The 455513-nt window shown below is 58.9% G+C and carries 420 protein-coding genes, 2 tRNA genes and 27 pseudogenes (1 of these 449 cut by a window edge); 252 read left to right on the top strand and 197 right to left on the bottom strand.

Annotated features, from left to right (window positions below; translation table 11 throughout):
- The 4 genes in view from C4J85_RS15005 to C4J85_RS14990 are tightly spaced (each overlapping or abutting the next) and all read left to right on the top strand, a layout consistent with a single transcriptional unit that may run on beyond the window.
- Nucleotides 1-344 carry the 3' end of an acyl-CoA dehydrogenase family protein gene (locus C4J85_RS15005; RefSeq protein ID WP_124367190.1) on the top strand. 718 nt of this gene lie to the left of the window's left edge, so the window shows 344 of its 1062 coding nt (coding positions 719-1062); its start codon lies beyond the left edge, outside the window; its stop codon occupies nt 342-344.
- Nucleotides 341-1144 carry an ABC transporter ATP-binding protein gene (locus tag C4J85_RS15000; protein ID WP_124410065.1) on the top strand — a complete coding sequence of 268 codons (804 nt, stop codon included), beginning with the start codon at nt 341-343 and terminating at the stop codon, nt 1142-1144. Before C4J85_RS15005 ends, C4J85_RS15000 begins: the two co-directional genes overlap by 4 nt.
- Complete coding sequence (locus C4J85_RS14995) at nt 1131-2330, top strand: ABC transporter substrate-binding protein (protein WP_124410064.1); 1200 nt, start codon at nt 1131-1133, stop codon at nt 2328-2330. The genes C4J85_RS15000 and C4J85_RS14995 overlap by 14 nt, the downstream gene beginning before the upstream one ends.
- Nucleotides 2327-3097, top strand: coding sequence for an ABC transporter permease (locus tag C4J85_RS14990; protein ID WP_124363024.1), 771 nt, complete (start codon nt 2327-2329; stop codon nt 3095-3097). The genes C4J85_RS14995 and C4J85_RS14990 overlap by 4 nt, the downstream gene beginning before the upstream one ends.
- Before the next feature lie 48 nt (nt 3098-3145).
- Here C4J85_RS14990 and C4J85_RS27715 read toward each other — a convergent pair whose 3' ends face one another.
- Nucleotides 3146-3280 carry a hypothetical protein gene (locus C4J85_RS27715; protein ID WP_256657411.1) on the bottom strand — a complete coding sequence of 45 codons (135 nt, stop codon included), beginning with the start codon at nt 3278-3280 and terminating at the stop codon, nt 3146-3148.
- Between the two features lie 173 nt (nt 3281-3453).
- Between C4J85_RS27715 and C4J85_RS14985 the strand changes: the two genes are divergently transcribed.
- The gene (locus C4J85_RS14985; RefSeq protein ID WP_124363023.1) at nt 3454-3648 is read left to right on the top strand and encodes a hypothetical protein; all 195 of its coding nucleotides are present in this window, start codon (nt 3454-3456) and stop codon (nt 3646-3648) included.
- Nucleotides 3649-3660: 12 nt separating this feature from the next.
- On the opposite strand, the gene C4J85_RS14980 is transcribed toward C4J85_RS14985, so the two are convergent.
- Complete coding sequence (locus C4J85_RS14980) at nt 3661-4041, bottom strand: fe2+ zn2+ uptake regulation protein (protein ID WP_124370842.1); 381 nt, start codon at nt 4039-4041, stop codon at nt 3661-3663.
- A 237-nt stretch (nt 4042-4278) separates the two neighbouring features.
- Here C4J85_RS14980 and C4J85_RS14975 point away from each other — a divergent pair, with 237 nt between their 5' ends.
- Together C4J85_RS14975 and C4J85_RS14970 are read left to right on the top strand one after the other, a co-directional pair.
- The gene (locus C4J85_RS14975; RefSeq protein WP_124410063.1) at nt 4279-6558 is read left to right on the top strand and encodes an acylase; all 2280 of its coding nucleotides are present in this window, start codon (nt 4279-4281) and stop codon (nt 6556-6558) included.
- 213 nt (nt 6559-6771) lie between these two features.
- Nucleotides 6772-6845: transfer RNA gene (locus C4J85_RS14970), tRNA-Cys, on the top strand.
- 155 nt (nt 6846-7000) lie between these two features.
- On the opposite strand, the gene C4J85_RS14965 is transcribed toward C4J85_RS14970, so the two are convergent.
- The 13 genes from C4J85_RS14965 to C4J85_RS14915 form a co-directional block, all read right to left on the bottom strand.
- Complete coding sequence (locus C4J85_RS14965) at nt 7001-8065, bottom strand: tyrosine-type recombinase/integrase (RefSeq protein ID WP_124410062.1); 1065 nt, start codon at nt 8063-8065, stop codon at nt 7001-7003.
- A 3-nt stretch (nt 8066-8068) separates the two neighbouring features.
- Nucleotides 8069-8305 carry a DUF4224 domain-containing protein gene (locus C4J85_RS14960; RefSeq protein ID WP_003207583.1) on the bottom strand — a complete coding sequence of 79 codons (237 nt, stop codon included), beginning with the start codon at nt 8303-8305 and terminating at the stop codon, nt 8069-8071.
- Complete coding sequence (locus C4J85_RS14955; RefSeq protein ID WP_124410061.1) at nt 8305-8625, bottom strand: hypothetical protein; 321 nt, start codon at nt 8623-8625, stop codon at nt 8305-8307. The genes C4J85_RS14960 and C4J85_RS14955 overlap by 1 nt, the downstream gene beginning before the upstream one ends.
- Nucleotides 8618-9163, bottom strand: a complete 546-nt coding sequence (locus C4J85_RS14950) for a phosphohydrolase (RefSeq protein ID WP_124410060.1) — start codon at nt 9161-9163, stop codon at nt 8618-8620. The genes C4J85_RS14955 and C4J85_RS14950 overlap by 8 nt, the downstream gene beginning before the upstream one ends.
- On the bottom strand, nt 9160-9558 hold the full coding sequence (locus tag C4J85_RS14945) for a hypothetical protein (protein ID WP_124410059.1): 399 nt from the start codon (nt 9556-9558) through the stop codon (nt 9160-9162). Before C4J85_RS14945 ends, C4J85_RS14950 begins: the two co-directional genes overlap by 4 nt.
- A 55-nt stretch (nt 9559-9613) precedes the next feature.
- Nucleotides 9614-9931 carry a pyocin activator PrtN family protein gene (locus C4J85_RS14940; protein WP_124410058.1) on the bottom strand — a complete coding sequence of 106 codons (318 nt, stop codon included), beginning with the start codon at nt 9929-9931 and terminating at the stop codon, nt 9614-9616.
- A complete protein-coding gene (locus C4J85_RS27510; protein ID WP_164487847.1) occupies nt 9924-10100 on the bottom strand; it encodes a hypothetical protein in 177 nt (58 codons plus the stop codon). The genes C4J85_RS14940 and C4J85_RS27510 overlap by 8 nt, the downstream gene beginning before the upstream one ends.
- Nucleotides 10087-10371, bottom strand: coding sequence for a phage antirepressor KilAC domain-containing protein (locus tag C4J85_RS14935; RefSeq protein ID WP_124410057.1), 285 nt, complete (start codon nt 10369-10371; stop codon nt 10087-10089). Before C4J85_RS14935 ends, C4J85_RS27510 begins: the two co-directional genes overlap by 14 nt.
- Before the next feature lie 9 nt (nt 10372-10380).
- Nucleotides 10381-10971 (bottom strand): hypothetical protein, encoded by a 591-nt coding sequence (locus tag C4J85_RS14930; protein ID WP_124410056.1) that lies wholly within the window; start codon nt 10969-10971, stop codon nt 10381-10383.
- Nucleotides 10968-11144 (bottom strand): hypothetical protein, encoded by a 177-nt coding sequence (locus C4J85_RS27505; protein WP_164487865.1) that lies wholly within the window; start codon nt 11142-11144, stop codon nt 10968-10970. Before C4J85_RS27505 ends, C4J85_RS14930 begins: the two co-directional genes overlap by 4 nt.
- Nucleotides 11145-11240: 96 nt before the next feature.
- Nucleotides 11241-14573 (bottom strand): hypothetical protein, encoded by a 3333-nt coding sequence (locus tag C4J85_RS14925; protein ID WP_124410055.1) that lies wholly within the window; start codon nt 14571-14573, stop codon nt 11241-11243.
- Between the two features lie 13 nt (nt 14574-14586).
- Complete coding sequence (locus tag C4J85_RS14920; protein WP_124410054.1) at nt 14587-14904, bottom strand: hypothetical protein; 318 nt, start codon at nt 14902-14904, stop codon at nt 14587-14589.
- Nucleotides 14905-14917: 13 nt separating this feature from the next.
- Nucleotides 14918-15655 carry a LexA family transcriptional regulator gene (locus C4J85_RS14915; protein WP_124410053.1) on the bottom strand — a complete coding sequence of 246 codons (738 nt, stop codon included), beginning with the start codon at nt 15653-15655 and terminating at the stop codon, nt 14918-14920.
- Between the two features lie 79 nt (nt 15656-15734).
- Here C4J85_RS14915 and C4J85_RS14910 point away from each other — a divergent pair, with 79 nt between their 5' ends.
- From C4J85_RS14910 to C4J85_RS14740, 36 genes and pseudogenes are all read left to right on the top strand, one after another.
- A complete protein-coding gene (locus tag C4J85_RS14910) occupies nt 15735-15995 on the top strand; it encodes a hypothetical protein (RefSeq protein WP_124410052.1) in 261 nt (86 codons plus the stop codon).
- 328 nt (nt 15996-16323) lie between these two features.
- Nucleotides 16324-16842, top strand: a complete 519-nt coding sequence (locus C4J85_RS14905) for a phage regulatory CII family protein (protein WP_164487864.1) — start codon at nt 16324-16326, stop codon at nt 16840-16842.
- The gene (locus C4J85_RS14900) at nt 16835-17062 is read left to right on the top strand and encodes a TraR/DksA family transcriptional regulator (RefSeq protein ID WP_124410051.1); all 228 of its coding nucleotides are present in this window, start codon (nt 16835-16837) and stop codon (nt 17060-17062) included. Before C4J85_RS14905 ends, C4J85_RS14900 begins: the two co-directional genes overlap by 8 nt.
- Nucleotides 17052-19268, top strand: coding sequence for a VapE domain-containing protein (locus tag C4J85_RS14895; RefSeq protein ID WP_124410050.1), 2217 nt, complete (start codon nt 17052-17054; stop codon nt 19266-19268). The genes C4J85_RS14900 and C4J85_RS14895 overlap by 11 nt, the downstream gene beginning before the upstream one ends.
- Nucleotides 19261-19626, top strand: coding sequence for a hypothetical protein (locus C4J85_RS14890; RefSeq protein WP_034127791.1), 366 nt, complete (start codon nt 19261-19263; stop codon nt 19624-19626). The genes C4J85_RS14895 and C4J85_RS14890 overlap by 8 nt, the downstream gene beginning before the upstream one ends.
- Before the next feature lie 527 nt (nt 19627-20153).
- Nucleotides 20154-20498 carry a phage holin family protein gene (locus C4J85_RS14885; RefSeq protein ID WP_043046669.1) on the top strand — a complete coding sequence of 115 codons (345 nt, stop codon included), beginning with the start codon at nt 20154-20156 and terminating at the stop codon, nt 20496-20498.
- Between the two features lie 205 nt (nt 20499-20703).
- Nucleotides 20704-21309 carry a terminase small subunit gene (locus tag C4J85_RS14880; RefSeq protein WP_124410049.1) on the top strand — a complete coding sequence of 202 codons (606 nt, stop codon included), beginning with the start codon at nt 20704-20706 and terminating at the stop codon, nt 21307-21309.
- A 3-nt stretch (nt 21310-21312) separates the two neighbouring features.
- Nucleotides 21313-23313, top strand: coding sequence for a phage terminase large subunit family protein (locus C4J85_RS14875; protein ID WP_124410048.1), 2001 nt, complete (start codon nt 21313-21315; stop codon nt 23311-23313).
- A 1-nt stretch (nt 23314) separates the two neighbouring features.
- On the top strand, nt 23315-23521 hold the full coding sequence (locus C4J85_RS14870; protein ID WP_056783432.1) for a phage head-tail joining protein: 207 nt from the start codon (nt 23315-23317) through the stop codon (nt 23519-23521).
- A complete protein-coding gene (locus tag C4J85_RS14865; RefSeq protein ID WP_124410047.1) occupies nt 23521-25002 on the top strand; it encodes a phage portal protein in 1482 nt (493 codons plus the stop codon). The genes C4J85_RS14870 and C4J85_RS14865 overlap by 1 nt, the downstream gene beginning before the upstream one ends.
- Nucleotides 24999-26141, top strand: a complete 1143-nt coding sequence (locus C4J85_RS14860; RefSeq protein ID WP_124410046.1) for a head maturation protease, ClpP-related — start codon at nt 24999-25001, stop codon at nt 26139-26141. The genes C4J85_RS14865 and C4J85_RS14860 overlap by 4 nt, the downstream gene beginning before the upstream one ends.
- Nucleotides 26138-26476 carry a head decoration protein gene (locus C4J85_RS14855; RefSeq protein WP_124410045.1) on the top strand — a complete coding sequence of 113 codons (339 nt, stop codon included), beginning with the start codon at nt 26138-26140 and terminating at the stop codon, nt 26474-26476. Before C4J85_RS14860 ends, C4J85_RS14855 begins: the two co-directional genes overlap by 4 nt.
- A gap of 62 nt (nt 26477-26538) precedes the next feature.
- Nucleotides 26539-27534 (top strand): major capsid protein, encoded by a 996-nt coding sequence (locus C4J85_RS14850; protein ID WP_124410044.1) that lies wholly within the window; start codon nt 26539-26541, stop codon nt 27532-27534.
- Between the two features lie 2 nt (nt 27535-27536).
- The gene (locus C4J85_RS14845; RefSeq protein WP_124410043.1) at nt 27537-27857 is read left to right on the top strand and encodes a hypothetical protein; all 321 of its coding nucleotides are present in this window, start codon (nt 27537-27539) and stop codon (nt 27855-27857) included.
- Nucleotides 27854-28513 carry a hypothetical protein gene (locus C4J85_RS14840; RefSeq protein ID WP_124410042.1) on the top strand — a complete coding sequence of 220 codons (660 nt, stop codon included), beginning with the start codon at nt 27854-27856 and terminating at the stop codon, nt 28511-28513. The genes C4J85_RS14845 and C4J85_RS14840 overlap by 4 nt, the downstream gene beginning before the upstream one ends.
- Nucleotides 28513-29028 (top strand): hypothetical protein, encoded by a 516-nt coding sequence (locus C4J85_RS14835; RefSeq protein WP_124410041.1) that lies wholly within the window; start codon nt 28513-28515, stop codon nt 29026-29028. The genes C4J85_RS14840 and C4J85_RS14835 overlap by 1 nt, the downstream gene beginning before the upstream one ends.
- A 29-nt stretch (nt 29029-29057) precedes the next feature.
- Complete coding sequence (locus C4J85_RS14830; RefSeq protein ID WP_056783628.1) at nt 29058-29591, top strand: phage baseplate assembly protein V; 534 nt, start codon at nt 29058-29060, stop codon at nt 29589-29591.
- 57 nt (nt 29592-29648) lie between these two features.
- Nucleotides 29649-29918, top strand: a complete 270-nt coding sequence (locus C4J85_RS14825; RefSeq protein WP_124410040.1) for a hypothetical protein — start codon at nt 29649-29651, stop codon at nt 29916-29918.
- A 5-nt stretch (nt 29919-29923) separates the two neighbouring features.
- Nucleotides 29924-30250, top strand: a complete 327-nt coding sequence (locus C4J85_RS14820) for a GPW/gp25 family protein (RefSeq protein WP_124410039.1) — start codon at nt 29924-29926, stop codon at nt 30248-30250.
- Nucleotides 30247-31128 carry a baseplate J/gp47 family protein gene (locus C4J85_RS14815; RefSeq protein ID WP_046071194.1) on the top strand — a complete coding sequence of 294 codons (882 nt, stop codon included), beginning with the start codon at nt 30247-30249 and terminating at the stop codon, nt 31126-31128. The genes C4J85_RS14820 and C4J85_RS14815 overlap by 4 nt, the downstream gene beginning before the upstream one ends.
- Nucleotide 31129: 1 nt before the next feature.
- The gene (locus tag C4J85_RS14810; protein WP_124410038.1) at nt 31130-31819 is read left to right on the top strand and encodes a phage tail protein I; all 690 of its coding nucleotides are present in this window, start codon (nt 31130-31132) and stop codon (nt 31817-31819) included.
- Nucleotides 31816-33702 carry a phage tail protein gene (locus C4J85_RS14805; protein ID WP_124410037.1) on the top strand — a complete coding sequence of 629 codons (1887 nt, stop codon included), beginning with the start codon at nt 31816-31818 and terminating at the stop codon, nt 33700-33702. The genes C4J85_RS14810 and C4J85_RS14805 overlap by 4 nt, the downstream gene beginning before the upstream one ends.
- Before the next feature lie 55 nt (nt 33703-33757).
- On the top strand, nt 33758-34102 hold the full coding sequence (locus C4J85_RS14800) for a phage tail assembly chaperone (RefSeq protein WP_256657780.1): 345 nt from the start codon (nt 33758-33760) through the stop codon (nt 34100-34102).
- 102 nt (nt 34103-34204) lie between these two features.
- A complete protein-coding gene (locus tag C4J85_RS14795; RefSeq protein WP_124410036.1) occupies nt 34205-35371 on the top strand; it encodes a phage tail sheath family protein in 1167 nt (388 codons plus the stop codon).
- A gap of 12 nt (nt 35372-35383) precedes the next feature.
- Entirely contained in the window at nt 35384-35887 is a 504-nt protein-coding gene (locus tag C4J85_RS14790; protein WP_056783396.1) for a phage major tail tube protein, read from the top strand.
- A gap of 14 nt (nt 35888-35901) precedes the next feature.
- Nucleotides 35902-36177 (top strand): annotated as a pseudogene (locus tag C4J85_RS28040) (phage tail assembly protein); the annotation flags it as partial.
- Between the two features lie 39 nt (nt 36178-36216).
- Complete coding sequence (locus C4J85_RS28035) at nt 36217-36501, top strand: phage tail assembly protein (protein WP_059397108.1); 285 nt, start codon at nt 36217-36219, stop codon at nt 36499-36501.
- A 150-nt stretch (nt 36502-36651) separates the two neighbouring features.
- On the top strand, nt 36652-39765 hold the full coding sequence (locus C4J85_RS14780; protein WP_124410034.1) for a phage tail tape measure protein: 3114 nt from the start codon (nt 36652-36654) through the stop codon (nt 39763-39765).
- 9 nt (nt 39766-39774) lie between these two features.
- Complete coding sequence (locus C4J85_RS14775; RefSeq protein WP_124410033.1) at nt 39775-40620, top strand: phage tail protein; 846 nt, start codon at nt 39775-39777, stop codon at nt 40618-40620.
- Nucleotides 40595-40801, top strand: coding sequence for a tail protein X (locus C4J85_RS14770; protein WP_124410032.1), 207 nt, complete (start codon nt 40595-40597; stop codon nt 40799-40801). The genes C4J85_RS14775 and C4J85_RS14770 overlap by 26 nt, the downstream gene beginning before the upstream one ends.
- An 81-nt stretch (nt 40802-40882) precedes the next feature.
- On the top strand, nt 40883-41929 hold the full coding sequence (locus C4J85_RS14765; protein ID WP_056783387.1) for a phage late control D family protein: 1047 nt from the start codon (nt 40883-40885) through the stop codon (nt 41927-41929).
- Between the two features lie 48 nt (nt 41930-41977).
- A complete protein-coding gene (locus C4J85_RS14760) occupies nt 41978-42541 on the top strand; it encodes a glycoside hydrolase family 19 protein (protein ID WP_124410031.1) in 564 nt (187 codons plus the stop codon).
- Nucleotides 42523-43065 (top strand): lysis system i-spanin subunit Rz, encoded by a 543-nt coding sequence (locus C4J85_RS14755; protein WP_124410030.1) that lies wholly within the window; start codon nt 42523-42525, stop codon nt 43063-43065. The genes C4J85_RS14760 and C4J85_RS14755 overlap by 19 nt, the downstream gene beginning before the upstream one ends.
- A gap of 149 nt (nt 43066-43214) precedes the next feature.
- Nucleotides 43215-44009 (top strand): DNA adenine methylase, encoded by a 795-nt coding sequence (locus tag C4J85_RS14750; RefSeq protein ID WP_124410029.1) that lies wholly within the window; start codon nt 43215-43217, stop codon nt 44007-44009.
- 498 nt (nt 44010-44507) lie between these two features.
- Nucleotides 44508-45518, top strand: coding sequence for a polymorphic toxin type 44 domain-containing protein (locus C4J85_RS27845; RefSeq protein WP_305955162.1), 1011 nt, complete (start codon nt 44508-44510; stop codon nt 45516-45518).
- Complete coding sequence (locus C4J85_RS14740) at nt 45496-45924, top strand: hypothetical protein (RefSeq protein WP_124410028.1); 429 nt, start codon at nt 45496-45498, stop codon at nt 45922-45924. The genes C4J85_RS27845 and C4J85_RS14740 overlap by 23 nt, the downstream gene beginning before the upstream one ends.
- Before the next feature lie 416 nt (nt 45925-46340).
- On the opposite strand, the gene C4J85_RS14735 is transcribed toward C4J85_RS14740, so the two are convergent.
- Nucleotides 46341-46553: a hypothetical protein gene (locus C4J85_RS14735; RefSeq protein ID WP_124410027.1), complete on the bottom strand. Its 213-nt coding sequence runs from the start codon at nt 46551-46553 to the stop codon at nt 46341-46343.
- Nucleotides 46554-46957: 404 nt separating this feature from the next.
- Here C4J85_RS14735 and C4J85_RS14730 point away from each other — a divergent pair, with 404 nt between their 5' ends.
- Nucleotides 46958-47605 (top strand): hypothetical protein, encoded by a 648-nt coding sequence (locus tag C4J85_RS14730; RefSeq protein WP_124410026.1) that lies wholly within the window; start codon nt 46958-46960, stop codon nt 47603-47605.
- A 47-nt stretch (nt 47606-47652) separates the two neighbouring features.
- On the top strand, nt 47653-48321 hold the full coding sequence (locus C4J85_RS14725) for a GNAT family N-acetyltransferase (protein WP_124410025.1): 669 nt from the start codon (nt 47653-47655) through the stop codon (nt 48319-48321).
- A gap of 841 nt (nt 48322-49162) precedes the next feature.
- On the opposite strand, the gene C4J85_RS14720 is transcribed toward C4J85_RS14725, so the two are convergent.
- Nucleotides 49163-50545, bottom strand: coding sequence for a hypothetical protein (locus tag C4J85_RS14720; protein ID WP_124410024.1), 1383 nt, complete (start codon nt 50543-50545; stop codon nt 49163-49165).
- A 178-nt stretch (nt 50546-50723) separates the two neighbouring features.
- Between C4J85_RS14720 and C4J85_RS14715 the strand changes: the two genes are divergently transcribed.
- The 4 genes from C4J85_RS14715 to C4J85_RS14700 all read left to right on the top strand — a co-directional run bounded on the left by C4J85_RS14715 (nt 50724) and on the right by C4J85_RS14700 (nt 53593).
- Nucleotides 50724-52382, top strand: a complete 1659-nt coding sequence (locus C4J85_RS14715; protein WP_372240597.1) for a hemagglutinin repeat-containing protein — start codon at nt 50724-50726, stop codon at nt 52380-52382.
- Nucleotides 52383-52393: 11 nt separating this feature from the next.
- The gene (locus tag C4J85_RS14710; RefSeq protein WP_015371086.1) at nt 52394-52708 is read left to right on the top strand and encodes a hypothetical protein; all 315 of its coding nucleotides are present in this window, start codon (nt 52394-52396) and stop codon (nt 52706-52708) included.
- A 62-nt stretch (nt 52709-52770) separates the two neighbouring features.
- Complete coding sequence (locus C4J85_RS14705) at nt 52771-53025, top strand: hypothetical protein (protein ID WP_124407305.1); 255 nt, start codon at nt 52771-52773, stop codon at nt 53023-53025.
- 19 nt (nt 53026-53044) lie between these two features.
- Nucleotides 53045-53593: a hypothetical protein gene (locus C4J85_RS14700; RefSeq protein WP_057960145.1), complete on the top strand. Its 549-nt coding sequence runs from the start codon at nt 53045-53047 to the stop codon at nt 53591-53593.
- A gap of 497 nt (nt 53594-54090) precedes the next feature.
- On the opposite strand, the gene C4J85_RS14695 is transcribed toward C4J85_RS14700, so the two are convergent.
- Nucleotides 54091-54735, bottom strand: coding sequence for a DUF5677 domain-containing protein (locus C4J85_RS14695; protein ID WP_256657779.1), 645 nt, complete (start codon nt 54733-54735; stop codon nt 54091-54093).
- 147 nt (nt 54736-54882) lie between these two features.
- Here C4J85_RS14695 and C4J85_RS14690 point away from each other — a divergent pair, with 147 nt between their 5' ends.
- Complete coding sequence (locus C4J85_RS14690) at nt 54883-56004, top strand: SMP-30/gluconolactonase/LRE family protein (RefSeq protein WP_124410023.1); 1122 nt, start codon at nt 54883-54885, stop codon at nt 56002-56004.
- A 38-nt stretch (nt 56005-56042) separates the two neighbouring features.
- Here C4J85_RS14690 and C4J85_RS14685 read toward each other — a convergent pair whose 3' ends face one another.
- Genes C4J85_RS14685 through C4J85_RS14665 form a run of 5 tightly spaced genes read right to left on the bottom strand, consistent with a single transcriptional unit; the run spans nt 56043 to nt 62104 of the window.
- Complete coding sequence (locus tag C4J85_RS14685; protein WP_124370837.1) at nt 56043-56981, bottom strand: LysR family transcriptional regulator; 939 nt, start codon at nt 56979-56981, stop codon at nt 56043-56045.
- Between the two features lie 51 nt (nt 56982-57032).
- Nucleotides 57033-57983 (bottom strand): aldo/keto reductase, encoded by a 951-nt coding sequence (locus tag C4J85_RS14680; protein ID WP_124367184.1) that lies wholly within the window; start codon nt 57981-57983, stop codon nt 57033-57035.
- A gap of 30 nt (nt 57984-58013) precedes the next feature.
- Nucleotides 58014-59468, bottom strand: coding sequence for an efflux transporter outer membrane subunit (locus tag C4J85_RS14675; RefSeq protein ID WP_124410022.1), 1455 nt, complete (start codon nt 59466-59468; stop codon nt 58014-58016).
- 18 nt (nt 59469-59486) lie between these two features.
- The gene (locus tag C4J85_RS14670) at nt 59487-60986 is read right to left on the bottom strand and encodes a DHA2 family efflux MFS transporter permease subunit (protein WP_124370836.1); all 1500 of its coding nucleotides are present in this window, start codon (nt 60984-60986) and stop codon (nt 59487-59489) included.
- Nucleotides 60983-62104 (bottom strand): HlyD family secretion protein, encoded by a 1122-nt coding sequence (locus tag C4J85_RS14665; RefSeq protein WP_124367181.1) that lies wholly within the window; start codon nt 62102-62104, stop codon nt 60983-60985. The genes C4J85_RS14670 and C4J85_RS14665 overlap by 4 nt, the downstream gene beginning before the upstream one ends.
- Before the next feature lie 250 nt (nt 62105-62354).
- Between C4J85_RS14665 and C4J85_RS14660 the strand changes: the two genes are divergently transcribed.
- From C4J85_RS14660 to C4J85_RS14650, 3 genes are all read left to right on the top strand, one after another.
- Nucleotides 62355-62981: a TetR/AcrR family transcriptional regulator gene (locus tag C4J85_RS14660; protein WP_124410021.1), complete on the top strand. Its 627-nt coding sequence runs from the start codon at nt 62355-62357 to the stop codon at nt 62979-62981.
- The gene (mug, locus tag C4J85_RS14655; RefSeq protein ID WP_124370834.1) at nt 62974-63483 is read left to right on the top strand and encodes a G/U mismatch-specific DNA glycosylase; all 510 of its coding nucleotides are present in this window, start codon (nt 62974-62976) and stop codon (nt 63481-63483) included. The genes C4J85_RS14660 and mug overlap by 8 nt, the downstream gene beginning before the upstream one ends.
- A 130-nt stretch (nt 63484-63613) precedes the next feature.
- A complete protein-coding gene (locus C4J85_RS14650) occupies nt 63614-63811 on the top strand; it encodes a hypothetical protein (protein ID WP_124363016.1) in 198 nt (65 codons plus the stop codon).
- A 503-nt stretch (nt 63812-64314) separates the two neighbouring features.
- Here the strand turns inward: C4J85_RS14650 and C4J85_RS14645 are convergent.
- Nucleotides 64315-64572, bottom strand: coding sequence for a hypothetical protein (locus C4J85_RS14645; protein ID WP_124411196.1), 258 nt, complete (start codon nt 64570-64572; stop codon nt 64315-64317).
- Between the two features lie 216 nt (nt 64573-64788).
- Between C4J85_RS14645 and C4J85_RS14640 the strand changes: the two genes are divergently transcribed.
- Nucleotides 64789-65397 carry a LysE family translocator gene (locus C4J85_RS14640; RefSeq protein WP_124367178.1) on the top strand — a complete coding sequence of 203 codons (609 nt, stop codon included), beginning with the start codon at nt 64789-64791 and terminating at the stop codon, nt 65395-65397.
- Between the two features lie 7 nt (nt 65398-65404).
- On the opposite strand, the gene C4J85_RS14635 is transcribed toward C4J85_RS14640, so the two are convergent.
- Entirely contained in the window at nt 65405-65659 is a 255-nt protein-coding gene (locus tag C4J85_RS14635; protein WP_124410020.1) for a hypothetical protein, read from the bottom strand.
- A gap of 101 nt (nt 65660-65760) precedes the next feature.
- Here C4J85_RS14635 and C4J85_RS14630 point away from each other — a divergent pair, with 101 nt between their 5' ends.
- Nucleotides 65761-66744: a GlxA family transcriptional regulator gene (locus C4J85_RS14630; RefSeq protein ID WP_124411195.1), complete on the top strand. Its 984-nt coding sequence runs from the start codon at nt 65761-65763 to the stop codon at nt 66742-66744.
- On the opposite strand, the gene C4J85_RS14625 is transcribed toward C4J85_RS14630, so the two are convergent.
- The 12 genes from C4J85_RS14625 to C4J85_RS14570 form a co-directional block, all read right to left on the bottom strand.
- Nucleotides 66737-68671, bottom strand: coding sequence for an avidin/streptavidin family protein (locus C4J85_RS14625; protein ID WP_124410019.1), 1935 nt, complete (start codon nt 68669-68671; stop codon nt 66737-66739). The genes C4J85_RS14630 and C4J85_RS14625 overlap by 8 nt on opposite strands.
- A 127-nt stretch (nt 68672-68798) precedes the next feature.
- The gene (locus tag C4J85_RS14620; RefSeq protein WP_124410018.1) at nt 68799-70121 is read right to left on the bottom strand and encodes an MFS transporter; all 1323 of its coding nucleotides are present in this window, start codon (nt 70119-70121) and stop codon (nt 68799-68801) included.
- A gap of 20 nt (nt 70122-70141) precedes the next feature.
- Nucleotides 70142-70963 carry an aspartate/glutamate racemase family protein gene (locus tag C4J85_RS14615; RefSeq protein WP_124410017.1) on the bottom strand — a complete coding sequence of 274 codons (822 nt, stop codon included), beginning with the start codon at nt 70961-70963 and terminating at the stop codon, nt 70142-70144.
- Between the two features lie 31 nt (nt 70964-70994).
- Nucleotides 70995-71741 (bottom strand): hypothetical protein, encoded by a 747-nt coding sequence (locus tag C4J85_RS14610; protein WP_256657778.1) that lies wholly within the window; start codon nt 71739-71741, stop codon nt 70995-70997.
- A 208-nt stretch (nt 71742-71949) separates the two neighbouring features.
- The gene (locus C4J85_RS14605) at nt 71950-73608 is read right to left on the bottom strand and encodes a hydantoinase B/oxoprolinase family protein (RefSeq protein WP_124407296.1); all 1659 of its coding nucleotides are present in this window, start codon (nt 73606-73608) and stop codon (nt 71950-71952) included.
- A 12-nt stretch (nt 73609-73620) separates the two neighbouring features.
- Entirely contained in the window at nt 73621-75699 is a 2079-nt protein-coding gene (locus tag C4J85_RS14600) for a hydantoinase/oxoprolinase family protein (RefSeq protein ID WP_256657777.1), read from the bottom strand.
- A gap of 167 nt (nt 75700-75866) precedes the next feature.
- Nucleotides 75867-78494: a LuxR C-terminal-related transcriptional regulator gene (locus C4J85_RS14595; protein ID WP_256657776.1), complete on the bottom strand. Its 2628-nt coding sequence runs from the start codon at nt 78492-78494 to the stop codon at nt 75867-75869.
- 221 nt (nt 78495-78715) lie between these two features.
- Nucleotides 78716-79975 carry an FAD-binding oxidoreductase gene (locus C4J85_RS14590; protein ID WP_124410014.1) on the bottom strand — a complete coding sequence of 420 codons (1260 nt, stop codon included), beginning with the start codon at nt 79973-79975 and terminating at the stop codon, nt 78716-78718.
- 3 nt (nt 79976-79978) lie between these two features.
- Nucleotides 79979-81550 carry an aldehyde dehydrogenase (NADP(+)) gene (locus C4J85_RS14585; protein WP_124410013.1) on the bottom strand — a complete coding sequence of 524 codons (1572 nt, stop codon included), beginning with the start codon at nt 81548-81550 and terminating at the stop codon, nt 79979-79981.
- 146 nt (nt 81551-81696) lie between these two features.
- Nucleotides 81697-82644 (bottom strand): dihydrodipicolinate synthase family protein, encoded by a 948-nt coding sequence (locus C4J85_RS14580; RefSeq protein WP_124410012.1) that lies wholly within the window; start codon nt 82642-82644, stop codon nt 81697-81699.
- A gap of 37 nt (nt 82645-82681) precedes the next feature.
- Entirely contained in the window at nt 82682-83608 is a 927-nt protein-coding gene (locus C4J85_RS14575) for a 4-hydroxyproline epimerase (RefSeq protein ID WP_124410011.1), read from the bottom strand.
- An 11-nt stretch (nt 83609-83619) separates the two neighbouring features.
- Nucleotides 83620-85245 (bottom strand): APC family permease, encoded by a 1626-nt coding sequence (locus tag C4J85_RS14570; RefSeq protein WP_124410010.1) that lies wholly within the window; start codon nt 85243-85245, stop codon nt 83620-83622.
- A 187-nt stretch (nt 85246-85432) separates the two neighbouring features.
- Here C4J85_RS14570 and C4J85_RS14565 point away from each other — a divergent pair, with 187 nt between their 5' ends.
- Both C4J85_RS14565 and treS read left to right on the top strand, forming a co-directional pair.
- Complete coding sequence (locus C4J85_RS14565; RefSeq protein ID WP_124411193.1) at nt 85433-86221, top strand: AraC family transcriptional regulator; 789 nt, start codon at nt 85433-85435, stop codon at nt 86219-86221.
- Nucleotides 86222-86476: 255 nt separating this feature from the next.
- On the top strand, nt 86477-88540 hold the full coding sequence (gene treS, locus C4J85_RS14560) for a maltose alpha-D-glucosyltransferase (protein ID WP_124404310.1): 2064 nt from the start codon (nt 86477-86479) through the stop codon (nt 88538-88540).
- Between the two features lie 56 nt (nt 88541-88596).
- Here the strand turns inward: treS and C4J85_RS14555 are convergent, their stop codons facing one another.
- Nucleotides 88597-89025 (bottom strand): hypothetical protein, encoded by a 429-nt coding sequence (locus C4J85_RS14555; protein WP_124410009.1) that lies wholly within the window; start codon nt 89023-89025, stop codon nt 88597-88599.
- Between the two features lie 230 nt (nt 89026-89255).
- Between C4J85_RS14555 and C4J85_RS14550 the strand changes: the two genes are divergently transcribed.
- The 7 genes and pseudogenes from C4J85_RS14550 (at nt 89256) to C4J85_RS14515 (ending at nt 93280) form a co-directional block, all read left to right on the top strand.
- Nucleotides 89256-89714: an Hsp20 family protein gene (locus C4J85_RS14550; RefSeq protein WP_124363001.1), complete on the top strand. Its 459-nt coding sequence runs from the start codon at nt 89256-89258 to the stop codon at nt 89712-89714.
- A gap of 161 nt (nt 89715-89875) precedes the next feature.
- Nucleotides 89876-90184 (top strand): annotated as a pseudogene (locus tag C4J85_RS14545) (ShlB/FhaC/HecB family hemolysin secretion/activation protein); the annotation flags it as partial.
- Between the two features lie 133 nt (nt 90185-90317).
- Nucleotides 90318-90515: a hypothetical protein gene (locus C4J85_RS14540; protein ID WP_124404309.1), complete on the top strand. Its 198-nt coding sequence runs from the start codon at nt 90318-90320 to the stop codon at nt 90513-90515.
- Between the two features lie 403 nt (nt 90516-90918).
- Nucleotides 90919-91101 carry a polymorphic toxin type 24 domain-containing protein gene (locus C4J85_RS28030; RefSeq protein WP_124410008.1) on the top strand — a complete coding sequence of 61 codons (183 nt, stop codon included), beginning with the start codon at nt 90919-90921 and terminating at the stop codon, nt 91099-91101.
- Entirely contained in the window at nt 91082-91552 is a 471-nt protein-coding gene (locus C4J85_RS14525) for a hypothetical protein (RefSeq protein WP_256657775.1), read from the top strand. The genes C4J85_RS28030 and C4J85_RS14525 overlap by 20 nt, the downstream gene beginning before the upstream one ends.
- Before the next feature lie 550 nt (nt 91553-92102).
- Nucleotides 92103-92438 carry a hypothetical protein gene (locus C4J85_RS14520; RefSeq protein WP_124410007.1) on the top strand — a complete coding sequence of 112 codons (336 nt, stop codon included), beginning with the start codon at nt 92103-92105 and terminating at the stop codon, nt 92436-92438.
- A 152-nt stretch (nt 92439-92590) separates the two neighbouring features.
- Nucleotides 92591-93280 carry a hypothetical protein gene (locus C4J85_RS14515; RefSeq protein WP_124410006.1) on the top strand — a complete coding sequence of 230 codons (690 nt, stop codon included), beginning with the start codon at nt 92591-92593 and terminating at the stop codon, nt 93278-93280.
- A 68-nt stretch (nt 93281-93348) separates the two neighbouring features.
- Here the strand turns inward: C4J85_RS14515 and C4J85_RS14510 are convergent.
- A pseudogene (locus C4J85_RS14510) lies at nt 93349-93722 on the bottom strand (NmrA family NAD(P)-binding protein); the annotation flags it as partial.
- Nucleotides 93723-93817: 95 nt separating this feature from the next.
- Here C4J85_RS14510 and C4J85_RS14505 point away from each other — a divergent pair.
- Nucleotides 93818-94066 (top strand): annotated as a pseudogene (locus tag C4J85_RS14505) (winged helix-turn-helix transcriptional regulator); the annotation flags it as partial.
- Nucleotides 94067-94217: 151 nt separating this feature from the next.
- Nucleotides 94218-95270 carry a D-isomer specific 2-hydroxyacid dehydrogenase family protein gene (locus tag C4J85_RS14500; RefSeq protein ID WP_124410005.1) on the top strand — a complete coding sequence of 351 codons (1053 nt, stop codon included), beginning with the start codon at nt 94218-94220 and terminating at the stop codon, nt 95268-95270.
- Nucleotides 95271-95367: 97 nt separating this feature from the next.
- Here the strand turns inward: C4J85_RS14500 and C4J85_RS14495 are convergent, their stop codons facing one another.
- A complete protein-coding gene (locus C4J85_RS14495) occupies nt 95368-95544 on the bottom strand; it encodes a DUF3606 domain-containing protein (protein WP_124367159.1) in 177 nt (58 codons plus the stop codon).
- Nucleotides 95545-95901: 357 nt separating this feature from the next.
- Nucleotides 95902-96057, bottom strand: a pseudogene (locus C4J85_RS27840) (integrase); the annotation flags it as partial.
- A gap of 43 nt (nt 96058-96100) precedes the next feature.
- Here C4J85_RS27840 and C4J85_RS14485 point away from each other — a divergent pair.
- On the top strand, nt 96101-96376 hold the full coding sequence (locus C4J85_RS14485) for a hypothetical protein (RefSeq protein WP_124362997.1): 276 nt from the start codon (nt 96101-96103) through the stop codon (nt 96374-96376).
- A gap of 13 nt (nt 96377-96389) precedes the next feature.
- Nucleotides 96390-96692 (top strand): hypothetical protein, encoded by a 303-nt coding sequence (locus tag C4J85_RS14480; protein WP_256657774.1) that lies wholly within the window; start codon nt 96390-96392, stop codon nt 96690-96692.
- Between the two features lie 9 nt (nt 96693-96701).
- On the opposite strand, the gene C4J85_RS14475 is transcribed toward C4J85_RS14480, so the two are convergent.
- On the bottom strand, nt 96702-97067 hold the full coding sequence (locus tag C4J85_RS14475) for a hypothetical protein (RefSeq protein WP_124367157.1): 366 nt from the start codon (nt 97065-97067) through the stop codon (nt 96702-96704).
- Nucleotides 97068-97173: 106 nt separating this feature from the next.
- On the bottom strand, nt 97174-97620 hold the full coding sequence (locus C4J85_RS14470) for a lipoprotein (RefSeq protein WP_124367156.1): 447 nt from the start codon (nt 97618-97620) through the stop codon (nt 97174-97176).
- A gap of 118 nt (nt 97621-97738) precedes the next feature.
- Between C4J85_RS14470 and C4J85_RS14465 the strand changes: the two genes are divergently transcribed.
- Complete coding sequence (locus C4J85_RS14465) at nt 97739-97993, top strand: hypothetical protein (RefSeq protein WP_124410004.1); 255 nt, start codon at nt 97739-97741, stop codon at nt 97991-97993.
- A 26-nt stretch (nt 97994-98019) separates the two neighbouring features.
- Here C4J85_RS14465 and C4J85_RS14460 read toward each other — a convergent pair whose 3' ends face one another.
- Nucleotides 98020-98421, bottom strand: a complete 402-nt coding sequence (locus C4J85_RS14460) for a hypothetical protein (protein ID WP_124410003.1) — start codon at nt 98419-98421, stop codon at nt 98020-98022.
- An 80-nt stretch (nt 98422-98501) separates the two neighbouring features.
- Here C4J85_RS14460 and C4J85_RS14455 point away from each other — a divergent pair.
- Nucleotides 98502-98741, top strand: a pseudogene (locus tag C4J85_RS14455) (hypothetical protein); the annotation flags it as partial.
- Between the two features lie 341 nt (nt 98742-99082).
- On the opposite strand, the gene C4J85_RS14450 reads toward C4J85_RS14455, so the two are convergent.
- Both C4J85_RS14450 and C4J85_RS14445 read right to left on the bottom strand, forming a co-directional pair.
- Nucleotides 99083-99169 (bottom strand) — tRNA-Leu (locus C4J85_RS14450).
- A 151-nt stretch (nt 99170-99320) separates the two neighbouring features.
- Nucleotides 99321-99848, bottom strand: coding sequence for a DinB family protein (locus C4J85_RS14445; protein WP_124410002.1), 528 nt, complete (start codon nt 99846-99848; stop codon nt 99321-99323).
- Nucleotides 99849-99973: 125 nt separating this feature from the next.
- Here C4J85_RS14445 and C4J85_RS14440 point away from each other — a divergent pair, with 125 nt between their 5' ends.
- On the top strand, nt 99974-100666 hold the full coding sequence (locus tag C4J85_RS14440) for a tellurite resistance TerB family protein (protein ID WP_124410001.1): 693 nt from the start codon (nt 99974-99976) through the stop codon (nt 100664-100666).
- A 25-nt stretch (nt 100667-100691) separates the two neighbouring features.
- Here the strand turns inward: C4J85_RS14440 and C4J85_RS14435 are convergent, their stop codons facing one another.
- The 3 genes from C4J85_RS14435 to C4J85_RS14425 form a co-directional block, all read right to left on the bottom strand.
- On the bottom strand, nt 100692-101303 hold the full coding sequence (locus tag C4J85_RS14435) for a LysE family transporter (protein ID WP_124410000.1): 612 nt from the start codon (nt 101301-101303) through the stop codon (nt 100692-100694).
- A 67-nt stretch (nt 101304-101370) separates the two neighbouring features.
- Complete coding sequence (locus tag C4J85_RS14430; protein ID WP_124367151.1) at nt 101371-102654, bottom strand: arsenic transporter; 1284 nt, start codon at nt 102652-102654, stop codon at nt 101371-101373.
- Nucleotides 102655-102673: 19 nt separating this feature from the next.
- Nucleotides 102674-102874, bottom strand: a complete 201-nt coding sequence (locus tag C4J85_RS14425; protein ID WP_124368969.1) for a hypothetical protein — start codon at nt 102872-102874, stop codon at nt 102674-102676.
- Between the two features lie 171 nt (nt 102875-103045).
- Here C4J85_RS14425 and C4J85_RS14420 point away from each other — a divergent pair, with 171 nt between their 5' ends.
- The 4 genes from C4J85_RS14420 to C4J85_RS14405 all read left to right on the top strand — a co-directional run bounded on the left by C4J85_RS14420 (nt 103046) and on the right by C4J85_RS14405 (nt 104862).
- Nucleotides 103046-103261, top strand: coding sequence for a hypothetical protein (locus C4J85_RS14420; RefSeq protein ID WP_046068240.1), 216 nt, complete (start codon nt 103046-103048; stop codon nt 103259-103261).
- A gap of 71 nt (nt 103262-103332) precedes the next feature.
- Nucleotides 103333-104028, top strand: coding sequence for an AzlC family ABC transporter permease (locus tag C4J85_RS14415; RefSeq protein WP_124409999.1), 696 nt, complete (start codon nt 103333-103335; stop codon nt 104026-104028).
- Nucleotides 104025-104336, top strand: coding sequence for an AzlD domain-containing protein (locus tag C4J85_RS14410; RefSeq protein ID WP_124362985.1), 312 nt, complete (start codon nt 104025-104027; stop codon nt 104334-104336). The genes C4J85_RS14415 and C4J85_RS14410 overlap by 4 nt, the downstream gene beginning before the upstream one ends.
- 172 nt (nt 104337-104508) lie before the next feature.
- A complete protein-coding gene (locus tag C4J85_RS14405) occupies nt 104509-104862 on the top strand; it encodes a hypothetical protein (RefSeq protein WP_124362984.1) in 354 nt (117 codons plus the stop codon).
- 121 nt (nt 104863-104983) lie between these two features.
- Here C4J85_RS14405 and C4J85_RS14400 read toward each other — a convergent pair whose 3' ends face one another.
- The 10 genes from C4J85_RS14400 to C4J85_RS14360 form a co-directional block, all read right to left on the bottom strand.
- Entirely contained in the window at nt 104984-105688 is a 705-nt protein-coding gene (locus C4J85_RS14400; RefSeq protein WP_124409998.1) for a YoaK family protein, read from the bottom strand.
- A gap of 64 nt (nt 105689-105752) precedes the next feature.
- The gene (locus tag C4J85_RS14395; RefSeq protein WP_124409997.1) at nt 105753-107387 is read right to left on the bottom strand and encodes an ABC-F family ATP-binding cassette domain-containing protein; all 1635 of its coding nucleotides are present in this window, start codon (nt 107385-107387) and stop codon (nt 105753-105755) included.
- A gap of 125 nt (nt 107388-107512) precedes the next feature.
- On the bottom strand, nt 107513-108562 hold the full coding sequence (locus tag C4J85_RS14390) for a DNA topoisomerase IB (RefSeq protein ID WP_124409996.1): 1050 nt from the start codon (nt 108560-108562) through the stop codon (nt 107513-107515).
- Nucleotides 108563-108637: 75 nt separating this feature from the next.
- Complete coding sequence (gene modC / locus C4J85_RS14385) at nt 108638-109717, bottom strand: molybdenum ABC transporter ATP-binding protein (protein ID WP_124409995.1); 1080 nt, start codon at nt 109715-109717, stop codon at nt 108638-108640.
- A gap of 5 nt (nt 109718-109722) precedes the next feature.
- Nucleotides 109723-110403, bottom strand: a complete 681-nt coding sequence (gene modB, locus C4J85_RS14380) for a molybdate ABC transporter permease subunit (RefSeq protein ID WP_124409994.1) — start codon at nt 110401-110403, stop codon at nt 109723-109725.
- Complete coding sequence (gene modA / locus C4J85_RS14375; protein WP_124409993.1) at nt 110404-111156, bottom strand: molybdate ABC transporter substrate-binding protein; 753 nt, start codon at nt 111154-111156, stop codon at nt 110404-110406.
- Between the two features lie 104 nt (nt 111157-111260).
- Nucleotides 111261-112319, bottom strand: a complete 1059-nt coding sequence (locus C4J85_RS14370) for a nitronate monooxygenase family protein (protein WP_124409992.1) — start codon at nt 112317-112319, stop codon at nt 111261-111263.
- A gap of 133 nt (nt 112320-112452) precedes the next feature.
- Nucleotides 112453-113118 carry a DNA oxidative demethylase AlkB gene (gene alkB, locus C4J85_RS14365; RefSeq protein WP_124407273.1) on the bottom strand — a complete coding sequence of 222 codons (666 nt, stop codon included), beginning with the start codon at nt 113116-113118 and terminating at the stop codon, nt 112453-112455.
- A gap of 3 nt (nt 113119-113121) precedes the next feature.
- On the bottom strand, nt 113122-113289 hold the full coding sequence (locus C4J85_RS27500) for a hypothetical protein (protein ID WP_164484542.1): 168 nt from the start codon (nt 113287-113289) through the stop codon (nt 113122-113124).
- Between the two features lie 25 nt (nt 113290-113314).
- Nucleotides 113315-113617: a DUF1883 domain-containing protein gene (locus C4J85_RS14360; RefSeq protein WP_124362975.1), complete on the bottom strand. Its 303-nt coding sequence runs from the start codon at nt 113615-113617 to the stop codon at nt 113315-113317.
- 213 nt (nt 113618-113830) lie between these two features.
- Between C4J85_RS14360 and C4J85_RS14355 the strand changes: the two genes are divergently transcribed.
- The 4 genes from C4J85_RS14355 (at nt 113831) to C4J85_RS14340 (ending at nt 116231) form a co-directional block, all read left to right on the top strand.
- On the top strand, nt 113831-114181 hold the full coding sequence (locus C4J85_RS14355; RefSeq protein ID WP_034119649.1) for a hypothetical protein: 351 nt from the start codon (nt 113831-113833) through the stop codon (nt 114179-114181).
- 188 nt (nt 114182-114369) lie between these two features.
- Nucleotides 114370-115017, top strand: a complete 648-nt coding sequence (locus C4J85_RS14350) for a c-type cytochrome (RefSeq protein WP_124367141.1) — start codon at nt 114370-114372, stop codon at nt 115015-115017.
- Nucleotides 115014-115925 carry a c-type cytochrome gene (locus C4J85_RS14345; protein ID WP_124409991.1) on the top strand — a complete coding sequence of 304 codons (912 nt, stop codon included), beginning with the start codon at nt 115014-115016 and terminating at the stop codon, nt 115923-115925. Before C4J85_RS14350 ends, C4J85_RS14345 begins: the two co-directional genes overlap by 4 nt.
- Before the next feature lie 75 nt (nt 115926-116000).
- Nucleotides 116001-116231 carry a hypothetical protein gene (locus C4J85_RS14340; protein WP_124367139.1) on the top strand — a complete coding sequence of 77 codons (231 nt, stop codon included), beginning with the start codon at nt 116001-116003 and terminating at the stop codon, nt 116229-116231.
- A 9-nt stretch (nt 116232-116240) separates the two neighbouring features.
- Here the strand turns inward: C4J85_RS14340 and C4J85_RS14335 are convergent, their stop codons facing one another.
- Nucleotides 116241-116522: a hypothetical protein gene (locus tag C4J85_RS14335; RefSeq protein ID WP_124362970.1), complete on the bottom strand. Its 282-nt coding sequence runs from the start codon at nt 116520-116522 to the stop codon at nt 116241-116243.
- 143 nt (nt 116523-116665) lie between these two features.
- The gene (locus C4J85_RS14330; RefSeq protein WP_003173828.1) at nt 116666-116851 is read right to left on the bottom strand and encodes a hypothetical protein; all 186 of its coding nucleotides are present in this window, start codon (nt 116849-116851) and stop codon (nt 116666-116668) included.
- Nucleotides 116852-117150: 299 nt separating this feature from the next.
- Here C4J85_RS14330 and galU point away from each other — a divergent pair, with 299 nt between their 5' ends.
- Nucleotides 117151-117990, top strand: coding sequence for a UTP--glucose-1-phosphate uridylyltransferase GalU (gene galU / locus C4J85_RS14325; RefSeq protein WP_043049885.1), 840 nt, complete (start codon nt 117151-117153; stop codon nt 117988-117990).
- Nucleotides 117991-118095: 105 nt separating this feature from the next.
- Nucleotides 118096-119454: a glutathione-disulfide reductase gene (gene gorA / locus C4J85_RS14320; RefSeq protein ID WP_124409990.1), complete on the top strand. Its 1359-nt coding sequence runs from the start codon at nt 118096-118098 to the stop codon at nt 119452-119454.
- Here the strand turns inward: gorA and C4J85_RS14315 are convergent, their stop codons facing one another.
- Nucleotides 119455-120462: a DNA-binding protein gene (locus C4J85_RS14315; RefSeq protein ID WP_124409989.1), complete on the bottom strand. Its 1008-nt coding sequence runs from the start codon at nt 120460-120462 to the stop codon at nt 119455-119457. It abuts the gene before it with no gap.
- Between the two features lie 171 nt (nt 120463-120633).
- Between C4J85_RS14315 and C4J85_RS14310 the strand changes: the two genes are divergently transcribed.
- The 3 genes from C4J85_RS14310 to ahpF all read left to right on the top strand — a co-directional run bounded on the left by C4J85_RS14310 (nt 120634) and on the right by ahpF (nt 123953).
- Nucleotides 120634-121566, top strand: a complete 933-nt coding sequence (locus C4J85_RS14310; RefSeq protein ID WP_124409988.1) for a site-specific integrase — start codon at nt 120634-120636, stop codon at nt 121564-121566.
- A gap of 133 nt (nt 121567-121699) precedes the next feature.
- A complete protein-coding gene (ahpC, locus tag C4J85_RS14305) occupies nt 121700-122263 on the top strand; it encodes an alkyl hydroperoxide reductase subunit C (protein WP_003191303.1) in 564 nt (187 codons plus the stop codon).
- 124 nt (nt 122264-122387) lie between these two features.
- Nucleotides 122388-123953: an alkyl hydroperoxide reductase subunit F gene (ahpF, locus tag C4J85_RS14300; protein ID WP_124409987.1), complete on the top strand. Its 1566-nt coding sequence runs from the start codon at nt 122388-122390 to the stop codon at nt 123951-123953.
- Nucleotides 123954-124002: 49 nt separating this feature from the next.
- On the opposite strand, the gene gloA is transcribed toward ahpF, so the two are convergent.
- On the bottom strand, nt 124003-124524 hold the full coding sequence (gene gloA, locus C4J85_RS14295) for a lactoylglutathione lyase (protein ID WP_124362964.1): 522 nt from the start codon (nt 124522-124524) through the stop codon (nt 124003-124005).
- 178 nt (nt 124525-124702) lie between these two features.
- On the opposite strand from gloA, the gene C4J85_RS14290 reads away from it, so the two are divergent.
- Entirely contained in the window at nt 124703-125239 is a 537-nt protein-coding gene (locus C4J85_RS14290; protein ID WP_124411191.1) for a DUF4946 domain-containing protein, read from the top strand.
- A 100-nt stretch (nt 125240-125339) separates the two neighbouring features.
- On the opposite strand, the gene C4J85_RS14285 is transcribed toward C4J85_RS14290, so the two are convergent.
- Nucleotides 125340-125705, bottom strand: a complete 366-nt coding sequence (locus C4J85_RS14285; protein ID WP_124362963.1) for a histone-like nucleoid-structuring protein, MvaT/MvaU family — start codon at nt 125703-125705, stop codon at nt 125340-125342.
- Nucleotides 125706-125897: 192 nt separating this feature from the next.
- Complete coding sequence (locus tag C4J85_RS14280) at nt 125898-127439, bottom strand: EAL domain-containing protein (RefSeq protein ID WP_124409986.1); 1542 nt, start codon at nt 127437-127439, stop codon at nt 125898-125900.
- 394 nt (nt 127440-127833) lie between these two features.
- Between C4J85_RS14280 and hppD the strand changes: the two genes are divergently transcribed.
- Nucleotides 127834-128910: a 4-hydroxyphenylpyruvate dioxygenase gene (hppD, locus tag C4J85_RS14275; RefSeq protein ID WP_124370790.1), complete on the top strand. Its 1077-nt coding sequence runs from the start codon at nt 127834-127836 to the stop codon at nt 128908-128910.
- A gap of 131 nt (nt 128911-129041) precedes the next feature.
- Here the strand turns inward: hppD and rarD are convergent, their stop codons facing one another.
- The 3 genes from rarD to C4J85_RS14260 all read right to left on the bottom strand — a co-directional run bounded on the left by rarD (nt 129042) and on the right by C4J85_RS14260 (nt 132074).
- A complete protein-coding gene (gene rarD, locus C4J85_RS14270) occupies nt 129042-129923 on the bottom strand; it encodes an EamA family transporter RarD (RefSeq protein ID WP_124362960.1) in 882 nt (293 codons plus the stop codon).
- 159 nt (nt 129924-130082) lie between these two features.
- Entirely contained in the window at nt 130083-131090 is a 1008-nt protein-coding gene (locus C4J85_RS14265; RefSeq protein ID WP_124409985.1) for an aldo/keto reductase, read from the bottom strand.
- An 81-nt stretch (nt 131091-131171) separates the two neighbouring features.
- Complete coding sequence (locus C4J85_RS14260) at nt 131172-132074, bottom strand: LysR family transcriptional regulator (protein ID WP_124409984.1); 903 nt, start codon at nt 132072-132074, stop codon at nt 131172-131174.
- A gap of 100 nt (nt 132075-132174) precedes the next feature.
- Here C4J85_RS14260 and C4J85_RS14255 point away from each other — a divergent pair, with 100 nt between their 5' ends.
- Nucleotides 132175-132879 (top strand): SDR family oxidoreductase, encoded by a 705-nt coding sequence (locus C4J85_RS14255; protein WP_124409983.1) that lies wholly within the window; start codon nt 132175-132177, stop codon nt 132877-132879.
- A gap of 60 nt (nt 132880-132939) precedes the next feature.
- Here C4J85_RS14255 and C4J85_RS14250 read toward each other — a convergent pair whose 3' ends face one another.
- The gene (locus tag C4J85_RS14250) at nt 132940-134250 is read right to left on the bottom strand and encodes an MFS transporter (protein WP_124409982.1); all 1311 of its coding nucleotides are present in this window, start codon (nt 134248-134250) and stop codon (nt 132940-132942) included.
- A gap of 161 nt (nt 134251-134411) precedes the next feature.
- Here C4J85_RS14250 and C4J85_RS14245 point away from each other — a divergent pair, with 161 nt between their 5' ends.
- From C4J85_RS14245 to C4J85_RS14235, 3 genes are all read left to right on the top strand, one after another.
- Nucleotides 134412-135512, top strand: coding sequence for a sugar diacid recognition domain-containing protein (locus C4J85_RS14245; RefSeq protein WP_124409981.1), 1101 nt, complete (start codon nt 134412-134414; stop codon nt 135510-135512).
- 97 nt (nt 135513-135609) lie between these two features.
- The gene (locus C4J85_RS14240) at nt 135610-136752 is read left to right on the top strand and encodes a glycerate kinase (RefSeq protein ID WP_124409980.1); all 1143 of its coding nucleotides are present in this window, start codon (nt 135610-135612) and stop codon (nt 136750-136752) included.
- 227 nt (nt 136753-136979) lie between these two features.
- Nucleotides 136980-137492 carry a GNAT family N-acetyltransferase gene (locus C4J85_RS14235; RefSeq protein ID WP_124409979.1) on the top strand — a complete coding sequence of 171 codons (513 nt, stop codon included), beginning with the start codon at nt 136980-136982 and terminating at the stop codon, nt 137490-137492.
- Here the strand turns inward: C4J85_RS14235 and C4J85_RS14230 are convergent.
- Complete coding sequence (locus C4J85_RS14230) at nt 137489-138181, bottom strand: aspartate/glutamate racemase family protein (protein WP_124409978.1); 693 nt, start codon at nt 138179-138181, stop codon at nt 137489-137491. The two genes, C4J85_RS14235 and C4J85_RS14230, sit on opposite strands and share 4 nt — an antisense overlap.
- Nucleotides 138182-138436: 255 nt before the next feature.
- Between C4J85_RS14230 and C4J85_RS14225 the strand changes: the two genes are divergently transcribed.
- The 5 genes from C4J85_RS14225 (at nt 138437) to C4J85_RS14205 (ending at nt 143892) form a co-directional block, all read left to right on the top strand.
- A complete protein-coding gene (locus C4J85_RS14225; protein ID WP_124409977.1) occupies nt 138437-140659 on the top strand; it encodes a cytochrome P450 in 2223 nt (740 codons plus the stop codon).
- The gene (locus C4J85_RS14220) at nt 140656-141453 is read left to right on the top strand and encodes a trans-aconitate 2-methyltransferase (RefSeq protein ID WP_124409976.1); all 798 of its coding nucleotides are present in this window, start codon (nt 140656-140658) and stop codon (nt 141451-141453) included. The genes C4J85_RS14225 and C4J85_RS14220 overlap by 4 nt, the downstream gene beginning before the upstream one ends.
- Nucleotides 141454-141493: 40 nt before the next feature.
- Nucleotides 141494-142036 (top strand): isopentenyl-diphosphate Delta-isomerase, encoded by a 543-nt coding sequence (gene idi / locus C4J85_RS14215; RefSeq protein WP_124409975.1) that lies wholly within the window; start codon nt 141494-141496, stop codon nt 142034-142036.
- A gap of 112 nt (nt 142037-142148) precedes the next feature.
- Nucleotides 142149-142643, top strand: coding sequence for a hypothetical protein (locus tag C4J85_RS14210; RefSeq protein ID WP_124370780.1), 495 nt, complete (start codon nt 142149-142151; stop codon nt 142641-142643).
- A 577-nt stretch (nt 142644-143220) separates the two neighbouring features.
- Nucleotides 143221-143892: a DUF3313 domain-containing protein gene (locus C4J85_RS14205; protein WP_124409974.1), complete on the top strand. Its 672-nt coding sequence runs from the start codon at nt 143221-143223 to the stop codon at nt 143890-143892.
- A 54-nt stretch (nt 143893-143946) separates the two neighbouring features.
- On the opposite strand, the gene C4J85_RS14200 is transcribed toward C4J85_RS14205, so the two are convergent.
- Together C4J85_RS14200 and C4J85_RS14195 are read right to left on the bottom strand one after the other, a co-directional pair.
- Complete coding sequence (locus tag C4J85_RS14200; protein WP_124409973.1) at nt 143947-145341, bottom strand: DUF1254 domain-containing protein; 1395 nt, start codon at nt 145339-145341, stop codon at nt 143947-143949.
- Nucleotides 145342-145448: 107 nt separating this feature from the next.
- The gene (locus tag C4J85_RS14195) at nt 145449-145805 is read right to left on the bottom strand and encodes a response regulator (protein ID WP_124409972.1); all 357 of its coding nucleotides are present in this window, start codon (nt 145803-145805) and stop codon (nt 145449-145451) included.
- Nucleotides 145806-146041: 236 nt separating this feature from the next.
- Here C4J85_RS14195 and C4J85_RS14190 point away from each other — a divergent pair, with 236 nt between their 5' ends.
- The 5 genes from C4J85_RS14190 to C4J85_RS14170 all read left to right on the top strand — a co-directional run bounded on the left by C4J85_RS14190 (nt 146042) and on the right by C4J85_RS14170 (nt 152609).
- Nucleotides 146042-149539: a response regulator gene (locus tag C4J85_RS14190; RefSeq protein ID WP_124409971.1), complete on the top strand. Its 3498-nt coding sequence runs from the start codon at nt 146042-146044 to the stop codon at nt 149537-149539.
- Nucleotides 149540-150370 (top strand): protein-glutamate O-methyltransferase CheR, encoded by an 831-nt coding sequence (locus tag C4J85_RS14185; RefSeq protein WP_372237478.1) that lies wholly within the window; start codon nt 149540-149542, stop codon nt 150368-150370. It begins immediately after the preceding gene.
- On the top strand, nt 150367-150966 hold the full coding sequence (locus tag C4J85_RS14180; protein WP_124409970.1) for a chemotaxis protein CheB: 600 nt from the start codon (nt 150367-150369) through the stop codon (nt 150964-150966). The genes C4J85_RS14185 and C4J85_RS14180 overlap by 4 nt, the downstream gene beginning before the upstream one ends.
- Nucleotides 150960-152153, top strand: coding sequence for a hybrid sensor histidine kinase/response regulator (locus C4J85_RS14175; RefSeq protein ID WP_124409969.1), 1194 nt, complete (start codon nt 150960-150962; stop codon nt 152151-152153). The genes C4J85_RS14180 and C4J85_RS14175 overlap by 7 nt, the downstream gene beginning before the upstream one ends.
- A gap of 78 nt (nt 152154-152231) precedes the next feature.
- Nucleotides 152232-152609 carry a response regulator gene (locus tag C4J85_RS14170; RefSeq protein WP_124367112.1) on the top strand — a complete coding sequence of 126 codons (378 nt, stop codon included), beginning with the start codon at nt 152232-152234 and terminating at the stop codon, nt 152607-152609.
- A 25-nt stretch (nt 152610-152634) separates the two neighbouring features.
- Here the strand turns inward: C4J85_RS14170 and C4J85_RS14165 are convergent, their stop codons facing one another.
- The 3 genes from C4J85_RS14165 to C4J85_RS14155 form a co-directional block, all read right to left on the bottom strand.
- Nucleotides 152635-154305: an ATP-binding protein gene (locus C4J85_RS14165; RefSeq protein WP_124409968.1), complete on the bottom strand. Its 1671-nt coding sequence runs from the start codon at nt 154303-154305 to the stop codon at nt 152635-152637.
- Between the two features lie 2 nt (nt 154306-154307).
- Nucleotides 154308-155804 carry an ATPase domain-containing protein gene (locus tag C4J85_RS14160; protein ID WP_124404230.1) on the bottom strand — a complete coding sequence of 499 codons (1497 nt, stop codon included), beginning with the start codon at nt 155802-155804 and terminating at the stop codon, nt 154308-154310.
- A gap of 143 nt (nt 155805-155947) precedes the next feature.
- Nucleotides 155948-157006, bottom strand: coding sequence for a HEAT repeat domain-containing protein (locus C4J85_RS14155; RefSeq protein ID WP_124409967.1), 1059 nt, complete (start codon nt 157004-157006; stop codon nt 155948-155950).
- Between the two features lie 203 nt (nt 157007-157209).
- Here C4J85_RS14155 and C4J85_RS14150 point away from each other — a divergent pair, with 203 nt between their 5' ends.
- From C4J85_RS14150 to C4J85_RS14130, 5 genes are read left to right on the top strand one after another with little or no spacing between them, the layout of a single operon-like run.
- Nucleotides 157210-158859: an AMP-binding protein gene (locus C4J85_RS14150; protein ID WP_124409966.1), complete on the top strand. Its 1650-nt coding sequence runs from the start codon at nt 157210-157212 to the stop codon at nt 158857-158859.
- A gap of 21 nt (nt 158860-158880) precedes the next feature.
- On the top strand, nt 158881-159648 hold the full coding sequence (locus C4J85_RS14145) for an SDR family NAD(P)-dependent oxidoreductase (protein ID WP_124411190.1): 768 nt from the start codon (nt 158881-158883) through the stop codon (nt 159646-159648).
- Nucleotides 159649-159660: 12 nt separating this feature from the next.
- The gene (locus C4J85_RS14140) at nt 159661-160845 is read left to right on the top strand and encodes an acetyl-CoA C-acyltransferase (RefSeq protein ID WP_124409965.1); all 1185 of its coding nucleotides are present in this window, start codon (nt 159661-159663) and stop codon (nt 160843-160845) included.
- A 9-nt stretch (nt 160846-160854) separates the two neighbouring features.
- The gene (locus tag C4J85_RS14135; protein WP_124367105.1) at nt 160855-161982 is read left to right on the top strand and encodes an acyl-CoA dehydrogenase; all 1128 of its coding nucleotides are present in this window, start codon (nt 160855-160857) and stop codon (nt 161980-161982) included.
- An 11-nt stretch (nt 161983-161993) separates the two neighbouring features.
- Nucleotides 161994-162767 (top strand): enoyl-CoA hydratase, encoded by a 774-nt coding sequence (locus tag C4J85_RS14130; RefSeq protein WP_092243611.1) that lies wholly within the window; start codon nt 161994-161996, stop codon nt 162765-162767.
- A 157-nt stretch (nt 162768-162924) separates the two neighbouring features.
- Here C4J85_RS14130 and C4J85_RS14125 read toward each other — a convergent pair whose 3' ends face one another.
- The 12 genes from C4J85_RS14125 to arnC all read right to left on the bottom strand — a co-directional run bounded on the left by C4J85_RS14125 (nt 162925) and on the right by arnC (nt 175977).
- The gene (locus C4J85_RS14125) at nt 162925-164076 is read right to left on the bottom strand and encodes an acyl-CoA dehydrogenase family protein (RefSeq protein WP_124409964.1); all 1152 of its coding nucleotides are present in this window, start codon (nt 164074-164076) and stop codon (nt 162925-162927) included.
- Between the two features lie 3 nt (nt 164077-164079).
- A complete protein-coding gene (locus C4J85_RS14120) occupies nt 164080-165183 on the bottom strand; it encodes an enoyl-CoA hydratase/isomerase family protein (protein WP_124409963.1) in 1104 nt (367 codons plus the stop codon).
- 131 nt (nt 165184-165314) lie between these two features.
- Entirely contained in the window at nt 165315-166022 is a 708-nt protein-coding gene (locus C4J85_RS14115) for an HPP family protein (protein ID WP_124407245.1), read from the bottom strand.
- A 164-nt stretch (nt 166023-166186) separates the two neighbouring features.
- Nucleotides 166187-166366, bottom strand: coding sequence for a hypothetical protein (locus C4J85_RS27585; protein WP_124367101.1), 180 nt, complete (start codon nt 166364-166366; stop codon nt 166187-166189).
- A 296-nt stretch (nt 166367-166662) separates the two neighbouring features.
- Nucleotides 166663-168285, bottom strand: a complete 1623-nt coding sequence (locus tag C4J85_RS14105) for a glycosyltransferase family 39 protein (RefSeq protein WP_124409962.1) — start codon at nt 168283-168285, stop codon at nt 166663-166665.
- 3 nt (nt 168286-168288) lie between these two features.
- Nucleotides 168289-169668 carry a UDP-glucose/GDP-mannose dehydrogenase family protein gene (locus C4J85_RS14100; protein ID WP_124409961.1) on the bottom strand — a complete coding sequence of 460 codons (1380 nt, stop codon included), beginning with the start codon at nt 169666-169668 and terminating at the stop codon, nt 168289-168291.
- Nucleotides 169665-170078, bottom strand: coding sequence for a 4-amino-4-deoxy-L-arabinose-phosphoundecaprenol flippase subunit ArnF (gene arnF, locus C4J85_RS14095; RefSeq protein WP_124409960.1), 414 nt, complete (start codon nt 170076-170078; stop codon nt 169665-169667). The genes C4J85_RS14100 and arnF overlap by 4 nt, the downstream gene beginning before the upstream one ends.
- Nucleotides 170075-170422, bottom strand: a complete 348-nt coding sequence (gene arnE, locus C4J85_RS14090) for a 4-amino-4-deoxy-L-arabinose-phosphoundecaprenol flippase subunit ArnE (protein WP_124404218.1) — start codon at nt 170420-170422, stop codon at nt 170075-170077. The genes arnF and arnE overlap by 4 nt, the downstream gene beginning before the upstream one ends.
- Nucleotides 170419-172074, bottom strand: a complete 1656-nt coding sequence (gene arnT, locus C4J85_RS14085) for a lipid IV(A) 4-amino-4-deoxy-L-arabinosyltransferase (RefSeq protein WP_124409959.1) — start codon at nt 172072-172074, stop codon at nt 170419-170421. Before arnT ends, arnE begins: the two co-directional genes overlap by 4 nt.
- Entirely contained in the window at nt 172071-172955 is an 885-nt protein-coding gene (gene arnD, locus C4J85_RS14080) for a 4-deoxy-4-formamido-L-arabinose-phosphoundecaprenol deformylase (protein WP_124407240.1), read from the bottom strand. The genes arnT and arnD overlap by 4 nt, the downstream gene beginning before the upstream one ends.
- Nucleotides 172955-174946, bottom strand: coding sequence for a bifunctional UDP-4-amino-4-deoxy-L-arabinose formyltransferase/UDP-glucuronic acid oxidase ArnA (gene arnA, locus C4J85_RS14075; protein ID WP_124409958.1), 1992 nt, complete (start codon nt 174944-174946; stop codon nt 172955-172957). Before arnA ends, arnD begins: the two co-directional genes overlap by 1 nt.
- On the bottom strand, nt 174943-175977 hold the full coding sequence (arnC, locus tag C4J85_RS14070; RefSeq protein WP_124407238.1) for an undecaprenyl-phosphate 4-deoxy-4-formamido-L-arabinose transferase: 1035 nt from the start codon (nt 175975-175977) through the stop codon (nt 174943-174945). Before arnC ends, arnA begins: the two co-directional genes overlap by 4 nt.
- Nucleotides 175978-176391: 414 nt before the next feature.
- Here arnC and C4J85_RS14065 point away from each other — a divergent pair, with 414 nt between their 5' ends.
- Nucleotides 176392-177204 carry a M949_RS01915 family surface polysaccharide biosynthesis protein gene (locus C4J85_RS14065; protein WP_124409957.1) on the top strand — a complete coding sequence of 271 codons (813 nt, stop codon included), beginning with the start codon at nt 176392-176394 and terminating at the stop codon, nt 177202-177204.
- Between the two features lie 108 nt (nt 177205-177312).
- Nucleotides 177313-178227 carry a tyrosine recombinase XerC gene (gene xerC / locus C4J85_RS14060; protein WP_124409956.1) on the top strand — a complete coding sequence of 305 codons (915 nt, stop codon included), beginning with the start codon at nt 177313-177315 and terminating at the stop codon, nt 178225-178227.
- Nucleotides 178228-178230: 3 nt separating this feature from the next.
- Here xerC and C4J85_RS14055 read toward each other — a convergent pair whose 3' ends face one another.
- Nucleotides 178231-179427, bottom strand: a complete 1197-nt coding sequence (locus C4J85_RS14055) for a multidrug effflux MFS transporter (protein WP_124409955.1) — start codon at nt 179425-179427, stop codon at nt 178231-178233.
- Between the two features lie 134 nt (nt 179428-179561).
- Here C4J85_RS14055 and C4J85_RS28025 point away from each other — a divergent pair.
- The 5 genes and pseudogenes from C4J85_RS28025 to C4J85_RS14035 all read left to right on the top strand — a co-directional run.
- Nucleotides 179562-180317, top strand: a pseudogene (locus C4J85_RS28025) (MCP four helix bundle domain-containing protein); the annotation flags it as partial.
- Complete coding sequence (locus C4J85_RS28020) at nt 180312-181175, top strand: methyl-accepting chemotaxis protein (RefSeq protein ID WP_372238019.1); 864 nt, start codon at nt 180312-180314, stop codon at nt 181173-181175. The pseudogene C4J85_RS28025 and the gene C4J85_RS28020, both read left to right, overlap by 6 nt.
- Before the next feature lie 191 nt (nt 181176-181366).
- Nucleotides 181367-182287, top strand: a complete 921-nt coding sequence (gene rbsK, locus C4J85_RS14045) for a ribokinase (protein ID WP_124409953.1) — start codon at nt 181367-181369, stop codon at nt 182285-182287.
- A gap of 26 nt (nt 182288-182313) precedes the next feature.
- Nucleotides 182314-183645 carry an L-fucose:H+ symporter permease gene (gene fucP, locus C4J85_RS14040; RefSeq protein WP_124409952.1) on the top strand — a complete coding sequence of 444 codons (1332 nt, stop codon included), beginning with the start codon at nt 182314-182316 and terminating at the stop codon, nt 183643-183645.
- The gene (locus C4J85_RS14035) at nt 183642-184688 is read left to right on the top strand and encodes an aldose 1-epimerase family protein (protein WP_124409951.1); all 1047 of its coding nucleotides are present in this window, start codon (nt 183642-183644) and stop codon (nt 184686-184688) included. Before fucP ends, C4J85_RS14035 begins: the two co-directional genes overlap by 4 nt.
- Here C4J85_RS14035 and deoR read toward each other — a convergent pair.
- On the bottom strand, nt 184685-185443 hold the full coding sequence (gene deoR, locus C4J85_RS14030; protein WP_124409950.1) for a DNA-binding transcriptional repressor DeoR: 759 nt from the start codon (nt 185441-185443) through the stop codon (nt 184685-184687). The two genes, C4J85_RS14035 and deoR, sit on opposite strands and share 4 nt — an antisense overlap.
- Before the next feature lie 128 nt (nt 185444-185571).
- Here deoR and deoC point away from each other — a divergent pair, with 128 nt between their 5' ends.
- A complete protein-coding gene (gene deoC / locus C4J85_RS14025; protein WP_124367085.1) occupies nt 185572-186255 on the top strand; it encodes a deoxyribose-phosphate aldolase in 684 nt (227 codons plus the stop codon).
- A 105-nt stretch (nt 186256-186360) separates the two neighbouring features.
- Here the strand turns inward: deoC and C4J85_RS14020 are convergent, their stop codons facing one another.
- Nucleotides 186361-186966, bottom strand: coding sequence for a class I SAM-dependent methyltransferase (locus C4J85_RS14020; protein ID WP_124409949.1), 606 nt, complete (start codon nt 186964-186966; stop codon nt 186361-186363).
- 1200 nt (nt 186967-188166) lie between these two features.
- On the opposite strand from C4J85_RS14020, the gene C4J85_RS14010 reads away from it, so the two are divergent.
- Nucleotides 188167-189255 (top strand): hypothetical protein, encoded by a 1089-nt coding sequence (locus tag C4J85_RS14010; protein WP_124409948.1) that lies wholly within the window; start codon nt 188167-188169, stop codon nt 189253-189255.
- Nucleotides 189256-189432: 177 nt separating this feature from the next.
- Here C4J85_RS14010 and C4J85_RS28015 read toward each other — a convergent pair.
- From C4J85_RS28015 to C4J85_RS13995, 4 genes and pseudogenes are all read right to left on the bottom strand, one after another.
- Nucleotides 189433-189909 (bottom strand): annotated as a pseudogene (locus C4J85_RS28015) (methyl-accepting chemotaxis protein); the annotation flags it as partial.
- Nucleotides 189910-190020: 111 nt separating this feature from the next.
- A pseudogene (locus C4J85_RS28010) lies at nt 190021-190698 on the bottom strand (PAS domain-containing protein); the annotation flags it as partial.
- A 207-nt stretch (nt 190699-190905) separates the two neighbouring features.
- Nucleotides 190906-191247 carry a response regulator gene (locus C4J85_RS14000; RefSeq protein WP_256657773.1) on the bottom strand — a complete coding sequence of 114 codons (342 nt, stop codon included), beginning with the start codon at nt 191245-191247 and terminating at the stop codon, nt 190906-190908.
- A gap of 20 nt (nt 191248-191267) precedes the next feature.
- The gene (locus C4J85_RS13995; protein WP_124409945.1) at nt 191268-193451 is read right to left on the bottom strand and encodes a PAS domain S-box protein; all 2184 of its coding nucleotides are present in this window, start codon (nt 193449-193451) and stop codon (nt 191268-191270) included.
- Between the two features lie 267 nt (nt 193452-193718).
- Between C4J85_RS13995 and C4J85_RS13990 the strand changes: the two genes are divergently transcribed.
- On the top strand, nt 193719-194309 hold the full coding sequence (locus tag C4J85_RS13990) for an acyl-homoserine-lactone synthase (RefSeq protein WP_124409944.1): 591 nt from the start codon (nt 193719-193721) through the stop codon (nt 194307-194309).
- 47 nt (nt 194310-194356) lie between these two features.
- On the opposite strand, the gene C4J85_RS13985 is transcribed toward C4J85_RS13990, so the two are convergent.
- Nucleotides 194357-195082, bottom strand: coding sequence for an autoinducer binding domain-containing protein (locus tag C4J85_RS13985; protein ID WP_124411189.1), 726 nt, complete (start codon nt 195080-195082; stop codon nt 194357-194359).
- Nucleotides 195083-195484: 402 nt separating this feature from the next.
- Here C4J85_RS13985 and C4J85_RS13980 point away from each other — a divergent pair, with 402 nt between their 5' ends.
- Genes C4J85_RS13980 through phzG form a run of 7 tightly spaced genes read left to right on the top strand, consistent with a single transcriptional unit; the run spans nt 195485 to nt 201768 of the window.
- On the top strand, nt 195485-195976 hold the full coding sequence (locus tag C4J85_RS13980) for a PhzA/PhzB family protein (RefSeq protein ID WP_124409943.1): 492 nt from the start codon (nt 195485-195487) through the stop codon (nt 195974-195976).
- Nucleotides 195977-196001: 25 nt separating this feature from the next.
- Entirely contained in the window at nt 196002-196490 is a 489-nt protein-coding gene (locus tag C4J85_RS13975) for a PhzA/PhzB family protein (RefSeq protein WP_124409942.1), read from the top strand.
- A gap of 23 nt (nt 196491-196513) precedes the next feature.
- Nucleotides 196514-197734 (top strand): 3-deoxy-7-phosphoheptulonate synthase, encoded by a 1221-nt coding sequence (locus tag C4J85_RS13970; protein WP_124409941.1) that lies wholly within the window; start codon nt 196514-196516, stop codon nt 197732-197734.
- Complete coding sequence (locus C4J85_RS13965; protein WP_124404198.1) at nt 197731-198354, top strand: isochorismatase family protein; 624 nt, start codon at nt 197731-197733, stop codon at nt 198352-198354. The genes C4J85_RS13970 and C4J85_RS13965 overlap by 4 nt, the downstream gene beginning before the upstream one ends.
- A gap of 20 nt (nt 198355-198374) precedes the next feature.
- Entirely contained in the window at nt 198375-200264 is a 1890-nt protein-coding gene (locus tag C4J85_RS13960) for an anthranilate synthase family protein (RefSeq protein WP_372240636.1), read from the top strand.
- 2 nt (nt 200265-200266) lie between these two features.
- The gene (locus tag C4J85_RS13955; RefSeq protein WP_124409939.1) at nt 200267-201103 is read left to right on the top strand and encodes a PhzF family phenazine biosynthesis protein; all 837 of its coding nucleotides are present in this window, start codon (nt 200267-200269) and stop codon (nt 201101-201103) included.
- The gene (gene phzG / locus C4J85_RS13950; protein WP_124409938.1) at nt 201100-201768 is read left to right on the top strand and encodes a phenazine biosynthesis FMN-dependent oxidase PhzG; all 669 of its coding nucleotides are present in this window, start codon (nt 201100-201102) and stop codon (nt 201766-201768) included. Before C4J85_RS13955 ends, phzG begins: the two co-directional genes overlap by 4 nt.
- A gap of 46 nt (nt 201769-201814) precedes the next feature.
- Here phzG and C4J85_RS13945 read toward each other — a convergent pair whose 3' ends face one another.
- Both C4J85_RS13945 and C4J85_RS13940 read right to left on the bottom strand, forming a co-directional pair.
- A complete protein-coding gene (locus C4J85_RS13945; protein WP_124367070.1) occupies nt 201815-202030 on the bottom strand; it encodes a 4-oxalocrotonate tautomerase family protein in 216 nt (71 codons plus the stop codon).
- Nucleotides 202031-202049: 19 nt separating this feature from the next.
- The gene (locus C4J85_RS13940) at nt 202050-202790 is read right to left on the bottom strand and encodes an SDR family NAD(P)-dependent oxidoreductase (protein WP_124409937.1); all 741 of its coding nucleotides are present in this window, start codon (nt 202788-202790) and stop codon (nt 202050-202052) included.
- A 121-nt stretch (nt 202791-202911) separates the two neighbouring features.
- On the opposite strand from C4J85_RS13940, the gene C4J85_RS13935 reads away from it, so the two are divergent.
- Nucleotides 202912-203823 carry a LysR family transcriptional regulator gene (locus C4J85_RS13935; protein ID WP_124367068.1) on the top strand — a complete coding sequence of 304 codons (912 nt, stop codon included), beginning with the start codon at nt 202912-202914 and terminating at the stop codon, nt 203821-203823.
- Nucleotides 203824-203866: 43 nt separating this feature from the next.
- Here C4J85_RS13935 and C4J85_RS13930 read toward each other — a convergent pair whose 3' ends face one another.
- Nucleotides 203867-205042: a cytochrome P450 gene (locus C4J85_RS13930; protein WP_164487863.1), complete on the bottom strand. Its 1176-nt coding sequence runs from the start codon at nt 205040-205042 to the stop codon at nt 203867-203869.
- 74 nt (nt 205043-205116) lie between these two features.
- Here C4J85_RS13930 and C4J85_RS13925 point away from each other — a divergent pair, with 74 nt between their 5' ends.
- Nucleotides 205117-205836: a helix-turn-helix transcriptional regulator gene (locus C4J85_RS13925; RefSeq protein WP_124409936.1), complete on the top strand. Its 720-nt coding sequence runs from the start codon at nt 205117-205119 to the stop codon at nt 205834-205836.
- Between the two features lie 41 nt (nt 205837-205877).
- Here the strand turns inward: C4J85_RS13925 and C4J85_RS13920 are convergent, their stop codons facing one another.
- From C4J85_RS13920 to C4J85_RS13905, 4 genes are all read right to left on the bottom strand, one after another.
- Nucleotides 205878-206654, bottom strand: a complete 777-nt coding sequence (locus C4J85_RS13920) for an alpha/beta fold hydrolase (protein ID WP_124367067.1) — start codon at nt 206652-206654, stop codon at nt 205878-205880.
- Between the two features lie 22 nt (nt 206655-206676).
- Nucleotides 206677-207177 carry a cytochrome P460 family protein gene (locus C4J85_RS13915; RefSeq protein WP_124409935.1) on the bottom strand — a complete coding sequence of 167 codons (501 nt, stop codon included), beginning with the start codon at nt 207175-207177 and terminating at the stop codon, nt 206677-206679.
- A 14-nt stretch (nt 207178-207191) separates the two neighbouring features.
- Nucleotides 207192-208265 carry an alpha/beta fold hydrolase gene (locus tag C4J85_RS13910; RefSeq protein ID WP_124409934.1) on the bottom strand — a complete coding sequence of 358 codons (1074 nt, stop codon included), beginning with the start codon at nt 208263-208265 and terminating at the stop codon, nt 207192-207194.
- Nucleotides 208266-208326: 61 nt separating this feature from the next.
- Nucleotides 208327-209649: an epoxide hydrolase family protein gene (locus C4J85_RS13905; protein ID WP_256657772.1), complete on the bottom strand. Its 1323-nt coding sequence runs from the start codon at nt 209647-209649 to the stop codon at nt 208327-208329.
- A 268-nt stretch (nt 209650-209917) separates the two neighbouring features.
- Here C4J85_RS13905 and C4J85_RS13900 point away from each other — a divergent pair, with 268 nt between their 5' ends.
- The gene (locus tag C4J85_RS13900; RefSeq protein ID WP_124370718.1) at nt 209918-210658 is read left to right on the top strand and encodes a response regulator; all 741 of its coding nucleotides are present in this window, start codon (nt 209918-209920) and stop codon (nt 210656-210658) included.
- Complete coding sequence (locus C4J85_RS13895) at nt 210655-211989, top strand: ATP-binding protein (protein WP_124409932.1); 1335 nt, start codon at nt 210655-210657, stop codon at nt 211987-211989. The genes C4J85_RS13900 and C4J85_RS13895 overlap by 4 nt, the downstream gene beginning before the upstream one ends.
- Here C4J85_RS13895 and C4J85_RS13890 read toward each other — a convergent pair.
- A complete protein-coding gene (locus C4J85_RS13890; RefSeq protein ID WP_124409931.1) occupies nt 211965-215672 on the bottom strand; it encodes a hypothetical protein in 3708 nt (1235 codons plus the stop codon). The two genes, C4J85_RS13895 and C4J85_RS13890, sit on opposite strands and share 25 nt — an antisense overlap.
- A gap of 270 nt (nt 215673-215942) precedes the next feature.
- Between C4J85_RS13890 and C4J85_RS13885 the strand changes: the two genes are divergently transcribed.
- Nucleotides 215943-216191 (top strand): DUF6137 domain-containing protein, encoded by a 249-nt coding sequence (locus C4J85_RS13885; protein ID WP_124409930.1) that lies wholly within the window; start codon nt 215943-215945, stop codon nt 216189-216191.
- A gap of 49 nt (nt 216192-216240) precedes the next feature.
- Here the strand turns inward: C4J85_RS13885 and C4J85_RS13880 are convergent, their stop codons facing one another.
- The 3 genes from C4J85_RS13880 to C4J85_RS13870 all read right to left on the bottom strand — a co-directional run bounded on the left by C4J85_RS13880 (nt 216241) and on the right by C4J85_RS13870 (nt 218489).
- On the bottom strand, nt 216241-217452 hold the full coding sequence (locus tag C4J85_RS13880) for a cytochrome c biogenesis protein DipZ (RefSeq protein ID WP_124409929.1): 1212 nt from the start codon (nt 217450-217452) through the stop codon (nt 216241-216243).
- 145 nt (nt 217453-217597) lie between these two features.
- Nucleotides 217598-218215, bottom strand: a complete 618-nt coding sequence (locus tag C4J85_RS13875) for a dTMP kinase (RefSeq protein ID WP_124409928.1) — start codon at nt 218213-218215, stop codon at nt 217598-217600.
- Nucleotides 218216-218258: 43 nt separating this feature from the next.
- Entirely contained in the window at nt 218259-218489 is a 231-nt protein-coding gene (locus tag C4J85_RS13870; RefSeq protein ID WP_124409927.1) for a DUF317 domain-containing protein, read from the bottom strand.
- A 193-nt stretch (nt 218490-218682) separates the two neighbouring features.
- Here C4J85_RS13870 and C4J85_RS13865 point away from each other — a divergent pair, with 193 nt between their 5' ends.
- Nucleotides 218683-218943, top strand: coding sequence for a metallothionein (locus tag C4J85_RS13865; RefSeq protein ID WP_177412827.1), 261 nt, complete (start codon nt 218683-218685; stop codon nt 218941-218943).
- Between the two features lie 30 nt (nt 218944-218973).
- Here C4J85_RS13865 and C4J85_RS13860 read toward each other — a convergent pair whose 3' ends face one another.
- From C4J85_RS13860 to C4J85_RS13850, 3 genes are all read right to left on the bottom strand, one after another.
- A complete protein-coding gene (locus C4J85_RS13860; RefSeq protein WP_124367057.1) occupies nt 218974-219906 on the bottom strand; it encodes a cupin in 933 nt (310 codons plus the stop codon).
- Between the two features lie 136 nt (nt 219907-220042).
- The gene (locus C4J85_RS13855; protein WP_124409926.1) at nt 220043-221365 is read right to left on the bottom strand and encodes an LLM class flavin-dependent oxidoreductase; all 1323 of its coding nucleotides are present in this window, start codon (nt 221363-221365) and stop codon (nt 220043-220045) included.
- A gap of 23 nt (nt 221366-221388) precedes the next feature.
- Complete coding sequence (locus C4J85_RS13850; RefSeq protein WP_124409925.1) at nt 221389-222345, bottom strand: ABC transporter substrate-binding protein; 957 nt, start codon at nt 222343-222345, stop codon at nt 221389-221391.
- A 289-nt stretch (nt 222346-222634) separates the two neighbouring features.
- On the opposite strand from C4J85_RS13850, the gene C4J85_RS13845 reads away from it, so the two are divergent.
- The 3 genes from C4J85_RS13845 (at nt 222635) to C4J85_RS13835 (ending at nt 226275) form a co-directional block, all read left to right on the top strand.
- Complete coding sequence (locus C4J85_RS13845) at nt 222635-223504, top strand: oxaloacetate decarboxylase (protein WP_124409924.1); 870 nt, start codon at nt 222635-222637, stop codon at nt 223502-223504.
- Nucleotides 223505-223576: 72 nt separating this feature from the next.
- Entirely contained in the window at nt 223577-223957 is a 381-nt protein-coding gene (locus C4J85_RS13840; protein WP_124362863.1) for a RidA family protein, read from the top strand.
- A 338-nt stretch (nt 223958-224295) separates the two neighbouring features.
- Nucleotides 224296-226275 (top strand): U32 family peptidase, encoded by a 1980-nt coding sequence (locus C4J85_RS13835; RefSeq protein WP_124409923.1) that lies wholly within the window; start codon nt 224296-224298, stop codon nt 226273-226275.
- A 96-nt stretch (nt 226276-226371) separates the two neighbouring features.
- On the opposite strand, the gene C4J85_RS13830 is transcribed toward C4J85_RS13835, so the two are convergent.
- Nucleotides 226372-227271: a DMT family transporter gene (locus C4J85_RS13830; RefSeq protein ID WP_124409922.1), complete on the bottom strand. Its 900-nt coding sequence runs from the start codon at nt 227269-227271 to the stop codon at nt 226372-226374.
- 109 nt (nt 227272-227380) lie between these two features.
- On the opposite strand from C4J85_RS13830, the gene C4J85_RS13825 reads away from it, so the two are divergent.
- Nucleotides 227381-227821 (top strand): Lrp/AsnC family transcriptional regulator, encoded by a 441-nt coding sequence (locus C4J85_RS13825; protein ID WP_124362860.1) that lies wholly within the window; start codon nt 227381-227383, stop codon nt 227819-227821.
- A gap of 52 nt (nt 227822-227873) precedes the next feature.
- Here the strand turns inward: C4J85_RS13825 and xylB are convergent, their stop codons facing one another.
- Genes xylB through C4J85_RS13800 form a run of 5 tightly spaced genes read right to left on the bottom strand, consistent with a single transcriptional unit; the run spans nt 227874 to nt 233839 of the window.
- Complete coding sequence (gene xylB, locus C4J85_RS13820) at nt 227874-229334, bottom strand: xylulokinase (protein ID WP_124409921.1); 1461 nt, start codon at nt 229332-229334, stop codon at nt 227874-227876.
- 15 nt (nt 229335-229349) lie between these two features.
- The gene (locus tag C4J85_RS13815) at nt 229350-230342 is read right to left on the bottom strand and encodes a LacI family DNA-binding transcriptional regulator (RefSeq protein ID WP_124404178.1); all 993 of its coding nucleotides are present in this window, start codon (nt 230340-230342) and stop codon (nt 229350-229352) included.
- A 21-nt stretch (nt 230343-230363) separates the two neighbouring features.
- Complete coding sequence (locus tag C4J85_RS13810; RefSeq protein WP_124367049.1) at nt 230364-231296, bottom strand: ABC transporter substrate-binding protein; 933 nt, start codon at nt 231294-231296, stop codon at nt 230364-230366.
- A gap of 34 nt (nt 231297-231330) precedes the next feature.
- A complete protein-coding gene (locus C4J85_RS13805; RefSeq protein WP_124367048.1) occupies nt 231331-232314 on the bottom strand; it encodes a ribose ABC transporter permease in 984 nt (327 codons plus the stop codon).
- Nucleotides 232307-233839 carry a sugar ABC transporter ATP-binding protein gene (locus tag C4J85_RS13800; RefSeq protein ID WP_124367047.1) on the bottom strand — a complete coding sequence of 511 codons (1533 nt, stop codon included), beginning with the start codon at nt 233837-233839 and terminating at the stop codon, nt 232307-232309. Before C4J85_RS13800 ends, C4J85_RS13805 begins: the two co-directional genes overlap by 8 nt.
- Between C4J85_RS13800 and C4J85_RS13795 the strand changes: the two genes are divergently transcribed.
- The 6 genes from C4J85_RS13795 (at nt 233838) to C4J85_RS13770 (ending at nt 243689) form a co-directional block, all read left to right on the top strand.
- Nucleotides 233838-234032 carry a hypothetical protein gene (locus C4J85_RS13795; RefSeq protein ID WP_124367046.1) on the top strand — a complete coding sequence of 65 codons (195 nt, stop codon included), beginning with the start codon at nt 233838-233840 and terminating at the stop codon, nt 234030-234032. The genes C4J85_RS13800 and C4J85_RS13795 overlap by 2 nt on opposite strands.
- Nucleotides 234033-234155: 123 nt before the next feature.
- On the top strand, nt 234156-235496 hold the full coding sequence (locus C4J85_RS13790) for a HAMP domain-containing sensor histidine kinase (protein ID WP_124409920.1): 1341 nt from the start codon (nt 234156-234158) through the stop codon (nt 235494-235496).
- Complete coding sequence (locus tag C4J85_RS13785) at nt 235481-235864, top strand: response regulator (RefSeq protein WP_124362853.1); 384 nt, start codon at nt 235481-235483, stop codon at nt 235862-235864. The genes C4J85_RS13790 and C4J85_RS13785 overlap by 16 nt, the downstream gene beginning before the upstream one ends.
- A gap of 9 nt (nt 235865-235873) precedes the next feature.
- Nucleotides 235874-237130 carry an EAL domain-containing response regulator gene (locus tag C4J85_RS13780; protein ID WP_124407201.1) on the top strand — a complete coding sequence of 419 codons (1257 nt, stop codon included), beginning with the start codon at nt 235874-235876 and terminating at the stop codon, nt 237128-237130.
- A 111-nt stretch (nt 237131-237241) separates the two neighbouring features.
- Entirely contained in the window at nt 237242-238591 is a 1350-nt protein-coding gene (locus C4J85_RS13775; protein WP_124409919.1) for a sodium:proton antiporter, read from the top strand.
- A 136-nt stretch (nt 238592-238727) separates the two neighbouring features.
- Entirely contained in the window at nt 238728-243689 is a 4962-nt protein-coding gene (locus C4J85_RS13770) for a glycosyltransferase family 32 protein (RefSeq protein WP_124409918.1), read from the top strand.
- A gap of 34 nt (nt 243690-243723) precedes the next feature.
- Here C4J85_RS13770 and C4J85_RS27695 read toward each other — a convergent pair whose 3' ends face one another.
- From C4J85_RS27695 to C4J85_RS13760, 3 genes are all read right to left on the bottom strand, one after another.
- A complete protein-coding gene (locus C4J85_RS27695; protein WP_256592792.1) occupies nt 243724-243858 on the bottom strand; it encodes a hypothetical protein in 135 nt (44 codons plus the stop codon).
- Between the two features lie 11 nt (nt 243859-243869).
- Entirely contained in the window at nt 243870-244085 is a 216-nt protein-coding gene (locus tag C4J85_RS13765) for a hypothetical protein (RefSeq protein WP_124367041.1), read from the bottom strand.
- 85 nt (nt 244086-244170) lie between these two features.
- Nucleotides 244171-244716: a hypothetical protein gene (locus C4J85_RS13760; RefSeq protein ID WP_124367040.1), complete on the bottom strand. Its 546-nt coding sequence runs from the start codon at nt 244714-244716 to the stop codon at nt 244171-244173.
- 350 nt (nt 244717-245066) lie between these two features.
- Here C4J85_RS13760 and C4J85_RS13755 point away from each other — a divergent pair, with 350 nt between their 5' ends.
- A complete protein-coding gene (locus C4J85_RS13755) occupies nt 245067-246476 on the top strand; it encodes a circularly permuted type 2 ATP-grasp protein (protein ID WP_124362848.1) in 1410 nt (469 codons plus the stop codon).
- 2 nt (nt 246477-246478) lie between these two features.
- Complete coding sequence (locus C4J85_RS13750) at nt 246479-247429, top strand: alpha-E domain-containing protein (RefSeq protein WP_124362847.1); 951 nt, start codon at nt 246479-246481, stop codon at nt 247427-247429.
- 227 nt (nt 247430-247656) lie between these two features.
- Here C4J85_RS13750 and C4J85_RS13745 read toward each other — a convergent pair whose 3' ends face one another.
- Both C4J85_RS13745 and C4J85_RS13740 read right to left on the bottom strand, forming a co-directional pair.
- Nucleotides 247657-249915: an ATP-dependent DNA helicase gene (locus C4J85_RS13745; protein WP_124409917.1), complete on the bottom strand. Its 2259-nt coding sequence runs from the start codon at nt 249913-249915 to the stop codon at nt 247657-247659.
- Nucleotides 249912-251558 (bottom strand): VRR-NUC domain-containing protein, encoded by a 1647-nt coding sequence (locus C4J85_RS13740; RefSeq protein WP_124409916.1) that lies wholly within the window; start codon nt 251556-251558, stop codon nt 249912-249914. The genes C4J85_RS13745 and C4J85_RS13740 overlap by 4 nt, the downstream gene beginning before the upstream one ends.
- A gap of 187 nt (nt 251559-251745) precedes the next feature.
- Here C4J85_RS13740 and C4J85_RS13735 point away from each other — a divergent pair, with 187 nt between their 5' ends.
- Nucleotides 251746-251970: a YgdI/YgdR family lipoprotein gene (locus C4J85_RS13735; protein ID WP_124367036.1), complete on the top strand. Its 225-nt coding sequence runs from the start codon at nt 251746-251748 to the stop codon at nt 251968-251970.
- 114 nt (nt 251971-252084) lie between these two features.
- On the opposite strand, the gene C4J85_RS13730 is transcribed toward C4J85_RS13735, so the two are convergent.
- From C4J85_RS13730 to C4J85_RS13695, 8 genes are all read right to left on the bottom strand, one after another.
- Nucleotides 252085-253509, bottom strand: a complete 1425-nt coding sequence (locus C4J85_RS13730) for a lipase (RefSeq protein WP_124409915.1) — start codon at nt 253507-253509, stop codon at nt 252085-252087.
- 178 nt (nt 253510-253687) lie between these two features.
- Nucleotides 253688-256795, bottom strand: coding sequence for an autotransporter serine protease (locus C4J85_RS13725; protein WP_124409914.1), 3108 nt, complete (start codon nt 256793-256795; stop codon nt 253688-253690).
- 159 nt (nt 256796-256954) lie between these two features.
- A complete protein-coding gene (locus C4J85_RS13720) occupies nt 256955-259912 on the bottom strand; it encodes an autotransporter serine protease (RefSeq protein WP_124409913.1) in 2958 nt (985 codons plus the stop codon).
- 32 nt (nt 259913-259944) lie between these two features.
- Nucleotides 259945-261285, bottom strand: coding sequence for a TolC family outer membrane protein (locus tag C4J85_RS13715; protein WP_124409912.1), 1341 nt, complete (start codon nt 261283-261285; stop codon nt 259945-259947).
- A 2-nt stretch (nt 261286-261287) separates the two neighbouring features.
- Entirely contained in the window at nt 261288-262580 is a 1293-nt protein-coding gene (locus tag C4J85_RS13710) for an HlyD family type I secretion periplasmic adaptor subunit (RefSeq protein ID WP_124409911.1), read from the bottom strand.
- A gap of 91 nt (nt 262581-262671) precedes the next feature.
- The gene (locus tag C4J85_RS13705; protein ID WP_124409910.1) at nt 262672-264414 is read right to left on the bottom strand and encodes a type I secretion system permease/ATPase; all 1743 of its coding nucleotides are present in this window, start codon (nt 264412-264414) and stop codon (nt 262672-262674) included.
- 103 nt (nt 264415-264517) lie between these two features.
- Entirely contained in the window at nt 264518-264874 is a 357-nt protein-coding gene (locus C4J85_RS13700; protein WP_124367029.1) for a protease inhibitor Inh/omp19 family protein, read from the bottom strand.
- Nucleotides 264875-264921: 47 nt separating this feature from the next.
- Nucleotides 264922-266355: a serralysin family metalloprotease gene (locus C4J85_RS13695; protein ID WP_124362836.1), complete on the bottom strand. Its 1434-nt coding sequence runs from the start codon at nt 266353-266355 to the stop codon at nt 264922-264924.
- 579 nt (nt 266356-266934) lie between these two features.
- On the opposite strand from C4J85_RS13695, the gene C4J85_RS13690 reads away from it, so the two are divergent.
- Nucleotides 266935-267207 (top strand): DUF1652 domain-containing protein, encoded by a 273-nt coding sequence (locus C4J85_RS13690; RefSeq protein ID WP_124367027.1) that lies wholly within the window; start codon nt 266935-266937, stop codon nt 267205-267207.
- Nucleotides 267208-267849: 642 nt separating this feature from the next.
- On the opposite strand, the gene C4J85_RS13685 is transcribed toward C4J85_RS13690, so the two are convergent.
- The gene (locus C4J85_RS13685; protein ID WP_124409909.1) at nt 267850-270297 is read right to left on the bottom strand and encodes a UvrD-helicase domain-containing protein; all 2448 of its coding nucleotides are present in this window, start codon (nt 270295-270297) and stop codon (nt 267850-267852) included.
- 217 nt (nt 270298-270514) lie between these two features.
- On the opposite strand from C4J85_RS13685, the gene C4J85_RS13680 reads away from it, so the two are divergent.
- On the top strand, nt 270515-271210 hold the full coding sequence (locus tag C4J85_RS13680; protein WP_124362832.1) for a pirin family protein: 696 nt from the start codon (nt 270515-270517) through the stop codon (nt 271208-271210).
- A 222-nt stretch (nt 271211-271432) separates the two neighbouring features.
- Here the strand turns inward: C4J85_RS13680 and pgm are convergent, their stop codons facing one another.
- From pgm to C4J85_RS13660, 4 genes are all read right to left on the bottom strand, one after another.
- On the bottom strand, nt 271433-273076 hold the full coding sequence (gene pgm, locus C4J85_RS13675) for a phosphoglucomutase (alpha-D-glucose-1,6-bisphosphate-dependent) (protein ID WP_124362831.1): 1644 nt from the start codon (nt 273074-273076) through the stop codon (nt 271433-271435).
- 108 nt (nt 273077-273184) lie between these two features.
- Nucleotides 273185-274588 carry a PLP-dependent aminotransferase family protein gene (locus C4J85_RS13670; RefSeq protein WP_124409908.1) on the bottom strand — a complete coding sequence of 468 codons (1404 nt, stop codon included), beginning with the start codon at nt 274586-274588 and terminating at the stop codon, nt 273185-273187.
- Between the two features lie 36 nt (nt 274589-274624).
- On the bottom strand, nt 274625-276043 hold the full coding sequence (locus tag C4J85_RS13665) for a hypothetical protein (protein ID WP_124409907.1): 1419 nt from the start codon (nt 276041-276043) through the stop codon (nt 274625-274627).
- A 702-nt stretch (nt 276044-276745) separates the two neighbouring features.
- Entirely contained in the window at nt 276746-277768 is a 1023-nt protein-coding gene (locus C4J85_RS13660) for a zinc-dependent alcohol dehydrogenase family protein (protein ID WP_124362828.1), read from the bottom strand.
- Between the two features lie 269 nt (nt 277769-278037).
- Here C4J85_RS13660 and C4J85_RS13655 point away from each other — a divergent pair, with 269 nt between their 5' ends.
- From C4J85_RS13655 to C4J85_RS13595, 13 genes are all read left to right on the top strand, one after another.
- Nucleotides 278038-278952, top strand: coding sequence for a LysR family transcriptional regulator (locus C4J85_RS13655; protein ID WP_124367023.1), 915 nt, complete (start codon nt 278038-278040; stop codon nt 278950-278952).
- A gap of 153 nt (nt 278953-279105) precedes the next feature.
- A complete protein-coding gene (locus C4J85_RS13650) occupies nt 279106-280374 on the top strand; it encodes an integrase arm-type DNA-binding domain-containing protein (RefSeq protein ID WP_124409906.1) in 1269 nt (422 codons plus the stop codon).
- Between the two features lie 592 nt (nt 280375-280966).
- Nucleotides 280967-281317, top strand: coding sequence for a DUF3085 domain-containing protein (locus C4J85_RS13645; protein WP_124409905.1), 351 nt, complete (start codon nt 280967-280969; stop codon nt 281315-281317).
- Nucleotides 281318-281786: 469 nt separating this feature from the next.
- On the top strand, nt 281787-282521 hold the full coding sequence (locus tag C4J85_RS13640) for a hypothetical protein (protein WP_124409904.1): 735 nt from the start codon (nt 281787-281789) through the stop codon (nt 282519-282521).
- A gap of 114 nt (nt 282522-282635) precedes the next feature.
- Nucleotides 282636-282851: an AlpA family transcriptional regulator gene (locus C4J85_RS13635; protein WP_124409903.1), complete on the top strand. Its 216-nt coding sequence runs from the start codon at nt 282636-282638 to the stop codon at nt 282849-282851.
- Between the two features lie 12 nt (nt 282852-282863).
- The gene (locus tag C4J85_RS13630; RefSeq protein ID WP_124409902.1) at nt 282864-283715 is read left to right on the top strand and encodes a ParA family protein; all 852 of its coding nucleotides are present in this window, start codon (nt 282864-282866) and stop codon (nt 283713-283715) included.
- On the top strand, nt 283705-283908 hold the full coding sequence (locus tag C4J85_RS13625) for a type II toxin-antitoxin system HicA family toxin (protein WP_124409901.1): 204 nt from the start codon (nt 283705-283707) through the stop codon (nt 283906-283908). Before C4J85_RS13630 ends, C4J85_RS13625 begins: the two co-directional genes overlap by 11 nt.
- Nucleotides 283901-285217 carry a ParB family protein gene (locus C4J85_RS13620; protein WP_124409900.1) on the top strand — a complete coding sequence of 439 codons (1317 nt, stop codon included), beginning with the start codon at nt 283901-283903 and terminating at the stop codon, nt 285215-285217. Before C4J85_RS13625 ends, C4J85_RS13620 begins: the two co-directional genes overlap by 8 nt.
- Entirely contained in the window at nt 285217-285777 is a 561-nt protein-coding gene (locus tag C4J85_RS13615; protein WP_124409899.1) for a DUF2857 domain-containing protein, read from the top strand. Before C4J85_RS13620 ends, C4J85_RS13615 begins: the two co-directional genes overlap by 1 nt.
- 3 nt (nt 285778-285780) lie before the next feature.
- The gene (locus C4J85_RS13610) at nt 285781-286923 is read left to right on the top strand and encodes an STY4528 family pathogenicity island replication protein (RefSeq protein ID WP_124409898.1); all 1143 of its coding nucleotides are present in this window, start codon (nt 285781-285783) and stop codon (nt 286921-286923) included.
- A 178-nt stretch (nt 286924-287101) separates the two neighbouring features.
- Nucleotides 287102-287863 carry a PFL_4669 family integrating conjugative element protein gene (locus C4J85_RS13605; protein ID WP_124409897.1) on the top strand — a complete coding sequence of 254 codons (762 nt, stop codon included), beginning with the start codon at nt 287102-287104 and terminating at the stop codon, nt 287861-287863.
- Nucleotides 287851-288330 carry a DUF3158 family protein gene (locus C4J85_RS13600; protein ID WP_124409896.1) on the top strand — a complete coding sequence of 160 codons (480 nt, stop codon included), beginning with the start codon at nt 287851-287853 and terminating at the stop codon, nt 288328-288330. The genes C4J85_RS13605 and C4J85_RS13600 overlap by 13 nt, the downstream gene beginning before the upstream one ends.
- Nucleotides 288327-288728 carry a single-stranded DNA-binding protein gene (locus C4J85_RS13595; RefSeq protein WP_124409895.1) on the top strand — a complete coding sequence of 134 codons (402 nt, stop codon included), beginning with the start codon at nt 288327-288329 and terminating at the stop codon, nt 288726-288728. The genes C4J85_RS13600 and C4J85_RS13595 overlap by 4 nt, the downstream gene beginning before the upstream one ends.
- 36 nt (nt 288729-288764) lie before the next feature.
- On the opposite strand, the gene C4J85_RS13590 is transcribed toward C4J85_RS13595, so the two are convergent.
- The 4 genes from C4J85_RS13590 to C4J85_RS13575 all read right to left on the bottom strand — a co-directional run bounded on the left by C4J85_RS13590 (nt 288765) and on the right by C4J85_RS13575 (nt 291406).
- Nucleotides 288765-289055 (bottom strand): type II toxin-antitoxin system RelE/ParE family toxin, encoded by a 291-nt coding sequence (locus C4J85_RS13590; RefSeq protein ID WP_124409894.1) that lies wholly within the window; start codon nt 289053-289055, stop codon nt 288765-288767.
- Entirely contained in the window at nt 289048-289293 is a 246-nt protein-coding gene (locus tag C4J85_RS13585; RefSeq protein WP_124409893.1) for a type II toxin-antitoxin system ParD family antitoxin, read from the bottom strand. The genes C4J85_RS13590 and C4J85_RS13585 overlap by 8 nt, the downstream gene beginning before the upstream one ends.
- A gap of 45 nt (nt 289294-289338) precedes the next feature.
- The gene (locus tag C4J85_RS13580) at nt 289339-290592 is read right to left on the bottom strand and encodes a DUF1173 family protein (RefSeq protein ID WP_124409892.1); all 1254 of its coding nucleotides are present in this window, start codon (nt 290590-290592) and stop codon (nt 289339-289341) included.
- Between the two features lie 82 nt (nt 290593-290674).
- Nucleotides 290675-291406, bottom strand: a complete 732-nt coding sequence (locus tag C4J85_RS13575) for a hypothetical protein (protein ID WP_124409891.1) — start codon at nt 291404-291406, stop codon at nt 290675-290677.
- A gap of 314 nt (nt 291407-291720) precedes the next feature.
- Here C4J85_RS13575 and C4J85_RS13570 point away from each other — a divergent pair, with 314 nt between their 5' ends.
- The 11 genes from C4J85_RS13570 to C4J85_RS13520 all read left to right on the top strand — a co-directional run bounded on the left by C4J85_RS13570 (nt 291721) and on the right by C4J85_RS13520 (nt 299880).
- Nucleotides 291721-292113, top strand: coding sequence for a hypothetical protein (locus C4J85_RS13570; protein ID WP_124409890.1), 393 nt, complete (start codon nt 291721-291723; stop codon nt 292111-292113).
- A gap of 59 nt (nt 292114-292172) precedes the next feature.
- Nucleotides 292173-292892, top strand: a complete 720-nt coding sequence (locus C4J85_RS13565) for an ABC transporter substrate-binding protein (RefSeq protein ID WP_124409889.1) — start codon at nt 292173-292175, stop codon at nt 292890-292892.
- Nucleotides 292893-293235: 343 nt separating this feature from the next.
- The gene (locus tag C4J85_RS13560) at nt 293236-293709 is read left to right on the top strand and encodes an STY4534 family ICE replication protein (RefSeq protein WP_124409888.1); all 474 of its coding nucleotides are present in this window, start codon (nt 293236-293238) and stop codon (nt 293707-293709) included.
- A gap of 75 nt (nt 293710-293784) precedes the next feature.
- On the top strand, nt 293785-294078 hold the full coding sequence (locus tag C4J85_RS13555; RefSeq protein ID WP_124409887.1) for a hypothetical protein: 294 nt from the start codon (nt 293785-293787) through the stop codon (nt 294076-294078).
- A gap of 163 nt (nt 294079-294241) precedes the next feature.
- Nucleotides 294242-294733 carry a hypothetical protein gene (locus C4J85_RS13550; protein WP_218567703.1) on the top strand — a complete coding sequence of 164 codons (492 nt, stop codon included), beginning with the start codon at nt 294242-294244 and terminating at the stop codon, nt 294731-294733.
- Entirely contained in the window at nt 294730-295365 is a 636-nt protein-coding gene (locus C4J85_RS13545) for a hypothetical protein (RefSeq protein WP_124409885.1), read from the top strand. The genes C4J85_RS13550 and C4J85_RS13545 overlap by 4 nt, the downstream gene beginning before the upstream one ends.
- Before the next feature lie 3 nt (nt 295366-295368).
- Entirely contained in the window at nt 295369-296115 is a 747-nt protein-coding gene (locus C4J85_RS13540) for a TIGR03759 family integrating conjugative element protein (protein ID WP_124409884.1), read from the top strand.
- Complete coding sequence (locus tag C4J85_RS13535; RefSeq protein WP_124409883.1) at nt 296100-296666, top strand: transglycosylase SLT domain-containing protein; 567 nt, start codon at nt 296100-296102, stop codon at nt 296664-296666. The genes C4J85_RS13540 and C4J85_RS13535 overlap by 16 nt, the downstream gene beginning before the upstream one ends.
- The gene (locus tag C4J85_RS13530) at nt 296663-297079 is read left to right on the top strand and encodes an integrating conjugative element protein (protein ID WP_124409882.1); all 417 of its coding nucleotides are present in this window, start codon (nt 296663-296665) and stop codon (nt 297077-297079) included. The genes C4J85_RS13535 and C4J85_RS13530 overlap by 4 nt, the downstream gene beginning before the upstream one ends.
- A 1-nt stretch (nt 297080) precedes the next feature.
- Nucleotides 297081-299144, top strand: a complete 2064-nt coding sequence (gene traD / locus C4J85_RS13525) for a type IV conjugative transfer system coupling protein TraD (RefSeq protein WP_124409881.1) — start codon at nt 297081-297083, stop codon at nt 299142-299144.
- Nucleotides 299137-299880, top strand: a complete 744-nt coding sequence (locus C4J85_RS13520; protein ID WP_124409880.1) for a TIGR03747 family integrating conjugative element membrane protein — start codon at nt 299137-299139, stop codon at nt 299878-299880. The genes traD (C4J85_RS13525) and C4J85_RS13520 overlap by 8 nt, the downstream gene beginning before the upstream one ends.
- Before the next feature lie 106 nt (nt 299881-299986).
- Here the strand turns inward: C4J85_RS13520 and C4J85_RS28005 are convergent, their stop codons facing one another.
- Nucleotides 299987-300418: a GIY-YIG nuclease family protein gene (locus tag C4J85_RS28005; RefSeq protein ID WP_372240635.1), complete on the bottom strand. Its 432-nt coding sequence runs from the start codon at nt 300416-300418 to the stop codon at nt 299987-299989.
- Between the two features lie 140 nt (nt 300419-300558).
- Nucleotides 300559-302064 carry a hypothetical protein gene (locus tag C4J85_RS13510; RefSeq protein WP_124409878.1) on the bottom strand — a complete coding sequence of 502 codons (1506 nt, stop codon included), beginning with the start codon at nt 302062-302064 and terminating at the stop codon, nt 300559-300561.
- A gap of 448 nt (nt 302065-302512) precedes the next feature.
- Here C4J85_RS13510 and C4J85_RS13505 point away from each other — a divergent pair, with 448 nt between their 5' ends.
- The 17 genes from C4J85_RS13505 to C4J85_RS13425 all read left to right on the top strand — a co-directional run bounded on the left by C4J85_RS13505 (nt 302513) and on the right by C4J85_RS13425 (nt 316794).
- Nucleotides 302513-302863, top strand: a complete 351-nt coding sequence (locus tag C4J85_RS13505) for an RAQPRD family integrative conjugative element protein (protein WP_124409877.1) — start codon at nt 302513-302515, stop codon at nt 302861-302863.
- Complete coding sequence (locus C4J85_RS13500) at nt 302850-303089, top strand: TIGR03758 family integrating conjugative element protein (protein WP_124409876.1); 240 nt, start codon at nt 302850-302852, stop codon at nt 303087-303089. Before C4J85_RS13505 ends, C4J85_RS13500 begins: the two co-directional genes overlap by 14 nt.
- An 86-nt stretch (nt 303090-303175) precedes the next feature.
- A complete protein-coding gene (locus C4J85_RS13495) occupies nt 303176-303475 on the top strand; it encodes a TIGR03745 family integrating conjugative element membrane protein (RefSeq protein ID WP_124411187.1) in 300 nt (99 codons plus the stop codon).
- Nucleotides 303476-303482: 7 nt separating this feature from the next.
- The gene (locus C4J85_RS13490) at nt 303483-303875 is read left to right on the top strand and encodes a TIGR03750 family conjugal transfer protein (protein WP_124409875.1); all 393 of its coding nucleotides are present in this window, start codon (nt 303483-303485) and stop codon (nt 303873-303875) included.
- Nucleotides 303872-304531: a PFL_4703 family integrating conjugative element protein gene (locus tag C4J85_RS13485; protein ID WP_124409874.1), complete on the top strand. Its 660-nt coding sequence runs from the start codon at nt 303872-303874 to the stop codon at nt 304529-304531. The genes C4J85_RS13490 and C4J85_RS13485 overlap by 4 nt, the downstream gene beginning before the upstream one ends.
- Entirely contained in the window at nt 304528-305367 is an 840-nt protein-coding gene (locus C4J85_RS13480; protein WP_124409873.1) for a TIGR03749 family integrating conjugative element protein, read from the top strand. Before C4J85_RS13485 ends, C4J85_RS13480 begins: the two co-directional genes overlap by 4 nt.
- Nucleotides 305357-306739 (top strand): TIGR03752 family integrating conjugative element protein, encoded by a 1383-nt coding sequence (locus C4J85_RS13475; RefSeq protein WP_124409872.1) that lies wholly within the window; start codon nt 305357-305359, stop codon nt 306737-306739. Before C4J85_RS13480 ends, C4J85_RS13475 begins: the two co-directional genes overlap by 11 nt.
- Entirely contained in the window at nt 306720-307130 is a 411-nt protein-coding gene (locus C4J85_RS13470) for a TIGR03751 family conjugal transfer lipoprotein (RefSeq protein WP_124409871.1), read from the top strand. Before C4J85_RS13475 ends, C4J85_RS13470 begins: the two co-directional genes overlap by 20 nt.
- Nucleotides 307130-309964 carry a conjugative transfer ATPase gene (locus C4J85_RS13465; RefSeq protein ID WP_124409870.1) on the top strand — a complete coding sequence of 945 codons (2835 nt, stop codon included), beginning with the start codon at nt 307130-307132 and terminating at the stop codon, nt 309962-309964. The genes C4J85_RS13470 and C4J85_RS13465 overlap by 1 nt, the downstream gene beginning before the upstream one ends.
- A gap of 665 nt (nt 309965-310629) precedes the next feature.
- On the top strand, nt 310630-311133 hold the full coding sequence (gene radC, locus C4J85_RS13460; RefSeq protein WP_124409869.1) for a DNA repair protein RadC: 504 nt from the start codon (nt 310630-310632) through the stop codon (nt 311131-311133).
- A 65-nt stretch (nt 311134-311198) separates the two neighbouring features.
- On the top strand, nt 311199-311477 hold the full coding sequence (locus C4J85_RS13455) for a DUF1778 domain-containing protein (protein WP_124409868.1): 279 nt from the start codon (nt 311199-311201) through the stop codon (nt 311475-311477).
- Entirely contained in the window at nt 311477-311974 is a 498-nt protein-coding gene (locus tag C4J85_RS13450) for a GNAT family N-acetyltransferase (RefSeq protein ID WP_256657914.1), read from the top strand. Before C4J85_RS13455 ends, C4J85_RS13450 begins: the two co-directional genes overlap by 1 nt.
- Before the next feature lie 251 nt (nt 311975-312225).
- Nucleotides 312226-312525, top strand: a complete 300-nt coding sequence (locus C4J85_RS13445) for a hypothetical protein (protein ID WP_124409866.1) — start codon at nt 312226-312228, stop codon at nt 312523-312525.
- Nucleotides 312526-312658: 133 nt separating this feature from the next.
- Nucleotides 312659-313597: a TIGR03756 family integrating conjugative element protein gene (locus tag C4J85_RS13440; RefSeq protein ID WP_124409865.1), complete on the top strand. Its 939-nt coding sequence runs from the start codon at nt 312659-312661 to the stop codon at nt 313595-313597.
- The gene (locus C4J85_RS13435) at nt 313594-314949 is read left to right on the top strand and encodes an integrating conjugative element protein (RefSeq protein WP_124409864.1); all 1356 of its coding nucleotides are present in this window, start codon (nt 313594-313596) and stop codon (nt 314947-314949) included. Before C4J85_RS13440 ends, C4J85_RS13435 begins: the two co-directional genes overlap by 4 nt.
- Before the next feature lies 1 nt (nt 314950).
- Nucleotides 314951-315292, top strand: a complete 342-nt coding sequence (locus C4J85_RS13430; protein ID WP_124409863.1) for a hypothetical protein — start codon at nt 314951-314953, stop codon at nt 315290-315292.
- Complete coding sequence (locus tag C4J85_RS13425) at nt 315289-316794, top strand: conjugal transfer protein TraG N-terminal domain-containing protein (protein ID WP_124409862.1); 1506 nt, start codon at nt 315289-315291, stop codon at nt 316792-316794. Before C4J85_RS13430 ends, C4J85_RS13425 begins: the two co-directional genes overlap by 4 nt.
- Nucleotides 316795-316821: 27 nt before the next feature.
- Here C4J85_RS13425 and C4J85_RS13420 read toward each other — a convergent pair whose 3' ends face one another.
- On the bottom strand, nt 316822-317184 hold the full coding sequence (locus C4J85_RS13420) for a DUF3742 family protein (protein WP_124409861.1): 363 nt from the start codon (nt 317182-317184) through the stop codon (nt 316822-316824).
- A 219-nt stretch (nt 317185-317403) separates the two neighbouring features.
- Between C4J85_RS13420 and mobH (C4J85_RS13415) the strand changes: the two genes are divergently transcribed.
- A complete protein-coding gene (gene mobH, locus C4J85_RS13415; protein ID WP_124409860.1) occupies nt 317404-319089 on the top strand; it encodes a MobH family relaxase in 1686 nt (561 codons plus the stop codon).
- Nucleotides 319090-319338: 249 nt separating this feature from the next.
- Nucleotides 319339-319584: pseudogene (locus C4J85_RS13410) on the top strand (aldehyde dehydrogenase family protein); the annotation flags it as partial.
- An 879-nt stretch (nt 319585-320463) separates the two neighbouring features.
- On the opposite strand, the gene C4J85_RS13400 reads toward C4J85_RS13410, so the two are convergent.
- The 5 genes from C4J85_RS13400 to C4J85_RS13380 form a co-directional block, all read right to left on the bottom strand.
- Nucleotides 320464-321924 carry a YncE family protein gene (locus C4J85_RS13400; protein ID WP_124409859.1) on the bottom strand — a complete coding sequence of 487 codons (1461 nt, stop codon included), beginning with the start codon at nt 321922-321924 and terminating at the stop codon, nt 320464-320466.
- Between the two features lie 27 nt (nt 321925-321951).
- Nucleotides 321952-322395: a DUF305 domain-containing protein gene (locus tag C4J85_RS13395; protein ID WP_218567710.1), complete on the bottom strand. Its 444-nt coding sequence runs from the start codon at nt 322393-322395 to the stop codon at nt 321952-321954.
- Nucleotides 322396-322475: 80 nt separating this feature from the next.
- A complete protein-coding gene (locus C4J85_RS13390; protein WP_124409858.1) occupies nt 322476-323492 on the bottom strand; it encodes an alpha/beta hydrolase in 1017 nt (338 codons plus the stop codon).
- A gap of 72 nt (nt 323493-323564) precedes the next feature.
- Nucleotides 323565-324527, bottom strand: coding sequence for a quinone oxidoreductase (locus C4J85_RS13385; protein ID WP_124409857.1), 963 nt, complete (start codon nt 324525-324527; stop codon nt 323565-323567).
- A gap of 105 nt (nt 324528-324632) precedes the next feature.
- On the bottom strand, nt 324633-325382 hold the full coding sequence (locus tag C4J85_RS13380) for an SDR family NAD(P)-dependent oxidoreductase (protein WP_124409856.1): 750 nt from the start codon (nt 325380-325382) through the stop codon (nt 324633-324635).
- Nucleotides 325383-325544: 162 nt separating this feature from the next.
- On the opposite strand from C4J85_RS13380, the gene C4J85_RS13375 reads away from it, so the two are divergent.
- From C4J85_RS13375 to C4J85_RS13355, 5 genes and pseudogenes are all read left to right on the top strand, one after another.
- Nucleotides 325545-326450, top strand: a complete 906-nt coding sequence (locus C4J85_RS13375; RefSeq protein WP_124409855.1) for a LysR family transcriptional regulator — start codon at nt 325545-325547, stop codon at nt 326448-326450.
- An 18-nt stretch (nt 326451-326468) separates the two neighbouring features.
- Nucleotides 326469-327505: pseudogene (locus C4J85_RS13370) on the top strand (transposase); the annotation flags it as partial.
- 3 nt (nt 327506-327508) lie between these two features.
- A pseudogene (locus C4J85_RS27835) lies at nt 327509-327636 on the top strand (DUF2859 domain-containing protein); the annotation flags it as partial.
- Between the two features lie 9 nt (nt 327637-327645).
- Nucleotides 327646-329746 (top strand): annotated as a pseudogene (gene traD, locus C4J85_RS13360) (type IV conjugative transfer system coupling protein TraD).
- Nucleotides 329747-329835: 89 nt separating this feature from the next.
- Nucleotides 329836-330567 carry a TIGR03747 family integrating conjugative element membrane protein gene (locus C4J85_RS13355; protein WP_124409854.1) on the top strand — a complete coding sequence of 244 codons (732 nt, stop codon included), beginning with the start codon at nt 329836-329838 and terminating at the stop codon, nt 330565-330567.
- 155 nt (nt 330568-330722) lie between these two features.
- Here C4J85_RS13355 and C4J85_RS13350 read toward each other — a convergent pair whose 3' ends face one another.
- On the bottom strand, nt 330723-331358 hold the full coding sequence (locus C4J85_RS13350) for a TetR family transcriptional regulator (protein WP_124409853.1): 636 nt from the start codon (nt 331356-331358) through the stop codon (nt 330723-330725).
- A gap of 246 nt (nt 331359-331604) precedes the next feature.
- Here C4J85_RS13350 and C4J85_RS13345 point away from each other — a divergent pair, with 246 nt between their 5' ends.
- From C4J85_RS13345 to C4J85_RS13320, 6 genes are all read left to right on the top strand, one after another.
- Nucleotides 331605-338771, top strand: coding sequence for a non-ribosomal peptide synthetase (locus C4J85_RS13345; RefSeq protein ID WP_124409852.1), 7167 nt, complete (start codon nt 331605-331607; stop codon nt 338769-338771).
- A 20-nt stretch (nt 338772-338791) separates the two neighbouring features.
- Nucleotides 338792-339967: an FAD-dependent monooxygenase gene (locus tag C4J85_RS13340; RefSeq protein ID WP_124409851.1), complete on the top strand. Its 1176-nt coding sequence runs from the start codon at nt 338792-338794 to the stop codon at nt 339965-339967.
- A gap of 38 nt (nt 339968-340005) precedes the next feature.
- Complete coding sequence (locus C4J85_RS13335) at nt 340006-340887, top strand: SDR family NAD(P)-dependent oxidoreductase (RefSeq protein ID WP_124409850.1); 882 nt, start codon at nt 340006-340008, stop codon at nt 340885-340887.
- The gene (locus C4J85_RS13330) at nt 340884-342587 is read left to right on the top strand and encodes an aldehyde dehydrogenase family protein (protein ID WP_124409849.1); all 1704 of its coding nucleotides are present in this window, start codon (nt 340884-340886) and stop codon (nt 342585-342587) included. Before C4J85_RS13335 ends, C4J85_RS13330 begins: the two co-directional genes overlap by 4 nt.
- Nucleotides 342584-343333 carry a 4'-phosphopantetheinyl transferase gene (locus C4J85_RS13325; protein ID WP_124409848.1) on the top strand — a complete coding sequence of 250 codons (750 nt, stop codon included), beginning with the start codon at nt 342584-342586 and terminating at the stop codon, nt 343331-343333. The genes C4J85_RS13330 and C4J85_RS13325 overlap by 4 nt, the downstream gene beginning before the upstream one ends.
- A gap of 156 nt (nt 343334-343489) precedes the next feature.
- On the top strand, nt 343490-344698 hold the full coding sequence (locus tag C4J85_RS13320) for an MFS transporter (RefSeq protein WP_124409847.1): 1209 nt from the start codon (nt 343490-343492) through the stop codon (nt 344696-344698).
- Between the two features lie 155 nt (nt 344699-344853).
- Here C4J85_RS13320 and C4J85_RS13315 read toward each other — a convergent pair whose 3' ends face one another.
- The 3 genes from C4J85_RS13315 to C4J85_RS13305 all read right to left on the bottom strand — a co-directional run bounded on the left by C4J85_RS13315 (nt 344854) and on the right by C4J85_RS13305 (nt 347965).
- Nucleotides 344854-345456 carry a TetR/AcrR family transcriptional regulator gene (locus tag C4J85_RS13315; protein WP_124409846.1) on the bottom strand — a complete coding sequence of 201 codons (603 nt, stop codon included), beginning with the start codon at nt 345454-345456 and terminating at the stop codon, nt 344854-344856.
- A 138-nt stretch (nt 345457-345594) separates the two neighbouring features.
- Nucleotides 345595-346614, bottom strand: a complete 1020-nt coding sequence (locus C4J85_RS13310) for an alpha/beta fold hydrolase (protein WP_218567709.1) — start codon at nt 346612-346614, stop codon at nt 345595-345597.
- Between the two features lie 214 nt (nt 346615-346828).
- Entirely contained in the window at nt 346829-347965 is a 1137-nt protein-coding gene (locus C4J85_RS13305; protein WP_256657913.1) for an MFS transporter, read from the bottom strand.
- Nucleotides 347966-348524: 559 nt separating this feature from the next.
- Here C4J85_RS13305 and C4J85_RS13300 point away from each other — a divergent pair.
- From C4J85_RS13300 to C4J85_RS13265, 9 genes and pseudogenes are all read left to right on the top strand, one after another.
- Nucleotides 348525-348857 carry an RAQPRD family integrative conjugative element protein gene (locus tag C4J85_RS13300; RefSeq protein WP_124409843.1) on the top strand — a complete coding sequence of 111 codons (333 nt, stop codon included), beginning with the start codon at nt 348525-348527 and terminating at the stop codon, nt 348855-348857.
- Nucleotides 348854-349092 (top strand): annotated as a pseudogene (locus C4J85_RS13295) (TIGR03758 family integrating conjugative element protein). The gene C4J85_RS13300 and the pseudogene C4J85_RS13295 overlap by 4 nt, the downstream one beginning before the upstream one ends.
- A 17-nt stretch (nt 349093-349109) precedes the next feature.
- Nucleotides 349110-349481, top strand: coding sequence for a TIGR03745 family integrating conjugative element membrane protein (locus tag C4J85_RS13290; RefSeq protein WP_124409842.1), 372 nt, complete (start codon nt 349110-349112; stop codon nt 349479-349481).
- Nucleotides 349482-349488: 7 nt separating this feature from the next.
- The gene (locus tag C4J85_RS13285; protein ID WP_124409841.1) at nt 349489-349902 is read left to right on the top strand and encodes a TIGR03750 family conjugal transfer protein; all 414 of its coding nucleotides are present in this window, start codon (nt 349489-349491) and stop codon (nt 349900-349902) included.
- Nucleotides 349899-350337: pseudogene (locus tag C4J85_RS27565) on the top strand (PFL_4703 family integrating conjugative element protein); the annotation flags it as partial. The gene C4J85_RS13285 and the pseudogene C4J85_RS27565, both read left to right, overlap by 4 nt.
- Nucleotides 350323-351837 (top strand): annotated as a pseudogene (mobH, locus tag C4J85_RS13280) (MobH family relaxase); the annotation flags it as partial. The pseudogenes C4J85_RS27565 and mobH (C4J85_RS13280), both read left to right, overlap by 15 nt.
- 293 nt (nt 351838-352130) lie before the next feature.
- Complete coding sequence (locus tag C4J85_RS13275) at nt 352131-352781, top strand: hypothetical protein (RefSeq protein WP_124409840.1); 651 nt, start codon at nt 352131-352133, stop codon at nt 352779-352781.
- On the top strand, nt 352778-354718 hold the full coding sequence (locus tag C4J85_RS13270) for a hypothetical protein (protein WP_124409839.1): 1941 nt from the start codon (nt 352778-352780) through the stop codon (nt 354716-354718). Before C4J85_RS13275 ends, C4J85_RS13270 begins: the two co-directional genes overlap by 4 nt.
- Nucleotides 354708-356684, top strand: coding sequence for a hypothetical protein (locus C4J85_RS13265; protein WP_124409838.1), 1977 nt, complete (start codon nt 354708-354710; stop codon nt 356682-356684). Before C4J85_RS13270 ends, C4J85_RS13265 begins: the two co-directional genes overlap by 11 nt.
- A gap of 24 nt (nt 356685-356708) precedes the next feature.
- On the opposite strand, the gene C4J85_RS13260 is transcribed toward C4J85_RS13265, so the two are convergent.
- Both C4J85_RS13260 and C4J85_RS13255 read right to left on the bottom strand, forming a co-directional pair.
- The gene (locus C4J85_RS13260) at nt 356709-356999 is read right to left on the bottom strand and encodes a transposase (protein ID WP_164487862.1); all 291 of its coding nucleotides are present in this window, start codon (nt 356997-356999) and stop codon (nt 356709-356711) included.
- Between the two features lie 593 nt (nt 357000-357592).
- Entirely contained in the window at nt 357593-358882 is a 1290-nt protein-coding gene (locus C4J85_RS13255; protein ID WP_124409836.1) for an RES family NAD+ phosphorylase, read from the bottom strand.
- A gap of 204 nt (nt 358883-359086) precedes the next feature.
- On the opposite strand from C4J85_RS13255, the gene C4J85_RS13250 reads away from it, so the two are divergent.
- From C4J85_RS13250 to C4J85_RS13230, 4 genes and pseudogenes are all read left to right on the top strand, one after another.
- On the top strand, nt 359087-360505 hold the full coding sequence (locus C4J85_RS13250; protein ID WP_124409835.1) for a hypothetical protein: 1419 nt from the start codon (nt 359087-359089) through the stop codon (nt 360503-360505).
- Between the two features lie 61 nt (nt 360506-360566).
- Nucleotides 360567-360767, top strand: a pseudogene (locus C4J85_RS27690) (hypothetical protein); the annotation flags it as partial.
- A 55-nt stretch (nt 360768-360822) separates the two neighbouring features.
- Complete coding sequence (locus tag C4J85_RS28000; RefSeq protein ID WP_124409833.1) at nt 360823-361053, top strand: transposase; 231 nt, start codon at nt 360823-360825, stop codon at nt 361051-361053.
- Nucleotides 361054-361527: 474 nt separating this feature from the next.
- Nucleotides 361528-362595: a DUF6516 family protein gene (locus C4J85_RS13230; protein ID WP_218567708.1), complete on the top strand. Its 1068-nt coding sequence runs from the start codon at nt 361528-361530 to the stop codon at nt 362593-362595.
- A gap of 207 nt (nt 362596-362802) precedes the next feature.
- Here the strand turns inward: C4J85_RS13230 and C4J85_RS13225 are convergent, their stop codons facing one another.
- The 11 genes and pseudogenes from C4J85_RS13225 to C4J85_RS13170 all read right to left on the bottom strand — a co-directional run bounded on the left by C4J85_RS13225 (nt 362803) and on the right by C4J85_RS13170 (nt 380755).
- Complete coding sequence (locus C4J85_RS13225; protein WP_164487861.1) at nt 362803-365697, bottom strand: AAA family ATPase; 2895 nt, start codon at nt 365695-365697, stop codon at nt 362803-362805.
- Between the two features lie 598 nt (nt 365698-366295).
- Nucleotides 366296-368128 (bottom strand): ABC-three component system protein, encoded by a 1833-nt coding sequence (locus C4J85_RS13220; RefSeq protein ID WP_124409831.1) that lies wholly within the window; start codon nt 368126-368128, stop codon nt 366296-366298.
- Nucleotides 368129-368234: 106 nt separating this feature from the next.
- Nucleotides 368235-369038 (bottom strand): restriction endonuclease, encoded by an 804-nt coding sequence (locus C4J85_RS13215; RefSeq protein ID WP_124409830.1) that lies wholly within the window; start codon nt 369036-369038, stop codon nt 368235-368237.
- A gap of 292 nt (nt 369039-369330) precedes the next feature.
- Nucleotides 369331-369915, bottom strand: a complete 585-nt coding sequence (locus tag C4J85_RS13210) for a hypothetical protein (RefSeq protein WP_124409829.1) — start codon at nt 369913-369915, stop codon at nt 369331-369333.
- Between the two features lie 59 nt (nt 369916-369974).
- Entirely contained in the window at nt 369975-370748 is a 774-nt protein-coding gene (locus C4J85_RS13205) for a toll/interleukin-1 receptor domain-containing protein (RefSeq protein ID WP_124409828.1), read from the bottom strand.
- A gap of 682 nt (nt 370749-371430) precedes the next feature.
- Nucleotides 371431-371922, bottom strand: coding sequence for a hypothetical protein (locus tag C4J85_RS13195; RefSeq protein ID WP_124409827.1), 492 nt, complete (start codon nt 371920-371922; stop codon nt 371431-371433).
- Between the two features lie 1913 nt (nt 371923-373835).
- Nucleotides 373836-374174 (bottom strand): annotated as a pseudogene (locus C4J85_RS27995) (ATP-binding protein); the annotation flags it as partial.
- Between the two features lie 518 nt (nt 374175-374692).
- A pseudogene (locus tag C4J85_RS27990) lies at nt 374693-374981 on the bottom strand (response regulator transcription factor); the annotation flags it as partial.
- Between the two features lie 246 nt (nt 374982-375227).
- Nucleotides 375228-376277: pseudogene (locus C4J85_RS27985) on the bottom strand (sensor histidine kinase); the annotation flags it as partial.
- A gap of 1294 nt (nt 376278-377571) precedes the next feature.
- Nucleotides 377572-378669 carry an ABC transporter substrate-binding protein gene (locus C4J85_RS13175; RefSeq protein WP_124409824.1) on the bottom strand — a complete coding sequence of 366 codons (1098 nt, stop codon included), beginning with the start codon at nt 378667-378669 and terminating at the stop codon, nt 377572-377574.
- Nucleotides 378670-378946: 277 nt separating this feature from the next.
- Nucleotides 378947-380755 carry an ABC transporter ATP-binding protein gene (locus C4J85_RS13170; RefSeq protein WP_124411184.1) on the bottom strand — a complete coding sequence of 603 codons (1809 nt, stop codon included), beginning with the start codon at nt 380753-380755 and terminating at the stop codon, nt 378947-378949.
- A 268-nt stretch (nt 380756-381023) separates the two neighbouring features.
- Here C4J85_RS13170 and C4J85_RS13165 point away from each other — a divergent pair, with 268 nt between their 5' ends.
- The 12 genes from C4J85_RS13165 to C4J85_RS13110 all read left to right on the top strand — a co-directional run bounded on the left by C4J85_RS13165 (nt 381024) and on the right by C4J85_RS13110 (nt 395853).
- Nucleotides 381024-383444 (top strand): TonB-dependent siderophore receptor, encoded by a 2421-nt coding sequence (locus tag C4J85_RS13165; RefSeq protein ID WP_124409823.1) that lies wholly within the window; start codon nt 381024-381026, stop codon nt 383442-383444.
- 46 nt (nt 383445-383490) lie between these two features.
- Nucleotides 383491-385101, top strand: a complete 1611-nt coding sequence (locus tag C4J85_RS13160; RefSeq protein ID WP_124411183.1) for an ABC transporter substrate-binding protein — start codon at nt 383491-383493, stop codon at nt 385099-385101.
- Complete coding sequence (locus tag C4J85_RS13155) at nt 385098-386048, top strand: ABC transporter permease (RefSeq protein ID WP_124367018.1); 951 nt, start codon at nt 385098-385100, stop codon at nt 386046-386048. Before C4J85_RS13160 ends, C4J85_RS13155 begins: the two co-directional genes overlap by 4 nt.
- Nucleotides 386049-386051: 3 nt before the next feature.
- A complete protein-coding gene (locus C4J85_RS13150; protein WP_124409822.1) occupies nt 386052-386936 on the top strand; it encodes an ABC transporter permease in 885 nt (294 codons plus the stop codon).
- Complete coding sequence (locus C4J85_RS13145) at nt 386933-388546, top strand: ABC transporter ATP-binding protein (protein ID WP_124409821.1); 1614 nt, start codon at nt 386933-386935, stop codon at nt 388544-388546. The genes C4J85_RS13150 and C4J85_RS13145 overlap by 4 nt, the downstream gene beginning before the upstream one ends.
- Nucleotides 388547-389431: 885 nt before the next feature.
- Nucleotides 389432-389962, top strand: coding sequence for a DJ-1/PfpI family protein (locus C4J85_RS13140; protein ID WP_124367015.1), 531 nt, complete (start codon nt 389432-389434; stop codon nt 389960-389962).
- A gap of 53 nt (nt 389963-390015) precedes the next feature.
- Nucleotides 390016-390768, top strand: a complete 753-nt coding sequence (locus C4J85_RS13135; protein WP_124367014.1) for an SDR family oxidoreductase — start codon at nt 390016-390018, stop codon at nt 390766-390768.
- A gap of 246 nt (nt 390769-391014) precedes the next feature.
- Entirely contained in the window at nt 391015-392031 is a 1017-nt protein-coding gene (locus tag C4J85_RS13130) for an alpha/beta hydrolase (protein ID WP_124407177.1), read from the top strand.
- Nucleotides 392032-392148: 117 nt separating this feature from the next.
- On the top strand, nt 392149-392997 hold the full coding sequence (locus C4J85_RS13125) for an alpha/beta fold hydrolase (RefSeq protein WP_164487534.1): 849 nt from the start codon (nt 392149-392151) through the stop codon (nt 392995-392997).
- Between the two features lie 60 nt (nt 392998-393057).
- The gene (locus C4J85_RS13120; RefSeq protein ID WP_256657911.1) at nt 393058-394479 is read left to right on the top strand and encodes a mechanosensitive ion channel family protein; all 1422 of its coding nucleotides are present in this window, start codon (nt 393058-393060) and stop codon (nt 394477-394479) included.
- 90 nt (nt 394480-394569) lie between these two features.
- Nucleotides 394570-395217: a hypothetical protein gene (locus C4J85_RS13115; RefSeq protein WP_124367011.1), complete on the top strand. Its 648-nt coding sequence runs from the start codon at nt 394570-394572 to the stop codon at nt 395215-395217.
- Between the two features lie 69 nt (nt 395218-395286).
- Nucleotides 395287-395853: a thioredoxin domain-containing protein gene (locus C4J85_RS13110; protein WP_164487860.1), complete on the top strand. Its 567-nt coding sequence runs from the start codon at nt 395287-395289 to the stop codon at nt 395851-395853.
- A 21-nt stretch (nt 395854-395874) separates the two neighbouring features.
- On the opposite strand, the gene C4J85_RS13105 is transcribed toward C4J85_RS13110, so the two are convergent.
- Nucleotides 395875-396831, bottom strand: a complete 957-nt coding sequence (locus tag C4J85_RS13105; RefSeq protein WP_124407175.1) for a LysR family transcriptional regulator — start codon at nt 396829-396831, stop codon at nt 395875-395877.
- A gap of 162 nt (nt 396832-396993) precedes the next feature.
- On the opposite strand from C4J85_RS13105, the gene C4J85_RS13100 reads away from it, so the two are divergent.
- A complete protein-coding gene (locus tag C4J85_RS13100; RefSeq protein ID WP_124409820.1) occupies nt 396994-397689 on the top strand; it encodes an SDR family oxidoreductase in 696 nt (231 codons plus the stop codon).
- Between the two features lie 34 nt (nt 397690-397723).
- Nucleotides 397724-398812, top strand: coding sequence for an alkene reductase (locus tag C4J85_RS13095; RefSeq protein WP_124407174.1), 1089 nt, complete (start codon nt 397724-397726; stop codon nt 398810-398812).
- A 38-nt stretch (nt 398813-398850) separates the two neighbouring features.
- Here the strand turns inward: C4J85_RS13095 and C4J85_RS13090 are convergent, their stop codons facing one another.
- The 4 genes and pseudogenes from C4J85_RS13090 to C4J85_RS13075 all read right to left on the bottom strand — a co-directional run.
- Nucleotides 398851-399759 (bottom strand): LysR family transcriptional regulator, encoded by a 909-nt coding sequence (locus C4J85_RS13090; RefSeq protein WP_124367008.1) that lies wholly within the window; start codon nt 399757-399759, stop codon nt 398851-398853.
- A gap of 269 nt (nt 399760-400028) precedes the next feature.
- Nucleotides 400029-400499: pseudogene (locus C4J85_RS13085) on the bottom strand (Rrf2 family transcriptional regulator); the annotation flags it as partial.
- 64 nt (nt 400500-400563) lie between these two features.
- The gene (locus tag C4J85_RS13080) at nt 400564-400812 is read right to left on the bottom strand and encodes a hypothetical protein (RefSeq protein ID WP_124409819.1); all 249 of its coding nucleotides are present in this window, start codon (nt 400810-400812) and stop codon (nt 400564-400566) included.
- 166 nt (nt 400813-400978) lie between these two features.
- Nucleotides 400979-401158, bottom strand: a pseudogene (locus C4J85_RS13075) (adenylate kinase); the annotation flags it as partial.
- A gap of 144 nt (nt 401159-401302) precedes the next feature.
- On the opposite strand from C4J85_RS13075, the gene C4J85_RS13070 reads away from it, so the two are divergent.
- Nucleotides 401303-403162, top strand: a complete 1860-nt coding sequence (locus C4J85_RS13070; RefSeq protein WP_124409818.1) for an ABC transporter ATP-binding protein — start codon at nt 401303-401305, stop codon at nt 403160-403162.
- Nucleotides 403163-403208: 46 nt separating this feature from the next.
- Here C4J85_RS13070 and C4J85_RS13065 read toward each other — a convergent pair whose 3' ends face one another.
- The 4 genes from C4J85_RS13065 to C4J85_RS13050 all read right to left on the bottom strand — a co-directional run bounded on the left by C4J85_RS13065 (nt 403209) and on the right by C4J85_RS13050 (nt 405707).
- Nucleotides 403209-403502: an antibiotic biosynthesis monooxygenase gene (locus C4J85_RS13065; protein WP_124409817.1), complete on the bottom strand. Its 294-nt coding sequence runs from the start codon at nt 403500-403502 to the stop codon at nt 403209-403211.
- A gap of 42 nt (nt 403503-403544) precedes the next feature.
- Nucleotides 403545-404519, bottom strand: a complete 975-nt coding sequence (locus C4J85_RS13060; RefSeq protein WP_124409816.1) for a zinc-dependent alcohol dehydrogenase family protein — start codon at nt 404517-404519, stop codon at nt 403545-403547.
- 63 nt (nt 404520-404582) lie between these two features.
- Nucleotides 404583-404885: a helix-turn-helix transcriptional regulator gene (locus tag C4J85_RS13055; RefSeq protein ID WP_101209484.1), complete on the bottom strand. Its 303-nt coding sequence runs from the start codon at nt 404883-404885 to the stop codon at nt 404583-404585.
- A gap of 168 nt (nt 404886-405053) precedes the next feature.
- Nucleotides 405054-405707, bottom strand: coding sequence for a hydrolase (locus C4J85_RS13050; protein WP_124407170.1), 654 nt, complete (start codon nt 405705-405707; stop codon nt 405054-405056).
- Nucleotides 405708-405859: 152 nt separating this feature from the next.
- Between C4J85_RS13050 and C4J85_RS13045 the strand changes: the two genes are divergently transcribed.
- From C4J85_RS13045 to C4J85_RS13035, 3 genes and pseudogenes are all read left to right on the top strand, one after another.
- Nucleotides 405860-406756, top strand: a complete 897-nt coding sequence (locus C4J85_RS13045; protein ID WP_124407169.1) for a LysR family transcriptional regulator — start codon at nt 405860-405862, stop codon at nt 406754-406756.
- 67 nt (nt 406757-406823) lie between these two features.
- Nucleotides 406824-406955, top strand: a pseudogene (locus C4J85_RS13040) (AraC family transcriptional regulator N-terminal domain-containing protein); the annotation flags it as partial.
- Nucleotides 406956-407025: 70 nt separating this feature from the next.
- Nucleotides 407026-407961 (top strand): DMT family transporter, encoded by a 936-nt coding sequence (locus C4J85_RS13035; protein WP_124409815.1) that lies wholly within the window; start codon nt 407026-407028, stop codon nt 407959-407961.
- A gap of 179 nt (nt 407962-408140) precedes the next feature.
- Here C4J85_RS13035 and C4J85_RS13025 read toward each other — a convergent pair whose 3' ends face one another.
- The 5 genes and pseudogenes from C4J85_RS13025 to C4J85_RS27685 all read right to left on the bottom strand — a co-directional run.
- The gene (locus tag C4J85_RS13025; protein WP_124409814.1) at nt 408141-409061 is read right to left on the bottom strand and encodes a substrate-binding domain-containing protein; all 921 of its coding nucleotides are present in this window, start codon (nt 409059-409061) and stop codon (nt 408141-408143) included.
- A 17-nt stretch (nt 409062-409078) separates the two neighbouring features.
- Complete coding sequence (locus C4J85_RS27980) at nt 409079-409834, bottom strand: methyl-accepting chemotaxis protein (protein ID WP_372238208.1); 756 nt, start codon at nt 409832-409834, stop codon at nt 409079-409081.
- A gap of 102 nt (nt 409835-409936) precedes the next feature.
- A pseudogene (locus C4J85_RS27975) lies at nt 409937-410356 on the bottom strand (HAMP domain-containing protein); the annotation flags it as partial.
- Nucleotides 410357-411252: 896 nt separating this feature from the next.
- A pseudogene (locus C4J85_RS13015) lies at nt 411253-411762 on the bottom strand (SDR family NAD(P)-dependent oxidoreductase); the annotation flags it as partial.
- Nucleotides 411763-411769: 7 nt separating this feature from the next.
- A pseudogene (locus C4J85_RS27685) lies at nt 411770-411898 on the bottom strand (LysR family transcriptional regulator); the annotation flags it as partial.
- A 1-nt stretch (nt 411899) separates the two neighbouring features.
- Here C4J85_RS27685 and C4J85_RS13005 point away from each other — a divergent pair.
- From C4J85_RS13005 to C4J85_RS12985, 5 genes and pseudogenes are all read left to right on the top strand, one after another.
- Nucleotides 411900-412175 (top strand): annotated as a pseudogene (locus C4J85_RS13005) (LysR substrate-binding domain-containing protein); the annotation flags it as partial.
- Between the two features lie 225 nt (nt 412176-412400).
- Nucleotides 412401-412784 (top strand): nuclear transport factor 2 family protein, encoded by a 384-nt coding sequence (locus tag C4J85_RS13000; protein WP_124409811.1) that lies wholly within the window; start codon nt 412401-412403, stop codon nt 412782-412784.
- A 59-nt stretch (nt 412785-412843) separates the two neighbouring features.
- The gene (locus tag C4J85_RS12995; RefSeq protein WP_124409810.1) at nt 412844-413230 is read left to right on the top strand and encodes a nuclear transport factor 2 family protein; all 387 of its coding nucleotides are present in this window, start codon (nt 412844-412846) and stop codon (nt 413228-413230) included.
- An 82-nt stretch (nt 413231-413312) separates the two neighbouring features.
- On the top strand, nt 413313-413762 hold the full coding sequence (locus C4J85_RS12990; protein ID WP_124366995.1) for an SRPBCC family protein: 450 nt from the start codon (nt 413313-413315) through the stop codon (nt 413760-413762).
- Nucleotides 413763-413815: 53 nt separating this feature from the next.
- Nucleotides 413816-414403 carry a flavin reductase family protein gene (locus C4J85_RS12985; RefSeq protein ID WP_124409809.1) on the top strand — a complete coding sequence of 196 codons (588 nt, stop codon included), beginning with the start codon at nt 413816-413818 and terminating at the stop codon, nt 414401-414403.
- A gap of 123 nt (nt 414404-414526) precedes the next feature.
- Here the strand turns inward: C4J85_RS12985 and C4J85_RS12980 are convergent, their stop codons facing one another.
- The 3 genes from C4J85_RS12980 to C4J85_RS12970 form a co-directional block, all read right to left on the bottom strand.
- Complete coding sequence (locus tag C4J85_RS12980) at nt 414527-415270, bottom strand: SDR family oxidoreductase (RefSeq protein ID WP_124366993.1); 744 nt, start codon at nt 415268-415270, stop codon at nt 414527-414529.
- Nucleotides 415271-415343: 73 nt separating this feature from the next.
- On the bottom strand, nt 415344-416447 hold the full coding sequence (locus tag C4J85_RS12975) for an alkene reductase (protein WP_124409808.1): 1104 nt from the start codon (nt 416445-416447) through the stop codon (nt 415344-415346).
- Nucleotides 416448-416499: 52 nt separating this feature from the next.
- Nucleotides 416500-417081: a TetR/AcrR family transcriptional regulator gene (locus C4J85_RS12970; RefSeq protein ID WP_124409807.1), complete on the bottom strand. Its 582-nt coding sequence runs from the start codon at nt 417079-417081 to the stop codon at nt 416500-416502.
- A 274-nt stretch (nt 417082-417355) separates the two neighbouring features.
- On the opposite strand from C4J85_RS12970, the gene C4J85_RS12965 reads away from it, so the two are divergent.
- Complete coding sequence (locus tag C4J85_RS12965; RefSeq protein ID WP_124366990.1) at nt 417356-417994, top strand: TetR/AcrR family transcriptional regulator; 639 nt, start codon at nt 417356-417358, stop codon at nt 417992-417994.
- A 55-nt stretch (nt 417995-418049) separates the two neighbouring features.
- Here C4J85_RS12965 and C4J85_RS12960 read toward each other — a convergent pair whose 3' ends face one another.
- Nucleotides 418050-418631, bottom strand: coding sequence for a TetR/AcrR family transcriptional regulator (locus C4J85_RS12960; protein ID WP_164487656.1), 582 nt, complete (start codon nt 418629-418631; stop codon nt 418050-418052).
- A 139-nt stretch (nt 418632-418770) separates the two neighbouring features.
- Between C4J85_RS12960 and C4J85_RS12955 the strand changes: the two genes are divergently transcribed.
- Entirely contained in the window at nt 418771-419646 is an 876-nt protein-coding gene (locus tag C4J85_RS12955; protein ID WP_124366989.1) for a LysR family transcriptional regulator, read from the top strand.
- 95 nt (nt 419647-419741) lie between these two features.
- On the opposite strand, the gene C4J85_RS12950 is transcribed toward C4J85_RS12955, so the two are convergent.
- The 12 genes from C4J85_RS12950 to C4J85_RS12895 all read right to left on the bottom strand — a co-directional run bounded on the left by C4J85_RS12950 (nt 419742) and on the right by C4J85_RS12895 (nt 433768).
- On the bottom strand, nt 419742-421001 hold the full coding sequence (locus C4J85_RS12950; RefSeq protein ID WP_124407160.1) for a cation:dicarboxylate symporter family transporter: 1260 nt from the start codon (nt 420999-421001) through the stop codon (nt 419742-419744).
- A 114-nt stretch (nt 421002-421115) separates the two neighbouring features.
- Nucleotides 421116-421541 carry a VOC family protein gene (locus C4J85_RS12945; RefSeq protein WP_122674984.1) on the bottom strand — a complete coding sequence of 142 codons (426 nt, stop codon included), beginning with the start codon at nt 421539-421541 and terminating at the stop codon, nt 421116-421118.
- Between the two features lie 283 nt (nt 421542-421824).
- Nucleotides 421825-422301, bottom strand: a complete 477-nt coding sequence (locus C4J85_RS12940; protein WP_124408615.1) for an Lrp/AsnC family transcriptional regulator — start codon at nt 422299-422301, stop codon at nt 421825-421827.
- A 424-nt stretch (nt 422302-422725) separates the two neighbouring features.
- Complete coding sequence (locus tag C4J85_RS12935; protein ID WP_124409806.1) at nt 422726-424048, bottom strand: dihydrolipoyllysine-residue acetyltransferase; 1323 nt, start codon at nt 424046-424048, stop codon at nt 422726-422728.
- A gap of 86 nt (nt 424049-424134) precedes the next feature.
- Complete coding sequence (gene mdeB, locus C4J85_RS12930; RefSeq protein ID WP_124409805.1) at nt 424135-426843, bottom strand: alpha-ketoglutarate dehydrogenase; 2709 nt, start codon at nt 426841-426843, stop codon at nt 424135-424137.
- An 80-nt stretch (nt 426844-426923) separates the two neighbouring features.
- Nucleotides 426924-427625 carry an ABC transporter ATP-binding protein gene (locus C4J85_RS12925; RefSeq protein ID WP_124407157.1) on the bottom strand — a complete coding sequence of 234 codons (702 nt, stop codon included), beginning with the start codon at nt 427623-427625 and terminating at the stop codon, nt 426924-426926.
- Nucleotides 427625-428392: a high-affinity branched-chain amino acid ABC transporter ATP-binding protein LivG gene (gene livG, locus C4J85_RS12920; protein WP_124409804.1), complete on the bottom strand. Its 768-nt coding sequence runs from the start codon at nt 428390-428392 to the stop codon at nt 427625-427627. Before livG ends, C4J85_RS12925 begins: the two co-directional genes overlap by 1 nt.
- A complete protein-coding gene (locus C4J85_RS12915) occupies nt 428389-429708 on the bottom strand; it encodes a high-affinity branched-chain amino acid ABC transporter permease LivM (protein ID WP_124366983.1) in 1320 nt (439 codons plus the stop codon). The genes livG and C4J85_RS12915 overlap by 4 nt, the downstream gene beginning before the upstream one ends.
- A gap of 7 nt (nt 429709-429715) precedes the next feature.
- Nucleotides 429716-430645, bottom strand: a complete 930-nt coding sequence (gene livH / locus C4J85_RS12910; protein WP_124366982.1) for a high-affinity branched-chain amino acid ABC transporter permease LivH — start codon at nt 430643-430645, stop codon at nt 429716-429718.
- A gap of 65 nt (nt 430646-430710) precedes the next feature.
- Nucleotides 430711-431826 carry a branched-chain amino acid ABC transporter substrate-binding protein gene (locus C4J85_RS12905; RefSeq protein WP_124409803.1) on the bottom strand — a complete coding sequence of 372 codons (1116 nt, stop codon included), beginning with the start codon at nt 431824-431826 and terminating at the stop codon, nt 430711-430713.
- A gap of 161 nt (nt 431827-431987) precedes the next feature.
- Nucleotides 431988-432908: a branched-chain amino acid transaminase gene (locus tag C4J85_RS12900; protein ID WP_124407152.1), complete on the bottom strand. Its 921-nt coding sequence runs from the start codon at nt 432906-432908 to the stop codon at nt 431988-431990.
- Between the two features lie 68 nt (nt 432909-432976).
- The gene (locus C4J85_RS12895; RefSeq protein WP_218567707.1) at nt 432977-433768 is read right to left on the bottom strand and encodes an HpcH/HpaI aldolase/citrate lyase family protein; all 792 of its coding nucleotides are present in this window, start codon (nt 433766-433768) and stop codon (nt 432977-432979) included.
- 413 nt (nt 433769-434181) lie between these two features.
- Here C4J85_RS12895 and C4J85_RS12890 point away from each other — a divergent pair, with 413 nt between their 5' ends.
- The 16 genes from C4J85_RS12890 to C4J85_RS12815 all read left to right on the top strand — a co-directional run bounded on the left by C4J85_RS12890 (nt 434182) and on the right by C4J85_RS12815 (nt 451071).
- The gene (locus tag C4J85_RS12890) at nt 434182-435237 is read left to right on the top strand and encodes an AMP-binding protein (RefSeq protein WP_124409801.1); all 1056 of its coding nucleotides are present in this window, start codon (nt 434182-434184) and stop codon (nt 435235-435237) included.
- A gap of 10 nt (nt 435238-435247) precedes the next feature.
- Nucleotides 435248-436024, top strand: a complete 777-nt coding sequence (locus C4J85_RS12885) for an ABC transporter ATP-binding protein (protein WP_124409800.1) — start codon at nt 435248-435250, stop codon at nt 436022-436024.
- A gap of 2 nt (nt 436025-436026) precedes the next feature.
- On the top strand, nt 436027-436908 hold the full coding sequence (locus C4J85_RS12880; protein WP_124409799.1) for a branched-chain amino acid ABC transporter permease: 882 nt from the start codon (nt 436027-436029) through the stop codon (nt 436906-436908).
- A gap of 22 nt (nt 436909-436930) precedes the next feature.
- On the top strand, nt 436931-437998 hold the full coding sequence (locus tag C4J85_RS12875; protein WP_124409798.1) for a branched-chain amino acid ABC transporter permease: 1068 nt from the start codon (nt 436931-436933) through the stop codon (nt 437996-437998).
- A gap of 29 nt (nt 437999-438027) precedes the next feature.
- Entirely contained in the window at nt 438028-439359 is a 1332-nt protein-coding gene (locus C4J85_RS12870; protein WP_124409797.1) for an ABC transporter substrate-binding protein, read from the top strand.
- Between the two features lie 241 nt (nt 439360-439600).
- Nucleotides 439601-440329: an AraC family transcriptional regulator gene (locus tag C4J85_RS12865; protein WP_124409796.1), complete on the top strand. Its 729-nt coding sequence runs from the start codon at nt 439601-439603 to the stop codon at nt 440327-440329.
- Nucleotides 440330-440511: 182 nt separating this feature from the next.
- Complete coding sequence (locus tag C4J85_RS12860; protein ID WP_124366973.1) at nt 440512-441576, top strand: SDR family oxidoreductase; 1065 nt, start codon at nt 440512-440514, stop codon at nt 441574-441576.
- Nucleotides 441573-442832, top strand: coding sequence for an aspartate aminotransferase family protein (locus C4J85_RS12855; RefSeq protein WP_124409795.1), 1260 nt, complete (start codon nt 441573-441575; stop codon nt 442830-442832). The genes C4J85_RS12860 and C4J85_RS12855 overlap by 4 nt, the downstream gene beginning before the upstream one ends.
- A 15-nt stretch (nt 442833-442847) precedes the next feature.
- Complete coding sequence (locus tag C4J85_RS12850) at nt 442848-443291, top strand: type II toxin-antitoxin system RatA family toxin (RefSeq protein WP_124404126.1); 444 nt, start codon at nt 442848-442850, stop codon at nt 443289-443291.
- Nucleotides 443292-443294: 3 nt separating this feature from the next.
- Complete coding sequence (locus C4J85_RS12845) at nt 443295-444437, top strand: acyl-CoA/acyl-ACP dehydrogenase (RefSeq protein WP_124409794.1); 1143 nt, start codon at nt 443295-443297, stop codon at nt 444435-444437.
- Nucleotides 444434-445261 carry an SDR family oxidoreductase gene (locus C4J85_RS12840; RefSeq protein WP_124409793.1) on the top strand — a complete coding sequence of 276 codons (828 nt, stop codon included), beginning with the start codon at nt 444434-444436 and terminating at the stop codon, nt 445259-445261. The genes C4J85_RS12845 and C4J85_RS12840 overlap by 4 nt, the downstream gene beginning before the upstream one ends.
- A gap of 85 nt (nt 445262-445346) precedes the next feature.
- A complete protein-coding gene (locus tag C4J85_RS12835; protein WP_256657907.1) occupies nt 445347-446231 on the top strand; it encodes a fatty acid desaturase in 885 nt (294 codons plus the stop codon).
- Nucleotides 446232-446278: 47 nt separating this feature from the next.
- Nucleotides 446279-447094, top strand: a complete 816-nt coding sequence (locus C4J85_RS12830) for a DUF3050 domain-containing protein (RefSeq protein WP_124404122.1) — start codon at nt 446279-446281, stop codon at nt 447092-447094.
- A 29-nt stretch (nt 447095-447123) separates the two neighbouring features.
- Nucleotides 447124-448191 (top strand): HlyD family secretion protein, encoded by a 1068-nt coding sequence (locus C4J85_RS12825; protein WP_124409792.1) that lies wholly within the window; start codon nt 447124-447126, stop codon nt 448189-448191.
- Nucleotides 448188-449705 (top strand): DHA2 family efflux MFS transporter permease subunit, encoded by a 1518-nt coding sequence (locus C4J85_RS12820; protein WP_124366966.1) that lies wholly within the window; start codon nt 448188-448190, stop codon nt 449703-449705. The genes C4J85_RS12825 and C4J85_RS12820 overlap by 4 nt, the downstream gene beginning before the upstream one ends.
- 22 nt (nt 449706-449727) lie before the next feature.
- Complete coding sequence (locus C4J85_RS12815; protein ID WP_124409791.1) at nt 449728-451071, top strand: TolC family outer membrane protein; 1344 nt, start codon at nt 449728-449730, stop codon at nt 451069-451071.
- Between the two features lie 33 nt (nt 451072-451104).
- Here the strand turns inward: C4J85_RS12815 and C4J85_RS12810 are convergent, their stop codons facing one another.
- Together C4J85_RS12810 and C4J85_RS12805 are read right to left on the bottom strand one after the other, a co-directional pair.
- On the bottom strand, nt 451105-451635 hold the full coding sequence (locus tag C4J85_RS12810) for a DUF2867 domain-containing protein (RefSeq protein WP_124409790.1): 531 nt from the start codon (nt 451633-451635) through the stop codon (nt 451105-451107).
- 41 nt (nt 451636-451676) lie between these two features.
- Nucleotides 451677-452297 carry a DJ-1/PfpI family protein gene (locus tag C4J85_RS12805; protein WP_124370647.1) on the bottom strand — a complete coding sequence of 207 codons (621 nt, stop codon included), beginning with the start codon at nt 452295-452297 and terminating at the stop codon, nt 451677-451679.
- Nucleotides 452298-452421: 124 nt separating this feature from the next.
- Here C4J85_RS12805 and C4J85_RS12800 point away from each other — a divergent pair, with 124 nt between their 5' ends.
- A complete protein-coding gene (locus C4J85_RS12800) occupies nt 452422-452982 on the top strand; it encodes a TetR/AcrR family transcriptional regulator (protein ID WP_124370646.1) in 561 nt (186 codons plus the stop codon).
- Here C4J85_RS12800 and C4J85_RS12795 read toward each other — a convergent pair.
- The 3 genes from C4J85_RS12795 to C4J85_RS12785 all read right to left on the bottom strand — a co-directional run bounded on the left by C4J85_RS12795 (nt 452938) and on the right by C4J85_RS12785 (nt 455356).
- On the bottom strand, nt 452938-454263 hold the full coding sequence (locus C4J85_RS12795) for a type II toxin-antitoxin system HipA family toxin (protein ID WP_124409789.1): 1326 nt from the start codon (nt 454261-454263) through the stop codon (nt 452938-452940). The two genes, C4J85_RS12800 and C4J85_RS12795, sit on opposite strands and share 45 nt — an antisense overlap.
- A complete protein-coding gene (locus tag C4J85_RS12790) occupies nt 454256-454573 on the bottom strand; it encodes a helix-turn-helix domain-containing protein (RefSeq protein WP_124366960.1) in 318 nt (105 codons plus the stop codon). Before C4J85_RS12790 ends, C4J85_RS12795 begins: the two co-directional genes overlap by 8 nt.
- A 264-nt stretch (nt 454574-454837) precedes the next feature.
- A complete protein-coding gene (locus C4J85_RS12785; protein WP_124407136.1) occupies nt 454838-455356 on the bottom strand; it encodes an SgcJ/EcaC family oxidoreductase in 519 nt (172 codons plus the stop codon).
- Nucleotides 455357-455513: the final 157 nt, after the last annotated feature.

Raw genomic sequence — 455513 nt, 5'->3', positions numbered from 1 at the left:
TGGCGGAGGTGGCTCATCATTTGGGCGCTTCGCGCACCGTGCTGCGCGAAGAACTCGAAGCGCTGCGCGTGACCCTCGATCACTTGGGCAACGAACTCAAGAACGGCCTGCTGGCCGGGCGATTCGCCGCTGAACCGGTGCCGTTGTTCAAATTGCGCATCGCCCTGGCGGAAACCGCCGCCAGCGCTGTGCAGCTCGAATTGCAGGCCAGCGGCGGCAAGGCCTACCTCACCGCCCATGGCAGCGGCTTTGCCCGGCGCTGGCGGGAATCGGCGTTTGTGCCCATCGTCACGCCCAGCCTGGTGCAGCTGCGCACCGAGCTGCACCGCCAGGCCAACCTGTGAGCCTCGCGGTATTGACGGCGCAGGGCGTTTGCCTGGGGTATGCCAGTGGCCCGGTATTGGAAGGCTTCGACCTGCAGTTGCAGCCTGGCGAAGTGGTGTCGATCCTCGGCCCCAGCGGCGTGGGCAAGTCCAGTCTGTTACGTGTGCTGGCCGGTTTGCAGGCGCCCCAGGGCGGCAGCGTACGCGTGCTGGGTGAGCCTTTGAACGGCCCGCATCCTCGGGTGGCGGTGGCGTTTCAGGACCCGAGCTTGCTGCCGTGGCTGAACCTGGAAAAGAACGTCGCCTTCGGCCTGGATTTCGCCCGGCAACCGCACCTGGGCAATGAAGAGCGCCGCCAGCGTGTGGACCATGCGATCGCCGCTGTCGGCCTGGAACACGCCCGCCACCAATTTCCCGCGCAGCTGTCTGGCGGCATGGCCCAGCGCACCGCATTGGCCCGCTGCCTGGCCCGCCAGCCACAGGTGTTGCTGCTGGACGAGCCCTTCGGCGCCCTCGACGAAGTGACCCGCGCGGACATGCAGCGCCTGCTGCTCAAGGTCAATCGCGAACAGGGCTCGGCAGCCGTGCTGATCACCCACGACATCGACGAAGCCTTGCTGCTGTCTGACCGCATCCTGCTGCTGGGGAACCGCCCCGCGCGCACGTTGGGCGAGTGGCAAATCGACTTGCCGCAACCGCGTGAGGACCAGGTCGAAGCCATTGGCGCATTGCGCATCGACATTCTTAAAACCCTGCGGCAGGCGAGCCGCCCTCAATCCAACCCCCTTGATCTGCTGGAGCTTAGCCATGTGTCTGGATGACCTGTCCCACTCGCGTCGCGACTTTCTCAAACTCTCGGCGGTGCTCAGTGCCGCTGGCGCCTTGCCGTTGCTGAGCAGCCTGCAGGCGCGCGCCGCCAGTGAGCCCGACGCGCCGGTGCGCATCGGCTACCTGCCGATCACCGACGCCACGCCGCTGTTGGTCGCGCACAATAATGGGCTGTTCGAAGCCGAAGGCATCAAGGCTGAACGCCCGGTGTTGCTGCGCAGCTGGGCCCAGGTGATCGAAGCGTTCATCTCGGGCCAGGTCAACGTGATTCACCTGTTGTCGCCGATGACCGTGTGGGCGCGCTATGCCAGCAAGGTGCCGGCCAAAGTGGTGGCATGGAACCACGTCGGCGGTTCGGGCCTGACCGTGGCGCCGGGGATCACCGACGTGAAGCAACTGGGCGGCAAGTCGGTGGCGATTCCATTCTGGTATTCGATTCATAACGTGGTGGTACAGCAGTTGTTCCGCGATAACGGGCTGACGCCGGTGGCACGCGCGGCGGGCGGTGCGATTGGCGCCAATGAAGTCAACCTGATCGTGCTGCCGCCGTCGGACATGCCACCGGCATTGGCCAGCAAGCGCATCGATGGTTACATCGTCGCCGAGCCGTTCAACGCCCTGGCCGAGAACCTCAAGGTCGGCCGGGTGCAGCGCTTTACGGGCGACATATGGCGCAACCATGCCTGCTGCGTGGTGTTCATGCACGAACATGACCTGACCAACCGTCCTGAATGGTCGCAAAAAGTGGTGAACGCCATCGTCAAGGCCCAGGTCTGGACCCGTGACCATCGCGAAGAGGCGGTGAAGCTGCTGTCCAAGGACGGCCCGAACCGCTACACGCCGCATGCCGAACCGGTGTTGAGCAAGGTGCTCGCGCCTGCCGCCGCGGATCGCGCCGGGTACCTGGCCGATGGCGCGATCCAGCACGCCAACTGGGACGAGCACCGCATCGACTTCCAACCTTACCCATTCCCCAGCTACACCGAAGAACTGGTGCGCCGCCTCAAAGACACCTTGATCGAAGGCGACAAGCGATTTCTCGCCGACCTCGACCCGGCGTTCGTTGCCAAGGACCTGGTGGACGACCGCTTTGTGCGCAACGCCATCGAGGCCGTCGGCGGCATGCAGACCTTCGGCTTGCCCGACGGTTACGCGCGGCATGAGGAGATTGGCGTTTGAACAACGGAAAAACCGGCGCGTGGCCGGGCTGGTTGCTCGGGTTCGGCGGCCTGGCCGGATTGTTGGTGTTGTGGTGGCTGGGGGTGAAACTGTTTGGCGTGGCGGACGGGCTGTCGGCGCGCTTTTCCCTGGCAGCGACGTTCAGCAGCCTGTGGGAATTGCTCGGGCGCGGTGAGGTGTATGTGCACATCGCGGTGAGCCTCAAGCGCATCTTCGTCGGGCTGTTCCTGGCCTTGCTGGTGGGGGTGCCGTTGGGCTTATTGGTCGGCAGTTCGCGCAACCTGGAGGCGGCGACCACGCCGGCCTTCCAGTTTTTGCGGATGATCTCGCCCTTGTCGTGGATGCCGATCGTGGTGATGCTGATGGGGGTGGGGGACCAGCCGATCTATTTCCTGCTGGCGTTCGCCGCCGTGTGGCCGATCATGCTCAACACGGCGGCGGGCGTGCGCCAGCTCGACCCGCGCTGGCTGCAATTGAGCAAGAGCTTGAGCGCGACGCGCTGGGAAACGTTGCGACGAGTGGTCATTCCGGGCGTGGTGGGGCATGTGTTGACGGGCGTGCGCCTGGCCATCGGCATTCTGTGGATTGTGCTGGTGCCGTGCGAGATGCTTGGGGTCAGTGCGGGGCTTGGGTATTACATCCTCGATACCCGTGACCGGCTGGCGTATTCGGAACTTATGGCGATGGTGTTGCTGATCGGGCTGCTGGGGTTTGCGCTGGATACGTTGGCGCGGTGGCTGCATCAGCGCTGGGTGCATGGCGGGTAGCGGTTTTTCCAGGGTGAGCGTCTCGCCGGCAGCGAGACGCTCGTTCATTCAGCGGTGCTCGTAGCCTGGGCCACCGCCGTAGCGATGGTCATGCCAGCCGCCGCCACCTCGTGGGAAAAAGAAGCAGCCGCTCAGGGTCAACATGATCAGCAAGGGAATCAGCAGGGTGATGCGACGCAGCATTTGGGCAATCCTCCAGGGGCTCACAAGGTCAATCGGGCGCGGAACGAGCCAAAGCTTTTCATCGCCTGTAACATGAGACCTTGCCGCCCTGCGTCCATCCCCGTTTTCGGGTATGTGCTTGGCATCTGCGGCGATACACACTGGATACATTCTTTAAGGTTCAGGAACTCGTCATGACCCAGAAACAACGCTTGAAATACTCGATTCTGATTGCCCTGGCCGTGCTGGCCTCGATGTTCGGCCTGTCCTACCTGCAGAACATTGGCGCCATCAGCGAAAAAACCTTCCAGTACCTGGCCATTGCGATTGCCGTGGTGGTGGTCGTGATCAACGGCATCATGCGTCGCAAGGTCAAGCCACACTTCTGATGCGCGCGTGATTCAGGCGCGTCCCTCGAGCACTTTGGCGGCCTCTTCGTGGAGGCTGTAGCTTTTGTCGGCATTGAGGGTGATCACGCCCTCGCTGCACAGGCGCTTGAGCACCTCGCGCACACTGAGAAACGACAACGGGATGCCCAGCTCCAGCAAATGGCTGTGCACGCCGCGCACGCCGAGGGTGCGCTGGTTGCCGGCAGCGGTGAGCAGGGCGTCGATGACCTTCAGCCGGATCAGGCTGGTGCGCAGACCGAAGCACTTGAGCAAATGGCGAATACGCTGGTTGCCCTGCTGTTCGGGCGTTTTGCCGAACCCATGGGGGGTGTTGCCGACATTGGCCTCGGCGGTCGATGAATGTCCATCCGTGGGCACTTGCGGGTTGTACATGCAAAAACTCCTTATCAGAGCCTGATCAGGAAAATGATGGTGCTCTTATTCAATAAGACGAACGAACGCGCAAAATCATGAAGTGCAGGATGTAGAAATTTTGTCGATATCGGGTTTGTCACAGTGCGAGCGCCCGGAATAAACCGCCCACGCCATTAAATTATTTTCGGTTGGCTGCGTCCTTACGGTGGGGGAGTTGTCCCTACCGAGGGTGTTCAATTTGACTGTGGAGTCGGCGTGATTATTTTCAACGGGTTGTCCAGGGTATGCGTGGCAGGGCTGTTGCTGGGAATGAGCCTGGCGGCATCGGCGCGGGAGCCGGTGGCGCAGGCGTCCACAGAGATTCGGCGTACCACCTACGGCGTGCCGCATATCCGCGCCAATGATGAGCGCGGCCTGGGTTTCGGCATCGGCTATGCGTATGCCCAGGACAACCTGTGCCTGTTGGCCAATGAAGTGATTACGGTGAATGGCCAGCGCGCCCGGTTCTTCGGCCCCGAGCAGGCAACCCTGGAGGAACGCAACAACCTGGCCAGCGATGTGTTCTTTACCTGGCTCAACACACCGGACGCGGTGGAGGCGTTCTGGAAGGCGCAAACGCCGCAGATCCGCCAGCGTATCGAAGGCTATGTGGCCGGTTACAACCGTTATCTGAAAGAGCAGGGCGCGCCGGCGCAGTGTCAGGCGGCGTGGGTGCGTCCGCTGGTCAAGGAAGACCTGATCAAGTTGACCCGCAGGCTGCTGGTAGAAGGCGGTGTCGGCCAATTCGCCGAAGCCTTGGTGGGCGCGACGCCACCCCAGGCCACCGCCGCCGTGCAGCCCGACGCCAAGGCATTCGAAGTGGCCGCTGCCAATCAACAGCGCTTCACCCTCGACCGGGGCAGTAACGCCGTGGCGGTGGGCCGCGATCGCTCCTTCAATGGGCGTGGCATGTTGCTGGCCAACCCGCATTTCCCGTGGGTGGGCGGCATGCGTTTTTACGAGATGCACCTGACGATCCCCGGCCAACTGGATGTGATGGGCGCGGCGCTGCCTGGGTTGCCGGTGGTGAACATCGGCTTCAACCAGCACGTGGCCTGGACCCATACGGTGGACACCTCCAAGCATTTCACCCTGTATCGCCTGACGCTCGACCCCAAGGACTCCACCCGTTACCTGCTCGATGGCAAGTCCGTGCCCCTGGATAAAACCACGCTGACGCTACAGGTCAAGCAGGCCGATGGCAGCGTCAAGGACGTCACCCATACGGTCTACAGTTCACAGTTCGGCCCGGTGGTGCAGTGGCCCGGCAAGCTGGATTGGGACAACCATTACGCCTTCAGCCTGCGCGACGCCAACCTCGGCAACGACCGCGTGCTGCAGCAGTGGTACGCCATGAACCGCGCCGGCAGCCTCGCGGAGTTGCAAACTTCGGTGCACACCCTGCAAGGCATCCCCTGGGTCAACACCCTGGCCGCCGATGATCAGGGCCAGAGCCTGTACATGAACCTGTCGGTGGTGCCCAACGTCAGCGCTGCCAAACTGGCGCAATGCAGCGACCCGCGCGCCGGCCTGCAAATGATCATGCTCGACGGCAGCCGCAGCGCCTGCGCCTGGGACATCGACCCACAGGCCGCCCAGCCCGGCATCTTCGCGGCTGCCCAGTTGCCGCAACTGCAACGCACGGACTACGTGCAACATTCCAACGACTCCGCGTGGATGGCCAACCCCAAGGCGCCGCTTACCGGCTTCTCCCCGGTGATCAGCCAGGACAACATCGGCCTCGGCCCCCGCGCCCGATTCGCCCTGCAACGCCTGCAATCCCTGGAGAAACAACCCATCACCGTCAGCACTCTGCAAAACATGGTCATGGACAACGAGGTGTACCTCGCCGGGCAAGTCATGCCCGACCTGCTGCAGTTCTGCGCCAAACACCTGGGCAACGATGCTGCCGCGCTGCAGCCGCTGTGCACCAGCCTGAAAACCTGGGACCAACGCGCCAACCTCGACAGCGGCCTGGGCCTGGTGCACTTCATCAACCTGGTGGAACACCTGCAGCAAATACCCGATGCCTGGCGCGTCGCCTTCGACCCGGCCCACCCGCTGACCACCCCCAGCGGCCTGGCCATCGACCGCGCACCCGTGGCCAAAGCCCTGAGCGAAGCCATGCTGGCCTCAAGCACCGCTGTCGGCAACCTCGGCCTGAGCCGTTGGGGTGACATCCAAGTCTCCGGCCAAACCCCCATCCACGGTGGCCCGCAAGAGCTGGGCATCTACAACGCCATGCAAACCGTGCCCCGCGCCGACGGCAAACGCGAAGTCGTCAGCGGCACCAGCTATTTGCAAATCGTCACCTTCGACGACAAAGGACCCCAGGCGGTAGGCGTACTGGCGTTCTCCGAGTCCAGCAACCCTGAGTCAAACTACTCCAAGGACCAGACCCAGGCATTCTCCGAAAAAAAGCTGCGCCCGCTGCCATTCACCGAAGCCCAAATCAAAGCCGACCCGCACTACCAGGAGCAACGCATCCAGGAGTAGGGCAGGCACGCAACCCCTTGATGCCAATGCGAAATATTTTTGAAATCAAGGGGTTGCAGGCAAAAGCAAATGAGTACATAATGGCGCCCATCGAACGCAATGAAGCATTAAAAACTTCAACGTATTCAATGAGTTAGAGTAGAGTCGCGCTTCACAGAGCCCACTCAAGTTTGTATGCGATGAGTGCCGGCAACACAGGCATTGATCGTTTGAGGCCGAGTAGCAAAATGGTTATGCAGCGGATTGCAAATCCGCCTACGCCGGTTCGATTCCGACCTCGGCCTCCACTCTTGAAAACCCCGTAGATTAACGTCTACGGGGTTTTTTATTGCCTGTGATTTGAGAAGTGTTCCGCAACTTTTGGGATGTGTTCCGCAACCCCACGCGTTTTTGATAGCAATGAGGGTGCAGAACAGCGCCGGGTGAGGGTGTGTTTGGCCTGTTACTTCGTGGGGTTTACGATCTCACCGACGCGCCGATAGACCTTCTTCGTCATCTCCTCAGTGGAGTGGCCGAGCAGCCGACTTGCATGCGCAAGTTCTATCTCGCTGGCAGCCTTGGGGCGGATGTCTTTGAACTGAAACTGACGGATTAGTACAGCTAGGGCGGGATCGCCGTCGGCACCGGCCTTGATGGCTGCTTTATCCCGGGCTTCATCCCAGCGGTTGCGTAGCATCTGTTGGCTCATCCGAAGGCCGGACGCGTTCGTGATAAGCGTTGAGGTCTTAATCCCACTTAACGATCTGCGTTCGAGCAGGTTGTCTAGGAATAGACTAAGCGCTGACTGTTCGCCGGCATCGTCCAGGCGAATACGCAGAAGTTTGCCGCCCTTGCCCTGGCGAACCCCTACGAAGCCGTTGGCCAGGTCAGTAGTTGCCACCTTCAGCACATCGGCAGGGCGCTGGCCGGTCAGGTAGGCAAGGTCCATGGCATCCTTTAATTCCTGCACGGCCTCTCCATATACCGCATTCCAAACCACTTCGCCGGCATAGTAGTCCCGCGGTTTTTCCTTGTTTCGGCGTACGCCGAAGCAAGGGTTGGCATTGTTGGTCAGTCCCCACTCGCGCGCGATCGTGAACATGTGTGACAACAGCGCGATTTCTCGGTTGGCCCTGACCTTGGCGGTTCTGGCATCTCGATACTGAGCAACCACCTGGGGAGTGATTGAGTCAAGAGGCGCGTTTTCAAATGCCTTCCGCAGCTGTTTCAGTTCCTTACGGTTGTCGGACTGTGTCCGTATTGATTTGGTCGGGATGATCTTTTTTTCGTACTTGTCGAACAGCGCACCCATTAGATGATTGGGCTTTAGTGGTTCGCGGCGTTCCAGTCGAGCCCACTCAACCTTCGCCGCGTCCAGATCACTGCCCAGCGGTATTTCTTTCCGGTTGCCATCGGCATCCCTGCCGTTGTAGTAGAACGAGGTCCAAACGGCGCCGCTTTTGCGCTTGCGGGTGCGCCGTATCATTCGAGGCGGAAGGTCCCGATTGGCTATGCTTTTTTGGCGCATCAGTTAGCTCACGTTCGCTAGGTCGAGCGACCAGGTTTCAGTTACGGCGTTGACCCCAGAAGGTTTGACGCCCGCGAGTTTCAGTCGGGCGTAAACCCGACCCACTATTGGGCGGCGAGCGCCTGTCAGAACAAACTCCCAGCGATTTTCGGTCAACCATAGAATTTGTTTGGACGGGATCTGATATCCGGTGATGGTCGCCAGTTCTTCGTCGGCAAGGGTTTCGCTTTGGAATTCCATCATGCGGCTCTCCCGATCAGGTCTGTCGGCCCATAACTTCGGCGTGTGTTCTCCTTAGGAGGCAACTCGATATTGCTCGGAGCACGCTTATACCCCACGGCAGGCTGCGCGAGCGGGCGTTCCTGAGCGTTTAGCGTTGCATTAGCGAGCGCTGCCCCGCGCAGCTTTTCGTGGGGTATAAGTGCCTTGGCGGTGGCGCTGGAAGAGGCAATATTGCCTGCTGCTGCGCAGCAGAAACTGTTTGTTTCCAGCGTGTCGACACTCACGGTTGTGCGGAGCAAAGCGGACAGGGTGCTGATATTGTCCTGGTGGTTATTCATGCCGCTTCCTCCGGTGTTCGATAGCAAGTTGGTTCATCAGGCGCTGGTGGTAGGTGTTGCGTGCTTCTGTGGCAGACCAAGGGCGGATTTTTTCAGGCATGGGTTCGATGCCGACCAAACAATCCCAGATAGCCGGATCTGTTGGCATGAGGTCGCGGCGCTCGGTGGCCAGCGCAATCAGGTCAGCCTGGTGTATGCATGCAGGTAGATCGAAGGCCAGGTCGAAGCGCTCACAGACACGCCCCCATACGACGTCCTCAAATCCTTGGTAGTCGGGCATCCACTGTTTGAGTGGCCGGGTCATATCGCCCAAGTACGCTTCGGTCGCATCGTGGAGCAGGGCCGCCAACTTGTGTTCTTCCGGCACCAGCTCGGCGACGATGCAGCTGTGTTGTGCCACGCTGTAAAACTCGCGAGTGTGGCCGTTGAACCGACACAGTTGGGCCAACGAGTGCGATATGTCCCGTGGGTCGATCATGTCGACTTCAGGCTCATAGACGTTGAAGTGCTTGCCGGTGAAGGTGAAGATGAAGTTCATGCTGCATCCTCCAGCGTGAACGGTTCCACCAGGGCAGCCATGCTCAGAGCCTTGTCGCGTAAGGCAAGTGCTTGTGTTGCTTGGCTTTCGGATCTCACTGCTCGGAAGGTGTCAGCAGCAAGCTTGAGCTTTTCGGCGATAGCCAACAGAGTCAGTCGATCTTGTGGTTGAAGGTCCAAGATAAGTTGCAGGCGCCGGCATCGTTCGGTGACTTGCTCAAGCTCGGTAGAGCGTGCTGACTCGCCCTGATCCATCCCTTCCATAAAACCCTGAGCGTGGCCGTCGTCATAGCCCTCAGCTCGACCATCCGTTAAGCCGCCCTTGTAGCCGACCCAGTAGAGGATCCCAAGCGCGATAACGATGCTGATCAGTGCGTACATTTGAATTGCAGTCATGTGGTGTGCTCCAGGTGTTATTGGCTGGTGGTGGCAGCCGTTGGGGTAACGGGTATTACTCGGTTGATTCGGTTTCTGGGCGCGGCATATCTTCATCTGCTCGGTAAGCGCGGATGTCGATCAGGGCGGCTACGTGTTTGATGTGGGCGTACCTCAATGCCTTGGCGCTGTGGTCCAGAGTGGTCACCGGCAGTTGGATGCGACCGGTGTTGATCGCCTCGGTGAATGTCTTTTCATTGAGGTTCTTGAAGTAGTGCACGCGCAGCTTTTCCAGTGGGATAAGCACGTCGCCGAAGAGTTGATGCAGCATCTCGACGGTCGCGCTATCTGGCGCGGGTTGCAGCCGCAGCGGTGTTTGACTGGTGTTACTCATTGGCCTCGGCCTCCTTGCGCTTGAGTCGTGATGGATGGTTCCAGGCATTCAGGCAATGACGCTTGATCAGCTCCCGCAGATGCTCCGGCACTTCGAGGAGCGCGGCGTTGCGCTCCTCGCGTGTGCGCATGGCGACGATCTGCCGGGCGTACTCCCTAGGCCACGTCACGGTTGTCTACCGGGATGGCCGGCAGTTCGAGCCCCAGTTGCTCGGCGAGCCAGGGCATGCCGGCTTGCCGGACCTTGGTCGATTGGCTGTGCTGCATGCCGGCAGTCTCGTGGTACCAGTTGCCGTTCTTGATCCGCAGGTACTCACGGTCACGGACGGGGAAGGCCGGCAAGTTGCGGTCGTTGAGCAAGCCCTTTTCACGCATGAGCGCGATCAGCTTGGGGCGGGTGATGCCGAAGTACTTGGCGGCTTTTTCCAGGCTACGTTCCATCACTGCATCCTACGCTGCGTGCGCGGCAGGTGTAGCTGCTGCGGCCAAGTGGTTGATGGATTCGACGACCATGCCGTACAGCTCGACGTCGGTCCCGTATACCGTGAAGCACTTGGTGCGCGGCGACCTCACGCCGATTCCCATGATGACGGTGATGCCAGAACGCGTTTTGTTGCGGTGAATCGCCAAGTAGATGGGCAGCTCGAAGCCCAAGTCGAGACTGATCGACCCGCCGGCGCGCACCAGCTCGAACACTTGCTGCTTTTGTTCAACATCAAACGCGCCATAGCGACGGTTTGCGTGGAGAGCAGGCAGTGAATCAGGCAGTTCGGTGGGATCGGCCGGGCCATTGGCAATTTCTTCGATGAAGTCGGCCAGCTTAAGGTGCATTTTTTTGCTGTTGGTCAGGGTCAGCGTATGGCGTTCGCTGCCCAGCTCAACGGTGAAGTGCGTGTGCGCTTTGCTACGTTCAACTTTCAGGCGGAAAGCCAGCACATCGCGCCGTGGTGTGGTGCGCAACGTGTGGTTGAAAGTCTCGCTGAGGTTGACCTGGGCATGCAGCAGGGAAAGGGTACGGTTGTCGAGTTTGAACTTGCTCATGCTGCGTGCCCTCCGCCATTCGGATCGAACGGTGTGGGCACAGTGCGCTGTTTCAGCTTGGGTTTGGACGCGATGAAGGTGCAGCCGCAATCTTGCGCCAGGCGGCGAATTTCAAAGATGCGGAGGGGGTTAGCTACGGCCGGGTGGACGTGCAGGGTGGCTGTGGTGTGCATGGTGTTGCCTCGCTCTGTGGTGGAAGAGTGAGGCAAATATCAACCAAAGGTTTCGATAAGTCAATTGTCGGTTGATATTGATGGGCGTAGGTTGATTCAACAACCGTCATTTCTAAATTTATGGAGGTGTTCATTAATATTTTCAACGGATAAGAAATGCCCCTTAGAAAAGTGTGCAATGAGTAGGGCTACAAAACGATGTAGAAATTGAAATTTTTGTGTTCCTACTATGAAATCGTGAAAAAATTTGGCTATCTTAAATTCAGCAGTTTTCTCAGGGGTAGAAGTAATAATTATTTCCAAGCAGGCATTGAATGCTTTTTCAAAAAATTTTGACTTGGTAGGATCAAAGTCGCTGTAAATATCATCGAGTCTTTTTTGCCTATAACCCTTGTATATCAGAACTTTAAGAACGTTACCTACTGCCTCAATTGAGTTGTCATTTGATGCCAGTATAGCTTTGTTGTTTTTTATAATCGTAGCAAGCGCAAAATCAGCATCTGAGTTATCCTCGGCTGCCAGCATAGACAGGTCTTTATATGTTAATGCGTAAGGTATTGCGTTCAATGCATGTAGCAATAATCCCTGAGACTTTTCATCGTAGCTGAGGTTGAAACCTAAGTCTGTACAAGTGCTATAGGTGTGCATCAGTTTATGGTTAAGTGAATTATGTAAGTGAGCGAGTGTTTCATCCATGCATAACCAAGGGATGTCATTTGCTATTGAAGTTCGAATGGTGGAAAACGTAGCGCCGTCAAAAAGATCTTCGAGCTGAATAAGTTGTTGAGGTAGATCACTGATTTGGGGGTGTACGGTCTCGGCATTGTCTAAAATTAATTGCAGGCCATTTAGTAACTGTTTGAATCGTAGAGCAATATCTTCTCTCGTGGTTCTTATAAGGTCTCCATTTGCGTTCGTCCCGATAGTCATGTATGAGGGGTCGGTTACTTGAGCGAGCCAGCCTGTAATCGCGGCTCTAGTTTCTATAGTGATTTTGAATTTGGTAGAGTAAGTTGGAATATTATACGCCAGCCCAGTTAAGCCTAAATAGCACGCAGTATATGGGTCAATTATAGCCGTGGCAGGCTTTGTGATGCCGAAATTTGGCAAGTTACTTTTGGTCGAGGAGCTGTCAGTTAGTTGTTCTAGTGCAGCCTTTATGGGATTTCCGGTGTTTAAATGATAGCCCTTGAAAAATATAGGTAGCATTGAAGTCGCGACTGAATTGTGCCGTTCCTCTTGCTGTGCTCTATTCTCACTAAATTTTCTTTTAAGAACTGTAGTAAGCATGTCTGGATCTTCGGGGACATGCATCATCGAGAACACATCAGATCCATCATTGTTAATGTTTCGTATCTGTAATGCAAGTCGAAATATTGTTGTATATGGATCCAGTTTTTCTAGTAGAACCACATCTTGCATATTGTGAGTTGCTGAATCGCCAACGTTCATATTGGAAAGGAGTTTGGCTAGTGGTGAATCTGCATCTATAGTGAAGTTATTATCATTCTGTTTATTTTTAATGGCTAGCTTTGTAAGTTCTTCACCCTCCTTAGAGTATCTGTATCCTCCAATATAGTTTTGGAGATTGGCTGAGATTTTAAGGTTCTCGCGTTCAATAAGGTTGAAGTGAAAAATGGTGATTGCTGTTGCACAGTTCGTTGGGTTTTGTGTGAACCAATCAATTAATATCTTTTCTGCCCTACCAAAATCTTGGAAGTTGGCAATCAGTATCACAGCTCGTAATGCTTCAGGTGAAAACTTTGCAAAAGCTCTATCTGGGATGCTCTCGAAAATTTTACTTACTTCGAGATCAGTCGCGCCATTTTTTTTGATTAAATGAGCGTAGTAATTCGAAGTTGACAAATTCCCAGGTGCCCCTTTGACCATTTGTTCAGCAGAGATTAATGCACCGCTTAGATTTCCAGCCTGTTCCTCCGCCATTGCTTTTATCTGCCAAACAGAAGGATTCCACTCGAGTGGATGTAGATTTGACAAGGCGGATTCTAAAGTAAGTGATTGATGGCTTGCGAGTAGAGATTTTAAATAAATAATAAGGCCTGGCGTGAGCCATAAGTCTTGTTCTGGTAACAATGCCTTAAGAATGGTACAGCACATAGAAGCTAGGTTAAGTTTGTCGAGGTTTTCGCAGAGACGTAATAATAGGTGTTGATTAATTTGCTTTAGGTCGCTGATATACAGGTCGATGAGGTTGCTGACTCTGTTTCGAAGCTCCTCTATAGCTAGCCTGTCTTCATTGCTTGTGATTGCATAAGAATATAGTAATACTTCTAAAAAAAGACGCTCAAGCTCATTGTCATTTACAAATTCCCCTCCTTCTTTTATCCACTGCCGCATTTCTGAAGGGGTCAGTATTTCAAATAGTAAAGGTATATCATCTGAGTCAATTTTTTTGATATTGATTACTGACTTTGCAATCTCTTGCCTGCGATGTTTGTCTGATTTAGCCTCGCCTAGTTTTTTTACAATATTTGATGCGCGAGTAAAGTTGTTAGCAAATGTGATGTGAAGTTGTGATGCAAATTCGGGATGGTTTTTCTCTAGCTCGGATACAAAATCCCAACATGTTTCCATAATGTCCTGATATAGCCAGCCCGTATACTGTAACAATGAAACTGCTATATCGAATAGCCTCGCGTCTGCACCTCGCGATTCTGAAATGAGTCCTTCAGTCCGATATAATATAGAATCAATTCTCTCTTTTGTGGATCTTGTTATGTAAAAGCTTTGGCTTTTGATTATCTCAGGGTTTAAATCTAGGGCGTCTCTGATTAGAGAGAACACTCGACTATTGTAAGACGGGAAGGTTTCGCTAAGTCGATCGGTTGCTATTTTCAGTAGCTGAGAATGTTCCGTTCTGAACGCTCCACGTATGATTCCGTTAAACTCGCCTTCAGTCATGAGAAGTTTTTTTTCGTTGTACTCTTCCTGAAGAGTTTTTGAGTCGGCTATTAGTTCGTAAAAAACCTCTCTTGAATACTCTCCCGTGTTTTTTGCTAAGTGGTATCGTTCAATCGCATCCGGCATTTTTCCGTTTTTTAAATCTAGCCGGAGTAATGCTGCTAAGCATATGTCTATTTCAATGTCAGATGCTGCTGTTGCCATGAAGTTTAATAAAGAAGGATATGCTTCGACGGACGCGGATGAGTTAGTTAGGCCAAGGTGGATTGAGAGTATTTTAAGAATAGATCTAGCACGGTCATCAAGGTTTTCTGCACTTTGTATTACTTCAAGTTGTATCTGAGCTTTCGCATCGTCTTTTTCTCTAATGCTTGAAAAGACCATTCCGACTTGTTTTGTGAGGTGCTGAGGTGTCAATGCTTGAAAAACTTGATAGTATTTGGTTCCTACATTATCACCTGAGCCGGAATGGTTTTGGATAATGTCAGTCGTGTTAGATCCGTCCATGACTAAATGTTCCTTAACAGTTTTTATCGCGGCCTACGTTGTCACCTGATCCTGAATGGTTCTGAGTAATGTTTGTTATATTTGTCGCAGGTTGTATGCCTTCTAGAATCTTTGGAATGTTAGAGTTCTCAATTTTTCTCTCAATAGCTTTTTCACTAAGCCCGTCGTCCAAATCAAGTTGTTCTAGCTCGTTGACAATTTCTTGAGCAGTATTTTCGTCAAGAAGCCATTTTTTGAGTCCGCCTTTTAGTGCCTGGGCGGTTAATTTTACTCCACTCTTAAGAAGGTCGTATGTTGCTGATGAAAGAATGGATAGGGTTAGTGCGTCCATGTTTTTCTCCTAATTATTCAAAAGTAAATGCGCCTACTACTTTTCCACAAATATGTGTTTCTTCAGTTATTGCAATTACTGGGTACTGGGGATTGATAGGGCGTAGGTACTGTCGGCCTGCATCTTCCACAAGTACTTTAAACGTGACTTCGTCAGTTCGAGATAATCTCGCTATCACTCTATCGCCTGTGCGGCATTCTATTTCTGGATCAACAAATATAATGCATCCAGCGGGATAGCTTCTACCAGGTGCTGGATTCGTCATCGAATCCCCGACAACTTTTAGCGCGTATCCACTTTTACTAATACTTACCGGGCAAGATAGCCACATTTCAGCGTCGCAAGAGTCAATATTACAGACTGCTTCACACCAAGCACCTGCTTGAACCCAAGAGATTAATGGTACTTTTCCAAATTCATTATTGATTTCAGTGACATTATTCTCAACGCCAACTCCGATAGCTAAGTCCCGAACGTTGGTTTCACCGGTCTGTTTTTTTGGTAGTACGCCATACTCCAGCCATTCTCGGCGCACTTTCAGCCATGAACAGATCGCAACCATGCTATCTGCTTCCGCTAACGCTTCTCCGTTGAGCCATTTGCTGATGGCTTGGGTGGTTTTGTGCACTCCCAAAGATTTGAGTTGGCGATGGATATCCACGCCGCGACCCCGGGTGCGTACGCCGGCATCGTTGAGAGCTTCATGTAAGCGCTCGCTAAAAGCTGCGCGGAGAGAATTTTTATCAACCATAGGTTGAGCGTCTCACAAAGGTTGCGCAACAGTCAGTTGATATGTAATATCAACCTGTAGTTGATTAATGGAGGTTCAAATGCTGGATCCTGCAAGTTTTCACAGCGCGATTGCGTTCGCCTTCGAGGCTGTGGGGGGCATCGGCGCGGCGGCAAAGATATGCAATAGAAGCTCTCAGGCACTGAACAAATGGCGTCAGGCTGGATGTCTGCCCCGAACGGATTACACCGGCGAAACTAAATACGCTCACTTGCTGGCTACTGCGGCAGAGCAGAAAGGAAATGCTTTCCAAGCCATTTGGCTGTTGAACGCTTCGGCCCCTCATAAAGCTGCAGCGTAACAAGAAAAAAGGCGGCCTAAGGGCCGCCCAGTTCCTCCCGGCACACACCACCACAGTGCTGTCGGGTCGCGACGAAGGTAGGAGGGCACACCACATGCAAACCACCTCCCTTTATCGCGCTGCCAAGACACGGATGTCTTGGGTTGCTGCCTTTTCCACCACAGATTAGGCAACTGTTGCGCCAGAGGTGAACAACGGATTGTTCGCCTCGGCACGGTGCCGGTTTCGATCCCTAGATCTAGCCGGCGTTTGGGCCCTTTCAAGCCACGCGGCAAATGTATCACCACTACACGTCGCGGGGCACTGGCAACTTAGTAGGATTAATGCCATGAGCCGAGTAGCTTTAAGCTGTGTTGATCGAGCGCAAAAGGAAGTACTGACGCTCGAATTAGCCCTGTACCACGCCGCACGGGACTATCCCGGCGGTGCCGCAGCAATCGCCGCCACCACCGGCCGCAATGCCACCACGCTGCAACACAAGTTGTCTCCCACCCATCCCTCGCACACCGTCAACATCCAGGAGTTCGGCGAGATCCTCGAACTGACCAAGGACCGCCGCATTCTCGATGCGGTGCACGCCCTTGTCGGCGACACGATCTGGCAGGAACTGGCTGAGGCGTATACCAACGACATGCCTGAGACCCTGACCACAGGTATCGCCATGTTTTTCCGGCAGGTTGCCGATTTGTCCGAAACCTGGGCCAAGCACATTGGCGACGGCAAGGTCGATGACGGTGAGCTGGCCGAGATCCGCCAGTTAGTGTTTCGCGGTATCCAGGGTTTGCTGGGCATGTACAACCGCGCCCGCTACGTCAACCAGACGACTTGTGGGGTGGAACGTGGCTGATATCGCTGACTTCGCAAATGACCTGGTGCAAGAGCGCATTGATCAGGCGGTCGCTGCACGCCTGGCGCTGATGTCCAATACGGCTCAGCATTCGCTGATGTTTTGTGACGAATGCGATGGTCCCATCCCCGAGGCCCGTCGTTTGGCACAGCCCGGTTGCACGCTCTGCATTGAATGCAAGATCGCTGATGATCAGAGGGCTGCCCGTTATGCTCGATGATGTGATCAATCAGTTCGCGGACTATGGTCTTGAACCCGCTCAACCCTTGGTATTCGGCAAGCTCACCCGCTGCAAAACTACCCAGGATAAAGGCAAAGAAAAAAACGGCTGGTATGTCATCCACGAACACCGCACTGCAAAGAACGAGACGCTGATCTTCGGCAGCTTCGGTGACTGGCGTTCTGGCGATACTCAAAAGATCAAGGTCAAGCCCGGACGCATGAATCCTGAAGAGCGTGAGGTAATGCGCGCACGGCAGGAGGATGCCAAGCGTAAGGCCGCCGAGATCGCGGCCAACGCATCACGCCGAGCGGCCAACCGCGCTGCCGGTCTATTCAAGCGTATGCCCGAAAAGGGTAAGAGCACCTATCTGGATCGAAAGCAGATCGTAGGCTTCAAGGTTCGCTATGCGCCACGTACTGGCGCATTTTTGGTGCCCATGTGCAACGTGCGCGACCAGATCGTAGGCCTGCAGGTGATCTTCCCGGCCAAGCAAGAAGACACTGGTCGGGATAAGCAGTACTGGCCGCCCGGCATGTCAAAAGAAGGGGCTTTCCATCTGATCGGTCCCCACCCCGAGCCAGGCGAACCGGTGCTGGTGTGTGAGGGCTACGCCACGGGCGCAAGCCTGCATATGGCGACATCGCTCACTGTCGCCATAGCCTTCGACGCGGGCAACTTACTGCCAGTCTCGAAGGCCATGCGCGAGCGCTTCCCTGGCTGCCCGCTGATCATCTGTCGCGATGACGACTGGAAAACCAAGCGTCCCAACGGTGAGCCTTGGAACCCAGGCGAAGAGAAAGCCAGCAACGCCGCGCTGGTTGTCGGCGGCCAAGTCGTTGCCCCGGTGTTTTCCGGCGAGCGCGAGATCAAGTGGACCGACTTCAACGACCTGCACGTCGCCGAGGGGTTGGAGGCCGTCCGCCGCCAGGTGCTCGCGGTGGTCAAGCCTCCTGCAGCGGGTGGCTGGAAGGACCAACTAGCCCGCACCGAAAACGGTTCTTTGATTGCGCACATGCAAAACGTCGAGCTGATCCTGGGCAATGACGAACGTTGGGCCGGTGTCATCGGCTACAGCGTGTTCAGCTCCAAGATCGTCAAGCTGCGGTCTGCGCCCTTCGGCGGCGGTGCCGGCGACTGGGCAGACATCGACGACATGCGAGTGATGAAGTGGCTCGCGCAGCAATACAACCTGCGGGTCAAAGCGTCCCATGTGATCGAGGCCGTCAGTGTGGTTGCCCACGACCACGCCTTTCACCCGGTGCGTGAGTACTTGGAGAAGCTGGAATGGGATCGCGTGCCACGCATTGAAACCTGGCTGACTGACGTGCTGGGCGTTCAGGCCAGTGAGTACTCGGCAAAGGTCGGCAAACGCTGGCTAATCTCGGCCGTTGCGCGTGTGATGCGTCCGGGCTGCAAAGCCGACTCCGTGATGATCCTCGAAGGCGGGCAGGGTGCCGGTAAGTCCACGGCGATGGGCGTTCTCGGCGGCGAGTGGTTCATGGACACGCCGTTCGCCCTCGGCGACAAGGACAGCTTCCAGGCGATTCGCGGAAAGTGGATCGTCGAGCTGGGTGAACTGGACAGTTTCAACAAGGCTGAAAGCACCAAGGCCAAACAGTTCTTCTCTGCGTCCACCGACACCTACCGCGAGAGCTACGGCCGCAGAACGAATGACGTGCCACGCCAGTGTGTTTTCGTGGGCACCACCAACCAAGAGGAGTACCTCAAGGACGCCACGGGCAACCGCCGCTACTGGCCGGTGTTCTGCAACAAGGTCGATCTGGATCAACTGCGCGAGATCCGCGATCAGCTATGGGCTGAGGCGCTGTTTTGCTTTGAAGCGGGCGATATTTGGTGGGTGAATAAAGACGAATCCAAGATGTTCGCCGAGGCTCAAGACGAGCGCTTTGTGGTGGATGAATGGGAAGGGCCGATCCTGGCTTGGATGGAAGAGTCGCAGATCGGCGAAACCGCCACCGGCAACGAGATCCTGACCCAGGCGCTGAAGCTGGACTTCGGACATTGGGGCAAGCCCGAGCAGATGCGGGTCGGGGCGATCATGCACCGGCTGGGCTGGCGCAAGCGGCGTATGCCTGCTCTGCCAAAAAGCGGTGTGCGGCCATGGGCCTATGAAAAGCCTGCGGGTTGGGGCCGTGTGCCTGCGTTGCAGCAGGCGGTGATCGAGGAGCCTTGCTTTGATTAAGCGAATCGATGAGATGCTCAAACTGTGGGCGCAGGATCTGCATTCGCCTGTGCCAGACGGTGCTGGCGGGCCGAGTGGCGGTAACATGATCGCCATGCTGATGGAGTGCAAAGGTGAGTTGATACGCGGCACGCGGGGTAGTCGGGTGCTGCTGGATGAGTCGGCCGACATAGAGCTGATCGTCAGGAAACACCTGCCGCCTCGTCTTGCCCTGGTCGTATGGGAGCACTACTGCAACCACGAAAGCTTCCTCTCGCAGAAGCTGTTGCACTGCGCCTGCAGTTCGAGGACCTATTACATGCGGTTGCATGACGCTCATGTGTTCATCCAGGGGATGCTGATGGGGAAAGCTGCATGACCCTCTGCGTCACTCCGTGTGCCACTGTCCTACTGTCCCACCTTGCCCGACTCGCATTTAGCGCAGTTGGACAGGTGCAGGCCGCGCCGTTACTGGGCTGTCCTACTGTCCAACCTTCACCCACCCCACGCACACATGAGCATAGCAGGGACGTAGTCGCGCCCATGGCGCGCACGCGTGCTTTTAGCTTTCTCTCTATACACAAGAGAAAAGTAAAAAAGGTAGGACAGTAGGGCAGAGCCCCGAATTCAGGGGCCTGTAGCTGTCCTACTTCGATTCAGAATAGTGGGACAGGCAAGACAGGGCACCAGAAGCGATAGCCGATTGAGTGCGTTGTACCTGCGTTACACCTGCGTCATACCTGTATTGCACCCGTATTGCGCTATGGCATTAAAACCCGCTTGCTGCCAGTAAAATCCACCTGTAAAAAGTACCCATCTTCGATAGGTGCGACCGCAAACAGCGGGACACACCACCACACTGAACCCGGCCATTGCGCCGGGTTTTTGCGTTTATGGGGTAGGGCGATGACGAACGAGCAGCAAGCGCTTATTGATATGCCGATCTGGATGGTGATCGTGCTGTCCCTGGTCGGCGGCATATCCGGCGAGGCATGGCGAGCCGACAAAGCGGGGGTAAGCGGCTGGTCTTTGATTCGCCGCTTGCTCCTTCGGTCCGGGGCCTGCGTGGTCTGCGGGCTTTCCACCATGATGTTGCTGCACGCTTCGGGCATGTCGGTCCTGGCGGCAGGGAGCATCGGATGCCTCACCGCGATGGCCGGCGCCGATGTCGCCATCGGGCTGTATGAACGCTGGGCCGCCAAGCGGTTGGGCGTGTGCGATGTGCCGCCCTCGGGCAGCGGTCAGGCATGATGCGCTGGAGGCCACGGAATACGTGGACTGTAGCGGGGTGCGTCAAAATGGTGCGCCGAAAGCCGCCGGGGACCCTGGCGGCATTCGAGGGACACGGGGCATGAAACCCGCGGGAAAGCGTTAGTGGCAGGCCCGCCAGCTTACTGAAATTCAATCCATTGAAATTGAAAGGTTTCCATTGAAAAGCCGTTGAAAAGGAGGGCTTATGACGGATCCACTGTTCCTGTCTAAAAGCGCTTTCGCGGTTCGCATCGGCAGGACGCCGAGCTACATCACCTGGCTGAAAGACAACAACCGCCTGGTGCTGTCGCCGGATGGCAAGAAGGTCGACGTGCTGGCAACAGAAGCGCTGATCCTCGAAACCGCTGACCCCAGCAAGGCCGCTGTCGCAGCTCGACACCAACAAGACCGGCTCCAGCGTGACGTTTACAGCCAACTTTCCCCCATGGTCGAGCCGACTAACACGGCTGCGCCGCCGCAGCCTGCTGGCGCGAAGAGCGGGCAACCCGACTTCCAGAAGGCGCGCGCACACCGTGAGTACTACCTGGCCCAGCTGGCCGAAGCCGAGTTTCACAAGGTGCAGGGTTCGCTGGTGGATATGAAAGCGGTCACCACGGGGGCCTACAACGCCGGACGTTTGTTGCGCGATCAATTGCTCAGCATGCCCCCGCAATTGGCCCCAGAACTGGCGGCGATGACCGACCCTTGGGAAATTGAGCAGCACCTTACCAAGGCGCTGCGGCTGTCCCTCGAAGAGGCCGAGCGCATGTCTTCGGCTGACCTTGAACGCGATCTGATCACTACGAGTTAACCCATGCAGACGGAAAAACCTGACGGCGCTGAGGTGTACCGTGAGGCGTATTTCCGTGGGCTGCGTCCAGACCCCAGCCTCTGGGTGGACCAGTGGGCCGACGAGTACATGCGCATCCCGCGAGATACAGGCGCCGCCGAGCCAGGGAAATATCGCACCGTGCGAACGCCCTACGCGCGGGAGCCAATGCGTTGCCTGTCACCGGCTCACCCGTGCAAGCGTGTGGTCACCATGGTTGCCTCGCAGCTGATGAAAACGCAGATCGCCTTGAACTGGATCGGCGCGTTGATCCACATGGTGCCGTCGAACATCCTCACGCTGCTGCCAAGCCTGGGTCTGGCAAAGCGCGTGTCGTCGCGGATCGGCAAGACTATCAAGGCCACCCCGGTGTTGCGTGAACGTGTGGCGGCGAGCCGTTCGCGGGACTCGCGCAACACCATGGACACCAAGGAGTTTGAAGGCGGCTCGCTGTACGTCACCACCGCCGGCTCTGCGGCCAACTTGGCCGAGCTGTCGGCGCGCTACGTGTATGGCGATGAGATCGACCGCTGGGAAGTCGACGTAGGCGAAGAGGGCGACCCCATCGAGCTGGCAGAAACGCGGGGCAGTACCTTTGGCCGTAATGCCAAGTTCTACTTCTCCAGTTCGCCGACCATCAAGGGCGCCTCGCGCATTGACGATCTGTTCGAGGGCAGCGACCAGCGTTACTACTACGTGCCGTGCCCGACCTGCGGGCACATGCAAACCCTGGAGTGGGAGCGGTTGCATTACTCCCAGGACTTCAGCGTTGTGCATTACGAGTGCGCCGGGCCTGACTGCGACGTGCTGATCGAAGAGCACCACAAGGGCGACATGCTTGCCCGTGGTGAGTGGCGCGCCCATGCCAAGGGCGATGGCGAGACCGTCGGCTTCCACCTCAACGCGCTGTACTCACCGTTGGGATGGACGGGCTGGAAGTCGCTGGCTAAACAGTTCGAGAAGGCAAAGAAGGCCCAGGCCAAGGGCGACCTTGAGCCCATGCAGGTGTTCTACAACACCCGTCTGGCTAAGGTGTGGGACAGCGCGCAAGAGCAGACCAAGGCATCAGTGCTGATCGAGCGGGCGCGTAAAGAAGAGTTCTCGCTGGGTGCGATGCCCGCCGCCGTTATGATGATCACGGGCGCCGTCGACGTTCAGGCCGACCGTCTGGAGTTCATGGCGATGGGCTGGGGTGTAGGCATGGAACGCTGGGTCATCGATCACCGTGTGATTGCGGGCGACCCCTCGGACGAACGCACCTGGGCGGTGCTGGATGAACTGCTGAAAGAGCGGTATCGGCATCCGTGCGGTGTCGGCCTGGGCATTCTCGCGGTTGCGGTCGACTCCGGTGGTCACCACACCGACGAGGTCTACCAGTTCTGCCGCGTGCGGCGCTGGCGCAACATCTTCGCCATCAAGGGCGCGAGCAAGCCCGGTAAGCCGGTAATCGCTCAGCGGCCGTCCATGGTCGATGTGACCTGGAAGGGCCAGACCGAACGCGGCGGCGCCGAGCTGTGGTTTGTCGGTACCGACACTGCAAAGGACTGGATCTACAACCGCTATCCGTTCGAATCCGGGCCCGGCGCCCTGCACTTTGCCAACGACCTGCCGGACGAGTTCTTTGCCCAGTGCGTGGCCGAGCGCAAGGTCGCCAAGTACGTGCGGGGTCACAAGCGCATTGAATGGATCAAGGGCAAGGCCGAGCGCAACGAAGCCCTCGACCTGATGGTGTATTGCCTGGCGATGGCGCATTACCTCGGCATCAACCGGTATCAGGAACACGACTGGGACCGGGTACGGAACTCGCTGGCACAGGCCGGTTTGTTCGATGAAAAAGTGGTCGCTGCTGAGCGTGTCACGGTTGCCGCACAGGCTCCCGCGACACCGCAAGTGGCGCCGCAACCCGTTGCCCCGGTCGCCCAACCGCGACCCGCTGCACCCCCACAACGCCGCAGCTCCACCAGCGGTTATCTGAAGAGACGCTGATATGTCGTTTACTCCGAAGCACCTCGAAGCCATCGAGCGCGCCATCGCACGCGGTGAAAAGACCGTGCGCTACAGCGACCGCACGGTGGAATACCGTTCCATCGACGAACTGCTTAAGGCCCGCGACGAGATCCGCACGTCGCTGACCAACGCCGCCGGGCCGCGCTCTCGCGTGGTTCGGCTCATGCATGGAGGCAAAGGACTCTAATGGCACGACACTATCCGACGCTGACCCGTAATGGATTCTTGCTGCCGTCGAACATCAAGGCCAGTTACGAAGGCGCGGGTGAGGGCCGACGCTCGGCCAGTTGGGAAGCCACCGACAACGGCATCAACAGCATCAACACCCCGGCTCTGCGTAACCTACGGGCGCGCTCGCGGGCGGCGGTGCGCAATGACCCGTACGCCTTCAATGTCATCGACAAGCGCGTCAGCAACCTGATCGGTACCGGCATCACCCCCAGGCCGACCACGGATGACGCGGAACTGCGAAAACTCCAGCAGCAATTGTGGGACGACTGGGTTGATGAAGCGGACGCTGATGAGCTGACCGACTTCTACGGCATGCAGGCCCTGGTAGCGCGCACGGTTGAAACGGCCGGTGAGTGCTTTGTGCGGTTGCGGCCGCGCAGCCTTAGTGAGGGGTTGGCGGTGCCGCTACAACTGCAGGCGCTGGCCCCTGAGTTTGTCCCACATGACAAATTCGAGACGGCCAAAAACGGCAACGTCATCCGCGCCGGAATCGAGTTCAATCCGGCCGGCAAGCGTGTGGCGTACTGGATGTACTTGTCGCACCCACGCGATTCGTCGTCGTTAAACGTCGGTTACAACCAGCTGGTGCGCGTACCGGCGACACAGGTGCTGCACATCTTCGAACCGATGGAGCCTGGGCAACTGCGCGGCGTGCCCCGTCTGGCGCCGGTACTGAAACGCCTGCGCAGCCTGGACAACTACGATGACGCGGTGTTGTTCCGCCAGGAGGTGGCGAACCTGTTTGCCGGTTTCATCAAACGACCGGCACCGGAAATGGGGCAGCAACCACGCGACCCTGTCACGGGGCAACCTCTGACCACCGACCGTGACGGCTTCACACCGATGGTGGCCCTGGAGCCCGGCACCATGCAGGAGCTGGGGCCAGGTGAAGAGGTGGAGTTCTCCAAACCACCGGACGCCGGCAACAACTACCCGGACTTCATGCGGCAGCAGCTGATGGCTGCGGCGGCGGGTTCGGGGACGCCGTACGAGATCCTTACCGGAGACATGCGCGAGGTCAACGACCGGGCGCTGCGGGTGGTGCTCAACGAGTTCCGGCGGCGCCTGGAACAACTGCAATTCGGCGTCTACGTGCATCAGCTGTGTCGTCCGGTGCGCGCTGCTTGGATGGACATGGCGGTGCTGTCCGGTGCACTGGTGCTGGAGGACTACGCCCAACGTCGGCGCGAATACCTGCGCACACGCTGGGTGCCACAAGGCTGGGCCTACATTCAGCCGGTGCAGGACGTCCAGGCGCGGCGGATGGAAGTGCAGGCGGGCTTCGGTTCGCGCAGCGAGATGTGTCTGCGCAACGGCTACGACGCGGAAACCATCGACGCGGAAAACGCGGCCGACCTCGCCAGGTCCACGGAACTGGGCCTCAACTACACCACGCTTGATGCCATCGAGCCGATTGATGACAAGGAACAACCATGAGAAAAAAAGCAATCCCGCGCATTTATGACAAGGCTGGCAAACAAGTAAAAGTCGCGGATAAAAGTTGGTACACCTTCCAGGCCAGCGGCGAAGCCGAGCAACAGACCATTGAGGTATTTGTATACGGCGAGATCGGCACCTGGGGGGTCAGCGCTAATCAGTTTGTTCAGGACCTGCGGGCCATGGATGACGGTATTTCCCCGGTCGTTGTGGCGTTCAACAGCATCGGCGGCGACCTGTTCGACGGCCTGGCAATTCACAACGCACTGTCGCGCTTGGGCGAACGCTGTACTGGGCGCATTGATGCGCTGGCGGCCAGCGCAGCCAGTGTCGCCGTGTGTGGCGCTCACCGGGTGGTAATCGCGGCCAATGCCATGCTGATGATCCACAACCCCTACACCTTTACCGGCGGTGATGCCGAGGACTTCCGGCGTGTCGCCGACGTTCTGGACCAGACGCTGGAAGCCATTATTGCAGCCTACAAGTCCAAAGCGCCGGACATTGATGAGGCCGAGCTACGGCGCATGGTCAACGCGGAAACCTGGCTCACGGCCAACGAAGCAGTGGCTCTGGGCTTGGCCGATGAAGTGGGCGACGGGCTGAAGGTGAAAGCCTGTCTCGGTCAGGGCAGCGTGTTGCAGCGCTTCCAGAATGCCCCGGCTGAATTGCTGGCCCAGTTGGACGAAGAGCCCGAAGTCGAACCGGCTGATCCCGTAAACCTTCCGGATCCGGTACCCGTATTAGACGCTGCCGGATTGGCGTTGATGGTTACCAAGGGGTGTGCGGCGGCAGGCATCAGCAACCTGGTGGACCCGATACTCGCTTCGACGAAGCTGGAAAGCGAAGCGGTAGTCACTGCGGCGCTGACCAAGGCGAAAGCGCTGCACGGCTTGTGCGTGGCAGCACGATTGCCGGAACTGACCGGCGAATTTCTGGCTGCCGGTCTGGATGAAGCAGCTGTCAGGGCGCGCCTGTTCGACAAGCTGGTCAGCAGCGGCGGCGGTTTTGAAATCAACAACAGTTTGCCGCTCGACAATGATCCGGCACCCACTATCAAGGCCAAACAGGTCGACAGTCATTCAATCTGGGCAAGCCGGCAGGCGGCACAGAACGGAACCTCGAAAGGAGTAAGAGCATGAAAATCGAATCGATGCACGCAGGCGAGTTCCTGCTGTCTGAAGGCCCCGGCACTATTTCACGCGAAGCAATCAACGTCGCCGCCGGGCCGGCGTTGGAGCCGGGCCAGATCCTTGGGCTGGTGACTGCTACGGGCGAATTTGCACCCTATCAGCCCACAGCTGAGGACGGCTCGGAAAACGCTATCGCGATCCTCTACGGCCCGCTGGGGCAGTCTGATGTGGTTCGTCGCGGCCGCGCCATCGTGCGTCAGGCCGAAGTTAGTGAAGTTCATTTGACCGGCCTCGACCCCGCAGCCGAACAGGCCCTGGCCGCCCATTTCGTGATCGTCCGTTAAGACGCTCACCTCATTTATCCATCCCGCCGAGTGCGGGATTTTTCGTTTCTGGAGAGTACCCCATGGCCGATATCGCCATTTTTGAAGACGATGCATTCAGCGTCTCCTCGCTGACCGCTGCAATCAATGAGCAGGAATACCTGCCGGGCCGCATCAGCAGCCTTGGCCTGTTCCGCGAAGAAGGCATCAGCACGCTGACAGTGCAGATCGAGAAAGACGGCGACACCCTGGCCCTGGTGCCATCGGGTGAACGCGGTACTTCTGGACTGGTGGTCGGCGCGACTAAGCGTCAGTTGATTCCGTTCAACACTGTGCACCTGCCGGAACGCTTCACCATCAAGGCCGATGAGATCCAAGGCATTCGCGCCTTCGGTACCCGCAGCGAACTGCAGGCCGTGCAGGATGTAGTCAACAATCGCCTGGCGAAGGCCCGGCGACAGCTGGATGCCACCCACGAATTTCAGCGCATGGGTGCGTTGAACGGGCAGGTGCTGGACGCCGATGGCAAGACAGTCCTGTTGGATATTTATAAGTCTTTTGGCGTGAATCGCCAGAAGCTGCCGATGGGCTTGAACAGTCCAGATACCGAGCTGCGGGTTAAATGCGGCGAAGCGCTGGATATGCAAGAGGAAGCCCTCGGTAGCGTCACCAGCAGCGGCTCCCGCGCTTTGTGCGGCAAGAACTTCTGGAACAAGCTGATCGTCCACAAGTCGGTCAAGGAGACCTACCTCAACACCATGCAGGCCGCGTCTCTGCGTGGTGATGCCCGTGAAGCCTTCGAGTTCGGCGGGATCGTCTGGGAGCGTTATCGCGGTAAGGTTGCCGGTGTTGCGTTCGTCCACGACGACAAGGCGCTTCTGGTTCCCGAGGGCGTCCCTGACCTGTACATCTCGTCCTTCGCACCGGCCGACTACATGGAAACGGTCAACACACAGGGCATTCCGTACTACAGCAAAATCGAGCCGCTGCCTTTCAACAAGGGTGTCGCCGGCGAAGCCCAGTCCAACCCGCTGCACCTGTGCACGCGGCCTCGCGCGCAGATCCTGCTGGAGATGTGATCGTGGCCTTCCGCGATCTGATCGACGACATCGACGACGTGGTCTTCGAAACACTGGGCGATAGCGCACGGATCGAGGGCCGCGAAGAACCGGTGCTTGGTATGTTTGCCGCGCCCTGGTTGCAGCCGAAGCTCGGCAAGCTCAACACCGGCTTGCGTGAGCCTCGGTTTGAGATCCGCGTCAGCGATTCGGAAGGCTTGAAACGCGGGCTACTGGTTAGCGTCGACTTGCCCGCCCTGGACGGCGGCGGCGATTACGACCTGCTGCAGCTGGAGCCGAGCGGCGACGGGCTGGTCGCCTTGATCCTGAGGTTACGCCCATGAGCATCGGTAGCTACGTCAAACCCTCGGCCGGCGGCGGGATGATCTCTATCCAGTCGTCAGCTGCAGATCTCCAGGTGTTTCAGGACTTCACCAAGTTGGTGCCCAAAGCAGCTGCTGCGGCCCACCGACGCGCGATCAACAAGACGTTGGGCTGGTTGCGCACGCACATTGCCCGTGCAGTCAGCAGGCAGGAGCGCATTGCTGTCGCGGCAGTGCGTCAGCGGTTGCGCAGCTATCCGGTGTCAGGCGGGGCATCAAGCGGCAAGCTGTGGTTCGGCTTGAATGCCATCGAGTCCAGCCGGATTGGCCGGGCGCGGCAAACTAGCAGCGGGGTGTCGGTTGCGGGGCGGCGCTATCAAGGCGCGTTTCTCAAGAAGGTCTACGGCAACAAGCCAGACATTTGGATTCGCACTGCGAGCAAGCACTTCAATGCTGATGACTATCCAGACAGCACGGTGTCACCTGGTCGCGGTGCAAGTTCTGGATGGGTCGCGGAGCATGGCAATCGTTTCCCATTAGCCAAGGCCAAGGTCTCTCTGGAGCAGGCCCGTCCGCATTTTGAGACCTGGGTGCAAAAGGCGGATGAACGCTTGCTGGAGCTCCTGAAGCAAGAACTCAACTTCGAACTACAGAAATACTTGAAGAGGATCGGGTAATGGCTGACGAACCTTTTAGCCTGGACCAGCTTTACCGGGCGGTCGAGCAACACTTGGTGAGCCATCTGCCAGGGGTTCAGACGGTACGTGCCTGGCCGGACATTCAGGATCGCATCGCTTTACCGGCGGTCTTTCTGGAGCTGGCGGAGATCGAGCCCGGTATCGATATCGGCACGGGTGAAACCACATTGGTGTGTAAGTTCGAGGCACGTATCGTCGTTGACCCGATCTATCCTCTGCATCAGCAACAGGCGGTGCAGCTGGCTACCCAACTTGCGGTCCTCCTCCGGGCTCAGACCTGGGGGTTGGAAGTCGAGCCGGCAGAGTTCGTTCAGGCACTACAGGACTGGACCCAGCCAGTATTGGATGGTTACACCGTTTGGCTGGTGGAATGGACGCAGCAGGTGTATCTCGGCCCTGAAGAGTGGCCTTGGCCCGATCAGCCGCCCGGCATGCTGTTGTTTGGCTTCAACAACGACGTCAAAGAAGAATTTGTCCCAGCGGAGGACGTGTGAGCGGCTATGTTGCTGCCCAACACGACCGCATGCTCGCCGGGGTGGTCAAGGATTGCTTTGTGGTGGCGGTCGATCTGGCTGCCTCCCCGCCGATGTGTCGGGTTTCGGACGGCGAATGGACTAGCGCCTGGGTGCGTTGGCACAGCATCGCCGCCGGCAAGGCCAGGCATTGGAGGGCTCCGTCTCTGGGCGAGCAGGGGACATTGGTCAGTGCCAGCGGTGACGTGTCACAAGGCACGTTCATTCCGGGATTGTATGGCAACGCGGGTCCTCCACCGGATAACCGGGATCATGTTGAAGTGTGGCGGTTTGATGATGGCGGCTCGCTGATTTACGACTGGCAGGCCAAGAGCTACAGCATCACCCTGCCGAGCGGTACGGTGACCATCAAAGTCGCCAGTACAGAGGTGGTCGTGACGGACAGCGCCGTGAACGTGACCACCGGCAACATCAATCTGAAAGCAGCGGTGATGATTGACGGGGCGTTACACGTCACGAAAGGCATCACCAGTGCCGGTGCGATCATCGACGCCGGTGGCAACAGCAATCACCACACGCATTAATTTCAACCCACAAACAGCCCGCCCAGCGCGGGCTTTTTCATATCTGGAGTTTGCCTTATGAGTAAGTCTAGAACTGATGGCGATTCTGCCGAGGCCATTGTGGTTCCGGGGTTGAAGCCGGCACCGCTGGGTTTTCCCGTTACTGCTGACGCGGTTGAGTCCATCGGAGCAGCGCGTGTTTTTCGCGACAAGGTTTTCACCTCGCGGACATTGATCCTACCCGGCGGCGGGACGCTTCCTGTTGTTGCTGGTCGAGTTACGGCATGTGGTGATGATCAATTTGCGTTCTTGAAAGCGCATCCAGATCTGGAGCAGTTGAAGGAGTAATCACAATGATCGGAATGGATCGCCATACCGGCCAACCCATTTCCGGCATCGCACACTTGCGGCAATCGGTTCCAGACATATTGGGCACGCCGTTGGGAAGCCGGCGGCATCGGATGGCTTACGGCAGCAAGCTACGGCGATTTGTTGACTTGCCCGTCACCGAAGGCTGGAAAAGCGCCGTGCAGGCGGAAGTCGCCCGCGCACTGGGTCGCTGGGAGCCGCGTTTGAAGCTGGATCAAGTGCGCGTCATTTCCGTTATCGGCGGGCAAATTAACCTAAAGATCGTCGGGCAGTATCTGGGCGACAGCGTCACGCTGGAGGTGGTCGTATGAGTATCGTGGACCTGTCGTCGTTGCCGGCGCCGACCGTGTTGGAGCCGCTGGACTTCGAAGAGGTTTTTCAGGAGGGGCTGGGGGTCTTTCGCGGATACATGGGGGGCAACTGGACTGCTGCGCTGGAGAGCGATCCGGTGCTTAAGGTCCTGGAGGTTGGCGCTTACATCAAGGTCGGCAACCGCGCCCGAGTCAATGACGCCGGCAAAGCGGTATTGCTGGCGCACGCCATACGCGGTGACCTTGATCACCTGGGGGCCAACGTCAACCTCAAACGCCTGGTCATTCAAGCTGAGGATCTGCTGGCCTTTCCGCCGGTTCCAGAGGTCAAAGAAGACGACGATGCGTTCCGGGAGCGCATCCAGCTGGCCTATGAGGGACTGACAACGGCCGGCCCGCGTAACAGCTACATCCTGCATGCACGTAACGCCTCGGGGCTGGTGGCGGATGCCACGGCCGAAAGCCCTGCGCCTTGTTACGTGACGGTAACGGTGCTGGGATTGGACGGGGAGGGGGAGGCTTCACCTGAGCTGCTCGCCACGGTGGCAACTGCGCTGAATGACGACGATGTGCGGCCGGTGGGGGACAGGGTGACGGTTCAGAGCGCCCAGGTGATCCGCTACCAAATCAAGGCGATCCTGCACATGACCAGCGCGGGCCCAGAAGCTGATGCCAGTTTAGCCGAGGCGAAAAGTCGATTGGCGGCGTGGATTAATCCGCGCAAACGGCTTGGCGTTGAAGTGGCACGTTCCGGTGTAGACGCTCAGTTACACGTTGCCGGCGTTTCTCGGGTTGAGCTGGTCGGCTGGCAGGACTTGGCCCCGACCAAAGCTCAGGCGGCGTACTGTACGGGCTACACCGTAACGCTGGCGGCTTGACATGAAAAGTCTCTTGCCGATCAACAGCACGCAACTTGAGCGGGCCATGGAGGCTACGTTTTTTGAGAAAACGATTGTCCCGCTTCGCGCCCTCTACAACGCTGATACCTGCCCGGTGCATTTGCTGCCGCACCTGGCATGGGCATGGTCGGTGGATCGCTGGGATTACAGATGGACCGAGGCGACCAAACGCGCCGCCATCAAGGCCTCTTATTACATACATGCCCACAAGGGCACCATCGGCGCGTTACGCCGTGTGGTAGAGCCTCTGGGCTACCTGATCGAGATTATCGAGTGGTTCAACATGAAGCCCGTAGGGACCCCAGGCACCTTTGCGTTAAAGGTCGGGGTGTTGGACACCGGTATCACTGAGGAAATGTATCAGGAGCTGGAGCGGTTAATTGATGACGCCAAACCCGTCAGCCGTCACCTGACTGGTCTTGCGATTAGCCTGGAATCCACCGGGGCTATAAACATTTTCGCAAGCATATCTGACGGAGAAGTTATTGATATTTATCCGCCGGTACTCAGTGATATCGAGGTGACAGGTTTTATCGGAAGCGGGATTCGAGAGTGTTCCATAGATGAAATAGAAGTTTATCCTCCTGCGCCTGAACCTATCTCGGTTGACTGCTATGTCGGGGTGCCTGGTCGCGAACATTCCATAGACCATTTGGACGTATACACATGATTGATGCTAATTCGAAGTTTTTCGCGTTACTGACGGCGGTTGGCGAGGCAAAGCAAGTTAAGTCAGATGCAGGGCTGCTAACTTGGAAGCTGACCCATATGGCTGTAGGGGACGCAAACGGTACTGACCCTATCCCTGATCGCTCACAGAAAACACTGATTAATGAGCGCCGCCGGGCTCCATTGAATAGCCTGGAGCCTCATCCGACTAACCCTGGGATCCTAGTAGCCGAGCAGATTATTCCGGCGGATGAAGGGGGATTCTGGATTCGCGAATTGGGGCTTTTCGATTCTGACGGAGATTTGGTTGCCGTAGCCAATTGCGCGCCAAGTTACAAGTCGCTGCTAGCCCAAGGGTCTGGTAAAACACAAGTTATACGGATGAACTTTGTTGTTTCAAGTTCTACTAACGTTGTGTTGTTGATAGACCCGGCTGTTGTAAACGCTACTCGAAAGTATGTTGACGACTCGGTAGCGAATGCCGTCAACCGCCTTGATTTTAAACATTCGGCATTAGTCGCAACCACGGGCCCTGTGGTCCTTGCGGGCGTTCAAGCTATCGACGGATTCGCGGTGCCAGCGGGTTCGCGGGTGCTGGTTAAAGATCAAGTTCAGGCGAAGGACAACGGGCTGTACCTGGTCAGCGCTGATTCGTGGGTGCGCACGGTTGATGCCGATACCAGCGATAAAGTAACGCCTGGTTTGCTTGTCACGGTCGAGCGGGGTACAGCCAACGCTGACACTGTCTGGCAACTGATCACCGATGGTCCGATAGTACTTGGGACTACACCTCTTGCCTTTCAATGGTCTGCGGGGCAAAACGTCCCAACGCCGCCCGTTGATGACAGGTCTAAACGTAGCGCCAATACCGAGTCGGTACGAGCTCAGATCGAAAGCCCCAAGCAGGCATTTCCTGTGCACGTCTTCCGAAAAAACCGGCTGATCAATGGCGCCTTCCAGATTTGGCAGCGAGGCAAGTCCGGCGTCGTCGGAAAAGCCAATGGTGACCCAGAAAGCACGTTCGGCCCGGACCGCTGGATGATTTACAGCCCAAAGAACGCCACCTGCAATTGGAGCCAACTGCCGCTCGAGCAGGACGCCAATATCAACGAAGCAAAGTTTGCCCTGAGACTCTCGCGGCAAGGTGAAGGCAATGGCTGGAATCTCAGTCAGCGCATCGAGAACGTCGAAACATTGGCCGGCGGGAAGGTCACCGTCTCGTTTTATATGAAAACCAGCGTTCCACATACGTGTGCGGTGATTCTTCGCCAGAACTTCGGGGTCAACTCAACCGAGCCGAACGTCGATGTCGGCACATCGGTGGAGTTGACGACGGTATACAAAAAATACGTCGTTACCCTCGACCTGGGGGGTGTTGTGAACAAGAACAAGGGCGTCGCGAACGACTTCCTGGAAGTTATCTTGGCCAGCGGGGGAGCCGGTGCCTACTACACGGACGTTACCAACGTCCAGATCGAGTCCGGCAGCGTGGCGACGCCATACGATTACAGGACGCACCAGGAGGAATACCGCGCATGCTTGCGCTACTTCGAAAAGTCTTTCCTGCAGGATCACCCGTTGAAATCCAACAACGGTCCGGGGACCTGTATTGCCACCTTCACGCAATCCGCAGCAGCACAGGCCTCGCAGTCAGCCCTGCGTATGGACTTCCGGGAAGTAAAGCGCGTTGTTCCTACGCTGAAGCTGTTTTCACCTGGTGAAAGCTCGTCGGAGATCTGGGCACAGTCGGCCGTAAAACCCTGCACTCTGACGAATATCCAAAGCTTGTGGTCGACAGGCTTTGCGCTTTCATGCCTTCCGCCGGCTGGGTCCATTCCTGGCTACACACTGCAAATTGAGTGGACCGCCGAAGCGGAACTCTGAGGTGATGACTATGGATACAACTGAGTACAGATTCACCCCCGCCGGCGTCCGGCGGATGAGTGACCGCGTGTTCATCCCGGAAGATATGGGCAACAAAGACTGGGTAACTTACTTGGAGTGGGTCGCCGATGGCGGCCAAACCTTGCCAGAGAAGACCGTTGAAGAAACGGCGAATGAAGAGCGGCGCTGGCGAGACCTGGAACTTCAAGGTGTCGCATGGCTGCGTGAGCGTCACCGTGATGAGGTTGAGTTAGGCAGTGCGACTTCATTGACCTCGGATGAGTATGGTGAGCTGCTGGCGTATATGCAGCTGCTGCGCGACTGGCCTCAATCAACAAAATTTCCAGTTCAGAAATACCGACCCAAGAAGCCTAGCTGGATCGCGCTACAAACCCAATAACGCCCCGCACTGTCGGGGCGTTTTGTATTCCGCGACACGCAACAAAAACACCCACCCGGCCTCGCTTATGCGGGGCTTTTTCGTTTCTGGAGCATTCGCTTTATGAGTTTCTTTCACGGCGTTACTACGACTGATATCAAGACAGGCGCGCGCACTATTTCCTTGCCGTCGTCCTCCATCATCGGACTTTGCGACACCTTCACCCCAGGCGTCCTCGGCGGCGGTACCGCCAAGGCCGGCGAGCTCAAGTTGATCACCACCGAGCGCGAGGCTATCGCTGCCTTCGGTGCCGACTCGGCGATCACAAAGGCTTGTAAAGCAATCTACACGAAGGCCAAGGCGGTGATCGTTGCCATTGGCGTGCCGAAGATGGAAGACGCGGCGCTGCAAACCTCGGCGATCATTGGCGGCGTTCTGGCCTCGGGTCAGCGTACCGGCCTACAAGCCTTGCTCGATGGCAAAAGCCTGTACAACGCGCAGCCGCGACTGTTGATTGCGCCGGGTCACACGGCCACTCAGGCGGTCGCTACCGCGCTTGATAGCCTGGCGCAGAAGCTGCGGGCAATCGGCATTCTTGATGGCCCTGGCACCACGGATGAGGCGGCGATGCTTTATGCCGATAACTTTGGCAGTCGCAACCTGTTCATGGTCGATCCGGGCGTTCAGTACTGGGACACCGAATCCAGTAAGACAGTTGATGCGCCGGCCTCGGCCTGGGCGGCGGGCTTGTTCGCCTGGACCGATGCTGAATACGGCTTCTGGGCTTCGCCGTCTAACAAAGAGTTCACCGGCATCACTGGTACGACCCGAGCTGTCGAGTATCTGGACGGCGACGAGACGTGCCGGGCCAACCTGCTGAACAACGCCAATATCGCGACGATCATTCGCGACGACGGCTATCGCTTGTGGGGCAACCGTACGCTGTCGAGCGATCCGAAGTGGGCATTCGTCACGCGCGTTCGCACGCTTTTCATCCTTATGGATGCCGTGCAGGCCGGCCACAAATGGGCTGTGGACCGCTCAATCACCAAGACGTACGTCAAGGACGTCACTGATGGCCTTGATGCTTTCATGCGCGATCTCAAGGCCCAGGGCGCGATTATCAATTTTGAGGTGTTCCCGGACACCGAGCTGAACACTGCCAGCCAGATCGCCCAGGGCAAAGTTTATTGGCGCATTCGCTTCACCGACGTGCCGCCGGCAGAAAACCCGAATTTCCTTTTCGAAGTCACCGATCAGTGGATGACCGAAGTTCTTGAAGCAGCCTAAGGGGCCTAGTCAATGATTCCTCAAACCTTGTTTAACACGAACCTGTTTGTCGACGGTGTGAACTTCGCTGGCGACGTGCCGAGCCTTACGCTGCCCAAGCTGACCACCAAGACTGACGAGTATCGTGCTGGCGGCATGGCCGGTGCGATTGAGATGGACCAAGGCCTGGAAAAAATGGAGGCGTCCTTTGTTACCAAGGGCGTGCGCCGTGAGTCGTTGAAGTACTTCGGTCTGGCCGATGGCACCGCTTTCAATGCGACGTTCCGGGGTGCCTTCAAAGGGCAGAAGGGGGCTGTCACGGCCGTTGTCGCTACCCTGCGCGGTCGTCTCAAAGAGCTCGACCTCGGCGACTGGAAAGCCGGTGACCCTGCTGAGATCAAGCACGCCGTGGCAGTCGCTTATTACAAGCTCGAAATCGACGGACGCCTTATGTACGAAATCGACATGGTCGCTGGTGTTCAGGTGATCGATGGCAAAGACCAACTCCTTGAAGTGCGCACCGCACTTGGCCTCTAAGGGAATAGATCCAAATGAATAAAGCAACGTCTAAAGCAGTACCGGCTTGGCTATCACTCACTGCGCTTGCAGCCGTCGTAACGCTCACGCGACCTAGCAATGCCAACGGCGTGCTGGTCGAAACATTGACCTTGCGGGCTCCGGTAGTACGGGAAGTACGAGCAGCCGACCGCGCCTCTAACGGCGACGATGAACAGCGTGAGCTGATGTTGTTTGCGGGTTTGGCAGAGGTGGGTGTTAAGGATCTTGAAGGCCTGAAGCTGGCGGACTACCGCCGTGTTCAAGCCGCTTATTCGCACCTGGTGCCTGATACCGACTATTCGGAATCGATGCCGTCGTGGCTGTCGGTCAACACTGATCGGGCCCAGGTCACCCTTACCTGCCCGAGCGTAATCAATGGGGTATCGGTTGATACCTTGGCCCTGCGCTCCCCGACAGTGGGCGATGTGCGTGCGGCTAATCGTGACGCGGGCGGGGACGACGAACAGCGGGAGCTGATTTTGTTTGCCTCGCTTGCCGGTGCGCCTGTCGCGGATCTGGAGGGCCTGAAGCTGGTGGATTTTAACCGCCTGCAGGCCGGCTATTTTCGTCTGGACCAAGACGACGGGGTTTAACCCTCACGTCATAAAAATGGCCGCGAAACGTCTTGCGGCGGAAACAGGATTTTCCGCTGCTGAGATTTTGTCGATGCCTTTTGCAGAAATGGTGTGGTGGCTCACGGACTGAGCCGCCTTCGATAAGGCTATCCAAATGAGGGCCGCGACATGGCAAACAAAATTGCCCTCGGGCTGGTGATCGGCGGCGCCGTCAGTTCGACAGTCGGTGCTGCGTTTAAAGATGTAACGGGGCGCATCAAGCGTCTTGAGGCGGAAGGCAACAAGGCGCGTGTCCTGCAGCGCACTATCGGTGACACCATTCGCCTGCGCGACGAGTGGAAGAAAGCCCACGACAGCGGATCAGAGGGCGCGACCAAGCTGTTGGGCCGGTTGAATTCCAACCTCGATAGTTTGAAAAAACAGGGAATCGAGGTCGGCCGACTGGAGAAAGCCTATCGCTCTATGGGGCAGACAGCCATCAAGGCGGAGCTCAAAGCAAAAGGGCATCAGCAGATCGATGCTGGAAAGACTGGCATGAAAAGCGCGGTTGGAGCCGCTGTCGTCGGTGTCGGCATGCTGGCTGTTCCGACCAAGGTCAGTGCGGATTTTGGGGCCATTGTTCGTGATATCGCGATCAAAGCCGGCATTGCCAACAAACCGCAAGAGCAGGAGATGTCTCGAAAGATCATTGATACGTCGCGCGACACGGGCATGGCCCGGAACGATGTAGCCGATGTGGTTAACCAATTGGTTGGCGCCGGCATGGACTTGAGCAAGGCCTTGGAATATGCGCCAGTCGCGGCCAAGTTCGTCGTGGGGCAAGGGTCGAGCGGTGTTGATACAGCAAAGATGATCAACGCGCTGGGGCAGAATGCCAAGATCACAGATCCTAGGCAGATGCAGCAGGCCTTGGAAGCGATTGCCTACCAAGGGCAGGCCGGGAGCTTTGAAGCGGCCGACATGGCTAAGTGGTTTCCTGAGCTGCTGGCGAACATGGGCAGCCTCGGCATTACCGGCATGGATGCGGTTACACAGTTGGGTGCCATGCTGCAAGTGCAGATGAAATCTGCCGGCGGCGCCGATGAGGCGGCAAACAATCTCAAGAACTGGATGGGCAAAATCGGCTCCGGCGACACCGTCAAGGCGTATGCAAAGGCTGGTATTGACTACAAGGGGTCGATGCAGACCGGTTTGCAAAACGGTATGTCCACCCTTGAAACCAGTATGTCGCTGGCGCAGAAGTACATTCAGGCCACGGATCCGAAGCGCGCGGCGGCGATGGCTGAGGCGACGGCGAAGATCAGCAAGGAGTCGGACCCGGAGAAAGCCAAGGCCATGATGGCCTCGCTGGAAGAGTCACTGCGCACCGGTGACCTGTTCGCTGACATGCAGGTAAAGGCTGCGCTTTCTGCCTATATGCAGAACAAGGCACTGTACAGCCAGCTTAAAAACGATTCGCGCGATGCAACGGGCATTCTCGACAAGAACCTCAGCGAGCGACGTGAGGCGTCGTCGCAGAAGTGGGCCGAAATGGCCCAGTCAATGGATGACGCCATGCGCAGCGCTGGAGACGCCCTGCGCCCGGTCACAGACACCGTGGCGGAAGGACTGACCAAAGTCACCAGGGGTATTACCTCGCTGTCTGACAGCGCACCAGGTGTGGTGACGGGCATCGCGGCGGTCGGTGGAGGGCTTGTCGCGCTCAAGGGGCTGCTCAGTTCGTTCAAAATCGCTAAAGGTTTGCTCAACGTCGCGCGGGGATCGTTGGGTGGCCAATCCGGCGAAGTGCAAAAGGTATTTGTGACCAACTCCAAGGATGGCGCTGGGGCCGTCGGAAAGGGCGGCGAAGCTAAAGGCAAGACCGGCAAGGCCCTGTCGTTAGTTGAGACTGGGCTCAAGGCAGTAGCCGCTCTCAAGGGTGAATCGACTGATGGGGAGGGAAAGGATGAGAACAAGACCGGCAAGTTAGACATTGTCGCGACTGGCCTCAAAGTCGTTTCGCTAGCTAAAGAAGCGGTATCTGACGATGACGGCGCGAGAGGTGAAGATGCTGCGCCGATTGGCGACGGCGTCCAAAAGGTCTTCGTCGTTAACTTGAGTGCAATGGGGGGGCCTGCTGGGGGGCCAGGTGAAGGCCGCCGGCGTGGTCGCGGTTCAAGACGTAATATCCCGCGACGTCGGCCGACCTCGCTGCGTGCTCGGGTGCCGGCGCCGCGTCCGCCTGTACCACGGCCAGCCACACCGGCTCCGCGGCCGCCGGTGCCACGGCCTGCAGCACCGGTACCGCGTCCGCCGCTGCCACGGCCTGCCGCACCGGTCCCGCGTTCGCCGGTACCACTGCCTGCCGCACCGGTCCCGCGTCAGCCGTTGCCACGGCCTGCAGCACCGGTTCCGCGTCCGCCGCTGCCACGGCCTGCAGCACTGGTTCCGCGTCCGCCGCTGCTACGGCCTGCAACACTGGCTCCACGTTCACCGGTACCACTGCCTGCAGCATCGGTCCCGCGTCCGCTTATCCCGCCAGTTTCTATCCCGAGCGGGGCGATAGCGAAACTGGGCGGGGTTGTGCAAGCGGTCGGTAAGATCGGAAAAGCCGCAAAGGCAATACCTGGTGGCTCGCTCATCGAGGCCGGCGCCATGGCCTTTGACACCTATGAGAATGCTAAGACCAAGGACGAAAAGGCCGAGGGTTATGGCGCTGCCGCTGGCAATCTTGCGGGCACTATGGCCGGTGCAGCTGCAGGGGCAGCTATTGGCTCGGTGGTGCCTATCATCGGCACCGCTATTGGTGGGCTGGTAGGCGCTTACTTAGGCAGCATGGGTGGTTCGGCGCTGGGCGGTGCTGCAAGTAAGTCGTGGTTCGGAGGGGAGGACGAAAAGCCCGCGCCGCCGGTAACGCCTTTATTGATGGCGCCTCGACCGGGCCCAGCCATTCCAAGCTTGGCCGCCATGGGCAAGTCATTCAACCGGGCGGACGGTTCGGGTGCATTGCTGATGGCGACTGCACCGCAAGCGCCAGTCCTGGGTGATGTCGCGCGCTCTCTAGCCGTGTCAGCGCCGACCAAGCCAGCGGCTGTAGCGATCCTGCCCAAAGAGCCGGAAAAGCCTGTCCCGGCCAAAGTGGATCAGCAGTTTCAGTATTCGCTGAGTATGCCGGTCACGGTGCAAGGGGATGTGAAAGACCCGCAACGCTTGGCGCAAGACCTCATGCCGCACATGCGGTTAATGATGGCTGATGCGGCGAAGCAAAACGCCGCGAAGCTGTACGACGAACCGCACCTGTAAGGAGGGCCTATGGCTTATATGGAACAGATGCAGTCGGGCTTCAAGTACCTGGTTGAAGCCGGGGAGGCTGGTAGACGTAGTGCTGAGGGCATGCTTGGGCCCGTCAACGGTGCAATAAGGGAGATAACGGGTGCAGCGGCCGAGCTGGAAAATATCCCGTTCGTGGGGCCTGCTGTCGGTGCCAAGCTCCAGCGGGTGATGCGCGGCGTGGATGCGGCACAGGCCAAGGCCGGCCAGGTGCTGGCAGTGTACAGTCGTGCGACACGGGGCGCCGCCGAAGTGCAGGAGCGAATGGGGGCGCTGAAGGAGCAGGCGGGAAAAGCTGCGACGGCGATCAACAAGGTCGCCGGAAAGGTCAATCCGTCGTTGGCAAACATCGTGCCCACCAGCGCATTTGCCGTGGATGCCACACCGGCGCCGGAAGCGGTGAAGCCATTTCCGCACCTGCTGATCATTCAGCCCAGGGATCCTAAAATTCAGCCGTACTACTTCAACTTGGATACAGCGGCCTTCGACGAATTGACTCGCTCGACTGAATTCCGCTGGGCTTCACAGGAGCGACTATCCCGGCGCCCGGCGCAGCAGGCCGTGGGCATTGGCGATGAAAAGCTCACACTAAAGGGTACGATTTATCCAGGTTTCAAAGGGGGGCTCAAGCAGCTTGACACATTGCGCACCATCGGCGGCCGGCTACAGCCGCTGACGCTGACCACCGGCTATGGAGAGGTGATCGGCACCTGGTGCCTGAAGACCATCAACGAGGAACAGGGCGCGCTGCTGCACGGCGGTATTCCGCGTAAACAAGTATTCACTCTGGAGTTCACGCGCTATGGCGATGACATGCAGAACGTCTGACGGGGACATGCTCGATGTCATTTGCAATAACGTGTATGGGCACTTGAACGGCAGCGTCGAGGCCGTGCTGGATGCCAATCAGGGCCTGGCAGACGAGCCCCAGCCTTTCCGCGCTGGTGTGGTGATCGTGCTACCGGATTTGCCAGTCCCGACTGAGGAAGGGATTAGCTTGTGGGACTGACTCCGTGCGGCCCGTTGCGTTAAGCGTAAGAAAACTCTGTATTCAGCCCGCCCTGTGCGGGTTTTTCTTTGGAAAAAAACCATGACCCCCACTTTTCGTATCGTTGCCGACGGTGCCGATATTACATCCAAGATCAATGATCGATTGTTGTTGCTTAGGACTTCTGACAAGCCGGGTATGGAGTCCGACGAGTTTGAATTGCGTATCGATGACCGTGACGGCCAGGTGCAGTTGCCCCGGCGCGGTAGCTCAATCGAGATTCACCTGGGCTATGCCGAAACGTCTTTGATGCGCTTAGGGCTTTACGCGGTCGACACGGTCGAAGTTTCCGGCCCGCCGGACACGATTGTGATCAAGGGTAAAGCCAGCGATATGCGCGGCAGTGGTAAGACTATCCGCAGCGGAAGCTGGGAGGATGCGCCGTTGTCGAAGATCGTGGCCGACATCGCGGCTCGAAATGGCTGGCAGGCAGGCTGTCCGGTGGCGACCAAGGTCGCTCGTGTGGATCAGCTCAACGAGTCCGACTTTAATTTCATCACGCGTCTGGCTAAGCAATACGACTGCACGGCCAAGGTCGCGGATGGCAAGCTGTTGGTGATGCCGCGCCAGGGAGGGCAGACAGCCAGCGGCAAAACGTTCGGTGCGATCACGTTGACCCGCAGCGATCTCAGTCGCTGGCAGTTCAGCTTAGGGGATCGCAATTCGCACAAGGCCGTTGCGACTAAGCATCAGAACAAAAAGGACGGCAAATTGGCGGTGGTCACCATCGACAACGATGATGCGCCGGACGGCTTGCCGGCGGTGCACACGGATCGGCACATCTATCCGAACAAGACCGCTGCTGAGTCAGCAGCCAAAGCACGGTTAGCGGCATTCAATCGCTCGACCGCCGACGTGCGTTTCGAGATGCCAGGCCGGACTGACATTTTTGCCGAGCGCCTGATCAACGCCCAGGGCTTCAAGGTCGGGCTGGATGGCGAATACCTGGCGGATTCGGTGGAGCAGGTGTTTACCCAATCTGGCTGGTCGACCACGGTCGAGTGCAATGCCGGCAAGCAAGGCAAATCCAAGGGTAAGAAAAAGAAAGAAACGAAGCCGCTCAAGGTCGTGAGCGTCGAGAAGCTGTAATGCAAGCCACCGCCGCCTAAGTGCGGTATTTTTTTGTCCGGAGTTTTTATGACCATCACTGAACAACAGCTACAAAGCATCATGCCAAACGCCCGCCGCCAAGCGGGCGTTTTTGTATCTGCCCTGAACGCGGCAATGGCGCATCGGCAGATCAATACACCGAAACGCCAGGCTGCTTTCCTGGCGCAGCTTGGTCACGAGTCCGGTCAACTGCAGTACGTCCGCGAACTGGGCGGGGATCAATACCTGAGTAAATACGATACCGGCACTCTGGCTGCCAAGCTTGGTAATACCCCAGCTGCAGATGGTGATGGTCAACGCTATCGTGGCCGAGGGTTGATCCAGGTAACCGGGCACGATAACTACCTGCGCTGCAGTCTGGCACTGTTCGGCGATGAGCGATTGTTGCGCACCCCCGAGCTGCTCGAGCAGCCGCAATGGGCGGCAGAGTCGGCGGCGTGGTTCTGGTCTGTAAACGGGCTGAATGCGCTCGCGGATCAGGACCAGTTCAACACCATCACTCGCCGGATCAACGGCGGCCTTAATGGCCTGGAGGATCGGCTGCAGTTGTGGGCCAGGGCGAGGGCGGTGTTATGCGTCTCTTCGATCTGATCCCCGCGCAGTTCCGTATCGCCGCTATCAGCTTGCTGTTAGTGGTGGTGGTCGCAGGATCTGCAGCATTGGCCTGGACTGCTCAGGACTGGCGTTATGGCAGCGTGCTGGAGCGGCAAGCCCGCCTGCAGGCGGACACCCTCAACGAAATATCCCAAGCGTCTGCTGCTCTGCAGCGTACCGAGCAGGACAAGCGCCGTGCCCTGGAGCTCCGCCTGCAGAACAAAGACGAAACCCACTACAAGGAATTGACCGATGAGCAAATCAAGCAGGCTCGTCTGCGTGATCGCCTGGCTACTGCTGATCTGCGGCTGTCAGTCGTACTCGCCGCCACCGAAACCACCGGCAGCTGTTCAGTGCCAACCACCACCGCCACCGGCCGCGTGGTTCATGGCCCCACAAGAGCCCAACTTGACCCAGCGCATGCTCAACGAATTATCGGAATCACCGATGCCGGCGACCGAGGATTGATCGCCCTGCGGGCCTGTCAGGCTTACGCAAAAGAAGTTTCTACACCGAAATAAAAGGAGCGACCGGGCAGGATGCGTCAACATCCAACCCGGCCACCTTTCCCGCAGATCATCCCTGCAAGTCCAGCCAAGGCTCCTGCTTCGTGCACAAAGCGGAGCGAGCCTAGCACTGTTTATCCATACAGCAAAGGTCTTGCTTTTTTATGTTTACACCTATCATCCCTTGGATGGGCGGCAAACGCCGCCTGGCCGACCGCCTTATCCCGCTTTTCCCGCCACACGAATGCTATGTTGAAGTCTTTGCCGGCGGCGCCGCGCTCTACTTCATGCGTCCCCAGGCCGCGCCTGTTGAAGTTCTTAACGACATCAACGGCGACCTGGTGACACTGTACCGGGTCGTGCAGAACCACCTGGAAGAGTTTGTGCGCCAATTCAAATGGGCGCTCAGTTCCCGCCAGGTGTTCGAGTGGCAGAAGATGACCCGTCCGGAAACCCTCACCGACATCCAACGCGCCGCCCGATTCTTTTACCTGCAGCACCATGCCTTCGCCGGCAAAGTGACGGGGCAGACGTTCGGCACTGCAACCACCGGCCCGGCCATTAACCTGCTGCGGATCGAGGAAAACCTGTCTGCAGCGTGGCAGCGTTTGTCCGGCACTTATGTTGAAAACCTCGGCTGGCTTGAATGTGCCGAGCGCTACGACCGTGCCCATACGTTCCACTACATGGATCCACCTTACTGGCAGACGGCCGGCTATGGCGTGGATTTTCCATTTGAGAATTACGAGCGCATGGCCGACTTTATGCGGCGCTGCAAAGGCAAGGTGATGGTCAGCATCAACGATCACCCTGATATCCGGCGGGTGTTTGAGGGGTTTCACTTTGAGATGGTGGACATTCGGTACAACACCACAAACCAACGGCAGGGAAGGGCCGAGATCAGCGGAGAGTTGGTGATCATGAACTGGGAGCCAGCGGAGTTAGGGGGGCTGTTTTGATGGTCTCAAGCGTCGATCAGATGGGCCTGCTATGTGTAGCAACTCGCGTTTGAAAACACACGGCGTTGCATTCAGCGACGTTCATGGCTCACGTTAACGGCAACCAGTCACGGGCTTCGGATCACATTATTGCAACTGGGCATGACCCGAGCGCTAACCTAATAACCCAGAAAAAACGCACCGGCGTTGAGAACCGGCTTCCATGTCGTGCTCAATGACAGGCATAATATGCATAAAGGGTAATGCTAATCACTAGCATTTGCTGCTTTGTTTATGCATAAATGCATTATTTGTTGCGCGCTATGGCTGGATGGATATACAGTAATAGTGTGACAAGCTCAAAGACGCGGAAAACGGGATTCTGTCCGTTGAGCCTTCAAAGAAGACGGAAACCCGAAGCCGTTCGTCAGAAAGCAGTAAGGTGTCGGAAAAATAAGCCGTCCATTTTACTGTGATCTGCAGCGCACTTACACTGGACCTAGCGAAAAGGAAATCACTATGCCAAATGGCGACACAATTTATCTTCCAGAAATTGAAATCAACGTTATTAATAAATATGAACCTCAGACATTCGGAGGTGGGGGGCTTGACAGTGATTTTTCACACAGTCACACGGGGCAACTAATTAACGTTGCCACGCGTACTTACATACTTAATACGTATCCACCACTCATTTCCCAAAATGTAAGGGATCAAGAGGCAGCTTTTGCAGCGAATCTTCAGTCCATGCCAGCGGCTATCGCGCAAAGCATTAATTCATTAGAGCAGAGTGCAGTAAGCTCTGAGAGTGGAGTCGAAAAATTTGAAAAGCATATTCATTCGATTGACACTCTTATTGTTCAAAAAACACAGACTTACACGGCTCAGAAAGAAATTGCTGATAAGTATTACTATGGCCATGATTTTTTTGGTTATCCAGCTAGCCGGTTCATCACTGACGCGATCAGCGGCAGTAAGACGAATTATCCTCCAGATAAGAACTATAAAGAATGGTACGCGTCACTGGCGGCTGCGTATGCTGCAAAATATAGCAGTCGTGAAATCGATTATTTGAATGCTTTAAAGCAGAAGCTTCAAGAGCCAATTAGACTTGTTAACGAAGCTAGGGAGAAGGTTCGACTTAACCAGTATCCGATCGCTCCACCAGGGGTGTGGTTGGATGGAAATTTACAAGAGACAAAAGCCCAAGACAGCTATTATCCTAGTAGTGGCTCTGCTTTTATGTACACGTGGTTCTACATGAAAGTCCGAAATAAAGGACCTTGGGACTACAAACAACAAGGACGCCAGTATGCAGATTTCGGGAATTTCAATTATGGAGCCGTAGGGACCGCTGCGGGGATTCCAGAGCAAGTTCTTCTAAGAGGGGCGGGCGCTGCGCAAACTGTAGCTGGGACATCCTCTACGGAATTTGGTGAGTGGTGGGCAGGAGCGCCTTACGGCGATGACCCTGTTGATCAAGTTTGGATTAAATTTGGGATAGATTATGCAAAATCAAAGGGTTATTAAATGGCTAGTTTGGGGGTTGTTGCTTGTTTGTCTGGCGCAGGCGTTGTATATTTTTGTGTCCTGGCCATTCAGGCCAGATCCTAGCAAAGTTATTTCAGTCACCAAAGTTGCTGAAGGTGGTGCTATTTATGAAGTATTGTATGAGTCCGGCGGGGCCACCAATGGAGATGTATATCGATATTTTCTCATGGAGATTCAGCCAAGCGAAGAGATAGCTTTGGAAAGGACAAGAAATAGCACTCCTTTTCTTGTTACTAAGAGTGAAAATGCTGTCAAGAATATCGTGGGAGACAGAGTTAAGTTAAAAACTAATGATACGGTTTATGAATTTCATAGCATATCATTATTCAAAATCAAAGGCGAAATCCAGACGGTAGGTTTCGATCTTGATGCTGCACTTCCCTAGATAGATATACAAAAAAACACCGGCCAATGCCGGTGTTTTTTTTGTTTTAAATCTCAATGGAATTCTCAAGAAAGTACTTTCAGAACTTCTTATTATTGTGTCTATATTAAATGGCGAGCTGTTGAGCTATCACTCAATTCGCTGACCTCAGAAGGCATGCTGTTAGGCTGAGTCGGTGCCGCAGGCAGTGAACGAATACCAGCGGTGTGCCATAGGCGGTCTCCTTCAACGAGACGTTAAGTAAAAGCCTGTCCGGTATCATCGGGCAAAAATGGGGCAATCCGTACGCCCATCTATGCCATCCAATGCCCATTATGCATTTATGCAACCTGCCTTGAACGAGCGTTACAGCCCGAAATTAAGGGCCTATCCCTCTAAGTTCCCCACATACTCCTACACAATCGGGGTGTGCTTTGTCAGAGACGTTTGGTTCGTAGCTTGGCCAGGCCCTGCTTGATGTGCCCAGCATTTTCGCCAATCACGAATAGAGCACCACGTACGTTGTTACCAACCTCATCCATACCTTGCTTTTCGATTTGGAGAGCCAACTCCATCAGAGCTGCTTCCAACGCGAGTTGATTCTCGTACATTCGTTCAAGCAAATCTGGAAGTGAGTATTCCCCTGTCATGTGTGTCACCCCGCCTAAAAGGGCTAAGCATAGCAGTGGCCTAGTAAATTGGTGCTTGCTTGGAAATTGCTACGAGAATGGTCGCTCAATGCCTCGAAAGCAGTGCTAGCGGCGGTTTTGGGGAGGGCTACGTCCAATCCATCATCGGACTGATTGGGCAAGCGGGATTCAATGGGATCTCGTGGGGCGAAAATGGGGCAAACCATACGCCAATCAATGCCTTCCAATGCCCATTATGCATTTATGCAACCTGCCATGAACGAGCGTCACAGCCCGCAATCACGGGCCTATCCCCCAGCCCCCCCCCACACATACTCCTACACAATGGGGGTGTGTAGCACGCGGCGCTGGACCAAATTCTGAAACCCAGTCAAGCTCCGATTTTCTCCGTGGACCATTCGAAAATGAAAGTGTTGATAGTCCCTGAAAGCATGAAGCTGGCTTCAATCTGGGTGGTATGGAGTTTTATCTCAATGGGCTTTTTGGGCTGGACTCTCTGGGTGGTTGTAGAAGCTGTCGGATCGACTGAAAGCATGAGTGCATGGGTGCAAGCCATAGGAAGCATTGGCGCGATTTTAGCCGCAGTCGCGATTGCGCGTCGGGGAGTGATGCAACAAAAAGAGGACAAGCTATTTGAGGGCTACGGCTATATGGAGAAATCTTTCGGAGTTGCTGCCTATGCGAGCGAAGTGATTGCGGGAGCAAGTCAGTACATCTTGCAGGGGGTACCCACCCCACCGATGTTGAAATATCACTCAAATTTGTTGGAAATATGTCTTGAGGACTTAAAAGAAATTGAATATACCCGCCTTGAAGATTTAGATGTTGCAAATGCATTCCTCTCGCTCAAGCGTAGTGTCAACTTGACGCGGTCTGCAATTTTGCTGCAGCTCGAAACCAACGGAGGGTTTGCTAAAAGCCAAGTCGCGGCTTGGGGACAAAACGCAGATAGAGAAGCAGAAACAATGAGTGCTGCGATAATCCGTTATTTGGGAAGGCATCCCTGGTTACTTGATGAGGCTCACGCGCATCACCAGAGCCGGGGTGCTTGAATAAGAGTTAGACGTGTGCCGCTCCCTCATAAGGCCAGGAGGCCCATATGATCCTTGTTAAAACAACTGCTGCTCCAGTACTGCAACAAATAGGAGAGCAGGTATTGGACCTCGTCTCCGACAATGTAACAGACCTCTCTATGCGACACCCTCCAGTATCGCATCCTCTGTTCAGCGCATATCGGCTCAGCCTGCTTACCGAGGTGAGGGCGTACTTGGCGCGGCCAGCTCCCTCCCAGATAGAGCTAGTTACCGCTACTGATGATGGTCAACTTGTCGGGTTCGCGCTTTGTGGCCTATCTCCCGGGTCGCGGCCCGAGTGCGGCATCTACTACACGGCAGTTTCCAAGTCTCGTAGATGCGAGGGGATTCTTAGCTTAATGGTGCATGAGATCATATCCAGGTATGCGGTGGTCAGCCTGTCTTGTGACGTTCGCTTGGCGTCTGTCTACAAGGGTTATGGATTTGAGCCTATATCCCTACGCAAACAGCAGATCGTTATGGCTATAGGTCAGCCGCGTGAGGAAACTCCCATCCTTGACCCGGACGAACTCGCACGTCAGCCTCCTATCATTCGGGAGCAAATGGAAGCGTCTGCTCGGTCCACAGAGCAAGCAGTGAAGGCGGCGAACAAGGCGATGGAAAAAACGCGGAAAGCCGAGAAGACCAAAGCGAAAAATTTCCTGGCCCAATACCTGAAGGCGAAACGTATGTGAGCATTGGGGTGAGTCGCGTCGTTTTGGGGCAGAAAATGGGACACTGTAGGCGCGCGTTGCGCTTTCTAATACCAAACAATTAGCCGTAATTGCTGGCCTATAGCGGCCTGTATGAATGCAGGAAGGGGTTCGAATCCCTATCTCAGACCTTTGAATGGAAGGCTTGATAGGGCCAGCCGTAGGGCTATTCGGCTGTACTCGACCAAGCATAGAAATCCATTCCGCAACTGAAATAGAACCTCCCGATTTTAGAGGGCTCCAGCGAGGAAGAAATGTTGGTGATGCGGAATAGATATTCATATAACTTATTGAAAATTATCAGGATATTCGTGGATTGCAAATCCGCCTACGCCGGTTCGATTCCGACCTCGGCCTCCACTCTTAGAAACCCCGTAGATTAACGTCTGCGGGGTTTTTTATTGGGTGGGATTTGGTTATTGCTTTCGCAATTTTTCGGATTGCATCCGCAAGCCTACCTTTTCCTCGGGGAATTCGAGAGCTGTTATTGGTATGCGTCTTTTAGATTGGGCGGGGGGGTTGTGTTCAAGACTGAGGAATCTGAGTGTCCACTAACGGCCAAAAGCAGTCATTCGTCAGTGCCCACATTTGCCGGACAGCCTAGTAGCAAAATAGCTCTATTAAGTTGCGGACCGATTACGGTCAGCTAGCCGTGTGTTTCTTGCCGACACCAGCGACCGGGCACAACGCACAGTCGTTAGCGGACGAGCATTAATTGAGGATAAACCCAGAACTTTTGCCGCTGCTGCATGAACCTCACAGTGTCACCAGCTTGCCTCATCTATGCGGGCGACACTTTATGCATTCTTAAATTATTCTCGTATTAGAAGCCTTCTTTTCTTAGATTGGCCTCAACGTCTTCGCGTTTTCCATGGCGCTCGTAGCCTTGAGCAAGTTGATCCAGCATGGCTGCAACATTTGGATGGGAGTGCTGCACCCGCTCTGCCTGGTTTCTGTAATGTGCTGCCAGATCACGCTCTTGGTCGCCGCCATCCCAAGGAGACCGGCTAGTGACCCCTCGCTTATTAATGGTTCCAGTGATGAAGCCGGTACGCATATGTTCTAATTCAGGAGACTCTAAAATTTCCCTGGCCGGCGTGAATGGCCATGTACCATCCTCATCTGCTGGGGAATGGGAGAGAATTTGTCCTAAAGTCTGATCACACATTGTTGGCCGATCTGCATCACTACATAACTCACGTGCTTCCTGAATAAAGTGAATAAATTTATCTGCATCAATACCCCCATCTGATTGAGTGCCAGGTAGTCGCTTGCAGTGATGTAAGACATCCCAAGCCCTCCCTGCAGTTGCTCGACTGGCGTCAGTCACCTCCTGCCTTTCCCCATGTTCCGGCTTGTAGATCGCACAAATTAACTCCTTGAAGAGTTCTGGCTCTGATGTGATAGCTTCATACAGCGCACTAGCATTGTCTCCTCGCCCATGCTGAAGAAATGGAAATAGCCCAAATTCAAGTTGAGCCAGAGCTAACCGCTCAAATTCACCAGAGCTCTCTAGCCGCTCCAGCATTTTCTCTAGATGCCAAGACTGAATTTTCGGCCCATCTATCTCCCTACAGTTGAGTAACTGTTGAAGAGCTAAAAAAATCTTACCAGGAGCAGTTTCTTGAAGTTTGAATTGGCAGCAATAAAGAGCACTCATTGGGCGCTTAGCCTTCAAGAGTTGCTCTAACACAAAGTCTAAATCCTCATCATTTGTTTGATGGTATGGTTGAACCCTGTCCCAATACTCGGTATTGACCTCATGATCACAGGACTCAACCAACTGCCAGGTTTCTCGGTTCGGGATAGCCAGAGTTAAGAAACTGGCGAGCCTCACAGATGGCCATCCACGTTGTTTGCCTAACTCAACTACTTTTTTAAGTAGCGCATCAGGTGCTGGCGACGCAGCCGTACGGAGAAAGCCTGCTATACACGCACTCATGTGCGTGCCGTTATCAAAGCTCTCAAGCTTTTCCTGAATCCATTCCATCCAGTAGCCCTCACCCCAGGGAACCCCTGCCAATGTGGCTCCGACGATGCTGGGTTCGGTGCATACTTCAATAAGGCATTCTATTCCTGTGATTCTTTCAGCCTGATATATCGCCGATAACGAGGAGGCTCTGAGCTCGGAAACAATTTTGGCTTTGTCATGGAGATCTTTTTTTTCATCCTCCGTAGGCAGCTCCAGCCAATGGCTATCGAACAACCAATGGTCTCGCATGACTAAGTTGAGGGGGGCCAATCGTTCATAGCATGTCTCCACCGGCTGGAGCCACTCGTTAAGCTCCGTAGCGGATGCCTCATCGTAATTACGGTGCCAATTAATAATTGCCCTCAGAGCTGAACGTATAATTTCCCGATCCACATCCCTATCTGTCGCTTGGATGAAGGGTTCTGATGTGGTCTGGAGCAATACCCATGTGGACGCCGGTAATAAGGTCTCGCTCGATTCCGGTGGCGATACCCGACTCAAGGGCGCAGTGGTGAGCGGCAAGCAAGTCACGGCCGATGTGGGCGGTGATTTCAGTGTCGAAAGCCTGCAGGACACCAGTACCTACAAGGCCAAACAGACTAGCCTGGGCGTGGGCGTGAGTATTTGCGTGCCGCCATTCTGCATCGGCTCATCGAGCTTCACGTTGAGTCAGAACAAAGGCATTCAGAAATCCAACTTTGAAAGTGTCACTGAGCAGAGCGGCATTCGGGCCGGCGACGGTGGTTTTGATATCCGGGTCAAGGGCAACACCCACTTGGTGGGCGGCGTGATCGCCAGCAACGACAAGGCAATTGCCGATGGCAAGAACAGCTTGAGTACCGGCTCATTGACCACCGCTGACCTGCACAACAGCGCCAAGGCCAGCGCCGACAGCAGTGGGCTCACCCTCAGCAGCGACTTTGTCGGCCAGGGCATGTACGGCGCCAGCAAGGCCTTGTTCAGCAACTACCTGGATGCAGGGAAGGCTTCGGACTCTTCCGAGGGCAACACGCTGAGCGCGGTGAGTTCCGGCAATATCCTCATTACTGATGCCTACCGCCAGCAGCAATTGACCGGCCGTGATGCTAGTCAAACCGTGGCCAGCCTTAACCGTGACACCGCCCATTCCCATGTTGGCGCCGAGCGTCAGGACCTGGACAAACTGCAGCGTACCGCCGAGGCGGAGCAGTCGATCAAGAATGAGGCCTATCGCCAAGGGGTGCAGTTTACCGATGAGGCGTATCGCACCATGTTCAAAACGCCGCCACAGATGTTGGCGCTGGAGCTGGATGAACAGGGCAATGTGAAGGAAGGCGCGGACCACAAGCCGTTGTTCCGTGTAGTGGGTGATGCAGAAAGGCAACACCTGCAGGCGGATGAAAGCAACGTGGTCAACGTAGCCCTCAATGGCATTTTCAACGACGACAAAGCCGCGGCTAAATACGCGGCTCAGCATCGCGACCCTGGCGCGACCGGGCCACAGTATTTCATGTGGTTTCCCAAGGCGGGCAATACCCTGTCGGAGCTGTTGATTGCCGGGTATCAGAAGGCGATGGATAACGACTTTTTCGGCTTGACCAACTACACCGCGGCCTCGCGCCAGCTGCAGCTCGACTATGGCGCCACTGGCTTGCACCTGACTGAACACAGTCGCGGCACTATGACCGGCGGCAACTCCCGACAATCCATTTACAACATGCCAGATGCTGCCGGGTTACTCAGCAAGACTACGGTGTATAACTTCGGTGGAGCGTTCAATGTTTACACCGCCGATGAACAGTTGGCCTATTTGCAAAACCGTTCGGCCGTCACCGACCCAGTCGAACAGGCGAAGATGGTTCTTAAATACGAAGTTCATAACAACGACCCGGTGGGCAGGTGGTCCTTCATGGGCCATAACCCGGGTACTGGCGGCGTAATACCTGAGGGCAGCAGCTTGCTCAAGGAGTTGGGCAATGTCTTCACCGGTGATACGACCATGCACAGCTGTTATGGCAGTGGTGCGCAAGCCTGCGCAAGATATTGGCCGCAAGGCAAGCCGGTGCTGGTGCCTGTCAGCCCGAGAAAATAAGGAGATTGATCATGTGGCTTAAACCTATGGCATTGGCGCTGCTGCTTGCTCCCCTCGTCACCGCCTGTTTCAGCGAGCCCTTTCAGCCCCCGGCGGCTGATGCGGATTTATGGGAGAAACCCGGCGCGAGCAGCAAGGATGTCTTGGCCTCCATGTTGGCTTGCGGTGAGAAGAATGGCTCCGGCATCGATCCCAATGCCAGCTTCCAGGAGCGGGCGCAGCGCTTTGTGTGTATGAAGCGCTCGGGCTACACCCGGCGTGATGGTTTTGACGTCTGTGCGTTGCGCACCCAAGAACCGTTGAAGGCCTGTGAGTCGGCGCAATGAAACCACAAAAAAACCGCCCTCTTTTCGAGGGTTCGTCACTCAACACGATAGGGACATCACCTGTGAAATATGCAATCTGCGCCACCTTGCTGCTGTTACTGAGCGGCTGTCTGACCATGTCGGGTGAGTACACCGTGACGGCTCAGGATGCCTCCGGCGCCCCGTTAACCAAGCTCGGCACGTTCACCGCCGAGGGCCATAACATTTACCCCATACGCAATGCGTTCTGCCTCAATGCGCCGGGGGCGACGGTCATCATTCGCAATGCCCGGACCGGCGAGGAACTGAGCAGCGAAAGCCCTTATCACTGCCGTTAAGCCTCAAAAAAGGACTTCCATGAGAGCGTTTCTGATAGCCGGCCTGGCCGTGGCCGTGAGTGGCTGCGGCAATATTTCCAATATCCGTGCTTACAACACGCCCTATGTTGAACCCACAGCAGGGGATACCGCACGCTTGCGCGTGATCACCAATGGCGTGGCGCGCGGTGTGCCGGGCCGTGACTGCATCGACTGGCGTGTGCCTGGCGCCGGGGTGATGGCCGTGTCCGAATCCGGCTTTGCGGGTCAGAATAATGGCCGCAGCCTGGGCATGCCCGAGAGCAACCGCCGGGTGGAGGCGCAAGGCTCGGCGCGTAGCGAACTGAAGGTGCCGGCGAACAAGCCTTTTGCCATGAACTTCCAGAGTGAGGGCTATGTTTCTGGCGGCAATTCCTATAGCTGCAGGCAGAGCTTTCACTTCACCCCCAAGGCCGGGCAAGATTACGAACTGATCCTGCTGGACGGTGGCCAGTGCCTGGTCGCGTTGCAGCGCTTAAACCCAGCTGGAAAACCTGAAAACGAGCCTGTTGAGAAGGCAGGGCTGTGTAGAGCATTGGATGCCTTTTAGCTTAGCGTATTCAGAGTTCCAGCGATAGGTGGCTATCCGGACATTGCGGATAGTTCAAACCTAAACGTGAGCCGAATCAATGCGCATCGGGGGCGTGGCCTTTAGCCGACTTGACATACCAGGCGTATCCAAGAGGCAGAGAAGTGAGCCAGCTTGCACTTGCGGAGGAGGCAAGCTGGGCGAAACCAGAACCGAGTCGGTCGTCCGCTTTTGGCCGATAGCCGCCTGCCGCATCGGCCCTGCCTGATCATGACAAGGCGTATTATTGTGAACCTGAAATCCGACGTGCCAACATCGAAGTCCGAGAAAGCTCGCCAATTTAAATCTGCCTTCAATAACGCGCAGCTAAATATCACCTGAACCACGATCGCGGATCAGGTCATTTAAACCGAGCTGCTTCAGCCTTTACATTCAGACCCAACACATCTCGTAAGGATTCGTTATCCGGCCATTGCCGATGCATTAACCACCAAACGCATGCTTGGCCAATGGCCCGACTAATGGCTCCTATGCCTTGAAGGTGGACGGTGCACAGCTTGTCCTTTTCCAGATTTCTCTGACGGGGTCTCATTGTGGCCGTGCGTTTCAAGCGATAACAGTCGGTAAAACACCGTATACAAATCCAGAATGCCAGCTTCTTTTGCTTGCTCCTCGACGCTTCTGCGTTTGCGGCTCGGCTTTGCCTGCTCATTGGCCAAGTAATCAGCTGTCACGTCCTCTCCTGTATGGCGGTCACGGATCTTGGCGGTGCCTGCTTTCAAATTGATCCTGAGGGCTTTCGCCATTTCCGCTGGACCTGCACCGATCTGAAGTTCCGCATTTTCGACCGATCTGATGGCCCAGGAGACCGTGATCAACTGTTCAAGCAAACTACGGCTCAAGATTCCCAAGCAGGCCGCATTGCGGGCGGCGCCTAACGCCGCTGCTCCACTCACCAGATCTGCCGCACGCTTCAACTGCTGACGAACAAAGGTGTCACGCGGATCAGCCGATCCGGAGGCCTCCATCTGGGAGGAGGCGATAAGGAGGGTCGATTGGGTTTTCAACGACTCAACCAGTCCATCCATATCTGCTGATGGGGGTTCATTCGGTTCGAAAGCCTTCTGATCTGTGGGATGCAGGACAATATTAAAGGGATACATTTTTCACCTAGTAGCGGCAATCTTGCCTCAGGCGTGACCCTCTGTGTGCAGCAAGTGCGCGATATATAACGCTCTCGCTTGTACGACGTCCTATCACGCGGTATTACTGCGTCTCCCCAACAAAAATAAAATCACGGAGACCGCTATATGGACTCATCCCTGTCCGCCAAGCCTCAAAACCTTGACCTAGCAAAGGGCAATACCCGCCGCAGCTTCCTGAAAAAATCCCTCGCTGTTTCCGCCACGCTCGCCACCGTCGGCGGCGCCGCGCTGAGCCGATTCTCCGAGGCCGCCGAACCCTTGAGTCAGCGTTACCCTGATCCACTGGTTCATATCCTCGACGACAGTTTTCTCGAGCTACGCGTATTCAACGCCAGCGTTGAAAAACTCGCCACCGGTATGCGCTGGGCCGAAGGGCCGGTGTGGGTCGGTGATGGCCGCTATTTGTTGGTCAGCGACATTCCCAATAATCGCATCATGCGCTGGGACGAAATCAGCGACACCTTCAGCGTTTACCGCGAACACTCGAATTTCTCCAACGGCATGTGCCGGGATCGCCAGGGGCGTCTGATCGTCTGCGAAGGCTCGACCACCACCGGCGAAGGCCGTCGCATTACGCGCACCGAATACAATGGCGCGATTACCGTGCTGGCCGACAGCTTCGACGGCAAGCGCTTCAATTCGCCCAACGACATTGTCTGCAAAAGTGACGGATCGATCTGGTTCACCGACCCGCCATTCCAGACCGGCAACAACTACGAAGGGCACAAAATCACCCCGACCCAACCCCACGCCGTGTACCGCATCGATGGCGAGAGCCAAGCAGTCACGCGGGTAATCGATGACCTCAACGGCCCCAACGGCCTGTGCTTTTCTCCCGATGAAAAAACCCTGTACGTCGTCGAAGGTCGCGCCAAGCCCAATCGCCTGATCTGGGCGATTGCCGTGAAGGATGACGGCACACTGGGCGAACGGCGCAAGCACATCGAGGGGCTGGACTATGCCGCAATCGACGGCATCAAATGCGACGAAGCGGGCAACCTGTGGTGCGGCTGGGGCGGCAATGGGGATCCCAAGGCTGACCTGGAAAAACTCGATGGCGTGCGCGTGTTCAATCCGCAGGGCATGGCCATCGGGCACATTTCGCTGCCCGAGCGCTGCCCGAACGTGTGCTTTGGGGGCCGCGAGGGGAATCGGCTGTTCATGGCCAGTAGTCACTCGATCTACGCGCTGTTTGTGAATACGCGTGGGGCTACGTTTGTGTTGTGAAGACGACATCCCGCCGCGCATCCGAGGATGCGCGGCCTTCAGGCCCGTTCTGACGAGCGCGCAATTTTGTCATCGTTCGCCAGCAATCCCGGCATGTAGTCTTGAAGGAACGCCACCCAGGTTTTGATTTTGGCATCGACGAATTTTCGTGAAGGGTAGATCGCAAACAGGTTCAACTCTTCGAAACGATATTTCGGCAGCACCCGCACCAGGGTGCCTGCCTTGAGGCCGGCCACGGCGGACGCGATCGGCTGGATGCCAATGCCCATGCCAAGCGTGATGGCGACGGTCATGGCATCGGCGGTGTTGACGTGGAACGGCGACAGCGGCGTGGTCACGGTTTCCACGCCTTCAGGCCCTTCGAAAATCCAGTGTTCAGCCGGCATGACCGTGTTGACGATTCTCAAGCAATCACGCTCACCCAGCGAACCCGGGGTGTCGGGCATTCCGCGTTTGTTCAGGTAGTCAGGCGAAGCGCACAGGATGCTGTAGGTGGTGCCCAGCCGCTGCGCAACGAAGCCCGAATCCGGCAGGTCCCGCGCCAGCACGATCGACATGTCGTAGCCTTCCTCCAGCAGATCCGGCAGCCGATTGTTCAGCGTCAAATCAAACAGTACCGAGGGATAGGTCTCTCGGTATTTTGCGATGGCGTCGATCACGTAGTGATTGCCGACGGCCGCCATGGCGTGGATTTTCAAGCGGCCCACGGGCGTGACCTGTGCGGTGCCGGCTTCCTCGTCGGCCTCCCGCAGCTCGTCCAGAATCTTCTCGCAGCGTTGCAGGTAACGTGTGCCGGCCTCGGTCAGCGCCAGGCGCCGGGTCGTGCGGTTGATCAGGCGGGTTTGCAGGCGGGCCTCGAGGTGGGTGACCGCTTTGGAAACGTGGTTCGTGGTGGTGTCCAGCAACTGGGCCGCCGCAGTAAAACTGCCGCTTTGGGCGACCGCCAGGAAACAGCGCATGGTCTGGAAAACATCCATCATTATCACCTCAAGGGAAAAAGGAACGGCCAGCGCCGTCCCTGTCGCGTACTAGTGTTTGCGCGGGATGAAACCCGGAACCCCCGTCTCGACCACCGAGTTGAAGCGTATGCGCGTGGTGATCTCTTCGCGAATTTCCTGCATGGCCCTATGGGGCAGGGTGGTGATGTTGAAGTTTTCGCGGATATGGCTCGGTGTCGCCGAGGTGGTCAGGAACGCGGCGCCGCGCTGTACCGCCCAAGCCAGCAATACTTGGGCCGGCGTGCGATGCAAATGCCGGGCGATACTGGTAATCACCTCGTCTTCCAACACGTTCGGCTCCATGCCATGCCCGAGTGGGGCAAAGGCGAGGACGACGATTCCATGCTGTTTGCAGAATTCCAGCAGTTCCCATTCCGGCAGGTAAGGGTGGGATTCGACCTGCACCACGGCAGGCTTGATCCGCGCCTGGGCGACAAGCTCCTTCAGCGCTTGGAGCGTGATATCGGACAGGCCGATAGATCCGCAACGGCCTTCATCCACCAGTTGCTCGAGCGCCCGCCAGGTGTCGATCAGCTTCACGTCGTTGTCGTAGAGGACATGACCGAACGCATCGCGTGGGTCCTGATCGTCACCTGCCTTGAATGCGAAGGGCGTGTGGATCAGATAGCAATCGATGTAGTCCACCTGAAGCCGACGGCAACTGGCCTCGAACGCAGGCAATACGCGCTCGGGACGGTGGTTGGTGTTCCACAGCTTGGTGGTGATGAACAGGTCTTCGCGCCGCGCCTTGCCCGTGTCCATGAAGGCTTTGAAGGCAACGCCTACACGTTCTTCGTTGCGATACCGCTCGGCGCAATCAAAATGGCGGAACCCGGTTTCCAGCGCGTGGGTGACCGCCTCGGTGGTGACGCTGAGGTCTTTGAACAGGGTGCCGAAACCGACGGCGGGCATTTTGCCCGTGCCGTGATTCAGCGCAAATGTTGTAGCGCGCAGTTCATCGTGAAACGCTTCGTAGGACATGTCATTACTCCAATATCGAGGCCGCAGCCTCTACTGATAGGCACGTTGTGGGGCTTGGTGGCGAGCAATCCGTTGCTCACCGACGCCGACGGTGTTGCCGCCGAGGGCGACAAACAGCTGCACGATGTCGAGGTACTGCGCGGTCTTCGCGCGGACATGGCCCAGCAACGACTGTTGATAGGCGCGCTCGGCTTCCAATACCTGGAGGATGCTGGTTTCACCCAGGGCGTAGGCTTGCTGGTTCAGCCCCAGGCTGGTTTGCGCCGCTTGCAGGGCCTCTTCTTGGGCGCGCAACTCTTCGGCGTCATGGTTGATCGCTTGCAGCGTGTCCGCGACCTGGCCGAACGAGCTGATGACGGTCTGCTGATAGCCGGCCAGCGCCGCGTTGTAGCCTTCAATCGCTGCCTGCTGCTCGGCCTTGAGGCTGCCGCCATTGAAGATCGGCCCGGCGACGCCCGCCGCGAAACCCCAGAGCGCAGCAGCGCCATTGCCTGACGCCGCCTGGGCGAACGAGGCGGACAACGTCACCCGTGGATACAAATTGGCGGTGGCCACGCCGACAGCGGCGCTGGCAATGTGCAGCCCGGCCTCGGCCTGGCGTACGTCCGGGCGGTTGTGCGCCATTTCCGAGGGCAGGCTCACCGGCACGTTTGATGGCAAGGTGAATTCATCGAGATGGAAGTCCGGCGCGATCCAGTCAGCCGGTCCCTTGCCGGCCAGGATCGACAGCGCATGGCCGGCCGCCTGCCGTTGCTGGGCCAGCGGTGGCAGCAGGGTGCGGTCCTGGGCCAGACGCGTTTCGGCCAACGACACGTCGATTCGCGTGGCACTGCCGTTGAGACGGGCCGCGCGCACCAGTTCGAGGTTTTTGCTGTCATTGGCCAGCAGTTTTTCCACGGCCAGGATTTGCGCATTGGCCGAGGCCGCCCGCAAGGCCTGACTGGCGACTTCGCCGGTCAGGGTCAGGTACGCCGCTTCGAAACGATGCCGTTGCAGCTCGGTAAACGCTTGCCGCTGTTCGACCAGCCGTTGATTGCCGCCGAACACATCCAGATCAAAACCGACCCTAGGCCCGACCGCGTAGATATTGGCGGTCGAAGGTGCCTGGGCGTTGTGCACGCGCTGGCGACCCGCCGTGGCGCCGAAGTCGGCTTGCGGGTACAGCGCACCTTGTGCCGCTGCCACGGCTTGAGACGCCTGGCGAAGGGTTGCGTCGGCAGCAACCAGTTCAAGGTTGCCATCAATGGCACGGCGCATTACCTGGTCCAGCTTGGCTGAGCGCAAGGCAGACCACCATTGCCCGCTGACTTTTTGACCGAGCGCAATGCGTTGCTGAGCGCCCAGACGTTGTTCGGCCTGCGGGTCGTAATGCTGCGAAGGGCTCGGTTCAGGTGCTTTGAAGTCAGGGCCAACGCTGCAGGCCGAGAGAAAAGCCAGTGCCGACAGTGCCGCGAGTTTCGGTTGGAACAGGTGGATGGATTTCATTGGGCACACTCCACGAAGCTAGTTGGCCGCAGCAGGTTTGCGAAGAAAGAGCATCAGCGGGCACACCACCAGCATGGCCACCATCAGGATCTTGAATTGGTTGACCACAGCGATGAACGCCGCCTGGTGGGTGATCAGGTGGTTGAGCCCTTCAAGCGCCTGCAGCGACAGCGGCGCGCTGCCGAAATGGGCAGCAGCGCGATAGGCCGTCACGTTGCTGGCCAGCGCCGAGTGCATCGCCTGGGTGGTGTTGAAGAAGAAAATCTGCACGATCGCCACGCCGAGAGTGCTGCCGTATACCCGCGACAGATTGAACAGGCCGGTGCCTTCGGCACGCAACGCGGGGTCGAGGGTGCTGAACGCAACCTTGGTCAGCGCCGGCATCAGGATGCCGATGCCGATTCCCTGTATCGCGCCGGTTACCGCAACGGGCCAGCCGTCCATCAACGGCGAATAGCCGAGCATCAGCCAGTTGGCATAAATCACCGCTCCCGCGCCTGCCGCCACGAACAGTCGACGGTCGAAGCGCTCAGGCACACGCCCCATCAACAGGAACCCGCCGACCAGGGCGATGCCCCGTGGCAGGGTCAGCGCACCGGTGGTGTCAGGCGGGTAGCCGAGAATCTCATTGAGCATCGGCGACGTCAGGGCCATGGTCGACAGCAGCACAAAACCCACGGCGAAAAAAATGATCGTCGACAGCACGAAATTGCGATCACCCAGTAGACGCTTGTTGAGGAAATGAGCCTTTCTGGTCAATACATGCGCCAGGAACCCATACAGGCCCAGCGCACTGGCCAGCGCCTCGGCCCAGATTTCCGGCGAGTCGAACCAGTCCATGCGCTCGCCACGGTCGAGCAGCATTTGCAGGCTGATCAATGCCAGGGTGAAGGTGCCAAAACCAAAGAAGTCGAACGCCGGGGCCTTCGTGGCTTTTTTCTCGGCCAGCAGCAATGCCACGACCAGGAAGATGTAGGCCGACAACGGCAGGCTGACGTAGAAAATCGGGCGCCAGTCGTAATGCTCGGCAATCCAGCCACCGATGGCCGGGCCGCTGACGATGCCCACCAGCACGATGGCCGTCCAGGTTGCGCCGAACTTCAGGCGTTTTTCGGGGGCCAACGTCTCCATGGCAATTGCCATCGACAGGGGCGCCAACACGCCACTGGCCAGGCCCTGGATGACTCGTGCGCCGATGAACGCCAGCGCAGTGCTGGAAACCGTAGCCAGCAGCAAGCCGAGCACAAAGAAGGCCAGCGCGGCTTGATACACCCGCTTCAAGCCAAAACGTGCGGTAAGCCATTGCGCGACCGGCAGGGTGATCGCGCTCGCCGCCAGGTACGCGGTGAAGATCCAGCCCGCCTGGTCGTCGGTCATCGACAGGCTGCCTTGAATCAACCGCAGTACCGCGTTCGGCAACGGCAGGTTCGCCGACTGCATGTAGGTCGCGAGCAGAACGGCCAACCTGAGCGAGCGCGCACTGCTTGCATGCGGGGTTGTCTGAGCATGGGCGTTCATTGCAAGTGACCTGCCGACAGTAACGATTTGAGCGGGTGCCACCATGGCGTGCGATGTCCGGTATCCACCGTGACCGTAGCGCTGGTGCCTGAAAACAGCGGCAGGGCAGGGTCTGCGTCATCCAGTTCAAGGCGAACCGGGACGCGCTGGACCACTTTCACCCAGTTGCCGGTGGCATTTTCCGGCGGCAGCAGGGCGAAGTCCGAACCGGCGCCGGGGCTCATGCTGGTGACGTGGGCCTTGAACACGCGGTCCGGGTAGGTGTCGATGCGGATGGTCGCTTCCTGGCCGGGGCGCATGTGCGTCAGCTGGGTTTCGCGGAAGTTGGCCTCAACCCAGGTTTGGCGGTCGTCAATCAACGCAAAGGCCGGCGCGCCGCTGTCGAGGTGGTTGCCCACCTGAACGTCATCGACCTTGGCAACGATACCGTCAGCCGGCGCGTAAACCGTGGCATACGACAGGTAGAGCTGCGCCTCGTCCAGAATGGCCCTGGCCTCTCGGACGCTGGGGTGAGTGTCGGCTTCGATGTTCGGGTTGCCGTTCAACGCTGAAACGGTGGCGGCGATCTGTTGTTCGATGGACGCGATGCGCTGCAGCGCCACCTTGAGGTCGGTTTCCGAGCGTTCATAAAGGGAACGGGACACGAACTCGGTTGCCACCAACGCTTTCTTGCGGGCAAATTCCTTGCGGTCGAAGCCCGCCGACGCTTTCGCCGACTGCAGTTGCGCCTGTTGCTGGCGATAGCTGGCCTTGAGGCCATCGATGCGCAGCCGTGCGACACCCAGTTGCGCTTCGGCACGATCGATCGCGATCTGCAACGGCTTGGGGTCGATGCGAAACAACGCTTGGCCTTGGGCCACCTTTTGATTGTCGTCAACCATGATTTCCACTACCTGCCCGGAAATACGTGCGTTGATCGTGGCCTTGGCTACCCGGGCGTAGGCGTTATTGGTCGTGATGAAAGGCACGCCGGCCACGTAGTACGCGTAGCCAACGACGGCGAAGAGCGCGGGCACGCCGACCATCAGCCAGGGCCGCACCTTTTCCTTCAAGGAGGTGTTGATGGGCGATGGGGTTTCAAAGGCCTGCGAAGCCGGGAGGTCGATTTGCGTAGTCATGATCGAGTGCACCTTTAACCGGGAAGCCGGGCCTGGCGTCGTCGCCTGGCACCGACAGGAATAACTGCTGTTGGAAAGCAAACCCGCAGGTGGTTGGGAGGGTTGCTCCGCCACCTCTGTTTCGTCGTTGCAACACCCGGTTTGAGCTTCGCGTGAACAAACATGGATCAAGGAATTTGTGATTCCTTGTTTTTGTGCGATGGTGTAAAAATATCCCCACATTCACCTTCCTGCAAGGATTTTGTACGATATGGCACAAAATAAACCGACAGAGGGTAAAGGCCGCGGCCGACCCCGTGCATATGACCCGCAGACAGCGCTGCAACAAGCGCTCGATGTGTTCTGGAGTACCGGCTACTCCGGCGCGTCTCTGGACAGCATCGCCACAGCGGCAGGCATGAATCGCCCGAGCCTTTACGCGGCCTTCGGTGGCAAGCATTCGCTGTACATCAGGGCGCTGGAGCAATATTGGGACGTTGCCGGCGCCGAGATGCAGGCGGCGCTGACGGATAGCAGCCTGACATTGCGTGAGGCGTTGCTGCGTTTCTATGAGGGGCAGTTGTCGATCTACTTTTCGGGCGAAGGTCAGCCGCGTGGCTGCTTCGCGATCGGCACGGCGACCACCGAAGCGGTCGAGGACCCGGAAATTCGCGCGGTGCTGTCGGACCGCCTCGGCCGCCTCGATGCCGACCTGGAAGTGCGCCTGCGAGCGGCCATTGAGTCCGGAGAGTTGAGAGGCGATGTTGACGCCGCAGCGCTGGCGGTACTGGCGTCATCGTTGCTGCACAGCATCTCTATCCGTGCACGGGCGGGTAAACCCCGCAATGAGCTGACCGAGTTGGTATGCAAGGCGGTAAGCGTGATCTGCGGTGAATGAAGGCCTAGAAGACATACTGGCCGAGCAGTTGGCGGTGGTGTTTTGCGGAATCAACCCCGGCATGACCGCTGCCGCTCAAGGGCATCACTTTGCGGGCCGAGGCAATCGTTTCTGGCGCACGCTGCATCTGGCCGGGTTTACGCCTGGGCAAGTGCCTGCGCAAAGTGATCGCACCCTGCTTCAGTACCAGTGCGGACTGACCGCCGTGGTCGAACGGCCAACGGCACGGGCCGATCAATTGTCCAGGCAGGAGTTCATCGCAGCGGCCGTGGCTTTCGAACAGAAGATCGCTCGTTATGCACCGCGCTATGTGGCGTTTCTCGGCAAGGCGGCGTATGCGGCGTTATCCGGGCAGCGCCACGTGGAGTGGGGGCTGCAGAGCAGGACTTTCGGCAATGCCGCCGTGTGGGTCTTGCCCAACCCCAGTGGGCGAAACCTGGCGTTCAGCCTGGAGCAACTGGTGGTGGCCTACCAGCAGCTCAGGCAGGTCGCATGCAACTAAGGACGTGTTTGCGCCGACTCCGGAAACGCTGAGCCGACCACCATTCGTCTAACAGCCGGCACTCTGCCTGCCATGCCGTCTCTGAATATCAAGCGCGGATATCCCGAGCGTTTTTGAACGGAGAGCCAGCATGCACATCAATGAAAATGCCCCAGGAAACCTTTCCCAGCAGGCAGTGACCCGCAGCACGGACAACGAAACCGGGCACGATCCCAAGCGCGACGAAGATGGCATTCCGTTGCCGCCGGACGACGAGGCGCCTCTGGAGGAGGATATGTCCGATGTAGATGCGGCCGATTCGGTGGCGAGTGAGCATCCGGATAACTAGTGGTTGATTCAACTTTCCGAACCCGGCCTGGTGCCGGGTTTTTTTGCGCTCGTGGTGCGTACGGGAGGGCTCGCTCGGCTCGGGCGGGGGCCTGGAAGGGGACTGCTACGCAGTCCAGCGGGAGCAAGCTCCCTCGCCACAGGGGTTCCTGAATGGTTTTTCGACGGGTGACGCGTCTAGATCAAGGGTTATAGCCCCGTCAGGGTTGTCATCAGCGTCTTGGCCGACTACCCTGGAAATGTTTGTATTGTTACAAACAATTTCGGTGCGACTGTTTTCCAGTCACACGGCTTCAGGACGAGGAACGAAAAATGTTTTCACACGAAGGTACCGCATTAGAGCTGTTAACCCTGGTTTTCGGTGTGACAGGCCTACTCTTGGTGGCCTGGTTCTTTCATCATCAATACGAACTCAGAGCGCGAAAGCGTGTAAAAAAACAACGCGCCGGCGACGGGCAGCACTCAGCGCAAAGCCGCTGACTCCCCATAACCTGGCGGCTGGCCTCAACCAGCCGCTTCGGCTCTGTTGATCCGCTGCGCTCTGACTTCCTGTGCATAGGCTTCAATACGTTGCTGCTGGACGGCTAACAGCGCGCATACCTTCTTAAGCAGCGGCGCCTGATCACAAGCGTTGTCGGCGGCTGCCAGGGCCGTCAGCTCAACCACCGACCAGCCGATGACAGCGCTGGCATCTTCAAGGTCGTAGAACAATTCCTGCTGCGCGGTCCTGGGGCCGTCCAGATTCTCTATCACCGTGTCCACCGCGTTATTCGTAGGCAAAGAAAAGCCCGCAATGGGGGAGCGGGCTAAAAGGGTGTTCATGTAGGAGCTGGGTTAACCTTAGGCCTGCGTCTGTGAAAGCTTTGTGAAACCCACGTCATCAAAGTGTATTCCTCGATCCAACATCAGCTGTATGGGGCGATAAACTGCGCAACCCTCTACTGTCGCAGGACATCAACTCCGCTTGGATGCCGCGCCATGTTCATGTCCACCAGCCTTCTGTCAGCCTTTGTGCTGTTCGCCTTCGTCTCCTCGATCACGCCGGGCCCCAACAACACCATGTTGCTGGCCTCTGGCGTGAATTTCGGCTTTCGGCGTTCGATGCCTCATGCACTGGGTATCAGTATTGGCTTCATGGTGCTGGTGATTTGCGTGGGGTTGGGCCTGGGCGAAGTGTTCAAGCTGTTCCCCTGGGCGTACACGCTGTTGCGCTATGTCGGTGCTGCTTATCTGCTGTACCTGGCGTGGAAGATCGCCAACGCTGGCGGTATGGCGGACAGCACTGACGAACAGGGCAAGCCGATGACTTTTCTCGGCGCGGCGGCCTTCCAGTGGGTCAACCCCAAGGCGTGGATCATGGCGCTGGGCGCGATCACTACCTACACGCCGGCCGAGGGTTACGTGACCAATGTGCTGGTGATCGCGCTGGTGTTTGCCGTGGTCAACTTGCCCAGTGTGTGCGTGTGGGTCGGTTGCGGCAGCGGCTTGCGCAGCGTATTGCGCGAACCGCGCTGGTTGAAGGTGTTCAACTGGACGATGGCGGGTCTGTTGGTGCTGTCGTTGTATCCGATGCTCGTTGTCGGGTGACAGCGCACTAGACCGGCGAGATGGTCGCCAGCAAGCCGATGCCGATGGTCAGCACCAGAAAACCGAACAGGAAAATAGCCATCTTGGTCATAAGGCCTCCGAAGGGAAGGGGGGCGACAGGAATGTCGGGGTAGCGCCATTGTCCGCTTCGGGCGGTTTTCGATACAGACGCAGATGGCGCGCAAAAAACCGTATCAGATTGCGCCGCAGCGGCTGAACCGGGGGGTTTGAAAGCCCCACGGTTTTTAAAGATCAGCGGCATGGATTGAGACAGGTACCCCATTTGCCCCTAAGATAGCGCCCATTGCATCAACAAGAAGAGTGGGCCAACCCTCGATGGAAAGACGCCAGTTCAGCGGTGGCATGAAGGGCAAGAACCTGCGCTACCTCAATGACAACCCCCGGCAGCCGGCTGCGGTCACCCGCATCGGCTTTTTGTTGCTCGAACACTTCTCCCTGCCTGCCTTCACCCAAACCCTCGACACCCTGGTCACCGCCAACCTGCTGCGCCCCGAGCTGTTCGCGACGCGCACGTTCGGTTGGGACGAGCGTGAAGTCATCAGCGACCTTGGGCTGGTCATCCGCCCCGATGCGCGCCTGGAACTGGCCGTGCTGGCGGAGTTGGACCTGCTGGTGATCTGTGGCGGGTTTCGCACCGAACTCAAGGCCAGTGAAGACTTCATTCAGATCCTGCGCGCCGCAGCCGAACACGGCGTCGGGCTTGCCGGTTTGTGGAACGGCTCGTGGTTCCTCGGCCGTGCCGGGTTGTTGCAGGGCTACCGCTGCGCCATCCACCCGGAGCATCGCCCGGCGCTGGCGGAGGTGTCCAAGGCCGCGCAGGTGACCAGCGAGCCCTATGTGATCGACCGCGACCGCCTGACCGCTTCCAGCCCGTCGGGCGCCTTCCATATGGCCCTGGACTGGATCAAGAGCCTGCACGGCAAGGCGCTGGTCGAAGGCATCGAAGACATCCTCGCCTTCGAAGAGTCGCGCTACCGGCGTATCAAACCGACCGAAAACGTCTGCGTCAGCGCACCGCTGCGCGAAGTGGTCAAGTTGATGGACGCCAACCTCGAAGAACCCCTGGAACTCGACCAGCTCGCCGTCTACGCCGGCCGCTCGCGCCGCCAGCTGGAGCGTCTGTTCAAGGAACAACTGGGCACCACGCCGCAACGCTATTACATGGAATTGCGCGTCACCGAAGCGCGGCGCCTGTTGCAACACACCGAGCTGTCGCAAGTCGATGTGCTGGTGGCGTGCGGGTTCGTGTCGCCGAGTCATTTCAGCAAGTGTTACAGCGCGTATTTCGGCTACAGGCCATCGAAAGAAAAAAGGTTAGTCAAGTAGCGCGAGTGAACTGCATGGCTGAGAGTTTGGTGGCCAGGTACGCATGGTCGGGAGCGATTGATGAACTGGCCAAAACCTGCAGATGCAACGTGTCGCTCTTTAAATCCAGAATCCCGCTCAGGCTGGAAACTGTTGAGTCTTGCGTAGTGGCGACGGTGATGCTGACTGACTGCAAGGTGAGTTTGCTGGCCAGCGCATGGATGTCGGTAAAGCCGGAAATTTCAGTGGCTATGCTTGAGTGGACGCTGGTGAAATGGCCGTGAACGCTTCCAAAGCGCTGCTGGCTATCACTGCGCACACTCAGTACCAACGATGTGCCATCAGCGGCGTTCCATCTGCCTGCCAGGGCGTTTTCAACCGGCAGCCATTCTGAGGGGGCAACCGGCGCATGACGCAGTGACGGTTCAGCGCGATGATAAATCAGCTTGTCGACATAGGTACCACAGCTCGCAAACTCAGGGAAATCGCCACTGGCAACCAACAGGTGGGAAAGGGTCAGCACATCACCCTCGGGCGAGACGCTCAATTGGCCACTGAGTCCCGAGGTCCAGTTCCAGCTGGGATCGGGCTTTTCATTACCTAGATCGTGCCATTCAATGGCTAATGCGACTGGCTGACTCTTGGTACGGGTTGCGCCTGGCCCCGCTGAATATCCGGTGATCCGGTACTCGCCCGTCGAGCCGGTCGAGGAACGATACGACCCGTGGATGTTGTGTCCCGATACCGCCAGGCTCATGACTGATCCATAGTCGTTTTTCCAGATGCCCGCCACCGAAGTCGTTTTAGCCATAGGGCCTGGGAGGGTGACTTTATGGTTGAGTACCGCTCGCGCTCCAGGTACGAAGCGTTTCGAAGAGGATCGCGTAATGATCTGCGGGCCGTCGGGCCGATTGAACAACCAAACACCTACGGGCGCCAACGAATAGACCTCGCGATCACATTTGACCACCTGATACTCATACACGGTGTAGCAGTGCTCCATCACCAGCGACCCGACCAACACCAGGTCAGTCATGCCCAACGGTGCGAACTGAGGCAGCCTTTGGCCTTTTTGCGGACCTTCCTCGATCAGGCAGTTATAAAGGTCTGCGCCTAAGGTTATTTCTCCATCGGTGAACCCGAGCACGATATCTGGGTGCTCCCCCTGTGCAATAAGCGCCAATGTTTGACGCATAAGTGAATCGTCGCCCTTGAATTGTGAAGAGCCGGAATCGAGTGCGAATTGAATGTCCCTCGCCAATAAGTGCGAGCCGACCGAATAGGATTCCAGCGCTGTTGACCAGATGTATTCCACTCCGGGCAACTTGTTATAGACGGACCAAGGTAAAAACAGATGGGGCCCTTGGGTTTTTGACGGATCGACAGCGCCCATTTGGCAAGTGCCGTTGCGCGACCGGCTATTCCAATCAAACGTCACGTAGGGACAGGTAGGGGCCAGTTGACCCTCACGCATTAATGACTGAAGCACAAACGAACTGCGGTTTTCCAGGTAGGCACTGCTGCACGGCAGGCCCAGGCCGCCGTCCCAGTCCAGCTGTTTGAATTGCTCTCCCTCGTAAGCGGCCGTCAAGAACAACTGGATATCCACGAGGTCGTCGCCGGGAACGTCCAATACGTCGCAGGCGGCCTCGACCTGCATCGTGCCCCAGGGTCCGAAGCTGTAGGGGCGTCGCAGGCAATCGGTAAAGGCGAAGGTGCTGGACGCCGCGAAATCGAAACGGCCACCGGAAAAGTGCACGCACTGGTCGGCAGGGCACAGTGTCGAGGTAATCCAATTCATATTCGTACCCGTGTCAATCGCGAACCTGAGCGGTTGAGCCGGGGTGCCAAGTTTCAGGGTGCAGAACCAGGGTGAAGCGCCGTTATTCTGATAAGCCCCGCGCTGCATGGGCACTACCAGGCGGGTTGGGGGGTGTTGATTGTCCATGGGAACTCCGTTTCCAAGGGGAGAAGGATTGTTGGGTGTGGCGGCTGTCATTCAGCCTGGTTTTGAAGTGGGGCACAGTCAGCGCAGAGTCCTGCGACGCGTCGGATTCTGCGCTGAACAGGTGACTTCAACGTAATGCCTTGCCCTCGGTTTCGGGCATGAACGCGGTGAGAACCACCGTGACCACCAGGAACGCGTTGATGATCGTCGTCGTTTGGTTGAACGACGAACCGTATGCGATCAGCGCACCAATCAGCGAGGGCGCCAGTACGTTCGCCATACGTTGCGCGAAAATCGCCCAGCCATAGCCCACTGTGCGCAACGTTGTCGGGTACAGCTCACCGATCCACGCGCCCCATACGCCCCATGCCCCCAGGCTGAAGAATGCCAAGGCGAAGTTGCTCAGGTAGAGCATTTCCAGGCTGGTGGAATTGGCAAAACCGTAGCCGGCCAGCACGGAGGCGCTGATAAAACCCACGATGATTTTCTTGCGCCCGAAACGTCCTGTCAGGTACGACGCGGTCATGTAGCCGGGGATCATGCAGAGCGCCGACAGCGCAATGAAACCGTAGCTTTGCGGCAGGTTGAGGCCACGTTGTTGCAGCAACGTCGGGAGCCACGTCTGTAAGCCCCAGTAGCCCCAGGAGAAGGTGAAGTTGACGGTGATCTGCAGCAGGCTGATGCCGAGCAAGCCGCCCTTGAACAATTCCCGGTGCAGGCCCGAGGTACTGCGGTCAACCTGCAATACACATTCATCATCGAGCTTCACTGCGCCCCGGCTCAAGGCATTGATCGATGCCCGGGCATCCTGTTGTCGACCCACCGAGGCCAGCCAGTAAGGCGACTCCGGAACCCAGCGCGCGACCGCGATGGCCCAGAGCCCACCGAGCGAGCTCAAGATGATGATCGCTCGCCATCCTTGGGGCAGCAACCAGACCGTCGCGCCGAGGGCCAGCAGCATGCCGATGGGCCAGCCGGACGCGAGATACACGGTCAGTGCACCTCGGTGGCGTATCGGCAACAGCTCCTGGAAATGCGCAAAGGTCACCACCATCATCCCCACCGCTGCAACGCCCGACAGCAGGCGCAAGGCGTATAGCGTCGAGTAGTCAGGCGAAAATGCGCTGGCCAGCGAAACCACCCCATACGAGGCCAGGCTCCAGATAATTGCGCGTTTACGGCCAATGCGTTCAGCGAGCCTGCCCCACGCCAGCGCGCCGAGCAGCATGCCGATGAACATCGCGCCGATCAGGTTGCCTACGGCAAGCGCATCCAGGGAAAACTCTTGTGCAATCAGCGGCGCGGTGTAGACGATGATCATCATCTCCCAGGCTTCGATCGCAAATACCAGGAACAGGACAAGGCAGCATCGCAGATGCGTGCGTGTCAGGGGGACGTCTTTGAACACATCACCCACGTTGGGGGCGAGCGTCGACGGTATCTCACTCATGGTGACGATCCTCTTTAGTGTCAGGCTTCAACGCGGTTGCCGATGGGGGCAGGGCTCTGAAAGAGTCCGAACCGTGCGATTTCGGCTTCAGGCGGCGGTTCACAACTGCCCACCCGACTGGGCCGCCATCCAAACCGGCGCTTCATTCCTGCCATGGATTCCGCGACCTTGAAGGCAGCGACGACGGGGTCTATCACCGGTACGCCCACTTCCCGTTGTACCTGCTCGAAAAAACCGAACTCGATGGTGCAACCGAGGATGACGGCCTCGGCGCCGTCTTCCTGTACCGCGCGATGGGCTTGCTCGATAATCTTGCGTCGCGTCAGGGCAGGGTCACGCTGGAATTCATCGACACCCATGTCCAACGATCGCATTGACGCCAGTCGATTGCCTGCGCCGTAGCCGCTCACTCGCGTACGCATCTGTTCGATCCATTTGGTCCGGCCGACAATCACCGAAAACCGATTGGCCAGATGCTCCATGACTTGCAGGCTCGCCTGGCACGGCCCGACTACCAGGGTTTCACCTGATATTTCACGGGCATCTTCCAGTGCCGGATCGTAGAAGCAGCCCAGTACCAGCGCATCCACGCCCGACGGCTCGCAGTCACGGGCAATGCGCACGATGCGCTCATAGGTGAGTGCCTCATAGGCACGATATTCCAGGTGTGTCGGGCTGGGATTCATGTCAAACGACACCACCTCGATCCGCGTGGAGGGTTGTTTGATGCTATGCAGCAATTGCGCAATGGGCGTGTCGAACGTCGAGCAGCCAATCGGGTTGAGCCAGCGTACGGTCACGGGTACGTCTTGCGCGGGGTTGTTCGAACTTGAATTGTCCATAGGGTATTCCTCTCTCGGTGGGCTGATGGCACTAGAAAAACTTCACCAGAGCCATGGTCAAACTATTGGAATAGGGCAGGTTATCGCTGTGGTAGTAGTCAAAATTCAGGTTGGCGGACAGGTAGAACTTCTGTTTGCTGAAACCTGTGTAGGTCATCGCCGGACCGATCTTGCCTTGCCGGGACTCCTTGAAGTCCGATGCCGAGCGGTTGTTGATGTGGTAGGCGTGATGCACCCCGAGCCAGAGGTCGTCCGTCACCGCATACCCGGCGGCGATATTGGCCAGCCAGTAACTGACGCCACCGCGCAGTTGGTTCGGGTTGCCGTCGCCGAGGTCGGTGGCGTGTCGATTGCGTGCCGCGTAGTGGATGCCGGCGGGGGTGACCGTGGCGGCAAAGCGGCCCATGCGAACGTAGAAGGGTAGGCTGAAGCTGGCGCCGTAACGGTTGGCAAAAGCGCCATAACCCGTTCCTTGATCATTGCCGTTGGGAAACTCAAGGGAGAGCGTCGGATTGACCCAGAAGGTGGTGTAGTCATCCGAACCATAAGCGCTGGTGGGCTCAAGCACGTTGTAGTAATAAGCCAGGCCCAGGTTCGGTGATGCGACGCTCCATGGATCATCGTTGCGGGTGCCATTGGTGCTGGCATACCCCGTATCGGCGCCCACCCAGAATTGCAATTGGTCACGCTGCGTTCCCGTAACGCCGGTTTCCGAAAAGTACGCCAGAACGGTATTGCTGCCGGCGCGAACGTCGCCTTTTGCGGTGCGGTTGAACACTGGAAACGATTCCAGGGCCCACGTCCCGGGTAAGCCTGGTTGAGCAAATCCAATGAACTGATCGCCCCGAGCTGCTGGGCTGATTGCTAAAACCAAGGCAAGGGTGGGCGCTACCCATATACGCGATGAGTACTGCGGTTTCATAGTGCTGCTCTCTTTTTTGTTGTTGTTCTTGAGGTCTGTGCGGAAGGTCAGTCTCTCCCAGGGATCACGTCACCAGGCCGTACACCTGTCGCGCCGTGGCGGCGTCGACATAGCCGTTTTTAAGGTCGTCGCGTACGGCGTCCGGATCACGTTGGCTGGCAGGGCCGTATCCACCACCGGCTCCAGTGCGCACTCTGACCAGGTCCCCGGCGCTCAGGGCGATACCACTGGCCATGCAATAGCGTTCGCTGTCGCCGTTGGTACGGACGACTTCGACGTAATTGGGCGTGCCTTCGGCCCCCTGTTCCAGGCCCCAGGGCGGAATGACCGAGCGCGTATAGCCGCAAGTCAGGAAGCTGCCGTCGGCACGAATGCGGTAGTCAATGCACACACCGCGCCCGCCGCGAAACTGCCCATGCCCGCCGGGTTCATCATTGAGTGTCATACGTTCGACATACAGCCCGTAGCGGGCCTCACAGACTTCAACTGGGCAGTTGTAAGTTTCGCCATGTAATCCGGAGTAAACAGCGTTATTGCCGTCGCGCCCTGGTTCGGCGCCCCACCCACCGATTTCCGGTTCGACAAGGGTGAACGTGCGGCCGGAGTCCGGGTGCACGCCGCCAATGATCGTGGCGCACACCGAGGCAAAGTTTCCGGCGGGCAGCCGGTCGGGGAAGTGTTGCGCCAGGCAACACAGGATCAAGTCATGCACGCGAATCAGGTTTTCGAAATAGAAGCCTTCAGCGGCAGGCGGCAATGCGTCGAACAGCGACCCGGGGCGGGTCAATACCCGGAGCGGGCGAAACGTGCCGCCATTGGTGATGCCTTGCGGGGCGGTCAACGCCTTGAAGGCCATCTGTGCCGCGACCACAGTACCGTCACGGCTGAGGTTGGTCGGGCCCAGGCATTGGTCGGGATTATCCCGAAGGTCAATCACCAATTCGGTGTTGCGTATATCGATACGCACCTTGAACAGACTGCCGTCGTCTTGCAGTTCTTCCAGGTTCAATTGCCCGGCGGGCAACGCGGCAAGGGCCCTGAGCGAAACTTTTTCGCCAAGGTCCATGAAGTCTTGCATGGCCAGTAGAAACAGCGCGCTGCCGTACTTGTTCACCAACTCCCGCAATCGCGTGGCCCCGCCGCGCACCGCAGCCACTCCCGCCCATAGGTCGCCTTCCATGAAGTCCGGCATTCGCGTGTTGGCGTGCAGGATCTGCAACACCGAGCGAATCGGTTGCCCTCGGCTGATCAATTTGACCGATGCCAGGCGCAAGCCCTCCTGGAAAATATCCGTGGCATCCGTGGACAGTGATCCGGGGACTCGGCCGCCGACATCATTCCAGTGCGCGATGTTGGCGGTCCAGGCGACCAGTTGACCGTCTGCGAACACAGGCATCGCCAGCACCACATCATTGAGGTGGGTGACCGCGCCGTCATGTGGGTCGTTGCTGATGAAAACGTCACCATCTTCGATGTCTTGAGGCAAAGGGTGATGCAGCAGGATTTTCTTGACTGCTTTGTCCAGCACACCGACAAACGCCGGGATACCCGCGCCGGAGCTGGCGATTTCGCCCTGGGCGTCGGTAATCCCGGTGCCCATGTCCAACACTTCGTAGATCACCGGGCTCATTGCGGCTTTGCGCATGACGGTGAACATTTCGTCCGCGATCGCCTGGAGTGAGTTTTGAATGATGTCGCGAGTGAAAATATCGAGACTACTCATGGCAGTGCTCCCTTAGCCGTTGATCATGATGTGCAGGTTGCCGAGGCGGTCTACGTGCACGCGGTTGCCGGGGTGAACCACTACGGTGGTGCCCGCGTCCTCGACGATGGCCGGCCCGAAAAATGTCATCAGGGGTTCGAGCAGGCTGTAGTCGTAAAGGCTGGCCTCATGAATGCCTTCCTGGGCGTAATCCACCAGGCGCTGGCCTTTGCAGGCTTCGCCGACCCGGCGGCCGGTAATCGGCAGTGCATGGGGCGTCAACTTGTCAATCTGGCCAACGGCGACGATGTGAAAACCGATGATTTCCAAAGGTGCCTGCAGACGATAGGTGTAGTGCTGTTCGTAAAGGTCATGGAAGCGTTGCTCGATCGCCGCCCAATCGATGTGCAGGGACTCAAGCGAGTTGAGGGGGACCTCGACGGAATGTTCCTGGTTCTGATAGCGCAGCTTGCACAGAACCTGGAGTTCGACCTGTTGCGGATGGATCGCTTCAGTGACGAACTGCTCGCGGGCGCGGCCTGTCAGCTCATCGAGGAACTGCTGTGTCTGCGCAAGACTGCCGTCTTGTGTGGTATCCACGAAGCGGTTGATAAACAGGTCCCGCCGCAGGTCCGAGAGCGTCATGCCCCAGGCGGAGAAGACCGACGCGCTGCGTGGAACGATAACTTTCTCCACGCCCAGTTCTTGCGCAAGCGCGACAGCGTGCATGGCACCGCCGCCGCCGAACGCCATCAGCGTCAATTCTCGTGGGTCATGTCCACGGCTCAAGGACACGAGCTTCAAGGCGTTGACCATATTATCGTTGGCCAGGCGCACGATGCCCCGGGCCACTTCAGCGGTCGGCAGTTGCAAGCGCTGCCCAAGGTCATTCAGGCCGCGGGTTACAGCCGGCAGGTCGGCAACTATGCTGCCGCCACAAAAGTAATCCGGGTTGATGCGCCCGAGCACCAGGTTGGCGTCGGTGGTGGTGATCATGGTGCCACCGTTGCCATAAGCGGCCGGTCCCGGTACGGCCCCGGCAGACAGGGGGCCGACGTGCAGCTTGTCGAAATCGTCGACCCAGGCAATTGACCCGCCACCGTTGCCGATCTCGACCAGGTCGACCACTGGCACCATGATGGGATAGCCTGCATTGATTCGATTGCGCTCGATCCAGTAGTCGGTTTTTATCGATACCTGGCCGTTGCGAATCAACGCACATTTAGCGGTAGTGCCGCCAATATCGAGGCCCAATATATTGGGCTCGTCGATTAATTTTCCCAGTTCGGCCGCAGCCCAAAAACCACTTGCAGGGCCCGACTCGACCATGGTGATCGGCGTTTCCCGTGCATGCTCCACGCTATCGACGCCGCAGTTGGACTGCATGATGTACAAGGGGGCTTTATACCCGCCCTCGCGCAATCCGTCGGCGAGGTCATCGAGATAACGCGCAGCGATAGGTTGTATGTACGCACAGAGTGCGGTGGTACTTGAGCGCTCATACTCACGCCATTCGCGGGTGATCTGATGGGACGCTACGACCGATACGGTCGGCCAAAGCCTGCGGACTTCGCGCAACAGTGCCTGCTCATGCGCCGGGTTGGCGTAAGCGTGCAGCAGGCAGATCGCAATGGCTTGGACCTTGTCGGCACGAAACGCCTCAAGGATTTCAGGCAGTTGCGAGAGGTCGAGCGGCTCGCGTTCCTGGCCCGAGGTGCCTAGGCGGCCGGCAACCTCGCGGCGCAAATAGCGCGGCACGAAAGGCGCCGGCTTGACCCATTTAAGGTTGAAATAGTCGGGGCGATTGGCCCGGGCGATCTCCAGTACGTCACGGAAACCCTGGGTCGTGATCAGGGCTGTCTTGACACCCCGGCGCTCGGTGAGGGCATTGATGACAACCGTGGTGCCGTGTGCCAGGAAATCCACGGTGTCGAGGTCGACGTTGGCTTTGCGAATCACGTTGAGCACCCCGTCGGCGAAGTTCGGCGCGGTGGTATCGACTTTGGCGGTACGAATTGTCTGTTCGCCAGTGATCGAATCGCTCTCGAAATACACAAGGTCAGTGAAGGTTCCACCGACATCGGTGGCCACACGCACTGTTTTGCCGTTCATACCCATAGGGAGTCTCCTGTTGTCTTTATTGTTTTCGCAGCCAGGAGAACGCCTCTCGCTGGTGTTGATAAAAGACTAGGGGCGCGGCTGGGGAGACGGCTACACGGGTGGCGGGTAGGGCGTGATGCACAGGGCAGGTCGACTACCCGTCCGGGTAGGTTGGTGGGTCAATCAAGTGCGGCAACGAGGCCCAGGCGCAACGCTGCAGCCACAGCCGCTGTGCGGCTTTCTACATTGAGCTTGGTGAATACGTGTTTGAGATGGAACTTCACGGTGTTCTCGGAAATAGCCATGGCCTGGGCGATCGCCTTGTTCGATTGCCCTTCGGCAAGCAGGATCAGAATCCGGGTTTCCTTGGCGCTGAATGAGGAGCGTGGGCGAATAGGGTGCGCGCGCCATCCCCTTATGCGTGTGATAACTGCCTGCTGGTTGGCGCGGGTGGTGGGGCTCGCTTCCAGTGCAGTGAGTAAGCATGGGCCGGCCTCCAGCAGCAGCCCTGGCAACACATACGCTGGAATGGACGCCAGGACTGCATCCTGGCTGACGGCGTGGCCCTTTGCGTAGCCTGCGAGGGTCAGTAGTTGCAGGCGCCAGGCGGGCAATTGCAAGCCTTTGTCCTGCAGAGCCTTGGCCCCGGCTCGTAAACCATTGAGCGCGACGCCGGATGCGCCTGTCGCGAAGTTAAGCCTGGCCAACGCCAGCGTGGCGGCCTCCTGGTTGCGCCAGTCGTCCGGGCTCGCTGCCGCCTTTTCCAATTGGGCCGCCAGCGCCTCTTGGCGCGCCTGGGTCAATGAACCACTCTGTACCAGCGCATCGACTCGCCAGGTACGCACCAACCGGGCCAGGCGTTGCCAGTTGCGCGAGGCCGCCAATTGACTGGCGTGCTCAAGCTCCAGCAAGGCCGGTTGCAAGCCCAGGTTTCTCAACGCTATACGCCATGCGACTTCCGCAGTGACGGCTGCGATATCCAGCCAGCCATCCGTGTGCTCCAGCGACACCCAGCCATCGCGAAACCAGGGCGTTGCCTCGGTCCATAAGCCCTGCCAGTACAGATGCTGTGCCTTGAGGCAGCCCACTAGCGCTCGTACAGAACTTTCGCTGCCGAACTCCCTGTCGGCCATTGCCAACGTTTCATCGACCGTCCTGGCTGACACACGCACATCGCCCGCGATGGCCAGCACCTGTGCTTCATGCACCCTGCAATAGTGTTCGCCGCGCAAGCTGGCGACCAGGCGCATCTTCAGGTGCGCCGCGCGGATGGTCTCCAAAGCCTGCGGCAACTGCCCCTCCACTAACGCTTGCAGCGCATGCACACACGCGAGCGTGGCCTGTGCCAGCGAGCCGTCGCCTACGATGTCTGTGCAGGGATGGCGCTCAAATTGATCCACGTAGGCGTTGGCCAGTGTCTGGATTACGTGAAAGTCGCGTGCCAGGCGCGGAGCGTCCTTGATCCGACGTCCGGCTTCATCAAGCCATTGAGCGGCGAGGGCGTAGTCGCCGAGTTTGGCGTGCAAGTAGGCCTGGAGCAGGAGCAGATCGGGTTCTGTCCTGCGGGTATGTTCTTCGAACAAGTGCAGCAGGCTTTGGGCGTAGCGAATGCCGTGGTACAGCACCACCTCCCAGCCCCCTGCACGCACCAGCAAGTCGACCGCCAGCCGTGTGTCGCATGCGCCCAATGCGTGGGCGATTGCCGCTGCCCAGTGTCGTTCTTCAGCGAACCATTGCGCCGCCGCGTAATGGATAGTGCGCGCCGCCTCGGCATCGATGCTTTGCTTGAGAAAGTCCCGCAGCAGGCGATGGTGACGAAACCACTGGCGCTTGGCGTCCAGTGGCACGAGGAGGGCGTCCAGATGGGCCATCTGCATCAATAACCGTGCGCTGTCACTGCGCCCGCGCACAGCGTTGGCCAGTTCGGCATTGAAGCGTTCCAGCAGTGCCATGTCACGCAGGAGGTCCTTACATTCAGGCGACAGTCGCTGTACCACTTGCCCTGTCAGGTAGTCGGTCATGTCGGTAATGCGCCCGCTAAAATCCGCCAGGCCATACATGGATGTATCACCCTCGGCGCGCCACAGACGGGCCAGTTGCACAGCCACCGGCCACCCTTCGGTTATTTCATGAACATGTTGAAGTTCGCGAGGCGCAACCTCGGTCCCCAGGATTTCACCGGTCTCGGCCATTGTGAGTTTCAGTGCCTGGGCGGACACCTCATGCACCCAGCCATGGGCCTTCCACTGTGCCAATGGCCAATCCGGACGTATCCGCGCGGACACTACCCATTCCAGCCAAGGTGCGGCCTGTTCGAGCAGGGCCTGCACAAGGGGGTCAAGATCACGATTTGCGGCGGCGTGATAGTCATCGACAAACAATGTGATCTGGCGGTTCTCCCTGGCCAGTGCGTGAAGCAGGGCGGTCAGCGTGCGCTTGGGCTGTGCGTCCAGTGATTGGTTGTGCGCCAGACGTGGCAAGTGACCCAGATCGAACCCGGCGCGGTCCAGGGTAAGGATCAGATAAGACAGGAAACGATTAGGGTCCGCGTCAGCTTCGTCCAATGACAACCAGGCTACGGATGCCGGTGGAGTGCTCGCCAGCAACGCTTGTCGCCATTGCATCAAGAGTGTCGTCTTGCCGTATCCGGCCGGTGCGACCACCAACACCAACGTGCCTTTGGTGCGCATACGCAAAGTGTCGAGTAAGGCTGTGCGTGGCAAGGTTGTCAGTAACGTCAGGGGCGGCGTCAGTTTGCCCACCCAGCACCAGGCGCTGATCGAGTCGTTAGAGGACGGGGTTTTCACGGCGTTGTTCTCGTGGAGAGGGGCCCGCCTATGGTTTTATCAGCAACGTTTCCAGCGCACGGGTTGAATTATTGCTTGATGTTTAAACGTGCCGTTTATGGGGCCAACGCCAGAGCGCGTGTGACCTTCATCCGCCCGCTAAGCCTTGTTTTTAAGCTGCGGCGGAGGCTTCAACGGCTCTTTGTAGGGATTCTCCTCGTTTTTCGTAAGTTGCTGCCGTATCAAAATCGCCCGAGGCGATAGGGCGCAATAAAGGCTGTGTCGGGCTGTTCCACATCAGCTGATGCCAACCGCCCAACCAGCTCTGCCGTCACAGCCGCCTGGGTCAACCCCAAATGCTGATGACCGAACGCAAGCAATACCTTGCCATCGCACACCCGATCAATGATCGGCAACGAGTCGGGCAGCGATGGCCGGAAACCCATCCATGGCGTGGCTTCGTCAGCATTCAAGGGCTGGCGGAACAGCCCGTTGGCCAAGCGATGCAACTGCCACGCCCGCTGCATGTTCGCCGGGCGTTGCAGGCCGGCGAATTCGACGGTGCCGGCCAGGCGCAGGCCGCCGGGCATGGGGGTCATGATGAATTTGCGCTCCAGCGAGGTGACGGCGAAGGGCAGGCGCGCGTGTTCGTGGGGCAGCATCAGGTGATAGCCGCGCTCGGTGTCCAGCGGCACGCGTTTGCCGGTGAGTGCGGCGGTCAGCGCCGCCGAGTGGGCGCCGCAGGCGATCAGGACCTGGCGCGCCGTGACTGCGCCTTGATCGGTCAGCAGTGACACGCCGCTGCCGTCCACGCGGGCGTCCAGCACGCGCTGCTGCAGGAAGTCCACGCCCAGGGCCTTGGCCGCGTCCACCAACGCGCCAACCACCGTGTACGGGTCGAGAAAATGCCCCGTACCGGGGAAAAACAAGCCGCCCTGTATGGCCTCGCTCAACTGCGGCGCCGCCGTGTGCACCGCTTCAGCCGACCAGAACGCCACCGGCACGCCTTGCGAGATCATGCGTTGCTGCACGGCATCCAGCGCTGCGCGGGATTCGGCGCGCTCAAATACCAGCAGCGAACCGTCTTCGCGTAACAGCTGGGGTTGCCCGATGGTGTGCAGTAAGCGCTGCCACGCGCCGAGGCTGGCTTCGTTCAATGCACGAATACCGGCCACGCTGCGCCGGTAGGGCGCCGGCCGCAGGTTCAGCAGCAAGCGAATAAACCAGGGCAGGGCGCGGGGCAGGTAGGTCCAGTCCAGGCGCAGCGGGCCCGTGGGGTCCAGCAGCATGGCCGGCAAGCGCTTGAGGATCGACAGGTCGGCGATGGGAAACACCTGCTCGGTCGCCAGGTGCCCGGCATTGCCATAGGAGGCGCCCAGCCCGGGCGCCTGCGCGTCGATCACCCGCACCTGGCGTCCTTGTCGTGCCAATTGCACGGCACAGGCGAGGCCGATGATGCCGGCGCCGACCACGACGATATCCGCTGAGTTGGGCGTGGCCATCGTCTACGCCTCTCTCTGGCCGTCGAGCAAGCGGCGCAACCGCAACGGGTTGCCCTGCTGCAGTGCGGCGGGCAGCAACGCGTCCGGGAAGTCCTGGTAGCACACCGGGCGCAGGAACCGCAGGATCGCCGCCGTACCCACCGAGGTGCTGCGCGCATCCGAGGTGGCCGGAAACGGCCCGCCATGCACCATGGCGTCGCACACTTCCACGCCTGTCGGCCAGCCGTTGACCAGCAGGCGACCGGCCTTGCGCTCCAGCACCGGCAACAACGCCTGTGCCTGTGGCAGGTCAGGTTCATCCAGATGCAGGGTGGCGGTGAGTTGGCCTTCCAGGCGTTCAGACACTTGGCGCACCTGCTCGGCATCGCGGCATTCCACCACCAGCGAGGCCGCGCCGAAGACTTCGGCTTGCAAGTGTGGATTGCTCAGGAACGCCTCGGCCTGGGTCACGAACAACTGGGCCTGGCCCTGGTTCGGTCCGCTCGCCGCTAAGCCCTGTGCGGCGCTTCGCGCATGCTGGGTCAGACTGGCTAAGCCGCGTTCGTAGGCGTGGAAGATACCGGGGGTGAGCATGGTCCGCGCCGGGCAGCGCTGGAGCGCATCGCTGGCGCTGTGGATGAAGCGCTCCAGGGCGGCGCCCTGCACGGCGATCACCAGGCCTGGGTTGGTGCAGAACTGGCCGGCGCCCTGGGTCAGTGAGGCGACAAAAGCCTCGGCCAGCGCCGCGCCGCGTGCTTGCAGCGCAGCTGGAAACAGGTACACCGGGTTGATCGAACTCATTTCCGCATACACCGGGATCGGCTCGGGGCGTGCCTGGGCCGCCCGGCACAACGCGATGCCGCCGCTGCGCGAACCGGTAAAGCCCACCGCCTTGATACGCGGGTCGGTCACCAGCGCGGTACCCACCTCATGCCCAGCGTCGTAGAGCAGTGAAAACACCCCGTGTGGCAAACCGCAGTGTTGCACCGCCTGGGCGATGGCGCGGCCCACCAGCTCACTGGTGCCGGGGTGGGCCGGGTGGGCCTTGACGATCACCGGGCAACCGGCAGCGAGCGCCGACGCGGTATCGCCGCCGGCCACCGAGAAAGCCAGGGGAAAGTTGCTGGCGCCAAACACCGCCACCGGACCCAGGGGAATGTGGCGTTGGCGCAGGTCTGCGCGGGGCAAGGGCTGGCGCTCGGGTTGCGCGGGGTCCACCCGCACATCCAGCCATTCGCCCAGGCGCACGGTGCGGGCAAAGGTGCGCAACTGCCCGCAGGTGCGGCCGCGTTCGCCCAGGATTCGGGCACGGGGCAGGCCGGTTTCAGCAACGGCGCGGTCGATCAGGGCATCGCCGAGGGCTTCGACGTTGTCGGCGATGGTCTCGAGAAACGTGGCACGGGCGGCCAGGGAGCTTTCGCGGTAAACGTCAGCAGCGGACCACGCCAGTGCGCAAGCCTGTTCGACCTGCTGGCTGTCGCCGCCGGCATAGGCGGGCTCCAGGGGCATATCGGTGGCGGGGTCAATGGCCCGGATCGCTTCGCGCGTGCCGCAAAGGGATTGCTGGCCGATCAGCATATTGCCCGTCAGAGTCATGGGGTCATCCTGTAGAACACAAAGAGTAAGTAGGCGCGAGACATTTGTGGCGAGCAAGCTTGCTTGCGCTGGGGTGCGCAGCGCCCCCCAATAAAGGCCGGAGGCTGCTATGCAGCCAACGGGAGCAAGCTCCCTAGCCACACAGATCAATCGACGTTCTGCTCTGCCGACCAGTTGGCGTACCACTGGCGGAACAGCGCGTACTGCTGCTCGGCATAGCGGCGCTGCGCGTCGCTGAGTACGTCGGTTGCGTTGAAGTGCAGGGCATAGCCCTGGTCACCGTTGAGGACCATCAAGTGCTTGTAATACAGCACCAGGTCGCAGCCTTCATCGAACGACGATAGCACCGCCAGCGCCGCTTCCAGCTCCCGCGCCTGGCGACGCGCCTTGGCATCGCCCTTGGCGGCCTTTTTGCTCAATGCCACCAGTTGCAACACTTCCCGTGGCAATGCGTTGCCGATGCCGGTGATCGCGCCGGTGGCGTTGCAATTGACGAAGCCGTGCACCACCTGGGTATCGACGCCCACCATCAGGGTCACGTCATCGTCCTGGGAGGTGATGTTTTCCGCTGCGTAGCGCAGGTCGGCAGCGCCGCCGAATTCCTTGAAACCGATCAGGTTCGGGTGCTCGCGGCGCAGTTCGAAGAACAGCTCGGCGCGGGTGGCGAAACCGTAATACGGGCTGTTGTAGATCACCGCCGGCAGGTTCGGCGCCGCGTTGAGGATCGCCGCGAAGTGGGCCTTTTGTGCGGTGGCGGAAGCGCCACGGGATAGCACGCGCGGAATCACCATCAAGCCATGCGCGCCGACCTTGGCGGCATGCGCGGCGTGGGCCACGGCCTCACGGCTGTTGACCGCGCCGGTGCCCACAATCGTCGGTACGCCGGCGGCCACCAGGCGCGCCACGCCTTCCTGGCGCTCGGCTTCGGTGAGCAGCGGCCAGTCGCCCATGGAGCCGCAATACACCACGGCGCTCATGCCGATATCGACCAGCTCGCGACCCTTGGCCACCAGGGCATCGAAGTCGGGTGTGCGCGCCGGGGTGCAGGGCGTCATCAGGGCGGGCATGCAGCCGGTGAAGATGTTGTCGCTCATGGTGCTGACTCCTTGGTACTTGAGTAGGAAGAGGGGCTCAGATGCCCCAGGCAAAAGGGTCTTGCTCGTCGATCAGCAAGGTGCTGTCGGCGGTCATGTGGGCGCGGCCGGTGATGAACGGGCGTATGCGTTCGCCGTCCCATTCATAGCGGGCCTGGAACTGGCTGCCGGTGATGCCGGCCTGAACCCACGGCTCGCCGGGACTGAGTGTGCCGTCGGCGGCCAGGCAGGCGAGCTTGGCGCTGGTGCCGGTGCCGCAAGGCGAGCGGTCATAGGCCTTGCCGGGGCACATCACAAAGTTGCAGCTGTCGGCATGGGCGTCATCGGCGAACAGTTCGATGTGGTCGATCAGCGCGCCGTCTGCGCCATGGATACCCTGGGCTTCCAGGGCCTTGAGCATGGCCCAGGTGTAGTCGGTGAGGGCGTCGACGTTGCTCATCTGCAACGCCTGGCCGTGGTCGGACACCAGGAAGAACCAGTTGCCGCCCCAGGCAATGTCACCCATCACCGCGCCATGGCCGGGCACGTCCACCGCGACCTGCCGGCGATAGCGATAGGCGGGCACGTTGCGCAGGGTCACTGTGCCGTCGTCGTGCAGCGTAGCCGCCACCGGGCCAACCGGGGTGTCGAGGGTGTGTACGCCTGGCTCGATCAGCCCCAGGTAGTGCAGCGAGGCCACCAGGCCGATGGTGCCGTGGCCGCACATGCCGAGGTAGCCGGCGTTGTTGAAAAAGATCACGCCGCAGGTGGCGCCTGGGGTGACCGGCGCGCAATACAGCGCACCCACCAACACGTCGTTGCCGCGCGGTTCCAGCAGACAGGCGCGGCGCCATTGGTCGTGGTGAGTGCGCAGGTCGTCGAGTTGCTCGGCGACAGTGGCCCCCGCCAGCGCCGGGAAGCCGTTCATGATCAGGCGCGTAGGTTCGCCGCCGGTGTGGGAGTCGATGACGTGCAGGCGTTTCATGCAAGGCTCCATCAGTGAGTGGCTGCAGAGAGGGGTGGGCTGTAGCGATCGTCACTGACGGCTTCGCTTTCATCGTCTTCGCTTTCCAGGCGCACCAGGTGGGCCGGTACGCCGGTGGCGGCGCCCCAGTAGTAAATGCCCAGAGCGCAGACCGCTACGACAACGGTGTCGAACGGGTGGCTGATAAGGCCGATGCCGCCGAAACTGCCGAGCTTGGAGAGCAGGATAGTCACCGCATAGAAACCGATCAGCCAGGCCGACGAGCGCACCTGTTGCTTGAGGTTCAGGTGCGCGGTGGGCACCCAGCGTGCACACAGCAGGTACACCACGAACATCAGGATCTGCAGGCCGAGCAACCACGACACCGTGCTCCAGCCCGACCAGTACACGATCAGCGCGGCGATGATGAACGACAGTGGGCCCAATACCGCCATGCCCTTGACCCGGAACGGGCGCGCCAACTGCGGTGCATTGCGGCGCAGCGCGGCGACGGTGACCGGGGCCACGGCGTAACTCAGGATCAGCGCGGCGGAGACCACGTTGATCAGCGCCTCCCAGGACGGGAAGGGCAGGGTCCAGAACACCGACAGGCCAAAGGTCAGCCACAGGGCCGGGCGCGGGATGCCGGATTTTTCATCGATGCGGGTGAAAATCTTGAAAAACGTGCCGGTCTGCGCCCAGCCATACACCACGCGCGGGGTGGCGTTCATGTAGATATTGCCGCAGCCGCTGGGGGAGATCACTGCATCGGCCACCACCAGGTAAGCCAGCCAGCCCACGCCGAGCGCCAGGGCGATGTCGCGGTAGGGCAGCGCCAATTCCTTGCTGATCCCGGCCCAGCCGTTGGCAAGCATCTCGGTGGGCACGCCACCCAGGAACGCGGTTTGCAGCAGCACGTAGATTGCCGTCGACAGCAGTACCGAAAGGATCAATGCAATCGGAATCGTACGTTGCGGGTTCTTCACTTCACTGGCCACCGAAATGATCGGCGTCAGCCCCAGGTAAGCGAAGATCACCCCGCCGGCCGACACCGCCATCTCGATGCCCGACAGCCCGAACGGCGCAAAGCCCTGCACCTGGAAATTCGCCGGCTTGAAAAAGGTGAACAACACGCCGATCACCAGCAGCGGCACGATGAACTTGAACACGCTCACCAGGTTATTGGCGATGGCGAAGGTCTTCACGCTGCGGTAGTTGAGGAGGAAGAACAGGCACAGTAAGGCGAATTGCACCAGCCAGCCGAGGGTGGTGGGGTCGCTGGAGCCGGCCTTGGTCAGCTCGGGAAACCACGCCCCAGCGTATTGGCGCGAGGCGACGACCTCGATCGCCACCAGGCTGGAAAACGCGATCAGCGTGATAAACCCCATCAGGTAACCCAACAGCGGGCCATGGGAATACACCGGGTAACGCACCACGCCACCGGCACGGGGCAGGGCGGCGCCGAGTTCGCAGTAGACAATGCCCAGCAGCAGCACGGCGAAGCCGCCGATGAGCCAGGAAATAATCCCGGCGGGACCGGCGATTGCAGACACATGACTGGCGGCGAATAACCAACCCGAACCGAAGATGGCACCCAACCCGATAAAGGTGAGGTCCATCAATGACAGCTGTTTCTTGAACTTGCCTTGGCCTGACATAGCGGCGCCTTCTTGTGAGTTATTGGATAGGCATGCAGGGGCCCTATCGTGAGCCCGATAAACCCACGGCGATTGATGTTTTTTGTGGGGATGGATGACGAATTCAGCACAATCGCCGGCGCTCGACAGCGTGCCGGGCATGGGGCACTCTGCTCGGCGTCGGGGTCAGAAACGGGCGATGAATGTCATGGTGCAGAACGTGCTTGCGAGTCTCTTGCAGGGCAGCCGCCCCCACAGCATCGAGCAACTGCTGACGGGTGCCGCGCAGCTGTTGCCATTGCTGGACGTGATCCCCAACGCGGCGATTTTCATCAAGGACATCGACGCCCGCTACGTGCTCGCCAACCGCACCCTGGTGCAGCGCTGCGGCCTGCGGCAGCTGCAACCGCTGCTGGGCAAGACCAGCGCCGAAGTGTTCCCCGCGCAACTGGGGCCTGGCTATACCGAGCAGGACCGACGGGTGCTGCAACAGGGTTTCGTCCTGGAGGACCAGCTTGAGCTGCACCTGTACGGCAGCCGCGAACCCGGCTGGTGCCTCACGCACAAATGGCCGCTGTATAGCGATAGCGGCACCATCATCGGCCTGGCCGGTATCTCGGTCGACCTGCAATCGGCCAGCGAAACCCACCCGGCCTACCAGCGCCTGGCGGCAGTGGACGCGCATATCCGCGCGCACTTCAACCGCCGTGTCACCCTCGGCGAGCTGACGCGCATTGCGGGCATTTCCGTGGCGCAGCTGGAGCGCTACTGCAAGCGCGTGTTCCACCTCACGCCCCGGCAGATGATCCAGAAGGTGCGGCTGGAGCATGCCCACCGATTGCTGCATACCACGCTGCCAATCACCGACGTGGCGTTGCAGTGCGGGTACACCGACCACAGCGCGTTTACCCGGCAGTTCAAGGCGTCGACGGGGTTCACGCCCAGGCAGTACCGCCAGGCGACGCATCCAGTGTGGGAGGGGGCTTGCTCCCGATAGCGGTGGATTGACGATCGTTCCCACGCTCCCGCGTGGGGATGCAGCCCGTGACGCTCTGCGTCACCTATGCGCAGTCGCTCCCAGGTGCAGCGGTCGGCGGGACGCGGAGCGTCCCAGGAGGCATTCCCACGCAGAGCGTGGGGACGATCAGCAAGCCCCCTCCCACAGTTGAATCTGCATCTCAATGCAACGAATCGCCCCGCGCGTCGCTCCTATGCGTACGAGTAACCTTTCACGACCACAGGTATCAGGCTTATGACGGCGGCGGACAACGATCATGTGAATTGGCTGGTGCAAGGCTCCATGCTGCACGCGGCGCGCCAGCGGGCCAAACTCTATTCGGGGCAGGGGCGGATGTGGCAGCAGCCCTTTGCGCAAACCCGGCCGCGTGATGCGTCGGCCCTGTCCTCGGTGTGGTTCACGGCGTATCCGGCATCGATCGTGACCCGCGAAGACGGCACGGTGCTGGAAGCGCTGGGCGACGAAACCCTGTGGCATGTGCTGTCGAAGATCGGCATCCAGGGCATTCACAACGGGCCGTTGAAGAAATCCGGCGGTTTGTCCGGTACCGAACATACGCCGACCATCGACGGCAACTTCGACCGCATCAGCTTCGACATCGACCCACAACTGGGCACCGAGGCGCAGTTGCAGGCGCTGACACGCATGGCCGCCGCGCACAACGCGGTGATCATCGACGACGTGATCCCCTCGCACACTGGCAAGGGCGCGGATTTTCGCCTGGCGGAAATGGCCTATGAAGACTATCCCGGCCTGTATCACATGGTCGAAATCCGCGAAGAAGACTGGCCGTTGCTGCCGGATGTCGCCGAGGGCCGCGACGCGCAGAACCTAAGCCCGCCGCAGGTGGATGCGCTGCGCGACAAGCACTACATCGTCGGCCAATTGCAGCGGGTGATTTTCTTCGAGCCCGGCGTCAAGGAAACCGACTGGAGCGCCACGCCGGTGGTGGTGGGTGTCGACGGCAAGCCGCGCCGCTGGGTGTACCTGCATTACTTCAAGGAAGGGCAGCCGTCGCTGAACTGGCTCGATCCATCCTTCGCCGCCCAGCAGATGATCATCGGCGACGCGCTGCACGCTATCGACGTGATGGGCGCGAAGATCCTGCGCCTGGACGCCAACGGCTTCCTCGGCGTGGAGCGCAAGCTCGACGGCAGCGCCTGGTCGGAAAGCCATCCGCTGTCGATCACCGGCAACCAGTTGCTCGGTGGGGCGATCCGCAAGGCCGGCGGTTTCAGTTTCCAGGAACTCAACCTCACCGTGGACGACATCGCTTCCATGTCCCATGGCGGCGCCGACCTGTCCTATGACTTCATCACCCGGCCGGCCTACCAGCACGCGTTGCTGATGGGCGACACTGAATTCCTGCGCCTGATGCTGCGCCAGATGCACAGCCTCGGCATCGACCCTGGCTCGCTGATTCACGCGCTGCAAAACCACGATGAACTGACCCTGGAGCTGGTGCACTTCTGGACGCTGCATGCCCATGACAGCTTTATGTTCCAGGGCCAGACCTTCCCCGGCAACATCCTGCGCGAGCATATCCGCGAGCAGATGTACGAACGCCTGACCGGTGAACACGCGCCGTATAACCTCAAGTTCGTCACCAACGGTGTGTCCTGTACCACCGCCAGCATCATTACCGCCGCCCTCGGCATTCGTGACCTGGAGGCCATCACCGCAGCCGATATCCAGCAGATTCGCCAGATTCATTTGCTGCTAGTGATGTACAACGCCATGCAGCCTGGGGTGTTTGCGCTATCGGGTTGGGACCTGGTGGGCGCGCTGCCGTTGGCCGCCGAAGAAGTCGCGCACCTGATGGCCGATGGCGACACGCGCTGGATTCATCGTGGCGCCTACGACCTGGTCGACCTCAACCCCGACGCCGAGCTCTCGGCCGGGCAGATGCCGCGTTCCAGAAGCCTGTATGGCAGCCTGAACAGCCAGTTGCAGGACCCGGACTCATTCGCCTCGCAACTGCAGAAAATTCTCGGCGTGCGCCGCGCCTACGACATCGCCGCCAGCCGCCAGATCCTGATCCCGGATGTGGAGCACCCAGGCCTGCTGGTCATGGTTCACGAATTGCCGGCGGGTAAGGGCACCCAGATCACCGCGCTGAACTTCGGCGCCACGCCGATTACCGAATCCCTGCACCTGCCCAACATCGCACCGGGGCCGGTGGTGGACATCATCAATGAGCGGGTGGAAGGGGACCTGACGGAAGAGGGGACGTTCACGATTACGCTGGATGCGTATGAAGGGCTGGCGTTGCGCGTGGTCAGCAGTACGCCGATGTAAGGCTGGCAGGCCGGGCTGAACGGCGCTCAGCGTCGTTCAGCCCGGGCAGCGTCAGATCAACGGTGCTTGTTCTTGTGTTTATGCTTGTTGCCGTTGTGCTTGCGGCCGTCGGAGCGATGGCTGCTCTCGTCATCCGCCAAGTTGTTGCCTACCGCGCCACCGGCGGCGCCACCCAGGCCTGCGCCGATGGTCGAACCGGTACTGCCGCCCAGGTGGTTACCGATAACCGACCCCCCTGCAGCCCCGACCCCGCCGCCAAGCGCTGCTTCCGTGCGATTGCCTTTCTGCGCGCCCACCGCACCGCCGGCTGCGCCACCTACACCGGCGCCGATGGCCGCGCCGGTCGAACCACCCAGTTGCTGGCCCACCACATTGCCCAGCACGCCGCCGACACCACCGCCCAGGGCGGCAGTGCCATCCCCGGCGGCCATGGCGCCTTGGGAGATCAGGACGCCCAACGCGAGGGCAGGGAGAGTTATTTTCATTTTTTTATACCTCAAGGGCTGTCTCAGGCGCTCACGGGTTAAAGCACGCCTAGTGTTGAGATTAGAGCACAAGCGGTGACGTCGCAGTTCTCGCGATAGAGGTATCCACCAGATAAAAATTTTTTCTCAGCCCTCTTGAATTCTTTTTGTGCGTCCATAAATTTTTGATCACGCGATGCCGAAGACGGGTCGTGTACTAAATCACTTGGAGAAACTCAGGAGATTTTAAAATGGCTACTACCCTTTCGTTGGCCCCACTGTTCCGTCAATCGGTGGGCTTTGACCGCTTCAATGACCTGTTCGAGTCGGCGCTGCGCAGCGAGGCTCCGAATTCCTATCCACCTCATAACGTGGAAAAGCACGGTGATGACGCCTACCGGATTGTCATTGCAGTGGCTGGCCTGACCGAGGAGGATCTGGATATCCAGGTCGAACGAGGCGTTCTGACGGTTTCCGGCGGAAAACGCGAAACCGACGAGAAGGTCGCTTACCTGCACCAGGGCATCGCCCAACGTGCGTTCCGGCTGTCGTTCCGCCTGGCGGACCACATCGAAGTGCGTGGCGCATCTCTGAACAACGGCTTGCTGAGCATCGACCTGCTGCGCGAGGTGCCTGAAGAGGCCAAACCCAAACGCATCACGATTGGTAGCGAGGCAAAGCCTGAGTTGCGTCAGGTGAGTTTGCAGTAACGCAATCGGCGGTAAGAAGGCGCTCTACGGAGCGCCTTTTTTGTTTGAATCGCACAGGGCTGACCAGCGAAACAAATTTCTACATTTAATTGACGCCATCAAAATGCCACTTTAAGATCCGCGCCCGTTGGTGGCACTGAGCCACATAGAGGGATCTAGACATGTGGCGTTCGATACGTCTGGGCGGCCTGTCCGTTATAGTTTGCTTGAGCACCGCCGGGTGGGTGCAAGCCGCGACGGCGCAGAACACGCCGGGCATCACCGACCTGATTCGCGACCGCCAGGACCGTTTGCTCGAACAGCAGCAACGGCGCATCGACGAACTCAAAGACCTGCCGGGCAAGTCCGCTGCGACAGCAGCACCGGCCACCCCCGTCGACACCCGCTGCTTCCCGATCAGAACCCTCGAGCTGGGCGGTGCCGAAGCGCTGAGCGAGGCTGAGCGCACGCGTCTGATCAAACCACAGTTACACCGAAACTGAATACCGTTCCCAGGCCGAGGCCAATCATGCAAGTTCTAGCAGGCCGGCGGTTGAGGCGCTTGGCTCGAAGGAGACGAGGCTGGGACTTTTGACGCGAGTATGAAACGTATAGGCGATTGACATGAACGACAAAAAAACACCCGAATGGATTACCCGTGGAAAAACCATTGCCGAGCTAATTGAGGAGTTACAGTCTTTTGAGGATCAAAGTCTCATGGTTGAACTTTCGACTGATGGTGGGATGAATAAAAAGCCAATAAGCTTGGTGGGAAAGGAGAATGGTGTATGTGTCTTGTTTAATTGCGAATTCAGTCAGTGACAAGAGTCATGATTAAATCAAGGAATCTGCAGCGATCGAGCTGGCTGCTAAGCTGACAGACCGTCCCGTTGAAACCATGAAGCAGTTTCATGAGGAAGCTAAAGCTGACGCTGATAGCATCCTGCATGGCGATGAGTATGTTGTCGCCACCGAGTTTTTGATTGATGCTGTGCTCGGGGAGGTTAAGTCTTTAGGTATAAGGCGGGGGGGAGATTTTTGTAAATGGTACAAAAGTAATAGATTCCAGGCCCACGCAGTGCAGGCAACCTTGCGGGCGGTCCGCTACAAGGCGCAACCCAGATAAGCGGGCGTTTTAAGCTGATGGCGGGCCGGCAAATGGGACGTTGTATAGAGCAGATAATCAGGGGAACATTACCAGCTATGCGGTATATGACTCAAAGGGATGATTGTTAAGAGAGTCGACGTTACTGGAGCGGCACATGCAAATGTATCAACGCCCGATGTGGTCGAGCACGGGAGAAATGAATTACCTGATGGGACGATAAGAGTTCAGTCGCCCTCGACAAAACTAGCACCCAGGCCCGCTAAACGGACGAGATTCCATAATGAAAATCAACACAATTAATCCTTTGGTCGGCTTGGCTCGTTATGAGTCCTGGAAGTCGGAGTGGGTGGAAAAAGACACGATTGACGAGTTTTCTTATATAAGTAGTAAGTGTCATCCTGAGGACGTGCTGTTGTCGTGCAAGCTATTTTTCCCTGATTTTGTTGTGGTTGGAGATGGAGTATTTTTAGAAAATAAATATGATGGTAATGTTTTTGAATGTTGGCTCAAGCAATTTGGTGGCGACTTGCAAGCAACTGAGAAAATGATTAATCACACTCATTTATATGATGTTTTCGAAGGGTGCTCTGAGGATGTTGATGATAGAGTTTTTGAGCAGCTGGCGGTGGCGGTGGCGTTATCGTGGAGGTTAGTTTTGAGTGATAAGTTTCCTGGAAGAAAATTTACTGTAGATATTTCTAACTCTGATCAGGATTACGGACCGGTAGTTACTTTTTGGCAAGTGGCTTGACAGTGAAAAAGGTGCAATCAAAGCGAGTAAAGCTATTGGTCAACCTGTAGCGGCAATAATAGCAGGGGCACAAGGAAAAAGTGACAAATTTATTTGATTAAGTTCTGGGATTTCAAAAAGCTAAAAAAATAAATCTGTCCCTTTTCCTGGTTCTATGAGGAAGCTAACACTGACGCTGATAACCTCCTACATGCCAATGATGCAAAAGGCGCTGGAATACCCCCTATAATGAACAAGCCGTTGGGCTTGGGTTCGACGGGGAGATCCACGTCTGCTAATTTGAATGAAAACTTGCAACGAGCAGGCTATTTCAAATCCTGCTGCAGGTCGTTCGCTGCCCGTTCCGATGACTGATGCTCGATGGCCGGCAACTGATGGCTGGGTGAAATCGGCGCAAAACATCAATGGAATCGAAATTCACTATGTAAGAAACTCCATTGCTGGAGCAATTGATGACTTCAAATTTAAGCGAGTAAACATATGCTTGCCTTTTGCCGAACTAATCTCGGTAGCGCTATTCCACCCAGGGAGCGCTATTTAGGTGAGGTGGATGAAACTGACTATTCTCCTTTGTGTGTTGGGGAGAGTTACGTGGTATATGCTCTTCTATTCATTTTTGACCGAGTGGATTTTTTGGTGCGGGCTCCTGAGCAACCACCTTTTTGGGTTCCTAGCAGTCTATTTCGTTTGGTTGATGCTAGTTCCAGCAGGCTGGGAGTTTTGTATTACTCAGTCGCACCCTGACTACAAGTCTCTTTTTGATGTGTTTAAAATCAGCTGTGTGATGGGCTACCCGCTACTAGTGAATGAGTATAAGCATTATATTGGCATTATTGAGCGAGACCCCGTAGAGGTGCTGCGATTTATGGAGATAGAGCTGTTTTGATAATCAGAAGATACGTTGCTTATTGGAAGCTATTGGCGGGATATGGAAGTGCCTATTCACAGACTCTTGGCCTGAATTGGTTGGTGGGCATGAAGCGCGGTAGCTGTAAAAAGTTTGATTTTCGAAAGGGTCACCCGCCAAGATGAGTATAAATGCACATGACAGCTACCGGGCAGCAGCCAAGAATGCGAATCTGCACCACCCTTTGCGATATTGAACTAAACGTTTTGAGCACTTCTGATATTTCAGTTCGCAACGAAGTAATTAATCTCGGTTATGCTCAGGAGCATCCACATGGAATACTTTCGGCGGCGAGTTTTTTGGTTTCAGGATCATCACGCGATTCGTTAGTCTGTGTACTGAATTTTATCTATGAAATTTTCGAACGGCGAATGCCCAAATATAATTTGTGGTTGTTTTTAGGTAATTCCGCTTGGCAGCCAGACACAAAAATTGTTCGACACCGAAAGCTATGGGGGGCGTTAAAAGCCCGGGGAGTCGAAATTACAGACGGCTGCTGTGTGCAAGAAGTGGTGATAGATTCTGACAGTAGGCTGAAATTTTTTGGAGCTGTGTGCTTGTCAAAATTGTCTGTGGAACCCGCAGTCGATGCGCTTTTGGATGAGCGCTGTTCATATATTATTGCGTTGCCTGAGGACTTTGACGTTCAACGGATTCTTAACGTTGGATGGTCTGGAGAATTATCAGAAGACTTGAGTCTCTTCGGTTATTTTATTCAAGCTGGGGGGCTTGTTTTTAAACGGGTTGGTGAGTTCGATGATAGTGAAAGGGGCTTTGTCTCTATTGGCTCCCCTACGTCGGTGAGGAATTTGCTGGACTAAACAGCATTCATCTTCGGTAGGCCACAGGTAGCACCCAGTTTGTACAAGAACGGGTGGACCATTGGTGATTGCCAGGGGAAGTAGCGCTTCACGCCGGACTTGAGTGCTGCGCTAGCCAATTTCATCGGCGTTTCTCGGCCCGCGACCATGCCTGCGCAGCCTATCAGCGCGTCGAAGCGTACGAACACTTCAGCAAGCTGCTCGATTGAATCCTTCACCAGGTCCGCAGCGACCATTTGGACGCCCAGGCGACGAAGCTCATCGGTTTCCCGCTCTTTCTCCGGCGCCTGAGTGTTGATGGTCGACTCCTCAGCAGGACGCTGACGGTGGAACCAGGCGCGCGCGATGCCACCCGCGCGAGGTTGCTCAACACTGGAAGGCCAAGTTCACCGGCGCCTAGAACGAGAATAGATCGGGGAGGTAGCGGGTTCACTTCGGTCATGGTGTCTCCTGAGATTGATGCCTGTACGATGAGCAAATGCTTGCACGATTTGGCAGCGCTTATAAGAAGGCACACGTGTGATACCAGGGAAAGAAATGACCGATCAGAAGGCGCTGAGGCAGGCCGAGGCTATCTGCCGGACGCTTAGAGAGGAGGATGATGGCGTCAGGCGGGAAGTCCTCGCTCACGCGGGCAGCCGCTGGTCATTGGGCATCCTGCATGCCTTGGGTGTGTACGGTAAGTTGCGCCACGCTGAGATAAAAAGGCAGATGGTCGGCGTGACTCAGCGGATGTTGACGAAGACGCTACGTTCCCTTGAGCGCGATGGTCTGCACTTACGAAAGTCAGGACGGTAAAAAAAACTTCATGGCAAATCCCCACGCCGATTCCGGCCGATTCAAACGTGCCTGAGTAATTGAATGAGTAGTTTGGAGATGTTCAGGTTGACATTCGATTTGACCGAAGAGGGCACGCCCCTCCGAGAGGATCAACTGTATGGCATTTACCACCCTGATACTGGATGCCCCCGGCCCGCCGCTACTGTTTGAGGAAGTCGATCGCTTTCTTGAGCTGGGCCTGGCCGTCACCCTCAACCTGCACTATTTCGCGGACAAAGACCGCATCCGGCAGCACTACAACACGCGCATTCAATACGCCGAGATCAACTGCCATGACGAGCCTGCGTTTATTGCTGCCGTGAGTCGGGCCGGGGGTTACGACGTGTTCAAGACGCGCCTGAACATCCCTTTCGGCGCCAGTCTGATCCGCGCCGCCACCTCGCCTGAGCTGGCCACACCACTGCGCGCCATCGCCCAGGCCGGTACGGGAGTCAATCACATTGATCGGCTTGAGTGCGAGCAGTGCGGCGTGGCGATACTCAACACGCCGGGCTCCAACGCGGCCGCCGTTGCCGAATACGTCGTGGCGCAGACGCTGTTTCTGTCTCGCGAGCTGGATTACTACAACGCCGAAACGCACAACGCTCACTGGGCAAAAGGCACCTTGGCACCCACCCCCGAATACGCCGAACTTACGCTTGGGCTGGTGGGCACCGGCAACATTGCCCGGCAAGTGGCACGCAAGGCTGCAGCGCTGGGCATCAAGGTGATCGCCACTGGGTCCCAGCGATTTACCGAAGCGGTGGCGCGCAGTCTTGAGCTTGATCGACGGGCAGGCCTTGCGCAGTTACTGGCCGAGGCGGACATCGTCTCGATCCACGTACCGCTCACCACGTTGACCCGAGGCTTGTTCGGCACTGCCGAGTTCCGGCAGATGCGCCAAGGTTCAATCCTCATCAATACCGCTCGCGGCGGAATCGTCGACGAACATCAGTTGGCGGCCTTCATGAGTCAGTTTCCCAGGCATATCAAGGCGGTCGCCATCGATACCTTTGTCTTGGAAAAAGACCGGTTCGACTCGCCCTTGATCGGTATTCCCAACGCGCAACTGACGCCGCATATCGCCGGCAATACCACCACGGCAATCAGGATGGCATCACGCCAGATCGTCGAGGAGATCCACGCATTCAGTGCTGCAAACACGGGTTAACCGACAGGCCACAAGGAAGGCACATCGTGCAAAGGCCAACGACTGAAGCCGCAACAGGTGCGGCTTCAGTTGATGCTGCAGGTGGGCGTCACCACTCTCATTTGCCGAGTTTTTTACGCACGTCCTCGACCATTGGACCTACAGCTTTTACTGCCTCCTTGAGCTGCTGCTCGGTCACACCAAACTCTTTTGTCCAATGTTTCAACTCCCAGGCTTCGGAGGTGTTCACTCGGGCACGGTCTTGCGGGCCACGGTTTTTCAGATCATCAGACATGTTCAGCTCCATGCGGTTGGCCTGGAAATGTCCAGGCATCTCCTGATAGAACCTTGGGATGCGTGCGTAGTTCGGTTGATTTTCTGTGGGAGTCAATCGATCGGCAGAGCGCCGGAGAAGGGTAATTGCGCAGCACAAAAGATAAGGGCCTGCTCAGGTTTCCCTGGCAAGCCATTGATATCTATGGTGCCCGAACCCGGAATTGAACCGGGACGCCCTTACGAGCGGGGTTTTTAAGTCCGCAATGTAATCGTTTAAAACAATGACATAGCGTCAATTCTGCACCGCTATGCGTTCTCTTAATACCCCTTGCAGTTCTTTGTTTTCAAGGGGGAGAAAATGATTGCGGTGCAGAACTCACCTCGTCGGCGTGACCTTTTTGCCGATCCTTTTGCGAATGTAGTTCTCGGCCATGACCACGGTGGTGTGCCCGAGCTGATCACGAGCTTGCAAAATGTCACCGCTCGACTCTGCCTTGTCGGTACCTGCCTTAGCGCGCGAGTCGCGCATCTGATTTACTATTGGTCCGCCAACAATCAATGGAAGGAACCAGCCTATGAATTTCAACGAGTCGCTAAGAAGTGCCGCCCACAGTGGTGCTTTGTTAACTCAACGCTCCATCGCTTTCGCGCGATCTGAAATGAAGGCGTTTTTAGGGTGTGCTCTAGGCTGTTATCTTGGCTTCATCGTATTATTTCTCCTGAAAGCTGATCCGGAGACGGCGACCTTCGGTGATTTTCTCAATGTGATTCATTCCTCTTCGAAAATTGCTGCCTCCTTCTTAGCGGCGGCTCTTGCGGTTGCTCTAAGATGTCTATTTCCAAGGAAATGACGAAGGCTTCAGGATGGCTGTCGTCTACAGCCATAAATTCCGCCCCTCAGATGCAGACGTAGGCGAACCAGAGGGTGGCGATCTTGGGAAGCTGATCTACACCACGATCGCCATCACCGGTTTCGTTGTGTCGGTGCGTAGCCAGAATATCTTCTTCGGCCCGACCGCCGCCGGCCTGACGCTACACGTATCCCTGGCTATGGCCGGTGCCCGGCACATCTTCATGGTCACGTACTGGCAGCGGGTGAAGGTCTGGCTATGTCGGACGCTGAGCTGCGAACTCGCGCATGATGGTGTCGAGCGGCGGACCAAATAATACAAGCGCCTACCATGCCCCTGGAAACCACTGGCGGGCGAGGCTTACCGTCACGCGCAGTGCATGCTGACTTTGATCGCACTCCAAATGCTGATCTTCGGGCGTCGCTGGTTTGCGCCACCTAAGATCTGCCGCTAAGCCTTTGACGAAAGTTCGCTCAAATTCGGGGTTGGCTTCTTTGGTAAGGCGCATCGCTTTCGCATAGTCCGCTTCAAGGTCATCAGGCAGCGATTCACAAGCCAGCTTGGCCTGTTTATACCTAACGGCGTACATGTAGCCGTCAGTAGGGGCTTCGTCGTAGCTGTAGCGGGATGGCTCCGATGCCAGTGCGGGGCCAGCGAGAAGTAACGCGATGAGATACAAGCGTCCGTGCATGGTGTTGAAGTCTCATAAAATCAAATTCAGCGGAGTAGACCCGGCTCATCCGCGCCACGTTTTCGAATGCGCTAAATCGTGGCGCGAGATTGGGTGTCATGCTCGGCTATGGAAATGTGATATCAGCCCTGATCAAAGGAAGATTGCTTGCATCGTAGGAGCAATGATAAGAGCGCCCTTCATCGGTGTCTTTTTTCGGGATTTCTTCGCACTTGAATGAAGCAGTGACGCCGTATTTTGTAGCTCTGAACCCTTTGACCGCTTCCTCAGGGGTAAGCACCGTAACGAGCTCACGATTGAAGCTCAGGGTGATATCTGGGCCGCCGAAGACTTCATATTTCTGCGATCGGATACATAGGCTGGCTCCAATCAATTTGCCATTCAGAGTATTTGTGCCACTCGTACACGCTTTTGGTGAAATGAAGTTGCCAACGCTCATTTTGGTAGTCGGTACTTCAGTTTTAGGCTCCGGCGGGGTGTATGGCCCACTCTGACAGGCTGCAATAAGAGTCGTCGCAGATATTAGCGCTGCAGCGGTGAGCATTGACTTCATTAGGTCAGTATCCTTTGACTGGTGTAGTGCCAGGCAGTCTGGTCACGTTTTTTACGGATCGGAACGTTAGATCATGCTGGCGCGCAGCTTGTAGATCAACAAATTCATGGTGGCCCGAATGACCGTCAAATTGCTGGAGTTCAAGCGGGAAGACTGTCGCGACGCCGCCAAGACCCTGCGCAAGATCGCCGACGACCTCGATGCGGGTGAGCATCCCGAATGCACCGTGGGTGCGCTGACCATGATCGGCGCCAAGGGAGAGGTGACGGTGTTCGGCCTCGGTCCTAAGTGCGACGACCTGCAATGTCTCGGTGCGATGCGCCTGGGCGAGCAGAAGCTGAATGATGTGCTGCTGGAAAATTCAGAAGGATAAATTGCTGATCCAGCTCGCCGCCCGCCTCAAGCCTTCGCTCTTTTCAATGTAAGGGCGAGCATGGAGCTCGAGACTATTCCTGGCATAAGAAATATGTATGTGAGTTCGGGCAGATCGCGCGTCCAGTACGCGAGGACCATACCCCAAATCATTGCAATCACTGCTCCCGATGCCAGCAAGTGTGAGTTGCTTACAACGGGTGCCGCTGCCATTGAAAGTGCATAGATCTTCCATGCCGACCATATCGCGAATGCCGAGACGATTGCTGCGCCTATAAGTGCTAGCGTCCCAAGCGGAGGACTCTTGGCGACAAAAATGAGCGGAATAAAGAACGCCACTACGCCGACCGCGAAGAGGATGGTGATTGGTACAAGCCCGACAACCGCCGCAATTGTCAGTCCGATACGCAGCTTTATCAGGTTATCCATTTCCTACACCTTGAACTCTGTAACGTTATCGGGCGACTTATAACCGGCAAGTCGCGACTATTACAAGCTCAAGGTGCCCCATGGATAGGCCATTCCCTCCGCCCTCAATACTTGAGCTGTCTGACCAAGCCCACTTCGGCATCCGCCTGACACCAGCCTCTGAGGTGTGGGAATGGCTCCAGGCCGAGATCCTCGCCGACACAGGCAGCATTCACAACGAAGACCATGCCCACCTACTGGATGCAGACATTCGCATCATGTGGGCGTCGTCGAGCTTCAACAAGCAGCTCGGCGTCAAGATTGACTCGGCCGATGCAATTCGGGCAAAAACGAGCCTGGATGAAATGGCGAAGGCTGGCGGCCGGGTCGAGCAGTCCGACCATGTCGGCAGAACCTTGCCGGGCAACCCAATTCGACAGCTCCAAAATGGCGGCTTCGCTGGCGAGTTGATTCTCGTAGAGTTTGAAAAGCAGGGAAGGGAGTAGATCTGTGCTCGGCATCAGTGTTCCTCCGTGGAGTGAACAAAGTAGTAGGCAAATTATGAATAGGGAGATAGGTCGGCAGGACGCCGAAGGAAGGGAATTGCGGAGCGGACTCTAAAATTGCGCAGCAGAAAAGATAAGGGCCTGCTCAGGTTTCCCTGGCAAGCCCTTGATATCTATGGTGCCCGAACCCGGAATCGAACCGGGACGCCCTTACGAGCGGGGGATTTTAAGTCCCATGCGTCTACCAGTTTCGCCATTCGGGCGGTAGCGCGGTGCAGCAGGGTTGCGAATATATAGATCCAGCGGCTTCGACGCAACCTCGATGCACGCTTTCCTGCACAAACAGTTATCCGAAAAAACCTGCCAGATCAGTGATCTACAAGAAAAACACGATGGGCAAGATCAATGCCGCTCTCAGTCGAACAACGCCAGTAGATCAGTATCGCCTACATCCATCCCGGCCTGGCTCAACAGCGTGGTCACCTGGCCACGATGATGTGTCTGGTGATTGAAAAAATGCATCAGCAGGCCGAAGAACGGTTTCTCAGCCGCTGCACCGCGCATGGTGTGGTAGCGCAAACGCTGGTCCAGGTCGGTTTCCTGCAGGCTGTCGGCCCAATTGAGGATCAGTTGATCCAGCCAGGCACGCTGGGCCGAGAGTTCGCGTATGTCTGCGAACGCCAGCTGCCTCAGGTCGACGGGTGTGGCGATGGCGCTCAGGGGGAGCAACGCGGAAAAGCCTGCCGGGTGCTCGGCAAAGCGCTTGAGCCAGACCGTGTCGCCCAGCACCAGGTGATTCAGGGTGCCAAGGATCGAGCCGAAAAACGCTTGTCGGTTCGCAACCAACGCCGCGTCTGTCAGCTTGCCGGCGGCTTCGTAGACCTTGCGATTCATCCATTGGTTGTAGCTGGCCATCAACCTGATGTGCTCAATGCGGTTCACCGATGCGTCCTCTCGAATGGCGGAGTGGCGCCATCATAAAGCTTGCCCGCCCGGCGGTCATGGTGTTCCATCAGCGGCGGACTAAGGTTGATTTAACGCCACTATGCGCCCTGGAGGGCGACACCATGAATACCAGCGATCTACTGGAACAACTGTTGCGCGGCGCAGGGCAGGGCGGGGCTTCTTCGGGCGGCGGGTTGGGCGGTCTGCTTGGCGGTCTGCTCAAAGGCACCAGCGCCGGCAATGCTTCGGCCGGCGGCGGCCTGGGTGGACTATTGGGTGGGCTGGGAGGCATGTTGGGCGGTGGCGCGGCAACGCGCCCGGCGCAAGGGCGCGCCGGTGGTATGAACTATGCCGCGTTGGCTTCTCTCGGGATGATGGCCTACAAGGCGTATCAGGCCTGGCAGAGCCAACAGGCGAGCCAGCCGCAGCAGGCCTTTCAGACGGCCGATCAGCTGTCGGGCGCGCAAATCGAAGCGCACAGCCACGCCGTGTTGCGCGCACTGATCGCTGCCGCAAAGGCCGATGGCCGGATCGATGCGAAAGAGCAGCAGTTGATCTCCGATGAGCTGGGCAAGCATACCGATGACCCGCAATTGCAGGAGTGGTTCGACGCTGAAGTCGCCAAGCCTCTGGATGCGGCGGATTTCGCCGAGTTCGCCAGCGACCCGGCGCTTGCGGCCGAGGTGTATCTGGCCAGCGTCATGTTGGTGGATGACCAGCAGGACGCGGAGCGCAATTACCTCGACGATTTAGCCGCTCAGTTGCAAATCGATGCGCAGTTGCAAGTGCAGCTGGAGCGGCAGACCAAGGCCTGAAACCTCACCGTCGCGCCCCGGCCTGTTAAATACCCTGCGCCGCGAGAATGGCCAGATAAATCAATACCAGGCCACAGGCGCCATAACTGATGCGTTGCCAAGTTGGCGAAGCATTCTTGCGCAGCACGTTGACCAGCGCGGCAGTCAGAAAGCATGACAGCACCGACGCCAGCATGAAGCCGGCAAAAAACATCAGGGTTTGCCCATGGCTCGGGGTGGTGCCGACGATGCCCGACAACGCGCTGCCCAGGGCGCCCCAGTAAACGATGTTCTTCGGATTGGCCAGGGAGATCGCTGCGCCCACTGCCAGGGCGTTTTTCCCGGAGCTGGCGGGTGCACCCCCGACGTGCGGTAACTGCCACGCATCCATCAGGCTGCGAATGCCCAGCCAGGCCAGGTAGAGCGCGCAGACCACCGTCAGCGGCACGCGCACCGCGTCATGCTGGATCAGCAGCGCGATGCCAGTCAGCCCGATCACCGCCCAGACCGCATCGCCCACCAACGAGCCGATCTGCACCAACAGGGCCGGTGTGAAACCGTAGAGCAAGCCACGGCGCAGGGTTTCAGCGAGCACCGCGCCGGGAGACAGACAAAACACAAAACCGAAAACCAGCGCATAGAAAAAGATCGTCAGCATGCCCGCGTCCTTTCGAGAAAGTGCGAGAGCATACGTCAGTGTCGAGATGAATGAACACCGCGTCCCTTTACAAACTCAGGCGCAAGGCCAGGGCGGCAAGGGTGATCAAAAGCACCGGCACGGTCAGCACAATCCCGACCTTGAAGTAGTAACCCCAGGTGATGGTGATGCCCTTGCGTGCCAGGATATGCAGCCACAGCAAGGTCGCCAGGCTGCCGATAGGAGTGATTTTCGGGCCCAGGTCGCTGCCGATCACGTTGGCGTAGATCATCGCGTCCTTGACCACGCCCACGGCATGGCTCGACTCGATGGACAGCGCGCCGATCAACACCGTTGGCAGGTTGTTCATTGCCGAGGACAACAGTGCGGTGAGCACGCCGGTGCCCATGGCCGCGCCCCACACGCCGTAGCTGGCGAAGGTGTCGAGCCAGGTGGCCAGGTAGTCGGTCAGGCCGGCGTTACGCAAGCCATAGACCACCAGGTACATCCCCAGGGAAAAGACCACGATCTGCCACGGTGCGTCTTTCAGCACCTTGCGTGTAGAGATCCTGTGGCCCTTGGCAGCAATCACCAGCAACAGCACGGCGCACACCGCAGAAATCGCGCTGATGGGAATGCCCAGCGGTTCCAGCGCGAAGCAGCCCACCAGCAAAATACCCAGCACCCACCAGCCGGCGCGAAAGGTCGCACGGTCGTGGATGGCACTGGCGGGTTGTTCCAGGTCGGCGGGGTCGTAAGACTGCGGAATATCGCGACGGAAAAACCATAGCAGCACCGCCAGGGTCGCGGCGACGCTGACCAGGTTCACCGGCACCATCACGGCGGCGTATTCATTGAAGCCGATCTTGAAATAGTCCGCCGAGACGATATTCACCAGGTTCGACACCACCAGCGGCAGGCTTGCGGTGTCGGCGATAAAGCCCGCGCCCATGACGAATGCCAGCGTCGCCGCCGGCGAAAAACGCAGGGCCAACAGCATCGACATCACAATCGGGGTGAGGATCAACGCCGCGCCGTCATTGGCGAACAATGCCGACACCAGTGCGCCCAGCAGCACCATATAGGCAAACAATCGCCGGCCCCGGCCACGCCCCCAGCGCGCCACATGCAGCGCGGTCCAGGCAAAGAACCCGGCTTCATCCAGCAACAGGCTGATGATGATCAACGCGACAAAGGTGCCGGTGGCATTCCAGATGATGTGCCACACCACCGGAATATCCGCCAGGCTGATCACCCCGCAGGCCAGGGCCAGGATCGCGCCCAGGGAGGCGCTCCAGCCGACGCCCAGGCCCCTGGGCTGCCAGATGACCAGCACGATGGTGATGATGAAAATAGCAATTGCGACAAGCATGAATAAACGCTCCGATGGCTCAGCAGGTGCTGGCCTGTTGTGATCTGTCGCCCCTTGCATCCAGACGCCGCGCGTCGTTTTGCAACCCTGGCGGGCTGTCATCCAAGGCATGGATCAGTTCGTCCACGTAAAGTTCGCGTTTGCGCAGGATCAATCGCATCAGCTGTGCTCGGGTGGCGTTGGCCAGGCATTTAAACAGGGTAGGGACCGACCTATCCATGGCGTTTGCCTGTCTGCGACTTCGCACAGGAGGATAAGCCTCAATGTAAGCCAAATCCTGATTTCGTTTGACGTGGATCAACTGCCTCCTAATCAGCCACAAGTGATTGAAATTAAACTGAAACACGAATGTCCTAAAGTGCCGCCCATTGCTGATGAAGGAAGAGACCGCGTGACCCGAGCCACTCGTAACCTGCGCAAGACCCTGGATTCCGTTGCGGAAAATAACGAAACCGCCGCGTTCGACCTGATGCGTGCCGTCGAAAAACTCGGCGATGAGGTGCTGCGCCAGCGCCTGCTCAACACCATTCACCGGTTGAACCAGGATGCCTACGAACTGCGCGAAGCGCGCGACTCGGTGGAGCTGGTGTCGGTAAAGCTCGCCTGAGCAAGATCGTTCAAGACAAGTGCCTGGGCGCGCTGGCATGCTTGCCGACTGTTTGTCGATGAGCCCCTCCCATGCCTACTGCCCTCCCTCATGACGCGTTCACGCGTGGCGCAATCGCTGTTATTCCGTTATCCCTGGCCTGTGCCCCCTGGGGCTTGCTCGCCGGCTCAATGGCAATCGATGCGCAGTTCACCCCGCTGCAAGCCCAAGGGTTGTCCGCCATCGTGTTCGCCGGTGCCGCTCAGTTGGTGGCGATCGGCATGGTCAAAAGCGGCGCGAGCCTGATCTCCATCGTGCTGACCACCTTGCTGCTGACCTCCCAGCACTTGCTCTACGGCATGCACATGCGCCCGACGCTGTCTTCGCTCAACACCCGCTGGCGCATGAGCCTGGGCTTTCTGTTGACCGACGAGTTCTTTGCCCTGGTCAACCACTATGACCGCCAGACCTTCAATCGCTGGCATGCCCTGGGTGTCGGCCTGACGTTCTATATCATCTGGAACCTGTTCACTTTGGCCGGCATCGTCCTGGGCAAAAGCATTCCCGGCTTGGACCAGTTGGGGCTGGAGTTTTCGATTGCCGCAACCTTTATCGCCCTGATCACACCGGTAGTGCGCGACGTGCCGACGGTGGTCTGCGTTGCCGTCTCGCTGTTGTGCTCGGTGTGGCTGGGTTACCTGCACTGGGAATCGGCGGTGGTGGTCTCCGGGGTGCTGGGGATGAGCGCCGGGTTCGTCTGCAAGCGCCTGGGAGTCGGCCAGCAATGATCTACCTGATGATTGTGGCGATGGGGTTGGTGGTGTTTTTCAATCGCTACCTGTTTATCGAACCGCGCCTGCCGGTGCGGCTGAACCGGGGGGCGCGTGAGTTCCTCGGGTTCGCCGTGCCGGGCATGCTCACCGCGATTTGCGGGCCGATTATTTTCATCAAAGACCACCAGCTCAACCTGAGCCCGAGCAACCCCTATTTGCTGGCTGGGATCTGCGCCGTGGCGCTGATGATTTGGACGCGCAGCGTGCTGATCACCGTGTTGTCGAGCATGGTGTTGTTCTATCTGTTGCGCTGGTGGTTGTGAGCCGCAGGCGAAAAAAAGCCCGCGGGAGGGCGGGCAGAAGGAGGACTTCTTGAAAATGAGCCTGGCCACTATAAGCGGCCGGTTTTGCCTGCACAGTGAAACAAAATTCATGGGCGCGTCAGTTGGCGGCGGCGCAATGGTAGAGTCACAGTTTTTCCAGGGAAGCACGAGCATGCATAAAGCGGTGATAGGCGCATTGGTACTGGCAGCACTGGCCGGTTGCGCGGGTTCGAAGATGAAAGAGGCGCGCGCGGGCAGCCCTTACAAGACCATGGCCTCGGACAAGGCCACCCTGGTGGTCGCCCAATGCATCCAGTACGGCTGGCAGGACGAAAGCGTGTTTGGCGTCGACGCCGGCGGTTTCAAGGAAGCCACCGAGGCCGGGGGTTTCACGGTGTACACCACCGGCGGTGACTACTTTGTGGATGTGCTGAGCACGGGCGCAGGTTCTACCGTCAAGTATTACGCCGCAGAAGACACGATGCCCGCCAAACGCCGTTTGGCCGCACTCGCCACTTGTCTTTAATACCTTGCCTTGGTCATATTTGGCCTATTATTCACCCGCTCGCCCGACGTAATGGCTCTTTACCGGTACACGGATGTCGAGGCTTAAACGTCGGGCGGGCACCTCCTTTCGGGGCCACTGTTCAGCGTGGCATGAAGCCCAACTGCCAGCGTCGCGGAATCGCCAGGGTCGCCAGGCCCAATAGCCCCGCCAACGCACCGCTGACCCACAGGGCGCTCAGGCCGATCTGCTGCTCCAGCAGCGCGCCGATCACGGCGCCGATAAACATCCCCGCCCAAGGTATCAGCTGCATGCGCCAGCCATTGCGGCGCTCGCCCAACAACCAGCGGCCCAGCCCGCGACCGAAACGCGACAGCGCCCCCGTGACATAGGTGAGCCCTACCGGCACCCCGTTCACTTGCTCGACGGCCGCGTTGAGCATGCCCATGGCGATAATCGCCGCTAACAGGGCGGGCAGGGTCTCGGCCCATGGCAGCAGCGCCGCGCCGCAGAGCAGCGCGCCGATGCTCAGCAACAACGGCAGCGCGCGACGCTTGCTTACGCGGCTGACAACCACGCCCAAGGCATTGCCGACGATGAAGGTGGCAACCAGCAACAGCAACCGCCCGGTAAGGCCAAGGTCACCCGCACTGATCGCAACCGCCAGGCGCGTGGTGTTGCCGCTCATGAACGAGACAAAATCGCCGCTGGCCATGAAACCAATGGCATCGGTCATGCCTGCCAGTACCGACAGACCGGCCACCAGCATCAAGCCCACACGCCCGCGCCAGCGCTGTCGATGGGCAAGCGCGGCATTGGCGTAAGGCTTGGCGGGCGAAGGCAGCATAGGGCTTTCCAGTGAAGTTATTCGGCCACTACCCTAGGGCGCTTTGTGTGTGCGCGCAATCACCTCACACCGACTCCAGGCGCCAGCCCGTGCTATGCCAGCTCAAGTAATGGCTGGGCTCGGTCGCCTGCAGGAAGGCTTCATCGTGGGACACCACCAGCAATGCCCCGGTAAAACCTTTCAAGGCCTGTTCAAAGGCAATCACCGTCTCCAGGTCGAGGTGGTTGGTCGGCTCATCCAACAGCAACAGTTGCGCCGGCACCCCGCGCCACAAAGCGATCGCCATCGCCGCTTTCAACCGCTCGCCACCGCTGAGTCGGCCTGCCGGCTGGGTCACCCGCGAGGCATCCAGTTGCAGCAAGGCCAGGCGCGTGCGCAGTTCGGCTTCGACCAGCGGCGTATCGAGCAGGTTGAGCTGTTCGACGACAGTGCGCCGGTCATCCAGTAGCGTCAGGTGCTGGTCGATATACGCGCAGGGCAGCGCCACCGTGCACGTTCCACTGAGCGCTTGCCATTGCCCGGCAAGCAGCTTGAGCAGGGTGGATTTGCCGCAACCGTTCGGTCCGCGCACGGCCACCCGCATGGGGCCGGTCAGGTCAAGCGTCAGAAAGGTGGAAGGAGCCTGCGGATCCAGCCAAGGCAACTGTGCCTGTTGCAGGCTCAGAACCTGGCGGCAGTTGGGCACCGCCGCACCCGGCAAGGCCAGCAAGGTCGGCGTCTCATCCACCACGCGCTCGTAAGCTTGGCGCACCTGTGCATTGAGGGTGTGTTTGTGAGCATGATGGGCGCTGCCCAGGGTGCTGACGATTTGCGTGGCCGCGCTTTTCCATCGCGCCTTGGTAAACCGGTCGACGTTGGCGGTCGCTGCATATTGGCGTGCACGTGCCGCATTGCGCTGCAGGTTGTCATGGTCTTTTTGCAAGCGTCGGCGTTCGCGGCTGCGCTGTTCGCGGGCGTGTTCCCACGCCGCGATAGCCGCCTGGCGTTGTGTGTCGCGTTGCTGAAGATAGGCATCGTAGTTGCCGCCATACACCTGCGCACCCAGGGGCGACAGTTCGATGATCCGGCCCATGGCGTTGAGCAATTGGCGATCATGGCTGACCACCACCAGGCCACCGCGCCATTGCGCTAATTGCTGCAGCAGCCAAACGCGCCCGAGGCTGTCGAGGTGGTTGCTGGGTTCATCGAGGATCAATAACGGCTGCGCCGCCAACAATGCGCCGATCAGCGCCACCTTGGCCAATTGGCCACCACTGAGCCGGTCGGCCTGGGAGGCCGCGCTGAGCGAGGGCATCCCTGCCGTATCCAGGGCCACGCGCAGGCGTTCGGCGAGGTCCCAGCGATCATCGATCCGTTCCAGGTCACCGGCCACGCCTGTGCCCTGGGCCATGCGTGCAAGGGCGGCCAGGCACTGGGCGGTGCCGGTGATATCGGCGACGGTCGCACCCGGTCGCACCACCACGGTCTGGGGCACGTAAGCCACCTGGGCCGGTGCGTTCAGCGTACCGGAGGAGGGTTGCAGGATGCCGGCGATCAGTTGCGCGAGGATACTTTTACCACGCCCGTTGCGGCCGACAATGCCGGTCGGCGTGTGGTCGATGGACAAGGTGAGGTCTTCCAGCAAGGTTTCGCCATTGGCGAACTGGAAAGACAGGTGTTGCAGGGAAACCAGTACGGGCAGCCGGTTGACGTGAGTCATCAGCACCTCCAGGAAAATGTCGAACAGGCCAACAAGCGCGCCAGGCGGGCTTGTTGCAGATACATTTTGGAAGGCTTAGTTGTTCACGTCGGCGATCGTCCCGCGATTCAGAAGGGAGGCAGAGGCTAACCCACCTTGGCTTGCCCGGGCAAGTCGGCGGCCAGTTGCTCAAGGAACATGGCCAGGGCGACTTCTTCGGCTTTCAGCCCTTTGCGCACCCGTGGCTTGGGCAGTTTCGACAACTCACCCAGGCTGAAATGCTCCAGCACCGCCGGGTGGATATAGCACTTGCGACACACCGCCGGCGTATTCCCCAACTGCCGGGCGACGTCCTTGACCATGGTCACCACGTGCCGTTTGGCATCGGACTCCGGTTGCCACGCCAACTCGCGCAACACCGCCAGCGCCATGGCCGTGCCGGCCCAGGTGCGGTAGTCCTTGGCGGTGAAATCTTCGCCGGTCAAGCTATGCAGGTAAGCATTGACGTCCTGGGAGCTGACGGTATGGCGCTGACCGTCCTCGTCCAGGTACTGGAACAGGTTCTGCCCCGGCAACTCCATGCACCGCTTGACCACGCTGGCCAGGCGCCGGTCCTTGACGCTGATCTGATGCTCCACGCCGCTTTTGCCGCGAAACTGGAATTTTATCTCGCTGCCCTTGATGTCCACATGGCGGTTGCGCAGGGTGGTCAGGCCGTAGGATTTATTGTCGCGGGCGTACTGAGTATTGCCGACACGGATCAGCGTGGCATCGAGCAGCATCACCACCGTGGCCAGCACCTTTTCGCGGGTGAAACCGGGTTCGGCGATCTGGGCTTCCAACTGTTTGCGCAACTTGGGCAGGGCGTTGCCGAATGCCTGCAGCCGCGCGTACTTGTCGCTGTCGCGCACTTCGCGCCAACGCGTGTGGTAACGGTACTGCTTGCGGCCACGGGCGTCGCGGCCGGTGGCTTGCAGGTGCCCCTGCGGGTCGGCGCAGATCCACACATCGGTGTAGGCGGGCGGTACCGCCAGGGCATTCAGGCGCTTGATCTCATCGGCATCGGTGATGCGCTCGCCGTCGGGGCCGAAATACTGAAACTTGCCACGCAGTTTTTTGCGGCGGATGCCGGGTTGGGTGTCGTCAACGTAATGCAGGTCGCGAGGCAGAGCGACGGGCGGCGAAGAGTCGGGCATGGTGCAGGTTCCTTGGCAATGGATCAGGCCGGTATGTCTGATTGACCGCGTCGCCTTGCGGTCGTGCCAAATGGTTTAGGCCAGCACCGCCACCGCCTTGATTTGCGCCCACAGCGCCTGGCCCGGCTGCACTTGTAGCTGATCCCGCGAGAACCGCGTGATGCGCGCCAGCAACGGCGTGCCACCGGCATCCAGGCGTACCAGTACATGGGCGCTGTTATCCGCGGCGACGTCCTGGATGACCGTCACCGGCAGGCGATTGAGGATGCTGCTGTGTGCCTGCGCTTGGTGGCTGAGGCTGACGTCCCGCGCCTGAATTTTTACCCGCAGCTGTTTGCCCACGGCCATCGGCGTGTGGGCCACGCGTATCTGCAACGGGCAATCGGGCAATTGCAGGGTGAGCAACTGATAGTGATCGTCGTAGGCAATCACGCTGCCCGTGACCACCACACCGGCATCGTCGCCTCGTGCCAGGGGCAGATCAAGCCGCGCCAGGGTTTCGCCGATCGGCCCGCTGGCCAGGACCTTGCCGTCGCCGAGCAGGACAAGGTGGTCGGCCAGCCGCGCCACTTCGTCCTGGGCATGGCTGACGTACAGCACCGGGATATCCAGCTCGTCGTGCAGGCGTTCGAGATAGGGCAGGATTTCATTTTTGCGCTGGCTGTCGAGGGCCGCCAGGGGCTCATCCATCAGCAGCAATCGGGGGCTGGTGAGCAACGCACGGGCGATGCCGACGCGCTGGCGCTCACCGCCGGACAGATGCTGCGGATTGCGCTCAAGCAGGTGCGCGATGCCTAGCAACTCAGTGGCGTGGGCCATCTCCACACGCCGCTGCAAACGCGGGATGCGCTTGAGGCCGAACGCCAGGTTGGCCCGCACCGAAAGATGAGGGAACAGGCTCGCCTCTTGGAAGACATAACCCAAGGCGCGTTTATGCGGCGCCACGAACTGCCCGCTACGGCTGTCTTGCCAGACCTCATCGTTGATCTGCACAAATCCGTCTTCGGCGCGCTCCAGGCCAGCGATACAGCGCAGGCAGGTGGTTTTGCCAGAGCCCGATGGGCCGTAGAGGGCGGTCACGCCACGGCCGGGCAGCTGCAGCTCCACGTCCAGTGCGAAGCCGGAGTATTTCAAGTGCAGACGTACTTCAATCATCGCGCTCAACTCCAGCCCATGTTGCTTTTACGGCTGGAGTAGAGCGCCAGCAGCACGAGGAATGCGAACACCACCATCGCGCCGGCCAGCCAATGGGCCTGAGCATATTCCATGGCTTCGACGTGGTCGTAGATTTGCACCGAAACCACCCGGGTCTTGTCCGGGATATTGCCGCCGATCATCAGCACCACGCCGAACTCGCCGACGGTGTGGGCGAAGCCAAGAATCGACGCCGTAATGAAGCCCGGGCGTGCCAGCGGCAGGATCACTGTGAAAAAAGTGTCCCAAGGACCGGCGCGCAAGGTCGCGGCCACTTCCAGCGGGCGCGTGCCGATGGCTGAGAAGGCGTTCTGCAGCGGTTGCACGACGAAGGGCATGGAGTAGATCACCGACCCTATCACCAGCCCGGCGAAGCTGAAAGTCAGGGTGCCCAGGCCGAGCCATTGGGTGAACTGGCCGAAGTAGCCATGGGGCCCCATGGACAACAGCAGGTAAAAACCGATGACCGTCGGCGGCAACACCAATGGCAACGCCACCACGGCCCCCACCGGGCCGCGCCACCAGGAACGGGTGCGCGACAGCCACAGGGCAATCGGCGTACCGATCACCAACAGGATCACAGTGGTCAGCGACGCCAGTTTGACCGTCAACCAGATCGCGGAAAAATCGGCGCTCGTCAGCGGCATTTACAGCTCGTAGCCGTAGGACTTGATCACCGCAGCCGCCTTCGGCCCTTTCAGGTAGTCAACCAGTGCCTTGGCGGCAGCACTGTCCTTGCCTTTATTGAGAATTACGGCGTCTTGTTTGATCGGGTCATGCAAGGACGACGGCACGATCCACGCCGAGCCGCTGGACACCTTGCCGTCCTTATAGATCTGCGACAACGCCACAAAGCCCAACTCGGCGTTACCCGTGGAGACGAATTGATAGGCCTGGGTGATGTTCTGGCCTTCGACGAGCTTGTCCTTGACCTTGTCGGTCAAGCCTTCCCTGGCCAGCACCTGGGTGGCTGCCAGGCCGTAGGGCGCGGCTTTAGGGTTGGCAATGGACAGGTGCTTGAATGCATTCTGTTTGAGCACGTCGCCATTGGCATCCACGTAGCCTTCTTTGGCCGACCACAGGGCCAAGGTGCCGACCGCGTAGGTAAAGCGCGAACCCTTGACGGTATCGCCTTCGGCCTCGAGTTTTTGCGGAGTAGCGTCGTCGGCACTGAGGAACACTTCGAACGGCGCGCCGTTCTTGATCTGGGTATAGAACTGCCCGGTCGCCCCGTAGGCCGCGATCAGCGTGTGACCGGTGTCTTTTTCGAAGTCGGCGGCAATGGCCTGGATCGGCGCGGTAAAGTTCGCGGCCACGGCGACTTGGACCTCATCGGCATGGGCCGAGCCCAAGGCAAAGGCGGCAAGCAGGGGGGCCAGGCGTGAGGCGCGGAACATCATGAAGCAACTCCTTGAGGGATACGGGCGATTAACGCTATGTAGGGGAATATATAGCGGTTGCCTGCTGCCGGTACAGTGCCGCGTTGCTCAAGGCGCCAAGGTTGCTATTGCAGTTTGGCCAAGGTGTGCTCTGCCAGATGGCGGGTCAGGTCATAGGTGGAGCGCTCATTACCCAGACGCAAGGCCTGGCCTGCCCACAGGTTGCTGAAGCCGGCTTCGTCCTTGGCCTTGAGCGGCATCAACGCGCCACCGGCCCGTGGAAACGCCGGCGCAGCGGGGTTGATCGCGCCCAGCTCACGCATCACCCGATTGACAATGCCCCGCGCCGGACGCCCGGTGAACAGATTGGTGAGGGCTGTTTCGCTGGCCTGGGCGTGTCGCAATGCATGGTGATGGGCAGCGTTGACGCTGGCTTCCGGGGTGAACAGATACGCCGTGCCGACCTGCACCGCCGAGGCGCCCAAGGCAAAGGCCGCGACTATCCCGCGCGAGTCGGCGATACCACCGGCCGCGATCACCGGCACGCTGACGGCGTCGACGATTTGCGGCAGCAGCGCCATCAAGCCGATCTGGCTGTTGAGGTCGTCGCTGAGAAACATCCCACGGTGCCCACCGGCTTCAATGCCCATTGCAATCACGGCGTCACAACCGTTTTCTTCCAGCCAGACCGCTTCCTCCACCGTTGTAGCCGATGACAACACCTTGGCGCCGGTGGCTTTTACCCGGGCCAGCAAGGATTTTTCCGGCAGACCAAAATGAAAACTGACGACTTCAGGGCGGAAGGTTTCAATCACTTCACATGCCGCTTCGTTGAAGGGCGCACGATTGGATACCGGAGTCGGCGCATCAAAATCGGCGCCCAGTTCGCGGTAGTAGGGTTCCAGCAATGCTTTCCAGCGTTGGTCGCGCGCTTCGTCCGCCTCAGGCGCCTGATGGCAGAAAAAGTTGACATTGAGAGGGCGGGTGCCGGCCTGGCGAATGACGGTCAATGCTTCGCGCAGTTGCTCGATGCTCAGTGCCGCCGCAGGCATGGACCCCAGCGCACCGGCCTGACAGGCGGCGATCACCATGGCGGTAGTGGTTGCTCCCGCCATCGGGGCCTGGATGATGGGCAGCTCGATGCCCAGCAGATCGATAATGCGCGTGTCTGGCCAGGTGCTCATGGGGTGCGTCTCCAGCTTCAGTAAGGCGTTGCGCTGTTTTAGCAGGCCCCCTGACGCCCGGCCAGTCTGTTTTATTCACTGGACGGGGGCGGTGCGTTGTGCAGCGGGTTAACGGGCGAAGCTTGCGGTCAAATCAGCCGGCGGTGCGAAAGGTCAGGTTGATGCGTTGCGACCCCATGATCGGGTGCACGCCTTCTCGGACCGGCATCACCCCGTGGTAGCGCAGGCGATCCACGCCGCCCCAGACCACCACATCACCGTGGAACAGCGAAATCTTTTGCGCCTTGTCGCTGCGCTGGTGACCACCGAACAGAAAAATCGCTGGCAGACCGAGGGACACCGAGACCACCGGTGCATCGTAGCGCCGCTCGTTCTTGTCCTGGTGCAGGGACATTTTTGCGCCGGGCACATATCGGTTGATCAGGCAGGCATCCGGTGAGAAATCGGCGAAGCCCGCCGCGTTTGCCGCCGATATCGCCAGTTCGCGCAATGCGTCGGGCATCGCCGGCCAAGGTTGCTGGCTACGCGGATCGAGCGGGCTGTAGCGATAGCCGGACGTGTCGGTGGTCCAGCCCAGCTCGCCGCAACTGCTCAGCGCGGCCGACATGGTAAAGCCGCCGGGCGTGACCATTTGCCGAAACGGCGATTGGGCCAGGACACGCCGCAGCTCAGGCAGTAAACGCTCAATCCAGGGCAGGGCGTAGCCCCCCAGAACGTAAGACGCTTCGCCAATCTGTTCGCGCCTTGCGGGTTGTTGCAAGGCGTCATCGGCGAACAGGTCAGCAGTAGGGCCCGGCATGGCTTACAGCGCCTTGCTCACGTTTATGTCAGTAATTTCGTCGCTTGCATCGTGGATTTTCGCCAGGGCTTGTTTGGCTTCCTCAACGCTATTGCTGGTCAATTGGGCAAATTCGAAGCGACGTTCGCCGTTGAGCTTGTACTTGATGACGTATTTGGTCGTGGTGGTCACAGCTTTTTTCCTTGCGGTGTTCGGGTCAGCTCAGCTTGGTGCCGGTGCGACGAACGATGCGAATCTTGTGGGACAGCGCTGGCTTGCGGGTAACGCTGATGGCGCGGCGCGTCACCACATCAAGGGTAATGTTCCAGAAACCAGTGCTGGGTGCGGTGATTTTCGCCGGGAATGTGTCGAATGCCCCACCGTGGTAGGTATGGCGGCCGCCGTTCTTGAAGCTGCGAAAATTCGCGTCGCTCATGAGACGAATATTACAGGTCTGCGAGCATTCGATGACGACAATGTCTCCCTCGTTGAGGTGCTCACGCTGATGGATAAATTTCATGGGGTGTCTCCAGAAGGGCTTTTTCTGAAAAATCAGAACGATACGTAGGATAAGATAGAGTTTATCAGCCCCAGCGCGTTTATTATCGGGTCGTCGTCGACGACTTCGACAATTTAAAACAGTTATTTACCGAGTTTTCAGAGATAAATCCTACATCGGCGGGAGAAATCTCCTGCGCCCGCTGTCGTAGGGTCTTTATCGGAGGTTTTTAGTATGAAGTGGAGTGTGTTGGTGCTGGCCTTGGCGATAGGTGGCTGTGCTTCGGTTGCAGATATCAAGCAGACCCCACCTACGTTGGTGGTGATTTCCGGGAAAAAGCCGCAGGAATATGCTGCGTGTGTAGTGCGCAAATTGGAGGCGACACGTCGTCCACCGCAGATCGAACCCCATAAAGATGGTTTTCAAGTGATCGTGCCGCAGAAGTTCTCGGCCGATCCATCGGCGATCTTCGAAATCGAAGACCGCTCCAGCGGCAGCAGCATCAAACTCTACGAAAGCATGTCCAACGTGCCGATTCGGCCGGGCGATGTGAAGAAAGCCGGGGAAGATTGCATTTCCGGTTAAGCCAAGGCGTATCCCCACGCACTGAACCCGATAAAAGCCCCACCCTGTAGGCACGAGCACCTTCGCTCCTACAGGGTGGGGCTTTTTTTTGGCTGTTTCAGGGTGTTGTGACGCCGGATCAATTCCCATACCATCTGTATGGTTATGCAGTTTATGCCTAAGCTTATAACTATAAAGATGGAGCTGTGATGATGTCTCTGGAACGAGCACTGGTGGGAAGCGCGTTATGGCTGCTGTTGGGTAATGCCTACGCGCTCGACGGCAACACAATTTATACCGAGGGCGGTTCGCAGCCCGGCGCGATGCCCTGTGTGGCGTGTCATGGCGCCGATGGGCTGGGGCTTGCGGCGGCAGGTTTCCCCAGGTTGGCGGGATTGCCCGCACAATACGTGCGCAGGCAATTGTCGGACTTTGCCAGTGGGGCGCGAAGTAATCCGGTGATGCAGCCGTTGGCAAAGGCGCTCACTGACGCCGAAATCGCCGCGCTAAGCGAGGCTGTGGCCGCGATGCCAGCCCCTTTGACCGCCAGGATGCCCCGCAGCGAAATGCCTGCCAACCCGATACAGAAACTGGCCCTGCAAGGGGCATGGGAGCGGCAGATTCCCGCGTGCGTCAGTTGTCACGGCCCTTCCGGTGTCGGTGTGGGAGACGCATTCCCGCCGTTGGCTGGCCAGCCGGCGGCGTACCTGGCCGCGCAATTGAGCGCCTGGCAGAACGGTACACGGCGCGACGATCCCAATGATTTGATGGGGCACATCGCTAAATCCCTGACCCCGGATGAGGTGCAGGGCGTGGCCCAGTACTTCGCCTCATTACCGCTGGAGGCCAAGCCATGAAGGCGCTCATGTTGATGGGGATGTTGATGGCAGTGCCCGCCCATGCCACGCCGATCGCCATGGAAGACCAATCCCAATTGCAGGCCGCTGCGCACCCCAATGCCCCTGCCTTTCAACCCCCTCAGGAAAGCGAACTGCCGGACAATGCCTACGGCAAGCTGGTCAGGCAGGGGTATGGTTTGTTCGTCGACACCAAGCGCCTGGCACCACAGTTTGTAGGAAACGGGCTCAACTGCAGCAACTGCCATCTGGATCAAGGCCGCATGGCCAACTCGGCGCCATTGTGGGGTGCGTACCCGATGTACCCGGCTTATCGCAAGAAGAATGACAAGGTCAATACCTTTGCCGAACGCTTGCAGGGCTGCTTCCAGTTCAGCATGAACGGCGGTACTCCGCCGGCGGCGGACAGTCCCGAAATCACAGCGCTGTCGGTGTATGCCTACTGGCTCTCCAGCAAAGCGCCCTTGGGGGTTGAATTACCCGGGCGCGGCTATCCCGAGGTGGCGCAACCGGCTAAAGGCTACGACCTGGCCCAGGGCGCGCAGGTGTACAACGGGCAATGCGCGGTGTGCCATGGCGCTGAAGGGCAGGGGCAGAAGGTGGGCGAGGGTTATGTCATGCCGCCGTTATGGGGTAAGGATTCCTACAATTGGGGCGCCGGCATGCACCGGATCAACACGGCAGCGTCCTTCATCAAGCACAACATGCCGCTGGGCAAGATCGGCAGCTTGAGCGATCAGCAGGCATGGGATGTCGCGGCGTACATCAACAGCCACGAGCGCCCCCAGGATCCGAGGCTGGTCGAGGGATCGATAGAGAAGACTCGCATCAAGTTTCACGCCAATGATGGCGTCAATCTCTATGGCCAGACGGTAGACGGCGTGTTGATCGGGCAAGGCATCCGGTAAACTGTCGGTCACCGCCTACAAAAATGCCGCTCAAACCCTGGGTCTGAGCGGCATGCCCTGCCTGGAACGCCCATTATGAAGCGAGAACACGTCAAAGCCCGCCATGCTGAAGGTCAGATCACGGCGACCCACGTCATCCAGAACCCCGCCGACCTGGGCGAGTGGATCGTCTTTTTCAAGAAGAATGACGGCCGCAGTTACTTCCTGGTGGACGATCAGGATGAGGTCGAGTCATTTCCGCGCCTGGATGACTTGATCGACATCTTGCGCAGCCTGGGGATCAAGTTCGCCGAGGTTCACCTGTAGCGCTACGGCTTACTTGCACACCACCACTACGCTGCGACTTTTGAAATTGCCCACGTCCTTGCCCAGGGTCTGTTCGCTTTCCTTGAGTGACGGGGTGCCGTCCGTGCCGACGATACGGTAGCCGGTGCCTGCGCACGAGGCGTCAGCTTTCTCATAGCAACTGGCCCATGAGTTGGCTTCGCCCGAGCAGTCGATGGTCAAGCCTTGTTCACCATTTTTCAGATAAGTGTCCGACGTGGTGGTGCAGCCGGCCAGCGCCAATACCGCAGTGAGTGCCAGGATTTTGTTCATAGAGAATCGTCTTCGAAGGTGTTGAGGGGAGCGCTGACACTATTGTGGGGCGTTGGCGGAAGATTATAGCGAACTGCCATCTAGGTACAGCCAAACACAAAAAAGCCCCGCTTGGCAGGGCTTTTGATGCAAGGCAGCGCGGCTTATTTGCCTTTTGGCCGCTTGCTCGACGCATGACCTGCTTCATCGACGAACACTTCGGCAACCGCAATCGCCATGCTTTCGGTCTCGAAAACGCCTGCGACGCTGTCGCCATGGAAGTTGATCAGGTGCCAGCCGTCCGCACGTTGGGTGATCAGGTAGCCGTTTACGCCTTTTGGTTCTGACATCTAATTAGCAATCTCGTAAGCTGATTCAAGGGTGCAATGATAGCCGCAAATACGCGGGGTTTGCCCAAGTAATTCAAGCCCGGTGCCCGGTGCCGAAAAGCGTGCTACAAAGGGTGCAGCCTCTGGAAACATCAACACCCAGGCGCCGGTCCGTCTGCCTGTTGAAAGATCAGCGGAACTTACGCCGACATATTTTCTCTATGATGACATCGCGGCGCCAGCAGGACCCATTGTAAGGTGACTGCGGCCTGATTAGACTGCGCCGAATTCCGTACGCACAGCCCTCTGTAAGGACTCATATGATCAAGAAATGCTTGTTCCCAGCAGCCGGTTACGGCACTCGCTTCCTGCCAGCGACCAAAGCCATGCCCAAAGAGATGCTGCCGGTGGTGAACAAGCCACTGATTCAGTACGGCGTCGAAGAGGCACTGGATGCCGGCTTGAATGAAATCTCCATCGTGACCGGCCGTGGCAAGCGCGCGCTGGAAGACCACTTCGACATCAGCTATGAGCTGGAAAACCAGATCAAGGGCACCGACAAAGAAAAATACCTGGTCGGTATCCGCAAGCTGCTCGACGAATGCTCGTTCTCCTACACCCGTCAGACCCAGATGAAAGGCCTCGGCCACGCCATTCTCACCGGTCGCCCGCTGATCGGTGATGAACCGTTCGCCGTGGTACTGGCCGATGACCTGTGCGTGAACCTGGAAGGCGACGGCGTGCTGACCCAGATGGTCAAGCTCTACCAGAAATACCGCTGCACCATCGTCGCGGTAATGGAAGTGGACCCATCGCAAACCAACAAGTACGGCGTCATCGCCGGTGACGACATTGGTGATGGCCTGATCCGCGTACGTGACATGGTCGAGAAGCCAGCCCCTGAAGATGCCCCATCGAACCTGGCCATTATCGGTCGCTACATCCTGACGCCGGACATCTTCAAGTTGATTGAAGAAACCGAGCCGGGCAAAGGCGGCGAGATTCAAATCACCGACGCCCTGATGAAGCAAGCCAAAGACGGTTGCGTCATCGCCTACAAATTCAAAGGCCAGCGTTTCGACTGCGGTGGTGCTGAAGGCTACATCGAAGCGACCAACTTCTGCTTCGAGCACTTCTACAAGACTGGCAAGGCTTACTGATTCACGTCAGCCAACCGGTTTCAAGAGAAAGCCACCTCCGGGTGGCTTTTTCGTTTTTCAGCCCCATGTAAGTCGGTATGCTGATGGCCTGCCGAGGAGAATGAAATGGCCTACGATTTTGACCTGTATGTAATTGGCGCCGGTTCCGGCGGTGTTCGCGCGGCGCGCTTTGCCGCCGGCTTTGGCGCCAAGGTGGCCGTGGCGGAAAGTCGCTACCTGGGCGGTACCTGTGTGAATGTGGGCTGCGTGCCGAAGAAGCTGTTGGTGTACGGCGCGCACTTTGCCGAAGACTTCGAACAGGCCAGCGGTTTTGGCTGGTCGTTGGGTGAAGCGAACTTTGACTGGGCGACCCTGATCGCCAACAAAGATCGCGAGATCAACCGTCTCAACGGCATCTACCGCAATTTGCTGGTCAACAGCGGTGTAACCCTGCACGAAGGGCATGCGCGCCTGGTTGATCCCCATCAGGTGGAAATCAACGGCGAGCGCTTCACCGCCAAGCATATCCTGATCGCCACGGGCGGCTGGCCGCAGATCCCCGAGATACCAGGGCGCGAGCATGCCATTGGCTCCAACGAGGCGTTCTTTCTTAAAGAGCTGCCAAAGCGCGTATTGGTGGTGGGTGGTGGTTATATCGCCGTTGAGTTCGCAGGCATTTTCCATGGTCTGGGCGCACGGACCTCGTTGTTGTACCGCGGCGACCTGTTCCTGCGCGGGTTCGATGGCGCGGTGCGCAAGCATTTGCAGGAAGAGCTGACCAAGCGCGGTCTAGACCTGCAATTCAATGCCGATATCGAGCGCATCGACAAGCAAGCCGATGGCAGTCTCAAGGCCACATTGAAAGACGGTCGCGTGCTGGAAGCCGATTGCGTGTTCTACGCCACCGGCCGCCGGCCGATGCTGGACAACCTGGGCCTGGAGAACACCGGTGTCACACTCGATGAGCGTGGCTTTGTCAGCGTGGACGAGCTGTATCAGACCGCCGAGCCGTCGATCCTGGCCATCGGTGATGTGATCGGCCGCGTGCAGTTGACCCCGGTCGCCCTGGCCGAAGGCATGGCGGTGGCGCGTCGCCTGTTCAAGCCCGAGCAATACCGCGCGGTGGATTACGCAATGATCCCGACGGCCGTGTTCAGCCTGCCGAATATCGGTACGGTGGGCCTCACGGAAGAGGAGGCGAAGAAGAACGGCCACAAGGTGCAGATCTTCGAAAGCCGTTTCCGGCCCATGAAGCTGACCCTGACGGACTGTCAGGAAAAGACCCTGATGAAGCTGGTGGTCGACGCCGACACCGACAAAGTGCTGGGCTGCCACATGGTCGGGCCCGACGCCGGCGAAATCGTCCAGGGCCTGGCGATCGCGCTCAAGGCCGGCGCGACCAAGCAGCATTTCGACGAGACCATTGGCGTGCATCCGACGGCGGCGGAAGAGTTCGTCACCATGCGCACGCCCGTGGCAGGCTGATCAGGGCTCGGGCGTTGCCTCTGGCGTCGTTGCAACGACGGCGGCCAGGCGCAACGCTTCAATGCTGGCCTGGGCCTTGATCAGGTCCAGTTCCAGCGCCTTGTTGGCCTGTTGATGTTCAGTCAGCGCGTCCTTTCGTGACTGACTTTCCAGCAGCGCAACCCGCAGGCGCTCTTGAAGCAGCGTGCGCTCGCTGTCGACCTGGCTAATCCTCTCGTTCAATTCGAGCCGCAACGCCTGGTCTTTGCGCACCTGCTCCTGCAGTGCGCTCAGCTCCTTGGCAGTCACCCGATGCTCGATCAACAAGCGCTCGTTGTCTCGATGCAACTGGGTGATTTCATCCTGACGTACCAGGGCACTCTGCTGGACCTGGCGCAGTTCGGCCTGTATCTGCTGCAACTGGCCTTCATGGCGACGCTGCTCCTGCTCACGCTGCTCCTTGACGGCATTGCGGTAGTGCTCAAGCGCATCGCGGGCGTGGAGGTGCTTGTCTTCCAGGGAGCGAATCTGCTCGTCCTTGTCGTTGATCCTCAGTTCGTAATCGCTGCACGCCTGGCTTAGCCCGGCATTACGCGTTTGCTCGGTTTGCAGGCTGGTGCTGGCGGTGTGCAGGGCGGCGCTTTCCTCGGCGAGGGCGGCGGCCTGGATATCAAACTGCTGTTGCAACTGGTGATGGGCCTCCTGCAGCGCTTCAAGCTGAGTGAGGAGGGCGCTTTTCTGCTGCTCGAACTGCGCCAAGGCGAGGTCGATGGGCTCCTGGGCTTTCTCTTTCAGACGCTGTGCGAGCCGCGCCACCAATTCACCCAGCTCGTCGTCGATAGGCGCTTCGGTGATGGTTTGCCGGGTTTCGCTTTCGTCCAGCTCCTTCAAATAGCGATGGATCGTGGTTTTCGAGCCGGTATTGCCCATCTCGATGCGTACGGCGTCGATGCTGGGGTGTTCACCGCGGGCGAGGATTGCCAGGCGTGCCGTTTGAACTACTGCTTTGTTTATGCCACCGCGTGCCATGGGGTCTCCGTCGATTTCGTACTGTGGTACATGATATGTATATACATACTTTATCACGACTGAAAAACTCTTTAAATTCATTATTTAACAGATGGGATATTGGCGTATTATCCCGTGTCATTAGCGTTTCCAGCGTCGATCCAGGCGTTCGCAGTACGAATGGGCCCTGCCATGAGTGATCTCGACCGTTACCTCAATGCCGCTACCCGCGATAACACCCGCCGTAGCTACCGCGCGGCCATCGAGCATTTCGAAGTCAGTTGGGGTGGGTTCCTGCCGGCCACCAGCGACAGCGTGGCGCGCTATCTGGTGGCGCATGCGGGCGTGCTGGCCGTGAACACCTTGAAGTTGCGGCTCTCGGCTTTGGCGCAATGGCATACCAGCCAGGGGTTTGCCGACCCGACCAAAGCGCCAGTGGTGCGCAAGGTGCTCAAGGGCATCCGCGCCGTGCACCCGGCGCAGGAGCGGCAAGCGCAGCCATTGCAGCTCACGCATCTGGAGCAGGTGGTTGCATCGCTTGAAAATGAGGCCAGGCAATCCGCTGAAAACCAGGATCAGCCCGGGTTACTGCGTGCCAAGCGCGACACGGCGCTGATCCTGTTGGGGTTCTGGCGCGGCTTTCGCAGCGATGAGTTGTGTCGCTTGAACATCGAGCATGTCCAGGCAGTGCCTGGGGCCGGCATCAGCCTGTACTTGCCGCGCAGCAAAAGTGACCGCGATAACCTCGGCAAGACCTACCACACCCCCGCGCTGTTGCGCTTGTGCCCGGTACAGGCCTATAGCGAATGGCTCAGTGCCTCGGCATTGGTACGTGGCCCGGTGTTTCGCGGGATCGATCGCTGGGGCAATCTGGGGGAGGAGGGGCTGCACCCCAACAGCGTGATCCCCTTATTGCGTCAAGCCCTGGAGCGCGCAGGCATCCCCGCCGAGCAGTACACGAGCCACTCCCTGCGACGTGGCTTCGCTACCTGGGCCCACCGCAGCGGCTGGGACTTGAAGTCATTGATGAGCTACGTCGGCTGGAGCGACATGAAATCGGCCATGCGCTATGTTGAAGCGACGCCCTTTCTCGGCATGACCCTGGCGACTCAACCGCTGCTGTGAGATTTCTTCTATTAATACAGCCGCCTGATAGGAAAAACCAATCGTCAGCATCAGGTTTGCCAATGAGCCATCGTCGGCCGGAGTGGGTAGGATTCACCTCATCAACTTCTTAACCCCTGACGGAGAGTCAACGATGCCTATCATCAACAGCCAAGTAAAACCGTTTAAAGCCACCGCTTTCAAAAACGGCAGCTTCGTCGATGTGACCGACGCTGACCTGAAAGGCAAGTGGTCCGTAGTGTTCTTCTACCCAGCCGACTTCACCTTCGTTTGCCCGACTGAACTGGAAGACCTGGCTGACAACTACGCCGAATTCCAGAAACTGGGCGTCGAAATCTACAGCGTGTCCACCGACACCCACTTTGCCCACGCTGCCTGGCACAACACCTCGCCAGCCATCGGCAAGATCCAGTACACCATGATCGGCGACCCAACCCTGACCATCTCCCGCAACTTCGACGTGCTGATCGAAGAAGCTGGCCTGGCAGACCGCGGTACCTTCGTGATCAACCCGGAAGGCCAGATCAAGATCGTTGAACTGAACGACGGCGGTGTTGGCCGTGACGCTTCCGAGCTGCTGCGCAAGATCAAGGCCGCTCAGTATGTCGCTGCCCACCCAGGCGAAGTGTGCCCAGCCAAGTGGAAAGAAGGCGAGGCCACCCTGGCTCCGTCCCTGGACCTGGTCGGCAAGATCTAAGTCTGTGAAGTCCCAAGGGCGGGTATCCGCACCTACCCAGTAAGCTGCAACCGCCCTCAAAAAACGCCCGGGCGAGATTCGTTCGGGCGTTTTTTTATACCCAGAATTAAAGGAAATCGCCCGTATGTTGGACGCCAATCTTAAAGCTCAGTTGAAATCTTACCTGGAGCGGGTCACCCAGCCGATCGAGATCGTCGCCTCCCTCGACGACGGTGCGAAATCCCAGGAAATGCTCGCTCTTTTGCAAGACGTAGCCAGCCTCACTACGCTGATTACCCTGAACACCGATGGCAACGATGCGCGCAAGCCGTCGTTTTCCATCAATCGCCCGGGTGCCGATATCAGCCTGCGTTTCGCCGGCATCCCCATGGGCCATGAATTTACTTCGCTGGTGTTGGCCCTGCTGCAAGTCGGCGGCCACCCGTCGAAGGCCAGTGTCGAAGTGATCGAACAGATCCGCGCGTTGAAAGGTGAGTTCAGCTTCGAGACGTACTTCTCGCTGTCGTGCCAGAACTGCCCGGACGTGGTGCAGGCGCTGAACCTGATGGCCGTGCTCAACCCCAACATCCGCCATGTGGCCATCGACGGCGCGCTGTTCCAGGCCGAAGTCGATGAGCGTCAGATCATGGCAGTGCCCAGTGTCTACCTCAACGGTGTGAACTTCGGCCAGGGCCGCATGGGCCTGGAAGAAATCCTCGCCAAGCTCGACACCAGCGGTATTGAAAAAGCGGCCGAGAAAATCAGTGCCAAGGATGCTTTTGATGTACTGGTCGTCGGCGGTGGCCCGGCGGGCTCGTCGGCCGCGATCTACGCTGCGCGCAAAGGCATCCGTACCGGCGTGGCCGCCGAGCGTTTTGGTGGCCAGGTGCTGGACACCATGTCCATCGAGAACTTTATCTCGGTCCAGGAAACCGAAGGCCCGAAGCTGGCCAGTGCCCTGGAAGCCCACGTGCGTCAGTACGACATCGACATCATGAACCTGCAGCGTGCCAGCAGCCTGGTACCCGCGAAGAATGCCGGTGAGTTGCACGAAATTCGCTTCGAAAGCGGCGCGACGCTCAAGTCCAAGACCGTGATCCTGGCCACCGGTGCGCGCTGGCGTGAAATGGGTGTGCCGGGCGAGCAGGAATACAAGGCCAAGGGCGTGTGCTTCTGCCCGCACTGCGATGGCCCGCTGTTCAAGGGCAAGCGCGTGGCGGTGATCGGTGGCGGTAACTCCGGCGTCGAAGCGGCCATCGACCTGGCCGGCATTGTCAGCCACGTCACGCTGCTCGAGTTCGACAACAAGCTGCGCGCCGATGCGGTATTGCAACGCAAGCTGCACAGCCTGCCGAACGTAGATGTGATCACCAGCGCATTGACCAGTGAAGTCAAGGGCGATGGCCAGAAAGTCACCGGTCTTGCCTACAAGGACCGCGACAGTGGCGAGTTCAAGACCATCGACCTGGAAGGCATTTTCGTGCAGATCGGTCTGCTGCCTAACACCGACTGGCTCAAAGGCACCGTGGAACTGACGCCACGCGGCGAGATCATCGTCGATGCGCGTGGCGAGACCTCATTGCCGGGTGTATTCGCCGCCGGTGATGTGACGACCGTGCCGTATAAGCAGATCGTCATCGCGGTAGGTGAGGGCGCCAAGGCTTCCCTTAGCGCGTTCGACCATCTGATCCGCACGTCCGCGCCGGCGTAAAAACAGCGCGCAAATAAAAAACCCCATGAGCGATCATGGGGTTTTTGTTTTACAGCGGTGCTGGCTGAATGATCTCAACCCAGTAGGCGTCCGGGTCCTTGATGAAGGCCAGGCTTTTCATGCGGCCATCGCTCAGGCGCTTCTGGAAATCGCAGCCCAGGGCTTCGAAGCGTTCGCAGGCCGCGACGATATCCGGCACCGAGATGCAAATATGGCCAAAGCCACGCGGGTCGGTGTTGCCGTTATGGTAGGCGAAGTCGGCGTCGTTTTCGGTGCCGTGGTTGTGGGTCAGTTCCAGAATGCCTGGGATCGACTTCATCCACTGGGTGCGCTCGGCAGCGTCAGCCGGGATCTGTGCCTTGTCCACCAGGGCCAGGAAATACAGGCTGAATTCGGCCTCCGGGAAATCGCGTTTTTCAACCAGGGAAAACCCCAGGACGCGGGTGTAGAAATCCAGCGACTTGGTGATGTCCTTGACCCGCAACATTGTGTGGTTGAACACGAAGTTCGTGGTGGCGGTATCCGGTTGGGCAGTGACGCCGGGAAAGGTGTTCAGTTCGTGCAGGCTCATGGGCCCTCCAGAAAAAATGGGGCAAAGCGGTCCCTTGGCTTGCGGCAAGCATCCGTGCAGCCGAGCCATGATACGCAAGGCCTGCCGATCGCGCCAAATGAAAAAGCTCACGCGGCCCTTGCGAGGGGCGGGGCTCGGGCCGCAAACTTTGGTGCTGGAACCTTGGATGCTTTTGGCAATGATCGAGTTTCGTAAACCGTTATTGGCTACGTTGTGCTTAGTGTTGGGCAGCCCGTTCGTACTGGCGGCCGAGCCGGAAATTCATTGGCCCAGCGGCTGGCAGGTCGAGGAAGTTGAACCCGATGGCAACGCAGCCGGGGGGACCCAGGCCGTGTCGCGACAGCGCGCGATCAAAAATGATGAACATGGCAAGACCTTGATGGTGATGGAGTTGACCGGTACGCCGATCGAGGTTGGGCATAACGTCAATCTTCAAGGCGTTTTGCTGGAAATGCGTAAATCCATCCAGAAAGATTTTGCCCAGGGCGGTTATCAAAGCGTGTGCACCAAAATGCACCCCGCTACATTGAGCCGTCTTGAGGCGCTGGAAACTACCTGTGTGATTACCGAGAACGGTCGACATGTGCTGTCGCAAACACTAGTGGGGGCAGTGGATGCCGATAAAGCCTACGTATTTTCATATGCGGGCCAGGCGCAAGCGTACGAGGCCAGCAAAGATGAGGTCAGTTCGGTGCGTGATAGCCTCAAACTTTGAATGGTTCTAGGCGAACGAATGTGAACTTAAGTTAGTTTCGTTTGTGAACCTATAAACGAAAAGCCCCGCGTAAGCGGGGCTTTCTGTTAGTGCATGTTAATCAACCGCGAAGCCAAGAGTCTACAGTGGCTGCGCCGTGCTCTTCTTTCCAGGCTTTAAGGCCGCGGTGGTTGCCGCCTTTGGTCTCGATCAGCTCGCCGGTATGCGGGTTCTGGTAAACCTTGACCACACGTGCGCGGCGCTGTTTCGGCGCACGAACGGCTGCAGCAGCCGATTTGCCCGGGTTTGGATCAAGGATGGCGATCACATCGCGCAGGCTCTTGTCATAACTGCTCATCAGCTTTGTAAGTTTTTCTTCGAATTCGATTTCTTTCTTCAGCCCGGCGTCGTTCTTCAGCGATTCCAGCTGGGCGAGCTGCTCTTGAAGGGCTTTTTCTGCTGCGCGAAATTCGGCGAGTCTGGACAAAATCTGTACTCCAATAGTGTAGTTAGCTGATAGCTACTGCGAAGAAAGCCTTAAGCCAAGAGGATTAAGCTAACTCAACGAAAACACCTGCGTGAGTGTATCGCCGGCACGAAAAATTGTAGTGGTTAATTCACTTCGAGTAAATCATGTCTTTGTCTAAATAAGATTGTTTCATCTAAAGTCGATGGCTATTCAATGGCGGGTCAACGCCTTAATGAATTCATCGCAAGGTACCGGGCGGCCGAACAGGTAACCTTGCAAAAAGTCCACGCCTTTTGCAACAAGGTAATCACACTGCTGCGCTGTTTCCACACCCTCGGCCACTATACCCAGGTCCAGCTTGGCGGACAGTTCTATGATGCTGTCGAGAATATGCCGGGAGAGCGCATCCGCTCCGATCATGGCGACGAAGCTTTGATCGATCTTCAAGTAATCCACATTGAAGTTGCGCAAGTAACCCAGGCTTGAATGCCCGGTGCCGAAGTCGTCGATTGCGATCATCACGCCCAACTGGTGCAGAGCGTCGAACAGGCGGCGCGTGATGTCGGTGGGTTCGATCAGCTCGCGCTCGGTCAATTCCAGGACCAGGGTGACCTGGCCGGGCGGGAAGGCCGCGAGGAACTGCCGGCAATCATCCACCAGATCCAGATCGTGGCAATGGCGTGCGGTGATGTTCACGCCGATATGGAAACCCGGGCTGAAGTGCTCGGCATGCGGCGCCAATTGCGCGGCGGTCTGGCGGAGCAGGGCGCGGGTCATCGGCACGATCAGTCCGCAGTGTTCGGCCAGGGGGATAAACAGGTCCGGCCGCACCAGCCCCTCTTTAGGATGCTTCCAGCGCATCAGCACTTCGCAGCCGGCCCATTGGCGAGTGTCGCCGCGCACCACCGGCTGGAAATAGGGAATGAACTCGTTGGCGCCCAGGGCCCGTTGCAACTCGTGGGTAGGCGCCGAAGAGCGCTTCTGCAGCCAATGGGCCAGGACGCCGGCCAGCACCCCAAAAAACACCACCAGACTGAACACCGCCGGGTAACGCGCCTGCATATAACGCCACACCTCGCCGTCGGGCATGCCCACGTCAACGCTGTACGGATAGCGGTTGGAGGCCAAAAAGTGCTGGGCCACGGCAAACCTCGGCGGTGTGCTGGTATGCACCTTGCCCTCGGCGTCCAGCCAATGGGGGCCTACTTTCAGCACCAGGAAGGCATAGCGGCTGATCAGGCGCAGGGCATTGGTGAGGTGATAGCCGTCAATCGAGGCGAACGCGGCTCGATCACCGTCGACCAACCGGTAAACCAGCAGCGCGGTATCCGGCGTGACGGGGTTACCGTTCATCAACCACAAACTGCCGTCAACGTAGTCGTCCGGGTTGACCGGCGACTCATAACCGCTGCCAAACAACGAACTGCAATAAATGTTTCTCTGCCAGGACAGGGTGGTGGCACGCACGAACGGCCGACGAGTGACCTGCTCACGCAGTGCCAGCTTCGCGGCCTTATCACACGGCAAGCCGGCCAGTGGTAACAGCGCTTGGGCGGCGGCGGCGGTGTTGTCGAGCATCAAGTCGAACTGACGCACGGCTTCCTGCGCCGTTTGAGCGGTGCTTTGCTCAAGCGTGCGCTCGGCCTGCCAATAAAGAATCACCACCCCAAGCAAAACGGGAAGCAGGCCGCAGACTGCGCTGAACACATAGCGGGCGACTCGGTTTCGTGGGCCTTGGGAGGTCAGGGGCATACAGGGGCAGCCATGCAGAAAAGGGGAGACTATGCCGATGATAGATGGCATTGCCACATGGTGCTCGGCAAAACGTAACGCCTTATCTGCGCAATAAACTCCTTGCGCACAGCAAGGCAATGGAGATTTGATAAGAGTACGGACAAATACGGTTACGCTGTGTAGAATCGATTTACGCATACAAGAATATGGACTTGCGCTCACGCAAGCCTCGCCGTCAGAGACTGATGACACCATGAAGCAACTCGGTTCGCCCCTCATCTTTGGTGACTTCCTCGCCCGCAGCGTGCGAGGCCTTTCCTGTGCGCCACCCGCTGACCTCATCCTTGCCCGCAAATAACCATATAGCTAGTAAATAACTAGCTGTTACCCCAAGCATGATGAGGCACCGAACATGACCGACCAATACGAAAACCCGATGGGCCTGATGGGCTTTGAGTTCATTGAATTCGCCTCGCCGACCCCGGGCACCCTGGAGCCGATCTTCGAGATCATGGGCTTCACCAAGGTGGCAACCCACCGTTCCAAGAACGTGCACCTGTTCCGCCAGGGCGAGATCAACCTGATCCTCAATAATGAGCCCAACAGCCTTGCCTCGTACTTCGCCGCCGAGCATGGGCCGTCGGTGTGCGGCATGGCGTTTCGCGTGAAGAACTCGCAGGAAGCCTACAAGCGCGCCCTGGAACTCGGGGCCCAGCCGATTCATATCGACACCGGCCCGATGGAATTGAACCTGCCAGCGATCAAAGGCATCGGCGGGGCGCCGCTGTACCTGATCGACCGTTTTGGCGAAGGCAGCTCGATCTATGACATCGACTTCGTCTACCTCGAAGGCGTAGACCGTAACCCGCAGGGCGCCGGCCTGAAGGTCATCGACCACCTGACCCACAACGTCTACCGCGGCCGCATGGCTTACTGGGCCAACTTCTACGAGAAGCTGTTCAACTTCCGTGAAGCGCGCTACTTCGATATCAAGGGCGAATACACCGGCCTGACGTCCAAGGCCATGAGCGCGCCGGATGGCATGATCCGCATCCCGTTGAACGAAGAGTCCTCCAAGGGCGCCGGCCAGATCGAAGAGTTCCTGATGCAGTTCAACGGCGAGGGCATCCAGCACGTGGCGTTCCTCACCGACGACCTGGTCAAGACCTGGGACGCGCTGAAGAAGATCGGCATGCGTTTCATGACCGCGCCGCCGGACACCTACTACGAGATGCTCGAAGGCCGCCTGCCGAACCACGGCGAACCGGTGGACCAACTGCAGGCGCGCGGCATTTTGCTCGATGGCTCCTCGATCGAGGGCGACAAGCGCCTGCTGCTGCAGATCTTCTCGGAAACCCTGATGGGCCCGGTGTTCTTCGAATTCATTCAGCGTAAAGGCGACGATGGCTTCGGCGAGGGCAACTTCAAGGCGTTGTTCGAGTCCATCGAGCGTGATCAGGTACGTCGCGGTGTGTTAACCGCTGACTAAGCAATAATCCCTGACACAACAGCGATCAAATGTGGGAGGGGGCTTGCCCCCGATGACGGTGGCTCAGTCACATATGCGCTGACTGACACTGCCTTATCGGGGGCAAGCCCCCTCCCACATTTTTGACCGAGTCAAGCCTTGCGCTGACGCACCAAGTGCTTGAATCCTTCATACACCAGCACCATCACCGCCAGCCAGATCGGGATATAAGTCAGCCATTGCCCGCCCTTGATGCCTTCACCCAGCAGTAGCGCGACTGCCAGCAACAACACCGGTTCCACATAACTGAGCAGGCCGAACAGGCTGAAGGCCAGCAAACGGCTGGCGATGATATAGCTCACCAGCGCCGAAGCACTGATCACGCCCAGCATCGGAATCAACGCGTAGAGCTTGGGCTGTGCATCCAGTACCGCAAAGCCCTGTTCGCCGCTTTGCACGAACCACCAGGCCACCGGCAGCATCAACGCCATGTCCAGCCACAGGCCGCCCAGATGGTCGGTGGTCAGGTATTTACGCACCACGAAATACACGGGGTAACCGATGATCACTACCAGGGTCGCCCAGGAAAAACCGCCGGCCTGGTACAGCTCGTTGAGCACACCCAATGCGGCAAATACCACGGCGATCTGCTGCAAGCGCGACAACTGTTCGCCGTAGACCAGGCGCCCGGTCAACACCATGGTCAGCGGTAACAGAAAATACCCCACCGACACATCCAGGCTGCGGCCATTAAGCGGTGCCCACATGAACAGCCATAACTGCACGCCGAGCAACGCGGACGACACCAGCACGCCGCCGATCAAGCGCGGCCTGGCCGCGAGCAGACGCAGCAACTCCCACACCCGCCGCCATTCGCCGCTGACTACCATGAATACGGTCATGCAGGGCACGGTCAGCAACATGCGCCAGCCGAAAATTTCCAGGCCACTCAACGGTGTGAGCAGGGACGTGAAGTAATACATCACGGCGAACAACACCGAGGCCAATACCGATAACGCAACACCTTTAGACACGCTGTCCTCGCGAAAGCCGATTCAGATCCAATTCCAGCAGAGGATTATGGTGCCTTTAGCGTCAAAGCGCTGCGCTGTTTCGGGGCGGGCTTGCGTAAATTTTCGTGTAATGCGCGGTTCGAACGCGTTTTCGTGGTCAGCGAGAACGCGTCATCGCAACTAACGCGTCACTCGGCCCGACACGAAATGCCCGACGTCATTGAAGCCCGGCGTGGACGAATGCCCCGGCGTCACCAGTGAGTCGACGAACGCCTCATCCTGCGCCGTGATCTCTACCGCCAATGCCCCGGTGTACGCATCCCATTGTGCCTCGGTGCGCGGGCCGACAATCGCCGAACTCACTGCCGCGTTGTTCAGCACCCAGGCGATCGCGAACTCGACCATGCCCACGCCACGGCCCTGGGTGTATTGCTGGATCTGCTGGGCGATGCGCAGCGATTCCACGCGCCATTCGGTTTCCAGGATGCGTTTGTCCTGGCGTGCCGCGCGGCTGCCCGGTTCAGGCGCCAGGTCGGGGGCGTACTTACCGCTGAGCACGCCACGCGCCAATGGGCTGTACGGCACCACGCCCAGTCCATAGGCGGCCGCGGCGGTGATCTGCTCGACTTCGGCCTGGCGATTGACGATGTTGTACAACGGCTGACTGATGATGGGCCTGTCAACGCCCAGGCGTTCGGCCACGCGAATGACCTCGGCGATACGCCAGCCACGATAGTTGGATAACCCCCAGTAGCGTACTTTGCCCTGGCGAATCAAGTCACCGATCGCCGATACCGTGACTTCCAGCGGCGTGTCGTGGTCCTCGCGGTGCAGGTAGTAGATGTCCAGGTAGTCGGTGTCCAAGCGCGTCAGGCTGGCCTCCAGCGCGTTGAACAGGCGTTTGCGGCTCAGCCCATTGCGGTTGGGCACGCCATCCGCCGGGCCGAAGCCGACCTTCGACGCCACCACCCAGTCCTGGCGGTTGCGCGCGATGGCCTCGCCGACGATCTCCTCGGAGCGCCCGCCGGTGTAGACGTCGGCGGTGTCGATAAAGTTGATGCCTTGATCCCAGGCCTTGTCGATGATGCGCAGCGAGTCTTCGGTGCTGGTCTGTTCGCCAAACATCATGGTGCCCAGCGTCAGTGCGCTGACCTTCAACCCGGACTGGCCCAATGTGCGGTAAATCATGCAAAGCTCCTCATGGCAGGCAAACGTGGCTCATGCAATACCAGACACCAACGCTCTGGAACAAGCCCTGTGCGTATTTCTTCACGCGCTCAGCAACGTCTGGCAGCGCTCCTGTAAAAAACGCTGCAGCACCTTCACCCGTTCCGATACCTGCAGACGATGGGGGCACATCAGGTTGAATGGCGCAGGTTCGCCTTGCCATCCATCAAACAATGCCACCAGCCGGCCGGCGGCAAGGTCGCCCACTACATCCAGCTGGGCTTTATAGGCGATGCCGTGGCCGGCCAGCGCCCAACGGCGCACGACCTCGCCGTCGTCGCTGAGAAAGTCGCCGCTGACCTCGACCTCTTCCACCTGCGTGCCCTGGCGAAAGCGCCAGGTCTTGCTGACTTGACCTTGGCGCATGTAACGCAACGCGCTGTGCCCTGACAGTTGCGTTGGATGTTGCGGTGCGCCATGGCTCGCCAGGTAGGCGGGGCTTGCACAGGCAACGCGATAGTGGTCGGGGACGATGGGCAACGCGACTAGGCTGGAATCCTGCGGCACGCCAAAACGCAGGGCGATGTCGACCGTTTCGCGAAACAGGTCGGCGTTGCTGTCGTTGAGCATCAATTGCAGGCGGATGTTCGGATGTTCGGCCTTGAAGGCGTCCAGCCAACCCAGCACCACATTACGCCCGAAATCCGACGGTGCCGCCACTTGCAGCAAACCGGTCAGGCCCTGGCTTTGCTGCTTGAGCGCCTGTTCACCCTCGCTCAATGCCGCCAGCGCAACGCGTACGCTGTCCAGATAGCGCCGGCCTTCCTCGGTCAGCCGCATGCTGCGGGTAGAACGGGCGAACAAGCGCAGGCCCAGGCGCGTCTCCAGGCGCTTGAGGGCGATACTGGCCGCTGCCGGGGTCAGGCCAAGCCCGCGTGCCGCAGCAGACAGGCTGCCCACATCGGCGGTGCGCACGAACACTTCGAGGTCCAGGATCGAACTCATTTGTAAAATTCCTTTAAAGATCTTGTCGTTTTACCGGGATTTCTCTCCGATTACCAAGCGTGGAAGATGAACGCTCACTTTCTCACCCAGGAAACCTTCCATGACGACGTCTCTCAACGGCAAAACCATCATTGTGATCGGTGGCAGCAGCGGCATCGGCGCAGCCGTCGCCAAGGCCGCGGCAGAGCGCGGTGCAAACGTGGTGGTGGCGGGGCGCCGCCTGACCTCGGCGCTGCACGACGGCATCCGCAGCGAGCCGGTGGATGTCAGCGACAGCGCATCCTTGCAACGCCTGTTCGAAGCAGTGGGGCGCTTTGATCATCTGGTTTACACATCAGGCCCTTCGGTCAACGCCAAAACCCTGATCGACACCGACCTGGACGAAGCCCAGGCCAACTTCAATGTGAAACTCTGGGGCGCGTTGCGTGCGATTCAACAGGCACTGCCGTTTCTGCATGAGCACGGCAGCATCAGCCTGACCTCCGGCCAGTTGGGGCGCAAATGGGTTGCGGGACAGTTCATCAAGGTCGGCATCAACGCCGCCACCGAAGCGCTGGGCAAGCAGCTGGCCAAGGAACTGGCGCCGCGTCGCGTCAACGTGATCAGCCCCGGCGTGATCGACACACCGGCTTATGCCGGGCTTGGTGAAGAGCAGCGCCTGGCGATGTTCGCCAAGGCCGGTGGAGCCTTGCCGGTTGGGCGCATCGGGCAGGCGCAGGAAGTGGCGGCAGGGTATGTGCTGGCGATGGAGAACGGCTATATGACTGGCGCCGTGATCGATATCGACGGCGGCGGCCTGCTGTAACACTACCCGATTGTAGGGAGGGCGCTCCCTCCCTACAGCAACCCGCTCACCAGGGGCGCTTTACACCTTCAAGGTGCGTGTCATGCGCAACGCCAACACACTGCCGGCGACGATGACCGCTGCCAGCAAGTACAGCGCCACATCCGTGGACCCCGTCGCATCCTTCACGAACCCGACGATGTAGGGGCTGAGAAACCCGGCCATCTGGCCCATGGAGTTGATCAACGCCAGCCCACCCGCCGCCGCGCCCGCGCTGAGCATGGCGGTGGGCACCGGCCAGAACATCGGCAGGCCGGTGAGGGCGCCCATGGTGGCGATGGTCAGGCCGAGAATGGCGATAGCCGGGGTGGTAGCGAAATTCACCGCGATCACCAGGCCAATTGCGCCCATCAGCATCGGCACCACCAAGTGCCACCGGCGTTCCGTGCGCAAGTCTGCGGAACGGCCCACCAGCAACATGAAGACTGCGGCCAGCAGGTAGGGGATCGCACTGAGCCAGCCGATCACCAGGTTATCGCTGAACCCCAGGTTCTTGATGATCGACGGCAGCCAGAAGTTGATCGCGTAGACGCCGCTCTGGATGCAGAAGTAGATCAGGCCGAACGCCCAGATCGCCGGGTTCTTGAACACCTCGGCCAGGGAGTCGGTGGTGGTCTTCGGTTTGTTCGCAAGATCGGTGGCCTGGTCGGCTTCCAGTACCGCGCGTTCGTGGGGCTTGAGCCACTTGGCGTGGGCGAAGCTGTCACTGAGCAGGAAGTAGGCGAGGGCGCCGAGGATCACCGTGGGAATGCCTTGCAACAGGAACATCCACTGCCAACCGGCGAGGCCGCCTTGACCTGCCGCAAAGTGGTTGAGAATCCAGCCGGAGAACGGGCTGCCGAGCAGGCCGGAGACCGGAATCGCGGACATGAACAGCGCCATGATCCGGCCTCGGCGAAACGTCGGGAACCACTGCGAGAGGTACAGCACCACACCGGGAAAGAAACCCGCCTCGGCGGCACCGGTGAACAGGCGCAAGGTGTAGAAATGCGTCGGGGTGGTCACGAACAGCAGGCAGGTGGACAAGGTGCCCCACACGATCATCATCAGCGCTATCCAGCGCCTTGGCCCGAACCGGGTCAGCGCCAGGTTGCTCGGCACGCCACACAGCACGTAGCCGATAAAGAAGATCCCGGCACCCAGGCCGTACACGGTTTCACTGAATTTCAACGCGTCGAGCATCTGCAACTTGGCAAAGCCAACGTTCACCCGGTCAAGGTAGTTGAACAGGTAGCAGATAAAGATGAAGGGAATCAGGCGCAGGGTAACGCGCTTGTAGATGGCGTTTTTATCGTCATCGGTGGCCAGTGCTGCTGCGGCGCTCTGTGACATGGCGAGTCTCTCTTTATTATGATTTTTAGCGATGCGAGGGTAACGTTGATCGCCCAAACAGTCTCGGCGACGCGATGGGCAACTGTCTTTGTGCTTGCGCACAGCCAGGCCCGCTTTGCGCTGTGCCGGTGACCAACCCGCTTTGGAAGGAAAATTGCCCCATGTTCGAGCTGGATCATGAGCTGGCACAGGATATCGTCGACCGCACCATGGCGATCCTGCCCTACAACGTCAACGTCATGGACAGCCAGGGCCTGATCCTCGGCAGCGGCGAGCCGGAACGCATTAACACCCGCCACGAAGGTGCCCAACTGGTGCTGGCGAACGGGCGCGTGGTGGAAATCGACGGGCAGACCGCCAAGCACCTCAAGGGCGTGCTGCCCGGCATCAACTTGCCGCTGATGCATGACCAACGCCTGATCGGTGTGCTGGGTATCACCGGTGAACCGCAAGGCCTGCGCACCTACGCCGAACTGGTGCGCATGACCGCCGAGATGCTGGTCAGCCACCGGCACCAGCAGGCCGAGCAGCAGTGGCGGCGCCAGCGTTGTGATGACCTGCTGGCATTGCTGCTGGCCGATACCGGTGACTCGCCGCGCCTGGTCGACGAAGCGCAACAACTGGGCCTCAAGCCGCAACTGGCGCGTACGCCTTACCTGTTCGAACTGGGCGCGGGGCAGTCGGCCGAAGCCTTGAGTGCCTGGCTGACGTCGCGTTACTCGGACAGCTGGTGCGTGAGTTCAGCGCCGTTGTCCCTGTTGTGGTGCCGCCCCGCGGCGGTGCAGATCGATAACCTACGCCTGCTGGAAAAGCTCGACGGCCTGGGCTGGGCTGTCCTGCGGGTCGCCGTAGGCGGGCAGGCGCAGGATTTGGCCGGGTTGCGCCGGTGCTATCGCCGTGTCAGTGATTTGCTGGCGTACGGTCGCGATATCCTGCCGCATTCACGGCTGTTGATCCTCAACCGCTATCGTCTGCCGGTCATGCTCTGGCGCCATCGCAACGACGACGCCCTGGATGAATTGCTCAACCCGCTGCGCAAAGTCCTCGCCAAGGACAACAATGGTCAACTGCTGGCCACGCTGCGCGCATGGTGCGACCACGACGGACAAAGCCAGGCCTGTGCCGATGCCCTGGGGATTCACCGCAATAGCCTGCGCTACCGCATGGAACGGATTGCCGAACTGAGCGGCGTCGACCCGCTGACCCTGGATGGCATGCTGGCGCTGTACCTGGGCGTGCAACTGTTGCCCCAGGCTTTGTAAAAATGAACAACAAACCTCAGCCGCACTTGTGCATTGGACCGGCGTCATTGGCGGTGCCAACTGGCAGCATGGGCGCTATAAAAAACGGAGAACGCCCATGAAAATCATCATCGCCCCTGACTCGTTCAAGGACAGCCTGAGTGCCGAAGGGGTCGCCCAGGCGATTGCGCAAGGGTTGGCTCAGGTCTGGCCTGACGCACAGCTGGTGCAATGCCCGATGGCGGACGGCGGTGAGGGGACGGTCGAAGCAGTGCTCGCCGCGTGTAACGGCCAATTGCGCAGCCAGGCCGTGCGCGGGCCAATGGGCGCTACGGTGCAGGCGCATTGGGGCTGGTTGGCCGACAGCCACACCGCGATCATCGAAATGGCTGAGGCCAGTGGCCTGCAGTTGGTTGCACCGGGCCAGCGCGATGCCTGCTCCAGCAGCACGTATGGCACTGGCGAGCTGATCCGCGCCGCGCTCGACCTGGGCGCCCGGCGCATTATCCTGGCGATCGGCGGCAGTGCCACCAACGATGGCGGCGCAGGCGCGATGCAAGCGCTCGGCGTGCAGTTGCTCGACGCCCAGGACCAGCCCTTGGCACCCGGTGGCTTGGCGTTGAGCGGCCTGGCGCGTATCAGCCTGGAAAACCTCGACCCGCGCCTGGCGCGGGTCTGCTTCGAAATCGCGGCGGATGTGAACAACCCGCTGTGCGGTCCCCATGGCGCCTCGGCGATTTTCGGCCCGCAAAAGGGCGCCAACCCCGAACAGGTGCAGCAGTTGGATGCCGCCCTTGGTCATTTTGCCGACCACTGCGCCAGGGTGCTGGCCCAGGACGTGCGTGACGAACCCGGCAGCGGCGCGGCAGGCGGCTTGGGGTTCGCCGCCAAGGCATTCCTCGGCGCGCAATTTCGCGCCGGCGTTGAAGTGGTGGCCGAGCTGGTTGGCCTCGACGCCGTGGTGCGTGGCGCCGACCTGGTCATCACCGGCGAAGGCCGCTTCGATGCCCAGACCCTGCGCGGGAAAACCCCGTTTGGCGTGGCGCGTATTGCCCGGCAACACAATGTCCCGGTGATCGTGATCGCCGGAACCCTGGGCGATGGCTACGAGCAGATGTACGCCCACGGCGTGGATGCCGCCTTTGCGCTGCCCTCGGGGCCGATGAGTCTTGCCCAGGCATGCAGCGAGGCGCCGCACTTGTTGCGTGAGCGAGCCTCGGATATTGCGCGGGTGTGGCGCTTGGCACGGCCTGTCGCTTAAATGCCTTTTGTGGGAGCGAGGCGGGCGGCTAGCCCTTGCTCGCGAAGAACCCCGGGCCTCCGCGTTTATTCAGAATGAACGCGTTGCCTGGAGGTTTTTCGCGAGCAAGGGCTAGCCGCCCGCCTCGCTCCTACAGGTCAGCGTGTTTACCGTAGGCTGCTACAACGTCGCGTAGATGCCTATGCCCTACACTAGACGGCCACTTGTCTTTCAAAGGATGAAATACGATGCACACCCCCGAACCCCATATCGTGATCCAGCGTTTCACCGAGGCCCATCTTGAGGGTGTCGCTGCGCTCTATAACGAACCGGCGGTATGCCGTCAGGTGCTGCAAATGCCTTTTCAGTCAGTGGAAGCGTGGCGCAAGCGCCTGGTAATGGATAACGAACGCCGTTTGCAACTGGTGGCGGTGCACGGCGGCGAAGTGATTGGTCAATTGGGGTTGGAACAGTACCTGCGCGTGCGCCAGGCGCATGTGGGGTCGCTCGGCATGGGGGTGGCGACGGCCTGGCAGGGTAAGGGCGTGGGTTCGAAGTTGCTGGCGGCCGCGCTGGATGTGGCTGACAACTGGATGAACCTGCATCGCGTAGAACTCACGGTGTACGCCGACAACGAGGCGGCGCACAACCTGTACCGCAAATTCGGCTTCGAGGTCGAAGGCTGTTTGCGCGATTACGCCCTGCGTGACGGTGTGTTCGTCGACACCTTGAGCATGGCGCGCCTGCGCACGCCGGTTTAGTCCTCCAGTGCAAACGCCACCGCAGCCCGCGCATGCAGCTCGGTGGTGTCCAGCAGCGGCAGGTCGCAGTGCTCGGGCTTGATCAGCAGGCTGATTTCCGTACAGCCGAGGATCACCGCCTGGGCGCCGCGCGCGGCCAGGGATTCGATCACCCGCTGGTAGACGGCGCGTGATTCGGCGCTGATCACCCCCACACATAACTCTTCATAGATGATCCGGTGCACCGCTTTGCGTTCGTCCGCATCCGGCACCAGCACGGTCAGGCCCTGTGCGGCCAGGCGGGACTTGAGGAAGTCCTGTTCCATGGTGAATGCAGTGCCGAGCAATCCTACGGTCAAGGTACCCGCCTGTACGGCGGCAGCGCCCGCCGCATCGGCGATATGCAGGAAGGGAATCGACACCGCCGCCTCGATACGCGGCGCCACCCGGTGCATGGTGTTGGTACACAGCACCACACACTCGGCGCCCCCGGCCTGCAAACGGCGCGCGGCGTCTTCCAGGATCAGCGCGGTATCGTCCCAGCGCCCGGCGTGCTGGGCCTGTTCCACCGGGCCGAAGTCCACGCTGTACATCAACAGTTGCGCCGAACGCAGCGGGCCGAGCCGGTCGCGTACTTGCTGGTTGATGATGCGGTAATACTCGGCGCTGGACTCCCAGCTCATGCCGCCGATAAGGCCGATGGTGCGCATGCGATGCTCCGGGCAGGGAATGTGGATTCCACCATACTCACCGAAGGCGCATTAGTCATGTGCAGTTGCCGGCCAATCCACCAGTGCAGTTCATGCAATGTTGATGACCGGTCACTGCTCACGATGGCGATAGACCTTTTCCTACGCTCCAGAGCTGCCTTTACTAGATGAATAGTCAGACTCCCCTCACACCCTGATGGGGTTGGTTTTCTGTAAGGTCGTTCTTAATGAAAGTTCATTCAAGAGGAGTTCATCATGGCACCGCCACACTGCGAGGACGACCCCGGCCCCAGCCACAGAGATCACCCACCGCCGCCCCTTATCATCCCCGAGATTCAGTTTCCTTTCGCCGGTCCGCCGCCACGCTCCGACAGCGAGCAGTTGCGCGCGCATGCCCTCGCCTGGGCGCAGCGATACGGCTTGATCGGCCGCCGTGGTGCGCATCGATTGAGTACCACGGCGCTGCTCGACCTGGGGCTGGCGTTATGCGGCAGGGCGCCCACGCACCGGGCCGAGATCCTGGTGTGCTGGTACCTGTGGGCGCTCACGCTGGATGACCGTATCGACGATGGGCCCTGGGCGGAAAACGGAGCATTGGAAGGTTTCATCACCTCGGTGCAGGCGCTGACCGAAAGCAGCGGCGCTGCTCCCTCAGGCCAAGGCAGACGGTTCGAGGACCCGATGCTAGCCGTTCTGGTCGATGATCTTTGGCCGCGGACCCGGAGCTGGGGCGACGACCGTTGGCGGGCCCGGCTGGTGCGACATCTGATGCAGCATTTGCGTGCGCAGGCAACGCTGGTGCACGTGCGGGAAACCGACACGGCGCTCACATTGGCCGACTATCTGCCGTTGCGCCGGGATTCGTTCGGCGCACTGTTCTTCTTTGATCTCATCGATGGGGCCGAAACGCTCGATCCGTACGAGCCTCCAACGGACGCTCATAGGTGGAACGGGATGCGTGAGCACGCTGCCGATATCATCGCCTGGACCAACGATATCCATTCGATTGCCAAGGATGTGGTGTGTGGTGAGCGTTTCAACCTGGTGTCGGTACTCGCGGCCTGCGCTGGCATGGATTGGCCCGCCGCGATCGAATCCGCCCATCAAATGATAAACACGGCAGTGGCGCAGTTCACGGCGCTCGCTGCCGAGCCTGCGGGCCACCCGCCGAGCGCGGCGACGGACCCGGACCGGCTGCGTCAGGTTGTGCGGGCGGCAGGCGACTGGCACCGCAGCGTCTCTCGTTATCTGCTGCATGCCGCCGACTCTGCGGCCCGGAACGATCAGCCAGTGGACCTGAAACTTATCCCTCCGACGCTCAAATCCCGGCAGTTCGAAATCGACCCATACCCGTTATATGAGCAATTGCGTACCACGCTGCCGATCGCTTACGACGAGCCCACCGATGTGTGGCTGGTCAGCCGGCATGTGGACGTCAAAGCCGCCCTGACTCATCCGGGTGCAAGCAACAATAACTACAGTTGGCAGATCGGACCGCTGCTGGGCCACACCATCGTCACGATGGACGGATGTGAACACGCCCAGCACCGCGCGTTGCTCAGCCCTGCGTTTCGTGGCAAGGCCCTCGCGGCGCTCGAAGCTTCCATCATCGCGGTGACCACAGAGTTGCTGGCGCACATGCACGGTCGCCCCCAGGTTGACCTGATCGCCGATTTCACCGCGGCGCTGCCGGTACGGGTGATGGCGCATGCACTGGGGCTGCCGGCGCAAACCTGCGCAGAGGTGGAGCGGCTGAAGCGGTGGTGCGCCATCGGCTTCGCGTATATGGGCAACTATCGACAGGACCCGGCGCTGCTGACCGGTGGATTATCCAACCGAGACAGTTTCTATGACTTTATTCAGCCCCACATTGACGCTCGACGCGCCGAACCCACGGACGACTTGATCTCGCAGCTCCTGGCGGCACGGATTGACGGCCAGCCATTGTCCGAGACCTTCGTGCGCGCTTACTGCGCGATCCTGATGACGGCGGGTAGCGAAACCAGCCACGGCGCGCTGGCGAACCTGATTGTGAATCTGCTGAGCGAACCGGGCGTCAAAGACGCGGTGATCGCTGATCCAGAGCTGATGGATAACGCCCTCGCCGAAACCCTGCGGCGCAACCCGCCGTTGCAGCTCGTACTCCGGGAGGCCCGTGAACCGCTGCAACTGCCTTCGGGCACGATTCCGGCTGGCGCAACAATGGCCTGTCTGATTGGTTCGGCCAACCGTGATCCGGACCACTTCAGCGACCCGGACACGTTTGATCTGTCGCGCAGCGAACAGGCTACCAGCCATTTCGCCTTCGGCGCAGGCCGCCACTTCTGCCTGGGCTCCATGCTGGCGCGGTTGGAAATCACGCTCGGCGCTCGCCTGCTGCTGCAGACCTTTCCAAACGTGCGCTGGGCTCCGGGTTTCAAGCCCATTGAGCGCGGGTTCCTCAATCGCTGCCCTGATCGACTGGAGGTTGTACTGTGACCCTTACCGTCAACCTCGACGAACCCGGCTACACCAGCAGCTTTCTCGCTGACCAGCACGCTGGCCAACTGGCACGGCTGCGCACCCTGGAACGTGTCTTTGACCCGTTGAGCCAAGAGGTTTTTGATCAGTTGGTGCTTGCCGACAAGCCTGCCATCCTTGATCTAGGCGCCGGGGCCGGATCGCTCGCCGGCTGGCTGAGCCAGCGATATCCCCAAGCGAGCGTCACCGCCACGGATATCGACACCCGGTTCCTTACCGATATCCTCGGTATCCGGGTGCTTACCCACAATGCCGCGACCGATGATTTTCCTGTTGCCTCCTTTGACGTGGTACATGCCAGGGCGCTGCTGTGTCACCTCGGCGAGCGTGAGGACCTATTGACGCGAGCCATCACTTGGCTGCGCCCGGGAGGCTGGTTGGTGATCGAGGACGTGAGCCTGCAGCCGAGCCTGAGCGCCGCGAACCCGTTGTTCCGAAAAGTGGCCCAGGCCGGGATTACCCTGCTGGAGCAGACCGTTGGCTCCGACATGCTTTGGGCCGCTACGCTCCCGGATCGGTTGCGTGATCGAGGGCTTGCCAATTTAGGGCATCGCACCCTTGAAGGTCGTATCGGCGATAACAGCCCCGCCGACACCTTTTGGGCCGCAACCACGGCACAGGCCGGGCCAGCGTTGCTCAAACGCGGGCTACTCGAACAGGACGACCTGGATGGCATGACCCGGCTACGGGCCGATCCCGCGTTCACTGCCGCAGCGTTGACCCTGGTCAGCGCGTGGGGACAGGTTGTCTAACAGGAGCAAGGCGCCGAGCCGACGAGCGAAGGAACTATGAATGAACAATGATGTGGTGTTGGTAGACGCACACGATGTACCGATCGGCGTGTGTGGCAAACGCGATGCGCACCTGGGAGCGGGACAGCTTCACCGTGCGTTTTCGGTACATTTGATCGACCGGCGCGGGCGTCATCTGCTTCAGCGTCGTGCCCCAGGGAAAATGCTCTGGTCAGGTTTCTGGTCGAATGCGTGCTGCAGCCATCCGGCGCCTGGCGAGACTGTCCTGGATGCCGCGTCTCGGCGCTTGCGCGAAGAGCTGGGCGTCCGGGCTTCCTGTAGGGCGCTATACAGCTTTGAGTACCATGCCCGCTTTGGCTCGATCGGCGCCGAGCACGAACTGTGTCATGTGCTGGTGGCTCGATCGGACGCTGTGGTTTCACCCGTTCCTGACGAAATCAGCGAAATCAGCTGGCTGACCCGTGCCGAAATATCAGCCCGGCTTGCTGAGCCGCACGCGTCATTTACGCCCTGGTTTCGACTGCAGTGGCGTCGCCTTTTACTAGAGCATCCTTCGTTCGATACACCGTTACCTCAGGCATGACCTGCTTGCCGCCGATTGCCGAACCAGGCGCAATCACCTTTAACCCGTACGCCTGGCACGCGCATCTGCGATGATCAGGCTTCGCAACCTGGCTCACCCAAGGAAATCCGCAATGGACGATGTACAGCAACTGGGCGAGATGCTTCGTCATTACGCCGAGAGCGAAGCGCAGAAAAAACAGCAATTCGAGCTGCAGTCGGCGCGTTGGGCGCAGAAGCTTGGCGAGTTGTTCGAGCAGATCGAACAGTGGCTGGAACCGGTCAAACGCGCCGGTTTGCTGGAGGTGCGTCGGGAAGCCTATGTCGCTAGCAGTCCGAGCGTGCCAGTGGAGGCATCGACCTTCAAGACCGAGAAGTTGAATGTGCTCATCACGGGTAAAAGCGTGGAGTTCGTGCCGGACGTGATGGGCGCGGACGGGTTTATTTCTATTGCGGTAATGGGCCTGACCGCCGCCCGCCACGGCAGCGTGTCGCTGGTGCTGCCGGCGGATAAAAATGATTGGCTCTGGAAGAAGACCAATGGCCTGAAAGACCCGGATACCTTCGGCTTCGACGCCAATTTCCTGGCTGCGCAGTTGCAGAGCCTGATCCCCCGCGAACGCGGCTGAGCAATACTGATCATGAGGGGCGAGGTGGCCGACGACTGCCTGACTGATGCTCCGCGAACTAAATGTGGGAGGGGGCTTGCCCCCGATGGCGGCCTGACAGCCGACCAGGATGCTGGATCAGAGCGAGTACATATTCAGATCAAGAGCAGGATCAAGAGCGGCTCGCTTCGCATCGTGGTTACTTAGGCTGCTACGAAGTTGTGTAGATACCTATGGCCATCGGGGGCAAGCCTTAATGCCAGTCAGTTAAGGCTTTTTGTAGGAACGAGGCGGGCGGCTAGCCCTTGCTCGCGAAGAACTCACAGGCACCGCGTTTATTCAGGAAGCGCGCGTTATCGTTGACGTTTTTCGCGAGCAAGCTCGCTCCTACAGACGGTGGTGTACGCTTAACTGACTGGCATTAGGGCAAGCCCCTCCCACATTAGGTCGCGGGGCGCCATTTAAGAGGCTTCAGCTCCCGAGCCGTCACCGATAACCTGAGCCTTCGCCCCCCCAAGGCTCATGGCCAAAATAAGCAGCCCGTTTTCCCAAGATTGGCTATACCTAGAGCTCAAACTATCGATGGGGAGCTCCAACGATGAAACTCAGGCTAATGGTCAGCGCACTGTGCATCGCCTCGATCGGCATGGCGGGCTGCGCCAGCAAGGTCACGCAACCGGACGAATATTCTGGGTTTCTGTCGGACTACAGCCGACTCAAGGAAGCCAAGTCGCCCTCCGGAGCCGAAGTAATGCGCTGGGTCGATCCCACACTGGACCTGAACCGCTACAGCGCGGTGTACATCGAACCCACGCAGTTCTATCCCAAGCCTCAAGCCACCCCCCGGATTCCAGACAGCACCCTGCGCGGCATCAACAACTATTACAACCAGGCCCTCAAGCGTGAACTGGCCCGTTCAATGCCGTTGGCAAATGGCCCAGGCCCCGGGGTAATCGTCGTGCGCGCAGCGATTACGGCCGTCAGCAGTAAAACCGAAGGTCTCAAGCCTTACGAGTTCATTCCGGTTGCGTTTGTCGCGGCGGCGGTGAGTACCGGCACGGGGATCCGCGACCAGGAAACCACCTTGGGCACCGAGGCGCAGTTCCTTGATGGCGCCAACGGAAAAGTGATTGCCCAGGTGGTGCGCAAAGGCACAGGGGAGCCCTTGGCAAACGACACTCAGGTGATGAAGGCCGGTGATGTGAAAAGTGTCATCGATGGATGGGCATCCGACCTGCATCAGTCTTTTCTGAAGCTCAAACAGCAATGACGCATAAACGCGCGACGGGAGGCCACTGTGAGTCAACTCCCGCCGCGCGTGGTGTTACTTGAGCGGCGTCAACGGCGGCAACGTCCATTGACTGATTTCAGGCTTGGGCAGGTAAATACGCAGCACCGCGAAGAACGGCCCGGTGGGGGCGGGCAGCCAGTTGCTCTGTTCGGCCTTCGGTGGCTCATGATGCTGCAGCGCCAGGGTCAGGCCGCCGTCAGCGTCCCGCTTCAGCTCAGGCAGCATGCGTGAGTTGATCAGGTAACGTTTCTTGTGGTTGGGCACCAGCAACTTGGTCTTGGCGTCGTACATGGTCAGCGACCAGAACGCATCGGCGGGCGGCAGCTGGTCCTTGGCAAAGTGCACGGTATAGCTGCGGCGTGCGCCGTTGGCCGGCTTGCCTTCGCTGTCATCGAAGTAGGTGAAGTAAACAGCTTCGTCGGTAGAGTTGCCGAAGATGCCCAGGTTGGCGCCGGCGTAACGGTACAGGTAATTGTTTTTCAGGCGGTCACGGCTGCCGAACAACTCGCCGCTGGAGACTTGGTGAGTGTCGATCTTGTCTTTCTTGAAAGCGGCGAACTCGGCCTTGCCGTCGGCAATCCCATCCTCCAGCGCTTTACGCTGTTCGGCGGTCAGCTGGTTCAGCTTGAAGGGCGCGCCGGGGGCGATGCCGATGGTGGCAAAACGCGCCAGCAGGTCTTTCTCACTGTCCTGCGGCGCCGCAAAGGCCAGCATGAAGTTCAAGTAGCGGAACAACTGCGGGCTGTCGCTCATGTTCGCCATTGGCTTGGGCCACTCGATCTTCGGCACTTTGGCCGGGGCCGCTTGTTTCACGTAGCTGCTCAGCGGCTGCACTTTGTAGCCGCTCTGGATTTGCTTGACCTTGCTCACGTCTTTTTCATCGAACAGCTGGGTGCGATACAGCGCGTAGGCGATATTGCTTTCGCTGTAGACCACGCGATCGATGTCGACTGGCTGCTGACCCTTCCAGTCGGGCCCCGCGATCATGTAGTGACCGCCGTTGTTGCCGGTGCTGCGCGTGCCCAGGTAGGCAATGTTGTGGGTATAGAGGTCGATCAACTGCACCGAGTAGTAACGGTTGTCTTCAACCTTGGGCAGGGTCAGTACCAAGGGTTCCTTGCGCAGATCCATCCAGACGAAGGAGTAGGGCGTGTCCGAGTTCGGGGTCACGAACGCGGTGTCCTTGGGGGTGAAAACCTGCGCGGTATTACCGATGTGATTGAACGCGGCCTTGTAGTTGACACCGCCTTTATCAACGGCCTGGGTATAGAGCGTCTTGTACATCTGCACCACAGGATAGCCGTACAAATAGGCTTCCTTGGCAATGGCCCGTGCTTCGGTCGGCGTCGCCGTGAAGTCGGCCCAGGCGCTGGTGCTCAGGAGTATCGAGAGGCTCGCCAACACCAGGCGCGCGGGTTGTCCAATCATGTTGTTGCGTCCTTCCAGAGTTCGTTTGACTGACGGGGAAATTAAGGCGATGAGTTTCCTGTTTTATTTCCCGGACGTCACGTTAAAACCTGCAAAAGAACAAGGGATCATGTGGGCAACATCGATTTGACTTTATCGCGCAGTTGATCGATCGAGAATGGCTTGCCAATCACCTGCATACCGGCTGGCACGTCGATGTTTTCGGCATAGCCGCTGGCGAACAGGATGGGCAGGGTGGGGCGCAGTTCGCGCACCTTGGCTGCCAGCTCCTTACCGTTCATATCCGGCAGGCCAACGTCGGTCATCATCAGGTCGATGACCGTGTCTTTGCCTTCGACAACCTTCAGCGCCTCTTCGGCATCGGCGGCCTCGAGTACCGTGAACTCCAACTCCTCAAGCACATCGACGATCAGCATGCGCACGATAGCGTCATCTTCGACAACAAGGATGGTGGAGATATACATAATAAGGCGTTCCCAAAAAAGACAAGGTTTTTACCAGCGGCCGTTCTGACCGGCCTGTTACTTGAGTAAGCGCAGGCTATCGACAAGTTCCGTCGGGCGGTAAAAACGATAGAAAAGACCAGGCAGAATAGCCTGTTCTATCGTAGGAATCTTTACCAAATCATTCCAGAAAAATGGTCTTGATCGTCACTTTGGGGCAAACTTCCGGTTTTTCCGCACTTGGCCAAGGCATGCCCATGACTCCCGCGTCGTCAGTTGATGAAAAGAGCTTCCGTAAACTCCTGAGCCGCAACGTGGCCCTGCCATTGGGCGTGGGTGTGCTCAGTGCGGTGTTTTTCGTTTTCCTGATCACTTACTTGCTGTCGGTGATCCAGTGGGTGGAGCACACCGACCGGGTCATCAACAACCTCAATGAGTCGTCCAAACTGACGGTCGACCTGGAAACCGGCATGCGCGGCTTCCTGATTACCGGTGACGAGCATTTCCTCGACCCTTACGAGGTGGCCAAGCCGCGAATCATCGCCGACCTGCGCAATCTGCAGCAATTGGTGGCCGACAACCCGCAGCAGGTCGACCGCCTCAAGCGCCTTGAAGCGTTGCAGGCAGAGTGGAACAACTACGCGCAGTCGATGATTGAATTGCAGCGCGACAGCGGCGACTTCCGCGGTGCGGTGAAGGCGGGCCGGGGCAAGCGCCTGACCGATGAAATTCGCAAGGAATATGACGACGCGGTGGCGATGGAGCAGCAGTTCCGTATCACCCGCAATGAAGAGGTCACCCGCACCACGGTGCTCAGCGTCACCCTGTACCTGGTGTTCGTACTCGGGCTCAGTGGGTTTCTGGCGTATATCGGCAGAAGAAACTTGCTCGAACTTTCAAACAGTTACAGCGCAAGCCTCGCGTCACAAAAGAAGATCGCCAAGCGCCTGGAGCAGCAAGCCTGGCTGCGCAACGGCCAAACTGAACTGGCCGAACAGGTGCTCGGCCAGCTGACCCTGAACCTGTTGGGCCGCAATATCCTGCAGTTCTTTGCCCAATACATGGGCTCGGCCGTTGGAGCGTTGTATGTGCGCGAGGAACACGGCGGGCTCAAACGCGTGGCCACCTACGGCTTCTCCCGCGAACAGGCGCAGCTGGAACAAGCGATCTACAGCGACGAAGGCATTGTGGGGCAGGCCGCCCAGCTCGATCGCCTGATCCGCCTGGACGACGTGCCGGTGGACTACTTCAAGGTCAGCTCGGGGCTGGGCGAGGGCGCGGCCCGCAACGTACTGGTAGTGCCGACCAGCGATGACGACCGCGTCAACGGCGTGATCGAGCTGGGCTTCCTGCGCCCGCTGGAAGAACGCGATGTCGAATTGCTGGAGCTGATCGCGGGCAATATCGGTACGTCCATCGAAGCCGCGCGTTATCGCCAGCGTCTGCAGGAAGTACTCGCTGAAACCCAGCAGCTCAACGAAGAGCTGCAAGTGCAGCAGGAAGAACTCAAAACCGCCAACGAGGAGCTGGAAGAACAGTCACGCATCCTCAAGGAGTCCCAGGCGCACCTGGAAACCCAGCAAGCGGAGCTTGAGCAGACCAACGAACAACTGGCCGAACAGACCCAGACCCTGGCTGACCAGCGCGATGCCATGGACCGCAAGAACATCGAACTCAACCGGGTGCAGCTGGAACTCGAAGACCGCGCCGATGAGCTGCAGCGCTCCAGCAAGTACAAGTCCGAGTTCCTCGCCAACATGTCCCACGAGCTGCGCACGCCGCTGAACAGTTCGTTGATCCTGGCCAAGTTGCTGGCCGAGAACCCCCAGGAAAACCTCAGTGCCGAACAGGTCAAGTTTGCCGAGTCGATCTATTCGGCCGGCAATGACCTGCTCAACCTGATCAACGATATCCTGGATATTTCCAAGGTAGAAGCCGGCAAGCTGGAAGTGCGCCCGGAAAATTCCAGCGTCGAGCGCCTGGTGGATGGCCTGCGCGGCATGTTCGAGCCGCTGGCCAAGGATCGCCATCTGGGCTTCCAGATCGACCTGCAGGAAGGCGCACCGGCCTTGCTGTTCACCGATCGCCAACGCCTGGAGCAGATCCTCAAGAACCTGCTGTCCAACGCCATCAAGTTCACCGAGCAGGGCGACGTCAGCCTGACGGTGTCCCGTGCGCCGGGCGAGGGCATTGCCTTTACGGTGCGCGACTCGGGAATCGGTATCGCCCAGGATCAGCAGGAAAGCATCTTCGAAGCCTTCCGCCAGGCCGATGGCACCACCAATCGCCGTTACGGCGGTACCGGCCTGGGCCTGTCCATTTCCCGTGACCTGGCTAACTTGCTGGGCGGCTACATCAGCGTGGCCAGCGAGCCGGGCAAGGGCAGCATTTTCACGCTGGTATTGCCGGAACAGTATGTTGAACGCGCCGAAGACGCCGCGCCGATCGAGGCCCCGCGCCAGGCCGTAGCGGTACCGGCCCCCGCGCCCGTAAAGGTTGCGACGTTGCCGGTAGCCGATGCCGAGCCGATCCCGCGCTTTGCCGACGACCGTGACAAAGGGCCATTCACCACCCGCTGTATCCTGGTGGTGGAAGATGAGCCGAACTTTGCGCGTATCCTCTTCGACCTGGCCCATGAGCTGGGCTACAACTGCCTGGTCGCCCACGGTGCTGACGAAGGCTACAGCCTGGCCGAGGAGTTCATCCCCGACGCGATCCTGCTCGACATGCGCCTGCCGGACCATTCCGGGCTGACGGTGCTGCAGCGTCTCAAGGCGCACGCCAATACCCGGCACATTCCGGTGCATGTGATTTCCGTGGAAGACCGCGTCGAAGCCGCCATGCACATGGGCGCCATTGGTTACGCGGTGAAGCCCACCACCCGTGAAGAGCTCAAGGACGTGTTCGCGCGCCTGGAAGCCAAGCTGACGCAAAAGGTCAAACGCGTGCTGCTGGTCGAGGATGACGACCTGCAGCGCGACAGCATTGCCCGCCTGATCGGCGACGATGACATTGAAATCACCGATGTCGGCTACGCCCAGGCGGCACTGGACCTGCTGCGCACCAATGTCTACGACTGCATGATCATCGACCTCAAGCTGCCGGACATGCTCGGCAACGAGTTGCTCAAGCGCATGGCCACCGAGGATATCTGCTCGTTTCCGCCGGTGATCGTCTACACCGGGCGCAACCTGACCCGCGACGAAGAGGCCGAACTGCGCAAGTATTCGCGCTCGATCATCATCAAGGGCGCCCGTTCTCCGGAGCGCCTGCTCGATGAAGTCACACTCTTTCTGCACAAAGTCGAATCCCAGTTGTCCCATGACCGCCAGAAGATGCTCAAGACCGCGCGCAGCCGCGACAAGGTGTTCGAAGGGCGCAAGATCCTGCTGGTGGACGACGACGTGCGCAATATCTTTGCCCTGACCAGCGCCCTGGAGCACAAAGGCGCCGTGGTGGTGATCGGGCGCAACGGCCGCGAAGCGATCGACAAGCTCAATGAGGTCGAGGATATCGATCTGGTACTGATGGACGTGATGATGCCGGAGATGGACGGTTACGAAGCCACCGCCCTGATCCGCCAGGACCCGCGCTGGAAGAAGCTGCCGATCATCGCCGTGACGGCCAAGGCCATGAAGGACGACCAGGAGCGTTGCCTGGCGGCAGGCTCCAACGATTACCTGGCCAAACCGATTGATCTGGACCGGCTGTTCTCGTTGATTCGCGTATGGCTACCAAAGATGGAACGCATTTAAGTGGAGCGAAGTTTTTTGGACAAAAGCAGCGACATTGAGCTGCGCCTGTTGATCGAGGCGATTTACCTCAAGTACAGCTACGACTTTCGCGACTACTCCGGTGCGTCGGTCAAACGGCGGGTGGCCCACGCCTTGCGCCAGTTCGACTGTGCGACCATTTCCGCGCTGCAGGAGCGGGTGCTGCACGACCCGGCCGCGTTCATGCAGTTGCTGCAGTTCCTGACGATCCCCGTGAGCGAGATGTTTCGCGACCCCTCGCACTTTCTCGCGATTCGCCGGGAAGTGGTGCCGCTGCTCAAGACCTACCCGTCGATCAAGATCTGGATCGCCGGCTGCAGCACGGGCGAGGAGGTGTACTCCATGGCGATCCTGCTGCGCGAAGAAGGCTTGCTCGAGCGCACCATCATCTACGCCACCGACATCAACCCGGCATCGCTGGACAAAGCCAAGCAAGGCATCTTCTCCCTGGAGAACGTGCGCGCCTACACGGCCAATTATCAGCAGGCCGGCGGCCAACGCTCATTTGCCGACTACTACACCGCAGCTTACGATAACGCGATCTTCGACAAGACGCTGCGCGAGAACGTCACGTTCGCCGACCATAGCCTGGCGACCGACAGCGTATTCTCAGAAACTCAATTAATTTCATGCCGCAACGTGTTGATTTATTTCAATAAAAAGTTGCAAGACAGAGCGTTTGGGTTGTTTCATGAGTCGCTGTGCCATCGCGGCTTCCTGGTACTGGGCAGCAAGGAAACCCTGGATTTTTCCGCCTACAGCAAGCAATTCGAACCCTTGGTCAAACAGGAACGGATCTACCGCAAATTATGAGCGACGCTGCAATCCCCCCGATTATCGGGCTTGAAGCCATCGTCGTCGGCGCCTCCGCCGGCGGCGTGGAGGCGTTGCTGAGTATTTTTGGCCGGCTGCCGAATACGTTCGGCCTGCCGATCGTTGCCGTGCTGCACCTGCCGGATGAACGTCGCAGCCAGTTGGCGGAGGTCTTTGCGCGGCGCTTGCGCATTCCGGTCAAGGAGGCGCGGGACAAGGAGTCGATCGAGGCGGGCACCTTGTATTTCGCCGGCCCCGGCTATCATTTGTCGGTGGAACTCGACCGCAGCCTGTCCCTGAGCCAGGAGGACCGCGTGCACCATTCCCGGCCCGCCATCGATTTTCTCTTCGCCTCGGCCGCCGATGCCTACGGGCGAGGCCTGCTGGCGATCCTGCTGACCGGCGCCAACCAGGACGGCGCGCGCGGCCTGGCCCACGTCAAGCAATCGGGCGGTATCACTGTTGTACAAGACCCCGCTGAAGCCCGGATTGCCGTGATGCCCCTGGCGGCCCTGGCGTTGCACACACCCGACCATATTCTTTCCTTGAGCCAGATTGGCTCATTGCTGGCTTCCCTGGAACCTTCCCCATGTTAAGTACTGTCCAGGCCAAACTGCTGATCGTCGACGATCTGCCGGAAAACCTGCTGGCCCTCGAAGCGCTGATCAAGCGCGAAGACCGCCAGGTATTCAAGGCATTGAGTGCCGACGAGGCGTTGTCCCTGTTGCTGGAACATGAATTCGCCATGGCGATCCTCGACGTGCAGATGCCTGGCATGAACGGTTTCGAACTGGCCGAACTGATGCGCGGCACCGAAAAGACCAAGAACATCCCGATCGTGTTCGTCAGCGCCGCCGGCCGCGAACTCAATTACGCCTTCAAGGGTTATGAAAGCGGTGCGGTGGACTTCCTGCACAAGCCGCTGGATATCCACGCGGTGAAGAGCAAGGTCAATGTATTCGTTGACCTGTATCGGCAGAGCAAGGCGATGAAGCTGCAGGTCGAAGCCCTGGAGCGCAGCCGCCGTGAGCAGGAGCTGCTGCTCACGCGCCTGCAGGCCACCCAGGCGGAGCTGGAGCAGGCCGTGCGCATGCGCGATGACTTCATGTCGATCGTCGCCCACGAAGTGCGCACGCCGCTCAACGGGCTGATCCTGGAAACCCAATTGCGCAAGATGCACCTGGCCCGCGACAACGCCGCAGCGTTCACCCTGGACAAGATGCACGCAATGGTCGACCGCGATGAGCGCCAGATCAAAAGCCTGATCCGCCTGATCGAGGACATGCTCGACGTGTCGCGCATCCGCACCGGCAAACTGTCCATACGCCCGGCGCGCTTTGATCTGGCGCAACTGGTGCGCAACCTGGTGCATAACTTCGAGCCCCAGGTCGCGGCCGCCGAATCGTCGATGCAGCTGGTCGCCGACGAGCCGGTGGAAGGCCATTGGGATGAGTTCCGCATCGAGCAGGTGGTCACCAACCTGCTGACCAATGCCCTGCGCTACGGCGCCAAGAGCCCGGTGGAAGTGCGGGTTTACAGCGAACACGGCGAAGCGCGCGTGGAAGTCCGCGACCACGGCATTGGTATCAGTGAAGAGAACCAGAAGCGCATTTTTCAGCAGTTCGAGCGGGTTTCCGTCAACCATGCGGCGGCCGGCCTGGGCCTGGGGCTGTTCATTTCCGAACAGATCGTCGCGGCCCACGGCGGGACCATCGAGGTCGAAAGCCAGATAGGCGAGGGCGCGCTGTTCCGGGTGTGCCTGCCGCTCCAGGCGACGGCATGAAATCAATCGTCACCTGGACGCAACCTCTACGTGACCCCATGGTCGTAACACCAGCAACTGACCGAACAAAGGCTTCCCATGAGTGAAGATGCGCAAGATGTCGTACTGATCGTCGAAGACGACGAATCCATTATGTTTGTGCTGGGTGAATACCTGGCGGGCCTGGGTTATCGGGTGTTGAAGGCGGTCAATGGAAAAGAGGCCTTCGAAATCCTCGCGACCAAACCGCACCTGGACCTGATGGTCACGGACTACCGCCTGCCCGGCGGCATTTCCGGCGTGCAGATCGCCGAACCGGCGCTCAAGGTGCGCCCGGAGTTGAAAGTGATCTTTATCAGCGGTTATCCGCAGGAAATTCTCGACTGCGACAGCCCGATCACGCGCAACGCGCCGATCCTGGCCAAGCCGTTTGACCTGGATACGCTGCACGAGCATATCCAGCGCCTGTTGGCCTGACGCCCTCCAGGGCTGCCGTGCAGCCCTAGTCCCTGATCATCTCGCGCACCTTCTCGGTCAGCAGGTCGAACGTGAACGGCTTGGTAATCAGCTGCATGCCGGGGTCCAGAAACCCGCCACGCACCGCCGCATGTTCGGCATAACCGGTGATGAACAGCACTTTGAGGTCAGGGCGGATTTGTCGACCGATTTCCGCCAATTGCCGGCCGTTCATGCCAGGCAGGCCAACGTCGCTGATCAACAGGTCGATACGCTGATCGGATTCGATAATCGGTACCGCCGTGCTGGCGTCACCGGCTTCGACAAAGGCGTATCCCAACTCTTTGAGCACCGCGCTCACCAGCACCCGCACCGCCGGGTCATCTTCGACGATCAGGACGGTCTCTCCGTCATTGGCGAACGGCAACAAGGCCGGATTCACCGCGGCATCCTCAACCATTTCCCCGACAAAGCGCGGCAGGAACAAACTGACGGTGGTGCCCTTGTCCACTTCGCTGTGCAGCGTGACGTGCCCCCGGGATTGACGGGCAAACCCATAGATCATCGACAGCCCCAGGCCCGTGCCCTGGCCGATCGGCTTGGTGGTGAAGAAGGGGTCGAACACTCGGCCCATGACACTCTCTGGAATGCCGCAGCCGGTGTCACTGACACTCAACTCGACGTAGTCACCAGGGCTCAAGGTGCCATAGGCGGCCGTGAATACACTGTCGAGGTGACGGTTGGTGGTTTCCACGGTGAGGCTGCCGCCGCCGGGCATCGCGTCACGCGCGTTGATCACCAGGTTGAGCAGGGCGCTTTCCAATTGATTCGGGTCGGCTTCGGCCGTCCACAGGGTGTCGCTCAGGCGCATTTGCAGGCAGATACTTTCATTGATACTGCGTTCCAGCAGTTCACCCATGGAGGTCACCAGCTTATTGATCTCCACCGGTTTCGGGTCCAGCGACTGCCTGCGCGAAAACGCCAGCAGGCGATGGGTGAGGCCAGCGGCGCGGTTGGCCGAGGTGACGCCCAGGTCGATCAAACTGTCCAGATCGTCCAGCTTGCCCCGCGCCACACGCCGGCGCAGCAGTTCCAGGCTGCCGATGATGCCGGTCAGCATGTTGTTGAAGTCATGGGCGATACCACCGGTCAACTGGCCGACGGCTTCCATTTTCTGCGACTGGCGCAGGGCTTCTTCATTGCTGCGCAATTGCGCGGTACGTTCTTCCACTTGCTGTTCGAGGGTTTCCAGGGTGCGTTGCAGGCGCAGTTCACTGGCGCTCAGGTCGACCAAGCGGTCCCGGGCTTCGTATTGCCGGCGCCGCCCACGCAGGGCGGTACTGACCAGGCTGATCAGGGTCACGGGGTGGAAGGGGCGCTCAAGGAAAGTGACATTTCCCAGTAGCCCGCTCAGGTGCGACGAGCCATTTTGCTCGCTGCCGCCGTGATGGGTCATCAGCACAATGGGCAGGTCCGACCAGGCCGGCTGCTGGTGCAGGTACTCCAGCAGCGGCTCCATGTCCACGCCGCGCAAGGCTTCGGCGGCAATGATCAGCACGCCGGCACCCTCGTGCAGTGCTTCGCACAAGTCGGCCAGGCTGCCGGCAACCAAGCCATGGTAGCCGGCCTCTTTGAGCATCATCAGCGCCAACGAGCTGTCGCGGCCCACAGGCGCAAGAATAATGGCCCGTTCAAAGACTGAGGAAAGGGGCGTCACACTTACTCTTCCTTGAGCAGAGGCGAGCCGGCGCCCATGTAGATCGGAATGCCGCGCAGCACACCCTGGAAATTATCCAGGGGTTCGCCAACGGTCATGCCGCGACCGCTGATGCGGTACTCGCGAATCGTCGACTCATGGCTACCGGTGCGTTTCTTGATCACCGAAATGGCCCGACGAACCTTGCCCAATGCCTCGAAGTAACGCAGCAGGATCACGGTATCGGCCAAGTAGGTGATATCTACGGGCGTCTGCATATCGCCGACCAGGCCATGCTGGGCCACGGTCATGAACGTTGCGGCACCGCGTCGGTTCAGGTACAGCAGCAGTTCGTGCATGTGCAGGATCAGCGCGTTCTCTTCCGGCATGGCCGCCTGGTAGCCGTTGATACTGTCGATGACCACGGTTTTGATGCCGCCTTCGTCCACGCAACGCCGTACTCGGTGGGAGAATTCCCCAGGAGACAGCTCGGCCGCGTCGACCTGTTCGATCAACAGGTTGCCGGTGGCCTGCATCGCAGCCAGATCAATACCCATGTTATGCATGCGCTCGAACAGCAAACCCATCTCTTCGTCAAAGATAAACAGCGCGGCCTTTTCGCCACGCTGTACGGCGGCGGCGGCGAAGACCATTGAAATCAGCGATTTGCCGGTGCCGGCCGGGCCCAGGATCAGGCTGCTGGAACCTGTTTCGACGCCGCCGCCCATCAGTGCATCGAGTTCGGGGATGCCGCTGCTCATGGTCTGGCGTGTGTAACCGCCGCGATGTTCGGCGGCGACAAGGCGAGGGAATACGTGTACACCGTCGCCCATGATGGTGAAATCGTGAAAGCCGCCACGGTATTTCTGGCCGCGATATTTCACTACCCGCACCCGGCGGCGTTCGGCGCCGTAGCTGGGTGTCAGTTCTTCCAGGCGAATCACGCCATGGGCCACACTGTGGACGGTTTTGTCGAGGGATTCGGTGGTCAGGTCATCGAGCAGCAGCACCGTGGCGTCATACCGCACAAAGTAGTGCTTGATCGCCAGGATCTGCCGGCGATAGCGCAGGGAGCTCTGCGCCAACAGGCGGATCTCCGACAGGCTGTCGACCACTACGCGGGTCGGCTTGACCCGTTCCACCACCTCGAAAATCTGCCGCGTGGCTTCGCCCAGCTCAAGGTCCGAGGAGTACAGCAGGCTCTGCTGATGCTCGGCGTTGAGCAGGCTTTCCGGCGGGGTCAATTCGAAGATATGGATGTTGTCGTCCAGGTCCCAACCATGGGACTTGGCGCCTTGGCGCAGCTCATGTTCGGTTTCGGACAAGGTGATATACAGCGATTTTTCGCCGTCTTTCGCTCCCGCCTGCAGAAAGTGCAGCGCGACGGTGGTTTTACCCGTGCCCGGCTCGCCTTCCAGCAGGAACAAGTGGCTGCGCGATAGCCCCCCGGAAAGAATGTCATCAAGACCTTCGATACCAGTGGCTGCCTTTTCACTTAAAAGCGAATTAGATGTAGACAAGAAGTGCCCTCAGGTCACGTACAAGTTGGGTGCGCGCCGCTGTGGCGCGCCATATTCACTTGACCGTGTCGACCTGTGGCGGTTCAACGTTTTGGATTATTTGTGCGAAGCGCAGCCACTTTTGCACCTTTATTTGCGCGCGATCACAGGCCTTGCTGCAGCGCAGGGTCATCCGGGTTCTGTTGCTCAAGCTGTGCCAGCAGCACCTGGACATTCTGCAACTGGCCGCTCTCTTTCCAATAATTGACCAGCAACACCCGCGCTTTTCGATTGGCCGGGTGGCGCTGCACGATGTCTTCCAACTGGCGCTGGGCGGCTTCGAGTTCGTCCTGGTCGTGCAGCGTGGTAGCCAGGTCGTAGCGGTAGTCCTGATTGTCCGGTTCAAGCTCCACCGCCTTGGACAGGCCGAGCAAGGCATAGGGGCGCTCGCCATGGTGCAGCAGCCACATGCCCAGGGCGTGTTGCAGGTAAGCCGATTCCGGGTGCGCCGCCAATTGCTGCGCGAGCAGCTGGCGCGATTCGTCGGTTTTGCCCTGTTTATCCAGCAGCTCGATCTGCGCCACCACCGCTTGCAGGTTGTCCGGTTGCAGGCGCATGGCCTGCTGCAGGGCGTTTTGCGCCTCCGGCAGCAGGGCGCTGTGGATATACAGGCGCGCCAATTGAATCCAGCCTTCGGCGGTCTCGGGTTGGGCCTTGAGGGTATTGGCGAATTCGTCGAGCACTTGCTGCAGCGGGCCGAAGTACAGGCCCAGGGTGTCCGGCGACAGGCCGAGCAGGGCGTTGGCGGCGGCAAAGCGCACCCGCTGCTCGGGGTCATCCAGCACCGGGCCGAGCAGCAAGGTGCGCTGGCCGGAAGGCACCAGGCCGACAATGCTGTGGATCGCGGCTTCACGCACCAGGGGCGACTCATCGGCCAGGTCTTTGTCTGCCAGCTTCAACGCCTGGGGGCTGGGGTAGTTGGGCAATTCGGCATGCAGCGCGGCGCGCCGCTCAGGTGAAAGGTCCGGCCGCCCCAGCTGTTGATACAACACCCGCGCCGCGCCCGGCTCACCGTTGCGCGCCTGCTTCAAGGCTTTGGCATAACCATGGGCAATCGCCGGAGGCACGGCCACCGGTGTTGCGCGGGAGAAGAACCAGGTGATCAACAAAATCGACAACAGGGCGCACAGGCCGACGATGGCGTAACGGCGTGACTTTGACATGCAGGTGTCCGAAGGCAGGGTACGGGTACAAAGTCTCAAGCTTCGGCCAGTGCAGGGCGAGTGTCAAACCCGATTGGCCAAACCGGTCAGCCATGTTGAAGGCTTTGACCATTGCTCGTAGCGCCGCTGCAGAGCGACTATTTGAGGGCGATTGACCGCCTGGAAAGTGTCCTTAAAACAAAAATACACAAGGAACTGAAGCGATGCGTGATTACCTGGCCGCCACCACCGAGTTCGATTACCAGCACACCGTCGACGCCGCCCTGGCCGGCAACCTGCAGGCGCTCAACGCCTGTGTGGAATGCTGTGACCGTCACGCATTGCCTGGGCGTATTGCGCTGTTCTGGGAGGGCAAGGACGGGCGCAGCGCCACGGTCACCTTCAGCGAGCTGCAGGACCAGGCCTCACGCTTCGCCAATTTCCTGCTGGCCCAGGGCGTCAAGCGCGGCGACAAGGTCGCCGGCTTGTTGCCGCGCACGGCCGAACTGCTGGTGGTGGTGTTCGCCACCTGGCGCATCGGCGCGGTCTATCAACCGTTGTTTACCGCATTCGGGCCCAAGGCGATCGAGCATCGCCTGAACAGTTCCGGCGCCGCGCTGGTCGTCACCGATGCCGTGAACCGGCCCAAGCTCACCGACGTGGACGGCTGCCCCACCATCGTGACGGTCAGCGGGGCCAAGGGCGAAGGCCTGGTACGCGGCGATTTCAGCTTCTGGGCCGAACTGCCCAATCACTCGAACGTCTGCGAGCCCGTGCTGCTGGGGGGCGACGAGCCCTTCCTGCTGATGTTCACCTCGGGCACCACCGGCCCGTCCAAAGCCCTGTCGGTGCCGCTCAAGGCGATTGTCGCGTTCCAGAGCTACACCCGCGACGCGGTGGACCTGCGCCCAGAAGACGCGTTCTGGAACGTAGCCGATCCGGGTTGGGCCTATGGCATCTACTTCGGCGTGACCGGGCCGCTGTCCCTGGGGCATCCGATCACCTTCTACGATGGCCCCTTCAGCGTGGAAAGCACCTGCCGGATCATCAACAAATACGGCATTACCAACCTCACCGGTTCGCCCACCGCGTATCGACTGTTGATTGCCGGCGGCGAGCCGTTCGCCCGTTCGATCAAGGGCAAGCTGCGCATCGTCAGCAGCGCCGGCGAGCCCCTGAACCCCGAGGTGATCCGCTGGTTCGCCGACAACCTCGGCGTGACCATCCACGATCACTACGGGCAGACCGAATTGGGCATGGTGCTGTGCAATCACCATGGCCTGGCGCACCCGGTACACGTCGGCTCGGCCGGGTTCGCCTCGCCTGGGCATCGCATCGTGGTACTGGATGACAATCACCAGGAACTGCCCGCGGGCCAACCCGGCATTCTCGCCATCGACCGTGAGCAATCGCCGATGTGCTGGTTCGCCGGGTATGAAGGCGTCAACACCAAAGCCTTTGTCGGCAAGTACTACCTCAGTGGCGACACCGTGGAGCTCAACCCGGACGGCAGCATCAGTTTTGTCGGGCGCAGTGATGACGTGATTACCACCTCAGGCTACCGCGTGGGGCCGTTCGACGTGGAAAGCGCCCTGGTCGAACACCCGGCCGTGGTCGAGGCCGCCGTGGTCGGCAAGCCCTGCCCGGAGCGCACCGAACTGGTGAAAGCCTTCGTGGTGATCAATGAGCAGTACCGCGCGACTCCGGAACTCGCTGAAGAATTGCGCCTGCATGTGCGCCAGCGCCTGGCGGCCCATGCGTACCCGCGAGAAATCGAATTCGTCAGCGACTTGCCCAAGACCCCCAGCGGCAAGCTGCAACGCTTTATTTTGCGTAATCAGGAAATCGCCAAGGCCCAGGCGGCCGTGGCGTGACCCTTTAAAAGGAAAACCATGATGCAGATTGAAAACAAGGTATTTGTGGTCAGCGGCGGCGCTTCGGGCCTCGGTGCGGCTACTGCCGACATGCTGGTTGCAGCGGGTGCCAAGGTCATGCTGGTAGACCTCAACGCCGATGCCGTCGCCGCCAAGGCCCGGCAGCTTGGCGATAACGCCCGCAGCGCCGTGGCAGATATCAGCCAGGAAGCCGCTGCCGAAGCCGCCGTGCACGCCGCCGTTGCCGCCTTTGGCGGGTTGCATGGTTTGATCAACTGCGCCGGTGTGGTGCGCGGTGAGAAAATCCTCGGCAAAAACGGCCCGCACGCCCTGGCCAGCTTCGCCCAGGTGATCAACGTCAACCTGATCGGCAGCTTCAACCTGCTGCGCCTGGCTGCTGCGGCGATCGCTGAAACACCCGCGGATGCCGATGGCGAGCGCGGTGTGATCATCAATACCGCTTCGGTGGCGGCGTTCGACGGGCAGATCGGTCAAGCCGCGTATGCCGCCTCCAAGGGCGCGATTGCCAGCCTCACCTTGCCGGCCGCACGGGAATTGGCCCGTTTCGGTATCCGGGTGATGACCATCGCTCCCGGCATTTTCGAAACCCCAATGATGGCCGGCATGACCCCGCAAGTCCGCGATTCCCTCGCCGCCGGCGTGCCGTTCCCGCCGCGCCTGGGCAAACCCGCCGAATATGCGGCCCTGGTGCGGCATATCATTGAAAACAGCATGCTCAATGGCGAGGTGATCCGTCTTGACGGTGCCTTGCGTATGGCTGCCAAGTAAGGAGCTCTCTTCATGAACGATCCTATCGTTATCGTCAGCGCCGTGCGCACGCCCATGGGCGGGTTCCAGGGTGACCTCAAGGGCCTGACCGCACCGCAATTGGGCGCCGCCGCGATTCGTGCGGCCGTGGAGCGCGCGGGTATCGCCAGCGACGCCGTCGATGAGGTGTTGTTTGGCTGCGTGCTGCCCGCCGGCCTCGGCCAGGCGCCGGCACGCCAGGCAGCGCTGGGTGCCGGGCTGGACAAAGCCACCCGCTGCACCACCCTCAACAAGATGTGCGGTTCCGGCATGCAGGCGACGATTCTGGCCCACGACGCTTTGCGCGCCGGCAGCGTCGACGTGGTGATTGCCGGCGGCATGGAGAGCATGTCCAATGCACCGTACCTGCTCGACCGCGCCCGCAGCGGCTATCGCATGGGCCACGGCAAGGTGCTCGATCACATGTTCCTCGACGGCCTGGAAGACGCCTACGACAAGGGGCGCCTGATGGGCACCTTTGCCGAAGACTGCGCCGAGCATAACGGTTTTACCCGACAAGCCCAGGACGCCTTTGCGATTGCCTCGCTGACGCGTGCGCAGGAAGCCATCACCCACGGCAGTTTTGCCGCCGAAATAGTCCCGGTCCAGGTCACCGTCGGCAAAGAGCAAAAAACCATCCTGCACGACGAACAGCCGCCCAAGGCCAAGCTGGACAAGATCGCCAGCCTCAAACCGGCGTTCCGCGAAGGCGGCACGGTGACCGCAGCTAATTCCAGCTCGATCTCCGACGGGGCAGCGGCGCTGCTGTTGATGCGTGAGTCCGATGCACGGCAACGCGGCCTCAAGCCGTTGGCGGTGATTCATGGGCATGCGGCGTTCGCCGATGAGCCGGGGCTGTTTCCGGTGGCGCCTGTCGGCGCGATCCGTAAGTTGATGAGCAAAACCGGCTGGAACGTGGCGGATGTCGACCTGTTCGAGATCAACGAAGCGTTCGCAGTGGTCAGCCTGGTGACCATGAGCAAACTGGAGATTCCCCACAGCAAGGTCAACGTGCACGGCGGCGCCTGCGCCCTGGGCCACCCGATCGGCGCCTCGGGCGCGCGCATCCTGGTGACCTTGCTCTCGGCCCTGCGCCAGAAAGGCCTCAAACGCGGGGTCGCCGCCATCTGCATCGGCGGTGGTGAAGCCACGGCCATGGCCGTTGAATGCCTGTATTAAGGACTGACCATGCTGCCTAATGACGAACAACTGCAAATCAGCGACGCGGCCCGGCAGTTTGCCCAGGAGCGTCTGAAACCGTTCGCCGCCGAATGGGACCGCGAGCATCGCTTTCCCAGGGAGGCCATCGGTGAAATGGCCGAACTGGGCTTTTTCGGCATGCTGGTACCGGAACAATGGGGCGGCTGCGACACGGGTTACCTGGCCTACGCCATGGCCCTGGAAGAAATCGCCGCCGGCGACGGGGCCTGCTCGACCATCATGAGCGTGCACAACTCGGTGGGTTGCGTGCCGATCCTCAAATTTGGCAATGACCAGCAGAAAGACCAGTTCCTCAAACCCTTGGCCAGCGGGGCGATGCTTGGCGCCTTTGCATTGACCGAACCCCAGGCCGGTTCCGACGCCAGCAGCCTTAAAACCCGCGCACGTCTTGACGGTGATCATTACGTGCTCAACGGCTGCAAACAATTCATCACTTCCGGGCAAAACGCCGGCGTGGTGATTGTGTTTGCGGTCACTGACCCGGCGGCGGGCAAGCGCGGCATCACTGCGTTTATCGTTCCCACCGACTCGCCGGGCTATACCGTGGCGCGGGTCGAGGACAAGCTGGGGCAACATGCATCGGATACCTGTCAGATCCTGTTTGAAGACGTGAAGGTGCCGGTCGCCAACCGCCTAGGCGAGGAGGGCGAGGGCTACAGGATCGCCCTGGCCAACCTCGAAGGCGGGCGCGTGGGCATTGCCGCGCAATCGGTGGGCATGGCCCGCGCCGCCTTTGAAGCGGCCCGCGACTACGCCCGCGAGCGTGAGACCTTCGGCAAGGCGCTGATCGAACACCAGGCCGTGGCCTTTCGCCTGGCCGACATGGCCACGCAAATTGCCGTCGCCCGGCAGATGGTCCATTACGCGGCAGCCCTGCGTGACAGCGGCAAACCGGCCTTGGTCGAGGCGTCGATGGCCAAGCTGTTCGCCTCGGAAATGGCCGAGAAAGTCTGTTCGGCCGCCTTGCAAACCCTGGGCGGTTACGGTTACCTGAGCGACTTCCCGTTGGAGCGGATCTACCGCGATGTGCGGGTCTGCCAGATTTACGAAGGCACCAGCGATATCCAGCGCATGGTCATCTCACGCAATCTTTAAGGAGCCGATACATGAGTTATGAAACCATTTTGCTCGAAGTCCAAGGCCGCGTCGGGCTGATTACCCTTAACCGCCCGCAGGCACTGAACGCCTTGAACGCCCAACTGGTCAGCGAGTTGAACCAGGCGCTGGATGGCCTGGAAGCCAATCCGGAAATCGGCTGCATCGTGCTGACCGGCTCGAAGAAAGCCTTCGCCGCCGGCGCCGACATCAAGGAAATGGCTGAGCTGACCTACCCACAGATCTACCTGGACGACCTGTTCAGCGACAGCGACCGCGTGGCCAACCGCCGCAAGCCGATCATAGCCGCCGTGAACGGCTTCGCCCTCGGTGGTGGCTGCGAGCTGGCGCTGATGTGCGACTTTATCCTGGCCGGTGACAGCGCCAAGTTTGGTCAGCCGGAGATCAACCTGGGCGTGCTGCCGGGCATGGGCGGTACTCAGCGGCTTACCCGTGCGGTGGGCAAGGCCAAGGCCATGGAAATGTGCCTGACCGGGCGCTTTATCGACGCGGTAGAAGCCGAACGTTGCGGCATCGTTGCGCGAATCGTGCCTGCTGACGAGCTGCTGGACGAAGCCTTGAAAGTGGCCACCCTGATCGCGGGCAAATCGGTGCCGATCAGCATGATGGTCAAGGAAAGCGTGAACCGCGCGTTTGAAGTGAGCCTGTCCGAAGGCGTGCGTTTTGAGCGCCGCGTGTTTCATGCGGCGTTCGCGACCCAGGATCAGAAGGAAGGGATGGCAGCGTTCGTGGCCAAGCGCGCACCGGAGTTCAAAGACAAGTAGCTGTGGAGAGTCAAGATCGTTCCCACGCTCCGCGTGGGAACTCAGCCCGTGACGCTCTGCGTCACCCGTGGCCATCGTTAGCGGGACGCGGAGCGTCCCAGGTGGCATTCCCACGCAGAGCGTGGGAACGATCAATCAGTTACTTATGGTGTGTCAGTCAGAGCTGATAATTCTTCAACTCCCTGGCAATCACCATCCGCTGAATCTCGCTGGTGCCCTCATAAATCTGTGTGATCCGTGCATCCCGGTAGTAACGCTCCACCGGATAGTCTTCCAGATACCCATACCCGCCGTGAATCTGCATCGCCTTCGAGCAGACTTTTTCGGCCATTTCCGAGGCGAACAGCTTGGCCTGGGACGCTTCCGACAGGCATGGCTTACCGGCGCTGCGCAGGCGTGCGGCGTGCAGGATCAGCAGGCGCGCTGCGTTCAGTTGGGTTTGCATGTCGGCCAGCAGGTTGGCCACGCTCTGGTGTTCAATGATTGCCTTGTCGAACTGCACCCGATCACGGGCATAGGTCAGCGCCGCTTCAAAGGCGGCACGTGCGATGCCCAGGGCCTGGGCGGCGATGCCGATACGGCCGCCCTCCAGGTTGGACAGGGCGATGGCCAGGCCTTTGCCGCGCTCGCCCAGCAGGTTGGCTTCGGGCACCGTGCATTGGTTGAAGGTGACGGCGCAGGTGTCCGACGCGCGAATGCCCATCTTGTGTTCGGTGCGGTCGACCACGAAGCCCGGCGTATCCGTGGGGACCAGGAACGCCGAAAGGCCTTTCTTGCCCAGCTCCGGGTCGGTCACGGCAAACACAATGGCCAACTTCGCGCGCTTGCCATTGCTGACAAACTGCTTGGCGCCGTTGATCACCCACTGGCCGTCGCGCAGTTCGGCGCGGGTGCGCAGGTTATGGGCTTCAGAACCGGCCTGGGGCTCGGTCAGGCAGAAGCAACCGATGGCCTGGCCGCTGGCGAGCGCGGCCAGCCAAGTGTGTTTCTGCGCCTCTGTGCCGTAGTTGAGGAGTGGGCCGCAACCCACTGAATTATGGATACTCATCAGTGCGCCCGTGGCGCCATCCCCGGCGGAAATTTCCTCCACGGCAAGGGCATAGGCGACGTAATCCACGTAGGTGCCGCCCCATTCTTCCGGCACCACCATGCCGAGCAGGCCCAGCTCGCCCATCTTGGCCACCAGCGCGTCGTCGATCCAGCCGGCCTTTTCCCAGGCCTGGGCATGGGGTGCGATTTCGCCACGGGCAAAGTCACGCGCCATGTCGCGGATCATCACTTGTTCTTCAGTGTATTCAAGATCTTGCATGGCTTATTTCTCAATCTGCGTGAAGTCGCGAAAGAAGCTGTCGACATGGTCGGCGTCCAGCCCTTGCAGGGTGGGCGGGTTCCACTGCGGGTTCTTGTCTTTATCGATGATCAACGCGCGAACCCCTTCGATCAGATCGCCGCGTGCGAACCACTGGCGGTCCAGATGCAGCTCCAGGGCAAAGCACTGTTCCAGCGGCAGGTGGCGCCCACGGCGCAGCATCTGCAGGGTGACGGCCATGGCCAGGGGCGAGCGGGTCTGCATCAGGGCGACGGTGGTCAGCGCCCAGTGGTGGCTGTCGGCGACGGTGACTTGCTGTAGCTGCTCGACCATGCTCGGCAGGTCCGGCAGGCCGAAGAAATGGTCAATGGCCGGGCGCAAGGCCGCCAGCGGCGCATCCGGCAGTTGTTGTACGGCCAGCCCGGCGAGCACGCCTTGCAGGTCCTTGAGGGGCGAGTCGCGCCATTGCAGGCTGTCGAGCGCGTGCCCAAGCTCCGTCAGTTTGGCGCTGTCGAGGTACCAATCGGCCAGGCCGCAGTACAGCGCGTCCGCCGCGCGGATCTGCACCCCGGTGACGCCGAGGTAAATCCCCAGCTCGCCTGGAATACGCGGCAGGAAGTAGCTGCCACCCACATCCGGAAAATAGCCGATGGCCACTTCCGGCATCGCCAGGCGGCTGCGCTCGGTCACGACGCGCAGGTCGGCGCCCTGTACCAGGCCCATGCCACCGCCGAGCACGAAGCCGTCCATCAAGGCCAGCACGGGTTTGGGGTAATGGTGGATGGCCAGGTCAAGCGCGTATTCCTCGACGAAGAAGTCTTCATGCAGGGTGTCGCCACGCTTGAAACTGTCGTACAGGGAACGGATATCGCCGCCGGCACAGAAGGCCTTGTCGCCGGCACCGCGCAGCACCACGGCGTAGACAAGCGAATCATCGGCCCAGGCCTGCAGCTGCGTCGTCAACAGACGCACCATGTCCAGGGTAATGGCATTCAAGCCGGCGGGGCGGTTGAGGGTGAGGTAACCGATATGGTTACGCACCTCACTCAGTACTGCTTCCTGCTGAATATCGGTGTGGCGTGCTTCGGAGGACACCTGAGCAGTCATCACTAACTCCCTGCTTTTATTGTTCTTTATCAAGATGTTCGCGGGCGAACTATCGCGTGATCCTACCAGCGCAAATTTGCCGCCTACAACCCGGAATCCTGCAGGTCGTTGTTGCATTTATGCACAACGGGTCAAACTACGCGACTGGCCAGGACTTCGCCGATACTGCGCCGTCGCGCATGGCCTTCGGCGGCATGAATCAATTGCTCCAGCTCCGTGGGCTCGACGTCGAAGAACTGCTCCATGTCGGCCAATGCCAACTTGAGGTCGGCGGCGGTGATGGCCGGGTCGGTCACCGGCGCGCTGCCGAGCATGACAGGTACCGGCTCGGCTTGCCTCTTGGGATAACGCGTGCGGGTGGCATTATTGTAGGCCAGCGCACATGCCAGCAGGGCAGCGGCGCCGAGCATGACCGGTGCCAGCTCGTGCCAGCCGAGGGCGATGGAGGCAGGGTCGGCCAGTACCAGCGTCATGGCCAGGCCACCGGCCGGGGGATGCAAACAGCGCAGCCAGCAGATCAGCACGACCGTCATGCCCGCCGCCAGGCAAGCGCTGCCCAGGGTGCGTCCCAACACTCGCGCCACGAGCAACGCCACCACGCCAGCACACAGATAGCTGCCCATGATCGACCAGGGTTGCGCCAGCGCCCCCGACGACACGGCAAACAGCAGCACCGCCGACGCCCCCAGCGGGCCAAGCAGATGCAAGGCGACTTCCATGCCGAACACCTGGGCACACACCCAGACACTGAGCAGCGTGCCCAAGGCCATGCCGATAGCGGCGCGACTCCATTCGGAAGGACGGGTATTGATGGCAGCAGGTAACCAGCGAGCGAGCATTGAAGAGGGGTCCTGAAACTGAGGGCGAAAAAAAAGGCCTGCCTGGTTTCCCGGAAAAGCCCTTGAAAGTTCCAACATTGGGGGAAGGAACCCGAACAGTGTGCCAACTGGGTTGCAGCGGCGCCAATGCATATTAATGAGGGTTGAATGCAAAAATTATGTATTTAAGGGGCTTCGTCAAAAAAGATCCGGCCAGCATCATGGGAGGCGGGCGTGCAAATCTTGCCCAGTACAAGGCTGTCGACTTCTTCGTTGAACAAGCGTTTTTGCAGGTTCGCCTGCAGGCCTGGTTCGTCGGCCAGCGGCCCCTTCAACGCTACCAGCGCGTCACGTAAGCCCCTCAACCGATCCAGTCTCGGCGCGGCTACAGATAACCGATCCTCTCGCACGGCATTGCCCTCCTTGTTGTTATGTCGTTATGCAGGTTCCCTGACCAGGGCTGTTACAGGCAGCCCTTGATACGGGTGGTAAATAGTTAATGCCCTTGCAAACGAGTCTACAGTTGGGCTCCGGGCTCCGGAAGGCGAAGTTCAGCGGCCGTTACGCAAAGCACTGTAGGGGGTTTCTCGGTGATTATGATGAAAAACGCCCAGGGGGTTTATAAGCGGGCGTTTTTCTTACCTGACGGCTGCAAACACACTCAGAGAGGTGCTTTTTTCTCCAGGTGCAACAACACGTAGGGGGTCATATCGAACGCCCCGGTGAGCGTCGGCGTGAGCGCACGCAAGCGTGGGTCAGTCAGGCTGTTAAAGTCGGCCTGGCTCATCACCAGCCAGGCGGGCGCCTGAACAGGCTGGAGCTCGATGGGCAACTGGGTAAACAGCGGAACCTTGTCGCAATTGAAGTTGACCATGAACTTGATGGCTTTTGCGTCTTTGCCCAACGCATGCAAGACCAATGGCGCCGGTTGTTGCAGGATCTGCTCCTTGGCCGCCAAGGTGAACGTGCGGGTGTCGTAAAGGCTGCGCTCCAAGGGTTCGACCACCATGATGTAAGTCGTCCAGAGTGCCATGACTGCGGCGAATGCCGGACCGACCGGGCGCAGCCGAGCCTGGAACAGTGCCAGCAATGCCAGTACCTGCAGCACCGCCAGTACGCCAAACATCAGCCCGAGATCGGCCAGCAGTTGCGGGTAACGCCGTCGCGCAACGATCAGGCCCACCGCCAACAGCGCCGGCAGCAACGTCCACAGCACCAGCATCAAGCCGCGCAACCCGCTGAACAGCCGGCCTTGGGCGACCTGAAACGGATACGCGGCAATGATCGCCGCCATCGGCAGCATCGGCAGGATATACCGCGCCTTTTTTGCCTGGGGCACCGACAAGCCAAGCATCACCAAGACACCCGCTGCCGCGCAGTACAGCACCAGCTTCAACGCCGGGTCCGGCGCTCGGCGGCCGCCGCTCATCACGGCCAGCAGCACCAGCAGCGCCACCGGATAGGCCAGGGCGTAGTTGCCGAGGGAGCTGGTGAAGTAATACAGCACGCCGCCAGAGCCTTCGCTGCCATCCATGCGCCCCAGAAACTGCATGCGAATCACCTCACGCATGAAGTCTTCGCCACCGCTGAGCTTGGCCAGCAGCAACAGCAGGCCGATACACGCCGCCAGCAAGGCCAGCGCCAACAGCCCGAAGCTGAACAACTGACGCCATTGACGGTTGATCAGGTAATAGCTGCACAGCACCCCGGTAGGAATCACCAGGCCGATCGGCCCGCGAATCGCAAACCCGAGCATCAACAGCGCAAACACCCAGTGCAGGCGTTTGGCCGCAGCAAAATGCTCATGGGCATAACCCAGGTAGAACACCGCCAGGCTCACGGCCGCGAGCATCTGGTCCAGGGAGACGGCGCGGGTTTGGCTGATAAAGGTGCTGCTGAGCAGCAACATTGCAATGCTCAGCAGGCCCCAGCGCGGGGAGTACGGCGCGGTGAGCCGGTAGACCAGCACCACGATGGACGCCGAAGCCACAGCGCTGGGCAGCCACGCGGTGAAGCTAGTGACCTGGCCGATAGGCAGGGAGAGCAGCCAGGTCAGCAAGGTCGAGGTGGCCAGGTAGTCAGCATACGGCTGGCCGTAGGTGGTGGGAAAGAAGCTCGGCCCATGGCGCAGCATCTCCTGGGCAAACACCACGAAGCGCGAGTCGAAGCCGATAATCGCCTGGTGCCAGCTGCCCGCGATGAACAGCAGCAGTGCCAACAGCCCCAAACCCAGTGACTGTCGGCGCAGCGTTGGCGTGAGCAGGGGCGGCTGAGCCTTGTGCACTGATCAGCCTGCCTTGGCCTGTTGCACCCAGTTTTGCTGGGGGATCGGCAACTCGCACGAGTCACCACGGCCAATCGGGAAGTATTTGAAGCCTTTGCGCGTCAGGCGCTCACCGTCGTACAGGTTGCGACCGTCGAAGATCACCGGGGTTTTCAGGCGCTGGTGGATCAGGTCGAAGTCCGGTGCCTTGAATTGCTGCCACTCGGTGCAGACGATCAGCGCATCGGCGCCGCCCAGGGTGGACTCCGGCGTGCCCATCAGCATCAATCGTGGGTCGTCGCCATAGATGCGCTGGGTTTCCTGCATGGCTTCGGGGTCGAACGCACGTACATTGGCGCCGGCGGCCCACAAGGCTTCCATCAGCACGCGGCTCGGCGCGTCACGCATGTCGTCGGTGTTGGGCTTGAAGGCCAGGCCCCACAGGGCGAAGGTCTTGCCGCGCAGGTCGCCCTTGAAGAACGCGTTGATGCGCTCGAACAACTTGCTTTTCTGGCGCTGGTTGATCGCTTCCACGGCTTCCAGCAGGTCGCTGGAACAGTTGGCCTGCTTGGCGCTGTGGATCAGGGCGCGCATGTCCTTGGGAAAGCAGGAGCCGCCGTAGCCGCAACCGGGATAAATGAAGTGGTAGCCGATGCGCGAGTCGGCGCCAATGCCCAGGCGCACGGCTTCGATGTCGGCGCCCAGGTGTTCGGCCAGCTCGGCGATCTGGTTGATGAAGCTGATCTTGGTGGCGAGCATGCAGTTGGCGGCGTACTTGGTCAGTTCGGCGCTGCGCACATCCATGAAGATGATGCGGTCATGGTTGCGGTTGAACGGCGCGTACAGGTCACGCATGATCTCCCGCACTTCTTCGCGCTCGCAGCCAATGATGATGCGATCAGGGCGGCGGCAGTCGGCCACGGCCGAGCCTTCCTTGAGGAATTCCGGGTTGGAGACGATATCGAATTGCAGCTCACGGCCGGCGGCGCGCAGGTTTTTTTCGATATGCGCGCGCAGGGTGTCGCCTGTGCCGACGGGAACAGTGGACTTTTCTACCAGGATCACCGGCGCCACGCGATGGCGCGCCACCGCATCACCCACCGACAACACGTATTTCAGGTCGGCCGAACCGTCCTCATCCGACGGCGTACCCACTGCAATGAACAGCACCTCACCATGCTCGACGGCGAGTTTTTCGTCGTAGGTGAAATGCAGGCGTCCGCTTTCCAGGTTTTCCTTGACCATGGCCGCCAGGCCCGGCTCGAAGATCGTCACATGGCCCTTCTGCAGCGACTCGACCTTGCTCCGGTCCACGTCCATGCAAATAACATCGTGACCGACTTCGGCTAATACGGTGGCCTGTACCAAGCCGACGTAACCACTACCAAATACACTGATTTTCATGGGGTATTCCTGGGACTTGAGGTGCTAGCACGACGAGAGTTGATAACCAGTACGCCGAGGATGACCAAGGCCACCCCCAGGGTTTTTGCAAGCGAAAAGTGTTCGTTGAATACCGGCAGGCAGGCGGCCAGCAGGTACACCAGCGCGTAGCTGATGCTCAGCAGCGAGTAAGCGCGCCCGAGAGGCAAGTGCTTCAGCGCGCCGAGCCAGCAGAGCATCGACAGCGCATAGGCGAGGATCGCCAGGACCACCACGCCCAGCGCGCTTAAATCGATGCCGCCGGCACTCAGGGCGCTCAGCCACTGATCCGGCAACGGCAGGCGCGTCATGCTCCAGCGCATGCCCAACTGGGCGGCGCTGACCAGGCCGACGCTGCCCAGGGCCAGGGCGAAACCGCGCATCCGGCTCATACCTGGCGCCCCAGCAGCACAACGCCTGCAATGATCAGCACCACGCCCAGCCAGTGGCGGCCATCGATGTGTTCAGCAAACACAAAGCGCGCCATCAGCGTGACCACTACAAAATTCAGGCTGAGCATGGGGTAGGCAATCCCGACTTCCAGGCGCTGCAACACCAGCAGCCATACCAGCAAGCCGAGGCCCAGGCACACCAGCGCCGACCACAACCACGGCGAGCGCAGCTTCAGCGCCCAACCGTCGGGCAATTCGCGCCAGCTCTCCACGGCAAATTTCTGCGAGACCTGGCCCGCGCACGTAAGCAGGCAGGCGCTGAGTAACAGAAGCAGGGTGATCATTGCGCGACCTGCGGGAAAATCAGGATCACGATGTTGCCCTGCGCATAGCGCTTGCCATCCGCGGGCAGCAGGGCGAGTTCTTCCTTTTCGCCCTGGCTGTTGACGCGCATCACCACGCCGACGGCGCCGCTCCGGCGGGTTTCGGCCATCCAGGCCTGGATTCGATTGCGGTCGACCAGACGTTGGGCGGTGTCCGCATAAGCCAGGCCGTATTTCACCTCGCCAGAGGTGTTGTAGAGCGTGATGTCGGGCCGTTTCAGGCGCCACGACAGCGCAGCGGAGGCGCCCAGGTCGTTGCTCAACAGCGCAATGGAGGGCTTGAGTTCTTCGGCATGATCGATGATGAACTGGTCCGGGGTCTTGTTATAAACCACCGAATGGGGCAGCGCGGCGGGCACCAGGGCAACCAGCAAGCCACTGCCGATCAGCGGCGCGGCCCACAGTTTCAGCGGGCGGGCTGCCTGCAGCAGGTTGACCAGGATCCAGCCGGCCAGGCAGGTGAATATCAGCACCAGGCTGAGGGTTTCCTCACCCGGTACGTACACCGTTTTCTTCAGTTGGAACCAACCGAGTGCCAGCAGGGCGAGTACGCCGATCGCCAGGTTCAGGCAGCCGTTGATACGCATCACGCGGCCACGGCCTTGAGCGAGCTTGTCACTCAAGGTCGAACCCATCAGCAAGGCCAGGGGCAGCAGGCACGGCATGATGTAGGCGGGCAGTTTGCCTTTGGCCAGGCTGAAAAAGGCCAGGGGCATCAGCAGCCACAGCAACAGGAACGCGGTGTTCGGCAGGCGCCGGTCCAGCCACGCCTGTTTGAGGCTGGACGGCAGCAGCGCAACCCACGGCAGCGCGAATGCCACCAGCAACGGCAGGTAATACCAGAACGGCTCGGCGTGCTGGGCATCTTCTCCGGCAAAGCGCTGAATATGCTCATGCCAGAAAAAGAAGTGCCAGTAATCCGGCTCTTGCAAGTGGACAGCCAATGCCCATGGCAGGCTGACGAGGATCGCCACGGCCACGGCCACGGGACCGAACTTGAACAATTCAACCGAACGTTTTTGCCAGAGCGCGTAGGGCAGGGCGATCAACACCGGCAGCAACCACGCCAGAAAGCCTTTGGTCATGAAGCCCATGCCACAGGCCAGGCCGAGCACGGCCCAGGACCACAACCTGGCGCGCTGCGTACGGCTGTCGAAGCAGAACCACAGGGCAACGCCTGTGAGGTTGACCCAGAAGGTGAACTGCGGGTCCAGATTGGCGTAGCCACCGAGCATCGCCACGCTGACGAAACTCATGTACAGCACGCTGCTGATCAGGCTTTTCTGCGGGTCGTTCCACAACCGGCGCGACATCAGGTAAACCAGCAGGATGCTCAAGCCGGTGCTCAAGGCCGACGCAAAGCGCACGCCGAACAGGTTCTGGCCGAAGATCGCCTGGCCCAGCGCGATCATCCAGTAGCCCGCCGCCGGTTTTTCGAAGTAGCGAATGCCCATGAAGTGCGGGGCGGCCCACTTGCCGGTCAGCAGCATTTCCTGGCTGATCTGCGCATAGCGGGTTTCATCCGGAATCCACAGGCCGTGGGTGGCCAGCGGTAACAGGTAAAACACGCCAAACGCCAACAGGAGCAAGGGCAATGCCCAGCGGCGGATCATGCCTGCTGCACTCCGAGCCAACCTTCGCGGCCGCTCAACGCGCCGCGCACCAGCTGTTGTTGGGGCAGGGTGGTCACATCCGCGGGCAATAACGCGCTCAAGGGTTGGAAATCAATGCCGCGCTGCCCTGCCTGGGCGAGCAACTGGCGAAAATCCTGAGCCATCAGAATCCCTTCTACTTCTGCGTGAATGGTGTAGACGTTCAGCTTCGACGTGTTGAACCGGTCAAGGATGAAGGTGTTGAAGTCCTTGGCAGCCACTACCGGCCCGACGACTTCGTCGAAGGTCGGCAGGTCTACCGGAATTTGTGGGATGCCCGCGCTGCCATCGGCCAGGGTCGGTCGAAACAGGCTGGTGCCCCGGCAATCACTGTTGTAGCGAAAGTTGAAGGCTTGTTTGGCTTGCACCACGCGCTCGTCGGCGCGCCAACCGGCGGCCGCTGAACAGTCGATCCGCTCACCCAGGATGTCGCTCAAGGTATCCACGCCGCGTCGGATCTGCTCGACCAGCTGTGCGTCGCTCCAGCGCCCGGTATTGGCCTGCCAGCCGTGGTGGTCCCACGCGTGCAGCCCAACTTCATGCCCGGCGGCCTTGGCCTGGCGCATCAAGTGCCCCAGGTCACGGCCAATCGGCTTGCCCGGCCAGGCGGTGCCGGCCAGCAGGATGTCCCAGCCATACAGGCCGGCGGCATTGGAACGCAGCATTTTCCACAGGAACTGCGGGCGGATCAGGCGCCACAAGTGGCGCCCCATGTTGTCCGGCCCGACGCTGAAAAAGAACGTCGCTTTAATCCCGGCTTCGTCCAGGGACTCGAGCAGCCGTGGCACGCCTTCACGGGTGCCTCGGTAGGTGTCGACGTCGATGCGCAGGCCTGCCTTCATTACTTTTTGTCCGCTATTTCAAGCATTGCTTCACGCAGGAAGAAATCCAGCGTGTTGCCGATGGTTTCGCTCATCGCCACGGTCGGCTCCCAGTTCAGCAGGCGCTTGGCGTTCTCGATGCTCGGCTTGCGGTGTGCCACGTCCTGGTAACCGGTGCCGTAGAACGCCTTGCTTTCCACGTCGCGAAAACCCGCGAACGGCGGGAAGTTGCCGCGCAGCGGGTGCGCTTCGAACTGACGCAGCAGCTCTTCGCCCAACTGACGGATGCTGGCTTCGTTTTCCGGGTTGCCGATGTTGATGATCTGGCCGTCGCAGACGCCCTTGTCGTTATCGATGATGCGCGCCAGGGCCTCGATGCCGTCGGCAATGTCGGTGAAGCAACGCTTCTGCTCGCCACCGTCGAACAGGCGGATCGGCGTGCCTTCCACCAGGTTCAGGATCAGCTGGGTGATAGCGCGGGAACTGCCGATACGCGCCGAGTCGAGGCGGTCCAGGCGCGGGCCCATCCAGTTGAACGGACGGAACAGGGTGAACTTGAGGCCCTTGTCGCCGTAGGCCCAGATCACGCGGTCGAGCAGTTGCTTGGAGACCGAGTAGATCCAGCGTTGCTTGTTGACCGGGCCCACCACCAGGTTGGAGGTGTCTTCGTCGAAGTACTGGTCCTGGCACATGCCATAGACTTCGGAGGTCGAGGGGAAGATCACGCGCTTGTTGTACTTGACGCAGTAGCGCACCAGCTTGAGGTTTTCTTCGAAGTCCAGCTCGAACACGCGCAGCGGGTTGCGGGTGTACTCGATCGGCGTGGCGATGGCCACCAGCGGCAGCACCACGTCGCACTTCTTGATGTGGTACTCGATCCACTCGGTGTGAATGCTGATGTCGCCTTCCACATAGTGGAAATTGGGGTGGCTGCGCAGGCGCTCGATGGCGTCGGAGCCGATATCCAGGCCGTAGACTTCGTAGCGGTCGTCACGCAACAGGCGCTCGGACAGGTGGTTACCGATAAAGCCGTTCACCCCCAGGATCAGCACGCGGGTGCGGCGTGGCTTGCGGCCCGACTCGGCGCCGCGCAGCACAGAGCCGTCCACCAGGCCCAGTTCATCGGCCAGGGACGGGCCGGCCAGGTACAGGCCGTTGTCGTTGCGCTGGCCGAACTTGATCACCAGGGAGTCTTCACCACAGGCGATGCGCAGCGGATTGACGCTGATCACCCGGCCAGGCGCCAGGCCTTCGTTGCCTTTGGCCACCTCGGCCTGCCAGACGATGAGCTTGTGCTCGCCCACGGCGCAGAAGGCGCCAGGGTAAGGCTGAGTCACGGCGCGCACCAGGTTGAACAGTTCTTCGGCGGGCTTTTTCCAGTCGATCTTGCCATCGGCGGCAGTACGGCGGCCGAAGCAGGTCGCCTGGCTTTCGTCCTGGGCGGTTTCAGCCAGTGTTCCCTGGGCCAGTTGCGGCAGGGCGTCGCGCAGCAGGTGGCTGGCGGCCTCTCGCAGCTTGGCGTGCAGGCTCAGGCCGGTGTCGCTGCGCTCGATGCTGACTTTGTGTTGGGCCAGGATCGCGCCGGCATCGGCACGCTTGACCATGCGGTGCAGGGTCACGCCGGTTTCGGTTTCACCGTTGACCAGCACCCAGTTGGCCGGCGCGCGGCCACGGTATTTGGGCAGCAGCGAACCATGCAGGTTGAACGCGCCTTGGCGGGCGAGGGCCAGCAGCGGTTCGCTGAGCAGGTTGCGGTAGTAGAACGAGAAGATGAAATCCGGGTTCAGCTTGGCGATGCGTTCGACCCACAGCGGGTGGTTCGCGTCTTCCGGGGCGTGCACCGGGATACCGTTGCGGGCGCACAGCTGGGCGACGGAGCCGTAGAAGTTGTTTTCCTTGGGGTCATCGGCATGGGTGAACACGGCGGCAATGTCGTAGCCCGCAGCGAGCAGGGCTTCGATACCCGCACAGCCAATATCGTGGTAGGCGAATACAACGGCTTTTGAACTCATGACTGGACCTGATCGGAAGAAGAAGTAGAAGTATGGGAAGACACCAGGCCATCGACGACGACCACGGGAGCCGGTGCGGCCGGTTGGTTGCGCAGCACTTTTTCAATAAAGAAGCGCGGGCGGGCGCGCACATCGCTGTACATGCGCCCCAGGTATTCGCCCAGCAGGCCCATGCCGATGAACTGGCCACCGGTGAACACGAACAGCACGGCGAACAGCACGAACAGGCCGTCGCCCGCCCAAGTGGCGCCGAAGGCCAGGCGCATGACGATCAGCGCGAAGGCAAACAGCACGCCCAGCGCCGCCAGGCTGAACCCGACGATGGACAGCAGGCGCAACGGCGTGGTGGTCATGCAGGTGAGCAGGTCGAACATCAGGCTGATCAGGCGCATGGCGCTGTATTTGGATTCGCCGTGTTCACGCTCGGCGTGGTGCACCAGGATCTCCGTGGTGTGCCGGGCGAAGCCGTTGGCCAGGATCGGGATAAAGGTGCTGCGCTCGCGGCAGGCCAGCATCGCGTCGACGATGGTGCGGCGGTAGGCGCGCAGCATGCAGCCGTAATCGGTCATCGCCACGCCGGTGGAGCGCTGCACGGCGAGGTTGATCAGGCGCGAAGGCCAGCGGCGGAAGGCCGAATCCTGGCGATTGTTACGCACCGTGGCGACCACGTCGTAGCCCAGGGCGGCTTGTTCCACCAGGCGCGGGATTTCTTCCGGCGGGTTCTGCAGGTCGGCGTCGAGGGTGATCACCACTTCACCGCGGCACTGTTCGAAACCCGCCATGATCGCGGCGTGCTGGCCATAGTTACGGTTGAGAATCACCGCCACTACCTTGCTGCCATCTTCGGCGGCGGCGTCTTCAAGCAATTGCGCCGAATTGTCGCGGCTACCGTCATCCACCAGGATGATTTCGTAGTCGTAGGCCAGCTGTTGGCAAGCGGCCGTGGTGCGGCGCAGCAACTCAGGCAGGCTCTCTTGTTCGTTATAAACCGGGATAACGATCGATACGCACTGAATAGGGTAGGGTTTCAAAGATTCATGACCTCGGGCTGAAGCAAACTTGGAGCGCGAAAACTGCAGCGTTTGTTGGGCAAAACTACAGCCCGCAGATGACAAAGCCGCGCTAAAGATAAAGTGTAATCAATAGGTTAGTCGATAAACCCCGGATTGCTCTGAAGTGATGCCTATAAGGTTAAGCGCAAAAATGTTCAACGAATATGAAAGGCGGATGAAAAACTCGTTTATTTGACAGGTAGACAGCCAGTGTTCAGCTATGTGGCCAAGGTGTTAAACCCTGTGAATGTTCAGCCGAATAGGAACGGGCTGACACGTATTTGGTTCACGTGATCAGCCCACGTAGTGGCTCCACTGCCTCTATTCAACAATCTTCTCTGCATTGCCCTTCAAGTGCCGGTAAAGTAAGCCATCTCTTGCCAGGGTACTCGGATGAATAGCGTGCAGCTTTTACGCGGCCAGTTGCGGCCGGTGTTGATCGGATTGTTAGTGTGCGTCGCCTGTGTCACCACAGTGCGGGCCGATGAGGGCGTGACCCTGGCGAGCATTGACCAGGTGCCGGAAGGCGTCGAAGTACGTGGCAAGCAGGTCGCTGCCTATACCTGGGACGACCGCCAGGGCAAGAACCTGCTGGTGCTGGCCGAACAGGTCAGCGAGCGGGACGACGATGGCACCCAGTCGGCCTTTGTCTACGCGGCCCAGTACCTGCTGGCCGGCGAGCATCCCAAGCGCGTGTGGATGCTTTACGACGATGTGCGCCAGTGCGAATTCGACGCTGGGCTGCACTTTGACACGGCAGCCACCCGAGTCACCGACCTTTTGGGTGACGGCACGACCCAGGCGACTGTGGGCTACTCGCGCACCTGCACCAGCGACGTGAGCCCCAATGAATTCAAGCTGATCATGCACGCCGGCAAGTCCGAGAAGTATCGCCTGCGCGGCGTCGACCGTTACGGCGCAGCCTGGTGGGACGAGGACGCCGGCGCCCTGCGCGGCATGCCGTTGCCGACCGATTGCAGCGTTGCCGCGCAGCAGGCGCTGGTCAGCCAGTACAAAGAGCAGGGCACCGAGCTACCGCTGCCGGGCTGCTATGGCGACGAGAAGGATTTTGCCAAGGCGCCGGACAGCTACCTGGCGTTCATGCGTCAGCACTGGTTTGCGCTGATGAAAAAACAGGATGCCGACTGGAGCCAGTCCCAGACCCAACCCCAGCAGCCCACGCAAGAGGATGACGTGGCACCGTGATTTGATGGCAGTGCCAAGACTGCGCTAGACTCGGCCCTCGCCAATTCAATAAATATCGCGATTAATCAATAGATTGCTCGTGATATTTAATCCAAAGGCTGATCTACCTTGACTGAGTCCATCCGCAACCCGCTGACCCTCTACCTCACCCGCCTGGCGTCCTCCAGCCAGTTGACCATGCGCTACGTGCTGCAGGACGCCGCCGACCGCCTGGGCTTTGAAGACGTCAACCTTGAAGACATCGACTGGCACCTGCTGCAGCCCGAACAGGTAATCGCCCTGGTCGCTGCGTTGCGCGAGGACGGCTATGCGCCGAACACCTCGTCGCTGTATGTGAATGCCGTGCGCGGGGTGATGAACGAAGCATGGCGGATGAGCCTGATCAGCCAGGAACACTTGTTGAAGATGCGTTCGGTCAAGGCCGCGTCCGGTACGCGCCTGGGGCAGGGGCGTAACCTGCGCCGCACGTTGATCCGCGAAATGATGGAGGTCTGCGCCGCCGACCCGCGCCCGCAAGGCCTGCGCGATGCCGCCGTGATCGGCATCCTGTACGGCTCGGGCATGCGCAAGTCGGAGTCGGTCAACCTTGATCTGGCGCAGGTCGATTTTGAGCAGCGCAGCTTGCGCGTGATCGGCAAGGGCAATAAAGAGCTGATCAAATACGCGCCGGACTGGGCCTTCGCCAAGCTGCAGGCCTGGCTGGAGTTTCGTCGCGGGCAACTCAAGGAAGGCGAACAGGACGACCCGTTCCTGTTCAACCGAATCCGTCGCGGCAGCCATATCACCCGTGAACGCATCACCAAGCACGCGATTTACTACATCGCTCGCCAGCGTGGGGACCAGGTGGGCGTGAAGATCATGCCCCATGATTTTCGCCGCTCGTTCATTACCCGGGTGATCGAGGAGCATGACCTGTCGATCGCGCAGAAGCTGGCCCATCACACCAATATCCAGACCACCGCCAGCTATGACGTGCGTGACGACAATGAGCGGCGGCGGGCGGTGGATCGCTTCGATTTGTAAGGTTCAAGCATTCGCCAGGTGCGGCGGCAAGCGGCGCAGCGTCCATATCACCGTGAGCAGGGCGGCGGCCGCGCACAGCGCGATGCCCACCAGCATTGGCGCGGGCGTATGGTCGGCGAACAGCCCCACCAGCGTCATCGACACAGCGGCGGTGACCATCTGAATCGCGCCCAGCAACGCCGACGCCGACCCTGCCACCGCACCGTGATCCTCCAGCGACAACACCCCGGCGGCCGGCAACAACAGGCCGAGAAAGCCGAAGCCGACAAACAGCAGGGTCATCATCAACGCCAGGTTATCGCCCCACAGCGTGGTGGCCGCCAGCAGCGCCATCACGGCCGCCACGGCAATTACCGACCAGCGAATCAGCGGTGCCAGGCCAAAGCGCGCGCTCAGGCGGGCTGTCAGCTGGCTCATGGCGAAAAACGAGGCGGCGTTGACGGCAAAGCACAGGCTGAACTGGGTAGGCGTCAAGCCGAAATACTGGATATACACGAACGGCGCACTGCCGATAAACACGAAGAACGTGGCCAGGCCAAAGCCACTGACCACTGCCAGGCCGATAAACACCGGATCGCGCAGCAGCGCGCCGTAGCTGCGGATCGCACCGCCCAGGGTTTTGCCCAGGCGCCGCTCGGCCGGGTGGGTTTCGGGCAGTTGTACAACGGTCATCACCAGGCACAGCACGGCCACCACCGCCAGCACGGCGAACACCTCGCGCCAGCTCCAGAGTGAAATCACCACACTGCCGGCCAGGGGCGCAAGGATCGGCGAGACACTCATCACCAGCATCAGCAACGCCATCAAGCGCGCGGCTTGATGGCCGGTATAGAGGTCGCGCACGATCGCCCGCGGGATGACCATGCCGGCGCACGCGCCAAACGCTTGCAGGGCGCGAAACCCGATCAGCACTTCAATGGTCGGCGCCAACGCGCAACCGACGCTGGCCACGGCGAAAATCACCAGGCCGGCGTAGATCGGCGGCTTGCGTCCATACACATCGCTGAGCGGCCCGTAGAACAGCTGGCACACGCCGATGATCATGAAAAATACCGTGAGGCTCATCTGCACGGCGGCGGGCGACGCCTGCAGGCTGGCGCCCAGGGTGGGCAGGGCGGGGAGGTAGCTGTCGATGGCGAACGGGCCGATGGCGGTGATCAACCCCAGCAGCAAAGCGAGGTGGGCAATACGTTGAGGCATGGGTGTCCCGGGCAAGCAAAAGACGCCCAGCTTAAGGTATCCGCGCAGATCCGCAAACTTGAGCTTCACTAACAGCCAGTGATGCCGATAACGCTAGTAACGACGCATCGGCGCTTGGGTAAGGGGATATCCGCATGACGATCAAATTACGCTTGACGCTGTTGATTGCGACCGGGTTGCTGACCGCCCTGGTCATGAGCCTGGCCGGTTACCTTGGAAACCGACAGATGAGCGCTGCCGTGCAGGAAAACGAGGTCAGCATGACCGTTTTGCGCAACCACATGGAAGCCGACATGATGCATGACGCGCTGCGCGCCGATGTGTTGTCCGCCATGCTGGTGGGCCTGGGCAAAAGCACCACCAGCGCCGCAGAGGTCAACAGCTCGCTCAAGGAGCACGCCGAGCACTTTCGCCAGTCGCTGGACGCCAACCTCAAGTTGCCGTTGGAAGCCACGCTCAAAACCAATCTCGACAACATCAAGCCCAGCCTGGACACCTACATCAGCGCCGCCGAGCGTATCGTCGCGCTGGCCTTGGGCAACCCCGAAGGCGCTCGCGGGGAGCTTGAAACCTTCAATAAAGCCTTCAGTCAGCTCGAAGACCAAATGGGCGCCTTCAGCGAGTTGATCGAAAGCCATACCGAACGCACCGGCGAGGCCACCCAACAAACTATTCATAACGCCAATCTGATCCTGGGCGCAGTCTTGATCGCCAGCCTGTTGCTGCTGCTGGCCCAGGGACGCTGGGTGATCCTCAGCATCATGGGACCTCTGCAGGCTGCCAGCCGCATCGCCGCGAGTATCGCCAGCGGCAACTTGAGCGAACCGATTGTCGAGCCCAGCCGCAAGGACGAAGCCAGTTCATTGATTCGCAGCCTGGCCACCATGCAGCGCGACCTGCGCGGCATGATCGACGTGGTGCGCAGCAATGCCCACGGCGTCAATGGCGTGAGCGAACGACTGAGCCAGGGTTGCCATGAAGTGGCGGGCAGCAGCCAGCAGCAAAGCGCTGCCGCCAGCACCATGGCCGCCGCCGCCAGCGAAATGACCGCCAGCATCGAAGAAATCACCCGCCACGCCGGGCGCGCGCTGGACATGGCCAACCAGGCCGAAGCCCTGGCCAAGGACGGCGGCCGGGTGATTCACCAAGTGGTCAGCGACATGGACGGCATTGCCCGTTCCGCCCAGCAATCGGCCCTGGTCATTCGCACCCTGGACAAGGAATCCGAGGCCATATACAGCATCATCCAAGTGATCAAGGGCATCGCCGACCAAACCAACCTGCTGGCTCTCAACGCCGCCATCGAAGCCGCTCGCGCCGGTGAACAAGGGCGCGGTTTTGCCGTTGTTGCCGACGAAGTACGCAGCCTGGCCGGCCGCACCAGCGCCTCCACCCAGGAAATCGCCAGCATGGTCGGGCGTATCCAGCAAAGCACCCGGGAAGCGGTGACCAGCATGGAGGAGGGCGTCGCCCAGGTGGACAAAGGCATGGCCGTGACCGCCGATGTGGAGCGCGCCATTCGCGAGATTCTGCAGGCCACCTTGAGCACCACGGAGTTGGTCAACGACATCTCCCGGACCATCGGCGAGCAGAGCCTGGCCAGCAATGAAATTGCCCATCAAGTGGAAATGATTGCCGGCATGTCGCAAAACAATAGCCGCGTCATCGGTGAGACAGCCGCGACCACCGATGAGCTGGCCGGCCTGGCCGGGAAATTGTCGCAGTCGGTGGATCGGTTCAGCGTGTAGACCTGTTGATCAACGGCCGGCCTCTGAGGCCGGTTTTTTTTGTCCGGAGAAAGGGGAACCGGGTAAGACCATCCGGCAAAATTGATCCGACCCCACAAAAAAAGATTGAATATTCACACCTAATGTTATTTAAATAACAAAACAAGAGCGGCACGCTTTGCCTCGTCGTGCCGTAACAAGGTGGAATAGCAATGAGCAAGATCGCAGTCATCGGCAGCAACATGGTTGATCTGATTACCTACATCGACCGCATGCCGGCCCAGGGCGAGACCCTCGAAGCGCCGGGTTTTGCCCTCGGTTGCGGCGGCAAGGGGGCTAACCAGGCCGTCGCGGCCGCCAAGTTGGGGGCTGATGTCCTAATGCTGAGCAAGGTCGGCGACGACATGTTTGCCGACAACACCGTGGCCAACTTCCAACGCTTTGGCATCGACACCCGTTATGTGCAGCGCGTGCCGGGTGTTTCCAGCGGCGTCGCGCCGATCTTCGTGCGAACTGACTCGCACAACAGCATATTGATCGTCAAAGGAGCCAATGCGCATCTGTCGCCGGCGGACATCGATGCCGCTGCAGCGGACCTGCGTGAATGCACGCTGATCGTGCTGCAGTTGGAAATCAACGTGGAGACGGTCTACCACGCCATCGAATTCGCTCACCGACACGCTATCGCGGTGCTGCTCAACCCGGCACCGGCGCTGACCGGGTTGAGCGCCGAGCATTTGGCGCAGCTGGACTTCCTGATCCCCAACGAATCGGAACTGGCGCTGATCACCGGTCATGTCGTGAACTCGCCGGCCTCGGCCCAGGCCGCCGCGCGCAGCCTGGTCACCAGCGGCATTCGCCACGTGATCGTCACCCTTGGCGAGCACGGTGCGTTGTACGTGGGCGAAGAGGGCGAATTCCATGTGCCCGGCGTACAGGTGGTGGCCCGTGATACCACGGGGGCCGGCGATGCCTTTATCGGATGCTTCATTCACCACTGGAACCGCGACGGCCATATCCGCCAGGCCATTGAACAGGCGGTAGCGTATTCCGCGTGCTCGGTCATGGCGCTGGGTACGCAAACGTCTTATCCCGACCACGAAACGTTCACGCGTTTCCAGCAACAGCGGTAACACCCCACCCAGCCCGGAGAACAATAATGAACAAACCTGCGCTGCAACCGACTCCCGATGGCTTCTACCTGAACCGCACGCCTTGGTTCGCCTTTATCCTGCTGTGCAGCATCTTTGCGCTGTGGGCGGCGGCGGCGAGCATGAACGACGTGCTGATCGCCCATTTCAAGAAAGCGTTTCTGCTCAGTGATTTCCAGACCGCCTTTGTGCAGTCGGCGTTTTACCTGGGCTACTTTTTCGTAGCGATCCCGGCCGCGATGGTGGTGCGTCGCTTCAGCTACAAGAGCACGATCCTGATCGGCCTCCTGCTGTATATGTTCGGCTGCCTGTTGTTTTTTCCGGCGGCGTCCACGGCCAAGTACGGCATGTTCCTGTTGGCGCTGTTTGTAATAGCCGCCGGGCTGTCGTTCCTTGAAACCGCGTGCAACACCTATTCGACACTGATGGGGCCACGGGAAACCGGGACCCGACGCTTGAACATTTCGCAAACCTTCCACCCCTTCGGCGCAATGGCCGGGGTGTACGTAGGCAGCTTTGTGATGTTCAAGGACACGGACGCCACCACGGAACAACTGACGCAGATGAGCGCTTCCGAGGCGGCGGTTGCGCAGTTGCAAATGATCCAGTCCACGCTCTTGCCGTACAAGTGGATGATTGCCGTGCTGGTGCTGATCTTTATCCTGATCGCCATTACGCGATTTCCCGCCTGCAAGGGCAATAAGCCCGCTGGCAGCAAGCCCGGCAGTCTGCGTCAGAGCCTGGGCCGGCTGTGGCGCAACCCACGCTTTACCTTTGGCGTATTGGCGCAGTTTCTTTACGTGGGCGCCCAGGTCGGCGTGTGGAGTTTCACCATTCGCCTGGCCATGCAAATGGGCGGTATGAACGAGCGCAGCGCCTCCTGGTTTTTGCTGACCACCTTTGCCGCGTATTTTGTCGGCAAGCTGATCGCCAACCTGTTGATGCGGCGGCTGCACCCCGCCAAGGTCCTGGCGATCTACGGCGTGCTGTGTATCGTGCTGCTGGCCTATACCATTCTGGTGCCGAACATTTCGGCGGTGTATGCAGCAGTCGGCGTGAGCATTTTCCTCGGCCCCTGCTGGCCGACCATCTACGGCCTGACCATCGATGGCCTGGGTGAAGACACCGGTGTCGGTGGCTCTTTGCTGGTGATGAGCATTGTAGGCGGCGGGGTGATCCCGATCTTCCAGGGCCTGCTGTCCGACGCCAGTGGCGGCAACATGCAGCTGGCTTACAGCGTGCCGTTACTGTGCTTTATCGTGATCGTGATGTATGCGCTCAAGTGCATGCGCCAACCCGGCACCTTACCGGCGGGCGCCGCCGGGGCGGTGGCCTCATGAATACGCGTATCCCACTGTACCGAGCGGTGTTCGGCGAGCAGGAAAAGATCCTCCTGCAATCCCCTGCATTCAAGGTCAGTGCCTGGACCTATGCGTCCGGTGTGTTGGCCCTGAGCCTGGAGAACAGCCGTGGCAAGCTGCTGGTACTGCCTTATCAAGGACAGATGATCTGGTCAGCCGAGTTCGACGGTTGCAACCTGACCATGAACAACCTGTTCGAGCAACCTCGGCCCAGCCCGACGGTCATCGACACCTATGGCTGCTTCATGTTTCACAGTGGCCTGCTGCGCAATGGTTGCCCGACACCGGACGACACGCACGCCTTGCACGGCGAAATGCCCTGCGCGCCCCTGGACACGGCCTGGCTGGAAGTGGGCGAGGGCTATTTGCGCCTTGGCGGCTCGTATCAGTACGCCAAGGGGTTCGGCGATCGTTACCTGGCTTGCCCCAGCGTCACATTGCGCGCCGATTCGGCCTTGTTCGATATCGATATGGACGTGACGAACCTGGCCAGAAAGCCCATGGACCTGATGTACATGGCCCACATGAACTACGCGTTTGTGACCGGTGCGCGGTTTGTCGAACCGTTGGGCGTGCAACGCCTGCGCCTGCGTACCAGCGTGCCGGACCACGTCAAGCCGACGCCAGCCTGGAGCGCCTACATGGCCCGACTGGCCGAGCACCCGACTCAGTTGGCCTGCCTTGAACAGCCGTCACTGTACGACCCCGAGATCGTGTTTTTCTTTGATGGTGTTGCCACTGATGCCGCGGGCCAGGCGCATTTTCTACTCGATCATCCCGATGGCGCGGCGTTTTACACCCGTTACCGTCCCGAACAGTTCGAGCACGCCGCGCGTTGGATCCTGTACACGCCGGATCAGCAAGTGGCGGCGTTCGTCCTGCCGTCCACCTGTGAACCCGAGGGCTATAACGCCGAGAAAGCCAAGGGTCACGTGCGTGTGCTGGCGGCTGGAGCCAGCGCTTCGTTCAGTGTCACCACCGGTTACTTGAGTGCGCAGGAGCGGCAGAAGCTGTTGGGTTAGACCAGCAATTGCGTGCCGTTGGCCTGGATGACTTCCTTGTAGCCACGGGGGATTTTTTTGTCGCTGACCACGTAATGAAAGTCTTCCAGGGCGGCGAAGTGAGCGGTGCGCACCGTGTCGAACTTGCTGAAATCGGCGAGCAGCACGCGCTGCTGGGCCTGGCGTATGACCTTTTGCTTGACCTCGACTTCGTTGAAGTTGAAGCACGTCACGCCGAATTCCTGGCTGACGCCGGCGGCGGTCACAAAGGCCCATGTCAGGCGCACGCTGTCGAGAATGCTGCTTTCGGTGCGGCTTTCAAAAACCTGGTTCTTGCGGTGAAAGGTGCCACCGCACAACACGATGTGGCAATTGGGCTTGTTCTGCAGTTTGAGCAGCACGTTCAGCGAGCTGCACACCGCCGTGAATTCCAGCGCATCGGGAATGAAATCGACCACAAAAGGCGAGGTGGTGCCGCAGTCAAAAAACACCGTGTCACCAGCCTGGATCAACTGGGCAGCGAGCTTTCCGATGCGGCGTTTTTCCTCAACGTGACGCGTGTCCTGCTCCGCCACGCGATAATCGCCGGCCTCGTTGCCGACTCGCGTGATGTAGCCGCCCAGCAGGCGCAGATGATCGCTGAAGTGGTTGAGATCGCGGCGCAGGGTCATTTCGGAAACCTCCAGCAGCGCGGCCATTTCCTTCAAGTGAATGGCATTCTGGTCCTGCAAGGCTTGTTGAATGAGCTTCAGTCGCTCGGCTTTTCTACTGTCCACGAGTATTCCAGGGGTTGATTGTTGTTGTTAAATAAGTAACATTAAATGTTAATATTGTAACTATTTTATGTGCGCACTGTGACACGCGCGCCACAATCATTGGCAACATACAGGCAAGGGCTCGTTAAATGAACAATCTTCCACCCGCAGCATTGGCCAAGTACATCGATCACACCCTGCTGGCTCCCGACGCCTCCCGTGAACAGATCCGAACCTTGTGCGAAGAGGCCCGCGAACACGGCTTTTATTCCGTGTGCCTGAACTCGGGTCAAGTACCTTACGCCGCGTCATGCCTGACCGATAAAAGCGTAGTGATTTGTGCTGTTGTGGGCTTTCCATTGGGGGCCGGTCTGAGTGACACCAAGGCTTTCGAAGCCCAACGGGCAATTGCCGCCGGGGCAGGGGAGATCGATATGGTGCTCAATATCGGATGGTTGAAAGACGGGCTGCTGGACGCCGTGCGCGAAGACATCGCCCTGGTCCACGAGGCCTGCGGCGCCGTGCCGTTGAAGGTCATACTGGAAACCTGTCTGCTCGACGACAAGCAGAAGGTCCAGGCCTGCGAAATCTGCCGCGACTTGGGTGTGGCGTTCGTCAAGACCTCCACCGGCTTCAGCCGAAGCGGTGCGACAGTCGAAGATGTGGCACTGATGCGCCAGACCGTGGGCGCAGGGGTTGGTGTAAAGGCGTCCGGCGGTGTGCGCGATTATCCGACGGCTTTAAAGATGATTGAAGCCGGGGCGACACGTTTGGGCAGTAGTTCAGGAATTGCGATCGTGGGCGGAGCGATGACGGCGGCGGGTGGTTATTGAAGGTTTTTTTGCTGATTAGTGATCGGTAGATATAACTATACTAAATAGTCATTTAGTTGAGTTATACGATATATCTATATAAACGGGCAGGGCAACAGGTCGATTTCAGCCGAAAACAGCCAGCCAGATCGTATGCCCGCCACATTCCGGATCTTCTGTTATTTGCTCAACGACGCTGAAACCGTGGGCATTGAGCAGCGCAATATATTCACCATGGTCCAGGCTGGCATGATAAAGCGTTTCGCCCTCAAAGCTGCCCAGCGCAACGCCATGTGCCGTGCCACTGGTAAACATCAGTGCAGCACCAGGCTGGGCATGGGCTTGGAAAATAGGGAACATTCGACGCTGATCATCAGGCGTCAGGTGAAAGAAACTGTCCCACGCCAGAATGCCTGCGTAACGCTGATTCAACGCCAACTGGCGCATGTCGGCCACATGCCAGGCGTGCTGCGGGAAACGTTGCCGACACAAGGAGATCATCGCCGTGGAAGAATCAACGCCACATACAGCGTGACCCGCGGCGATCAAGTAAGCGGCCATGGGTTCGGCGCAGCCACAGCCAACGTCGAGGACATGACCAGCCGCAATCGGCATGGCCTGACGAAAACGATCCAGCCAGGATTGTTCAACGAGGCGCCGTGAACGAACTCGATCCCATGTTTGAGCGTGACGTTCGTAAAGATCGATGATGTGATGGGCTGCTTCATGCATGCGGGAAATCCTGAGGGGATGTGGTTAAGAGGCGTGGCTGAGGTTTGAAATGTACCTGGGAGACGGCCTGTGTGGAATACCAATGGGTTCGCATAATGTATATTATGTTAAATTACAAGTCATGTCATAGATGTTCATGAGCTGTCTTAGCCACTGATTCGACAAACCCGCTTCTGGCATCCATTCTCTCAACGGGCCATGTCCTCCGTGTTCATGGCCAGTCATTCAATGTGGTGGCTGCCGATGAAGCTGATTCAGTGCCGTTTATCTTCAGGTCAGCGTGTTCCGCTGCTCGTGCACGCTGGTAACGCGTAGCCTTTGCCCATACTCGTTCCGTTCATCTACGTCCAACTCAAACTCACGCACCGGGCTTACAATACGGCGGCGGCACATCTGCGCGCGATCCTAGCTTTCTATATCTATGCTAAAAGCCGTGACCTCAATTTTTCCGCAAATCGATCTGCGTACTCGTGACCAGTACCTGCGTTTGCTGAAGCTATACCTGTCCTGGTGTGTCACCCGATACATCCGAGTCGACTAACCTCCCACAAAAGCCCGTTTCCCAAGAAATCAGCCCTCGCCGTCCCATCCTTACACCGTCTATTGCGTTGCGCTGTCACGAAAACAGCGTTTTTTGTAGCTGACGCCTCGAAAACCAGTCAGCGCCTAGTACCTCTGCTAAACGTACATATCTACCTTGAGATTTTACCGCGCGGGTAGCCATGAAGCGGCCATTCACTCCATTTCCCTTTTTCCTCCCTACAGCCGCTGGCGACCTAATCGCGAATCCAGTTTTTTGAGAATCTTCATGTTTCAGGTCGCTTGAGCCGAAGCACCGAGTCATGTCAGACCTTCGTTAGCACCTGGTACGTCTACCGGTTCGTCAGTTGGATGGATTACAACGGGGGCCCTTGAATCCTCATGAGTAGTACCACCTGCATTAAAGGCTTGGAAAAATGCTCAACTGTGGCTTCGCGAATAATGTCTGCTTACTTGTTGGACTCGCACCGGCTTTGAGAGCCACTCTGAAATTATCCGAAGACCAAGCAGCGTCTGAGCGATTTCTAGTACACAAACACGGTTCTTGTTCGACTGTCCTGGAGCGCTGCACCGAGTTCTAGAATCAAAGAAATCTGAGACTTACACAGCCAGTGGCCATCCTGTATCCTGAGCTATCATTTTTTTTGGGGTGCGAGCAAGATGCTAGACACTGATAACGAGTTGCTGGAGCAGAAAATTGAGAACAACTACAGGGAGCTGAACGCAACGCTAGAAAACAGCCGCAGAAAAAGAAAAGCTGTTCTAATCGCCATCAGCAGCTTATGCGTATCTTTTTTCTTGTCCGGTGGCTTTGGAAATTATTATTTTGGTGTTATTCCAATGCCAAAAGAAGTGATGTATCTGGTGTCTTTTGTTCTATTTGTTCTATTTTTCGGTTTGCTTACCTATTTTTACTTGCAGGGAGGAATATTTCTCTCCGATCAATTCGATCTCAACGAAGAAGAGCGGACCAGTGCCCTTAGGCGATTATGGAATACCCAAGAAGAATTGAGCGAAAACTCTGAGTTGCATGATTCCTTCGTCAATCTTAAAAATTATGTGACAGAGGCGTTCAGTGGTAATCTCAGCAAATTAACAAGTGAGATTTCTGCGTCCGTGAAGGCGGAGGCAGGTGCGGCTATATGGGAAGAAATCAAGAGTTCTGGTTCCAGGCAAGCGCGCCTGGATTCGACAATCGAGTCCCTCCAAAGTGAGTTTGATGACTCTAGAAGACGTCTATTGTCTGAGATTAATGCCCTTTCAAAGCGCGGAAGCGTGAACCTTGCTCTTGGCGTTGCAACTACCTCAGCAGCTATAGTCATGCTAGGGACTTTTGCTTTCGATGTGACAAGGTTGAAACCGCAAGATGGTTTAAATGTCGATAATCCAGAAACGCTTCTGATAACTCTAGCACTTTTATTTATTCCGAAAATATCACTGGCAGTATTTATGCAAGTTTTCGCCTTTTTCTTTTTGCGCTTATACAAGTCTGGGCTCTCCGACATTAAATACTTTCAGAATGAGCTGACTAACAACGAGGTCAAATATCTGGGGGTGCAGGTTGCCCTTATCGACTGCGACAACCAAGCGCTGGAGATTGTTATAAAAAATCTAATAGGTACGGAGCGCAATCATGTACTAACTCAAGGCCAGACTACTATTGAGCTTGAGAAACACAAGTTGGAACATAATAGCTCCTCAGAAATAGTGAAAATATTACCAAAATTAATTGGAAGAAAAACTATTTAAGTCCATACATGGACTGTTAGCGAAGTGATTCAAGTCGTACTAAAGGGCTTGCCTAATGGCAGGCCTTTTTCCGTTTCTCGCTTGACGTTAGTGTCTCTCTTTGGCCTGCGCTCTAGCTCAGGCACGCGCGAGTGCAAACCTTACAATTTAAGCACACACCTGCTCTAACCTTTTACCTTACCCAACCCAACTCACAGCAGTTTTGGGAATCACTTCTGACTCGTCGAGTTTAGAGGCGAACATGCTCACTGCCTCGACGGCGTCGCTGGTGCCGCTGCGGATCTGCAATATCACCGAGCCGGCCTGATCGGCCAGGCCTACGCCGCGTTGCGCGCCCTCTTGAGTAGCGTTCATGCTGGCGAATGCATCGCGGGTTTCAGAAAGGATCTTGCCGATCATTTCGGCAATTTCTGCAGTCGAGCGACTGGTGCGCCCTGCCAGTTGTCGGACTTCGTCGGCCACTACCGCAAAGCCTCGGCCCTGATCGCCCGCTCGAGCGGCTTCAATGGCGGCGTTGAGGGCCAGCAGGTTGGTCTGATCAGCGATACCGCGAATGGTATTGACGATCGCCGTGATCTGTTCGGAACGGTCACCCAGCTGACCGACCAGCCGCGCCGACGCACCAATGTTTTCGGCTATCTGGCGCATCTCTCTGGCTGTTTCCTGGATGACTTGGGCGCCCTGTTCGGCGACTTTCTCAGTCTCGGCGGAAATATGGTACGCCCGGGAAGCGCCGCGCGAGTCCTCTTCAAAGCGCTCGATGCGCGCGGTGATATCACTGGCGAACTTGACGATCTTCGATAATTTGCCGTCAGCGTCATACACCGGGTTATAGGTCGCTTCCAGCCAGACTACCCGTCCGTTTTTGCCGATACGTTTGAACTGGCCACTGAAAAACTCGCCGGCATTCAATCGACGCCAGAAGTCGCTGTATTCGCTGCTATTGATCAAGCTTGGCTCGCAAAACAGCCGGTGGTGCTTACCCTTGAGCTCGTTCAGACCGTAGCCCATGGTGTGTAGAAAATTGTCGTTGGCCGAGAGGATATTGCCAGTTAGATCAAACTCAATCACAGCCATGGCGCGATCCAGCGCGGCCAGTTTGCCCCGCGCCAGCGCTTCTTGAGCGACTTTTTCAGTCACGTCCAGTGCATACTTGACGATCCTGTTCACTTGACCGCGTTCGTCGAGCACCGGGTTGTAACTGGCTTCAAGCCAGACATTCTGCCCCATCGCGTTAATTCGCTGGAAAGTACCCGACACGAATGTACCGGCACGCAGTTGCGCCCAAAACTGGCTGTAATCCGCGCTGCGGGTTAACGCAGGGGTGCAGAAGTCCCGATGCGACTTACCAGGCAATTGGTCAGCGCTATAGCCCATGGTGGCGAGAAAATTATCGTTGGCTCGCAGCACCTTTCCGTCCAGATCAAACTCGACCACCGCCATAGAGCGGCCCAGTGCTTCGAACAATCCCTTGTAACCCACTACTTCGGCCTTCCTGGCCTCCAGTTCATCTTTTATAGTTTTATTGAACATGGACTGACCCTCGGTTTACCGCCAACGGATACGACTTGAATAGATATCGGCGGTCAATCGGGCAACTGAATGGCGCCCTACACAATTATGATTTGACGTCAATAAACCGCGCTCTGATCACGCCTCATTCAACGCCAGCGCCATCTTCAACCGAAGATCGTCTTCCGCAAACGGCTTATGCAAAACCGGACAGCCAGCAAACTCCTTCGGCAGGCCGCTGGCTCCATACCCCGTGCTGAATAAAAACGGAATGTGGCGTGCACGCAAAACACTGGCAACCGGAAACACGCGTTCTCCCGCCAGGTTCACGTCCAGAATCGCCAGGTCTACGTCGAGCACACTGGCCTTTTCGAGTGCCTTCGCGAGTTGGGCCACGGAGGCGGCGACCGTGCATCCCAGGTCTTCGAGCATGTCCTCGATCAACATCGCGATGGCGCCTTCGTCTTCAACCAGCAGCACCCTGGTTCCTGGGAATCCGGTCATGGTTTGTTCTCAACGACCATGAACGAAACGCGGCAATGAACGCCCTCACGGGCGAAGTCGAGTTCAAAAGAACCGCCTAGATCACGCTCGATGCAGCGCTGCATCAAACGCGAACCCAAGCCTTTGCGCTCCGGCGTGTTCACTGGCGGGCCGCCGTGCTCGCGCCAGTCCAGGGTCAGTAGCGCTCCGTCCGACTGGTGTTGAACGCTCCAGCTCACGCACAGTGTCCCCGTCTCGACCGACATCGAACCGTATTTCAGGGCGTTGATTGCCAGTTCATTGAGGGTCATGGTGAGGCTCAGGGCGACGCGGGTGTCCACATCGATGGCATCACCGGTGATCACGATGCGGCCAGGCTCATGGCCGAATACCGGCATCAATACTTCATGGGCCAGCACGCTCAGCGGCGTGTGGCCCCAATGCCGCTTCGTCAGCAAGTCGTGGGCACGCGACAACGCGAGCAGCCTGGCTTCGAAGCGGACATAACCTTCGTTGGCATCCTGCGCGCTACGCGCGGTTTGCGCCGCCAGGGACTGGACCGTGGCCAGGGTGTTCTTGACCCTGTGATTGAGTTCATCGATCAGGTTTTTCTGTCGGTCTTCTGCCTGCTTTCGCTCAGTAATGTCCACGAGCATGTTGATCGCACCGATCAGGTTTCCGTCGGCATCGTGCAGAGGGGTCGGATACGGCGCGAAGGACACGCGAGTGCCGTCCGGGCGTTCCGCAATGGCCTCGACGCCCCGTACCGGCCGATTTTCCCTGAGCGCCACGGCCATGGGGCATTGGTCGTGAGGCAGATACGTGCCATCGGTGTTGAACAGTTTCCAGGTGACGCACCACAGGTCGCCCAGTTGCGGTGTGCGCCCCGACAACTCGACGGCCGCGCCGTTATAGAAGTTGATGCGCCCTTCGGCGTCGGTGGTGTAGACGGCCGCCGGCAGCGCCTCCAGCAGGTTGCGCATGTGTCGCTCGCTTTCGCGCACGCGGTGTTCCATCTCCCGGGCCAGCGTCACGTCCTGGATGACCCGTACGCCGTAGCGGAACCTGCCATCGGCAGCCCTGACCGATGAGCTGTGAATATCCAGATAGATCGGCTGGCCATCGAGCTTTACGGCACGTTTGCGCAACACGTAATTGTCCAGTTCGCCCGCCACCTGCCGTGCGTATAACGCCGCGTCCTGCTCGACACTGTCTGGATGGGTGTAGTCCAGGAAGGTCATCGCCAGCAGTTGCTCGCGAGACCGACCGAGCATGGTGCACAGGGCATCGTTCACCCGCAGCAGGCGACCGTCCTCCCCTGCTTCCGCAATGCCGATGGTCGCCGCCTCGTAAGTCGCCGCCAAGCGGTCATCGCTCTCCTGGCGCTCGGTTTCGGCGTCGTGCACGCGGGTCACGTCGATAGTGAAGCAACGGGTATTGAAGAATTTGCCGTTTTCAAAGCGCCCATTGGATGTAATCGCGACATGCTTGATGGTGCCGTTCTTGGCTTTTAGGCGCGCCGGATAGCTGTTCAGGCAATCGCCGCTGCCAAGCTTGGTGAGGATGTCACCGATAACCGGCTCATCCACATGGAATTCGGTGATATGACGGCCGATGTACTCGCCCGCTGAATAGCCCAGCAGCGATAACTCGGCTTTGTTGGCCCGCAGAATAATGCCTTCGCCGCTGACGATATGCAGGCCCACGGCGCTGTTTTCGAAGAAGTCTTCAAGATCGCAGCTTTTACGTCGCAGTTCTTCGGCGATGGCGTGGTGCGTCGAGACATCCTGAAAGCAGTTGATTGCGCCCTGGATGTGTCCCTCCCGGTCTCTCAGCGTGCGGATACTCATGAGTGCCACGAATCGCGATCCGTCAGGGCGCTCGATCAAGACTTCCTGGTTACGCGCGCACTGGCCCGCGTTGAGGGTCGAGGCCATCGGGCATTCGTCAACGGCCAACGGCGTGCCACCTGTGGAATAAAGGCGATAAGAACCGCAGAAGCGGTCTCCGCCCTCCCCCAGCGCCGGTGTCCTGCCCCACAGCTCGACCGCTTCGCTGTTGAACCTGATGAGCCACCCATCGCGGTCACATAGGTAGATAGCCCCAGGAATGGCATCGAGCGTGCGGGTTCCCATCGCGACCAGGCTCTCGTACTCGCTGGGCTCGCGCGCGTCCCTGGGGCGCTCATCAAAATTCAACATCGTTCAGTCCTCAAACACCTGATTGGAACGCATTTGTTTCCACCGTCTTGGGGCCTACTCTGCCTGAGACGGCGTTCCACTTCAGATAAATCTCATTTCACCCGGAAAGATCTTTTCTGAGCCTGCAATGGACGCTAGATCATTATGGGTTTCGGTAGTTCAGTAAAAATGGCGCATAGAGCCCACTACAAGATCTTGTAGGTGCCAAGCCTCTACAAGTCCTCTATAAAAACCCGCACTTGCCCCTCCCCCAAGGAACATCCTGTCATGCACATGGAAGAGCATACGCTGAGCGAAATGAGTGACGAGCTCAAACTCATGTTAGGTCGCTTTCGGCACGAACAATTCGTCGAGAAACTTGGATGGCGATTGCCCATCCAGCCGCACCAGGCCGGTTGTGAGTGGGATCAATACGACACGGAGCACGCCCGCTACCTCCTGGCGTTCAACGAGCATCATTGCATTGTAGGCTGCGCCCGCCTGATACCCACAATATTCCCCAACCTGCTGGAGGGCGTCTTCAGCCATACCTGCGCAGACACACCGCCCAAGCATACCGCCATCTGGGAAATGACCCGCTTCACCACCCGCGAGCCGCAATTGGCCATGCCTTTGTTCTGGAAAAGCCTCAAGACCGCCAGCCTGGCGGGCGCCGATGCCATCGTCGGCATCGTCAACAGCACGATGGAGCGCTATTACAAAATCAATGGGGTCAACTACGAACGCCTGGGGCCGGTCACCCTGCACCAGGACGAAAAAATCCTCGCGATCAAGCTTTCGGCTCACCGCGAACACCACCGTGGCGCCCGCATACCTTCAGCCTTCACGTCCGGGGCGTTCCTGGAAGAGACCGCATGATACCGGCCGAGTTGTCCTGCTGGACGACTCGGCGTAGTCGATAAACCTCAGATATAGCCCAGCGCGACCGCGTAAGACACGGCCTGTACGCGGTTGCTGGCGCCGATTTTGCGTTGGATGTTGCGGTGGTGGTAATTCACGGTGTCGGTGCACACGCCCATGATCACGCCAATTTCTTCCGAGGTCTTGCCGTCTGCGGTCCAGCGCAACACATCACATTCCCGCTCGCTGAACTCCACATCGGTGTTGAACGCACGAACGTCGCTTTCCAACTCGGAAATCTTCGCCAGGGCCGCCGCGGCAAACGCTTTAGTCACCGGCTTCAATGCTTCGAACTCCTGAAGACTGATGACATTGTCCTTGCGTGCCAGGCTCAACACCCCGACACGCCCCTGGGTGTTGAACGAAGGTTGTGCCAGGCCGTGGCGTAGATTCGAATCGTTGGCTTCAGACCACAGCTGCGGGCAGCCCCGGAACAGCTCATTGCTCCACAAAATGGGGGCTGACGAGACTTTGCTGTGTTTCACCGTAGGGTCGATCGTTGCGTAGTTAGCTGCCTGATAGCGCTGTATCCAGTCCTCGGGATAATTGCTGTACATATAGGTTCTGGGCCGCATGAACGGCGTCACGCTGCACATGCCATAGGCAAAGAAATCAAACCGCAGTTCACGCAAGACCCTCAATGAAACCGCCGTGAATTCCTCCATGTTCATGGTTTGCGCAAAGATACTGTAAAAATAAGCATCCCATCCCAACAGCTGTCCTAATTCCATTTTGAACACCTATAAAGCTCGAAAGGAATCGTGAGACTAAAGCAACCTGAACTCATGTCAAACATAAAATTCCTGCCCCATAGACTGCTTCGCACTAGCACTAGATTTCTTATGTCTAACCCAACTAACTAGCCATAGGCCACTGTTTCTCGGCCGACGAATGAACCTGCCCATTCATAATAATGCAACAAGCTGTCCGACAGCCCGCACTGCCCCATTCAGGCTTGAGCCACTACAAGATCTGGTAGTTCCAGGCCCAGGAAATGCGGGTGTATAAACAACACCGCTCGGAACAGCCGCGAAGGCACCACAGTTAAAACAACTGTTAGATACGGCCAAGCGCAATTAACTAAATATTTACTTGATTTTTGAATCTTGATCCAACTAAGGAGAACGCTGCCCATGCCTGCTTCGCTTACCACTGGCGGTTTTAATGATCAGCTCGAACTTCGCCAAAAAAATCGCGCCACGGTTGAACAGTACATGCGCACTAATGGCGCAGATCGCCTGCGCCGGCATGAGCTGTTCACGCCGGATGGCAGCGGCGGCTCCTGGAATACCGAAACCGGGGAGCCTCTTGTGTTTAAAGGCCACGCGAAACTCGCCGCCCTCGGCGTGTGGCTGGACAAGTGCTTTCCAGACTGGCAATGGCACAACGTCCGGGTGTTCGAAACCGCCAATCCCAACCATTTCTGGGTGGAAAGCGACGGCCGCGGCAAGTCCCTGGTGCCCGGTTACCCGGAGGGGTATTGCGAAAACCATTACATCCATTCCTTCGAACTGGACAACGGCAAGATCACGCAAAACCGTGAATTCATGAACCCCTTCCAACAACTTCGCGCCTTGGGCATCCCGATTCCAAGCATCAAGCGTGAAGGGATTCCCGCCTCATAAGCCCTTTATCCATTGGAGATTGAGCATGTCTACCAGCACGGCACAGCAACTGACAACTAATGACACTGAACTCCGTCGCAAGAACCGCGCCACGGTCGAGCAATACATGCGCACTAAAGGCCAGGACCGCCTGCGCCGTCATGAACTATTCACCGAAGACGGTTCCGGCGGCTTATGGACCACGGACACCGGTGCGCCGATTGTAATCAGTGGCAAAGCCAAACTGGCCGAACACGCTATTTGGTCACTCAAGTGCTTCCCGGATTGGGAATGGTACAACGTCAAAGTGTTTGAAACCGATGACCCTAACCATATTTGGGTCGAGTGCGATGGTCACGGCAAGATTCTCTTTCCCGGTTACCCGGAAGGTTATTACGAGAATCACTTCCTGCACTCCTTCGAACTGGAGGACGGCAAAGTAAAACGCAATCGTGAATTCATGAACGTCTTTCAACAACTGCGCGCCTTGGGTATTGCGGTACCGCACATCAAGCGTGAAGGCATCCCTACTTAATCCTTTGGGAGAGTGATCGCATCATGGAAGACTTACTGAAACGAGTTCTAAATTGTGAAGCGTTCCAGCAGCCTCAATGGAGCGAACCCTCACAATTGCATGACGCGCAGGCCTACCTCAGGGACAGCGCGTCACTGATTCGCGTCGAAGATATTCTGGTCCTGCGTGCCACCCTGGCGAGGGTCGCGGCTGGCGAAGCGATGATCATCCAGTGCGGCGACTGCGCCGAGGACATGGATGAAAGCGCGCCCAGCCATGTAACGCGCAAAGCCGCAGTGCTGGACATCCTGGCCGGTGCGTTCCGGCTGGTAACCCAGCAACCGGTGGTGCGGGTGGGGCGGATTGCCGGGCAGTTTGCCAAGCCGCGTTCCAACCACAGCGAACGCATCGGCGATGTCGAGTTGCCGGTGTATCGCGGTGACATGGTCAACGGTCGCGAGGCAGTCAGCGGCCATCGCCAGCATGATGCGCAGCGCCTGGTGCGCGGCTATCACGCTGCGCAGGACATCATGCAACACCTGGGGTGGAAGGACCCGGCCGGCAAGGAGCCGCTCAGCGGTTCTCCCGCCTGGACCAGCCACGAAATGCTGGTGCTCGACTACGAACTGCCGCAAGTGCGCCAGGACGAGCAGGGCCGGGTATTTCTCGGCTCAACCCACTGGCCGTGGATTGGCGAGCGTACCCGCCAGTTGACCGGCGCTCACGTAGCCTTGCTCAGCGAAGTGCTCAACCCGGTGGCCTGCAAGGTCGGCCCGGACATCACCCAGGACCAGCTGCTGAGCCTGTGCGAGCGCCTGGACCCCAGGCGCGAACCCGGCCGGCTGACGCTGATCGCCCGCATGGGCGCCCACAAGGTCGCCGACCGCCTGCCACCGCTGGTTGAAGCGGTGCGCCGTGCCGGCCACCAGATCATCTGGCTCAGCGACCCGATGCACGGCAACACCATCGTCGCGCCCTGCGGCAACAAGACCCGCATGGTGCAGACCATCACCGAGGAAATCACCGCCTTCAAACATGCCGTGACCTCGGCCGGTGGCGTGGCCGGCGGACTGCACCTGGAAACCACCCCCGATGACGTCAGCGAGTGCGCCTCCGATGCCGCCGGCCTGAACCAGGTTGCCAGCCACTACACAAGCCTGTGCGACCCGCGCCTGAACCCCAGGCAAGCCATTGCTGCGGTGATGGCCTGGCAAACCTGCCCTCCTCCACCCTTGGTTCCCTCTGACTGGAGTTTGTCGCCATGACCGGCATTCCATCGATCGTCCCTTACGCCCTGCCCACCTCCCGCGACCTGCCCTCCAACCTAGCGCAGTGGCGTATCGACCCCGAGCGCGCCGTGCTGTTGGTGCATGACATGCAGCGCTACTTCCTGCGGCCCCTGCCCCAGGCCCTGCGTGAAGAGGTCGTGAGCAATGCCGCGCGCATTCGCCAGTGGGCTGCCGACAACCACGTGCCAGTGGCCTACACCGCCCAGCCGGGCAGCATGAACGCGGAGCAACGCGGGTTGCTCAAGGATTTCTGGGGCCCAGGCATGCAGGCCAGCCCGGCCGACCGCGAGGTGGTCGACGCCCTCACGCCCCAACCGGGTGACTGGCTGCTGACCAAGTGGCGCTACAGCGCCTTCTTCAATTCCGACTTGCTGCAACGTATGCACGCAGGCGAGCGCGACCAGTTGATCCTGTGCGGGGTGTATGCGCATGTCGGGGTACTGATTTCCAGCGTGGATGCCTACTCCAACGACATCCAACCCTTCCTCGTGGCCGACGCGATCGCCGACTTCAGCAAGGAGCATCACTGGATGGCCATGGAATACGCCGCCAGCCGTTGCGCCATGGTCATCACCACCGACGAGGTGGTGCTATGAGCCAAGCCGCCGCCCGCCTCATGGAACGCATCCTGCAACCGGCGCCCGAACCGTTTGCCCTTTTGTACCGTCCGGAATCCAGCGGCCCCGGGCTGCTGAACGTGCTGATCGGCGAGATGTCGCAGCCACGGGTCTTGGCCGATATCGACTTGCCTGCCCCGTCGATCGGTGCCCCGCGCCTGGATGTACTGACGCTGATTCCCTACCGCCAGATTGCCGAACGCGGCTTCGAAGCGGTGGACGATGGCTCACCGCTGCTGGCGATGAACATCACCGAGCAGCAGTCCATCGGCATTGAGCAGTTGCTGGCGTTGCTGCCCAACGTACCGATTCAATTGAACAACGAACGCTTCGACCTCAGCGACGCCACCTATGCCGAGATCGTCAGCCAAGTGATCGCCAACGAAATCGGCTCCGGGGAAGGCGCCAACTTCGTGATCAAGCGCACCTTTCTGGCCGAGATCAGTGAGTACGGCCCGGCCAGTGCGCTGTCGTTCTTTCGTCATCTGCTGGAGCGGGAAAAAGGCGTCTATTGGACATTCATCATCCACACCGGCAGTCGCACCTTTGTCGGCGCGTCCCCCGAGCGCCACATCAGCGTCAAGGATGGGCTCGCGGTGATGAACCCCATCAGCGGCACCTATCGCTACCCGCCCGCCGGGCCCAGCCTGACCGACGTCATGGACTTCCTGGCTGATCGCAAGGAGGCCGATGAGCTGTACATGGTGGTCGACGAAGAGCTGAAAATGATGGCGCGCATCTGTGAAGACGGCGGGCACGTGCTCGGTCCTTACCTCAAGGAAATGACGCACCTGGCCCACACCGAGTACTTCATCGAAGGCAAGACCCGCCGCGATGTGCGCGAGATCCTGCACGAAACCCTGTTCGCCCCGACGGTTACCGGCAGCCCGCTGGAAAGCGCCTGCCGGGTGATCCAGCGCTATGAGCCGCAAGGCCGTGCGTACTACAGCGGCATGGCCGCGCTGATCGGCAGCGATGGTAAGGGCGGACGCTCCCTGGATTCGGCAATCCTGATTCGCACCGCCGACATCGATAACAGCGGGCAGGTACGCATCAGCGTGGGTTCGACCATCGTGCGCCACTCCGAGCCGCTGACCGAAGCCGCCGAAAGCCGGGCCAAGGCCGCCGGCCTGATCGCCGCACTGAAAAACCAGGCGCCTTCGCGCTTCGGTGGCCATCTGCAGGTGCGCGCAGCATTGGCCAGCCGCAATGCCTACGTCTCGGATTTCTGGTTGATGGACAGCCAGCAGCGCCAACAGACCCAGGCCGACTTCAACGGGCGGCATGTGCTGATCGTCGATGCCGAAGACACGTTCACCTCGATGATCGCCAAACAGCTGCGGGCGCTGGGCCTGGTGGTGACGGTGTGCAGCTTCAGCGACGAGTACAGTTTCGACGGTTACGACCTGGTGATCATGGGCCCCGGTCCTGGCAACCCGAGCGATGTCCAGCTGCCGAAAATCGACCATCTGCACATGGCCATCCGTTCCCTGCTCAGCCAGCAGCGACCGTTCCTGGCGGTGTGCCTGAGTCATCAGGTGCTGAGCCTGTGCCTGGGCTTGCAGTTGCAACGCAAGGCCATTCCCAACCAGGGCGTGCAAAAACAGATTGACCTGTTCGGCAACGCCGAACGGGTGGGTTTCTACAACACATTCGCGGCCCAAAGTTCCAGTGACCGCCTGGACATCGACGGCATCGGCACGGTCGAGATCAGCCGCGACAGCGAGACCGGCGAGGTCCATGCCCTGCGCGGGCCGTCGTTTGCCTCCATGCAGTTTCATGCCGAGTCGCTGCTGACCCAGGAAGGCCCGCGCATCATCGCCGACCTGCTGCGGCACGCCCTCATCCACGCACCTGTCGACAGCTCCGTTTCGGCCGCCGGGAGATAACTATGCACAACTACGTCATCATCGACGCCTTTGCCAGCGTGCCGCTGGAAGGCAATCCGGTCGCGGTGTTCTTTGACGCCGACGACTTGCCGGCCCCGCAGATGCAACGCATCGCCCGAGAAATGAACCTGTCGGAGACCACCTTCGTGCTCAAGCCACGTAATGGTGGGGATGCGCTGATCCGAATTTTCACCCCGGTCAACGAACTGCCCTTCGCCGGCCACCCGTTGCTGGGTACGGCCATTGCCCTGGGCGCGCACACCGACAATCACCGGCTGTACCTGGAAACCCAAATGGGCACCATCGCGTTTGAACTCGAGCGCCAGAACGGCAGCGTGATCGCCGCCAGCATGGACCAGCCGATCCCGACCTGGACGGCCCTGGGCCGCGACGCTGAATTGCTCGAGGCCCTGGGCATCGGCGACTCGACCTTTCCCATCGAGATTTATCACAACGGCCCGCGCCATGTGTTCGTCGGCCTGCCGAGCATTGCAGCCTTGTCGGCCCTGCACCCCGACCACCGTGCGCTGTCCAGCTTCCACGACATGGCCATCAACTGTTTTGCCGGCGCGGGACGGCATTGGCGCAGCCGGATGTTCTCGCCGGCCTACGGCGTGGTCGAGGATGCAGCCACCGGTTCTGCTGCCGGGCCGTTGGCGATTCACCTGGCGCGCCACGGCCAGATAGCGTTCGGCCAACCCGTGGAGATTTTGCAGGGCGTGGAAATCGGCCGCCCTTCACTGATGTTCGCCAAAGCCGAGGGCAGCGCCGATCAACTGACGCGAGTCGAGGTATCCGGTAATGGCGTCACGTTCGGACGGGGGAGCATTGTGTTATGAACCTTTCACTGCAAGGCAAGCCGCTGCTGGGTAAAGGCATGTCGGAATCCCTCACCGGCACACTGGATGCGCCCTTCCCCGAATATCAGACGCTGCCCGCCGATCCCATGAGCGTGCTGCACAACTGGCTGGAGCGTGCGCGCCGCGTGGGCATCCGCGAACCCAAGGCCCTGGCGCTGGCCACCGCCGACCGCCAGGGCCGGCCCTCCACGCGGATCGTGGTCATCAGTGAAATCAGCGACGCCGGGCTGTTGTTCAGCACCCATGCCGGCAGCCAGAAAGGCCGTGAACTGACCGACAACCCGTGGGCGTCGGGTGTGCTGTATTGGCGCGAGACCAGTCAACAGATCGTCCTCAACGGCCAGGCCTTGCGCCTGCCAGATGCCAAGGCCGATGAAGCGTGGCTCAAGCGCCCGTATGCGACGCACCCGATGTCATCGGTATCGCGCCAGAGTGAAGATTTAGAGGACGTGCAAGCCATGCGCAACGCCGCCAGGCAACTGGCCGAGGCGCAAGGCCCGCTGCCGCGTCCCGAGGGGTATTGCGTGTTCGAGTTGCGGCTTGAATCGCTGGAGTTCTGGGGGAATGGGCAGGAGCGCTTGCATGAGCGATTGCGCTACGACCGCAGCGATACGGGCTGGAGGGTGCGGCGTTTGCAGCCCTGAAGCGTGCGGCCAACTCACGCTCCGAACGCAGGCGCTGCTGGGAAGGCTATGGCTTAAGGGCGTTTTCCTTCACTCGCAGCGCCGTGATGGTCTCGCCGGCAACACCCCAGTTGTCGGTGGGCACCTCGTCAATCACCACGAAGGTCGATGCCGGCGGCTTGTTCAGCACGCTGTGCAACAACGCAGTCACACCTTCGATAAGTTGACGCTTATGCTCAGCGGTCACGCCTTCCTGAGTCACTTTGATGTTTACGTACGGCATGTGCCTGCTCTCCTATTGTTCACCAGGTTCCGGCTGTAGCGCCGCCATCCACGGGCAGGATCGCGCCGCTGACGAATGAGGAGTCGGTCAGATACAGCACCGCATCGACCACATCCTGAGGCGAGCCGATACGGCCACTCGGGCTCATGCCCTTGAGCGCAGCATGGAGTTGCTCGCTGTCGCCATGCATCGGCGTGTTGATAATGCCCGGCGCCACCGCATTGACCTTCACCTGCGCCGCCGCCAGCTCAAGGGCGAGCCCCTGCACGGCATGATTCAGGCCGCCCTTGATCAGCACTGGCAACAGTGCCGGAACCTTGATATTGGGCTGCATGGCTATGGATGCCGTAATCGCAATGATGTGACCGCTGTGGTTGGCGGCCATATGCCTGGCTGCCAGTTGGGCTGGGTAGAAAAAGCCCTTCAGGTTAGTGTTGATCATGGCGTCCACATCGGCCTCGGTGTATTCACCTACCGGCTTGGGGATGAAGATGCCGGCATTGCTGATCAGGATGTCGACCTTGCCGAAAGCAGCCACGGCCTGATCGAACAAGGTCTGTGCGGTTTCCGGCTTGGCGATATCGCCTGCCACGAGGATGAAATTGGAAGGATTGCCCAGACGAGCCGCGGCTTCCTGCAGCCGAGCGTGTGTGCGGGCGTTGCCGACTACGTTGTCACCGCGCTCAAGGTAGGCCTTGGCGATGGCAAACCCCAGGCCGCTGGACGCGCCCGTGACGATAACAGTTCGTGCTGCTTTCATAGATGCTCCGCCTGTTGAGGCATTTAATGTGGATGAGGCTGCACTCTAAATGACAACCTGGCGTTGAAAAATGGTGTAGAAAGCATTTCAATTGATACCCTATGTAATGAATAAGAGTGCCATGAGCCGCTATTTCGATGACATCAACCTGGGCAGTATCGAGCTGTTCTGCCTGACCGCCGAAAGTGGCAGCTTCACGGCTGCATCCACCAAGGCAGGCGTGAGCCCGGCGGCAGTGAGCCGCTCGATCGCCCGGCTGGAGGCGCGCCTGGGCGTGGTGTTGTTTGTGCGCACCACGCGGCAAATGCGCCTGACAGAAGGCGGCCGCGCCTACTATGAGCAATGCCAGCAGGCATTGACCCAACTGATAGAGGCTGAACGGGAGATCACCGGTGCCCAGGATGCACCGTCGGGGCGGATACGCATCAGCGCCCCTACTCCCTATGCGCACTATCGGCTGCTGCCCCTGCTGCCGAGCTTCCGCCAGCGTTATCCCCACGTAAAAATCGACATTCATGTGAGCAATCGCAACATCGATTTCGTAGAGGAAGGTTTCGACCTCGCCATCAGAGGACGGCAACCGGACGACTCCGGCTTGATCGCCAGGCGTCTTGAAGACACGGAACTGTTGGTGGTTGCCACTCCCGATTACCTGAAACGCGCCGGTATACCGCAGACCCCGACAGACCTGAACGGCCATGAATGCATCCAGTTCGAAATGCCCAGCAGCGGGCGCAGGTCGCTATGGGCATTTAACATCAACGGCCAGAAGGTGGAATTGGAAACCTCGGGCAACTACACCTGCCAGAGCGACTTCCTCGCTACTGCAACCCTGGCCAAAAGCGGTGCGGGCCTGATGCAGGCGTACCGTTTTACGGTTCAGGACGAGTTGGACAGCGGCGCCCTGCAAGCGGTGCTGACCGAGTACGGCGGTACGACCCGGCCATTTTTTCTGATATTTCCGCAAAAAAGGCACCTGCCGCTGCGTGTCAGGGTGTTTATCGACTATTTGATGGAGCATCTGACGCGTTGAATATTACGTCAGGCAAGGCGGTTACTCTTCGTGCAGCCATGCTTCACACATAACTGCGATCGCTACTGAGTTCCCTATCACGATAAAACCAGGGAATGCGGCTATTAAGAGAGGGTAAATAGCTCCACTGATAATGACGATCAGACGAGGCTGGCTTGCGATGTAGCCATGCCGAAATCGCCTCGGCGGCGATCGTCAATGCAAGTTGCTGGCCTGGGCATTCATGTCTACCAGAGCCGAAGCTGAATTGGCGTCGATTAGTTCGTTTGAGCAAGAAGCTATCGGGGTCCGGGTTCGCAGAGGAATCCCTGTTCGCTGAAGCGAGTAACACTAGAACCGTATCACCCGCCTCCAAGAGGCTGCCCTCGATAGTGCATCGTTTCGCAACGAATCGCCGGGTGTTTTGCACGGGCGAGTCGTAGCGCGCGACCTCTTTCACCAGGTCTGCAACGAGCATCGGCGCAGCTTGCAAGTCTTCAAGCAGACCAGGGTTACGCTTGAGCGCTACAAGGGTATTGCCGATCAGGCCCGCAGTGGCTTCGCAGGTCTGTGACAACAGGCCGATCAGGTTAGCGATCAATGCCTCATCATCTCTCCAGGTGGTGGCTTCGCAGCCGCTCCAGATATGGCTCAAGAAGCGGCTGCGTTGATCGTCCTTACTCAGCAGCGCGCTGAATAACTGGCTTAGCCCAGCGGCTGCGGAATTGGATTCACCGAGTTGAGTTGCATCGCTTAAGGGCGAAAAGCAGGCGACAAAGCTCCGTGTCAGTCGAGCTACTTCCTGTAGCCGGTTGGATGGGAGGCCTAACAAGGCCGCAACGACGCAAACCGGTAACGTGAACATCAACTCATCCGGGTCTTCGAGCGGCTTATCGAGCGTCTCGATCAAGCGTGACGCGATGGCTGCGATGCTTTGCGCCTCTACAGAGGCCAGGGCGGGTTCGATAGCCATCCTGGGGCACAGGTGCCGCGGGCCCTCATTCATGCGCATCAACCGACCGAAAATCATGCCCGCCGCGCCCTGCGCAATGGCAGGAGGTATCGGCTCGTTCAGCGGGCGAACCCGACAGTCGGGGTGCCCCAGAATGGCTTCCACAGCGTTGGCGCTGCTTGCGATCCATAAACGCAGACCTGCATCGAATAACAGGCCTTTTTGTCGCCTGAGGCCCGAGTAATAAGCGTAAGGATCAGCATGGGTCGCTGCTTCAAAAGGCGTCATTCCACAAATCCTGTTCACAAAGAACAGCTACTATCGAACACCCTTCATGGCGACGATTCGCTCAGGAACGAAATATGGACGCTCAAAGCAATGACACCGCGATTTCTCGGGTAGCCGGCGCGATAGCCGAACCTGCGAGGACGAAAATGCTGTGTTCGCTGATGGACGGCCACGCCCGTACCAGTACCGAAATGGCCGTCATTGCCGACGTGAGCGCATCCACGGCGAGCGCGCATTTGGCAAGGCTAAAAGAGGACGGGTTGGTAAGGCTGCATACCCAAGGCCGGCATCGCTACTACAGTCTGGCTGACGCGCAAGTGGCCCAGGCTATTGAGGCTCTCATGGTGATCAGCCAAAACGCAGCGATACAATATGTGTCCACGACCCCGACCCGATTGCAGTTCGCGCGCACCTGTTATGACCACATGGCAGGAACACTGGCAGTACAACTGCACGACCATTTCATGGCGTCAGGCTGGTTAACCGTGCCGGTTTCAGGTGAAGGCCTGTATCAGCTTACGACAAGCGGCGAAAAAGCCATGAGCGGTCTCGGTATCGGGATAGAAAAAGCAAGAGCCCAGCGACGCCGTTTCGCGTGCTCTTGCCTGGACTGGAGCATGCGCCGCCCACATCTTGCCGGAGCACTCGGAGCGGCTGTTCTACAGACGGTCATAAGCCGCGAGTGGGTGATCCAGGACCTTGATAGTCGAGCGCTGGCCGTGACATCCAAGGGACGAAAGGAGCTGTCTGACCGATTCGGGATCATGCTGAGTTCGGCAAAAGGGTGCGAGTAACTCTGGGCGCTCCGCAATACCGTAGCTTGCAGCGCTGCTCATCATTTCGCAGACGCGGCCCTCTCGATCAAGCGAGCAACGGGCCCCGGGTTTGAAACCATCACCACATGGGAGGCGCCCTTCACCACTTCCACGGCTTTAGCCTCCGCTCGCTTGGCCATGAAGGCCAGTGCCTGGGGCGGAATGTTCTTGTCCTTGTCGCCGTAGATAGCCCAGCTTGGAATGTGCTTCCACGCCGGCGTGGCAAACGGCTCATTCAGCGCGGCTTCGGTGACCGGACGCTGGGTGGCGGCCATCACTGCCGCTTCAGCGGCGGGCACGTCAGCGGCAAATTGCGCGTGGAATTTGTCCTGCTGGATGTACAGATCCTTGCCACCCTCACTCAATGGCACCGGTGCCGCGAGGGTTGGCCCCAAGGTGCTGCCGGGAAACTTGCCAGCCAGGCCGGCGACGGTTTCGCCGGTGTCGGGAGCGAACGCACTCACGTAGACCAGCGCCTTGACGTTGGCCTGGTCATTAGCCGCTTCGCTGATGACGTTACCGCCGTAGGAATGCCCCACCAGCACCACGGGTGACTTGATGCTCGCGATCAGTGACGCAACGGATGCGGCATCACTTTTCACACTGCGCAACGGGTTTGCTGCGGCGACGACGGTGTAGCCATCCTTTTCGAGGATTTTGACCACGCCGTTCCAGCTCGAGGCGTCGGCGAAGGCGCCGTGAACAAGTACGACCGTTGGCTTCTCAGTCTGCGCGAACGCGTCAGCACCGACCAACACAGAGGCAGCGACTGCCAGCGAGGCAATGATTTTCTTCATGGAGAACTCCTTGAACTTGGGGTTATGGGGCGTACCGGGTGAACACGAAATCATGGTTTTTGACGCGCGCTTGATGACAGGCAAAACACGTCTCGTGCTGAGCCTGGTCGACCGCTTTGCCGTTGATAAAACGCCCAAAGCCCCACCCACCGGTCGCCGCGTACTGCTTCGAATCCTTCACCATGACTTGAACCGTGGTGGCCGCACCGGGTATCGAGGCGGGCTCGAATTCCGGCGACTGGACGTGCTTCCACGCCAGTTTCACCAGCACCGTGCCATCGGGAAACGGCAGCGCTGAATCCTGATAGGCCTTGATTGCCAGGTTATTGCCGACCACGGCGCGCAGTTCATCCAAGGGCGCGGCTTCCTGGGCTGGCGCAATCAGCGGCCACTGGCGATAGCCTTCGGGAATCTTCACGCCGTAGATCGGCGAAGCGTCATCGCCAGCGGAATCGCCCATTGCGAGGCCAGCGACGGTGAGCGCAAGCGCTGCAACAGCCCCGGACAGATGCATGAGTTTCATGGTGACGCTCCCTGTCAGAGATGATCGGCGTCAATCACCGCCTGGGCGAACGCCTGCGGCGCTTCCTGAGGCAGGTTGTGGCCTATTCCACCGCTGATAAGGCGGTACTCATACTTGCCGGTGAACCGTTTTGCATACGCTTCAGCCGGTGGATGGGGCGCACCGTTCGCGTCGCCTTCCATCGTGATGGTCGGCACGCTGATGGAAGGGAATGCCGCCAGCTTCTTCTCGATCGCGTCGTACCTGGGCTCGCCTTTGATCAGGTCCAGGCGCCAGCGGTAATTGAAAATCGACACGGCTACGTGATCCGGGTTTTGCAGGGATGCCGCGCTGCGGTCAAAGGTGGCGTCGTCGAAATTCCACTTTGGCGACGCCAGCTTCCAGATGAGCTTGGCGAAGTCATGGGTGTTTTTCTCGTAGCCCAGACGCCCGCGCTCGGTTGCGAAGTAGAACTGGTACCACCACTGCAACTCGGCGGCGGGTGGCAGTGGTGCTTTGCCCGCTTCCTGGCTGCCGATCAGGTAACCGCTGACCGCCACCAGGGCTTTCACGCGCTCCGGCCACAGTGCGGCAACGATATCCGCAGTGCGCGCGCCCCAGTCGAATCCACCCAGCACGGCTTTGTTGATTTTCAGTGCATCCATGAAGTCGATCAGGTCGGTGGCCAGCGCAGCGGGTTGCCCATTGCGAACGGTCTTGGACGAGAGAAAATGCGTGTCGCCATACCCACGGGCAGACGGGATCAACACCCGATAGCCCTTGTCCGCCAAAGCCGGCGCGACATCAGCGAAGGCGTTGATATCGTAGGGCCAGCCGTGCAGCAAAATAACCACCGGGCCATCGGCGGGGCCGAGTTCCGCGTAGGAAACGTCCAGCAGACCCGCTTTCACATGCTTGAGGTCACCCAGCGAAGTGTGAGCGCCCGGCGTAATAACGGCCACCGTGGAGGCCGGTACGTCAGCAGCGCTGGCCTGGGCAAACCCTGCCGCCACGGCGCCGAATTGCAGTACCGCTGCTGCCAGAAGCGAGGGGGTAACACCCCGCAGGCGCCTGGATTTATTCTGGGTGTTGCGCAAGGTCATCTCCATGGTTTTCTCCGTAGCGAGCCGCCCCATAGCAGCCCGGTGTGTTGACGGGTTTGGGTAGGCGTTACTGAGCGGTCTTCGTTACGCCGAGCTTGGCGCGCAGTGGCCGGAAGGCCTCACGCAATTCTTCGCTGAATAGTTGCGGTTGTTCCCAGGAAGCGAAGTGGCCGCCCTCGTTAACCTGGTTGTAGTAGGCCAGTGAGGGGTAAGCGCGTTGCGCCCAGCTTTTGGGTGCCTGATAGATTTCGTGGGGGAAGACCGTGATCGCCACCGGCACCTTGATGCTTGCGGTGTTTTGCGCGGCGGCGCTGAAATTGTTGTTGTTGTTTTCCCAGTAGAAACGCGATGACGATGCGCCGACGTTCGTCAGCCAGTACAGGCTGATATCGTCCAGCATCTCGTCACGGCTAAGTACCCGTTCAGGCTGACCGTTGCTGTCGGTCCAGGCGGCGATTTTTTCGTACATCCACGCCGCCGTACCGGTGGGTGAATCGGCCAGCAGGTAGCCGATGGTCTGCGGGCGGGTCACCATCATCGCGCCGTAGGCAGCGTTGCGGCCGAAGAACGTACTCAAGGACTCAAACGCCCTCCGTTCAGGCTCGCTGAGCCCGACAGGTGCCGGGTCACCACTGTTGATCGGCTTGACCAGCTCAGGCGGGATGGTGGCCGGCATGTTCAAGTGAATGCCCAACAGGCCCGGCGGATTCAGGCGACCCAGCGCATCCGATATCACCGAGCCGTGATCACCACCCTGGGAAACATAGTGGGAGTATCCGAGACGCTTCATGAGCACATCCCACGCCTTCGCGACGCGATCCGGCCCCCAGCCCAACTCAGTGGGCTTGCCGGAAAAGCCGTGTCCGGGGATCGAGGGGATGATCACGTCGAACGAATCTTCGACCTTACCGCCGTAAGCCACAGGGTCGGTCAGCGGGCCGATGGTCTTCAGGAACTCGAACTGCGAGCCCGGCCATCCATGTGTCAGCAGCAGCGGCATCGCGTTGGGGTTGCGCGAGCGGACATGGATGAACTGGATATCCACGCCGTCAATGGTGGTGATGAATTCGGGCAGCGCATTGAGCTTCGCTTCGGCCTTGCGCCAGTCATAGCCGTTGCCCCAATACTTCACCAACGCCTGAACCTGGGCCAGCTGCACGCCTTGGGAGACGTCATTGACCGTCTCTTTGTCTGGCCAGCGGGTCGCGGCAATGCGCTGTTTGAGATCGGTCAGTTGAGCTTCATCGACATGAATTCGGTAAGGCCGAATCGATTCGGGTTGGGTCGCGGCCGAACTGGCAACTGACGCTTCGGCGGCCCAGGCACCGCCGCTGCCTGCGACCAGGGCCAAACCAAACACGCCCATCCTCACGGGGTTTTTCCAGGGCATAACGAGATCTCCGAGCGTTAGATGAGCCATCAGTTGAAGAAGGACTGCGCCTTCTCGATGGGTTCATTTAACGCCCCGCAGGTATCCGGTATGTGTCACCAACCGCCTTGAACGAATCACTGTGTATCGGGCCGGGGCGCAGATACACAACGATACAAACCCACCCAGGCGAGTCTGGTGCAAAAGTTTTACCAGCTGGAAAGCGTCACCTGGATATACTCGACGCGACCTTCTTCAACGCTGTTAAACAGGGATAAAGGTGAGTCAAGTGGAGCACGTAGATCACATCCTCATCGTCGACGATGACCGCGAGATCAGAGAGCTGGTGGGGAACTATCTTCAGAAAAACGGACTGCGCACGACGGTAGTGGCGGACGGTCGCCAGATGCGGGCCTTTCTGGCGTCCACGCCGGTCGACTTGATTGTGATGGACATCATGATGCCCGGAGACGATGGGCTGGTGCTGTGTCGGGAACTGCGTGCAGGCAAGCATAAGGCCACGCCGATTCTGATGCTGACCGCGCGCAATGACGATACGGATCGAATCATCGGCCTGGAGATGGGCGCCGACGATTACCTGGTCAAGCCCTTTGTCGCCCGGGAGTTACTGGCGCGAATCAATGCCGTGCTCCGTCGCACACGCATGTTGCCGCCCAACCTGATCGTCACCGAAGCAGGCCGGCTGCTCGCATTCGGCAAATGGCGGCTGGACACCACGGCTCGACACCTGCTGGACAGCGAAGGCACCATCGTGACGTTAAGTGGCGGCGAGTATCGCTTGCTGCGCGTCTTCCTCGATCACCCCCAGCGCGTGCTGAACCGCGATCAGCTGCTCAACCTCACCCAGGGCCGGGACGCCGACCTCTTTGATCGATCGATTGACTTGCTCGTCAGCCGGCTGCGCCACCGGCTGCAGGACGATGCCCGCGATCCCGCCTACATCAAGACTGTTCGCAGCGAGGGCTATGTCTTTACCTACGCGGTGCAAGTGTCAGGAGCACAGCCATGACCATGACGCGTTGGCCGCGCACGTTGGCCTCGCGGTTGACACTGATCTTCCTGGTGAGCCTGGCGGTGGCCCATGGATTGTCATTCGGGCTGCAGTTCTATGAGCGCTACCAAAGTGCCAAGATGTTGATGCTGGACAATTTCGAACAAGACCTGACCACCTCACTGGCGATACTGGAGCGGTTGCCGGCCAATGAGCGTGAGGCATGGTTGCCGCGCCTGGAACACCCCAACTACCGATACGAACTTGATGAGGGCCAGCCGGGCACGCCAATGGACATGACCAGCGCTCCCGTCTCCGTGCGCTCCATGCAAGCCACGCTGGGCCGGGACTACCCATTGAGCTTCAGCGGTATTGCCGATGCGCGCCCTCATTATCAGGCCCACTTGCGCCTCAAGGACGGCAGCCCCCTGACGATTGATGTAAGACCCTTGGTGATGCCGCTATCACCGTGGTTACCGGCAGTTCTGGTTGCGCAACTGTTGCTGCTGTTCGTCTGCACCTGGCTCGCCGTACGCACGGTCATACGGCCACTGACGCGGCTTTCCCAGGCGGTAGACGGCCTGGATCCGAATGGCCAGGGCGAACCGCTCAAGGAGGAAGGGCCAATCGAAGTGGTCTACGCGGCCGTCGCCTTCAATACCCTGCAGGAGCGCATTGCGAACTACGTCAAGGAACGCATGCAGCTGTTGGCAGCGATTTCCCACGACCTGCAAACCCCGATCACACGGATGAAGCTTCGCGCGGAGTTCATGGACGATTCGATGGAAAAGGACAAGCTCTGCAACGACCTGGAGGAAATGCAGCACCTGGTCCAGGAAGGTGTGGCCTACGCGCGGAGCATGGCGGGTTCCGATGAGCCCAGCCGGCGCGTGGATGTCGATTCCTTTCTGGAAAGCCTGGTCTTTGACTACCTCGATACCGGCAAGCTAGTGAAGTTAAAGGCTGACGGCGGCGCAGCCATCGATACCCGCCCCCATGCGCTACGCAGGGTGTTGGTGAACCTCTTGGACAACGCTTTGAAGTTCGGATCAGAGGTGCAAATCCTCGCACAGCGCCAGCCGGACGGTGGGCTGCTGATTCAAGTGCTGGACCGTGGCCCCGGCATACCTGACCACCAATTGCCCGAAGTGCTGAAACCTTTTTATCGCGTGGAGAACTCGCGAAACCGGGAAACCGGTGGTACGGGACTGGGCCTGGCGATTTCGCAACAACTGGCAGTTAGCCTGCAAGGCTCTCTGCGCTTGGGGAACAGGGAGGGTGGCGGTCTGTGTGCGCAGTTGACACTGCCGCCGAGGCTCTCGGGTCAACACACGGTCGGCCCTAAGTAGGCGGGATGCCTTTGCACAACAGTCGGCCACGAATCCAGCGTCGTCCAATCAATGCCTTTTTCCAGTTCAAATCGACAGACAGGCCCGCGAATCAATAGCTGCGTCTGGATGGCCTGCTCAACGGCGGCGGTATATCCCCACGGAACCGTGTCCAAGTCCCGTAGTAGAGCCGCTAACAGGTCCTGATCAAGACGGTCGCCGAACCGAGCGACCAAAAAATGTTTAGCGCGGCGAAACCGAACTCCAGTGCCGACCAGTTGCTCAGCCAGAGCCGATACACCACGGCCCGCCACAGCAATTTCGGGGGCATGTCGCACGATCATCCCCGGCATTCCCGACAGTGTTGACGATCTCACCGCCACGATTTGCCGGAGGTCATCCGCCAGGTCCGAGCGTTTGAACAGGCAGGCCGCGATCAGGTCATCGCCGATATTGAACACGACCCGCCTGGCGAGCTCCGAAAGTGCCTTGCCTGGCCACTTGGCCGCCAGGAAAAGACTGGCCTGCCGAAGCGACTCATAGCGTTCATACCACCGCCCATCGTTCTTGGCCTCCACATTCAGCCAACGTGCATACCCGTCAATTAAGCCCCGGCAGTAATCGAACCCCCTGCGCTGACAACGTAAGAGCAGACCACGAACGACCCGGCTCTGCGCAATAGCGGCGACCGTCGACGACATCGGCAGGGCATGCAAGGCAACGTACTGTGACGCGTCTTCAAGCACCGCCCGATGCCTTATCAGCGTGGTGAGTATCGCCTCCCATTCCAACCCGTCGAAATGTTCGGCGAAAGCGTCGACGGCTTCGTTGGCGACATACGAGAAATCGTAAGAGGCGTCGAATAGCAAACGCGTGGCGACCACAAAGTGCCATAAATGCTCGTAATTCCAGGGACCTGATCCTTGCGCATTGAGGCGGATGAACAGCGTCCAGGTACCCAGCACTTGCTCGCGCCGGATCGTCATTGTTGGGAACATCGAACTGCGGAATCGATCCAGGAATATTTCAAACGCCAGGATCCTCGCGATTTCGCCATCGGGGCAATCAGGCGGCTCCGTCCACTCTACCGAGATCTGCCTTGGCGTGAACACGTAGCTCGCCTTGTGCGTTCCCATCGGAATCTGGATCTCGAGCAACTCTCGCTCGAAACGCAGAACCTTCGTCGAGCGACTACTAAACGTCGAGCAAAAGTGCTCGAGCGCTTGTACGCGTCGTGGTAGCCCCAGCGTATCAAGCCGTAGTCCCGCTAGAGCGTATTGGTGGAGCAGATTGTGTAGAACATGCGGATTTTCGTATCGCTGCGCGGTCTCGCGGGAAACCACAATGGCGTCAAACTCGAACTGCCAGTTACGGTCCTGTATCTCGAATGACTCAGGGATCGCCTCATCAGTCCACTGACGCAGCCAAGTTTGAAAGCACTTAAGCACCACGGCATCGCGCTCAGACAGCGATCCGATGCTCAGGAATTCGATCCAGCATTGCATCACGTTGAGGTAGCGGCGGTAGCTGCTGTCGTCGCCCTCCTCCACCGCGCGCCCGAGTAGCCCTTTTAATGAGGCGTCGTACGTTTCGACCAGCGATCCTCTGATCTGCTCGGCGACGTTTTCCAGACCTGCCTTGTGCAGCGCGCCCCGGAGTGTGAAATAAGTATCGTTGAGTTGCTGAGGAAGCCTTGTCGTCGCATCGCCACCCGACACAATGCCTCTAAACAACGCGACTGACTGCCGGAATGCGTCCACCGGTTCAACGACAGTAGGATTATCGAGCGCCTGCCGCATAAGCAGGATTGCACTTGCGATCGGCAACTCCAATGAATGTATGGATATCATCGTGTCGGCAAACAAGCCGTCTTCAAGAGCGTGCGCCAATGCGTCGAGGTAAGAGACGGCGTCTTCCAACACATAAACCGGCAGTCGCGCGCACTCCGTCCTGACGAAGGATACGCTTTCAAGAACCAACACGGCGTTGTCGCGTCGAAGCGCCTTCAATTGCACGGTTGCCGAATCGAGCAGACGGCACAACGTTTGCGGCGGTACCCAGGACGCCGCCACCTCACAGTCGAGCAGTGCCATGACGATTCGAAGGTCACCACTCGCGACCAACGTGCGTGTCACAGACGACAGCGCGTACAGTGTGCGCAGTTCGCGCGGCGGCGCATCCTGTGACACTTGGACGGCACGTTGGTAGTCTCTCGCAAATTCAGTCAGTGCACAGCATTCGCCGACATACCCTGGGTGCTTTGACCGCCCGATTGCCGCGAGCAAAGAGGGTGACTCCACTACGCCATCGGCGCGGTGCATCCACCTCGCCGGCATCGGCTGTTCGCTACGTGCGAACAGCTGCTCCTTGACTTCACGCGCGACCGGCAGGCGACGCAACTGGGCGAGGACATCGATGCAGTCTCGCGTCAGCTCGCCGCCAGGTACCAGCACTTCATCGGTGAAGATAAGGGCACAGTCGTCAGGCAACACCAACTCTCGGCGTAGCTCACTCTGAATTGATCGCAGCATCGTCCAGTCGCCGAGAATGCAGGCGCCGCGATCAAATACAACGCAGTCGGCTCCGGCTGGCATGCGTCGTGTGTCCATCCTGACGCACGTAATCCCCTGCTGGCGGAACATGATACCTGCGTGTTCCTCCGCACTGCCTTCGTCGACTATCACCACCGCCACATCGGCCTGCTCCCCTGGACTGAGCGCAAGATACCGACGCCAAGCGCTCATAAGATTCGGTGCCACCAGTGCGCGGCCCGAGGATTGGGCACCCAGCGTTAACAAGCTTGCTTCCACGACATCGTAGCGCCCGATCAACGCTTCACGGCATACATCGGTCAACACATAACGATCGCGAAATGCATCGTCAGCATACGCCGGCCGCGCCTGCAGCAGATGCATCCGTAGCACCGTCGTCTCGCGCAGATGGCGGCCGCGCCATAGCCTGAGGTTTGAGCAGGCCGGACGCAGGACCAAGGCCGTCGCCAGCGAGCCGGTATTCTGAGCGCTGGCAAAACCGAAACCCATCGTATGCGCGACGTTCATCAGTTGTGGATTTCTCGGCATGACGGTGGTCACGGACACAAAACCAAGCGTCGTCTCAAGGCCCCATTCGCAATCGATCGCTATGAAGTCAAACGTCTGCATCAGCTCGTTACATACCGCCTCCATGTGATCGAGAACTGCCGTGTCCAGATACGGCGAATGATCGTGACCGACATCGCCGCAGACACCAATCTTCAGCAGCGGCTGCACAAAGCATGGAATAGCCCCGACATGATCGTCACGCTCCGAGAGCGCAAGCTGGCGTCGTGCATGCTCGGTCAATCCACTCATGGCCACAGCGGCAATGCACTGTATCAACGCTTGTGGCTCGGGACATATCAGGCTTTCGTAGCCGCCGGCATTGACGTGATTCGCCAGGTCCTCGTTACCTGCGCTACGCACGATCCAGGGCGCGGGGCCACAAACGTCCTCCACGCTGCGCATCAACTGCGGAAAAGCCTTCTCAAAAGCGGCCGCGTAAATTGATACCGCGTCATCCGCCTGTGCCAGGTTGCCCGGCACTGCGGTCGGCAATGGGGCGATCGGAAAGACGGGCAGGACAAGATTCCCCAGGGCTTCCATCCTCCGAATGCGCAGCAGTCGATCCACCTTGGGTGCGTGGATCGGTTCTTCGTGTGTAGGCATGGTTTAGTACTCAAAGAACATTTAAAACACTAGAGCCTTGAGGTTACTGTGCAGGCAATAGCTGGACACACTACATTGGATACCCAACCAACTAATGATTATGGTGCAAATATAAAGACTCCTACAAAAATATAGGAAATATATTACGCCGCCATCCTACATAAAGTAAAACTTGCCATTCTCCAGCTAGATCTCTCTGCCTAGTTAATTTAACTTTTACCAAATAGTGTTATTTTTCAAACCAAATATCATCATAAAATGGCTACGCTCATGACTCCTTACTTCATTCGCCAACTCATCATTCACACGATCTGCAATGTTACCGGCGCGGCCCCTATAGAGGTTACGGCCCTCGACTGGGTTGAATTGAATACACGCGACTGGGAGCAGGTCTTCAGTCGGCTCGAAGCAACGCTCGACATCCAGACCGGTATGTTGACCTCGATCGAACGATCGTTCTCCATCGAGAAGTTAATGCATATGCTGCACGCAAGGGTTACACATAACATCGTCATCTGACCGTCTTGCCATAGCACACCGCTCCGTCGCGAGCCCGGGCGCCCGGTGATCACCCCTTGTTCTTAGCCTCCGCCAGCAACTGCTGGATCACTTTTTCCTGAGTGTCATAGCTGCCTTCGCCGAAGTGGGTGTAGCGGATCTTGCCTTCGGCGTCGACGAGGTAGTGTGCGGGCCAGTACTGATTGTCGAATGCGCGCCAGATCGCATAGTTGTTGTCGATCGCGATCGGGTAGTTGAGGTCCAGCTTCGCTACGTTTTTGCGCACGTTGTCTATCACCCTTTCAAAGGGATACTCCGGGGTGTGCACGCCGATGACAACCAGCCCCTCCTTCTCGTATTTGCGTGCCCACTCGTTCACATACGGAATGCTGCGCTGGCAATTGATGCAGTCGAACGTCCAGAAGTCCACCAGCACCACTTTGCCCCGCAAGGCCTCCTTGCTCAGTTCGGGTGAATTCAGCCACTGGACAGCACCCGACAGGGACGGCATTTCACCCTTCGCACTCACGTCAGGTGTGGTCGCGGCCTTGACGCTGTCCACCAGGTAATCAATGGTTTTGGGCACGCCGCTCAGCAGCGACTGCTCCAGCCTGGCAGCGCCCTGGGATGAAGTGCCGGCAAGCAGTTGGCTTTGCGAGCCACTGGCGATCACCCCCGCAACCACCAGCGCGGCCAAACCAGTGCCGCGCCGCAGCCAGGCGATCACGGGCAGTGACAACTTCAACCGAGACACCAGGCCTCGGCCCGCGAAGATCAGCACGCCCAACGAGACGGCACTGCCCAAGCCGTAGGCCAACAGCAGCAGGCTGGTGTGCGCGCTCGGGCCTTGAAGCATTGCGCCGGTCAGGATGATCCCGAGGATGGGCCCCGCGCACGGTGCCCAGAGCAAGCCGGTTGCGACCCCGATCAGCAGCGATGCGCCGGGCCCCGACAATCTGCGCGTGGCGGGATCGAGGCGATTACCCAGTGCCGTCAACGGCCGCATCAATCCATTACCGACCTTGGCGGAAAGCAACGACAAGGCGAACACTACCAGCACCACAAGGGCGAGCTGGCGACCGATACCGTTGGCCGTCACTACCCAGTCACTGCTGACCACGGCGAGGCTGGACACGAGGGCAAAGGTCAGCGCCAGGCCGAGCAGTGTCCACACCACCGACGCTGACGAGCGATCGGCACGGGCGAATAAAAAGGGCACGACGGGAAGAATGCACGGGCTGAGTACCGTGACGATGCCGCCGAGAAAGGCGATCAAGAACATGGCGCTACCTGCTCAATTGGCCGAGGGGGTGTCCCTCGCTGGAGCCAATTGAATCGCCTGCAAGTATCGCGGATGTGTCGGTAAAGCGGTCTATTGAATCCGCAAGTATCCGCAGGGCCTGTAGATACAGTGCGATACGGAACTGCTAGCGCCCACTCAGCACGCCATAGATCTCAGCAACCACCTGCGCCGTGGCGTCCTCGATCGATCCTTCGTTACGGCATAGCACCCAACCGTGATCGGCAACCGCTTGCTCGAACCCCAGCGTGCAGGCCACCTGTTCTTCCAGGGAGTGCAGCACCGTACTGCCCAGCCCACGTGTTCGTGCTGCCGCCCTCGCCCATGACGTTTCAGCGTCAGTGACTACCCCGACATGCAGATCTGGCACCTGCACGCCATGCTCCATGTTCATCTTTAGGATCTCTGCGAACGGAATCAGGCGCCGAAACGCCGCGTCAGACGGGTACCAGCGGTCAATCAGGATGATGCTGTCAGAAGGCTGTTTGGGCAGTACATGCCGGGAAATCCAGCCACGGCTATCAGCAAATCGCTCACACACCGCCAACTCCAGTGCCGGGCTGGGATGCCTGACGAGCTGGTTGACCAGCGCCATGGTTTCACCCCGATGGGGATCGCTCTTTTTTTCGCACAGTCGGATCACCTTTTTGCCGTCTGCCCTCAATGCTGAGGTAACAGCCTCCAGCAGCGTGGTCTTGCCGGTGCCCTTGGGCCCGTCCAGCGAAATGAACAGCGGGCGACTCATTTGACCTGCTCCCAGGGTGTGAATGATCCTGGCCCTGTGGCAATCAATCGATCGGACCGATATTGATCGTGCGATCAGCGCCCAGCCCCTCGACCTTGGCGAGGATTTCGCTGGGCGTGTCCGCGGAAAACGTCAGCACATAGCCCATGCCGCTGCCGTCTTCTTCCACCGAAGCCACCCACAACTCGACTTCATCGGCGGCCAGGCCTATGGCATCACCGATCGAACGGTTGCGCGCTTCTGAATCGGTGTCGCCCGCTGGGTAATCAATCATGGGTAAACCTCCTCGCGTCTGTGTGATCGTTGTTATCACCATAGACGCACGAGGCAGCGCAGGGTTCGTTTTCTTGTCTCACACACGCACACCCGCCGCTCGTCACCCCTACCCTGTTTTTTTTAAACTCTTGGATTTCGGCTTATCAAACTAGGTGTGGACGCTTCAACCATGACTGACAATTGGAGGACTCATGAACCACGCCACCCCGGATTTGCCATGCGCCTGCCCAGGCTGCAGTTGCCAGGTGACCGATGCCGCGCGCTATCAACGCGACGGTAAAGCCTATTGCAGCCAGGCCTGCGCCGACCTGCACCCACGCGGTCAGGCATGCCCCAGTGCCGAATGCCATTGCGAGTCGCATGTAAAGGTGCAGGACCGCGCTGTCAGCGATAGCCAGCTTGACGAGGCCATCGAAGAAACCTTCCCGGCGAGCGATCCCATTTCACCCTGATCATGCAATCCACATTGGGGCGTTGCTCCCTCAACTGAACCGAATATCCAACGCACGCAGGTAGGTTTGCAGCCCCGCGTCCTGGATCGGGATGAGGAACGCCTCGGTGTCGGATTCATTGAAGTGCGCATGCCAATACCCAGGCGGCGTCACGAACGCCAGGCCGGGCGACCAGTCGACTCGTACCGGATTGCGGATTTGCCCGTCCGTGTCCAGCTCGGTGCCGACCAGGGAGTAGCAGCCTGGCGGGCAGTCAATGATGAAATCCAGGGCAATCGACTGGTGCCGGTGGGGCTTTTGCACCGACCCGGCCGGCAGAATGCCGTACATCGCCCACAGTACGTGGGTAACAGTGCGCGTTTGGGGAAAGTTGCGGTTGCCCAGCAGGATACTGATGCGGCTGCGGTCCTGGGCACGCGGATCATCCGCCGCCTCGCGCAGCTTGGCGTTGGCCAGCGCTGCGGGGTACAGCGTTGGTGTGAAGCGATCTGCACTGGGTACCACCCCGAGGTAGCGCAGCAACGGTTCATCGTGCACGTAGTAAAGGCGTGCATCCGCGCTGGCACTGAAGTGCGCCGCCTGCAAACCCGGCAGCGCGATAAAGCAGCCTTTGGACCATTGGATCTCATGCTCGGCCTGCACCACGCGGCCCTCCCCGGCGATCACGTAGAAAACCTGGGAGGTCGCGTTGGGTTGCACGGTCAGCGTGTCGCCACGGTTGAGTCGCATAAAGTTGGCGCACAATCCGGGACCTGTGGCCGGGCCTTCGCAGCCCAGGGCGTCGCTGAGGTCCAGCGGCACGACGCGTGAAGGGCCGCTGTCATACAGCGCGGCAGGAAAACTGTGGTAGGGAATGCGCGGTATGAGATTGGCACTGATGGGGTTGGCAGCCTTGCTGTACTCGAAGTACTCGGCGTCCACTTGGTGGGGATCGGACAATGCGCGGCTGAATTCACGGTTCATCAGGCTCACCTCAGTCTTCGGCTGGTTTGCACAGCGCCGTTGAGTGCGCTGTGGGGGTGAGTGAACTATAGGCATAGCACGCCGGCGGATGCATCCCTTGATCCGCACGGCAGTCAGGTCAAACGATGGCAGCGGCTTAACGCCGTGCAAACTGCGGAATTTCCAGCCCCAGGCGCTCGCGTAACGTACTCCCTTCATACGCGGTCCGGTAAACACCGCGTTCCTGCAGCAACGGTATGACTTCTCGGGTAAAGCGAGTGAACTGCTCCGGGTGCCCGATGTAGATGTTGAAACCATCCACGGCGCGGGCGTGCAGCCAATCCGCCATTTTTTGCGCCACCGTGTCAGCCGTGCCGGTGAAGGCTCCCGGACGCAGTTGGCGGCCAAATTCTACGGCCTGGCGCAGGCTGAAACCTTTCTCGCGGGCCTGATCGGCGATGCGTTTGGCCGCAGTGAAAAAGCTGCTGCGCGCAGCCTCCAGGCTTTCTTGAGGGAATGGCGCATCCAGGTCGTACTGGCTGAAGTCATGCCAGCCGAAATTACGCCCGAATTCTTTCAGCGCAAGCTCGAAACTATGGTCGACCTGATGATAATGCTGCTCGATTTCGCGGGCGTGGGCATCGGTGTCGCCCACATAGATTTCCGCGCCGGGCATGATCAATAACTGCTCCGGATCGCGCCCGCGTTGCAGCGCCCTGTCTTTTATATTCCGGTAAAACGCCTGGCCCTGCTCGATGCTGGCGGCATGGGTGAAGATGACGTCGGCGGTGGCGGCGCCCAGGTCGCGGCCTTGTTCGGAATCCCCGGCCTGGAAGATCACCGGCTGCCCCTGGGGTGAGCGCTGGATGTTCAGCGGGCCGACCACCGCAAAGTGCTCGCCCTGATGATTCAGGCTATGCAGTTTGCTCGGGTCGAGAAACTGGCCGGTGGCGCGGTCGCGCACGAAGGCGTCGTCCTCATAGGAGTTCCACAGCCCCTGCACCACCTGGACGTGTTCGGCGGCGCGGCTGTAACGCGTGGTGTAGTCATAATGCTCATCAAGGCTGTAATTGCCGGCGGTACCGGCATCGCCGCTGGTCACCACGTTCCAGCCGGCGCGGCCCTTGCTGATCAGATCCAGGGAAGCCAGGCGCCGCGCAACGTTATACGGCGCGTTGTAGGAGGTGGTCAGCGTACCGACCAGGCCGATATGCCGCGTGCTCACGGCCAGCGCCGACAACAGCGTCAGCGGTTCCAGGCGATTGAGGTAATGGGAAGGCGAGCCCGGGGTGATGAACTGGCTGTCGACGATAAAGATCAAGTCGAACAACGCCGCCTCGGCCTGGCGCGCGATATCGATGTACCAGTCGATGTTCACGCTGGCGTCGGCCGGCAATTGCGGGTCGAGCCACAAATTGTGGCGACCCGGCCCACCGCAACCCATGGTCAAGGCGCCCAGTTTGAGCTGTCGTTTGGTCATGTCAGAGAGATTCCTAGGTGTATTCAGGGCTGTGCCTGGGCGACGGCGGGCTGCAGGGCCGCGGCGAATGACGGGTCGAACAGGCTGGCGGCCGGGTAAGCCTTGATCAGGCCTTCGCTGGCGAAGAAGTCCACGGTCTTTTGCGCCTCGACCGGTGCCTGGGCAGTCAGCGGTTCGACCGTGGTGCGTGCCCTGGCAAACCAGGCGCGGGCGATTTCAGCGTCGGCGCGGGTGCGTTTGGCCCATGCGTCAGCGTAGGCGTTGGTGTTGGCCGGGCTCTGGCGTGCCCAGTCACGGGCTTTTTTCAGGCGCTGGAGAAAGTCGTTGATGGGCGCGCGTTTGTCGTCGACCGCCGCGGCGTTGGCGGCGATAAAACTCTGGGCGGGAATCAACCCCTCGGCCGTCGCGAGTACCCGTGCACCTTGGCGTTCCTGCTGGGTCACATAAGGCTCCCAGGTGGCGATGACATCGACCGAGCCGCCTTCCAGCGCATGGGACGCATCCAGTGCGCTGAGGTAACGCAACTGCAGCGCGTCGCGGGCAACGCCGGCGTTATCCAGTGCGCTCAGCAGCAGTTGCTGGCTCCAGGAACCTTTCCAGATGGCTGCACGTTTGCCCGCCAGGTCCGCCAGGCTGTGGATCGACGAGTCCTGCTTGACCAGAATCGCCACGCCCGCCAGGTTTTGCCGGCTGACGGCGATCACCTTGATCGGCGCGCCCAATGCGCCCAGGAACAACACCGGCGCGTCGCCGAGCAGGCCGATATCCAGGCTGCCGACGTTGAGCGCTTCGGCCACCGGCGATCCGGCCGTGAATTGCTTCCATTCAAGGGTGTAGGGAAGATCCTCAAGCACCCCCGCCGCTTCCATCGCGGCTTGGGCGTTATAGCTTTGATCGCCCACTACCAGCGTTTGCGCATGGGCGGTGAGACAGATCAATGCGGCGGCCATGCCGGTCGCCAGTTTTGACAGGTAACGCACGTTCGTCTCCAGATGCCATGGGAGGCACGTCAAGTCGGTCCGCGCGTGCGGTCTCGGCGATAGTCGTAAGGGCATTACGATGAGGTTATAAGAAAGACATGTAAAATATTTATATTGCATAACGTAATTCACTAAAAATGCACATATTGCATTTTATTGGCGCGTCGCCGCGCAAGACGCCCCTTGCGCATTCAAACGTCATCAACCCCTGCCCGTCTGCGTGGTAATCTCACGCCACCACGAATAGACATTGATCGTCACTTGACGATGACCAAAGCCAGGAAAGACCATGCCCAAGATTTCTCACTCAGCGCTGCGCCGCAACTTCCGCGAACTGCTTGCCACGCCCATCTGTGTTGAAACCGCCTCGGTTTTCGACCCCATGTCTGCCCGAATCGCGGCCGACCTGGGTTTTGAGGTGGGTATTCTCGGCGGCTCCGTCGCCTCCCTGCAGGTACTGGCGGCACCTGATTTCGCGTTGATTACCCTGAGTGAGTTCGTCGAACAGGCCACCCGCATCGGCCGCGTCGCGCAGTTGCCGTTCATTGCAGACGCCGACCACGGCTACGGCAATGCCCTGAACGTGATGCGTACGGTTGAAGAGCTGGAACGCGCTGGCGTCGCGGCGCTGACCATTGAAGACACCCTGCTGCCTGCGCAATTCGGGCGTAAATCCACCGACCTGATCTCTGTCGAAGAAGGCATCGGCAAGGTCAAGGCGGCTCTGGAAGCGCGTGTCGATCCTGAACTGTCGATCATCGCGCGCACCAACGCCGGCGTATTGCCCACCGAAGACGTGATTGCGCGCACCCAGGCCTATGAAAAGGCCGGTGCCGATGGGATCTGCATGGTCGGCGTCAAAGACTTCGACCACCTGGAGAAAATCGCCGAAAACCTCACGGTGCCGCTGATGCTGGTGACCTACGGCAACCCGCAGCTGCACGACAGCAAGCGCCTGGCGAGCCTGGGCGTGCGCATCGTGGTGGCTGGGCATGGCGCCTACTTCGCCGCGATCAAGGCCACTTACGACAGCCTGCGCGCGCAACGGCAGTTGACCCACAGCACATCGAACCTCAGCGCGACCGAGCTGACCCACACCTACACATTGCCGGAGAGCTATGTGGCGTGGGCTGAGGAGTTCATGGACGTGAAAGAGTAAACCCCTGGTTTGCCCCAGGTGATTTTTTCAGGGACCATGGCGCCTTTTCGTTCCTGCCAACACGAGGCGCCCATGGCCAACCACGACCTGACCTTCACACCCGACCCGGATGCCGATTCGATCTCCTCCGACGTGATCGGCTTCAACGGCATCCTGGTCTCCACCCAGATTCCAACCCGCGCCGACGGCAGCCTGGAGCTGGGCGATATCACGCTGCAAAGCGAATGCACCCTGCAAGCGCTGAAAGTCGCGCTGGAAAAAGCCGGCAGCTCCATGGACCGGGTCATGCACCTGACCATCTACCTGACCGACATGGCCGACCGCGCCGCGTTCAACGAAGTCTACAAACGCTTTTTCGCCAAGCCATGGCCGGTACGGGCTGCGGTGGGTGTTGCCGCGTTGGCTGTAGAAGGTATGCGTGTTGAGGTAACGGCAATGGCTGCCAAGGCCTGACTCGGTCAACATTGTTGGAGGGAGTGTCAGCAAGTGCATGTGTGGCTGACCCACCGCCATCGGGGGCAAGCCCCCTCCCACATTGGTTCGGCGCATATCGACAGCCTTGGTAAACACAGTGAGAAGGTCTCGGAGCCAACCGGGTCGGGATGCCTGACTCGATCAAACTGTGGGAGGGGGCTTGCTCCCGATGGGGCAGTGTCAGCAAGTGCATGTGTGACTGACCCACCGCCATCAGCGGCAGGTCCATGAGCCCGACAGCCCTGTGGTAGATGCCGGTAAGACTTTTCGCAGCTACAATGCCCGCCTCGACCGTGACAAGCCTGACTAAAAAAACTATGTCCTTGCCCAAGCATCACCTGGAATTGCTCAGCCCTGCCCGCGATGTGGCCATCGCACGCGAGGCTATCCTGCATGGCGCCGACGCCATTTATATCGGCGGGCCGAGCTTCGGCGCCCGTCACAATGCCTGTAACGAGGTGAGCGATATCGCGCAACTGGTGGAATTCGCCCGCCGTTACCACGCTCGCGTCTTCACCACCATCAACACCATCTTGCATGACAACGAACTGGAGCCAGCGCGCAAGCTGATCCACCAGCTCTACGACGCCGGTGTCGATGCGTTGATCGTGCAAGACCTGGGCGTGATGGAGCTGGATATTCCGCCCATCGAGCTGCACGCCAGCACCCAGACCGATATTCGCACCCTGGGCCGCGCCAGGTTCCTCGACCAGGCCGGTTTCTCTCAGTTGGTACTGGCGCGCGAGCTGAACCTGCAAGAGATCCGCGCCATCGCCGACGAGACCGAGGCCGCCATCGAGTTCTTCATCCATGGCGCCTTGTGCGTGGCATTCTCCGGGCAGTGCAATATTTCCCACGCGCAGAACGGCCGCAGCGCCAACCGTGGCGATTGCTCCCAGGCGTGCCGCCTGCCGTATACCTTGAAAGATGATCAGGGCCGCGTCGTCGCCTTTGAAAAGCACCTGCTGTCGATGAAAGACAACAACCAGAGCGCCAACCTGCGCGCACTGGTCGAAGCCGGCGTGCGTTCGTTCAAGATCGAAGGCCGCTACAAGGACATGGGCTATGTGAAGAACATCACCGCCTACTACCGCCAGCGCCTCGACGAAATCCTCGAAGACCGCCCGGACCTGGCCCGCGCTTCCAGCGGGCGTACCGCGCACTTCTTCCTGCCCGACCCGGAAAAAACCTTCCACCGTGGCAGTACCGACTACTTTGTCAGCGACCGCAAGATCGATATCGGCGCCTTCGACACCCCGACCTTCACCGGCCTGCCGGTGGGTGTGGTGGAAAAAGCCGGCAAGCGCGACTTGCAGGTGGTCACCCATGAGCCGCTGTCCAACGGCGACGGCCTCAATGTACTGGTCAAGCGTGAAGTGGTGGGGTTCCGCGCCAACATCGCCGAGCCCAAGGGCGAATTCGAGGAAGACGGCGAGAAGCGCTACCGCTACCGCGTCGAACCGAACGAAATGCCGGCGGGCCTGCACCAACTGCGCCCGAATCACCCGTTGAACCGCAATCTGGACCATAACTGGCAACAGGCGCTGCTCAAGACCTCAGCCGAGCGTCGTATCGGCTTGGCTTGGGTGGCGCGCCTGCGTGAAGAACAGTTGCAAATCACCGCCACCAGCGAAGAAGGCATCAGCGCCAGCGTCACCCTGCCCGGCCCGTTTGGCGTGGCCAACAAGCCGGAACAGGCCCTGGACACGCTGCGCGACCTGCTGGGCCAGCTCGGTACTACCGAGTACCACGCCACCCGCATCGAGCTGGACGCGCCGCACGCGTTCTTCATTCCCAACTCGCAGCTCAAGGCATTGCGCCGTGAAGTGATCGAAGCCCTGACCGTCGCTCGCGTCGCCGCGCACCCGCGCGGTGGACGCAAGGCCGAGACCACGCCGCCGCCGGTGTACCCAGACGCGCACCTGTCGTTCCTGGCCAACGTGTACAACCAGAAGGCCCGCGACTTTTACCACCGTCACGGTGTGAAGCTGATCGATGCCGCCTTCGAGGCCCACGAAGAAACCGGCGAAGTACCGGTGATGATCACCAAGCACTGCCTGCGTTTCTCGTTCAACCTGTGCCCTAAACAGGCCAAGGGTGTGACGGGGGTGAAGACCAAGGTGGCGCCGATGCAGTTGATCCATGGCGATGAGGTGCTGACGCTGAAGTTCGACTGCAAACCATGCGAAATGCACGTGGTCGGCAAGATCAAGGGGCACATCCTCGGATTGCCGCAGCCGGGCAGCGCCGTGGAGCATTTCAACCCGGAAAACATCATCTTCCAGGGCACTCACTGACCCTCTGTAGGAGCGAGCTTGCTCGCGAGAAACCTGAGAACGCCGCATGTTTACCCGATGAGCTGCGTTATCGTTAGCGTTCTTCGCGAGCAAGAACTAGGCGTCCCCCTCGCTCCTACCGAAGCTACGGGGCCACCACCAGCCCCGCTGCAACCCCGCCGCCGCCAGCAGAATCGCCGCCACGCCCAACCATTGCAGCCATCCAAGGCGATGCCCGAAGGCGATCCAGTCGACGAAAATCGCCGCAATCGGGTAGATGAACGACAAGGCGCCGGTCATCGCAGTCGGTAGCTTCTGAATGGCTCCGTACAACAACACATACATCAAACCCGTGTGCACCAGGCCCAGGGTGGCGAGTGCCGCCCAGGCATCAGTCGACGTGGGTAAGCGGTCCCAAGGCACCAGCGGCGCCAGCAATACCGCGCCGGTAGTCACCTGGATCAACGCCATCAAATGCGGCGGCACTTGCTTGAGCTGCTTGATGATCAGCGCTGCAATCGCGTACAACAACGCCGCGCCCAGGGCCAGCGCGATGCCGGTCAAATAGTCCTCGCCAGCCGGTTGTTCACCATGGGCCGTGACGATTGCCAGCATGCCCAGGAACGCCACGCTCAGCCAGGCCATCTTCTGCAGGGTGATTTTCTCACCGAGAAACAGCGCCGCCAGCATCACCAGTAGAAACGGTTGCACGTTGTACACCGCCGTACTGATGGCGATTGACGCACGCGAGTAGGATTCGAACAGCAGCAGCCAGTTGCCGACGATGGCCACACCGCTGAGTACCGCCAGCCCGAACTTGGCCCAACTGAGCAAGTCCAGCTTCAGGTAGCCGAGCCATGCGCACACCAGCAGCAGCGCCAGCGCGCCGATCATGCAGCGCCAGAACACCACTTCGATCACCGACACGCCCGACACCAGCACAAACCAGCCGATGGTGCCGGAGATCAGCATGGCGGCGATCATTTCCCAGGTTCCGCGACGGACAGCTGTATCCATGATTGATGCTCCTCAAGTGAGGTTCAATTATGGCAAGCTGCTCGACAGCCGCTCCAGCGACTAAAAAAGGCCAAAACCTAAAATCACCTTTTCTTATTAGGCGAACACCATGATTGACACCATCGACCAGCAACTGATCGCCGCCTTGATGGATGACTCACGCCTGTCGCTCAAGGCTCTGGCAGGTATCACCGGGCTGTCTTCGCCAAGCGTCGGCGAGCGCTTGCGCCGCCTGGAGGAACGCGGCGTGCTGACCCACTACACCGTCGATATCGATCCCAAGCATTTTGGCTATCTGCTGCAAGCCATCGTGCGCATCCGCCCGCTGCCCGGCAAGTTGCAGGAAGTGGAACGGCAGATTCAGGCAATCCCCGAATTCACCGAATGCGACAAAGTCACCGGCGAAGACTGCTTCATCGCCCGCCTGCATGTGCGCACCATGGACCACCTGGACAGCCTGCTCGACCGGATCAACGGGTATGCCGAAACCAACACTGCCATCGTCAAGAAAACCCCGGTGAAACGGCGCTTGCCGCCGTTGACTGACTGACAGCACGCAGAACACTGATCGTTCCCACGCGGGAGCGTGGGAATGATCCTGTTCAATCCCGGTGGGCTTTGGCTGCCGCAAGCAACCCCTGGAATTTGCCATACCGCGCCGCCAATACCGGCTGCACTTGCTCATCGGGCACATACCGCGCCTTCACCGGCATCCCCGCCGCCAGCAAATCAGCGCCCTCCCCGATGGCCATGAACCCCAATTTCGCCGCGCCGATGCACGCGCTCAGTTCGCTGCCATGCAGGGTAAAAACCTCCCGCTGCAGAATGTTCGCCAGCAGTTGCGCCCAATACTCACTGCGCGCCCCTCCGCCGACGAGCGCGAAGGATTTGACCTCGGCCCCGGTCGACTGCACCGCGCGCCAGGCGTCGAGCAAGCCAAAACCCACGCCTTCCATCACCGCATAGCCGAGCATCGCCGGTGTGCAGTCATGGCCAAGCCCCATAAAGCCGCCGCGCAGCAAGGGGTCGTTATGCGGCGTGCGCTCACCCGCCAGGTACGGCAAAAACAACGGGGTGGGCAGCGGCACCGCGTGCCCGATCGGCAGTTGCGCCTGCACCTGGTCCAACAGCGTTTGTTCATCCGCCATGCCCGTCAGGCGCGTTACCCAGCGCAAGCAACTGGCGCCGGCCAGCATGGCGCCCATGGTGTACCAGCGCTCGGGCAGCGCATGGCAGAAGCTGTGCACCGCACTGGCCGGGTTGCCGGCGGCGTGCGCGGTAATCGCGGCAATCGCCGCGCTGGTGCCCAGGGTGATAAACCCGTCACCGGCATCGATAGCGCCGATCCCGACGGCCGCCACTGGGTTATCGCCGCCCCCACCGGCGATTACCACCTGCGGCGACAAACCCACCCCAGCGGCCGTGACACCAGCGCTTGCGGCACCGCCCTCCACCAGCCTGGGCATTTGCGTAGGCGTCAGGCCGGTGGCGTGCAGCATCGGGGTAAACCACTCGCGTCGCGCCACATCCAGCCACAGGGTGCCGGCGGCGTCCGACATCTCGCTGATCCGCTCCCCGCACAGGCGCAAGCGCAGATAATCCTTGGGCGAGAGCACGCAATCAATCGCCTTGAACACGTCAGGCTCATGCTGTTGCAGCCAGAGTAGTTTCGGTGCGGTCAACCCGGCCATCGGCAAGCTGCCGGTGATCTCGGCATAGCCGGTGCCCAGTTGTTCCGCCTGCTGAACCGCGCGGGAGTCGTCCCACAGGATTGCCGGGTACAACACGCGGTTGTCGGCTCCCAGCAAAACCGCGCCGTGCATCTGCCCGGACAGGCCGATACAGGCCACGCGGGCAAACGCCTCATGGGCGCGCAGTGAGTCCAGTGCCTGCAGGCAGGCCTGCCACCAGTCTTCGGGCGCCTGCTCGGACCAGCCGCCATGGCGGCGCGACACGCTCAAGTGCACGCCCGCGCGGGCCAGCACGCTGCCGTCGAGGTCCATGAGGATGGCTTTGAGTTCGGAGGTGCCAAGGTCAATACCAAGGGAAACAGGACGGTTCATACGGGGTGGGTCCGATCAATCACAGCCACAGGAATTACGCACCTGCAGGCGTGGCGCCAGGCGCACGCTGTGCTTGGGTGCAGTGGGGGTTGCCATGCGTTGCAGCAACAGCTCGACAGCGCGGGCGCCCAGTTGCTGGACCGGCTGGGCGATCAAGGTCAGGCGCGGCACGAAAAAGTCCGCCCATTCGAAATCATCGAAGCCGACCAACGCCATTTGCCCCGGCACCTCGATCTGCGCATCACGCAGGGCGTGCATGGCGCCGAGAGTCATCAGGTTATTGCCGGCCATGATGGCGGTCGGCGGTTCGGCCAGGCTCAGCAACTGCCGGGTGGCCTGGCGGGCCGGCTCGGTGTTGGAGCCGCCGTTGACCAGCAACTGCGGATCGAACGCCAGCCCCGCCGCCTGCAACGCGGCCTGGTAGCCCGCCACCCGCTCATCGGTGGTGCTGAAGCCCGCACGCCCGGCGATAAAGCCGATGCGCCGGTGCCCGTGGGCGATCAGGTGCTCGATCAACGCCTGGGTGGCCTGGCTGTTCTCCACGCCAACCTGGTCGAACTGCTCGCTCATCATGCGATCCACCAGCACCGCAGGCAGCTCATTGGCGCGCAGGTAGTCCAGGGCCAACGAGCCGTTCGACGGCGCCAGCACAATGCCGTCGACCCGCCGGTGATGCAGCGCGGTGACCACGCGTAATTCCTGCTCCGGGTCGTCGTGGGTGTCGACAAACAGCATCATGTAGCCGTGCCGGGCGCACTCGGTTTCAATCGCGTGCACCGTCTCGCTGAAGTAATGGTTGGACAGCGCCGAGATCGCCACGCCAATGGTGTTGGTGGTGGAACGGGCCAGCGCGCGCGCCAGGGTGTTGGGGATATAGCCCAGCTCCCGAATCGCACGCTGTACCGCCTGCACCGTGGCCGGGCTGACCTTGCGGGTGCCGTTCAACACGTGGGACACGGTCGACGGCGACACGCCGGCCCTGCTTGCCACGTCGTCCATGGTGACCACGGCGCGCTCCCCTTGAGTCAATCAGTGCTTGCTCGACCAGCCGCTGTAGCTGCCGACGTTGTCGCGGGTGATGAGTTTGGGCGTGAGCAGGGTCACCGCTTCGGCCGGGGCCTTGTCATTGAGCAGGTCATTGCCGACGTTCACCGCTGTCTGGGCCATGGCCCACGGGTCCTGGCTGGCGGAGGCCTGGATCTGTGTGTCGGTCTTGAGCGCATTCTCGATATCCGGCGCGCCGTCCACCGAGGTAATGATGATGCCGCTGCGCTTGAGCTGCTTGGCCGCCAGGTCGCTGCCGATGGCTTGCGGGTCGTTGATCGCGAACAGGCCGTCGATTTTCGGGAAGCGTGTCAGGTAACCCTGCATCGCGTTCAGGCCGCCTTCGCGCGAGCCCTTGGCGTCCTGGTCGTCGGACAGCACTTTAATGTCCGGCGCGCCGGCCAGGGCGGCCTTGCACCCTTTGACGCGGTCAGTCACCGCGGTGACTTGCGGGCCGTTCTGGATAATCACATTGCCTTTGCCCGACAGCTTGTCCACCAGGTACTGGCAGGCCAGCTTGCCAGCTTCGACGTTGTCGGTCTGCACCGTGGCGTTCACACCCTTGGCGTCCACATCTACCGCCACCACCACAATGCCGGCGTCGCGGGCTTTCTTGATCGCCGAGGCCATGGCGGACGGGTCGACGGCGTTGATCAGGATCAGGTCGACCTTGGATGAGATGAAGTTGTCGATCTGCGAGAACTGCTTGCTCAAATCATAGTCAGCCGACACCGACGTCACCTTGACGTTGGGGTTGAGTGCCTTGGCCTGCGCCGTGGCGCCATCGGCCAGGGTCACGAAATACGGGTTGCCCAACGAGCCCATGCTGATGCCCAGGGCCTTGAGTTCGCGGGCCTGCACGGCCTGGGACATCAGGGCAGCCAAGGCAATGACGGGGAAGATACGTTTGACGTTCATGGCGGTCTCTCTTGTGATTGTTGTAGGAGTGAACTCAGGTTCGGGCGCCGGACTGGCGATAGCGATCCAGCGCCACCGCGCCGATGATCACGATGCCCTTGATGATGTACTGCCAGATATCCGATACCCCCAGCAGCACCAGGCCATTGGTGAGCACCGCGATGATCAGTGCGCCGATCAGCGTGCCGCCGATGGTGCCGACGCCGCCGGTGAAACTGGTGCCGCCGAGGATCACCGCCGCGATCGCATCCAGCTCGTAGGACTGGCCCAATTGCAAGCCATTGGCGGCGAACAGGCGCGACGCGCTCATCACCGCGCCAAGCCCGGCCAGGGCGCCGGACATGGCGTAGACGAACAACAGCACTTTCCACACCTTGATTCCCGACAGCCGCGCGGCTTCCGGGTTGCCGCCCACCGAGTAGATCTGCACGCCCATCACCGTGCGGCGCAGAATGAACCACGACAGCGCTACCACGGCCACGGCGATGACCACCAGCCACGGCACGCCGAGGATCGAGTCGTTGCCGATAAAGGCAAACGGCAAGTCCGGGTTGAATACCGTCTTGTCATCGGCCAGCAAGCGCGCCAGGCCGCGCATGGCGGTCAGCGCGCCGAGGGTGACGATAAACGGCGGCAGGCGCATGAACGCGATCAACCCGCCGTTGACCAGGCCCAGCAACAGCCCGAAGCCGATACCGGCGGCAATCCCGAACATGCCGAACTGCGGCGACATTGATGCCTGCAGGGCGACCACTGCGGACGCCGCGAGAATCGCGCCGACGGACAGGTCGATACCCGCCGTGAGAATCACGAAGGTCATGCCGGCCGCCAGCACCACGTTGACCGAGGCCTGCTGCGTGATGATCGACAGGTTCTGCATCGTCAGGAAGTTTTCGCTGGCCAGGGCAAAGCCCACCAGCAGCAGCACCAGCACCGGCAACATGCCCACCGTGCGCATCAGCTCGCGTACGCGTTCAGCCTTGCCCGTCGTGGTTGTTGCGATATTCGATTCAGCCATTGACCACCACCTGATCGCCACCGGTGGCGAGGTCGATAATACGTTCCTGGGAGATGACGTGACCCGAGGCCCCGCCGACTTCAGCCACCAACTGGCCTTCGCGCATGACCAGCACGCGGTCACAGGTGCCGATGATTTCCGGCAGCTCGCTGGAGATCACCACGATGCCGACACCCGCCTGGGCCAATTGATTGATGATGCGGTAGATCTCGGATTTGGAGCCGATGTCCACGCCACGGGTGGGCTCATCCAGGATCAGCACATGGGGCTTGACCTCCAGCAGCCGCGCCAGCAACACCTTCTGCTGGTTGCCACCGGACAGCGCGCCCACATTGACCTTGCCCGACGCCACGCGGATCGACAGGGCCTTGATCGCGTCGTTGGCGCGCTGTGCGCCATGGCTGCGATCCAGCACACCGCCGGCATGGGCATCCGGCACACAGGCGCACACATTGATGTTGTCGGCCACGCTCATGTCGAGGAACAGGCCCTGGGCCTTGCGGTCCTCGGTGAGGTACACCACGCCGGCGCGGATAGCATCGGCCGGGGTGCGCAATTGGGTGACGTGCTTGCCGACCACTTCGAGGGTGCCGCTGGTGCGTGGGTCGGCGGCGAAGATCAGTCGCGCCAGCTCCGTGCGCCCTGCCCCGACCAGCCCGGCGATGCCCAGCACTTCGCCGGCATGCAGGTCGAAGCTGCACTGGCGCACGCGTTTGCCGTCGGCCATGTCACGCACGCGCATCACCACGTTGCCAGGGTTATAGGCGGCGTGTTCTTTCTTGTAAAAGCCGGAGAGGTCGCGGCCCACCATCATTTTCACCAGCACTTCGGCCGACAACGCATCGCGGCTCAGTTCGCCGATGTACTGGCCGTCGCGCAGCACCGACACCCGGTCCGACAACTCGTAGATCTCCGCCATGCGGTGGCTGATGTAGATGATCGCCAGGCCCTGGCCGCGCAGTTGTTTGATCAGCGCAAACAGGCGGTCGGTCTCGCGGGAGGACAGTGGCGTGGTCGGTTCGTCCATCACCAGGATCCGGGCGTGGGCATGCAGGGCGCGGGCGATTTCCACCAGTTGGCGTTCGGCAATCGACAGGCTGCTGACCGGCGTCGAGGGTTTGAACTCGGCGCCCAGGCGTTGCAACACCTCGATGCAGCCGTCCTGCATGCCCTTGCGGTCGATGGTCCAGCCACGCCGCAGCTCGCGGCCCAGGTAGATGTTCTCGGCCACGCTCAGGTTCGGGCACAGGCTCAATTCCTGATAGATCACAGCGATGCCGAGGGCTTTTGCGGTAGCAGGCGTGAAGGTGGCGACGGGCTGGCCATCGATGCGGATTTCGCCGCCGGGGTCGGCCTGATAGGCGCCGGAGAGGATTTTCATCAGCGTGGATTTGCCGGCACCGTTCTCCCCCATCAAGGCGTGGATTTCGCCGGGGTAGACCTTCAGGCCGACGCTTTTGAGCACGCGCAAACCGTTGAAGGTTTTGCTGATGCCCTGCATCTCAAGCAAGGGTTCAAGGCTCATGGATGAGCTCCTGGATTTATTGTTTTTGTTGTCGAGTGCTGCCGACTCTAGTCCAGATACATTTGCTTACGCAAGCGCTTGCGTGAGCATTTATGTGCCAGGTGAAACGTTTCATCACCGTGTAAATTCGCAAATCGTTGAAATGCCGGCTTTTACGCGTCAAATGGATATCGTCGCCATCAAAACGCCATAATGTCTGCTATTGTCCAAAGACCGCATCTCCTCTTGTTGTCGCGTTCGCGCGATCTTTTGTGAGCATGTGCTACGCCGTCGTGCTCTGCCGGTGGCAAGTCTGAAGTTTACGGAATGCTTGGCAATGGACACCCCTCTACCCGACCCGCCCCAATCACGCGCTGAAAAGATCGTTGAGTTCAAACGCCAGAAAACCTTGCTCAAGACCGGTGCGCTGCAGGATGCGATCTTCAACAGCGCGTATTTCTCCAGCATCGCCACCGACGAAAAAGGCGTGATCCAGATTTTCAACGTCGGCGCCGAACGCATGCTCGGTTACGCCGCTGCCGATGTGCTCAACCGCATCACCCCCGCCGACATCTCCGACCCTGCCGAACTGATCACCCGCGCCGCTGCCCTCAGCCTGGAACTCGACACGCCGATCACACCGGGTTTCGAAGCCCTGGTGTTCAAGGCTTCCCGTGGCATCGAAGACATTTATGAACTGACCTATATCCGCAAGGACGGCAGTCGCCTGTCAGCCATGGTCTCGGTAACCGCCTTGCGCAACCGCCATGACACCATCATCGGCTACCTGCTGATCGGTACCGACAACACCGCACGCAAGCAGGAGGAAGCCGAACGCAAAGGCTTCGAGCGCGCGTTGGAAGAAAAGAACCTGGAGCTGGAGCATGCCAGCCACATGAAGTCCGAGTTCCTTGCGACCATGTCCCACGAGTTGCGCACGCCGCTGAACGCGGTGATCGGCTTTTCCGAGGCGCTCAAGGATGGCCTGGTGGGCGATATGAGCGAAGTGCAGCGCGAATACATCGGCGATATTTTCACCAGCGGGCAGCACTTGCTGTCGCTGATCAACGACATTCTCGACCTGTCCAAGGTCGAGGCCGGGATGATGGACCTGGAGCTGGAGGCCGTGGCGCTCGATGGGTTGCTGGCCAACAGCTTGCTGATCGTGCGGGAAAAGGCCGCGCTGCAGCGCATCGAGTTGAAGCTCGAATGCGCGACGGATTTCGGCGTGCTGGCGCTGGACCTGCGCAAGACCAAGCAGATCATCTACAACCTGCTGGCCAATGCGGTGAAGTTCAGTGAACACGGCGGCCGCGTGACCCTGGCGGTGCGCGAAGTCAGCCGCGACCAGGTCGGCCAGGTACCGGGGGATTGGCCAGCCCACGGCTTCGCCCTGCAACCCAGCGCGCACCAGCGGTTTCTGGAACTGAGCGTGAGCGACGCCGGCATCGGTATCGCCGAAGACGACATGAGCAAGCTGTTCAAGGCTTTCAGCCAGATCGACAGCAGCCTGGCGCGCAAGTTTGAAGGCACCGGCCTGGGGCTGGCGATGGTCAAGCAACTGACCGACCTGCACGGCGGCAGCGTCGCTGTGGCCAGTCGCGTGGGCCTGGGCGCGCGCTTCGTAGTGTGGCTGCCATTGCATCGTGCCCCGGAGGCGTCATGGCCGACATCCTGATCGTCGAAGACAACGAGGCCAACATGCGCCTGGCCCGCTTGCTGCTGATCAACGCCGGGCACACGGTGCTGTGGGCCGCCGATGCCGAAATCGGCTTGACCCTGGCCCGGGAAAAACAACCGGCCCTGATCCTGATGGACATCCAACTGCCGGGCATGGACGGCCTGGCCGCCACATCCCTGCTCAAGCAAGACCCCATCACCGCCCATATCCCGGTGATCGCCCTGACCGCGATGGCGATGAAGGAGGACCGCGAAAAAACCCGCCTGGCCGGTTGCGATGCCTACATCATCAAGCCGCTGCGCTACAAAGAGCTGTACCAGGTGATCGACAGCTTGCTGCAAAAGACTATCAACCCCCTCACATGAGCCCTCTCCATGGCCAGCCAACCCGCCACGCTGTTGATCGTTGACGACGAACCCCAGGTTCGCAAGCTGCTGGAAACCCTGCTGCAGCATGAGGGCTACCAGACCCTGAGCGCCGCCAGCGGTGAAGAAGCCCTGCTGTTGGTGGCGCAACAGCCGCCAGACCTGATCCTGCTGGACATCATGATGCCGGGCATGGACGGCTACGAAGTGGCCAGCCACTTGAAGGGTGATGAAACCACGGCCAGCATCCCGATCATCATGCTCTCGGCCCTGAGCGAGTCCAGCGCCCGCGTCAGTGGCCTGGAAACCGGCGCCGAGGAGTTCCTCAGCAAGCCGGTGGAGCGCGTCGAGTTATGGCTGCGGGTGCGCAACCTGCTGCGGCTCAAGGCCCGTGGCGACCAGTTGAAAAACCATAGCCTGTTGCTCGAACAGCAACTGCAGCGGCAAACCGATCAGACCACCGGCATGAGCGTGCACGACCTGGCGCGCCAGGACCTGGAAAAGGACTTGCGCCTGGCGGTTGAGCAACAGGATTTCACCCTGCACTACCAGCCCAAGATCGAGTTGGCCGGTGGCCAGATATGCGCCCTGGAGGCGTTGCTGCGCTGGGAGCGCCCAGGCTATGGGCCAGTGTCTCCGGCGGTGTTCATTCCCATACTGGAGAGCATGGGCTTGATCGTGATTGTCGGGCGCTGGGTGATCGACAGCGTGTGCCGACAGATCGCGACCTGGCAACGCGGCGTTATCGGCGCTGTGGAGGTGTCGGTGAATGTCTCGGGTCATCAATTGATCGAAGGCGACCTGATTGCCGATATCGCCCACACCCTGGCCAGGACCGGGGTTCAGGCCCATTACCTGGAGGTCGAACTGACCGAAAGCTCGCTGATGGAAAACACCCAGCGCACCATCGCCAGCCTGCAGCGCCTGCGCGCCATGGGCGTGAAAATCTCCATCGATGACTTCGGCACCGGCTATTCAAGCCTGGCGTATCTGCGCCGTTTTCCCATCGACACCTTGAAGATCGATATCGCGTTCATCCGCGAAGTCACCACCAACCCACAGGATGCGGCCATCACCCGCACCATCATCGAACTGGCCCACAGCCTGAACCTGCGGGTGGTGGCCGAAGGCGTGGAAACCCAGGATCAGCTGGCGTTTTTGAAGGAGGCCGGGTGTGACCAGATCCAGGGCTACCTGTTCAGCCGACCGTTGCCGGCTTCCACCCTGGAGCGCCTGCTGCTGGAGCGCCTGGCACCCGCGCGTTGACCGAGGACTCCGGCGCTCTTGATGCTGCGGCTAGCCTGCGTCAAACCACATTGAACCTGTATCCGGCCATGCCTCTCCAACCTGCATAGACCACGGCCGGATGCACGCTTGATGACGTTTATTTTATGGATGGCCGTACTCGGGGCTATTTTGCTGATATTGGCCCTCACCTCCTCCTATCTGCGCTGGATGCCGGTGACCACCTCGGCGGTGTGCCTGTTGCTGGGGGTCGCCATCGGCCCACTGGGTGCGGACCTGCTGCACCTGGACATCAAGGGCTCGGCCCGCTGGATGGAGCACCTGACCGAAGTCGCGGTGCTGTTTTCACTGTTCGTCAGCGGCTTGAAACTGCGCCTGCCCCTCAAGCATCGCACCTGGCGTATCGCCTTCGGCATGGCCGGGCCGGTGATGCTGTTGACCATCCTCGGCGTGTGCCTGGCGTTGCACTATCTGTTGGGGTTGTCATGGGGCGCGTCATTGCTGGTCGGCGCGATGCTCGCCCCGACCGACCCGGTGCTGGCCGGCCTGGTCCAGGTCAACAATGCCCAGGACGATGACCCGTTGCGTTTCGGCTTGTCCGGTGAAGCCGGGCTGAACGATGGCACGGCCTTTCCCTTTGTGATTTTTGCGCTGCTGTTCATGCAGCACGGCGGCTTCGACGGTGACTGGCTGGGTGGCTGGGTACTGAAGAACCTGCTGTGGGCGGTGCCGGCCGGCTTGTTGATTGGCTATTGGATGGGCCGGGGCATCGGGCGTGTGACCTTGCGCATGCGCATCGCCAATGCCGACAGCACCCTGTCGCCCAACGATTACCTGACCCTGGCCCTGATTGCCTTGGCCTACGTGGCGGCGCAAGCCGTGGGTGGCTATGGCTTCCTGGCGGTATTCGCCGCCGGGCTGGGGTTGCGCCAGGCCGAATTCAAATCCAGCGGCAAAGCGCAGACACCGTCCGAGCACCTGGCCCAACCCGTGGTCGGGCATCTGGAAGTGGCGCCGGAAAAAGCCTTGCACGGCGATGTCAGTGCGCTGGAAGACACGCAAATTGCCGCCGGGGTCATGATGGGCGACATGCTCGCGTTCGGCGGGCTGGTGGAGCGTTCGATGGAAGTGTTCCTGGTGACGGTGCTGGGGATCGTGCTTGCCAGTCATTGGGATTGGCGCGCCCTGCCGATAGCGGCGTTGTTGTTCTGCGTGATCCGGCCGCTGAGCGTATTGGCGATGCCCTGGGGGCGCCTGATCGATCTTCGCCAACGCGGCTTGATGGGCTGGTTCGGCATTCGCGGGATCGGCAGTATCTTCTACCTGTTCTATGCCCTCAATCACGGCCTGATCGGCACCAGCAGCGCGGTAGCCGTGGACCTCACGGTATCGGTGATCGCCTTGAGCATTGTCGTGCATGGCCTGAGCACTCAGCCGATGCTGGCGTGGTACGAGCGCCGCAGCCAAGCGATGGGAAAATGAAGAGACGCCGATTGGAAATAAACGGATAACTCTGTATTGACAAACGCTGGAACCGATGAAGTTCGAGAGTTACTCAGGGGTAAACCAAGCAAATCTACGCCTTGGAACCATCCTGCCCCCTGAGATGACAGCACACATGACTCCCACTTTGAGCCGCATCGCTTCGTACGCCCCGCGCACGGACATCCCATCCGAGCCCCTCTCTCGCCCCAAACGTGAAACCCCGTCGCTGGAAACTGCTGATAACTCGCGTGTCACGGGCGATCGCGAGTTGGCCAACGAGTATGGATTTGCAATGCTACGCGCGGCCAAGGCCGGTACGGATGTGCGTATCAACGCGATTGACCCACACTCCACCTTCGGCCAGTGGCGCGAGCAGTTGAAAAACACCCTTCAGTTACCCGACGTTGTTCAGTGGGCTCAAGACAAAGGGATCGACGTTTCGTCGCTGATACTCAACACCCAGTCAGGGCAAGTTTCCTTCAAGCTCAAGCGCCACCTTGACCCCCAACAGAAACTGCACACGGTTGGTCCAGAAGACCGGCAATGGGCCGCTATCCGTGGGCCTATCCTTCACGCGGCACAGGTTATCTGCGCCGGGTATCCTGATACAGCCTTCATGCCTCAGGAGGTTCTTCAGGATGTGCAAATTCCGGGATCGATAATCGCGCGTTTTTACCAGGAACAGCCGCCGGCGCTGACGGCGAGTGACCTGCGTACACAGGCGCACGGCATTCTGCGCAACTCAAGCTTCAAGACCCTTGATGCTGGCACCGACGCTGGCTTGATCGAATCCCGCAGCGAGGACGCGCTCCTGCACCAGCAAGCGTTAGTGGGCGATATCCTCATCCGCAATCAGATCGTCTTCGAACTAAAGGAGCTGCCGCCTTTGCCCAAGGACGGCTTCGAACACCCCGATGATCTTGAAAACCAGTTGAAGCGCAAGAAACTCTCCCTGCCTGCTCATAACACCTACCCCTCCACCTACCCCTCCGCCGACCATCAACCAGCGAACACAATCAGTGTGTTTGACTATCTGCGGGATCATGGCTTGGACATCCCCAGCAATCACATCGAGCTGGAAAACCTGATCTCATCGCTTTCTACACTGCCGCCCTACTCGCCCCCCAATGGCAATCTGGGCGGGGCGCTGGCCTGGCCCGTGCCGCTTGATACGCAAAGCCAGCAGCAGCTCAAGGCAGACATCGGCGCAGGCAAGTTCGGCAACATCAATGTGAGCCCCTTCAAGAATGTCCTGGAATATCTGCTCGACGGCAGGAGGGTCACGGCTGCCGACCTCAACGATCCACGCAAGTTGATCGATACCTTGATCGAATCCCCTAAAAGCAAGGCCCTGGGAGAGGCGATTCAGGCTGCATTCGAAGCGCGCGAAATCAAGGGCAGCGCCAACGATTGGTTGCTCGCCGCCATGGGCCTGGAGAAAAACACAGAGAACAGCGATGGACTGACCATCGAAGGCTATCGACTGGTCAGCGCTGAAAACACCAACAAAACCGCCTCAACAGTCGTCAAGGCATTGGCCGATCATCTGCTCGCCAGCGACAGGGCTTCGTCCCCCGAAACCGCCGCCATTCAAGCACACCTTTTGCTGACCAGCAGAGCGCCGGAATTCCTGATCAAGGATATTCCGAAGGAGGTCACCATCGGCACTCACGCTTGGGTCAGTTTCGCCACCGCTGTTTCGCGCATCGAAGCAAAAGCGCCAGGCTCGACGGCAGGCATGACCTTTGCGCAAGTCATGCTTGAAAGCAGCATCGCACCGATCAGTGAACAAGAGCGCCACATTGAATATGCTGCCCAGAATGACGCGCTCAAGGATTGGGCCATCGCCAACGGGAGAAAACCACCGCTCACCCCCCTTGTAATGGGCGAAGTGCGCAAAACGTTCAGTGCGATGATCAACGAACTGAGGGAGGCTAGCGAAACATCACTCGGCAACCTGCCAACGGCCAAAGAAATAGCACTGGCGCAGTTAAAAAAAGCGCTGCCGGACATGGACCCCAAACTGTTCGAGAAAAAATGCATCACCATAGACCCTCCCCATAAACGGTTCCCCGGGCCTTACTCGATACTGGACGGCTACATCGATGGCCGACCGCTTTTCTGGACGCCCAACCGGGAGGAGTTCTGGTCGGAAGAAGCACGCAACTTCAAAAATCTTTTCGTATCCAGGGAAAACGAGGAGCGACCAGATTCACGGCCAGCAGCCTGGGTATCCTCATCAAAAGAGTTCGACCTTGACAAGGTGACTCAAACGCTGAAAACCCTGCCACGCCCCAGAGAGCTGTTCGAGCCGCAATACGCTGAGTTCTCAAGCGCCTTGAAGAAAATCAAGTCCGCACAGTTCAAACAGATGATCGCCAAACTTCCGCTGGAAGACCGCGAGAACCTGGCGTTCATCAAACTGCCCGTTCGCAAGCTCATCAGGTATTACCGAGACGATCATCCCAGGGTCGTGGAAGAAGGCGTACTGCTGTTCGACACCGAGCGCAACGGCAAGAAAATGACCTACGCGATTGATCGGATCAAGGGCACCGTGACTCGGCGGCCCGATCAGACTTACGTCGAATACCCACCTAGAAATGGCACTCTTCCTCAATTGGGCCAAAGGTACGACACCGTCAAACCTGAGGGTTCGCAACCGCCGGCACTGCCCGACGGGAAAACAGCCGGGCACGGTGCGCCTGACAGTTTCAACAGCGCCAGTACCCAATACATCATCGACACGCTGTTTGCGGACATGAACTTGCCCGAGGTAGAGCGTTACGCCCGAGGGGCGACAACCTTTGATACCCAAGTCCCCCTGCATAAGACCATTGAAGCAATCGTGGTGGGCCTGATTCCCTTCAAGTCAAGCATCGAGAACTTGATCGCGGGCAACATCAAGGAAGGTGCCGTCGAACTGGCTATTGATATCTTTGGTTTCGTGGTGGGCTTCGGCGGTGCGGTCAAAGGCCTGAGCGCCCTGGCGAGGGGTGCATCGACGCTCGCAAAAGCAGGTCAGGTCGTCAGAATCATCGGCCGAGCAGCACTCGGCGCGCTGAACCCGTTGGACGGGGTTGCTGATCTGGCGCGAGGTGCCCTGCATCTTGGAAAAAAAGCCGTCAACGCAAGCTATAAGGGTATTAACCACCTGCGCAATCACCACCGCAGCGTCGACCTGCTGCAATTGGCCAAAAGGCCCGATATCGCCGAAGGCACCTACAAGTTGGCAGGTAACGGCAATGAAATTCCTGCCCTGGCCAAATTCGACGAAGGCACGCAAAGGTGGTTTGCGTTTGACCCGCGTACGCAACAGGCCTATGGCAAGTCCCTCGAGCAGTTCAGTGTTGGCCCACGGGGGGGATTGGACGCGATCGGCAGCAACGACGTGATAACGACCGTCAGCCAGCGCCATGGCTTGGCAGCCGCCGGCACATTCAAGGTCGGACAGAAGAGCGTTGAAGGCAACGTTGTGATGTTCCAGGGCAATTGGCATCAATACGACCCGCTGAAAAAACAACCTATCGGCCCTCCATTGAAAGACTTCACCCCCAGTCGGGTAGCGGCCAGTGGCGAAGTACGGGTCGCGGATGCCGATTTGCTGGGGTATCAAGCCAACTACATCGAGCCGCGAGAGCTTTCGAGCAAAGGCCTGCAGGGCAACGTGTATCAAGGCCGCAGTAAAAAGGAATATGTGAAGGTCGATGGAGCGCTGTATGAATCCAAAGTCAAGGACGGCCAGCGATTCATCCTCCACCCCACAGGCAAGGGCCCTGACATACCGGTCAAGGATCTCGGCATTTCCGGGTGGGAGCCTCGCTCCAGGTCTGTCGGTCTGCTGGGGGGCGCGAAGGAATTTCATACACCATGGCAATTGGGCGATAACACGTATGTCGTGCCGATGGACGGTATCAAGGTGGTGGAAAACGCTGCCCCGCCTTTCAGGATCAACGTCAAGGGCGTCGACCACGCCGTCGACTTTGACAGTACACACGGCGCCTGGCGAGGTGTCTCTTCAGGCCTGGACGCTCCCTATTTCTGGCGAAATCCTAAAGGAGCGTGGCAGCAAGGCAACATTAATGATTTTCTGCGCGCTAAAAAGGCAGACGCTCATCACTACCAATTCGTCGATGTGTCGGCGATCCCGAAAGTCCCGAAAGAGGTCACCCCCTTACCCCAGAGCTTGCATTATTTTTGGGCCGGCCAGGACCTCCCCGCCCGTTTGGCCGACAACCTGGCTAAAAACAGCCGACGTGCGCCCGGATACACCTCAATCATCCATGTTGACGCCGATACCCCTGAAATTTTTGAAAAGATAAAAACCACCCTGAAAGACAAAGCCCCCGGCGTGACGGTCAAGAACTTTCGTGAGGATGCCCTCTACATACAGTTGAAAAATGACGAAATGTACAATTATTTCCGTCAAGGACAAGGTAAAAACCTGGCGGCCACTTCGGATATCGCGCGTTATCAAATCATGCACAAGCATGGTGGGGTTTACCTGGACACCGATGACCTCATCCAGACCAACGTCGATTCCGGCGCGTTGATGGCGGGGGCCAATGATGTCCTGCTCGGTCACCCGGTTGTGCATCGGTCCACCGACTTCAAACCTTTCTATAACAACAGTAACTTTGCCACCCAGCCTGGCAACCCGTTGATGAAAGAAGTCATCACGGAAATGCACAAGCGCTTTGCCGCGAACAAACCCTATTTTGTGAATAACCGCCCGGTGGCCCGACAGTCTACCGACGGTGGTGCATTTACCTCTGATCTCGACGAATACGGGAAAAAACTATTCGAAACGACGGGCCCTACCCTGCTCAACGACACACTCAAGGCAAAACGACCTGATATGTATGAGCTGGGACTGGAAGGGTTCTCAAAAGATACGAATGTCGTGGACGGAGAACTGGTCTCGTCTGGGCCGGTCGTCAATAACGAAGAGAGAGCCCTGGACTTATATCGAGAACGGGGCATTAAGCCGCCCCTGCTGCTGCGCCTTCACATCAGTAAAATGCGCGAGCATTATTTCCCGCTTCGCCATAAATTCAACGTGAAACCAGGGGCCGACCATTCCTGGAAGACTGGCTGATCGCCCCTCGTTCAACCTCTACCCGTCCGACGGATCAGTCCTGATCCTCGGTGTTGCCGACGTCCGCCGCTTCATCCAGGTCGTTGAGCGGCACTTCGGCATCGTCCATCAACGAGCCTGGGTCTTCATTGCCGGGGTCGTTGAGTTCTTCGTCCAGTTCTTTTGACATGACCATCTCCTCTAACCGCCTTGGGTATCGATATCGGCATCGGTTTCAGGCTTGGGCTCGAGCGGCTCAGGCTTGAAGTCTGGACTGTAGTCGTTTTCCTTGGCCTTTGGGTCGCTTGCCGGCGCTGGATCTTTGGGGGCATCGGCGCCAGTGCTGGGGGCCGCCTCGCCGCCGTCGATCGCTGGGTCGTTGCGGTTACTGGTTTGGGGATCGTTGTTTGTCGTCATGGCACACCTCTTTGCAGGCCTGTGGGGAATCTGTACGCCGTAATGCTAAGGCGCTGCGTTACCGAATGAAGTTCAGTCCGATTGCTCAGTGCAGTGGATTGTCAACCTGGATGTAGAAGGCGTAGATGCCCAATACCAGCCAGAACCCCATGAATAACCAAGGCGCGCGCATGGAAAACAGCAGCGATTTGCGATAGCCCTTGTGGGTCGACTCCATTTCGGAAAACAACGGCGAGTCATCGTAGGCCATGCCCATCACCGGTTCACTGCGCAGCAGCTCGCTTTGCTTGTAGTGCCAGTGATCGATGATCTCGTAGGCGGCGCGTATGCCCGGCCAAGCGTTGAGTGAGCTGAGGATCCCCAGCGCGGCGAGAATGGCCGGCACCAGCAGGGTGAACAGCTTGCCCCACTCCGGGTTGAGATTGCCCATCCCGGATACGAAGGCAATGACCAGGAATGACTGGGCGGTGAGGTAGGCGTCGGTGCGGTTGGCCAGGATGCTGGTTTCGTACTGGATCTCGCGACGATAGAAGTCGAGACGGTCCTTGGGCGAACCGAAGATCTTGGCGTTGTGCTCGCTGTGGTCGGTCAGGGCCGCTTCCGGGGAGTTGGGCGAAATGATTCTGGGCACGACGGGGGCTCCACAAGGTTTCAAGGCTTATTAGAAGAAGCGCGTCTGGGGGAAGTTCAAGTTTGTCGCGCACCAAATTGAGGCGCCGTGGTGAGGGCCGCCTCGCAGCCAGCGGCGGCAAACGCCCACGCCACGGGATAATCACCGTGCCTCAGCGGTTCCGGCACACGCCTTGCTTAAACCATTCATCTGCCCACATTCAGGAGCATTCGTTACCCCCCGACCCAGAGCCGACCCCATAAGAAAGTAAGGACCAGGCCCGTTGGCACCCTCGACCACGGGCTCATAAAAAATGCGTTTAAAAGCGGCAGTGCCCCCCGCGCTCCCCTCGGCACTGACAAGGTACTGGAATGGCTCGATCTTTCTTTGACGAAATGAATGACGCGCAAGGCGTTTGCCGCGCGCACTACCAGGATTTCTCCCGCTGGCTGGCCAACACGCCGCCGGAACTGCTGGCCCAGCGACGCCGCGAAGCCGATTTGCTATTCCACCGCGCCGGGATCACCTTCACCCTCTATGGCGACGAACAGGACACCGAGCGCCTGATCCCCTTCGATATCATCCCCCGCAGCATCCCCGCCAGCGAGTGGAGCGTGATCGAGCGCGGCTGCATCCAGCGGGTCAATGCGCTGAACATGTTCCTCGCCGACATCTACCACGACCAGCGCATCATCAAGGCCGGAATCATCCCGGCCGACCAGGTGCTGGGCAACGAGGGCTATCAACAGGCAATGGTCGGCCTCGACCTGCACCGGGGCATCTATTCGCATATTTCCGGGGTGGACCTGGTGCGCGACGGCGACGGCACCTACTACGTGCTTGAAGACAACCTGCGCACCCCCAGCGGCGTGAGCTACATGCTCGAAGACCGCAAGATGATGATGCGCCTGTTCCCGGAAGTGTTCGCCAAGCAGCGCATTGCGCCGGTCGACCACTACCCCAACCTGCTGCTCAAGACCCTGAAAAGTTCGAGCCGCCTGGACAACCCCAACGTGGTGGTACTGACGCCGGGCCGCTTCAACAGCGCGTTTTTCGAACACGCCTTCCTCGCCCGGGAGATGGGCGTGGAGCTGGTGGAAGGCGCCGACCTGTTCGTCCACGACCTCAAGGTGTTCATGCGCACCACCGACGGCCCCAAGGCGGTGGACGTGATTTACCGGCGCATTGACGACGCGTTCCTCGACCCCGAAGCGTTCAATCCCGACTCGATGCTCGGCGTGCCCGGCCTGGTCGCGGCGTATTGCGCCGGCAACGTGGTGCTGGCCAACGCCATCGGCACCGGCGTGGCGGATGACAAGTCGATCTACCCCTATGTCCCGGCCATGATCCGCTTCTACCTGGATGAAGAGCCGGTGCTGCAAAACGTGCCGACCTTCCAGTGCCGCAAGCCGGAGGAACTGTCCCATGTGCTGGCCAACCTTGAGCACCTGGTGGTCAAGGAAACCCAGGGCTCCGGCGGCTATGGCATGCTGGTCGGCCCGGCGTCCAGCGCCGCCGAGATCGAGGACTTCCGCCAGCGCATCAAAGCCCGGCCCCACGCCTACATCGCCCAGCCAACCCTGAGCCTGTCGACCTGCCCGACCTTTGTCGAAAACGGCATCGCGCCACGGCATATCGACCTGCGCCCCTTTGTGCTGTCGGGCAAGGAAACGCGCCTGGTGCCCGGTGGCCTGACGCGCGTGGCGTTGCGTGAAGGCTCGCTGATCGTCAACTCGTCGCAAGGCGGCGGAACCAAGGACACCTGGGTGGTGGAGGGCTGAGTATGTTGAGTAGAACCGCCGCAGACTTGTACTGGATGTCCCGCTACCTGGAACGCGCCGAGAACCTGGCGCGCATGCTGGAAGTCAGCTATTCGCTGTCGTTGATGCCCCAGGCCGGGCGCAGCGATGGGCTGGACGAACTGGCGATGTCACTGCTCAGCAGCGGCACCCTGGACAGTTACCTGGAGCGCCATACGCAACTGGACGCCGAACGCATGCTGCATTTCTTCGCCCTGGATGAAGAAAACCCGGCGAGCATCTACAACTGCCTGCGCGCCGCCCGGAGCAACGCCCATGCGGTGCGCGGACGCATCACCGCCGACATGTGGGAAAACCTCAACGCCACCTGGCTGGAAATGCGCAGCATCGCCGCCGGCGGCCTGGCGCGACACGGCATCAGCCACTTCTGTGACTGGGTCAAGCAACGCTCGCACCTGTTTCGCGGCGCCACTTCCGGCACCATCATGCGCAATGACGCCTATCGATTCATTCGCCTGGGCACCTTTGTCGAGCGCGCGGATAACACCCTGCGCCTGCTGGATGCGCGTTATGAGATGTTTGGTGAAGAGTCCGAGGAAGTCAGCGACCTGTCGGCACGCGGTTATTACCAGTGGAGCGCCCTGCTGCGCGCGTTATCGTCGTTCGAAGCGTATACCGAGTTGTACCCGAACGCCTTGAATGCACGCTCGGTGTCGGAGTTGCTGCTGCTGCGCAGTGATGTGCCGCGCTCGCTGCATGCGTGCATCGAGGAACTGAGCCATATCCTCGCCGACCTGCCCGGCAGCTACGGGCGCACGGCGCAGCGCCTGGCGGCGGAGTTCGAGGCGCGGCTCAGGTACACGGGCATCGATGAAATCCTGGAAGACGGGCTGCACACACGGCTGACGGACTTTATCGACAGCGTGCGCGAGTTGGCGCGGTCAATACAAAGCTCGTATCTGGAAGTGGTCTAAACCCCTCCCTGATCTGATCGTTCCCACGCTCCGCGTGGGAATGCCTCCTTGGACGCTCTGCGTCCCGTCAAGCGCACAGGTGACGCGGAGCGTCACGGGCTGCGTTACCACGCGGAGCGTGGGAACGATCATCAGCCAGCTTATGGCGGTGTATCAGCCAGCTTATGTGTAGCTGACCCACCGCTATCGGGAGCAAGCCCCCTCCCACATGGACCGCAGTCCACCTGTCAAATATCAATCGACCACCACCTGGGCAACAACTGCCGCACCCGCGCTTCGCCAAAACGGTCGTCGATCAACATCACCACCCCGCGGTCGTGCTGGCTGCGGATCACCCTCCCCGCCGCCTGCACGACTTTCTGGATACCGGGGTACAAATAGGTGTAGTCATACCCCGCGCCGAAGATCGCGCCCATGCGAGTCTTCATCTGTTCATTCACCGGGTTGAGCTGCGGCAAGCCCAAGGTGGCGATAAACGCCCCGATCAGGCGCGCACCGGGCAAATCGATGCCTTCGCCAAACGCGCCGCCCAGCACCGCAAAGCCGATGCCCTGGCTGTGCTGGGTGAACTGGTCCAGAAAAGCCTGGCGCTGCGCCTCGGCCATGCCCCGCGACTGCAACCACAGCGCGATCTGCGGATGACGCTCGGCCATCAGCTGCGCCACTTGTTGCAGGTAATCGAAGCTTGAGAAAAACGCCAGGTAGTTGCCGGGTTGCTCGGCAAATTGCTGGGCGATCAAGGCCACGATGGGTTCCAGCGACGCCTGGCGGTGCACAAAGCGCGTGGAGATCCGCTCGACGATGCTCACCCGCAATTGCTCGGCCTGGAACGGCGATTCGACGTCGACCCAGGCGGTGTCCGTCGGCAGCCCGAGCAGGTCAGCGTAATAGTGACGTGGGCTCAGGGTCGCGGAAAACAGCACGCTGCTGCGCGCGGCGGTCAACCGGGGCCGGATGAATTCGGCCGGCACCACGTTGCGCAGGCACAGGGTCGAGCTGCTGCGCTTGCCGCTGAGCGAGCGCTTGCTGATGTCGAAGATGAAGTGCTCATTGAACAGCTCGGCCACCTTGGCAAATTGCAGCGCCTCGAAGTAGAAGGCTTGCAGGTCGCCATTGAGCGCTTCGGGATGCTCGTTGAAGTAATCGCCCATGGCGCTGGCGCACAGGCTCAGGGCCTGGAGCAGCTTGTCGGGTTTGGCCGCGTAGGCCTGATACGGCGCGAGCTGGTCCTTGTGCAAGGCGTTCCACTCACGGTTCAGGCGCTGCAAGGGCTTTTTCAGCACCTCGGGCGCACTCTCGCGCAGGGTCTTGAGGCTGTACTGATCGAGGCTGGCGCTGTACATCGAACGCGCGCGCTCGACCAGGTTATGGGCTTCGTCCACCAGCACCGCGACCCGCCATTGATTGAGCTGGGCCAAGCCAAAGAGCATCGCGCCAAAATCGAAATAGTAGTTGTAGTCGGCGACCACAACGTCGGTCCAGCGCGCCATTTCCTGGCTCAGGTAATACGGGCACACGTCGTGGGCCAGCGCCACCTCGCGCAGATTACGTTGATCAAGCAGGCGAACCCCGGACGCCGCCTGGCGCGCGGCGGGCAAACGGTCGTAAAAGCCCTTGGCCAGCGGGCACGAATCGCCGTGGCAGGCTTTATCCGGGTGCTCGCACGCCTTGTCCCGCGCCACCAGTTCCAGCACGCGCAAAGGCAAGTCGGGGCTGCTGTCGTACAGCACTTGGGCGGCATCCAGCGCCAGCTTGCGACCGGGGGTCTTGGCGGTGAGGAAAAACACCGTGTCCAATTGCTGCGGTGCCAGGGCCTTGAGCAGCGGAAACAGCGTGCCGACGGTCTTGCCGATGCCGGTAGGCGCCTGGGCCATCAGGCAGCGGCCGGTACTCACCGCCTTGTACACCGATTCGGCCAGCGTGCGTTGGCCACTGCGAAACTCGGCATGGGGAAACGCCAGGCTCTGCGCGGCGCTATTGCGCGCTTCACGGTGCTGCATCTGCTGGTGGGCCCAGTGCAGGAACAGCGCGCATTGCTGGTTGAAGAAGTGTTCGAGGTCGGGCGCGGCAAAGCGTTGCTTGAGCAGGGTTTCGCCCTCGCCGACGATATCGAAATACACCAGCGCCAGTTCGATGTCATCGAGCCCCAGCTTCTGGCACATCAACCAGCCGTAGACCTTGACCTGGGCCCAATGCAGTTGCCGATGGTTGGCCGGCTGGGCCTGAAGGTCACCGCGATAGGTTTTTACCTCTTCGAGGCGATTGCTGTCCGGGTCATAGCCGTCCGCCCTGCCGCGTACCTTGAGTTGCTGATACTCGCCTTCGAGCGCCACTTCATTCTGATAGTGGGCGCTGCGCCGCGACGCCACCGTGCGATGGCCGACGATACCTTCCTGGGCGCTGGGCGATGGGGTAAAGCGCAAGTCCAGGTCACCGACCTTGGCCGTGAACTCACACAACGCCCGCACCGCGACGCTATAGCTCAAGCGGACTCTGCCCAGCGCACATAACAGACCGTGACCGGCATCTGGTACTCACCGCAGAATTCCAGCCAGCGCAGCTGGTTGTCCTGCAGGCGGTCGCCAGGGCCCTTGACCTCGATCATGCGGTAGGTTTTTTGCGCCGGCCAGAACTGGATCAAATCGGGCATCCCGGTGCGGTTGGCGCGGATGTCCAGCAGCAGCCGCTCGAACCAGTAGCGCAAATGTTCGGCAGGCAGGCACGTCAGGGCTTGTTCCAGCAGCTCTTCGCTGAGCAGGTTCCAGAACACAAAGGGCGATTGAATTCCCCATTTGTCCACGTAGCGTTGGCGGATGGTGGTTTTGTAGCGCTCGTCGCGCAGTTGCTCGAAGCACGCGCTGAACAAAGCGGCGCGGCGTTGCTGGAAGTCTTCGCTGTGCAGGTCGGCGGGCCCGCGCTGGAACGGGTGGAAAAACGCGCCCGGCAGCGGCGCGAAGATCACGTCCCAGCACAGCAGGCCGAACAGCGAATTGATCAGGCCATTTTCCACATAATGCACCGGCGCGTCCGGCTCGCTCAGATGGGCCTGCACGCAATATTCCACCGACATCAGCGGCTCAGGGAATGCCAAGGCGAGGTCCAGCCGCGTGAGGGCCCGCGGCTTGGCCTTCGCCACCTTCGGCTCACCCAGCTTGCGCCGCAGGCGCGGCACTACGCGCAGCAGGTGTTGCTGCTCGGCGGCGCTTTCCGGCGCCTGTTGCGCGGCGACGGCCAACGCCAGGGCGGGCGCATAAGCCTCCTGACGTTCCAATACGCGGATCAATCGTGCGCGCGCGCCGGGATAGCTGCAGTCGCGATAGATCTGCTCGGCCAAGTCCAGTTCAGCGCTGCGTTCACAGCATTGGCCGATCTGGAACAGCAACTTGGCGCGGCGTTTTTCCAGCCAGGGGTTGTCGGTGTGCAAGCTGGCGATGTGGGCCAACACCGTTTCCAGCGCCTCACCCGCCTCAAACGCTTGCTGGCACTGGTGCAGGAACACACAGCCCTCCACGTCGGCGCGGCTGCGCAATCCACGGGACTCGGCGCAGAACGGCACCTTCTCATAGGTGTAAATGCCCAGGTCCGCCAGCACGAACTCCGACCAGTCCTGATAGAGATTGCCGAAAAACATCAGGCGCAGGCGGTCGCACAGCTCCATTACCGTAAGGCTGTAGAGCACGTCCTGCAGCTCGGGGCACCAACGGGCAAAGCTGCGGTGTTCATTGAATTGCACGGCCAATGGCGCCAGCCAGTCGGATTTCCTGGCGTTGGGCTGGTCGATCCAGGGTTTGAAGGCCATGAGCAGTTCGCCTTTTTGCAGCAAGCCGAACAGTTCATCAAAGCCCAACAGGCATTGATCATCGACCCAACCGCTCGCCAGCAGTGGCTGCATGGCCGCGTGAGGGCAGCCGATTTCCAGGTAATCGAGCTTTGCTCCACGAAAATGCACACCTTTGCGCATGACCATGCGTACCAATAACGCCTGGGACGCTTGCGGCAACCTGTCGAATTGCTGAATGAACTGCAATTCGTCCGGGTCGAGCAAATCGGCATAGCGCTGCTGCAACCCAATCAGCACTTGGCGGAAGTTGTGCAGGTAATACAAGGGGTCTTCAAGGGGGTGGGCCATGGCGCAGAGTAATCAACTACTGGTTATGCATACAGAGTGCCGCTGCAAACGCATTGTTGCAATCGGTAATAGATAAATGGCGCCTGCAACTTTTTGCAAAAAAGCGATCAGATGTGGGAGCTGATCGCGTAACATTTATGCCCCGCAGCCAGACGCTGCGGGGCTTTTCAAGGTAAAGGTAAGGGTAATGAACATGAAGAATTTGGGTCTGCCGCTGGTTGCACTCACTTTTCTGGTATTGGCCGGTTGCTCCACGCAAACCGTGGTGACGTTGCAAAACGGCACACAGTATTTGACCAAGGACACACCCAACGCCAAAACCGCCGACGGCTTCTATGAGTTCACCGATATCGCCGGCAAGCGCATCCGTATCAAGGCCGATGATGTGGCGACTGTTCGCGAGGAAAAATAATCTCAGGCTGGCCTATACCAAATGTGGGAGGGGGCTTGCCCCCGATAGCGGTGGGTCAGCTACATATAGGCAGGCTGATACACCGCCATCGGGAGCAAGCCCCCTCCCACAGTTTCAGCCGATCACAATCCCCTCCCCCGACAAACTGCTCACACCCACCAGTGTCACCGAGTCGGCGCCGAAGCTGAGCACGGTATCGCCGCCTACCACCTTGGCGTGGTCACGATAATCCGTGCTGCCCCCTACCCCGTCGAACACCAGCTTATCCGTCGCCTGATAGCCGATCACCCGGTCATTGCCAAACTGCCCGCTGAACAGAAAGGTGTTATGCCCGCTGCTGTCGCGAATCGTGTCGTTACCTTTGCCACCCTCGATAAAGTCTGCGCCCTTGCCGCCCTGGATCAGGTCGTTGCCGTGGCTGCCGATAATGAACGTATTGCCCTGGTGCGCTTCGGCGTTACGGTTGAGGTCTTGCACCCAGGTGGTGGCCCGCGCCGGGGCGGACAGGTTGGCAACGATCACCGTAGAATCGCGGGTCATCTGCTCGTAGAAGCCGGAGTCGAGGATGCGCGTCATGCCGTCGCCATAGCCGGTGGGCAAGTGCGACACCCAGGTCGGCAGGTTGAGGATGGAAAACGGCAGCGCGTTCCATAGCGTCGACGCGTAGTGGTCGTTGAAGCTGACGATATTATCGGTACTGGACTCGTGGGGCTTGTCGTGCACGCCAAACGACGACAGGTTGGAGGAGTAGCCATCCAGTGCCCGGAACACCGGGTCATTTTCGTAGCCCACGTTCAGCACTTTGTCACCGGCACTCTGGGTCGGCGAGGCATAGGCCACGTAGTTGGAATCCTTGTAAAAGCCCGACCATTTGCTGTCGCTCAAGTCGGCCATGCTGTTGACCGCAAGCCCTCCCAGGCTGTGGCCGCTGACCACCACGTCGTGGCCGCTCAGGCCGTGGACACCGGCATACTCGGCGACGTTCTTGAGCAGGCCGCCGAAGGCTTCGCCAGCGTAGTTTTTTGCGTAGTCCTTGGGGCCGAGGGCAGCAAGCAAGTCGCTGACCAGGTCGCCGATGGAATCGGTGATCAAGTGTTCACGCGGCCCGGACGTACCGCGAAAACCGATACCGATCTCCAGCAACGTGCCCGCGTTATCGTACTTGCCCAGCACCTCGACCTGGGCCGTGGTGTAGCCGGGCTTTTCACCGAAAAAGGTGCCCCTAGCATCAACCTTGCCGGTGTAGCCGAGGGTGCTGGCGCTGATGGGCGTCCAGCCGGCCTGTTGCACCGCCTCTAGCGCGGCTTTTTCTGAATCGGGGTTCCAGGGCACGCCGGGAATCACCCCCTGGGAATCGGTGCTGCCCAGCAAAGCCCCGACCAGCGTGGCCGGCAGGCCCAAGCCCAGGCCATTGTGCTGATAGCCCACGGCGAAGCCGTTATCCAGGTTGTGGTAGGAATACAACGTGATCGCCATCGCATCGGCGAACAACGCTTTGGAGCCCTCGGCCCCGAGGTTTTTGTAGTCAAAGATACCCATGGCACTGCCTCTCTGTTGTTGGATTTGTAGAGAAAGCCAAAAAACCTGTTATCCGTTACCGACTGTAGGAGCGAGCTTGCTCGCGAAGATCGTCAACGATGACGCGCTCTACCTGAAGAAACGCGGCACCTTTTAGTTTTTCGCGAGCAAGCTCGCTCCTACAGTGGTTTTTAAAGCCTTAGAACGCCCAGTCCAGGCTCAAACCGACGCCGTGCACCTTCTCCTTGCTGGCCAGCAAACCGTTGTAATCGAAGTTCACCCGCGCATCCTTGCTCAACGCCAGGCTCACCCGCGCACCGACCAGTGCGGCATCACGCACCATCGGCGCGCTTTCCACCGCGAACGAAGGGCCACCCGAGGCAAACGCCAGATGCTGCTCAGAGTCGGTGCTGCTCAAGTTGTGCTGCCAGCCCAGGGTGCCGGACACTTCCAGTTGCTGGTGATCGTTGACGTTGAAGGTTTTCAGGGCGCGTACACCCAGGGTGCTCAGCACCAGGTCGCGGCTGTCGTCGCCGCTTTTCAGCGCGGCGGCATCGCCTTTCTCGGTGAAACCATCGGTGTCCAGGTGCACGTAGGCGAGGTTGGCGAACGGCTCCAGGGCCAGTGGTTGCAGGTTGATGCGGTATGCCGCCTCGGTGAACAGCTGGGTGCTGTGGGCATCGACCTTGGCTTTTTGCTTGCCGCTGACGTCACCGTATTGCAGGTCGCGCTTCACATCGGCGCGGTGCCAGCTGTAGGTGGCGCCGCCGCTCAGGCGCCAGGCGCCGATTTCATGCCCGGCATACGCGCCGAAGTGGTAGCTGTCGACCGACGCACGGCTATGAGTATCGCTGCCCATGTTCAGCGACGTATCGCTGTAGCCCGCCACCAGGCCGATGCGTGTCGCGTCGTCGAGGGCACCGTCGACACCGGCGAGCATGCCGCCGATGGACGTGGTGTAGCCCGCCGTGTCGTTGCGGCTGTCGGTCTTGCCCCATGCACCCAGCGCCTTGACCCACACGTTGCCACGGCTGTCGATGGCCTGGCTGGTCGCGCCCATTTCACCGTTGCGCAGGCGCTCGCCGACCGCTTCGCGTACGTAGCGGCTGTCATTGACCAACGCCGTTTCCAACGCCGGATAGACTTCGCCACTCAGTTGCTGGAACGCGCCTTGCGCCGAAGCCGCGGTCGGTGCCAGCAGCAGGCTTTCATACACCCCATTGCCCGCGCCCAATTGCTCGGCGGCGGCGGCCACGGCGCGTTGGTTCGGCGTAGAGGCCACACTGGCGAAGCTGTTGGTGCGTGCCACGTCCAGCTGTACACCATTGGCCGCGTAGTTCAAGGTGCCGCCAATGAACAGGTAGTCAGGCAGTACCGCACCGAAGTTGCCAGTGACGCCACCTGCGGCTTGCAGAATGTTGTACTGGCGGCCGATCAGGCTTTGCGCCTGGGTCGCGCTCAACAGGGTCGGGCTGTTTTCCAGGGCCAGGGTCACGGTGCCGCCGTTCAGCGTGGCGGTGCCGCCGGCAACGATACGGTCGCTGCTGGTGGGCGACAATTCCACCGCGTAAGTCGAGCCCGGCTCGAAGGTGACATTGCCCGCCACGTTCAGCGTGCCGATGGAGTTGCCCGGCGCCACCGTGCCGCCGCTGTTTGCGCTCAGCGAACCGATACGCCCCGAGCCACCGACGATGCCGCTCTGGCTGACGGTCACGTCGGAGGTAACCGAGCCATTGATCGCCAGCAAGCCTTGGTTGACCAGGGTCGGGCCGCTGTAGGTGTTGGCGCCAGTCAGCACCAGGGTGCCAATGCCCTGCTTGGTCAGGCCGCCATGCCCGGCGATGTCGTTGCTCCACACATCCAGCCCGCAATGCACGTCGCTGCACACGCGCTGGGTCGGTTTGCCGGCATCCACCACCGCGCCGATACCCGGCAAGTCCGCGACGAACTGGCCAGTGCCATAGGCGCCGTCGATGCGAAACTCAGCCGGAATGTCCTCGGCGGTAATGAACATCCCTGGGCCATTGACTGCCTTGCCCAGGTTGATCATGCCCCAGCCGTACAGCGAGTCGATGCCCGGCGCGCCGAGGTCGGTGGCGGTGGTCTTGAGCAGCGTGGAGATCTGGTCGCCACTCATGTAGGGGAAGCGCTCCATCAGCACCGCCGCACTGCCGGCCACATGAGGCGCGGCCATGGAGGTGCCGTTGAAGTTGGCGTAGTCGGTGGTGAGGTTGTCCAGGTTGGTGCCGTTGATGATCGAACTGAAAATCTTGGTGCCTGGTGCCGACACACAGAAACTCGCCGCATAGCCGCAGCGCGAAGAGAAGGTGCTGATCACGTACGGGTTGGCACTGCTGGTGTCCGGATTTTGCTGCAGGGCCGCCACCGACAGCCAGTTCGGTGCAATCTCGGGTACGAAGTACGCCAGGCCCGAAATCGCATCCGGGTTGTTGCGGTTGTAGTCGTTGCCGGCGGCAAAGATGGTCAGCACACCGCTGCGCGCGGCGTCGATCGCACCTTGATAGGCGCCACCGGCAATCGTGCCGAGAATCGGCCGAATGGTGTTGAATTGCGCCTGGGCTTCATTGACCGTGAAGTTCGGAAAGGCGGGATCACGGCCGCCCTTGGCGTACTGATCACCGATGCCAATGCCCCAACTGTTGTTGATGATCCGCGCGCCACTGGCCACCAGTGCATCCCAACCGGCTTTGTACACCGCACCATCGTTGCCCAGGATGATCCCGTCTTCCGGGCCTGGGTCACCGTTTTCGGCGCTGATGATCTGCGCGTTGAACGCCACGCCATGCATCGGCCCGCCGTCGCGGTTACCGGCTGCAATGCCGCCGACATGGGTGCCGTGGTTGCCCAGCTTGCCGTTGGAGCCCAGGGACGGCGTGCCGTCATAGCGAAACGCATCACCGGCCTTCACCGGGATATATGGGTCGGTGTATTGGCGGATGCCCTCGGTGACGATCGTCACCACTTTGTTGGGGCTGGCGAATTCCGGGTGCTGGGCGTACACCGGCTGGTCGAAGATGCCCAGCTTGACGCCCTTGCCGGTGTAGCCCGCCGCATACGCGGTGTCGGCATGTACCGCGCCCAGGCCCCAATCGGCCTTGAACTCATTGCTGCGCCAACTGGCGGCGTCGCCCAGCTTGCCGGTTTCCACATAGGGTGCGGCCTGGGCGGTCCCCAGGCTTGCCAGGCAACACAACAACGCGCCGTATGGCACGCTGCTCAAGGCCTTGAGCGGATAGCCCGGACCTGTGGGGATGGCGGTAGTTAACCCTGACTTGCGTTTTTTCACGGTGACCTTCCTTAGTTTTCTTGTTGCCAGTATGTGAACCACTTCCAAGGTGGGAGGGGGCTTGCTCCCGATGGCGATGTATCAGTCGGCACAACAGGCGTCTGACACGCCGCCATCGGGAGCAAGCCCCCTCCCACAGTTGAACTGCGGTGCCCTTCCCTAGAACTGCCAGTCCAGGCTCAGCCCCACGCCCTGGGTTTTCTCGCGTCCACCCAATTGGCCGTTGTAATCCAGGTTGACCCGCGTCGACGGGCTCAGCGCCAGGCTCGCCTGCACGCCCACCAGGGCCGCATCGCGCAGCAACGGCGCGCTGCGCACGGCGAATGAAGGGCCACCTGCGACAAACGCCAAGTGTTCTTCGGATTCGACGGCGGTGAGGCTGTGTTGCCAGCCCAGGGAACCCGACAGATCAAGCTGCTGGTGGTCGTTCAACGCCAGGCTTTTCAACGCCCGCAGCCCCAGGGTGCCGAGCACGGCATCACGTCGATCACTGCCACGTTCCAGGGCCGCTGCGGCGCCTTTTTCGTGGAACGACTCACTGTCCAGGTGCACGTAGGCCAGGTTGGCAAACGGCTCCAGTGCCAGTGGTTGCAGGTGAATGCGGTAGGCGGCTTCGGTGAACAACTGCGCGGTGCGCGCATCCAGCTTGGTTTTCTGCTTGCCGCTGACCTCGCCGTATTGCAGGTCACGTTTCACATCGCCGCGATGCCAGCTGTAGGCACCGCCGACGCTCACCCGCCAGGCGCCCAGTTCGCGCCCGGCATAGGCGCCGAAGTGGTAGCTGTCGATGGACGCCGATGAGTGCGTGCCGCTGCCCAGGCTCAAGGAGCTGTCGCTGTAGCCGGCGACCACGCCGATGCGGGTCTGTTCGTCGAGTGCGCCGTCGACCCCGGCCAGCAAGCCGCCGATGGAGGTGGTGGCGCCTGCCGTTTCACTGCGAGTGTCCGACTTGCCCCAGGCGCCCAGGGCCTTGAGCCACAGGTTGCTTTCACCGGCCACCGGCACATGGCGCAGACGTTCGCCTACCGCGTCACGCAGTTGGCGGCTGTCGTTGATCAACATCGCGCCCACGGCCGGGTAGATTTCACCGGACAGCTGCTGCAAGCCCTGTTGCGCCGTGGCAATCGAGTCCGACTGCAGCAGACTTTCATACACCGGGTTGCCGGCGCCCAGTTGCTCGGCGGCCGTGGCGACGGCGCGCTGGTTTCGGGTGGCGCCGACACTGGCAAAGCTGGCGTCATTGCGCCCGACCGCCAGTTGCACGCCGTTGGCGGCATAGTCGAGGGTGCCGCCGAGGAACAGGTAGTTCGGCAGCACTTGGCCGAACTGGCCCTGGATACCGCCGGCCGCTTCAAGGATCGAGTATTGGCGACCGATCAGGCTCTGGGCCTGGCTCTGGCTCAATAGCGTCGGGCTGTTTTCCAGGGCCAGGGTCACTGTACCGCCGCCGAGCACGGCCTTGCCGCCGGCGACAATGCGGTCGCTGCTGGTCGGGGTCAGTTCGACCGCGTAGGTAGAGCCTGCGCCCAGGTTCACATCCCCCGCCACCTGCAACGTGCCCACTGAATTGCCCGGCGCGACACGCCCGCCGTTGTTGACCGACAGCGCGCCGATACGCCCGGAGCCGCCCAAGGTGGCGCTGTTATTGACGGTGACGGCCGAGGTCAACGAGCCGTTCACGGCCAGCAGGCCGCCGTTGACGGTGGTCGCGCCGCGATAGGTGCTGTCGCCGCTGAGCACCAGGCTACCCGCGCCGGATTTGATCAGGCTGCCTTCGTACACGCGATTCGCTGCAGCTTGATCGCGCGCGTTGCCAACGGCGTAGTCGGTCTGGTCCTGCTGGCTGGCCGTGGCACCCACGCCGTTTTGCCAACCCTTATCGAGCAGGGTCTGCTGCCAGGCACTGTGCTCGGCGCGGTCTTCTGCCTGACGCTGGAGCAATGCCTGGTCAGACATGCCGTTGCTCCACACATCGCCCTGCCCGGCTGCCAGGTTCACGTCCATCGCACCGAGCAACTGCCCCGGCCCGTGCATCGCCCGGCCCAGGTCCGGTACGCCCCAGCCGACGATGGCGTTGGGCGCCTGGGTGATCGAGCCGTCGAGCTGGGTGGCGGTGGTCAACAGCACCTGCAGCGCCTGCTCGTTGGTCATGTAGGGATAGCGTTCCATCACCAGCGCCAATGCGCCCGTGGCATGGGGCGCCGACATCGAGGTGCCGGATTTCACGCCATAACCGCCGTCCGGGATGGTGCTGTTGATCAGCGCACCTGGCGTGGAAATACACCAGTATTTGGCGATGCCGCACTTGTTGTACTTCTGGTTGTTGGCCCTATCCAGCCCCGACACCGCCAGCCAGTGGCCTTCCAGTTCCGGCTGAAAGTAGGGCAAAGCCGAGCGCACGCTGGCGTTCGCGTAACCGCTGTTGCCGGCGCTGAACACGTTGATCACGCCGGCCTTGGCCACGTCCGCCGCCGCGTCCAGCCAGGTGCCGCGGTTGTAGTGCTGGGCGTAGGCCGCGTGCAGGTCGTCCAGGGTCTGGTAGCTGACGTCCTTGGGCTGGCTGCCCCAGCTGTTGTTGATGGCGCGCACGCCGGAATCCACCAGAGCGGTGTACACCGCCTTGAAATACTTGGGGTCCGGGGTGGGGCCAAACAGGAAGCTGTCGTTGGCGTTGGTGTTGCCGACATACACCAGCGCGTTGTACGCCACGCCGTGCATGCCCACGCCGTCGCGGGCCGCGCCCATGGTGCCGGTGACGTGGGTGCCGTGGGAGTCGTTGTTCGGGTTGAGCGCGCCGGTGGTGCTGAAGGCGCTGCCATCGACGTAGGTGCCGCTGGCGGTGACCGGGTGGAAACGGTCTTTGGCCGCTTCGGGGTGATGGGTATCGAAACCGGAGTCCAGCGCACCGATTTTCACGCCATTGCCGCTGATCCCGGCGGCATAGGCTTCATCCGCCTTCATGCGCCCCAGGCCCCAGTCGCTCTGGTACTCGGCGGAACGCCAGCTGGCGGGATCACCCGGCTGGCCGGTTTCGGCGTATTGCGCCTGTGCCGCAACGGACAACAGCAGCAATGAGCCTGCGGTGAAAGGTTTGAAACGTGGTGAATCCGTGATCATCCGTACACTCCTGTTTATTGTTATTCACGCGCCTACAGCTTTCTCTCCGGGCCGAAGGCTTCATCCACCTTGGCCAGGTCGGTGTCACGCAAGTTGCCCGCGTAGTAGTGCAATTTGGTCCAGGCCATCAGGTAGTCGTACCGCGCCTGGGCGAGGTCGCGGCGGGTGCTGTAGAGCTGCTGCTCGGCATTCAATGCATCGAGGTTGACCCGCTCGCCGCCGAGGATGCTGTGCTTGGTCGACACCACCAGCGCCTCGGCGGAAGTCAGCGCTTTTTGATAGGCGCGCAGCTTGCTCACCCCGGACAGGCACGCGCTGAACTGGCGGCGCAGTTCGATCAGGGTTTCGCGGGTCTTGCCTTCCAGCTCGTACTCGGCCTGTTCCATGGCGCGGCTGGCCTGGCGCGTGGACGCCGAGACAGCACCACCGGCATACAGCGGCACGCTGACTTCGACGCCGATGGTGTTGGTGTCGTAGCGCTGGTTGTAAGTGTTGCCGCTGTCGGACTCCTGCTTGCGCGAACTGGCGTACGCAGTGACCTTGGGCAAATGCCCGGCGCGGTTGCGCTCCACTTCATAGCGCGCCACTTCCAGGGCCTGGCGCTGGGAGGCGAGTGTCGGGTTGTTGCTGATCGCCAATTCATGCCAGGTGTCATAGTTGGCCGGGGTCAGGGTGAACGCGGCAAAGCCCTGGTTCAGCGGTGCCAGGTCGTTGATGTTGACGCTTTGCACGCCGATCAACGCGCCCAGCTCGCGCAACGACGCATCCTGCTCGTCCATGGCCTGGATTTCTTCGGCGGTGGCCAGCTCATAACGCGATTCCGCCTCGAGAATATCGGTGCGGGTGCCCTCGCCTTGCTGGAACAGGTGCTGGTTCTGCTGGAACTGTTGCTCGAAAGCCTTTTTCTTGGCGCGGGCGATGTCGATCTGGTCCTGGGCGAACAGCGCCTGGGTGTAGTAGCTCAACACCCGCACCAGCAGCGCCTGGCTTTTGTCGCGGAAGCTTTCATCGGCAAACAGCGCCTGGGCCACGCCCTTGCGGTAGTTGGCATAGGCTTCGTAGTCGAACAGCGGCTGTTGCAGGCTGAAGGTGGAGCCGTAGCTGTTGTAGTTGCGATCGTCGCGGTAGCTGCCACCACGCCCATCGGGCAGGTGCGCTTCGGAATTGTTGCGGCCCTTGTTGTAGTTGTACGACAGCTTGGGCAACAAGCCGGCGCGGCCGATGGTGCGGTTTTCCAGGCCGGCGTCGCGCTCCTTGATCGCGCCGAGGAACACCGGGTCATTGCGCAGGGCTTGCTCGTACACATCGAACGGGCCCATGGCGGCGTGCGCGCTGGCGCAGCTGAACAGCAAGGCGATGAACACAGGTTTCATGCTCATTCCTCGGTCAACGCGGAGCCGGCGCGATCGAGCAGCGGCTTGAACAGGTAATTGAGCAACGAGCGCTCGCCGGTGCGCACGAACATCTCGGCGGGCATCCCCGGCTTGATCACCAGGCCGTGGAGTTTTTCCAGCGCTGCCTCGCTGACCGTGGTGCGCAGCACGTAATAGGGGGCGCCGGTCTTTTCATCGAGCATCTGGTCGGCGGAAATCAGGCTCACCTCCCCCGGCACCCGTGGGGTGCGGCTCTGGTTGAAGGCGGTGAAGAGGATGTCCACCGGCAGGTGCGTGCCGACCTTGTCCACCAGATGCACCGGCAAGTGCCCTTCCACTTCCAGGCGCGTGCCCTGGGGCACGATCTCCAGCAGGGTTTCACCGGCCCGCACCACGGCGCCTTCGGTGTGTACGCTGAGGTTGACCGCGATGCCATCGGCCGGCGCGTTGATTTCGCTGTGCTGCAGGTCGAACCCGGCGGAGGTCAGTTGCTGCTCCAGGGTCAGGCTGCGCAGTTGCGCATCGGCCAGTTGGCTGCGCACTTCCTTTTGATATTCCTCGCTGTGCTGCTGCAACTTGAGGCGCGATTCGACAATGCCCTGCTCGACGCGGCCGGTCTCACCGGCGTTTTGCGCCAGGTCCTGCTGCACCTGGGACAACTGGCGCTGGTAATCCATCAGGCGGTTGCGCGGGATGTAGCCATTGTCGGCCAGGGGTTGCAGGTTGCTCAGTTGCTCACGCAGGGATTGCGCCTGGGCGCTCAGGTCGCTGCGGGCGCGGCGCATGCCGCCCAACTGCGAGGTGGCGCCGTCGATGCTTGCACGGATGCCGGCCTGCTCACGGGCAAAGGCTTCGCGCCGACTGCTGAACAGTTGGCGTTGGCCTTCGAGCACCAGCGCCAGGGCCGGGTCGGGGTTGGCGCTCAGTTCGGCCGGAAAGCGCACGCCCGGCAGGTTGTCACGTTCGCTCTGCCAGCGCGCGGCGCTGGCCCAGGCCATGCGGTACTGGGCTTGCAGCGACTGCACGTCGGCCTGGTGCTGGGTCTGGTCAAGGCGAAACAGCGGCTGGCCCTGCTTCACCACCTCGCCTTCGCGCACCAGAATCCGGCTGACCACGCCGGGGCTGAGGGTTTGCACGGCCTTGCGCTTGCCCGACACCACCACCGTGCCTTGCACCGGGATGCCTTGATCCAGCGGCGCCAGGCTGGCCCAGAGGAAAAAACCACCGGCGCCGACCACGGTCAGCAGCCAGCCCATGCGGACGAAGAAACGTGCGTCGTGTTGTTCGTAAATCATGCAAGTATCCTTACTGCTTGACGCAAAACATGTAGGAGCGAGCTTGCTCGCGAAAAACCCAAATGCACCGTGTGTATCCAATCGGAGCGCGTCATCGTTGACGACTTTCGCGAGCAAGCTCGCTCCTACCGCCGGGTTTTTCCTTCGGTGCTTCCTGCTGCCCGGACAACGCGCGCAGCACTTCCTGGCTGGGTCCGAAGGCCTGCAATTGACCTTCGTTGAGGATCAGCAACTTGTCAGCCTGGGCCAATGCGGAGGAACGATGCGTCACCAGCACCACGCTGCTGCCCTGGGCCTTCATCTGCACAATGGCGCTGGCCAACGCCGCTTCGCCAACGGTGTCGAGATTGGAGTTGGGCTCATCCAACACGATCAGCCGCGGGCCGCCATACAGTGCGCGGGCCAGGGCCACGCGTTGCTTCTGCCCGCCGGACAGGCCACCGCCGTTGTCGCCCAGCAGGGTGTCGTAGCCTTGGGGCAGGCGCAGGATCAACTCGTGCACCCCGGCCTGTTGCGCCGCCTTCACCACAAGCTGCGGGTCGGCTTGGCGAAAGCGCGCGATGTTGTCGGCGATGCTGCCGCTGAACAGTTCGATATCCTGTGGCAAGTAGCCGATATGCGGGCCGAGGTCGTCGCGGTCCCAGCGGTGAATATCCGCGCAGTCCAGGCGCACGGTGCCGGCCAGCGTCGGCCACACGCCTACCAGCACGCGGGCCAGGGTGGATTTACCGGAACCCGAGGCGCCGAGCACGCCCAGCACTTCACCGGCGCCGAGGTTGAAGTTGACGTGGTGCAGGGTCGTCAGGCGCCGACCCGGCGGGCCGGCGCTGACTTGTTCGAAGCTCACCTGGCCGTTGGGCGCCGGCAAGGCCATCTGCTCGGCCTGCGGCGGGAATTCGCGCAGCAGCTCGTCGAGGCGCTGGTAGGCCAGCTTGGCCGAGCTCCACTGCTTCCACACCGCGATCAACTGGTCGATGGGGCTGAGTACCCGGCCCATCAGGATGGAGCCGGCGATCATCATCCCGGCGGTCATCTCGCCCTTGATCACCAGCAGCGCACCGAGGCCCAGCACCAAGGATTGCAGGCAAAGGCGCAGGGATTTGCTAAGGGAGGTGATCACCGAACCGGTGTCGCTGGCCTTGTTCTGCAAGCCGAGGAACTGCGAATGCACCGCGAACCAGCGCTGGCGCAGCGCGCCGAGCATGCCCATGGCCTGGATGGTTTCGGCATTGTGCAAATGGCTGGTGGCCAACTGAGTCGACTGTTGGGAATAACCGCTGGCTTCGCCCAGGGGCTTTTTGGTCAGGTATTCGTTGAGGCAGGCCAGTGCAATCAACAGCACCGCGCCGGCCGTGGCCAACACGCCGAGCCACAGGTTGAACAGGAAAATCACAAACAGGTAGATGGGAAACCACGGCGCATCGAAAAATGCGAATAACGCGGGCCCGGTGATGAACTGGCGAATATGGGTCAAGTCGCCCAGGGACTGCCCGGCGTGTCCCTGGCCGCGTTGCAGGTTGCGTTCGAATGCGGCTTTGTACACGCGCAAGTTGAACCGCCGCTCCAACTGGGCGCCGATGCGGATCACGATAAAACTGCGGATAACTTCCAGCAGGCCTATAAACGCAAAGAATCCCACGACCATCAACGTCAACATCACCAGGGTGGTTTCATTCTGGGAGGACAGCACGCGGTCGTACACTTGCAGCATGTAAATCGAGGGCACCAGCATCAACAGGTTAATCAACGCGGTAAAACAGCCAACGCTGATCAAGATGCTCTTGTATTCACCCAGCGCCTTGAACAAGGGTGCAACGGTATGGGGCTTGGCCATATCTTCTTATCTTCCATGAACCCAAAGTACACGCACTAGTTGCCCTACCCCTGAATAGCGGGCGGCCAACTAACAAATGAAGTTATAAGCTTATAACCTGAAACTAAGGTGTACGTTGCAGCACCACGACGGCTCCAGATTTAGTGCGTGCCTGATATTCGCCTTCCTTCTGACGATTCAAGTGCGTAATGCCACTGCCTTCGGCATTCATCAGCCAGATGCCGTCCGGCGTCGGCGACCACGTCAGTGGTTTATCCCCCAGCCATTGCGCGACACACGCCACATCGCCCCCCAGGCTGTTGGGCTGTTCGAGCAGGTCCAGCGCACACACCTGGTCATCCTGGTGCAACTGCCAATGCCCCGCCAACTGTGCGGTAGTGGGTAAAACAAGACTGCTCGCCATTGCATGGGCTCCTGCCGACACGATCAATAGGGTGACCCCTTTGGAAAAACGCTGCATTGCCTGGCTCCATCCTGGAACGCGGCGCCGGAGCGCCGCGCTTTACATCACGCCACGATGTCGCTGGCAGCCGCCTGGCCAACGGTGGTGACGAGGAAATCCGCCACGCCGTGCCCGGAGAAGTCAACGGCCAACGTACCCAGGTTAGTACCTGATGCGTAGGACAGCACCGCGTCGCCGGCATGCCCGGTAAACGCGTTGACGAAGCTCACGCCCGCACCTTTGGTGATACCGGACAGGTCGATCTTGTCCGAACCTGAGGTGAAGTCAAAGATCTTGTCCGCCGCCCCTGGTTTGGAATCGGACACGGCACCGAACACAAAGGTGTCGCTGCCGGCGCCGCCCCACAGTTGGTCCGCACCGCCACCACCGTAGATGAGGTCGTTGCCGGCCCCGCCCTTGATGAGGTTGGCGGCCTGGTTACCAATGATCAGGTCGTTGCCCGCGCCACCGAAGGCGTTCTCGACCGTCACGCCCTTGGCGATGGAAACGTTGCCCACCAAGCCGCCGACATCGGAGAACGAGGCTGCATTGAGGTTGATCTTCTGGTTTTGCGTGAAGCCGGAGAAGTCCAGGGTGTCATTGCCACCACCGTCCCATACCGAGAACACCAGCTTGTCGGCATTGGATGTGGCGCTGAGGAAATCACGCCCGGTGTTGGAGTTGAAACCGTAGGTGGTGTCACCGGCGCGGGTATTGAGGTTGGCACCGTAGAGCTTCTGGATCGCGGCAATATCGTCGATCAGCGGACCGGAAGCGTAAGCCTCCACTCCGCCTTTGCTGAAGTTCTGGTTGGTGTTGCTCTCGCTCCAGTAACTCATGACGCTATAGCCACGCGTGTCCTGTCCATAGGTCGCGTCGTTATAGGTCGGGTTGCCATTCCCGGCGTTGTAGTCGCCAGGGTGAGCCAGGCCCAGGGTGTGGCCGATTTCGTGAGTCAGGGTCTGCCGGCCATAGTTGTTCAGGTCCGGGGTCTTGTTCGGCGTGTAGCTGTTGTTGGTCAGGTACCACGAGGTGCCGTCGTAGCCTGCACCGGTGCCGGGCAGGTAGGCGAAAGCCGCCGCGCCATCCTGGCCGCCGCTGTAGTTGCCGAAGGTCATGTGTGCGTCGCCACCGGAAGCCTTTTCGGTAAAGGTCACGTTGGCAACATCCGACCAGGATTGCATGGCCAGTGCGGCCTGTGCTTTCTGCTGGGCGTTGAATTGGCTGAAGCCCGAGATGCCATGTTTGTTCATGGTGCTCGAGGATGCCGAGGTGAGGAAGGTGTAGGTCAGATCGATCTTGCCGTTGCCATCAAAGTCCCGGTAGGCGGCGCCATCCCGCAGCAGCTGGGTCGCTGCCTGGTCCACGCTGTAGGACGGTTTGCCATTGACCGTCAGGTTGCCGCCACGGTCATACAAATGGCTGAAGCTATCGATTTGCGAGTAAGCAGTGCTGGCTTGCGCGGCAGATACAATAGCCTTGTCTTTTACTTTTGACATAAACGTACTTCCTTGTTTGCAAGTGCATCAGTCTTTGTTCGATAGGAACCTCGCGGGCGAGGATAGTCCTATCACTCACCTCTTTTGAAGGCGTAAGAAAACTGACACAATTTGAAATCTTTCGTCTACACATATTTCAGCAGCGAAAAGCTGACCCGCAGGCAACTTGGAGAAGTCGCGCGCCGCGTTTGTTGGGGACGGTTGTATTTGAACGACCAAATAGCCCAAAGTGATATTTAAATATTAAATACCCATAAGCAGCTCTAGTTGAGCGCCGTATTTAATGGATCCAATATATTGTCACGGTGTCATTAGCGACATTAAAGAGCCACTACTTGTAAGTAATAGACTCCGCTGTCCCCTTTTTACCGGGACATACGCTCGTTGTTTATCCACACATTGGGGCATGACCTGGACACCCTGGGGTTTGGGACATGATCCAGGTCAATGTCCGTTCAAAGAACCGCCGAACGGGCCTGAAAAAGTCGCGCCGTGCTTGCGAACGAATGCTATTTTGAGGGTTCGATGCCATGACTAGTGAAGGTCCTGGCCCCTGCCGCGAGCTAAAGGAAGCGCTCAATGAACAAGGTAGGCAACATGAACAAAGTGACATTCCCCAACGCCTGTCAACTGATGCGCTGGCATTTTCATCCGATGGGCTTCGAAGGGAGCATGGACGCCCCCGGCAGCATGGTTGCCCGCCTGTTCGACCGGGCCAGCGGCGAGACGCTGATCGCGATCGCTGGCATTCCCTGCGCTACGGTGATGAACGCCGCTGACGTGGAGCGCATCATCGAGGCGGTGGAGGCTGAGCTGGAGTGTTTTGTGCCGCCTCTGTCGTTGCGGGCCTGAACGATTGCCCCAAACCAGTGAGATCCAACTGTGGGAGGGGGCTTGCCCCCGATAGCCATAGGTATCTACACAACTTTGTAGCAGCCCACGGTAACCACGATGCGAAGCGAGCCGCTCTTGATCTTGCTCTTGATCTGGGCGCCCCGTTAAACCACGCTGGCCGGAATCCGATAGTGATTTGGGGGGTAAACCGGCAGGGATGCCGGTTTAGCCGCCCCGCGCCATGGATGGCGCGTGGCGGCGGCCCCCCAAATCACTGTCGGATTACGGGCACACCGAGCCTAGGCGAGGTGCCGAGTGGTGGGGCAAGAGCGTTTTGCTTACTTTTGCGCTTTTCAAAAGTGAGACGCCGTAAGGGCGGAACCCTAAGCCGCCGTTACCGCAGCAACGGATATGTACTCGCCTTGATCCAACATCCTGGTCGGCTGTCAGGCCGCCATCGGGGGCAAGCCCCCTCCCACATTTGGAACGCGGGGCATCAGTTAGAGAGGCTTCGGGTCCCGAGCCGCCACAGGTTCAGGGCCATACCAAAGTTGTGTAGATACCCATGCCCCGATAGCGTTGGGTCAGTCATTACAAGGTCGAATGACACACCGCAATCGGGGGCAAGCCCCCTCCACATTTAGATCGCCTTCATGCCGATTAACCGCGTTGATCGTCGAAGAATGCTTTCCTGCCGTCTACTCGCTCCGACGCCTTTGGCACATTCACCGCTTGGCCTTCCGCCTTTTCCACATACCAATGACAGTGGCTGACCGCTCGAGTGATGCCGACGTAGGCCAGGCGCAGCACTTCGTCTTTTTGGGCGTTGTCGTACGCCTCGCTGTCGCCGTCCCTGCCCAGGCCCGCCATGCGGTAGACCTGGTTCTTGTAAGGCGAGCTGGTCAGGTGTTGGCAGTCCCCGAGTAGAAACACCGCATCCGCCTGCAGGCCCTTGGCGCTGTGGTAGGTCAGCTGTTTCAGCCTGCGCGCCTGCGGTGGCAAACTCGAATCCAGATTAACTACCGCCTGAATATGCTCTTGTATCAACAGTTTATCGCTGCTTTTTCGATACAGCATTAATACTGTGTCGCCTTGCTGATAGTGCTCGCTCAACTGCCGGGCCAACGCCGCGTCGTCGCGCTCCAGCACCACCACGGGCACCAAGGGCCTGGGCTCGCCAGCGGCCTTCGCCTTCTTGCCGGGAATGGCCGGGGCACTGCGTACGATGTGCTCGGCAGCGTCGATGATGTGTTGGTGGCTACGGTAATTCTCACTCAGCATGACGCGGGTGGTGCTCGGCGAGGTGAACTCCTTGTTGAATTCCATGAAGTACTTGGGCGAGCTACCGCGCCAGCCATAGATGGACTGCCAGTCATCCCCTACGCACAGCAACGATGAACGCTGCGCCCCGCGACCCACGTGCATGGCCGGGCCACGGCTGCGGATTTCACGCAGGCTGGCGCGGATCCACGAGACGATCTGCGGCGACACGTCCTGGAACTCGTCGATCATCAGGTGCGACATCGGCCGCAGCAGCGCGTCGCTGAGCAGCTTGAGGTTCTCCGGGGTGTTTTCGCCAAACAACGAAAACATGCGGTTGTAGGTCATGATCGGCGGCGATTGCTCAAGCAAGTGGTCTTCCAGGGCTTTCCAGAAAATACCCAGGGCCTCGAAGAACAAGCGGTCCGGATCGTCTTTGGCGAAGCTCATCCGGCCCACGGCGGTGGGCACATCCAACCCGAGGTTCTCGATAAAGCCGGCGGCCATGACAAAGCTGTCCAGGAGCGGCGCCGAGGCAAGCTCGCCCTTGACCTTGTAATCAAACCCGGGCCCGGCCGTGGCATCGCCCGCCAGGCCACTTAACAATCGTTTTGAAGAGTCATAGCTTTCTATCCATATCAATGGTTTACGACAGAAAGCTTGAAACAGCGTGCGCTTTACCGCCCACTCTGCGCGCACGGACAGCTTGGCATTTGGCCGGCTGATCTGGGGGTTTTCCCGCGAATCGAAGCCCAGCACTACCCAGGCGTCCAGTTCAGGGATATAGCCATGGCAATGAAACTGCGCGCCATTGATTTCAAACGTTTGCCGGCTCGGTTCGATGCCCTTGATGGGCCAGGCGCCAGCACGAAACCACAGGTCCTCGATGACGTCACAGAGTTCTTCGTCACGCTTGGCCGCCAATTCCGTGACCGCCACGCGCTTCTGCACATCGGGATGATCACGCTCCAGTTCCTTAAGCTGCAGCCCATGGCGTGCCAGCGGTGCGATCAACTCGCGAAAACGCGCATGGCGGCCGTGCAAGCGGTGGTAACACGCGTTCATCTGCTGGCGCTGGGCGTCGTTGATGCGCAGGTCGAACGGGTTGCTGTCGGCATCCTCGAACCCGGCGCTGAGGTTCTCGAAGGCTTGCAGTCGCTCAAAGCCCGGCAGGCTGCGCACCATCGGCAGGATGCGTGAGTGAAAGGTGCGCACCACCGCCTGGGCCTCTTTATGGTCAAGGGGTTGGCCCCATAAGCTGAGAATGTGCATGAGCTTTTCGATGAAGTCTTTGCGCGATTCGCGGGTAAACGTCACCACGGTCATCGAACTCAACTCGAAGCCCAGGTAATGGGTGAGCAACAGGATGCGCAGCACCAGCGAGGTCGACTTGCCCGCGCCGGCACCGGCAATCACCGAAGTGGACGGCGTGTCGCTGAAGATCATCTTCCACTGCGCCGCACTGGGCTGGGCGTGTGCCGGCAGCAAACGTGCGACGTCGGCCTTGATGCGCTTTTTTATGTCAGCGGTGAGCGGCAATCGCCAGTCATCGAACAGGCTGTCATCAATACCTGGCGCACGGGGTTCATCCGACCGGAAATCGCGGATCAGCAGGACTTGCCGGCCCTCCTCCAACCCGTCTGCCTTGCCCTCGCGGTAACCATATTCCACCCCGGCTTCATGCCCGCTGCGAAAACCGTCGGCCTGGCCATGCAACCACGAAAACCGGTGCTGAGCGCGCAAACGCGTGAGGCCATGGCCGAACAGGCGCGCGGCAAGCCGTTTCAGTAGCGGCATTTCAGCCAGGGGGCGCAGTTCAGGGGGCAGATCAGGCTGTGGGTGCGGCACGCGGACTCCTGCGATGAGCTAGGTTTTTACAGTGCGCCATGGTCGCCGGAATTGCCGCTCAGTTCCAGCCAAATGCTTTGATCTCATGCGGTTAGGCGATGAAGTGAAAGTTGATACCTGAGATAAACATCAAATAAACAGATAGGAATCAGGCATTTTTTACGCTTTTTATCGATCATGCACTGATGGACCATAGGGCTATCCACAGGAGACGATCATGCTTGAACTTCGACCCTTCAACACCCTGGGCGGCGCCCACCATGGCTGGCTCGACGCCCATCATCACTTTTCATTTGCCGAATACCATGACCCCGAGCGTATGCACTGGGGCAACCTGCGGGTGTGGAACGACGACATCATTGCGCCGGGCAGCGGCTTCCCGCAGCACGCACACCGCGACATGGAAATCATCACCTACGTGCGTGAAGGCGCGATCAGTCATGCCGACAACCTGGGCAACAAGGGCCGTACCGAGGCTGGCGACGTACAGGTGATGAGCGCTGGCACCGGGATCGCTCACAGCGAATACAACCTGGAAGCCACGCCGACCAAGATCTTCCAGATCTGGATCATCCCGAATGAGGCCGGCCTGCCGCCCTCCTGGGGCGCCAGGCCGTTCCCACAGGGTGCGCGCGAAGGCTTCGTGACCCTGGCCAGCGGCAAGGCCGGAGACACGCAAAGCCTGCGCATTCGTGCCGATGCACGCCTGGTGGCGGCCAATCTGAAGGCTGGGGAAAGTGCCGAGTATCGGCTGGACAGCGGGCGCCGGGCGTACCTGGTGCCGGCAACGGGGACGATTGAAGTCAACGGCTTGCGTGCGCAGGCTCGAGACGGGGTAGCGGTTGCGGATGAGCAGGTGTTGCGGGTGACGGCGATTGAAGACAGCGAGATTGTGTTGGTCGATCTCGCCTGATCTCAAGCCTTGTTGGATGCCAGTCAGTTAAGCGTACACCACCGTCTGTAGGAGCGAGCTTGCTCGCGAAAAACGTCAACGATAACGCGTGCTTTCTGAATGAACGCGGTGCCTGTGAGTTTTTCGCGAGCAAGGGCTAGCCGCCCGCCTCGTTCCTACAAAAAGCCTTAACTGACTGGCATTAGGGCAAGCCCCCTCCCACATTAGATCTCAGGGTGTCAGTTACTGGGAGATTGCTCCGTCTACCAGTACCTGAGCCTCTTCCACCAGCTGCTTGAGGTGATCCTCGCCGATAAAGCTCTCGGCGTAGATCTTGTAGATGTCCTCGGTGCCCGATGGACGGGCGGCGAACCAGCCGTTTTCGGTCATCACTTTCAAGCCGCCGATCGCCTGGTTGTTACCCGGCGCATGGCTAAGGATCTGCTGGATGCTTTCGCCGGCCAATTGCGTGGACGTCACCTGCTCTGGCGACAGTTTGCCCAGCAGGGCTTTTTGCGCTGGCGTGGCCTTGGCATCAACACGGATGGCGAAGGGTTCGCCGAGGGCGTCGGTCAGGCCGCGATAGATCTGGCTCGGGTCCTGGCCTTTGCGCGAGGTCATTTCGGCGGCGAGCAAGGCGGGGATCAGACCGTCCTTGTCGGTGCTCCAGACCGTACCGTCCTTGCGCAGGAACGAAGCCCCGGCGCTTTCTTCGCCACCAAACCCCAGCGAACCATCAAACAAACCGTCAGCAAACCATTTGAAGCCCACCGGCACTTCGTACAAACGCCGACCGATGCGCGCGGCGACGCGATCAATCAGGCCACTGCTGACCACGGTTTTGCCCACCGCCGCATCGGCGCGCCAGTCAGGACGGTTCTGGAACAGATAATCGATGGACACCGCCAGGTAGTTATTCGGCGCCAACAGCCCGCCGGACGGGGTCACGATACCGTGACGGTCGTGGTCCGGGTCGCAGGCAAACGCCACATCGAAGCGCTCCTTGAGGCCGATCAGGCCTTGCATGGCGTAGCTGGAAGACGGGTCCATGCGGATCTGGCCGTCCCAGTCGACGCTCATGAAGCGGAAGGTAGCGTCGACTTCGGTGTTGACCACCTCCAGGTTCAGCCGGTAGTGCTCGGCGATCGCCGACCAGTAGCGCACCCCTGCTCCGCCCAGCGGGTCGACGCCCAGGCGCAGGCCGGCGCTGCGGATGGCGTCCATGTCGATCACATTGACCAGGTCGGCCACGTAGCTGTTGAGGTAATCATGCCGGTGCGTGGTATCGGCCTTCAGCGCCTGGGCATGGGTGATGCGCTTGACCCCGGCAAGCTTGTTGGCCAGCAGCTCGTTGGCCTTGGCTTCGATCCACTTGGTGACGTGGGTGTCGGCCGGGCCACCGTTAGGCGGGTTGTACTTGTAGCCACCACTTTGCGGCGGGTTGTGGGACGGCGTGATGACGATACCGTCCGCCAGCCCGCTGGTGCGGCCACGGTTGTAGCAGATGATCGCGTGGGAAATTGCCGGCGTGGGTGTGTATTCGTCGCCCTCGGCGAGCATCACGTGCACGCCATTGGCGGCGAGCACTTCCAGCGCGCTGGCGCCGGCCGGCGTCGACAGTGCGTGGGTGTCCAGGCCGACAAACAACGGGCCGTCGATGCCCTGGGCCTGGCGGTACAGGCAGATGGCCTGGCTGATCGCGAGCACATGCCATTCGTTGAAGCTCAGCTCGAACGAGCTGCCACGGTGCCCGGAGGTACCAAAGGCCACGCGCTGGGTGGAGATCGCTGCATCAGGCTGGCCGGTGTAATAGGCCGTGACCAGTCGCGGGATGTCCACCAGCAACTGGGCTGGCGCCGGCTTGCCCGCAAAAGGACTGATAGTCATGCATAAACCTCGAGAAAAATAAGGATTCGGAAAAATGACAGTTTACGGTGACTTGGACTACGGCGCGACGGTATCGATCCAACAACTAATACAGAAATTTCATACGCGTCAAATTTGCGCCTGCTGCAGTACCTCGGCCAATGCGTCCAAGGCGATGTCCAGGTTCGGATGCCCGCTGAACGCATGCCCCAGGCGCATATGCTGGTGATGCAGACCGCTGAGACTGAACAGCTCACCGGGAGCGATCACCACCTGCTGCGTGACCATGCGCTGGAACACATGGCGCATGTCCACTGCCGCCGTCGACTGCAGCCAGAAACTCGCGCCGGCGCCGGGCATCCGATAGCTCACCCGCCCCTCCAGACGTGCATCCAGGCGCAGGCTCATGGCCTGTGCCTGCTCACGCAGGCGCTGGCGTAACGTCTGCACATGTTGGTCATACCGTCCGCTTTCGTACAAGCGGGCAATGGCGCGCTGACGAATCGACGACAACCGGAATGCACGCAATAAAAACTGACGCTGCAGCTCGAGGCTCAGCTGGCGCGACAGTACAAAACCAAACGGTGCTTCCGGGCCAAGGATCTTCTCGAACGAGGAGAACACTATCAGCCGTTCAGGGTCGACCAGGTGCCGCAGGGGCACGGAGGACGGTGCGAAGCTCAGTTCGCCAAAGGTGTCATTCTCCAGCAGCCAGCAGCCGAATCGGTCCAGCAACTGCGCTACCTGCATGCGCTCCTGAACCGACAACACGCTGCCCGACGGCATGCTCACTGCCGATGACAGTACCACCAGGTGCACCGGCTCGTGGCTGAGCAGATGTTCAAAGGTGCTCAGATCGAAGCGGCCGTCGGCGAGCCAGGGCAATTCGATTACCCGCACGCCGGCCCCCTGCAACAGGCGCAAGACCAGGTAATCGCAGGGTGATTCGGCCACCACCACGCTGCCCTTGAGGCCCAGGGCGTCAATCAGGATCTCCAGGACGCCACGCACGTCGGCGCCGATATACACCTCATCCGCCTGCCAGCAGCGCGTGGGCGATGAGGTATAACGTGCCGCCAGCGCCGCGCGCAGCTCCCAGACGCCGCAGGGTTGCGAGTGGGTTTGCAGGTGGTGCGGATAGCGGCGGATCAGTTGGCGCTCCAGTGAAAGCAACGCACCATCGAGTGAGCCCAGCAGCGCCGGTTCGTCGCCACTGAGTACCACCATGCCAGGCCGCCGCGCTGCCGCGTAAAGGCGCTCAAGCAAGTCCCCACTCGTGGCCACTGGCGCGTTGGCGGCCACCGGCCAGGCAAAGTAGCCGGACTTGGCCACCGAGTAGATCCGCCCTTCCTTTTCCAATATCGAGTAGGCGTACTGGATCGTCGAGATCGACACCTTCAAGCGGGTCGACAACTGCCGCAGGGACGGCAGCTTTACCGGTTTTTCCAGGCTGACTTCGTTGATCAGGTTGATCATGTAGCGATACACCGCCTGGTAGGCAAAATCCGCTTGCCGCTCCCCGCGCAGTTTCATGAGCGCCCGCCCGGGTTCGCACGCACAGGCACGCGGCTAACGCCCCGACACTTGCGCAATCTGCGCCTGCGCCCCACGCCGTTTGCGCGCCTGGGTACCACGACCCGCCTGCTGAGGACGCTTGCGGTACAGGTTTTGTAACAGAGGCAATGGCAGGCCACTGGTGTCAATCAGCCACTGCTGCAGCATCTCTGCGGCGGGCTTGCCCTGCAGCGCCTTGTGCAACTCGGGAAGCCCCACCAGCATGCCGGGGTGGCATTGGCGCAGGTAACCCTCCAGGCGCTCGCCATGATGGATGAAGGGCGAGAACAACAGGCAAGTCAACTGGCCCTCGTCCAGGCCGAAGAATTCCTGGGCATAGGTCGTCGACAATATGCGCCCATCGTGGCCGCCCAATGCGTCGATCAAGGTGTCTGGAATGTGTCGACGGCTCATCGCGTCCCTCGCCTGCCGCACAAAAGCCTCGACGCCTTCGCCGTAGGACAGCTCCCGCAGGCATTGGGCCTGCAACCCGTGCAGATGCGCCATGAGCAACGGGTTGGGATAGTCAGGATGACTGAAGTGAAAGTCGAACGGGTCCGGTTTGTGGGCCAGGAACTCGGTGAGCAGCGGTGACGCGGCAACGTCGACCTCATCGAGCAGGTCGGCAACCCCGATATAAGCCACATGGCGGTGCCCGCCACGCCCCGGGCTCTGGGCCTCCACGTATTGCTCGCCGTAGAGGTCACGGTAGCAACCGGTACTCCATTCTTCCATGCGCGCAAACAGAATGTTGAGCGACGCGGGCCGGCGCGGCGGGACAGCGACACCCGCAGCCAGGGCCGAACGCTTCAGCCAGGCCAGGTATTGGCTTTGCTTGCGCGCAGAATCGCCGCTGACCAGCGCATGCACGCCGCCGTTCCACGTGCTCACACGCTGGTAGAAATCCCCCAGAGCCAGGTAAGTGTCAGTGCACAGCGTGGCACGCACGTCCCCGGACGTCAGGTGCCCGATCATTAGCCGGTCGCGTTGGTTGACCTCACGGCCGGCGCTGGAAGCGGGCCGCTGATGATTGAAAGGCTGCACCTCCTGATTTTCCACCATCAGCACCTCCACCCGAGGGTCATCGTGAAAAAACAGCGCGCTATAGCCCTCATTCAGCCTGCCCAGTGTGGCCTGGGTCATCCCTGCATGCCGCAGCGTCGCCACGCGCAGGTGAAAGGTCTTGGGCGTACGGCCGGCGATGCTCAACTGCGCCGCGCGCAGCAGCGCCAACGTATAACTGCTGACTTCGCCGCCGCCGTGGGCGATCAATACTTTATAGTTACCCACATGTTCCATGCCGCCTGCCGCCACCACGATTCGCTGGATCAACAATTGAAGTGCAGTCCGTTCGGCGCGCGTGAAGTGCCCCATCAAACGTTGTAGAACTTGCTGATAAACATAGTTCATGGCTTGTTCGTGAATTGCGCTCATTGTTCTACTACCTGAGTTGAAATATCAGTTTCAAGCAACTCTGCGACGTGGTTGCCTGACCATTACATCTGTAGGTCTGTCTTGCGCGACAGGGCATAAGAATGATTAAACATTAGCAGCCTGCAACAAAATTACCGGAGCGGACACCTGAGTCGCGGGCAACCCATCCCACAGACAGACGCGCTAACCCGCAGTCGCGTGTGCTCAAGTGGCAGCTCCTAGGAATGTTCCGACACTATCCTACAGCGCGTTAACTAATTAATTAGCGAAACCTCCGACAAATAATAAATCACCCACTTAATCTGGCTTCTTGCAAGAAGAAGGGATGTTTCGAACGTTTTTTTCGACGGGCAAGGTAACGCCTCGTTAGTTTACTGATGCAAGACAGTAATGTCGGGCAGCTGATCATTGCTCAATCCTTGAGATGATGGTTAAGCCGCAATTATCGGCACTCAACTAATGATTAATAGATACAGAACCGCGCAGGAAAGCAGTTCAGATGATCTGCGGCGCGAACTTCAGTGACGCCCACACAACAGCGCCGCGCTGGATTTCAGGGCGGCATAAGGGCCAAAGGTATTGTTTGCAGGGCGCAACGCCCCCGGAGTGGCTCAACCCTTTCGTGGGTCAAGCCATGACAAATGGCGCATCTGCTGCATTCGCGCAGACGCTGGAGTATTCATTTGCGAATACTCCTACAGCTCAAACAGCTTCAACCTGCAACGCAACTCGTTCGCGGCACGGGCATTCGTCCATATAGCGGTGGGCTTCGACGAATTGACTGAACGGAAACACCGTGGTTTTCAACGGCACCAGTACCCGGTCGGCAGTCAGTTGGTTGATATCCCGCAAGGCGCGCTGCAACGCAACCTGGTCCTGAATGATGCCCAACTCCGGCTTGCCGGTGAAGTTGCCGATGCAATGCACGAAAAACTGAATATTCTTCTGGAACGCGGCGCAGGCCGGAAAAGGTGTCTGGTTACCGCCTTGCAGGCCATACAACACCAGGCTGCCACGCGGCGCCAGCACGTCACCGAGCAGCGACATCTGCGGCCCGCCCAGGCCGTCGAACACAACATCGACGCCACGGTCACCCGTGATTTTGTTGATTTGCATGAGCAGGTCCTGCTCTTCGGTGACGATGACCTTTTCCGCCCCCAGCGACAGCAGGTATTCACGCTCCGCGCTGTCTTTGGTCGCGGCAATCACCCGTACCCCCAAGGCTTTGCCCAACTGCACGAACGAAGGCCCGGCGCAGTGGCTGGCATCGGTCACCAGAGCAAATTGCCCAGGCTTGACCCGCGCCAGGTCCATGTAGGCAAAGTAGGCAATCAGCAGCGGCGTGTAATGCACACTCGCTTCAATGGGGCTCAAGACATCCGGGTAACGGGTCAGGGCCGAACGGGGCAGGACGATCTGCTCGCCATACACCGGGTAATCGTTAGGACTTTCGGCAGGAAAACTGGCGACCTTGTCGCCCACCGCCAAGTCATCCACGCCGTCGCCCAGGGCGACAACCACGCCGGCCATTTCATGACCCAGGCCAGACGGCAGGCGTGCATGGGACGACGCCAGGTTCTGGCGCCACAAAACGTCGTACCAGCTGATACCAATCGCGTCGACACGCACCTGCACTTCGCCCGGTGCGGGCTGCGCGGTTGCATGCTCTTCGCATTTGAGCACCTCGGCCGGACCAAACTTGTGAAAACGAATCGTGCGGGACATCGCAAACCTCGTCAAAGTAACCTCTAATGCCATGAACTCTATCTGGGCTTTCCCGGTAAGACCACCGGTCGCCATTAATAGTCGACATGTCTGTCATTGATTCCGCATGTGAGGCATAGACCTCAGCTATCGTAGGAAAACTCAATTATCTTGTGCAGAGTACCAGCCTTTCCCCGTAAGATTCATGCCGGTCATGCTTCTGAACGGAACCTTGGAGGTTCTGGATATGGCCGCTCTCGTCAAGTTCGCTGACTCTTCCAGGACACAAGATGAACCGTAACGACCTGCGTCGTGTCGACCTTAACCTCTTGATCGTATTCGAAACCTTGATGCACGAGCGCAGCGTGACCCGCGCCGCCGAGAAACTGTTTCTCGGCCAGCCGGCCATCAGCGCGGCCTTGTCACGCCTGCGCGGGCTGTTTGACGACCCGCTGTTCGTACGCACCGGGCGCAGCATGGAACCAACGGCCCGCGCCGTGGAAATCTTCGCCCTGCTCTCCCCGGCCCTGGACTCGATTTCCACCGCCGTCAGCCGCGCCGCCGAATTCGATCCAGCTACCAGCACTGCGGTATTCCGTATCGGCCTGTCCGATGACGTGGAATTCGCCCTGCTGCCGCAATTGCTCAAACGCCTGCGCGCCGAAGCCCCCGGCATCGTGCTGGTGGTGCGTCGCGTCAACTACATCCTGATGCCCGGCTTGCTGGCCTCCGGCGAAATATCCATCGGCGTCAGCTACACCGCCGACCTGCCGGCTAATGCCAAGCGCAAGGTCCTGCGCCGCAGCCTGCCGAAACTGCTGCGCGCCGACAGCGTACCCGGCCCACTGAGCCTGGACGACTTCTGCGCCCGCCCGCATGCCTTGGTATCGTTTGCCGGTGACCTGAGCGGGTTTATCGACGAAGAGCTGGAAAAGCTCGATCGCAAACGCCACGTCGTGCTGGCCGTGCCGCAGTTCAATGGGCTGGGCACGTTACTGGCAGGCACCGACATCCTCGCCACCGTACCGGATTACGCGGCAGAGGCGCTGACCTCGGCGGGGGGGTTGCGAGCTGAAGACCCGCCGCTGCCGGTGCGTTCGTTTGAGCTGCATATGGCGTGGCGTGGGTCGCAGGATAATGATCCGGGGGAGCGGTGGTTGCGGTCGCGGATTCAGATGTTTTTTGGGGACCCCGATAGCTTGTAATGGAATTCCACTAAAGTCCAAAAAGCCTTTATTAACATTAGGTTATGGCGAAGTTCAGTCCAGCCCCGTCCGTCCAGTTCCACTGGATTCCAGAGCGCATGGGGGCATAATTGGGGGCAAAATTTTAGTTTATAAAAAACGTTGCCCCCACTTATGCCCACAGACAACGCTCCTGTCTTCAGACGAAAACTCAGCGATGCCTTCATCCGCTCGCTGACCGAACCCGGCAAGCATGCCGATGGCGATGTCCCTGGCCTTTACTTGGAGGTAAGGGCGTCGAGCAAGGCAGGAAAACCTCCTTCCAAGTTCTGGCGCTTGAAGTATCGGCTGCATGGCAAGGAGAACCGTTTCTCGATCGGTGCCTACCCCGACATCGGCCTGAAGGAAGCACGCGACATTGCCCGCAGCGCACGCCGCGACGTGGCGAACCATATCGCTCCGCTCAAGGCCAAGATCGCGAAGATCGAGGCACAGCTGCTCAACGAAGAGCGCACCTTCGAGTATGTGGCCAAGCAGTGGCTAGCATTTAAGTCTGCCGAACTGGTCACCAAGTCCATCTCAGGGTTTAGTGGCGCGCTGAATAACCACATCTTGCCTAACATCGGCAATACACCGGTCAGCGAGATCAAGCTGGAACACATCACCACAATTATCACGGAGCTGCGCCGCCAGCGCATCATGGCCATGGCTCGGCGCGTACGCACCATCATCCGTTCCATCCTGGGTTTTGCCGAAGGTCGAGGCTGGGTGGAGCGCAACGTGGCGCTGAGCAACATTGAGGAATTGAAGATCCGTCATGTCGTGACCAGCAACCCCGCAATCGAAAGGCCAGCGGACCTGGGCAGGTTTTTGTTGCGGCTGGATAATTGTAACGACGGCAGCGTTGCCACCGCGATGCGGCTGCTGGTCTTGTTGCCCGTCCGCCCTGGCGAACTGGCGCAGATGCGCTGGGAAGACGTCGATCTGGTCGGTGCCGATTGGCGTTACGTCGTGAGCAAGACCCAGCACCTGGACAAGAGCAAGCACATCGTGCCGTTGCCCGTGCAAGCCCTGGATCTGTTACGTGCGCTAAGTAAAACCCGCGTGGTGGACGAAGAAGGCAAAGGATGGGTATTCGCCTCGCCGGTCTACCCCGGTCGTCCCATTAATCCGACCTCCATGCTCAAGTCCTTTCAGCGCATCTGGCCGGAGTACGACATCACTGCCCACGGCTTTCGCGCTACCTACAGGACCATCGCCCACGAGTACCTGGGTATTGATCCAATCGTGCTCGAACTTTCGTTATCCCACCGTATGCCAGGTGCGCTTGGAGCCGTGTACGCGCGCGCTCAACTGCTAGTACAGCGCCGTGAGGCAGCTCAACAATGGGCGAACTACTTAGACCAATTGCGGCAAAACGCGGCGCGAGCGATGGCAGATTGACCATACAGCGAAAACAATATCGAGAGAAAAAACGACTAATTTGCTCTTAGCTCATTGCCAGATGGGATCGCAAATAGGAAGTGACGTAGTTATTTGTCAGCGACCCATGAAGCCTTTAGTAGGTTGGATATACCTTCGCGAGCCGCCCGATCTCCCAAGCCACTCTTCACTGGCATGATTGTGACGCTGGCCATGGCATCCGGCTATTTTGCCCGACGAAGCGCATCGATGCTAAAACGATGCAGGCGTAGCACTCAGCGGCTACCTGCTGTCGTCCTACGCCATCGGTGACGGATTGACCTCTGTATCTTCACCGAAGCGGCCCGGAGCCACCGCTGTGTTTTTGCTGGAGGAGTATGACGGCCATAACCAGGTAGGTCCCTGATGCGGTTTAACGGATGCCAGCTGCCACTCACCCCAGCCACGCTGCCGCCATGTTCGCTGGCATCGCCAGCAACGTCCCAGGCGGTCAAAGCCTTCAAGACCGCGGTGCGTCAATGGCGTATCGGCCGCCTCATACCTTCATCCTTCCGTCATCCCAAGGGACGCCCACCCTTGCGGTAGGAGGTCCCGCTGTTGCAAGGAGACCTCCATGTCATTGTTCTTCAAAGGCAGCGATCTGAAGCCGGTGCTGGTAGAGGCCATCGCCAATCAATGCTGCATCATTTTGGTCAAGGACCAAGGTGTCTACTGGCTCGCCGAGCGGGGCGAGCGCCAAGCCGATGGACGCCAAAAAGTGATTGCCTACGCGGTCGGCTGCAATCCCGATATCGACGCGTTCGACGACTGGTGGGCGTTGGCCCGCAACGAGCTCGGCGGCGACGATTTCCGGGAATATTTCGACCCTCAGTGGGGGGCGTTCACACGCATCCTAAACGGTAAGGACGATCTTGAACTGACCGCAACAGCGACCCGCCTGATGCTGTGGTCCGTAACGCCCTAATCTGCCCCCGATTGTCCCACCAGACCTTGAGCCCCCGACTGACGGGCGCGCCGCGGTTCAGCCAGGCACCGCGCCCGTTTTCGTTCTTCTCCTAGGGTGCCGAATGGAGTCGTCACCCTATTCTCTTGCCTCATTCCCGTGCTCCCCGTCAGACGATGTTGCGTCCTGGTCACTGCCACGCATCGGCGCGGATTCGCGGTTAGCGTCGGTATGGTCCTACGGCAATTTTTCCATGCGCTGCCGTGTGGAAGACCTGCACTTCCAGTTGCCGCCAGGGGCATCGGCTCTTCGGGCATGTCTACCGGGCGCGTATTTGGCGTTGGCCGGTATTTCGCCCCCCAAACTCCACCGTTTCGTTGGATGCTACCCGCGACGGCTGCTGGCACACGCCTCGTTTATTTCATTGTCAGCATGGCCGCCCAAACTAGGAATTGATTGATGACTTCACTTTTCATGCAAGGTATTGATCATGCGAAAACTACCTACTCCGTTAATCAAAGCCTATTACCACCCGATTGAAGCGGCGATCCGCTGGAGCAACCTGCACCGCTTCGAACCCTTGATCCTGGCCCAACTCGGTAGCCGTCTGCGCCCGACCCAGGATGACTTCCCACGCTGGCCAACGCTGTATTTGAATAGCGAGCGCCTTTACTGCGGGCTGCACAATGGTGATCTGCCCTTCGGCAAACACGGCGTCACTTGCCAGGACATGAGCCTACTCGATGACCCGGGCCTGAGCGTCTGCGAGGTGCATCTGAAGGCGTGGATGCAGCAGAACTACCCGGAAGAAAAACCGCGTTTCCTGTATGGCCCGGCCGAACGCCGTGGCCTGAGTTGGGCGGCGTTGCAGGAGATGTCCGCTAATCACACGGCACTGAAAGTGCAGCTCGACATGTGCTCTGAAAAAGCAGCGCAGTTGAAGGGGCGCAACACCCTGCTCAAACGTAGTCTGGCCGAGGTCAGGCGCATGCCGCCGCCCGGCGAGGAACTCAGTGATCGCGGCCGCTCCGCACTGTTGAACATCATCGGCGGCCTGCTGACGGCGCTGCGCGGCAGCTCGCCCGGTGGCCAGCGTTACAGCCAGTTCGACAGTGACGCGGCGATCATCCAGACCGTCATGACCTACCACGGCGGGCGCGTGGGTATTACCGAGCGCACGATGCAGAAGCATTTCGCGGCCGCTCGCCGCAGCTTGGCCGCTTGAGCCCGCTGGCCGGTGCCGCACTTGCGGTGGGGCGCGCCGTAGTTGCGGTAGCCGTCGGCTGAGGCAGGCTATTGAATACCGATCACCCCATAAAAGCCTTCCGGAGTGATCACCATGACTGATAACACCTCCATAGCTTCCCACGCCGAGCACCGGGTACTACGCCGGGTGGATGTCGAGCATAAAACCGGCCTAAAGCGCGCTCACCTGTACGCTCTGATGCGTGCCGGGCGCTTCCCTAAAAGCATTCCGCTGGGCATCCGTGCGGTGGGCTGGGATTCGCTGGAGGTTGAACAGTGGATCGCCGAACGCCGCGCCGAGCGCGACTGAGGGGAGATGACTATGCGTGTTGTGTCCCTGATTTCCACCAAAGGCGGTGTCGGCAAGACCACCACCGCGGCGAACCTTGGCGGCTTTATCGCCGATGCCGGCTTGCGCGTGTTGCTGCTGGATCTGGATGTGCAGCCGACCCTGTCCAGCTACTTTGCCCTGACCCGCCAAGCATGTGCCGGCGCTTATGAATTGCTGGCCTTGAACGAGCATGACCTGCAGCGATTGGTGTCGCGCACCAGCATTCAAGGCCTGGACTTGATTGTGTCCAACGACGAATTGGGCCAGCTTGGCACCTTGCTGTTGCATGCCCCCGATGGGCGCTTGCGGTTGCGCAACCTGTTGCCGATTTTTGAAGCGCATTACGATCTGCTGCTGATCGACACCCAGGGCGCGCGCAGTGTGCTGCTGGAGATGGCGGTGCTGGCGGCAGACCTGGCGCTGTCGCCGGTGACCCCGGAGATCCTCGCCGCGCGCGAACTGCGCCGGGGCACCTTGCAGTTGCTGGACGATATTGCGCCCTACCGTCACTTGGGCATCCAGCCGCCGCCGCTGCGATTGTTGATCAACCGGGTGCACCCGGCCTCGGCCGATGCGCGGCAGATTCAACAGGCACTGCGCCAAGTGTTCGGCCAGAGCGGCGGGGTCCGGGTGCTGCACACGGCGGTGCCGGCGATTGATGCCTATCCGCGCGCAGCTACCGAGCAGTGGCCGGTGCATCGTGTCGAATACCGCAAGCCGTCAGGCCGCGCTGCACCCGCTGCTTTGGAAACAATGCGCGCGTTGGCGGGTGAACTGTTCCCGGCCTGGACGAAGCGATTCGCCACGGTCACTGGTCGTGGAGGACGCCCGCATGGACAGTAATCGTCTGCCACGCCGCCTGCGCCGCTTGATCCTGATGGCGCTGCGCGAGGGCTGGTGGGTGCAGATCAGTCCCGACCTGCAACTGACCTTGCGCAAGCCCGGCCTCCCGCCGATCCACACCGGCACCCGCGCCAACGATGCTCGGCCGGTGGTGCGCCGGCGCAAGCCCAGCGACGGTAATGACCATGGCTAAGTCGCGCGCACCGGACCTGGCGGCGCAACTGTTGGCGGCGCCTTTTGGCCGCGAGACACCAGCGGTGCAGACCGCCAGCGATCCCTTGGTGGACACGCCGATGCGGGTCACCTTGGAGCAGGTGCGCCCCTATCAGCTCAATCCGCGTCGAGTTCCCAACCCCCAGTACGAGGCCATCAAAGCCTCGATCCGCCAACGCGGCCTGGACCAGCCGCCGAGCATCACCCGGCGCCCCGGTGAGGAACACTTCATCATCCGCAACGGCGGTAACACGCGGCTGGCGATCCTCAACGAGCTGTGGACCGAAACCGCTGACGAACGCTTCCACACCTTGCTGTGCCTGTTCCGCCCGTGGACTGCGCGTGGCGAGATCCTTGCCCTGACCGGGCACCTGGCCGAAAACGAATTGCGCGGCAGCCTCAGCTACATCGAGCGCAGCCAGGCGGTGGAGCAGGCGCGGCAGTTGTACGAGCAGGAAAGCGGCCAGCCACTGAACCAGCGCGAACTGGCCGAGCGCCTGACCGCGGACGGCTACCCGGTGGATCAACCGGCGATCAGCCGCATGGGTGATACCGTGGCGTATCTGTTGCCGGCCATTCCCTATGCGCTGCACGCTGGGTTGGGACGCCCCCAGGTCAGCAAGCTGCTGCTGTTGCGCAAGGCCGCCCAGCGCACTTGGCAGCAGCATGCGCCCGGCGCCGAGGCGGAGTTCACGCCGATCTTTGAGCAGAGCTTGGCGCGCTGCGACGGGGAGATGGCGGCGTTCTCGGTGGACCGCGCGCGCGATGAACTGATCGGCGATCTGGCCCAGCGCCTGGAACTAGGCTACGACGAGCTGGCGCTGGACCTGGGCCAAACAGAGCTGCGTCGCGGCATGCTGAGTCAACTGTTGGAACCCGAGGTGCCGCTGCCACGCCCAGCGCCCGGTAAGCTCCCGGCAGCCGATGCGTTCACCGCGCCGCCGACTCAGGCCGCTGCGCCGAATATCGACGAACTGCGTCAGCGCATTGCTGAACTGGCGCAGGCAATCAGCACAGCCTGCGCGCCGACGATAGAGGTACTTGCACAGAACGAGGGGCTGGGCTTTGCCTGCCGCTGTGCGGATCAAAGCGCCCTGCCCGCTCAGGGCCAGGCCCTGCTCGGGTTATGGCAGGCGCTGGCTGATCCAACCTCCGGCTCAGCGGCCAACATCGGCGCGCTGCTGTGCGGCACGCCCACCCAGGCCCCGTGGCTGGACGATGAGACGCTGGCCCGCCTGTTTCGCCTGATCAAACTGGCGCGCCAATTGCCCCACAGCGGTGAATGCTGATGGACACTCCGCACACCTTGAACCAAGCGGTGATCGCCCAGGTCCTGCAGGATCTGCGTAACGGACAACTGCGCCGATGTCTGGCCATCGGCTTTAGCGAACAGCAACTGGCCGCGCTCAAACGCCCGGAACTGCTCAGTGTGTTGGCCAATGCCCAAGTCGGCTGGTGCACCGTCAAGGTCAATGCGGCGATGGTGCAGCGCATTCTCACCCAGGCCATCGCTGTTACCGAGGAGGTCGCCGCCATCGACCGCCTGCTGCGCGCCGGCGCCAGTACCGAGATGATGAGCCAGTACCATGGGTTGACCCACCAGGAAGTGGCGGCGCGGCGCAACGTGCTGGGCCTGAGCAAGCGCAAGGGCCGTCATCCGGCACTGGATGAAGCCCAGGATACCGAACTGTTCAAGCGCTGGAAGCCGTTGCGGGACCAGCGCAAGGTAGCGGTTGATGACGAAGCGGCCATGCTGCAGCTCGCGCTGGAAGTGGCCGAAGACCTGGCCCTGCCGCTGTCGGTGGTGTGGGCCACGATCCAGGGCTGGGTCGAACAGAACCTGGTCTGAGCCATGGGCCGCTCAGCATCACCGGTGACCACACCGGTTAGGCCACTGCCACGCGATGACTTCATCTACAGTGGTCAACGCCACGATTGCGTGCCGCGGGCACTGCTGCTGGACCGTCGCCTGTCGCCATTGGAGCGCAATGCCTGGCAGGTGATCCGCCTGTTGCTCGATGGCGAGGGCGTCACGCGCCTGCCTACTTACGAACGGCTGCGCCCCTTCCTGACCACCTCACCCTGCGCCGCCCAGGCGTCTTGCGAAACCGTAGCGCGGGCGCTGACCGTGCTGCGCCTGTGCCGCTGGCTCAGTCTGACGCGACGGCGCCAACCGGGGGATCACGGCCAATGGCAAGCCAACCTCTACGTGCTGCATGAGGCGCCGCTGACACCCGGCGAGGCGCTGTGCCTGGACACCGATTATCTGGAGCTGTTGAGCCAGTCACTGAGCCATGCGAGCAAGGCGGTGCAGTGGGTGGCCTATGACGCGCTACAGGCCCTGGCGGAGGCCCCGTTGCTGACTGTCCGGCCCTTGCCCGAGCACCTGCAACGTCTGGCCGACTGGCTGGCAACGGCCAGCGAAGGTGCATCTGCCTCACCTGCCATACAGGCCCATGCCACCGATGCACCCACTTCGGATTCCGAAGCACGACCTACTTCGGAATCCGAAGTGCCCCCACCTGCTTCGGAATCCGAAGTAGGTCTGAAAGCCCCGGAACCCGCCCTGCTTCGGAATCCGAAGCAGGTGCCTAGTACTGTATTTAGTATCAGTAAAAGCTTTAGTACTACGCGCGCGAACGAAACCAATCCGCCCAACCTGCCACCCCGATTTTCCCAACTTCGCCCGGAAGAACAGAGTGCCGCGCTGGCTACCTTGCAACGCGTGGAGCCGGCGATACGCCAGGAGGTGCTGGATGAGTGGCAGGCACGTTGTGATGCTGGCGGCGTGCAACGCCCGGCGGCCTATCTGTTCGGCATCCTGCAGAAGGCACTGCGCGGAGACTTCCATCCCTGGGTGACACAGATTAAAGCGGCGCCAGCGTCTCCTGAACCCTCCCCCGTACCGTCGCTGTCACCCGAACAGCGGCAAGCGCGGCTGGACAATGCGCGCCGTCATATGGCCGAACTGCGCGAAATGCTCGGCATCCGCTGAACCCGGCGCATCGTTCCAGCAATGCCCACTGACGACTTATGTCACTGACATAACTGCAACCGGGCGGGTTATTTCAGAATCTGCGCAAACAGGGCAACCCCGCGCACCTATTGCCCACAGACAGTCACTGCCCGGCTTGCCAGCCTGATACCTCAATGGTTTTTTGAGCCCTTTGCCCATGGCCTTGCCCAACCACGCCCCGCTCGGCAGCCTGCGCAGCCAGATGCGGCTGACCTTGCACACCCACCATGCCATTCGCCTGTGGCACGGCCGCCTGCCGTCCGAGCATGTGCACGGCATTGTCGGCTTGAACGGGTTCGTGGCGCAGGTCAACCGCATCCACCGCGATGCCGGGCAGGACGACCCGTACGCCGATGCTTGGCTGCTTCGCATCGAGGCTAAGCTCGACACCGCCCGTACCGAACTGCTTGATCTGCGTGCGCAGTTGAGCGAAGCCCTGACCCACGCCCCCGCCGCCCTGCACCTGGGCGACAACCTCAACCTTGCCCCTGTGCAACTGCCGGTCACGGTCAACGCACCGCTGGGCTTCCTGGCCCTGTACCTGCTGGCCGACTATGACGAGTTGGCCCGGCGCGCCCTGCTGGCCCAGCACACCGCCCTGATTGACTCGCCCACCTTGGACCGCTGGCTGGAGGACGGCGCACACCAGCTGCGCAGCCTGTTCAGCCTGGTCCAGCCCTACCGTTCCAGTGGCGTTTGTCGCGACGACTTCGCGGCCGGCAACGCCAAAGCGCTGCAAGCCCGCGAACAGTTCGGCGAGCTGCCACAGTCGGTGCTCGACGGCAGCCAGCGCGCCAGACATGCACCTGTGTTAAAGCGTCCTGGGCCAAATGAAGACAGTCGCGCTGCGCCTGTACCGAACACCGCCGACGCGTTGGACGAGGTCATCCCAGAACAGGTGCCGCCATGCACACCTTGACCCCGCTGGAACAGCTGACCTCCCTAAAAGGCCTTTTCAAAGGTAAGGGGGACCTGCGGGCTCTGGTCGAGGCGTGCCTGACGGCGCGTGATGATTTGATCCAGCAAGCCCTGCCTGCCCTGCTAAGCCGCGCCCGCGTTTCACCCCTGCACCTGCTGCCGGTGCACCTGACTCGCCAAGCAACTGCAGCGGGCACCACCTTCCTGCGCTGGCGCCGGGTTGATCGTGCAGCCATGGGTGTGGCGCAGTGGCAGGCCCTGCTGGTGGCACTCAGCACACGCGACGTCATGGTGCCGACGCTGTACCGGCTGGAACGCCAGCGCATCCTGCTCAACGCCCAGATCAGCCTGACCCACAGCCTGACCCACAGCCTGGCACAACTGGCGCACCGCACGCTCGACCAACTGACACATGCCGAACGCATCCATCAACAGCGCCTGGACTACAGCGCAACGGAGGCTTCATGAGCACCTACTTCATCGGCGAAGGCAATATCGGCACAGCCCCGGAATACCGTGAATTTTCTCGCGACAACGACCAGCCACGGCGCCTGCTGCGGCTCAGCGTGTATTTCGATAACCCGGTGCCGACCAAGGACGGCTATGAAGACCGCGGCGGCTACTGGGCGCCGGTAGAACTGTGGCACCACGACGCCGAACAATGGCAGGCGCTGTACCAGAAAGGCATGCGCGTACTGGTCGATGGTCGCACCGTGCGTGAAGAGTGGGAGGACCGCGAGGAGAATCCGCGTGTCACCTTCAAGATAGAGGCTCGGCGCGTGGCGATCCTGCCGTACCGGTTGGCGCGGGTGATGTTGCTGGCACCCAGTGAGCCGTCCACCGATAGCTCAACAGAGCAAGCGTAAGCACCACCCGGATACTGCTCGGATCAACGCTGAACATCAAAGGTAACGCAGCACATCCATCCGATCATGCAAGACACGAATGATCGCAATTCCGTACTCGGTGATGCGAAAGTACACCATGTGCCGCTCAACGCGGCTGCACCGGTAACCCGGCCGAATGTGGTCACAGGCTTGGGCTGTCTTGGGCCACTGCGCCAGATCAGCGAAAGCCGCAGTCAGCATGTCGATGTAGCGATGCGCTTGCTCCACGCTCCACTGCTCAACGGTATAAGCCCAGATCACTTCCAGGTCACGTTCAGCGGCCGGCGCAAGGCGATACTCAGCCATGCTTGACCAACATCCTCTGCTTGAAGGCTTCAGGGTCGAAGGCTCGCGGTTCCCCACTGGACTCACCGGCCATCAACGCCGAACGGATCGCCTCCACTTCGGCGCTACGCTCCTGTTCACGCCGGATCAGGCCGCGGATGTATTCGCTGTCATTGGTGTAGTGACCGGCCTCAATTTGCGCCTTGATCCAGCCGTCCTGCTTGTCGGTCAGCGTAATGGTTTTACGCACGGTTCCCATGGTCTTTCCTCCAGCAAGTGCAACAAGTGGGCAAAGGCTATCATACTATTGGTGCACAACAGTGCCGACATCTGCCTGAGCGAACGGGACCAGCATAGGAAGTGGCGGAATCAAGGCCGTTGTGCAGGCATCCCATTGCCACCACCCAGAGGGGTAGTTGGCATTGTAATGAGCAACCTTGACCGCCTTTCTCGCCAGATACTCCGGCGTGTTCATACCAAATACTTCCATCGGGTAATCATTGGGCATGTCCAACAGCCAAAAATCCGGGAACACTGCATCAAACGCCGCATCAAAGCGAAGCGGCTTGTAGAAGCTGCGTTTGTTGTCGTAGAGCAACTGTTCCACCGTTGCCTCGTGGCCTGAATCCAGAGGAATCAGGCGTTCACTCACCCGCATCAGCGCGACCTTGTTCACGTCCGCATAGGGCTTGGTTCCTGCCCGCACGCTCAAATGCACGATGGCATAGATCTGAGCACCGGCCTGCCAGGCATTCAGCTCGGCTGCGAAGCTTTCGGTTAACGCCGTCCTCGCCATGTCAGCCAGGTACATTGCAGGCATGCCGGCGGCCCTGCGCAATGGCAGTCGTTCAAGCACAGCATCACGCTCGGGGCTGTATCTTGCCAGCGGAGCAATGGCTACTACGTTGCGCTTGTGTTGCCGGGCAGTCGCCACGACCTGAAGGTTCTTCTTCTTTTCGTTGGAGTCATCAGCGGCGGGTACCAACAGCACATCGCTCAGCGTCATTCTTGCAGTGCTGATCCGTTCCGCCTGCTCGGCCATCAATCGCGCGACAAGCCATTCCCCTCGCTTCCCATCCATTGCCGGGTACCACTTGATCAGACCGCTTTCGGTCCAGAGCAGATGCAAGAGACCCAGCAGCGACATCGCGTCGCGTTTCACGCCTGGTCCCGCAACACGCGGTGACGCTGGTCTGGCCTCTGTAGTGGCTTGACCCCGCTGACGCAATGGAAGGTCCAGCCGAACATTCAGCCCCCCGTCCTCAAGTTCCCTGACCGCCTTGAGGCTGTAACCCTGCAACCCCGAGCTGGTGGCATCCGGTGAGTAGAAGCGGCAATTGCGGCGATGATTCGGACCAGAGCCTGGGTAACGGTGCAGGTGATACTTGTTGCGCAACTGAACCGAAAGCCGGCCTTCGCCCGTCTGCGTGCAGAGACAAATGAAGTGGGTCACACGGTGCGCGCGGGTAAGCGCAGAGACCCAGCCTGCACCTTGTTGGCTGTATCGGTCGAAAACCTTTCCGGTGTTGGCCGCCTTGAGTGAGTAAATTGTCGTCATTGCAGCTCCATGTTGGTTCGATTCAGTGCCCGCCTGACTCACTCAGGCCGACACCAAGCTCACGGGCTATAGAACCCCACAATCAGGAGGGCGTGCAATGCAAGGACGCATCTGCACGGCCTTGTGACTGTCGGTGTGACGCATCCTCGGCCACTTCAACCGCCGCGGCTGGCACCGGCACCGCAGCAGCTACCGGATCGGACGAAGACAACCGACTTGATGGCGATGCTCCCACCCCACCACTACCGTCAGCAATGACCGGACCAAGCTTGAACAAACGGTTGGCAGCACTCAAGCCAACCGACACCTTGACGGCCACGAAGAAGCTCATGAACGAAATCGGCAATAGCAGCCATGCATTCACGCTCTCATGCCTGGAAAGGTAGCCGTACACCAGCAGGAGTACGGTATAGAGGATCAGACCGATCAACGCAGCAAGCGCAGGCCAGAAGCGATAGTTCCTATCATCGTTAGCACGCGCTGTCCTTTGAAAGCGACTTCCGTCCTCGCAGACACGCACGAACTCGCGGGCCGACAGATAGTCCCTTAGAACCACAAACGCGCGATCCTGGTAGGCAAGTGCAAGACGCAACGCACGCGGATCCAAATTGATCCGCATGCCGAAGGCTTCACGGACATCCAGTACCAGCACCATGGGGTGCACCTTATTCCATGCCCCGGAAATCAACAGCTCGCGCAAACGCTGAGTCCGCTGATGAGAGAGGCTCGCTGAGTTGGTCAGCCAGGTGCCCAATAGCGTCAGAAAAGCGATCGCCAGCGGCACAACGATGGCTTGCCACACCTGAAATTCCATAAGTCGCTCCCTACCGTACGTTGAAGATAAACGGTGCCTACTTTCGCATGCTCAACCGCCGTAATCAGCTGAAGCATCGGTGCAGGTAAACAGGAAAGGAGCCACATCGGTTTGCCGGTGTCACATCGAGGCAGCCACACCCACGCTACCCCAAGCACTGCTGACCCGCTCAGCACCTGCCCAGGTAGCCCCAACCTTCAAGGCTACGACGCGGTGTTCACCGCGTTGGTCCAATGGCCTGTCCGCACTCCCACAGGCGCTCCCAACCCATCCAGCGGCCTACCCAGGCCGATACTGACTGGAGGTCGCTCCCCATGACTCCAACACTCTCCGATTCCGTGCTTGCGGAACTGATCGACACCTATCAACGCGACGCCCTCGCGCCGCAGCATTTTTTCAAAACCTGGCAGCAAGCCGTCCTGTTGGCCGGCCCCGTGTACTTCGGAAACGGCAAGCGTGCCAGCGCTACCGAAGCCCAGGACAAATGGGAACTGCGTCCGAATGTCCCGCTGATCGAATCCGCCATCGGCGCCATGAGCCATGGCGAACAGGTGTTCATCGCCGCGCTGGTCAGCGTCTACGACGACGAATCCGGCGGACGCCTGCTGCGTCGTGTCGGGGTTAACGGCTTGGCCGATTTCGGCGTGCTCGACATGCGGCGACGCACCCTGGTTGCCAACCTGATCATCCATTACAGCGGCTGGTAAGCCACCGCGGGACACCTCCCGCCGGGCGGTGTCCCTCCTCTATGCCCAGGAGTTCACCCATGGCTATCAACAATCATCCCTCTAATCCGTTTGCCCGCGGTTTCAACGACCTGCGCATTCAGCGCCTGTTGGCCGTCCTCTACGACGCGCAGGCGCCACTGTGCCACCTGCCGCCGCACCCATCGCAACAGCATCTGACGGATGACCAGCTTGCACGACACCCATGCTTGTTCAACGAGCAGCATGCGCTGATCGTCAATTCCAATGCGTCGATGGCGGCGCATGAAGACACCTATCCTCATCCGGGTATCGTGGTGCAGGTGATCTATGCAATATTTTCCCATGATCAGTCGCCGCCGATCCTGGTGGGCGACCACTACGCCGAGGCACTGGCCCAGGCGCGAATCCAGCACATCACGTTCGAGACCGGCCACTACAGCCGCTGCTGGGAAATCAGTACTGCGCATTTGCCGGATGCGGTCTGCGAAACACTGACCCCAGCCGCCGTCCCGGACGGGCTGTTGCTGGAGGCGTTCGAGCTGCGGGACAGCCATGCGTTCGGCGTCAAGCTGATTGCTACGCCCTGGACCGACAGCCATCTGGAGCGGATCGAAGGCTGTACCGCCGATCAGTTGCGCCAGCAGCAGTTGGATGCGGAGGTGCCGGTGGAGCTGGTCGACGTGCTGCACCTGGCCGCGCAGGCCGATGTACGCATTTTGATTTTCGATCCTGATGCGGCGCAGCTGGAGGGGCTGCCTACCTACGCCACGCGGCATTGAACCTCCCCGCGAAGCCTCGGTCCTCGGGGCTTCGTCGTTCGCGTTCAACGAAACCGGGGCGCAGTGCCTTGCGCATTGAGCCGCGCCACCTTGCCGTCACCGCGCCAGGCTGAGGTCATGTTCCGCCGACCCGCTCGGCAACATGCCCAGGTGGCCCCGATCTTCAAGGCCACGGCGCCCGGCGCTGATCCCCCGTTCGCGTCGCATCCTTGTGCGAACACCCGTTGTTGCAACGGTCGATGCCGCTCTTCCCCGCCAGCTCGACACTGGCAACCGACCCGTGGGGCCACGTCCCTACGGGACGTCTCCACGTTCATGTCCTATCGAACCGAAGGAGACTGTCATGTCCCAATCAACTGCCGTCGCCGGCGAGGCGACTTACTTCGATCTGCACACCCAGGGTTTGGGTTACCTCAACCGCATCCGCGAGGTCACGCCCAGCCGAGGCAAGGCGTTTTTGGCCTGCACCATCGCTGCACTCAATGGCCCGACCGAGTCACCCGAGTACCGCTACTTCGATGTCACCGTCTGCGGCGCTGAAGCCAGGCAACTGGTCAACCGCTACGCCGAGGCCGTCGAGCAAGGCCACAAAGTGCTGATGGGCTTTCGCCTCGGCGATCTGTGGACCGATCTGTTCCGCTACAGCCGTGGCGAAAAGGCCGGAAAAACCGGCGTCAGCTTGAAGGCGCGGTTGCTGTTTGTCAGTTGGGTCAAGGTCAACGGAAAGCTGGTCTATCAAGCCCGGCCCAAGTCTGAGGCCGAAGAGGCCGAGGCCACCCATCCAGCGGATGCACCGGCGACTGCCCAGTCCAACTAAACCCGCGTTCATTTCATCTATCCGACGGCGTCACGGCTTGCCGTGGCCTCGTCGTACGTTATGGAGGATTCCACCATGGAAACCGCATGCGCTAACGCCCCGCGCTTTTCGCCGGGCATGATCCTCGCTACGGCCGGGGTTCAAGCCCTGATCGAAAGCAGCTCCTTCGAGCCTCTCCCCTACCTGCTGCGCCACCTCAACGGCGACTGGGGCGATATCTGCCCTGAAGACTGGGAGGAAAATCAGTCCGCACTGGCGAACGGCAATCGCCTGCTATCGGTCTACCACGTCACGCCGGAGCTGACCCTGTGGATCATCACCGAGCGGGATCGGTCGGTGACGACGATGCTGCTGCCTGACGAGTATTGAACCTGAAAATACAACGGCCCCGATCAGGGCCGTTGTGCTGTTTGCCATCAAGCTTCAAGCCAAACAGCCGTCTGCACTATCGGGACACCGCACCTTGCTCATTCTAGGTGGCAGCGAGCATATCAAGACACGACGCTGCCCCATGAATGTCATGGAGCTCATCATGCTGATATGCCCGAACTGCTATCGCCCCATCATTGCCGCGTTGGCCGCGATGCTGGTCAGCGCGTGTGCCTCAACCACCAAGGAAACAGCGCCCTCCATCACACCAGCGCCGGCGCAGACCGGCGGTGATGCACGCGTATTTCTGCGCCAGAGTCGCTATACCCTGGTCGAACTGCGCCCCGACGCCAGGCAACAGATCTTGCAGCGGCAAATCATCGACCTGCGCATTCCGGCGACCAACGTCACCACTGTCGGCGATGCCATGCGCTATGTGCTGCGCCGTTCGGGCTACCAGTTGTGCGAGGGTGACCCGGTACTGGCGACCTTGTGGGACCTGCCCTTGCCGGCGGCGCATGTGCAGCTCGGTCCATTGCCATTGAACCAGACTCTGCAGCTGTTGGCCGGAAATGCATGGCGCCTTTCGGTGGACGAACGCGAGCGGCGGGTGTGCTTTATCGCCGGCCCACTTAACGGGGAGGTTCGGCCATGATTCCGACGCACCTCAACCGTTCGCGGCTGACCCGCGTGGTAGTCGTCACATGGTTGGCCCTGCTCAGCATCGCGCTGGTGGTGCTGACCGTTTCCCTGACCCGCCTGGAGGCACAGCGCCGCCAGGACGCCCCCGATACCCAGATCGCCGAACTGCAAACCCGCGCACTCGAACTGGAAGCATTCCGTGCCTCCGTTGAGGCAGCACCGGCCGTAGTCACTGAAAGCGAGTTTCAGTCGATGCGCGACCACTGGCAGCAACAGTGGGACACCCTCGACCAGCGTCAGCAGGATCTCGCCAGCGCCACCGACCTGCCCGCCCTGAAAAGCCGTCTCGACGCCTTGGTTCAACAGATCAACACAGCCAAACCTGTCGCGACCAAACCGCCCTCCCGTGCTGCAAAGCCACGCGCTGTTTCCTCTGCCCCGACCTTCCAACTACTGGGCATCGAGTTGCGCGGCGGCGAACGTTTCCTGGCGATCCAGCCCAACGACACAACCGGCCTGGCCGCGATTCGCCTGCTCCGGGTCGGCGATGCCGAAGGTCGCTGGCAACTCGTAGCCCTGGAGCCCGGCAGCGCGCAGTTCAGGATCGGCCGACAAACGCAGCGCCTGCCGCTGCCGCAGGAATAAACCATGGCCTCGCCAAATATCTCCCGTGCCTGGCCCGCAGTCGCAGTGGCAGCACTGGCAGCCCTGATGATCGGCCCGGCCTCGGCGCTAGCCGGTGATGAAGCCAGCAGCGAAACCCGTCTCAGCCAGCAACGTAACAGCCGCGAAACACGGAGCGATGAACAACAGGCCAAGGACTGGGGCCTGCGTACCGAAGACTGGGCGCGCTACCGACAGTTGCAACAAGGCCCGCTGGGCATGTACTCGCCCAACCTGGACCCGCTGACTGCACTGGGTATCGAAGCCCGCAATGATGAAGAGCGCAGGCGCTTTGCCGAGCTGCAGGTACGGGCCGAGTCGGCCCGCGTCACCAAGGAACTGGCCTATCAACGCGCCTATGACCAGGCCTGGAAGCGGCTGTACCCAACACTGCAATGGGTCACCCTGACCGCAGCCGCCAACAGCAGCCCGGTGCGATTGCAAGGCAATGGCCGCCTAGCGCTGTTTATCGAAGACAACTGCATGGCCTGCAACCTGCAGATCAGGAAGCTACAGGCGACAGGGAGCGAGTTCGACCTGTACATGGTCGGCAGTGAAAACGACGATGCCCGCCTGCGGCAATGGGCGCAGCGGGTGGCGTTGGATCCGCGCAGCGTGCGCGAACGCCGCGTCACCCTCAATCATGACGCCGGGCGCTGGGCCAGCCTGGGCGTGACCGGTGAGCTGCCGGCGCTGGTGCGCCAGGTGGACGGACAATGGCAACGCCAATGAGCCGCCATGGCGCGATATTGGTACTGGCTGCCGCCCTGCTCGGCACCGCCGGGCTGACGGCACGGGAACTACCGCCACCAGCCTATCAACTGGCGGCCGCACAGGCACAAGTGCCGCCAAACCTGCTGTACGCCGTGGCCTTGCAGGAAAGCGGCCGCGCCATGAACGGGCGCCTGGTGCCGTGGCCGTGGACGCTGAATGTGGCCGGGAAATCTCGGCGCTACGGCACCCGCCGCGAAGCCTGCGCTGATCTGCGCGAGGTCTTGCAGGTCACCCCCGCAACACGGGTGGATGTGGGCCTGGGGCAACTCAACGCAGGCTATCAACGCCATCGCGTGCGCCAACCCTGCGAATTGCTGGAGCCATACCGCAACCTGCGCCTGGCCGCGACCATTCTGCGCGAACAGTACAACCCCAACCAAAGCTGGTTGATGGCCGCCGGGCGTTATCACCGCCCCGCCGGCGGCGCACCGGCCGCTCGCTATCGGCAACGGATAGGCAAGCATCTGGCAAGGCTGGAGGTCACCGAGTCATCCCGGAGAACGCCATGAAACACTTTGCCCTATTATTGGTTTTGTTGGTGTCCAGCCTTGTACTGGGTGCAGAGCTCGAGAACCCGCCGGAGGTACCGTACGACGAAGCCGCGCTGCTACCGATCCGCTCCCCCTCACTGCGCCCCGGCCCTGTTGAACCGCGCGCGGTCAACCTGCCCGGTATCACCGCGCTGTTTCTCATCGGTGACGACCCGCGCTCCCATGCCTGGCTGCAACAACGCCTGCCCGACCTGCTACGCCTCGGCGCCGCCGGGCTAGTGGTTAATGTCGAATCTGCCCAAGCGCTGCAAGCCCTGCGCAACCGCGCCCCCGGCCTGAGCCTGACCCCGGTGCCCGGCGATGACCTGGCCGCCCGCCTGGGACTGAGCCGCTACCCGGTGCTGATCACCGCCACGGCCATCGAGCAATGACATGGCCCAGACCGTCGAAGTGCTGCTGCGCCCGGCGGTGGAGCTGTACACCGTGGCGATCTGCGCCAGCAGTGCGCTGTTGTGCCTGGCCGCGCCTTGGGCAGTGGCGCTCAACCCGCAACTAGGGTTGGGTGCCGCGTTTGGGTTTATCGTGTTCGGCGCGGTTCGTCTCCAGCAGGCCTGGGTGATCCTGCGCTATCGCCGCAACATCCGCCGCCTGCCCCGCTATGCCCTGCGCGACGGCCAAATTCCGGTCAGCCATGAGCGACTTTTTCTCGGTCGCGGTTTTCGCTGGGAACCGCACCACACCCACCGCCTGCTGCAAACTTACCGCCCGGAATTCCGACGCTACGTCGAGACACCCCTGCGGCTGCGTTATGCCCGGCGCCTGGAACAGCGCCTGGAATTTGCCCCCCAGCCCTGGCCGCAACTGGCACGCGTCACAAGTTGGGACCACCCGCTGAACCCAGTGCGCCCCTTACCTGCCGTGGGTGGCCTGGCCCGTCTGCATGGCGTTGAACCCCATGAAGCCGAGGTCAGCCTGCCGCTGCGCGAGCGGGTCGGCCACACCCTGGTGCTCGGTACCACCCGCGTCGGCAAGACCCGCCTGGCCGAACAACTGATCGCCCAGGACATCCGCCGTGGCGAGACCTGCATCGTTTTTGACCCCAAGGGCGATGCCGACCTGCTCAAGCGCGTGTACCTGGAATGCCTGCGCAGCGGGCGGCTGGATGCCTTCTATATGTTCCATCTGGGCTGGCCCGACAGCTCCGCGCGCTACAACGCTGTCGGCCGTTTTGGTCGGATCACCGAGGTGGCCAGCCGCATCGCCGGGCAGCTGTCGAATGAGGGTAACAGCGCCGCGTTCCGCGAGTTCGCCTGGCGCTTTGTCAACATCATCGCCCGTGCCCTGGTCGAACTGGGCCACCGCCCGGACTACCTGCTGATCCAGCGCCATGTGGTCAACATCGACACACTGTTTATCGAATACGCCCAGCACCTGTTCGCCAAGCGCGCGCCCAAAGCCTGGGAGGCCATCGTGCAGATCGAAAGCGGCATAAACGAACGCAACATCCCCCGCCATATGCTCGGTCGCGACCGCCGGGTGGTGGCCATCGAGCAATACCTGACCCAGGCGCCGCTGTTCGACCCGGTGCTCGAAGGCCTGCGCAGCGCCGTGCGTTACGAACGGACCTTCTTCGACAAAATCGTCGCCTCGCTGCTGCCGCTGCTGGAAAAATTGACCAGTGGCCGCATCGCTCAATTATTGGCACCGGACTACGCCGACCTGAATGACCCACGGCCGATCTTCGACTGGATGCAGGTGGTACGCCAACGGGCGGTGGTCTATGTCGGCCTGGACGCCTTGTCCGACAGCGAAGTCGCCGCTGCGGTCGGCAACTCGATGTTTGCCGACCTGGTCTCCGTGGCCGGCCATCTGTACAAATTCGGGCTGGACGACGGTTTGCCCGGCGCCGCAAACCACCCGACGGCCCCGATCAACGTCCACGCCGATGAGTTCAGCGAATTGATGGGCGACGAGTTCATCCCCATGGTCAATAAAGCTGGCGGCGCGGGCGTACAGGTCACCGCCTACACCCAGACCCTCAGCGACATCGAAGCGCGCCTGGGCAACCGCGCCAAGGCCGCCCAAGTGGTGGGCAACTTCAACAACCTGATCATGATGCGCGTGCGCGAGACCGCCACCGCCGAACTGCTGACCAAACAACTGCCCAAGGTCGATATAGCAAGCATCTCGCCGATGAGCAGCGCCACCGACAGCTCCGATCCCCACGGCCGCACCGCCTTCACCTCCAGCAGCATGGACCGCATCACCACCACCAGCGTGCCGCTGCTGGAGCCGGCGCATATCGTCGCCCTGCCCAAAGGCCAGGCCTTTGCCCTGCTAGAAGGCGGCACCCTGTGGAAACTGCGCATGCCACTGCCGGTCCACGAACCCAACACCGGCCTGCCCGACGACCTGCGCGCCCTGGCCGAACAAATGCGCCGCCAGTACAGCAACGACGCGCCGACCTGGCACGCGCAAGCTTGCGGCCATGCGTGATCCTGCCAGCGTCGCCCAACAGCAACAAGCGCGCCAGCAAGGGCTGGTCATGGGTCTTATCACCCTGCCGTTGCGGTTTATCGGTGTGTTGTTGGGCTCGTTGCTGCTATGCCTGGTGATTGAACTGGTCGGTATGCACCTGTTCTGGCCGGAGCAAGGTTGGCGGCATGCACAAGGGATGATGAACTTCGAACTGCAGCAGCTTTCGTCCCAGTTCACTCGTAGCGTGGTGGTGCAGGAACCTGGCCGTAGCGCCTACCGGCTGGTGACCTGGCTGCATCAGACCCTGCTATTGAACAGTGGCCTGCTGGACTGGTTGACGAGGATGAACGACCAAGCGAAAGCCGCCGATACCACCTCGGGATTCAATGCCAGCCTGGCTCAGACCGTGGTTTATCTGGAGCGGTATGTACTGGCGGCGTTCTACACCACTGCGACGTTCCTGCTGCGCCTGCTGGTACTGGCCATGACCTTGCCGTTGTTTGCCCTGGCAGCCTTCACCGGATTGGTGGATGGGCTGGTGCGGCGGGATCTGCGGCGCTTCTGTGCAAAGCGGGAGTCGGCGTTTCTGTATCACCGGGTACGGGCGGCAATCCTACCGCTGGCTGTGCTGCCATGGATGACGTATCTGGCCTTGCCGGTCAGCATGCATTCGGCAGTGATCCTGCTACCTGCAGCGATGGTGTTACTGGTCGTGGTGGATTTGACTGCTGGGAGCTTCAAGAAGCACTTGTGAGCATTTCCCCATAACTCAGGCATCCTCGAGATAATTACAAATTTCGACCTTGGCAGTGATGCAAGCCATTGATTAAGTGAGTGGAAAATCTGCATGAATGAGTTATTCAGAGGATCTCTAGCCTACCCAACGCGCATACAACTGCAACATCCGCTTCAGTCAGGGAAAACCATTCATTACGAACCCGCTTACCCGCGAACTGGGCGTGTAGAGCAAATTCGTCTTGCCGCGCATTCGTAGAGGAAAATTGATGAAGAAGAATAAGAGGCTCGGGGTTAGCGCACTGCAGTTGTCGCATCCTCCTAGGCACTGATCGTGACGATCCGATCTTGCAGTAGCCCATAGCGGATTGCACCAGGTAGACGAAGCCAAATCGATCATTGATCTCGGGCGAATGTGGCACCCATTTACCTATGTATTTCTGCCAACCCGGCCAATCGGATGTGCCGTATTCCCCACTTCCATCAACGAACTTTGCCTCCCAAGCATGAAGGTACTCACGCTCACCGATTGATAACGCGGAATAGCATCCGACCATTGCCGCCGCGTACTCAAGGAAAGACATACCCATAACTGCTGTGCCTCGTACTGGATAGGCGCTGCGATCCAGCGGCTGTAGCAGACCCGGCCCCGCTGAATACAGCAGGCCAGATCATGCATGGACAATTATAACAACGCCTACGTACTTTCAATCCGAGCAAGGAATTCAGCCATATGTGAACTTCGTGAGCGAGCCGCCTCTACCCCCTCCATGGTTACCGTACCGGAGTCCAAGAGAGCCGATAGCTCGTCTTCCCATCGAAGGACTCGGCGAGACCTGAAAAAAACATCAAAGTCGTCCCAATCCATTGGTGTTCTACCCTCGATGCGCCCTCTAAGGAACAAGTCGCTTACAACAGAGGCCCCTCTCTCACCGTCGATCTGAAATAGGCCAAAAACAGCGACAATTCTCTGCAAGGCTTCGATTTCGCGAGGGCCACTCTTCGCAAGCAATTGCATGGCGACATCTGACACATCGTGCCCATGAGTAGCACCGATGAACAATACATCGTCATAGCCAAGCCATGCTTCTCCGTTCAGGTAATGCGAGTCGATCAACATGCGTCGGTAGCCCTGCGCATAAGCACTTTCAATAGACGGCAGGAACGGCAGCTGTTTGATCGGGTCCGGCACCATCCAGTCTTTCGCTGGTGTACTACGGTGTCGTAACATGATGCGGGCCGCTGGTCCAGCATGCTCTGTCAGTGACAATGCCGCCGAGAGTTGTTCATAAGCCGTGTGCTCAATAATCTTTGATGCAGCTAACAGCACCATGCCGCTCGTACATGTAGCGAGCTCAAGACGCAACGGCTCCAAGGCCATCTTTGGAATTGCTTCCATATATTCTAGAGCCCGGATCAGGGGCGGCTTAGGATAGCCTCTCGCGAATGGCTCCCTTGCCCGTAGTTCACCGTCATCACTTACGACACCCCGCAACGCCATACAGATATCAGACTCACCATTCCCAATGTCCCTGACCATGAGATCAACATCCTCACAGAGACGATCAGGAGTAGGCGTATCGACTAAAATTGCGACGCGATGCTCGGAGTTGAGTGCGTGTAAACACGCCATCTCCAATCGTTCTGCGGAGTCCTTCCATGCGGACTGATCCAGCCGGACTGGACCAACTACCAACAAGGTTCCACTTGGCAAACGGTCGATCCCTGAGGACCATAGACCATACTCACCTATGTCGATGCTACCCTCCCATTCACTGGCAGCCTGCTCGGCATAGACTAATCCTCCATCGGTTGCTTCTTCATAGCTCAGAAGCAACGCATTGATCGCCTGCTGTGAAGTTGTCACATATACTCCGGACCTTGGGCCACTTGGCCAAATCTGCAACAAGCTTCGTGCAACAGCAACTCCATCCCGAGTCTCGACAAGCAATTCGAGCAGCTCCTTGGAGCCGACCTCCAGCGAGAATTTTTTGTTGATTCGGTAAGCAAGTCGCGAGGAAGAAGTTGCGTTTACTTCACAGATGGCAACGCGTTCAGGAAAGGCTACTACTTCAGGCCAGTCACGCAAGCCTGGCAAAGCCGCAATCAAATCTAGCGCCTGACTGTGGCCTACCAAACAAGACGATTGCTGAAGCAAGTCGCGAACACGACCAGCCAGCAGCTTGAGCTGCGAAATGTCCATTGCTGTTCTCCTGGGCGCTGTAACCGGTGCACGCGTTGCGGATCGCCCATGGAAACAATGGCTTCAGGATGGGTTCTGCTATGTATTCCGTCTTCGTCGTACCCCGTGGGGCGCGTGCGGCAGGCGACGGCAGCCGCAGCCAATATACCCCGCGCCGGTCCAGGTTGGAATAGTCTCTGACACCAAGCTATGGACTCTCATCGCTTCCCAAGTCTGACCATAACATGCTAGGTCGGATGCTAAGCACCGCATGGGTGCTGGCCTAAGCTTCAAGCCCCTCTAGCCGTCATGGCTGGTATTTGGATGCGATCAAACTTCCGGATCAGCCCCATTGAAACCCCGCCCCTCATTGCCGCTATGACATAGCGGTCTTCAAACATCCCTCATTGTTCGCAGCACCACGTTTGAGATGAACGCAGCATCTACTCCACTTCAGGGGACGCAGCAGATGCCGCAACATCACCACCATCGTCATTGGCAGGGCCAACGGGTCATACTTTGCCTGCTGCTGTTCCCAGTACTTTCGCTCTCTTCAGACAGGGGCCCGGAGCCTGCTCGCCTGACCGCCCTGCTCCGCCAGCTAGACCAAATCGAACGCCAGGCCGAAGCCAGCGCCCGCCTCCCCCGCGACGACGCCTCGCGCTACCACTTCGACTACACCCGCTTTCGCGATGACGTACAGCGCATGCGCCAGGGCATCCGTGACTACCTAAGCCCGCAGCGTGCCCAACCGCGCGACCCGCTGCGGTTGTCCGGGGACTACCGCCGTGAGGCCGAGGCCCGCCATGAGCCTGAGTAACGAGCAAAGCACCGCCTTCCTGGCCCACGGCGGGTTCACGCCGGGTGCTACTGCGTCGCTGTTGATTGCATTGGTGTTCGCGGTATTGCTGGTGTGGGGCGTGTGGGCATTGCGCACGGCGTATGTCGGCTGGGCCGAGCACAAGCTGACCCAGCGTCAGTTGCTCGGGGTAGTGGTGCGTTTTGCTGCCATGTATGTGGTGCTGACCTATTTCCTGCTGCCATGAACGAGGCTGCCATGAAACGTTGCGATCAAAAATCTCCTCTCGTTGCGCTGGCCGTGGCGTTCGGCGATGGGTCGTCGGCGACGGCAATGCTGATGTCGCCCGCACGGGCACAAGGTGCCCTACCCAGCCTGGAAGACCCCTCACGCGGGACCGGCGATGGCATTCTTTCGACGCTGCAAAACTACGGCTACGACATCGTAATGCTAGTGGCACTGCTGGTGATCGCCTCGATGTTCATTGGCGTCTGTTACCACGCCTACACCACCTATTCGGAGATCCACGCCGGGCGCAAGACTTGGGGCCAGTTCGGGCTGACCGTGGCAGTGGGTGCGTTGTTGCTGGTGGTCGGCATCTGGTTGCTGACCCAAGCCACCGGGATTTTGTGAGGCCCCCATGCATAACGCATCGCGCCCCGATCAAACCCTGACGTTTTTACCCCATCGCCTGAACCGTCAGCCGGTGGTGGTGCGTGGGCTGACCGCCGATGAGCTATGGGCCTGCACCGGGCTAAGTGCCATGCTGGGGGCGCTCACTGGACTGCCGCTGGCCTGGCTGAGCCGCAGCGTGGCGATGGTGCCGACGCTGATGCTGATCGCAGTGGTGTGCGGGGTGTTTTTCGGCGGCGGCTTGTTGCGCAGACAGAAGCGCGGACGGCCGGATGCTTGGCTGTATCGGCAACTGCAATGGAGGCTGTGCCGGCGCTATCCATCGCTGGCTCGCTACGTTGGTGGCGAGCACTTGATCCTGCGCTCGGGCGCCTGGCGTACACGCCGGAGCCAGCCATGAGCCGCTTCAAGAATGAGGTCACGCACCTACAGGCCCATGTGCGCACCTTGCGCCTGGGCGGGTTGGCGTTACTGGTGCTGACGGCGCTGTTGGCGGTCGGCTGGTGGAGTGCGCCGCGTGACTTGACCATCCACATTCCGCCGGATCTGCGCTCGGGCAGTGTGCGCAAATGGTGGGAAGTGCCGCCCGGCACGGTGTACAGCTTTGCGTTCTACATCTTTCAGCAGCTCAACCGCTGGCCCACCAATGGCGAAGATGACTACCCACGCAATATCCGCGCGCTGTCCTCTTACCTAACCCCGGCCTGCCGGGTGTTTCTGCTCGACGAAGCCGGGCGCCGGCGCGACAGCGGCGAGCTGCGCCAGCGAGTGCGCGGAGTCTACGAGATTCCCGGCCGCGGCTACGGCGACAACCCGAAGAGGCGGGTCAAGGCCCTTTCCGATGATGACTGGATCGTCACCCTGGACCTGAGCGCCGATGAGTATTACGGCGCCGAGCAGGTCAAGCGGGCGCTGGTGCGCTACTCGCTGAAGGTGGTGCGGCTGGACATCGACCCGGAGCGCAACCCCTTCGGCCTGGCGCTGGACTGCTACAGCGAAGCGCCGCAACGCATTGGCCGCAGCCCTGATGACAACAGCGAGGAGCCCGCCCCATGAAACGATTGCTGTGCAGTGCTCTGTTTCTGCTGGTGAGCCCACTGGTCAATGCGGTGGAGATTCTGCGCTGGGAGCGTTTGCCCTTGGCGGTGCCGTTGCAGGTCGGTCAGGAACGCATAGTGTTTATCGAGCGCAATGTGCGGGTCGGCCTGCCTGTGGTAGTGCAAGGCAAACTGCGCGTGCAAAGCGCCGGCGGCGCGCTTTACCTGCTGGCGAACGAGGCTATCGCGCCCAGCCGCCTGCAGCTGCAGGACGCCGACGACGGCACGCTGATCCTGCTGGATATCGCTGCCGAGCCGGCCAAAGCCGGTGAGCCTCCCCTGGAGGCGGTGCGCATTGTCGAGGCCGACAGACCGTCGCCCCGCAGCGAGGGTGAGTCCCCGGTTCCAAGCCCTGCCCCACCGACACCGCTGCCCGTGGCACTGACTCGCTATGCCGCGCAAAGTCTGTATGCACCGCTGCGCACGCTCGAACCAGTGCCCGGCGTGAGCACGGTGCCCCTGCGCGATGACCTGGTACTGGACACCTTGATGCCGGAGCTGCCGCTGACCTATCGCGCACTGGCCGCGTGGCGACTGGAAGACTTGTGGGTCACTGCGGTGCGGCTGCGCAATACCTCGCCACACTGGATTGAGCTTGATCCGCGCCGCCTGCAAGGGAATTTCGTCAGCGCAACCCTCCAGCATCCCGACCTTGGCCCCAAGGGTGACGCGACCGACACCACGGTTCTGTATCTAGTCACCCACGGCCATGGTATGGCCGGGGCGCTGCTGCCGCGCATCAGCCCAGTGGACGCGGCGCTGAACCTGCCCCGGAGCCGCGACAATGAAGAGTAACGGCCTGCTCAAGTGGCTGATGCTACCGCTGATTTTGCTACTGCTATACGTAGGGGTGAAGTGGGCCGGATCGTCGCGGGATGACACGGGCGAAGGCAATCGCGTCGAGCCTCTGAGCCGCGATGAAATGCAGGCGCTGGGCATCGAAGGCGACACCCCGCGCGATACGGTGGCCACGCTGGTCGCGCAGGTCAAACAGCTGCGCGGCGAGTTGCAGGACGCACTGAAAAGCAATCAACAGGAGAAGGCAGAGAACGAGCGGCTGCGTCAGCGCGAAGGCGCCATTGAACAGCGCGTCCAGAGTGCGTTGCAGGACGGGCGCGAGCAACTGAGCGAGACCCAGCGCCAGACCAGCGGGCTGATCAAGGACTTGCAGCAACGCCTGGAATCGCTGGGCAATACCGACCTGCCGGTTGGACTGGGGCTGGAGGGCGGTGATGGGGTGGATGTGCAACGCGATCAATTGCTCTGGATCGAGCCGCAGGACGGCCGCGACTCAGCGACCAAGCCGTCCAAGCCGCAGGCCTTCCCCACCTCGTTCGGCCTGGCCCAAAAGCCACTGGAAGACACCGCTGCCCGGCTCGACAGCGCGACCAAGGCGTTGCGTGAAAAAGCCGCACTGCAACCGGTATATACCGTGCCGGCCAATGCCACGTTGATGGGCTCGGTCGCGATGACCGCGCTGATCGGCCGCGTGCCGGTGGACGGCACGGTCAACGATCCGTATCCGTTCAAGGTGCTGATTGGCCCGGACAATCTCACCGCCAATGGCATCGACCTGCCGGACGTGGCCGGTGCGGTGGTCAGCGGCACCGCGTCAGGGGATTGGACGCTCTCGTGCGTACGCGGCCAGATCCGCTCACTGACGTTCGTGTTCCGCGACGGCACCGTGCGTACAGTGCCGTCGAAAGGCGCCAAACGCGAAAATGGCGACGATGAGCAGAACAGCGACACCCGTCAGGGGCTGGGCTGGATCAGCGATCCGTACGGTATTCCCTGCGTTGCCGGTGAGCGACGCAGCAACGCCCAACAGTATCTGGGCTCACAGGCGCTGATCACTGCCGCCGGGGCCGGCGCGGCCTCGCTGATTCAAGGCAACAACAGCATGACCTACACCAGCCTCGGCAATCCGCTGGGCACGGTGGGCATCACCACCAACGAGGCACTAGGCCGAATTCTGGCTGGTGGCGTGCAGGAGATGGCGCAGTGGGTCAACAGGCTCTACGGCCAAGCGTTTGCCGCCGTGTATGTCCAGCCCGGCGCCAAGGTTGCGGTGCACATCGAGCGGGCGATCACGGTCGATTACAACCCGAGCGGACGCCGGGTCGATCACAACCGAGGAGGGAGCAGTCATGTCGTTGAACTGGACTAAATCAGGGCTTTTGTTCGCGCTGCTGGTGCTGGGCGGCTGCGCCACCAACCCGGAGAAGGTGCTGCCCCACGGCGATGCCACGATGCTGGATATCTGGAACCGGCAAACCGACGGCGGCGCTTCGACGCGCCGCCTGCTGGACGCCCGCCAAACGCTGCGCCGCCCCTTGCAGGCGCCGGTGTCGATGGTCGATCAGACCGCCTACACCCGTAGCGCACAAAGCGAGATCTACCGCCAGTTTCAGCGCCTGCCCAACCCGGACTTGGTGATGTATGTGTTCCCGCACCTGGCCGGCAGCGAGTCAGTACCGGTGCCCGGCTACAGCACGGTGTTCCCATTGTATCAACGGGTGCACTACGCCCTGCCCGGCGAGCGGGTCGAGGATTACTGATGAAACGCGCACGTCGTCGTCCGGGGAATGCCTGGCAGCGTCATCTGGCACCGCTACGCGGCCTGGGCATCCCCGCACCGGGCAGTGACGCCACTCGCCGTCCTGCCACCCGCGCAGACGAAAATCAGCTGTATATCGCGCCTTCGTCCTTTGTCGATATGTTGCCCTGGGTCGAGTATTTGCCCGACTCGCAGAGCCTGCTGCTGGACGACGGTCAATCGGTGGCGGCATTCTTCGAACTGAGCACCATCGGCACCGAGGGTCGCGAGTCAGACTGGCTATGTTCAGTGCGTGACACGCTGGAAAACGCCTTGCAGGACAGCTTCCATGAGCTGGACCAGCAGCCATGGGTGGTGCAGCTCTACGCCCAGGACGAGACCGATTGGGACGAGTATCTCGCCGGGCTGCGGGCTTATATGCAACCACGGGCGCAAGGCACCACGTTCAGCGAGTTCTATTGGCGTTCCATGCAACATCATCTGCAAGCCGTGGCCAAACCCGGTGGGCTGTTCGAAGACACAACCGTCAGTCACCTGCCCTGGCGCGGCCAACGCCGCCGTACGCGGTTGGTAGTGTACCGACGCACAGCACGCACCCCATCACGACGCGGCCTGCCACCGGAAGCGGCGTTGACGGCCGTCTGTGAACGCCTGATCGGTGGGCTCGCCAACGCCGGCGTCCACGCCCGCCGCCTGGATGCCGCCGCGATCCATACCTGGTTGCTGCGCTGGTTCAATCCCGCACCCGACTGGCTGGGTACAGACAGCGAGGCGCGGCGGTGTTTCTATCGACTGGCTAACCTGCCCCCAGCCCCGGATGCCGATGAACTGGAAATGGCCAGCGGCAGCGACTTTGCCCAACGCCTGTTCTTTCGCCAACCGCGCTCGGATACCGAGCACGGCGTCTGGTGGTTCGATGAACAACCACATCGGGTCATTACCCTGGACCGGCTACGCAGTCCGCCCGGCATTGGCCATCTGACCGGCGAGACCGCCAAGGGTGGCGATGCGCTCAACGCGGTATTCGAACAACTGCCGGAAGACACCGTGCTGTGCCTGACCCTGCTCATCACCCCGCAGGATAGGCTGGAAGCCCAGCTCAACCACCTGAGCCACAAATCCGTAGGCGACACCCTGGACTCACAACAAACCCGCGAAGATGTCGACCAGGCGCGCAGTTTGATTGGCCGCTCGCACAAGCTCTATCGGAGTTCGCTGGCGTTCTACCTGCGCGGCCGTGACCTGCTGGAGCTGGACGCACGCGGCCTGCAACTAGCCAATGCCTTGCTCAATGCCGGCTTGCAGCCGGTGCGCGAAGAGGATGAAGTGGCGCCGCTCAACAGCTACCTGCGATGGCTGCCGTGTGTGTTCGACCCGGAGCAGGACAAACGCCAGTGGTACACGCAACTGATGTTCGCCCAGCATGCGGCCAACCTCGCGCCGGTCTGGGGCCGCAGCGAAGGCACCGGCCACCCCGGCATCACCTTGTTCAACCGTGGCGGCGGGCTGATCACGTTTGACCCGCTGAACCGCCTGGATCGGCAGATGAACGCGCATCTGTTCCTGTTTGGCCCCACTGGCTCGGGCAAGTCCGCCACGTTGAACAACCTGCTCAACCAAGTCACCGCGATTTACCGGCCGCGCTTATTTATCGTCGAAGCAGGCAACAGCTTTGGCCTGTTCGCTGACTTCGCCCAACGCTTGGGCCTGAGCGTGCATCGGCTCAAAATGGCGCCTGGTGCTGGGGTCAGCCTGGCACCGTTCGCCGATGCTCGCAGGCTGGTAGACAGCCCCAATCAGGTCAAAACCCTGGACGCCGATGCGCTGGATGATGAAGACAGCGATGCTACGCGCGAAGATGAACGTGATGTGTTGGGCGAACTGGAAATCACCGCCCGGCTGATGATCACCGGCGGCGAAGACAAGGAAGAACAACGCCTGACGCGCGCCGACCGCAGCCTGATTCGCCAGAGCATTCTGGATGCCGCCCATCACTGCGCCAACCAGCAACGCACGGTGCTGACCGAAGACGTGCGCGACGCCCTGCGCGCCATGGGCCAGGATCTTGCCTTACCCGAATCTCGGCGCGTGCGCCTGTTGGAAATGGCCGATGCCATGGATCTGTTCTGCCAAGGCAGCGACGGCGAACTGTTCAACCGCGACGGCACGCCCTGGCCCGAAGCCGATGTGACCCTGGTCGACCTGGCCACCTATGCCCGCGAGGGCTACAACGCGCAGCTGTCGATTGCCTATATCTCGCTGATTAATACGGTGAACAACGTGGCCGAACGCGACCAGATGCTCGGCCGCCCGATCATCAATGTGACCGACGAAGGCCACATCATCACCAAGAACCCGTTGCTGGCGCCCTACATAGTCAAAATCACAAAGATGTGGCGCAAGCTCGGCGCGTGGTTCTGGTTGGCCACGCAAAACCTGGATGACCTACCCAAGGCCGCCGAACCGATGCTTAACATGATCGAATGGTGGATCTGCCTGAGCATGCCGCCGGATGAGGTGGAGAAGATCGCGCGTTTTCGTGCGCTGACCCCGGCGCAAAAAGCCTTGATGCGCAGTGCATGCAAGGAAGCGGGTAAGTTCACCGAAGGGGTGATCCTGTCCAAATCGATGGAGGTACTCTTCCGCGCGGTGCCGCCCAGCCTGTATCTGGCCATGGCGATGACCGAGCCAGAGGAAAAACATCAGCGTCATCAGTTGATGGGCTCGCATGGCATTGATGAGCTGGAAGCGGCGTTCCGGGTCGCAGCAGAGATCGATCGTCTGCGCGGCATCGACCCGGCGCCGCGAGACTTGCCAACCGACCGGACAGGCTGATATTGGCCGAACCAACAGGAACGACGGCATCAACCCTGTCGTAGGCTCTCACATAATTTCTCTCCCCCTGAATGACCGGCCGCCAGGCCTTTCGCAGGGCAATCTTTTCGTCTTCGACCAACCCCTGATGAACGAAGACCGCCACGACATCGGTAGCAACAGTGGCTACTGCATCAACACCTTGCCAAGCGTACACAGTCAATGCGAATGGACGCTGTTTTCACTAACGCCGCAGGCACAGTCGAAGGCACTCTGGTCGTGGCAGGGCAAGAGCATAAGGTGGGCCCGTCGTTGGTGGCGGGGATCGGTAGCACTGGGAAGTACTCAGGCTATTCCGGAGAAATGACGTCGCAACCCAACCCGGATGGCACCTTCACCCGAACACTGAAACTCTCCCGCCAACGGCCTTAAAAAAGCGTAGCGCGACAGATTCCATTAATGCTGGAGCCTGGTTGGCGCGCTCGGTTTACTGCGTCCAAAGTCGTTGTGTTGCCTGGCCCTGCCAGGCAACCGCCCAGGTGGTCGCAATCTTCAAGACCACGACGCAGCATCACCGCGTTGATCCAGCGTTCCTGCCGCCCTGTTCCGGGCGCGATTTTTTCATCACACCCTCGGGGTTCCATGCCCCTTGGGCCGGGACCCTGTCATTCGTTCAGGAGATTCCCATGAGCGTGTCACTTTCCACCTGCATTGTTCCGCCACAGGCCACCCCATCCACAGCATTGACGGTAAATGAAGAGCAACTGGTCCACCAAGCTCTCCGCGTGCTGGAGCAGCGCCTGTTCCAACGCGGGCCTCGCCTGATAGACCCACAGAGCGTGCGTCACTACCTACGCCTGGCGCTGGCCGGCGAAAAGAACGAAGTGTTTGCCGTGCTGTTCCTCGACACCAGACATCGCGTCCTCGCCTTCGAACCTCTGTTCCAAGGCACCGTTGACAGCGCAGCCGTGTATCCACGATATGTCGTTCAGCGCGCCCTGGCACACAACAGTGCCGCCGTGATTTTGGTCCATAACCATCCATCTGGATGTGCCGAACCCAGCCATAACGACGTGGTTATGACCCAACAGCTGAAAATACTGTTGGAAGGCATCCAAGTCCGGGTACTTGACCATTTCATCATCGGCGAGGGCGAGCCGTATTCCTTTGCCGAATCCGGTCGCCTTTGATGGCCCTTTCTTGCATGTACGCACAATGTGCTAACATTTATTTATCTTCACTGGAGACCCTGAAGATGACCATCAGCACGCCGCGCAGCTCCCGACTCGGCCTGCGCACTACCCCACAGCAAGACACCGTCCTGCGTCGGGCGGCCAAATTGGCTAACAAATCGTTAACCGATTTCATCCTCGACAGTGCCTGTCAGGTCGCCGAGCAGACCCTGCTCGATCAGCGGCTGTTCCTGCTCGACGGCGAACAAGCTCAGGCCTTTGTAGAGCTGCTCGACCGGCCCGTACAGGACAATCCTGGCCTACAGGACCTGCTGAGCCGTCCTGCACCCTGGAGCAACTGATGCTCTGTGCCCCGCAACCGTTGGATGCCAGCCATGTGCTGGAATCCTTCGACTGCGGTAAACCGGTGCTTAACGAGTGGCTGATCCGACATGCCCGCCAGGCACAATCCAGCGGTTCGGCCCGAACCTTCGTGGTACTGGACGACCGGCGACTGGTCGGGTATTTCAGTCTGACCGTTGGCCAAGTCGATGTCCTCACGGCCCCGGAACGGATCAGCCGTGGCATGGGCCGCTATCCAATCCCCGTGGCGATCCTGGCACGCATGGCGGTATCGGGTGTCGATCAGGGCCGCGGTATCGGTGTCGGGATGTTGCGCGAGGCGATTGCGCGCACGTTGACGGTAGCCGATCAGGTCGGTGTGCGGGCCTTGCTGACCCATCCATTGGATGAGGAGGCGGCACGCTTCTACCGGCGGTTCGGCTTCGAATCCTCCCCAGCCAGCGAATCGCAACTGCTGTTGCTGCTCAAAGACGCGCGCACCCTACTCGTACGCTGAACCTCAAGGCGCTCTACTCAGGCGCCTTTTTCATCCAATCGGTCGACAACACTACGCATTTGTAGCCCATTTCCGACAGACCACAAACACTTCCCCGTGGGCTCCATCTGGATTTCGTCCGGCTGATTGTGGGCGCATTCGCACGCCCATAGACTCCGCCGCCGTAGGGCAACTCCCTGTTCCCTAGACGATTCCCACAGACGGCACGTAGCACAGCTTGCTGCCGCCTAGACCCGCAAGGAGCCACATCCATGACCAGAACCTCAACTGCCGTGCTGCTCATCGCCCTGACCAGTCTGCTGGCAGGCTGCGCCACGAACCCAAATGTCCTGCAGATCCACAAGGTCACCGCCGAAACGATCGGTCTGGCCTCTACCGATGAACTGATCATGGGCCCGGTGACCAAAGGCAAGGAAGATTTCCTCGGCGGTGCTGAGCTGACGTTCCAGGCCACCACCGCCAAGGGCCGGGTATTCAACTGCTCGACGTTTATGACCCCAGGCATCCTGCTGGATCCACCGACGTACTCGCGACTGACCTGCACCAAATAAGCCCGACTACCGGTGCGAGCATCGCGCGCACCGGCCCGCAATAAGGGTATCGGTCGCAGCGCATAGTGCGGCGACATCCTTTGCCTCTCCCCTTCAACTACCCCTTGAATTCCTCAATCGGTAGTTGCTCCCCATGTACCGTCGACACCCTTTACCCGCTGCAGCAAGCCTGGCACTGCTCGCCGTGGTCAGCAGCGCCACCGCCATCGACAGCGCCACTCTCGCCCGCTCCAGCCTGTCCCCGGACTGCCTGGCTTACCGCATTGTCGGCGTGTGCTACTGGCTGCGCTGCACACCCTACGGCTGCAAGGTCAAAACCTCGGTGAAGGTGCGTCACTATGTGCCGGACGCGGTGGTGTCGAGCTATGCCGATACCGGCGCAAACCCGTGGCGCGAAGTCGCGTTGATGAGCCCACCCCATCCTTCGGCACAGGGCGGCGGCGACAGCACGACCAATCAAGCCAACCAAAACGCGCTGCTCAAGTTCAAGAATGCGGACGTGATCGGCCATCCGGGCACGCTGCTGTTCAATCGCTTCGCCAGCCAGTTCGGCTACAGCTGCACCGGTGCCGGCACCGCGTATAGGCCGTATCTGCTGAGCAGTTTCGACTTCCTCGCCTGGCGCTACAACGTTCCCGAGATGGTCTATCCGGAGGCATTGACACTCGGTCAGCGCGAAGTGGGTGTCACCGGGGATCTGTGGGGCAGCGTATATCCGCGCGGTGGTTTCCTGCAGCAGGCCGACGATTACAAAGCTGCAGCCGTGGTCGCCCAGCGCGCTGGCGATGTCGTCACCCGCAGCGGCCAGCCACATCTGTATCAGTCCTTGCTGACCCAGGCGCAACCGGGTTACTGGCCGGCCGGCGCACTGCGCGAGAACGATGCCGACAGCGGAAAATGGCAGCGGCTGCAACCAAATCTGTCGATGAGCTGTGCGGTGTTTCCCAATACTGACGCGCTGCCGCAGGCCGAGGACGGCGCGTATGTCTGGGGCTTGTGGCGCCCGTATAGCTGTTGCAAACGCGAGGGCCAGTTGTTTCTCGGCAGCACTGGTACCAGGGGTGAACGATGAGGAGCCGCTACCCCGCCGCACTGCTGATCTGCGGGCTGCTGTGCCTCCCGACCTACGCCAACGATCCCAACTTCGGCGCCAGCGGCAGCGTGATCGGCGACGACGTGCTCTACAGCATCGGTGGTGGCCGCGCCGTGCCAATGGGCCCAGGGGCGAATATGCGCAGCCTCGGGGTCGGCGTAGGCTGGAGCAGCAACATGATCTGCGGTGACATGAGCCTGGAGACCACTCTGCAGAACCAGCTGAATGGCATTACCAACGGCTTCCAGTCGATCATGAGCAGCGTGATCCAGAACGCCACCAGCGCCGTCGCCTCCCTGCCCGCCTTGATCATCCAGCGTGCCAACCCCGGCCTGTACAACCTGCTGACCAACGGAATTTTGCAGGCGCGGCTGGACTTCGACCGTTCCAAATCCACCTGCCGCGCGATTGCCAACCGCATGGCCGATATTGCCGGCAAGCAGTCAGGCTGGGAGCAACTGGCCGAAGGCATGGCGCTGAAAGAAGCTACCAGCAAGACCGATGCCGTGGCGGCGATTGAGGAGACTGAAGCCAAGCGCGGCAATCGTGGCGTGCCCTGGGTCGGCGGCGGGCAAGCCGGCGGCACCGGACAGCCGCCGATCAAAGTAGTCAGTGATGTGACCCGCGCTGGCTACAACCTGCTCAACGGTCGCAGCGCCACCGATACCTCCTCGATTCCAAGCGCCAATTGCAGCGGTCGCTTGAGCTGCCAGAGCTGGTCGTCGCCCCAGGCCGCAGCGGAATGGGCCAACCGCGTATTGGGCGAGCAGGTGCAGCGCACTTGCGACGGTTGCAGCAAGACCGACAGCACGCCGGGCACCGGGCTGACCCCGTTGATTCAGGAGGAGTACGACGCCAAACTCATGGCCCTGTTGGATCTGGTCAGCAAGCGCGTACCAACCACCCCGGCCAACCTGGAGGCCGCCGGCAGCAACGCGTTGCCGGTGACACGGGGACTGATTGAGGCGCTGCGCGAGGAACCCGATCAGGATCTGTTGGGCAAGCGCCTGGCTTCGGAAGTGGCATTGTCCAGCGTGCTGGAGAAAGCCCTGCTGTTGCAGCGTACGCTGCTGACCGGGCGCCAGGAACCGAATGTGGCAGCCAACGAGCTGGCGCAGCAGGCAGTAGCCCAGGAGAGCGACATGCTGACCCTGGAAATCCAGAACCTGAAGACCGAACTAGAGCTGCGCCGCAGCCTGGCGGCCAATGCTGCGAGCGAGATCTTGCGGCGCAATCAACTGCGCATCGAAGGTTCGCGCGGCGTGTATCAGGGCGATCCGCAACGCAACCGCATCGAGCAGATCGAACAGCCCGCCGAGGGAGTCCGCTGAGATGCGTTGGCCGGACCTCAAGTACCTGCGCCCATTGGGCCGTGGTGCGGTGTGGGTCCTGGGCCTGCTGTCCGCGACCATGCTGATTAATGTGCTCGCCATCCGCCTGCTGGGTGATGTGCAGGGCTGGAGCAACTGGCTGCGCGATTATGCAGTGGGCTTGCTGCTCTGGCGGTTGAGCCTATACGCAGCACTCATCTGCAGCTGGCGCTGGATGCGCGCTCGCCTGCTACAGCGCGAACCCGAAGCCGCTGCACGCCTGTGCCGCGCCGAATGCGCTGGCATAGCCGCATTGGTATTGCTGGAAATCAGCAATGCCTTTTGGGGGCCGGAGGCAATATGACCCTGACCACCACCGACTATCTGGAGTACTACCTGACCTTGGTGGGCTGGATCGTCAACAATGGCCTATGGCAGGTGCTGGTGGCCAGCGGCGTATTTGCGCTGCCTTTTCTCGCCATCATCCTCCAGGAATGGCTGCGCGCCCGCGCCGAAGGGGCCGATGAAGGCAACAAGGGTGTGCTGTCGGCGATGCGCATCGAGAATCGGGTGTGGGTGGCGATTGTAGTGATCCTGTTCGCAGCCATCCCGTTTATCCCGGTAGGCCTGAGCACTCTGAAGTTCGATGAAAGCCGCTCGCAGCAATGCCAGGTGCGCGTCGTCGCGCCCAAGGAAACCGGCTGGGACAGCGCCTTCACTACCCTCAACAACCAGAGCGCCGAAGTACCGGTGTGGTGGTTCTTTATGCATTCGTTGTCCAAGGCGGTGACCGGTGCGGCAGTGGCCTCGATCCCCTGTAGGGCGGACCTGAGGCAGATGCGCATGGCCATCGACGGTGCACGAATCAACGACCCGCTGCTGGCCCAGGAAGTGGCCGACTTCACCCGCGACTGCTACGCCCGCGCCCGTGCACGATTGTTTATGGACCGCCCCGCGCTGAGCGATGAACAGATGAACGGGGTCAGTTGGATCGGCTCACGCTATTTCCTGGACACTCCCGGTTTCTACGACCGCTACCGCTCCAACACCCCGCGCAGCGCGTGGCCGTATGACGCCAACCGCGATGCGGGACTGGCACAGGTGCCGGACGGTGGCGGTTATCCGGATTGCCGGCAATGGTGGACAGATGCCGACAGTGGTTTACGCTCGCGCCTGTTGCAGCAAGTGGATGCGGACCTGCTGACACGCCTGTCACGCTGGGCCAGTTTTATCCCTCGTACGCAAGTCGATGATGCCGTGATCCGCGCGGTGGCCGCGCCCCGCCAGCAGGTGATGAACCAGGGCCAGGTGTACAACGACTACGGCGGACAGGTTGAAAAGAGCATCCCCAACATCGTCACCCGCGCCACCGCGGACCTGGGCCTGACCGTGGGCTCGCTGGGCTTCTTCCCGGCCATGGACGTGGTGCGCCAGGCACTGCCGATGGTGTTGTCATTCCTCAAGATGGCCTTGGTAATCTGTCTGCCTTTGGTGCTGGTGATCGGCACCTACGACCTGAAGATCTTGGTGACCGCCACCTGTGTGCAGTTCGCGTTGTTCTTCGTGGATTTCTGGTTCCAGCTGGCACGCTGGATCGACAGCACCATTCTGGACGCGCTCTACGGCAGCGGCTCGCCGCACAGCAACTTCAATGTGTTGTTTGGGTTGAACAATTCGTTTGGGGATATGTTGCTGAATTTTGTAATGGCAATGATGTTCCTTGTGCTTCCCTCTTTCTGGGTAATTGCTCTAGGAATCGCCGGAATTCGAGTTGGAGGTGTGCTTCAAGGCTTGACGACGGCCACGGGAGACGCCAAATCTGCTGGAGGCTCTGGTGCAGGACAAGTGACGAAAGTTTTGAAATGAGGAGATCGCTCTGCCCAAGAATCGACGTTAGTCTTCTTCGGACACGTACGGATCAATGCGAAAACCATCCCGGGTGTACAAACCGAAGCCCGAATGACCATCTCGCCATTCCACATCGGGTGTTCGATACGACAAGTCGCTCCGAGCAACACCCCGACCAACCAGCCACAAGCTGAAGACGATCATGGCCAATACGAGGGAAAAGCTCAGCAGCAAGACAATTGCGCTAAGGCGCAGACACCAGGCGAATGCCCTGGCACCCGGTGCGGGAATCCCAAGCCCAATCAGCCACAAGCGCAACCGCTGCTCCTGTCGCAGCAGGCCTACATAGGCTCTACCCAACCAGCGCCCGACACGCTCGGCTTTACTGTTTTTTGGATGACCGCTCATGGCATCACCTCAATGACAACGGGCTTTTCAGCACTCCAGTTCGACGAAGGACAAGTATCAATGGATACCACAACTTTCCTGGCATTTGCGTGCCGCCCGTCAGCAAAAATGGCTTGAAACGGCGGGCGCAAGGGGCGCAACGGAAGGGTTCGTCAATGGCAAAGGCTCTATCCAGAAAAGGTAAAAGGCACTCCCGCCACGCACACTTTGGAGGACGCCATGTTCAGTTGGTTGCGCCCCCGGAAAGGGGCACCTGAATCGCCCATTGCCGCAGACATCGAACTGCCGAGCGGCTGGTTGCGCCCACAATCGGCGGCAGAGTTGTTGGCCACGCCCCACCGTCAAACACTGATGGAACAAATCTGGCAGCGCACCGCCGTCTCCCTAGCACAATTCGCCGCGTTGTACCGCGCCCCATTGGAACGCTATGCCGAACTGGTACAGCACTTCCCCGCCTCGCAAAGCCATCACCACGCCCACGCCGGTGGCCTGCTGGATCACGGCCTGGAAATCGTCGTCTGCGCGCTGAAGCTGCGCCAGTCACACCTGCTACCGCTGGGCACACCACCCGAGAACCAGGCCCAGCAGGCCGAAGCCTGGACCGCCGGCATCGCCTACGCCTCGTTGCTGCACGATATCGGCAAGCTGGCCACCGACCTGATGGTGGAAGACCAGACCGGTCGACGCTGGCACCCCTGGCACGGCCCTCTGCGACAGCCCTACCGCTTCCGCCACAACCCGGATCGGCAGTATCACCTGCACGGCACCGCGACCGGGCTGCTGGTCAACGCCGTATTGGGTCGCGAACCGCTGGACTGGCTCAGCGGCTTTTCGGAATTATGGGGCGCACTGCTGCACGCTCTGGCCGGGCAGTACGAACACGCCGGAATCCTGGGCGAACTGGTCATCCGCGCCGACCAAGCCTCAGTTGCCCGCGCGCTCGGCGGCGACCCGGTGCAGGCTTTGGCCGCCCCCCGCCACGCTCTGCAACGCAAGCTGATCGACGGCCTGCGCTATCTGCTGCACGAAGTGCTCAAGCTCAACCAACCAGAAGCCTCGGACGGCTGGCTCACCGACGATGCACTCTGGCTGGTAAGCAAAACCGTTTCGGACAAGTTGCGCGCCCATCTGCTATCCCAAGGCATCAGCGGTATTCCCGAACGCAACACCACCCTATTCAACATTTTGCAGGAACACGGCCTGGTGCTGGACAACCCGGAGGGCAAAGCCATCTGGCGCGTCACCGTGCGTAGCGACAGCGGCTGGACGCAGATCTTTACCCTGCTCAAGCTGTCTCCGCATCTCATCTGGGAGCCCGACCAACGTCCGGCGTCGTTCGTCGGCAGTCTACAGGTGGATTCGGCAGCGGCCACCGAAACGTCGGGCACCCCAACCGTCGCAGACGAACCACCACCAGTACCGGCAACACCGACGCCGAGCGCAACGACACTCCTGGTCGCCAAAGGCCCCGAACTTGCGGCCGATTCACCTGGCCAGCAGTTCCTGCACTGGCTGCGCGACGGACTGCATCAAAAACGCCTGGCCCTCAACGCCGCCACGGCGCTGCTGCACACGGTGGACGGCACCCTGTTTCTGGTCAGCCCTGGCATCTTCCGGCGCTACCTGCAGGAACATCCCGAATTGGTCACCACGGCCAAGTCCGAAGGCGTAGCAGACTGGCAATGGCTGCAAAAACAGTTCGAGCGGCTGGGCCAACACCGCAAACGCGCCGACGACCTCAACCTGTGGACATGCGAGGTGTGCGGCTCACGGCCAGGCAAGCGCTTGCACGGCTACTTATTACGCGACCCCCAGGCAGTGATGCAATCGGGCACGTTCGACAACCCTTACCTCCGGTTGATCAGAGACGCGGCGACCCGCCGCCCTCCAAACGTTGATTCGTAATTCTCCGAGAAGGTATCCAAACCGGTCGCGCTTGTTTGAATGTTCGCACTTCCGTGGTGTAACCCAACACAGCCTCAGTGAGGCCGTCCCGTCACACAATGCCCCACCCCGCCTCCGTTTTGACTGTGCACGCCTTGTACATCTGCGTCCCGGCGACTTCTACTAATGCAGGAGGCGCTCGGGGTGCATCGCTACGCCACGCACAGATGGACGCCACCGACATCTGCAAAAACTGGCAGTCATTGAGGGGAACTGCTGGCGTTGATGAACAACACGCCCTACGGATTGAGCGCCAGCCTTTGGTCCAATGATCTGGGCAAGGCGCTGCGGATGGTGCCAGCCATTGAGGCGGGTACGGTGTGGGTGAATATGCATACGTTACTGGATCCGGCGGTGCCGTTTGGGGGGAGTAAATCTTCGGGGGTAGGTCGGGAGTTTGGCAGTGCGTTTATTAAGGACTACACCGAGTTGAAGTCGGTGATGATTCGTTACTGAGAGCGTATTGGATGTTGTGGCGAGGGGGCTTGCTCCCGATAGCGGTGGTTCAGTGACCAATGGGCTGGCTGATAAAGCGCTATCGGGAGCAAGCCCCTCCCACATTAGCGGCCGCAATCGGCGCTGCACCTGGCGGTGCTGGCGCAGGAAGCGGGTTACCCGGACGGCGTTATCAACGTGGTTAGAAGCAAGCAACCGTACGGCCAACTCAGCATGAATCCAGCATGAAGAGCTTGTATAAACCGGTTCGATTTGGTGGTCTTTTCATAGCTAGCGCGTTTCATATGAAAGCCCACCATACCCCGTAAAATACCGCGCCCAAAACAAGCGAAATCCCATAGCTTGCCAGCACATCAGCAAGTCGTCCTGGGTCAGTGTCCAATCAGGGCCAACATTCGCCCTCTTCAAAGTTGTTTGTCCATCCTGATACAAAACACTTTTATTCTGCGGGTCGCCGACCCATCGGGGAAAGAACCGCGAAGCAAAACTAAATAAATATTCATGAAGGGCTGAAGGCCTCGTAGAACGGGGTCTTTGTGGCTTTTCCATTAGTTTGCGAGCTGATTCCTGTAACGCCAATTATCAAGTTACCTAACTTAGCGCCGATTCACGGGCATCTCGAAAAAAACCAAAGGCATACACGTAATGAGCGCAAAGTGGTTGGACAACCTGAAAGTCAGCAAGAAGCTCGGGCTTGGCTTCGCCGCCATTTTGCTTGCCGTTTGAGCCGCCGCCTGCCTTTCGCAAGCCGGAAACTAACACCTGCCCAAAAGGGCTGCTGTCGATATCGGGGTCAGGCATGCACGCAGGAATGGGCTGACTCAATGAACCCTTGGCGTATGAGTGGAAGCCCGGCGAGCAGGCCGGGTTGGATACGGTTTATGGTTTTGCCTGGACTTGGGCCAGCGGGCCGAGGCTGTCTGGCTTTCCAGCCAGCACTACCAAAAACCGACGCTTATCGGGCGCATCGTCCTGAACGATTTGCCGGATAGGGCCGACGGTGTTGACAATGGCAGACCCTGCCGGGTTGGTCATGAACATCGCCAAGGGTTGCAGCCCACCGCTGCCATCGGCCTTGTCCGCCAGCGCAAGCGTGTACGGCTTCTTGGGTTCAAGGCCTGTGACCGCCGCTTGCAGCACTTGAGTCAGCCCTTGGTTGAACAGGGTCACACTGGTGGGCGCTTTGTCCGCGACTTTACCGACCGAGTCGAGCGCCAGGTGCACAGCCTGGCCGGCGAGCCCCAGAGGCTGAAGGTTATCAGTGCCAGAACCCTTGGTCACGGCCTTGGGTACATAGGCGATAGCCTGCGGCGCCTGGCCAATGGGTATGTTCGCAACGACCTTATTACTCAACGTATCGATGACCGCAATTGCATCGGCGTTTTCCAGCCCTACGTAGACACGGGAGCCATCACCTGACGGCCAAACGCCGTGTGGCAGGTTCCCCACGGGAATGGTCGCAAACTTTTCAAAGGTGTCGGAGCGATAGACCTGCACTTCATTGAGTCCGCCAACGGTGATGTAGGCGAAGGAACCATTGGCGTTATTGACCAGGTTGACGTGGTTGGCAATCGGTCCGATGTCGAGTGTCTTGATCAGCTTGAACGGTGGATTGGCTTCGAACACTTGCGCCTTCCCGACATCTTTCAAGGTAAACCAGACTTGCTTCCCATCCGCTGATGCAGCGACGTTCGGGCAGAACGGACTGGCCTGCGCGACATGCCCCACGATCTTGTGGGTAGAAACCGACACCACAACCGTTTCGGGATTGAATGAGGAGCAGATGTAACCATACTGGCCATCCGGTGAGAAAATCTGCATGCCAGGACCCGCGGGCGTCTTGATCCGAGTTTTCTCTTGATAGGTGCGCGCGTCCAGCACAGACACATAATCCTCTCCGCGCACGGTCACCCACACTTCTCTGCCGTCGGGTGTGAAAAACGCTTCGTGGGGTGCGCGGCCCACATAGGTTTTGTGTTTGACGGTATTGGTTTCGGTATCGATGAACGACACGGAGTTGGTGCCGATGGATACGACCGCCAATGTCTTATGGTCGGGTGAGAAGCCCAGACCATGTACGAGCACTTCCCCTTTATACAGAGGGCTGAGATTACCTGGTTGCGGGTCACCCAGGCTGATCAAGCCGAGCAGTTTGTTATCCACGGGGTCCGTGACCGAAAGCGTGTTGGAGAACTGCTCCGCTGCGTAGAGACGATCCTGATGAGTGATTGGAGTATCCTGAGCAGAGGCTTTGCCTGGAATCTGGCCAGCCTGCGTTGCCGCCGATCCAGCCAGCAGCGCCCAGCCAAGCAGACCCAATCGAAGTATTGGCAACTTCATAAGGTGTGTCCTTTTAGTTGAAGATAATCAGGGTGTGACGACGGAGACCTGGGTGGGAGAAGCAATCGATGGCGGCAATGGTTTTCCAATAGCTTGCTGCATCGCCGCTATCTCTTGCTGTTGATCGATGATGATTTCTTGCGCCATGCGCTTGAGCTGCTCGTTATGCCCGTACTTAAGCATCGTCACCGCCATGTCGATAGCACCTTGATGATGCGCGCTCATGCTGGTCACAAAATCCTGATCGACATCGCCGGTGGGCCTGGCATTCATACCCGCCATCATCTTCTCCATGGCGGCGGCGTTCTCGGTGATGAAAGCGGTCTGAGAGTCAACGATAGCGGACGGCATGCCGTGGTCCTGACCCTCATGGGCGTTCGACACCGACAGCCAGCCGGAAGCGGCGAGACACATGGCGCACAAGAGCACACAGCAGCGGCTTTTCTTTTTCAAAACTGCACAAAGTTGCATGATGAACTCTCCTCGAGGCCACTCCGGTAGATGATGTGCCTGGGCCGCTGCTGGCGGTACTCTCCCGCAATGACTAGTAGCTATTTCAAATGCGCTTTTAGCTCTTGCGACGCCTGCAGCATTGCAGAGCGAACCTCCGGCACTTGACTGACCACATTGAGCAAGCCGTAATCGTGGATCATGCCGTTGTATCGCACCGCCGTGACCGGAACACCTGCCTGATCAAGCTTGCGGGCATAGGCTTCGCCTTCATCACGCAATACATCAGAGCCGGCAGTCTGGACCAGCGCGGGCGGCAGACCTTTCAATTGATCCAGTGATGCGCGCAGCGGCGAGGCATAGATCTCACCGCGTTGCTTTGGATCGGTGGTGTAGTTATCCCAGAACCACTTCATCATGTTACGAGTGAGGAAATGCCCTTCAGCGAACTGATTGTAAGAGCCGGTCTCGAAGTTGGCGTCGGTGACCGGCCACAGCAAAACCTGATATCTGATCGCGGGTGTGCCTTTGTCCTTGGCCATCAGGCTGACAACTGCGGCCATGTTGCCGCCGACGCTGTTGCCCACTACAGCAAGACGTTTGCCGTCGACATTTATTCCCTTACCGTGCTCGGCAACCCATTGGGTAGCCGCGTAGGCTTGGTTGATCGCCGTTGGGTAGTGCGCTTCAGGCGAAGGCGTATAGTTGACGAACACCGCCACCGCCCCTGATCCAGCGACCAGATCCCGCACTAGGCGCTCGTGGGTCGGGAAGTCGCCTAACACCCAGCCGCCACCATGAAAGAACATGAACACAGGCAGGGTGCCGGTTACACCCGACGGCCGCACAATCGTGAGTTTGATGTCCTGGCCATTGGCCGAGATGGTCTTCTCGCTGATATCAGCCTTGGGCAAGGTGAGTTTGACTCCAGCTTGGGCACCCGTGAGTACAGCGCGAGCGTCCTTAGGCGAAAGCTGCTCAATTGGCTTCCCACCACCGGAGTTCAACGCGTCGAGAAATGCTTGAGTGTTGTGTTCAACGTCGCTTTCCGCGGCAAATGCGTTACCGACCGCCAGAGCCAAAAGCGAACCCGCGAGCGTTTTGGTGACATTGTTCATACTCATTTCCTTTAAAAAAGTTATTAGTGTTATCAAGTATTTTCTCAACCAAGCTTTAAGCGTGTTTCAGCATCAGGGGATCAGAAGTATCGAGCCGGTGTGTTTGCGTGCTGCGATGGCTTGATGCGCCCGCGCCGCTTCATCCAGTCGATAACGTGTGAGTTCCAGCGGGCCTAATGCTCCCTCCCGGAATCGCTCGAACACTTCGGAGGCCGCCATGTTCTGGTTCTGAGAGTTCACGAACTGCGGCGTTGAGGGTTGGATGTATTGAATGCCTCGCGAAGCAAGTAGCACTGTGTCCGGTGTGGCGGCTCCGGAAGCGTTGCCGACGTGAACAAGCGTTCCCCCGTCGCGGAGTGCGTGAATCGACGCATCCAATGTCAGTTGACCTACGAGGTCGTACACCACATCGACGCCCGCTCCGCCGTTCGCGGACTGTATTCGTTCAGCCAGATTTGGATCATCCGAACGCAAAACTTTATCGAACCCCCAGCTTTCGACGATCCGCTTCTTTTCTGCGGAGCCGACCGTAGCAATGACGGTGGCACCTATTGATTTCGTCCAGCGGGCAAGTAACGTACCCACGCCGCCAGAGGCACCCTGCACAACAATGGTTTCCCCTGCCCGAATCCTGTGAACCTGTTTAACCAGAGCCCAGGCAGTCAGCCCCTTGGATAACAGCCCGGCAGCCTGCTCGCTGGAAATGTCATTGGGCAGCTTGATCAGTGAACTTGCATCGATTACACGCCGCTCCGCATAGGAACCGAGCGCGAAGAAGTAACCCACACGATCACCGACTTTAAGATGGTCCACCTCATAGCCGACGGCCTCTACGACACCAGCAGCCTCTACACCGACGGTGAAGGGCAACTGCACGGGGAAAGTGCCATCTCTGAACATCGTGTCGACGTAATTCACCCCGATAGCTTCCTGGCGTATCGATACCTGTCCCCGAGCAGGATCTTCAAGGGTGAAGGTTTCATATTGAAGGGCAGCTGGGGTCCCCTGTTGGTAAATGCGAACGCGTTGATTCATGGTTACCTCGGTGAAGGAAAACGATGCGAGCGAACCCCGGCCAATCGCGCAGACCTGTCCACGGACGGCATGACTTCAACCTGTGTTCGCTGACGGTCTTATGGGTCAGGCGCTTTGGCCGCCGTCGACATTGAGCGTGGCGCCGGTGATGTAGGAGGCATCCGGGCCTGCAAGGAAGGAGACGGCAGCCGCGATATCTTCCGGCTGTCCGTAGCGACCCAGCGCTGCGAGCCCGGCCAGGAAGGGCGCATGATCGGCCGTCTCGGGATTCATCTCGGTGTTGATGGCGCCTGGTTGGATAACATTTACGGTGATGTTGCGCGGCCCTAGATCTCGTGCCCATCCACGGCTGTAGGCAGCCACTGCCGCTTTGGTCGCGATGTAATCTGCAGCGCCAGGAAATGGCACGTGATCTGCCCCTGTTGTTCCCAGCGAAATGATCCTGCCACCGTCATTCATCAAACCAACTGCAGTGCGCACCGCCGTGACCACGCCGCCTACGTTAACGGCCTGCTGGCGATCAAACGCGGCGATGTCGGCATCAGGGTCGCCAACAGGACCGGTGACGAAAACACCAGCGCTATTGACCAGAATATCCAAGCGACCGAAGTGTCCATGAACCTGTTTGACCAATGTTTTCACCTGGTCGGTATCACCTTGATCAGCCTGAACCGCCAGAGCCTGAACACCTAGGCTTTGAATATCGGCGACGACTTTTTGTGCCTGCTCGGGCGATTTTGCGTAGCTGAAAGCAACATGTGCTCCGTCGGCGGCAAGACGTTTGGCGATGGCGGCACCGATGCCACGAGAACCACCCGTTACCAGTGCAACTTTGCCTTGAAGATGCTGAGCCATTTATAAGATCTCCTCTGAGAGCAATCCGGTATGGATGGCTTCGTTTCGGTGAGATCAATTTATGTGATGGCGGCCTCGGGATAAATCAGCTAGAAACTACACCACTGTTCCTAATATCGTGCTAATCGGGTTAGCGAACCAATTCTTGAATCGGGTAGCAGCATGGATTACTTCACAGCCGTAAAGGCGTTTATTCAGGTGGTGCAGGCAGGAAGCTTCGTCAAGGCTGCACAGGCGCTTAACCTACCTCGTAACACGGTCACCAAACACATTCAATCGCTGGAGAATCATCTTCGCGTCAAATTGTTAAACCGCACGACACGGCGCATTTCGCTTACAAATGACGGCACTGCTTACTATGAGCGGATGGTGCGTGTGGTTGATCAGTGGCTTGAAGCGGAATCGGATCTCGTCAGCGCCCAAGACCGTCCCCATGGACGATTGCGAGTAGACATGGGTTCGACCATGGCGACCATGTTGGTGCTGCCCGCACTCCCGGAATTTCAGAAACGCTACCCCGACCTGAAGCTGGATATCGGAGTGGGCGACCGCCCTGTCGATCTACTGGCTGACCGGGTCGACTGTGTCATTCGCGGCGGTGCATTGAGCGATCCGTCGCTCATTGCCCGTCGCCTGGGCAGCCTGAAATTCGTGACCTGCGCAACGCCGGAATATCTCGCGAATTACGGTATCCCGTTGCATCCGAATGATCTGAGAAAGGGCCACCAGATGGTGCGCTACTTTTTCGCTGGCACCCATCGGCGACTGCCAGTGGAGTTCGTTAGAGCGAATGAACGCATCACGGTCGACGCAGATTATTTCGTGTCGGTGAATGACTCCAACGCACTGCTCACCGCCGCTCTCGCCGGAATGGGGGTGCTACAAACATTAATGTTCATGGCCGAACCGCATTTCAAATCTGGCGCTTTGATTCAGCTGCTAGAAGACTGGACGCTGGAACCCAACCCCATCTACATCGTCTATTCGCCAAATCGGCACCTTAGCGCGCGTGTGCGCGTCTTTGGCGAATGGCTTGTCGAGCTATTCCAAGCCAAAGGGCTGCGTTGACTACATCGGTGCCGACACTCCGAGCGGCAGTTGTGCGAAGAGGCCCATTTGAACCTGGCGTATCGCTGGTTCTGCCGGCTGAGCCTTGAAGATGAAGTCCCTAGCCACTCGACCTTTTCTAAAAAACGACACGGCCGTTTCGGGACAATGATCTATTTCGCTGGTTGTTCAAAGAAGTGCTACGTCGCAGCATGGACGCGGGCCTGGTTAAAGGCGAAGGATTTGCCGTGGACGCCAGCATCATCAAAGCGGATGCAAGTCGGCAGCGCGGCATACCGGATGATGGAGCGGTCAACTGGAGCAATCCGGTCCTGAGCACTCGCGCCGTGCGTGAGTACCTTGAAGTCCTCCATGAAGAGGCTTTGGCCGAAACGCTACCAAAGCGCCTGTCGCTGACGAATCCTCAAGCCCGCTGGACAGCTGCTTCAGGCGGCCCAGCTTTCTATGCTTACTCCACGAATTTTCTGATCGATACCAAGCACGGCGTGATCATGGATGTGGAGCCCACACCGGCTCATCGAACCGCAGAAGTCGAGAGCACGAAGACGACGATCGATCGGGTCGAAGCGCAGTTCGACATCAAGCCAGAGCGCCTCACTGGCGACGCCTCTTACGGTACAGCGCCGATGCGGGCCTGGATGGTGGAGGAAAAGACATCGAACCGCATGTGCCGGTATGGGACAAGACTGAGCGCAAGAACGACAGCTTTTCGAGTAACGATTTCACTGGAATGAAGAGGCCGAGGAATATCGCTGTGCAGCCGGCAACGTATTACGCAACGAATGGCGAGTCTTCAAGAACGAGCGTTCGCACGTCACAAAAACCAACACCATCATCTTCCGATCCAGACAGACCGACTGCGTTGGCTTTCCGATGAAAGCCAAGTGCTGCCCGAACATTTCGATTCGTAAGATCCTCCGTAGAGTCCATCAGGCCGGTCGTGATGTGGCGTCGACGCATCGCGGCGACGCCCGAGTACGTACGCTCTCGCCACGAACGTAAAAAAGGTCGAAATGTTGTTTGCCCATCTCAAGCGCATCCTGAAACTGGATCGCTAAGCTTTGGCCCGGATTCGAGCAGCCGCCCCGGGCATCACCATCCTGCCGGTCAACGGTAACGACATCGCCACCCCCTTGCAGATGAGCACTACCCCGTCTTGATCACCGCCACCTCACTGGAACAGTGAGTCCAGGTCATGGCCGAGCATGCGATGGAGTCCAAGCTCCGGCCGGCGGCGGAGTTGTACACCGTAGCGATCTGCATCGCCGCCGCGGTGTTGTGCGTGTACTCGCCCTGGGCTGTGGCCCTGTCACCCGAGATCGGGCTGGTTGCGGCGCAGGCCTATACCTTATTCGGCCTGATCCGCCTGCGACAAGCCTGGGAGGTGTTGCGCTATCGGCGCAATATCCGTCGGCTGCCCCGCTACGAGCTGACCAGTCGGCAGATCCCCATCAGTTATAAGCGTCTGTTCATGGGCCGCGGATTTCGCTGGACCCGCCTACACACCCAGCGCTTGGTCGAGGCTCAGGATCCCGCGGTCGCCCACTATTTGGACCAACCGACCCGCTATCGCATGGCCCGTGGTCTCGAACGGTCCCTTGAGCATGCACCGTTTCCGCTCTCGATATTGTCCCGTGTCACCGGCTGGGACAGTGCCTTCAATCCGTTGCGCCCTTTACCACCGGTAGGAGGCTCGCCACTGCTGCATGGGGTCGAGCCCGATGAAACGGAAGTCAGTCTGCCATTGGGCGAACGGGTCGGTCACACCCTGGTGCTTGGCACGACCCGCGTCGGCAAGACGCGACTCGCCGAGGTGTACATCACCCAGGACATTCATCGCGTTGAACATGAGGTAGTGATTGTCTTCGACCCGAAGGGCGATGCTGACTTACTCAAGCGCATGTACGTCGAAGCCAAACGCGCCGGTCGGGAGAAAGAGCTTTATGTCTTCCATCTGGGCTGGCCAGAAATCTCCGCCCGCTACAACGCCGCGGGACGTTTCGGGCGCATTTCGGAAGTCGCGTCACGCCTCGCCGGGCAGCTCAGTGGCGTAGGTAACTCTGCGGCATTTCGTGAGTTCGCCTGGCGCTTCGTCAACATCATTGCCCGGGCTTTGATCGAATTGGGCCGGCGTCCGGACTACCTGCAAATCCAGCGGCATGTGGTCAACATCGACGCACTGTTCATCGAATACGCCCAGCAGTTTTTCGCCAAGACCGATCCAAAAGCGTGGGAAGTGATCGTCCAGCTCGAAGGCAAGCTCACCGAGAAGAACATTCCCCGGCATATGACTGGGCGAGAAAAGCGCGTGGTGGCCATCGAACAATATCTGGCGGCGAAACGAGTATTTGATCCGGTAATGGATGGACTGCGTTCAGCGGTGCGCTACGACCGCACTTACCTCGACAAAATCGTGGCCTCGCTGCTGCCGCTGCTGGAGAAACTCACCACCGGCAAGACCGCCCAGTTACTGGCTCCCAACTACACCGACCTGGATGACCCGCGGCCGATCTTCGACTGGATGCAGATCATCCGAAAACGCGGCATCGTCTACGTTGGCCTGGATGCGTTGAGTGATGCCGAAGTGGCCGCCGCCGTGGGCAATTCAATGTTCGCCGACTTGGTCTCGGTCGCGGGACATATTTACAAACATGGCATTGACCATGGGCTGCCTCAATCACGCTGGTGACAAACTGCCAATCAACCTGCATGCCGATGAGTTCAACGAGTTGATGGGCGATGAGTTCATTCCGCTGATCAACAAGGGGGGCGGTGCCGGTATCCAGGTAACCGCCTATACCCAAACCCTCAGCGATATCGAAGCACGTATAGGCAACCGCGCCAAGGCCGGCCAGGTGGTCGGCAATTTCAACACCCTACAGATGCTGCGGGTGCGCGAAACCGCGACCGCTGAACTACTCACCCATCAGTTACCCAAGGTTAACGTGCTGACCAGGACGCTGGTGTCAGGTGCCACCGACACCTCCGATCCCGAGGCCAACACTGATTTCACCTCGTCCTCACAGGACCGTGCCAGCAGCACCAGCGTGCCGCTGATCGAGCCTGCTCACATTGTCAGTTTGCCCAAAAGGCAAATGTTCTCCTTCCAGGCAGGTGGGCAGCTCTGGAAAGTCCGCATGCCGTTGCCTAAAGCCCCCAACGACGATGCCATGCCCAAGGACCTGCAGGAGCTTGCGCAGCGGATGCGGGCCACTTACAACGAACAGGCGGGCCAATGGTGGAGTGCGAGCGGTGGCGGCCCAACAACTAACTTCGATCTGGACCAGCTGGGGTAACCCGCCCCGCTACAGGTTTTGATTCCGAAAACACGTATTCGGCAGGCGCCGTGGCAGCATCAACTTAACGGTGCGCAATGGAGTAAAGGATGGTGGCTTCCGTACAGAACACGCCGCCACAACCGAACCAGCGCCAGGGATTGATCGTCTCGGTTATTGGCTTGGTCTTACGCATCATCGGTTTGCTGATCACCTCGTTGCTGTTCTCGATACTCATTGAGTACGCCGGTTTGCTGCTGTTCTGGGGCGATCAGGGTTGGCGGCACAGCCAAGCCATGTTGGGGAACGAACTGGGCTGGCTGAGTGAGCACTTCAAATATTCTCTCATCCTCCAACAACCTGAACAGACGATTGTCCAGTGGCTGGATTTTCTCAATAAATGGTTATTGGTCAATACGGGCTTTGCGGACTTCGCTCGGCAAGCACGGGTGTCGAGCCAGGGCAACGGCTTCTGGAGCTGGATCAACCAGTTCTACGTGAGCATTGAGGATTTCATAATGGCCGCTGTGTATGTGACCTTTACCTTCCTGGTACGTCTGACCATTTTGGTCCTGGCCATGCCCTTATTTTTCTCAGCTATGTTCACTGGTTTCGTCGATGGTTTGATGCACCGTGACCTACGCAAATTTGGCGCTGGGCGAGAAAGCAGTTTTGTCTATCACCGGGCTAAACGGGCAGTGATTCCACTACTGACTGTGCCCTGGATCATTTACCTGTCCCTGCCCTTTTCGCTCAATCCTATGGCCGTATTTCTACCTTGTTCCATGATGCTTGGGGTGACCATGACAATCACTGCAGCGACTTTCAAGAAATACATTTAAGCGCAGCACATATATTGTTTCGAGTAACCTGCCCTGTCTACCGGCGTTACTTTGCGATGTGTTTGCAAGGGTGGAGCAGCAGAAAAAGGTGAGTACTGGGCGTAAGCGTTTGGCCAAGTCACATCTTAACGTCGGCAAACCATGAACAGGACAGATCACTTGGCTTGAAGAGCGGGAAAGTTGAACCCCTCCTCAACGATGACAAAAATCTCATCAAGCACGTCCGAATAGAGCGCAGGGGAGGCTCTTTTTTTCCAAAGGTCATGGGCCGCAGTGTGGGCGTAATCCAACGCCCATGCGACGACGCTTGGACGAATGTCATTCTCTGCGTCCACCCCCATTCTCCCCGCGATAAGGGCAACAATGGAATCTCGACGACTTACCCCGTTCTGCAGAGTTTTTGCACGAATCAGAGGATGACTTCTCAGCAATTCCTGAAGCGTCATGAAACGATCCGCGTCAAAACCATAGGACCCTTTCTCACAGCTCCTGACCACCTCCACGGCAGCGTGCCTCAAGGCCGTCACAACAGGTTCGTGGGGTGGACGCTCACCAAGCGCAGCGATAAATTCCTGATGCTCCGCCTCTTGATAATCCAGAACGACATCCTCCTTGCAGGAGAAATATCGAAAAAATGTCCGAGCGGAGACATCCACTTCTTCGGTGATGTCCTCAACTCGCGTTTCATCAAATCCCTTCTCAGCGAATAGCTTATAAGCCGCTGAAATTAGGGCGTCGCGCAACATGAGCTTCTTGCGCTCACGCCTGCCTACCTCTTCTTTTTCCGCCACGCGTCTGTTTCCTCGATTAGGTCAACTCACGGTACTCGATCAAACATTATTACCATCAAATGACAATTGCGCAATTTTAATAAAATTCACATCAAGAAATATGCCTATTGACTTATTTTGTCAGTCAACGACATTATTCACCCGCATTCTCATTTGGCCTAAGTGGACGTAAGACAAATCTGACAACCAGGTCAGCTGTGTCTCCGCTTACCGCCGCGTAAATCATCTAAAGGGAGTTAGATCGCGATGAACAGTGCCGTCGATGCAAAACAATCCGCCTCGCACGCAGCTCAGCAGCTGAACCCGTTTGAGCGTGATATCTGGTTTGAATCGCAAAAAGCACCTCATAGCCACCAGTTCACTGTGGCCCTATGCGTTTGCCTGCCAGATTCGGTCGACGTAGAGCGATTGAAACTCGTCGCTGAAAACGTTTTGCGCGCTGAAGCCGCTTGTTTCAAGACGTACCATGACAACGACGGCCATCCGACCGTACGTCACACGTCGTGCAAGATCGTCGCAGAACTATTTGAGTTCACCGATGAATCCGGCTCGGCTGCTTTTTACGAAGAATGGTCCCGCCACTCATGGAATCTCTCCTGCGCTCCACTGATAGAGACCGCTATCGGACAGGTCGGCACCTCAGTGATGCTCATGATTCGAGCCCATCACATCGTGGTCGACAGCTGGGCATTGGACGTGCTGTCCAGAAAGATCCTGAACGTTTTCGAAGGAAGGGAAGCACTACCTCAATCGAGCCTTCACGATTACGTTGAGCACCACGCGGCGAAGACTCCCTCCCTGCACAGTGCAGCGCTTCATCAGGCAACCCTTGAAGTAGCAAGCACAGTCAACGAAGTGAACCCCGTACTTTTTTCGAAGTCCGGTGCGAAGCTCTCCTCGTCCCCACGCTATCGTCGTACATTCACGATCTCGGCTGAAGACGTGCAGCGCGCCTTGGATATGGGCATGACACCCTTCATGACCGTTTCCGCCTCATTGGCAGTGTTGCTGTCATGCCAATATGGCAGCGAGCATTTTTTGCTTGGGGTGCCCTTCCTCAATCGAGGCGAAGTTGACATCACCGCAGTCACCCAAAGAGCCAACACGCTTCCCGTCGGCGTTCAAGTCAGCCACGCTCACACGCTTCGAGACGTGGCGGTTTCACTCAAGCGACAGGTCAGCTTTATCAAGGAAAGAGAGTCCATTCCCTTTGGGCAACTGGTCTCTGAAATCGCGCGTTCTGGCCACAATCGACAACTGTTCGATGCGACTGTTTCATACCTACGCTATCCGCAGCCAGATGAAGGTGTGCCGTCGTCGACTCACAGAAGCATCGCCCACGTTCATGCACAAGACGCGGTGGCCATTCACTTGCATACCTACGGAAAAAACGCCGACGTATGTGGGGAAATTTGCCTCAATAGTGCGGCGTTCGATTCAGAGTGCCACGCATCAGTATTTCTCGACGCGTTCCTTCAGTTGGTGGATGGCTTCCTGCCCCAACTGGACAAGCCGTTGGACCAGGTCAGCCTGCTGACTTATGAGCAGGCTGAAACACTCCGGGCCTTCGAAGAAGGCCCCACCAAGTCTTACAGTGAAAAAGACACCGTCATATCGCTTTTTCGAGCGCAGACAGCACGAACCCCCTACAACATAGCGTTGCGTGACCACGACCATGCAACCTTCACCTATGCCGAATTGGACAATTGGTCCTCGGCGATCGCCACAGAACTGGAAAACCACGGCGTAGGCCCGGGTGACGTCGTTGCGGTATCAATGGTCAGGTCGCCACAGCTGATGGCAGCGATCTTCGCCGTACTGAAAACGGGTGCGGCTTACCTGCCAATCGACAGCGAATATCCCGCAGACCGTATTCAGTACATGCTTGAGGACAGCAACGCGAAACGGGTGATCACCAACCTGCCTCAAGTCATGAGCAGTGATGATCCGCGCAGGTTCGACCTCGACGTACTCCCCTTGGAACTGGCGCGCGAAGTCGATTATGTCAGCAAGGCTCGCCCTCAGGATCCCGCCTATATCATCTATACGTCGGGTTCGACCGGCAGACCGAAAGGCGTCGTGATTGAACATCACTCGGTTATCAATCGCCTGGAATGGATGCAAGAGATTCATCCGCTCGCCAGTAACGATGTGATCCTGCAAAAAACCCCTATCTCGTTCGATGTTTCGGTGTGGGAGCTTTTTTGGTGGAGTATGACGGGGGCGTCGGTGGCCCTGTTGGAGCAAGGGGCTCAGCGAGATCCTCGCGCGCTGATTAAAGCCATCAGCGATCACAACGTCACGGTGGCCCATTTCGTTCCTTCGATGTTTGAACCCTACATCCAGGCGCTGGCAGACGATCGAGAACAACTGCTCAGCGTACAGAGCCTGCACTGCCTGTTTACCAGCGGCGAAGCGCTCTCCCCTGCCGTCGTGAATAAATTCCGCAAACTGTTCACTGGCGATACCCAGCCGCCCAGGTTGATCAACTTATATGGTCCGACCGAGGCGACCGTAGATGTCACCTGGTATGAACTGGACCTGCTGGGCCACTCGGACATTGATGAGGTGCCGATTGGTTACCCCATCAACAACACGTCAATACGTATCGTCTCCCAACATGGTGTCAGGCAACTCGTCAACGTACCTGGAGAACTGCAAATCGGCGGCGTTCAGCTGGCAAGAGGCTACTTGAATCGCCCGGAACTAACGGCGGAACGCTTCATTACCGATCCGGAGGATGGGCGTCGCTGGTACCGAACCGGAGATCTCGCCGCGTGGGCAAACGACGGTTCTATCCTGTATATGGGAAGAATGGACGGCCAGGTAAAGATCCGCGGAAACCGTATTGAATTGGGCGAAATCAAGAATACGCTGCTCAATCTGCCAAACATTTTGAATGCCGAAGTCGTCGTTGAGCAGGACGATAAGCGAGGCAACCATTTGGTGGCACTGTTCGTCAGTCGCACTCCACAAACCGAGCGCTCATTGCGTGAGCAAATGGCTAACGCGCTCCCGGCGTTCATGCTTCCTTCCCGGTTCGTAGCCCTTGACCATATCCCACTCACCCCCAATGGAAAGTTCGACCGGGGCCAAGCATTAGCGATGGCCAATACCACTCAAACTACCGCACCAAAAGCAGAGTTGAGTGTGACAGAGCGCCTGGTCAGCGATATCTGGGGTGGCATTCTCGGTCAGCGGGACATTATTGCAGAGGACGATTTCTACTCCATCGGGGGCGACTCAATCCTGATGCTGAAGGTGCGCTCGGAATTAGAGAAGCACGGATATGACGCCAACTTGTCCGATCTAAGTGACCACACCACGGTTCGAGAACTGGGGCGCTTCCTGGAACTTACCGCAGACAACGTGGCCCTGCCCAAGGCGGCACTGAGTGCATTTGAGCTGGTGACTGACAATGAGCGCAAGCGCCTTGCAGAATTGGCCGTAGACGCCTATCCGATTTCACAACTGCAACTGGGGCTCCTCTTCCATAGCCGAGAGCAAGAACAAAGCCGGGTCTACAAAGACGTTTTCCGTTACACCCTGAAAATGGACTGGTCTGAACAGAAGTTCCGCGAAGCCCTGCAAGGTTTAATCCAGCGCCACCCGGCATTGCGTACAACGTTCAACATCGGCGAATACTCCACCCCGCTTCAGCTTATTCACAAGGACCTGTCGGTAGACGAGGTTCTGGCCATCAATACGCCGCTGGCAAACGTCTATGAGCAGGAAATAGCCAAGCATATGCAGGCGTGGTCCGCACACAACTATTCGTTTGCCACAGGGCCACTGTTCAACGTAGCCGTTTTCATTAACGAATCAGGCGCTCCTCTGGACCTGGTGCTCAGCTTCCATCATGCAATCCTTGACGGAGGTAGCGTCGCGAACCTGATTCGCGAACTGCTCCTCTGTTATGCGAGGGGTAATGATGAAGGCCTGGGTTATCCCACCCACGATTTACCGAGCCCATCGCTGTTTGTTCAGGACGAACTCGCTGCAATAAATAGTAGCGAGCATCGAGCCTACTGGAAGGGCCATCTGGAAGGCGCTACCAACACCCTGCCGATTGGACTCGCGGCGCACCTTGAGCGCGCGGACAGCGGGATGTTCTCGTACCGATTTTTTGTTGAACCCGCCCTTGATGACGCATTGGTGCAACTGGCAAAACGCTCTCATCTGCCCATCAAGACGTTCTACCTGGCCGCCCATTGCTCGGCGATAGCGTCAATGAGCAATACGAGAGACGTGCTAACAGGTGTTGTGACCCACGCACGCCCAGAGATCCGGCACGCAGAACACCTTCTCGGATTGTTTCTGAACACATTGCCGTTGCGAGTCAACCTGGCCGAAGTCAGCGCTCAACAACTGGTTGAGTCAATCTTCAGACACGAGAAGGCGAGCCACCGTCATCGTCGATTCCCGTTGAGTGAAATTCAGACAGACAATGCAGGCGTATCCATAAGCACAGCATTCAACTACATCCACTTCCATGTACTGGAGGAAGTCGCCGCACAAACCGGCATCGAGATCGCAGCCTTCGATCCGCAGGAAGAGACCAGTTTTGCCCTCCTTGTGAACGTCATGCGCGAGTTCTCGGGAGCCGAGGTCGCTATCCGTGTGGATATGGATGGAGCAATCTATGCACGCGAGCAAGGTGAAGTCTTTGCGCGGCTTTTCAATGACGCGCTGAAACGCCTGGCCTTTCAACCCCATGCAGAAGCGCTCTTCAGGTCGCCGATTGCGCAATCCGGTTATCTCGCCTCGGGCCCGGCCAGGGACGCATTCGTTCCCGTGCCTGCGCAGATCCTTCAGGCCGTGCGTCATCAGCAACAGGCCGTTGCAGTTACCTATGAAGATGCCCAGTGGACCTACGCACAACTCTGGGACACCGCCGGCAGAATTGCGTCTCTGCTCAGCAGTAAAGGCGTACAGCGCCAGGACGTTGTCGGCCTGGCATTGCCACGCTCGTTCGAACAGATCGCCACAGCCTTGGCAACCCTGCGATCAGGGGCCATCTGCCTACCCATCGACGTGTCTTATCCCGCCGCACGCATTGAACTGATCCTGAAAATCGCAGCGCCAAAAGTAGTCGTCACCCGGTTGTGCGTTAACGAACTACCTGACAGTACTGTGCGCCTGGATCTCACCAATGACCTTTTACAAACGGTCGAGGCCGGCTGTTCAGACGTCGCGATTGAGTCGACCGACAACGCCTACATTCTGTTCACGTCAGGCTCTACAGGCACACCTAAAGGGGTCGCAATGCCCCATAGAGGACTGGCGAATCTGGTCGGCTGGCAGAACAAATCGGCAAGTGGCGCCGTTGGCTCGACACTCCAGTACGCGCCGCTCAGTTTTGACGTTTCGTTCCAGGAAATTTTCTCAACGCTAAGCGCGGGTTCGACGCTGCACCTGATCAGCGAAGAGGAACGCCGTGATCCCTCGGCCCTGCTCAGGTTTATGGATCGCAAGTGCGTGGAACGCGTATTCATGCCTTACATCGCCCTGCAGCAACTCGCGGAAGCGGCTGTCGCCCTTGATCTGTTTCCTGGCAGCCTGCGCGTTGTCGGCTCGTCAGGCGAGCAATTGCGGGTCACCCAGGAGATTCGCGCACTGATGAGGCATCTGCGCGGGGGGATTCTGGAAAATCAATACGGCCCAACCGAAACCCATGTGGTAACCCGCTACAGCATGAGCGGTAACCCTGATTACTTCCCGGCATTACCTCCTATCGGTAGCGAGATTGACGGAGTTGGCATCCTCATTCTTGACGACGCTGCCAACGTTATTCCCGATGGCGTACCAGGAGAAATCTGCGTTTACGGAGACGCACTGGCGTCTGGTTACTACAAAGCCCCAGAAGAAACAGATAAGAAATTCATCCGTCACGATCATGTACCCGGCAAATTGTTTTATCGAACCGGTGACGTCGGTATCAAATGCGCCGACGGCGCCGTTATCAGCCTTGGTCGGAATGACAACCAGGTCAAAGTGCGTGGCTACAGAATTGAACTGTCGGAAATCGAACTCAAAGTCCTGAGCTTTTTTGAAACCCGCAACGAACACATTGACGTGGCGGTGATCGCGAAGCCGCGTGATGAGCACGACGCCTACCTGGTCGCTTACCTGACAGGAAGCGGGTCGCAAGACGAGGCGGTGTTGTCCCAGCTCAGGCATTACCTCAGCGAGGAATTGCCGACGTACATGCTGCCAACTCACATGGCCTGGATCGCGCAGATGCCGACCACGCCAAGCGGCAAAAGGGATGACGCTGCGCTGCGCACGCTGAACGTCCAGCTGGGTAACGCTGTGAATTACCGGGAGCCAAGCGGCGAGTACGAAATGAAGCTATGCCAGTTGGCAGCCGAGCTTCTGAAGACTCCGAAAATCTACCCCCAACAGAGCATCTTCGATTGCGGGGCCACGTCGCTGACAGCAATGCGCTTGGTTGTGTTGGTTGAGAAGTTGTACGGAATCAACGTGCCCCTGTCTTCCTTTGTCAGTGCACCGACCATGGAAAAACTCAGCGTGCTGATTCAAAAAGGCGGTGGCGCATTCACGTTCGACCCACTGGTGCCGCTACGCGAAACCGGGCAGCGCACACCGTTGTTTCTTGTCCACCCCATGGGCGGCAATATTCTCTCGTACCTGCGCATGCTTCCGCATTTACCCGCCGAACAGCCACTCTATGCACTGCAGGCCTCGGGGGTCGATGCAGGCTCTGAGCCCATCCCGTCTGTCGAGGCACAAGCAAGTTTGTACATTGAAGCAATGCGTCGAATCCAGCCCGAAGGTCCGTACGTCATCGGTGGCTGGTCCTACGGTGGGTTCATTGCATTTGAGATAGCCCAGCAGTTGATACGGGCAGGCGAGCGCGTCGCAAATGTACTGATTCTGGACACCATGGCACTTAGCTCACAGGCCCAAGGCAAAGCCAGTGATGACGCATTGCTGAGTTGGTTTTTTTGGGAACTGCTCTGGACGTCGAGAGGCTCCGAGCTCCCCGTCCAAATTGTGCCTGATCATATCGCCACGCTTCAGGAGCGCTTCGACTTCATCACCGATCACGCAATCTCCATTGGGGCGATTCCGGCCGGTAGTACCAAAGCCGTCATGCAGCGGCTGTTCGAGGTGTATCGCACTAACTGGGAAGCGGCGACGCAATACAACTACGAGGCGAAGTGCGCGGAACTGGATATCACCCTGATCCGGGCAATTGAACCGCTCCCCCCCATTCTTCGGGATATGCACGACACCATCCGCAGTGAATACAACGATCCACTCAATGGTTGGGCGGCCAAAACCTCGGGGATGATCAAGCTGATTGAGGTTGACGGTGACCATTTGACCATCATGGAAGAACCTTTTGTCGGTGCGCTCGTCACGGCAATTCTTGAAGAAATCAAATAACTATGGATCAGGGTCAAAACATGAAAACTAAACCTGTTGCGCTCATTATCGGAACCGGAATCGGCGGCTTATCGTGTGCAGCCGCCTTGAAAAAAGTGGGATGGTCAGTGCGTCTTTTCGAGAAGGCTGACAGCATGAGAGCCACCGGTTCGGGTCTCTCGGTGATGTCGAACGCCAGCGCGGCAATGAAAAAGTTGCTCGATATAGATCTTGGGCTGGAGCACTACGGAGCCGAAATTCGCAACTTCGAGATCCGTCATAAATCCGGATTTCTCCTCAAACGTCTTCCGTTCCAGGAAATTGCCGAGGAACAAGGTTCTCCCAGCGTCTGCATTTCCAGACAGCAACTGCAAACCGCCTTGCTGGACAACCTGGGGGAGGTAGACATCAGCCACGCAAAGCGATTTGCAAGCTACGACGAAACTGATGACGCTGTACACGTGACCTTCGAAGACGGGACCAAGGCCTCAGGCGACATCCTGGTCGGCGCTGATGGCTACTATTCCGCGGTGCGCGATGCGATGGGGATACCCAGCCAGGTACAAGAGGCTGGATACATCTGCTGGCTCGCACTGGTCAAATATGATCATCCGCAAATAACCCCTGGCTATGTCGTGCATTACTGGGGCAAGGGCAAGCGGATTGGCATCATTGATATCGGAGGTGGATGGGTCTACTGGTGGGGAACAGCCAATATGTCGAACCAGGAGGCTGTTGGCTGGTCCGGCACAAGCGCAGACGTTGCCAAGGTCTATGAGGGATGGCCAACCATCGTCTTCGACATTATTCACGCCACACCCAACGAATCCATCATCACGGTCGATGCAAAAGACAGGTCCTTTCCAGCGACGTGGTCCAAGGGGCGCGCAACGTTACTCGGCGATGCAGCTCATCCAATGCTAACAAGCCTGGGCCAGGGCGCAGGCTTGTCCATAGAGGACTCAGCCGTGCTTGGGCATGTCCTGTCGACGTCGACAGACCATCAAGCGGCGTTGCGACGATACGAGTCGATCCGCCAACCCCGGGCTAAAGCCATCGTCGACGCATCAAGAGCGCTGAGCGATGTCGAGCAATACGACCAATTCCTTCCTCGACTGAAACGCGACGTTGGCATGCTGCTTGCGCCGGCAAAAACCATGCGAGAACGACTGCAGGCGTCAATGCTGTTCGACGATTTTGCAGTACACACCCAATAAGCCACCCAACGAAAATTTCAGCCAGATAAGGGATTGTCATGTCTAAGAAAAGCGTACTTGTTACCGGTGCTTCTTCGGGTCTGGGCCATGCGGCAGCCTTGATGCTTGCTCGCAACGGCTTTCATGTTTTCGCTGCCGCGAGGGAGATTCGCGGCGTGTTTAACGGGCAAGCCAATGTGGAGGAAGTCAGACTCGATATCACCGACGAGGCGTCGGTCGCGCAGGCATTAGAAAAAATCGCGGCAAAGAACACTGTCTACCCTCTGTGGGGCCTGATCAACAACGCCGGCATTTGCGTGCCCAGCCCACTCGAGATGCTTAGCCCGCAGGAGCTGCGCCGACAACTTGACACGAACGTTATAGGTCAACTGCAGGTCACTCAGGCCATGCTGCCTCTGCTACGTGAAAACCGCGGGCGCATCATCAACATCACGTCCGGCCTGGGAAGCATTGCGGTTCCCTACCTGGGTGCGTACTCCATCGCTCAGTTTGCAAAAATGGCATTCACTGATGCACTCCGTAGAGAACTGGCCAACTCTGGCGTCACGGTCAGCGTGGTACAGCCGGGCGCGATCTACACCCCTATCTGGGATAAGTTTCTCGCAACCGGCCAGGAAATCATGAATCAGGTCATCGGCGAGGCGAGACAAATATACGCTCGCTCATTCACCGAGTTTCTCAAACAGAGCGAAGCGCTGGCCCGCGCTGCCACCACCAGCGAAGCCGACTTCGCTGAAGTCATCCTTGACGTGCTGACGACTGCGCAGCCTCTGGCTCAATACAGCGTGGGCAATGATGCACAAAGTTTTGTGGACATGGCAAAGTCAGCCACAACCGCAGAACTCGATGCGATGTTTGCGGCCCAGATGCCTACCGGGACGGACTTTGGATCAGCTCAAAAGATCGGCCAGGCATCATGAACATACGCAGATTGAAGATGTGGCGTGATCAGCATCGGTCAATGATGAATAGCGCGATTGTCGCGGTGAAATCCAGGCAGCCTTATAGCCCGTTTTCCGATGAGTTGACGAACTACGAGCATGCTCAAATCGAACAGGGCGAGATCAGGTTCAAGCGCCTGCTCGACTCCAAGTTTCAGATCGACCGTCGCAGCTCAGCGGACCTGGGGGAGAAGAGAGTCGGTAAGGAGACGTCGCCTTATGGGTTTCCATTAGGCATTTCATACCGTGCCGAAGACTTCGATAGCCTGGTTAAAAAGGCCAATCGTTCGATGAGCAAATGGGAGCACCTGAGTGTTGAGCTTCGTAGTGCATTGCTGTGCGAAGCAATCACGAGAATTCATGCAGACACGTTCCTGTTCTCTCAGGTGGGTATGCATACCAGTGGCCATGGTTTCTTCATGGGCTTTCATGCGAACGCCATCCACGCCCAGGCACGAGCGCTTGAGTCCGTTGCCCGTATTTGTCAAATAACGGCAGAGCTGACCCAACAGCTGGACTCCGAACTCACTGTAGGGGACGCGCAACCACAGCGTATTTTGCGCAACTTCCAGCCAAAGCCTGCGGGCCTTTCTCTGGTGTATTCGGGTCGGGTCGCCCCCACCTGGGGGGCATACCCGTGCGTTTTCGCCTCATTGGCTGCGGGTTGCCCTGTCATTGTCATCCCTCACTCCGAAGCTATCCTGCCGCTGGCATTGACCATAAAGGCGATTAAATCAGTGTGCGCCGAAGCGGGTGTTTCAGCAGACATCATCAACCTGTTTTGCTCTGATAACGACGCTGACTACAGGAAGGCTGCGCAGCACCGTGCGGTGAAGCTGATTGATTACATGGGCAAATCAGAATTTGGCAAATGGCTGCGTCAGCATGCATGGCACGCCCGCGTCATGACCCAGCAAAGCGCCCAAACCTCCGTGTTCGTGCACTCTACAGACAACTACGACGGCATGATCGAGAATCTGGCATTCGGTCTGTGCTCTTACTCTGCACAGTTGTGCACGTCGCCGCAGAACATCTACGTGCTCAAGGACGGCATTCGGTTACCTGACAAGATCATCACGGTTGACGTATTCCAGCGCGACTTGGTGGCTCGGATTGATCAATTGCTGCAAAGATTTCAACCACCACGTGATCTGCTCGGTGTGATCATCGGCAAACAAACCGTCGCCGATATTCGACAATGTGAAGGTTCCAGATTTGCCAAGGTATTGCGCCATTGCGAGCTGCTGCAGGATCCTGATTTCGCGGATGCCCAGGTATTGACGCCCTCTGTGATTGCCGTACAACCTGGTTTTTCAAGCAGCCTTGACTACTACGCCAGCGAAGTCGCAGGTCCTGTGTCCTTTGTTATTGTCAAAGATGACCTTAAGACCGTTGCCCGTGAACTCAGCTACGTCGGCCAGGAGTTCGGTGTGCTGGGACTCGGGCTCTACGCCATTGACGCAAATGTTGAAAAAGCGATGAAGTGTGTCTCTGCGCATATTGGCGCGCTGCTGTCAGTGAATTTCTGCGGTAACTATTTCATCAGTCAGTGTTCGGTGTTTACCGACATCCACGGCGGCGCGGTTAACTCATCCTCAGATGTCACGTATGGCGCTCCAGGGTTCTACCATGCTCGTCTGCGCCTGACCGAAGACAGAACAATGGTCTGCGCGCCATGAGTTCACCTCTGCGCGTATGGCCGTTCAACTGCCCGGCGCTACCTTGCTTGGCGTTGTTTTCACTCCAGGTCGAGGACGTCGTCGAAAGCGATATGCCACAGGCGGATGAATGGCCGGCGTACGCCATGACAGCCAGGCGCAAGGAGTTCGCAGCCGGCCGAATCTGTTCGGCTGCGGCGCTTCAGGCACTGGGTGGCGATAGCGTGTGGCTACCTATGGCCAAACCCTATCGCTATCCGAAATTCCCAAAGGATTTCAAGGGTTCGATCACCCACACTCATGAGTGCGCACTGGCATGTGCGGGCGATGCGGAGCGTTATCTCGCCATTGGTCTGGACGCTGAACCGATGGTAGAACACGCAGAACTTGAACAAATGGCCAATTACGTCCTTTCTCCGAACGAGCTGAACCAGTTCAAAAAAATGAGTGGAGAACAGGCGCTGACCTTCTTCTATTTATGTTTTTCAGCCAAGGAAACCTTGTTCAAGACGCTGTTTCCTCTGTGCCATACCGACATGGAATTTACTGAGTCCGAACTCGCTTCCTGGAATGACGAGGGGATCTTTACGTTGCGTCTCATCACTGACCGGGTGAGCGACCGGTTCGAGAACGGCACCTTGTTCTGTGGCCTGTGGTCCGTGCACGTCGACACCCTGCTCACGCTGCTTGCCCTCCCCCGTAAACAGGCGTTGCCCACACTGGATTCGCATCTCTATGTGCCTGATTTCAGCTATGGGCGCCCTTGAGCAGAGGTTCGAGGGATCGTGGAGCAAGTGCGGCAGCCCAACCAATCATTTACATTCACTTCGTATGATTATACGATTTTAATGATACGCATTGAATGTAAACTCCCGATTCAACGACCGTCACACGCTGTACTCACTCGATAAGGAGTATCGAACATGGCTAATCCGTACCGAATACTGTTTGAAGCCTCGGGCACTAGGGCATTTTCCCTGGCAGGCCTGCTAGCCCGTTTACCGCTCCCGATGACAGGTATCGGCATTATCACGATGCTTTCGCAGCTGCGCGGCAGCTATGCACTGGCTGGCGCGGTTTCTGCCACCTTTGTCCTGACATATGCACTGATGTCACCGCAGGTTTCAAGAATGGTGGATCGTTATGGTCAACGCCGGGTACTGCCATTGTCTGCTGGCCTCAGTGTGGTGGGCCTGCTTCTACTACTTGCTTGCACCTACTGGCACACGCCTGATTGGACGTTGTTCGTGGCGGCTGTATTAGCGGGCTTCATGCCAAGCATGTCGGCGATGGTGCGCGCCCGGTGGACGGCGATATACAGAGGCAAGCCACACCTGCAAACAGCCTACTCCCTCGAAACCGTACTGGACGAAGTGACATTTATCGCAGGGCCGCCGATTTCCGTTGGCTTGAGCGTGGCCGTCTTTCCCCAGGCCGGGCCGCTGGCGGCAGTTGTAATGCTGGCGATTGGCACACTTGCTTTGGCGGCCCAGGTATCCACCGAGCCGCCAGTGGAGTCCGCCGAAGAGAAGAATACGAGAACGGCCTCCATCTTTCGCTTGGCGGACGTTCGGCTATTGACGTTGCTGATGGTCGCGATGGGCGTCATCGTTGGAACGGTCGATATCGTCAGTGTCGCATTCGCTGAACAAATGGGCAGCCCGGCAGCCGCGAGTATCGTGTTGTCCTGTTATGCCATCGGATCGTGCGCCGCTGGCCTGTTGTTCGGTGCGCTGAAACTGAAAACACCGCTCCACACACTCTTGCTGTTGGGTGGTCTAGCGACTGCCGCCACCACACTGCCCTTGTTGATGGCCGGCAATATTGCCAGCCTGTCCGCAGCGGTATTGGTGGCTGGGCTATTCTTCGCGCCCACAATGATCGTAGCGATGTCTTTGGTTGAGCGAATCGTACCGGAACGACAATTGACTGAAGGTATGACTTGGTTGCTGGCGGGTTTGAATGTTGGAGTGGCAATGGGTGCGGCGGCATCGGGCCAGTTAGTCGACATGGAAGGGGCTCGCTATGGATTCAACGTTGCTCTGGCAGCCGGAGCGGCGGTACTGCTGATGGCTATCTGGGGATACCGACGGATGCGAGGACACTCGCTGACGCAAGCGTATTCCGCGTGAGTCTCGGACGCTAAAACAGACTGTTTGGGACGACCAGCAGACAAAAAAGCCACTCAATAGAGTGGCTTTCGTTTCTTATTCCGAAGCTCGATGTGCATCTGGATCCGCTAAACAAACGATGACGGGCGTGCCCATGCTGCTGGCAACGAATTGACCTACTGGATCCCAGCCTTTGGTTTAACCAGGATACCACCCAGCAGCAACTCAAGCGCGACCACGCTATGCGCAAGTCGCTTATCGCCATCTTTCGAATCCGCAATCCAGAAGGCGGCTTCGACAAGGCTGCCATAGATGAGCAAGGCCAGCGCCTGAGGGTTGACATCCACCACGATGCCTTGCTGGATTAAGAGATGAATCAATTGCTGCATCGATTCCACACAATGACGTTGAGCATCCGGTGAGGTTCCGCCGAGTACAGCCCTGGCATCGCGCAACACAATCCGCTGAATCTGTGGCTCCAAAGCCATTTCCAGATAGGCACGGCAGCGCTGACGAAAACCATCCCAGGCATCTGCAGCATTATCGGTAATAGCTTGCAGGCGCTGATCCATTTCCGCGTCAAGTTGCTCCACGACAGCTGACAGCAAGCCTTTCTTGTCACCAAAGTGATGGTAGAGCGCGCCACGGGTCAGGCTCGCCAAAGCCGTCAGTTCATCCATCGAGGTGTCCGCATAACCTCGCTCACTGAATATTTCTCGTGCTTTCGCTATTAACAAGGCACGGGTTTCTTCCATCTCGGCGCGGGTGCGGCGAACCATCTGTCATCTCCTCACTGAAGGCGGCATGAGCTGTGACAACCATGCAGTCATGAATAGGCGCAGCTATACATGCGGTCTGTATCTATTGTCACTTTCGTGTACTGCGATAACAAGCACACCGTGCCCGGTGAAGCGGCGTCAGCTGCGTGAGCGTGCGAGAAGTTCAATCATCGCCTGCTCAATCACCCGGGTATCCGCATCGTTCAGGCCCTCACCAGCGACGTGCCCCCAGACGGATTCCAGTATGCGCGCCTCGGCTTTCGGTATTAGGCTGACCTCATGTTCGGCATCACGGACAGGGAAGTACAGATCGCTCGATGCAGGCATCACCACCGTATCGGCCTTGATCGAAGCCAATGCCATACTGATATCTCCCCGGTAACGGGCATTTGCGCTTATATCTGCGTGCTGTCCGCTCCAGAGTTGCGCAATGATGTCGTTGGCGTCTCGCTTGAGGAACCACCCTTCCCAAAAATCAATCAAAAAGTCTTCAATGGATGCGTAGCCAAGCGCTGTCTCGTCCAATCGGTTGCGGAAGAACGCCTGCGACAACCCGAGGGCAGCGTAGACACGAGCGGCAACGCGTAAGCCGCGTTGCGGTGGCAGTGTGTAAAACCCCTCCCGGAAGTCGGCATCCAGCTCGATCACAGCGCGCACGCTATCAAAAAACACATATAAATGACGTGACGTGCGTGCCGCACTCTGAAAGGTGAACAGCCGCTCCACCATATCCGGGAAGGCACAGGCCCACTCGAAGGCTTGAGTGCCTCCCAGAGACCAGCCTGTGGCCATCCGAATTTTCTGGATACCGAACAATTCGGTAACTAAGCGATGTTGCTGGACTACATTGTCGTGGATCGTAACGTGTGGAAAGCGATTGCCGTTCTGCGGCGCCGCTGTGTTGCTAGGCGAGCTGGACAAGCCATTGCCGAAAGCGTTTGGCACGATAATGAAGTACTTTTGCGAATCCAGCGCGCGACCTGGCCCGATCAACCAGGCAGCATCTTCATGGGTTGCTGCAAAGGAAGTCGGATAGACAATAACGTTATCCTTTGCCGCACTAAGGCGGCCATAGGTTTTGTAAGCCAATCGCGCCTCGCGGAGACGGCGACCCGATTGCAACTGGATGTCACCGAGCTCAAAAACCTCATACGTCATAATACGTGCGTCCCTTCATCTCTTTCTCTTTTCCATATAGGCATTGCAATCCATAACCCGCATACCGCCCTTCTCCTGCCAGCGATGCATATCGTTACTGATCAAAGGTGATTGACCACTTGCCGGTGGGGCCACACTTCCCCTATCGCAATGGTGCATGAGACGAGGGGGGAAAGATGTTCAATCGGATGACCAAAACCCTTCTGGACCCAGCCTATGAGCAAATAGCCTGCGCTTTTTTGCCATTTGAACGGATCGCAAACGTCAGCAGCAGCGCCAGAGTGACCAAACCTGCGGCCAACCAGAGATTGGTGGCCAGACCAAATCTGTCTACCGCCTGACCACCCGCCCATGACCCCAGAAAAATACCAATATTGAATACGCCTACATAGAGCGCAGTAGCGACTTCCACGGCATGAGGCGCCGCTTTCATCATCCAGGTCATCAGGCCCACCGATACGCCACCGTAGGCCAGCCCCCATGCAAGCAGCACTATGCCTCCCCCCATATGGGAGTCTCCAATAGTCAGGAACAGCAACGGCGCCAACAACAACCCCAGCGAAATAAAGACCAGGGTAAGTGCCGTACGACGCGCTGCGATAACGCCCGCCAGGAAGTTGCCAATGATGCCCGCAACACCATAGGCGAACAGAAGCGCGCCAATCCATTGAGCATCGAACCCGGATACCGATAACAATAACGGACGTACAAAGGTGAATGCCATGAAGTGCCCGGCCACCAGCAAGATGGTCAGTGCCAGACCGGCTTGCAACTTGCGGTTGGCAAACTGTTCAGCGAACTGGCGTAAGGTGACTGAGTGGTGAACAGGCAAGGCAGGAATGGCGACGAGGTGAATCAACAGTACCCCTGCACTGAAGATCGCCATGCAGCCGAAAGCCCAACGCCAGCCGGCAAAATCGCCGATCAACGCGCCGAGTGGCACACCCAGCACGGATGCCGCGGCGACCCCACCAAAGATAATGGAAGTAGCCAGACCCACTGCGTGTGCCGGGACCAGCCGAGCGGCCAAGCCACCCGCGACAGCCCAGATACCTCCCATGCAGAAGCCGACGAGCGCACGCGCAATCAGCATCCAATCCATACCTGGGGCCAGGGCCGAGGCAATGTTGGCGATGACCAACAGGCCGAGCAAACCGCACAAAATCCAGCGCCGGTCCAGATTGCCTGCTGCGATCACCACCAGCGGTGCAAAAAAAGCCGCTAGCAAAGCCGGCAACGAGATCATTAAACCAGCGTTTCCAGTGGACGTTTCAAGTGAGCCGGCAATGGTTGTTAGCAAACCGACCGGAAGCATTTCCGTCGTCACGACCGAAAATGTAGCAAGGCCCATGGCGGCCACTGCCAGCCATGGATGTCGAGGGGAAGTTGCAGGCGAAGCGACTGGGGGTGAACTCATGATTGCTAAATCCCTTTAGATGAAATTCAAGCCTCACCCAGGACGCGAGACATTTGTCACCCTCGATACGGGCTGACAGCAAAATTATTGACACCGCTGCTAATAGCGGGAGCGGTGGTTTTCCTTCCTACATAGCAAGCAGATCGCAGATTCCGACGAGCTTTGAGAATATACATACAGGATGAATGTTTAAATCAAATTTATCATACGCGATGAATGTAAACAACTGCAGGCAACTACCTTGATGCAGTTGATCTGAATCACAGCAACCTCGAAGCACAGCCAACATTATTGGCTACTCGTTCATGTAAATTCGATAGGACCAGCGCCCCCTCCCGCTGACGCGCCTCTTTAAGACTCACGTCGGGACATGTGCCATGTAATTAATCTCCAGTTCTGCCCCCAGAAAAGCGACTCACCAGACCTCAGGTTTCTTATGGAGTAATTCCACCTTTGGCTTGATTCTGCCTCCAGACCCATATGGGCCCGCATCATGCCAACTACCCTCTTTCGCTGCTTACTACTCTTGCTGGCTATCGTCGATGGCGACAGCTACGCCGCATCTGGTTATGAGCAGGGTCAACTCAGCCTAGTCCAGCAGCAGCTCAACATCATCGAACGCCTTGCAACGAACACTGAGGCAGCCAGCACGGCTGAACCCGATGATCGCTATCGCTTCGACTATCCCCGCCCTTCTCAAGACATCCAACGCATTCGTCAAGGGGTACAGGGCTATTTGTCCCCCTCTCGCGCTCAACCTCGCGATCCCCGTGAAATGGTCGGTGATTACCGCCTTGACACTCCGTCTTCGGAGCCTTCGCCATGAGCATGACTGACGCTCAGACCGCTGCCTTCCAAACGCCTCCGGCTTTTCGACACAGAGCAGTTCGGCGCTTTGGATCTCCATGGTTCTGGTCCTGGCGTTGCTTTGGTGTGCCTGGGTGATGTGGACGGCCTACCGGGGATGGGCCACCGGCAGTGTGCGCTTTGGAGCCTTCGGCGGCAGCGCCGTGCGCGTCTTGCTCACCCTGCTCGTACTGATGTTCTTAACCCTGTCGTAATCCAGGAGATCGCCGCTATGCTCAAGCGCCTTGCTCCTCTGAAAAACAACCTGCGTGATCATGTGAACCAACGTTTGATCGGTCTGCTGCTGGTGCTCGGTCCAAGCCTGGCTTTTGCCGAACTCCCCACCATGGAAGCGCCTTCACGTGGAGAAGGGTCCGGCTTGATCGAGACGATCAAAAACTACGCCTACGACGGTGGCATTCTGCTCGGCCTACTGATTGCCCTGCTCGCGTTTCTCGGCGTGGCCTGGCATTCGCTGACCGTATTCGCCGATGTCCAAAACCAGCGAAAGACCTGGAAAGACCTCGGCGCGGTGGTCGGTATCGGCGCCCTGTTGGTGGTGATCATCATCTGGTTCCTCACCAAAGCTGCCGCGATTCTGTGAGGTTGGCATGAACGACACTATCGAACGCCTTGCCGACGGCACTTTGGTCTTTCTGCCAGAGCGACTCAATCGTGATCCCGCCGTATTGCGCGGCTTAACCGATGACGAGATGTGGGTAGCACTCGGCACCGGCGCCGTCATTGGCCTGCTGATGGGCATTCCTCTGGCGATCGCCACCGCCTCGATTGCCGTGGCACCGACCAGCATGATCGCAGGCATGACAGTGGTCTTATTGATCGGGGGCACACTACTGCGTCGGGCCAAACGGGCCCGTCCGGAGACCTGGTTGTACCGCAAGCTCGAATGGATGCTCGCCAGCCATTGGCGCCTGGGACGTGGAAGTTTGATTCTCCACTCCGGCGCCTGGACAGTTCGCCGTTCGCGTCGACTGCGCCCTGCCCTGTTCCGGTGGCAGCCATGAGTCGATTTCGAAACAAGGTCGATGCCCAACAGGCCCATATCCTCAGCCTGCGGCTGGCGATAGTGATGCTCGCCCTGCTCAGCGCCGGACTGTGGTATGGCTGGCGCTCAGCACCGACCGATCTGACCGTGCATGTCCCCCCTGATCTGCGCTCGGGCAGCACGCGCAAATGGTGGGATGTTCCCCCAGAGAATGTGTATGCCTTTGCTCTGTACATCTGGCCAACTTAACCGCTGGCCCTCGGATGGCGAGCAGGATTATCGCCTCGCCATCTATGGCTTGCAGTCCTACCTGACACCCGCGTGCAAGGCCTTCCTTGACGGCGACTACGAGTATCGCAAGGCTGCCGGCGAGCTGCGTCAACGGGTGCGTGGCGTCTACGAAATTCTAGGCCGAGGCTACAGTGAAGATCCGGAACTGCGGGTCAAGCAACTCCCGGCCAGCGAGACGCACCATCATGCTTATCTTGGCGGCATGCTTGACCATGGACTGGAATTGGTCGCCTGTAGCCTGAAACTGCGTCAGTCATATCTGCTTCCCACCGGCGCCGCGCCCGAAGACCAAGCCGCCCAGACCGATGCCTGGTCCGCGGGCATCGCCTATGGCGCGTTGCTCCATGACATCGGCAAAATCGCCGTGGACCTGTTGGTAGAGCGCCAGGATGGCCATGTTTGGCATCCTTGGCAGGGTTCCTTGGATCAGCCGTATCGTTTTCGCTACCTCAAAGGTCGTGACTACCACCTGCACGGCGCCGCCGCAGGTCTGCTCTACACCCAGATTCTCGACCGCCCGATCCTCGATTGGCTCAGTGGATTTCCGTCACTGTGGGCCAGCCTGCTATATGTCCTAGCGGGCCAGTACGAACGTGCCGGCGTGCTCGGCGAATTAGTGATGCAGGCAGACCGTGTTTCGACCGCACAGAACATCGGTGGTAACCCGAACAAGGCGCTGCAAGCGCCGACTCATTCGCTGCAACACCATTTGATCAGCGGACTGCGTCATCTTGTTCAACACCAACTGAAACTCAACCAGCCAGGTGCCGCGGGATGGCTGACCCACGACGCACTCTGGCTGGTCAGCAAGACGGTCACGGACAAGCTGCGAGCCTATCTGCGGTCGCATTCGATTGAGGGCATTCCCTCGTCCAACCTCGCGGTGTTCGACGAGCTGCAGTCGCATGGATTGGTTGAGTCCACGCCGGAAGGCAAAGCCATCTGGACCGCGCTTGTAGCGCAAGGCAACTGGCAGCAGAATTTCACCTTTCTGCGACTTCAACCCGCCTTGGTTTGGGGGAGCGAAGACCGGCCCGAGGCTTTCAACGGAACGGTGAGTATTACAACCCATGACCACTCAACTGACACCCCGGTACCAACACCAGCCCCCCACACAGTCGATGCAGGATTAGATCAAAGTCAACCGCAGCCGGATCCCTTGGCAATAGAGGATGCCGATTACCTCGGCACGCTGCTGGACATGTTCGAATTGAAAGAGCCTGAGGCCAGAGACGCACTGTCAGAAAGCGCTGTCGAGACTTCAACGCTTCAATCGGATAACCCAGGCCAGGCATTCCTGAGTTGGGTCAAGGAAGGCATTCTTAGCCACAAGCTGGTCATCAATGACAGCAATGCCAAAATTCACACGGTGAGCGGCACGGTGTTTCTGGTTACGCCAGGCCTCTTCCAACGCTATACGCAGGAGTTTCCTGATATTTCTAAAGGGACCGATCAGAAGATTGAAGCATGGCGTTGGGTGCAAAAGCAGTTCGAAAAACTGAAGGTGCACAGGAAGCGGGGCGACGGCCTGAATATCTGGGCGTGTCAAGTACAAGGCCATAGAAGGACAACTATTTTAAAGGGGTATCTGATTGAGGAATCGAAGCTGCTTTTCGAATCGATCCCACCCGACAATCCTTTCCTTAAAATCGCAGAGCTATAAATTTCCGCGGTACCACGGCGTTATGCGCTTTCGGCCAAACGCAGCCTTTCACTCTTCGGCAGCGCCAAGCCCACTCCAAAGCTACACTGACTTGGTCTCAGTTAGGCGACCGCTCGAATGTGTCGCTTCCCCCCTATTGTGTGACTAAGGCCGCCAAGATCCCTCGTCGCAAGTGGCGGCCCAATGATGTTAATGTGCCTTAATGTCACTTTCAGCATAGGCAAGGAATCTCATGCTCAGTCACACATCAAGGCACCTTTCAAAGGGTGCAGAAACCATAGGGAAGTGAAACTTTGAGCTTACTCCCAGTAGCAAGCGATCGCCAAAGTGCGGTACGCCTTCTCGCCTGTATTGATGCCGCCTCCACCAATGTCACCAATGACGCTTGGGGAGCTGACGTAGTAGCAATTCTACGCGCGCAATCACGATTGCAAGCATTAGATTTCTGGATGCGCAATCCGGACTACCTTGCGAACGAATTGCTCATCGAGTTCGAGAGCACAAACGAACAATCCCTGCTAGATCTCGCCCAAAATATACTCGACTCGCGGGAACCGGATCTTCGCCGCCTACCTATGATTCGCTACCACTTTGGCGCATTTGAACCCCTGGACAATGCGCTATCAATCCTCTGTTCCGCAGGACTCGTACGCATCCGCCGACAGGGTGTCCCTGGGCATGTTCGAGAACATGTCTATTTGTTGACCGCTCAGGGACGGCAAGCGATGACTGATTTGGCGGAAAAGGCTATAGAAATCTCTTGGTACAAGGAGCGAGCCACGGTCGTTGCAAGAGTTGCTGGCGATACCGGGGGGAAAGCTCTGAAGGATCGTCAGTACCTTCAAGCCGAGTACGCCGACACTGAACTCAAGCACATCATCGCGCCCATAACGGATCGTGTTCGCAATCGCTTGAACGAAATTATGCAGGGACAAACCGCATGACCATGAGCTGGCTTGAAACTGTATCCAACCGTGCTGGTCTCTCCGTTGACCAGGCCGAAGCCTCGTTGCATCGACGAGGCATCTCCGCAGACAGGGCCACTCGCCCGACGCCAACTCTGACTATCACTAGTGTCAAATTCCGGGGGAAAAAGCAAGGGAAGCTGACCGATCCGATTGACTTCAGTTGGTCGGACCTTTCCTCCGGCGTCTGGGCGGTTACTAGTCACGGAAACACAGGGAAATCCAACCTGGTTGGTAAGTCCAGCGTACTAGAAATTATTCTTTGGTGTTTGCGCGGCGAGCCTAAGGGCCTGCAGGACGACGTGCGCAGTTGGTTAGACTGGGTTCGGGTCAGTTTCAACCTGGATGAACGGCAGTACGCCGTAGAATTTGATGTCACTAACAAGAAGCCAAACGGTGCACTCATAAAGTGCCGACCGGATGGAGCATTCGACGAGGTCGACCGGTTCAGCAGCGACGAGGGATTCGCTGCAGCGATGTCCAGATTCATGATGAACACCTTCGATCTAGACCCCATTCCCTCCAGACAGAAGAATGATGAAGGCGGCATCACCATCTCTCATGGATGGACCGCTCTTTCCGGCGGTCTCTATTTCGGCGGTGACCACAAGGTTCTGTTGGGAGATGTCGTCATGGGTGGTCTTCCCGCACGAATGCTCCAACTTTTTGTGGGCCTGCCATGGGCGAGTACCGTCATGCAAGCGGCAACCGTGAAGAAAGAACTGGAGCAACAGCTCGAACATGCAAGCCGCATCGCGGCTGCCACTTCAGACCGAACAAGCCTGTCACGGGAAAGAATCGCCTCCGATCTAAAGATCGCGCGTGAGGTGCTTAATTCAAGCAGTTCAGAGTTGGTCACGGCGCAATCACTGGACAGACTTTCCGTCAAAATATCTGATCTATCCACACAGACACTTGCTCTTGAGCAAAGCCTCGTAAACGCGACGATAGAAATTTCAGCCCTTCAGAGCACCGCAGACGCCGATGAGCGTGCACTACGAAACCTACGAGAAAATCTGGTCACAACAGCATTTTTCAATGGCCTGTTACCTAGCTGCTGCCCCCGTTGTGAGACAGCCGTTCCCAAGGAGCGGATCCGCCGTGAAGGTGAAGATCAGAGCTGCTCTCTTTGCTCCGAGCCCATCATGCTGGATTCGGATGATCCCAGCGATGCAATTGAGGAAGCTAATGACCGCTTTGCTCTATCAAGCAACGCCCTGACCAATGCCAAGTCGTTGCTCAAACAGCTGGAGTTCAATCACAAGAAAGTCGAAACAGATTTGAAGAGCGCAAAAGGTGAGCTAGACGCAGCTACGAAAAGCAACGCATTCCAACAACGTCGTGATGCGGAATTGGTAATAGCACGTCTGGAAGGCGCACTTCAGGAGTACAACACTCCACCTGTCGGGCATCAACCTCCAGAAGACATAGTGCTGGTCAGCATCGCACACGATGAAGCCAAGTTAGCCTTCGATGCCAGCAAAGGAGATCTCCTTGAAAAACTCAACCAAGAAATCCTTCGACTGGGAAATGCTTTCGGAGCGTTAGGCTTGGAACACATTCAACTCAGCTCAGAATCGCGGATGAGCGTTATCAAGGGTGGCCAAAAAACGTCATTCAGCAAATTAACGCCTGGCGAACGACTGAGGCTGCGTATCGCCACAGCCATCGCACTGCTGCGCATCGGTCAAGAGTGCGGAGTTGGTCGCCATCCGGGGCTACTGATCATCGATTCGCCCGGCGCAGAGGAAACCAGCGAAAGCGATCTCGCAAGCTTACTGCAGGAGCTGCGCAAGGTGGCAGATGAAACCGCTGGATTGCAGATACTGGTCGCCAGCGCCAATGCTCCTTCTGTTATCAGTGCACTGGGAGATGAGAGATGTCGTGTCGCCCCGGAAGGTGGTTATGTCTGGTAGTCACTTGGGGCACGCCACCGTATCAGTCCTAAGCCTCATCGAGGATCATCTTGAATCGGGGACTTCAATAACCGTTTCTTCTCTAGGAGGTGTAAGAGCCATTGAATCCGAAGCTGACATTGTGGCAAGAGCACCTTACCTGGATATATTTGCCTGCTTAGCAAGCGAAGCCGAACTCCAGGATACAGAGGTGCTTGATGCACTACTGCTTCGTGGATTCGCCGAAACCGACAACGCCTGCTCATTTAGGGACGCCGCTAACACTGTTATCAGCAGCTCCTCTCTACGAGAGAGGATATCTGCTCGACTGACGAAAGCTTTGGAACTGCGGGTAGAGAACCGCTCCGAGCCAATGCAGAATCTTCTCGCTGCCTACGCGCTAGAGGCGCTATTTCGACTTGCATTGACAGGTGTCATAAGCAAATTTTCGCCCTTGAGAATTATGGCTAGTCTAGATTCCGATCCCGATGGAATTTTTGCGGCGCATGCAGCAAAGCTTACTGGGGCTGCCTTCCATGTATGGCGTGACGATGAGTTACTTGCCACGCTAGATCGGTTACGCAACACGACAGAAGCCGAAGGGGAAGCCTCTTTTGAGCTTGGACTTGCCCACCTGTCACTAGCCTTAGATGCTGAATCTATCGACAAAGTGCTTTTGGAGTTGGAAACTGCATACACATTGCTCAAGCGAGCTCAACATACTGACGATGATCGCGCTGATGCGACCGCGTACTGCTTCGCCATTGATTTGGTTCGAGGCTTTTGGCGTGAGGCTTCTGAACTAGAACTACGCCCTTCCCTTCAGGGACTAACGAAAGCGGTCTCCGACCGAGCACGGCAACTCAATCGCTACCAGCTCCCAGATTGGTTAGAGACTCGAAGTGATCGTGATATCCAGTGGACTAGACTGGTTATAGCCACACAGCGCGCGGCTTCGGATTTGCAGAAACCAAGCTGGCTAAAAGCTTGGTCAGTAATGGAACAGCTGTTGATCGTGTACGACGCAGACAGCTCATTCCAGACCCAAGGCGGTCTAGGCAGGCTACTCCAGCCCAGAATAGAAGCCAGCTTTGTTAGAGAACGTGGCCTCCTTGGACATCTCGACGAATTGCTCAGTGAAAACAGCTGGATGCAGGTACACGCCGACACATCAAACTTGCTGCGAGCACGCATCACCCAGCTGAAGGACGGCAGTGTGCCCGCGGGAAAGTCGTCAGGTGCCTCTCCTTATCCACAGCTGCTAAGGGCACTCAACTATGACAGGCTCCCTCCAGAAATTTCCGTTGCAGCGGCGGAAGCTCTGGAGCAAGCGCTATGTACGCGAATTGGGCGAGAACGTCGTATCGCAAACCCCATCGTCCAGAAGCTTCTTCGCGGTATGGGCACGGCACTGACTCAGTGCCTTGACTACGAAAATGAGGTTCGCGCAGATTTCGACGAGATGATGTTGCAAATCATCTTGTTCTGCCAAAGCAGACAAGATGCAGGAGTCAAAGAACTTGGTGACCGCGGAAATTACTTGCGTGATCCGGATGCTACCGAGTTCGACCTACAGAATGACCTGTGGCAATGGCTAGCCGGTAACTTTCCTTCCTGCGACCTGAAAACGGAGGTTGAAGGAGTCGCAACGGGCAGAGCCGATATCTATGCCGGCTTCGGTACCCATCGGCTCATAATTGAAATGAAGCGCCACCATGGCCATCTCGACAAGGATGCTGCTCGGAAATATTGCAACCAAGCTGGCGCTTATCAGAACACTAACGTGAAGTTGGGATTCCTGGGGATTTTGGAAATCGTGGAGCGTAGCGATCCGCCTGCCAGTCTTGAAGAGTGCGTCTGGTATGAGTCGTTTGTTCCCCATGGCAGCCAAGTGACGCGCCACCTTGTCACTTTCCGAGTACCAGGAAATTTGCGATCCCCGTCCTCGCTATCCCCAAAGACCAACAAACCAAAGAAGAAAGTCTAAGCCGTGCCCTGTGAACCTAAAGAACTAAGTGAAGGATAAGTAGGATGCAAAGTTATCAAAACCATTATGACTTAAACGAGCCGTAGCCGACGACGCGGCTTGCGGATTTACCCCGGCTAGCTGCAAGGGCAGCGGAATGAAAGGAGGCTGCAGAACCATGGTTTTCTGCGCTTGGACTCGAATCCATTTATGGACGAGGTTTGCGTTAAGGCTGTGGCTCAGCGCAACGCTGGCAATCGAGGCTCCTGGCTGGGCGCACTCTTGAATGACCTGAGCCTTGAAGGATTTGGAATAGGAACGGCGTTGTGACTGCATGAAAGACCCGCTTAAAAGGCTGGAAATGGTGTCCACTTAAATTAGGTGGACACCATGGCCTTCGGCGGTTGCGTCAGGAAGGTGTGTTGGCCGGAAGGATACCTCATTTTGGCCAGTCCATGGTTTAGAACTTTACGAATTCGCGTTGCTCACCGGCAACCAATAAATGGTTTTTGGGGCATCGGCTAAACTGAGTAAAAATCGATAATGCAGCTCGACTCGTTGCGTGGTCTCGGTGGGAAGCATTACCGTCGGGAGATTCCTGAGTCTCCCTATGTCAAGCGACTCGATCAGGGATCAAATCCAATTGATCGGAACGTCCTGTTGGTTGCAAGGCAGGCCGCTGACATTCTTGAAATTCGGGGTTTGAGCACGGGCAGCCCTGATGCTTTCTACGCGCTTTTCGAGTACCTAAAGCAGACGTGGCAGTCGTGTTAAGCAAACCGGTCTCGACTGTACTTGCTAAGGCGCTGCTGGCTTGGGTCGTGTCCATTTCGCTGATACGAAGCGTCAAGCACGTAGCACATTATCTAGCCTTCCCCGTGGTCATGGTGAACTATAGCCTGAGCAGCTCCTTTAGCGGACGACTCGAATCAATACTCATCCCAGTCATCGTACTGCTCATCAGACTCCGGCTGACCGTCTTCACGCTCTAGATCTTCTGTTATAAATCTGACACGACAAACTTTATGCCTTACAAGTGTGTCAGGGACATATTCAATCGCAGGCTCGTGCGAGGGACAGCTGTTCAGCAAGTCATTCATATTAGTAAAAGCAATTGTAGGCTCTGGTGGAATTACTACTGCATGATTAAATAGCGTCAAGTTAGTGCCTTTCCGAACTTGAGCCGAAGCAAAAAGCACACCGTCCAGTGGCGGGTTGAATTGAGTCGCCAAGTATTCAGCCATGACTTGCGTAACCAAATATTCATGTTCTTGATTGGGAAGCACTGGAACGGTAATTTTTGCGTGGAGAGTCTTCAAAAAGATGCGTCTACCCATTTGCTCTTCGTAGCTGGCTTCAAACGCACTCAACGGCCTCGCTTCGTAGGCTTCATCCAAAGCAATGAAATCCAGGACTCGAACGGGTCTTGTGAGTTTGAATTCGCCGCTGACGACTCGTCCTCCTACTGGGGGGCGAAGCTCGGCAACACAGGTTTTTCGGTCAAAGGCTCCATAAAAAGCGGCCAACCCTTTAGGGTTCATTCGGCCGGCACCTGCAGCTTCCTTGGGTGGCGGAGCGAGCTCTGCGGCAGGCTTGCTAATGATCGAGTCGTACTCTGAAGCGGAATCACAGCGCCTGGCACGAAAGATCTGATCGTCGATAAGCTCTCTGACAACGGACATCGATCCATCAGGGCTTTTGAAGGATGAAAGCCCTCGAAACAGCCAGTCCAGAAAATCCTTGGCATGCTGGCTAAAAAATCGATTTCCATGCTTCATTTCGGTCTGAAATTTTAGCCAGCGCGCTTCTGCTTCTCTTGGTCGAATCACTCTCCACTCATAATTTTCATCATCGCTATATCTCGCCTCTCCTCCCTGCATGATGTCGTAATGGGAGCTTTCGTTAAGATCGCAGAGGACACGCTCGGCGACCGGGTCGTCCTCATCCAAGCCAAGCAATTCTGCGACATGGAAGATAAGGGGATCCCCAGTCTGCTCTGTTTCAGAGCGCTTTCCATTGTCGTCGTACTGATCGTATACCGCTCCAGGGTGGCAATACTTCTGAAGGACATCGTCGACCATACAGACCAGATTCTCGAATGGGATAGCCTTACGTCTTTTTAGGCAGAACGAGCATTCTGCAGCCACGCCGGTTCGCCTGATCAACCCTTTGAGATGGATTTCGTTCAAGCATTCGTGGCAGATCAGGTCTTCATTCATGTTTGATGCCTAGTAGAATTCAATTGGCGGCGATTCTAAGTCCCATGGAAGCTAGGCTCGATGAAAAACTTGCTGTACGCCGAGTCGCAGCCTTCAGATTGCCCCATTTGAGGCGATACCTGGCTTGGGATGTTTTAGCTGCTGGGTCTAGCACAGCCAAGCTTCAAAGCGTTAACACTTTTAAATGGAGATGATATTCAGGTTATGACCGCACCACATGCCGCGACCTACCGACGTCCTGCAGACTGGAAGCAATTCGAGCGTCTGTCACTAGCAGTAATGAGCTGTGTCTTTAAAAGCAGATTCGACCAATACGGTCGGGAGGGCCAACGGCAGCATGGCGTGGATCTGTATTGCCGTCTCAAAGATGGCTCTCTCATCGCCGTTCAGTGCAAGGGGCGAAATGAGAACCTCGGCAAAAATCTGACCCTCGCGCAGATAAACCAGGCGGTTCTCGAGACAGAAGATTTTCCGTTCAAGATCGATCACTTCTTCATCCTTACCACCAGTCCACATGACAAGCTCCTGACCAATCGTGCCTTAGAACTTACGGAAGAGCGAGCTATCGCTGGAAAGGGAACAGTGGACGTATGGGGCTGGGGGGCGATTGAAACTGTAATTCAAGAGAACTCTTCGCTTCAGGAGTCATTCTATCCGGATTACAAACCTAAGATTTCTCTTCGTGGCTGGATCCTCAGGTTCGGGTTGGCCAGTTGCTTTGCCGTAACTGCCTTCGTGGGAATCCATAAGTATCTGGCCTATCAAGCCGACACAGCGCAAATGAACCAGGCGACAATCGAAGGCCTCACTGAGTATATGGATCTGAATGATCGGTTGATCCAGATCTATGAAGGTTGCCTTGGAATGCTAAACAAAGAGACGTTTGTCTTCTCATATTCCTTTCAGCAATTTTGCATCGTTCCTGTGGAAAGGACGTTGAATGCAATGGAACATCAGGTGCAGCACGCCAGTTTAAAAATTGACACAGCAGCAATTAACCAGCTGGATGTCTTGCTCGACCTTTTGCGGGAGGATTATCGACAAGGATTAATCGCCAATCAGATGACTGATTTTTTTGAACAGGGCATTAGGGATAGCCAGAAGGCACTGTGTATTCCTAACAATTCTGACGCATCTGCCGAAATCCTGAAGGGGCTTCGCAAGCTTGCTGATGGTGCGATGAACCGGCAGCTGGAATTCTACTTCATCCTTCGCGATTTTATCCTCCCTGGGCTTCAATCCATGCAGGCAAACGTGGTGGTCGCAGCTCGGCAAAGCAACCGCCGAAGCCTATCAGAACAGATGCTGAGTGACGCGCATCAGTTAAGCGAGCTACTTAAGCAACGACACCGATATCGAATGGAGGAGCCACAGCAGCCTTTCACTCTGGCTGCTGTGAAGCATTGGAGTTCCCGAGGGATAACAATATCAGGCGAAATGGACACCATGATTGAAGATGCTCGCTACGCCCACGTTTTGCTCAAGGGCATTCGAGCATCATTTCTTGGAAAGCATGAGGAAGTGAGCGCGCTAGTTGAATGTGGGGTCTATGTTAAGGACGCCGCAGTAAGATTCCGTAAGGATGAGGACGCCATCAAGGCCTCTGCCATTCCCCCTGCTTAGGCCAAAGCATGCGTAATCCCGCTTGAAAAATGGCCGTGCTTACCGCGAATCAGGTTAGCTCATGTTTAGAGATCCATTACATGGCCCGCCGCTTTTTGATTTTGACCTCAAACGCGTGTCTCGCCAGCACTACATTACTGGCAAGGCCGCAATCAATTTTCCACACCCTGCCAGCACCACTGGCGGGTGGCATTTTTTGTCGTACTTCAATCGCGAGTCGGGTGTTGCGAAGGTATCTCTCAGCCAACTCACCTTCCGAGATCCCAAATTAAGGGCGATAGTGTCTGCCTATTTTTAAGCGAACGCGATAGCCCTTAATGCGCCAACGAAACTCTTATCCCAAATCGTTCAAAGCCCAGATTGTTCAGGAATGCCTGCAACCCGGTGCAACCATTTCCAGTCTTACCATCAGCCACGGCGTCAATGCCAACGTGATCCGAACGTGGATTCCGCTTTACCGAGATAAATCATCTGCAACACTGCCGACGTTCGTTCCGGTGAAAATCGTACCGAAAGGCCGACTGAAACCTCAGCGATCATCGAGCTGACTTTTGGCGAGCAAACCATCACGGTGCGATGGCCATCATCCGACTTCGAGGACTGCGCGCGCTTTTTTGCGTGCGCCATGATCCGTAGCGACAATCTGACTGGCCACCGAACCGATGGACATGCGCTCCGGCACCGAAAAATCGCTCGCCGTGTCGTGGCTGTCTTCGGTGCGGCGCAGCCGCACTGCGCCTATCGCTTTGCCAATCGCCGAGGCAACTGTATGAATGTCTTGGTGCACTTCAGACTGTAGCTACCGCCCTAGAGCCTAGTCAAAACGTTCTTTGGAAGCTCTGATAATATGTAGCAGCTACGCCTGACAGCTCTCGGCTAGAAGCAGACCTTAGAAAAAGTATAGAAAATCAGAGGCGATTCATGCGCTGCCGCGGCGACGAGGCGCTGTTGATGAGGACGGCTTGTGAAGTCGCCTGGCTGTCCCCATTTTGAGTGCAAGACAATCACAGGCGTGGAATCTAATGTTGAAGCTCAACGATGTAATTAAAGACTGCATAACCCTCAAGCTCGATGGTCGCGCGACTGATGGCGCGATACAAGTCTTCGGCGGCAATTTCCTTTCCGAACAAAAACCGGTATTGCCAATTGAGGTTCGGAACAAGGAAACGCTGCTGTGGATGATGCAATGGGCAGACGACGTTCATATTTACGTGGCCTCGGGAGTATTTCATTTCAACGCCCTCTACAAACCGGCCGACAGGTTTCCTGCGGCGAGAATCTATTACCTAAAGACCGAAAACTTGCTAGACCTAGGCAGCATTAGCGTATTTCTTGAGAGAAATGGATTAACCCTCAAGCCTATCAACGACGCTGCTTTCTCCAAGCTTATCGACGATCGTGACTATCCTCAGCGCTTCAACACCTGGCGACGGGAGCGCGACAGTGAGACCCGCTCATTTGAAGGGCTTTTTAATGGCCGTCGCAAAAATACGACGGTGGACGGAGCGATCTGGCTTTCATCCAATGGCAAGTGTTTGGTGTGCGGAGCGGAAACAGATCGGGTGTCAACGACCACGGTACAGGGAGGCTCAGGTCTGTTAATCGGATTGCAACTTTGCTCGACACATGAAGCCGAGGCGCAAGAGCAATCAACGTTGCTGAACTACGTCGCCAAGCATCTGGGTGGAATGGTAATGTTCGACAATTTCCAGCAAGTAAGCGCGAGTGAGGCACTAGATCTGGCGTGCGACGCCCTCAAAACGGAACTCGACTGCACCATTGATAAAGTGCATGACCAAGCCATCACGGCCAGAAGGCCTTCCGGGGTAGCCGTTATCGTCAGGTACGTATCGCCCATGAATTACGCTTACAACGTTCAAGCGCCCGATGGAACGAATTTGTCGCGAGTCGACTCGGCTAACCATCATAAAGTGCCCTACGGTCCAGACCATCTCCATCCGGACCTGAGAAAGTCCAAGAAGAAGATCGTCGAATCGAGCTTTACCTATGGAAACGTTGGGATGGATGTGAAGCTGATCAGAAAGATGATCCTGGACGCCGAAACTAAATTGATGGGTTCGAGTGAATGATCTGTACGCTGGCCGCGCGCGAATCAAGCAGCATCTTGAACGCCGCTCGCTAACGGCCAGCGAATTCGAGCAGACCAACCATGTGCAGATCAAATGCAACACAACGGTCATCGGTAATGATCTAGGATCCCCCCAACGCAGCCGTGAGCACTCGGGGTGATGTATTGAAGATCGGCTGCTTCGAGACCTGCACTAGCACTTTCACGCCTAACTAGCCGCAACAGTCATTCCCTCCAACGGATAAACGGCACTCAGCCGGATCCCGCTTCGACCATTACCGTCTAATTCCAATATTCGAAGAGGCGGCTGCCGCCCACTTGGTGTCTCTACCAAACCTACACCAGCAAACTTTTCTATGAGGTGTCGAGCCAATGCGCGACTAGAGGTCGTAATGACGAGGTTAAGCGTATTACTGCTTTCTAAGACAGTCGCTCGCAAAATGTCGAGAAGACCGACACGATTCAAGTCGTCCAAATGGACGATCGGCTCATCAAGAAAGAATGTCCCGCCGAGGCTGCGTGCCCGCGCCAAGAATAATGCGAGGGCAAGATCTTGTCGCTGGCCTTGGCTAAAATCTTTGCCCGGATCGAGCTGCTGGTCCCCTGCGTCGGCGAGCCAGTGCAAAAAGTCAGTATCCGCACCGAGGTTGATCCGGTCAAAAACACGATTAGCATGCATCCGCGCGAAGAGCGGGTTTACCACTCGGCTCAGGTCTTGAACCTTTTGACGGCTAATCGTGGTGTAGGCCTCATAGAACACTGCACGCGCGCGGTTCGCGGCGTCCAACCTACCCGTCATCACCCTTGATTCATCGATTAAAAGTTGGGTCGCCTGCTGAAGCTCCAACAGACGAGAGCGACGAGATTCGGCTGCCCATGCTGCCCGAGCCGCCGCAATGTGTCCTTCAATTACAGTAAGGCGAACGTTTTCTTTTGTGAGTTCAGACATCAATGTATCGAGTTCGGCGTTCGACCATTCAATATCTGGCGAAGCCTCTTGCCATGCCGATTGCAAAGAGGCGAGCTCCGCTGACTTTTGCTCTAAGCCCAGACGGCAATCCTTCAAATTTTGCTGCGCCGCGGCATACTTTGCGCGTAGATCGTCACGATTACTGATCGCAGCCTCGATAGACTTCGCAAGCTCAGCAAGCTCGAGCTGTACCACAAGATTTCTTGCCTCGAAGACGGTATCCAAATGTTGGTGCAAGTCTGCGACTTGCACCCCCGAAGCGGGCATGCGAAATTCAGAATCGAAAACTATAGGTAAAATCCCATCGCGGGCTGACAGCAGCCCGGAAATAGCGTCGGCTACATCCAGATGCGCAGCGAGAGACTTGAACTCCTCTGCCGTGGCACCTTGGCTGACACCGAGCCTCTCCAGCTCGCGACGCTGAACAGCATTGGCCAATTGCAGATCCGATTGCTCTTTTTCCAGTCCGTGTAGATAGTTTTGCTTTTGCAAAGCAGCATTGAGCTGGGAGTGTGCAAGCGTGGCCGCATCATCGGCTGCGGCCACTCCAGACCTGGCGACTACAACTAACTCAGGGGCGGCGGAAAGCGTCGCATTTATTGCTGATCTTAGATTTTCAGCGTCGTTCCAGTCATGAGAGCAAAGAGGGCATGTTCCAATGTCCACACCATGGTCATGACCTAAAAGCTCCCTAGCAGCAGCTTGTAAGCGAGCCACAGGGCTCGCCACGGCATCTAGCAGCTTGGTGGCAGCTATGGCGTGTGAAACGGTCTCAGCGGCTTTTTCCTGCAAATGCTCCAGCTCCTCACGTGAGGGGGCATCGGAGCGAGCGGCACTAACCTCAAGGTCCAGTTCCGCTAAGCGCTTGGCCTCATAGGTGGATCCTGCGATAGATAACTCGAGCCCTTTCAATTCATGACGACGTTGTTGTCGTGCAATCGCCGGCCATTGGTATTCAGAGTATTTATGCGAAAGCTCTATGACGCTTAGAGAAAGATCATCGGCAAAACCGCCATCCAGAAGTGTGGCGACTACCATTGCACTCAGATGAGTCAGTTCATCCTTAGCCTTCGCGAGTTCTTGCGCCAGCAGATAGGTGGTTTCACGCCGAGAATTAAAATCAGTGAGCTCAGTTGCAGCTTGCCGTCCATCCTTTTCAATCTGGGCTACGGACTGCGCCAACGCGGCCTCAAGATTGATCCCTTCAGTGACAGCCATTTCTAAGCTGCTACGAATGCTCCACTTCGCCTCGACACGCTTAGCTGCGTGTGAGCGTGCATCGAATAAGTGTTTGTAACGACTGTGCAACGCGGTGAGAGAGGCTAATTGATCGTCGAGGTTAGGCTGCTCTACGAACCACTGAGTATCCTCGGCCGCAAAGAGATTCGCGGCAGTATCCGCCTCAAGACGCGCCGAGCTCGAGTGCGAAGTTCCGGCCGCCTCATCAGGGCCAAGAGCGAGCTCCAGATCAGTAACTTCCGCTGATCTCGACTCAGTCATTTTTGTAAGATTTCGCAGGCGTCTACCGATCTCAACAATGTACTTTTCACACTGCCGCTCGGCATCAAGCAGATGCCGAATTCCGAGCAAATCCGCGAAGACTTGAGTTCGTCGCTCGATAGTTTCTTCGTCGGTATCGACCAAGGCCGCCAGCGCTTCAGAACTCAAAAAGCGCGTTCCTTTAAGCCACCGCTGCCGTAAATTTATAGCCGTTATGGCATGTGCTTCGTCTGCCGCAGCGACCGGAGCCAAGAGGGCCAGAAGTTCGTTGGGACGAAGGGTAATTGCTGCCCCTTCATCGGCACCATATGCTGCAGAAGACTGCGATCCATCAACATCTCTTCGGACAAATTGTTGCGCTCCATCAATATAGAGGCTCGCAGCGGCGGAGGTAGTGGCGTCATTTGGGCTGGAAAACTTCGGACTCAGAACTAGAGCGTCGAATCCATTACCTTCCTTCAACCTTTCTACTTGGCCTGTAAGCAGCCATTCTGCAGCCTCGCACATTGTTGTCTTGCCGGTGCCATTTGGAGCGTATACCACGGTCAATGGTGAGCTGAAATCAAAGCTGACAGAGTCGTTGAGCCCACGAAAATGAGACACATTGAGAGTGTTTAGTCTAATTCCGCGCATTCGGCGGCCCCTCATGACGTAAAATTGTCCCATTAACGCCAAGCGTTGAAAGCTCGGCCCACAGTGCTTGAGCTTCAGAATCCAGCTCTGGCCATTGGAGCTCATTACCCGAGGGGGCAACTGAATCTGGCAGTCCCAAGACCGTTATGTCGGCTACTCGTTGCCATAGGCCCGGTTCATAATTGTAATCTTCAGGTGATGAAGGCCAAATCATGTGCTTCCGGCACACCCGCGCCGACAACTCCAGTCGGCGAATCTCCTCTCGGGCATCTGCCTCAGGGACCTCGGGGAGGGCGAGCACTAGATAGCCATCTATTGGGGTTCCAGGAGACAGCCTTTCGTTCCGGACGAGAACTTCATCAAACCAGGCTTGACCTTGCGCCGCTGCTCGCTCGATGGAAGTATGGTCACTTCCACTGCAGGGCCATAGTAGGACAAGCGCGTAAGACGAAGACCAAAGCGTTGTTCCCTCAGGCGCGGAAATCATTATTCCCGGTGAGGGAAGCTCTGGAGCGTGGTCGAGACCTACTTTGAGGCACAGCTCATTAACCTGCTCGCGGGCGGAGTTCCAAAACGCAAAGTCTTCATTCATGCATCTTTACTCCCTAAAAAAAGAGGCGATCTGACCGAGCAATTCAGCGACCCGCTCGTCATCTTCTGATGCCACGTATTCTGTGTAGACCGCTGCGGCTTTCGACAATCCGAGACCGGCTACTCTGCGCATGCCTCTGAGTCCCCTTATGTCCCCTATCACGGGTGCAAGTGACCCGCCGGCACGAAGATCAGCATTGCCCCTTGGAGTGGTGCTGATGTCATCGCGCCTCTCTGGTGCGATCTCTCCGCTGTCCAGGTCGCCATAGCGAGTTGCTCCTAGAACGATTAAAGGTGGATGTGGACCACCTCTATCCCGCCATTCTCCGAGAGAACGTTTTAGCGCTCTAGGTGACTCATTATGAGAACGCCATATTAGTAAATGCCGGTTTTGAGCGCGGACGATGAGTTGACCAGCGGCACCAGGAGAGTCTTGCCAATCTATTCCATCAATCGATTTCAGCGTTGCTAGCGCGTGAAGTCCGGCTCGAAGAGCGCTGATCACTTCAGGATCATAAACTGCGTCAGGATCGACCGGTTTGAGGGAGCTTGTGCCCTCCAAAATGGTGTTGAGCATGGAGCTCGAGCCGGCTGAATGGATAGTGCGCAAATGCTCGCCGATTTCGGCTATGCCTGCATCTAGCCGAGGAGCGGCATTCATGTCAGGCGGATATCTACGTAAAAAGCGCTCAATCTCATAGGTGACCTTGTTAGGAGCAGCCGGCACAGGGAGCATCAGCCCTGTGTTCTGAATAGGGCAAACCATATTCCCTCTCCAAATCAGCAAGCTGTTAACAGGGTTGTATGGCGGCCAATACACAATACCTGCAGTTACTGATGGGTGTGTCGCTCGTACCACCGCTCCCACAATGCCCTGAGAACTCAGTGCCCGCGTCGCAGTGAGACTTTTCTGACCGTGAGGCATCTCAGTAAATGATGCAAAAACACCGCTGAGACTTCTCCATTTATCGTTCGCCTCATCTGCTACGGGTCTGTCATGAGACACGTTGCATAGGGCGACTATTCCCCGTCGACCCGCAAGAACGTGGTTCAAAAGGGAGTCAATAGCGATTCCCCAATTCTGGTTGTATCCCGTCTGGAGCAAGGAACCTACGATAAGTGCTGGACGGTCATTATTCAGGCTCTCGAGTTTGCGGTGGATACGTGCTTGGGGTGAACTCCCATTCTGGCCTGCAGTCATCAGTAAATCAGCACAGATAAGAGGAAATAGGTCCAAGTCGTTGAAACGCAAATGCAAAAGTGTGTCGTGGGACTGGACATCGTCTAACTCGATTGCCTCATAACTTTGCTGAAGAACATTTTTAAGATAAGTGATGCAGTGCGTCTGACCATTTGGCTCATGAATCCAACACCAACCGCCATTCACACGCATAGCTGGGCTGATGCCATTACGAGCCTGCTCCCAGGCGAGGTGCCTAACCGTCCCGTCTTCGGATGGCGCCCCATACCATTCGAGTACGGATCCACCCGACGAGACGCCATATCCGCTGACCAAAACGAGTGGTCGATCGACACCTCTGACAAGAGCGTCAACAGCGTTCCAGTCCACTGAGCCCAATGCCCACTCCGGCGCAACAATGAGCACAGGGTCACCACCTGGCGCTATTGCGGACAGGGCGGGGCTCGTCCCATCTGGCCCAGCCTCAAGCAGATTGCGCAGAACATTCAGCGCAGTCGTCCGACTTAGATCTTCTAAGGCCTCATCAATGGATGCAGGCAGCTGCAGCAGGCATAGATTGAGTCCACCTCTGGGGCGAAGCGCACAATTAACTTGAACGCTCGTATAGTTTTCTTGAAACTCAAAATTCAGGTCGGGCACGATAGTGCAGCCATTAGCCTAGGGCATCGAAGAGGGACGGTAGAGCAGCAATTTTGGCAAGTCAATACGCCATCATCTGCAGAAAAATTACCGTCGAGTGAATGGTTCACTTCGGGTACAGATCGCGAACGCGAATGAAGGGGGAACCGGTCTCTGCCGCGCGGCGGACTTTGATCTTGAGGAGTTCGGATAGCGAAATCTCCCGATCTAACATTTCGTACAGATCTAATCCATCCATGCAAATCACCCGCCTGCCTCGACCGAAGGCGGCAAGACCATCCTCTGTGAACCCGCTATTGCTTACAAATAGTCCTCGAGTCCAAGCAGCCTTCTGCTCGATCTTCCCATGAAACGTATGCAAGTCGGCGACACCAATGGGTTGGCCGTGCCATTTCGCTTCGAGCAGGTAAACCTCGTTGTCCAGCTCAAAACTACCGTCTATTTGCTCACCTCTAAGTCGAAATGGTTCTCGGGCTGCCAGCTGAAATGCATCGAAGAGGTTTTTGAGAAATGCCTCGAAAGCATAGCCACGAGCGTGAGGCAGGAGCGTAGCGACTTCTAAAAGGATTTTTTTGAACGTGGCGAATTTACACGCTTCAATTACCGGCTCGTCCGGTTTCGCTGCCGTCGATGCTGCCTGCGGTTGACCAGACAGCCGACTTAACAATGCGTTATACCTCTGCTCTGCGTTGGCGATTGGGTCTGGAGATGCAGCTCGAATGAGATGCTCGCTCCGATACTCCCAAAGGGCAGCGAGTAGCCGAACGGCATCAGAGTCATTGCAGCTCTGTAGAAAGCACTTTAAACGCTTACCCTTTGAACGACCATTCACCGCAAATTTAGGATCGTCGATGTCAACATTCAGCTCCGCCGCGAAAAAAGCCGCAAAACTGACATCCGAAAAATCCAAAACATAACCAGCACCACGGACAAAATCGACGAGGTCGTCTACGAAACGTAAGTCGAGCGATCTAATTGAGCTAATGTTGGACTCCTTCCTACGGCTGACATTTCTACAAAGCCCAATCTTCCTTCAACACTTCAAGACAACGCAAGATGAATCGCCCCGGATTTTCTAGACGCCTTACAAGCTCATCTGGGTAGCGTTCAGAGTAGGACTTAAACGCACTCGAATTAGGGATCGCGAATGTGAAAGGTAATGTCGCAGTACCCCTCACGTCGTGATAGATCCCGTACCGTCTCTAAATGACGTCACCTCCGACTGGCCCAGAGCGCCTTTCGAATGCATCACCAAGCAAATCTGCGAGCAAGCTGTTGAACCATTTTTCAGCTCTCGTCACAGTCTCAATCTCTTCAAATGAGAGCATAAACTCCTGAGTCAGCTTGGGATGTGTAACCCGGTTCCGGATTGCGATACCCTCTTGAAAGCTTTCATAAAAATGGTGCCCGAAAGCACTGGCAACATAACTTTCCCGACCTAGGCATCGCCCTAGGATGTGTATCGTCAGACGGAATCCCGGAAGAAACTGGAGGAAGCTTTCTTTGTTTTTAATGTTTCCTTTGCTGTCCAATACATAAGTCTGCTCACTGAGCAAATCACGCTCCTGAGTGGAGATCTGATATCTTCCTGCCGCCGCCTGCGCCAGAATATATTGCCTGGTTGCATATCCCACTCCTTCGAACATAGCAAACACAGTCCGAACATAGGAGCGATCCGCGAAACCACTGCGCAAGGGAGAGATCTGCTCGCGACTGATCCCCGCATCAGATTGCAAACCAAGATATAGAGCACAGAGCTCTGCTTTAGCGACATCGAGTTGTTGCATTTATGTGGCGCCTCTCATGATTGATCGAGATTGAAGAATAACTCCTAAGTTACAGCGGATTATTCATAACTGGCCAATAGATCGTCATACGCTTCGATCATGCAGTGTGCCTCTTGCCACTTGTTGTGCATTGAAAGCAGCGCCTCTAGGACATGAGCTCCGGTCCGCATAGCTTTCCCAATCCCCCAAAGCAGGTAATCCAAAGTTACAACTGTATTACCAACCTCAAATGCATAGGTATTATTGATTGGCGCGTGATTCGGAAATTTTTCATTCGCGCGCTCAACAGCTTCAGCTAGCTGGGGGGTCTTATGCATAAGCGAGAAGTGTTGATGAGCTTTATTCTGTTTAGAAAGATCTGCCAACGCATCTTTCATGACAGCCAGTTCGCTCCTTAGAGCGTCCATCTCAGCGTCTGCGGGTCTTTCTACAGGAGTTGCGGGACCAAGGGCGCGAAGTAGGAGCTCAAACATTGGTTTGTAAGACGTGAGGTCTGTGAAGTCGGCGTAAAATTTCCCTTCCAGGAAACCTGGCAAGGATACCTTTTGTACCAACAGAGGAAGCACGACAACTCTGCGCTCTTTAATTTCTCGGTTGGAAGCGATTTCCAATTCCTTTTGCACCCAAACGCTCCCAATAGAATGCTCACTTAGCACAGCCGCGACAAAATCTACCTCATCTAGACCTTCGCGAATTTTCCCGATTAGCGAGTCACCAATATTTATTTCTGCTTCATCGATCCAAACAGAATGACCAGCTTGGCGAAGATCACTCGCAAGACGTCTCGTAAAAGGCTTGTCCACATGGTTATGACTCAGGAAAACTTTGCTCATTATCTAGCTTCCATTAAATTATACTCCGAACTATCTCACCCAGCCGCGCAGAATCACTCTCGCAGAGCTTTTTGACTATTTCCAAGCTCTTAATATCTTAGCTCATGTGTCGTAAGTCGATGCCGCGCCGCTTGAACTTCACCGCAAGCGTCCGACACCCGACTGCGCACTCGCTCCCTCGTTTCCAATCAGTAGCTAGGGCTGCGGCTTGAAACCCCGGATGACCCACGTCATAAGTTGCAAAAGGGCCTTTCGGACCGATGGTTTGCAGCGACGTTTCCTACACGATCTCAGGTCTGCTTTTTACAACGGTTCTGACGATTTGCTAGGCTTAAAATGATCGCGTAAAGCCCCCAAAAAACTCTGGTCTAACGATAAAACGTCGGTATAAAGCCTCAGCAGAATTAAACCAGCGGTTTCAGGGGTGTCGCTATCAGAAATTTCGTAGCTGCATTGATGCTGGATTCCGGTGCTCGGTTTGCCGATGTGTCTTCCTTCACAGATAGTCGGGTTTGGGCACTTCCTTAGCCACTCGACGAGGCTACCTTTGAATTTTCTTTCGAAAACGAACCAGTGCTTTTCTTTTTCCTGCTTGAATTACTCATGGGCTATGGCTCTTACTTAATGGCGGGATGATGGGACAGCGGCTCGCTTCCGTCACCCGCAGACTGTTCTCTGGCCTTTAACGGCCAACCAGCGACGCATCAACCGTCAATACGCCATGTTCAGTTTCAATCTCAAGGGTGGTTTTGTAACTATCGTCTTCGTCGTTAGGGTCGCCGACCACTGAGACGCGGTTTCCTGCACGAACTATTGCTGCTCGGGACTGCCCCTGCTTTCGCCCCGCGTGATCGAACAGAACGACACAACTTGCTTCAACGATTTTCCCTATCAGCTCGCGGGATTTTTCATCTGTTGCAGACAGGAACGCTTCCCCGGTCAGATCACGGTCGTCATCGGGATTCGAGGGCGAGTGTTTTGTAAACTCCTTCAGCAGCTTCTTGAGTTCAGGAGTTCGGCTTTTTTCCCAGGGTTCGATCACGATCATTTCTCCATAATTGGTGTGGCGCTGGATGCAGGCCGTTTTGCTTTCAGAAGCCCGTTCGCTGTGGGACAGGTCCAGCCGAATACGCAGTCGATTCAGATTTACTCGCTCTAGCATCGACAACAGCATGGGTGGTAATTCGACCAACTTCTAATGAGGCTCCTTCAGCCATGACACTCAAACGTGCAAAAGAGTCGTCGATATCACTATGCCAGCGCAAGCTCAAATGCACGCCGGACTGCCTGCATATCCACGGTTAAGTATGGCTCGCTGCAATCCAAGCAGGTGTGCCCTAGGATGGTCTATACGTTCTGGACGTCGCCAGTGGCGGCCAAAACTTTTGCAGCAAGCTAGCGCCTGCAGCTATGCGAGGAGCGCTGCTTGATACTCGCTTGCCAATACGACGTGCTGATAGTTTGCTGAAGTGAATCACAGGTTCGGTAAACCTCCCGCCCCCCCCGCTATCTAACTGGCGATGTTTGAATGCCAGTTCAATGGCTTGCCCTTTGTGTGTCATGACCAGCCTTGGGCCTGGCTGGATCCTCGATACACTCATCTATGCCTGAAAGTCCCCAGCTGTGCCGAGAGCGCAAATCAAAACACGCATCGAGCATGAGTCAGATACACGTTTCGCGGCCGACAGCCTTTGGTGATGCCTGCGCGCAAGTACACTTTGGGCTTGATGGTACCGCTGGGATATCGTACGTCGCCTATCTCCAGCAAGGCCAACTCGATAACAGGAATGCCGGTGGTATGCGTGAGCCACAACAACATCACAGCACGCTCCGGCCTGCGGCCCCTGACAGAGGCTACGCGGTTCCGGTGTTTGAATTATCCAGGACGAAGGGATGCAGCACGGCGAGGATTCATAGGCGTGGGCTCTCTGTCATGATTAGACACGAATATGGATCGATCCAAAGAGAGTTGGCAGCAGGCATCCAGCAAAGCCTACCACCAGTGATCACGGAAAATTCAGTTGAAAGGACAATGGTGGTGTTAACGGAAGGTGGCTTCAGGTGTGTAATCGTCGACTGCGGAAGCTCACTGTCCAACCGCTAGCAACTTGAGGTTGGACGACCGCTCCTGGGCTGGTTGCTGCCACCCACTCCAAGCCGGTTCGTGGACTGAACTCACGCGTGCCTCAGGACATCCGCTCTCCCCGTTGCTACACTTTCGACTCCTTCATTGGTGTCGGAACAATACCCAGTGAATATCACTAGCCGATGTCATTGATCGCCCTATACCAAAACCAGCTCGCCTTAGAGGCCTCCGTAATGGAGTCGACCTTGAGGGCTGAATGCCAGGGCGCGACAGGCACCGGCGACAATTTCCGCGGTGCGCTGCAAATGAACCTCACCCCCCACGCTGCCAGCCGACTCGACGGCCAATTGAAGCACGAGGTTCTAGGCCCGGCTGGACTATCGAGATCCACGACCACAAACACGACGCTCAACTTTGCCCCGCACTTTCAACGCCGAATGCGTGTCTAGGCGCCTGGCATTACGCTCCGACTGCCGATGGACACGCGGATCGATCCCTCTGGCGACCAGCGCCATTGCAACATCGCGAAGAGCATGAGCATCTCGCGATGCCAATTACAGGACAGGTGCTGAAAGACAGCCCGGACAACTCCGGTTAAGGATATCGACTCATCGAACGACCAATTTGCCAGATTCGGGTTGGTCACCCAAGGATACGGGGGCGTAGTGAATACCAGCCACGGCCACCCAGGTCCGCGTCAGAAATCGCCATTCGCGATCGCTCGCACATCCGATATGAATGGGGGCAAAACTGGGGGCATAATTCGATTTTTTCAGGCTGTAACTACCATTCTAGAGCCTAGTCAAAATGTTCTTTGGGGACCCCGATAGCCTGTAATGGAATTCCACTAAAGTCCAAAAAACCTTTATTAACATAAGGTTCCGGCGAAATTTAATTCATTCACGTCCGCCCAGTTCCACTGGACTCCAGCGCCCATGGGGGCAAAATTTTCCTTCTCTGGGCAGGCTGGCACAGCGTGTAATCCATTTTTCCACTGTTCATCACTGACTCAGCGAAGCATCAATGGGGATATCCAGGGTAAACGTGGCGCCTTGTCCGGCGCCGTCGCTGTGTACAGTCAAGCGGCCACCCATTTCCTGCGCAGCCAGTGCACAGCTGTGCAGGCCGAAGCCGTGGCCCTCTTTGCGCGTGGTGAAGCCATGCGAAAAGATCCGCGCCAGGTGTTCTGGCGTAATCCCGCTGCCGTTGTCGGTCACCGAAATACGCAGCCCTGATGAGTCAACGAGGGCGGCATTGAGCGTGACGCATGGGCTGCGATCGGCCACGCCTTCCACCGCGTGCTTGGCATTGCTGATCAGGTTCACCAGAATCAGCAGCACACGGTGACGGTCCAGCGCGAGCAGAGGCACATCGGCAATTTCCTTGACCACCGTCACCCCCTGGCGCTCCAGCGAGCCGGCGCTCATGCGCAAGGCATCATCGATTAACGCGGTGACCGACACTGTCTCCACGACACTGACAGCAACGGCATAGGACTGCTGGGCAGCGACAATGGTTTTGATGTGGTCAATGCCCTTGGTGAGTTGCCCGAGCTCTTCGACAATGCCTTTTTGCTCTGCCGTCACCACCTGCGCCAGCTTGAGCAGGTAGTCGGGCAGCATCTTGCCTTTGGGGTCCTGGGTAAGAAAATCGCTCAGGTCGTTGACGTGTTCGTTCATCAATTGAGCGACCTTGCCCAGGCCATGGACTTTGGATGCGCGCAACTGGTTGCTGACCAGGTCTGCCGAGACGTTCACGCTGTTGAGGACGTTGCCGACGTTGTGCAGCACAGCCGTGGCGATTTCGGCCATGCCCGCCTGGCGGGATTTGGCATGCAGTTCGCTTTGTACCTGGCTCATGCGCAGCGCCGCGCGAACGCGAGCCTTGAGCTCCAGCGGCGAGAAGGGTTTGGCGATGTAGTCATCGGCGCCACTTTCCAGCCCTGAAACGCAGGCGTCACCGCCGCCGCGGGCGGTCACCAGGATCACGGGCAAATGGGCAAAACCGGTGCTGGCCTTGATTCTGGCGGTCAGGCCGAAGCCGTCGAGCAGCGGCATCATCACATCCGAAACGACGACATCGATCGGTCGACGCTGCAGGAGCGCCCAGGCCTGCTCTCCATCCGTTGCGGTGGCGACACTGTAGTCGTCGTGCAAAAGCTCGGTGAGATAGCTGAGCATTTCCGGGCTGTCGTCTACCACCAGCACTCTGGACCGCGAGGCATGTTCCGGGGGCTGCTCCTCGCCTGCGTCTGGCGTTGGAGCGCCCTGGTGGCCGTCGTCAAAACGCAGGTGGCGCTGCTCGGTTGAGCTTGTTGTGCTCAGTGACGGCTGCTCGTACAGAGTGCCGCCTTCGGTCGCTACCCTGTCTTGCTCAGCCCCCAGCGGAAGTCGAACAAAGAAACACGAGCCCCGTCCGGGCTCGCTGTTGACGCCGACTTCGCCGCCCATCAGTTCGACCAGATCCTTGACCAGGGCCAGGCCGATGCCTGTGCCGCTGTAGTGGCGCGTAGCGGAATTATCGATCTGGGAAAAGCGCTGGAACAGCAGCGGCAGTTTGTCCGGCGCGATGCCAATCCCCGAGTCGTGAACCGCCAGTTCAAATCGCTCGCCATCGATCGGCGTCACTGCCAGGTGCACCGTGCCGCCAGCGGGCGTGAACTTGATGGCATTGCTCAGCAGGTTGAGCAGGATCTTCTCGAAGTGTCGGGGGTCCAGGAACACGGTGCCGAGCGCGGGGTCGATGCTGCAGGTCAAGGTGCAACCCTTGCCCTCGGCCACCATGGCTGCATCCTCGGCCAGCACCCCCACCGCTTTGTTCAAATCAACCGACGTTGGACACAACTCAAACTTGCCCGCTTCAGCCTTGGAGAAATCGAGGATATCGTTCACCCGGTTCATCAGGCGCAGCGCATTGCGTTGGGCGCGCTCGATCTGCACGCGCCAATCGACGGGCGGATTGGCCGCCGCCGAGAGCTGCTCCAGGGGCGCGAGAATGAGGGTCAGGGGGGTGCGCAGTTCGTGGCTGACCGTGGCCACGAAATCGCTCTTCGCCTGATTGGCCGTCTCGGCCTGGTTGCGCGCCTGGATAAGTTCGACGGCTTGCGCTTCCAGCACTTCGGTCTGTTGGTGCAGCGTATCGGTCCGTTCGGCGACCATTCTCTCCAAAGAGGCCTGGACTTGCTGTCGTTCGGTTTCGGCCTCGGCCTCCAGCACCCGGATGCGCAGGGCATTCTCCTGGAACACCCGAACGGCGCGGGTCATGATGCCAATCTCATCGCCGCGTCCGACGCTGGCGATCTCGGCATGCAGGTCGCCGGCCGCAAGCCGACGCATGACCGAGGCCAGAGCCACGATGGGCTGCGCGACAAATCGCGACGTGCTCCAGGCAATGGCGCCGGCCAGCAGGATGGCGACGGTAACCGCAATGATCGTCGCAAGCATGCCGCGATCATTGTGGACCAGGGCGTCGGAGCGCGCTTGACCCGCGAAGCGCGCAACCAACAGGCCGGCGCTGCGGGCCTCGTTGCGAACCTGGTCGCGCGCGTCGCTCAAGGCGTTGCTCGCCTGATGGAACCTGGCGAATGCCGCCCGGTAGCCGGCAATCTGCTCGTTGACAGTCAGCGGCGTGGCAGTGCCTTGCAGCCCCACGGAGGAAGGAAGCACCCGAGAGAGACGGAGTAGCTCGTCCAGGAGGGTGCCGACGGCGTCGGCGATCTCGGCCGACGGTGACAGACGAAACGACAGGGTCTGCGCTTCCAGGGTCGCCACACGCTCGGCGAAACGCTTGGATAACGCCGCTGCATTGTGCAGTAAACCGGTGGCAGCCTGAATGTCGCTGGCGTCATGGGCAACGTCCCTTTCCACATCACTCAACATCGCCTCGAGGCGCCCGGCCACATCCCCCACGGCGGAGAGATGCCGCAAAACTTCCTCTGCGCGCAGCCTGGGTGCCTCGCCAAGACGCTCTATCGCCACACTGGCAGCCGCGAGCGCCGCGGCCAACTGGTCGAGGACCTCGCTCTCCTGCGGCGTCCCCATCACCTCGCGCAACTGTTCGACCACGGGCCGGAGTGCCGCGCAGGCATTACGCACCGCAGTGGCGGCGGCCCCGTCACCGGTCACCAGCATCCTGGCCACGTTGGCGGTGATGAGCCGTTCGCCGTTGCGCAGGACATCGAGGATGCGGTGGGCACTTTCGATGTTGCTCACCCGCGCCTGGTGCTCAACGGCGCGAGCGTCGACCGCCTTCAACCCAGCGGCGATACCCTGTTCGACGAGAGTCGTCGCCTCTCGCATCCGGCCGTAATGGGCGGTCATGTTCTCCGTTTCGCCATCCATGGTCAGGCTCGCCGCGCGCAAGGCGGCGATCGCGGCGGCGAGCCGCTCCAGACTGCCCTTGAGCGATTCCGCCTCGGCCACCGGAATGGCGGTGAGGCCAGCGATAGCCGTCGCCACCCTGCCCTCGGCCTGGGACAAGCTTTCCTGATCGCGGGTGGCAATGAAGTTTTCCACCCGCCCGGTGGCCGCGTTGACCGACGCCAGAATTTCTGCGGAATGACTGGCCGAGTCCACCGCGCGTACCATGCCTCGCAGGCCGTAGAGGTTCACCAGAGACACCGTCAACATCAGGAACACCAGGGCGGCGACCGCCAAGCCAATTTTGACGGCAATGGGCCGATCACTGACGGGTTTGAATATCAGCATGGCGCCCCGCAGCCGCGCTCCCCGCCCGCCACTACTTCGCAACTTCCGGCAAAGGCGCCGGCGGTGCCGTATGGTTGGCGGCCGCGTCGATCATCGCCGCAACGGAAGCCTGGCTGTAGAGCGGATTGGCGGCGCCGCCCACCGGCATGCTGGCGAGCCAGGCGTCGAGGTCTTTCGCATCGATACGCACCAGCGGTACTTCGACGAACTTCGGCACCTGCTTACCCGCCAGCACCTGCTGGGCCACCCAGAACCCCACCTGGGAGACACTTGGAGAAGCGGAAACGGAGACGGTCTCGTAGCCGTTGGCATCGCGCTCCTGTTGCCACAAGGTGAGTTCGTCCTGACGATTCCCCATCACGATGATCGGCAAAGGACGCCCCGCCGCCTTGAACGCCATGGCCGCGCCATAACCGTCGCCTCCCTGAGTAGCAACGGCATCAATGCCGGGTAGCGATGGCAACGCCAGCGCCACCTCCTTGCGTGCGACAGACTCCGTCCAGTTGCCGTACACGGTCTTGGCGAACCTCAGGCCCGGATAGTCACTGGCGGCCTTGCGAATGCCGTCGCTGATATTTTTATCGGTGGCATCGCCGGCAATGCCGCGGATTTCCAGCAGTGTCCCTTTGCCCTTGAGGCGCTCGGCAATGTAATCCACTTCCACGCGGCCCATGGCGGACCAGTTGTAGTCCACCGTATAGACACAGGGTTCGGTGACCAGGCTGGCCATGACCACCACCACGATGCCGGCGTTGCAGGCATCGCGGATCACCCCGTTGAGGGCCGTGTCGGACGCGGCCAGGATGACGATGGCGTTGACGCCATTGACGATCATCTCCTGAATATGGGCCGCTTGTTCCGAGGCCGAATTATTGGCGCTGACCACCGGAGCCTCACCGATCAAACCCTCTTTTTGCGCCTGAAGCGCAATCTCCTGCCAGTTGCGCAACATCACCTTGCGAAAATCACTGCCCGCATAGGAGTTGCTGAAGGCAATGCCATAGCTTGCGGTAGGGCCGCCGGCGATACCTCCGTCGGCGGCCTGGACCGGGTTGGCGGCAATCATCATTAGCCCACCCAGGCAGCCGGCGAAGCGCCACATGATTGTGTGGATCGGCTGAGTCTTCATGCCGTCCTCCATCGCGCCCGGGATTGACCCACAGTCATCCCTCTGCACCTGCCGACAGCGTGTCGATGAAGCCATTTCAGCGGGTTGGACTGCTCGTTCGGCCAGTGCAGCAATAGAACCGGGTATGAAGAACCAGACATGTACAGACTCCTTTCCTTGGCGGACGACAACTGAAGCCAGTACATGGCCTGAGGTGGGAATGAGCATAGTCTCAACAGACCTGCTGCGCGCGAAATCGAGCTGACTGCCCCCATGGACTGGACGAGCGCTCGGAGACCTAGCGATAACCCCGCGCCTGAACATCGAACAACTCGGCATAGCGCCCACCCGCCGCCATCAGTTGGTGATGGCTGCCCTCCTCCAGGATTCGCCCGCCGTCCAGCACGATGATGTGGTCGGCATTGCGCACGCTGGAGAATCGATGGGAAATCAACAACGTCATGCGGCCCTTGGCGTGTTCGCGAAAGTGCTCGAACACCGCCGCCTCGGCGCCGGCGTCCAGCGCAGCCGTGGGCTCGTCAAGAATCAGCAGATCCGCCTCCTGGCGCATATACGCGCGTGACAAGGCGACTTTCTGCCATTGCCCACCCGACAACTCCTGGCCGCCAAGCCAGCGCCCTAACTGTGTGCCGTAGGTTTTGCTCAGGCGCTCGATGAATTCGGCGGCCACCCCCTGGGTTGCGGCAGTGCGCCAGCGCGCCTCGTCGTTCAGCGCATCGACGTCACCCACTCCAAGGTTCTCGCCCACGGTCATCTGGTAGCGGATGTAATCCTGGAAAATCACCCCAGTGCGCTGGCGCAGTGTCTGTTCATCCCAGTCTTGCAAGTCGCTGCCATCCAGCAGAATGCGCCCCTCGTGCGGGGTGTAAAGGCGCGTGAGCAGTTTGATCAGGCTGGTTTTGCCCGAGCCATTCTCGCCTACCAGGGCCAGACTTTGCCCCGGCGCCAGGTGCAGGTTGATGCCAGTCAATGCCGGCCGCTCAGCGCCCGGATAACTGAACCCCACGTGCTCGCAGCGCAGACCGTCGCCGGGACGTGCGCCCTGGGTAAGCCGGCCACTTGGCACGACCACAGGGGTTAGCAGGTACTCATAAAGGTCCGACAGAAACAGACTGTCGTCATACAGGCCGGCAATCGCGCTGAGGCTGGCGGTGATCGCGCTTTGCCCCTGCTTGAACAGCACGATGTACATGGTCATCTGTCCCAGGCTGGTCTGGCCGCGCACGGTGTCCAGCACCACCCAGGCGTAAGCCACATAAAACGCCGCGGTGCCCAGCAGGCCCAGGGCAAAGCCCCAGGCATCCCGGCGCACCGTCAACCGGCGGTCCTCGGTGTACAAGCGCCGGGCGTTGTCGCGATAGCGATTGAGGAACAGCGGCGCCAGGCCGAACAGCTTGACCTCTTTGGCATGGGTCTCGTGGGACAGCAGCGATTCCAGGTAATTCTGCTGACGGGTCTCGGGCGCGCGCCGGTGGAACAGGCGAAACGCATTGCCCGAAAAATGCGTCTCGGCGAAGAACACCGGTAAGGCACCGACCACCAGAATCACCAGCGCCCACGGCGAAAAGTGCACTAACAGCACGGCAAAGCTGATCAGCGAGATCAGGTTCTGCACCAGCCCCAGGCCCTTGGTGACCAGGCTCAGCGGCCGTGTCGACGCGCCCTGGCGCACGCGCACCAGCTTGTCGTGGAACTCGGCGTCTTCAAATTGCAGGAGTGAGAGGGTCTGGGCTTTCTCCAGAATCATCAGGTTGACCTTCACCCCCAACTGCACCCGCAGCAACGATTGCTGCATTGACAACGCGCGCTGGGCGGCGGCCAACAGCGCCAACACGCCCGCCTCGGCCAGCACGTACTGCATCACTGGCCACACGGGCGCCTGGCTGCCGGCTGCGTGAATCTGCATCGCGTGCACCACGCCATCGACAATACGCTGGCCGATCCAGGCCGCCAGAGCAGGCAACAGACCGGCAACGATGGTTGCCAGCAGCAGGCCTATGAATAAGGGCCGCGACGTCCCCCACACCAGCTTCAGTGCCCTGCGCGCCTGGATGGAAAACGCGCTCAATCGATTGAACAGCACCATGAATGGCATGGACTCCGTGTGGGGGCTGGGGTGAGACGGGTGGATTATGACAGGCGATGACGTTGCGCACATCCAACGGTGAGGCGACACACCGCATCAGCCAGATAATAAAAATAGATGATCTTATGAAGTTGAAAGATAACATTATCTAATAATTAGCTTATTCCAAAAAAGACTTTCCCCGCAGTTTTTTATAGAGATATCTTCACCTCACAGACCGACCCCATGCCCGGCGGAGGACGTACTCCTGACATGGATCTCTCTCGATATGCCAGATATTTCTCTCCCCGTCCCGCTGAAAAAATTCCACCTGTCGCTGTTGACCAGCTCGCTGCTGCTGGCGGCGGTGCCCGCCTGCGCCGAGGACGCCAAGCTCGGCACGGTAACTGTGATTTCCACCGGTTTGCGCGGCCAGGAGCGCACCGTCGCCGACAGCCCGGCACCTATTGATGTGATCAACAGCGAGCAGTTGCTCAAGACCGGCCGCGCCGAGTTGTCCGAGGCGATTGCCAAGCTGCTGCCCTCCTTCAACTTCGGCACCAATATCGCTGGCTACAACTCGGTGACCCGCCCGCTGAGCAACCGCAGCCTCGGCCCGGCCTACACCCTGGTGCTGGTCAACGGCAAACGGCGCCACAACGGCGCCACCGGCCAGCGCGGCTCGATCGACAACAGCGGCGCGAATGCCGTGGACATCGACCTGATCCCGGTCAGCTCGGTCGACCATATCGAAGTACTCAAGGACAGCGCCGCGGCCCAGTACGGCTCGGATGCGGTGGCCGGGGTGATCAACATCATCCTCAAGTCCGCCAACAACGGCGGGCACCTGGAGACCAGCTATGGCCAGTTGTATTCCGGCCAGGGCGAAACCATCAAGGTCGCCGGCGACCAGGGTTTCAAACTCGGCGATGGCGGCTTCTTCCACCTCTCGGCCGATGCGCGCAAACGCGGCGAAGCCTCCTGGAACGACAAGGCCGACAGCAGCGTACGTGCCTTCAACGATCCGGCCAAGGAAGCGGCATGGGATCGGGTGGCAATCAAGAACGGCGACCCCGACCTCAAGGCCTTCAACCTGGCCTACAACGCCGAGCTGGCGCTGGAAGACCTGACCCTTTATTCGTTCTCCACCTACGGCGAGCGGGACGCCGAAGCGGCCAACTATTTGCGCCTGCCCACCGGCCGCGCGGCGGTGCCCGAGGTGTTCCCCGACGGCTATTTCCCGCTGAACAACATCAAGGACCGCGACTACCAGTTGCTGTTTGGCGGCAAGGGCCAAGTGGCCGAGTGGAACTGGGACCTGAGCACCACCTACGGGCGCAACAATGTGCACCACTCCAGCGACCTGAATATCAACCCGTCGCTGGGCACCGCCTCGCCGACCCAATTCGACAACCTGGCGACCTTCCGCTTCGAGCAATGGGTCAACAACCTCGACTTCACCCGCCGTTACGACAGCCTGTTCAACCTCACGTCGCCGGTGCAGGTGTCGGCCGGCCTGGAACATCGCTGGGAGCATTTCAGCACCTTCGCCGGCGACCCCGAGGCCTACATCACCGGCACCTACCCGGCGGCATCGGGCGCGCAGGCGGCAGTGACCATTCGCCCCGAAGATGAGGTCAGCCTGATCCGCAACAACTACGCCGGCTACCTGGACCTGGGCTTTGACCTCACCGAGCGCTGGTTCCTTGATGTGGCCGGGCGGGTCGAACATTACGACGATGACTCGGGCAACACCTTCGGTTTCAAGGTGAACTCGCGCTACGAGCTGACCGACAGCGTGGCGGTGCGCGGCACCGTCGGCACTGGTTTCCGTGCGCCGTCGCTGACCCAGATCGGCTACACCGTGGCGGACAACCGCGTGGCCACCGACGTCAACGGCAACGTGGTTCCGGCAGTCACCCGCCTGACCCCGTCGGGCAGCAACCTGGCCAAGGCGCTGGGTGGCGATGACCTGAAACCGGAGAAGTCGCGCAACCTCGGCCTGGGCCTCACCTGGCAACCCGCGCCGCGCACCAGCATCACCGCCGACGCCTACCTGATCGACATCGACGACCGCATTGCCCTGACCAGCAATATCTATGACCAGGGCAATGGCGCAGTCAACGCGATCCTCGCCGCCCAGGGCGTGCCCACCGGCACCTGGGTCAACTATTACACCAACGCCTTCGACACCCGCACCCGTGGCCTGGATGTGGTGGCCGACCACACCACGCCGCTGGATGCCTGGGGCGACGTGCGCTGGAGCCTGGGCTTTAACTGGAACAAGACCACCATCGAAGGCGCCCGCGACACCCCGGCCGCACTGACCGGTTCCGGCGTGACCCTGGTGGGCCGCGACCGCGAGGGTGACCTCACGCAGGCGTCGCCCAAGACCAAGTGGATCCTCGGCGCGAACTGGAAGGCCCGGGACCTCGCGGTCAACCTGCAAACCGCCCGCTACGGCGCGGTCAAGACCCTGGCGGTCAACCCCACCGGGGATCGCAGCTTCGGCGCCAAATGGATCACCGACCTCGACGTCAGCTACACCTTCGTCGACAGCATCACCGTCAGCATCGGCGGCACCAACATCTTCGACGTGCGCCCCGACCGGCACGCCGTCTACAGCAACCTGGGCCTGGCGCCTTACGGCAACCCGCCGTTCTATCCGGGCGGCGGCTACTGGTACACAAAGCTGGCCTACGACTTCTGATTCACATCGCCAAAACGAGGGCACCCCATTGAACACCTCCAACTTGATGAGCCGTCTGCTGGCCCCCTGCGCCCTGGCGATCAGCCTGGCCGCCTGCTCGCCTTCGGGTGACCAGGCGCAAGCGAACAAAACCCTGAATATTGCATTTTTTGGCGACAACACCACCCTGGTCAGCGTCGACCCGTTCCAGGTCTACTGGCTGGAACACCGCGTGCTGCTGCGCAATGTCGCCGAGTCGCTCACCGACCAGGACCCGGCCACCGGCAAGATCATCCCCTGGCTGGCCAAGAGCTGGGAGATCAGTGACGACGCGCTGGCCTACACCTTTCACCTGCGCGACAACGTGACGTTCAGCAACGGCGAGCGCTTCGACGCAAGAGCGGTGAAAACCGCGTTCGACAGCGACAAGGCCCTGGCCACCGAGCTGCCGGCGACCTTCGGCGCCACCTACCTGGCCGGTTATGACCACGCCGAAGTGGTCGACGACTTCACCGTCAAGCTGGTACTGGCCAAACCCAACGCGGGCTTTTTACAAGCCACCTCGACCACCAACCTGGCAATCCTCGCGCCCGCGTCCTATGCACTCACGGTCAAGGAGCGCTCGCTGGGCAAGATCATCGGCACCGGGCCGTTTGTGCTGGCCAGCTATACCCCGGAAGTCGGCGCGCACCTGACCAAACGCAAGGGTTACGCGTGGCCCTCGGCGAATATGAAGAACCCGGGTGAGGCACACCTGGACGCCGTCGACATCAGCTACATCCCCGAAGAGAGCGTGCGCAACGGCCTGTTCCTGCAGGGCAAGGCCGACATCCTGTGGCCACGCAACCCGTTTTCGGAAGTCGACCTGAAACTGTTCCAGTCCAAGGGCGCGACCATCCAGAGCCGCTCGCTGCCGGGCCCGGCGCTGAACCTGTACCCCAACACCCGTGGCGAACGCATTCTTGCCGATCAACAAGTGCGCCTGGCCGTGCAGAAGTCCATCGACCGCAAGAGCTACGCCAGCACCGTGTATAACGCCGAGTTCCCGGTGGTAGACGGCATCTTCGACGTGACCACGCCTTACTTCAAAAGCCAGGGCAGCAAGCTCGGCTACGACCCGGCAGCTGCCGAAAAACTGTTGGATCAAGCCGGCTGGGCCAAGGGCGCGGACGGTTACCGCAGCAAAAACGGCAAGCGCCTGAGCCTGAGCTACAACATCAGCCCGGCCGAAACCGCGGGTGACGTGTTGATCCAGGACCAACTGCGCAAGGTCGGCATCGAGTTGAAACTCAGCGTGGTGACCCGCGCCGAATGGGTGGCCAACAACTCCGCCGGCAACTACGACCTGACCATCAACTACATGACCCGCGCCGACCCGATCATCCTGCAAACCATCCTCGACCCGCGCAGCGCCAACAGCTCCACCGTGGCCACTAACACCTACGAACCGGCCACCCTGGAAAAAGCCAAGGGCTTGTTCGATGCCGGCATTACAGCCACCCAAGGCGCACAACGTGCCGCCTATGGCGACCTGCAGGACCTGCTGATCGACGAAAGCTCGGCGTTCCCGGTGTACGAGCGCGTGTGGCAGGCTGCAACGTCGCCCAAGGTGAAGAACTTTCGCTGGACCGCCGAGGGCTTCGCGCTGCTGGGTGATATCGAGATCGGCACGCCATGAGCCGCTACCTGATCGGCCGCGTCGGCCAGGCCCTGCTGGTGCTGTGGGGGGCCTATAGCATCACCTACTTCATCCTCTATCTGCTGCCCGGCGACACGCTGTCGATCATGCTCAGTGCCTCGGGCATGGAGGCCGATTCGCTGTCGGTGGCCGACCTGGCCAAGGCACGCGCCTATTACGGCCTGGACAAGGGCCTCTTCGAGCAATATGTCGACCTGCTACTGGGCGCCTTGCACGGAGATTTCGGCCAGTCCCTGTCGCTGAACCGCCCAGTCGCCGAGTTGCTCGCCGAGCGCCTGCCGCAAACCCTGTCCCTGGCCGGCCTGGCGATTGTGTTGTCGCTGGTCGGCGGTGTCGGCCTGGCCTACCTGACCGCCTATATCCGCTGGCAACCGCTGAAAAAAGCCCTGGCGCGCCTGCCATCCCTGGGGTTTTCGGTGCCGGTGTTCTGGATGGGCCTGTTGCTGATCCAAGTGTTCGCCTTCGGCCTCGGCTGGTTCCCCGCCACCGGCAGCCGGGGCTTTGAAAGCCTGGTATTGCCGGCGATCACCCTGGCGATTCCAAGTGCGGCGGTGTATGCCCAAGTGCTGCAGCGCAGCTTCCAGGGAGTATGGCAGGAGTCGTATATCGTCACCGCCTACGCCAAGGGCCTGAGCCGTGGCCAGGTGCAGGCCCGCCATGGGTTTCGCAACGCGGCGCTGCCGATTCTTACGCTGATCGGCCTGCAGGTGGGCAACACGGTGTCCGGTGCGGTGCTGGTGGAAACCATCTTCGCCCGCTCCGGTATCGGCCGCCTGGCCCAGGAGGCGGTGCTGCGCCAGGACATCCCGGTGGTGCTGGCGATTGTCACGGTATCGGCGGCAGCCTTTGTGCTGGTCAATCTGCTGGTGGACTTGCTGTACCCGTGGCTCGACCCGCGCATCTCCCACACGCCAAAGGTGTCCTAGACCATGACTATCCTTGAGCAAAACCTCGGCCTTGCGCCCCCACTCTGGCAACGCCGCACCCGCCGACAACGTGCCACGGCGGCGGTAATGCCCTTGCTGCGGCGACCGGGTTTCAGCCTGGCGGTGTTGATTGTGGTGTTTTCATTGCTGGCCGCCGTGGCGCCGCAGTGGTTGACCAGCTTCGACCCCTATGCCACCGCCCCTGCGGTCAAACTCACAGCGCCGAACCTGAGCCACTGGTTCGGCACCGACGAGCTGGGCCGCGACCTGTACACCCGGGTGGTCTACGGCTCCAGGCTGTCGGTGCTGGCGGCCTTTCTGGCGGTGGGGATCGCATTGTTGGGCGGGCTCGGGCTGGGCATTCTGTCCGGCTTTGCCGGTGGGCGTATCGATGCGGTGATCATGCGGTTTGTCGACGTGTTGCTCGCCCTGCCCGGCTTGCTGCTGGCCCTGGCGATTGTCACCGCCATCGGCTTCGGCACGGTGCCGGTGGCTATCGCCGTGGGCGTCGGGATTATCCCCGGATTCGCCCGCACCACCCGCGCCGAAGTGCTGCGGGTCAAGACCTTGCCGTACGTGGAAGCCGCACGCCTGGGCGGCGCCAGCTGGGGCCGCACCTTGCTGCGGCACATCCTGCCCAACGCGTGGGGCCCAGTGGCGGTACTGGCGACCCTGGATTTCGGTGCAGCTATCCTCGCCACCGCCGGCCTGAGTTTTCTCGGTTTCGGCGCCGCGCCTCCAGCCGCTGAATGGGGCACGTTGATCGCCAACGGTCGGCACTTTTTGATCACCGCCCCCTGGGTGTCGTTGCTGCCCGGCCTGTTCCTGGTCGCGGTGGTGTTCAGCCTCAACCACATTGCCCGCACGTTCGAGGAAGTTCAGCGATGAATGCTTTAGTGGATGTTCGCCAGCTTAGTGTCAGCTACCGGCACGGCAACCTGGCGGTAAACCAGCTGTCATTGACCATCGCCCAAGGCGAGACGCTGGCGATTGTCGGCGAGTCCGGCTCGGGTAAAACCACCCTGGCCAACGCGATTCTCGGCCTGTTGCCGGACAGCGCAACCATCAGCGCCGGCGAGCTGTGGGTGAACGGCAACAACCTCACCCACGCCGGCGAACGCCAGAGACGCGGCCTGCGCGGGCGCACCATCGGCCTGGTGCCCCAGGACCCGATGGTCAGCCTCAACCCGACCCTGCGCATTGGTCAGCAGATTGCCGAGGCGCTGATCCTGGCCAAGGGCAAGCGCTACCCCGGCGTCGATGCCGATATCGTCGAGCTGCTGCAACAGGTCGGTATCGACAAGCCGGTACTGCGCGCGCGCCAGTACCCGCATGAACTCTCCGGCGGCATGCGCCAGCGCGTGCTGATCGCCATCGCCCTGGCCGGCAACCCACGCTTGATCATCGCCGACGAGCCGACCAGTGCTCTGGACGTCACCGTGCAGCGCAAGATCCTCGACCACCTGCAACGGCTGGTCAGTGAACGCGGGATTTCGTTGCTGATCATCACCCATGACCTTGGCGTGGCGCTGGACCGCGCCGACCGCGTCCTGGTGATGCAACAGGGGCAAGTGGTGGAGCAAGGGGCACCCCGGCAGATTCTCGGCGCGCCGCTGCATGACTACACCCGCGCCTTGATCGCCGCCGCGCCGGCGTTCGCCAAGCGCCGCCAGCCACCGGCCCGACCGAACCCGACGCAGCCGCCGATCCTGCAACTGCAAAATGTTGGCAAGACATTCGCGCTGCCCAAGGTCAAGGGCGAAGACGCGACCTTTGTGGCGCTGGAGGACCTGAGCCTGCAGGTCTACCCCGGGCAGACTCTGGCGATTGTCGGCGAGTCCGGCTCAGGCAAAAGCACCGCGCTGCGCATCGCCCTCGGCCTGGAAAAACCCAGCCGCGGGCGGGTGTGGTTCGAGCAACAGGACGTCACCGACCTCAGCTGGCGCGACTTCCGCCCGCTGCGCCAGCGCCTGCAACTGGTGCAACAAAACCCGTTTGCCGCGCTGGACCCACGCTTCACAGTGTTCGACAGCATCGTCGAACCGCTGGTGTCGTTCGGCTTGCTCAAGGGCGCGGCCCTGGAACAGGCCGCGCGCGAGCTGATCAGTCGCGTGCATTTGCCGGTGAATTTCCTCGATCGCCTGCCGCGCGAGCTTTCCGGCGGCCAGTGCCAACGTGTCGCCATCGCCCGCGCCCTGGCGCTGAAACCGGATCTATTGCTATTGGATGAACCGGTCAGCGCCCTCGACGTGTCCGTGCAGGCGCACATCCTTGAACTGCTGCAAGAGCTGCAACGGGACATGGGCATCGCCTACGTGCTGGTGTCCCACGACTTGTCGGTGGTCGCCAACTTCGCCCATGAAGTGCTGGTGTTACGCAATGGCCGGGTAATTGAACAGGGCTCGGTGGAGCGCATCTTCAACCACCCGACCAGCGATTACACCCGTGAGCTGATTGGCGCCATCCCGGGCCAGCACGCTACCGCGAGCGCCGCCTGAGCGGCGCTTTACTCGGCAGCACAGTCGAAGCGCGCGGACATTTTTCATTGCATTACCACTTCGCATCCAATATTTCGCAACGGACAAAAGAGCTCCCCATCCTGCTGCGGGGCCGCGATAAGGTTGATAACGCTTTTCGAAGCTCATTACTTTTATTCTCCCGCATGTAGGACGCTCAGACGTTCCCCGCCACAAAGCTCAAATCTGCCCCTCGCTGCAACAGATCAATGCGGCATGTTGCTGAATAAGGCAATTGAAAAGAACTTGAATCTGTTCACTACAGTAATGACGATCACGGTCTTCCTCGTCAGTCCATACACCCATAATCGACCATTGGAATGCACTATGTGTCCAATAGCTTAATCCGTAATTAACGCACCCAGGCAACGATGCGAGGCGATCGAGGGCATTTTGTAGTTCAGGGCAAGGCCGAGGTGGACAGGCATGGAACTGCACCCGGATTTGATTATAGCTTACGAACACCTGCAGCTTTTCCGATGGCTCGCTCATTCAACACCTCACGGATTTCCTTAACATGTTCAATTGACGACATGCCGCCTTAGAAGGGTCACCGTGCAGATTGATCAACGAGTAAACCCTTTGCAGTTGGATCATATTTCCAAGCAGCGAAGAAGAGAACGCACGCCAGCATTTAGGACTTAAATGAATTTAGTGCTAATGCCGCTACGCCTTTAAAACTCTGGGCTGCACGCATTTACATCGCAAGAGTTTAGGTGTTAATCCGTAGCGCACCTGTATTTTTAAATGCGACAGGGTGATGCTCACTCCAGAGCTGCAATCGGTGCAGCGGCTACAGGTAACAGCGATAGCCAATATGCACTTTTATACGGCGCCTTTAGTTAGCTGGGTCGTTAGGATACATCTATGAAAAGCTTAGCCATCATTATCCCGCCGAGACGTATAGACGCACCGATGCTCTTATCGTGCCTGGGTGTATGGCGCAAAGAATATAACCTGAAAATTTTCTCCGTCGATGCACGCACTACGCACGGAATGACTTTTGAACACATCAAGACTCAAGATCTGGAAGAGCTGTACAGCGAATGTTTCGATGCCATCGCTGTCATGGGGGGAGCGGGGACTAAAGAGTATTTGTGGAATAACATCAATGTTATCGCTCAACTACAAGAATTCGATAAAGCCCGAAAGTTGGTTGCGGGAATTGGACTTGGCGCAATAGTGCTTGCCCAGGCAGGCATCTTGGTTGGAAAAAAAGCAACCATCAATAACTCCGTCGAATTGGTGATCCAGTTGAGTAGTTATGGCGCGATATTTATGCCCGACGATGTTGTGGCCTTGAAGTGGATCATCACTGGCAATGGAAAAGACGTTGAAGCCTTTGCACAGGCCGTATCGAACTGGCTCCGAACGTCCCTCCGGCAGACCATCCAGTAGCGTCGGGCAAGACTTCAAAAATACACCACCGCTATCAGCATGAGGATTAAGACATGAACTCCATTACTTCCGCGCAGGACGCCTTAACCGGTGATTTAGCAGGCAAAAACATTGTTGTCTTTGGGGGGACCTCCGGAATTGGCCTGGCTGTCGCGATTCAGGCCAAGGGCCGGGGTGCAAAGGTCATTGTTCTGGGTTCAGATCCGCAACGCGCAGAGCAGGCCGCCAACACCCATGAGCTGGACGGCTGGCGTGCGGCCGATATCACCAAGCCCGAACAGATCCATGCCGCGCTGGCAGACATACAGCAGGTTGACCATTTGGTGCTGTTGGCAGGGACCTTCGTCGCCGGCAAAGTCCTCGAAGCGGACATCCCGTACTTGCAGCGCGCTTTTGATGAGCGGATCTGGGCGTCGGTACATGCCTTGCGGGCTCTCGGCGATCGCCTTTCCAAAAAGGGCTCGGTGACTTTGATTTCAGGTGCGTTGGCAGATCGGCCAAACGCTTACGGCACCGCGGTGCTCGCCGCTGCATCGGCTGCCATGGAGGCATTGGCCCGTGGCCTTGCTCTGGAACTTGCACCTATCCGGGTCAACACCCTTTCTCCGGGGCCCATCAACACGCCGATCCTTGCGAAAGCCTTGGGCGATGCGCGCGACGGTTATGTCGCCGCGCTGGAGCAAACCCTGCCACTGCATCGCCTCGGCACGGCGGACGAAGCGGGTGCAGCCGTGGTGTTTCTGATGAGCAACGGCTTCATGAACGGCGCCACGATCAATATCGATGGAGGTTCGCGGCTGGTTTGACGTCGAGACACCTCATGCGCTGCGTCGTCCTGACGTGGCCATGTCTTATTAAAAAGGGAAACCATGATGAGCAACGTCGTTCTTGTGACCGGAGCATTAAGCGGGATTGGTCGAGCCGCCTGCCTCGCATTCGCCCGCAACGGTTATCTAGCCCAATAACCCCCCCATACGAGGCTGACCGGATGACATCGATAGTCGCCCTCGTTCTTACACGCTTCATACAAACCAATGGCTTCAGGAGGCAACATGAAACACGTCGTGAAAGCAGTGCCAGCGATGATCGCCCTATCGGTCGGGTCCGCAATGGCCGCCGGCAATCCAATACCGGAACATCAAACCCAAGCCTTTCTGAATGCGTTGGCGGCGGGTGGCGGCAAGCCGCTCGAGCAATTGAGTCCAACAGAAGCCCGCGCGGTGCTGACGGGAGCGCAAAACTCGGTAAAGGTTGATCTATCGGGCGTTGAGGTGAGTGACAAGACCATTACCGCCGATGGCAAGACGATCAAGCTGACGGTGGTTCGGCCTGAAAAAGCCAAAGGCGAGCTTCCAGTCTTCATGTTCTTTCATGGTGGCGGCTGGGTCCTGGGGGATTATCCCACCCATGCGCGCCTGATTCGCGACCTTGTCGTCTCCTCCGGTGCGGTCGCGGTGTACGTCGATTACACACCATCCCCTGAGGCCCATTATCCCACCGCCATTAACCAGGCTTACGCGGCCACCAAGTGGGTGGCGGAAAACGGTAAACAGATCAACGTGGATGGCAAGCGCCTGGCGGTGGCCGGTAACAGTGTCGGCGGCAACATGGCCGCTGTCGTGAGCCTGATGGCTAAAGAAAAAGCCACTCCGAAAATTCGATTTCAGCTGCTCCTCTGGCCGGTCACGGACTCCAACTTCGAGACGGACACCTACAAGCAGTTCGCTGAAGGCCACTTCCTGACCAGGAACATGATGACCTGGTTCTGGGACAGTTACACAACCGACCTGAAAGCCAGGGCGCAAATTCATGCCTCCCCGCTCAAGGCCAGCATCGATCAGTTGAAAGGACTTCCACCTGCCCTCGTACAAACCGCGGGGCTGGACGTGTTGCGCGATGAAGGCGAAGCCTACGCGCAGAAGCTGGACGCGGCCGGGGTCGATGTCACGGCGGTTCGCTACAACGGCATGATCCATGACTATGGCCTGCTGAACCCGTTGAGCCAGGTACCGGAAGTCAAGGCGGCCATGAGGCAGGCGGGCACAGAACTCAAGGCTCACCTTAACTAAGCAAGCCTTGCGCATGCCGTTCACCCGGCCGGGTCCGGCATGCATCACATTGCACACCCGCCTTACGCTCCCGGGCTCGAAAGGCCCGGGTCAGACGGGACAAAAAAGGCACTCGCCATGACCAACCTGACGCACAAACGCGCCACCGTTAACGGTGTTCGACTCAACTACGTGGTTGCCGGGAAAGGCCCCGTGGTCCTCTGTATGCACGGCTGGCCACAAAATCATCGAGAGTTCATGCCGGTCATCGACAGGCTCGCAGAACATTACACGTTCATCGCCCCCGACCTCCGCGGCTTCGCCGACAGCGATAAGCCGTATCAAGGTTACGACCCCATCAATATCGCTAAAGACATGCTCGGTCTGCTGGAGGTTGAACAGGCTCATACATTCCACATCCTCAGCCATGACCTGGGAGGTCCGCCTTCAGTCGCCCTGGCCTACCTGGCGGCTGAACGCGCTTTGTCGTTGGCCACTATCGAAACACCTTTTTTTGGCCTGGATTTTCCAGGTTATGTCGATCCGCGGGTGCCCTACTGGCATCTGAGCATGCACATGAACATGGACATCAGCCGTGCCCTTATTGAAGGTCGGGAGGATATGTACCTGCGGCACTTCTTCAGAGATTTTGCCTACAACCCGACGGCAATGCCCGAGAACGACATCGACTATTACGTCATGCAGATGCGCCAACCGGGCAACCTGCGTGCCAGCCTGAATCACTATGGCTCTATCCCGCAAATGGCGGAGCAGACCGCGCAACTGACCAAGGGGAAGCTAAAGATCCCAGTGTTGGCCTGGGGTGGCGAAGTGTCATTTGGCGACCATTGTTTTACCTCGGCAAAACACATCGCGCTGTCGGCAAAAGGTGGTGTCATCGCGCAGTGCGGACATTGGGTATTTGAGGAAAAGCCTGAATTCATCAGTGCTGAACTCCACCAGTTCTGGCGTGGCGTCGCCATTTGATCGCCTGTTCCGCCGCTTGTGGGAAAGCACGAATGCACCAGACTCCGGGAGGGTCACATCGTGACACTTGAATGGCTGTGCGCCCTCCTCGGGGCGATATTAATCGCCGATATTATTGGTTGGTGGATTGTTCCCCGAAGGCTGCAGGGGTTGCGCGTGGGCATTAATATTTGTCTCTACGCCTGTTACAGCGCTGCCATCTTTCTGTCCGGCAACTCCCCCTTGCAACCCGTGCGCGATCCTGACTCTGGTTCCTGGCAGTTGGCTGCAACACTGCTGGTACTCGTCTGGTGGTTTTTAAGCGCGCGGATGCTGACGGAGTTGCTCGGCGCAATCCTGATATCCAGAACTGAGGGAGGCGGTCGCTTGCTCAGGGAAGTGCTCGGCGCTCTGATTTTTCTGGTCGCCACCGTCGCAGCGGCAGCCTACGTACTGGAACTTCCCGTCAAAGGATTGCTCGCCACTTCTGGCGCGTTGGCCATTATCGTCGGCCTGGCTTTGCAAAGCACACTCAGCGATGTATTCAGCGGGATTGTCCTGAATGCCACTCGCCCTTATCAAGTGGGCGACTGGATTCAAATCGATGGCATGGAAGGCAGGGTCACCGACATCGATTGGCGCGCCACATTGTTGCTGACCTCGCAAGGCAGCACCGTCGTCATACCCAATTCGGTGGCGGCGAAAACCAAAATACAAAACATGAGCAGGCCCCAAGATCAACACGGGGTGACGATAAGCCTGCACCTGCCTCTGCGATTTCGACCCGAACGCGTCCAGGAAATACTCGAGCAGGCGCTGCTGGGTTATTCAGCGCTACTGCCAGTTCCTGCGCCCAAGGTCATCCTCAAAAACATAACGGAAGGCTTATTGGAGTATGAGGTCATCGGTTTTGTAGACACGCCTGCCGAAAAAATTGCAGCACGTAATCGCCTTTACGACATTGCTTACAGGCATCTACGCGCATCCGGCGTTGATATCGCCAATTCTGCTGAAATCCCGGTGGCCGGTATCACTCGCTTTGTGCTGGACGACGTGCGCATTTTCGCAAGTTTCACTTCAGAGGATAAAGACCGTCTCGCCATGAACCTGCTATCAACCTGGCTGGCAACTGGCGACTTTGTGTTGAAAGCCAACGCAATCAGCGAACACTTGTTGGTTATCGGCAGTGGAGTGGTGTCCGTCCAGTTGAACGATGGAGCCCATTGGGTCGAAGTCGCGCGGATGGGGCCAGGGGAAGTATTAGGCGAAGAAGGCGTCATGGATAACAAGCCAAACGGCGCGCAATTCATTGCGCTTTCCGCCGTGAAAGTACTTCAACTGCATCGGGATGAAGTACGTCGGTGTATGGGTGAAAGGTCGCAATTGCGCATGTCCCTCACCCGCCTCCAAATGCTCCGACAGCAACATGCCCGCTCCATTCTTATGCAGAAAGCGCCGACGGCGGTACCTGGAGGGTTTCTGAAATGGCTAAGGCACCACTGATCGGCTTCGAGCCTAAAAATCCATAAATTCGGGCAAACAACTGCTTTCAAATCGTCAGCAGCATCACGCCTGAACTTTAACGAGATCGACATGATAAAACACGCATCCTGGCCGCTACTCACGGAGCTGCCCAAAAATACCATCACTCCGACTGAATATAACTACGAGCAATTGGAACGTAATGATATTGACCTTCTATGCGCGCTTATCAAATCGTGGTATCCGGACATCCGTGTCGGATCTGGCAAAAAGTATATTGAGCCACGATTCTATGAGACAAAGGTTTACTTTTCGGGTGAAAAGGCGAAGGACGTTATCGTTTACATCGGTCGACACGGCGAGGAAATTGTCTGCGCGTTGTGCCTGGAAGTGGATCGAGACGCGCTGACTCTCCATAGCCGCTATGGTGTGTGCGCTCCGGCGCATCGGGGCACGGGGGCTACGCTTTTTGCGGCTTATATCGTGGATGCGCTGGCTCAAGCGATGGGTATCGCAATGGCTTTTTCATACGTCACGATGAAGTCGAAAGCCATGCAACAGTTCACTGAGCGTGCGGGGTTCGAACCTGTAGGTATCCTTCGATTTTCCGATGTCGAACTGGATGAGAACGGCGAGGTCCGGCACGTAACTGAAGCGATTTACGCCAAATATTTCAAAGAAGTCATAACACTTCAGAGCGTGTCTGAAACCAATATGACACTCAAGTTAAAACGGCTCTGGGATGTGCTCTATGCCTGAGTGTACTCAGGCTATTTTGTCTCCCGCAGGGGCCCCTCACTTCGTTCTGATTCACTGAAAGGTACTTTTATGCAAAAACCTGAAAACGACCGGCCAGTGAAAGTGGATACGCTTTCGTGGGGTCAGGGCCCTCACCTGTTTGAAGTTTTTCTCGAGCCCACCTGCCCCTATTCCGTCAAGGCGTTCCTCAAGCTCGATGCGCTCCTCGCAGAGGCTGGCGAAGACCGGATCACGTTGATCATTCGCCTGCAGTCCCAGCCCTGGCATATGTTTTCAGGCGTCATCATCCGGTGCATCCTTGCCGCAGCGACGCTTGAGGGCGGCAAAGAAAATGCCAAGAATGTCATGGCCGCTGTCGCAGCGCACCGGAGGGAATTCGAATTCGACAATCACGCTGAAGGCCCCAATCTGGACGTAACGCCCAGAGACATCATTAAGCGCCTCGAGCATTACAGTGGCATCAAACTGGCAGAGGCCTTCGCAATTCCAACCCTGGATCAGGCCATCAAATGGCAGTGCAAGTATGCTCGACAAAACGGCGTCCACGTTTCGCCCACGTTCATGATCAACGGGATTATCCGGCCGAACATGAGCAGTGGTGACTCGGTGTCCTCCTGGATCGAGCAAATCAACTGAGCGCTGCGCTGTCGAACGTCGTTAGCGCTGAGCATTACCCGCCGATTCGACTATCACATCCCAAGGGGCCGGTACCGGGAACACTTCTTGTAGGAAGTCTACAAATACCTTCACGTTTGGATTGCCTCTGCGGCTTTCGGGCCAGAGAGCGGTGATGACGAACCTGTCTACCGCATATTCGGGAAACACCGGTACCAACTCACCCCTCAGCACATAAGGCGCGGCAACATAAGTCGGAGAGATACCAATACCGCCGCCTGCGGCGAGCGTCATCGCGACCGCGTCGCTCACATCAATGGTCATGGTGGCGTCGGGAGTGATCTCGACAACGCGCTCCCCCACCTGGAAGGGCCAGCGTAGCGCCTGTCCCGAACTCTGATAACGGAAATTGATGCAATCATGATTGACCAGATCATCGATGTTGCGCGGTTTGCCCTTTCTGGCGAGATAGCCGGGCGATGCGAAGGTGCAGATTCGATGTGGGCCGAGAGGCTTGGAAACCAGCCTGGAGTCAGCCAGGTTGCCGACCCTGATGGCGACATCTATCCCCTGCTCGATAATGTCGGCGAATTGATCGCCAAGCCGCAGGTCCACCGCCAGTTTCGGGTAACGCTCACGGAACGCCGGGAGCGCAGGAGCAAGAATGTTGACGCCGATGGGAAGCGGCGCAGTTACTTTCAGAGTGCCTGACGGCTCGCCTCTCGACGCTACTGCAGTCTGCTCAATGTCCTCGATTTCCCGGATCACCCGCAATGCACGCTCGTACAGTTCACGTCCCTCGGGAGTCAGGGTCAGCGAGCGGGTGGTGCGACTGAAGAGGCGCAGACCTAAATGCTCTTCCAGGCGCTGAACGCTTTTGCTGACGGCCGAGGGTGACACGGAGAGATCCCGTGCAGCGGCTGTATAGCTGCCCAGCGAGGCCGTGCGAGCAAAAGCAATAAGACCTGTCAGGCGGTCCAATCCAATTTGTGCTTTCATGGCACAATAGTAACCACTTGAAACCCTATTATCAACTTTGAAGGTTACGCATACGCTGTCCTCACAGCATCAATTCGATGCCTTGAGGAGCCAACAGTGATGATCGACATTTCCAACCCAAGCCATAGCAACGTACGCCCACACACCCTTCTGGATTGAACCGTGGTAGTCGTCGGCGGCACATCTGGTATCGGCCTTTCAGCTGCAATTCAGGCCAAGGCGTCTGGTGCAAAGGTCTTCGTGATCGGCTCCAACCCAGACCGGGCACAGCAAGCCGCCAATACCCACGAGCTGGATGGCTGGCGTGCCGCTGATGTCACTAAGCCCGAACAAATCCAGGCCGCTCTGGCCGATATCCCAAAGGTTGATCACCTGGTGCTGCTGGCCGGTACGTTCGTCGCCGGCAAAGTGCTCGAAGCGGATGTGGCGTATTTGCAACGCGCTTTCGACGAGCGAATCTGGGCCTCGGTATATGCCTTGAGAGCGCTTGGCAATCGCCTTTCCAAAGACGGCTCCGTCACCTTTATTTCCGGTGCGCTTGCAGATAGACCCAATGCGCACGGCACGGCGGTGCTCGCCGCTGCATCAGCTGCCATGGAAGCATTCGCCCGCGGCCTGGCCCTCGAATTGGCGCCTATCCGGGTCAACACCCTGTCTCCAGGCCCTATCGATACGCCGATCCTCGCGAAAGCCATGGGCGATGCGCGCGATGGCTTTCTCGCTGCACTGGAGAAAACCTTGCCTCTGCACCGCCTGGGCACTGCCGACGAAGCGGCCGCGGCGGTGGTTTTCCTGATGAGCAACGGCTTCATGAACGGCGCCACGATCAACGTCGATGGCGGCGCACGCCTGGTTTAAACCTGACATTTTCGTCAACACAAAGGAGATCCACATGGCCACACTGTTCGAGTCCCTGCGTCTGGGCGCCATGACATTACCTAACCGCATCATCATGGCCCCAATGACTCGGGCCAGAGGAACGCAGAATCACGTCCCTACCCCCATCATGGTTGACTACTATGCTCAACGTGCGACGGCGGGGCTTATCATCAGCGAGGCGATCGGCATCAGCCAGCAGGGCCTGGGATGGGCCTATGCAACCGGTATCTGGTCCGCTGAGCAAATTGCCGGCTGGCGATTGATTACCGACGCTGTGCACGCTGGCGGTGGTCGAATAATTGCTCAACTGTGGCACATGGGCCGGGTGGTACATCCCAGCTTCCTTGACGGCGCACAACCCATAGGTCCCTCGGTGACGACAGCACCTGGACTGGCCCATACCTACGCGGGGAAACAACCCTACTCCCAGGCTCGAGCGCTACCGCTCGAGGAGATCGCGCCACTGATTGCCGATTTCGCCCAGGCAGGCAGGAATGCGTTGCTGGCGGGGTTTGATGGCGTCCAGATTCACGCCGCCAACGGATACCTGATCGATCAGTTTTTACGCGACAGCGGCAACTTTCGCACCGACGCCTATGGAGGCTCAATTGAGAACAGGGTCAGGCTGCTCAAGGAAGTGACGCAAGCGGTCGCGGGAGTCGTTGGAGCAGATCGGACGGGTGTTCGGTTAACCCCCAGCAGTCATGACCAGGGCGTGAGGGACAGTAATCCTGTGCCTTTGTTTACCCACGCCGCTGAAGTGTTATCCGAGATCGGTATTGCCCATCTCGAGCTTCGCGAGCCGCCGGCTGACGGGAGTTTTGGCGTCTCGGAATACCCTCCAAGCGCAGCCATCATTCGTAATGCCTTCAAAGGCACGCTTATCCTCAACTCAGATTACGATTCGGCTCGTGCCGAGGCGGTTGTGGAAGCGGGTATTGCCGACGCCGTGGCGTTCGGACGTCCATTTATCGCCAATCCCCAGCTGCCAGAGGTACTTCGCCGTCGCTTGTCGCTGAGGCAAGAGGATCGTTCGACGTGGTTCAGCCAAGGGAAGGAAGGGTACACCGACTATCCCGGGCTTTCTGTCCAGCTAGATTGAAGCAGATAGGTGTTGGCACAATAACGTCTGGCGCACGCCTAGGCGTGCGTCATCAACAGCGATTCACACTTATCTTTCAAGTACGCGTAAAGCAAACGAATCGCCGGGGTAAACTGTTTCCTGTGCGGGCAAACGAAACTCAAAGGGTAAAGCTCACCTGGAACCTCAGGTAGTAATACCTCCAAGTGACCGGCACTGACATCTTCACAAACGTCCATCCATGATTTGTACAAAATCCCCTCCCCCGCGATGGCGCATCGTCGAATGACGTCTGCGTCATCGCTTAGAACAGGGCCGTTTACAATAACGAAGTCGCTCTCCGGCAACTTGGGAAATATCCATCTGTCGTAGAGTTTTCCATTCATATGGAAACGAAGACACGCATGAGTCTTAAGATCTTCCACGGACTTGGGCCGCCCGTGCAGCGCTATATAAGCCGGCGATGCAGCCAGTACACGGCGATTGCCAGGCACTAAGGGCAAAGAGATAAAGTCGGCGTTTTGTACCGTGCCATACCTGACGGCTACATCTATCGGATCGCGAAAGATGTCCGAGACGCTATCGGACAACATCACACGAAGCACCAGACCAGGGTTGTCTCGACGAAAATCGATCAGCCAGGGAAGCAACACATTTCTCCCGAAATCTGAGGCACTGGCGATCTGCAAGACGCCATGGAGTTTACGATCGTCCTGTTGTAACCCGGCTCGCCCCTCACTGAGCGTATTCAAAACCTCCCGAGCGTAAGGCAGATAACGTTCGCCTTCGGCTGTTAGGCGCAAACTTCGTGTTGATCTCGCAAACAGGCGCGTATCAAGTTCACACTCCAAGCGCTTGATAGCGGCGCTGATTTGAGCAGGAAAGAGATCCATTTCCCTAGCCACGACGGAGAAACTGTCAACGGTTGCCACACGCACAAAAATGGCTAGGTCATTAAATCTGATCATTACTGCGCTCTCTTAATATGAAACCCATAGACATTTAATTAAAAGGCCATATAAGACGGCAGAAGAAAAATAGGCATTCCACGTGAGGCATAATTTTTTGATCATTTCCCTGAATCAATTCATGTGCATTAACCGCATACCCGAGGCTGCGTACTACATCGTCACCGCCTGAACGCGCATTCCACCTCTGGACGCCAAACGCTTTGCAGGGTTGATCAACAGTGGTCGAGCGCTACTTGAAGAATAACTCTCATCCTTCAATCACATGCTTAGGCGTCTAAATTAGGGGTTTCGGGGAGCCAGGGAAATGCGATCAGATGGAATTTCAGACATGCCGCGGTGGCACAAATGGGCGTGGTCACCGGTCCTGCCCGCCGCAGACGCTGTAAACTATCAATCAACAATGCCTGCGCCGCGTCAAACGCTTCCGTCAGCGCGGCATTCACCGCTTGTTCGACCAGGCATTGTGGGTGGTCGGTCGATAAACCGATGGCAAACAGCGAAGACGAGCCCAGCGTCTGATGGATGTCCAGCAGAGTCATTTCTGCCAGCGTCCACCCTCCCCTGTGGGCCTTTTCCGAGCGCACATAACCTTCCTTTTTCAACAGTGCCATGGTCCGCCGAACCACCACCGGATTGGTGCCGAGCATCTGCGCGATGGTGTCGGACGTGGCCGGTTGGTCGTGGCGCGCCATGTGGAACAGCACATGCAGCATGCGCGACCGCCGCGTGTCATTTCTAAAGCAAAAAAGCCCGGCTGATGAGGCCGGGCTTTTCGTCGAGTCTTACGTTGGAACCATGCATTCAGACTGCACGGCGTTCGAGCAGACGTTCTGCGCCACCTTCGGCAGCCAGGTTGCCTTTCAAACGATCCGAACCATCCTCTGCGACGGCATCGCTGAACAGCGGATCGGTTTGCGTAGCAGCGGCGACCGCGTCGCTGAACAGACGATCCGAGGCGCCTTCAGCGACCACAGGTTGGGCAGCAGTCGCTGCGAAAGCATTCAGCGCGAAGATCGAGAAAGCGATGCCGAGGATGGTTTGGCGTTTCATTATCATGTGCTCCGTGGAGTGGTTTGGAATTGAGCCGATCTTACGCCGCGGTGCTGATATGAGAACTTCATTGAGTTAATGGTTGTTATTGATTCGATTAATGACTGGGTAATTTTTACAGAATCGCTCCGTGTCGCATCCGCACCTCCTGAACCACGCCCGCAACTATTTTTTGCTGGATCAGCGCCACGTGTTCTTCGGCAGGTCGCTTGGTGGTGAAAGGAGGATTGGTCGGCATCCAGAAAAAATCATCGACATCGACATGCCGTACACCGAGCAGCGTTGCGAGGTTTAGCCCCTGTTTGGTGCCGCCCGCACACGAGGCACCTGTGATGTACATCCGCATTTTTTCCTCCGTGAATATAAGCCGATTTTGAGGTCGGCCAGATATCGCATACCTCGCCTCATCGCCGCCCCCAACGTTCGCAAAACCCTCAAAGCATCCGTTCAATGGCAGAATCCCCTCAACTTGATCGTTTTGGAGACCAGCATGCTTCGTGTATTTGAACGAAGACTCGACCCCTTCCCGCCTGACGAAGTGCCACCGCCGCCCGCTGGCCTGGCCCGGTTCCTATGGGCCTGCACGCGCGGCGCTCGCGGTTACATCCTGGCGCTGGCGCTGTTGAGTGCCGGTGTGTCGATCTACGAAGCGTGGCTGTTTTCGTTTCTGGGGCAAATCGTCGACCTGCTCTCGACCTGGCAGGCCGGCGGTGAAGCGGCGGCGCAGGAAAGCCGCGTGTTGTGGGGCATGGGCATTGTCATGGTGACCAGCGTCGGGCTGGTGGCGTTGCGCACGATGTTGCAGCACCAGGTATTGGCGATCAACTTGCCGTTGCGGCTGCGCTGGGATTTCCATCGCCTGATGCTGCGACAAAGCCTCGCGTTTTTTTCCGATGAATTCTCCGGCCGCGTCACCACCAAGGTCATGCAGACTGCGCTGGCCGTGCGCGACGTGCTGTTCACAATGATCGAGATCCTGCCGGGGATCGGCGTGTATTTCATCGCGATCATCGCGCTGGCCGGCGGCTTCGCGCTGAAGCTGATCCTGCCCTTCATGGCCTGGTTCGTGTTGTTCGGCTTGGCCATGTGGTATTTCGTGCCGCGTCTGGGCAAAGTCGGCCAGGAGCAGGCCAACGCACGGTCGATGATGACCGGGCGAATTTCGGACGCTTACACCAACATCACCACGGTGAAACTGTTTTCCCACTCCAATCGCGAAGCGCATTTCGCGCGTGCGGCGATGGAGGACTTCAAGCAAACCGGTTTCCGCCAGATGCGCCTGGTCAGCCAGTTCGAGATCGTCAATCAGGCACTGGTAGTGGCGTTGATCATGTCGGCGGGCGGTTATGCGTTGTGGCTCTGGCATGACGGTGCGGTCGGCGCGGGCGCCGTGGCGGCGATCACTGCGATGGCGTTGCGGATCAACGGCATGTCGAACTGGATCATGTGGCAAATGACTTCTCTGTTCGAAAGCATCGGCACCGCCCAGGATGGCATGGCGACGCTGACCCTCGGCACCAAAGTGCAGGACGCGCCGGATGCGGGCACGCTGCGAACCACCGGCGGCGCGGTGGCCTTCAACAATGTCAGCTTCAACTACAACGGCGAGCGCCAAGTACTCAGCGGCCTCAACCTGAACATCCGTCCTGGCGAAAAAATCGGCCTGGTCGGACGCTCCGGTGCGGGTAAATCCACGCTGATCAACCTGCTGCTGCGTTTCTATGACGTCGACAGCGGCGAGATTTGCATCGACGGCCAAAACATCGCAAAAGTGACGCAAGACAGCCTGCGCGCCTCAATCGGCATGGTCACGCAGGATACGTCCCTGCTGCACCGTTCGATCCGCGACAACATTGCCTACGGCCGACCCGACGCGACCGACGAACAAATCCGCAGCGCCGCCGCCAATGCGCAGGCCGACGAGTTCATCAGCCAACTCAGCGACCGCCAAGGTCATAGCGGCTACGACACCTTGGTCGGTGAGCGCGGCATCAAGTTGTCGGGCGGCCAACGCCAGCGCGTGGCAATTGCCCGGGTCATGCTCAAAAACGCCCCGATCCTGTTGCTCGACGAAGCCACCAGCGCGCTGGACTCGGAAGTCGAAGTCGCGATCCAGGAAAGCCTCGATGAGATGATGCAAGGCAAAACCGTAATCGCCATCGCCCATCGACTGTCGACGATTGCCGCCATGGACCGGCTCATCGTGATGGATGACGGGCGCATTATCGAACAGGGAACCCACAGTGAACTGCTGGCGAAGAATGGCGTTTATGCGCGGCTTTGGCAGCACCAGAGCGGTGGTTTTCTGGGCGAGGACAAAGGTGTGATTGAGGCGTTGGATCAGGTGTGAACGGTGGAGTGCGGCGAGCGATGCCGTCCACTGAGCATCGATCCAGTTAGAAAACTGCTCCTTCGATATGGTGGACCTTCGGTTCTTCAGAAAAATAGTCCTTAAGGCCCAGCATGAACATCTGATGGTCATCACTCGCCTCGAAGCCCGGCGAGTGATCTTCAAGTGAAGCCCAGCGCACTATCAGGTTGAAATGCTCGGGGGTTTCGATTCCTTGCGCGAGCAAGTGGCCGCCGTAACCCTTCGCGCGGGTGAGCAACGGCGCGACCTCGGCGAAGGCACTTTTGAACTGTTCAATGCGTTCTTTGTGTACGGGAAGCAGAGCAATTTCATAAATCATGGCATTTCCTCTGATACGACTTAGACGGCTGAAAATAGGCGCTCAGGAAATAAGCGATGGCTCAACTGCAATCGCAATTTTGCCTTGAAGGCCGTTCTCGGGACTTTCCAACCGAGCATGGGCCAGGCCGATATCGGCCAGCGAATAGACCGCGCCAACGTGTGGGCGCAACTGACCGCGAGCCACCAACGTGCTCAGCTCATCAAGCTTGCCGCGGTTTTGTCGGGTGAAGACGAAGTGATAGCTGGCGTTCTTGCCCCAGGCCTGAACGAGGTTTTGCGGCTGCGCGATGTCGACAATCGAGACCACACGGCCCAGTTGAGCCAGCGCATCCGGGCTGCGCGACAGGGTGTCGCCGCCTATGGTGTCGAACACCACATCCACACCTTGGCCGCCGGTTTCGCGCAGGATGGCGTCGACGTAATCTTCCTTTTTGTAGTCGATAAGCACATCGGCACCCATGCTACGGGCGAACTCAAAGTTTGCTTCGCGCACGGTGGTGAAGACCCGCGCGCCAATGGCTTTTGCGACCTGGATCGCTACATGACCCACGCCTCCCGCGCCGCCGTGTATCAGAATGCTTTCCCCTACCCTGAGCGCCGCTCGCACGGTCAGCGCTTCCCACACCGTGCCGCCAACCAGAGTCAGACTTGCCGCCTCAAGATGGCTCAGCGATGGCGGTTTGTGGCCGATGATGCTTTCGGCCGCAACGTGGTACTCGGCATAACTGCCTGGCCCGTCGAATATTTGCGGGGTGTACCAGACTTCGTCCCCCGGAGCGAAGCCCGTCACCCCCGGCCCGACTTCTTCGACAACGCCCGAAACGTCATGTCCGGTAATCGCCGGCAGTGGCACCAGGTCAGCGTAATCGCCGCGCCGAACCTGAAAATCCAAGGGGTTGATGGAGGTTGCGTATACCCGCACCAAGACCTGTCCCACACCCGGCACTGGCTTGGGTACGTCGCAGAGTTCGAACGATTCCGGGCCGCCAAATGATTTGAGTAGCATCGCTTTCATTTTGAAATCCTCGTATCGACAAAACGGAATATCGAGATATCTCAATATCATGCAGTAAAAAAATTACAGATCTTTCCCGATCAACTCGGCAAGGGCACTGATAGTTGCTTCATTGCGTTTGTAGTACGTCCACTGACCGATGCGCCTGACTTCGACCAGGCCAACTCGTTGCAGGGTTGCCAGATAACCCGACACCGTAGACTGCGACAGCCCGATACCCTCCTGGATACTGCTGACGCAGACACCCACCGTGAAAACGTCACCCTCATCCTGCGCAGGGAAATTGTTCACGGGGTCCTTCAAGCCTTTCAGGATTTGAAGGCGTACCGGATTTGAGAGTGCTTTGAATATTTCGAGTAAGTCCATAGCTCGGATGATATCGAGATTTTCCGATATATCAATACCCGATTTCCCTTCGCGACCGACGGCTCACATGCTGCTGAACAGACCTCTCCAGTTGCTGCGAGAGGAGATGAAGACTCGCCATGTCTGTGGCCAGACATCGATCAACCAGCTCTTCATCCCCCACTCAGATCACCCGGCGGTGGCCGGCACTGGCGCGTTGAGCAACTGCTGCTCCCACAGATACGCAATACCGCTACCGGCAGCATGCTGCAGCAGCACATCGGTCAGCGCACCGGCAGTTTCCTCCCGAGCCCAGTCACGTTGCCACTCTGCAGCGAGAGCGAGCCAAGTCATCATGTTCGCACCCGCCGCAATCATGCGCTGGATCGCCACTTGATGGGCCTCGACCGAAACCGCGCCGGATGCATCAGTGATCACCGTTACATCCCAACCTTCGCCGAGTGCCTGGATCACCGGCATGGCGACGCAGACTTCGGTCCACAGACCCGCGATAACCAGTTGCTTGCGGCCCGTCGCTTTTACCGCGTCCACCACCTTCTGGTCTTCCCAGGTGTTGATCAGCGTCCGATCAATCACCTCTTGGCCGGGAAAAACATCGAGGATTTGCGGAAAGATGAAACCGCCCCGCTCGCCGATCACGCTGGTCAAGATGGTGGGCACGTTGAACGCCTTGGCAGCCTTCGCCAACGCCGTCGCATTGTTGACCACCATTTGCGGCTCATGGCTGTTCAGATTAGTGAGCTGGAAAGGCTGGTGGTCGATCAGAACGAGTACCGAATCTTCAGGACGAAGAAGCGATGTAAGGCCGTTACGAAAAGTCATTAGTAGATCCCGTGTTGTCGTTATGAATTGGATTGGTAATGAGCGGCATACGCCAGCGCCGACGCTGCCTGCGAACAACACTGTGCTGTTTCGATGCTTAATCCGGTAGTGTTGCCAAGTGTTTGGCTGTGTCGCGAAATGAGGAACACCGTTTGGATATCGAAGAGCTTCAGACATTCGTAGAGGTTGCTGACGCGGGAGGCGTTTCGCCTGCCGCAGCCCGGCTGGGCGTGTCCAAGTCAATCGTCAGTCGCAGGCTGGCGCGATTGGAAGCACAGCTTGGCGTGCAGTTGCTGACACGCTCGACTCGCGGCGCGGCGCTGACCGAGGCCGGCGCGACCTTTCGCGATTATGCAGCGAGGGTCTGCTCAGAAATGGAGTCAGCCAGGGAAGCGATCCTGCCTGCCGGAGCGCTGCAGGGTCGTTTACGAGTGGCCGCGCCGCTCTCTTTTGGCCCGACTCACTTCGCCCCCGTACTGGCGGAAATGGCCGTGCGGCACCCGCAACTTCAGATCCAGACCTGCTACAGCGACCGCTTCGTTGACCTCATCGCCGAAGGTTACGACTGCGCGATCCGCGTCGGCTACCTTCAGGATTCCAACCTGATCGCAAGACGCATCGGCCCGATCAACGGCAAGCTGGTCGCGAGTCCGGGCTATATCAAGGCTTATGGTTCACCCGAGAAACCTGAGGAGATAGTCGCCCATCAAGCCCTGATGCAAAGCACCGAAGCTTGGCAATTCATGGATGGCGACAAGATCGTCGCCATTCGCCCGCAAGGACGCTTCAAGGCTGACAACGGCATCGCGCTAGTCGCCGCCGCAGTCGCAGGACTCGGGGTCGCGTACCTGCCCGATTGCCTCACGTATGACAGCGTGGCATCCGGCGCACTGGTGCCGATCATGACGCGTTATCCACCACCGCCAGCGGGTGCTTACTTAGTCCGCCCGGCCGGTCAGCATCCTGCGCAGAAGATCCGGGTCTTTGCGCAATTGTTGATCGAGTATTTCGGGAAATCTCCGTATTTTGCGGGAGATGTTGCTGTTTGATTGGGGAAGGTGTTTGAGTGAGTGGCTGCCTGCTGTGCTGAGCGCTTGTTGTTGACCAAGATAGGCCCTGATGGATGCCTGGGTGCGAATGTTGCGATTAATGGGCGATCCGGACGCCATCGCAGCCCTGGCCCCGGTTTATGAACGGGAGATCATCTTTCGTGTGCTCCAGGGCCCCCATGGCTGGATGCTGCGGGAAACCATAACTCACTTTAAATGCACTACGAGTTCAACCAGAATCCTTCAGGTCGATCACATCAGGATCCATCATGTCTGCAACCACAACCGTTACCGCCGCTGAAAACCGACAAAGCATACTCATCGTCGTAGGCTCGGTGTTCCTGTTGTCGGTGTCAGACGCTCTTATCAAGGCCACCAGCGCCGAGACATCGATGTGGCAGCTCTACGTGATTCGTTCGCTACTGGCCATTGGCATGCTCGTCGCCTTGTTGATGTACCGCCGCGGCACATTGCAGCAACGGCCGCTTTCCCCTTTGTGGATAGGCGCAAGAAGCCTGCTGCTTGCCTTGATGTGGATCGCGTTTTACAGCGCACTGCCCTTCATCAGCCTGACCATAGCCGCATTGGCAATCTATACGACGCCTTTGTTTATCGCTTTATTCTCGGCAGTCACCCTGGACGAGCATGTCACACCGCGCAAATGGGTGGCCATTCTGGTGGGGTTCGCCGGGGTGCTGGTCACGCTCGCACCCAGCCAGGCTGACTTCAACCTATGGACATTGCTGCCCGTGCTCGCTGCGATTTTCTATGCCCTCGCAGCGGTCGTGACCAAGGGCAAGTGCGCCAATGAGGCGCCCACGCACCTGGCCCTGGCGCTGAACATCGTCCTGTTGTTGATGGGGGTGGTCGGCAGCATTGTCGTTGCACAGACTGGCCCTCACCTGCCGGCCAACGAGGGCCTGCGGTTTCTGGTGGGCGGCTGGTCGCCCATGGCGATCAGCGACTGGGGCGTGATGGTGGTGCTGGCGATTCTGATGGTACTGGTCAGTACCGGCATCGCCCGGGCCTATCAAATCGGCGAGACCTCGATCATCGGCGCATTCGATTACACCTACCTGATCTTCGCGATTGCCTGGGGGGCGTTACTGTTCAATGAAGTGCTCAATGGCCGGACCGCGGTCGGTCTGGCCCTTATCCTGATTTCAGGCTTCATCCTGCTGAAAAAGCCCACTGCTGCGCGCTGAACGCTTCACATGCACAGGCCTTAACAAGGAGCTGTTTATGCTGGCAGTCGCATACCGATTGCCGTTCCCAGCCCCAAGGTCCGCAGCGAATCAGCCAGAGGCACGGCCTGGTGTGGCATCAATTTTCGCTCAGCCGGGCTCTGCGCCTCGAAGTAGTCGATGATCAGCGTCATCGCCCGTCACTCGAACTGCTGACGATTCTCCGGAGTAATCAACTGGAACGGCACCCAGATAATCGGTGTATCCAGCTTTTCGCCACGCGCCAGGCGGACAGCCGCATCAACCGCTCCACTCGCCTGCCCCACGGCATCCTGGAACACACTGACAGCCATCTTTCCATCCGCCATGAGCTTGAGCCCATCCGATGTACCGTCGATGCCGCCTACCCAGTAATCCTTGGCCTGCTTGCCGGCCTTCTCCAGGCCCATGATCGCGCCGATCGCCATTTCGTCGTTATTGGCGGCGACAATCGAAAAATCGACGCCCTGCTTCACCCAGTCCATGACCACCGTGGCGGCCTGGCTACGCTCCCAGTTGGCGACTTTTTTCTGCACGACTTTCATGTCCGGGTACTTGGCGACGACTTTTTCAACGTCCTCGGTGCGCATCAATGAGGACGCATTGGCGGGGTCGCCGACCAGAATCACCACGTTGCCCTTGTAGCCGGCCCGGCGTGCCAGCTCTTCCATCTGCAACGTGCCTGACTCCAGTTCATTGGAGCCGACAAACGCAGCGCGCGCGGTGAGCTTTTCGGGCGAGGGATTGCGGTTGACGAAGACCAGGGGAATATTCGCTTCGCTGGCCAACTGCATCATCTGCGGCGTGCTTTTGCCGTCGACCACGGCCACGATGATCGCGTCGACTTTGGAATGGATCAGGTTGCGAAACTGCCGCAGCTGCAATTCGGAATTGTCCTGCCCATTCTCCATGAAGATATCGATATCCATTGCCGCCGACTTTTGCTGAACGCCATTGCGCAGCAAGGCCTGGAAATTATCGTCGTATTTGGCCATGGCCACGCCCACCAGCGGGGTAGCGGCCTGGGCCAGGCCTGTGGTTAACAGCGCCGCCCCGAGGAAACATCTGAACCATGCTTTCATTTTCTAGCTCCCGAGGATCAAACGCTGAATTGATGAAGCAGTTCACGCTGCACTTTGGCCATGGCCGACAAACGTTGACTGCTGCTGGCCGATTGCTCGGCACCTTCGGCCGTCTGCTGCGCCGAATCATTGATCTGGATGACCATCCGGCTGGTTTCCGCCACGGTGGCGCTCTGCTGCTCGGTGGCCGCAGCAATCTGGATGTTCATGTCGCGAATCGTGCCGACCGCCTCGCTCATCGAGTGCAGCAGTTCACCGGCTCCCGAGGCCAGCGACACGCATTGGCCCGACTGCACCTGGCTCTCGTTCATCACCTGGACCACGGAATGAATTTTTTCCTGCATCCGTCCGATCATTTCCTGGATTTCGCTGGTAGAGGTCTGGGTACGACTTGCCAGGGAGCGCACTTCATCAGCGACGACGGCAAAACCTCGACCTTGTTCGCCCGCACGCGCGGCTTCGATAGCCGCGTTGAGTGCGAGCAAGTTGGTCTGTTCGGCGATGGTACGAATGGCAACCACAATGCCTTCGATATTGTGGCCGTACTTCTGCAGTTCGTCGGTAACCTCGGTGGCTTTGTTTACCTGTTCGGCCTGAAGGCGAATGTTGACGATGGTCTCGGCCACACGCTCCTGCACTTGATCGGTGAGGTCACTGGTGTCGTCCACCGCCTTGCGGGTGTCTTGCGCGCGCCGTGCGACTTCTTCCACGGTACTTTCCATCTCAGTCATGGCCGAGGCCGCCGACTGCAATCTGTCCTTTTGCTCATCCACTACGCGAGTGGTCTGCTCGCTGCTCAAGGCATTGTTGTCCGCGGTGGTCGCCAGGGCATCGGCGGAGCTGATCAGCTCACGGAAGGTTTTGCGCAGGGCGATGGTCAGTTCATTCAGGTAGCCCCCCAGCTCCCCGAACTCATCCTTGCGCGAGACATCGAAACTGACGCGCATATCGCCGGCCGTCAGTTGCTTGAGCACCTCGCGAAACGCCGCCAGGGGGCGACGCAGGCTGAAGGCGACCCAAATGCCGATCAGCACGGCGGCCAGCACCGCCAGTACACAGGCGATCAGCACCAGGCTGCGGCTGGTGCCGATGGTGGCGTTGGCATCGTCCCTGGCGTGATTGGCGACCTCAAGGGCCTGGCTGCCAAATTCGCCAATCTTGCCCAGGGTGGATTGCAGGGCAACTTCTACCGCCGTGCGTTGCTGCACAACCTGCGCGCTCAATTTTGCCTCGGCGAGGTAGGCATGGAACACGCCGGCGGCGCCGGTCAGATCGGTGAGTAGACGATTGACCATCACGGCGGCAATCCGCCCGCCTCTGGGGTCAACGGCCAACAGCGCCTGAAGGCGCGTGCTGATGACCTCGTCCTGCAGGTTCAGCACGCGTTGCAAGGTGTCGATGGCTGGCGTCGCCGCATGCGCGGCCAGCCCGTCATAGGATTTATTGACTTCCAACAGCAGTTTTTCAGCCGCCGCCACCTGTTGTACGTCGCCGGCACTGCGGGCCCGAGCAATGTAATCGCGCAGGTAACCCGCCAACTGCGAACCCTGGGCGCTGCTGTAACCTTGCAGCACTCGCGTCAACGCGAGTTGCTGCACATGCTCACGGTGCGAGGCCATCAGGGTTTGCGCCTGGTCGGCGTAGGCCGTCACTAACTGGCGCTGCTGGGCGAGGCCAGCCTTCAGCTCGTCGCGGTCGACCACATAGACCGCCGTGCTGTCGAGCAAGCGATTGAACTGGGTAATGCTGTCGGTGAACGCTTGCTTGCCGGCATCGATCTGTTTGACATCGGTGCTGATCAACATGGCCAGCAACGCTTGGTTGGCGCGCAGGATATGCACGTACAACTCACTGGCCGCGCGACTCAACGGTGCCGATTGGCTCGTAATGATGCCCAGACGCTCGCTTATAGAATGCGTGCTTTGATAGCTGACCCCTGCCATGGTCAGCAGCAACAGCACAAGCACCGCAAAGCCCCCGATAACCCGCTGTAAAATGGTCATGGCTAACCCCGTTAGGTTTTTATTGTTGTGGAGCTGGTTTGAAGCGTCGGCGTACTTCGAGGGAGACTGCTCGGAGCGCTAAGGACTGGATCGGCCGCGCAGCCAGGAACTTGAAAGGAGAAAGCGACTGAGCGCGTTTTTAAGATCGACCTTTGCGGGCTGGGCGTGGCCGCCCTACCCGACTTCATTCAACACTCCTTGATCCGGTTCCAAAGTTGAGCAACCTGCTCGGCGCTGTCGGCTTTGACTCGGGCCAAATCGACGGGATAGTCGACACCCGGGTTTTCGACAAACCGCGTCGCCGTAAATTGTCCGTTGCTGGCGCGCAGGACATAGCCGGAATCCTCGCATTGCTGGGAGGCCAGAAAGACCACGCCAGGCGCCACCCATTCGGGCTCCACGCATGCGGCAGAGGACTGCTTGAGATGTTTCCAGGCATGTTTGCATAACCACACAGGTGTATAGATATTGATATCCAACGCCCGGCCGATGAACGTCGCGTCGGTTTCTTCGATGGGTTGATAACCGACCCAACCGGCGTTGTGAATCAAGATATCAAGTTGGCCAAACGCCTCGATGGCCGCTGCCACCAATTGCTCGCAACCCTGTTCGCTAGACAGGTCGCCATGATGCCCTACCACCTTGAAGCCCTTGTCCCTGAGGGTCTTGGCAGCCTCCAAGGCGATCGAGCCATCGCTGACCTTCCTTCGCCTTGGGGTGATGGGCGGGCAGCGCCATCACGATCTCTTCAGCCAGCAACAGGCGTGACTCGATGTTTTCTGCCGAAATCGGCAACTTGCGCATGAAGGCTATATCCGCTTCTCCCGACAGAATTTATCCCAAGGTGGTGCAGGAGGCCGCGCAGATCCATACCTTGATCGGCTTGGTGGCCTGCGGTTTCGGCGTTGCCCTGGTGCCTGAGTCGATTGCCAACTCAATCATGCGCGACAAGGTCCTGTTCCGCCGGATCTACCCGGTGACCGCCTCCCCCAACCCGGCAATCGGCCTGTATATGAGCTGGAACACCCACAACGAATCACCGTTGATGGATAGATTCATTTCCATGCTCGACTTCAACGCAGCCCCCCAGGTCGTCTCGCCGATTGCCTGAATAGGGATGGGCAGCGTTCCTACCTGGCCCCACTCGCTATCCGCTAAAAGCTTGACACAAACTGTAGTGATCACTATAGAATGCACGAGATATGTATCGATCGATACATAAATTACCCGTCTAGCCAATGGGCATGCCGTGGGCGGGATTTGCGCGGGCATTACTCGCCCGGCTGGCCATCTCACGCCTTGCGCGCAACGCGATCATTCAAACAGGAGTCACGCCGTGAGCAACCCAACCTACGTCCAGGAATACAACGCCATTGTCGCCGTACTGAACCATTACAACGAAGGTGGCAAACAGGCGAAAAGCAGCATCATGAAACCAGCCTTCAGCGAACAGGCGACGATCTTTGGCGTAGACGCCGAGAACAAACTGACCGGCGGCCCGATTCAGGGTCTGTTCGACATCATCGACAGCGCGTTTCGCCCCTCCCCCGAGGCCAAGGGCGCCATCGTCAACGTCGATATCGTGGGCACGGCTGCCAGTGCGCGCGTCGATACCAATGACATCTCCGGTTTCTGCTTTACCGACTTTTTCAACCTGCTGAAGGTGGAAGGCCAGTGGACGGTTGTCAGCAAGATCTACCACACCCACGTAGCGCCTTAAGCCACACGCCTCCTTCACCACGGCGCGTTGACGCCATAAACGTTTATAGGATTTGGATCATGAGCAAGAACATCAAAGCGGTACCCACTGCTGAATACAACGCCGTTATCGCCGTCGCCCAGCACTACGTGGACAGCCTGCGTATCGGCAGTGCCGAGGGCCTGGAGAAGGCATTCCACAAAGACGCGGTGATGTACGGTTTCACCAATGGCCAACTGCTGGGCGGCCCGATCAACAACCTGTTCGACTTTGTCCGCACCCACGGCACGGCGCCGGATATCACTACCCGTCTGGACGTGCTGGCGATAACGCCGACCACCGCCGTGGTTCGTGTCGACATGGAAAACGACGCGATTGGCGCCGATTACAACGACTACCTGACGCTGATCAAAATCGACGGCACCTGGAAGGTGATCGCCAAGGTTTATCACCAATTCGAAGGCTGATCAGGGCGGCCATCAGTGCGAGCCCCAGCGCCGTGGCATGGCCGTCGATGTACACATTACGATGTATTAAAGGTATCAAATCATGGCAACAGTTGAATATCGCGCCCTCATTGACGGCGGCGCCGACCGCGTATGGGATGTGCTCAAGCATTTCGGACAGATCAGCCAATGGCACCCGGCAATTGCCGAAAGCATTATCGAAAACGGCCAGCCTGACGGCCTGGTGGGCTGCATCCGCCGGCTGACCTTACAAGACGGCGCAGTCTTGCGTGAAAAACTGTTGTCGGTGGACGAGCCTGACCTGCAGTTCTCGTACCGTTTTGTAGAGTCGCCATTGCCCGTCGACAATTACGTGGCTACCGTACGGTTGATCCCCCTGACGGGTGAAGACATTACAGTGGTCCTGTGGAGCGCAACCTTCGACACGCGCGAGCCAGATCCCCAGGGCGAGTTGACCGCGGCGATCGAATCACTGATTGTCGGCGGCCATCAAAGCCTTCAGGTCTACCTGAACAAAACGGCCAGCGGGTAAATGAGCACAGCCTCGGTCCAGTGATGGATGCGGGGCCTATTATTGGAGTTGCGATGGACGAGCATATTGCCGCCGTGCCACTTGAAAAAGCCTACAGGCTGATCAATCACGGCCCGACCACCCTGGTATCCGCTCAACATGCGGGGGTGACGAATGTGATGGCCGCCGCATGGGCCTGCGCGCTGGATTTTTCGCCGCCAAAAGTGACAGTGGTGTTGGACAAGATCACCAAGACACGCGAGTTGGTCGAGCGCAGTGGCGTTTTCGTGATTCAGGTGCCCACCGTGGCACAACTCAAACTGACAAAAAACGTCGGCAGTGCGAGCCTTTTCGATACGCACGACAAACTGGCACAAAGTGATGTGGAGTTGTTCGACATTCCCGGCCATGACCTGCCGTTCGTTGCGGGCTGCTCGGCCTGGCTGGCCTGCAAACTGCTGCCCGAGCCCCACAACCAGACCACCTATGATTTGTTCATCGGCGAGGTGGTTGGCGCATGGGCAGACACGCGCGTCTTCAAGGATGGGCACTGGCATTTTGAGACCGCCCCAGCGGACTTTCGTAGCCTGCACTACATCGCGGGCGGGCAGTTTTATGCGATCGGCGAGGCGCTGAACGTCGATGCAGAACAAGACACATGATGCCCACTTGGCCAGCCTCGCATTGAAATCAGCGCAGTCGGCCTGGGCACCGCTGCACCCAGGCACGCCGCATCCTGTGCGTGCCTGTGCGTGCCTGGGCGTGGTCACGCGGTCAGGTCATGCTTACCAATCCTGACGGGTTGGCGAGATGATCAGGTCGTTGACGGTGACGTTTTCAGGCTGGTTCAAGGCGTAGAGCACGGCTCGGCCTATGTCGTCAGGCGAGATCGCGATCTTGTTCAGTTCCTGGGCGGCCTTGCGCCCCGCTGGATCGGTCACTTTGTCTGCCCAACCCGTGTTGATCACACCGGGGCTGATGGTGTTGACACGAATGCCATGATGCACGCCCAGTTCCTTGCGCATCGACTCAGTCATGGCCTGCACGAAAAATTTAGTGGCACTGTAGATGCCGGCAGCCGGCCCGACCTGGTGACCGGCCACCGAATCCATGTTGAGGATCTGGCCCGACTTCTGTTTCAACATGAACGGCAGCACAGCGGCGATTCCGTGCAAGTAGCCTTTGATGTTCACGTTGATCATCTTTTCCCAGTCATCAACGGCCAGGTCTACCCAGTTGGAAAACAACATCAGGCCGGCGTTGTTGATCAGGATATCGACTGAACCGAAAGCGTCCTGGGCGAACTGGGCCAGCGCCTTCATATCCTCCGGGTTGGTGACGTCGCTGACGCGCCCTACCGCTTCACCACCGTTGGCTTTCAACTCGCTGACGATCGCGTCCAGACCTTGCTGGTCCAGCGCGGCGGCAACAATGCGAGCGCCTTGGGCAGACAGCGCTCGAGCCGATGCGGCACCCAGGCCAGACGATGCGCCGGTGATGATCGCAGTCTTGTTTTGCACGTAGTTCATGGAGTTCCTCTTGGACAATGACTGCCCGCACGTGTCGGGCAGTGTTTGGGTTATCGCAGGTGTTCAGGCGCGATCAGTAGTTGCCGACAGGCCAGTCGGTGTAGCCCTTGGCGCCGCCGCCGTAGTAGGACTCGCGCGGTGCAATGGTGAGTTCAGCGCCACGGCGCAGGCGCTCGACCAGGTCGGGGTTGGAAATGAACAAGCGACCAAACGCGACAGCGTCGATCTTGCCTTCGGCACGGCGCTTGATTGCCATTTCCAGGTCGTAGTTGTTGTTGCCGATAAAGGCGCTTTTGAACTGCGCGCTCAGGGCGTCCATGTCCACGCCCGCAGGCACTTCACGCGAGGTGGCGGTAGCGCCTTCGACGAAGTGCAAGTACGCGAGATCGAATGCGTTGAGTTGCTGGATCAGATAGCCGTACATCGCCATCACGTTGCTGTCGGGCGGCGTGTTGCCGGCGTCGGGGGTGACAGGCGACAAGCGGATGCCGACACGTTCATTGCCCCAGATATTGACGATCGCTTCGGTCACTTCCAGCGTCAGCCGAGCGCGGTTTTCGATCGAACCGCCGTATTGGTCGGTGCGGTGGTTAGTTGAATCGCGCAGGAATTGGTCCAGCAGGTAGCTGTTGGCGGAGTGCACTTCCACACCGTCAAAACCGGCACGCTTGGCGTTCTCGGCCGCACGTTTGTACTGCTCGATGATCCCGGGGATTTCATCGGTTTCAAGTGCGCGCGGCATCGAAACCGGGACAAAACCGTTGACGGTGTAGGTATCGCCTTGAGCCTTGATCGCGGAAGGCGCCACCGGTGCAGCACCGTCCGGCTGCAACTCGACGCTGGAAAAACGCCCCACGTGCCAGAGTTGGCTGACGATCTTGCCGCCAGCGGCATGCACGGCATCAGTGACTTTCTTCCAGCCGGCAACCTGCTCGTCGCTCCAGATACCCGGTGTTGCCGCATAACCACGGCCTTGAGCGGAGATATTGGTGGCTTCGGCAACGATCAAGCCTGCCGTGGCGCGCTGGGCGTAATACTCGGCGTGCAACTCGTTGGGAATACCGTCTTCGGCGTAGCGGCTGCGCGTGACCGGCGCCATTACGATGCGATTGGCGAGTTCAATTGCGCCAAAGCGGGTGGGTGTGAACAAGTCAGTGCGATGACTGTTATCTGTCATGGTAAACCTCAATTAAATAGACCGGTCGTCTAGTAAGTTGCTAAAAAAATGGCTACGACAGGAGTCGCTTCGCCATGGTCAGGGATTCTTCAAAAACGTCAGGGCGCTTGTTGATCTTCATCATTAACGAGGCACCGAGCCAAATTTGATAAAGCGCTTGCGCGAGCGTCGCGTTGGAGAGGGTGGAGGTGATCGAGCCATCGACATGGCCTTGCTCGATGCAGCGCTCAAGCCGAGCGTTGATCGCTTGAGTACCTTTATCGAGCACCAGGCGCATGCCTTCGGAAAGGTCACAGACCTCGGCGCCCAGTTTCACGACGAGGCATTTGTCCGTCGGTGAATCGGAGCATTGGGTGTGCGCCCAATAGTGGAAATACCCGAGCAATCGTTCAGCCGCCGGCCGGGTACCTGCCAGCAGGGTGTCGACCGCAGCCAAGTAGTCACAAAAGTATTGTTCCAGCAGCGCTTGGCCAAATTCATCCTTGGATTTGAAATAGTGGTAGAACGAGCCTTTCGGCACCTCGGCGGCGGCCACCACTTCAGCCAGTCCCACGCTGGTATAGCCTTTGTGGGTCATCAACACCCTGGCGACATCCAGGATGTGTTGGCGGGTTGTGGCGTGTTGGTTTCTCATAATGACGCCACTCTAACCAGAACTAGACCGGTCGTCTAGTAAATCATGGAATGAACTGCCCCTTACGTGACCGACGGTCTCATGCAACGATGGCGCTCAAATAGCTGGACGGTGACCGCCGAACACTGAGGCCGACCGTTCAAGACCCGCAGGTCCAGACGCGCTGCTGCACTAGCGCGGAGCCACGAAGCCAGGCCATTTTGTGTATCATCCACGTTGAAAACAGCTTTCCCGACGCCAGCGTCTGGCGTTACGCCTCAAGGTAGCCAGCCCCATGTCCGATTCCATTTCACCCTCTGTTCCTCGCAGCAAGGGACGCCCGCGCGCATTCGACCGCGATCAGGCGCTGCTTCGCGCGTTGGCGGTGTTCTGGAAGCGCGGGTATGAGCCCGCGTCGGTGACCGAGTTGTGCTCAGCGATGGGCATCAATCCACCCAGCCTGTATGCGGCGTTTGGCAACAAGGCCAAGTTGTTTCTGGAAGCCGTTGCCCACTATGAAACGACCTTCTGGGACGCGACGTGGGAGCGGATGGGCAGCGAGCCGGACATCGTGTGCGCCATCCGCGAATTCTTTCATACCTCTGCGTCCATTTTGACCGAGCCTCTAGCGCCCTGCGGCTGCATGGTGGTACTGGCGGCCGTGAACGTGTCGGAAGATGCTGGCGAGGTCACCGCCGCCCTCAAAGCGTTGCGCCAGGAAGGCCGCGACTACCTGCAACAACGCCTGGATCGCGCGGTTGAGGCTGGGCAGCTCAAACCGCAGACCAACACCCGCATACTCGCTGCTGCATTGAATACCCTCCTTGAAGGCATGTCGTTGCAGGCTCATGATGCGGCCAGTCGCGAAGACCTGCAGGGCATCGCCGCAACTGCGGTGGCCATGCTCGCCCCTTCCCTCGCCGAATCGCGATAACGCCAACTGACCATGGGGCGCCATCAGAGCGCCCTGTATCGCTCAACCGCTAAGGTCACGACACCAAGCGCCGGCTCATTTCCAACGCCGCATCGAAGGGTGCGTGTGTTCGATTGACCTTGACCAGCAAAGAGGCGCCCAACCACATCTGATAAAGCGCCTCTGCCAATACAGGCGCCTCAGTCAGCGCGGTGATAGACCCATCGGCCTTGCCTTGCTCAACGCAGCGCGTGATCCGCTCAACGATCAGCGCCGTGCCCTTTTCGAGAACCGCGCGCATATTTTCGGAAAGGTCACACACTTCTGCACCTAATTTGACCACCAGGCATTTCTGGTCAGTGTGATCAAAGGCCTGTGTCTCGGCCCAATACCGTAGGTAACTCAGCAAGCGCTCTGCCCCGTTGCCGTCTCTGGCCATCTCCACATCGACCCGCGAGAGGTACTCTTGGAAGTACTCTTCGAGCAATGCCTGGCCAAACTCGTCCTTGGAGCGGAAGTAGTGATAAAAGGAGCCTTTGGGCACACCGGCCGCGGCAAGCAATTCGGTCAAGCCGACGGCGGTATAACCCTTTTGGGTCATGAGCGATCTGGCAACATCGATGATGTGCTGACGCATGTCTTGGAGAGGTTTCTTCATGCAGCGCATGCTATCAAAAAACGCTCGGCGATCACATGAGCAGGCGCAGGTTGCACAGCGCTTACCCCATGGGCATAACGGCCCGCTGATACAAAATAAATAGATGTATTTACCGTAAAAACATAATTAATATTTGCCGATGATTAAAGAACTGAAAACATTTATCGCCGTGGCGAGAGAAGGGACCTTTGCGGCTGCTGGCAGCAAGATAGGGCTCACCCAAGCCGCCGTCAGCGCGCAAATGCAACGCCTGGAGGCGGAGCTCGGCGTTGAGCTGTTTGACCGTAAAGGCCGCTCAGCCCACCTCAACCGAGTGGGCCAACAGGTGTTGTTGCAGGGCCAGGACCTGGTTCGCCAGTTCAAGAACCTGGGCACCGCCACCGTGGGGCTGCCCGCCAGCGTCCTGGTGACGATTGGCGCGATTGCCTCTGTGCAACGCTCATTCCTGCCGGAAGCACTTGCGCAGTTTCATCAACGATTTTCGGAGTGCAGGACGCGAGTCATTCCGGGCCTCTCCATGGAGCTGGTCAACCAAGTGGATGCCGGCGAGATCGACATGGCCGCGATCATCCGCCCGCCCTTCTCATTGCAAAGTGACTTGCGCTGGACAACCCTGGCGCGTGAACCGTATCGCCTCATTGTCCCGGCCGATATGCCCGGTGACGACTGGTCGGAGCTGGTCTCGACCCAGCCATTCATCCGTTACGACCGGTCGTCCTTCGGCGGCCGACAGGTTGACCGATTCTTGCGACAAACCCATGTCGCTTTGCGTGAAGTGTGCGAGCTTGATGAGCTGGATGCGATCATCAAGCTGGTAGCAAACGGCGTCGGCGTGGCGTTGGTGCCAGAGACGGCCACCCAGCAAGACTGGCCGGCAGGGGTACGCGCCATAGACCTGAAACAACGCACTTTCCATCGCGATATCGGCCTTGTACATCGTGCCCGCCGCGGGCTCACCGAACCGGTGAAAGTATTGGTCCAACTGATTACCGAGCAGGTTCTGAAAAAGCCCTGACGCTTGAAAGAATCAATACAAAAACTTCTTATCGGTTTATCAGCCAAAAAAAGAGCCCTCGACGCGTTTAACGTGGAAGGCTCTTGTGTCACTGATTAAGCGTTCTGCTCGCCCCCTACCGCGTTTTTTCGCTCCAGCGGCGCTTTCTCCCACTTGGCGATGACCAGGGGCGCAATTGCGTTACCGAGCACGTTCAAGGTGGTGGTACCGCTGTCGATGATCCGGAAGATCCCGGCAATCAATGCGACCCCTTCCAGCGGCAGCCCGGCAGACGCCAAGGTGGCCGACAGAATGATGATGGCAAACCCAGGTACGCCCGCAGCGCCCTTCGACGTCAGCACCATCGTCACCACCAGCAAAATCTGCTGAGTCAACGACAGATCGATGCCATACAGCTGCGCAATGAAGATCGTCGCCACACCGAGGAAGATCGAAGCACCGTCCAGGTTGAACGCATAGCCCACCGGCACCACGAAGCTGACGATGCGCCGAGGCACGCCATAGGCTTCCAGCTTGGTCATCAACTGCGGCATGACCGCCGCAGAGGCTGCACTGGAGAAGGCCAGGATCAGCTCATCGCGGAAGTACTTGATCAACTTGAAGACGTTTTCGCCGATCAGGTAGCAAATACCGCCGAGCATCACCAGGGCAAAGGTAATCAGCGCCAGGTACACCACGCCGATCAGCTTGAGCAACGGTAGCAACGAGGCAAATCCGAAGGTCGCCACCGTGGCGCCGATCATGCCGAATACACCAATCGGTGCGTAGGCCATGACAAACGATACGACTTTGAACATGGCGTCGGAGAAGCCCTGCACGACCGCTACAACCGGTGCGCTCTTTTCTTTAGGCAATGTATTAAGCGCCATGCCCAGCAGCACGGCAAAGAACAGCACCGACAGCAACTTCGCTTCCGACATCGCGACAATCACGTTATCGGGCACGATGTTTTGCAGGATGATCAGCGCGCCTTTCGACGGCTCCATATGCACGGCTGCCGCGGTGTGGGCGATACCCGCGATTTCGGTGCCTTTACCCGGCTCGAACAGGTTGGCGAAGCACAAGCCGAGCACGATGGCGAGACTGGTGATTGCAAAGAAGTAGATCAACGACTTTGCGCCCATGCGCCCAAACGATTTGTTATCACCGCCTCCGGCAATGCCGAGGATCATGCAGCAGAAAACAATCGGCACGACGACCATCTTCATCATCTTGATGAAGATATCACCGAGCGGTTTAAGGATTTCGGTACTGACCCAGACTTGATTTTCCGGGTGGGTATTGAAATACCAACCCACGAGCACGCCAAGCAACAGCCCGGCAACGATTTGCCAAACTAAGGGAATACGTTTCATGTCTAGCCTTTTTGTTGGAATGAAAGGACTGCTTGAGGGCAGTAGCTAGATTCATGAGCTTCCAGCTCATTTAAGTGTCCTTGGCGCACTCCTCGAAGTGCGCCAGGTTTTTTATTACTTGGCGAACAGCTGGCTCATATCTTTGAACGCCTTGAACTCCAGGGCGTTGCCGCACGGGTCGAACAGGAACATGGTGGCCTGCTCGCCGACCTGGCCTTTAAAGCGAATGTAGGGTTCGATCACAAACTGGGTGGCGCGCGCTTTCAAGCGTTCTGCCAGGGCTTCCCATTGCGCCCACTCCAGGATGATGCCGAAGTGCGGAACCGGTACGTCGTGACCGTCTACCGGGTTGCTGTGCACGCTTTCCTGCGAAGCAGTCTTAGGGTGCTCGTGGATGACCAACTGATGGCCGTAGAAATCAAAGTCTACCCACTGGTCGCTCGAGCGACCTTCGGAAAGGCCGAACACCTCCCCGTAGAAGTGACGTGTAGCGGCCAGGTCATACACAGGGATTGCGAGGTGGAAAGGAGAAAGACTCATCAGGACTCCGATAACAATTTTTATTGGTTTGTGGTGCCGGACACCGCACGCGCTGCCCAGCGGTTTTTTTAAGGTGGGTTTATGCTAAAGCGCTGCCGACCTTAAAAAAATCAATATATTTTTTTCACAAACACAATTTTATTTTGTTAATCGAGTACTGCATCCGACGTCTTTCTACTGCTGCCCGCCTGCCCGTATGACCTGCGTGATCAGGTCGACGAACACTCGTGTTTTCATCGGAACCGCTGTTTACCAGTGTCGCCGTTGATTGAACCGCTTCCCTTCAGCCAACTATCACATTCACGGGGGCTTTTACTTCCTTGACGACAAAGGCGGTGCACACGTCCTTGACACTGGGAAAGCCGTTTATATTCTTCCTGGCGAACTCACTGAATTCAGCTAAGTCTGTGGCCAAGACTGTCAACTGGTAATCATAAACACCGGATACGCAGTGACAGGCTATTACCTGCTCAAATGAGGTGATGGAATCCTCGAATGCTTTCATGTGGCGGGTGTCCTTTTGATCCAGGGCTACCTGTACGAAAGCAGTGATAGCGTATCCAAGCATTTCCATATTTATGCTTGCATGATAGCCACGTACCAGGCCTATTTCCTCAAGCCTTTTGACCCGTCGCCAGCATGGAGATGCACTCAGGGACACCAGCTCGGCAAGTTCCGCGCTCGAGAGCCTCGCATCTCTCTGGAGCGCAGCCATAATGCGCCGATCAGTAGCGTCTATCTTAACTTTTGGAATGATCATCTCAAAACCCTCTAAAATACAGAATGTCCATTCCATATTTTCTTAACAGAGCAGAGATCTTAGCATAAATTTTTTGTTGATATGAATGATGGTCTTAGCAGACTGGCCGGTCGGGGTCATCTTACTGACGCATACGCACGATAAAAATCAATATAAGCAACAACAACGGTGTATTGAACAATACCTTCATCAAGATAGTTCGTACCTTTACCGCACATAACAAATACTGCTTATTCGCACCGCGGTGCTTGCGTCTAGTTTTTTGCATTGTTGCTCCCCCTATTTTCCTTAGCTTTAGGCGGATAGCTGCTCAGCAGTTAACATAGCCGACTACTACGCCTCCACTCGAAAGTTGCGAACAGCATCAACGCTAAACCAGACACGTGAAAGGAGCTTTTAACAACCCACCGATCAGCAAATAAAATCACATTATCAATCGACGCATATCGGCTAGATGCTCGACAAGAAACGCATTAAATCGACCCGCGGCGGCGCCATCAATGACGCGGTGATCCCAACTTAAACTGAGAGGCAAAATAAGCCTGGGAACGACCTGCCCCTTATCCAGGGTTAGCCGGGTGCTGCTGCGACCGATCCCCAGAATTGCCACCTCTGGCGCATTGATTATTGGGGTGAAGTAGGTCCCGCCAATCCCTCCCAGGGAAGAAACAGTGAAGCAGCCCCCGCTCATATCAGAAGGTTCAAGCTTTCCTGCGCGAGCCTTAGCCGACAACTCAGACATCTCTCGAGCTAAAGTCACCACGCCTTTCTTATCAACATCACGAATGACTGGAACCACTAGCCCATTGGGTGTATCAGCCGCGAAACCGATATGGAAATAATCTTTCAATATCAGTTGATCGCGATCCAGACTCGAGTTGAATTCCGGGAATTTTTTAAGCGCGGCGACGCAGACCTTCATGACCAACGCGATCATCGTAACTTTAACGCCTTGCTTGGCGTTGTCTTCGTTAATGTTACGACGAAAATCCTCCAACTCCGTTATGTCCGCATCATCATGGTTTGTCACATGCGGAATACTTAACCAATTACGATAAAGATTGGCGCCGCTGATTTTTTTTAGTCGGGACAGGTCTACCCGTTTAATTTCACCAAATTTCGAAAAATCAATATCTGGCCAAGGCAGCAGGCCTTGCATGAAGGGTTGGCCCGTTGGGTTCTGCTGTTGTGCATCCGTTTTTCGGGCATCCGCCATTACTTGTCCAACAAAAGAGTGAACATCCTCCTTGGTTATACGTGCTTTAGGCCCGGTACCCTTGATTTCACTCAGTGGCACCCCTAGCTCACGGGCTAACTTACGGACTGACGGGGAAGCGAACGGCAAGAGCCCAGTGGAAACTACTTTCTCAAGGGGTACCGTACGAGGAAGTTCCAATGAAGGAGCAGCAGGTTGCACAGCCGCCTGTGCAGGAGAATCTATAGGAACAGAGACGATAGATTGAGGCTGCGCGACTACAATTGTGGATGACGGATCTGCAGACGCCTCGGTTGATTCCAAGGTGGCAATCAATGAACCTTCACTGATTTTATCACCCACCACAATTTGAATATTCTTTATGATACCGCCGTGTGAAACGGGAATATCCATTGTTGCTTTATCGGTTTCAACAACAATGATAGTTTGCCCTGCTGTAACTAAGTCACCCGGTGCAACAAGTACTTCAATAATGCTGATTTCTTTAAAATCGCCAATATCTGGAACCAGAATGTCACGCAGCGTAGTCATGAAGATCATCCACAGAAATTGTGCCTAACAGCGTTAATGGCAGTGATGGGTTGCAACCGTTCGATGCCAACCATCACACACTCACATCAACATTCCCAAGGGGCTGTTTCGTCAACGTTGATGTCGTATTTTTCAATTGCACGAGAGCAAATGTCGGCGTTAAGTTTCCCTTCGCGCACCAAGGCCCAGAGCGCGCTCAGGACGATCTGATGACGGTCAACTTCAAAAAATGTGCGTAAGGCTGTTCGCGTATCACTGCGGCCGAAACCGTCGGTACCGAGCACGACAAAGTGATCTTCAATGTAAGTGCCTATGAGTTGCGGCAGCGCGCGCACGTAATCGGTCGCAGCAATGACTGGAGCGCCCTTCGGCAGACACTCACCTACATGGCTGGTTTTCTGTTCGCCCTCAGGATGATGCCGGTTCCAACGCTCTACGCCCCTGGCGTCCCTCGCGAGCTCTGTAAAACTCGTGACACTCCACACCTCGGAATCGACCTGCCAATCTGCGCTCAGAAGCTCTGCGGCAGCCATTACTTCCCGCAGAATTGTTCCGGATCCGAGCAGCCTGACCTTGTTCGAATCAGCTCCACCCGTGTGTGCTGAAAAACGGTACATGCCCTTGATGATGTCCTTCTCAATATCTGCCGGCAGGTTAGGTTGGGCGTAGTTCTCATTCATAAGGGTGACGTAGTAGAACTCATCAACCTGTTTCTCCAACATCTGACGCATGCCATGGTCGAGAATGACCGCAAACTCACCTGCGAATGCTGGGTCATAAGCTCTGCAATTTGGCACCAAAGCTGCCATCAAATGGCTACTGCCGTCTTGATGCTGCAAGCCTTCTCCCCCCAGGGTTGTACGGCCTGCCGTGGCTCCAAGCAAAAAGCCCCTGGCCCTTTGGTCAGCCGCAGCCCAGATGAGATCGCCGACTCGCTGAAAACCGAACATCGAGTAGTAGATATAGAACGGCAACATGGGCAGACCATGGGTGGCGTAGCTGGTTGCGGCGGCTACCCAGGAGCTGATGGCACTTGCTTCGCTGATACCCTCCTCAAGTATTTGACCATCCAGCGCCTCCCGATAGCTCAGGATCGAGCCAATGTCTTCCGGCTCATAACGCTGACCGACGCTGGAATAGATACCAATTTGCTTGAATAAATTGGCCATCCCGAATGTCCGCGCTTCGTCCGCCACAATGGGAACTACCCGTCGCCCTAGGATAGGATCTTTCAACAGACCGCTAAGCATCCTGACGAAAGCCATGGTCGTAGACATTTCCTTGCCTTCGGCTTTGGTAGCAAAGCTTCCATAGACATCCAATCCGGGTACCGCGACCACAGGGACGTTCGTTTGCCGACTAGGCGTGAAGCCCCCAAGGCGTTGCCGGCGCTCAAGCAGATAGCGCATTTCACGACTATCTTCGGCAGGTTTATAGAACGAGAGCGTCTCAACCTGCTCATCGGTCAAAGGAAGGTTGAATCGATTTCTAAACCCAATCAGCGCTTCTCGATCGAGTTTTTTCTGCTGGTGAGTCGTCATTTTTCCTTGGCCGGCTTCGCCCATCCCGTAACCTTTTTTGGTCTGGGCAAGAATCACGGTAGGCTGCCCTTTATGGACAGAAGCAGCTTGGTAGGCGGCATAGATCTTCACCATATCGTGGCCGCCTCGTTTCAACCGATCGATTTGTTCATCTGTGAGGCCCTGGGCAAGCTTGGATAGTGCTTCGTTTTGCCCAAAGAAATGATCCCTGTTGTAACGTCCGTCTTTCGCCGCAAAAGTCTGGAACTGCCCATCAACAGTTTCCGACAGCGCTCGTACCAGGCTCCCGTCGGTGTCGCGAGCGAAAAGACCGTCCCAATCAGATCCCCACACCAGTTTTATGACGTTCCAACCTGCCCCGACAAATAATGATTCCAGCTCGTCGATGATTCGCCCATTGCCTCGCACCGGCCCATCCAGCCGCTGAAGATTGCAATTGACTACCCAGATCAAGTTATCCAAACCCTCCCTGGCAGCCAATGTAAGAGCAGACATACTTTCCGGTTCATCCATCTCACCATCGCCGAAAACGCCCCACACTTTTCGCTCAGACGTGTTCAACAGCTCACGGTTGTGAAGATACCGCATGAATCGGGCCTGGAAGATCGAACTAATAGGGCCGATACCCATCGACCCTGTTGGAAATTGCCAGAAGTCCGGCATTAACCAGGGGTGTGGATAGCTGGACAGACCCTGCACCCCACGGCGGGAAGCGGTGATCTCCTGCCGGTAATGCTGAAGGTTCTCTTCTCCCAGTCGCCCCTCCAGAAACGCTCGTGCGTAAACGCCTGGCGCGGAATGCGGTTGATAGAAGACCAGGTCGCCACCAAAGGAGTCGCTTCTTGCTCGGAAAAAATGATTAAAACCGACCTCAAACAAATCCGCCGCACTCGCGTAGCTGGCTATATGGCCGCCCAAATCACCATAAGCCTGGTTAGCACGCACGACCATCGCGAGAGCATTCCACCGAATGATCGATGAAAGGCGTTCTTCGATTGCCAGATCGCCTGGAAATGCGGGCTGCTTTGTTACGGGAATAGTGTTGATGTAGGGTGTTCCCAGCTTGGGCTTCCAGCCGATGTGCGGGTCGCGGACGAGACTGACCAGCTCATCGATTATTTCGCGGGCCCTTTCAGGGCCACTATTTTCAATCAATGACAGGAGTGCATCACGCCACTCAGCAGACTCCTGCGTGTCGCTTGCGTTGGCGGAAAACCCCGAGCTTTCAGGAGTACCTTGCTGGGAACTATTCATGGTTACATCACCTCACATCAAGAAATCCAGCCACCGCCAAGAAATTTGACTATCCCTAGCAGCGTTCTTATTTATTTTTGCTATCCGCCCAGGTACGCACTTTTAATACTCTCGTTTTTCAACAAGTTATGTCCCGTATCTGCTAATACGACCCGACCGTTTTCAAGCACATACCCTCTGTCGGCGATGTGCAGTGCCTTATTAGCGTTTTGCTCTACCAGGAAAACCGTGACACCCGAATCCCTGATGGTTTTGACAATTTCAAAAATCTGTTTAATTACCAATGGCGCCAGACCAAGGGTCGGTTCATCCAGCAATAACAACCTGGGACGGCTCATCAACGCCCGACCGATTGCCAACATTTGTTGCTCTCCACCGGACATTGTTCCTGCACGCTGTTTAGATCGCTCTTTCAGTCGGGGAAAAAGCGTATAAACGTGTTCAACGCCTATTTGCGCTTCTTTATGACTGGAGAAGAATCCTCCCATTTTTAAATTCTCGTACACCGTAAGTGTCGGAAACACTCGCCGGCCTTCAGGAGAAACAGCCATTCCCTTTCGCATTATTTCATGGGTTGGCGTATGGGTAATGTCTTGGCCTTCGAAAATAACATTACCGCTGGAAGCACCGGGCGATCCGCACACCGTCATCATTAACGTTGATTTACCGGCGCCATTGGCACCTATCAACGTCACGATTTCGCCTTTCTTCACTTCGATAGAAACATCGGCCAGCGCTTCGACAGCCCCGTAGTGAGTATGCACGCTATCTAACTTAAGCATCACTCTTCCCCTAAGTAAGCTTTGATAACTCGCGGATCATTCTGAATTTCGTGAGGTAGCCCCGTGGCAATGGCACGACCATATTCCATCACCAGTATTCGGTCTGAAATTCCCATAACGAGACTCATATCGTGTTCAATCAGGAGTACCGAAATACCGAAATCAGTGCGCAAATTATCGATCAGCTTAGCCAGTTCGATTTTCTCTTGAGGATTGAGCCCCGCAGCGGGTTCATCCAACATCAATAGGCGAGGCTTCGTAATCATACAGCGGGCAATTTCAACCAGCCGTTGATGACCACAGGGTAATGTGCCTGCCTCTCTGTTAGCGAGGCCCGTCAGACCAAGCCGATGCAGCCAGGCCGCTGCGTTTTGGAGTGCTTCATGTTCTGCTTTACGGTAGCTGCGGGTAGCAAAAAGTCCCTGCAGTAGACCTGTTTTAACCTGACTGTGCTGAGCAACAAGAAGGTTTTCAAGTACCGTAAGACTTCTGAAAAGTCGAATATTTTGGAAAGTCCTGACCAGACCTTTTTCTGCCACAACATGGCTCGCAAGCCCTTCAATAGGCACGCCATCTAATACAACGCTGCCGGAGGCAGGTTTGTAAAATCCACTGACACAGTTGAACACTGTGGTTTTCCCAGCACCATTAGGGCCAATGACCGAGAATACTTCATTTTTGCGGACTGAGAAGTTTATCTGATCAACAGCGAGCAACCCGCCAAAACGCATCTGTAAATTTGAAACTTTCAGCAGCTCGTGGGTCATGTTGGCAACTCCACATGTGGACGACGAGCAGGCAGAAGCCCTTGTGGTCGCCAGATCATCATAAGCACCATGACAAGACCAAAGATCAACATCCGGTACTCATCAAACCCACGTGCAACTTCTGGCAAAACCGTCAACAATATAGCGGCGAGAACGACACCTAACTGTGACCCCATGCCGCCAAGCACCACGACTGCAAGAATTAAAGCCGACTCAATAAACGTAAAGGATTCTGGGTTTACCAGTCCTTGACGTGCAGCGAAGAACGCCCCGCCCAGTCCAGCGATGGCCGCGCCCAACGTGAATGCGGAGAGCTTTATTTTCGTTGGATTTAACGCCAACGAACGACATGCCGTTTCGTCCTCTCGCAGTGCTTCCCACGCACGCCCAACCGGCATGCGAATAAGACGACTGGTCACAAACAAAGTAAAAGCAACTAACACAAGAGCGACCAGGTAAAGGAATACCACCATGTGCATTCCTGAGTAATCAATACCGAGTATTTGATGGAAGGTTTTAGCTCCCTCCTCGCTGGCTTTTCTCGCAAATTCGATACCGAAGAACGTCGGCTTCGGTATGCCAGAAATACCGTCCGGCCCTCCGGTAATCGTCGTTGCATTGTTCAACAGCAGACGAATTATTTCGCCAAACCCGAGTGTCACAATGGCAAGATAGTCACCACGTAACCGCAGTACAGGAAATCCTAATATGAATCCGAAAACGGCTGCCATGACCGCCGCGGCCGGTAGGCACTGCCAGAACGAAAGCCCGAAATGCTGATTGAGTAAAGCATAGCTGTAACCGCCGATAGCATAAAAGCCGACGTACCCCAGGTCCAAGAGCCCTGCATAACCTACAACAATATTGAGCCCCAGCCCGAGAATGATGTAGATCAGCGCAAGCGTGCCGATATCTACCGCCCCCCTTGAAGCGAAGAACGGCCAAATTAAACCAATTACCAGCAATGCGAGAATAATGGTCTTCTGCCGGTGCTCGTTCAACTCTGGAATAGAGGGAAATTTAACGACCGAGCGGTTTGCCAACCAAATGGGTCGCAGCAACTGGAAAACAAACACAGCGACGGCCGCCAACCAGACAGGCATCCAATGCTGTTCCAAGACAACTTTGTATCCGATCATTTTGAGCTGCAGGCCCAAAACAGGTGCGGTCAGGATAATCGTCATGACAGCGGCGATAAACGCTGACTTGAGGTTTTTCCCAAGTGCATACGCTCGCAGGGTGTGACCTTTAGCAGCGGATCGTGCGGCAGCTATGGTATTTAACGTCACTGCGCCGGTGTTAGGTTCTTGATTCATAATCAGCTTATACCTTCTCGACGTTTGTTTTGCCCAACAGACCTGTAGGTCGAAAGAGGAGAATCAAAATCAACAAAGCGAAGGCAACAACATCTTTGTATTCTGCAGGCAAGTAAGCTGCAGCAAATGTTTCTACCAGCCCTAAAAGAATACCGCCAAGCATCGCACCTGGAATACTTCCAATACCGCCCAGGACTGCGGCTGTGAATGCTTTGATACCCGCAATAAACCCAATAAAAGGACTTAGTTTTCCGATTGCCAACGCGATCAAAACCCCACCTACTGCGGCCAGCATCGCACCCAGTATGAAGGTAAAGGAAATGACTCGATTAGTATCAATCCCTAAAAGATTCGCCATGCGCATATCTTCAGAGCACGCGCGACAGGCTCGCCCCATACGGGAATAACCAATAAAAACAGTCAAGGCAACCATTAAAACTAAAGTAGCACCAAAAATGATGACTCTTGAATAGGGGATAGTGATATCAAAAAAACTCCCAGCCAATTGGAATTCAACGGCCCCTGGTACTAACACGGGTACCGAAATATCACGCGATCCCTGGCCGATCTGAATATAATTTTGTAAAAATATCGACATGCCGATAGCGGAGATTAACGGAACAAGCCGAGGTCCTCCGCGCAGCGGTCGGTAGGCGACGCGCTCGACTGCAAATCCGTATAAGCCGGTGACAGCGACCGAGACCAATAGCGCGCCACCCAGCACCAACGGCAGCGGGTAACCCGACGTGACGCCTATTGCGGTGATGGTCACCAGCCCTATATAAGCCCCGATCATATAAATCTCGCCGTGGGCGAAATTGATCATGCCGATGATGCCGTACACCATGGTATAGCCAATTGCTATAAGGGCATATATTGAACCCAACGTTAACCCATTGGCTAGCTGCTGGATAAATTGGGGGAGAAAATCGTTCATCCAAAGATGCCTCTAAAACAGCATATACACCTCACTGAACAGCAGTGAGGCGACGTGGGTATAGCCTATTCAGCTACTGTTTTCGTGGCATCTTTATGCCAAGTGTAAACAACGAACTTGAAGGCTTCGAGATCACCTTGAGCATCAAACGCAATATTACCAATCGGCGTAGTGAATCGATGGCTATGCATGTACTGGGATACTGTTTTTGGATCCGAACTCTTCGTTGCACTGATAGAGTCGCCAATTACCTTGACAGCGGTGTATGCAGAAAGCTGAAACGGGCCGCCCGGGTCGCGCTTTTTATCGGTAAACGCTTTATTGAGCGCCGCATTTGCTGGATCGGCCGAGAAGTCAGCGGGCAATGTCACAAGCATCCCTTCTGAAGCGGCTCCCGCAATAGCGGTAACATCTTGATTGCCCACCCCTTCCGGCCCCATGAATACCGCTTTCAGGCCCTGCTCACGCGCTTGGCGAAGCAGAAGCCCCATCTCTGGGTGATAGCCGCCAAAATACACAAAGTCGACCCCCAGGACTTTGAGTTTGGTGATCACAGAAGAATAGTCAGAATCCCCAACATTAATGCCTTCAAACATCGCCACAGGCACGTTAGCTTTTTCAATGGTCTGCTTTACTGACGTCGCGATACCTTGGCCGTAGGATTGCTTATCATGCAAAATGGCGACGAGCTTTGGTTTGGCGTGTTCAATTATGTATTTACCAGCCGCAGGCCCTTGCTGATCATCTCGGCCGATCGTGCGAAAAATCAGCGTTCGATTTTTACCTTGAGTCAACTGAGGGGCTGTTGCCGAAGGGGCAATCATCAGCACGCCTTCATTCTCATAAATATCTGACGCAGGAATAGCAGATCCCGAACAGACGTGACCGATCACATACCGAATATTCTGGCTGACAATTTTGTTAGCAATGGCCACTGCCTGTTTAGGCTCACACGCGTCATCCATCATCACAGCTTCAAATGTTTGGCCGCTTGCACCACCTGCAGCATTCATTTGTTCAATAGCCGTCAAGGCACCTGCGGATACCATATCTCCGTATTGAGCCACAGGCCCACTCATAGGCCCAGCGATTGCAATTTTGATAGTTTCAGCATGGGCTACCCCGACGGCTGAACACAACGCAGAGGCAATCATCATCGATACAACGCTAATTTTTTTCATGGAGACTCCAGGGCTGAATGACATAGATGGCTAGCAATTAAGCAAAGAATATTATTATTGTTTTAGACAATGCTGACGGCTCGCACTTACCTGTGCACCTATACTCAGCCTCGGTAGCGCCTCCGATATTTTATGAATAAGAATCGATTTTCATTTGGTCATCACACATAGGTCAACCAATGAGCGTATCTTTCATTAGTGCCATGTACTGCGGAGAAGTAGATCTCTTGAAGCTGTTGGGTGATAGGACCTCGCGAGCCTGCACCGATTGTCCGACCATCGAGCTCACGAATCGGTGTGACTTCAGCAGCAGTACCCGTGAAGAATGCCTCATCGCAGCAATACAACTCGTCGCGAGTAATTCGTTTTTCCCGAATTTCGAAACCCAAATCTCGAGCAATAATCATCACCGAATCACGCGTTATACCCTCCAGGCAAGACGCTAAATCGGGGGTGTAAATAACCCCGTCTCGAACCATGAAAACATTCTCGCCTGCACCCTCACTTACATAACCTTCAGTATCGAGCAACAACGCCTCATCAAACCCGAGCGAAGTGACCTCTCGGTTAGCCAGGATGGAGTTGATGTAATAACCACAAGCTTTTGCACGCACCATGGAAACGTTGACATGATGGCGGGTAAAAGACGACGTTTTTACTCGAATACCTTTTTCCATGCCCTCCTCCCCCAAGTATGAGCCCATGGGCCAGGCAGCTGTAGCAACATGAATTGTGTTATTTTTTGCCGCGATGCTCAAAAAATCCGAGCCAATCCAAACCAAAGGGCGCAGATAGCAAGCGTCGTACTTGTTTGCTTGGACGACTTCTACGCACGCGTTACGAATGGTTTCTTCATCAAAAGGAATTTCCAGCTGAAAAATCTTTGCGGAATTAAAAAGACGGCGAATATGCTCTTTCAGTCGAAAAATTGCAGGTCCGCGTGGCGTTGTGTATGCGCGCATACCCTCGAACACGCCCATGCCATAATGCAGTGTATGGGTCAAAATATGAGTATTGGCCTCACGCCATTCCACCAACTCACCGTCTTTCCAGATTTTCCCATCACGGTCTGACATTGACATTTAAAATCTCCACTGACTCATTTAAATAACGAACGATTGATCTAAACTTCTCGACCATCACTGCTGTATTATTTTTTTAAGTTAAGTGCGTCCAAGGCGTCCGTCGCCCCCTTGGTCAGCCATCCAGTGTCAGAATGCAGCGCGATAAAGGTCACACCTTTCTCCCGGTACTGGCGGGCCTCTTCCACCGAAGTTGCAAAGATGCCGACTGCCTTGGACTGCTTGCGTGCCGCCGCCAAGACTTTCTCGACTGCAGCCTTTACATCAGCGTGTCCGGTCTGGCCCAGATAGCCCATACTCGCAGACAAGTCTGCTGTGCCGATGAACAGGCAATCCACGCCCTCGACTTCAGCTATAGCGTCAACGTTCTTTACCCCCTCCACCGACTCGATCAGAACAATGGCGCAAGCCTGGCTGTTTGAGGATTTGACGTAGTCGCTGTCCAACCCATAGCTCCCTGCTCTTACCATTCCTGCTACACCTCTGATGCCCGGTTGTTTGGGCAATGGGAATAACATGGACGCCACTGCGGCCTTTGCATCGGCCGCCGTATTTATGTTGGGAAAAATAATCGTCTGCGCCCCGCAATCCATGGCGCGCTTGACCATAGAAGGATCATTGGCGGTGACGCGCACAGCACTTACCGCTCTTGCCCCATTAAAGGCTGCAGCATCAATCGCCCTAAGTTGAGCAGCGATATCCTGTGTATCACTAGGGCCGTGTTCAGCATCGATGACCAACCAATCAAAACCGCAATGGGCAATCAGTTCGGCGACAGCAGGACTCGCGAGCGTCAACCAACAACCGACTGTCGATTTGGCGCTCTTTAAACTGTGCTTGATGGGATTTACAAAGCGCACGGTAGGTCTCCTGGCATCTTGATGCTGCTGTAATGGATGGTCCATGTTAGGCAGATGCCAGAGGTGTTTTTTGCGCATTTACATTAACAAAAGCGACCCCGAGTAGAACGTACACGCTGGTTTTCAGGCATATGAGCAATGCCCATGCTAAATCGGTTGAATTTCTAAAAGGTCTGACGAACTGAATCACCTTCCCGGTTTGAAACTGCACACACCGTCGCGTACCTCGTTTGCTTCTGCCCCTAACCATCGGCTGACAGCACTGTTCCTGCACCAACAGTGCCTGGACAGCTTGTACTGAATCAACACACGCCAATTACCAGATACGTTACGTATCTAATTGAAATAAAAGCATTTATCCCTCTGGCATGGCGCATGCAATCACCTTTGCTCCTACCCCGAAGGATGCATCCATGTCCCAGACATTGCCCCACGCGCTGTTGCGTCAAGCCCACATCCGCGGGTCGGCGATCGCTTTGCGCTACAAGCGCCTGGGCATCTGGCATGAGCGCAGCTGGAGCGAGGTGGCTCGCGAGGTCAGCCAGCTCGCCGCTGCCTTGCATCAGCGCAGCTTGGGGCGTGACGATGACCTGTTGATCATCAGCCAGGCGCGTCCCGAAGCGTTGTTGCTGGCGCTGGCGGCGCAATGGTTGGGCGCCAGCGTCACACTGCTCGACCCGGAGCGCGACAACCAGGCGTTGTTGAACGTGCTGCGGCCGCGCTTCGTGATCGTGCAAGACCTGGACACGTTGCAACAACTGCGTGAGCGCGACGTGGTGGTGTTCCTCGACGGGCGTGGCCTGAGCCAGTACCCGGACGCCGGCTTGATCGACTATGCCGACTTGCGTACCGATGCCTCGCCCCCCGCCCACACGCCGCAACCCGACGCCACGGCCTTCGTCTTTCATGCCGAGACCACCCTGCGCCTGACCCATGCGCAGTTGCTCGTGGGCGCCCGTGCGCTGGTCGACCGGGAACACCTCGGCGCCGACGACGAGGCCCTGGCCGCACGGGTGTTTGCCGCCAGCGGGCAAGCACGCTACCTGCTTGCGCCCTGGCTGCATGCCGGCTTTGGGCTGAACTTTCCGGAGGCCCTGGCCACCCGCGACACCGACCGTCGCGAACTGGGCCCGACCCTGGTGCTGGGCACCCGAGAATCCTATGCACGCCTGGAACAGTGGGTGCGTGAACGGCTGCCGCTGCCGGGGACGTTCAGCCATCGCGTGTACCGCTGGGCCATGCAGCCGAGCCCATCCCCCCTACGCCGCTGGCTGGGGTACTGGCTGGTCCGTCGGCCGTTGCTGGATGTACTGGGGATGAGCCGCCTGCGCGTGCCTTTGTTGGTCGGGCCAGCGTTGAATCCGGACAGTGCGGCGTTCTTCGGTGCCCTGGGCATCCGTCCCGGCCATTGGCAAGAACCCGCTTCCCGCCACGAACCCAGCGACCACTTGCTGCCTCAATCTGCCTGACGAGCCTTCCATGCACACACCCACTGAAGCGGTATTACTGCGGCTCGATGACATCTCCCTGTCGTTCAAAGGTATCAAGGCCATCACCTCCATCAGCTTCGAGGTCAAGGCCGGCGACATCTGCGGCCTGATCGGCCCTAACGGCGCGGGTAAAAGCTCGTTGCTGAATGTAATCAATGGGGTCTACCACCCCCAAAGCGGCAGCATCCAGTACGCAGGCCAGACCCGCAAACGCATGCGTTCGCACCAGGCGGCCGAAGGCGGCATTGCGCGGACCTTCCAGAATATCGCGCTGTTCAAGGGCATGAGCGTGCTCGATAACGTGCTCACCGGGCGCAACCTCAAGCGCCGCAGCAGCTGGCTCGAGCAAATGCTGCGCCTGGGCCGGGCACCGCGTGAGGACGACGCGCACCGCCTGCAAGCGGAAAAGGTGATTGCCTTTCTACAGATCCATCCCTGGCGCCATGTGCTGGTCGGCACCCTGCCCTATGGCCTGCAAAAACGTGTCGAACTGGCCCGCGCCCTCGCCGCCGAACCCACCCTGCTGTTGCTGGATGAGCCCATGGCCGGCATGAACGCCCAGGAGAAGGCGCAGATGAGCCAGTTCATCCGCGACATCAACCGCGAGTTCGGCACCACCGTGGTGTTGATCGAACACGACATCGGCGTGGTCATGGGCCTGTGCGACCACGTGGTAGTGCTCGACTACGGCCGCAAGATCGGCGACGGCACCCCGCAACAGGTGCGCGCCAACCCCGATGTGATCGCCGCCTACCTGGGTACCTGAGCATGGAATTTTTCTTCGAAGTGCTGATCGGCGGGCTGCTGGCGGGTGTGATGTATGCCTTGGTGGCGATTGGTTTTGTGCTGATCTACAAGGCCTCCGGCGTGTTCAATTTTGCCCAGGGCGCCATGGTGCTGTTTGCCGCGCTGACGTTTGTCAGCCTGTTGGAGCGCGGCTTCCCGTTCGCCTGGGCGTTCCTGGTCACCCTGGCGAGCATGGTGGTGCTGGCGCTGCTGATTGAAAAAGTCGTGCTGCGCCCGCTGGTCAACCGGCCACCGATCATCCTGTTCATGGCCACCCTTGGGCTGTCCTACATGATCGAAGGGTTTGCGCAGTTCCTGTGGGGCGCACAGGTGCACGGACTGGACCTGGGCATCGCCGACGAACCGCTGGAAATCCGCGGCATGCTGCTCTCGCAATTCGACCTGTTTGCCGCCGGCACCGCAGCCGTGCTGGTGATCGTCCTGTCGCTGCTGTTCAACAAGACGCGGGTGGGCCTGTCGTTGCGCGCGGTGGCCGACGACCCGCTGGCGTCCATGGCCATCGGTATCCGCCTGCCCCGCATCTGGGCCCTGGTGTGGGCGGTGGCAGGGTGTGTCGGCCTGGTGGCCGGGTTGCTCTGGGGTGCGCGCCTGGGCGTGCAGTTCTCGCTTTCGCTGGTGGTGCTCAAGGCGCTGCCGGTGCTGATCATCGGCGGGTTCTCGTCCATCGGCGGGGCGATTGTCGGCGGCTTGATCATCGGCGCGGCAGAGAAAGTCGCCGAGATCTACCTCGGCCCGCTCATCGGCAGCGGCATTGAAAACTGGGTGCCGTACGTCCTGGCGTTGCTGTTCCTGCTGGTGCGGCCTGCCGGACTGTTCGGCGAGCGCGCCATCGAACGGGTTTGATTGTCCTTGGGGAACTACCTGCATGCTGTATCAAGAAACCGGTCAAATCAGCACCTCCTATGCGGCCGAGCGCCGCACCTTTCGCCCGCGTCAGGACCGCGTCGCGCTGTGGCTGCTGCTGGGCGTGGCGTTTTTTGCGGTGCCTTGGCTGGGCAATGACTACTGGTTCAGCGCGATCCTGGTGCCGCTGCTGGTGCTGTCGTTGGCCGGGCTGGGGCTCAACCTGCTGACGGGCTACGCCGGGCAACTCTCACTGGGCTCGGCGGCGTTCATGGCCGTTGGCGCGTTTGCCGCCTACAACCTGCATTTACGCCTGCCCGGCCTGCCGCTGTTGGTGAGCTTTGCCCTGGGTGGCGTGATCGCCGCCGGGGTGGCGGTGTTTTTCGGCTTGCCGAGCCTGCGCATCAAGGGGTTTTACCTGTTGGTGGCGACCCTCGCCGCGCAATTCGTGGTGGAGTGGGTACTCACCCGCTTCAGCTGGTTTACCAACGACAACGCGTCCGGCGTGATCACCTCCCCGCCGCTGCTGATTGGCGGACTGGATTTCAGCTCACCGCGCGGCCGCTACGTGCTGACACTAGCCGTGGTGGTGGCGCTGTTCTGGCTGGGTAAAAACCTGGTGCGCAGCGAACTGGGGCGTAACTGGATGGCCGTGCGCGACATGGACACCGCCGCTGCCGTCATCGGTATTGGGCTGTTGAAGGCCAAGCTGCTGGCGTTTGCAATCAGCGGCTTCTACCTGGGCGTCGCCGGGTCCCTGTGGGCGTTCGCCTACCTGGGCACGGTGGAACCCCACGGCTTTGACCTGAGCCGCTCGTTCCAGGTGCTGTTCATCATCATTATCGGCGGGCTGGGCAGCGTGCTCGGCAACATTCTCGGCGCCGCGTTCATCGTGTTATTCCCGATCCTGCTGGGCAACCTCTTCGCCCTGTTGCCCGCCGGGCTGATGGACGCGGGCCAGCTGGAGAACATCCAGAAGATGCTGTTTGGCGCGCTGATTATCGTTTTTCTGATCAAGGAACCGGAGGGGCTGGCCCGTCTGTGGCAGCGCTTTCGTCAACGGGCCAGGGTTTGGCCGCTGCGTTACTGAACTCAATAACCCCCCCAGGAATGACCTCCATGACACACCGCTTATCGCTGCGCCGCCTGGCCCTGTGCCTGGCCCTGATCACCGCTGGGCTCACGGCCGGCGCCCAGGCCGCCAACGAACAGTACTTCCCCTTGCAGAGCTACCGGGTCGGCCCTTACGCCGCTGGCGGTACCGGTTTCTTCGGCGGTTTCATCGACTACCTGCAATACATCAATGCCAACGGCGGAGTGAACGGCGTCAAGCTGACCTGGAGCGAATGCGAGACCGAGTACGTGGTGGAAAAAGGCGTCGAATGCTATGAACGCCTCAAGGGCGGGCTCAACGGTGCGCCGGCCGCCGCCACCAACCCGCTGTCAGTGGGCATCGCCTACGCCACGCTGGAACGTTCAACGGCCGACAAGTTGCCGCTGATCACCATCAACCATGGCCGCACCGACTCCACCGACGGCAGCGTATTCCCTTACGCATTCCCGTTGCAGTTGAACCCGTATTCGGAAGTCTCGGCGATCATCAACTACATCGGCCAGCGCGAAGGCGGCGCCGACAAGCTCAAGGGCAAGAAAATCGCGGTGCTCTACCACGGCTCGCCCTACGGCAAGGAAACCAACGGCGTGCTCCAGACCCTGGCGAAAAACGCCGGCTTCGAACTGACCTTGCTGGAAGTGCCGCACCCCGGCAACGAGCAACAATCGCAGTGGCTGAACATCCGTCGCCTCAAGCCCGACTGGGTGATCCTGCGCGGCTGGGGCGTGATGAACCCGGTGGCGCTCAAATCCGCGCAGAAAGTCGGCTACCCGGCCGATCACATCATCGGCAATATCTGGAGCAACTCCGAAGAAGACGTGGTACCGGCCGGTGCCGCCGCCAAGGGGTTTATCTCGATCACCACGCACCCGTCGGGCACTGACTTCCCGGTGCTGCAAGGCATCGCGCAAAGCGTGGTGAATGCCGGCAAGGGCAACCTGGCCGACCCCAAACGATTTGGCACCGTGTATTACAACCTGGGCGTGGTCAACGGCATTCTCAACGTCGAAGCCCTGCGCCTGGCCCAGGAAAAATATGGCCAGAAGCCCCTCACGGGCGAGCAAGTGCGCTGGGGTTTCGAGCACTTGAACCTGGACGACGCGCGCCTGCAAGCGCTGGGCGCCAAGGGCCTGGTGCAACCGCTGAAACTGTCCTGCGCCGACCACGAAGGCGGCGGCGCCGTGCGCTTCCAGCAATGGGACGGCCAGCGCTGGAACCTGATCAGCGACTGGGTACAAGCCGACCGTGCGCTGCTGCGACCGATCATCGAAGCCTCCGCAGCCGGGTACGCGAAAGAGAAAGGCATCACCCCGCGTGATTGCAGCCAGGAGCAGTGAGGCATTTGCGTTCCGGGCTGTCAGTGAGTTGTTCATCTGCATCGATAGGCATCGACAACCCGTAACTACCGCAAAGGCAGGTGGCACAGCCATTTCAAAAGGACTGTGCCACCGAGCACCATTGCGTTCCCGCGCTACCCCGCAGGCATGCTTTGGAGGACGCCACTCACTTGAATCCAGACCTGCGAAGGCCTACCCTGCACGCGTGCAACACTCACCCAATGCGTCAGGAAGACCTTAAATGTGGGATGGCAGCGTTACCTTTGGCGACTCGTGGGCCGGCTACATTGGCCGTGCTGATCAAAACACCGCCCACTCCCATGTTGCCATTCAGCTGTGCATCGGTCTGGATCAACCCGTCACCCTGGAACTGCCCGGACAGTCGATCCGCGCAGCGGGTGTGATCATCGGCCCCAATGTCGAACACCGGGCCGTGGCCGACAGTCATCCAGTGGCGTTTGTGTATGTCAGCCCGGACTCGGCATTGGGCCGTGCGCTCAATGCATTGCTGCAAGACAATGGCATCGCCGTGGCCAGTGACGAATTACTGGAGTGCTTTCGCCGCGCCACATCCCTCCTGCAATTTGTCGACGCCCTCTCGCGTTTGCTCGCGATTACCACGTCGATCGACCATAGGCTGTACAAAGCCCTGAATATTCTGCGCCTGGACCGCGACGGTCCCGGTTGCGTCAGTCGCGCTGCCCATGCGGTGGGGTTGTCCAGCCCACGCTTGCGCTGCGTCGCCACCCACCAGATGGGGGTGTCCCTTTCCCAGTGGATCATCTGGAACAAATTAGAACAGGCCTCCAAATCCCTGGCCAGCGGTTCGACGATATCGGACGCCGCCGCCGAAGGTGGCTTCTCCGACCAGGCGCACCTGGCCCGCATCATGCGTCGCATGATCGGTATGACGCCGCGCACCGCCGCAGAGGTTTTGCGCAAGACAAGCGTTTCGTTCAAGACGCGCTGATATCAAAACGCCAATATCGATCGCATCTTATTCGCAAAAACGGTAAGCGCTGATCGTCTCCCTCCAGAACAATTCAGCGGCACCGACCGTGAATAAAAGTGTTCGCTCGGGGCACCCGTGCCTGCGATTCGGCGAATGGCCCCGTTAATTGTTTCGATGAGTCCGCAGGGAAGCGCAACTACATGTCAGCACAGCAAAAATTAACTGTCCTTCTCACGGGAGGCTCAGGCGTACTGGGTGAGTCACTGATCGACTGCCTGGCGGAAGACTTTGACCTGGTCTGCCTGGCGCGTAAAAGCCGCATCCGCGATCCCCGGGTGGAAGTGCTCACGGGCGATATCTGCAGCCCTCGCCTGGGGCTGGCCGCCGACGTTCATTCAGCGCTGCTTGAGCGTGTTGACTGGGTGATCCACGCCGCAGCGGTGACTCGCCTGGACGGCGATATCGATCAGATTTTTTCGGTGAACTATCTCGGCACCGAAAACGTAGTGGCCTTTGTGAAGCAAGCCAAGGTTCCGCTGTATCACATCAGCACCGCCTTCACCCATCCCTGCGACTATTACGAAGGCGTGCAAGCCGAGACCCCTTACGAAGTCGCCAAGCGCCAAGCCGAAACCTTGGTTCGCTCGGCCGGTATCGATGTGTCGATTTTTCGTCCATCCATCATCATTGGCGATGCGAAGACCGGGTTCATGCCTAACTTCCAGGGCTTCCATATGACCATGGGGCTGATGATGTCCGGCGTGCTGCCCATCGTGCCCTGCCCGTCTGCCGGCTATGTCGACCTGATCGCCCGTGATGTCGCGGCACAGGCCATTACCAATGCGCTGCGCCAGCGTTTGATCGGCGAAGACTATTTTCTTACGAGCGGTCCCCAGTCCCTTGATCTAGATGGTCTGCTGGACCTGATGTGCCAGTCCATGCAAGCCCAGGCGCAACCGTTCACACGGCCACGATGCCTGGCGCCGGACATTTACGAACGGTTGATCCGCCCGGTATTTCTTCCGGCGCTGACCGGCAATATCCAGGCCGCCCTGACCCGCGCCACGCAGCTGTGCCGCTATGCCTGCCTGCGCACGCCGCTGCCCACGTCCTTGCCGCAGTTACTCGGCGAAACGGCGTTCAGCCAGCGCGATGTCAGCCGTGAGTTACTGCTGTCGCTCAACCACCTGGCACCCAAGCTGGGAGCCTTGACGAGGATGCTCAAGCAGCCGGTGTTACCGTCCACACAAGCGAGCGCGGCATGAAACCGCTTGTCGTCGAACCCGCCATCGACGCCGCACAGGTCGACCAGTATTTACGCAAGCACGTCAACTCGGGCTACGCACGCCTCGCTTCGCTGATGAACCTGCCGATCGAGCAGTCCAGCCGTGGCGTCTACATCTATGACGACCAAGGCCGCCAGTACCTGGACGCCGGCGGATACGGCGTGTTTTTCCTGGGCCATGGCCATCCGGTGATCGTGGAAGCGGTCGCCCGGCAACTGCAGAAAAATGCGCTGGCGAGCAAGCTGTTGCTCAATCCGCAGCAGGCTTTCGCCGCGCACGCACTGGCTGCACATTGCCCAGGCAATCTTGAGTATGTGTTCTTTTGCAACTCGGGCGCCGAGGCCACTGAAGCCGGTCTTAAACTCGCCCGCCTCAACGGCTGCCGCCGCACGTTGTCAACTCTCGGCGGCTTCCACGGCAAGACCCTCGGTGCCCTCGCCGTCACCGGCCGCGAAAGCTATCGCGAGCCGTTCAGTGGATTGCTCAGCGACAGCGACTTTGTGCCGTTTGGCGACAGCGTGGCACTGGAGCTGCAACTGCGGGCATCGTCGCAAAAGGCTTGCGTGATCCTCGAACCGATCCAGGCCGAAGCTGGGGTGGTCCTGCCGCCACCGGGCTACCTTCGACGCGTACGCGAGCTGTGTAATCAATATGGCGCCGTGCTGATTATCGATGAAATCCAGTCGGGCCTGGGCCGCACCGGCTACTGGTGGGGCTGCGACCATGAGCAGGTGGTGCCCGACATCATGCTGGTAGGTAAAAGCCTGTCGGGCGGCTGCGTACCGGTGAGTGCCATGGTTGCCAGCGCTACGATCTATGCGCCTTTCAACCGCAACCCCACGGTCCATACCTCGACCTTTGGCGCCAATCCGCTGGCGATGGCGGCGGTACAGGCCACGCTGCAGGTAATGGTGCAAGAAGACCTGGTAGCGCGTGCTCGGCTGCTCGGCCAGGACCTGCATGCCCGCTTCAGCGCGCTGTTGCAACAACGGGGCTGGGCCGAGCGCGTCGAGCTGCGCAGCGCGGGTTTGCTGTTCGGCTTTGAATTTGCCGACGCGTCGATCGCAGCAAACATGGTCATGGCCCTTATCGAGCAACGAGTCATTGTGTGCCACTCGCTCAATGACCATCGGGTGCTGAGGCTCACGCCGTCGCCGTTGTTGAGCGCTGAGGATTGCAACTGGTTGCTCGAAGGCTTCGCGCAGGCGCTGGCCACCTCAATGCCATCCCTTTGAATGGAGTTTTTCCCCATGCAAGAAGTCAACGTGCAGGCCCATATTCCCCATGCCTGCGCTGATGAAGTATTTGCCGTGATCAGCGATTTCAGCAAGTACGTCGAGCTGTGTAAATCGGTGCGTAACATCACCGTCAACAAAGTCAGCGACCAGGTCTCGTTCACCTCCTGGGAGGTCAACTTCCACAGCGGCATCCTCAAGTGGCAGGAGCGCGACACGTTCAATGCCCAGACCCGGGAAATTCATTTCGAGCAAATGGCCGGCGATGTCGATCACTTCTCCGGTACCTGGCACGTTTTGCCGGACGGCAAAGACTCGATCATCACCTTTGAATCCCGCTTCGACCTGGGCCTTCCGATGCTCGCGGACATGCTCGACCCGGTGGCCACACAGGCCATTCGGGAAAACATCCACTCAATCATCACCGGCCTGTTTCCGGCGAGCTACTTGAAGGCGTGAACCATGTCACTGTCACTGCTGAACCGCTCGCGCGCCCTGCTTCAACGCTACGCCCCGGGTTTTGACGAGCGTCTGGCGGCGATCCCGGCCGGCCAGCGCGAAGCCCCCCAAAGCGACGTCATCGCCCTGTTCAAGCAACATGGCCCGGTGGGCCTGTTGGTCAACCGCGCAGCAGGCGGGCTGGGTGCGGACATCCTCGACGCAATGCATGTGCAGATCGCTATTGGCGCACGGTCACCCTCACTGGCGGTTGCCAGCACCATGCACCAGTTTTCCGTGGCGAGCTTGTTGGCACTCACACAAAACGGCGGCGGCGCCGAAGGCCTGTTGCTGGCCGCCGTCGCACAAAACCGCCTGCTGCTGTCGTCGGGATTTGCCGAGGGCACATCGGGCGCCGGGATCCTCGATTCGGCCATGCAGGCGGTGCACACCCCAGAAGGGGTATTGCTCAGCGGCAGCAAAAAGCCCTGCTGCCTCGGGCAGTCGATGGACCTGCTCACTGCCAGCTATATCCGCCAAACCCCGGCGGGTGAAGAACTGATGGTCGCTTTGATTCCCGCCACTGCATCGGGCATCAGCCGCAGTGCCTTCTGGCAGAACAGCGCCCTGGCCGCTGCTGAAAGCATCGAAGTGCGCCTGAACAAAGTGCTGGTGCCTGAGCGAATGCTGTTTTCCGCCGGCTACACCCACCTGCTGGGTGACGTGCAGACCGTGGGGTTTATCTGGTTCGAACTGCTGATTTGCGCGTCTTATGTAGGCGCCTGCGCGGGTCTGGTCGAGTCAGTGACCGACGCTGCACGCTGGAGCGCGCATCACCGCGTGGACCTGGCAGCCGACCTGCAATTGGCGATCAGTGCGCTGGAAGGCGCAGCCCTGGATATCGAGCGCAACCCGCAGGACTTGCCGAACGTGCTGGCCCGCCTGCTGCTGGTCCGCTACGGCATCGAGCAGCGGCTTGCCCAGCTTTCCGACCAGGCCCACGCCATGTTGGGCGGGATGGCGTTCATCACCAGCAACCAGAGTTCCAACGGCTTACTGGCCTGCCGCGGCCTGCAATTCCATCCCCCGGCAAAGATCTCGATGGCGACCAACCTCGACACCTACTTGACCGACTCAACCTTCAGCATGACCGGAGCGCACCCATGAACCTGCTCGGAAAAATCATCGTAATCACCGGCACTGCGCGCGGCCTGGGCTTGGCGACCGCCAGCAAGCTCAAGCAACAGGGCGCCACGGTGATTGGTCTAGACATCCTTACGCCGCAGGACGGCAGCTTGCTGGACGCGTTTTATCAAGTCGACCTGTGCGGCCGTCACGCCCTGGCCGCCGCAATCAGCGCTATCAGCACCGATTTCGGTGACATCGACATTTTGGTCAATAACGCCGGCATCCTCACCCTGGAACGCGGCGAAACCGGCGTTACCGATGAAGTGACCCGCGCGGTCGATGTGAATCTGTTCGCGCCGTGGCAATTGGTTTCGGGGTTCCTGCCGGGGTTGCTGCGCAAACGCGGCAAAGTGGTCAACGTGTCGTCACTGTTCGCGCTGGTGAACGCGCCCTACGTGGCCGCCTACGCTGCCAGCAAACGCGCACTGAGCGCTTATTCGGATGTATTGCGCATGCAGTATCGCGGCGAACTCGACGTGGTCACGGTGTACCCAGGGTTCATTGACACTGCGATCCACTTGCCGGCGCAGCGTGTGGGCCTGTCGGTCAAGCGCCTGGTGACGTTCAAGTGGGGTGACAAGACCCTGCTGTCGCTGGAAGAAAAACTGGAGGCAGCCGCTGCCGGCCTGGTGCGCGCCTGCCAGAAAAATGGCCTGCGCAACCGTGGGCTGACGTTCATGGGCACGCTGGCCATGTACACCGCGCGCTGCATGCCAAGCGTGGTTGATACCTTTATCGCCCTGCGCCTGCGCACGCTCACGCGTGGCGGCCACCTGGCGCTCAAGCCTGAACTGATCGAGTAAGCCGCCGCCAATGGCCAGTCACCTGCACCCCAAACCCCAGGTCCGCCTCGACCGTGCCTTGTTCAGGGCCCGATCAGGAGAATCGTTGCTGATCATTGTCTACGCCTTGAGTCTCTACCTGTTACCTCTCGCGCTGTTTGTGTGGGTGGTGAACACCTCCTCCGTGTTTTGGGTGCTGGTGTGCTCGCCGTTGGTGGTATTGGCCGGATATGGGTTGTTTCTGCAAGCGATCCTTGGGCATGAAGGTTTCCACTTCAACTTGAGTGCGAACCCCTTGCACAGTTGCTACTTGGGCATTGCCACCAGTTCGTTGCTGCCAGGGTTCTGCGTGACCGGTTATTTCGTGGACCATTGGCAACACCATCGTTACAGCAACAGCGAGAAGGACCCGGACTACCGGCTCTTTTCGCGTTACCACACGCTGGCAAGCCGCATCATGCTGTCGCGCCTGGTCGCCACCCTGCGCTATCTGCAGGCCACCTGGCGCCTGGCCTTCGGCCCACTGAACACGCCATCGCCACTGCCGCTGAGTGCGATTGAGGTGCAACGGCTGGCTCGCTGCAATATTGCCTGCCAGGCTGGATGGCTCAGCCTTTACGGGCTGGTTATCTGGCGCATCGACGGGCTGCTTCTGGGGTTTTCCTTGAGCCTGGCGGTGGCGTTCCTGATCTCGGCGGTCAATGCCTATCAGGAACATGCTTTCGAAGCGGGCCATCAACAGCCGCCAGCGCGCTCACGCACCTCGCGCGTCAACACCTGGCTGCACGCCGGCTCGAACTTTCACCTGGAGCATCATTTTTATCCCGCGGTACCCTGCTGGCGACTGCCCCAGGTACACCGCCACCTGTTGGACGCGGGGTGGTATGCAGGCCGGCAATACCTGCTTGAAAAGCGCTTCGTTCGGTCCTTCCGATACGCCTGCAGTCGCCACCCCTATCGTGGAAACACGCTGAACGACAAACACCCTTAATTTCCCCATGGATTTTCCGCCTGAACCCTCAGGCCGCAGGAGCACCTATGCCTTTTAACATCGATAGCCACATTGAAACCGAACGCGAACAGCTGTTCAGCCATCCGCTGTTTGCAAACATCCGCACCGTAGAAGACGTGCGCACCCTGATGGAGTTTCATGTGTTCGCCGTGTGGGACTTCATGACCTTGCTCAAGCGCATCCAGCGCGACCTTACCTGTGTGGAGTTGCCTTGGGTGCCGCCGGTACACATCACCGCCGCCCGTCTGATCAATGAAATCGTGGTCGGCGAAGAAACCGACGAACACCCCGATGGCGGTTTTATCAGCCACTTGGACCTGTACCTCACGGCCATGGATGAAATCGGTGCCGACAGCACGGTATTCCGCCGCTTCCTGGCAGCGATCAAGGCCCAGGTCCCCCTGGCAAAGGCGCTCAACGACCCGGCTATCCCAACGGCCGCCAAAGTGTTCATGTGCCAGACCCTCGACATTGCACAACACGGCACGACCGAAGCGGTGCTGGCGTACTTTTTCTTTGGTCGTGAAGACATCATCCCCGATATGTTCGGCCGACTGTTGTCGCAATGGTCGGTCAGTGAGCACGATGTACCGATGCTCACGTACTACTTGAAGCGCCACATCGAAATGGACGGCGACGACCATGGTCCGGCAGCCAAGCGCATCATCGCCGAGATCGTCACCACACCTGCGCAACACCTGCATATGGTCGAGAGTGCCAAGACCGCGATCAATTCACGGATCGAGCTGTGGAACAGCGTGCACCAGTTCCTGCTGGACAAGGCCCATTCCACTGCGGATCGCCCTGTGCGTGAGGTCGAAACCGTTTCTGAGCCTGCTTGACACAGACGCGCAACTACAGGGAGTACCTCATGACCAAAGGCAAGCTGGTAAAACTGACGCTGTGCGGCGTCGTGGTGGGCGGGCTGCTGATGCTGGGCTGGCAGCGCTGGCAGTATTCCAGCACCTACGTGAGTACCGACAATGCAGAACTCGATGGGGTGATTATCCCGGTGCGGGCCAAGCTATCGGGCGTCGTGATCAGTGTGCCGGTGATGGACAACGTCACAGTACAAAGCGGTGACCTGTTGTTTCAAATCCGCGACAGTGAATATCACTACCAGCTGCAGCAGCGCGAAGCACAATGGCAAGCGTTGCTTGCCGCCGCCGGGCGCGCCGGAGCCCCGGGTGCGCTGGACAGCCAGGTCCTCGGTGCGGTTGCCCTGCGCGAAGCCGCGCAGGCGGCCCTGGCGCAGTCGAGCGCCAACCTTGAGCAAGCGCGTAACGACTACCAACGTGCCCGTCGCCTGGGTGCTCAAGGTGCGCTGAGCATTCAGGACCAGGAAGTGGCCAAGGCGCGTTTCGACGCCCTTCGTCATGCTCAGGAAGTGGCGCGCAGTAATACCCAGGCCGCCACTCAAAGTACCTTGGCCAACAAGGCTGAACTCAAGGTGCAGGACTACCGGATCGCCGCCGCGCAAGCCGAAGTGGAACAAGCCAGGATCAAGCTGAACGACGCCCGCCAGACCGCGCCGGTGCGCAGCATTGTTTCGAAAAAAGAGGTGGAGCCCGGCCAGTTCGTGGTTGCCGGCCAAAAGCTCATGAGCCTGATTGCAACCGACCCGCTGTGGATCACCGCCAACTTCAAGGAGACCCAGGTGGGCCGCGTACGCGTCGGCCAGAATGCCCGCGTCACCGTGGACGCATTCCCCGGGCACACCTTCGACGGCGTCGTCGAAAGCCTGGCACCGGCCACCGGGGCGAAGTTCTCCTTGCTGCCCCAGGAAAACGCCACGGGTAACTTCACCAAGGTGGTTCAGCGTGTGCAGGTACGCATCGCGCTTACCGGTGTGCCGGATAACTACAAGGCGCTGTTGAGCCCGGGCATGAGTGCCTTTGTTGAAGTCGCCACGCACCACAACGGCAGCCAGACGCTATGAGGTCGCCCTACCTGATTGCGTTCACCGTCACGCTGGTGTCGATGATGGAGTTGCTGGATGTCACCATCGTCAACGTGGCGATTCCCAGCCTGATGGGCACCTACGGTGCCTCGGTCGATGAAATCTCGTGGGTCTCCACCGGTTACGTCGTGGCCAACGTGGTCATTCTGCCGGTCAGTGGCTGGCTGTCGGCGTGGTTTGGGCGGCGTACCTATTACCTGGTATCGACCGCAGTGTTCGTGCTGGCATCCCTGGGCTGCGCACTGTCGGCCGAACTGTGGCAACTGGTCGCGTTCCGGGTATTGCAAGGCTTGGCAGGCGGCGGGTTGCTGGGGATTTCCCAGGCGATCATCTACGACGTGTTCCCCAAGGAAAAGGTCAACAGCGGCATGGCGTTGTACGGCGTGGGCGTGATGATGGGGCCGACTCTGGGCCCGACCGTCGGCGGCTACCTGATCGACACGTTGTCGTGGCATTGGATCTTCCTGATCAACCTGCCGATCGGCGCCGTGGCCCTGCTGCTGTGCTGGATGTGTATCAATGACTCGCCCAACGAGCAAAAACCCACCAGCGTCGACTACAGCGGCTTCTGCTTGCTGGCCGTGGGGGTCGGTAGCCTGCAGATCCTGCTCGAGCGCGGCGAACACTGGGACTGGATGGCGTCCAACTGGACCGTCGCCTGCCTGTTGCTCAGCAGCTTCAGCCTGGTGGGCTTCTTCTGGTGGGAACGGCGGGTGACCAACCCGATCGTCAATGTCGCGCTGTTTCAGAACCGAGAATTCCTGATGGGCTGCATCTGTGCCTTTTGCGTGGGTTTCGGGCTGTACAGCACCCTGTTCATGGTGCCGCTGTTCCTGCAGACCTTATTGGCACAGAGCGCCTACCAGAGCGGGCTGGTGATTTTTCCAGGAGCGGTGGCCAGCGCCATCAGCACCCTGGTGATCGGCAAGCTGTCCCAGGAAAACAGGATCGACGAGCGCGTGTTCGTGACCTTGGGCATCGTGATGTACTGCTATGCCATGTTCCTGCACACCCAGTTCACCCTCGACAGTAACCCGGACACGCTTTACTGGCCCTTGGTGATCCGTGGCCTGGGCCTGGGCATGATCTTCGTACCGCTGACCAACCTGGCGATGCGCCGCCTGCCGCTGACATTGATCTCCGGCGCCTCGGGGGTCCTGAACCTGATGCGCCAGCTGGGCGGCAGTGTCGGCATCGCCATCGCCGCCACGCTGCTCACGCGATTCTCGTGGGAGCGCTATCGCCTGCTCTCCGAACACGTCACCGAATCCAGTCTCGTCGCGAGCGGCTGGGGAGGCGTGGAGACCGACCCGTTGTTTCTCTCCCTGGGCCTGGCCAGCCACCAGCAAGCCATAGCCCTGATGCCTTACCTGCAAGCGCGCGAGCAGGGGCAAATGCTGGCGTTCAGCATGTTGTTCGGCACCTTGGGCGCCGTGATGGCCATCGGTATTCCAATGGTGCTGATGATGCGTAGAAGCACCGTCAGTCGATAAATTTTTCAGTGGAGCACATCCCTTGCGTATTCCAGGCCTGCGTCTCGAAACCACCACACTGCTCACGCCCCTGTGCTTGCTGGCCCTGGCCTGCGCGCCCGCACAGGTGTCAGCAGATGACCTGTATCACCTGTACCAAAAGGCGCTGACCCATGACATGCAGTTCGCCGCTGCACAGGCCCAGCAACTGGCCACGGCGGAAAAGGAACCGCAAAGCCGCGCCGACCTGCTGCCGGACTTGTCTGTCACCGGCGGCGCGGCCTGGGTCGATGCCGAGGATTCATCCGACTACCACCGCAATCGCAATAACACCAACGCCTACGCTGTAGTCCTCACACAACCACTGCTGCGCTGGCAGAACGTGATCGCCCACGATCAGAGCAAGCTATTGATCAGCGCCAGTAAAGTCCACACCGAACAGGCGCGCCAGGACCTGATGCTGCGCGTTGCTCGCGCTTATTTCGATGTACTGCTCAACCAGGAACTGTTGAATACACGCACGCAACAACTGCAAACGCTGCGCGAGCGTCTGGATCGCAGCCGACGACTGCTGGCCGATGGCGCCACCACCGCCAACACGCTCGCACAGGTGCAGGCCAAGTACGACCAGGCATTTGCCGAACAGATTGGCGCGCGTGGAGCATTGGACATTGCCAACGAAACGCTCACCCAATTGACCGCCACACAGGCGCGCCCTTGGTCAAGCAAAGAGCCGCAGTTCAGTGCCCCGATGCCCGCCGCCATTGGTGATTGGGCCAGCACCGCGCAACAAGGCAACCTGGCCGTGCAATCGGCACAGATTGCCCAGCGCCTGGCTGAAATGGACATCGACAAGGAACGGGCCGGCCACTTGCCGACCCTTGACCTGATCGCCGCCCATGGCCGCTTCGCTTCGGTCGGCGGTGATGTGTACGACGTCACGTTGCCGCAGAATCGCTATAACCAGACCGTGGTAGGGGTCAAGTTGAGCGTTCCACTTTACAGCGGCGGCCGTACCAGCAGCCGCGTGCGCGAAGCTCACGCACTGCAAAGCAAGGCCGCGGATGAAGTGGAAGAGGCGCGCCGTAACGCCGGGCTGATGGCACGTCAGGCCTACCTGCAAGTCACTAACGGCATAAGCCAATACCAGGCACTCAAGCAGGTGCTGAACTCCAGCCAGATCAACCTCGCCACCGTGACCCACGGCTTCGAAGCCGGTTCGCGCATCAACACCGATGTGCTGGATGCCCAACAGGTGGTCACCGATACCCAGCAACGTCTGGTCCAACAGCGCTATGCCATTCTGATGGCCCAGTTGCACCTGTTGGCCTCCACCGGCAACCTGAGCGACGTGCGCCTGCATGATGTCAGCCGTTCGCTGAACTGAAGTGCTGATGAATGGAGCGCTGCGCCCTGCGCTTCAGGGGCAGCTAGCCAGCGGCCAACCGACGCGCGCTGCCCGAACGAGACTGGCCTTGACAACCCAGCGGTGAAACGGCGCGATAACAAAAATGTAGGCCCGGCCCAGGCGGTTGTGGCAGTGGACAACGGTTGAAAAAACCAGTTGGCGACTGCCGTCTGGCTCGGCCTCATCCGCACACATGACCGATATGCGAAAGTCCAGGTGCTTGTCGTCTTCGCCCAACACGATTTCGCTGCGGTGGGTGCTGTAGACCTTGAAGACGCCCACCCGATCAGCCAGTGATGCCAGGTACCTGGCGGTCTTGAGACCAAAACAGGCAACGATCGTGTCGCGCACCGTCATGAGCCAGCCGACCCACGCTGGCTGGTGGGAAAGGATGAATCGCGCCAGCACATCCGCGTCACCGGACGTGCCCGCCGGGAGCCGAATCGCAAAAGCGTCAGCCAGGTGCATCGATTGATAAAGGTGGGTGATGCCGGACCTTGAGGGGACAGGCACGGCCGTAACGAGCGCGAATTCTCGGGGCATCGGGAGGATCTCTTCTGAGTGCCAAGGGACATGAGCATGGATCAAAGGGATGTCGTCAACGTGCCCACTTCTGCTTGCCGAATACTGAGCCCGATCAAGGCATCATAGAGCGCTTGCTGGCCGGTTGGCAGTACCGGGAGCAAAGTCGCACGGCGCTTGTCGACATCGAACCAGGACTCCACCAGCCATCCCACCAGATAGAGTGCCGAAAGGCATCCGCCAGCGGTTGCAACGTTTCCGTGGAAGACAAGAGGCCGGTCCATGCACTCAACTCCAAGAGCCTGCAGCTGTGATCGTGCATCCGGGTGCGTCGTGGCCTGGCCGCTGAGCAGCCCAAGCCGTTCGAGAATGAAAGCGCCGGCACAGATGGCGCCGATGCGCTGGCGTTTGGGGTCTAGTTCAAACACCGGCAGGAAATCCGGGGCGGCAAGTGCAGCGGGTATGCCTTCCTTACCGCTGACGAACAATACCGCGTCGGCACTGTTGGCCTCGCGAAGCGGACCGTGCACCGAAACAGGCAGGCCGTGCGCCGATCGCACCGTGGGACTGGCACCCACTATTCGCACGTGCCAGTCCTGCGTATTGCGGCCTAGAATGTCCCACATCAGGAACAGGTCGATATCGGTGAAGTGGTCGAAAGCAACCAGAACGATTTTCTTCAAGGCGAACTCCATGAACAGGCAGGCCTGCAAAACGCAGCGGCCATCTATGCGGGTGTTCGTAGCCTATCCATCGTTTGCGCACCATACACAGCCTGTATGGCGCTAAATAGGGAGTGAGTAACGGGTGAGCACACTAACGCGGCACCATTGGATAGCGGCGGGTTTTGAGGCGCTCGACCAAGCGGGGCATTCTGGCGTGTCGGCCGAGAGTCTGTCGCGCCGCTTGAATGTGACCCGTGGATCCTTCTATCACCATTTCCGCAATCGCGAAGACTTTGTCCGCACCTTGCTGGCCGCCTGGGAGGAAGACTACACGGAGCGCATGCTCGCTTATGCCGCGCAAGGTCGTAGCGCCGGCGAAACCTTGAAACGCTACTTGAGTATTGCCGCTGAGAAACAACCCGGGCGGGAAATTTCCATCCGCGCCTGGTCGCTGCACGATCCGTTGGTGGGCGAGTTCCAGCAGCGTGTGGACGCAAGACGCCTGGACTTCGCCATACGCACCTGCCGTAGCGTGGTACACAGGCCCGGCGAAGCCGAAGTGATGGGCCAGATGGCCCATCTGTGCCTGATTGGCGGCCAACAGGCAGGGCTACGCCGTGATGCCGCGCGCTTCAACCGTTTCCTGCACGGAGCCGTTTCACTTTTTGAAGGGGCTCTTTCGCCGTGGCGGCTTCGATCCTGAGCTGAGGGTTGTCTTTTGATCGAGTTGTAGCAGAGCCACGTTCTGATCGATGCGACCTTGGATCATGCGCAAGGTGTCTCGGGTAATCGCCTGTGGGTACAGCTCTTCGGCGATGCTTGCAAACCGGCTTGCTACCTCACAAATGCCGTCAATCACTCGGCCTGCAACCTCCGGGGGCAGCTCGGCTTCCTCGGCAAGCCTCAGCATGTGTGCGCGAGAAATCGACAGGACTTCTCCCATCACGTCCATCTGGTGGTAACCGCCTGGCCCCTCGCAGAAGGTCACGTCATAAGCCGGGGACAGTCTCCATTGACCGCCTTTGGACATGACATAGGCAAAATTCTTGGGATGATCGTCTCTGTTGTTGAACGCAACATTGAAGACGGCACGCTCGAAGGCCACCGCCATTTCTCGCACATCATTGGTACACATCTGCGTTGCCCGCAAGAAGTTGACATAGTCCAACACCCCAGGAGACCGGTAATTGGCCCCCGTAAAGGCCGCAAGGCTTTGCATGGGGATGCGCACGCCGTCCCGGCGGTCAAATCGCTTGCTGGCAAACGCTGCCAACCCACCGGGCAGACTGAAGTACTGCGTGTCAGCGGTCTCGATACCGCACAGGCGCAGGCATTGGGCATACACCATTTCGATGGCGCACACCTCGGCCTGTTCTTCTTTGGCCGGGAACTTGATCAACCATGCTTCAAAACCCGGCGTGACGGCGGTGGTGAATCTTCCCGTTTCCAGATCGCGATAGACGAGGGCCTTGGGCCTGCCGCCTTGAGGCGAGCCGCCCACCAGCAGCAACGTCTGCAGGAACTCGCCCCCATCGCCATGGAGCACTTGGTGCACTTCGGTGGCAAGCCGCTCCAGCGAAATGTGGGCAGTGGATTCCAGCCCTTCGGGTACCACGGGCTCGAATGTCATGGCGCCCATCGCGCTGCTGCCGACGTAGGCCAGCCGTTCCAGTGGGCCGATGCGCGCGGTGGTGAGCCCGCGGCGCCGGAACAGTCGGTCCATCAACAACATGCCCCACCCATCCGGCAACGCGTCGTAAACAGGCCCTGGCAAGTACAGTTGATGGTCTGGAAAGTCGCGGCGCAGTTGAGCCCCCTCCAACGGCAGCGTATAGGAGGACAGTTCCAAGCCCCTTTGCCTGGCTTGATGGCTGTACTCGAACAGGATCAATGGGCGACCGGTCAAGGCGGTCGTGGACACCAGCGTGCCCCATTGCCACCGCTCGCCCCAGCCCTCGTAGAAGACGTTCACCTGCTCAAGCATTGCCGGGCTTCCTCTTGGTACGCAGACGATTGGCGCTGTTTTCGTAGCGTCGAATATCCTCGATGCTGTCCAGCTTAGGCAGGAACAGGCCTTCGAGTTCCTTGGTCCGGCCAAGGGCCATCGCCACCCGGACCAGGTTCTCGAACCCGACATTGCGCCCGGCTTCAAGGTTGGAAACGGTGTTGGTGCCGATGCCGGCACGTCCGGCCAGGTCGGCTTGTGTCATGTCCAGCGCCAGACGCTCTGTGCGCAAGCGATCGCAGAGGCGCTTGACGACCTCGCTCGGCTTGCTGAAGCTTAAATCCAACATAGTGTGTACCCAGCCCATGCTCTGCCAGTTAACCCCCGTAACTATAGAATTAACCACAGTGACTAACAAGCTTGTTAAATCCAGTATTTTGGGTGTTAACGTCTGAAACTATACGATTACCCACGATTTATTGGATTTATAGAGCAAAGAATGGGCGCAAGAAAAACGCCATTCGTGCATTACAGCCGCGTAACGTCAGCCCTTCAACGGCGCTGGACGCAAAAAGCCCACACCTGCACAGGCATGGGCATTTTGCTCAAGCGGTTACTTCCCGGCGTGTTTAACCTGCACTTCCGGCATCGCCGAAGAGTGATGGTTGAGAATTTTCCACTGCCCGCCCACCTGCTCATAGACAAAGGTATAGCGTGCCTGCACCTGGCGCACCTTGCCGTCCGATTCGGTCAGGGTGAAGGTGTACACACCGCTGTCCATGGCGACGTTGCTGCCCAGTTGGCGGATCTCGCGGTAGTTGATCTGGCCCACTGGCTTGAGCGCCAGGAAGTGGTCAAAGTAGTCGGTGATCTGCTCCGGCGTGGTGCGCACCTGGTTCGACACGGTCGGCTGCAACACGGCGCCCGGTGCGTAGAGGTCCACTACCGATTTAACGTTGCCGGTCTGCAAGGCGCTGTTCCAGCGGTCGAACAGCCCGGCAATCTCGCGGTCTTTCACATTGGCTGGCGCCTGGGCCACCTCACGGTAGACATAGGGGGCTGTCTCGGCAGCGTGAACAATCGGTGCGCTCAGGGCAAACATCAGGGCAAGCGGCGCGATCTTGAATTTCATGGTGTTACTCCAGTGGTCGTCGTTGAGCCCACTTTGCCCTCCTCCCCCGCGTCCGCCATCGGCCAACCGGAGGTGTTTATCTATGCCATTTGGCAGATAGCGCCCAAGGTGTTCAACGATGTTTAATACATCCCCCTCGCGCCCGCAGTCCACTGGA

Source organism: Pseudomonas sp. R4-34-07, from assembly GCF_003852375.1.
GTDB lineage: Bacteria > Pseudomonadota > Gammaproteobacteria > Pseudomonadales > Pseudomonadaceae > Aquipseudomonas.
The sequence above is the reverse complement of the archived record's forward strand: the minus strand, read 5'-3'. Positions and strand labels throughout refer to the sequence as shown.

What these genes read in the sequence shown, in the direction of transcription:
- C4J85_RS14955 (WP_124410061.1), bottom strand. Translation starts at nt 8,625, where the DNA reads ATGAATAACCACCAGGACAATATCAGCACCCTGTCCGCTTTGCTCCGC.
- C4J85_RS12955 (WP_124366989.1), top strand. Translation starts at nt 418,771, where the DNA reads ATGATTAAAGAACTGAAAACATTTATCGCCGTGGCGAGAGAAGGGACC.
- C4J85_RS12965 (WP_124366990.1), top strand. Translation starts at nt 417,356, where the DNA reads ATGTCCGATTCCATTTCACCCTCTGTTCCTCGCAGCAAGGGACGCCCG.
- C4J85_RS13990 (WP_124409944.1), top strand. Translation starts at nt 193,719, where the DNA reads ATGCACATGGAAGAGCATACGCTGAGCGAAATGAGTGACGAGCTCAAA.
- C4J85_RS13670 (WP_124409908.1), bottom strand. Translation starts at nt 274,588, where the DNA reads ATGAAACTGCGCGGGGAGCGGCAAGCGGATTTTGCCTACCAGGCGGTG.
- C4J85_RS14755 (WP_124410030.1), top strand. Translation starts at nt 42,523, where the DNA reads ATGCGTCTCTTCGATCTGATCCCCGCGCAGTTCCGTATCGCCGCTATC.
- C4J85_RS14865 (WP_124410047.1), top strand. Translation starts at nt 23,521, where the DNA reads ATGGCACGACACTATCCGACGCTGACCCGTAATGGATTCTTGCTGCCG.
- C4J85_RS14840 (WP_124410042.1), top strand. Translation starts at nt 27,854, where the DNA reads ATGAGCATCGGTAGCTACGTCAAACCCTCGGCCGGCGGCGGGATGATC.
- C4J85_RS13945 (WP_124367070.1), bottom strand. Translation starts at nt 202,030, where the DNA reads ATGCCGTACGTAAACATCAAAGTGACTCAGGAAGGCGTGACCGCTGAG.
- gloA (WP_124362964.1), bottom strand. Translation starts at nt 124,524, where the DNA reads ATGAGCCTGCACGAACTGAACACCTTTCCCGGCGTCACTGCCCAACCG.
- C4J85_RS14910 (WP_124410052.1), top strand. Translation starts at nt 15,735, where the DNA reads ATGCTGGATCCTGCAAGTTTTCACAGCGCGATTGCGTTCGCCTTCGAG.
- C4J85_RS13875 (WP_124409928.1), bottom strand. Translation starts at nt 218,215, where the DNA reads ATGAGTCGCCCGCTGTTCATTTCGCTGGACGGGCCCAAGGGCACCGGC.
- C4J85_RS13630 (WP_124409902.1), top strand. Translation starts at nt 282,864, where the DNA reads ATGCGTGTTGTGTCCCTGATTTCCACCAAAGGCGGTGTCGGCAAGACC.
- C4J85_RS14660 (WP_124410021.1), top strand. Translation starts at nt 62,355, where the DNA reads ATGGCACAAAATAAACCGACAGAGGGTAAAGGCCGCGGCCGACCCCGT.
- C4J85_RS13860 (WP_124367057.1), bottom strand. Translation starts at nt 219,906, where the DNA reads ATGAACCGTGAATTCAGCCGCGCATTGTCCGATCCCCACCAAGTGGAC.
- C4J85_RS12830 (WP_124404122.1), top strand. Translation starts at nt 446,279, where the DNA reads ATGCCTTTTAACATCGATAGCCACATTGAAACCGAACGCGAACAGCTG.
- C4J85_RS14395 (WP_124409997.1), bottom strand. Translation starts at nt 107,387, where the DNA reads ATGACTCACGTCAACCGGCTGCCCGTACTGGTTTCCCTGCAACACCTG.
- C4J85_RS13710 (WP_124409911.1), bottom strand. Translation starts at nt 262,580, where the DNA reads ATGATTTACGAACAACACGACGCACGTTTCTTCGTCCGCATGGGCTGG.
- C4J85_RS13380 (WP_124409856.1), bottom strand. Translation starts at nt 325,382, where the DNA reads ATGGCTCAGCATCTTCAAGGCAAAGTTGCACTGGTAACGGGTGGTTCT.
- C4J85_RS12850 (WP_124404126.1), top strand. Translation starts at nt 442,848, where the DNA reads ATGCAAGAAGTCAACGTGCAGGCCCATATTCCCCATGCCTGCGCTGAT.
- C4J85_RS13930 (WP_164487863.1), bottom strand. Translation starts at nt 205,042, where the DNA reads ATGACGCCTTTTGAAGCAGCGACCCATGCTGATCCTTACGCTTATTAC.
- C4J85_RS13435 (WP_124409864.1), top strand. Translation starts at nt 313,594, where the DNA reads ATGAGGAGCCGCTACCCCGCCGCACTGCTGATCTGCGGGCTGCTGTGC.
- C4J85_RS13655 (WP_124367023.1), top strand. Translation starts at nt 278,038, where the DNA reads ATGAACCGTAACGACCTGCGTCGTGTCGACCTTAACCTCTTGATCGTA.
- C4J85_RS13580 (WP_124409892.1), bottom strand. Translation starts at nt 290,592, where the DNA reads ATGACGACAATTTACTCACTCAAGGCGGCCAACACCGGAAAGGTTTTC.
- C4J85_RS14155 (WP_124409967.1), bottom strand. Translation starts at nt 157,006, where the DNA reads ATGTCAAAGTCACGCCGTTACGCCATCGTCGGCCTGTGCGCCCTGTTG.
- C4J85_RS13910 (WP_124409934.1), bottom strand. Translation starts at nt 208,265, where the DNA reads ATGGAGATGACCTTGCGCAACACCCAGAATAAATCCAGGCGCCTGCGG.
- C4J85_RS14905 (WP_164487864.1), top strand. Translation starts at nt 16,324, where the DNA reads ATGAGCCGAGTAGCTTTAAGCTGTGTTGATCGAGCGCAAAAGGAAGTA.
- C4J85_RS14675 (WP_124410022.1), bottom strand. Translation starts at nt 59,468, where the DNA reads ATGAAATCCATCCACCTGTTCCAACCGAAACTCGCGGCACTGTCGGCA.
- C4J85_RS13770 (WP_124409918.1), top strand. Translation starts at nt 238,728, where the DNA reads ATGACTCCCACTTTGAGCCGCATCGCTTCGTACGCCCCGCGCACGGAC.
- C4J85_RS28035 (WP_059397108.1), top strand. Translation starts at nt 36,217, where the DNA reads ATGCCGTCGTGGCTGTCGGTCAACACTGATCGGGCCCAGGTCACCCTT.
- C4J85_RS13680 (WP_124362832.1), top strand. Translation starts at nt 270,515, where the DNA reads ATGCTTGAACTTCGACCCTTCAACACCCTGGGCGGCGCCCACCATGGC.
- C4J85_RS13600 (WP_124409896.1), top strand. Translation starts at nt 287,851, where the DNA reads ATGCACACCTTGACCCCGCTGGAACAGCTGACCTCCCTAAAAGGCCTT.
- C4J85_RS13690 (WP_124367027.1), top strand. Translation starts at nt 266,935, where the DNA reads ATGAACAAGGTAGGCAACATGAACAAAGTGACATTCCCCAACGCCTGT.
- C4J85_RS13965 (WP_124404198.1), top strand. Translation starts at nt 197,731, where the DNA reads ATGACCGGCATTCCATCGATCGTCCCTTACGCCCTGCCCACCTCCCGC.
- C4J85_RS13785 (WP_124362853.1), top strand. Translation starts at nt 235,481, where the DNA reads ATGGCCGACATCCTGATCGTCGAAGACAACGAGGCCAACATGCGCCTG.
- C4J85_RS14055 (WP_124409955.1), bottom strand. Translation starts at nt 179,427, where the DNA reads ATGCCTCAACGTATTGCCCACCTCGCTTTGCTGCTGGGGTTGATCACC.
- C4J85_RS13425 (WP_124409862.1), top strand. Translation starts at nt 315,289, where the DNA reads ATGACCCTGACCACCACCGACTATCTGGAGTACTACCTGACCTTGGTG.
- traD (WP_124409881.1), top strand. Translation starts at nt 297,081, where the DNA reads ATGGCCCAGACCGTCGAAGTGCTGCTGCGCCCGGCGGTGGAGCTGTAC.
- C4J85_RS13550 (WP_218567703.1), top strand. Translation starts at nt 294,242, where the DNA reads ATGCTGATATGCCCGAACTGCTATCGCCCCATCATTGCCGCGTTGGCC.
- C4J85_RS13265 (WP_124409838.1), top strand. Translation starts at nt 354,708, where the DNA reads ATGTCTGGTAGTCACTTGGGGCACGCCACCGTATCAGTCCTAAGCCTC.
- C4J85_RS13640 (WP_124409904.1), top strand. Translation starts at nt 281,787, where the DNA reads ATGCGAAAACTACCTACTCCGTTAATCAAAGCCTATTACCACCCGATT.
- C4J85_RS14615 (WP_124410017.1), bottom strand. Translation starts at nt 70,963, where the DNA reads ATGGACAATTCAAGTTCGAACAACCCCGCGCAAGACGTACCCGTGACC.
- C4J85_RS13065 (WP_124409817.1), bottom strand. Translation starts at nt 403,502, where the DNA reads ATGATTTATGAAATTGCTCTGCTTCCCGTACACAAAGAACGCATTGAA.
- livH (WP_124366982.1), bottom strand. Translation starts at nt 430,645, where the DNA reads ATGAACGATTTTCTCCCCCAATTTATCCAGCAGCTAGCCAATGGGTTA.
- C4J85_RS13260 (WP_164487862.1), bottom strand. Translation starts at nt 356,999, where the DNA reads ATGCAGTCACAACGCCGTTCCTATTCCAAATCCTTCAAGGCTCAGGTC.
- C4J85_RS13250 (WP_124409835.1), top strand. Translation starts at nt 359,087, where the DNA reads ATGACCGCACCACATGCCGCGACCTACCGACGTCCTGCAGACTGGAAG.
- C4J85_RS14800 (WP_256657780.1), top strand. Translation starts at nt 33,758, where the DNA reads ATGAGTGACCGCGTGTTCATCCCGGAAGATATGGGCAACAAAGACTGG.
- C4J85_RS14410 (WP_124362985.1), top strand. Translation starts at nt 104,025, where the DNA reads ATGATCTACCTGATGATTGTGGCGATGGGGTTGGTGGTGTTTTTCAAT.
- C4J85_RS14310 (WP_124409988.1), top strand. Translation starts at nt 120,634, where the DNA reads ATGAGTGATCTCGACCGTTACCTCAATGCCGCTACCCGCGATAACACC.
- C4J85_RS13430 (WP_124409863.1), top strand. Translation starts at nt 314,951, where the DNA reads ATGCGTTGGCCGGACCTCAAGTACCTGCGCCCATTGGGCCGTGGTGCG.
- C4J85_RS14400 (WP_124409998.1), bottom strand. Translation starts at nt 105,688, where the DNA reads ATGCTGCCTTCGCCCGCCAAGCCTTACGCCAATGCCGCGCTTGCCCAT.
- C4J85_RS13320 (WP_124409847.1), top strand. Translation starts at nt 343,490, where the DNA reads ATGGCTAATCCGTACCGAATACTGTTTGAAGCCTCGGGCACTAGGGCA.
- C4J85_RS12865 (WP_124409796.1), top strand. Translation starts at nt 439,601, where the DNA reads ATGTGGGATGGCAGCGTTACCTTTGGCGACTCGTGGGCCGGCTACATT.
- C4J85_RS13880 (WP_124409929.1), bottom strand. Translation starts at nt 217,452, where the DNA reads ATGTTCTTGATCGCCTTTCTCGGCGGCATCGTCACGGTACTCAGCCCG.
- C4J85_RS13960 (WP_372240636.1), top strand. Translation starts at nt 198,375, where the DNA reads ATGGAACGCATCCTGCAACCGGCGCCCGAACCGTTTGCCCTTTTGTAC.
- C4J85_RS13720 (WP_124409913.1), bottom strand. Translation starts at nt 259,912, where the DNA reads ATGATCACGGATTCACCACGTTTCAAACCTTTCACCGCAGGCTCATTG.
- C4J85_RS13170 (WP_124411184.1), bottom strand. Translation starts at nt 380,755, where the DNA reads ATGGTGCTGTTCAATCGATTGAGCGCGTTTTCCATCCAGGCGCGCAGG.
- C4J85_RS14010 (WP_124409948.1), top strand. Translation starts at nt 188,167, where the DNA reads ATGCTAGACACTGATAACGAGTTGCTGGAGCAGAAAATTGAGAACAAC.
- fucP (WP_124409952.1), top strand. Translation starts at nt 182,314, where the DNA reads ATGAACAAACCTGCGCTGCAACCGACTCCCGATGGCTTCTACCTGAAC.
- C4J85_RS13025 (WP_124409814.1), bottom strand. Translation starts at nt 409,061, where the DNA reads ATGAAAGCATGGTTCAGATGTTTCCTCGGGGCGGCGCTGTTAACCACA.
- C4J85_RS13905 (WP_256657772.1), bottom strand. Translation starts at nt 209,649, where the DNA reads ATGCCCTGGAAAAACCCCGTGAGGATGGGCGTGTTTGGTTTGGCCCTG.
- C4J85_RS14965 (WP_124410062.1), bottom strand. Translation starts at nt 8,065, where the DNA reads ATGCGCCAAAAAAGCATAGCCAATCGGGACCTTCCGCCTCGAATGATA.
- modA (WP_124409993.1), bottom strand. Translation starts at nt 111,156, where the DNA reads ATGATGTTCCGCGCCTCACGCCTGGCCCCCCTGCTTGCCGCCTTTGCC.
- arnT (WP_124409959.1), bottom strand. Translation starts at nt 172,074, where the DNA reads ATGATCCGCCGCTGGGCATTGCCCTTGCTCCTGTTGGCGTTTGGCGTG.
- mobH (WP_124409860.1), top strand. Translation starts at nt 317,404, where the DNA reads ATGTTCAGTTGGTTGCGCCCCCGGAAAGGGGCACCTGAATCGCCCATT.
- C4J85_RS12810 (WP_124409790.1), bottom strand. Translation starts at nt 451,635, where the DNA reads ATGCCCCGAGAATTCGCGCTCGTTACGGCCGTGCCTGTCCCCTCAAGG.
- C4J85_RS14815 (WP_046071194.1), top strand. Translation starts at nt 30,247, where the DNA reads ATGAGTATCGTGGACCTGTCGTCGTTGCCGGCGCCGACCGTGTTGGAG.
- C4J85_RS14415 (WP_124409999.1), top strand. Translation starts at nt 103,333, where the DNA reads ATGCCTACTGCCCTCCCTCATGACGCGTTCACGCGTGGCGCAATCGCT.
- C4J85_RS13660 (WP_124362828.1), bottom strand. Translation starts at nt 277,768, where the DNA reads ATGTCCCGCACGATTCGTTTTCACAAGTTTGGTCCGGCCGAGGTGCTC.
- arnD (WP_124407240.1), bottom strand. Translation starts at nt 172,955, where the DNA reads ATGAAGGCAGGCCTGCGCATCGACGTCGACACCTACCGAGGCACCCGT.
- C4J85_RS13105 (WP_124407175.1), bottom strand. Translation starts at nt 396,831, where the DNA reads ATGAAAGCACAAATTGGATTGGACCGCCTGACAGGTCTTATTGCTTTT.
- C4J85_RS13470 (WP_124409871.1), top strand. Translation starts at nt 306,720, where the DNA reads ATGTCGTTGAACTGGACTAAATCAGGGCTTTTGTTCGCGCTGCTGGTG.
- C4J85_RS14280 (WP_124409986.1), bottom strand. Translation starts at nt 127,439, where the DNA reads ATGCCCCTGACCTCCCAAGGCCCACGAAACCGAGTCGCCCGCTATGTG.
- C4J85_RS13095 (WP_124407174.1), top strand. Translation starts at nt 397,724, where the DNA reads ATGGCCACACTGTTCGAGTCCCTGCGTCTGGGCGCCATGACATTACCT.
- C4J85_RS14135 (WP_124367105.1), top strand. Translation starts at nt 160,855, where the DNA reads ATGCTGCCTAATGACGAACAACTGCAAATCAGCGACGCGGCCCGGCAG.
- C4J85_RS13155 (WP_124367018.1), top strand. Translation starts at nt 385,098, where the DNA reads ATGAGCCGCTACCTGATCGGCCGCGTCGGCCAGGCCCTGCTGGTGCTG.
- C4J85_RS13835 (WP_124409923.1), top strand. Translation starts at nt 224,296, where the DNA reads ATGTCCTTGCCCAAGCATCACCTGGAATTGCTCAGCCCTGCCCGCGAT.
- livG (WP_124409804.1), bottom strand. Translation starts at nt 428,392, where the DNA reads ATGACCCACGAGCTGCTGAAAGTTTCAAATTTACAGATGCGTTTTGGC.
- C4J85_RS13210 (WP_124409829.1), bottom strand. Translation starts at nt 369,915, where the DNA reads ATGCAACAACTCGATGTCGCTAAAGCAGAGCTCTGTGCTCTATATCTT.
- C4J85_RS14770 (WP_124410032.1), top strand. Translation starts at nt 40,595, where the DNA reads ATGGCGATGACATGCAGAACGTCTGACGGGGACATGCTCGATGTCATT.
- ahpF (WP_124409987.1), top strand. Translation starts at nt 122,388, where the DNA reads ATGTTGGACGCCAATCTTAAAGCTCAGTTGAAATCTTACCTGGAGCGG.
- C4J85_RS14725 (WP_124410025.1), top strand. Translation starts at nt 47,653, where the DNA reads ATGATCCTTGTTAAAACAACTGCTGCTCCAGTACTGCAACAAATAGGA.
- C4J85_RS14765 (WP_056783387.1), top strand. Translation starts at nt 40,883, where the DNA reads ATGACCCCCACTTTTCGTATCGTTGCCGACGGTGCCGATATTACATCC.
- C4J85_RS14425 (WP_124368969.1), bottom strand. Translation starts at nt 102,874, where the DNA reads ATGGATAGGTCGGTCCCTACCCTGTTTAAATGCCTGGCCAACGCCACC.
- C4J85_RS14100 (WP_124409961.1), bottom strand. Translation starts at nt 169,668, where the DNA reads ATGAAAATCAGTGTATTTGGTAGTGGTTACGTCGGCTTGGTACAGGCC.
- C4J85_RS14695 (WP_256657779.1), bottom strand. Translation starts at nt 54,735, where the DNA reads ATGTATCCCTTTAATATTGTCCTGCATCCCACAGATCAGAAGGCTTTC.
- C4J85_RS12900 (WP_124407152.1), bottom strand. Translation starts at nt 432,908, where the DNA reads ATGTCAATGTCAGACCGTGATGGGAAAATCTGGAAAGACGGTGAGTTG.
- C4J85_RS13955 (WP_124409939.1), top strand. Translation starts at nt 200,267, where the DNA reads ATGCACAACTACGTCATCATCGACGCCTTTGCCAGCGTGCCGCTGGAA.
- C4J85_RS13980 (WP_124409943.1), top strand. Translation starts at nt 195,485, where the DNA reads ATGCCTGCTTCGCTTACCACTGGCGGTTTTAATGATCAGCTCGAACTT.
- C4J85_RS13925 (WP_124409936.1), top strand. Translation starts at nt 205,117, where the DNA reads ATGGACGCTCAAAGCAATGACACCGCGATTTCTCGGGTAGCCGGCGCG.
- idi (WP_124409975.1), top strand. Translation starts at nt 141,494, where the DNA reads ATGAACAATGATGTGGTGTTGGTAGACGCACACGATGTACCGATCGGC.
- C4J85_RS14020 (WP_124409949.1), bottom strand. Translation starts at nt 186,966, where the DNA reads ATGCATGAAGCAGCCCATCACATCATCGATCTTTACGAACGTCACGCT.
- C4J85_RS13035 (WP_124409815.1), top strand. Translation starts at nt 407,026, where the DNA reads ATGTCTGCAACCACAACCGTTACCGCCGCTGAAAACCGACAAAGCATA.
- C4J85_RS14115 (WP_124407245.1), bottom strand. Translation starts at nt 166,022, where the DNA reads ATGCTCGCTCGCTGGTTACCTGCTGCCATCAATACCCGTCCTTCCGAA.
- C4J85_RS13510 (WP_124409878.1), bottom strand. Translation starts at nt 302,064, where the DNA reads ATGGACATTTCGCAGCTCAAGCTGCTGGCTGGTCGTGTTCGCGACTTG.
- C4J85_RS14665 (WP_124367181.1), bottom strand. Translation starts at nt 62,104, where the DNA reads ATGACTACGCAAATCGACCTCCCGGCTTCGCAGGCCTTTGAAACCCCA.
- C4J85_RS28005 (WP_372240635.1), bottom strand. Translation starts at nt 300,418, where the DNA reads ATGGTCGGATGCTATTCCGCGTTATCAATCGGTGAGCGTGAGTACCTT.
- C4J85_RS14850 (WP_124410044.1), top strand. Translation starts at nt 26,539, where the DNA reads ATGGCCGATATCGCCATTTTTGAAGACGATGCATTCAGCGTCTCCTCG.
- C4J85_RS13125 (WP_164487534.1), top strand. Translation starts at nt 392,149, where the DNA reads ATGACCAACCTGACGCACAAACGCGCCACCGTTAACGGTGTTCGACTC.
- C4J85_RS12960 (WP_164487656.1), bottom strand. Translation starts at nt 418,631, where the DNA reads ATGAAGAAACCTCTCCAAGACATGCGTCAGCACATCATCGATGTTGCC.
- C4J85_RS14935 (WP_124410057.1), bottom strand. Translation starts at nt 10,371, where the DNA reads ATGGAACGTAGCCTGGAAAAAGCCGCCAAGTACTTCGGCATCACCCGC.
- C4J85_RS14405 (WP_124362984.1), top strand. Translation starts at nt 104,509, where the DNA reads ATGCATAAAGCGGTGATAGGCGCATTGGTACTGGCAGCACTGGCCGGT.
- C4J85_RS13620 (WP_124409900.1), top strand. Translation starts at nt 283,901, where the DNA reads ATGGCTAAGTCGCGCGCACCGGACCTGGCGGCGCAACTGTTGGCGGCG.
- C4J85_RS13495 (WP_124411187.1), top strand. Translation starts at nt 303,176, where the DNA reads ATGCTGATGTCGCCCGCACGGGCACAAGGTGCCCTACCCAGCCTGGAA.
- C4J85_RS14860 (WP_124410046.1), top strand. Translation starts at nt 24,999, where the DNA reads ATGAGAAAAAAAGCAATCCCGCGCATTTATGACAAGGCTGGCAAACAA.
- C4J85_RS13940 (WP_124409937.1), bottom strand. Translation starts at nt 202,790, where the DNA reads ATGAAAGCAGCACGAACTGTTATCGTCACGGGCGCGTCCAGCGGCCTG.
- C4J85_RS14640 (WP_124367178.1), top strand. Translation starts at nt 64,789, where the DNA reads ATGTTCATGTCCACCAGCCTTCTGTCAGCCTTTGTGCTGTTCGCCTTC.
- C4J85_RS14950 (WP_124410060.1), bottom strand. Translation starts at nt 9,163, where the DNA reads ATGAACTTCATCTTCACCTTCACCGGCAAGCACTTCAACGTCTATGAG.
- C4J85_RS13160 (WP_124411183.1), top strand. Translation starts at nt 383,491, where the DNA reads ATGAGCCGTCTGCTGGCCCCCTGCGCCCTGGCGATCAGCCTGGCCGCC.
- C4J85_RS13795 (WP_124367046.1), top strand. Translation starts at nt 233,838, where the DNA reads ATGGATGAGCTCCTGGATTTATTGTTTTTGTTGTCGAGTGCTGCCGAC.
- C4J85_RS13465 (WP_124409870.1), top strand. Translation starts at nt 307,130, where the DNA reads ATGAAACGCGCACGTCGTCGTCCGGGGAATGCCTGGCAGCGTCATCTG.
- C4J85_RS13645 (WP_124409905.1), top strand. Translation starts at nt 280,967, where the DNA reads ATGTCATTGTTCTTCAAAGGCAGCGATCTGAAGCCGGTGCTGGTAGAG.
- C4J85_RS14390 (WP_124409996.1), bottom strand. Translation starts at nt 108,562, where the DNA reads ATGCCCGACTCTTCGCCGCCCGTCGCTCTGCCTCGCGACCTGCATTAC.
- C4J85_RS14290 (WP_124411191.1), top strand. Translation starts at nt 124,703, where the DNA reads ATGATCGAGTTTCGTAAACCGTTATTGGCTACGTTGTGCTTAGTGTTG.
- C4J85_RS14885 (WP_043046669.1), top strand. Translation starts at nt 20,154, where the DNA reads ATGACGAACGAGCAGCAAGCGCTTATTGATATGCCGATCTGGATGGTG.
- C4J85_RS13610 (WP_124409898.1), top strand. Translation starts at nt 285,781, where the DNA reads ATGGGCCGCTCAGCATCACCGGTGACCACACCGGTTAGGCCACTGCCA.
- C4J85_RS13520 (WP_124409880.1), top strand. Translation starts at nt 299,137, where the DNA reads ATGCGTGATCCTGCCAGCGTCGCCCAACAGCAACAAGCGCGCCAGCAA.
- C4J85_RS13490 (WP_124409875.1), top strand. Translation starts at nt 303,483, where the DNA reads ATGCATAACGCATCGCGCCCCGATCAAACCCTGACGTTTTTACCCCAT.
- C4J85_RS12980 (WP_124366993.1), bottom strand. Translation starts at nt 415,270, where the DNA reads ATGAACTACGTGCAAAACAAGACTGCGATCATCACCGGCGCATCGTCT.
- C4J85_RS14475 (WP_124367157.1), bottom strand. Translation starts at nt 97,067, where the DNA reads ATGCACGGACGCTTGTATCTCATCGCGTTACTTCTCGCTGGCCCCGCA.
- C4J85_RS13165 (WP_124409823.1), top strand. Translation starts at nt 381,024, where the DNA reads ATGCCAGATATTTCTCTCCCCGTCCCGCTGAAAAAATTCCACCTGTCG.
- C4J85_RS14130 (WP_092243611.1), top strand. Translation starts at nt 161,994, where the DNA reads ATGAGTTATGAAACCATTTTGCTCGAAGTCCAAGGCCGCGTCGGGCTG.
- C4J85_RS12885 (WP_124409800.1), top strand. Translation starts at nt 435,248, where the DNA reads ATGCACACACCCACTGAAGCGGTATTACTGCGGCTCGATGACATCTCC.
- C4J85_RS13615 (WP_124409899.1), top strand. Translation starts at nt 285,217, where the DNA reads ATGGACACTCCGCACACCTTGAACCAAGCGGTGATCGCCCAGGTCCTG.
- C4J85_RS14790 (WP_056783396.1), top strand. Translation starts at nt 35,384, where the DNA reads ATGATTCCTCAAACCTTGTTTAACACGAACCTGTTTGTCGACGGTGTG.
- C4J85_RS13205 (WP_124409828.1), bottom strand. Translation starts at nt 370,748, where the DNA reads ATGAGCAAAGTTTTCCTGAGTCATAACCATGTGGACAAGCCTTTTACG.
- C4J85_RS13400 (WP_124409859.1), bottom strand. Translation starts at nt 321,924, where the DNA reads ATGAAGTTGCCAATACTTCGATTGGGTCTGCTTGGCTGGGCGCTGCTG.
- C4J85_RS27505 (WP_164487865.1), bottom strand. Translation starts at nt 11,144, where the DNA reads ATGCACACCACAGCCACCCTGCACGTCCACCCGGCCGTAGCTAACCCC.
- C4J85_RS12925 (WP_124407157.1), bottom strand. Translation starts at nt 427,625, where the DNA reads ATGCTTAAGTTAGATAGCGTGCATACTCACTACGGGGCTGTCGAAGCG.
- C4J85_RS13740 (WP_124409916.1), bottom strand. Translation starts at nt 251,558, where the DNA reads ATGGCCCACCCCCTTGAAGACCCCTTGTATTACCTGCACAACTTCCGC.
- C4J85_RS14265 (WP_124409985.1), bottom strand. Translation starts at nt 131,090, where the DNA reads ATGATTTACCGCACATTGGGCCAGTCCGGGTTGAAGGTCAGCGCACTG.
- C4J85_RS14430 (WP_124367151.1), bottom strand. Translation starts at nt 102,654, where the DNA reads ATGCTTGTCGCAATTGCTATTTTCATCATCACCATCGTGCTGGTCATC.
- C4J85_RS13110 (WP_164487860.1), top strand. Translation starts at nt 395,287, where the DNA reads ATGCAAAAACCTGAAAACGACCGGCCAGTGAAAGTGGATACGCTTTCG.
- galU (WP_043049885.1), top strand. Translation starts at nt 117,151, where the DNA reads ATGATCAAGAAATGCTTGTTCCCAGCAGCCGGTTACGGCACTCGCTTC.
- C4J85_RS14700 (WP_057960145.1), top strand. Translation starts at nt 53,045, where the DNA reads ATGAGAGCGTTTCTGATAGCCGGCCTGGCCGTGGCCGTGAGTGGCTGC.
- C4J85_RS13140 (WP_124367015.1), top strand. Translation starts at nt 389,432, where the DNA reads ATGAAAAGCTTAGCCATCATTATCCCGCCGAGACGTATAGACGCACCG.
- gorA (WP_124409990.1), top strand. Translation starts at nt 118,096, where the DNA reads ATGGCCTACGATTTTGACCTGTATGTAATTGGCGCCGGTTCCGGCGGT.
- C4J85_RS13135 (WP_124367014.1), top strand. Translation starts at nt 390,016, where the DNA reads ATGAACTCCATTACTTCCGCGCAGGACGCCTTAACCGGTGATTTAGCA.
- C4J85_RS13420 (WP_124409861.1), bottom strand. Translation starts at nt 317,184, where the DNA reads ATGAGCGGTCATCCAAAAAACAGTAAAGCCGAGCGTGTCGGGCGCTGG.
- C4J85_RS12795 (WP_124409789.1), bottom strand. Translation starts at nt 454,263, where the DNA reads ATGCTTGAGCAGGTGAACGTCTTCTACGAGGGCTGGGGCGAGCGGTGG.
- C4J85_RS14880 (WP_124410049.1), top strand. Translation starts at nt 20,704, where the DNA reads ATGACGGATCCACTGTTCCTGTCTAAAAGCGCTTTCGCGGTTCGCATC.
- C4J85_RS12845 (WP_124409794.1), top strand. Translation starts at nt 443,295, where the DNA reads ATGTCACTGTCACTGCTGAACCGCTCGCGCGCCCTGCTTCAACGCTAC.
- C4J85_RS14940 (WP_124410058.1), bottom strand. Translation starts at nt 9,931, where the DNA reads ATGAGTAACACCAGTCAAACACCGCTGCGGCTGCAACCCGCGCCAGAT.
- C4J85_RS13290 (WP_124409842.1), top strand. Translation starts at nt 349,110, where the DNA reads ATGCTCAAGCGCCTTGCTCCTCTGAAAAACAACCTGCGTGATCATGTG.
- C4J85_RS14335 (WP_124362970.1), bottom strand. Translation starts at nt 116,522, where the DNA reads ATGAACAAAATCCTGGCACTCACTGCGGTATTGGCGCTGGCCGGCTGC.
- C4J85_RS13225 (WP_164487861.1), bottom strand. Translation starts at nt 365,697, where the DNA reads ATGCGCGGAATTAGACTAAACACTCTCAATGTGTCTCATTTTCGTGGG.
- C4J85_RS14920 (WP_124410054.1), bottom strand. Translation starts at nt 14,904, where the DNA reads ATGGACGCACTAACCCTATCCATTCTTTCATCAGCAACATACGACCTT.
- C4J85_RS14820 (WP_124410039.1), top strand. Translation starts at nt 29,924, where the DNA reads ATGATCGGAATGGATCGCCATACCGGCCAACCCATTTCCGGCATCGCA.
- C4J85_RS13635 (WP_124409903.1), top strand. Translation starts at nt 282,636, where the DNA reads ATGACTGATAACACCTCCATAGCTTCCCACGCCGAGCACCGGGTACTA.
- C4J85_RS13625 (WP_124409901.1), top strand. Translation starts at nt 283,705, where the DNA reads ATGGACAGTAATCGTCTGCCACGCCGCCTGCGCCGCTTGATCCTGATG.
- C4J85_RS12940 (WP_124408615.1), bottom strand. Translation starts at nt 422,301, where the DNA reads ATGATCATTCCAAAAGTTAAGATAGACGCTACTGATCGGCGCATTATG.
- C4J85_RS13575 (WP_124409891.1), bottom strand. Translation starts at nt 291,406, where the DNA reads ATGGAATTTCAGGTGTGGCAAGCCATCGTTGTGCCGCTGGCGATCGCT.
- C4J85_RS14930 (WP_124410056.1), bottom strand. Translation starts at nt 10,971, where the DNA reads ATGAGCAAGTTCAAACTCGACAACCGTACCCTTTCCCTGCTGCATGCC.
- C4J85_RS14875 (WP_124410048.1), top strand. Translation starts at nt 21,313, where the DNA reads ATGCAGACGGAAAAACCTGACGGCGCTGAGGTGTACCGTGAGGCGTAT.
- C4J85_RS14810 (WP_124410038.1), top strand. Translation starts at nt 31,130, where the DNA reads ATGAAAAGTCTCTTGCCGATCAACAGCACGCAACTTGAGCGGGCCATG.
- C4J85_RS14315 (WP_124409989.1), bottom strand. Translation starts at nt 120,462, where the DNA reads ATGGCACGCGGTGGCATAAACAAAGCAGTAGTTCAAACGGCACGCCTG.
- C4J85_RS14780 (WP_124410034.1), top strand. Translation starts at nt 36,652, where the DNA reads ATGGCAAACAAAATTGCCCTCGGGCTGGTGATCGGCGGCGCCGTCAGT.
- C4J85_RS13780 (WP_124407201.1), top strand. Translation starts at nt 235,874, where the DNA reads ATGGCCAGCCAACCCGCCACGCTGTTGATCGTTGACGACGAACCCCAG.
- hppD (WP_124370790.1), top strand. Translation starts at nt 127,834, where the DNA reads ATGACCGACCAATACGAAAACCCGATGGGCCTGATGGGCTTTGAGTTC.
- C4J85_RS14440 (WP_124410001.1), top strand. Translation starts at nt 99,974, where the DNA reads ATGAATACCAGCGATCTACTGGAACAACTGTTGCGCGGCGCAGGGCAG.
- C4J85_RS14570 (WP_124410010.1), bottom strand. Translation starts at nt 85,245, where the DNA reads ATGTCAGGCCAAGGCAAGTTCAAGAAACAGCTGTCATTGATGGACCTC.
- C4J85_RS13535 (WP_124409883.1), top strand. Translation starts at nt 296,100, where the DNA reads ATGGCAACGCCAATGAGCCGCCATGGCGCGATATTGGTACTGGCTGCC.
- C4J85_RS14995 (WP_124410064.1), top strand. Translation starts at nt 1,131, where the DNA reads ATGTGTCTGGATGACCTGTCCCACTCGCGTCGCGACTTTCTCAAACTC.
- C4J85_RS13730 (WP_124409915.1), bottom strand. Translation starts at nt 253,509, where the DNA reads ATGGGTATCTTTGACTACAAAAACCTCGGGGCCGAGGGCTCCAAAGCG.
- C4J85_RS13840 (WP_124362863.1), top strand. Translation starts at nt 223,577, where the DNA reads ATGGCCAACCACGACCTGACCTTCACACCCGACCCGGATGCCGATTCG.
- C4J85_RS14360 (WP_124362975.1), bottom strand. Translation starts at nt 113,617, where the DNA reads ATGAAATTTATCCATCAGCGTGAGCACCTCAACGAGGGAGACATTGTC.
- C4J85_RS13285 (WP_124409841.1), top strand. Translation starts at nt 349,489, where the DNA reads ATGAACGACACTATCGAACGCCTTGCCGACGGCACTTTGGTCTTTCTG.
- C4J85_RS14250 (WP_124409982.1), bottom strand. Translation starts at nt 134,250, where the DNA reads ATGTCACAGAGCGCCGCAGCAGCACTGGCCACCGATGACGATAAAAAC.
- C4J85_RS14210 (WP_124370780.1), top strand. Translation starts at nt 142,149, where the DNA reads ATGGACGATGTACAGCAACTGGGCGAGATGCTTCGTCATTACGCCGAG.
- C4J85_RS13175 (WP_124409824.1), bottom strand. Translation starts at nt 378,669, where the DNA reads ATGAAGACTCAGCCGATCCACACAATCATGTGGCGCTTCGCCGGCTGC.
- C4J85_RS14205 (WP_124409974.1), top strand. Translation starts at nt 143,221, where the DNA reads ATGAAACTCAGGCTAATGGTCAGCGCACTGTGCATCGCCTCGATCGGC.
- C4J85_RS14485 (WP_124362997.1), top strand. Translation starts at nt 96,101, where the DNA reads ATGAATTTCAACGAGTCGCTAAGAAGTGCCGCCCACAGTGGTGCTTTG.
- C4J85_RS13390 (WP_124409858.1), bottom strand. Translation starts at nt 323,492, where the DNA reads ATGAACAATGTCACCAAAACGCTCGCGGGTTCGCTTTTGGCTCTGGCG.
- C4J85_RS14565 (WP_124411193.1), top strand. Translation starts at nt 85,433, where the DNA reads ATGGTGCAGAACGTGCTTGCGAGTCTCTTGCAGGGCAGCCGCCCCCAC.
- C4J85_RS14495 (WP_124367159.1), bottom strand. Translation starts at nt 95,544, where the DNA reads ATGTCTGATGATCTGAAAAACCGTGGCCCGCAAGACCGTGCCCGAGTG.
- C4J85_RS14635 (WP_124410020.1), bottom strand. Translation starts at nt 65,659, where the DNA reads ATGCCGCTGATCTTTAAAAACCGTGGGGCTTTCAAACCCCCCGGTTCA.
- C4J85_RS13595 (WP_124409895.1), top strand. Translation starts at nt 288,327, where the DNA reads ATGAGCACCTACTTCATCGGCGAAGGCAATATCGGCACAGCCCCGGAA.
- C4J85_RS14630 (WP_124411195.1), top strand. Translation starts at nt 65,761, where the DNA reads ATGAAGGGCAAGAACCTGCGCTACCTCAATGACAACCCCCGGCAGCCG.
- C4J85_RS13330 (WP_124409849.1), top strand. Translation starts at nt 340,884, where the DNA reads ATGAACATACGCAGATTGAAGATGTGGCGTGATCAGCATCGGTCAATG.
- C4J85_RS13355 (WP_124409854.1), top strand. Translation starts at nt 329,836, where the DNA reads ATGGTGGCTTCCGTACAGAACACGCCGCCACAACCGAACCAGCGCCAG.
- C4J85_RS13700 (WP_124367029.1), bottom strand. Translation starts at nt 264,874, where the DNA reads ATGCAGCGTTTTTCCAAAGGGGTCACCCTATTGATCGTGTCGGCAGGA.
- C4J85_RS13845 (WP_124409924.1), top strand. Translation starts at nt 222,635, where the DNA reads ATGCCCAAGATTTCTCACTCAGCGCTGCGCCGCAACTTCCGCGAACTG.
- C4J85_RS13395 (WP_218567710.1), bottom strand. Translation starts at nt 322,395, where the DNA reads ATGCAACTTTGTGCAGTTTTGAAAAAGAAAAGCCGCTGCTGTGTGCTC.
- ahpC (WP_003191303.1), top strand. Translation starts at nt 121,700, where the DNA reads ATGCCTATCATCAACAGCCAAGTAAAACCGTTTAAAGCCACCGCTTTC.
- C4J85_RS14145 (WP_124411190.1), top strand. Translation starts at nt 158,881, where the DNA reads ATGCAGATTGAAAACAAGGTATTTGTGGTCAGCGGCGGCGCTTCGGGC.
- C4J85_RS14355 (WP_034119649.1), top strand. Translation starts at nt 113,831, where the DNA reads ATGAAGTGGAGTGTGTTGGTGCTGGCCTTGGCGATAGGTGGCTGTGCT.
- C4J85_RS14170 (WP_124367112.1), top strand. Translation starts at nt 152,232, where the DNA reads ATGAGTGAAGATGCGCAAGATGTCGTACTGATCGTCGAAGACGACGAA.
- C4J85_RS13715 (WP_124409912.1), bottom strand. Translation starts at nt 261,285, where the DNA reads ATGAAACCTGTGTTCATCGCCTTGCTGTTCAGCTGCGCCAGCGCGCAC.
- C4J85_RS14620 (WP_124410018.1), bottom strand. Translation starts at nt 70,121, where the DNA reads ATGAGTGAGATACCGTCGACGCTCGCCCCCAACGTGGGTGATGTGTTC.
- C4J85_RS13090 (WP_124367008.1), bottom strand. Translation starts at nt 399,759, where the DNA reads ATGATCAGATTTAATGACCTAGCCATTTTTGTGCGTGTGGCAACCGTT.
- C4J85_RS13555 (WP_124409887.1), top strand. Translation starts at nt 293,785, where the DNA reads ATGGAAACCGCATGCGCTAACGCCCCGCGCTTTTCGCCGGGCATGATC.
- C4J85_RS14235 (WP_124409979.1), top strand. Translation starts at nt 136,980, where the DNA reads ATGCACACCCCCGAACCCCATATCGTGATCCAGCGTTTCACCGAGGCC.
- C4J85_RS14870 (WP_056783432.1), top strand. Translation starts at nt 23,315, where the DNA reads ATGTCGTTTACTCCGAAGCACCTCGAAGCCATCGAGCGCGCCATCGCA.
- C4J85_RS14180 (WP_124409970.1), top strand. Translation starts at nt 150,367, where the DNA reads ATGAGCGACGCTGCAATCCCCCCGATTATCGGGCTTGAAGCCATCGTC.
- C4J85_RS13050 (WP_124407170.1), bottom strand. Translation starts at nt 405,707, where the DNA reads ATGACTTTTCGTAACGGCCTTACATCGCTTCTTCGTCCTGAAGATTCG.
- C4J85_RS13505 (WP_124409877.1), top strand. Translation starts at nt 302,513, where the DNA reads ATGCCGCAACATCACCACCATCGTCATTGGCAGGGCCAACGGGTCATA.
- C4J85_RS13080 (WP_124409819.1), bottom strand. Translation starts at nt 400,812, where the DNA reads ATGAAACGCCAAACCATCCTCGGCATCGCTTTCTCGATCTTCGCGCTG.
- alkB (WP_124407273.1), bottom strand. Translation starts at nt 113,118, where the DNA reads ATGCCGGGCCCTACTGCTGACCTGTTCGCCGATGACGCCTTGCAACAA.
- C4J85_RS13650 (WP_124409906.1), top strand. Translation starts at nt 279,106, where the DNA reads ATGCCCACAGACAACGCTCCTGTCTTCAGACGAAAACTCAGCGATGCC.
- C4J85_RS14480 (WP_256657774.1), top strand. Translation starts at nt 96,390, where the DNA reads ATGGCTGTCGTCTACAGCCATAAATTCCGCCCCTCAGATGCAGACGTA.
- C4J85_RS13230 (WP_218567708.1), top strand. Translation starts at nt 361,528, where the DNA reads ATGTTGAAGCTCAACGATGTAATTAAAGACTGCATAACCCTCAAGCTC.
- C4J85_RS13150 (WP_124409822.1), top strand. Translation starts at nt 386,052, where the DNA reads ATGACTATCCTTGAGCAAAACCTCGGCCTTGCGCCCCCACTCTGGCAA.
- C4J85_RS12950 (WP_124407160.1), bottom strand. Translation starts at nt 421,001, where the DNA reads ATGAAACGTATTCCCTTAGTTTGGCAAATCGTTGCCGGGCTGTTGCTT.
- C4J85_RS12790 (WP_124366960.1), bottom strand. Translation starts at nt 454,573, where the DNA reads ATGTTGGATTTAAGCTTCAGCAAGCCGAGCGAGGTCGTCAAGCGCCTC.
- C4J85_RS12985 (WP_124409809.1), top strand. Translation starts at nt 413,816, where the DNA reads ATGGACGAGCATATTGCCGCCGTGCCACTTGAAAAAGCCTACAGGCTG.
- C4J85_RS13315 (WP_124409846.1), bottom strand. Translation starts at nt 345,456, where the DNA reads ATGGTTCGCCGCACCCGCGCCGAGATGGAAGAAACCCGTGCCTTGTTA.
- C4J85_RS27845 (WP_305955162.1), top strand. Translation starts at nt 44,508, where the DNA reads ATGCCAAATGGCGACACAATTTATCTTCCAGAAATTGAAATCAACGTT.
- C4J85_RS14330 (WP_003173828.1), bottom strand. Translation starts at nt 116,851, where the DNA reads ATGTCAGAACCAAAAGGCGTAAACGGCTACCTGATCACCCAACGTGCG.
- C4J85_RS14590 (WP_124410014.1), bottom strand. Translation starts at nt 79,975, where the DNA reads ATGGCCACGCCCAACTCAGCGGATATCGTCGTGGTCGGCGCCGGCATC.
- C4J85_RS14600 (WP_256657777.1), bottom strand. Translation starts at nt 75,699, where the DNA reads ATGAACGGCAAAACAGTGCGTGTGGCCACCGATGTCGGTGGAACCTTC.
- C4J85_RS14730 (WP_124410026.1), top strand. Translation starts at nt 46,958, where the DNA reads ATGAAAGTGTTGATAGTCCCTGAAAGCATGAAGCTGGCTTCAATCTGG.
- C4J85_RS13565 (WP_124409889.1), top strand. Translation starts at nt 292,173, where the DNA reads ATGGCTATCAACAATCATCCCTCTAATCCGTTTGCCCGCGGTTTCAAC.
- C4J85_RS12990 (WP_124366995.1), top strand. Translation starts at nt 413,313, where the DNA reads ATGGCAACAGTTGAATATCGCGCCCTCATTGACGGCGGCGCCGACCGC.
- C4J85_RS14465 (WP_124410004.1), top strand. Translation starts at nt 97,739, where the DNA reads ATGACCGTCAAATTGCTGGAGTTCAAGCGGGAAGACTGTCGCGACGCC.
- C4J85_RS12935 (WP_124409806.1), bottom strand. Translation starts at nt 424,048, where the DNA reads ATGACTACGCTGCGTGACATTCTGGTTCCAGATATTGGCGATTTTAAA.
- C4J85_RS13195 (WP_124409827.1), bottom strand. Translation starts at nt 371,922, where the DNA reads ATGCTGTTGTCGATGCTAGAGCGAGTAAATCTGAATCGACTGCGTATT.
- C4J85_RS13055 (WP_101209484.1), bottom strand. Translation starts at nt 404,885, where the DNA reads ATGGACTTACTCGAAATATTCAAAGCACTCTCAAATCCGGTACGCCTT.
- rbsK (WP_124409953.1), top strand. Translation starts at nt 181,367, where the DNA reads ATGAGCAAGATCGCAGTCATCGGCAGCAACATGGTTGATCTGATTACC.
- arnA (WP_124409958.1), bottom strand. Translation starts at nt 174,946, where the DNA reads ATGAGTTCAAAAGCCGTTGTATTCGCCTACCACGATATTGGCTGTGCG.
- C4J85_RS13755 (WP_124362848.1), top strand. Translation starts at nt 245,067, where the DNA reads ATGGCTCGATCTTTCTTTGACGAAATGAATGACGCGCAAGGCGTTTGC.
- C4J85_RS14520 (WP_124410007.1), top strand. Translation starts at nt 92,103, where the DNA reads ATGAAACTGACTATTCTCCTTTGTGTGTTGGGGAGAGTTACGTGGTAT.
- C4J85_RS14175 (WP_124409969.1), top strand. Translation starts at nt 150,960, where the DNA reads ATGTTAAGTACTGTCCAGGCCAAACTGCTGATCGTCGACGATCTGCCG.
- C4J85_RS13445 (WP_124409866.1), top strand. Translation starts at nt 312,226, where the DNA reads ATGACCAGAACCTCAACTGCCGTGCTGCTCATCGCCCTGACCAGTCTG.
- C4J85_RS14760 (WP_124410031.1), top strand. Translation starts at nt 41,978, where the DNA reads ATGACCATCACTGAACAACAGCTACAAAGCATCATGCCAAACGCCCGC.
- modB (WP_124409994.1), bottom strand. Translation starts at nt 110,403, where the DNA reads ATGCCGCTGACGAGCGCCGATTTTTCCGCGATCTGGTTGACGGTCAAA.
- C4J85_RS14685 (WP_124370837.1), bottom strand. Translation starts at nt 56,981, where the DNA reads ATGGATGTTTTCCAGACCATGCGCTGTTTCCTGGCGGTCGCCCAAAGC.
- C4J85_RS13340 (WP_124409851.1), top strand. Translation starts at nt 338,792, where the DNA reads ATGAAAACTAAACCTGTTGCGCTCATTATCGGAACCGGAATCGGCGGC.
- C4J85_RS13540 (WP_124409884.1), top strand. Translation starts at nt 295,369, where the DNA reads ATGGCCTCGCCAAATATCTCCCGTGCCTGGCCCGCAGTCGCAGTGGCA.
- arnF (WP_124409960.1), bottom strand. Translation starts at nt 170,078, where the DNA reads ATGAGCCGGATGCGCGGTTTCGCCCTGGCCCTGGGCAGCGTCGGCCTG.
- C4J85_RS12785 (WP_124407136.1), bottom strand. Translation starts at nt 455,356, where the DNA reads ATGAAATTCAAGATCGCGCCGCTTGCCCTGATGTTTGCCCTGAGCGCA.
- C4J85_RS12995 (WP_124409810.1), top strand. Translation starts at nt 412,844, where the DNA reads ATGAGCAAGAACATCAAAGCGGTACCCACTGCTGAATACAACGCCGTT.
- C4J85_RS14680 (WP_124367184.1), bottom strand. Translation starts at nt 57,983, where the DNA reads ATGTCCTACGAAGCGTTTCACGATGAACTGCGCGCTACAACATTTGCG.
- C4J85_RS12880 (WP_124409799.1), top strand. Translation starts at nt 436,027, where the DNA reads ATGGAATTTTTCTTCGAAGTGCTGATCGGCGGGCTGCTGGCGGGTGTG.
- C4J85_RS13865 (WP_177412827.1), top strand. Translation starts at nt 218,683, where the DNA reads ATGAACCACGCCACCCCGGATTTGCCATGCGCCTGCCCAGGCTGCAGT.
- C4J85_RS27695 (WP_256592792.1), bottom strand. Translation starts at nt 243,858, where the DNA reads ATGTCAAAAGAACTGGACGAAGAACTCAACGACCCCGGCAATGAAGAC.
- C4J85_RS12825 (WP_124409792.1), top strand. Translation starts at nt 447,124, where the DNA reads ATGACCAAAGGCAAGCTGGTAAAACTGACGCTGTGCGGCGTCGTGGTG.
- C4J85_RS12875 (WP_124409798.1), top strand. Translation starts at nt 436,931, where the DNA reads ATGCTGTATCAAGAAACCGGTCAAATCAGCACCTCCTATGCGGCCGAG.
- C4J85_RS12860 (WP_124366973.1), top strand. Translation starts at nt 440,512, where the DNA reads ATGTCAGCACAGCAAAAATTAACTGTCCTTCTCACGGGAGGCTCAGGC.
- C4J85_RS13440 (WP_124409865.1), top strand. Translation starts at nt 312,659, where the DNA reads ATGTACCGTCGACACCCTTTACCCGCTGCAGCAAGCCTGGCACTGCTC.
- C4J85_RS13735 (WP_124367036.1), top strand. Translation starts at nt 251,746, where the DNA reads ATGAACATGAAGAATTTGGGTCTGCCGCTGGTTGCACTCACTTTTCTG.
- phzG (WP_124409938.1), top strand. Translation starts at nt 201,100, where the DNA reads ATGAACCTTTCACTGCAAGGCAAGCCGCTGCTGGGTAAAGGCATGTCG.
- C4J85_RS14340 (WP_124367139.1), top strand. Translation starts at nt 116,001, where the DNA reads ATGAAGCGAGAACACGTCAAAGCCCGCCATGCTGAAGGTCAGATCACG.
- C4J85_RS12870 (WP_124409797.1), top strand. Translation starts at nt 438,028, where the DNA reads ATGACACACCGCTTATCGCTGCGCCGCCTGGCCCTGTGCCTGGCCCTG.
- C4J85_RS13790 (WP_124409920.1), top strand. Translation starts at nt 234,156, where the DNA reads ATGGACACCCCTCTACCCGACCCGCCCCAATCACGCGCTGAAAAGATC.
- C4J85_RS13130 (WP_124407177.1), top strand. Translation starts at nt 391,015, where the DNA reads ATGAAACACGTCGTGAAAGCAGTGCCAGCGATGATCGCCCTATCGGTC.
- C4J85_RS14550 (WP_124363001.1), top strand. Translation starts at nt 89,256, where the DNA reads ATGGCTACTACCCTTTCGTTGGCCCCACTGTTCCGTCAATCGGTGGGC.
- pgm (WP_124362831.1), bottom strand. Translation starts at nt 273,076, where the DNA reads ATGACTATCAGTCCTTTTGCGGGCAAGCCGGCGCCAGCCCAGTTGCTG.
- C4J85_RS14805 (WP_124410037.1), top strand. Translation starts at nt 31,816, where the DNA reads ATGATTGATGCTAATTCGAAGTTTTTCGCGTTACTGACGGCGGTTGGC.
- C4J85_RS14500 (WP_124410005.1), top strand. Translation starts at nt 94,218, where the DNA reads ATGGCATTTACCACCCTGATACTGGATGCCCCCGGCCCGCCGCTACTG.
- C4J85_RS14750 (WP_124410029.1), top strand. Translation starts at nt 43,215, where the DNA reads ATGTTTACACCTATCATCCCTTGGATGGGCGGCAAACGCCGCCTGGCC.
- C4J85_RS14585 (WP_124410013.1), bottom strand. Translation starts at nt 81,550, where the DNA reads ATGACTCTGACGGGCAATATGCTGATCGGCCAGCAATCCCTTTGCGGC.
- C4J85_RS14960 (WP_003207583.1), bottom strand. Translation starts at nt 8,305, where the DNA reads ATGGAATTCCAAAGCGAAACCCTTGCCGACGAAGAACTGGCGACCATC.
- C4J85_RS13560 (WP_124409888.1), top strand. Translation starts at nt 293,236, where the DNA reads ATGTCCCAATCAACTGCCGTCGCCGGCGAGGCGACTTACTTCGATCTG.
- C4J85_RS13310 (WP_218567709.1), bottom strand. Translation starts at nt 346,614, where the DNA reads ATGACGTATGAGGTTTTTGAGCTCGGTGACATCCAGTTGCAATCGGGT.
- xylB (WP_124409921.1), bottom strand. Translation starts at nt 229,334, where the DNA reads ATGAACCGTCCTGTTTCCCTTGGTATTGACCTTGGCACCTCCGAACTC.
- C4J85_RS12840 (WP_124409793.1), top strand. Translation starts at nt 444,434, where the DNA reads ATGAACCTGCTCGGAAAAATCATCGTAATCACCGGCACTGCGCGCGGC.
- C4J85_RS14710 (WP_015371086.1), top strand. Translation starts at nt 52,394, where the DNA reads ATGTGGCTTAAACCTATGGCATTGGCGCTGCTGCTTGCTCCCCTCGTC.
- C4J85_RS14575 (WP_124410011.1), bottom strand. Translation starts at nt 83,608, where the DNA reads ATGAAACGCCTGCACGTCATCGACTCCCACACCGGCGGCGAACCTACG.
- C4J85_RS14735 (WP_124410027.1), bottom strand. Translation starts at nt 46,553, where the DNA reads ATGACAGGGGAATACTCACTTCCAGATTTGCTTGAACGAATGTACGAG.
- C4J85_RS13335 (WP_124409850.1), top strand. Translation starts at nt 340,006, where the DNA reads ATGTCTAAGAAAAGCGTACTTGTTACCGGTGCTTCTTCGGGTCTGGGC.
- C4J85_RS12975 (WP_124409808.1), bottom strand. Translation starts at nt 416,447, where the DNA reads ATGACAGATAACAGTCATCGCACTGACTTGTTCACACCCACCCGCTTT.
- C4J85_RS13325 (WP_124409848.1), top strand. Translation starts at nt 342,584, where the DNA reads ATGAGTTCACCTCTGCGCGTATGGCCGTTCAACTGCCCGGCGCTACCT.
- C4J85_RS14120 (WP_124409963.1), bottom strand. Translation starts at nt 165,183, where the DNA reads ATGACTGCTCAGGTGTCCTCCGAAGCACGCCACACCGATATTCAGCAG.
- C4J85_RS13545 (WP_124409885.1), top strand. Translation starts at nt 294,730, where the DNA reads ATGATTCCGACGCACCTCAACCGTTCGCGGCTGACCCGCGTGGTAGTC.
- treS (WP_124404310.1), top strand. Translation starts at nt 86,477, where the DNA reads ATGACGGCGGCGGACAACGATCATGTGAATTGGCTGGTGCAAGGCTCC.
- C4J85_RS13830 (WP_124409922.1), bottom strand. Translation starts at nt 227,271, where the DNA reads ATGGATACAGCTGTCCGTCGCGGAACCTGGGAAATGATCGCCGCCATG.
- C4J85_RS14925 (WP_124410055.1), bottom strand. Translation starts at nt 14,573, where the DNA reads ATGGACGGATCTAACACGACTGACATTATCCAAAACCATTCCGGCTCA.
- C4J85_RS13385 (WP_124409857.1), bottom strand. Translation starts at nt 324,527, where the DNA reads ATGAATCAACGCGTTCGCATTTACCAACAGGGGACCCCAGCTGCCCTT.
- C4J85_RS14515 (WP_124410006.1), top strand. Translation starts at nt 92,591, where the DNA reads ATGCACATGACAGCTACCGGGCAGCAGCCAAGAATGCGAATCTGCACC.
- C4J85_RS28000 (WP_124409833.1), top strand. Translation starts at nt 360,823, where the DNA reads ATGCGCCAACGAAACTCTTATCCCAAATCGTTCAAAGCCCAGATTGTT.
- C4J85_RS13305 (WP_256657913.1), bottom strand. Translation starts at nt 347,965, where the DNA reads ATGGGCCTTGCTACATTTTCGGTCGTGACGACGGAAATGCTTCCGGTC.
- C4J85_RS13060 (WP_124409816.1), bottom strand. Translation starts at nt 404,519, where the DNA reads ATGAAAGCGATGCTACTCAAATCATTTGGCGGCCCGGAATCGTTCGAA.
- C4J85_RS13255 (WP_124409836.1), bottom strand. Translation starts at nt 358,882, where the DNA reads ATGAATGAAGACCTGATCTGCCACGAATGCTTGAACGAAATCCATCTC.
- C4J85_RS13530 (WP_124409882.1), top strand. Translation starts at nt 296,663, where the DNA reads ATGAAACACTTTGCCCTATTATTGGTTTTGTTGGTGTCCAGCCTTGTA.
- C4J85_RS14895 (WP_124410050.1), top strand. Translation starts at nt 17,052, where the DNA reads ATGCTCGATGATGTGATCAATCAGTTCGCGGACTATGGTCTTGAACCC.
- C4J85_RS13270 (WP_124409839.1), top strand. Translation starts at nt 352,778, where the DNA reads ATGACCATGAGCTGGCTTGAAACTGTATCCAACCGTGCTGGTCTCTCC.
- C4J85_RS14240 (WP_124409980.1), top strand. Translation starts at nt 135,610, where the DNA reads ATGAAAATCATCATCGCCCCTGACTCGTTCAAGGACAGCCTGAGTGCC.
- arnE (WP_124404218.1), bottom strand. Translation starts at nt 170,422, where the DNA reads ATGATCACCCTGCTTCTGTTACTCAGCGCCTGCCTGCTTACGTGCGCG.
- C4J85_RS12905 (WP_124409803.1), bottom strand. Translation starts at nt 431,826, where the DNA reads ATGAAAAAAATTAGCGTTGTATCGATGATGATTGCCTCTGCGTTGTGT.
- C4J85_RS14470 (WP_124367156.1), bottom strand. Translation starts at nt 97,620, where the DNA reads ATGAAGTCAATGCTCACCGCTGCAGCGCTAATATCTGCGACGACTCTT.
- C4J85_RS13475 (WP_124409872.1), top strand. Translation starts at nt 305,357, where the DNA reads ATGAAGAGTAACGGCCTGCTCAAGTGGCTGATGCTACCGCTGATTTTG.
- C4J85_RS13345 (WP_124409852.1), top strand. Translation starts at nt 331,605, where the DNA reads ATGAACAGTGCCGTCGATGCAAAACAATCCGCCTCGCACGCAGCTCAG.
- C4J85_RS13970 (WP_124409941.1), top strand. Translation starts at nt 196,514, where the DNA reads ATGGAAGACTTACTGAAACGAGTTCTAAATTGTGAAGCGTTCCAGCAG.
- C4J85_RS13585 (WP_124409893.1), bottom strand. Translation starts at nt 289,293, where the DNA reads ATGGGAACCGTGCGTAAAACCATTACGCTGACCGACAAGCAGGACGGC.
- C4J85_RS13480 (WP_124409873.1), top strand. Translation starts at nt 304,528, where the DNA reads ATGAAACGATTGCTGTGCAGTGCTCTGTTTCTGCTGGTGAGCCCACTG.
- C4J85_RS12915 (WP_124366983.1), bottom strand. Translation starts at nt 429,708, where the DNA reads ATGAATCAAGAACCTAACACCGGCGCAGTGACGTTAAATACCATAGCT.
- C4J85_RS28030 (WP_124410008.1), top strand. Translation starts at nt 90,919, where the DNA reads ATGATTGTTAAGAGAGTCGACGTTACTGGAGCGGCACATGCAAATGTA.
- C4J85_RS14915 (WP_124410053.1), bottom strand. Translation starts at nt 15,655, where the DNA reads ATGGTTGATAAAAATTCTCTCCGCGCAGCTTTTAGCGAGCGCTTACAT.
- C4J85_RS14605 (WP_124407296.1), bottom strand. Translation starts at nt 73,608, where the DNA reads ATGAGTAGTCTCGATATTTTCACTCGCGACATCATTCAAAACTCACTC.
- C4J85_RS14200 (WP_124409973.1), bottom strand. Translation starts at nt 145,341, where the DNA reads ATGATTGGACAACCCGCGCGCCTGGTGTTGGCGAGCCTCTCGATACTC.
- C4J85_RS14350 (WP_124367141.1), top strand. Translation starts at nt 114,370, where the DNA reads ATGATGTCTCTGGAACGAGCACTGGTGGGAAGCGCGTTATGGCTGCTG.
- C4J85_RS13705 (WP_124409910.1), bottom strand. Translation starts at nt 264,414, where the DNA reads ATGGCCAAGCCCCATACCGTTGCACCCTTGTTCAAGGCGCTGGGTGAA.
- C4J85_RS14140 (WP_124409965.1), top strand. Translation starts at nt 159,661, where the DNA reads ATGAACGATCCTATCGTTATCGTCAGCGCCGTGCGCACGCCCATGGGC.
- C4J85_RS13570 (WP_124409890.1), top strand. Translation starts at nt 291,721, where the DNA reads ATGACTCCAACACTCTCCGATTCCGTGCTTGCGGAACTGATCGACACC.
- C4J85_RS14195 (WP_124409972.1), bottom strand. Translation starts at nt 145,805, where the DNA reads ATGTATATCTCCACCATCCTTGTTGTCGAAGATGACGCTATCGTGCGC.
- C4J85_RS14125 (WP_124409964.1), bottom strand. Translation starts at nt 164,076, where the DNA reads ATGCAAGATCTTGAATACACTGAAGAACAAGTGATGATCCGCGACATG.
- C4J85_RS13300 (WP_124409843.1), top strand. Translation starts at nt 348,525, where the DNA reads ATGCCAACTACCCTCTTTCGCTGCTTACTACTCTTGCTGGCTATCGTC.
- C4J85_RS13115 (WP_124367011.1), top strand. Translation starts at nt 394,570, where the DNA reads ATGATAAAACACGCATCCTGGCCGCTACTCACGGAGCTGCCCAAAAAT.
- C4J85_RS13455 (WP_124409868.1), top strand. Translation starts at nt 311,199, where the DNA reads ATGACCATCAGCACGCCGCGCAGCTCCCGACTCGGCCTGCGCACTACC.
- C4J85_RS13485 (WP_124409874.1), top strand. Translation starts at nt 303,872, where the DNA reads ATGAGCCGCTTCAAGAATGAGGTCACGCACCTACAGGCCCATGTGCGC.
- C4J85_RS14150 (WP_124409966.1), top strand. Translation starts at nt 157,210, where the DNA reads ATGCGTGATTACCTGGCCGCCACCACCGAGTTCGATTACCAGCACACC.
- C4J85_RS14065 (WP_124409957.1), top strand. Translation starts at nt 176,392, where the DNA reads ATGAATAGCGTGCAGCTTTTACGCGGCCAGTTGCGGCCGGTGTTGATC.
- C4J85_RS13590 (WP_124409894.1), bottom strand. Translation starts at nt 289,055, where the DNA reads ATGGCTGAGTATCGCCTTGCGCCGGCCGCTGAACGTGACCTGGAAGTG.
- C4J85_RS13920 (WP_124367067.1), bottom strand. Translation starts at nt 206,654, where the DNA reads ATGAAGAAAATCATTGCCTCGCTGGCAGTCGCTGCCTCTGTGTTGGTC.
- C4J85_RS13145 (WP_124409821.1), top strand. Translation starts at nt 386,933, where the DNA reads ATGAATGCTTTAGTGGATGTTCGCCAGCTTAGTGTCAGCTACCGGCAC.
- C4J85_RS13695 (WP_124362836.1), bottom strand. Translation starts at nt 266,355, where the DNA reads ATGTCAAAAGTAAAAGACAAGGCTATTGTATCTGCCGCGCAAGCCAGC.
- C4J85_RS14625 (WP_124410019.1), bottom strand. Translation starts at nt 68,671, where the DNA reads ATGGACAATCAACACCCCCCAACCCGCCTGGTAGTGCCCATGCAGCGC.
- C4J85_RS14225 (WP_124409977.1), top strand. Translation starts at nt 138,437, where the DNA reads ATGGCACCGCCACACTGCGAGGACGACCCCGGCCCCAGCCACAGAGAT.
- modC (WP_124409995.1), bottom strand. Translation starts at nt 109,717, where the DNA reads ATGATTGAAGTACGTCTGCACTTGAAATACTCCGGCTTCGCACTGGAC.
- C4J85_RS14230 (WP_124409978.1), bottom strand. Translation starts at nt 138,181, where the DNA reads ATGCGCACCATCGGCCTTATCGGCGGCATGAGCTGGGAGTCCAGCGCC.
- C4J85_RS14190 (WP_124409971.1), top strand. Translation starts at nt 146,042, where the DNA reads ATGACTCCCGCGTCGTCAGTTGATGAAAAGAGCTTCCGTAAACTCCTG.
- C4J85_RS14260 (WP_124409984.1), bottom strand. Translation starts at nt 132,074, where the DNA reads ATGAGTTCGATCCTGGACCTCGAAGTGTTCGTGCGCACCGCCGATGTG.
- C4J85_RS13825 (WP_124362860.1), top strand. Translation starts at nt 227,381, where the DNA reads ATGATTGACACCATCGACCAGCAACTGATCGCCGCCTTGATGGATGAC.
- C4J85_RS14795 (WP_124410036.1), top strand. Translation starts at nt 34,205, where the DNA reads ATGAGTTTCTTTCACGGCGTTACTACGACTGATATCAAGACAGGCGCG.
- C4J85_RS13605 (WP_124409897.1), top strand. Translation starts at nt 287,102, where the DNA reads ATGGCCTTGCCCAACCACGCCCCGCTCGGCAGCCTGCGCAGCCAGATG.
- C4J85_RS14525 (WP_256657775.1), top strand. Translation starts at nt 91,082, where the DNA reads ATGAAAATCAACACAATTAATCCTTTGGTCGGCTTGGCTCGTTATGAG.
- C4J85_RS13975 (WP_124409942.1), top strand. Translation starts at nt 196,002, where the DNA reads ATGTCTACCAGCACGGCACAGCAACTGACAACTAATGACACTGAACTC.
- C4J85_RS14435 (WP_124410000.1), bottom strand. Translation starts at nt 101,303, where the DNA reads ATGCTGACGATCTTTTTCTATGCGCTGGTTTTCGGTTTTGTGTTTTGT.
- C4J85_RS14555 (WP_124410009.1), bottom strand. Translation starts at nt 89,025, where the DNA reads ATGAAAATAACTCTCCCTGCCCTCGCGTTGGGCGTCCTGATCTCCCAA.
- C4J85_RS13855 (WP_124409926.1), bottom strand. Translation starts at nt 221,365, where the DNA reads ATGACCAAACGACAGCTCAAACTGGGCGCCTTGACCATGGGTTGCGGT.
- C4J85_RS14245 (WP_124409981.1), top strand. Translation starts at nt 134,412, where the DNA reads ATGTTCGAGCTGGATCATGAGCTGGCACAGGATATCGTCGACCGCACC.
- C4J85_RS27715 (WP_256657411.1), bottom strand. Translation starts at nt 3,280, where the DNA reads ATGCTGCGTCGCATCACCCTGCTGATTCCCTTGCTGATCATGTTGACC.
- C4J85_RS14825 (WP_124410040.1), top strand. Translation starts at nt 29,649, where the DNA reads ATGAGTAAGTCTAGAACTGATGGCGATTCTGCCGAGGCCATTGTGGTT.
- C4J85_RS13810 (WP_124367049.1), bottom strand. Translation starts at nt 231,296, where the DNA reads ATGAACGTCAAACGTATCTTCCCCGTCATTGCCTTGGCTGCCCTGATG.
- C4J85_RS14035 (WP_124409951.1), top strand. Translation starts at nt 183,642, where the DNA reads ATGAATACGCGTATCCCACTGTACCGAGCGGTGTTCGGCGAGCAGGAA.
- C4J85_RS13915 (WP_124409935.1), bottom strand. Translation starts at nt 207,177, where the DNA reads ATGAAACTCATGCATCTGTCCGGGGCTGTTGCAGCGCTTGCGCTCACC.
- C4J85_RS12970 (WP_124409807.1), bottom strand. Translation starts at nt 417,081, where the DNA reads ATGAGAAACCAACACGCCACAACCCGCCAACACATCCTGGATGTCGCC.
- C4J85_RS13070 (WP_124409818.1), top strand. Translation starts at nt 401,303, where the DNA reads ATGCTTCGTGTATTTGAACGAAGACTCGACCCCTTCCCGCCTGACGAA.
- C4J85_RS14580 (WP_124410012.1), bottom strand. Translation starts at nt 82,644, where the DNA reads ATGAGCGACAACATCTTCACCGGCTGCATGCCCGCCCTGATGACGCCC.
- C4J85_RS13665 (WP_124409907.1), bottom strand. Translation starts at nt 276,043, where the DNA reads ATGAGCGCAATTCACGAACAAGCCATGAACTATGTTTATCAGCAAGTT.
- C4J85_RS13895 (WP_124409932.1), top strand. Translation starts at nt 210,655, where the DNA reads ATGACCATGACGCGTTGGCCGCGCACGTTGGCCTCGCGGTTGACACTG.
- C4J85_RS14775 (WP_124410033.1), top strand. Translation starts at nt 39,775, where the DNA reads ATGGCTTATATGGAACAGATGCAGTCGGGCTTCAAGTACCTGGTTGAA.
- C4J85_RS14345 (WP_124409991.1), top strand. Translation starts at nt 115,014, where the DNA reads ATGAAGGCGCTCATGTTGATGGGGATGTTGATGGCAGTGCCCGCCCAT.
- C4J85_RS14980 (WP_124370842.1), bottom strand. Translation starts at nt 4,041, where the DNA reads ATGTACAACCCGCAAGTGCCCACGGATGGACATTCATCGACCGCCGAG.
- C4J85_RS13375 (WP_124409855.1), top strand. Translation starts at nt 325,545, where the DNA reads ATGGATTACTTCACAGCCGTAAAGGCGTTTATTCAGGTGGTGCAGGCA.
- C4J85_RS14540 (WP_124404309.1), top strand. Translation starts at nt 90,318, where the DNA reads ATGAACGACAAAAAAACACCCGAATGGATTACCCGTGGAAAAACCATT.
- C4J85_RS13890 (WP_124409931.1), bottom strand. Translation starts at nt 215,672, where the DNA reads ATGCCTACACACGAAGAACCGATCCACGCACCCAAGGTGGATCGACTG.
- C4J85_RS14670 (WP_124370836.1), bottom strand. Translation starts at nt 60,986, where the DNA reads ATGAACGCCCATGCTCAGACAACCCCGCATGCAAGCAGTGCGCGCTCG.
- C4J85_RS14945 (WP_124410059.1), bottom strand. Translation starts at nt 9,558, where the DNA reads ATGACTGCAATTCAAATGTACGCACTGATCAGCATCGTTATCGCGCTT.
- C4J85_RS12855 (WP_124409795.1), top strand. Translation starts at nt 441,573, where the DNA reads ATGAAACCGCTTGTCGTCGAACCCGCCATCGACGCCGCACAGGTCGAC.
- C4J85_RS13935 (WP_124367068.1), top strand. Translation starts at nt 202,912, where the DNA reads ATGAGCCGCTATTTCGATGACATCAACCTGGGCAGTATCGAGCTGTTC.
- C4J85_RS14985 (WP_124363023.1), top strand. Translation starts at nt 3,454, where the DNA reads ATGACCCAGAAACAACGCTTGAAATACTCGATTCTGATTGCCCTGGCC.
- C4J85_RS13995 (WP_124409945.1), bottom strand. Translation starts at nt 193,451, where the DNA reads ATGTTGAATTTTGATGAGCGCCCCAGGGACGCGCGCGAGCCCAGCGAG.
- deoC (WP_124367085.1), top strand. Translation starts at nt 185,572, where the DNA reads ATGAACAATCTTCCACCCGCAGCATTGGCCAAGTACATCGATCACACC.
- C4J85_RS12820 (WP_124366966.1), top strand. Translation starts at nt 448,188, where the DNA reads ATGAGGTCGCCCTACCTGATTGCGTTCACCGTCACGCTGGTGTCGATG.
- C4J85_RS13750 (WP_124362847.1), top strand. Translation starts at nt 246,479, where the DNA reads ATGTTGAGTAGAACCGCCGCAGACTTGTACTGGATGTCCCGCTACCTG.
- C4J85_RS13805 (WP_124367048.1), bottom strand. Translation starts at nt 232,314, where the DNA reads ATGGCTGAATCGAATATCGCAACAACCACGACGGGCAAGGCTGAACGC.
- C4J85_RS14715 (WP_372240597.1), top strand. Translation starts at nt 50,724, where the DNA reads ATGAAGGGTTCTGATGTGGTCTGGAGCAATACCCATGTGGACGCCGGT.
- radC (WP_124409869.1), top strand. Translation starts at nt 310,630, where the DNA reads ATGAGCGTGTCACTTTCCACCTGCATTGTTCCGCCACAGGCCACCCCA.
- C4J85_RS14835 (WP_124410041.1), top strand. Translation starts at nt 28,513, where the DNA reads ATGGCTGACGAACCTTTTAGCCTGGACCAGCTTTACCGGGCGGTCGAG.
- C4J85_RS14650 (WP_124363016.1), top strand. Translation starts at nt 63,614, where the DNA reads ATGCACATCAATGAAAATGCCCCAGGAAACCTTTCCCAGCAGGCAGTG.
- C4J85_RS14740 (WP_124410028.1), top strand. Translation starts at nt 45,496, where the DNA reads ATGCAAAATCAAAGGGTTATTAAATGGCTAGTTTGGGGGTTGTTGCTT.
- C4J85_RS14460 (WP_124410003.1), bottom strand. Translation starts at nt 98,421, where the DNA reads ATGGATAACCTGATAAAGCTGCGTATCGGACTGACAATTGCGGCGGTT.
- C4J85_RS13885 (WP_124409930.1), top strand. Translation starts at nt 215,943, where the DNA reads ATGACTCCTTACTTCATTCGCCAACTCATCATTCACACGATCTGCAAT.
- C4J85_RS12945 (WP_122674984.1), bottom strand. Translation starts at nt 421,541, where the DNA reads ATGAGTCTTTCTCCTTTCCACCTCGCAATCCCTGTGTATGACCTGGCC.
- C4J85_RS14370 (WP_124409992.1), bottom strand. Translation starts at nt 112,319, where the DNA reads ATGAGCACCTGGCCAGACACGCGCATTATCGATCTGCTGGGCATCGAG.
- C4J85_RS28020 (WP_372238019.1), top strand. Translation starts at nt 180,312, where the DNA reads ATGCAGCGCGACCTGCGCGGCATGATCGACGTGGTGCGCAGCAATGCC.
- C4J85_RS14255 (WP_124409983.1), top strand. Translation starts at nt 132,175, where the DNA reads ATGACGACGTCTCTCAACGGCAAAACCATCATTGTGATCGGTGGCAGC.
- C4J85_RS14690 (WP_124410023.1), top strand. Translation starts at nt 54,883, where the DNA reads ATGGACTCATCCCTGTCCGCCAAGCCTCAAAACCTTGACCTAGCAAAG.
- C4J85_RS13800 (WP_124367047.1), bottom strand. Translation starts at nt 233,839, where the DNA reads ATGAGCCTTGAACCCTTGCTTGAGATGCAGGGCATCAGCAAAACCTTC.
- C4J85_RS13765 (WP_124367041.1), bottom strand. Translation starts at nt 244,085, where the DNA reads ATGACGACAAACAACGATCCCCAAACCAGTAACCGCAACGACCCAGCG.
- C4J85_RS14855 (WP_124410045.1), top strand. Translation starts at nt 26,138, where the DNA reads ATGAAAATCGAATCGATGCACGCAGGCGAGTTCCTGCTGTCTGAAGGC.
- C4J85_RS13775 (WP_124409919.1), top strand. Translation starts at nt 237,242, where the DNA reads ATGACGTTTATTTTATGGATGGCCGTACTCGGGGCTATTTTGCTGATA.
- mdeB (WP_124409805.1), bottom strand. Translation starts at nt 426,843, where the DNA reads ATGAATAGTTCCCAGCAAGGTACTCCTGAAAGCTCGGGGTTTTCCGCC.
- C4J85_RS13985 (WP_124411189.1), bottom strand. Translation starts at nt 195,082, where the DNA reads ATGGAATTAGGACAGCTGTTGGGATGGGATGCTTATTTTTACAGTATC.
- C4J85_RS14830 (WP_056783628.1), top strand. Translation starts at nt 29,058, where the DNA reads ATGCTCGCCGGGGTGGTCAAGGATTGCTTTGTGGTGGCGGTCGATCTG.
- C4J85_RS12890 (WP_124409801.1), top strand. Translation starts at nt 434,182, where the DNA reads ATGTCCCAGACATTGCCCCACGCGCTGTTGCGTCAAGCCCACATCCGC.
- C4J85_RS13500 (WP_124409876.1), top strand. Translation starts at nt 302,850, where the DNA reads ATGAGCCTGAGTAACGAGCAAAGCACCGCCTTCCTGGCCCACGGCGGG.
- C4J85_RS13450 (WP_256657914.1), top strand. Translation starts at nt 311,477, where the DNA reads ATGCTCTGTGCCCCGCAACCGTTGGATGCCAGCCATGTGCTGGAATCC.
- C4J85_RS13870 (WP_124409927.1), bottom strand. Translation starts at nt 218,489, where the DNA reads ATGATTGATTACCCAGCGGGCGACACCGATTCAGAAGCGCGCAACCGT.